Raw genomic sequence first — 444,895 nt, 5'->3', positions numbered from 1 at the left:
GCGGGTCGTGAGATGCGCCTCGAGCGCATCGAGCGTGGCGAAGACGTCGTCGAAGGCGGCCTCGTAGGCGGCCTGCGTCTTGGCGAAGCCGGCGCGGTAGACGCCGTTGTTGAGGCTCCCGTAGATCCGGGCGTTCCAGTCGTCGATCGCCGCGCGATGTTCGACCGGATAGAGATCGACCGGATGTTTCGCGAAGGCATCGAAGGCGGTGTCGAGCATGCGGACGATGTCGGCCGACTCGTTGTTGACGATCGTCTTCGTCTTCGTGTCCCACAGCACCGGCACCGAGACCTTGCCGGTCAGAGACGGATCGGCCTTCAGATAGAGCTGCCAGAGGTGCTCGATGCCCTCGACGTCGTCGCGCGAGGTCCCGTCGGCGTCGCGGAAGCTCCAGCCGTTCTCGCCGAGTTCCGGGTTCGCCACCACGACCGAGATCGCGTCGTCGAGCCCCTCGAGCGCCCGCCAGATCAGCGTGCGGCTCGCCCAGGGGCAGATCTTCGCGACATAGAGCCGGTAGCGTCCGGCCTCCGCCGGCAGCGTCTCGGGCGAGGTGCCGGCGAGTTCCGGCGTCAGGATGTCGGGATCGACCGGGCCACCGTCGGCGGTGATCCAGCGGCGGAAGCGGGTCGGCTCGCGGTGGAAGGCGCCGTCGCGCATCTCGGATGCGGCGACCTCGTCCTCGACCCAGCGACCGTTCAGGAGTTGCGGCATGGGCGTATCCTCGGCAGTGCGTTGCTGCCGAGGACCATCGGTGATCGCCGCCCGCCGCGAAAGCCCGACGGACGGCGACGGATCGTTCGATTTCGGACGACGATCAGAAACCCTCGAGCACCACCTTGCCGCGGGCGCGGCCGCTCTCGACCAGCGCATGGGCCCGCTTCAGGTTGGCGGCGTCGATCGGGCGCAACACCTCGGTCGAGGTGGTGCGGATACGCCCCGCATCGACGAGCGCGGCGACCTCGTCGAGCAGACGACCCTGTTCGGCCATGTCGGCGGTCTCGAACAGGGACCGGGTGAACATCAGCTCCCAATGGATCGACACCGACTTGCGCTTGAAGAGCGAGACGTCGAGCGACGCCGGATCGTCGATCAGGCCGAAACGCCCCTGCGGCGCGATCAGCGCGGCAATCTCTTCGAGATGCCGCGCCGTCTCCGTCGTCGAGAAGACGAAGGCCGGCGCGCCGAGGCCGAGGGCCGCCACCTGTTCGGCGATCGGCCGGGAATGGTCGACGACGTGATGGGCGCCGAGTTCCCTGACCCAGGCCTGCGTCTCCGGCCGCGAGGCGGTGGCGATCACCGTGAGGTCGGTCAGCGCGCGGGCGAGCTGGACGGCGATCGAGCCGACGCCGCCCGCCCCGCCGACGATGACGATCGCCTTCGTCGCACCGGTGACCGGCCGGCGCACGTCGAGCCGGTCGAACAGCATCTCCCAGGCGGTGATGGCGGTCAGCGGCAGCGCCGCCGCCTCGGCGTCGGCGAGCGTCTTCGGCCGATGGCCGACGATGCGCTCGTCGACCAGATGCAGCTCGGCGTTCGAGCCCGGCCGGGCGATCGACCCGGCGTACCAGACGTCGTCGCCGACGGCGAAGCCCTCGACCGCCTCGCCGACGCCGACCACGCGCCCGACCGCGTCGAAACCGAGCACTCGGACGTCGCCCGGCGCGGGCTCGCTCTTGCGGCGGACCTTGGTGTCGACCGGATTGACCGAGACGGCGCGGACCGCGACCAGCAGATCGCGGCCGTGGGCGACGGGGTCGGGCAGGGTGACGTCGATCAGGGCGTCGTCGCGGTCGATCGGACCGGCGGCGCGGTAGACGATGGCTTTCATGGGTGTCGGCTCCGGTGGGTTTGTCGTCGCTCCAACATGGGACTATGATCGATCATCGCCAATACGCACAAAATTCGCCCATACTGTCGAAAAGGATACTGTCATGGCCAAGGCCCGCTTCTCGCGCTTCGACTGCGCACCCGGCTGTTCGGTCGAGGCGGCGATCGGGCTGATCGACGGCAAATGGAAGTCGGTGGTGATGTTCCACCTGCTCGGCCGCACGCTGCGCTTCGGCGAGATCCGCCGCATCCTGCCGCGCGTCACGGCGCGCATGCTGACCAACCAACTGCGCGAGCTCGAGATCGACGGGCTGGTCGAACGCCGAGTCTATCCGCAGGTGCCGCCCAAGGTGGAATACAGCCTGACGCCGCTCGGCCGTTCGATGGAGGGCATTCTCCTCGCCCTGAAGGTCTGGGGCGATGCCAATCTCGACCGTTTCGGCCGGCCTTCGGCCGCGAGCGCGGCCGAAACCGCGCCCGACACCGCCTCCGCCGCCTGAGGCTCGCTCACTCGGCAATCGGCAGATAGTCGCCTTCGACCGTACCGGCATTGCCGCAGAACGGCGCCTCGACCGAATCGGGCTTCGGCGGCAGCGCCACCACGCGCAGTACGCCGTCGTGCGGTGCGAGCCTCAGGCTCCAGCCCTCGGCGAGGTCCGGGTCGAGCTTCACCGACCAGCCGTTCGCCGTCGCCTCGACCCCGCCCTCGACCTCGCAGACCCAGCGCCCGGTCTGCGGCTCGGCGGTCGAGACCGCGACCTTCGCGGCCCCGCCCTGACCCTTGATCGTCACCGTGCCGAAGGCATTGCGCCAGGCGCCGCCGACGCCCGTGCGCGGCCGCGTGTCGATCGTCCTGAGGAAGGCGAGCTGATCGGCGAGCAGCGACTGCAGGTCGCCCTTCTGTTGAGCGGCCTGATCGCGGACGTCGAGGAAGATCTTCTGATGGTGCTTCAGGACCTCGCGGCCGACGGCAGTCAGCCCGGCGCGGGCGCGGCCGTAGGCGTCGGCGATCTTGACATCGAGCGCCGAGAGCGGCGCCGAGGCGCAGATCGCCTTCTCCGCCGCGCCGCTCATCGCCTTGCAGTCGAAGGACGGCGGGCCGGCGAGCGCGGCGGTGGGCAGCGCGACCGAAAACGTGAAAGCGACCAGTCCGAACTTCGCCATGATACCCCCCGAGGTCCGACGCCTCGCGACGATTATGGCGTGTGGATCGGCGCGCGGAAGAGGGACGCGCGCATTGGATTCGGATTTCGCCGCGCTATGGTCGAACCGCAACGGCAACGGGCGGCAAGGGCTTCGCGCATGACCATCGAGATCTTCGGCATCAAGGCCTGCGACACCATGAAGAAGGCGCGGACCTTCCTGGAGACGCGCGGCGTGCCCCATGTCTTCCACGACTACAAACTCGAGGGCGTGACGGCGGAACGGCTGGCCGGCTGGGCGGCGAAGGTCGGCTGGGAGAAGCTCCTCAACCGCTCCGGCACCACCTTCCGCAAGCTCCCCGACGCGGCCCGCGCCGACCTCGACGAGGCCAAGGCTATCGCCCTGATGGTCGCCCAGCCGTCGATGATCAAGCGCCCGGTTCTGACCCGCGGCGACGCGATCCTCGTCGGCTTCCGCCCGGAGGAATGGGAGCGATTCGTCGGATGACGCTCGCGCCTTCGAGGACGGATCACCTCGTCGCCCCGCTCGCCGCCCATGCCGCCGCGCGGGGTGAGGCGCCGGCGCTCCGGATCGGAGAGGATCGGCTGACCTGGGCCGCGCTCCATGCCGCCGTCGAGGGACGCGCGCGCGAGATCGCCGCGCTGCCGCCGGGCGGGGTGGCGCTGCGGCTTTCCAATTCCGTCGGGATGATCGTGCTGGTGCTCGCCGCGGCGCGTGCCGGGCGTGAGGCGCAGGTGCTCGATCCCGCCTGGCCGCCGGCGACCGCGGCGACCGTCCTCGCCCGTCTCGCCCCGGCGGTGCTGGTCGGCGAGCATGCGGCGGATCGGACCGGCGGCGGCATCGATCCCGCCCGCGTCCATGTCGTCCCGCCGGGCCTCGCCTTCGCCGACTGGCCGGAACTCGCACCGCCGGTGGCCGGCCCGCTCGCCGCGCCCTATCCGGGAAGCGCCTTCTACGTCGGCTTCACCTCCGGCTCGACCGGCATGCCCAAGGGCTACCGCCGCTCGCAGCGCTCGTGGGTGGCGTCTTTCCTGTCGGAGCGGCGGGAATTCGCGACCGGGCCGAGCGATGTGGTCGCTGCCCCCGGCCACTTCACCCATTCGCTCTTCCTCTATGCGGTGCTGTCGGGCCTCCATGCCGGGGCGACCGTCCTCGCCCTGCCGCGCTTCCGCCCCGAGGCGGCGACGCGCCTGGTGCGCGAGGGGCGCGCGACCGTGCTCTGGGGCGTGCCGACCCAGATCGCCCTGGTGGTCGAACGGGCCGAACGAGCTGGCGAGACCTTCGACGGCCTCCGTCTCGTCCTCGCCTCGGGCGCCAAATGGCCGGAGCGCGAGACGCCGCGGCTCGCGGCCCGCGCGCCCAACGCCCTCTTCGCCGAGTTCTACGGCGCCTCCGAACTCTCCTTCGTGGCGCTCGCCCGCCGCGACGAGGACGTGCCGCCGGGCTCGGTCGGCCGACCCTTCGTCGGCGTCGAGGTGACGATCCGCGACCGGGCGGGTCGCCGGTTGCCGCGCGGCCGGCGCGGCCTCGTCCACGTCGTGTCGGACTTCGTCTTCATGGACTACGCCTGCGGCGACGAGGACGGCGAGGCCTGCCTGCGCTTCGGCGACGAGGTCGGGGTCGGCGATGCCGGCTTCCTCGACGAGCGCGGCTTCCTCCACCTCTGCGGCCGGTGGAAGCGGATGATCGTCACCTCCGGCAAGAACGTCTTCCCCGAGGAGGTCGAACGCGTCGCCGATGCCCACCCGAGCGTCGCCGCCAGCGCCGTGCTGGGGCTCTCCGACGCCCGCCGCGGCGAACGGCTGGCGGCGGTGGTGGCGCCGGGGGAGGGGGCGCTCGACCGCGCCGATCTCGTGGCCTGGTGTCGGGCGCGGCTGGCGGCTGCCCTGGTGCCGACGCGGTGGTATCGTCTCGCTCCCTGGCCGCTGACCGCTTCGGGCAAGACCGACTTCCCGGCGGTCGCCCGTGCCTTCGCGCGCGGCGAGGTGGAGGAGATCGTCTGATGCAGGCTCGCCCCGCCCGGCCGTTGATCGTCGCCGCCCGGCGCACCGCCGTCGTCCCGCGCGGCGGCGCCTTCGCGCAGCTGGATCCCCACGAACTCGCCGCCCCGGCGATCCGCGCCGCCCTCGCCGACGCCGGTCTCGCGCCGGACGCGGTCGACGAGGTGATCTTCGGCAATGCGCTCGGCGCCGGCGGTAACCCCGCCCGTCTCGCGGCGCTGGCCGCCGGGCTGCCCGAGCACGTCCCGGCCTCGAGCCTCGATACCCAGTGCTGCTCCGGTCTCGATGCCGTGCTCCTCGCCGCCCATCGGGTGGCGGCGGGCGAGGCGGAGGCCGTGGTCGCCGGCGGCGTCGAGAGCTTCTCCCGCGCGCCGATCCGCATGCGCCGGCCGAAGAGCCGCGACGAGGCGCCGGTCGCCTACGACCGGCCGCCGTTCTCGCCCTTCGCCGACCGAGACCCCGACATGCTCGACGCTGCCGCCGCACTCGCCGCAGCGCGTGGCATCACCCGTGCGGCACAGGAAGCTTACGCCGTCGCCTCCCACGCCCATGCCCGCGCCGCCGGCCCCTCGCCGGCGATCGTCGCGCTGGAGGGGCTGGATCGCGACGCCTTCGTCCGCGCACTCTCGCCGGCGCTCGCGGCGCGTCTGCCGGTCATCGCCGGTGACGCCGTCCATGGGCTGACTGCCGCGACGACCGCAGTCGAGGCCGATGCCGCCGCCGCGCTCGTCGTCGTCTCGGCCGAGAAGGCGAAGGCGCTCGGCGCGACGAAGGCCCTGCGGCTCCTCGCTTCGGCGCGCGTCGGCGGCGATCCGGCGATGCCGCCGCTCGCCCCGATCGCCGCGGCGCGGCAGGTCATGGCAAAGGCGGGCGTGACGATCGCCGATCTCGCCGCGGTCGAGATCATGGAGGCCTTCGCCGTCCAGGCGATGGTCTTCCTCGAAGACCTCACTGTTCCGGCCGAGATCGCCTGCCGTCACGGCGGCATGCTCGCCCGCGGCCACCCGATCGGCGCCTCGGGCGCGGTGATCCTCGCCGATCTCGCCCACCGGCTGGCGCCGGGCGAGCGGGCGCTGGTCGCGATCGCCGCGGCCGGCGGGCTCGGCACCGCGGTACTGGTCGAGGCGGTGACGCTCTCAGACTGAGGCGACCGCCTCGCGCTTCTTCTTCTCCGGCACGTCGACGAAGATGCCGCCGTCCTCGATCTTCAGCGGATAGGCGCGGACGGGGTCGCAGCGCTGGCCTGAGATGCAGGTCCCGCTCGTCCCCTCGAAGCGCCAGGCGTGGTGCGGGCAGACGATGGTGCGGCCGTCGAAACTCGCTTCGACGAGGCTCGATTCGTTGTGGGGGCAGAGCGCCCGATAGGCGCGCGGTTCGTCGCCGGTCGGCCAGACGATCAGCCAGCGCTTGCGCTCGATCGCCACCACCTCCATCGCCCCTTCCGTGAGCGCCGATGCCTCCATCACCCGGTGGAACATCGCTCCCTCCTGTCGCAAGTCCGACAGACGCGTCGGCTCTCGCGAAGGCGGAGCAAGTTCGGTGCCGGGCGGATCATTCGGCCGAGGCGGCGAGCGGCGGCTCGGCGACGGAGGCGAGATCGGCGCGGGCGTGGCGGACGATGGCGAGGCCGCCGGAGATCGACAGCGCCGCCATGATCGCGGCGACGATCGCGTCGGGCCAGCCGGCGCCGGTGCCGAAGACGCCGGCCGCGGCGGCGAGCACCGCGAGATTGCCGATCGCGTCGTTGCGCGAGCAGATCCACACCGAGCGCATGTTGCTGTCGCCGTCGCGGAAGCGCCACAGCATCAGCGCCACCGCGCCGTTGGCGACGAGCGCGACGAAGCCGACGACGCCCATGATCCCGGCCTCCGGCACCGTGCCGGCGACGAGATGGGCGACGGTCGAGCCCGCCACCCACAGGCCGAGGACGACGAGGCCGATGCCCTTGAGATACGCCGCCCGCGCCCGCCAGACGAGGGCGAACGCGGCGACCCAGAGGGCGATGGCGTAGTTGACGGCGTCGCCGAGGAAGTCGAGTGCGTCGGCCTGCAGCGCCGTCGATCCGGCGACGAGGCCGGCGCCGATCTCGGCTAGGAACATGCCGGCGTTGATCGCGAAGGCGATCCACAGCGCCCGAGTCCAACGCGGATCGACGCCGCGCGGCGCCGCCTTTTCCGATGCGCAGGAGCTGCCGCAGGCACAGGCCATGTCGTCGTCCTCTCCCTTCCGGTCGCCTCAGGGCGTGAAGTCGAGCCGTGTCGTTTCCTCGCCGGCGGTGATCTCGGCCGAAGCGAGGCGCCCATCGTCGCCCCAGACGTAGACGTGGGTCAACTCCGAGGCGCCGTAGACCATCTTGTCGAAACGCACCAGCCGGTCGGCGGCGTCGAAGACGGCTCGGACAAAGGTGTTGCGGTGGCCCATCGCACCCTCGTCGATCGGCTCGACCAACCGGACCGGCGGGCGAATACCCGAATAGGTGACGAAGTGGCGGAGGCTCTCGCCCTCGCGGAGCGGCGGGGGATGCGACATCGGTGTCTCCTCGCGTGATGCCGACGGGTCGGCGTGGCGGGGCCAAGCAAGGTCGATGCCGCATTTTCGGACTTGTCCGGCAACCGGCGCGGTGGTCGTCTCGGGGACTATCGTCGTCGCGTCCGGAGCCCGTCATGACCCTCCTCGCCCTCGGCCTCGCCCTCTTCGTCCTCGTCCACACCGTGCCGATGGTGCCGCCGTTGCGCGCCGTCCTCATCGCCCGCGTCGGCGCCGACCCGTGGCGCGGCATCCATTCGCTGATTGCGCTGATCGGCATGGTGCTGATCGTCTGGGGCTTCGCCCGGGCGCGTGCCGCCGGTCCCGACCCCTGGCTGACGCCGCAGGTCGGCCTGCGCCATGTCGCGCTCCTGGTGCTGCTGCCGGTCTTCCCGCTGATCTTCGCCTCGTTCCGCCCCGGCTGGATCGCCCGGCGGGTCGGCCATCCCATGGTGACCGGCGTCGTCCTGTGGGCGGCCGGCCACCTTCTCGCGGTGTCATCGGCGCCGGCGGTGCTGCTCGCGTCCGTCTTCCTCGCCTGGGGGCTCGCCGCCCGGCTGTCGCTCGCCCGCCGCAAGCCGGCGACCGGTCCGATCCCGCCCTTCGGCCGGGCCGATCTCGCGGCGATCGTCGCCGGCGTCGCGGTCTGGGGGCTCCTCCTGTGGAAGGGTCACCTGTGGCTGATCGGCATCGCCCCGCTGCCGTGAGGTCGACCTGCGCGCCCTTCGCCACGAAATCGCTGCGATTGGCAGGGAATGAGGCGACGCGGGTGGCTCGTCCCCGCGTCTCGCCGGGTTTGCGGGGGGCGTGGGGAAAGGGTATGGTGCGCCGGCATCCGGCAGGCCACGCTTCGCCGGACATATTTCGTCGTATCCGCCGGGACCCGATCCCGGCCTGCGACGCGACACCGGAACTCGCCCCCGAAGGGGGGCACGGACGCGAACGGGCGGAGCATATGGCCGACATCTTCAACGAGATCGACGAGGAACTTCGCCAGGAGAAGATGAAGAAGCTCTGGGATCGCTGGGGGATCTTCATCCTGGTGGCCGCCGTCGCGATCGTCCTCGCCGTCGCCGGCTGGCGCTTCTTCGAGCACAACCGCATGAAGCAGGCCGAGGCCTTCGGCGACGCCTTCGTCGCGGCCTCGCGTCAGGCCGAGGCGGGTGACGCCAAGGCGGCCGAGGAGGCCTTCCTGGCGATCGCCGCCAAGAGCTCCGGCGGCTATCCCGCGCTCGCCGCCATGCGCGCCGCCGGTGCCCGTGCCGAGGCCGGTGAACTCTACAAGGCGCTCGCCGCCTTCGACGCGCTCGCCGCCTCCGGATCGACGCCGAAGCGCGTCGCCGAGATGGCCCGCATCCGCGCCGCCTATCTCGCCCTCGACGTCGAGGAACGTGCGGCGATCGAGGCTCGCGCCACGCCGCTGGCCGCCGCCGGCAACCCCTATCGTGCCGAGGCCGCCGAGGTTCTGGTCCTCGCCGCCTGGAAGGCCGGCGACGTCGCCGCCGCCGCCCGTCGGATCGGCGAGCTCGAAGCCGCCGCCGACACGCCCCGCGACGTTCTCGAGCGTCTCGCCGTCATCAGCGCGCTGATCAAGGCGCAAGGTTCTGCCGGAAAGGCCGATTGATGTCCCGTCTCCGTCGCCTCGCTCTTCTCGCCGCCCTCGCCGCGCCGCTCTCCGCCTGTTCCTCCACCGACGACGTCCAGGACGCCATCGCCGCGGTGAACCCGTTCGGCGACAGCAAGAAGCCGCTGCCGGGCGACCGCGTCGACGTTCTCGCCGACCAGAGCCCGCTGCAGAACGCCAAGCAGAAGCCGGTCTCGATCGGCGGCGCCCGCTCGGTCTCGGCCTGGACCTCGGTCGGCGGCCCCGCCGGCAACGACGCCGGCAACGTCGCGCTCAACGGCTCCGGCGGCACCAACACCTGGTCGACCCGCGCCGGCAACGTCGGCTCCGGCTCCTTCATGCGCGAGGACGTCCGCGCCTTCGTCGGCCCGATCGCCGTCGGCGGCCGCGCCTACGTGCTCGATCCCAACGGCAACGTGACGGCGGTCTCGCTCGCCGGCGGTACCTCCTGGACCGCCGCCCTGCGTCCGGGCGACCGCGACAACCAGGCCACCACCGGCGGTCTCGGCTCCGACGGTGCCCGCGTCTATGCCGCCACCGCCTGGGGCGACATCGTCGCGCTCGATGCCGATTCGGGCGCCAAGCTGTGGGAGAAGAAGCTCGGCGAGCCGGCCCGTTCGGCCCCCACCATCGCCGGCGGCCACATCTACGTCGTGACCCAGTCGAACACCGTCCTGGCGCTCTCCGCCGCCGACGGCACGGAGGTCTGGAACTACCGCGGCGTGCCGGAGAACGGCAACCTGCTCTCCACCAACTCGCCCGCCGTGGTCGGCGGCGTGGTGGTCGTTCCCTTCACCTCGGGCGAGATCGTCGCGCTCGACGAGAAGAAGGGCCAGCCGATCTGGAACGACAGCCTCGCCCGTGCCGGTCGCGCCTATGCCGTCTCAGGCTTCTCGACCATCTCGGCGAGCCCGGTCGTCGCCGACGGCGTCGTCTACGCCACCGGCGTCGGCAGCCGCACCGTAGCGATCGAGCTGAAGTCCGGCCGCCGCGTCTGGGACGTCGCCTTCGGCTCGGCCCACACGCCGGTCGTCTCGGGCAACGCCGTCTTCATGGTCGACCTCGACAATTCGCTGACCGCCCTCGACCGCAAGTCGGGCGAGGTCCTGTGGGCGACGCGCCTTCCGGCCACCAAGGCCAAGAAGAAGCGCACCCTCTGGGCCGGTCCGGTGCTCGCCGGCGGCAATCTCTGGCTCGCCTCCAACGAGGGCGGCCTGATCGCCGTCGACGCCGTCTCCGGCCGTGTCAGCGGCACGCAGACCGGCGGCAAGCCGGTGATGATTTCGCCCATCGCCGTTTCCGGCAAGATCCTGACGCTGGCCGCCGACGGCACGCTCTCGGCCTGGGAGTGAGTCGTTCATGTCCGCAATCGTAGCCATCGTCGGCCGGCCCAACGTCGGCAAGTCGACGCTGTTCAATCGTCTGGTCGGCAAGAAGCTGGCCCTCGTCGACGACACGCCGGGCGTCACCCGCGACCGTCGTCCCGGCGAGGCCAAGCTCGGCGACCTCACCTTCACCGCCGTCGACACCGCCGGCCTGGAAGAAGCCGACGCCGAGAGCCTGTCGGGCCGCATGCGCGCCCAGACGGAGGAGGCGATCCGCACCGCCGACGTCTGCCTCTTCGTCATCGACGCCCGTTCGGGTCTGCTGCCGCTCGACCACACCTTCGCCGAGATGCTCCGCCGCACCGACGTGCCGGTGGTGCTCGTCGCCAACAAGGCGGAAGGCAAGGTCGGCGAGGCCGGCGCCTGGGAGGCGTGGGAACTCGGCTTCGGCGATCCGATCGCCATCTCCGCCGAGCACGGCGAGGGCATGGCCGACCTCTACGGCGCGCTCCAGCCCTTCGTCGACCTGCATGACGCGGCCTCCGACGGTGAGGCGGCCGAGACCGACGTCGCCGTCTTCGACGCCGACGATGAACTCGACGAGGCGGCCGAGCGCGAGAAGCGCCGCAAGATGCCGCTGCGCATCGCCGTCACCGGTCGCCCCAACGCCGGCAAGTCGACGCTGATCAACCAGCTGATCGGCGAGGACCGCATGCTGACCGGCCCCGAGGCCGGCATCACCCGCGATTCGATCTCGGTCGACTGGGAATGGCGCGGACGTCCGGTGAAGCTGTTCGACACGGCCGGTCTGCGCCGCAAGTCGCGCGTCCAGGACAAGCTCGAGAAGCTCTCGGTCGCCGACGCGCTGCGCGCCATCCGCTTCGCCGAGGTCGTGGTGGTCTGCCTCGACGCCACCATCCCCTTCGAGAAGCAGGATCTCCAGATCGTCGATCTGGTGGTGAAGGAGGGCCGCGCCCTCGTCATCGCGCTCAACAAGTGGGATCTGATCGAGGACCGGGTCAAGGCCTGGAAGGACGCCCGCGAGACCTGCGATCGCCTGCTGCCGCAGGTCCGCGGCGTGCCGCTCGTCCGCATCTCCGGCCTGATGGGCGACGGTCTCGACGAGCTCCTCAAGGCGGTCGATCAGGTCCACGAGACCTGGAACGGCCGCGTCTCGACCTCGCGCCTCAACCGCTGGCTCGAAGGCGTGCTCGAGCGCCATCCGCCGCCGGCGGTGTCGGGTCGTCGCGTCAAGATCCGCTACGCGACGCAGGCCAAGACCCGCCCGCCGCACTTCATCGTCTTCTGCTCGCGCCCCGAGGTGCTGCCGGAGAGCTACACGCGCTATCTGGTCAACGACCTGCGCGAACGCTTCGGCTTCACCGGCATCCCGGTGCGCCTTTCGCTTCGCGGCGGCGACAACCCCTATCACGACAAGAACGAGCGGCGCTGAGGCGCCGCTCTTCGTATCGGCCCGCGGTCGTCTCGCGATCAGGCGACGGTGTCGACGAGCAGGGCCGAGGACGCGTCGCTGGGCGACGCCGCGGCGTTGGAGCCGTTGCGATCGTAGGGCGCGGTCGTCGTGCCGGCGCCGCTCAGGGCAGAGGCGAACTGCCGCATCGCCGTCGCTTCCTGTTCGGTCCCTGCCGCCTGCTCGCCGGACTTGGCCGCCTTCGCGGAGGCCTTGGCGTCGATCAGGATCTTGGCCTGATCCGCCGTCAGATTGCCGGCCTGGACCTGGGCGGCGACCAGATCGTCGAAACGCGGCCGCTTGCCGTGGGTCTCGCTCGACGTCGGCTCGGCGCTCTCCTGCTCGGCCCGTACGGTTCGGATCGCCTTCAGCGCCGACGTGGTGGCCTCGAAGTCGGCTTTCGAGATCTTGCCCTCGTCCACCTCGGCGCGGAGCACGTGGCGCACGCCGACCCTGTCGGTCGACCCCGCCGCGCCGGTGGACGCCGTCGGATTCGTCGCGATGCTGGTCATGAGGCGATCCTCGCCGTGTTCCCCCGAACACCCGCGACGATTGGACGACGAATTGGTTAAGACCCGTTGAACCACGAGACGTTCGCGGCGCAGGCGGCAGGCCTCACCCCATCGTGTGACTGTAGAGGATGCCGCAGCCGATCAGCGCCAGGCCGATGCCGGCGGCGATCTCGGCGCGGTGGCCGACGGCCTCGCCGATGCGACGGCCGGCCAGAAGCCCGATCAGCGTCATGACGAAGGTGGTCGCGCCGATGATCGGCGCGGCGACGCGAATGTCGACGTCGAGCAGCGCCAGCGACACGCCCACCGCCATGGCGTCGATCGACGTGCCGATGGCGGTGCCGATCGTGCCGAGGAGGGTGGTGGCCGGCGGCGGCTCGTCCTCGTCGCGCTGCCAGGCGTGCCAGGCCATGTGGCCGCCGACCGCGGCGAGCAGGCCGAAGGCGATCCAGTGATCGACCGCCTCGACCCAGTCGGAGAACATCCAGCCGACCGCCCAACCGATGATCGGCGTCAGCATCTCGGTGATGCCGAAGATCGCGGCGCCCTTGAGCGCCGCGCCGAAATGCGGTGCGCCGTTGGCGGCACCGCGACCGATGGCGGCGGCGAAGGCGTCGATCGACAGCCCGAGGGCGAGCACGAAGAGGGAGAGGAGAGTCATCGGGAGATCCGCATTCCGGGACGACGGGCGCACGTGACCACCCCCCGGAAAAAGGGCGTGTACGGCGCCGGTCTCGTCATCCGAGTGGGATGGCCACACCACGCGGGTCGCCCCGCGAGCCTGTTGACGTGGCCCCGCTGAAGACAGCGGCGACTACTCCCCGACGGGGCGGACCATGAAGGCTCGCCGGCCGTGGGTCAAGTCGTCATTTGCCGAGATCGTGGGCAGTCGCCTCAGGCGAGCCAGCTCTGCGACGGGTGGTCCCAGACCCTGCCCGAGACGTCGAGGGTGGGGGAGACCAGCTCCATCAGCTTGGGCACCAGCACGTCCGGCCGATCGAGCGTCTCGACGTCTTCGCCCGGCATGGCGGCCGCCCGCATCGCGGTGCGCAGCGGCCCCGGATTGATGCAGTTGACCTTGACCGCGGTGATCTCGAGCTCTTTCGCCCAGGTCGCGACCATCGCCTCGAGCGCCGCCTTCGACATGGCGTAGGGGCCCCAGAAGGCGCGGATGCGGCGGGCGGCCGACGAGGTCAGGAACACCGCGCGGCCGGCCGGCGCGAGCTTGAGGAGCGGCTCCATCGAGCGCACCAGCCGCCAGTTGGCGGTGATGTTGACGGCGACGACCTTGTCGAAGTCCTTCGGCGCGGCATGCGACAGCGGCCCCGTCGGGCCGAGCGTGCCGGCATTGCCGATCAGGATGTCGAGCTTGCCGAAGCGCTCGAAGAGCGCGCCGCCGAGCCGGTCGATCGCCGGGCCGTCGGTCAGGTCGACCGGCACCAGCGTCGCCGAGCCGCCGAAGCCGCGGATCTCGTCGTCGAGTTCCTCGAGACCGCCCTGGGTGCGGGCGACCGCCACCACGTGGGCGCCGGCCCGCGCCAGCTCCTTGGCCAGCGTGTAGCCGATGCCGCGCGAGGCACCGGTGACGAGCGCGATGCGCTCGGCGAGGGGTTTGTCGGTCATCGGCGGGATCACTCCGGCAGGCGGGGAGGGGAGGGCTCTCGCCCTCCGGTCACTGGGATTCGACCAGCAGGTCGAGCGCGCGCACGTCGCCGGCCAGCGCCCGGTCGGTCAGCCGGGTCGGATAGTCGCCGGTGAAACAGGCGTCGCAGAACTGCGGGCACTTGGCGTTGCGGTCGCTCTCGCCGACGGCGCGATAGAGACCGTCGATCGACAGGAAGGCGAGGCTGTCGACGTTGATGTAGGCGGCGAGCTCCTCGAGCGACATCCGCGCCGCGATCAGCTTGGCCTTCTCCGGCGTGTCGACGCCGTAGAAACACGGGTCGGTGGTCGGCGGCGAGGCGATGCGCATGTGCACCTCCTTGGCGCCGGCGTCGCGCACCATCTGCACGATCTTCTGCGACGTGGTGCCGCGCACGATCGAATCGTCGACCAGGATGACGCGACGCCCCTCGATCACCGAACGATTGGGATTGTGCTTCAGCTTGACGCCCATGTGGCGGATCGCGTCGGTCGGCTGGATGAAGGTACGGCCGACGTAATGATTGCGGATGATGCCGAGATCGAACGGCAGGCCCGCGGCCTCCGCGAAGCCCATGGCGGCCGGATTGCCGGAATCCGGCACCGGGATGACGACGTCGGCGGCCACCGGCGCCTCGCGCGCCAGTTCCGCGCCGATGCGCTTGCGGACCGTGTAGACGTTGGTGTCGCCGAAGACCGAATCCGGCCGGGCGAAATAGACGTATTCGAAGATGCAGAAGCGCGAGGCGGTCGGCGCGAAGGGGCGGAAGCTCTCCAGCCCCTCGTCGGTGATCACCACCATCTCGCCCGGCTCGACCTCGCGGATGACGGTGCCGCCGATGATGTCGACCGCACAGGTCTCCGACGCCAGAACGAAACAGCCATCGACGTCGCCGAGCACCAGCGGACGCACGCCGAGCGGATCGCGCACGCCGATCATCTTCTTCTCGGACATGGCGACGAAGGCATAGGCGCCCTCGATCTGGCGCAGCGCGTCGACGAAACGGTCGACCAGCGGCCCCTTCGACGAGGTCGCGGCGAGATGCAGCACCGTCTCGGTGTCGGAGGTCGACTGGAAGATCGAGCCGCGCAGCTGCAGCTGGCGCTGCAGCGTCAGCGCATTGGTGAGATTGCCGTTGTGGGCGACGGCGAAGCCGCCGCCGTGGAACTCGGCGAACATCGGCTGGACGTTGCGCAGCACCTGCGCGCCGGTCGTCGAATAGCGGGTGTGGCCGATGGCGCGGTTGCCCTTGAGGCGGGCGATCACCGCCGGCTTGGCGAAGTTGTCGCCGACGAGACCGATGTGGCGCTCGACGTGGAAGTGCTGGCCGTCGTAGGTGACGATACCGGCCGCCTCCTGGCCGCGGTGTTGCAGGGCATGCAGCCCCAGAGCCGTCAGCGCTCCCGCCTCCGGGTGCCCGTAGACGCCGAAGACGCCGCATTCGTCGTGGAAATGGTCGTCGTGCTCGTCGCCGAACGTCCAGCCGTCGCGATCCGTCATCTCGCCTCTCGCCTTCGCCCGTGGGTCGTCTTCAATGGCCGATCGCGCCGCCCGGGTCCGAGCGACGCTCCCGTCGTTTCGTGCATCCGATCAGGGCGTGCGGCCCTGGGATCCGATCATCTGCTCGAGCTGCTTCTTCTCGCCGTTGCGATAGATCGGCGCCTCGCCGGTCTTGCCGGGCGCCACGCCCGGCTCGGCCGGCGCGCCCTCGTCGGCCGGCGCCTTGGGCTTGAGCTTCTTGAGGATGATCTCCTCGGCGTTCTCCGGCAGGGCCGCGAGCAACTTGGCGCCGAGCGCATCGAGGATCGGCTTCGACTTGGCCGCCGCCACCCAGTGGGGCTGCTGCTGGACCGGAACGAAGCCGTTGAAGAACTGGATGGCGACGACCAACAGCAGCAGGCCGCGCGCCGCGCCGAAGATGAAGCCGAAGGTGCGGTCGAGCGCGCCGAAGGCACTGTCGAGCACGAAGTCGGAGATCTTCATCGTCACCCAGCTGGCGAACAGCAGGGTGACCAGGAACAGGCCGCCGATGGTGGTGATCGTCGCCACCATGTCGTTCGGCACGTAGACCTTCACGGTCGGCAGCATCTGCTTGTAGAACAGCACCGCCACGATCGCGGCCGCGGCCCAGGCGCCGATCGACAGCACTTCCCGCAGGAAACCGCGGTACATCGCGAGCAGCGCCGAGACCAGCACGACGACGACGACGATTCCGTCGAGAAGCGTGATGAAATCCATCGTTTCAGACCTCGTCCGACCCGATCGCCGCCCGGTCGCCCAGGACCCGTCGATCGATCTCGTTCCCCGAACCGCCCGTCGGCGACGACGCCGCGACGGAGGCAACGACGATTGCGGCGGTGGAGAGCCTCTCCGTCGCCTTTCGCCGACGTTTCGATACGCGACGCGGCGCCGCCGGTCCAGCCCGAAAACGTCGGTCTCGCGTCCCTGTGACGTTCCTGCGACGCGAGGAGCCGTCGACGGGGCCGGCCCGAGCCGTCACACCGATCGGATATTCTCGCCCCGCGCCGCCACCCGCGGCCGTTCCTCGGCGGTGCGATGGACGATGCGCCCGCCCGATCCGGCGGCGATCCGCGCCACGAGGCCGGCGAGCACGTCGATCTCGGCGACGTCGAGGCTGGTCGCGGGCTCGGGGCGCCCTTTGCGCTCCTCGCCGCCGCCCTTCTCGCCGGTCGAGCCGGCGGGTGCGACCGCGGCGCGGAAGCCGAGCCGCTCGGCCTCCTTCAGCCGGGCGTCGCCGCGCGCCACGGGTCGAACGGCGCCGGAGAGCCCGACTTCGCCGAAGAACACGCTCTCCGGCGGCAGGGGGGCGCCCGAGAGCGAGGAGACGAGCGCGGCGGCAACCGCGAGATCGGCCGCCGGTTCGGCGATGCGCAGGCCGCCGGCGACGTTGAGATAGACGTCGTGGCTGCCGAGCCTGAGGCCGCAATGGGCCTCGAGCACGGCGAGGATCATCGACAGCCGATTGCCGTCCCAGCCGACCACGGCGCGCCGGGCGGTGCCGAGCGCCGTCGGGGCGACCAGTGCCTGGATCTCCACGAGCAGCGGTCGCGAGCCCTCCATGCCGGCGAAGACGGCGGTGCCGGGCGAGCGCCCGTCGCGTTCGCCGAGGAAGAGTTCCGACGGATTGGCGACCTCGCGCAGGCCGGCGCCCGACATTTCGAAGACGCCGATCTCGTCGGTCGCGCCGAATCGGTTCTTGACCGAGCGCAGCACGCGGAACTGCCGCGCCCCGTCGCCTTCGAAATAGAGCACCGCGTCGACCATGTGCTCGACCACGCGCGGGCCGGCGATCTGGCCGTCCTTGGTGACGTGGCCGACGAGGACGACGGTGGCGCCGCTGCCCTTGGCGTAGCGGATCAGCGCCTGCGCCGCGGTGCGCACCTGGGTGACCGTGCCGGGGGCCGAATCGGCGAGTTCGGTCCACAGCGTCTGGATGGAATCGATGACGACCAGCGCCGGCGTCGGCCCTGCCGAGAGCGTCGCCAGAATGTCCTCGACCGAGGTCTCGGCGGCGAGCGCCACCGGCGCCGCCGACAGGCCCAGTCGCTCGGCCCGGAGCCGCACCTGCCCGATCGCCTCTTCGCCCGAGACGTAGACGACACGGTGGCCGGCATCCGCGAGCTTGGCGGCGGCCTGAATCAGCAGCGTCGACTTGCCGATGCCGGGGTCGCCGCCGACCAGGATCGCCGAGCCGCGGACGAACCCGCCGCCGGTCACCCGGTCGAGCTCGCCGATGCCCGAGGCGATGCGCGGTGCCTCCTTGGCCTCGCCCGACAGCGCCACCAGCGGCACGACACGGCCGCGTTTGGTCGAGACCGCGATCGCCGTCGGTGCGCCGCCGACGCCGCCCGCGCCGCCGTCGACCTCCTCGACGATCGTGTTCCACTCGCCGCACCCGTCGCAGCGCCCCGCCCAACGCGCGGTGACCGAACCGCAGTTCTGGCAGACGAAACGGGTGGTGCGCTTGGCCATGGGATCTCCTCTTGACGTCGGCGGCGAGATTGGCATGATGTTCTTGTTTTGTACAGGGGGGGGCGACGATGATCGCGGTGGAAGAAAAACGCGCCCGCTTTCGCGCCCTCCACGGCGAGGGCTGCTTCGTCCTGCCCAACCCGTGGGACCTCGGCAGCCTGCGGCGGCTGGAGGCCGCGGGCTTCTCCGCCGTCGCCTCGACCTCGTCGGGTCTCGCCTGGTCGCTCGGCAGGTCCGATGGCGAGGTGAGCCGCGACGAGGTGCTCGATCATCTCGCCCGCCTCGCCGCCGCGACCGATCTGCCGGTCAACGCCGACTTCGAGGACGGCTACGCCACGGGTCTCGACGAACTTGCCGCCAATGTCGCCGCGGCGGTCGCGACCGGCATCGCCGGCCTGTCGATCGAGGACCAGCGCGGCGGGCGGCTCTTTGATGCGAGCGAGGCGGTTGAACGGCTGACCGCGGCGCGTGAGGCGATCGCCGCGACCGGCGCCGACGTGATGCTGATCGGCCGCGCCGAGGGGATCCTGCTCGGCACGGCTAACCTCGCCGACACGGTCGAGCGGCTCGTCGCCTATGCCCAGGCCGGCGCCGACTGTCTCTACGCGCCCTGCCTGTCGGACCTCGGCGCGGTCGCCGAAGTGGTCGCGGCGGTGGCGCCGAAGCCGGTCAACGTGCTGCTCTGGGCTGATCTCCGGGTCGACGCTCTCGCGCGGGCGGGCGTGCGTCGTGTCAGCCTCGGCGGTGCGCTCGCCGCCGCCGCCTGGAAGGGTTTCGACGGTGCCGTGCGGCTGCTCGTCGAGGAAGGGCGCGTCGCCCCGCGCGATCCGGCGTTCTGCTGAGGGGTGTCGTCACAGTGCCGTCGCGACCGGCGGCGGCACGTAGGCTGCGCGGGCGGCGCGGATCTCTGCCTGGTTGTCGACCGCCCAGACGATCATCGCGACGAGCGGTTCCTGCATCGAGCGGCCGAGATCGGTCAGCGCGTAGTCGACGCGTGGCGGGATGGTCGGATGGACGGTGCGGCTGACCAGCCCGTCCTGCTCCAGCCGGCGCAGCGTCTGGGCGAGCATGCGTTGCGAGATGTCCTCGATGCGGCGGCGGATCTCGGTGAAGCGCAGCGTGCCGTCGGCGAGCGTCCGGAGCACCAGCACCGTCCAGCGATCGCCGAGCCGATCGAGAACGTCGCGGATCGGGCAGTCGTTCGCGTCGCAGGCCTTCGACCGATGCAGCGTCATGTCTCTCTCCTCGCGGCGCTCTTGCCGCCCGCGGGCGATGCTCGGTTACGCCGATGATACCGACGAACATTTCGCTCCCTTCTTGCGGCGGGATCGCGTGTCGGTTCCAAATATATACCGACATACGATCCGTAAGTCGATCCCGAACCGTATTCCTCATCCGAAGCGAGAGCAGCCCCCATGAGCAAGAAGACCCTCGTCATCCTCGCCCATCCCGACCTTTCGAAGTCGAAGATCAACGCCGCCTGGGCGAAGGCGGCCGCCGCCGCCGGCGACGTCACCGTCCACGATCTCTACCGCGCCTATCCCGACGGCAAGATCGACGTCGCCGCCGAACAGGCGCTGGTGCGCGCCCATGATCGCGTGATTTTCCAGTTCCCGATGTTCTGGTTCTCGACGCCGGCGCTGCTCAAGCAGTGGTTCGACGACGTCCTCGCCTACGGCTTCGTCTACGGGCCCGGCGGTGACGCGCTCGAGGGCAAGGCGATCGGCGTCGCGGTCTCGACCGGCGGCAAGGCCGACGCCTATCGCGCCGGCGCCCAGAATGCCTGGACGCTCGACGAGCTGCTGCGTCCGATCCAGGGCATCGCCCGCTTCGTCCGCGCCGAATATCTGCCGGTCTTCACCCTGCAGGGTGCGATGTGGGGCCTCTCCGACGACCAGATCGCCGCCAGCGCCGCCGCCTATGCCGACTGGCTGGTCGACCGCGAGGAAGCGCTCGCCGCGTGATCGGATCATCGTCGTCGAACCGTCGTCGAATGGGTGTACGGCCCCCGTTCGACGACGGGGGGCGAGATGAGCGGCGACGAGGGCGAGGTGTTGGCGGTGGCGGCGCACGACGCCCATGCCTTTTCCAAACGTCCGATGGCGGAGATCCGCCTTCTCGCGGGTCTCGGCGTCGAAGGTGACGCCCATTGCGGTCGGACGGTACGGCATCGTTCGCGCGTCGCCGTCGATCCGACGCAGCCCAATCTCCGGCAGATTCATCTGATCCAGAGCGAACTCTTCGACGAACTCGCGCCGAAGGGTTTCGCGTTGTCGCCGGGTGATCTCGGCGAGAACGTGCTGACGCGCGGGGTCGATCTTCTCGCCATGCCCGTCGGGACGCGTCTGACGATCGGCGCCGCCGCCGTCGTCACGCTGACCGGCCTGCGCAATCCCTGCGCTCAGATCGAACATTTCCGCAAGGGTCTGCTCGCCGCCGTGCTCGATCGCGCCGAAGACGGAACGCTTCTGCGCAAGGCGGGCGTCATGGGTCTGGTCGTCGTCGGTGGCATCGTGCGGCCCGCAGACCGGATCACGGTCGAGCGGCCACCGCGCCCATGGGCACGGCTCGAACGGGTCTGAAGCGTCAGCGCTCGACGCGCTCGTAGCGGCGGCCGAGGCTGGTCAGCACCTCGTAGTCGATCGTGCCCATGGCGCTCGCGACCTCCTGCAGCGTGACGTGCGGCCCGATCAGCTCGACCCGGTCGCCCCGCGCCGCGGCGCTCACGTCGGTGACGTCGACGACGAGCAGATCCATCGAGATCCGCCCGAAGATCGGCACCGAGACCCCGTGGAGGACGCCGCGTCCACCGCCACCCGCGTCCGATGAGGAGGCCGTGCGATGGAAGCCGTCGGCATAGCCGACCGAGAGCACCGCCAGCCGCGTCGGCCGCTTGGTCGTCCGCCGTGCGCCGTAGCCGACGCTCTCGCCTTCGGGCACGTCGCGGATCTGCAGGATCGTCGCCTCGAGCGTGACGACCGGCCGCATCGGCGAGGCCTCGCCGGAGCGGATCGCCCCGCCGTAGAGCGCGACGCCGGGCCGCACCAGATCGAAATGGTAGTCGGGCGAGAGGAACACCCCGGCCGAATTGGCGAGCGACGCCTGGAGTCCGGCAAAGAGCGGCCGGATCGACCGGAACCGCTCGAGCTGCGTGCGGTTCAGCGGATGCTCCGGCTCGTCGGCACAGGCGAGATGGCTCATCACCACGACGGCGCCGCTCGCCGCGACGAGATCGCCGCGTGCCGCGAAGGCGCGGGCTTCCGCGAGGCTCAGCCCGTGGCGGTTCATACCGGTGTCGACATGGACCGCGGAGGGAAGCGGCCCGCCGTGCGCCCGGCCGAAGGTGGCCCAGTCCTCGATCTCCGGCATCGAGCCGAGCACGGGCGCGAGCCGATGCGCGGCGAGCGTCGCCTCGGTGCCGGTGAGAAGGCCGTTGAGGACGAAGATCCGTGCCGTCGCGTCGCCCAGCGCCGCGCGCACGGCGACGCCCTCGCCGACATGGGCGACGAAGAACGTGTCGCAGCCGTCGGCGGCGAGCGCGCGTGCCGCTTCCGCCGCGCCGGTGCCGTAGGCATCCGCCTTGATCACGCCGGCCGCGGGCACGCCGCGGGTCTCGGCGAGGATGCGTCGTCGATTGGCGACGATGGCGGCAGTGTCGACGAGGAGGCGAGTCGGGCGGGGGCAGGCGTCGGTCATGGCGGGAGGGAGCGTCCAAAAACCGGCGACGTCAAGGCGAGGCGACGCCGATCTCGCCGTCGTGGGAAGCGGATCTGCACGCGGCCTCTTTTCCTGCCCGCGCGAACATGTTCCGTTCGGGGCCGAGGACGAGACCCATGACGACGCCCGATCATCCGCCCGCAGAACCCGACGCCCCGCCCGCGCCCGTGTGGACGCGGCGCGCCTCCGTCGCCTTCCTGCGCATCAACGTGGCGCTGTTTCTCTCCGGCTACGCGATCTTCTCGCAGCTCTACTGCGTCCAGCCGCTGCTGCCCGATCTCGCCCGTGTCTTCTCGCTCTCGGCGGCCGAGAGCTCGCTCGCCCTGTCGGTCTCGACCGGCTGCCTCGCCGTCTCGATCGTCGCCGCCGGCGCCCTGTCGCGTGGCCTCGGGCGCAAGCCGCTGATGTTCGCCTCGCTGATCGTCGCGGCGCTGCTCGAGGTCGCGGTCGCCTTCGCCCCGACCTGGCCGGTGCTGCTGGTGCTCCGTGCGCTCGAGGGTCTGGCGCTCGGCGGTGCGCCGGCCGTCGCCATGGCCTATCTCGCCGAGGAAATCGAGCCGGCCGGCCTCGGCACGGCGATGGGCCTCTACATCGGCGGCAACGCGGCGGGCGGCATGGCGGGGCGCGTCGTCACCGGCCTCGTCGCCGAACATTCCGACTGGCGCATGGCGCTCGCCGCGATCGGCGTGCTCGGCCTCCTCGCCGCCCTCGGCTTCCTCGCGCTCCTGCCGGCCTCGCGCAACTTCCGCCCGGAGCCGAGCCGAGGGCTCGCGCCCCACGTCGCCGCCTGGGGCCGCCACCTGCGCGACCCCGGCCTCCTGGCGCTCTTCGCGATCGCCTTCCTCGCCATGGGCGGCTTCGTCAGCGTCTACAACTACGTCGGCTTCCGCCTGATGGCGCCGCCCTACGGGCTCGGTCAGGCGGCGGTCGGCGCCATCTTCACCGTCTATCTCGCCGGCATCGTCGCCTCGCCGTTGGCGGGTGCGAGCGCCGACCGCTTCGGCCGGGCGAAGGTACTCGCCGCCGGCATCGCGCTGTCGGGCGCCGGCCTGTTGCTGACGCTCGCTGCCCCCCTCGCGCTCGTCGTCGTCGGCATCGCGCTGCTGACCGCCGGCTTCTTCGCCGCCCACACGGTCGCCGGCGGCTGGGTCGGGGCGCGGGCGAAGGCCGACAAGGCGCACGCCTCCTCGCTCTACCTGCTCGCCTACTACCTCGGCTCGTCGGTTCTCGGCGCGCTCGGCGGCCATTTCTGGGAATGGGGCGCCTGGGCCGGCGTGGTCGGCTTCGTCGGCCTGCTGCACGTCGGGCAACTGGCGTCACAATGGGTGATTGCCAAAACGGATTGAGCAACCGAATATTCGCGGGCTTCCCATGCCACGGAGCCCCCGATGCCATTGCCTGCTCGAGACGGAACTCTCGGATCCGAAGTCGTCCGCGAACTGCGAGATCGCCTCGTCGGCCACGCGCGAGCCGGGCACACCGTCAGCTATTCGGAGCTGGTGCGAGGGCTCGCCTCCGCACCGCTTTCCGCCGATGACCCGCGTCTCTACCGAATTCTCGAAGAGATCTCGATCGAGGAGGATGCGGCCGGCCGCGGCATGCTCTCGGTTCTGGTCGTCCACAAGAGCGGGGATCGTCGACCGGGGACCGGGTTCTTCGAACTGGCACGAAAACTCGGCCGCAGCGTTTCTTCGCCATCGGCTCGGGAAACGACATGGATCGTCGAGACGACCAAGGTCTTCGATGCCTGGAAGAAGCGCTGACGCCCACCCTCACTCGTGCCGGTCGGGCACGAAGTCCTCGCGGGCGAGGTCGGAGAAGCGGGTGTATTCGCCGGCGAAGTGCAGTTCCACCGACCCCGTCGGTCCGTGACGCTGCTTGCCGACGATGACTTCGGCGATGCCGCGCATGCGGTTGAACTTCTCTTCCCACTTGAACCAGGCGTCGGTGCCCTTTTCCTGCGGCTCCTGGTTCTTGAGATAGTATTCTTCGCGATAGACGAACATGACGACGTCGGCGTCCTGCTCGATCGAGCCGGATTCGCGAAGGTCGGCGAGCTGCGGCCGCTTGTCTTCGCGGTTTTCAACCTGACGCGACAGCTGTGACAGCGCCACGATCGGCACGTTCAGCTCTTTCGACAGCGCCTTCAGGCCGGTGGTGATCTCGGTGATCTCCTGCACGCGGTTGTCGCCCTTCTTGGACGAGCCGGTGAGCAGCTGGAGGTAGTCGACGATCAGCACGTCGAGCCCCTTCTGCCGCTTGAGGCGGCGGGCGCGGGCGGCGAGCTGGGCGATCGAGATGCCGCCGGTCTGGTCGACGTAGAGCGGCACCGACTGCATCATCTGCGAGGCGCCGACCAGTTTCTCGAACTCGGCATCGGAGATGTCGCCGCGGCGGATCTTGTTCGACGGGATCTCGGCCTGCTCGGAGAGAATACGCGTGGCGAGCTGTTCCGAACTCATTTCCAGCGAGAAGAAGCCGACGATGCCGCCGTCGATCGTCTCCAGCGTGCCGTCGGCGCGCTCCTCGGCGCGATAGGCGGCGGCGATGTTGAAGGCGATGTTGGTGGCGAGCGACGTCTTGCCCATGGCGGGACGGCCGGCGAGGATCACCAGATCCGAGCGCTGCAGACCGCCGAGACGGGCATCGAGCGAGGAAATGCCGGTCGAGATGCCCGAGAGCTTGCCCTGCCGCTGGAAGGCGGCAGCCGCCATCTCGATCGAGCCGCGCAGCGCGTCCGAGAAGGTGACGAAGCCGCCGTCGTAGCGCCCGGCCTCGGCCAGTTCGAACAGCCGCCGCTCGGCGTCCTCGATCTGGGCGCGCGGCGGCATGTCGACCGGCGCGTCATAGGCGATGTTGACCATGTCCTCGCCGATGCGGATCAGGTTCCGTCGGGTGGCGAGTTCCTGGACGACGCGGCCGTAGTCTTCGGCGTTGATGATCGTCGTGGCGTCGGAGGCGAGCCGCAGCAGATACTGCGTCGGGCTCATGTCGGCGATGTTCTGATCGGCCGGGAAGAAGGTCTTGAGCGTGATCGGCGAGGCGGTCTTGCCGGCGCGGATCATCAACCCGATGCGCTCGTAGATCTCCTTGTGCGGCTCCAGGAAGAAATGCGCCGCTTCGAGGAAGTCGGAGACGCGATAGTAGGTCTCGTTGTTGACGAGGATCGCGCCGAGCAGCTGGCGTTCGGCCTCGACGTTGTGCGGAGCGGTACGGGCGAGCGCCGGGACGGTGTCCTCGACGCGACGGACGGGCGGCTTCATCGGGCGGGCGGCTTTCTCGGGAGACCGGCTTTTTCGGGTTCACGGTTTCTTAACCGCGTGCCCGCGCCCACGGAAGTCATCCCGTCGTCATACCCGCTCGTCCACAGGATTGATGGCCCGCGCCGACGAGACGCCTTGACCCGTGCAGGCTGCAGATGGGGGGCTCAGATCGCGCCCTCGGCCACCGCGCGGCACATCATGCCGCGGACCAGCCGGCGGTGGATCGGCCCCACGGGAAGCATGTAGAGCCGGCCGAGGAGGTTGTGGCGCTTCAACACCATGACGATCGCCGCCTTCTCCTCGCCGGCTTCGGCGAAGCGCAGGATCGACAGGCGGAAGTCGAGATGGGCGTCGTCGATGCCGAGGATCAACTCGTCGGGATGGACCGCGACGACGGGGAAGATCCCGACGCGATCGCCGACCGCGGGTTCCGCGGGCATGGGCCGATCGGCGAAGGCGCCGACGGTGGTGAGGCCGAACGGCGCGACGATCCGGTCGCGTAGCTGCAGCGCCGCGTCGAGCCACACCGGGGCGCGGCCTATCGTTGCGCGGAAGACCGCGATCGGCGTCACGTCGGGGCGCGACACCGGCGCCTCCCAGCAGTCGATCCAGTCGGCCCAGTCGCGTGCCGCCGCGGCGAGGCGCGAGACTTCGGGAACGGGGCGGCTCGTCACGCGATCGGGGGAGGGCATCGGCGGATCTCCTTCGTCACCGGCATCGCACGGACGTCGCCAAACGAAAAGAGCCGGGCGTCGCCGCCCGGCTCTCTCGTCTCGTCCCACAGGTGGGATCGCGGGGGCTTTCGCCCGGGCCGCGATCAGTCCTCGCTGTGATAGCCTTCTTCGTCGGTGATCGGGCCGACTTCGCGCTCGAACAGGTTGTCGTCCTCGCGAACCAGCACTTCCTCGCCGCGGGCCTGACGCTCGGCTTCGTCGGCCGAACGGGCGACGTTGACGGTCACGGTCGCTTCGACTTCCGGATGCAGCTGGATGGCGACCTGATGCAGGCCGATGGCCTTGATCGGGGCCTTCAGCTCGACCTGACCGCGCTCGACGGTGAAGCCGCCGGCGGCCACGAGGTCGGCCACGTCACGGGCCGAGACGGAGCCGTAGAGATGGCCCATCTCGCCGGCCGAGCGCACGACGACGAAGGACTTGCCGTCGAGCTTCTCGAACACCGCCTGAGCTTCGGCCTTGCGCTCGAGGTTGCGGGCCTCGAGCTGGACCTTCTGGGTCTCGAAATAGGCGCGGTTGGCCTTGTTGGCGCGCATGGCCTTGCCGCGCGGCAGCAGGAAGTTGCGGGCGTAGCCGTCCTTGACCTTGACGACGTCGCCCATCTGGCCGAGGCGGCCGATACGTTCCAGCAGGATCACTTCCATGGGTCTTCTCCGTTTCGATGTGTGGGGTTTGGAATTCAGGTTCGGTCGGCGTCGCCGGGCGTCGGGCGCCGGCGCAGGCCGAGGAAGGTTTCGGCGATCCCCGCCAGCGCCATCACCAGCGCTGCGATGGGGAAGAGCAGGACGAGGCCGTAGGCCGTCGCCCGGAGGATCCACCGCATGTCGGTGGCGCGCGTCACGTGGGTGAGCAGCCCCATGCCGACCAGGAACAGCGGCGCGAAGGCCGCACCCGCCGCGATCGAGGCGAGCACGCCGAGCGAGCCCGGCACGAAGGCGCCGGCGAAGGCGGCGGCGAAGACGAGGCCGACGATCGGCGAGATCTCGACCATCGCCAGATCCTCGCGCGGCCGATCGACCCGGCCGAAACGGCGCAGCACGCGCAGCGCGATCACCAGATCGAGCGCCAGCACCAGAGTCCAGAAGGCCGGGAAGAAGGCAGGCATCAGCCGGACGGAGGCGAAGATCAGCGGCTCGATCGCCATCGCGTCGGGCATCTGGGTCGCCGGTGTGCCGGCGGCGACCAGCATCTCGCGGAAGGCGGCGACCACTTCGTGGCCGGTGCGGACGGGATCGAAGCCGATGCCGAGCGCGCCGAGCGCGGTGGCGATCGCCATGACGACGGCGGCGATGGTGACGATCCGGCCGGCCGGGAACCAGAAGCCGTCGTCGTCGCGCTCGACCAGACCCGACAGCACCAGCGCCGGAACGCCGGCGGCGCCGAGCGAGACGAGGGCGGCGGGCGTGCCCAGTTCGAAGACCAGCACCAGCGCGGCCGTCATGACCGCCGCGGCCGCCGCGATCGGGCCGAAGCCGAGGCCGGCCGCCATGATCGGCAGCGGCGAAGCGGCGAAGAGGGGAACGGTGAGAACGCTTCCGCCGACCAGAGACGCGAACAGGAGCGCCGAGCCGAGGCCCGCGCCGACGCCGATCACGATGGATGTTGCGGTGTTCGTGTTCTTCATCGAAGTCCAGCTGTCCCGTCTCGTGCCCGAGAGCGGTTAGAGGCGCCACGCACCCCAGCCCGATCGTTCCGACGACGTGTCGTGGCCCGTCGTGTTCGCCACCTCGCGAGGAGGAAAAGGGGGAGCGGTGCCCGCTCCCCCGATGTCGTCACGCGGCGCGAAGGCCGCGTCGGATCACTTGATCACGAACGGCAGAAGGCCGACGAAGCGGGCGCGCTTGATCGCCTTGGCGAGCTCGCGCTGCTTCTTGGCGGAGACCGCCGTGATGCGGGACGGGACGATCTTGCCGCGCTCGGAAACGAAGCGCTGCAGGAGCTTGACGTCCTTGTAGTCGATCTTCGGCGCATTGGCGCCCGAGAACGGGCAGGTCTTGCGACGACGGAAGAAGGGCCGGCGGGCCTGCTGGGTCGATTCGGCCATCACGCGTTCTCCTCCTCACCGAACTCTTCGTCACGACGCGGGCCGCGATCGCGGCGCGGGCCACGGTCACCACGGTCGCCGCGGTCGGGGCGATCGCCGCCACGGCGGTCGTCGCGACGCTCGTCGCGGTCACGCTTCTGCAGCATGACGGACGGGCCTTCCTCGAGCTCGTCGACGCGGATGGTCAGCGAACGCAGGACGTCTTCCGAGAGGCGCTGCTGGCGCTCGATCTCGGCGACGGCGGCGGCCGGCGCGTCGATGTTCATCAGCGCGTAGTGCGCCTTGCGGTTCTTCTTGATGCGATAGGCGAGGGACTTGAGGCCCCAGTTCTCGACCTTGGTGACCTGGCCACCGAGGCCCTCGACGATCGACTTGTACTGCGCGATCAGCGTATCGACGGCCTGCGTCGACACGTCCTGGCGCGCCAGGAAAACGTGCTCGTAGAGCGGCATGGATGTTCCTTCCTCGTTGCTCGACGGACCCGTCGGGTCCGTCTTCCGTCGATCGCGGCGCATAGCCTCTCGGGGAGCCTCACGAGGAAGACCCCGAAAACCATTGACCTGACGGAGAGCGGAGACACGGGACGACGGGTCTCGGATGAGACCCTGTCGCGTCGATTCTTCGAGGATTTCTCCCGAAAAACGGCACGACCGTCCGTTCAGCCCCCGGCCGAACGTCCGACGGAATGGGTGGGTTCTACGGATTTTTCGGCCGAATGCAAGGAGAAAGGCGCCGTTTCTCCCTCGTGGTCTAGACGATCGCGGCATGTACGCGCACGAGGCTTCTCGTTACATCGGTTTCGAGGGACGCGGCAGGGGCGGACGGTCGCGTCGCCGACGAGGGGGGAGAGACACCATGAAGCGCAACAGAGCGCGCGGACCGTTCCATCGGCTGCACAAGAGGGTCTGGAACCTCTCGCGCTTCCTGCGCAAGACGCTGTGGTTCATGCGGCGCACCGGCGCACCCTGGCCGCTCGTCGCCCGCAACTTCGTCGACGGCTTCGCCCGCGAGGCGATCGAACGCGAGTATTTCGACGCCAAGGCGGCCTTCGTCGCCAAGACCGAGACGCTCGACTTCTCCGGCCGCTGGTTCGTCGACCACGTGCCGATGTGGCTGTCGGTCGTCCGCGAGACCGGGCTCGATCGTCGCGACGCCGTCGAGGCCCTCGAGATCGGCAGTTGGGAGGGCATGTCGAGCCTCTTCCTGCTCGACACCCTGCCGCAGGCGCGGCTGACCTGCGTCGACACCTGGAGCGGCGGCGACGAGCACCACGACGCCGATCACGGCGTCGTCGCCGAAATGTCCCGCGTCGAGGCCCGTTTCGATCGCAACAACGCCGCTCACGCCGGGCGAATCGTCAAGTTCAAGGGCTATTCGCGCGACTATTTCGCCGTCCATCGCGATCAGGAACGCTTCGATTTCATCTATGTCGACGGGTCGCACTTCGCCGACGACGTGGTCCACGACGCCTTCGATGCATTCGCCGCGCTGAAGGTCGGCGGCGTCATGATCTTCGACGACTACCTCTGGCGCTACTATTCCGATCCGCTCGACAACCCGGCCTCCGCCGTCGCCGCGCTGGTGCGGATCAAGGCCGGTTCCTGCCGGATCTTGCATGCCTATCAGCAGGTCGTTCTCGTCAAGACCGGCAAGGGCCACTCCGAGCCGCGCGGCTGACGCGCGGCGTTCGGGACGTGTTCGCCGGTCGATTCGAAAATTCATGTATCAAAAATTGTAAAAACCCATCGAACTTTACTTTCCGGCGACTTTCGTCTGAGGCGTCGGGGTGTTTTCACGTATGGAACATAACGCGAGAACGTTTTCTCTACGTGTTTCTATTGTACATTGGTGCTGATACTGGACGGGCCGACCGAAATTTCAGCACCGTAATTCGTCGCGTCAACGATTGGTTAATCGTGAGGATCGAGGATCCGTCAAAACAACGACCAGCGGATTCTTCGCCATGAACATCCATTCCATCGGTACGCGCGTCATGGTCCTGTCGACCGTCTGTGTCCTTGCCGCGACGGGCGCGCTGCTCGGCTACGGCATCGTCGCCGGCAACCGCAGCGCCCGCAACGTCGACGCGACCGTCGGCGATCTGCTCGACCGGACCAGCCGCGAGTCGCTCGAGCGCCTCGCCGCCCATCAGGCCGGCACCATCCGCACCGAGGTCGACAGCGCCTTCGACGCCGCCCGCAACATGGCCCGAGCGCTCGAGACCATCGCCGCCGACGAGGCGAGCGGCGGCACCGAGCGCGGCCTGCGCCGCAAGCAGCTCAACACGGTTCTCCTGAAGGTGCTCGAAGACAATCCGCGCTTCAACGGCACCTACAGCGCCTGGATGCCCAACGCCCTCGACGGCAACGACTTCGCCAACGTCGGCGCCAAGAAGGTGGGTTCCGACGATACCGGCCGCGCGCTGCCCTATTGGACGCGCGACGCCGCCGGCAAGATCGCGCTCCAGCCGCTGGTCGAATACGACAGCCGCGACCTCCACCCGAACGGCGTGATGAAGGGCGGTTGGTTCCTCAAGCCGCAGGAGACCGGTCGCGAGAACATCCTGGCGCCGCTGCCCTACATCGTGCAGGGCAAGGCGGTCTATCTCGCCACCATGTCGGTTCCGATCAAGATCGGCGGCCACTTCGCCGGCGTCGCCGGTGCCGACTTCGACCTCTCCTTCGTCCAGCGCCTGGCCGAGAAGGTCGACAGCTCGATCTACAACGGCAAGGGCACGGTCACGATCGTCTCCTCGACCGGTCTGGTGATCGCTTCCTCGGGTCACCCGGAAGCCATCGGCGGGCCGCTCTCGGCGATCGACAAGAACGCCAAGACCGATCTCGCGGCGATCAAGGACGGCAAGGCGCTGATCACGCACGACTCCGCGTCCGACGCCCTCACCATCTTCTCGCCGATTCCCCTCGGCCGCACCGGCGACACCTGGTCGGTGATGGTCGACGTGCCGCGCACCGACGTCATGGCCGAGGCCGCGCGTCTGTCGCAGGCCCTCTCCGACCAGTCGAACGCCGACCTGCGCAACCAGCTGATGGTCGGCCTCGCCGTCGCCGTCGCCGCGCTGATCGCCATGGCGCTCGTCGGCCGCGGCATCGCCGATCCGATCCGCCGCCTCACCGCGGCGCTCGAGAAGCTCGCCGCCCGTGAGACCATCGACTCGATCGCCGGTTCCGACCGTCGCGACGAGATCGGCGACATCGCCCGCGCCGTCGACCGCATCCGCGTCGGCGTCGAACAGGAAGCGCTCGAGAAGAACGCCCAGGCCGAGACCGAGCGTCTGCGCCGCGAAGCCGAACGTCGCGACACGATGGCCCGCCTCGCCGACGAGTTCGAGCGCACCATGGGCGAGGTCGTCACCGGCGTCGTCGACGCCTCCGGCCACCTCCGCGATGCCGCCACCACCATGACCGGCGCCACCGCCCGCGTGCAGACCCAGTCCTCGATGGCGGCGACCGCCTCCGGCGCGGCCTCGGTCAACGTCGAGACCGTCGCCTCGGCGGCGGAAGAACTCTCCGCCTCGATCGGCGAGATCAAGCGTCAGGTCGACGAATCGGCCCATGTCGCCTCGATCGCCGCCCGCGATGCCGAAGCCACCGCCGCCAAGGTTCGCGAACTGTCGAACTCGGCGCAGAAGATCGGTCTGGTGGTCGATCTGATCTCCAACATCGCCGGCCAGACCAACCTGCTCGCCCTCAACGCGACCATCGAGGCCGCCCGCGCCGGTGAAGCCGGCAAGGGTTTCGCGGTCGTCGCCGCGGAAGTGAAGCAGCTCGCCGACCAGACCTCGAAGGCCACTTCGGAGATCGCCACCCAGATCGGCGAGATCCAGACCTCGACGCAAGGGTCGGCCGCCGCGATCGTCGAGATCACCGGCACGATCGACAAGATGAACCGCATCGCGGCCACCATCGCGGCTTCCGTCGACCAGCAGGGCGCGGCCACCCGCGAGATCGCCCACAACGTCACCCAGGCGTCGTCGGGCACCCGGCAGGTCACCTCGAACGTCGGCGCGATCGATCGTGCCGCCGGCGAGACCGCCGAGGCCGCCGACGTGGTCATGCACTCGGCCGAAGGCCTGGTGCGCCAGTCCGACACGCTGCGCGAGGTGCTGAACCGCTTCCTCGCCACCGTCCGCGCTGCCTGACGTCGCGACTTCCTCCTCGTCGCGCGACGCCGGGAAACGAAAGAAGCCGCCGGAGATCTCCGGCGGCTTCTTTTTCTCGTCGTTCCCGTGCGGGGATCGCTGCTTGGCTCACACTGCCGCCGGGCCGCCCAGCGCCACGGCGATGCCGGCCCAGTGACAGCCGGCGGCAACCGCGACGAAGCCGTGCCAGATGGCGTTCTGGTACTTCAGCCGTTCCCACTTGTAGAAGACGACGCCGATCGAATAGAGCGCGCCGCCGATCGCCACCAGGATCATCGTCGCCGTCGGCAGCGAGGCGATCAGCGGTCCGAGCGCGATCACCACGACCCAGCCGAGCAGCAGGTAGAGCGCGATCGACAGCCGATCGAGCCGGCCGGGCAGGGCGAGCTTGAGGATCGTGCCGCCGAGCGCACCGATCCAGACGAGCGCGATCAGCGTCCAGGCCCAGAAGCGGTCGTCGAGGCGGACCAGCAGCGCCGTGTAGGTGCCGGCGATCATGACGTAGATCGCGGAATGGTCGAATCGCCGCAGCAGCCACTTCAGCGACGACGGCGGCGTCATGTTGTAGGCACATGAAAAGCCGAACATCAGGAAGAAGCCGAGGGCGTAGATGCCCAGGGCGACCGCGTCGCTCGCCGCCCCCGTCGCCACGACCCGCGCGAAGAGCACGGGAAAGGCGACGATGCCTGCGAGAATGGCGAGACCGTGCACCACACCGTCGGCGACCAGTTCGCCCTGGCTGTAGACACGTTTGAACAGACGCGGATGGTTCTCGGGAAGCGACATGCCGACCCCTCGGAAGAATGACGACGGTTGCCAGCATACATCATCGGAACCGGCATGAGGATGACGAATACGTATATGACATGAGACGGCGTCGCCGGAGGTCGTCGATGCGATTTTCGTCGGAAAATGCGCGTCGAGGCGGCTCGAGCGGCGGTTCGACTTGACTCTTGCCCCGTCTGAGGGTCTCTCCCGCTCCCGAGGCGGGCCTGCCGCCTCTCGACGGCCGACGCGGCCGATGACAAAGAAGAACGATCCCACGAGGGCAGCTTCCATGAGCACCGCTTTCACCTTCCCCGGACAGGGCTCCCAGGCCGTCGGCATGGGTAAGGCGCTCGCCGACGCCTATCCGACCGCCGCGCGCGTCTTCGCCGAGGTCGACGACGCGCTCGGTCAGAAGCTCTCGACCCTGATGTGGGAAGGCCCCGAGACCGAGCTGACCCTGACCGAGAACGCCCAGCCGGCGCTGATGGCCGTCTCCCTCGCCGCCCTGCGCGTGCTCGAGGAGAAGGGTGTCTCGGTCGCCCGCGACGCCGCCTTCGTCGCCGGCCACTCGCTCGGCGAATATTCCGCGCTCGCCGCCGCCGGCAGCCTGTCGATCGCCGACACCGCCCGCCTCCTCAAGATCCGCGGTCGCGCCATGCAGGCCGCCGTGCCGGTCGGTGAGGGCGCCATGGCGGCGCTCCTCGGCCTCTCCTTCGCCGACGCCGTGGCGGTCGCCGCGGAAGCGGCCCAGGGCGAGGTCTGTCAGGCCGCCAACGACAATGCCGACGGTCAGGTCGTGGTCTCCGGTTCCAAGGCGGCGATCGAGCGGGCGGTCGAGATCGCCAAGGGCCGCGGCGCCAAGCGCGCCATGATGCTGAACGTCTCCGCCCCCTTCCATTGCGCGCTGATGCAGCCCGCCGCCGACGCCATGGCCGAGGCGCTGGCGAAGGTCGCGATCGTCCGCCCGGTGGTGCCGGTCGTCTCGAACGTGCTCGCCGCCGCGATCTCCGACCCTGAGGAAATCCGCCGCCGTCTCGTCGAGCAGGTCACCGGCACGGTGCGCTGGCGCGAGAGCGTGCAGTATCTCGCCGGCCAGGGCGTGACGCGTCTCTGTGAGATCGGCTCGGGCAAGGTCCTGTCCGGTCTGGTCAAGCGCATCGTCGAGGGCGTCGAGGCGGTGCCGGTCGGCACGCCCGACGACGTCGAGAAGGTGGTCGCCGCCCTTGTCCGAGGCGGCTGATACGATTGTCTGAGGAGAAGCCCATGTTCGATCTCACCGGCAAGGTCGCCCTCGTCACCGGCGCGACCGGCGGCATCGGTGCCGCCATCGCCAAGGCTCTGCATGCCCGCGGCGCCACCGTGGCCCTCTCCGGCACCCGCGAGGCGGTGCTCGAGGCACTGAAGGCGGAACTCGGCGAGCGTGCCGAGGTCTTCGTCGCCAATCTCTCCGACCGCGCCTCGGTCGACGGCCTGATCCCGGCGGTCGAAGCCAAGCTCGGTCGGCTCGACGTGCTGGTCAACAACGCCGGCATCACCCGCGACAATCTCTTCATGCGCATGAAGGACGAGGAGTGGGATCAGGTGCTCGAGGTCAACCTCGGCTCGACCTTCCGCCTCGCCCGCGCCGCGGTGAAGGGCATGATGAAGCGCCGCCACGGCCGCATCGTCTCGATCACCTCGGTGGTCGGCGTCACCGGCAATCCGGGCCAGGGCAACTATGCCGCGGCCAAGGCCGGCATGATCGGCATGTCCAAGTCGCTCGCCCAGGAAGTGGCCAGCCGCAACATCACCGTCAACTGCGTCGCGCCGGGCTTCATCGCCACGCCGATGACCGACGCGCTGAACGACAAGCAGAAGGAAGGCATCCTCGGTGCCGTTCCCGCCGGTCGCCTCGGCACGCCGGAGGAAATCGCCGCCGCCGTGGTCTTCCTGGCCAGCGACGAGGCGTCCTACGTGACCGGCCAGACGCTCCACGTCAATGGCGGCATGGCCATGATCTGACAGGGAAAATTCCCGAGCTTTCGGGGTTTTCCGCCATTTTCCCGATGCGCTCCGGCGACTGGTCAAGGTCGGGAAAGTGTGCTAGCAACCACCCCGGTCCCGCCCTCAGCGGCGGGGCCGTCGGACCTTCGGGACGAGATGCGAGAGCAGCGTTTCGGGGGAACGGCATGACGATCACGAGGGTGAGGGACCCGTAGGGTTCCGATTCTTCGGCCGGGGGGCGAGATCGTCGAACATTCCGTGAGCGGTCGGTCGCCGAAGGGCGTCGCGGACCGAACGGGCAAGGCGCGCGACGGCGGTCGGAGGGATCTCCTCCTCCGCGGAGAGCGCCCGCGGCAGCGGCGCGAGCCGTGACCGCGTCTTTTGGAGTTTCGCATCGGGGCGCCGGCATGAGGTCGGTGTTTTCGGGGTCGGTTTATCCTGTACTGGGAAGAAGAGCACATGAGCGACATCGCTGAACGCGTGAAGAAGATCGTGGTCGAGCACCTCGGCGTCGACGCCGAGAAGGTGACCGAGAACGCGAGCTTCATCGACGACCTCGGCTCCGACTCGCTGGACGTGGTCGAGCTGGTCATGGCGTTCGAGGAAGAATTCGGCGTCGAGATTCCGGACGATGCCGCCGAGACCATCCTGACCGTCGGCGACGCGGTCAAGTTCCTCGAGAAGAACGTTTCGGCCTGATCCCGTCGGGTCCGCGATCCGCGGACCAAGGCGTTTCTTGACGAGAATCCGCGCGCCGGCCCCCGTGGCCGGCGTGCATGCGTCGGGTGATCCCTGCCGTGGGCGCCCGCCCGATCGTCGTTCCGTCGCGGATGCCTCGCGCCTCCCGCGGCGGTTCGTCCTTTCGATCGGCTCGCTCGGGCCCACGGGCGCGGACGGCGTCGACCGCGATCGCATCGTCGGGGCTCCCGCCCCCCGGCCGAGCGATGTGCGTTTCGACCCTTCCGTCGCGTTCCTCCGATGCTCCTCCCCGGTCCGCCCGCGCGCGGACGCATGTCGACGATCGGCGGGAGATAGAGAAGCGAGGTCGCGATGCGTCGAGTGGTCGTCACGGGTCTGGGCATGGTCACGCCGCTGGGCTGCGGTGTCGAGGAGACCTGGTCGAACATCCTCGCCGGCAAGAGCGGCGCGGTTCGCATCACCGATTTCCAGGTCGACGACCTGCCGTGCAAGATCGCGGCGCGCATTCCGCGCGGCGACGGCACCAACGGCACCTACAATCCCGACCTCTTCATGGATCCCAAGGAGCAGCGGAAGGTCGACGAGTTCATCGTCTTCGCCATGACCGCTGCCAAGCAGGCTCTGAACGACGCCGACTGGCATCCCGAAGCCCGTGAGGACCAGCTCGCCACCGGCGTGCTGATCGGTTCCGGCATCGGCGGTCTCGGCGGCATCTACGAGGCCTCGCTGACCCTCAAGGAACGCGGCCCGCGCCGCATCTCGCCCTTCTTCATTCCCGGCCGCCTGATCAATCTGGCCGGCGGCTACGTGTCGATCGAGCACGGGCTCAAGGGCCCGAACCACGCCGTCGTCACCGCCTGTTCGACCGGCACCCACGCCATCGGCGACGCCGCGCGTCTGATCGCGCTGGGCGATGCCGACGTGATGGTGGCGGGCGGTGCCGAATCGGCGGTGAACCGCCTGTCGATCGCCGGCTTCTGCGCCACCCGCGCGCTGGTGACCTCCTACAACGACGAGCCCACCCGCGCCTCGCGTCCCTACGACAAGGATCGCGACGGCTTCCTGATGGGCGAGGGCGCCGGCATCGTCGTGCTCGAGGAGTACGAGCACGCCAAGGCCCGCGGCGCCAAGATCTACGCCGAGGTCATCGGCTACGGTCTGTCGGGCGACGCTCACCACATCACCGCCCCCTCTGAGGACGGCGACGGCGCCTATCGCTGCATGGAAGCGGCGATCAAGCGGGCCGGCATCGCGGTCTCCGAGATCGACTACATCAACGCCCACGGTACCTCGACCATGGCCGACGGCATCGAGCTCGGCGCCGTCGAGCGCATCCTCGGCGACCACGCCGAGAAGGCGGCGATGTCCTCGACCAAGTCGATGACCGGCCATCTGCTCGGCGCCGCCGGCGCGATCGAGGCGATCTTCTCGATCCTGGCGATCCGCGATCAGATCTGCCCGCCGACCATCAACCTCGACAATCCCTCGGTCGAGACCAGGCTCGACCTCGTGCCGCACGTGCCGAAGAAGAAGAAGATCGACGTGGTCCTCTCCAACTCCTTCGGCTTCGGCGGCACCAACGCCACCGTGATCTTCCGCAAACCGGAATGAGCCGGCGAGGGGCGTGCCCCCTCGGATGTGCCGTCGGCGGGGTCCGCCCCGCCGTCCCGCCCGCGGAACGTGGTTTTGCCATGTTCCTCCCGTTGTGTCGTCGCCGACCACGGGTCGATTCGGCCATTCGCGCCGCGAGGTGTCATGACGTCTGACAACAACGAGTCGAACGGGGCCGGAGGCGTTCCTCAGCCGAATTCGGCCGAAGTGCCCGCTTCCACCGCAGAGACGGCCGCCACGCCGGCTCCCGCGCCCGCTCCCGCCGCCGCTCCGGTGGCACCGGAGGCCGCGCCCGTCGAGCCCGCCCGCACCACCGTGCCTAAGAGCCCGCGCGCCGCGATCGAGCCGACCGAGGTGCCGCCGCCGCCCAAGCGTTCCAAGGCGGCCCGCTCGTCGACGGTGAACTTCCTCAACGGCATCTTCACCGTGCTGACGGTGATCGTGCTCGGCCTCGGCGGTTTCGCCTGGCTGGCGCGCCAGCGTTTCGACGCCAAGGGCCCGCTGACCGCCCCGGCCGTGGTGCTGATCCCCAATGCCGCCTCGACCGGCGTGATCGCCGACATCCTGGAGAAGAAGGGCGTCATTTCCGACGCCACCACCTTCTCGCTCGCCGCCAAGCTCGGCGCCACCACCGACAAGCTCAAGGCCGGCGAATACGAGTTCGCCCCCGGCGCCTCGATGCGCGAGGTGATGGAGGACATCGCCGAAGGCCGCACCGTCCAGCATCGCCTGACCTTCCCGGAAGGCTGGTCGAGCGAGCAGATCGTCGCCCGTCTCAACGACACCGCGACGATCTCGGGCAAGAAGATCACGGTGATCCCGGACGAGGGCTCGCTGCTGCCCGACACCTATTCCTTCTCGATCGGCTCGACCACGCGCGAGCAGATCATCGAGCAGATGAAGAAGGCGATGGAGCGTCGCGTCGCCGACGTCTGGGCGCATCGTTCGCCGGGTCTGCCGCTCGCCACGCCGCGCGATCTGGTGATCCTCGCCTCGATCGTCGAGAAGGAGACCGGCAAGGCCGACGAGCGTCCGCGCGTCGCCGCCGTCTTCATCAACCGGCTGAAGCGCGGCATGCGGCTCGAGACCGACCCGACCGTGCTCTACGGCCTCTACGGCGGCAAGGCCTGGCTCGAGGGACGGACGATCACCCGCGCCGATCTCGCCTCGCCGAACCCCTACAACACCTACCGCATCGCCGGCCTGCCGCCGGGCCCGATCTCCAATCCGGGCCGCGCCGCGCTCGAGGCGGTGGCCAACCCCTCGCGCACCGACGAGATCTTCTTCGTCGCCGACGGCACCGGCGGTCACGTCTTCGCCACGACGCTCGAGGAGCACAACCGCAACGTCGCGCGCTGGCGCCAGATCGAGCAGAACCGCAAGGCGACCGAGGGCTCGGGCGCGAACTGATCGGCCGTACCACGGCCGCCAACAACGTCGAACATCAGACGGGGGCGCCGGTCCGGCGACCCCCGCCGTGCATCGGGGGGTCGTGATCGATGGCGCTCTATTCCATGACGGGCTTCGCCCGCCGCGACGGCTCGGTCGCCGGCCAGCGCTGGAGCTGGGAACTGCGGTCGGTCAACGGCAAGGGCCTCGACGTCCGTCTGCGCCTGCCGCCCGGCCTCGACCGGCTGGAGATCGCGTCGCGCAAGCGTCTGACCGACCGGCTGACCCGCGGCAACGTCCAGGCGACGCTGACGCTCGCCCGTGAGACCGCGGCGACGACGCTGCGCGTCAACGAGGAGGTGCTCGCCGCCGTCCTCGCCGCGATGAACCGCGTCGCCGACAAGATCGACGCCACCGCCCCGACCCTCGACGGCATCCTCGCCATCAAGGGCGTGCTCGAGACCTCCGAGACCGAAGACGACGAGGAGACCCGTGCGGCCCTCGATGCGGGCCTTCTGGCAGGGCTCGACGACGCCGTCGCCGACCTTCTCGCGGCGCGTGCCGGCGAGGGCGAGGCGATCGGCCGCGTGCTCTTCGGCCAGATCGACGAGATCGAGCGCCTGACGCTCGCCGCCGAGACCCATCCCGCCCGCACCGTCGAGGCGATCCGCGCCCGGCTCGCCGCCCAGGTCGCCGAGCTGATGGACGCGGTCCCCGCGCTCGACCCGCAGCGGCTGGCGCAGGAGGCGGTGATGATCGCCACCCGCGCCGACATCCGCGAGGAGCTCGACCGGCTGAAGACCCACGTCTCCGAGGCCCGCAAGATGCTCTCGGGCGGCGGCGCCATCGGCCGGCGGCTCGACTTCCTGACCCAGGAATTCAACCGCGAATCCAACACGCTCTGCTCCAAGGCCAACGACCGCGAGCTGACCGCCATCGGTCTCGACCTCAAGGCCGTGGTCGACCAGCTGCGCGAGCAGATCCAGAACATCGAGTGACCGCATGATCGCCGCCCCCAAGCCCGCCTCGTCGATGCCCGGAACTCCCACCACCGGCCGCCGCGGCCTCGGCCTCGTGCTGGCCTCGCCCTCGGGCGCCGGCAAGTCGACGCTGTCGCGCCTGCTGATCGAGCAGGAGCGCGAGATCTCGCTCTCGGTGTCGGTGACGACGCGCGAGCGCCGCCCCTCGGAGATCGACGGGGTGCACTATCACTTCATCCCGAAGAACCGCTTCCAGGGCCTGCGCGAGCGCGGCGAACTGCTGGAATGGGCCGAGGTCCACGGCAATTTCTACGGCACCCCGCGCGAGGCGGTGGAAGAGGCCTTCGCCGACGGCCGCGACGTCCTCTTCGACATCGACTGGCAGGGCACGGTCCAGGTCAAGGAGAAGCTGCCCGACGACGTCGTGGCGATCTTCATCCTGCCGCCGTCGATGAAGGAGCTCGCCGCCCGTCTCCACCGCCGCGCCGAGGACGCCGAGGCGGTGATCGCCAAGCGGCTGGAGAACGCCAAGGTCGAGATCGCCGAATGGCGCCGTTTCGACTACGTCATCGTCAACGACGATCTGTCGCGCGCCTACGACGACATCCGCGCCATCCTGCGCACCGAACGCCTCAAGCGCTTCCGCCAGACCGGCCTCGATCGCTTCGTCGACGGGCTGCTGACGGAGGGGTGAGGGGCTTCACCGCCCCTTCAGCGCATTCGCGATTCTCACGAAGCCTGCGACGTCGATCTCCTCGGCCCGGCGCGTCGGCTCGATGCCGGCGGCCTCGAGCAGGACGGCGGGTTCGACCCCGAGCCCCTTCAGCGACTGGCGCAGCATCTTGCGGCGCTGACCGAAGGCGGCGGCGACCACCCGTTCCAGCACGTCCGGATCGACCGCCAGCGGCGTCTCGCGCGGAATGAGCCGCACCACCGAGGACGTCACCTTGGGCGGCGGCGTGAAGGCGGAGGGGGCGAGATCGAACAGGATCCGCGCCTCGGTCCGCCAGCCGGCGAGGACGCCGAGGCGGCCGTAGTGGTCGTCGTCGGGCGTAGCGACGATCCGCTCGGCGACCTCGCGCTGGAACATCAGCGTGGCCGACGCCCACCACGCCGGCCATGGCTCGGCGCGCAGCCAGCCGACCAGCAGCGGCGTCGCCACGTTGTAGGGCAGGTTGGCGACGAGGCGGGCGGGGCGGCCGAAACCGTGCTCGGCGACCAGCGCCGGTATGTCCTGTTCCAGCGCATCGCCCTCGATGACGTGCAGCCGGCCGGGATAGCGCTCGGCGATCTGGGCGAGCGCCGCGATGCAGCGCCGGTCGCGCTCGATCGCCACCACCTTGCCGGCGCCTTCCGCCAGCAGCGCCCGCGTCAGGCCGCCGGGACCGGGGCCGACCTCGACGATCAGCGTGTCGGCGAGCGGCCCGCCGGCGCGCGCGATGCGGGCGGTGAGGTTGAGGTCGAGCAGGAAGTTCTGCCCGAGCGACTTCAGCGCCGAGAGCTGATGCTCGGCGATGACGTCGCGCAGCGGCGGCAGGTCGTCGATCTGGGCCATCACGCGTCGCTCATGGCGGCGGCCATGCGCAGCGCTGCCTCGAGGCTCTCGGGCAGCGCCACGCCCTTGCCGGCGATGTCCAGCGCCGTGCCGTGGTCGGGTGAGGTGCGCACGAAGGGCAGGCCGAGGGTGACGTTGACCGTCTCGTCGAAGGCGAGCGTCTTCACCGGGATCAGCGCCTGATCGTGGTAGGCGCAGAGCGCCGCGTCCCAGGTCGCACGCGCCCGGGCGTGGAACATCGTGTCGGCCGGCAGCGGCCCACGCGCGTCGATGCCCTCGGCCTTCAGCCGGGCGACGGCGGGGGCGATCACCTCGATGTCCTCGCGGCCCATCGCGCCGCTCTCGCCGGCATGCGGATTGAGGCCGGCGACGGCGAGGCGCGGTCGGGCGATGCCGAAGCGGGTCGCGAGGTCGTGGGCGACGATGCGGCCGGTCGCGACGATCGTGTCGGCGTCGAGCTCGGCGGCGGCGCGCGCCAGCGAGACGTGGACGGTCACCGGCACGGTGCGCATCTCCGGCCCCGCCAGCATCATCACCGGCCGCCAGGCGACGCCGTCGGGCGGCGGGGCGATGGTCGCGGCGAGGGCGCCGAGGAACTCGGTGTGGCCGGGGTGGGAAAAGCCGATCGCATAGAGCGCGTGCTTGTTGAGCGGATTGGTGACGATCGCCGAAGCCCGTCCGGCGCCGACCAGCGCGACCGCCGTCTCGATCGCGGCGACCACCAGCGGCGCGTCGCGTACGTCGAGCACACCCGGCACGCCGGGCACGTCGTGGCCGAGGTCGAGTACCGGCAGGGCGCGCTCGAAGACCTCCGTCGCCTCTTCCGGGGTGACGACCTCGATCGGAACGTCGAGGCCGAGGAGGGCTGCGCGACGGCGGAAGAGATCGGCCGTGCCGATCGCCAGAAAGGCCGGTAGGCGGGAGGTGTGGCGACGGGTCCAGGCCAGCACCGTCAGGTCCGGGCCGATGCCCGCCGGTTCGCCGCAGGTCAGCGCGAGGGGAGGGCGGTGGCCGCCCGCGGGACGCTCGGCCAAGACAGCCTCACTTGCGATAGTCGATGATGGCGATGCGGCGCAGATCGTTGACGTAACGACGGGCGAAGACCTCGCCCTCCTTGGCGCGCAGCTCGTCCTCGACCTGGTTGCGGATCTGGAAGTCGCCCGACAGGTCGCGCTTCTCGCAGACCGCGACCATCTCGATGCCGACCGGCGAACGCTGCGGCTTCGACAGGTGGCCGACGGCGACGTCGGCGATGAGGCCGCGGAACTGTTCGGGAAGCTCCTCGGCGGTGCGCTTGCCGAGGTTCTTGACCAGCGCTTCGGGCACGCTCTTCACCGCGTCGACCAGACCGTCGCAGGTGGTGACGCGGGCGCGCAGCGCCTCGGCTTCCTTCATGCGAGCGCCGTCGTTGCCGCCCTTGGTGATCAGCAGCGCGACCTGCTTCAGCGTGTATTCGGTGGTCTTGCCGTCGCTCTTGCCGGCATCCGCCTTGGAGGTGCCTTCCTTCTTGGCGAGCGCGTCGACGACCTGGGAATCCGAGATCTGGACGGTGCGGTTGAAGCGGCCGACGACCAGCTGCTGCCAGATGATCTGGACGCGCAGACGGTCCTTGAGGTTCTTCGGGTTGATGCCCCGCTGGCCGAGGCCCTGGGCGAGCTGTGCCGGGGTGATCTTCAGACGCGAGGCGATCGAGGCGAAGGCGGCCTCGACCTGCGCGTCGGAGACCGAGACGCCGACGCGCTTGGCTTCCTGGAGCTTCAGCTTGTCGTCGATCAGCTCCTCCATCGCCATGCGCTCGACCGAGGCGGCGGAAGTGCGCGAGGTCAGCTGCATCAGACGGGCGCGTTCGGCGATCTCGTTCGAGGTGATCGGCTCGTTGTTGACGACGACGCGGATCTGCGACGCCGCCCGGGCAGGGGCGGTCGCGGCGATCGGGCCGCCGATCAGGGCGGCGATCACGGCGGCGACGGCGAACGAACGGCGGGCTTTCGACATCGAATGCTTCCCTCGGGGCGATACGCAACACGTGCGCCGGCGGCCGATGGCTGCCGGCGAGGCGCAAGTCTGCGGGTCCGACCGTCTTCCTGCAAGGCGGAAATGGCGGATGTATGGTCGATCCGCCGTTCGGTCAGTTGGACGAGGCGAGGCTGTTCGACAGACTGCCGTCGCCCAACGTCCTCAGGCCGAAGCGGAGGAAGATCGTCTGGTCGTGGATCTGCTTGAGCACGCCGGAATCGACCGACCAATAGGTCGATTCCGAATAGGCCAGCGAGATCGAGAAGCTGTCGTTGTCGTAGCCGATGCCGCCGTTGGCGCCCGCCATGGCCCGGTCGACCAGATCGTAGCGCACGCCGCCGAACAGGCGCCAGGTCGGCGACAGACGCAGGTTGCCCGCGGTCTGGATCTCCGAGCGGTCGGCCTTGAGCGAATTGCGGATGGCGACCGGCGTGGTGCCGAAGGCGCCGGAGGCGGCATAGGAGTCGAGCAGGTCGAAGATCTGCCGCGGTGTCCGCTTGTAGGCCCAGGTGACCGAGGCGGCCAGCGGGCCGGAGGCACCGGACGCCTGGATGTCGGAGCGCTGCAGGGCGAGGCTGCGGGCATCGAGGCGCGCCTGCGCGCCGACCCGGAAGCCCATCGAACTGTCGAGCGCCAGGCCGCCGACCCAGTCGGAGACGTTGGTCTCGAGACCCGACCCGAAGGCCGTCAGCGGCACCGCGCGACCCGCCGCCGCTTCCGACATCAACTGGTCGTAGCCCGGATAGGCGAAGGAGTTGGTGCCCGACAGCAGGTAGGAGCGGCCGAACAGCGCCGACATCGAACCGCCGGCCGGGCCGTGGAACGAATAGCGGCCGCCGACGTTGAGGCGCGTGCCGCCCTCGGCGCGATCCCAGCCGGAGAACTTGTCGGCGCGGAACAGCGTTGTGTCGTCGAAGACGACGCTCTGCGCGTCCTCGTTGGGCAGGCGCGCCGACCACTGCTCGTTCGGCCGCAGCACCAGCTGCGCCATCGGCGCGAAGGTGTGGGCGCCGATCGTCGTGCCCATCACGAAGGGATAGGCATAGTCGAAGGCGACGGTCGGGGTGACGCGGCCGAGCGTGCCGTCGGTGACGAAGCCGACCGCGCGCGGGTCGTTCGTGTGATTGTAGAAGACGTCGCCGCGCAGATTGACCGACGGCGTGAACACCTGACCGAACGGATCGATGAACTGGCGCCGCCACGCGACGATGCCCGACACGCGCGAGAAGGTGCCGGCGATGCCGTAGACCCGTCCGGCGGTATCGATGTCGGTCTTCGACCGCGACAGGCTGGTGACGTTGGCCTTGACCGAGAGCTCGCCGCCGAGCACCGAATTGTCGGCGACCTTGTCCCAGTCGACGACCGGATGGACGACCGGCTGCTTGTCCTGCAGCTGGGTGCCGGCGCCGAACAGCATGTTGTTGCCGGCCGAATCGAGCGGGTTGTCGTCGTTCAGCACGGTGAAGCGATAGGCCCGCGCCTCGAACCACGACTTCGTCCCCTCGCCGCGCAGGAACACCGTCGAGATCGAACGGTCCTGGGCGCTGGTGGTCAGGTGATACTGGTCGAGGAAGCGGCGGTCGGTGACCGCGGTCACGTCCCAGCCCCAGCTCCACTTGTCGGAGAGCGAGAAGGTGGCGGTGGTGTTGAAGGCGCCGCGCTCGCGACGATCGCCCGAGGTGGCGACGAAGGCCTCCGGATGCATCTGCGAGATGCCCCAGCCGCGCGCGGTGATCAGGCCGGCGTCGATGCGATGGCGCACCTCGACGTCGGCGAGCACGCCCTGCCGCGACAGCGCGACCGGCGAGAAGGTGGCGTCCCAGTCCGCCGTCGGCGCCCAGTAGAAGGGCACCTGCACGCCGAGACCGAGGGAATTGGAATTGATCACGCGCGGCAGCAGGAAGCCGGTCTTGCGCCGCTCCGACGGATCGGGGTGCATGAAGAAGGGCACCCACGCGATCGGCGTGCCGAGGAGCTCGAGCTTGGCGTCCTCGTAGTAGATCGTCTTTTCCTGCTGGTCATGGACGATCTTGGCCGCCTTGATCTGCCAGAACGGCGGCTTGTCGGGCTCGTTCACGCAGGTCTGGCAGGCCGAATAGACGCCCTTCTCGAAGACCGTCTTGTTGCCCCCGGAGCGCTTGGCACTCTCGGCGGCGAAGCGAGAGCGGTCGATCGTGTCGATGCGCAGCGACTCGACGAAGCCGTCGGAGAAGCCCTCCGTCACGTCGATCTTCGGCGACGTCATGACGTTGCCGTCCTTGTCGACGATACGGGCGTCACCCTCGGCGACGACGCGCTGCGACGAGCGGACGTAGACGACGCGGCGGGCCGTCAGCACGCTGCCGCGATAGTAGATCGCCACCGAGCCGATCGCCGTCACCGTGTCGGCCTTGTCGTCGTAGACGACCTGATCGGCCTCGAGCACCATGCGGTCGCCCGGCGGCAGGCTCGGCGCGGAGATCTTGGGCGCGACGTTCAGCGATCCGCCCGTCGCCTTGGACGAGGCGGCGGTCGCAGGACCGGCGAGGAGCAACGCGAGAAGAATCGTCGAGACGCCCGCCGCGAGGCGGGCCGACCGGCGGGCGACGATCGACACGGTTCTACCGTCGAGGACGGTGCGGGTCATGTCAGCCGTCCTCCTGGTGAAGCAGAATCGTGAAACCGATCGAAGATGCGACCACAGCCGGTGTCCAGGCGGCCAGGACAGGTGGGACGATTCCCACGCCTCCCATTCCCCGAGCCACCTCTCCGGCGACATAAAGCACGAAGCCGGACGCGACGCCACCGAGAATCATGCGTCCTATGTTGCCGAACCGGAACACTCGCAAGGAAACCGTAGCGGCGATCAGGACCATTGCGACCAATAGCAGCGGTCTGGCGAGAAGCAGTTGATATTGAAGCTCGAACTGGAACGCCGGAAGACCGGCGGCACGCGCCGTCTCGATGAAGGACGGCAGTGCCCAGAACGACACGGTGTCCGGTTCGACGAGGCTCTCGCCGATCTGTTCGGCCTTCAGCCGGGTGGCCACGAACCAGGTGTCGTGATGCTCCGGCGCCTCGCCCGGACGGGCGACGACGGCGTCGGAGAGACGCCAGCGGCCCTCCGGTTCGTGGTCGGCCTCTGCGGCTTCGATCCGGCTCTGGAAGTGTCCGCGCGCGTCGAAGACCTGCATCGTCACACCCGACAGGTGCAGACCCCGGCGGGTCGCCTGACGGGCATGGACGATCGATTCGCCGTCCCCGCCGCTCTGGCGCAGCCAGACCTCGCGGGCGTTGTCTTCGGACCGCCGTTGGGCGTTGCCGGCGAGTTCGGCCTGCAACTCCTCCGACCGACCCTTGAGATGGGCGGCGAGCGGGTTGTAGGCGACGGTCGCGACGATGCCGAGCGCCACCGCCACGGCGATCGGCGGGGCGAGGAACTGCCACACCGAGATGCCGGCGGCGCGCGCCACCACCAGCTCGAGCTTGCGCGACAGCGCCAGCAGCCCCGCCATCATGCCGAACAGCGTGGCGAAGGGCAGCACCTGCTCGGAGAAGGCCGGCACGCGGAACAGCGAGGCGGCGAGCGCCGTCCCCCAGCGGAAGCTCGGCCGGTCGATGTTGGCGCGGACCATGTCGAGGAAGTCGAACAGGAGCACGATCAGGAAGGCGATGGCGAAGATCGACGCCACCGCGAGGAAGGTGCGTTTGGCGAAATAGCGTCCGAGCGTCGGTCCGATCACGGCGCGTCCTCCTCACGGTTGGAGGAGAGGCCGAGCTTGTCGACGATCCGGCCGAGTAGGCCCGACACCCGTTCGCCCACGGCGTCGATCGCCCGGTCGACGAAGGCCGGCGCCTCGACGCGGCGATCGGTCGCCACCACGAAGACGCACCAGCCGATCGTCCCGAGCGTCAGCACCCACAGGATCGCCAGCGCCGCGTCGGAGGCGCCCGCCGCCGAGGTCGCGGCGAAATGCAGGCCGCGCAGCACGCCGACGGCGACGATCGCGCCGATGATCGGCAGGCCGCGATTCTCGCGCGTGGTGCGCGCGTCGCCGAGCGCCAGAAAGGCGAAGAGCGCGAAGACGATCGGCAGGAACGGCTGGGTCAGCCGGTCGTGCAGCTCGGAGCGCAGCCGGCCGCCATTGTTGCGGGCATAGTCGTCGGGCTTCGGCCCACCCGCCGTCCACAATTCCTCCGTCGAGCGCTCGGAGGGGCGGAAGACCGGCGCCGAGGTCGTCGGCGTCAGCGCCGACAGGTCGAAGGCATAGGACTGGAAGTCGATCAGCGACAGGTTGCCGTCCGAGGTGGCGCGCCGCTGGATGACGCCGTCGCGCATGACGAGCAGCGTCTTGCCGAACATCTCGATGATCGACGCCTTGTCGGCGATGTAGGTGAAGGACACCGCCGGATCGCGCGCGTCTTCCACGAACAGTCCGCCGAGCGAGCCGTCCGGCGCACGGGCGCGGATGTGGAAGGTGAGGTTCTTGTCGATCGAGATGAAGCGGCCGGGCTGGACGATGTTGGCGACGAGGTCGACGTTGATTCGGGCGAGGTTCTCGCGCAGCACGCGGAGCGAGGTCGGCGAGCCCCACACCGAGAGGAACATCATCGTCGCCGCCACGGCTCCGGCCAGCACCAGCAGCGGCTTCAGCACGACGAATCGCGACGCGCCGGAGGCGTTGAGAACGACGAGCTCGCTGTCGGAATTGACCGAGTTCAGTGTCTGGAGACAGGCGATGAACAGCGCGAAGGGCGCGACGACGATCGTCAGGAAGGGCAGGGCGAGGGCGGTGATCTTGAGGAAGGTGAGAAGTGCGGCGCCCTTGGCGGTCACGAGGTTCATCTGCCTCAGCGCCTGCGTCGCCCAGACGACGCCGATCAGCGCCCCGAGCGACATCAGGAAGGCGCCGGCCGCACGACGGAAGATGTAGCGCTCGACGAGCTTCATTCTCTTCCGTTCGTCCTCCACCGTCCGCCGGCACGGATCACGCGCCGCGGCCTCCACCGAGACGACATAACCGCTTCGCGCGGCATGTTCACCCCGGAACGTCGTCTGTCCCCAAGGATCGATCAAACGCCGAGAATGCCTAACGCATCACTTGTAAACATGGTTAACGAGGCAAACCCGACTTTCCCGTGTCGGCGAACTGCGCTCCGATCCGCGGCGAGACGCTTGCCCCGGAGGCCTGCGCGCGCCACATTCCCTCGAACCCGTCGCCCGTTCCGCGGTGCGACGCCGCCTCCCGACCGGATTTCCGGCCGATCTCGTCTCTCCGGCCGACCTTCGGCCGCGGACTTCTCTCCGGCCGCTCGCGTCGGACCCGTCGATTTCCCAGGAGTGTCGCCTCGATGTCTCGTCCCTCGATCTCGTTCGCCGAACCGAAGGCTCCCGCCTCCGGCGTCCTCGTCGCCCTCGTCGCCGAGGATCTGGTCCTGTCGCCGACGGCCGCCGCCCTCGACACCGCGATCGGCGGGGCGATCGGCCGTGCCGTCGCCAAGGCCGCCTTCAAGGGCAAGGGCTTCGCCACCCTCGACGTCGTCGCGCCCGTCGGCACCGAGCTCGACCGCGTGCTGCTGGTCGGCATCGGCAAGCCGGCCGAATGGGTCGAGAAGGACTGGCTGCGCCTCGGCGGCGTGATCGCCGGCAAGCTGGTCGAGCTCAAGGCCGCCGCCGCGACGATCCTGCTCGAACGTGCCGACGCCGTCGCCGTCGAGGCGGCGCAGGCCGTCGACGTCGCCCTCGGCGCCCGCATGCGCGCCTATGCCTTCGATCGCTACAAGGCGAAGAAGAAGGACGACGAACCCGAGGTCGAACTCGCCCTGACCGTGGCGCTCGCCGCCCACGCTGCCGCCAAGAAGGCCTGGAAGGCCCGCGGCGAGGCGATCGCCGACGGCGTCACGCTGACCCGCGACCTGATCTGCGAGCCCGCCAACGTGCTCGGCACCGAGGAATTCGCCGAGCGGGCGAAGAAGCTCGAGAAGCTCGGCGTCGAGATCGAGATCCTGACCGAGAAGGACATGAAGAAGGCCGGCTGGAACGCTCTCCTCGGCGTGGCGCAGGGCTCCAAGCGTCCGCCGCGCGTGGTGGTCATGCGTTGGAACGGCGGCGACAAGGACGCCGCTCCGATCGCCTTCGTCGGCAAGGGCGTGGTCTTCGATTCGGGTGGCATCTCGATCAAGCCGGCCGCCGGCATGGAGGACATGAAGGGCGACATGGGCGGTGCCGCCGTCGTCACCGGCCTGATGCACGCGCTCGCCGCGCGGCATGCCAAGGCCAACGTGGTGGGCGCCATCGGCCTCGTCGAGAACATGCCCGATGCCGGCGCCCAGCGCCCCGGCGACATCGTCAAGTCGCTGTCGGGCCAGACGATCGAGGTCATCAACACCGACGCCGAGGGCCGTCTCGTGCTCTGCGACGTGCTCTGGCACGTCAAGGAGAAGGTGAAGCCGGCGGCGATCGTCGATCTCGCCACGCTGACCGGCGCCATCCTGATCGCGCTCGGCAAGATCAACGCCGGCCTCTTCTCCAACGACGACACGCTCGCCGGCAACATCACCGCCGCCGGCCTCGCCACCGGCGAGACCGTGTGGCGCATGCCGCTCGCCCCCGAGTACGACAAGCTGATCGACAGCACCTGGGCCGACATGAAGAACACCGGCGGCCGCGACGCCGGTTCGATCACCGCGGCGCAGTTCCTCAAGCGCTTCGTCGGCGACGTGCCGTGGGCCCACCTCGACATCGCCGGAACGGCGATGGGCTCGCCGGCGACCGACCTCAACAAGGCCTGGACCTCGGGCTGGGGCGTGCGTCTGCTCGACCGCCTCGTCGCCGACCACTGGGAGAAGTGAGGTCGGTTCGGGAGGCGGTCTCCGCCTCCCGGCCCCCTCGGAGCCCGCGATGACCGAAGTCCTCTTCTACCATCTCCAGACCCGCAGCCTCGATGAGACCCTGCCGGGTCTGCTCGAGAAATGCTTGGAACGCGGCTGGAAGACGGTGGTGCAGGCGGGCTCGGTCGAGCGCCGCGACGCGCTCGACGCCCATCTCTGGGCCTATTCCGACGACGGCTTCCTGCCCCACGGCATCCGCCCGGAGGAACTGACCGAGACCGCCGTCCGGCTCACCGCCGAGGCCGATCCGGCCGACGGCGCCGCGGTGCGCTTCCTCGTCGACCGCGCTACGCCGCCGGGCGACTGGACCGTCTACCAGCGCCTCGTCTTCCTCTTCGACGGCAACGACCCCGAAGCCCTCGTCGACGCGCGCGGGAACTGGAAGACCGTCAAGGCGGCGGGCGTCGCCCCGACCTATTGGATCCAGGACGAACGCGGTCGCTGGGCGAAGAAGGGCTGAGCCCTCCGCCTTGCCGCGACCCTCGGTCGCGCCACCAAAGTCGATTTCCAACCGGAACTTCCGTCACATCCCGCCGAGGGGTGACGGGCCTAGACCTTTCCGCATGCCGGGCGACGGCCGCGTCCGGTGAGCCAAGCGAAAGGTCACGTCATGAAGAAGCTGCTCCAGTCCGTCGCGTTTGCCCTTCCGGTCGTCTTCGCCACCGCGGCGATGGCGGGCGACCCCCCCCTGCCGAAGTTCGACAGGGAACACACCGCCGTCCTCATCACCGATCCGCAGAACGAGTTCCTCTCGGAGAAGGGCAAGCTCAACAAGCTGCTCGCCGAGAACCTCGCCGAGCTCGGCACGGTCGACAACATCGAGAAGCTGATGGCCGGCACCAAGAAGATCGGCATGACGCTGGCGGTCGATCCGCTCATCTACACCGAGCTCGACGGCACCTGGAAGAACGCCGGCGCGCTGCAGCGCCAGCTCCTCGACATGAAGGCGCTGCATCGCGCCGCTCTCAACGATCCCAAGGGCTTCGAGGGCTCCGGCGCCGACTTCTTCGACCGCTACAAGCCCTACATCCACGACGGCAAGACCGTGGTCGTGGCGCCGCACAAGATGTACGGCCCGGAGAGCAACGACCTCGTCTATCAGCTGCGTTCGCGCGGCATCGACACGGTGGTGCTCGGCGGCATGGTCGCCAACCTCTGCGTCGACAGCCACATGCGCGCGCTGATGGAGAACGGCTTCCGCGTCTGGGTGGTCAAGGACGCGGTCGGTGCCCCCGGCGCCGACGCCTACAAGGCGGCGCTGGTCGACTATTCGATGATCGCCAACGGCGTGCTGACCACCGCCGAGGCGCTGAAGGCCATGGGGCTCTGAGACCGGGCGTCCGGGCTCTTCCCCCGAGCCGGCTCGGACGCACCGCCCCGCGACGCAGTCGACGACCCTCCCACCGCGTCGCGGGTCCCCCGAACGGGCGCCGTCTCCCGAGTGCGGCGCCCGTTTCGCCCCTTGCGGTGGTGAACGGCGCTCACCATGATGGCGGCCTCGAGAGGACCCGCCGATGCCCCGCCGCATGCCCCACGACCACGACGAGATGCGCGCCCGCGCCGTCGCCTCCGCCCGCGCCGCGGTGACCGAAGGCGGCATCCCGGCGCTCACCGCCCGCCGCGTCGCCGGCGAACTCGGCTGTTCGGTCGGCTCGCTCTACAATCTCTTCGTCGATCTCGACGACCTCGTGCTGCATGTCGCGGCCTCCGTCGTCGACGACATGCAGGCGGCGCTCTTCGGCCCGCCGCTCCCGGCCGATCCTGCCGCGGCACTGATCGAGATCGCCCTGCGCTACGTCGCCTTCGCCGAGCGCGAGGGGCGCATATGGGCGTTGGTCTTCGAACACGAACCCGGCCACGACCGCCCGACGCCCGCCTGGCACGTCGCGCGCATCGAACGCCTCGTCGCCTCGGTGGCGGCGGTCGCCGCGCCCCTCCTCGGCGGCAGCGATCCGGCGGCGGCGCGCGCCGACGTCGAGGTGCTGTGGGCCTCCGTCCACGGCATCGCCGCGCTCGCGCAGAAGAACAAGCTCGGCTTCGTCACCGCCACGCCGCCGGCCGATCTCGCCCGCCGTCTGGTCGCCACCTTCCTCGCCGGTCGTTGATCGAGAGCATGAAACGGAAACCAACAATTCGAATCGATAGCGACGCGTCGTGCTTCGCCGTTGTGGCGCGCCGGGCAGCGGATTAGATTCGATCTCGTACGGGTCGACTGAGCCACCGAGCCATCGGATCGCCGCCCGTCGCGCAACGCGGCATGCACGAGGCGCCCTCCCGGGCGGGGACGATGATCCGGCGTCGACTGGTCTTCTACACGACATCGCTGTCGGGCGGCGGCGCGGAACGGGTCTGGGCCGTTCTCGCCTCCGAATTCGCGCGCCGCGGCCACGACGTGACGCTGGCGCTCGACTTCGACGCCTCGGAGAACCGCGGCTTCATCGCGCCCGAGGTCAAGGTGCGGGTGCTCGGCGTCCGCCACTTCCGCTCGGTGCTGGCGCTCGGCGCGCTGATCGCCGAGACCGACCCGGAACTGGTGATCTCGGCGATCGGCGGTTCCGACATCAAGGCGCTGCTCGCCTCGCTGCCCTTCGGCCGCCGCCGGGTGGTGACCTCGTTCCACGGCTATCTCGCCAACGAATCGCGGCTCTTCGGCTTCCTGCACTTCGTGTTGGCGCGGCTGTGGACCTGGTGGTCGCTCGCCACCGTCTGTGTCTCCGACGGTCTGCGTCGCAACGTGATCGAGCGCTGGCACGCCGTCGCCACCCGTTGCGTCCGCATCTACAACCCGATCGCCGTCGAGGGCACCGATCCCGGCCTGACGACGGAGGCGCTTGCCCGCCGCGACAAGATCGTGGTCGGCGTCGGCCGCCTCGTCGCGGTCAAGGGCTTCCCCTTCCTCGTCCGTGCCTTCGCCGCGATGCGCGATCGCGAGGCCCGTCTCGTCATCCTCGGTGCCGGCCCGGAGCGTGAGGCGATCCTCGCCGAGGCGACCCGTCTCGGCGTCGCCGATCGGCTGGAACTGCCCGGCTACGTCGCCGCCCCCTGGGAATGGTACGGCCGGGCGCGCTGCTTCGCGCTGTCGTCGGAGGTCGAGGCCTTCGGCAACGTCGTGGTCGAGGCGCTCGCCCACGGACTTCCCGTCGTCGCCACCGCCTGCGACGGCCCGACCGAGATTCTCGACGATCCCCGATTGGGCGTCATCGTGCCGCAGGGCGATGTCGAGGCCTATGCCCGCGCGCTCGACGCAAGTCTCGCCGATCCCGGCGACCCCGCGCCGCGCATGGCACGCGCCGGCGAATTCTCCGTCGACGCCGCCGTCGACCGCTACGAGGTGCTGTTCGAGCGCGTCATCGCCGGCCCGCTGCGCTGAAACCGTCGGCGATCGCCACGGATTTCCAAAAAATCAGAATTTCGCAAATTGCGACATGCATTGACTGCATGGATCGTAGTCGATTTTTCTTCGCGTCGTGTCTCGGCGAAGCCGACCGAAAGTACAAATTCGCGACATCCGGCAAGATGACGCATTCTTTCGTCGCAGTCCGAGGCCTATACCGACGCTGTCGAGCGGCGAAGACGGCCGTATACGACGAAAGAGAATGGAGGACGGCGGCGAACAACGTCGTCTTTCGCAAAGAAGACGTGTCGATTCGATTCGGACCATGGAAGAAGAACTCGGTCTCGACGTCGTGAAAACGACGCGGCGGCCGCGTTTCGGATCCTTTCGGCGATCGGTGGGCAGACGATCGCGGAAGACGAATCGTCGAGACGTCGGATCAGGGCATCGTCCCGACAAGGAAAGCCATCCCCATGATGAAGATCGGTCTCACCACTCTCGCCCTTCTCGCCGCGACGACCCTCGGCGCGCTCGCTGCCGATACTTCCAAGCTCGTCCTGCCCGGCGACATCACGCTCGAGCAGGCGATGAAGGCCATCGACGCCGCCAAGGCCAAGGCCAAGCAGCAGGACACGCTGATGAACATCGCGATCGTCGATGCCGGCGGCAACCTGAAGGCCTTCGCCCGCATGGAAGGCGCCTTCCTCGGCTCGGTCGACATCTCGATCAAGAAGGCCAAGACCGCTCGCCTCTTCAACATGCCGTCGAAGGAGCTCGGCGCGCTGGCGCAGGTCGGCCAGCCGCTCTACGGCATCGAAGTGACCAACGACGGTCTGGTGGTCTTCGGCGGCGGCGAGCTGATCAAGGACAAGAACGGCATGATCATCGGCGCCATCGGCGTCTCGGGCTCGTCGGTCGAGAACGACATGGCCGTCGCCCAGGCGGGTGCCGCCGTCGCCGGTCAGTGAGCCGATGCAGAGACGACCGGCCCCGAGCCGGTCGACGTGATCCATCGTCGGGCGCGGGGCGCGAAAGCCCCCGCGCCCGATGTCATTCGTCGAGCGCCGCGCGCTCGGCCTCTTCGTGTTCGGCGGAGAGCTCGAGCCAGGTCTCTTCGGTCTCGGCGAGCGCCTTCTCGGCGTCGGACCGCGCCTTCATCAGCTTGGTGCCGCGCGCCGCGTCGCGGGTGAAGAGGTCGGGGGCGGCGAGTTCGCGATCGAGCTTCTCGAGCTCCTTCTGGAGCTTCTCGATGCGCGCCTCGGCGTCCTTGATCTTCTTGCGGAGCGGCGCCAGCGACTCGCGCAGCGCCGCCGCGGCACGACGACGATCGAGCGCCGAGACGCGGCCCTTGTCGTCGGCGTCGCCCTTGTCGGCGTTCTTCGAGCCGTTCGAGCCCTCGAGCACCAGCTTGCGATAGTCCTCGATGTCGCCCTCGAACTCCTTGACCGTGCCGTCGACCACCAGCATCAGCCGGTCGGCGGTCGCCTCGACCAGATGGCGGTCGTGGCTGATCAGGATGACGGCACCCTCGTATTCGTTGATCGCCCGGATCAGCGCCTCGCGGCTGTCGATGTCGAGATGGTTGGTCGGCTCGTCGAGGATCAGCAGGTTCGGTCCGGCGAAGGTCGCGAGACCCAGCAGCAGCCGCGCCTTCTCGCCGCCCGACAGATCCTTGGCCGGCGTGTCCATGCGGCTGGTCGACAGCCCCATCCGCGCCACCCGCGACCGCGCCTTGGCCTCCGGCTCGTCGGGCACCAGGCGGGCGACGTGCTGGAACGGCGTCTCCTCCGGGCGTAGCTCGTCCATCTGGTGCTGGGCGAAATAGGCGATCGACAGCTTGCCCGACCGCGCCGCCCGGCCGCCCTGCGGCTCGAGCTTGCCGGCCAGCAGCTTGGCGAAGGTCGACTTGCCGTTGCCGTTGGAGCCGAGCAGCGCGATGCGATCCTCCGGATCGATGCGCAGCGTGATCTTTCTCAGGATGGCCTTGCCCGGCTCGTAGCCGACCGCGACGTCGTCGAGCGCGACGATCGGCGGGGCGAGTTTCGTCACCGGCTGCGGGAAGGAGAGGGGGAGCGCGCTCTCGTCGGTGAGGGCGGCGATCGGCTGGAGCTTGGCGAGAGCCTTCATGCGGCTCTGCGCCTGCCGCGCCTTGGTCGCCTTGGCCTTGAAGCGGTCGATGAAGGCCTGCATGTGGGCGCGCTGGGCGTCCACCTTCTCCTTCATCTTCTGCGTCAGGATCATCTTCTCGCGGCGCTGCCGCTCGAACCCGTCGTAGTCGCCGCGATAGGCGACGAGCTTGCCTTGATCGAGATGGACGATCATGTCGACGGCGGCGTTCAGCATGTCGCGGTCGTGCGAGATGACGACGACGGTGTGCGGATAGCGCCGGACGTATTCCTCGAGCCACAGCGTGCCCTCGAGGTCGAGATAGTTGGTCGGCTCGTCGAGGAGCAGCAGGTCGGGCTCGGAGAAGAGCACGGCGGCGAGCGCCACGCGCATGCGCCAGCCGCCCGAGAATTCCGAGCAGGGCCGAAGCTGCGCCGCATGGTCGAAGCCGAGGCCGGAGAGGATGGTCGCCCCGCGCGCTTCGGCCGAATGGGCGCCGATGTCGGCGAGGCGGGCGTGGATCTCGCCGATGCGGGCGGCGTCGGTCGCCGTCTCGGCTTCCGCCAGAAGGCTCGCGCGTTCCTTGTCGGCGGCGAGCACGAAGTCGATCAGCGTGGTCGCCGATCCCGGCGCCTCCTGCGCGACCTGGCCGATGCGGGCGCCCTTGGGCACCTGCACCGTGCCGCTCTCCGCCGACCAGTCGCCGGTCAGGATCTTGAAGAGCGAGGTCTTGCCGGTGCCGTTGCGGCCGACGAAGCCGGCCTTGGCACCGGTCGGAATCACGACGGACGCCCCCTCGAGCAGGGTGCGGCCGGCGATACGGAAGGTGAGGTCTTGGACGACGAGCATGACGTCTTCTCTAGAGCATGTTCCGGTCGGGCTGAACCAGCCCGATCGAAAAGAACTGCTCCATCGAGGAGCGCGAGCGGGTTTCGACCCGACGAGGCGGATCGAGACCCGCTTTAGCCGAGACGACGCGAGGCGTCGACCGTGGTGTCGGCCGATCGGCGACGAGGCCGCACGCGGTTCACCCTCCGGTTGTCCATCCGCACCCCGGGAGCGCCTGTCGTGGCCGGCCTGCAACAGCCCCGCCTCCGTCGTGGACAGGCCGGGGGAGGGCGGTCATGCGAACCGATTCGCCCCGAATCTGCCCTCGTATCTTCACGTCTCGTTAAGAAACGACGGGCACAACGGACACATGAGGTCCGCGACCTCGAAAACCCAATGATTTCCACGTCTCGGACGCACGCGCTCGCCGGCGCGCGGGCGCTCGTGACGGCGTTTTCTCCGGAGGCCCGACCATGAAGCCGACTTTCGACAAGCGTATTCTGGTGATGGGCCTGCTGGTGCTCGCCGCGCTCGCGTGGCGGCCGGCCGAGCGCCTCGCCTACGACACGCTGCCGACCGGCTCGATCAACCGTCCGGCGCATCCCTGACGCGCCGCCCTCGCGCCACGGTTTGAGCTAGGATGCCGCGAAACGCGATTCTGGCGAGGACATCATGGCGGTATTGGTCACCGGCGGTTGCGGCTACATCGGCAGCCATCTGGTCTGGGCTCTGAGCGACCGCGGCGAGGCGGTCGTCGTCCTCGACGATCTCTCTACCGGCTTCGACTGGGCGATCCCGCCCGAAGTGACGCTGGTGCGCGGCGACATCGGCGATCCCGCCCTGCTCGACCGCCTGATGGCCGACGGCGCGATCGAGGCGGTCGTCCACTTCGCCGGTTCGATCATCGTGCCGGAGAGCGTCACCGACCCGCTCAAGTACTATTTCAACAACACGGTGAAGTCGCGCGAGCTGATCGCCGCCGCCGTGCGCAACGGTGTGAAGCACTTCGTCTTCTCCTCGACCGCGGCGGTCTACGGCAACCCGTCGGTCATCCCGGCGCCGGAAGACGTCGCGCTCGCGCCGGTCTCGCCCTACGGCTCGTCGAAGCTGATGACCGAGATCATGTTGCGCGACACCTCGGCGGCGCACGACTTCCGCTACACCGCGCTGCGCTACTTCAACGTCGCCGGCGCCGATCCGAAGGGCCGCACCGGTCAGTCGACCAAGGGCGCGACCCACCTGATCAAGGTCGCCTGCGAGGCCCATCTGGGGCTGCGCCCCGAGATCCAGGTCTTCGGCACCGATTGGGACACGCCCGACGGCACCGGCGTGCGCGACTACATCCACGTCGCCGATCTCGCCGCCGCCCATGTCGTCGCCCTCGACCGGCTGCGCGCCGGCGCCCCCTCGCTCGTCGCCAACTGCGGCTACGGCAAGGGTTTCTCGGTGCTCGAGGTGCTGAAGGCGGTCGAACGGGTGACGGGGGCGAAGCTGCCGGTCACCTACGGCCCGCGCCGGGCCGGCGATGCCGCGGCGATCGTCGCCAAGGTCGACCGCATCCACGCCGAGCTGCCGTCGTGGCAGCCGGAATGGGACGACCTCGACACCATCGTCGACCACGCGTTGACGTGGGAAAAGGCGCTGCAGACCCGCAATCGGCGGTGAGGGCGGGGCTCCGAGTTCGCAGCAGCATCGCGATACGCGATCTCGTGCGGAGGCCCTTCATCCTGAGGTGCGAGCGAAGCGAGCCTCGAAGGGCGAAGGGCCGAATGGCACGCCCCGTCGAGGCTTCGCACTTCGAGGCCCGGCTTTGCCGGGCACCTCAGTGTGAAGCCGAACGGAGGCGCGCTGGCCGAGACTTCACCGGTTCGGCCTCAGGGCCCGAACACCGACCACCCGGCCGCCTTGGCGAGCCGTTCCAGCGCCATCGTGCCGAGGCGCGAGTTGCCGATCCGGTTGAGCCCCGGCGACCACACCGCGATCGACGCCTTGCCCGGCACGACCGCGAGGATGCCGCCGCCGACGCCGCTCTTGCCCGGTATGCCGACCTTGAAGGCGAAGTCGCCCGAGCCGTCGTAGTGGCCGCAGGTCAGCATCAGCGCGTTGATGCGCCGCGCCCGCTCGGACGACACCACCCGGCCGCCGACCGTCGGATGCCGGCCGTCGAGCGCGAGGAACCGCCCGGCGGCGGCGAGCTGGCGGCAGCTCATGGCGATGGCGCACTGGTGGAAATAGACCCCGAGCGTCAGCGCCGGATCGTGCTCCAGATTGCCGAAGGCGCGCATGTAGTTGGCGAGCGCCACGTTGCGATGGCCGGTCGCCGTCTCCGACCGTGCCACCGCCTCGTCGATGAAGACGTCGTCGTCGTCGCAGACGTGGCGGACGAATCGGAGAATTTCTCCGATCGCCACCTTCGGCGCGTGGCCGGCGAGCAGCACGTCGGTGACGACGAGCGCGCCGGCGTTGATGAAGGGATTGCGCGGGATGCCCTTCTCCGCCTCGAGCTGGACGATCGAGTTGAAGGGATTGCCCGAAGGCTCGCGCCCGACCCGCTTCCACAGATTGTCGCCGATCTTGCCCAGCGCCAGCGTCAGGGTGAAGACCTTGGAGATCGACTGGATCGAGAAGGGCTCGTCGGCGTCCCCCGCCGCATGGACCGTGCCGTCCGCCTCGATCACCGCGATGCCGAATCGCCCCGGATCGACCTTGGCGAGCTGCGGGATGTAGGTCGCGACCGCGCCACGATCCTCCTCGCGCGCCATGTCGGCGGCGATCTCGGCCACCAGCGTGGAGAGGTCGACGCTCACCGGTCGCCCTCCCACCCGTCGATCGTACGGCCCGCCGCCGCGGCGGCCTCGGGAAAGGCGGCGACCAGCGCATTGCGCCGCGCCGGAACGACGCCGCGTTCGGTGACGAGGCCGGTGACGAGGCGTGCCGGGGTGACGTCGAAGCCGTAGTTGGCGACCGGTGAGCCCTTCGGCACGATTCGCACCGTCTCCATCCGCCCGTCGGCGGTCTCGCCGCGCATGTGGGAGACCTCCTCGGCGCCGCGCTCCTCGATCGGGATCTCGGCGAGCCCGTCGGCGAGGCGGAAGTCGATGGTGGGGGAGGGGAGCGCGACATAGAAGGGCACGCCGTTGTCGTGCGCCGCCAGCGCCTTCAGATAGGTGCCGATCTTGTTGCAGACGTCGCCGTCCGCGGTGGTGCGGTCGGTGCCGACGATCACCACGTCGACCATGCCGTGCTGCATCAGATGGCCGCCGGTGTTGTCGGGGATGACCGTGTGCGGCACGCCGCGTTCGCCGAGTTCCCAGGCGGTGAGCGAGGCGCCCTGATTGCGCGGCCGGGTCTCGTCGACGAAGACGTGGATCGGCAGACCGGCGTCGAAGGCCTTGTAGACCGGCGCCGTCGCCGTGCCCCAGGCGACGCAGGCGAGGCGCCCGGCGTTGCAGTGGGTGAGCACGCTCAGCCGTTCGCCCGGCTTCTTCTTCGCCAGAATCGCCCGGAAGACCTCGAACCCGTGGTCGCCGATCGCCGAACAGATCGCCACGTCCTCTTCGGTGATCGTGGCCGCGAGGTCGAAAGAAGTACGCGCCCGCTCGCGCGCGGGCACGCACGCGAGCGCATCGCGCACGCGGTCGAGCGCCCAACGCAGGTTGATCGCCGTCGGTCGCGTCGCGGCGAGCCGTGCGTGCGCCGCCGCGAGCGAATCGTCGGAACCGTCGGCGCGCATCGCCAGCGCCATGCCCCAGGCGGCCGTCGCCCCGATCAGCGGCGCGCCGCGCACCCGCATGGTCTCGATCGCCTCGGCCGCGTCCTCGAGGGTCTCGAGCACCCGCAGGACCGCGCGATGAGGCAGTTCGGTCTGGTCGATGATCTCGACGAGCCCCTCGGCGGTCGGGCGGATGGATCGGTCGGGGAGGGTCATGTCGGTCTCCGGATGGGCGTGTGGGAAGCGAGACTAGACGGCTTCACGATTCGGATCGACCGCCTCGGACGAGTCGTCGCAGGCGGCCTCGAACCACCCTCCGAGCCTACGGCTAAATACGCAGGCGGATGGGCCGGAGGGGGCGGAAGGGCCGGCCCGAAGCGCGTATCGGGGCGGAAAAGCGTTGCCGGCATCCCATCGGGCACACCCGAGAAGGTGAACGAAACGTTGAGAAACTGCGGGGAATCGAGGGTTCGCGCAGTCCGAGTGTGACGACGATGCAACATCACTCCCGGAACAGGCCCGGCGACGCCCCCGGACGGCCTCGAGGGACTTCCCATCGGCGAACGACAGCGTATGTTGGCCTCGATCGGCGACATCGTGTGATCCTCGGCGTACGTCGGGAGTGGTCGGGCGATCCGGGGTCGGGTCAGGACCCGTCGTCGAAAACATACCTCCAGGGGGTTTCAACATGAACTTCAAGACCGTTCTTCTCGCCGCTGCCGCTCTCGGCGTCGCCGGCACCGCTCAGGCCGCCGACCTCGCCAAGAAGGCCCCGGCTGCTGCGAACTACGTGAAGGTGTGCGACGCCTACGGCGCCGGCTTCTTCTACATCCCGGGCACCGAGACCTGCCTCAAGATCTCCGGCTACGCCCAGGCCCAGTACAACATGTACTATGCCTCGAAGAACGCCGTCCTCGGCACTGGCCTCTACGGCTGGCATCGCGGCCAGAACGGCATCTCGACCGGCGCTCGTGGCGTCCTCGAGTTCGATGCCCGTTCGAACACCGAAATGGGCCTCCTGCGCTCGTTCATCGGTCTCGAAGCCAACAACAACTCCTACGGCGTCGGCAACGGCATGACGCTGAAGAAGGCGTTCATCCAGTTCGGCGGCCTCACCGCCGGCCGCGCGACCTCGTTCTTCGACTTCTGGACCGGCTACACCCAGGCCGCGTTCCTCGAGGCCGCCCACTCGGACGCCAACGTCAACCTGCTGGCCTACACCTTTGCCTTCGGCAACGGCATCTCGGCCACCGTGTCGATCGAAGACGCTTCGACCACCGACGACTCCGGCCGTCGCGTCGCCTATCCGGCTCTCTACGGTGGCGTGCACACCCCGGACCTGGTCGGCAACGTCAACATCGCGCAGGCCTGGGGCTCCGCCCAGATCATGGGCGTGCTGCATGACGACGTGTCCTCGACCCATGGCGTGAACGGCAAGCTCGGCTTCGCCATCGGCGCCGGCGTGCAGGTCAACCTCCCGGCTCTCGGCCCGACGACCGCCTTGGCTCTCCAGGCTGCCTACGGCAAGGGCGCTCTCGCCTACGTCTCGCCGTCCTTCGACGGTTCGGCCGTCGACTTCGGCGTCGCCGGCGACGTCAAGCAGAACACCGCTTGGGCGATCGCGGGTGGCCTGACCCACGGCTTCACCAAGACCATCTCCGGCAACCTCGAGGCGTCCTACGCCCAGTATCGTACCGACCGCGCTCTCGCGATCGGCGATTTCAACCAGTGGGACGTTCAGGGCAACGTGACCTGGTCGCCGGTCAAGAACCTCTCGGTCATCGCCGAGCTCGAGTACCGCAACGTCGACTTCTCGTCGGCTGCTCCGGGCCTCGACTATTCGGCTCTGGTCGGCGTTCTCCGCGTGAAGCGCTCCTTCTGATCGGTTCCCCGATCGGACTGAATTGGACCCGGCAGGCAACTGCCGGGTCCTTTTCTTTGTCGCTGCGAAAAGCCGCGTCGGATCGTCCGGCGCGGCTTTTCGCATGAAGGGAGTCGTCGGCCCGTCGATGCGATTCGGCGACGATTCGCGAACCGCCGTGATGCGGCCGAGCGAGTGGGGCGATCCGCGAGTTCGGACGATTCTCCGGGTCTGCGTGAAAACCCGGATACGTCGATCGCGCCCATAACGCCGTGCCTCGGCCGTGTCCGCCACATGTTTGGCCGGCTCGTGCCCAATTCGTGGTCTTCGTGCAACACATCGGTCCGGAACGCACCTCGAGGGCCTCGGAACCACCTCGGGGTGCTTCCAAAAGTCGAATGGTTCGATAGTGTCGTCGTGACCGGAGACGAGTGGTTCGCCAGCGGATCATCGTCGACGCCGGGTCGGGTCAGGGCCTCGGCCGGTTTCATTTCTCGACAGGGGGAACTCATGAACTTCAAGTACGCTCTCGCCGCTGCCGCGCTCGTCGGTATCGCCGGCACCGCCCAGGCCGCCGACCTGGCCAAGAAGGCCCCGGCCGCTGCCAACTACGTCAAGGTGTGCGACGCCTACGGCGCCGGCTTCTTCTACATCCCGGGTTCGGACACCTGCCTCAAGATCGGTGGCTATGCCCGCTTCCAGCTGACCGCGTACGGCCCGTCGCGCAACTGGAACACCACCCATGGCGGCGTCTATGGCTGGACCCGTGGCCAGAACGGCATCTCGACCCTCGCTCGCGGCTCGCTCAACTTCGACGCCCGTTCGAACACCGAGATGGGCCTCCTGCGCTCGTACATCGAGTTCTCGGCCGACAACGTCTCCTACGCTGCCGGCGGCGGCACGAACGTCTACCTGAACAAGGCGTTCATCCAGTTCGGCGGCCTCACCGCCGGCCGTTCGCAGTCGAACTTCGACTTCATCACCTCGTCGGGTCCGTTCACCCTGTCGTCCGGCTCCGGCCCGACGCCGGACGTGCTCGTCAACCTGCTCGCCTACACCTTCTCCTTCGGCAACGGCATCACCGCCACGCTGTCGATCGAAGATCCGTCGACCTCGGCCAACTCGAACCCGGCCGGCTCGACCCAGGCGCTGCGTCGCACCACCTACACCGGCACCAGCACCGGCACCTACGGCGGCGTGCACACCCCGGACCTCGTCGCCAACATCAACGTGACCCAGGCCTGGGGCTCCGCCCAGCTGTCCGGCGTCCTGCATGACGACGTGTCGGGCACCGACGGTGTCAACGGCAAGCTCGGCTGGGCGATCCTCGGCGGCGTGAAGGTCAACCTGCCGATGCTCGGCGAAGGCGACCTGTTCGGCATCCAGGGCACCTACTCGAAGGGCGCCGTGTACTACGCCTCGAACGGCTTCCAGGGTGGTTCGGTCGCGGTTGCTCGCGACTTCTACATCAACGGCACCTCGGTCGATCAGGCTTCCGCCTACTCGATCTACGCCGCTCTGACCCACAACTGGACCAAGAAGGTCTACACGACGGTCGGCCTCGGCTACACCGGCTTCGACGCTCCGAACGCCGCTTGGTCGACCACCACCGACGACTTCAACTACTTCGATGCGCGCGCGACCCTCGGCTGGAAGCCGGTGGCCGGCCTGCTCATCGCGGGTGAAGTCGGCTACGGCCGCGTCGACTACAAGAACAACACCACCGCTCGTCCGGATGCGGACAAGGTGCAGTTCGACCTGCGCATCCAGCGCACCTTCTGATCTCTCTCGAGATCGGGAATTGGGAAACCCGGCGGGCAACCGCCGGGTTTTCTCTTTTTCGGGGCCGTCGGTGCCGCAAGTGGGCGGCGGGATCGTCGCACCCCATGGCGGTTCTCGAGGATTGTCGCGCCTCGTGCGCGTGATAGTCTGACGCCGCGTCGTCGGTGGTCGGGCTCCGGCGGCGCCTGTCGCGCGAGCGCCGTTTGCCGCGGTCTCGCCCACGCCGAGCGAGGTCTTCCCGCATGAACCGATTCTCCTGGTTGATTCGCGATGGCCTGATCGCCGCCGTCGCCACTCTCGTCGCCGGCCTTCTGGCCTTCGGCCCGATCGCGGCAGACGTCTCGGGCCGCACCGCGGCCGATCTGAAGGCCGGTGATCGTGGCTGGGCCGCCGTCGGCATCGACGGCCGCGACGTCACGCTGACCGGCGTCGCCCCCGATCCCGAGCTGCGGGCACAGGCGGTCGCGGCTGCCGAAGCCGTCTGGGGCGTCCGCGTGGTCGCCGATGCGACGACCGTCCTGCCGCTCGCCGCGCCCTATCCGACGACCGTCGAGCGCAGCGCCGACGGCGTGAAGATCTCCGGCGCCGTCCCCAGCGAGCCGGCGCGCGCCGCGCTCCTGAAGCGGGCCGCGGCGCTGTTGCCGGGCTTGAAGATCGGCGACGAGCTGACGCTCGCCCGCGGTGCCCCCGCCGGCTGGGCCGAGCGCGTCGACTTCGCGTTCGCCCGCCTCGGCGGGCTGAAGTCCGGCGCCGTGAAGCTCGTCGGCGACGACCTCTCGATCGGCGGCGAGCCGCGCGACTGGGCGACCTGGCGGTCGATCGAGGATGCGCTGGCGAAGTCCTTGCCCGCCGGCATGCGCGTCGCGCTCGACACGCTCTTCGTGCCGAAGCCCGATCCCTATCGCCTCGGCCTGACGGCCAAGGGCGGTGCCGCCACCGTCGACGGCTTCCTGCCGGACGCCGCGGCGCGCGACAGAGTGCTGGCGGCGCTGAAGGCGCGCTTCGCTTCGGTCGACGACAAGACCGCGTTCGCTCCCGGCGCCCCGGCCGGTTTCGTCGAGGCGCTGGTGGCGCTCGCGCCGCATCTCGCCCGGCTCTCCGATCTCGACTTCGAACTGACCGGAACGTCGTCGAAAGTGGCGGGATCGGCCGCCACAGCGGAACTCGGTGAGGCGATCCTCGGCCGCATCAGGGCGCTGCTGCCGTCGGGTACGGTGCTCGCCGCCGCCCGCGTCGCCGCCCTGCCGCCGCCGCCTCAGGTCGCGCCGGCCGAGTGTCAGGGGGCGCTCGCCGCCGTCCAGTCCGGCGAGAAGATCCTGTTCGAAACCGGCAAGGCGACGCTCGACGAGGAGAGCACGCGGCTTCTCGACCAGTTGGTGGCGACTTCGCTGATGTGCGTCGACGCGCGCATCACCGTCGAGGGCCACACCGATTCTCAAGGAGACGCGGAGGCCAACCAGGCGCTGTCGGAGGCCCGTGCCAAGGCGGTCGTCGACTATCTGGTGGCCGGCGGCATCGCCGGCGGGCGTCTGACCGCGGTCGGCCTCGGCGCCACCCGTCCGGTCGGCGACAACGACAGCGACGACGGCCGCCAGCGCAATCGCCGCATCGAATTCCGCGTCGAGTGAGGAAGGATGCCGACATGACCTATCTGATCACGATGCTCTGGCCCTACATGGTCGCCGCCTTCGCCGTCGGCCTCGTGCTGAACTGGCGTCGGTCCGGCGCAGACACGGAATGAGGGGGCGATCGCCATGCTGATGCTGATCCTCGAGACCTTCGTCCTGATGCTGATCTCGGCCCTCCTCGGCTCGGCGCTCGGCCGCATGTTCAAGGAGGCCTTCGGTCCCTTCGGCGTGTGGGACGAGCCCTGGCTGCGCGAAGGCGGTGCGAAGCCGCCGGCCCCCGTGCTGCCGGCCGCTCCCACCCTGCTCGACGCTGCCGAACGCGCTCGCCTGAAGGCAGCCGCCGAGGCTGTGCCCGTCGCGAAGCCGGTCGCCGCTCCCGTGGCTCCGGCGGCTCCGGTCGTCGAATCGACGCCGGCTCCTGCCCCGGTCCCGGCTCCTGCCCCGGTTCCCGCCGCGCGCCCGACCGCCGGCGCGACGCCCCCGCCCAGCGACGAGGATCTCGCCCGCGCCGCGGCCGCCGACGCCCACGGCGAACGGCCGGCCGGTGCCTTCGAGGCCCACGGCGCCGAGGTCGACGATCTCGAGATCATCAAGGGCATCGGGCCGCAGAACCATGCGCGTCTCAACGCGCTGGGCATCTGGAGCTTCGCGCAGATCGCCGCCTGGACGCCGGAAAACGCCAAGTGGGTCGGCTCCTATCTGGCCTTCGTCGGCCGGATCGAGCGCGAGGACTGGATCGGTCAGGCCAAGGCGCTGATCGCCGCCCGCAAGGGCTGAGCTCGTCAAGGCAGGGGCGGGCTGCGGCTTGCGCCGCTGCCCTCACGCCCCGACGCGGTCGAGGAAGGCGACGAGGCCGTCGAGCGAGGCGTCGTCGTCGAAGAGCGGCGCATGCCCCTGATCGGGGATGGTCAGGCTCTCGAAGGCGCGGTGCCGCGCCGCCATCTCTGCGACCGTCTCCGCCGTCAGCAGATCCGACAGCGCGCCGCGCACGCCGAGCGTCGGCACGTCGGCGAGTGCGTCGAAGAACGGCCAGAGATCCGGCATCGGCGTGTCGGGCGTGACCCCGTCGAGCGTGCGGGCGAGGGCCGGGTCATAGTCCATCGCCGGCTTGCCCGCGACGTCGCGGAAGAGCCGTCGCGCATAGCGCTCCCACGCCGCCCGGTCGAGCGCCGGGAACTCGTCGCGATTGGCCTGCGCCAGCACCGCCACCATGGTCGGCCAGTCGATGCCCTCGGGCAGTGCCCGGCCGACGTAACTCTTGATCCGCATCAGCCCGGCGAGCTCGATCTTCGGCCCGATGTCGTTGAGCACCGCCGCTCGCACCAGACCCGGCGCCACCAGCGCCGCGATCATCGTGACGATGCCGCCGCGCGAGGTGCCGAAGGACGTCACCTCCGTGATTCCGAGACCGGTCAGCGCCGCCCGCGTGTCCTCGAGTTCCTGCACCGGCGTGTAGCGGCCGGGATCGGCGTCGTATTGCGAGGCGCCGCGACCGCGGAAGTCGAGGGTGACGCAGCGCCGCGCCGGCGAGGTGCCGTCGCCGGCGACGAGCCGGGCGATCGCCGGCTCGAAGTCGCGGGCATTGCGCGTCAGCCCCGGCAGGCAGAGGACCGGCCGGCGATCGGTCGGCCGCGCCGGCGCATAGTCGCGTCCCGCCAGCACCAGCCCGTCGGCGGAGAAGAAGCGGAACGGCCGATGCGGCGTGCCGCAGCCGTCGCGGGTCGTCGGCCCGAAGGCGATGCCGGAGGGGCCGGGCACGGTCTCCGGCGACGGGGCAGGGGTGGACGCGGTCACGAGGCTCTCCGAACGAAAAAGGGGCACCTCACGGTGCCCCCGATGATGCCTGCGAGGCAAGCCGGATCAGTTGCCGCCGAACCACGAGCCGAGGCCGGAAGGCTTGGGCTGCGGCACCGAGCCGGTCTGCGACGGCCGTGCGCCGATGCCGCGCCTGAGATCGTTGGCGATCTGCAGCTTCTGCCCGTCGAGGCGGAAGCGATAGACCTGCAGGTTCTCCAGCACCCGGTGGACGTAGTTGCGCGTCTCGGAGAAGGGGATGCGCTCCATCCAGTCGACGATGTCGACGTCGCCGGTGCGCGGATCGCCGTAGGCCTGCACCCAGTCGCGGATGCGCCCCGGACCGGCGTTGTAGCCGGCGATCGCCATGACGTAGTTGCCGTCGTAGTTGTCGACCAGCCGGTTCACATAGGCCGCGCCGAGGCGGATGTTGTAGGCCGGATTGTTGCGCCAGGCGTCGCGGTCGTAGGAGATGCTGAGGTACTTGGCGGCGTCGCGGCCGGTGTCGGGCATCACCTGGAAGATGCCGGTGGCCCCCGCCGACGAGACGACCGCCTGATTGAACTCGCTCTCCTGCCGCATGATGGCGAAGGCGAGCGACTTCTCGAGGCCGGAAGTGTCGACGCTCGGGTTCACGCCGATCGGGAAGGCGCGGACCTGCATGTCCATGCCGCGCTGGGCGCCCGCCTTGCCGACCGAGACGGCGAGGTTCATCCAGCCCTGCTTCTCCATCATGTCGATCACCGAGGCGATCTGGCCGGAGGACTTCAGCGTCTCGGCCATGTGGCGGGCGAAGACGGTGACGAGGTCCTTGCGGCCGATGCGGGCGAGACGGCGCATCGCTTCGAAGCGATCGTCGCGGTCCATCGCCGCCTGATCGGCCGACGAGACCGGGATGGTGCGGTCGAGGCCGAGATCGCTCATGCCGAGCTTGGCGCGCGCCATCTGGCCGTAGAAGGTGAAGCCGAACTCGGCCGCCTTGCGATAATACTCCGACGACGATCCGCCGCCGCCCGCCTCCGAGGCACGGCCGAGCCAGTAGTAGGCGCGGGCACGGGTCACCGGCTTGGCGCTGTCCTCCGCCACGGCGGCGAAATGGCGCATCGCCGATCCGGCGTCCTTGAGGAAGCGCAGCGCGTACCAGCCGGCGTGGAAGTCGGCTTCGGCCTGATTGGCCGGCGTCGAGCCGGTGTGGCCCTGGACGATGCGATAGGCGGTGCGGGCGTCGCCCATGTCGAGCAGCTTGCGGCTGACGATGCGCTTCTCTTCCCACCACTCGTCCGGACGGCCCATCTGGCGCGGGTCCTTCGGCGCCCGCATCAGCCATTCGGCCGCGTCCTTCCAGCGCTCGCTACGCCGGGCGTGCTGGGCGCGGGCGAAGACGTAGACCGGATCGTCGCGCAGCGCGCCGGGCACCGAATCGAGCATCGAACCGGCGTTGCCCTGCTTCTTCTCCACGGCCAGCACGGCGCGGGCGAGGGTCTCGTAGCCGCCGCCGAGCTTCTTGGCCGCCTCCATGCCGTCGCCGGCATGGCCCTTGAGGATGGCGAGGTCGAAGCGCGCCTTGTAGTCGCCCTGGCCGAGCAGTGAACCGAACTCGTTCTCGAGAATCTTCTGCTCGTCGTCGGCGAGCTTGTCGTCGCGATAGGCGAAGCGCGCCCACTGGGCGGCGTCCTGCTTGCGGCCGGTCTGCATCAGCGCCCGGGCGAGCATGATCTTGCCGCGGTTGGAATAGGGCTTGGAGCCCTGGAACGCCTGGATGACGTCTTCCGGCGAGGGCCGTTCCTTCTCCAGCGCCTGCTCGGCGCGGCGACGGAAGAGCTCGGGATCGGGCCACGAGGAGTTGGCGATGGCGAAGGCGGTGATCGCCTGGGCCGGCAGGCCGGAGCCCATGCGGATCAGGTACCAGTCGACGATCTTCTGATCGAGCCGGTCGAGATCGGACCGCATCGAGTTGACGGCGGAGACGTCGCCGCGTGCCGCAGCGGCGAGTGCCCGCGTCAGGTCCTCGGCCGAAACCGGCATGATCGAGAGGGCCAAGCCGGCGAGGGCGGCCAGTCCGAGGCACGTGGCGCGAGCGATCCGTCTGGTCAGGGCCGGCATCGATGTGTCCTCGTCTGCGGCTCGGCGGGCTTTCGCCGTGACCGGGTCCGTCCAATGCGAATACTCGCGACCGAACGTCCGGACGGCGTGTCCGGCGGGCGCGATGAGAGGCGATGTCCGACCCTAGGTCGCGCACGGTGAACAAAACCTTACTCGCTCGTCGAACGCCGCGGAACCCGCGGTTTTCGCCGCCTCCGCGACGGGGCGTCCGAGTTGCGTGCGCGCCCGCCTCGGACTATTGTCGCCGCCCGTCCGTTCGGGGGCCGCCCCGCGTCGGGCGACCATGATGCTCGCGCGCGAGCGATTTTTCCAGGTTCCGAAAGGGTTCCACGATGTTCAAGGGCTCGATCACCGCACTCGTCACGCCGTTTTCGAACGGAGCGGTGGACGAAAAAGCCCTGCAGGACTTCGTCGCCTGGCAGATCGCGGAAGGCACCAACGGCGTCGTGCCCTGCGGCACCACCGGCGAGAGCCCGACGCTCTCTCATGCCGAGCACAAGCGCGTGGTGGAACTGACGATCGAGGTGGCCAAGGGCAAGATCCCCGTCATCGCCGGCGCCGGTTCCAACAACACGGCGGAAGCGATCGATCTGGCGACCCATGCCCAGAAGGCGGGGGCGGACGGTGTCCTCGTCGTCGCGCCCTATTACAACAAGCCCAGCCAGGAAGGGCTCTACCGCCACTTCATGGCGATCGACGCGGCGATCGACATTCCGATCATCGTCTACAACATCCCGCCCCGCTCGGTCGTCGACATCTCGGTCGAGACCATGGACCGGATGTTCCGTGACGGCCGCAACATCAAGGGCGTGAAGGACGCGACCGGCAATCTCGCCCGTCCGGCCCAACAGCGCATGGTGTCGGGCCCCGGCTTCGTCCAGCTCTCGGGCGAGGACGCGACCGCGATCGGCTTCAACGCCCAGGGTGGCGTCGGCTGCATCTCGGTGACGTCCAACGTCGCGCCCCGCCTCGTCGCCGCGTTCCAGGCGGCGATGGCGAAGGGCGACTATGCCGGTGCGCTGGCGATCCAGGACAAGCTGATGCCGCTCCATCGCGCCATGTTCCTCGAGCCGAACCCGGCGGGGCCGAAGTATCTCGCCTCGGTGCTGGGCAAGATGAAGAACGAGCTGCGCCTGCCGCTGGTCGAGGCCTCCGCCTCGGTCCGCGCCGAACTCGAGGCGGCCGCGAAAGTCGCCGGCATCCTCTGACCGAAAGGCGACCGTCATGGCGGCCGAAAAGGGCGGCGAGCGCTTCAAGCTCGCCGCCGAGAACCGCAAGGCGCGGTTCTCCTATCACATCGTCGATACCTGGGAGGCCGGCATCCAGCTGACCGGCACCGAGATCAAGTCGTTGCGCGGCGGTCGTTCCAACATCACGGACGCCTATGCCGCGCCCTACGGCACCGACATCTTCCTCTACAACTGCTACATCCCGGAATATCTCCAGGCCAACCGCTTCAACCACGAGACCCGTCGTCCCCGCCGGCTGCTGCTCCACCGCAAGGAGATCAACAAGCTGATGGGCGCGGTGGAACGCGAGGGCATGACGCTCGTCCCCCTCGACATCCACTTCAACGAGAAGGGTCGCGCCAAGATCACGCTCGCGCTCGCCAAGGGCAAGAACGCCGCCGACAAGCGCGAGACCGAGAAAGAGCGCGAGTGGAACCGCGAGAAGTCGCGGTTGATGAAGTACAAGGAGTGAGGCGGGCCTCAGCGCCCGAGCGTCGGTGTCTGCTCCGCGCTTTCCCGGCGCAGGCGCTCGAGCCGATCCAGCCGCTCCGCGCGCTCGAGATCGACGGCCGCCAGATCCTGGGCGCCGTTCGCCGCGTGGAGCCTCGCGCGCAGGTGGAGAGCGGAGACGAGGTCGGGGTCGGATGCGAGCGCGATCTCGGCGAGCCTCATAGCCTCCTTCCGATCCCCTCGCATGAGCTGCAGCGCCCCGAGGTTGCAGGCTGCGGCCGCGTAGCGCGGATCGATGGCCAGAGCCGCCTCGAAGTCGCGCTGTGCCTCGTCGTCCCGGTCGGCGATGACGTTGACGACCCCTCGCCCCGACAATGCCCGAACCGACCGGGGATCGACGGCGAGCGCCCGGTCGAAGTCGGCGCGAGCCTCTGCGAGACGTCGCGCGCCGATCCGCAGTGCGCCGCGTCGGGCGAGAGCCGCCGCATCGTCGGGTGACTTTTCGAGGATCTGGTCCCAGAGGCGCAGAGCGGTCTCGCGATCACCCATCTTTTCCATCGCTTCGGCGATCGGTCTCAGGATCGTCACCCCTTCGGGCGAAACCGCCGCGAGCCGTTCGAAATAGGGAATGGCGGCGCGAGGGCCTTCGGCACCGGCCAACCGGGCGCGTTGCAGCAGCAGGCCCGGAGACGCGGGATCGATCGCGTGCCCGCGATCGAGATCGGCCCGCGCACCGTCGGCGTCGCCGTCTGCCATCTTCAGTTCGGCGCGCAGCGCCAGAGCATCGACGTCGTCGGGCGCGAGTTCCAGGGCGCGATCGATCGCTTTTCGTGCAGCTTCCCGCTTCCAGACCCGCTCGAGTGCGGCGGCGCGCAGGACGAAGTCGCGCGTGGTCGTGGCCGGGGCCTCCGCCACGTTCGTCCAGGTCGCCGCCGCCGCATCGGTGTCGCCGACCGCCTTCTGTGCATCGCCCAGCGCGATCCGCGCGTCGCGGTCGTCGGGCGTGCGCGCGACGAGCCGGCGACAGGCATCGAGCCGGCCTTGCGGCGGTCCGTCGTGACAGGCGTCGGCGAGCGGATCGTCCGGCCCGACGTCGGCCCGAACCGGTGTGGCGACCACGAAGGCCGCGATGGCGATCGCCGTGAGCCAGCGCTTGATCCGCACGATTGCCCCCCGTCCGGAACGACGGAAAGAGGAAAGCGCGCCTCGCGCATTCATGCAACTCGAGATTTCAAAATCGTCGCGCGCGGTTGTCTCACCCGCGCATGGCCGCGGCGATCCCGTCGAACACGCTGCGGAACATCGCCCGTGTCAGCCGTCCCGTGTTCGTGTTGTAGCGCGAGCAGTGGTAGCTGTCGTGGAGGCGGAGCCCGTTCTTCAGCCGGTGGATCGCACCATGGGCGAAGGGATGCGCCGAGGGCTTCTCGCCGACCGTCCTGAGGAAGGTCTCGTGCGCGACGCGGCCGAGCGCCAGAACGTCGGTGAGGCCGGAATGGGCGGCGAGCGTCGCGACCAGGAACGGCCGGCAGGCGTGGACTTCCGCGGGCGTCGGCTTGTTCTCCGGCGGCACGCAGCGCACGGCGTTGGTGATCAGTGCACCGACGAGCGCCAGCCCGTCCTTCGGGTCGGCGCGGAAGGTGCCGCGCGAGAAGCCGTAGTCGGAGAGCGTCTCGTAGAGCAGGTCGCCGGCATAGTCGCCGGTGAAGGGCCGTCCGGTGCGGTTCGCCCCGCGCACGCCCGGCGCCAGGCCGACGATCAGCAGACGCGGATCGCTGCCGGTGAAGCTCGGCACCGGCGCATTGAACCAGCCCGGCTCCTTGGCGCGCCAGTCCTCGCGGAAGGCGACGAGACGCGGGCAGAGCGCACAGTCGCGCGCCGGATCGAGGAGGGGCTTGGCCGAAGGCATCGCGGAGACTCGTCGGTGGAGAGGCAGGAGGCTCTACATACGACGACGCGCGCGAGGCGAGAACCACGCGCGCGTCGATGAAGGGCAGGCGAGGGGATCGCCGACGGGCTCACGCCTCGTCTTCGTAGTCCTCGTCGTCGGCTTCCGGCTGCGGCCGGCGCTGAGCCTGGGCGTCGCGCTCGGCCATGCGGGCCATGCGCTCGGACGGGTCGCGGCCGATGCGGTTCTGCAGCGTGGCGAGATCGACGAAGAGGTCGGCCTGACGGCGCAGCTCGTCGGAGATCATCGGCGGCTGGGTCTGCAGCGTCGAGATGACGGTGACCTTCTTGCCCTTGCGCTGCAGCGCCTCGACCAGACGGCGGAAGTCGCCGTCGCCGGAGAACAGCACGATGTGGTCGATGTGCTCGGCGAGCTCCATGGCGTCGACGGCGAGCTCGATGTCCATGTTGCCCTTGAGCTTGCGGCGCCCGGCGGCGTCGAAGAACTCCTTGGTCGGCTTGGTCACGACCTTGTAGCCGTTGTAGTCCAGCCAATCGATCAGCGGACGGATCGAGGAATACTCCTGATCCTCGATCAGCGCGGTGTAGTAGAAGGCCCGCAGCAGATAACAGGACGCGCGGAACTCCTGCAGCAGGCGCTTGTAGTCGATGTCGAAACCGAGCGCCTTGGACGTGGCGTAGAGATTGGCGCCGTCGATGAACAGCGCGACTTTTTCGCGGGGGTCGATCATGGTGTGATGACGTCCGTATTCGGGTGACGATGACCCGCCGGCATTCGTTCTGTTGAAATTCGGCCGACGGGCGACAAATGCCTGCGAATATCGGCTGCGAGGGCCAAAAATGAGGGTGTCCTCGAAGCTGCAGGCCACCCTTCTTAACCGAATTGTAGCGGCGCCACCAGTAGTCATTCGCGCGTGTTCGTCTTCCCTGACGTAAATTGAAAGTGAACGAAGAGTTGTGATACTGGGAAATAAACGAAATCATGACGCGAATTCGATCGGGTTGCGCGGCTTGATCGTCGCCGTGGTGGATCGTCGCAGTGTCTCGTTCTATGGTTCCGCGAGGTCATCGACTCGTGGACCGCGGGGCCACGGTGGTGCGCGATCGAAGAGGAAGAGTTCATGGGGATCGAGAAGATCATCGGCAACTACGACGACGCGCAGTCTCTGGGATCGCGCTTCCGGCGGCGGCGTTTCGCGCCGCTCCTGAAGACGATCGAGCGCATCTCGGCCGCGAAGGGTTCGGTGTCGATCCTCGATATCGGCGGCATGGAGCGCTACTGGAACATCGTGCCGGCCGACGATCTCGCACGGCTGAAGGTCCGGATCACGCTCCTGAACCTGCCCGACGACGTCAAGGAGCCGACCCGACCGGACATCTTCACGGCGGTCGAGGGCGACGGTCGCACGCTGCCCTTCGCCGACGGCGCCTTCGACATCTCCCATTCCAACTCGGTGATCGAACACGTCTTCGGCTGGCAGCAGAAGAAGACCTACGCCCACGAGGCGATGCGCATGGCCGACGTCTGGTTCCACCAGACGCCGAACTACTGGTTCCCCTGGGAACCGCACTACGGCCTGCCGATCTTCCACTGGCTGCCCGAACCGATCCGCATAGCGATCACGCTGCGCCGTCCGCTCGGCTGGACGCCGAAGTCGAAGGACGTCGGCGAGGCGATGGGCGTCATGGAATACGCCACGCTGCTGACGCGCGCCCAGTTCGCCTTCCTCTTTCCCGGCGCCACGGTGGTCGACGAACGCTTCCTCGGCATCGTCAAATCCTTCGTCGCGATGAAGGGCATCGACCCCGCGTGAGGGGAGCCGACAGGGCCATCGCTCGAAGCCGCACTTGCGGCTTCCGGCGCCGACTGGCGCCGTGCGCAGCGGGCCTCTCGGCGTGGTAGTCCACGCCGAGAGGCGCATAGCGAAGCGAAAGCCAAGGCGGCGGATGCCGCCGCCGGCGACTGAGGCAAGCTGGAATCTGGGCAATCGCTTTCGGGCGATTGCCCTGGGAGGGCGATTCGACGTTGCTTTTCGGCGGCGATCGCCTTATGTGTCCGCTTTCGAATCCCCCGCGCCCCGTCAGGAGAGAAGAATGGCCCGCGTCACGGTCGAGGATTGCATCGACAAGGTCGAGAACCGCTTCGAGCTGGTGCTGCTGGCGAGCCATCGCGCGCGCATGATCTCGTCCGGTTCGCCGATCACGATCGATCGCGACAACGACAAGAACCCTGTGGTGGCGCTGCGCGAGATCGCGGAAGAGACCGTCAGCCCGGAAGATCTGAACGAGGAGTTCATCCACTCGCTCCAGAAGTTCGTCGAAGTCGACGAGCCGGAGCCGGAGGCCGTGCCGCTCGTCGCCATTTCCGCCTCGTCGGACGACGATTCGGAGATGCAGTTCGACCGCATGTCGGAAGAAGAACTGCTGCGCGGCCTCGAAGGCCTCGTGCCGCCGGACAAGGAGGAGGAGGACTGATCTCCTCCCGACCTTCCGAGAGTTCCGACGCCCGCGTTTCGCGGGCGTCTTCGTTTTCGGGCCTGCCGGACGTCGTGAACGCCCGGTTTTCGCTCCGAAGAGCGCTCCGCTGCCCTCTGCCGCGTGAAGAATGCATGCGCGACGCACTGGCGGGGGTCGTTTCCCGTCTGTAAGATCGTCGACGCGCTCTCCGAACACGATCGATCCGAGGTCATCGCCCCCACCATGATGCGTCAGTACGAACTCGTCGATCTGGTGAAGCGATACAATCCCCGTTGCGACGAGGCCCTGCTCGACAAGGCCTATGTCTACGGCATGATGAAGCACGGCTCGCAGAAGCGCGCCTCGGGCGACCCCTATTTCTCCCATCCCCTCGAAGTCGCGGCCATCCTGACCGAGATGCGGATGGACGACGCCACGATCTGCACCGCGCTGCTGCACGACACGATCGAGGACACCGACGCCACCAAGGTCGACATCTCCGCCAAGTTCGGCGCCGAGATCGCCGAACTGGTGGACAGTCTGACCAAGCTGAAGAAGCTCGACTTCGTCTCCAAGAAGACCGAACAGGCGGAGAACTTCCGCCGCCTGCTGCTGGCGATCGCCGCCGACGTGCGGGTGCTGCTGGTCAAGCTCGCCGACCGCCTCCACAACATGCGCACCCTCCATCACATGCGCGAGGACAAGCGCGTGCGCATCGCCGAGGAGACGATGGAGATCTATGCGCCGCTCGCCGGCCGCATGGGTATGCAGAACGTCCGCGAGGAGCTGGAGGACCTCTCCTTCCGCACCCTCCAGCCCGACGCCTATGCCTCGATCGTGACGCGGCTCGACCTGCTGCGCGAGGAGAACAAGAACCTCATCCCGGCGATCGAACAGGCGCTGACCGAAAAGCTCTCCTCCGACGGCATTCCGGCGCGGGTGAAGGGGCGCGAGAAGCGGCCCTGGTCGATCTTCAACAAGGTGCAGCGCAAGGGCCTGTCCTTCGAACAGCTCTCCGACATCTTCGGCTTCCGCCTCGTCGTCGAGAGCCTGCACGACTGCTACCACGCGCTCGGCATCGTCCACACGACGTGGTCGATGGTCCCCGGCCGCTTCAAGGATTACGTCTCGACGCCGAAGCAGAACGACTACCGCTCGATCCACACCACGGTGGTCGGCCCCGGCCGCCAGCGCGTCGAGCTGCAGATCCGCACCGAGGAGATGCACCGCTTCGCCGAATACGGCATCGCGGCCCACGCCCTCTACAAGGACGGCGACAAGATCTCCGGCGGCCGCAACATCGCCGATCTCTCCAAGGAATCGGGCGCCTACGCCTGGCTGCGCGAGACCATCGAGCGCCTCAACGATCCTAACCTGAACCCGGAGGAATTCCTCGAGAACACCAAGCTCGAGCTGTTCCAGGACCAGGTCTTCTGCTTCACGCCCAAGGGCCGCATCATCGCCCTGCCGCGCGGCGCGACGCCGATCGACTTCGCCTATGCCGTCCACACCGACGTCGGCAACACCTGCGTCGGCGCCAAGATCAACGGCCGCGTCCGTCCGGTGATGACCGAGCTCGCCAACGGCGACGAGGTCGAGGTTCTGACCGCCAAGGCGCAGATCCCGCCGGCGGCCTGGGAGCAGATCGCGGTGACCGGCCGCGCCCGCGCCGCCATCCGCCGCGCCACCCGCGACGCGGTGAAGAAGCAGTTCGGGGGCTTGGGCAAGCAGATCCTCGAGCGCGCCTTCCAGCGCGTCGGCAAGGAATATTCGGAAGCCGTGCTCGCCGGTTCGGTCTCGCGCCTCGGCCAGAAGCAGGTCGGCGAGGTGCTGGCCGCGGTCGGCCGCGGCGAGATCGCCTCGGAAGTGGTGCTGCGCGCCGTCCACCCCGAACTCTTCGACGACCGCGGCCGCCAGATCCCGCGTCCGGTGCTCTCCGGCGAGGGCTGGTTCGATGCCGGCTCGACCTCGGGCGTCATGAAGTTCCGCGTCCCCGACGGCGGTTCGGACGATCGCACCTCGATCCCGATCCGCGGCCTGTCGGGCGACCTGCCGGTGCGCTTCGCCCCCAATGGCGGCGCCGTGCCGGGCGATCGCATCGTCGGCATCCTGACGCCCGGCCAGGGCATCACGATCTACCCGATCCAGTCGCCGGCCCTGAAGGAGTTCGACGAGGAACCGTCGCGCTGGCTCGACGTGCGCTGGGACATCGACCCGGCGGCCCCGTCGCGCTTCCCGGCGCGCATCTCGCTGAACTCGCTGAACGAGCCGGGCTCGCTCGCCCAGATCGCCCAGGTGATCGCCGAGAACGACGGCAACATCGACAACATCAAGATGATCCCGAAGGCCGCGGACTTCCACGAGATCCTGATCGATCTCGAGGTGTGGGACCTGAAGCACCTGACGCGCATCATCAACCAGCTCCGCGCCAAGCCGATCATCGCCTCGGCCAGTCGCGTGAATGGGTGAGTGGCGGTCCCGGCGCGGCACGCGCCGGGACGAAATCGTCCATTGGACGATTTCGAGCCACGAACGCCCCGAGCCCCGCGAGGGGCCGGGACAGGCAGCGGCCCCGAGTACGGCGCTTCCGGCGCCGCCTCAGCGCAGGGCGCGGCGCAGGATCTTGCCGATGTTGGTCTTCGGCAGCTCGGTGCGGAACTCGACGACGCGCGGCACCTTGTAGGCCGCGAGGTTGCGGCGGCAGTGCTCGACCACGCTCTCTGCGTCGAGCGCCGGGTCCTTCCGGACCACGACCACCTTGACCTTCTCGCCGGAATGCTCGTCGGGGACGGAGATCGCCCCCGCCTCGAGGATGCCCGGATGGTCGGCCAGCACTTCTTCGATCTCGGTCGGGAAGACGTTGAAGCCCGAGACGTTGATCATGTCCTTCTTGCGGTCGACGATGTAGTAGTAGCCGGCCGCATCGACCCGGGCGATGTCGCCGGTCTTGAGGAAGCCGTCGTGCGTCATCGCCGCGCGGGTTTCCTCCGGATTGTTCCAGTAGCCGCGCATCACCTGCGGCCCGCGCACGCAGAGTTCGCCCGGCTCGCCGAGCGGAACGTCGCGGCCCTCCTCGTCGCGGATGACGACTTCCGTGTTGGGGAAGGGCAGGCCGATCGAGCCGTTGAACTCGCGCGCGTCGAGCGGGTTCATGGTGACGCAGGGCGAGGCCTCGGTCATGCCGTAGGCCTCGATCAGCGGCCGGCCGGTGACCGCCTTCCACTTCGCCGCCACCGCGCTCTGCACCGCCATGCCGCCGCCGAGCGAGATCCTGAGCGCCGAGAAGTCGATCTCCGAGAACTTCGGGTGGTGCAGCAGCGCGTTGAACAGCGTGTTGACGCCGGTCACCGTGGTGAAGCGGTACTTGCGCAGGGTCTTCACCAGTCCGGAGATGTCGCGCGGATTGGTGACGAGAACATTGGTCGCGCCGATCTTGAGGAACGTCAGGCAATTCGCCGTCAGTGCGAAGATGTGATAGAGCGGCAGCGCGGTGAGGATGGTTTCCCGGGTGTCGCGCAGCACCGGTTCCAGCCACGCATGGCCTTGCAACATGTTGGCCATGACGTTGCCGTGGGTGAGCATCGCCCCCTTGGGGCTGCCCGTCGTGCCGCCGGTATATTGCAGGAAGGCGAGATCGTCGCGCGCGAGCTCCGGCATCTCGGGCACATGCCGGGCGCCGTGGGCGAGAGCGCGGACGAAGGGGACGTGGCCGGGGATGTGCCACGGCCGCACCATCTTCTTCACCCGCTTCACCATGAAGTTGGCGAGCGCCCCCTTGGCGGCGCCGAGGAGATCGCCGACCCGGGTGACGACGACGGTCTTCACCCCCGTCCGCCCCACCACGTCGGCGACGACATGGGCGAAGTTCTCCAGCACGACGACGACTTCGGCGCCGGAATCGGCCAGCTGATGCTCGAGCTCGCGCGCCGAATAGAGCGGATTGCAGTTGACCACGATGCAGCCGGCCCGGAGCGTGCCGAAGAGGGCGATGGGATACTGCAGCAGGTTCGGCATCATCAGCGCCACCCGCGTGCCCTTCGGCAGGCCGAGGTGGCCCTGGAGGAAGGCGGCGAAGTCGCGCGCCTTGGCGCCGAGATCGTCGTAGGTCAGGCTGCGGCCCATGTTGACGTAGGCGACGCGCTCGCGGAAGGCGGCGACGGAGCGCTCGAACATCTCCGGGATCGACGAAAAGACCTCGACGTCGATCCGCGTCGGGACGGCATGGCTGGAGGCGACGCTCTGGGCGCTCTGCATCGGTGCGGCTTCTCGTTGGCGATCTTCGGGTCGCGGTTCCGGTCGTCCGGTGGGCGAGCGATATAACGGGTTCGCATGGGCCTCGGCAATTCGGCGCACCCCGGATGTCCCCCCTGGAGAGGTGCGGCCTTTCGCCTTGACAGGCCCGCGCTCCCGCGCGATGTCGGGCGAACTCATCCCGCCATCGAGAGATCCACCATGACCCGCGACGAAGTCCTCGACGTGTTCAAGTCCTGCGGCGCGCTGCTGACCGGCCACTTCATCCTGTCGTCGGGCCTGCGCTCGCCGGTCTTCATCCAGAAGGCCCGCGTCTTCCAGTATCCCGAGAAGACCGAGATCGTCTGCAAGGCACTCGCCGAGAAGATCCGCGCCGCCGGCATCGATCGGCTCGACGCCGTCGTCGGCCCGGCGATGGGCGGCATCATCCCGGCCTACGAGACGGCCCGTCACCTCGGCGTGCCCGCCGTGTGGACCGAGCGCGAGGGCGGCGAGATGCGGCTGCGCCGCTTCGAACTGAAGCCCGGCGCTCGCGTCGTCATCATCGAAGACATCGTGACGACCGGCCTCTCCTCGCGCGAGACCGTGGCGGCGCTCACCGCCATCGGCGCCGAGGTGGTGGCGGTGGCCTGCCTGATCGACCGTTCCGCCGGCAAGGCCGACTGCGGCGTGCCGCTGGTGGCGCTGGCCGAATACGAGGTGCCGGCCTATCCGGCCGACGCCCTGCCGCCGGAACTGGCCGCGCTCCCCGCCGTGAAGCCCGGCAGCCGCAACATCTGACGGCCGGCGGGGGGACAACGGAGGAGCCTTGCGCTCCCCGTCTTGTTCCCGACGTCGCGGGGTCCTATGTGTCGGTACCCGCGGGTTCCGATCGGCGGTGGTGAATCAGAGCCGGGAGCCGTCGATGTCGCAGTCCGCATCCTCCGCCACCCTCCGTCTCGGGGTGAACATCGATCACGTCGCCACCATCCGCAACGCGCGCGGCGGGCTGCTGCCCGATCCGGTGCGCGCCGCGCATCTGGCCGCCGCCGCCGGGGCCGACGGCATCACCGCGCACCTGCGCGAGGATCGTCGCCACATCCGTGACAGCGACATCGAGCGGCTGATGGCCGAGATCGCCCTGCCGCTGAACCTCGAGATGGCGGCGACCGACGAGATGGTCGAGATCGCCCTGCGCCACGGCCCGCACGCCGCCTGCATCGTTCCCGAACGCCGCGCCGAGCGCACCACCGAGGGTGGCCTCGACGCCGCCGGCGGCCGTGCGCATCTGGCGCCGATGATCGCCCGCCTGCGCGACCGCGGCATCCGCGTCTCGCTCTTCGTCGAGCCCGATCCGCGCCAGCTCGAGGCGGCGGTCGAAATGGGCGCGCCGGTGGTCGAACTCCACACCGGCAAGTACTGCGACCTGCTCGACGAGGGCCGTGCGGCCGAAGCCGAGACCGAACGGGAGCGCCTCGCCGCCGCCGCCGCCTTCGGCGCGAAGGCGGGCCTCGAGGTGCATGCCGGCCACGGTCTGACCTTCGCCAACGTCACGCCGATCGCCGTCATGTCCGAGATCCGCGAACTCAACATCGGCCACTTCCTGATCGGCGAGGCGATCTTCGTCGGCCTCGAGGCCTCGGTGCGCGAGATGCGCCGGCTGATGGACGCGGCGCGCGCCTGAGGAGGGCCGGATGATCCTCGGCATCGGTTCGGACCTGATCGACATCCGCCGCATCGAGCATTCGCTCGAGCGCTTCGGCGAGCGCTTCACCCACCGCTGCTTCACCGAGATCGAGCGGCGCAAGTCGGACGGTCGCAAGAACCGTGCGGCGAGCTATGCCAAGCGCTTCGCCGCCAAGGAGGCCTGCGCCAAGGCGCTCGGCACCGGCATCGCGCAGGGCGTGTCCTGGACCGAGATGGGCGTCGTCAACGAGCCCTCGGGCCGGCCGACGATGAACCTCTCCGGCCGCGCGTCGGAACGGCTCGCGGCCATGACGCCGCCCGGATTCGTCGCGAGGATCGACCTCACCATCACCGACGATCATCCGCTGGCCCAGGCCTTCGTGGTGATCTCGGCTTGGCCGGCAGACTGGCCGACCGCCGGGACGGGTGCGGGTCCGGGCGTACGGACGGCCGGTTGATTCATTTGCGTGCCGGCCCCCGGCGCGCTATCACGCCTTCGGCGCGGAAAGACGAGAGAGATGAGCGTGACCGAAAAGCCGGCGGCGGAGAATTCCTGGGGCGAAACCGTGAAGGTGGTGGTGCAGGCCCTGCTGCTGGCGCTGGTCGTCCGCACGCTGCTGTTCCAGCCCTTCAACATCCCCTCGGGATCGATGAAGTCGACGCTGCTGGTCGGCGACTATCTCTTCGTCTCCAAGTACAGCTACGGCTATTCGCGCTTCTCGTTGCCCTGGCCGCTCGACGGTGTGAACTTCTCCGGCCGCATCTGGGGCTCCGAGCCCAAGCGCGGCGACGTCGTCGTCTTCAAGCTGCCCAAGGACAACGCCACCGACTACATCAAGCGGGTGATCGGCCTGCCCGGTGACCACATCCAGGTGAAGCAGGGTCTGCTCCACATCAACGGCGAGCCGGTGAAGGTCGAGGCGACCGAGCCCTTCGTCGAGAACGACTTCTACGGCGTCAAGATCAAGACCCGCGCCTATCTGGAGACGCTGCCCGGCGGCGTCACCCACACCATCCTCAAGCGCGAGGACAGTGGCTTCCAGAACAACACGCCCGAATACGTCGTGCCCGCCGGTCACTATTTCATGATGGGCGACAACCGCGACAACTCCCAGGACAGCCGCTTCCTCGACGCGGTCGGCTACGTCCCTTATGAGAACCTGATCGGCAAGGCCCGCATCGTGTTCTTCTCGATCGACGAGGGCGCGCAGGCCTGGCAGGTCTGGACCTGGCCGTGGGAGGTCCGTTGGAAGCGCCTCTTCGGACTGCTGTGATGAAGACGCACGTCTCTCTGGAGGCGGTGGAGGAGAAGATCGGCCACCGCTTCGCCGATCGCGATCTCCTCGTGCGGGCCCTGACCCACACCAGCGCCGTGCAGATCGCCGGCGACAGCTATCAGCGTCTCGAGTTTCTCGGCGATCGCGTGCTGGCGCTGACGGTGGCCGGCATGGTCTATGCGAGTTTCCCCGACGCGGAGGAGGGCGAACTCGCCCGCCGCCTCAACGCGCTGGTCAAGCGCGAGACCTGCGCCGACGTCGCCCGCGACCTCGGTCTCGGGGCGGCGGTCCGGCTCGGCTCGGGTGAGGCCCAGTCGGGCGGACGCACCAAGGCGGCGATCCTCGCCGACGTGATGGAGGCGGTGATCGCCGCGATCCATCTCGACGCCGGCTTCGACGTCTCCCGCGCCTTCGTCGAGAAGCACTGGTGCGAGCGGATGAAGGCGGCGCGCGGGCCTCTGCGCGACGCCAAGACGACGTTGCAGGAATGGCTGCAGGGCAGGGGCCTCTCGGCGCCGGTCTATCGACAGGTCTCCCGCACGGGACCCGACCACGATCCCCGCTTCGAGATCGCCGTCGACATCACCGGCCCGGTCGAGGGCCTGATCGGCACCGGCCGGTCCAAGCGAGAAGCCGAACAGAACGCCGCCGCCCGCGTGCTGGTGCGCGAGGGATTGTGGAAGGACGAGAGCGATGACCGAGCCTGATGCGACCGCCACCGGCGGCGTCGGCGCCGAGACCGAAGCAACCGGTGCGCCCACCGCGACCCGGGCCGGCTTCGTCGCGCTGATCGGCGCGCCCAACGCCGGCAAGTCGACGTTGTTGAACTCTCTCGTCGGCTCCAAGGTGTCGATCGTCACCCACAAGGTGCAGACGACGCGCGCCCTGGTGCGCGGCATCGCCATCGAGGGCCCGAGCCAGGTCATCTTCGTCGACACGCCCGGCATCTTCCGCCCGCGTCGCCGGCTCGACCGGGCGATGGTCACGACCGCCTGGGGTGGCGCCGCCGACGCCGATCTGGTGTGCTGCCTGATCGATGCCAAGAAGGGCCTCGACGAGGCCGCCGAAGCGGTGATCGAGCGCCTCGCCGGCATGAACCATCGCAAGGTGCTGATCCTCAACAAGGTCGATCTCGTCCGTCGCGAGGCGCTGCTGGCGCTGACCGCCGCGCTCAACGAACGAATCCCCTTCGAGCGCACCTTCATGGTCTCGGCGCTGACCGGCGACCACGTCGCCGACGTGCTCGCCTGGCTCGCCGGCGAGATGCCGGAAGGGCCGTGGCTCTATCCGGAGGATCAGATCTCCGACCTGCCGATGCGCCAGCTCGCCTCCGAGATCACCCGCGAGAAGCTGTTCCTGCGCGTCCACGACGAGCTGCCCTACGAGTCGACGGTCGAGACCGAGCTCTGGAAGGAGCAGAAAGACGGTTCCGTCCGCGTCGAGCAGACGATCTTCGTCACCCGCGAGAGCCAGAAGCGCATCGTCATCGGCAACAAGGGTGAGACGATCAAGGCCGTCTCCATGGCGGCGCGCAAGGACATCGAGGACGCGGCGGAGCAGAAGATCCACCTCTTCCTCTTCGTCAAGGTGCGCGAGAACTGGTCCGACGACCCCGAGCGCTATCGCCAGATGGGCCTGGAACTGCCGAAGGACTGACAGGGGGGCCGGGCTCCGGCACCGGCGGCCTTGGTTTCTTCGTGAAGTAGCTTCCATGCAGAGGCCCTTCATCCTGAGGTGCTCGGCGAAGCCGAGCCTCGAAGGGCGAAGGGCCGAGTGGCAGAGCCCGTCGGCGACTTCGCCCTTCGAGGCCCGCCTTTCGGTCGGGCACCTCAGGGTGAAGCCGAACAGGGGGCATTCGGCCGGCGCTCGCGCGGCGCTACCGCGTCGGCAGCATCGAGAGGGCGGGGCGCCCATGGAGTGGAGCGACGTCGGACGGGTTCTGGGGACGCGGCGGCTGGGCGAGGCGGATGCGCTCGTCGAGCTGATGACCCGCGATCACGGCCGCCATCTCGGCGTCGTCAAGGGCGGCCGTTCCAGGCGCCACGCGCCCCACCTCCAGATCGGCAACCGCCTCGACGTCGTCTGGCGCGCCCGCCTCGACGAACACCTCGGCCATTTCGCGGTGGAATCGACGGATGCCCGCGCCGCCGGGCTGATGGCCGATCCGCTGGCGCTCAACGCCGTCCAGACCCTCGCCGCCCACCTGCGCCTGCTGCCCGAGCGCGACCCCCATCCCGAGCTCTTCGAGCATTTCGAGGTGATCCTCGATCACTTCGACCGGCCGCGGCTCGCCGCCGAACTGGTGGTGCGTTTCGAACTGGCGATCGTCGAGGCGCTCGGCTTCGGCCTCGATCTCTCGGAATGTGCGCTGACCGGCGAGGGCGCCGACGTCGCCGATCTCGCCTGGGTCAGCCCCAAGACGGGGCGTGCCGCCGGGCGCATCGCCGGCGCCCGCTGGGCCGATCGGCTCTTGCCGCTGCCGGGCTTCCTCGCCGTCGCCGATGCCGACGATCCGGCGACCTGGGGGAGCGTCGCGACGCCCGAGCTGCGCGCCGCCTTCGAACTCGCTCGCCACTTCCTCGCCCGCCACGTCTGGGAGACGCGCGGCATCACCCCGCCCGCCACCCGCGACGGCTTCCTCGCGGCGCTGTGGCGTGCTCTCGGGGACTGATCACGGGTTCAGCGCTGTTCGCGTCGCACGAAGGCCTCGACGGCGCCGGCGATCGCCAGCCGGCGCACCTTGGGCGCCTCGCCCGGCGCCTGCCATTCGAGATCGCCGTCGCGACGCACGAGCGGCACCAGATCCCACAGCGGCGATCGCCCGTCGTCGGTTCGCGGCGCGGCGAGCAACTCGTCCTGACGGCGCAGCAGGTTGTCGAAGTCGTCGGCCGGGATCGCCGGGCTGAAGAGATAGCCCTGGTATTCGTGGCAGTTGCGCGCCTCGAGCCAGGCCAGTTGCTCCTCGGTCTCGACGCCTTCGGCGACGATCTGCATGTCGAGCAGCCGGCACATGCCGATGATCAGCTCGGCCAGCGCCGGTCGCGTCTCCAGCGTGGCGACGAAGGAACGGTCGATCTTCAGCGTGTCGATCGGGTGGCGCTGCAGCGTCGCGAGGTTGGAATAGCCGGTGCCGAAGTCGTCGATGGCGATCGACAGGCCGAGTGCCGCGAGCGCGTCGAGATTGGCGGCCGAGGTGCGGCAGTCGCCGATCAGCAGCGACTCGGTGATCTCGAGCTGCAGCCGTTTGGCCGAACAGCCGGCCTCGCGCAGCACCTCCTCGACCATGCGCGGCAGGGCCGGATCGCGGAACTGGCGGGCCGAGAGATTGACCGAGACGGTGAGATCGTGGCCGGCGTCCGCCCAGGCCCGCTGCTGCAACGCCGCCTCGCGCAGCACGCAGGCGCCGATCTTGTCGATCAGCCCGGTCCGCTCGGCGACGGGAATGAAGGCGCCGGGCATCACCAGCCCCTGCGTCGGATGATGCCAGCGCAAGAGCGCCTCGGCGCCGGCGATGCGGCCCGTGGCGATCGACAGCCGCGGCTGCCACCACACTTCGAACTCGCCCTGATCGAGCGCCCGGCGGAGCTGCGTCTCGTAGTGCAGCAGCTGCTCGACGTCGACCATCATCGCCGGGTCGAAGACCGCAGAGCGTCCGGCGCCGTGCTCCTTGGCGGCATACATGGCGACGTCGGCATGGCGCACCAGCGTGTCGACGTCGCCGCCGTCGCGCGGATGCACGGCGATGCCGATCGAGGCGGAGACCGCGAGCTCCCGCGGTCCGACCCGCATCGGCCGCTCGAGCGCGGCGAGGATGCGGCCGGCCATGTCGCTCGCCGCACCGTCGTTGCCGCCGAGATCGAGGCCGACGAGGAACTCGTCGCCGCCGAAGCGGGCGACGAAGCCGCGCGTGCCGACGGCGTCGATCAGTCGTTCCGCCGCCTGGACGAGAATGCCGTCGCCGGTCGAATGGCCGAGCGAGTCGTTGATCGTCTTGAAGCGGTCGAGATCGACGAAGAGGACGGCGAGCGAGTCGGGCGCCTCCGCCGCCGCGGCGATCCGGCGGGCGAGTTCGTCGCGCAGGCCGGAGCGGTTGGGAAGCCCCGTCAGCGTGTCGTGCTCGGCGAGATAGCGGATGCGGATCTCGGCGGTCTTGTGGGCGGTGACGTCGGTCTCGGTGACGAGCAGGGCGGGCGAGCCGTCGACCGCGTCGTGGCAGATCCGGGCCGAGATCTCGTGCCAGCGCGTCCCGCGGGCGGTCGCGACCTTGGCCACCGTCATGCCGTGGCCGTGCGCGGCGATCGCCTCCATCAGCGCGGCATGGTCGGCCGGGTCGACGAAGCGCTCGGCGAAGCGTGCTTCGGCGCTCGCCCGCGAATGCCGCGCCGCCGGATTGCGATAGAGCGGCAGGCCGTTCGGATCGTGCAGCGTGATCATCACCGGCGTGTGCAGCAGCGCCTCCGCCGAACGGATGCGCTCCGGCGTCTCGGAGAGTTCCGCCCGCCCCTCGCACAGCATCGCCATGCGGCCGTCGGCGAGGCGGTGGCCCGAGAAGACGACGCGCAGCGTCGTCGGCCGTCCGTCGGGATAGAGCGTCCAGGTCTCCGACTGGCGCCCGGCGCCGCGCAGGAAGTCGTCGCGGAACTGCAGCAGCCGCGCCTCGATCGACGGCGTCATGTCGGCACGCAGGTCGCGTGCCGCCAGCGCCGCGCAGGATGCCGCCCGCCACAGGCGCAGACCGGCGGCGTTGGCCCAGACCACCCGCGCCGCGTCGAAGTCGTAGATCCACAGCGGCGTCCCGAGATCGTCCATCGACGGGGCCGCGATCGGATCGGCGATCGGGACCGGGGCGGAAACGGGATCCATCGTGCCTCGCGTGCGAATCTCTGTTTCGTCGAGAATGCCTACGAAGTGGCGCCGCGCCAATCGGCATCACGCCTTACGACGTCGGGCGGAGACGGAAAAGGGCGCCCGAAGGCGCCCTCGATGTCCGAAAAGCGGTCCAAAGTACGAAGTGACCTCAGGGAACTCCCATGCCCACGAGGATCAGCGCCATGATCTGCGGTGACAGGATGCGCAGGCCCATCACCAGCGGATAGACCGTGGCATAGGCGAGCGACTGAGCCTCGGAGTTCCGCGCCATGGCGTTGGCGAAGGCGAGCGCCGGCGGGTCGGTCATCGAGCCGGAGAGCAGGCCGCACAGCGTCAGATAGTCGACCTTCAGGATCGCCTTGGCCAGGATGCCGACGATCAGCAGCGGTACCAGCGTGATCACCGCGCCCCAGCCGACCCAGGCGATGCCGTCGCCGTGGATCAGCGTGTCGAGGAAGTTCGCCCCCGACTTGAAGCCGACGACGGCGAGGAACAGCACGATGCCGAGTTCGCGCAGCGCGTGGTTGGCGATCGGCGGCATGAACCAGACGAGATGGCCGACGTGGCCGATGCGCGACAGGATGATCGCCGCGAGCAGCGGGCCGCCGGCCATGCCGAGCTTCACCGGCACGCTCGACAGCGTGCCGAAGGACAGGTCGATCGAGCCGAGCGCGATGCCCAGCGCGATGCCGATGAACATCGGGATCGGGTCGAACTCCTTCAGCCGCTGCTCGGAATTGCCGACGAAGCCGGCGACCTTCTCGAGGTCCTCGCGCCGGCCGATGACGTTGAGGATGTCGCCGAACTCGAGCCGGAGCGCCGGCGGGGCGACCAGCTCGACACCGGTGCGCACGACGCGCGAGATGCGCACGTCGAAACGGCCCTCGAGGTTCAGCGCCGCGATCGAATGGCCGAGCACGTGGTCGGAGGTGACGACGATGCGCTCCCAGGTCAGTTCCGTGCCCTTGGTGGTGAGCGGCGTGTCATGGACCTCGCCGATTGCCTCGGCGACCGCGCCGAGCTTCTCGCGCGGGCCGACGAGATGCAGCACGTCGCCGATCTCGACCCAGGTCGTGTCGTGCGGCACCCGGAGATGCCCGCCGCGCAGCAGCCGTGAGGCGACGACCGCGCCGCTCTCCAGCCCGGGCAGCTGCACCAGCGTGTGGCCGGCGAGGTCGGGCTTGGTGACGACGACGTCGAGCGTCTCGATCTCGGCGACTTCCTGCTTGCGCCGGGCGTCGAACTCGGCCGCCGCGCGGTCGGGGTCGATGCGGAAGACGGCGCGCACCGTCATCATGGTGATCAGGATGCCGACGATGCCGAAGGGATAGGCCACCGCATAGCCGAGCCCCAGCATGCCGACGTCCTTGGTCGACATGCCCATTTCCGCCAGCACCTGCTGTCCGGCGCCGAGCGACGGCGTGTTGGTGACGGCGCCCGACATGATGCCGAGGATCGCCGGCAACGGCACGCCGCCCACGACGTGGATCACCGAGGCGGTGACGGCACCGAGGACGACGATCGAGGCGGCGATCAGGTTGAGCTTGAGGCCCGACTTCTTCAACGCCGTGAAGAAGCCCGGACCGACCTGGATACCGATCGTGTAGACGAACAGGATCAGGCCGAATTCGCGGACGAAATCGAGCACCTCCGTCTCGAGATGGAGGCCGAAGCGCTTGAACACGTCACCGACCACGAGGCCGGCGAAGAGCACGCCGCCGATGCCGAGACCGGCCCCGCGGAAGTTCAGTCGTCCGATGAAGAGACCGGCGGTGCCGATGATGGACAACGCCAGCACCGCCTTGGCGACGGCCGGCATCGCGGCGACGAACTCGAAGACCATTGCTCTGCCCCCCTCGACCGGCGGGCGGCGATTCGAGGCCCGCTCGATCGACATTCTACCCGCTGGTTATCGACGTTCGTCTCTCCTCCTTCCAGTCGGAACGCTGCCATCGGTGTTCGTGCGGAGCGGCGCGGCGGCGCGAAATGGGGAAAATCGAGAACGAGGCTTGCCCCTTCCCCTCCCTTCGGGCTAGCTCCTCCCATGGGAAAGCGCGTGATTCCGCCCTCGGGCGATGGCGACGATGACGGACCGGGACCGGGCGGCGAGGTGCTGCCGGTCAACCTGCGCGAGGCGCTCGAAGAGCGCTACCTCGCCTATGCGCTGTCGACCATCATGCACAGGGCGCTGCCCGACGTGCGCGACGGCCTGAAGCCGGTCCATCGCCGCCTGCTCTTCGCCATGCGCGAGCTCAGGCTCGACCCGTCCTCGGCCTTCAAAAAATGCGCCCGCGTCGTCGGCGACGTCATCGGCAAGTATCACCCGCACGGCGATCAGGCGGTATACGACGCCATGGTGCGCCTGGCCCAGGACTTCGCCCAGCGCTATCCGCTGGTCGACGGCCAGGGCAACTTCGGCAACATCGACGGCGATAATCCGGCCGCGATGCGTTACACCGAAGCGCGCCTGACCGACGTCGCGGTGCTGATCCTCGAGGGCCTCGACGAGGACGCCGTCGACTTCCGCCCCAACTACGACGGATCGGAAGAAGAGCCCGCGGTCCTGCCCGGCGCCTTCCCCAATCTTCTCGCCAACGGCTCGAACGGCATCGCCGTCGGCATGGCGACCTCGATCCCGCCGCACAACGCCTTCGAGATCTGTCAGGCCGCGCTGAAGCTGATCGAGAACCCCGAGACCGGCGTGCGCGAACTGGTCGACGTGGTCCAGGGTCCCGACTTCCCGACCGGCGGCATCATCGTCGAATCGAAGTCCTCGATCCTCGAGAGCTATCGCACCGGCCGCGGCGGTTTCCGCGTGCGGGCCCGCTGGGAGGTCGAGGACCAGGGCCGCGGCACCTGGCAGGTGGTCGTGACCGAGATCCCCTATCAGGTCGCCAAGAGCCGCCTGATCGAGAAGCTCGCCGATCTGATCAACGAGAAGAAGGTGCCGCTGCTCGAGGACGTGCGCGACGAGAGCACCGAGGACGTCCGCATCGTCCTGGTGCCCAAGAGCCGCAACGTCGACCCCGAGCTGCTGATGGAGAGCCTCTTCAAGCTCACCGAGCTCGAGAGCCGCATCTCGCTCAACATGAACGTGCTGTCGCAGGGCACGATCCCCAACGTGCTCGGGCTGAAGGACGTGCTCGTCCAGTGGCTCGACCACCAGAAGGACGTGCTGGTCCGCCGCTCGTCGCATCGCCTCGCCCAGATCGAGAAGCGGCTGGAGATCCTCGGCGGTCTGCTCGTCGCCTACCTGAACCTCGACGAGGTCATCCACATCATCCGCACCGAGGACGAGCCCAAGCAGGTCATGATGGAGCGCTTCTCCATCAACGACGTGCAGGCTCAGGCGATCCTCGACATGCGCCTGAAGAACCTGCGCAAGCTCGAGGAATTCGAGATCCGCAAGGAGCACGAGGCGCTGACCAAGGAAGCCGAGCAGATCCGCGCGCTGCTCGCCTCCGACGACAAGCAGTGGAAGATCGTGGCGATGGGCATCCGCCGCATCGCCGCCAAATACGGCCCCGAGACCGCGCTCGGCAAGCGCCGCACCACCTTCGCCGACGCCCCCGAGCACGACACGGCGGCGGTCGAGATGGCGATGATCGAGCGCGAGCCGATCACCGTCGTCGTCTCCGAGAAGGGCTGGGTGCGCACCCTCAAGGGCCACATCGACGACCTCTCGCGGCTCGAGTTCAAGCAGGGCGACAAGCTCCGCATCGCCTTCAAGGCCGAGACGACCGACAAGCTGATCGTCTTCTCGACCGGCGGCCGCTTCTTCACGCTCGACGCCTCGAAGCTGCCCGGCGGCCGTGGCCACGGCGAGCCGATCCGTCTGCAGTGCGACATGGACCAGGATCAGGACGTGCTCGACGTCTTCGTCCACGTCCCCGGCCGCAAGTTGCTGATGGCCACGAAGTCCGGCCGCGGCTTCGTCATCGCCGAGAGCGAGGTCATGGCCCAGACCCGCAAGGGCAAGCAGATCCTCAACGTCGCGACCGGCGACGAGGCGCGTCTCTGCGTCGAGGTGGCCGAGGCCGCGACCCACGTCGCCGTCATCGGCGACAATCGCAAGCTGCTCGTCTTCCCGCTCGCGCAGGTGCCGGAGATGACGCGCGGTTCGGGCGTCCGCCTGCAGAAGTACAAGGACGGCGGCATCGCCAGCCTCAAGTGCTTCGCTGGCACAGAGGGGCTCACTTGGACCGACAGCGCCGGTCGGCAGTACGTGCGGTCCTTGACCGAACTCGCCGACTGGACCGGCAACCGCGGCGACGCCGGTCGCCTGCCGCCGCCCGGCTTCCCCAAGACCAACCGCTTCGACAACGCCTGATCCGCCGGTCGAACGCGCATTTCGTCTCGCCCGCGTCCAGAAGAGTGCTCGTTTCCGAAAAAGAACGGGAACGCTGACGCGACGTCTGGTGGTCACATGACGTTGCGATAAGATGGCACGTCGCCGAACGTCGGTCGGGTGGATCGCCGACGACGCGACGGGGTTTCGAAACGACGCCGTGAACGGCGCATCGAACAGGGGTATGAGCACATGTCTTATCTGCGCAAGGGCGTTTCCGGCGAGCCGGTGAAGATCCTCCAGGCCAAGCTCGGCGTCACCGCCGATGGCGAGTTCGGTCCCGGCACCGAGAAGGCGCTGAAGGACTTCCAGGCCGCCAAGGGCCTCGCCGCCGACGGCATCGCCGGTCCCGACACGTTCCTCGCCATCGGCCTGCCGGAACTCGTCCTGCTCGGACCGGGCGCCAAGGGCGAGGCGGTGAAGAAGCTGCAGACCGCCCTCGGCATCGGCGCCGACGGCAAGTTCGGCCCCGGCACCAAGGCCGCGGTGGTCGCCTTCCAGGAGAAGAACGGCCTCGACGCCGACGGCTTCGCCGGCCCGGCGACGCTCGCCAAGATCTCCGCCTTCGCCGGCGTGGTGACCACGGCCGCCGTCGCCGCCTCGGAAGCCCCGGCCGGCTCGACCCCGACCGGCGAAGCCGCCGGCCCGGACGGCGAACCGGCGCCCTCCAAGTCGGTCTGGTCGACGGTCAAGGGCTGGTTCTCCTGATCGGGAGACCGTCCGTTCCGACCTTTCGCATCGGGAGCCGCCTTCGGGCGGCTCCTTGCGTTTTCGCCGCGGATTCCCTGACATTTCTCGTCGTCCGGCGCGTGCGCATCGCGACGGTGGACAACACCCTTCGGTAGCGGTGCACGTATTGTGCGCGGGCTTGCGTCGCCTTCGACCTATGGCTAATCTTTCGAAGGCTTCGGGGGCTCGCCCGATGCCGGCGCTCGGGGTGGGGGCGTCGATTGCCGAGTACGGACGCGACCGGAGACATCCGGGCGTGGGGGGGCTGTCCGATGGCGACGATCGAGATTCTTTCCGGCGACTTCGAACGCGAGACGACGCGGATCCGTTATTCGGATGCGGGGCGGGCCTTCCTGCGCCTGCGCTCCGCCGACGGCCAGCTCGAGGACCTGTTCCTCGAGAGCGAGGTGGTCGGCGCGGCGGAGGCCGGCGACGGCGGCCGCGACGCGACCCGCGCCGGCGAGCGCGACAAGCGCCTCTTCGTCGTGCTGCTGCGCGGCGACCGCAAGTTCGTCGCCCGCGGCGACGTCGACGCGATGATCCAGTTCGAATGCGCCGCCGTTCCCGCCGACCTCCGGCGCGAATATGCCGCCCGCCTCCAGCCCGTCCCGCCGCGTCGCCGTCCCGGCGTCGCCGACTGGTTCCGCGACGGCCTGATCGGCCGTTTCCTGCCCGGCGGCAACCGCTGAGGCGGGGCGGCGTTCTGCCGTTCACCGGTCTGATGCCGTGCGCGATGCTTCGGCCCGCCCTGCGCCTCACCGCTCCAGCGGCGCCTCGTGGCGTTCCCAGCCGTCGGGGCCGAGGTGCTCCTGCGGCAGGTAGCGGCGCTTGTAGTCCATCTTGCGCGAGCCATCGACCCAGTAGCCGAGATAGACCCACGGCAGGCCGCGCTTCGCCGCCCGCTTGACGTGGTCGAGGATCATGAAGGTGCCGAGCCCGCGCGCCTCGAGCGCCGGGTCGTAGAACGAGTAGACCATCGACAGCCCGTCGGCGAGCACGTCGGTCAGCGCCACGGCGACGAGCGGACCCTGGCCGCGGCCGGTGATCGCCGTGTCCGGCCCGTGGCGGCGGTACTCGACCACCATCGTGTCGACGTGGGTGTCCTCGATCATCATCGAGAAGTCGATCACCGTCATGTCGACCATGCCGCCGTCGGCGTGGCGGGCGTCGAGATAGTCGCGGAAGAGGGCATACTGTTCGGACGAGGGCAGGGCGCCCTGTTCCGAACCGATCATGTCGGCATTGGTCTTGAGCGCCCGGCGGAAACCGCGGGTCCACAGGAACTTCTCGACGTCGATGCGCACCGAGACGCAGGCGCGGCAGCCGTCGCAGGCCGGGCGATAGGCGATGTTCTGCGAGCGGCGGAAGCCGCCCTGCGTCAACACGTCGTTGAGCCCGGGAGCACGCAGGCCGACGAGGTGGGTGAAGACCTTGCGTTCCAACCGGTCGGGCAGATAGGGGCAGGGCGCCGGCGCCGTCAGATAGAACTGCGGTGCATCGAGCGGATGCTGCGTCATCTCGCCTCCCGGTTCGAACCGCGGGGAAGCCCCACGATGCCCTGCCTGTCGGGGCGCGCCGACGATCGTCCGCGCGTCCCACGCCTCGAACCCGTCGAGGCCGTCCCCGTGAAACGATAGCGCGCTCGCCCGCCGCCGAGAAGAGGGCGGATGCGCGTTCGCCGTGCAATCGGCGGCGGAGCTGGCGGGAGAGGCGAGGGGCAGCCTCAGCGGCCGGTGAAGTAGAGGACGCGGGCGTCCATCACCAGGACGCCGATCACCAGATCCTGGATCAGCTGGCGGCGCTCGGTGAAGAGGCCGACGAGATGGACGAGCGGCGTCAGTGTGACCGAGAGCGCGTAGAAGATCACCACGTGCATCAGCGCCGTCAGCGTGTCGGGGCGGCGGCCGTCGGCGTGGCGCATGGCGAGACCCATGGCGCGCATGCCGGGCGTGGCGCTGGTCGGCCCGCCGAGCGAGGAGATCGTGTAGAGCACGCCGATCACCGGGAAGAGCGCCGGGAAGAGCAGCCAGGCGAGGCCGAAGGTCGCCAACCCGAGGAAGGCGACGACGATCCAGGCGAGGCCCGTCAACAGGCAGATCGCGAAGAGATCGAACAGATAGGCGATCGCGCGACGGCGCAGGACGTCCTGGAACAGATCGGGCTCCAGCGCCGGATCGAACAGGTGGCGGATGTTGACTTCGCGGATCGGCTGCATGGCTCGGGCCTCGTTCGGGCGACGTCGCCGAAGATGGGGGGTGTCGCGGCCCGCCACAAGGGGCGTGCGAAAATCCTCATGGCTACCCGCCCCTCCTGCGATTGACCCGTGCGGATATGCTCACTAACGCTGAAGGCAACGAGACCGCCGGTGCACGAAGGCCGCCCCCGAGAGGCGCCACCGCCGGCGCGCGGGAGAAACGCCATGGACTTCGCCTTTTCCGAGGAAACCCGTGCGTTCCGCGACATGGCCGCGGCCTTCGCCCGTGCCGAGTTCGCGCCCCATGCGCGGGAGTGGGACGAGGGCTCGATCTTTCCGATCGAGACGCTGCGCGCCGCCGCCGCCCTCGGCCTCGGCGCCATCTACGTCGGCGACGACGTCGGCGGCTCCGGCCTCGGCCGGCTCGACGCCGCGGTGATCTTCGAGGAACTGTCGCGCGGCTGCACCTCCACTTCGGCCTTCCTGTCGATCCACAACATGGCGGCCTGGATGATCGACAAGTGGGGCAGCGCCGAGAACCGCGAGAAGTGGCTCCCCCGCCTCGCCACCATGGAGCTCGTCGCCAGCTACTGCCTGACCGAGCCCAATGCCGGTTCGGATGCGGCGAGCCTGACGACGAAGGCGGTGCGCGACGGCGACACTTACGTCCTCGACGGCTCCAAGGCCTTCATCTCCGGCGGCTCGGTCTCCGATCTCTACGTGGTGATGGCCCGCACCGGCGGCCCCGGCCCGAAGGGCATCTCGGCGATCGTCGTCGAGAAGGGCACGCCCGGCCTCTCCTTCGGCGCGCAGGAGAAGAAGATGGGCTGGAAGAGCCAGCCGACGTCGGCCGTGATCTTCGAGAATTGCCGCGTGCCGGTTGGAAACCGCATCGGTGCCGAGGGCGAGGGCTTCGCCATCGCCATGGCCGGGCTCGACGGCGGCCGTCTCAACATCGCCGCCTGCTCGCTCGGCGCGGCGGCCGAGTGCCTCGACCGGTCGGTCGCCTACGTCAAGGAACGCCGCCAGTTCGGCAAGCCGCTCTCCGACTTCCAGGCCCTGCGCTTCCGCCTCGCCGACATGGCGACGGAGCTCGAGGCGGCCCGTCTGATGCTCCATCGCGCCGCCTGGATGCTCGACGGCAAGGACCCGAAGAAGGCCGATCCGGCGGTGACCAACGCCTGCGCCATGGCCAAGCGTTTCGCCACCGACACCGGCTGGAAGATCGTCGACGAGGCCTTGCAGCTCCACGGCGGCTACGGCTATCTCGCCGACTACGAGATCGAGCGCTTCGCCCGCGACACCCGCGTCCACCGCATCCTCGAGGGCACCAACGAGGTCATGCGCCTGATCGTCTCCCGCATGCTGATCGACGAGTGAGGAACGAGATCCGACCGACGAAATTCGAGCTTCTGCAGTCGTGCGAAGGCCCTTCATCCTGAGGTGCGAGCAACGCGAGCCTCGAAGGGCGAAGGGCCGAGAGGCAAAGCCCGTCGACGACTTCGCCCTTCGAGGCCCGGCTGCGCCGGGCACCTCAGGGTGAAGCCGAACAGAGAAAGAGAGCCGGACCGAGTGCCGGCAGGTTTGAGGAACGCTCCCGCGATGTCCGACCATTCCATCGAAGACGTCCGTTTCGAGGTCCGCGGCCGGGCCGGCGTGATCCTGCTCGATCGCCCGAAGGCGCTGAACGCCCTCACCCTGCCGATGGTGACGGCGATCGCCGCCCGGCTCGACGCCTGGGCGACGGACGCGCGCGTCGCCCACGTGATCCTCGCCTCGACCTCGGAGAAGGCCTTCTGCGCCGGCGGCGACATCCGCCGCATCCACGACATGGGCCGCGCCGGCGAGGCCGGGCTGACCACCTTCTTCCGCGACGAGTATCGGCTGAACCGGCAGATCCATCGCTACCCCAAGCCCTTCACCTCGCTGATCGACGGCATCTGCATGGGCGGCGGCGTCGGGCTCTCGGCGCATGCGCCCTACCGCGTCGGCTCGGAGAAGACGCTCTTCGCCATGCCGGAGGTCTCGATCGGCTTCTTCCCGGACGTCGGCGGCACGCACATGCTCTCCCGCTTCCCGGGCGGGACGGGCGCCTATCTCGCCATGTCGGGCGCGCGGATCAAATGGGCCGATTGCCGCCATGTCGGCTTCCTCTCCCACACCGTGCCGACCGTGCGCTTCGCCGAGCTGACCGAGGCGCTCTGTGCCGCCGATCATCCGCAGGCCGTGCTCGACGCCTTCGACACCGACCCCGGCGAGGCGCCGCTCGGGCAACTGCGTGCCGACATCGACCGGCTCTTCGCCGGCGACGACGCCAAGGCGATTCTCGCGGGGCTTTCCGCCGAGACCGGCGCGAACGCCGCCTGGGCGCAGGAGACCGCGGCGCTGATTTCCGCGAAATCTCCGACCTCGGTGGCGATCGCCTTGCACCAGGTGCGGATCGGCGGTTCTCTCTCCTTCGAAGAGTGCATGCGCATCGAATATCGCATCGTCTCGCACATCCTCGGGGGCCACGACTTCTACGAGGGCGTGCGGTCGGTCCTGATCGATCGCGACAACGCGGCCCGTTGGGTTCCGGCGACGCTCGCCGATCTCGACGCGGCCACGATCGCGGCGCATTTCGAAACCGTACCGGCCGACGGCGATCTCGTCTTCGGCGCTTGAACGCAGGGCGGACGGCGATCGCGTCCGCCCGTGAAGGAGAGGCAGGCATCATGGCCCGGATCGAGACGACGGCGGCATCGGCATCGACCCGCGCCTGGGTGGAGGATCGCCCGGCGGTGCGTTGGCGCTTCGTGCTGACGGCCTATCTCCGCGTCGTCTCGGTCTGTCACCTCCTGTGGGCGCTGTGGGAATGGGCAGCGCTGATCGGCATCGTTCCGCCGATCGGCGGCACCACGACCCGTGCGATCCTGCCACGTCAGGGCGCCGCCTTCTTCTTCGCCGGTGTCGATCCGATCGCCGCGGTCGGCCTGTGGCTGGGCTCGACCTGGGGCACCGCGACCTGGCTGGTGGCGACCTTCGCGCGGATCATCATCCACACCGCCTATGCCGGCATCTTCGACTGGGATCTGCCCTGGACGCTGCTCCAGCTCGGCACGATCGCCGTCTATCTCCTGCTCTTCTTCCTGTCGGAACGCGCCGACCGCGAGGAAGGGCTGCGCCGTCGCCGCCGCCCCGAGTGAGCCGGCCCGGCATCCGTACCGATCGGCGCCGCCTCGACGCGGCGCGAGACAAGACGCGCCGAAGGCGCCAAGGGAGGAAGTCATGGCGAAGATCGTCTTCATCGGCCTCGGCAACATGGGTCTGCCGATGGCCACCAATCTCGTCCGCGCCGGTCACGAGGTGACGGGTCTCGACCTCTCGGGCGATCAGCTCGCCCGGCTCGTCGAGGCCGGCGGCAAGGCGGGCGAGTCGCTCGCCGGCTCCGTCGCCGAGGCCGAGGTGGTGGTGTCGATGCTGCCGGAAGGCCGTCACGTCGAGGCCGTCTACGGCGAGGCGGAGGGTGTCTTCGCTCATGCCCGTGCCGGATGCCTCTTCATCGACAGCTCGACCATCCACGTCGAGAGCGCCCGCAAGGTCGCCGGCCTCGCCGCCGGCCGCGGCTTCGACATGGTCGACGCGCCGGTGTCGGGCGGCGTCGGCGGTGCCGCGGCCGGCACGCTGACCTTCATGGTCGGCGGTTCGGTGGGCGCCTTCGCCCGCGCCGAGCCGATCCTGAAGGCGATGGGCAAGACCATCGTCCATGCCGGCGACGCCGGTGCCGGTCAGGCCGCCAAGATCTGCAACAACATGGTGCTCGGCATCTCGATGGTCGCGGTCTGCGAGGCCTTCGCGCTCGCCGAGAAGCTCGGCCTCGAGGCGCAGAAACTGTTCGACATCGCCTCCACCTCGTCCGGCCAGTGCTGGTCGCTGACCAGCTATTGTCCGGTGCCCGGTCCGGTGCCGACGAGCCCCGCCAACCGCGGCTATGCCCCCGGTTTCGCGGCTGCGATGATGCTCAAGGACCTGAAGCTCGCCCAGGACGTCGCCTCCGCCGCCGGTCAGGCGACGCCGCTCGGTGCCGAGGCGGCGCAGCTCTATCGGTTGTACGTCGACCAGGGCAACGCCGGCCGCGACTTCTCCGGCATCGTGGAATTTCTGCGCGGCACCCGCTGAATGGACCAATGGCCGGCGAATAAGCCGGATTGCCCGGGTTAACAGCGGGCTCCGATCGTGCTACCGGCCATGCGGCGGAAACAAAAAGCGGCGCGCCCGAACCACGATTCGCGGCGCGCCTCTCCGCATCCGTTGTGCCGAAGAGGTTGTCGATGTCGTCCTCCAAGACCGAAATCACCGGGCGCGGTGTCGTCTCCTCCCTCGGCTCCTCGATCGAGGCCTTCGAGAAGGCCCTGCTCTCGGGCGGCTCGGGCATCGGCGACATCACCGACATCCTGCCCGGCCTGAAGTTCACCAAGGGCGCGCCGGTGCGCGACTTCGACCCTTCGGAACACTTCGAGGACAAGGTCCAGGGCCACATCGACCGCTACACCCAGATGGCCGCGGTCGCCGCTCGTCAGGCATGGAAGGAAGCCGGGCTCGACGTCGACCCGCCGCAGCCGCATCGTGTGGGTGTGGTGATCGGCACCGCCAACACCGGCATCGACGCCACCGCGCGCGCCTTCCGCAAGATCTTCATCGACGGCGGCAAACCCTCGCCCTTCACCATCCCGCAGATCATGGGCTCGGCGCCCGCCTCGCGCATCGCCCGCGAGCTCTGTGCCAAGGGCCCGGTCTTCGGCGTCACCTCGGCCTGCGCCTCGGCCGGCCACGCGATGATCGTCGGCGAGGGCCTGATCCGCGCCGGCATCATCGACGTGGCGATCGTCGGCGGCACCGACAGCTGCTTCGAGATCGGCCTCTTGCGCGCCTGGGAGGCGCTGCGCGTCGTCTCCGCCGACACCTGCCGTCCCTTCTCGCTCGGCCGCAAGGGCCTGATCATGGGCGAAGGTGCCGGCGTCATCGTCATCGAGCGCGCCGGCCGTGCGGCCGCCCGCAAGAAGCCGGTGCTCGGCCGCTGGCTCGGCTCGGGCATGTCGTCGGATGCCGGCGATCTCGTCGCCCCCGATCCGGAAGGCATGAAGGCCGCCATCCGCGCCGGCCTCATCGATGCCGGCGTCGACACCACGCAGGTCGGCTGGATCAACGCCCACGGCACCGGCACCCAGTTCAACGACAAGTGCGAGGCCGCCGCCTGCGTCGACGTCTTCGGCCCGGCCTGTCCGCCGATCTCGGCGACCAAGTCGCAGGTCGGTCACGCCATGGGCGCCGCCGGTGCGATCGAGACGATCGCCACCCTCGCCGCGCTCAACCACGGCATCCTGCCGCCGACGCTGAACTTCGTCGAACCCGATCCGGAGTGCCCGATCGACGCCGTCACCGAAGGCCCGCGCCCCGCCAAGATCGACGTGGCGATCAAGAACTCCTTCGCCTTCGGCGGTCTCAACCTGTCGATCGTCCTCGGCAAGGGCGAGATCTGACGTCCGGCTCGTCTCTCGGCGGTGCCGCGGCTTCGCCCTCCCCTCAGGGGAGGGTGCCGAGCATTGCGAGGCGGGTGGGGTTCTGCGGTTCGGTCGCGCAGAGAACGAGCGGCTCGCGCGAAGCGGCTATCCTTTCACCCCACCCCCGACCCCTCCCCTGATGGGAGGGGGGGCGTCCGTCCCGCGGGGCGCAGGCCTGGCCGCCTTCCGCGAGATCTGACGTCTCGCCACGCTCGCCTCGATCGGCTAGACCTTTCGGCTCTCCTCAGCCGAAGGCCGCGCCGATGAATGCCCCCGATGCTCTCCGCCTGCCGACCCTCGACGACGTGCGCGACGCCGCGCGGCTGATCGCCGGGCAGGTCATGCGCACACCCTTCCTGCCGGCACCGCGGCTCTCCCGCCTCACCGGCGCCGAGGTCTGGGTCAAATACGAGAACCTGCAGGTCACCAACGCCTTCAAGGAACGCGGCGCGCTGACCAAGCTGCTGTCGCTGACCGACGCCGAGCGCGCCGCCGGCGTCATCGCCATGTCGGCCGGCAACCACGCCCAGGCCGTCGCCTACCATTCGACCCGGCTCGGCATCCCCTCGACCATCGTCATGCCCGAGACGACGCCGCACGTGAAGGTGACGGCGACGCGGGCCTTCGGCGCCCATGTCGTGCTCTCCGGCGAGACCGTCGCCGAGGCCGAGATCGAGGCGGCGAGGCTGGCGACACGTGACGGTCTGACCTTCGTCCACCCCTACGACGACTTCGACGTCATCCGCGGCCAGGGCACCATCGCGCTCGAGATGCTGGAGGATCTGCCGAGCCTCGACGCGATCGTCGTGCCGGTCGGCGGCGGCGGCATGCTCGGCGGTATCGCGGTGGCGGCCAAGGCGCTGTCGCCGCGCATCGAGCTGATCGGGGTGGAGACCCGCTCCTATCCCTCGATGTGGGCCGAGCTGCGCGATCTGCCGATCCATGCCGGCGGCACGACGCTGGCCGAAGGCATCGCCGTCAAGCGCGCCGGCCGGATCACGCTGGAGATCGCGCGGCGGCTCCTCGACGACCTGCTGCTGGTCGACGAGATGGACGTCGAGCGCGCCGTGAACCTCTATCTGACGCAGCAGAAGACCATGGCCGAGGGCGCCGCCGGCGCCGGCCTCGCCGCACTGCTGGTCTCGCCTGACCGCTTCCGTGGTCGCAAGGTCGGGCTGATCCTGTCGGGCGGCAACATCGACCCGCGCATCCTCTCCTCGATCATGGTGCGCGAGCTCGCCCGCGAGGAGAAGATCGTCGCGATCCGCATGATCATCCCGGATCGCCCCGGCGTGCTCGGCGAGATCACCACCGTGCTCGGCCGCATGGGCGGCAACGTGCTCGAGGTCGAGCATCACCGGACGATGCTCAAGGTGCCGGCCAAGGGCGCGACGCTGGACGTCGTCTTCGAGGTCCGCGACGGCGCGCATGCCCAGGAGATCATCGCCGCGCTGGAAGCCCTCGACTACGAGGTCGAACGGCTCGGCGCCGACCTGCGCGCCGGGTGAGGGCGCGGTTCGTTCGCTGGCCGTCCGAACGCACGCCATCCGCGCCCATCCGGATGACCCTCGCCGTCTCGCATGTTAGAAGGCCTCTCGAAAGACGAGGCCGGGCCGAGTCCACACGCTCCCCTCGTCCGTGCGGGCAGTTGGCCCTCGGGGATTTCGACGATGAGCGAGAAGCATCTGGAAGCCGGCCGCGCCGCGGCGGACATGGGGTCCATTCTTTCCGGCCGGCGCATGCGCCGCAATCGGCGCACCGACTGGTCGCGCCGCCTCGTCCGCGAGAACGCGCTCTCCGTCGACGACCTGATCTGGCCGCTCTTCGTGCTGGAAGGCGAGGGTGTCCGTCAGCCTGTCGCCTCGATGCCGCGGGTCGAGCGCCTGTCGGTCGATCTCCTGGTGCGCGAGGCCGAACGCGCCGCCAAGCTCGGCATCCCGGCGCTGGCGCTCTTCCCCTATACCGACCCCGACCTGCGCGACGAGGAGGGCACCGAGGCGCTGAACCCGGAAAACCTGATCTGCCGCGCCTGCCGCGCCATCAAGAAGGAAGTGCCGGAGATCGGCCTCGTCACCGACGTGGCGCTCGACCCCTATACGTCTCACGGCCACGACGGCCTGATGGAGGGCGACGAGATCGTCAACGATCGCACCGTCGCCCAGCTCGTCGCCCAGTCTCTGGTCCAGGCCGAGGCCGGCTCCGACGTCATCGCGCCCTCCGACATGATGGACGGCCGCATCGGCGCCATTCGCCGCGGCCTCGACGCCTCGGGTTTCGACAACGTGCAGATCATGGCCTATTCGGCCAAGTACGCCTCCGCCTTCTACGGCCCCTTCCGCGACGCGGTCGGCACCAACAAGACGCTGCGCGGCGACAAGCGGACCTATCAGATGGACCCGGCCAACACCGAGGAAGCCATCCGCGAGACCGCCCTCGACATCGAGGAGGGCGCCGACATGGTCATGGTCAAGCCCGGCATGCCCTACCTCGACATCGTCCGCCGCCTGAAGGACACGTTCGGCGTGCCGACCTTCGCCTATCAGGTGTCGGGCGAATACGCGATGATCGAGGCGGCGGCCGGCAACGGCTGGCTCGACCACGACCGGGCGATGTTCGAGAGCCTGCTCGCCTTCAAGCGCGCCGGTGCCGACGGCATCCTCACCTATTTCGCGCCCTTCGTGGCCGAAATCCTGAAGGCCGGCCGTTGAGCCTCGCGCCGCCCGCTCGGTTCGCCAGTGCCGTGCGGCGCCTCTCCGCTCTCGTCGCCGTCCTCCTGTCGGCGTTCGTCCTCACGGCCTGCGAGCGCATCGCGCCGCTCGAGCGCGACACCTGCATCGCGGTGGTGCCGGCGCTCGAGCTGCCCGGCACCGCGATCCGCATCACCGCCGTCTCGCGTCTCGAAGGCGCGCCGCAGAGCGTCGCCGTCGACTATCTCCGCCGCCGCTCCGCCGAAGGGCTGGCGACGCCGCTGCCCGAAACCGGGCCCCACCGCATCGCCTGCCACTTCCGCGCCGACCAGACGTCCGCCGGCCTCACGGTCCTCGACGGCGTGCGCAGCGAGGCGGGAGATCTCGCACCCGCCCGCCTCGTCTTCCTGCGCCGCTTCTGGCTCGGCGATGCCGATGCCCGCGCGAGCGGCATGGCGCAGGTGACGATCACGCCCGGTGCGCTCGGCCGCGGCCTCGTCACGCTCGACGCCGAGAGCGGTCTGCGCCTGCAACAGGTCCTCGACGCGCTCGCCCCGGCGGCGCTCTACGCGCTGATGGGCCTCGCCTTCGCTCTCGTCTGGGGCGTCGTCGGCCGCATCGTCTTCTTCCTCGGCGAACTCGCCATGCTCGGCGCCTTCGTCGTGCCGACCGTCGCCGTGGCGATCGGGGAGGGGGCATGGAACACCGCGATCGTCGCCGTCGCCGCGGCCTGCGGTGCGGCCGCGCTCGCCGTCGCGCTGTGGGGCGGGGCGATCGGCCATGCGATCTTCTCGCGCGTCGCCTTCCGCGCCTCGCGGCCGGTGGTGATCGTCGGCGTCGGTCTGGCGATCGCGCTGCAGGAATTCGTCGCCCGCACCCACGGCGTGCGCGATCTCTGGGTGCCGCCGCCGGCCGGCGCGCCGCTGCTCGTCGCCGACGGACCCTTCGAGGTGCTGGTGACGCCGATGCGCCTCGTCCTCGTCGCCGTCGCCTTCACGGCCGTCGCCGCCGTGCTCGTCGTCTTTCCCCGCACCGCCTTCGGCCGCGCCTGGCGGGCGGTCGGCGACGATCCGGTGATGGCGCGGCTGCTCGGCGTCGATCCCGCCCGCGTGCTGGTGGCGACCATGGCGCTCGCGGGAGCCCTCTGTGGGCTCGCCAGTGCCGTCCACACGCTCGCCTGGGGCGGCATCTCCTTCCACATGGGCACGGCGCTCGGGATCAAGGCGGCGATCGCCGCGCTGATCGGCGGTCTCGTCTCGCTGCCCGGTGCGGCGCTCGGCGGCCTCGCCCTCGGACTGGTCGAGGCGGGGTGGACCGCCTTCCGCGGCGCCGACTGGCGCGACGTCGTCGTCTTCGCCCTGCTGGTGGTCGGCCTCGTCGTCGGCGCTTCCGGCCGCGAGGGGCGGGGCTGACGTCCTTTCCGCTTCGTCGACGAAGATGCTTTCCGAAACCTTCGAGTCTTCGGTTGAGAGAATCTGAATCGAATACTGTCTTCGCGATTCAGAAGATATTCATCAAAGCAATCGGATCCAGGGTTTTACCAAAACTTCATGATGCAATTTAAGGCGATTTTAGATGGACCCCGCTACATTCGCTCCATGAAAGGGCCAATAGAGCCCCAAGTATAGGCGAGCTGAGCGAGGCGTAGTTCAATGAACACTGTGAAGAAGGCGGCGGTTGCCATCCCCCGCACCGAGGAACAGGAAGCGATCCGGCCCCTCTACCTCGAAGCCCTGACCCTGGTCGAGCGTCTGCATCGTCGTCTCCTCGACGTCATCAAGGACGAGTTCGACCGCGTCGGTCGCGACGACGTCAATGCCGTTCAGGCCCTGCTGCTGTTCAACATCGGCGGCGCCGAACTGACCGCCGGCGAGCTGCGGACCCGCGGCTACTACCTCGGCTCCAACGTCTCCTACAATCTCAAGAAGCTGGTCGAGGGCGGCTATGTTCGCCACGAGCGTTCCCGCGTCGACCGCCGTTCGGTCCGCGTGTCGCTGACCGAAAAGGGCCGCGAGATCGCCGAGATCGTCGATCGCCTCTACGACCGTCAGCTGCGCTCGATCGAACAGGTCGGCGGCATCGGCCAGTCGGAATTCGTGTCGATCAACAAGTCTCTCCAGCGCCTGGAACGGTTCTGGACCGACCAGATCCTCTATCGCCTCTGAAGAAGCGCCGCTTCTTCTTCGAGAGACGCCCGAAGACATCGAGAGGCCCGGACATCCGTCCGGGCCTCTTCGCGTTCGCCGGGCGATCATGTGTCGCGGGCGGCTGCTCTGCGCTTGCCTTCCGGCGCGGCTCGGGCTCTGGTTGCGGTACCCGTTCACCAGCCGAGCCTCCGTCTTGCAGCCCTCCGCCCGCGTTCCCCTCGTCCTGCCCCACGAAATCCTGACCGGCCTCCTGGTGACGCTGGTCGGCTACGCCTCGTCGGGTGCCATCGTCATTCGCGGTCTCGCCAACGTCGGGGCGAGCGAGGCCGAGATCGTCTCGGCCATGGTCGGCATCGCGCTGGCGCTCGCCGGCCTTGCGGTCGGCCTGTCGGTGTGGACGCGGATGCCGATCTCGATCGCCTGGTCGACCCCCGGCATGGTGCTGCTGGCCACCGTCGGCGTCGGCGCCGGCGGGTTTCCCTCGGCCGTCGGCGCCTTCGTCACGACCGGGCTGCTGATCGCCGCCTCCGGCATGTTCGAGCCGCTCGGCCGCCTCGTCGCCGCCATTCCGAAGCCCGTCGCCAACGCCATGCTGGCCGGCGTGCTGCTGAAGTTCTGCGTCGCCCCCTTCGTCGGGCTCGCCAAGATGCCGCTCGAGATCGGCGCCATCGTCGTCACCTGGGTGGTGCTGATGCGCTTCGCCCGGCTGTGGGCGGCGGCGGCGGCCGCCGCGGTCGCGTTGGCGCTGATGGCCTTCGGCGGGCAGGGCGCCTTCGACGGTCTCGCCTTCGCCTGGCCGCAGCCGGTCCTGATCATGCCGGTCTTCGACCTCGAGACGACGATCTCGATCGCCCTGCCGCTGTTCCTGGTGACGATGGCGTCACAGAACATCCCCGGCTACGCGGTGATCGGCGCCTTCGGCTACCACCCGCCCTTCCGCCCGCTCCTGATCGCGACCGGCTTCGTCTCGGCGCTGCTGGCGCCGCTCGGCATGCCGGTGGTCAATCTGGCGGCGCTGACCGCGGCGCTCGCCGCCGGCGAAGAGGCCGGCCCCGACCGTTCGCGTCGCTGGATCGTCGCCTCGATCGGCGGCATCGGCCATGGGCTCCTCGGCATCGTCGCGGTGGTGGCGGTGGCGCTGGTGATGCGCTCCTCGCCGCAGCTGATCGAGGCCGCCGCCGGCCTCGCGCTGGTCGGCGCCTTCGGCGGCGCCACCAAGGCGGCGCTCGACGTCGAGGAGGATCGAATCCCCGCACTCGTCACCTTCCTGGTGGCGGCGTCGGGCCTGTCGTTCCACGGCGTCGGGTCGGCCTTCTGGGCACTGGTCGCCGGTCTCGTGGTTCACATCCTCGCGAAGTGGAAACCGGCCGAAAAGGCGTGATCGGCCCTTGCCGCGCGGATTTGCTGCAACACTTCTCCGTCGTGCGATCCCGGCGGCGTGCCGGGGCTGGCCGGCGACATGTTTCGGCCATATTGGAATGGGTAACCAACACCTTGGAAACAGTGGTCCGCCGCATTCCCGGTCGTGTCCGTCGCCGACGCGACGAGCCGGGTGAGCCGGGCGGACGCCGATGTCGACCTCTCCCTGCGAGGAGGGGCATGCGTGACGATCCCGGCTGCGGCCTTCGATCGAAGCGTTCGCCGTCGGGACAGCGATCATGGAGAACCAAGCGGTGCATCGCCCCAACGCCTTCTCTGCCGGCCGTCTCTCGCGCCGTGCGCTGCTCGCCGGTCTCGCCGGCTGGACCGTCGCGCCGGTCGCCTTCGCCCAGGCCGGGGAAACGCCGCTCGAGGCGCTGACGCGCTCGCAGGCGGTGCGTGAATGGCAGCAGAAGTTCGACGCCGGCAACAATGCCGCGCAGGCCGAACGCATCAAGTCCGAGACGCCGCTGCTCTCGCCCGAGACGGTCGCCGCCATCGAGGCCGCGATCCCGCAGCTCCAGGCCCAGCAGGCCCGCGGCGGTTGGCCCAAGATCAAGTCGTCGATGCGCCTCAAGGTCGGCTCGCGCTCCGAAGCGGTGCCGCGCCTGCGCGAGCGTCTGGTGGCTTCCGGCGACATGTCGCCCGATCAGGCCCGCATGGGCTACTACGACACGTTCGACAGCTACGTCGACAGCGCCGTGCGCCACTTCCAGGTGCGCCACGGCCTGCGTCCCGACGGCATCGTCGACGACACCGTGATCGAGGTGATGAACGTTCCGATCGAGACCCGCATCTCGCAGCTCGAGATGAACCTCGTCCGCATCCGTTCGATGTCGGGCTTCCTCGGCGAACGCTACATCTTCATGAACATCCCGGGCGCCGAGCTCGAGATGGTCGAGCAGGGCCGGGTGGTCGAGCGCCACAACGCGGTGGTCGGCAAGATCGATCGCCAGACCCCGGTGCTGACCTCGCAGGTCCGCGAGATCAACTTCCACCCCTACTGGCACGTGCCGGTCTCGATCATCAAGAAGGACCTGATCCCGAAGATGCAGACCGAGCCGGACTATCTGGCGAAGAACCACATCCGCATCTTCGACGGTCGCGGCCAGGAAGTTCCCCCGCAGGCGGTCGACTGGAATTCGGCTCAGGCGCTGCAGTACCAGTTCCGTCAGGATCCGGGTGGCGACAACGCCATGTCGACGGTGAAGGTGACCTTCCCGAACAAGGACGACGTGTACATGCACGACACGCCGTTCAAGGATCTGTTCGGCGACAACAACCGCTTCTACTCGTCGGGCTGCATGCGCATCCAGAACATCCAGGGTCTGGTGACCTGGCTGCTGCGCGACACCGCCGGCTGGACGCCGGAGGCGGTCGCCGACGCGCTCGCCAACGGCCAGCGCCTCGACGCCAAGCTGAAGACGCCGGTGCCGGTTTACATCAACTACATCACCGCCTGGGCGACCACCGAAGGCGCCATCCACTTCCGCGACGACATCTACAACAAGGATGGCGTCGGCATGCTGGTGGCGCAGGAGTGAGCTCCGATCCCGGCGCGGACGGCGCGCCGGGGATGCGATCTGCGGTGATGCATTTCCATTTTTCCGAGCGAACAGGACCCGGGCCGCACAGCGGCTCGGGTCCTTTCGTATTCGACCTCGCCTCTGCGATCGACGCGTCGACCGCCGACGCGTCTCGCAGTGGCCGCGGGTGTCGCCCGCGTCCGGCGAAGGGGGCGCATCGGTCCCGTTCCGCCGTGTTCTTCCCCCCGTCGGTGAACGTTTCCCGCTCTTCCGGAAATTTCACATGATCCCGCCACTTTCCGGAACGCGCGCTCGAGGGCAGGAATGCCGACGACAACGACGGCGAAAGGGGATTCCATGGCCGGAACTTCGACGGAGCTCGAAACGCTCCTCATGCAACGCAGTCTGACCGACGCGGCCCTCACGGCGGCGGCCGACCAGGCAGCCGAATACCGCATTCTGCCCGACGCGGTCGTCCTCAAGATCGGTGGCCAGAGCGTGATCGATCGCGGCGCCGCCGCGGTGCTGCCGCTGGTCGACGAGATCGCCGCCGCGCGCAAGACGCACAAGATGCTGATCGGCACCGGCGCCGGCACCCGCGCCCGTCATCTCTATTCGGTTGCGGCGGGCCTCAACCTGCCGGCCGGTCTGCTGGCGCAGCTCGCCTCCGCCGTCTCCGAGCAGAACGCCTCGATCCTCGGCCAGCTGCTGGCGCGCTACGGCATCTCGTCGATCGACGGCTCCGGCCTGTCGTCGGTGCCGCTCTACCTCGAGCGGGTCAACGCCGTGATCTTCCCCGGCATGCCGCCCTACAAGCTGTGGATCCGCCCGTCGACCGACGGCGTCATTCCGCCCTATCGCACAGATGCGGGTTGCTACCTCGTCGCCGAGCAGTTCGGCGCCAAGTCGATGATCTTCGTGAAGGACGAGGACGGCCTCTTCACCGCCAATCCGAAGACCGACAAGAAGGCCACCTTCATTCCGAAGATCTCGGTCGACGAGATGAAGGAGCGTGGCCTGCAGGATTCCATCCTCGAATTCCCGGTGCTCGATCTCCTGAAGTCGGCCCGCCACGTCCGCGAGGTCCAGGTGATCAACGGCCTCGTTCCCGGCAACCTGACGCGCGCCCTCGCCGGTGAGCACGTCGGCACCATCATCACCGCGAACTGAGGGCAACGCCATGACCGACAACGCCATCAAGCACGTCGCCTCCGCGCTCGCCCGCCAGACCCTCCAGGATCGTACGCTGACCCGTCCGGTCGCCGGCGTCCGACCGATCCGCCTCCTGCCCTGGCTGCAGGTGGTCAAGATCGGCGGCCGCTCGATCATGGACCGCGGCGCCGAGGCGATCCTGCCGATCGTCGCCGAGATCCGTGCCCTGCTGCCGGAGCACCGCCTGCTGATCCTGACCGGCGCCGGCATCCGTGCCCGCCACGTCTTCGGCGTCGGGCTCGATCTCGGCCTGCCGGTCGGTTCGCTCGCCCCGCTGGCGGCCTCCGAGGCCGGGCAGAACGGCCACATCCTGGCCGCCATGCTCTCCTCCGAGGGTGTCTCCTACGTCGAGCATCCGACGATCGCCAACCAGCTGTCGCTCCACCTCCAGGCGGCGCGCGCGGTGGTCGGTTCGGCCTTCCCGCCCTACCACCACCACGAGTTCCCCGGTTCGCGCATCCCGCCGCACCGCGGCGACACCGGCGCCTTCCTGGTGGCCGATGCGCTCGGCGCCGCCGGTCTGACGATCGTCGAGGACGTCGACGGCGTCTACACCGCCGACCCGAACGGCCCCGACGCCGCTTCGGCGAAGCTGATCGCCGAGACCGGCGCGGCCGAGCTCGCCAAGACCACCGGCCCGCTGCCGGTCGATCGCGCCATGCTCGAGGTGATGGCCAACGCCCGCAACCTGACCAAGGTCCAGGTGATCAACGGCCTCGTCCCGGGCCGCCTGACCGCGGCGCTGCGCGGCGAGCACGTCGGCACGATCATCCGCGCCGAAGCTTGAGCGACACGACGATCCGGGCGGCGCCGACGCGTCGCCCGGTCATCCCCGCCCGCGGGCGGGTCTTCAGCCGTTGAAACGGACGCGGCCGAGACCGGAGAGGTCGTAGCCGCCGAGCGCGCGGGCCTTTTCGGCGAATTCCGCCGTGCCGCAGAAGCGCCAGAAGGTCTGGAACGGTTCCTCGAACCACGACCGCCGCGCCACCACGATGTCGAACCGCTCCTCGATCAGCGGCACGAAGCGCAGTCCGTGGGCGCGCGCCGCTGCCTCGATGCCGAGGCCGACGTCGGCCCGGCCCTGCGCCAGCGCCTCGGCGAGGTCGCTCTCCGACCGCTCGCAGCCGTCGACGAAATGCAGGTCGGCCGGCACCATCTTCTCGCGCGCGAGAAGGCGGGTCAGCACCATCTGGCTGCCGGCTTCCGGCTGACGGGCCTGGAAGCGCAGACCGCGCGCCTCGGCGAGCGACCGCGGCTGGCGGATCGTGTCGGGCGCCAGCAACAGGCCGCGCCGCCGCTTGACCCATTCGATCAGCACCCAGGGCGCCCCGGCGAAGGCCTCGCGCGCCGCCTCGACGTTCCAGTCGCCGTCGGCCTGCGGCAGATGCAGTCCGGCCGCCATGCATTCGCCGCGCCGTGCCCGCGCCAGACCGTCGAGCGCGCCGTCGAGGAAGGCGGCGATGCCCGAGCGCGAGCGCCGCAGCGCCCATTCCAGCAGCGGATCGTGGCCGCCCGCCATCACCGCCGGCAGTTCGACGCGATCGCTCGGCGCCTTGGCGGGAACTTCGGGGCCGGCCTGCGTCGCGGCGATCCAGGCGGTGACCTCGGCTTCCGGGAACAGGAGTTTGCCCGTCACCTTGCGAAACGGAATGGCGCCGGTCGCGACCAGATCGTAGACCTTGCGCTCCTTGACACGGAGCAGCGCGGCGACTTCGCGGGTGGTGAGATACTCGGGCATGGCGTCCGGAAATTTTGCAGGTCGGCGGAGAATGCGGGCCGGCCGATCCGCCCGCAAGGGGGATCCGCAGTTTCCCCCCGTCGATGACCGCAGCCCCCGCGCCCGCGACACGTCGCCCCGCCCGGTTGACCGGACGGCCGCCGCGCACCATCTGCAACCCCGAAAGCTTCGATCGCGGGAGGGCACCATGTCCACGACGATCTTCCTCGGCCGGCTCATCGGCCTCTACATCGTGATCGTCTCGCTGGCGATGCTGATGAACCGTCGGCAGATGCTCGCCGTCTTCGCCGAGATGACGGCGAGCCGCCCCTGGATGCTGTTTTCCGGCATGGTGGCGAGCGTCGCCGGCCTCGCCATCGTTCTCGGCCATCAGGTCTGGCACGGCGGGCCGCTGGCGATCCTCGTCACGCTCGCCGGCTGGACGGCGCTCGCCAAGGGCGTGACGCTTCTGCTCCTGCCCGCCGATCGCGTCGGTTCGCTGATGACGAGGATGGGCATCGAGCGGCACTTCCATCTGTGGATGGGCGGGACGCTCCTCTTCGGCGTCGTTCTCACGGTGCTCGCCTTCGCCGGCTGACCCATCCGGCGGGCGAGGGGCTGCCTTTCCGAGCGATGCATTATTGTGATGGCTCCGTCGAATTTCGTGTCCACGACACGCGAGGGGGAGATTCGCCGCGCGTTTCGTGGTATCGCCCGCGCGACCGAGGCCGGTGACGCCGGCGAAGAAACGACGAGGTGCCCATGACCCAGTCCGCCAACACGCTCTTCCCCGGCTTCTTCACCAAGGGCCTCGCCGAGAGCGACCCTGCGCTCTTCAAGTCGATCGAGGACGAACTCGCCCGCCAGCAGGACGAGATCGAGCTGATCGCCTCCGAGAACATCGTCTCCAAGGCGGTGCTCGAGGCGCAGGGCTCGGTGATGACCAACAAGTACGCCGAAGGCTACCCGGGCAAGCGCTACTACGGCGGCTGCGAATGGGTCGACGTGGCGGAGAACCTCGCCATCGAGCGCGCCAAGCAGCTCTTCGGCGCCGAATACGCCAACGTCCAGCCCCACTCGGGCGCCCAGGCGAATCAGGCGGTGTTCTTCACCTTCCTCCAGCCCGGCGACGCCTTCATGGGCCTCGACCTCGCCTGCGGCGGCCACCTCACCCACGGCTCGCCGGTCAACCAGTCGGGCAAGTGGTTCCGTCCGGTGCCCTACAAGGTGATGCCCGACACCCACCTGATCGACATGGACGAGGTCCGCGCCCTCGCCCGTTCCGAGAAGCCGAAGCTGATCATCGCCGGCGGCTCGGGCTATCCGCGCCGCATCGACTTCAAGGCCTTCCGCGAGATCGCCGACGAAGTGGGCGCGATCTTCATGGTCGACATGGCGCATTTCGCCGGTCTCGTGGCGGGCGGCGCCCACCCGAACCCGCTCGATCACGCCCATGTGGTGACGACGACCACCCACAAGACGCTGCGCGGGCCCCGCGGCGGCATGATCCTCTCGCGCGATCTCGACATCGGCAAGAAGATCAACTCGGCCGTCTTCCCGGGCCTCCAGGGCGGCCCGCTGATGCACGTCATCGCCGCCAAGGCGGTCGCCTTCGGCGAGGCGCTGCGTCCCGAGTTCAAGACCTACGCCGCCCAGGTGGTGAAGAACGCCCAGGCCATGGCCGGCGCGCTGCTCGAGCAGGGTCTCGACCTCGTCTCCGGCGGCACCGACACGCACCTGATCCTGGTCGACCTGCGTCCGAAGAAGGCGACCGGCAACGTGACCGAGAAGGCGCTGAAGCGCGCCCACATCACCTGCAACAAGAACGGCATCCCCTTCGACCCGGAGAAGCCGATGGTGACCTCGGGCGTCCGCGTCGGCTCGCCGGCCGGCACGACCCGCGGCTTCGGCGAGGCCGAGTTCCGCGAGATCGGCCTGATGATCGGCGAAGTGGTCAACGGCATCATGCGCAACGGCCCCGACGGCGACGGCCAGATCGAAGCCCGCATCAAGGAACAGGCGACGGCGCTCTGCCGCCGGTTCCCGATCTACGGGTAAGATCGGCGGGCGTCGGCCTCAGGGGCTGATGCGGAGAGATGAGACGAGACGGAGGAGGCCGGGAAGGGATCCCGGCCTTTTCATGTTAATCTGGCCATTCTTCCTATAATTCCTTTCACAATAATATCCAGTTGTGAATTCTCTGTGTAGTCTGCCGTAGAGACGAAGTCTACGCGGCTATCAGATATTAACTCGTGAATTTTTGTGAGGGTGGCTTTGTCTCTCTTTGGGTCGTAAACTGCGATGGAATGGCCGCCTTTGTGTGTTAACATTTTCATCGTGGGGATGTCAGTGTCTCCATCGCCAATGAATATCATGTTTTTAAACGGTATTGATCTCTCATTCTCGGACATGTAGCGATTCAATGATTTGTTATCCCAGTGATTAAGTATTCCTTTGTTTATTCTGAACAAATACTGTGTTTTCGTCGTGTAATTAATTGCGACACCTGGCCACTTGGCTTCGCCGGAGCCATCATAAAAGTATTTAGACGCAAATATTTCTCGGAATCGATTTCCAATCTTGCATCCGCTGATCATTTCTTCGAGGCCTGATGACACGACGAAATGGTTCGGCTTCAAGTGCCGCTGTGTGCAAAATTCTTCGATGCGATCGAACCACGAGCCATCTGCTAGTCCATCAAATAATTCTGCATTCTTTCCATGGTCTTTCAGTTTTTTTGCAGTAATTCTCATCTTCGAATTGCGTGCTTTTTCAAGCATTAGATTCATATATGTTAGAATTTCGTCTGCGTTCGAGCTTTTGCAAATCATTTTTACTTCATTCCAGAAATCGCTAGATGTCATTCCTATAGCTGGAAGGAAGTCGCGCTCCTGCAGGTTCCCTCGTGCTAGGGTCCCATCAAAATCGTAAATCAAAGCAATCTCGCGCAAGGGGACATCTCCTTAAATCTTGGTTTGCGGCGCCACCGAGTATATATCACAAATTGACACATTAGGCACATCCCTGCCGTGAAATCTTTCGCCGGACCGAACTTTCTAATCCGCTTAGTATTCGCTACGGCTGTGCTGTCTCAATGGATTTCATGTGGCGGATTTCAACGTAAAGTGACTTATTTGCGTCTGGCCTAGATTTGACTTCAAGCTATCAGACTTGCGGTTTCACGCTGACTGTGACCTCTGCTCGGTCTTCAAATTCGAGATTTTCTTTTCATCGCAGCCGCGATGACGCCGGAAAAGCGGATGCCCTTGCATATCACGCTCTCAGCGGTGAACGTCTATTCGCGGCGGTTGAGGGTTAGCTCCATGTCGACGACGACACTATGCCAGCGCGTTGGTCTGATCTTGAGGCAGCGGTTTCATCAGCTTGGCTAATCAGTTCGCCGCTTGCTGCTAGGCTGCATTCGCGCGCACCTGCGTTAGGCTCGGAGGGCGTTGAAGCAGCGATTGAGTCGATACCATCACTGATTGAACTTGCTTTGATTGTCGTGTAGGGCAGGCACCACTGATGATGGCGCCGATCGCAGGTCGGGGCCTCGGTTGTCGGAGGTTTCGGTGTCTCGCCTTGGATTCATCTTCGTCGCGTCGATGGCCTTCCTGTTGTCGGCCTGCATGACCACCCACGACCCCGATGCGAGGGCGCGTCTCTTCGCGAACACGCCGATGTCGGAATGGGTTTTCCCGAACGCGGCCGACGTCGCTGCCCACGCCGATCCCGAGCGTCTGCGACGGGAGGGCGCCGCGTTGCTCGTAGTTGCCGGCTACGCTCGCGCCCAGAATCAGATCGTCGGCGTCGGGCTCGACAGCTTCGGCGAGCGTACGCCGGCTTCCGTCTGGCTCCAGGGGCCGACCTACACGGCGATGAGCTCGCCGGATGATACTGGCCCGGACAACGCCTGGGGGGTTCTGGTGGTCAAGCCGGGGACCTATCGCTTCTTTCAGGTCGCCCAGTTCGGCCACAGGCAGTCGCTGTCAGTCGGACGAACCGGCATGGGGACGCAGCTCGCCAGTGCGGTCCACGACGAGATCGACGTGAAGGTGGGCGACGTCCTCTACGTCGGCACGTTCGTCGCCTCCCATCCGCGCGCGGTAGTCAACGACAAGGCACCACGCGTCGAGATCATCGACGAGACGGACACCGCGCGGGCCTTCGTTGCGCGTCGGCTGCCGAAATTCGCGTCGCGTCTGGCCGTCCGGATCATGCCCTGCAATCTCTGCCGCCTGACCGAACTCATGGGTTCGCGCTGAGGAGCGCCCTGTCGGATAGCGCCTCCTGGCATCAGTCTGCCAGGAGGATGCCCCCTCACTCTCCCCGCACAACTCTCCCCCCCGCCGGCGCCGCGACCGCCGTTCCCGCGCCGGCGATGTATTTCTCCAGCGCCTCGACGTCGAACATCCCCGTCACCGTGTCGCGGCCCTTGCGGAGCGTCGTGAAGCCGTCGCCGCCGTCGGCGAGGAAGGCGTTGACCGTCACGCGGTAGGTCTTCTTCGCCTCGATCGGCTTTCCCCCGAGCTTCATCGTCGCCGGGTCGACGCGGGCACCGACCGGCTTCGAGGCCGACCACGCATAGGTGAAGCCCTTCGACACCTGCAGCACCCGGGGCTTCGGCTGGTCGCGCCACTGCTGTTCCAGCACGTCGTGCAGCTCGGCGCCGGTCAGCGTCATCGTCACCAGCTGGTTGCCGAAGGGCTGGACGGCGAAGACGTCGCCGTAGGTGACGGTGCCGTCCTCGGTCTTCCTGACGAGATCGGTGCGGATGCCGCCGGTGTTGGTCAGCGCGATCTCGGCGCGCGCACCCTCCGCCTCGCGGGTGGCGGCGAGCTGGGCGTCGGCGATCAGGCTCCCGAGCGCGAACTCGCCCGAGGGCGTGTCCTCCTTGCGCAGCGTCTCGGCGATGCGGCCGACGGGGCGGGCGATCAAGGGGCCAGCGACCTTCTCGTAGGCCGAGACCAGCGCCGTCTGTTCCGCGTCGGGCGCGATCGCGTCGGTGCGCACCACGAGATTGGCGGCGCGCGTCTCGACGATCTTCTTCGTCGTGCGGTCGATCGTCACGCCGATCTCGGTCACCATCGAGCCGAACTTGTCGCCGGAGGTGACGAGCCGCCCGTCGATGTCGCAGACATAGGCCTTGTGGGTGTGGCCCGAGACCACCAGCCGCACGGCCGGATCGAGCTTCTTGACGATGTCGACGATCGGCCCGGAAATGCCGGGGCAGTCGTTGCGCCCGCCGGTCGGAAAGCCGCCCTCGTGGATCAGCACGACGATCGCCTCGACGCCCTGGGCGCGCAGCTTCGGCACCAGCGCGTTGACTGTTTCGGCCTCGTCGCGGAACTCGACCCCGGCGATGCCCGAGGGCGAGACGAGCTGCGGCACGCCCTTCAAGGCGAGGCCGATGAAGCCGACCGGCACGCCCTCGAAGGTCTTGATCGCGTAAGGAGGAAGAATCGGCTCGCCGGTCTTCCTGTCGATGGTCGAGGCGGCGAGATAGCGGTATTTCGCCCCCATGAAGGGGTGGAGCGCCAGGCACGCCTTGTCGGAGGAGCAGCCGCCGTTCTGCTTGCGCAGGAGCTCGACGACGCCCTTGTCGAACTCGTGATTGCCGACGGCGGAGAGCTCCAGCCCCATCAGCGACAGCGATTCGATCGTCGGCTCGTCGGCGAAGAGGGCGGAGAGCAGCGGCGAGGCGCCGACCAGATCGCCGGCGGCGACGAAGATCGTGTTCTTCGACTTCGCCCGCTTCTCCTTGACCAGCGTCGCCATCGCCTCGACGCCGCCGACCGGCACCTCGATGGTCTTGGTCGGGTCGGCCGGGTCCTCGATCTTCAGCCGGCCGGGCGACTTGAGATTGCCGTGCAGGTCGTTGATGGCGAGGATCGTCAGCGCGATCGGCCCGGTCTCCTCGGCGCGGACGGGGAGGGCGGCGACCACGAGGCCGAAGAGGCCGGCGAGGAGAGGCGAACGGCGAGACGTCATGATTCTTTCCGGCTTGGGAACGGCGAGCGCGGGGCGGTGGGCCTCCGGCGGCGAGGATCGTCTCCCGATCGTGTCCGGTCAATCCACCGCGCGGCCGGGCTCGCGCGACCCTGCCTCTCGCCACCGGCCCCGAAGGTCGTGTAGAAACGTCTGCGACGAACGGAGTGCTTCGGCACGGGGAGTGGACGATGCGGTGCCCCTATTGCGGCAATGAAGACACCCAGGTGAAGGACAGCCGCCCGACGGAAGACGGCGCGGCGATCCGTCGCCGGCGCATCTGCTCGGCCTGCGGCGGCCGCTTCACCACCTTCGAACGGGTGCAGCTGCGCGAACTGACGGTGCTCAAGCGCTCCGGCCGCCGCGTGCCCTTCGATCGCGACAAGCTGATGCGCTCGGTCCAGGTCGCCTGCCGCAAGCGCCCGGTCGATCCCGACCGCATCGAGCGCATGGTCAGCGGCATCGTCCGCCAGCTCGAGAGCCTCGGCGAACCCGAGGTCAATTCCGAGCAGATCGGCGAGCTGATCATGGAGGGCCTGAAGGGGCTCGACGACGTCGCCTACGTCCGCTTCGCCTCGGTCTATCGCAACTTCCGCGAGGCCAAGGACTTCGAGGATCTGCTCGGCGAACTCTCAGGCGTCGAGAGCCCGATCCGGTGAGCCGTCCCGCCGGTCCCTCCGCCGCGACGGACCTCGATCGGCGCATGATGGGGGCGGCCATCCGGCTCGCCCGCCGCAATCTCGGCCTGACCGGGCCGAACCCGTCGGTCGGTGCGATCTGCGTCGTCGAGACGGTGGAGGGCGCGAAGGTCGTCGGCCGCGGCGTCACCGCACCCGGCGGCCGGCCCCATGCCGAGCCGCAGGCGTTGGCGCAAGCCGGCGAGCGGGCGCGCGGGGCGACGCTCTACGTCACGCTCGAGCCCTGTTCCCACCACGGCAAGACGCCGCCCTGCGCCGACGCCATCGTCGCCGCCGGCATCGCCCGCGTGGTGGTCGCCCGCGACGACCCCGATCCGCGCGTCGCCGGCCGTGGTTACGAGAAGCTGCGCGAGGCCGGCATCACCGTGGTGCGCGGCGTCGAGGCGGCCGCCGCGTATGATGGATTGTCCGGCTTCCTCTCGCGGGTGACGCGGGCGCGGCCGGAGGTGCTTCTGAAACTCGCGGTCTCCGCCGACGGCATGATCGGCAGGCGGGGCGTGCCGAATTTCCCGATCACCGGAGCTGCGGCACGGGCGCGCGCCCAGCTGATGCGGGCGGAGGCCGATGCCATCGCCGTCGGCATCGGCACCGCGGCGCTCGACGATCCCGAACTGACGGTGCGGCTGGAGGGCATGGAGCATCGCTCGCCGATCCGAGTCGTCTTCGATCGCGACGCGCGGCTCTCGCCCGACAGCCGGCTGGTACGTTCGGCTGGAAGCGTGCCGGTGCGGGTGGTGATGGATGTCGACCGGGAGGGCGTGCGTGATCGCCTGCGGGTCCTCGCCTCGCTCGGCGCGACGGGCATCGAGGTTTCCTCGCGTCCCGACGGCCACCTCGATCTCGCCGCGGCGCTGGAGCGTCTGGCCGCCTCCGGCATCAACATGCTTATGGTCGAGGGCGGTGCGGCGCTCGCCGAGAGCTTCCTCGAGGGCGGCTTCGTCGACCGCATCGCGCTCTTCCGCTCGCCCGTGATCGTCGGTGCCGACGGCGTTCCCGCCCCGCCGTCGCTGGCGCGCGTGCTGGCGCCCGACGGCGGTTTCCGCTGCGTCGGCCGCGAGACCTGGGGCGGCGACATGCTCGAAATTTGGGACGGCCGCGGCGAAGCGTAGCCTTGACCTCGCCGGTCTCCGCCCTTTCATAGCGCTCGACCCATTCGAGGAGATCTCCATGTTCACTGGTATCGTCACCGCCGTCGGCGAGATCGTCGCGCTCGAGGAGCGCGCGGAAGTCGGCGTCCGCCTGACCGTCGCATCCCCCTACGATCCCGCGACCATCGACATGGGCGCCTCGATCGCCCACATGGGCTGCTGCCTGACCGTGGTCGACATGGGCCGCCTGCCCGACGGCCGCGCCTTCCATGTCGTCGAGGCGAGCCCGGAGACGCTGCGCTGCACGACGATGGGCGAGTGGAAGGTCGGCACGAAGGTCAATCTCGAGCGCTCGCTCAAGCTCGGCGACGAGATGGGCGGCCATCTGGTGACCGGCCACGTCGATGCGATCGCGACGATCGAAGCCCGAGTCGAAGAGGGCGACATGGCGGTCTTCACCTTCCGCGTGCCCCATGCCTTCGCCCGTTTCGTTGCGCCCAAGGGCTCGGTGGCGCTCGACGGCACGTCGCTGACCGTCAACGACGTCACCGGCGACACGTTCACGGTGCAGATCATCCCGCACACGCTTGCCGTCACCACCTGGGGCGAGAAGAAGGCCGGCGACCGGATCGACTTCGAGATCGACCTGATGGCCCGCTACGTCGCCCGCCTGCGCGAGGCCGAACAGGCCGGGTGATCGCGACGTCGGACTTCCATCGTTCGGCTTCACCCTGAGGTGCCCGGCGCAACCGGGCCTCGAAGGGCGAAGCCGGTGGCACGGCGTCCGTACCCCCGCTCATGGTTCGAGGGCCGACCGATGGCCGGCCACCTCACCATGAAGCCGAGGGTGCGGCCGGGAAGCCGAAAGGAAGGCCCGGAAGCCGAGAGGAGGCTCGGGAGTCCCTCCTTCCGGCCTTCTCATGCCTGCGTCCCGCGCCGAAACGCTGGACAATCGGCCCGCCATCGATCATTGATCCCGGCTCGAGACAAAAGCTGGGATTTCCCATGTCCACCCAACGCCATCATGCCCCCTTCGATGCCGCCGCGGTCGCCGGATCGACCGTGTTGATCGTCGAAGGCGGTTTCGACGCCGAACTCGCCGCGGCGCTGCGCGCCGGCGCCGTCGCCGTCCTCGACGCCGCGAAGGTCGCCCACGACGTCGTCACCGTGCCCGGAGCGCTCGAGATCCCGACGGCCATCGCCTTCGCGCTCGCCTCCGAGGAGAAGCGCGGCCGCCGCTACGACGGCTACGTCGCCCTCGGCTGCGTCGTGCGCGGCGCCACCGGCCACTACGACGTGGTGGCGGGCGAATCCAACCGCGCGCTGATGGATCTCGCCGTCGAGAAGAAGCTGGCGCTGGGCAACGGCATCCTCACCGTCGAGAACGACGAGCAGGCGTGGGAACGCGCCGATGCCGCCCGTCTCGACAAGGGCGGCTCGGCCGCCGCCGCCGCCCTCGCGATGATCGCGCTCTCGCGCAAGTTCGGACTGTGACCCGCATGACCACCGACCGCACCCCTCGCGAGGTCCGTCCCGCCAACAAGCGCGGCGCCGCCCGTCTCGCCGCCGTCCAGGCGCTCTATCAGATGGAGATCGGCGGCGGCGAGATCGCCGACGTGATCGCCGAGTTCGAGGCCTTCCGCCTCGGCCAGGAGATCGACGGCGAAGAATATCGCGAGGCCGACGCGGTCTTCTTCCGCGACATCGTCACCGGCGTCGTCGCCGACCAGAAGGTGATCGACCCCAAGGTCCACCAGACCCTGGTCGAAGACTGGCCGCTGAAGCGCATCGACGTCACGCTGCGCGAGATCCTGCGCGCCGGCCTGTGGGAACTGATGCGCCGCCGCGACGTGCCGGCCAAGGTGGCGATCTCGGAATATGTCGACGTCGCCCGCGCCTTCTTCGACGGCGACGAGCCCAAGATCGCCAACGCGGTTCTCGACAAGCTCGCCCGCACCTACCGCCCGGACGACTTCGCCGCCTGAGGCCTCACCCGCCCCAGGTCAGCGTCAGCCCCGCGTCGCCCGGATAGCCGCCGGGGAACTCGAGGATGCGCGCCGTCAGGCCGAAGCCGGCCGGCTTCAGCTCGTCGCGCCAGCGCTCGAAGACGTCGGCCGCCGGCCCGCGCAGCGACTGCGGCCAGTTCGGGTCGGGCGCGTTGATCATCCGCCCGCCGTCGGAACACAGCGCCGCCGGGAAGCGGATCAGCAGGAAGTCCTTCTCGCCGCGTTCGGCCGCGCCCAGCGCCCGATCCTTGAGATCCTTCCACGCCCGCTCGTCGAGCCTCTCGCCGGCGAGTTTCTCCACCAGCGCCTGACGGGCCTTTTCCATCGCGTGTTTCTCGCGTTCGCGCGCCTCCCGCTTGGCGTCCTCGTGCGCCTCGACGAGGCGGCGGAAGGCCGATGCGGTGAAACCCGGGTCGACCGGCTCCGTCGGCACCGCTGGCGCCTCGGGGACTGCGGCGGGCGCGGCCTGCGGCGGGAGCGGCGCACGGGTGGGGCGGGGGTCCGGCCGCATCATCAACGCGCGGGCGAGGTCGGCGCGACTGACGACGCCGACCAACCGCTCACCCTCGACCACGAAGACCCGGCGCACCTTGCGCACCGCCAGGACGCCGGCGACGGTGGTGAGATCGGCATCGGCCTCGACCGTGACGATCGGCGCCGTCATCACCTCGTCGGCGGTCCGCGCCGAGGGCGCGACGGCGTCGAGATATTCGGCCGAGAGCGACTGGCCCTGCGCCAGTTGCGCCAGCCAGCGCTCGCGGCGGCGGACGCGTTCGGGCGCGTGCTGGCCGATCAGGTCCCACTCCGACACGACGCCGACTGGTCGACCGTCGTCGTCGATCACCGGTACCGCGCTGACGCGTGCGGCGAGCAGTGCCTTGGCGACGGCCGTCAGCGGGTCCTTCGCCTTCACGGTGACGAGCGTCCTTGTCATGATGTCGCGAGCAGTCATGGCGTTCCTCGGCGCTGCGGGCCGGTCGGCGACCGGCGATGAGACCCTCAATGTAGTGCGTGCGGGTCGCCGCGGCATCGAAACGAATGCGTAGTCGCGCGGGCGGCGCCGGACGACGCGGGCTCGACCGGGCCCGCCGGCTGGGCTATGCGGGAGAACCTCGCTCACCAGGAGCCCGTCCGTGACCCGTCCCGGCGAAGACGACATCGTCGCGCGCTACTTCCGACCGCTCGCCACCGATCCCGGTGCGCTCGGTCTCGTCGACGACTGCGCCGCGCTCACCCCGCCGCCGGGCTGCGATCTGGTGCTGAAGTCCGACGCGGTGGCGAGCGGCGTCCACTTCTTCCCCGACGATCCGTGGGATCTGGTGGCGAAGAAGGCGCTGCGGGTGAACGTCTCCGACCTCGCCGCCAAGGGCGCCCGGCCGATCGGTTGGATGCTGACGCTGGCGCTGCCGACCGACTGGCGCGAGGAGGATCTCGCGGCGCTGTCGCGCGGCTTCGCCGAGGATCAGGCGATCTTCGGCCTGTCGCTCTTCGGCGGAGACACGATTCGCTCGCCCGACGGGCTGGTGCTCTCGATCACCGTCTTCGGTGCCGTGCCGACCGGCCGCATGGTGCGTCGTGCCGCGGCGCGCGTCGGCGACGTCGTCTGCGTCTCCGGCACACTCGGCGATTCGGCCCTCGGTCTCCTCGCCCGGCTCGATCCGGCCCGCGCCGAGAGCTGGGGCCTCGACGCCGACGAACACGCCCACATCGCCCGCCGCTATCTGCTGCCCGAACCGCGCCTGGCGCTGGCGCCGCTGCTGCGCGACCACGATGCCGCGGCGATGGACGTCTCCGACGGGCTCGGCCTCGATTTGGGCCGCATGATTCGCGGCTCCGGCGTCGCCGCCCGGTTCGATCTCGACCGCCTGCCGCTGTCGCCCGCAGCCCGAAAGGCCGTGGTGGCCGACTCGAGCCTGCGCGGCCGGATCGCCACCGGCGGCGACGACTACGAGATCCTCGCGGCGGTACCCGAGGACCGCTTTGCGGGCTTTGCGGCGGCGGCCGAGGCGGTCGGCGTGGCGGTGGCGGCGATAGGCCGCATCGAGGAGGGTCCGCGGGGGCACCTCGCGGTCTTCGACGGCGGCCTTCCCGTGACGCTCGCGGGCGACGGATACCGCCATTTCTGATCGTTTTCGAAAGCATTTGCGCTTCGCCCCGTCGCATCTTGCGAAATGGCGGAAGCCGCGCCGAGGACACGCGTTTTTCCCTATGTGGGAAGGGCTCGCGACGCCTTGACGCCCCCTCGCTTGCCGTTAGGCTGTGACGCCCGATGAAGGGGGGCTGCGTGGGGGCGGGCCACCTTCTTCATTTCAACCATCGTCCCTGAGCGGTGCCCGGATCGGAAGCGACGTCAGATCGCGAACCGGCCCCGCGACATGCACGGGAGGCGTCATGTCAATTCTTCTGGTCATTCTCTGCGGCTTCGTCTCGATCGCCTACGGCGTCTGGGCGATCCGGTCCGTCATGGCGTCCGATGCCGGATCGGCGCGTATGCAGGAGATCGCGGGAGCGGTCGCCGAAGGTGCGCAGGCCTATCTGAAGCGCCAGTACACCACCATCGCCGTCGCCGGCGTGCCGATCCTGCTTCTGCTCGGCTTCCTGCTGGGCAAGGCGGTCGCCGTCGGCTTCCTGATCGGTGCGGTGCTGTCCGGCCTCGCCGGCTTCATCGGCATGAACGTCTCCGTCCGCGCCAATGTCCGTACCGCCCAGGCGTCCACCGTGTCGCTCGCCGCCGGCCTCGACATCGCCTTCAAGGCGGGCGCGGTCACCGGCATGCTGGTCGCCGGCCTCGCCCTTCTCGGCGTCGCCGTCTACTACGGCATCCTGACGAGCCTCGTCGGTCTCGCGCCGAACGATCGCACCGTCATCGACGCCCTGGTGGCACTCGGCTTCGGCGCCTCGCTGATCTCGATCTTCGCCCGTCTCGGCGGCGGTATCTTCACCAAGGGTGCCGACGTCGGCGCCGACCTCGTCGGCAAGGTCGAGGCCGGTATCCCCGAAGACGATCCGCGCAACCCGGCCACCATCGCCGACAACGTCGGCGACAACGTCGGCGACTGCGCCGGCATGGCCGCCGACCTGTTCGAGACCTATGCGGTGACCGTCGTCGCCACCATGGTGCTCGCGGCGATCTTCTTCGCCGGCGACAAGACGGCGCTGACGCAGACGATGCTCTACCCGCTGCTGATCTGCGCGACCTCGATCGTCACGTCGATCGTCGGCACGTTCTTCGTCAAGCTCGGCTCCAACAACTCGATCATGGGCGCGCTCTACAAGGGCGTGATCGTGACCGGCCTGCTGTCGATCGGCGGTCTCGCCATCGCCAACACGCTCTCCATCGGTTGGGGTGAAGTGGGCGTCGTCGCCGGTCAGAAGATCGTCGGCACCAACCTCTTCGTCGCCGGCGTGATCGGTCTGGTCGTCACCGGCCTGATCGTCTGGATCACCGAATACTACACCGCCACCGGCAAGCGCCCGGTGGTCTCGATCGCCCAGGCCTCGGTCACCGGTCACGGCACCAACGTCATCCAGGGCCTCGCGGTCTCGCTGGAATCGACGGCGCTGCCGGCGATCGTCATCGTCGCGGGCATCATCTCGACCTACCAGCTGGCCGGCCTCTACGGCACGGCCATCGCCGTCACCACCATGCTCGGCCTCGCCGGCATGATCGTGGCGCTCGACGCCTTCGGTCCGGTCACCGACAACGCCGGCGGCATCGCCGAAATGTCGGGTCTGCCGAAGGAAGTGCGTCAGACCACCGACGCCCTCGACGCGGTCGGCAACACCACCAAGGCCGTCACCAAGGGCTACGCGATCGGCTCCGCCGGTCTCGGCGCGCTGGTGCTCTTCGCCGCCTATACCAACGACATCAAGTACTTCGTCGCCTCCGGCGCGCCGTACTTCAAGGGTATCGGCGAAGTCGACCTGTCGCTCTCCAACCCCTATGTCGTCGCCGGCCTGATCTTCGGCGGTCTGATCCCGTATCTCTTCGGCGGCATCGCCATGACCGCCGTCGGTCGCGCCGCCGGTTCGGTCGTCGAAGAGGTCCGTCGTCAGTTCAAGGAGAAGCCCGGCATCATGGAAGGCACCGAACGCCCCGACTACGGTCGGGCGGTCGACATGCTGACCAAGGCCGCGATCCGGGAAATGATCATCCCGTCGCTGCTGCCGGTCCTCGCCCCGCTCGTCGCCTACTTCGGCGTGCTCGCGGTGTCGGGTTCCAAGGCCAACGGCTTCGCCGCGCTCGGCGCCTCGCTGCTCGGCGTCATCGTCAACGGCATCTTCGTCGCGGTCTCCATGACCTCCGGCGGCGGCGCCTGGGACAACGCCAAGAAGTCCTTCGAAGACGGTTTCGTCGACAAGGACGGCGTGAAGCACCTCAAGGGTTCGGAAGCCCACAAGGCCTCCGTCACCGGCGACACCGTCGGCGACCCCTACAAGGACACCGCCGGCCCGGCCGTGAACCCGGCCATCAAGATCACCAACATCGTGGCTCTGCTGCTGCTGGCGATCCTGGCCCACTGAGGTGGCGTTCCGGACGGGAAGACCCCGTCCGGCGCACCCTTCCGACTTCGAGAGACCCGCGCGGCACCCCCGCGCGGGTCTCTCCACGTTCGGGGTGGCACGAACGAAGACCGCCGCCCCGAGGGGCGGCGGCGAAAGACTTCGGAAGCAAGGGAGGCGGCCGATCAGTTGCCGCCGGTCAGCGGGTTCGACGGCGTCGCCTTGAGCATCTGCGACAGCAGGCCGTAGTCGGAGCCCGTCGTCTTGGTCTTGCGGCCGATGAAGTCGAACACCTTGCCGTCCTGTAGACCGTAGTTGCCGATCTCGCGGACGCGGCCCTTGTCGTCGAAATAGACGACCAGGACCTTCTGCTCGACCACCGACTGGTTGAGGAAGGCGACCTGGCGCTGCGTCTTCTGCGAGATGTAGTAGAAGGCCTCGCCGCCGACGGTGGCGGTGGTGGAGGGCGAACCCAGCACCAGGAGCACCTGCTCGCGGCTCTGGCCGACCTGCACCTGCTCCAGCGCGTTGTCGGGCGCGACGTAGCCGTGCTGGTAGGACTCGGCACAGCCCGCCAGCGACAGGGCGACGGGACCGACGACGGCGAGCGAGAGGGCTGCGGCGCGGAGGACGGCGGACGGGCGCGACGGACGACGATGCATTTCCAACCTCCCGATGGGGTGCGGCGGCGGGGATGCCGGGCGGGGCGTCGATGCCGTATCCCCGCGATCGCTTGGCATCTTCCCTAACCTGCGCTAGGTCGAATGACAACGCCCGCGGGGGCCGGCCCGGCCCCTTCGCGACGAGACGCGAGATCGCGACCCATGTTCTTCGGCCTGTTCGGCCCGACCTTCGCCGAAACCACGCACGCCCTCTACGGGTCGATCGTGGCCGAAGCGCGGCGTCCGGTCTTCTACCTCGACCACGCGGTGCCCGACACCACGACCGGTCGCTTCGACATGATGGTGCTGGTCACCGCGCTGGTGCTGCGCCGCCTGCGCGACGAGCCCAAGCCCGCCCCCGGCACCCGCGTGCGCCGCGGCGCGAAGGCGACCGACCCGCACGAGCTCGGCCACCAGCTGCTCGACCTCTTCTTCACCGAGATGGACCGCGCGCTGCGCGAGACCGGCGTCGGCGACGTCTCGGTGGGCAAGCGCATCAAGAAGCTCGCCGCCGCCTACAACGGCCGCGCGATGGCCTATGATGCGGCGCTCGATGCCGGCGACGACGAGGCGCTCGCCGCCGCTCTCGCCCGCAATCTGCTCGCCGGCCTCGACGACCGCTCCGCCGCTCCGGCGCTCGCCGTCTGGGTGCGGGCGGCGGCGGACGTGCTTTCGACCCTTCCCGTCGGCGACGTGCTCGCCGGCCGCATTCCCTGGCCCGCTCCGGCCGCCGCTTCTCCGAGGATCACGCCATGACCGCTCCCGCGCCGACGTCGCCGATCGTCCGCACTCTCGCCGCCCTCGACGTGCCGCCGGCCGGCACCCATGTCGCGATCACCGCCGACGCCGACCTGCGCGCGGCGCTCGCCGCCGCCGCCGAGATCCCGTCGGTCGAGAGCTTCTCGGTCGAGTTCGAGATCAAGCCCTGGGGCCGCGACGGCTTCGCGCTCACCGGCCGGGTGAAGGCCGAAGTGACGCAGGCCTGCGTGGTGTCGCTGGAGCCGGTCCCCGGCCGGGTCGACGAGACCATCTCGATCAAGCTCGTGCCGCCGGAGGGCTTCGCCCGCTGGGAGGAGAAGCAGGACGCGGAAGGGGCGATCGACATCGATCTCTCGGCGGAAGTCCCCGAGATCTTCGAGAACGGCACGATCGATCTCGGCGCCCTGGCGCTCGAACATTTCCTCGTCGGCCTCGATCCCTATCCGCGCAAGGAAGGTGCGGTTTTCGATGCCGAGGCGGTGGGCGTCGGCGAGGGCAGGGCGGAACTCTCGCCCTTCGCCGCACTGGCGCGGCGGGATAAGGAGTGATAGGGGAACGCTCCGAAGTTCTCCACGCGTCCGACCGTCGCTTGCCGCGTCGGTGAAAACGGATATTGTGCCGCCTCCGTCGGGTCGGTCCGACGCCTGTGATTTTCGAGATGTCGAAACAGATCACGATCTCCCTCGATGCGATGGGCGGCGACGCCGGCCCTGACATGGTGATTCCGGGGGCGGCGATCGCGCTCAGGCGGCGTCCCGAACTGCGCTTCCTGCTGCACGGCGACGAAGCCCGTCTGAAGACCCTGCTCGAGGCCCATCCCCAACTCGCCGCCGCCGCCCGCATCGTCCACTCCGACGTCGTGGTGCGCATGGACGACAAGCCGAGCCAGGCGCTGCGCGCCGGCCGCTGGAAGTCGTCGATGTGGAAGGCGATCGAGTCGGTGAAGACCGGCGAGGCCACCGTCTGCGTCTCGGCCGGCAACACCGGCGCCCTGATGGCCATGGCCAAGTTCTGCCTGCGCACGATGGCCGGGATCGAACGCCCGGCCATCGCCGCGATCTGGCCGACGCTGACCGGCGAGACCATCGTGCTCGACGTCGGTGCCACCATCGGCGCCGATGCCCAGCAGCTCGTCGACTTCTCGGTGATGGGCGCCGCCATGGCGCGTGCCGTCCTCCACGTCGAGCGCCCGACCGTCGGGCTCCTCAACGTCGGCGTCGAGGAGGTCAAGGGCAACGAAGAGGTCAAGATGGCCGGCCGCCTGCTCAAGGAGGCCGACATTCCCGAACTCTCCTACGCCGGTTTCGTCGAGGGCGACGACATCGGCCGCGGCAAGGTCCACGTCGTGGTGACGGAGGGCTTCGCCGGCAACATCGCGCTGAAGACCGCCGAAGGTACCGCCCGCCAGTTCGCACAGTATCTGCGCGAGGGCATGAACCGCTCGTGGCTGAACAAGATCGGCTTCGCCATCGCGCGCTCCGCCTTCGACCGGCTGAAGGAGAAGATGGATCCGCGCAAGGTCAACGGCGGCGTCTTCCTCGGCCTCAACGGCGTGATCATCAAGAGCCACGGCGGCGCCGATCCGGAGGGGTTCGCCTCCGCCGTCGCGCTCGCCTGGGACATGGCGGCAGCGGATCTGACCAATCGGATCGTCGAGGGCCTCGCCCATTACCACCGTGTCGGCGTGGTCTCCGCCGTCACGGGCGACACGCGAGGTGACCAGTGAGCATTCTGCGATCCGTCGTCCGCGGCATCGGCTCGTATCTGCCCTCGGAAGTCGTCACCAATGCCGATCTCGCCGAGATCGTCGACACCTCCGACGAGTGGATCGTCGATCGCTCCGGCATCCGCGAGCGTCGTCGTGCCGCCGAGGGCGAGTTCACCTCGCATCTGGCGACCCATGCCGCGCGCGCCGCGCTCGAGGACGCCGGCCTGGGGCCCGATGACATCGACCTCGTCGTCGTCGCCACCGCGACGCCCGACCACACCTTCCCGGCGACGGCCACCCAGGTCCAGGCGGCGCTCGGCATCACCCACGGCTTCGCCTACGACCTCCAGGCGGTCTGCTCCGGCTTCGTCTATGCGCTGGCGACAGCCGACGCCCAGATCAAGGCCGGCCTCGCGCGCCGCGCGCTGGTGATCGGCGCCGAGACCTTCTCGCGCATCCTCGACTGGACCGATCGCACCACCTGCGTGCTGTTCGGCGACGGTGCCGGCGCCGTGGTGCTCGAGGGCCAGTGGTCGGCCGGCACCAACGACGACCACGGCTTCATCGCCGCGCATCTGCGTGCCGACGGCCGCCACTGCGAGAAGCTCTACGTCGACGGCGGCCCGTCGACCACCGGCACCGCCGGCCACCTCCGCATGGAGGGCAAGGAGGTCTTCAAGCACGCCGTCGTCAATCTGGCGGAAGTGACCGAAGAACTCTTCGACCGCACCGGTCTGACGGTCGCCGACGTCGACTGGTTCGTGCCGCATCAGGCCAACCGCCGCATCATCGACGCCACCGGCAAGAAGCTCGGCATCGATCCGGCCAAGGTCGTCGTCACCGTCGACCGCCACGGCAACACCTCGGCCGCCTCGATCCCGCTGGCGCTCGACGTCGCGGTCAAGGACGGGCGGGTCAAGCGCGGCGATCTGGTCGTGCTCGAGGCGATGGGTGGCGGCTTCACCTGGGGTGCGGCACTGCTGCGCTGGTGAGGTGTCGGCGTGCCCGCCGAACGTGCCGATTGCGGCGCGTTGGCCTGTTGACCCACCGGCGGCGAGGTCATAACGTATTGGCGTCACCGCGCATTTCGACCAGGGGCGGTCGGCGGGGAACGCCGTCGGAACGCGGCGCGTCCAGGAGGGAACCGGGCCATGTCGGGCAAGACGATCACGCGTGCCGATCTCTGCGAGGCTGTCTACCAGAAGGTCGGCCTCTCGCGCACCGAGTCCGCCGATCTCGTCGAAATGGTCCTGGGCGAGATTTCCGATTGCCTCGTCGAGGGCGAGTCGGTGAAACTCTCCTCGTTCGGCACTTTCCTGGTTCGCTCCAAGGGTGAGCGTATCGGTCGCAATCCCAAGACCGGCGAGGAAGTGCCGATTTCGCCCCGGCGCGTGATGGTCTTCAAGCCGTCCAACGTGCTGAAGCAGAAGATCAACGAACACCTGGGCGGCGAAGCCGATTGAGGCCCGTCCGCTCTCGGTCCCGTGAGTTTCGCCCGTGGACAAGAGTCCGGACGCGTTCCGCACCATCAGTGAAGTCGCCGGCGACCTCGATCTGCCGCAGCACGTGCTGCGCTTCTGGGAAACCCGCTTCAACCAGATCCGCCCGCTGAAGCGCGGCGGCGGGCGGCGCTATTATCGTCCCGACGACGTCGATCTGCTCAAGGGCATCCGCCACCTGCTCTACGGCGAGGGCTACACCATCCGCGGCGTCCAGCGCATCCTCAAGGAAGAGGGCGTGCGCTTCGTCATGGACGTGTGGCGCGAGGGCGCCCCGCAGCCGCCGCGCGCCGGTCGTGGCGGCGAGACCGACGATGCGGGCTTCGCCCCCGAGGGCCGCGCCGCCCTCCCGGCCCCTGCGGCCTACGCGCCCCCGGTCTATGCACCGCCCGTCTACGCCCCCGGCCCCGAGCCGGTGTTCGACGACGTCGATGCCGCCGACCCGCTCGACGACGACGACCGTCTCGACGTGGTGCCCGATCGCGGCGACGCATCCGATCTCGGCCCCGCCACCGGCCTGCCGGAAGGCCGTGTCGAGCCCTCGCTCGGCACCGATGCCGCCGGCCTCGCCCAGCGCTTCGCGCCGCGGACCCCGCCGGCGACGTCGCTGGTCCAGCCCGCGGGCCCGGCGAGCGTCGTCCCCTTCGACCGTCGCGTCGCTCCGAGCTTCGGCGGATCGGAGGCGCCGGCCTTCTTCGATCGCGCCCGCCCGGCGACGCCGGCCACCGCCGCACCCTCCGCCGAATCCGCCGGCTCCGGCCTGTCGCGCGACGACGTCCGCCGCCTGCAGGCGACGCTGTTCGAGCTGCTCGAGTGCAAGCGTCTGCTCGATCAGGTGCGCTGACGGCGGTTTTCCGCGGTGCCTCGCGACGGCCTTCGTCGCACGTGTGGAGCGTCGCCGGGGGCGGGCCGAAAGGTGTTGCGCCGCCCGGCGAAACAGTCTAGTCAACCACCGTCCGACGACGACGGCCCGGAGCGGCGACGCTTCCCCCTAGGGTCGATCATCGTCTCGGATCCGGACGGGCAGTAGCGCAGCCTGGTTAGCGCACTTGACTGGGGGTCAAGGGGTCGGAGGTTCGAATCCTCTCTGCCCGACCATTCATCCTCGCCATCGACGAAGAAACCGCCCCCTCGGGGCGCGGAGAGCCGTGTCGCGTCGCAGGGCGAAAGTTCGCCGGCGCGTCTTTCCCGGTCCATCGCCTCCTCCGGGCTTCATGGTGAGGTGGCCGACCATCGGTCGGCCCTCGAACCATGAGCGAGGGTACGATAGTCCTGCCCTCGGCTTCGCCCTTCGAGGCCCGGCTTTGCCGGGCACCTCAGGGTGAAGCCGAACGAGAGGTCGAGGTCGGCACCGCGCCTGCCCTCTCCCTCACTCCGCCGCGATGCTCTTCGGCTCGCCGTTGGCGACGAGTTCGGCGATGCGGGCGTCGAGCGCGGCGATCACCGTCTTCGAGAACGGCCGCAGGTGGAGATACATCACCATCTGGAAGCACACGAACTCGAAGGCGCGTGGGTTCCTGCGCAGCGTCGTCAGCGACGTCTTCCAGAACGGCCGCCGCATCTCCGGCTGCTTCACCGTCATGGTCCAGATCAGCCGCCCGAGCAGCCTCAGGTCGCGCAGCAGCAGGCGGGGATAGATCTTGATCCAGTAGGTCGGCCGGTCGAGCGCCAGCCCGACGTGGAGGGCGCGGGCGAAGAACTCCTCGGGTGAGAAGATCGTGCGGATGATCTCGCGATAGTCGCGCAGGATGTCGACCGCCGGGCGCTTGGGCACGAAGTTGAGGCCGCCGAAACAGTGGTCGGGCGGGATCTCCTCCGGATCGGGCAGCAGGCGCCCCTCGGCCTCGAGCCGGCGGCGCATCTGCGTGGCGGGCAGGGCGGTCAGCAGGCCCACCATGGCGACCGGGATCGAGGTCTCGCGCACGCAGGCGATCATCTCCTCGGCGACGCTTCCCGCCTCGGTGTCGAAGCCGACGATGAAGCCGGCGACGACGAACATGCCGGCGCCGTAGATGCGATGGACCGAGGCGGCGATGTCGCGCCGGGTGTTCTGCTTCTTCTGCGCCGAGACGAGCGTCTCGGTGTCCGGGCTCTCGATGCCGACGAAGACGACGAAGAAGTTGCAGGCCTTCATCAGGGCGAGCAACTCGGGATCGTCGGAGAGGTTGAGCGAGGCCTCGGTCGAGAAGGCGAAGGGCCATTCACGCTCCTTCTGCCAGGCCGCCAGCACCGGCAGGAAACGCCTCAGCGCCTTCTTGTTGCCGATCAGGTTGTCGTCGACGAAGTCGACGTGGCCGCGATAGCCCATGTCGTAGAGCCGTTGCAGCTCGGCGATCATCTGCTCGTTGGTCTTCGGCCGCGGTACCCGGCCGTAGATCTCGATGATGTCGCAGAACTCGCAGGTGAAGGGGCAGCCGCGCGAGAACTGCACGCCGACATAGAGATAATGCGAGAAGTCTATCAGGTCGAAGCGCGGGATCGGCGCCTTCGTGATGTCGGCAGAGCCCGACGGCGCCTCGAAGGTGCCGGAGCGCGCGCCCGACACCCAGGCGGCGACGAAGGCGTCCATCAGCCCCTCGGCCTCGCCGAGCACGCGGAAGTCGGCCGCTTCGTAGACCTCTGGGCAGGCCATCGGATCGGGACCGCCGACGACCACCGGCTTGCCGGCGGCGCGGATCCGCTTCATCAGCCGCAGCGTGTCGTCGCGCTGGGGCAGCATGCCGCCGGTCATCACCATGTCGGCCCAGGCGAGGTCGGCGTCGGAGAGCTCTTCGGCGTTGCGGTCGACGAGGCGGAAGTTCCAGGTCTGCGGCAGCAGTGCCGCCACGGTGATGAGGCCGAGCGGCGGGCAGCTCGCCTTGGCGCCCCAAAGCTCGCAGGCCGCCGTCATGCTCCAGAAGGAGTTGGCGACGAAGCGCGGGAAGACGAGGAGGACGTTGGGCTCGGTCATCGGGGCTCCACGATCGCGCGGCGGCAACGGCCACCCATTCGTGAATACCCTAACATCGTTCCGTGACGCCCCGGCAAGAGGCGATTTCGGGCAATCGCTCGCCAAGCGGGTGCGGTCGCTTCGAGAGCGGGCTTCAGCCGACGCTGGCGGAGGGGGCAGCCTCGCGCGACGGCCACAGCTGGACGAGCAGCACCGCGGCGAAGATCGCGACCGCGCCGGCCCATTGCGCCGTCGAGAAACGGTCGCCGAGCATCGCCCAACCGAAGACGGCGGCGAGCGGCGCCTCGGTCGAGAAGATGATCGCCGCGTCGGAGGCGGTGGCGTGGCGCTGGGCGATCGCCTGGAGCGAATAGCCGATCACGCCGGAGACGAGGCCCGTGTAGGCGAGCTCCCACCCGGCGGTGCGGATCGCCTCCCACGAGATCGGCTCGAAGGCGACGGCCCAGCCGCCGCAGGCGACGACCATCACCAGACCTTCGACGGCGACCAGCAGCATCGGCCGGTCGACCCGGCGCACGACGATGCCGATCAGCACGATCTGTAGGGCCCAGCCGGCGGCACTGACGGTGAGGAGGAGATCGCCGAGGACGAAGCTGCCGGTGAGCCCGCCCGACAGTAGCCACGCCCCGGCGAGCCCGAGGAGGGCGGCCGGCCACACTGCCATGCCGGGGCGCTCGTGGGTGATCGCCACCGCCACGAACGGGGTGAAGAGGATGTAGAGCGAGGTCAGGAAGCCGGCATTGGCGACCGAGGTCGTCAGAAGTGCCGTCTGCTGCAACGCGTTGCCGGCGAAGAAGACGAGCCCGACCGCCACGATCAGCCCGAGCGAGCGCCGGTCGATCGGCCGCGGCGCGTGCCGCGCCTCGCGTAGCGCCAGCGGCACGATGATCGCGCTCGACACGACGAAGCGCAGCGTCAGGAACCACATCGGCGTCAGCACGGCCATCGCCGTCTGCTGGGGCACGAAGGCGAGACCCCAGATGGCGGCGGCGGCGAGCAACAGGAGATTGGCCGTGGAGCGGTTCATGGGTCTCGGCAGGTTGGGCGGTGGATCTCCCACTTCTCTGCCGTACCGGTGACGCCCTGTCGATAGGTCGGGGTCACTTTTGTGTGACGATCGCTCGAGAAGAGCGGTCGTCGCGGGCCGCCCGCCGGTCGGGCGGCCGAGGCATCGTCGGAGCGGCGCCAGTCGAAGACGAGCGTCTCGCGGAAGGCGAAGCGGGCGAGATGGCGGGCGACGACGTCCTCGAGCTCGCCGATGCGGGCGTCGTCGTCGGTCTCGAGGACGATGGTCAGCACGTGGTCGCTCGCCGCGAGCCGCGCCGTCCCGAAGGGGAAGGCGATCGAGCCGCGCTCGGCCGTCGCCTCCGCCGGAACCTTGTGGGCGAAGTGCTTGCAGAGCTGCTGCAGGTACTTCGAGGCCACGTCGGTGAGGATGGTGCATTCCGATCGCGTCATGGGCACCTCTCAGAGCTGCTCGATGCGCGCGGCAGTCTCGTCGAGCAGGGCGACGAGGGCGGCGGTCTCGCCGTCGCCGAGGCGACCCGAGGCGAGCTTGAGGCGGAGCGCCAGCTTGAAGTTCTCGACGGCGCGCACGATGCGCGGGTCGCGTTCCGACGAGCGGGCGGTGCCGGCCTCGTTCATCCGGGCGAGCATGGCGTCGACCTGCGTCTGATTGGCGGCGAGGGTCTCGCGGCCGGCGTCGGTGACGGCATAGAGCTTCTTGGCGCCGTCCTGCGAGGCGACGACGATCTGGCCGGTCTCCTCGAGCAACGTCAGCGTCGGATAGACCACGCCGGCGGAGGGCACGTAGGCGCCGCCCATGCGATCCTCGATCGCCTTGATGATCTCGTAGCCGTGGCGCGGCTCCTCGGCGATCATCGCCAGGAGAACGAGGCGCAGGCCGCCGTGGCCGAAGAAGCGTCCGCCGCCGCGCCCACCGCGTCCGCCGCCGCGCCCGAAGAGCCCGCCGAACGGGCCACCGCGCCCCCGCGCCTCGTCTCCGTCCCAGGCCATGCGTTCACGATGGCCGCATTCCGCGCCGCCGTCGGGCGCGTCGTGGTGCCGACCCCAGAAACCGCGGCCCATGCGCCGCATGTGATGTCCGAACATGTGTTCGATCCTTTCGATGTGTTCCATCGATCGTCCATGTGACGTTCGATAGGTTTAGATATATCGAAATAGTATCGAAATGCAAGTTTCGAAATTCACGCCCCGCGATCACGGCTGCGTGAACGCATCTCCCACCGCCGCTTGCCGACCGCCGCGAGGCCGAGGCAGAGCGCGATCAACCCGGCGATCGCCGAGGCCGGGGGACGGTCGGCCCAGTCGAGATTGCCGGCGGCGATGAAGGCGAGCGGCCGCTGCGTCTTCACCGCGAACCAGAAGAGCTCGACGCTAGCCGCCCCCGCCGCTGCGAAGACGGTGGCCGCCGCGACCGCGCCGAGCCCAGGTTCGCCGCGGTCTGCCGCGACGCGGACGGCGAGGCCGCCGATCGCCAGCCCGGCGATCATCGCCGCCGGCGCCGGATCGAGACGGATCTGCAGGAAGTAGTGGGCGAGGCCGAGGATGGCGATCGGGTGGACGAGCCCGTGCAGCCGCCCCCAGCGTGCGCCGCCGAGGCGACGGATCGACCCGTCGGTCGAGGTGATCGTCAGCGCCAGAAGCCCGACGAAGGCGACGAAGCCCATCGTCAGATAGGGCCGAATGGCGATCTCGGTCGCCACCTTGGCCATGTCGAAGGCCTGATCGGCGGCGTAGAGCACGAGGTGCAGCGTCGTCCACAGGAAGGCCGTCACGCCGATCATCCGCCTGAGCCCGACGAGCTTCGACCAGCCCGACAGTCGCCGGAGCGGCGTCACGGCGATCGAGGCGATCAGCGTCTCGATCGCCCGGGCGCCGCAGAAGCGCAGGGTCTCGGTCAGTGGCCGTGGCCCGAGGTCGCCGGTCGCGGTGCGGAAGGCGAGCCAGAGGAGGGGGGCGACGAGGACGACGAGCGTCGCGACGCGGAGGGCCGAGAGGCGGCCGTTGCGGTCGCGCCACGGGGCGAGGGAGGCGGGCAGAGAGGGCATCGGGTCTCGCGGGATTGGGACGACATCGCTTCTACGCCGCGACGCCGTCCTCCGTTTCATCACGTCCGCGCGATTCCGGCCATCCCGTCCCGCTCATGCGGCGATCACGAATGTCGGTTCGTGGCGGACGGGGAAGGCGACGGACCGCGCAATGAAGCAGACCTCGCCGATCCGGTGGTGCAACGCCTCGGCAAGCCCCAGATCCGCCCCCGCCTTCACCGTGATGGTCGGCCGCAGCACCGCCTCGACGAAACGCCCGGCACCGCCGGCCGTGACCTCGCCGATGCCGACGGGTTCGTCGACATAGTCGGTGACGACGATGCCGGCATCGGCGGCGTAGTGCAGGTACCACAGCATGTGGCAGGCCGAGAGGGCGGAGATCAGCAGATCCTCCGGGTTGGGCTTCATCGGATCGCCGCCCAGCTGCGGATCGTTCGAGCAGTGGACGACCGGCCGGCCCGGAACGGCGATGTCCCAGGTGCGGTCATAGGCGCGATAATGCGCCGTGCCATCGCCGCAATTGCCGGTCCACACGATGCGGGAGGAAAAGCGATGGTCCATGGCGCGCTCCTTGTCGTCGAGTCGATATACATGTATCAATGTATACATTGATGGGAGATGCAAGCATGGATCCGTTCGAGACGCTGCGCGGCGAGATCCTCTCCGGCCGCCTGCCGCCGGGGACGCTGCTGCTGCAGGGCGATCTGGCGCGCCGTTTCGGCGTCAGCCGCATTCCGGTGCGCGATCTGCTCCAGCGCCTCGCCGCCGCCCGCCTCGTCACGGTCGAGCCCAACCGCGGCGCCCGCGTCGTCTCGCTGTCGCGCGCCGAGCTGGAAGAGATCTGGGACATGCGGGTGCTGCTCGAGGCCGATCTCGTGGCCCGCGCCACGCGTCTCGCCATGCCCGCCGACCACGACGCGCTCGCCCATGCCCTGCGCCGCTCCGATCTCGAGGCCGGGCGTCCCGGCTGGCGCGAGGGCGACCTCTTCTTCCACGAGACGCTCCACGCCGTCGCCCGTCGGCCGCGGCAGGCGGCGTTGGTGCGCGAGTTGCGCGAGACCTGCGCCCTCCATGCCGCCGGCTACGACGACCTCGTCGCCGAGACGCCGCGCTGGCTCGCCGATCATGCCGCGATCGTCGCGGCCTTCAGCGCCGGCGATGCGGAAGCGGCTGCAACCGCCGTCGCCGCCCATGTCGCCGCCGCCGGTGCCTGCCTCCTCGCCCGCATGGGCGCGCGCGACGAAGCCGCCTCCTGATGCGGCCCGAGTGCCCGCCGAACGGGCTGGACCGTTTTTGCGGCACCTCCTAAGCTCCGAAGACACGGCCTGCGCGTCGCGGGCGGAACGGAGGGTCGTCGCGTGGATTTTCTGCTGCTCTTCCTCAAGTCCGCCGGCATCGGCGTGGCGGTCGCCGCGCCCGTCGGCCCGATGAGCCTGCTCTGCATGCGCCGGACGTTGACGCAGGGCTGGCGCTGGGGGCTCGCCACCGGCGGCGGCATCGCCTGCGGCGACGCGATCTATGCCGCGGTCGCCGCCCTCGGCCTCGCCGGCGTCTCTGCCTTCGTGCTGGCCTGGGAGAAGCAGCTCCACCTCGCCGCCGGCCTGTTCCTGATCTGGCTGGGGCTGAAGACGTTCTTCACCAAGGACGACGGCCACGTCGCCGAGGCCGGCATCGCCGGCACGCCCGCCGCCGCCTTCCTCGGCTCGATCGCCCTGACGCTGACCAACCCGCCGACCATCGTCATGTTCGCCGCGGTCTTCACCGCGCTCGCCCCGACGACCGGCTTCGACCCCGTCACGGCGCTCGCCACCGTCTCGGGTGTGCTCGCCGGCTCGTTCCTGTGGTGGGTCGGCGTCGTCGCCGCCGTCTCTGGCCTGCGCGCCGCGCTCGGCCGTCGCGTGCGGCTGTGGATCGACCGCGTCGCCGGCGTCGTCCTCGCCGTCCTCGGCGCCGACCAGATCCGCCGCGCCTGATCGATCGTGCCGCGACAAAGGCGAAGAGCCCCCGCCGGGCGGACCGGTCGGGGGCTCTCGTCGTCTCGGGGAGTGCTTCGGCTCAGTAGGCGTTCTTCGTGTCGAGCAGCCGGAAGGGCGTCAGCGCCAGGATCTTGATGTCGAACAGGATCGACCAGTTCTCGATGTAGTAGATGTCGTGCTCGATGCGCTTGCGGATCTTCTCCGGCGTGTCGATCTCGCCGCGCCAGCCGTTGATCTGCGCCCAGCCGGTGATGCCGGGCTTGACCTTGTGGCGGGCGAAGTAACCGTCGACCACGTTGTCCCACATGCGGTTCTCGGTCTGCGCCATGATCGCGTGCGGGCGCGGGCCGACCAGCGAGAGCTCGCCGGAGAGCACGTTGAAGAGCTGCGGCAACTCGTCGATCGAGGTCTTGCGGATGAAGCGGCCGACCGGCGTGACGCGCGGATCGCCCTTGGTCACCGCCTGCTTGACGTCGGCATCGCAGAGATCGACGTACATCGAGCGGAACTTCCACACCGAGATGACCTCGTTGTTGAAGCCGAACCGCTTCTGGCGGAAGAAGATCGGCCCCTTCGACGTCGCCTTGACGGCGATCGCCGCAGCGACCATCAGCGGCGCCAGCGCCACGAGGGCCAGCGTGCCGACGACGAGATCGAAGATCCGCTTCGACACCGCGTCCCAGTCGGCGAGCGGCTTGTCGACGACGTCGATGAAGGGCAGCGAGCCTTCGTAGGTGTAGTTGCGCGGCCGGAACTTCAGCTTGTCGGCATGGGCCGAGAGGCGGATGTCGACCGGCAGCACCCAGAGCTTGCGCAGCATCTGCTGGACGCGCAGCGCGGCGGTGATCGGCAGCGCCACGATCAGCATGTCGAGCTTGACGATGCGGCCGAACTCGACGAGCTCCGGCACCGTGCCGAGCTTCGGATAGCCCTCGACCATCGCCGGCGAGCGTTCGTCGTCGCGGTCGTCGAAGATTCCGCAGATGCGGATGTCGTTGTCGCGCTGCGCCTCGAGGCCGCGGATGACCTCTTCGGCGAGCTTGCCGCCGCCGACGATGACGGCGCGCCGCTCGAGCCGTCCGTCGCGGGTCCAGCCGACCACCAGCCGGGTCAGAACCGCCCGCGAAGCGAAGAACCAACCCACGCCGCCGACGAACCAACGCGCGACGAGGAGCCCTTCGCTGCCTTCCATCCGGCCGGTGAAGAAGGCGAGCGCCGCCGCACCGGCGAAGAGCATGCCCCAGGCGGCCAGAACTCGGCCGAGCTGCGAGGCGAAGTTGCGGAAGGCGGCGATCTGGTAGCCCTCGAGCGCCTGCACGAAGAGCACGGCGAGCGCCGCGCCGATACCGACGGCCGCGGTGCGGATGCCGTCGTCGAAACCGCCGGCGATGGCGAGCGTCGTCAGTCCGAGTGCCGCCAGCGCGACGAAGTCGAGCGCACGCACCGAGCCGGCGAGCAGTCGCCGCGAGATCGGTCGATCGGAGAACAGCGCCGCCACCTCGCGCGCCTGATCCGACAGCGTCGCCGCCTTGCGCGGTGCCTCGGGCACCGCGTCGAAGGCGGCCGGACCGTCGCCGCCGAGCGCGGCGAGGTCGACGCTCTGTCGATAGAGGGTCTTCGGGTCGATCTGTTTCATGCCCGTCTCCGGTCGTCCTGCCCCGTCGAGCGCCCCCACGCCCGCCGCTTCCGCAGCCAAGGCCTGAGCCGGGCGCGGAACCACCTCTCGTTCGGCCCGGATCATGGGCGCGGAACGGTGAAAGGCGCGTTGATGGACACGCCGGAAAAGCCCGGAATTTCGAGCGGTTTCGAATATGGTTGAGAAAGTTCTCAAGGATTCTGACGCCGCGGCAGAGTTGCCCGCCGAAGGCCTCGTCAGAACAACCGTTCGCGGACGTAGATCGTGTCGCCCGGACGGATCGGGTCGGTGACCGGCACCCGGCCGACCAGGACCTCGCCGTTGATCTGGCGGGTGACGTCGAGTGTGCGCTGGTCGGCGCGTGCCGAGTAGCCGCCGGCGATGGCGACGGCGGTCTGGGCGGTCATGCCGGCGACGTAGGGGTACTGACCGGCGTTCTTGACCTCGCCCATGATGAAGAAGGGGCGATACTGGTCGATGTCGACCGAGACGTCGGGGGTACGCAGGTAGCCGCCGTTGCGCAGCCGGGCGGCGATGTCGCGCTCGAGCTCGGGCGCCTTGCGGCCGCGCGCCGGCACGCCGCCGATCAGCGGCATCGAGATGTTGCCCGAGGCGTCGACCGTATAGACGTTGGTGAGGTTGGCCTGATCGAACACGGTGATGCGCAGGCGGTCGCCGGCATCGAACGTGTAGGGCTGGTTCAGCACCTCGTGGAAGGCCGGCGCCGGGCGCACGTAGCCCGAGCACCCCGCCAGGAGGCCCGCCACGAGCAGAACTTGCGCCAAACGAACCAACATCACGCGATCCTTCGATTCCGTCACGTCGGGAGATTGGGCGGATATGGTTAATGAACGTTGAACCCGCGCCCCGCGTCGTTCTGTCGATGTCCCCGATCATGGTTAACGCGATGCTAACCAGCCTCTCGCAAGTTGGGGGAAGAGGAGACGGCGGACGATGTCGCTGAGCGATTCACAGACCACCACCATCGATCTCGGCACCGCCCGCGACGCGGTCGCCGCCGCGCGCGGCCGGATCCTCGCCGTGGCCCTCGCCGCCGGTCTCGCCGGCGCCGGCTGGGCGGCGAGCCGGCCCGAGCCGTCGCTGGTGGAGGCGCGCGTCCAGCTCTCCGCACCCGCCCGTCCCGCATCCGCCGCCGCGACCGAGGCCGAAGGGGAGGGGGCGACCGCCGCTTCCCTCGACGATCGCCTGATCGCCGCCCAGCTCGAACTCTTCGGTTCGCCCGATTTCCTCGATCGCGTCGCCGCCGACGACGACGAGGCCGACCCCCGCGTTGCCACCCGCGAACGCGAACACCGCGTCGGTCTGCTGCGCGACCATCTCGCCGTCCGCCGCGCCGCCGTGCCCGGCCAGCTCGTGCTCGAGATCCGCACCACCGAGACCGACACCGCCCGGCGTCTGCTGGAAGGCCTGCATCGCCGCCATGTCGCCGTCCTCGCCGAGACCGCCGAGCGCGTCCGCGCCGAGGTCGAACGCGGCTTCGCCCTCGAACTCGGCACCGCCCGCGCCGCCGCCGTCGAGGCACGGTCGCTCGCCGCCGCCACCACGGCGTCGACCCCGATGCCGCTCGAACGCGCCGATCGCCTCGCGCTCGCCGCCGAACGCCACGAGGCGGAACAGACGGTCGAGCGCCTGCGCAAGTTCGCCGCCTCCGGCGACGTCGAGCGCGCCATGGACAGCGCCGCGACGCCGATGCTCGCCCGTCTGCGCGACCGCCGCGCCGCGCTGCGCGCCCGTATCGCCGAACTGTCGGTGACCTATCTCGAGAAGCACCCGCTGCTGAAGGACGCCAACGAGCAGATGGCGGCGCTGCGCGTCGAGGCGAAGGCCGAGCTGCCGCGCGCGCTCGCCGCCCGCAAGGCCACACTCGCCGAGATCGATCGTCGCATCGCCGACCTCGCCGCCGAGACCACCGCCAACGTCCCCGCCGCGACGCCCACGGCTTCCGCCGATCCCGCAACCGCCGCCGATGCCGTCGTGGCGGCGGTTGCCGCCCGGCGCGAGACGGCCGTTGCCGAGGCGCTCGCCCGCGAGACGGTCGAAGCACGGCTCGTCGAACCGCCCGCGGTGGTCGAAGGCCCGTCGCCGCTGCGTCCGCTGATCTGGGGTGCCGTCGCCGCCGCCTTCGGCCTCTTCGTCGGCTTCCTCGTCACTGCCCTGCGCGGCGCGCGCCGGCCGGTCGCCGAACGGGGCGACGTCGAACCGACCTTCGACACACCTGCCGAATACGCCGAAACCGCCGACGTTGTCGGCGACGACGCCGAAACGCTCGCCGTCGAACCCGCGCCCGAGGCGATCGTCGCGCCGACCCCGCCGGTCTCTGCCCCCGCCGTCTTCGCCCCGCCGCGCCGCGGCCCGGTCTCCGACGTGCTCGATCTCGAAGCCCGCGCGGTCGCCTACGAGCGTCTCTCGAGCGGGCTGGTCGGCGGCCTGCGTCGTCGCATCACCGCCGAGATCGGCCGCCGCGGCCGCATCGTCGTCGCCTCGACGTCGGATGCCGCCAGGGCGCTCGGCGCGGCCCGTGCGCTTTCCGCCGACATCGCCCGTTCGGGCGCGACCGTCGGTCTGGTCGAGGAACTGGCGCTCGCCGACATCGTCGACGGCCGCGTCGGCTGCTCCGCAGCGATCCGACCGGATGCCGCGACCGGCGTCTGGGTTCTGGCCGGTGCCTCTCGCCGCCTGCGCGACGCCGAACTGGAAACCGCGCGGACGGCGGCCCTGCTCGACGCCCTCGCCGAGACCTGGAACGTTCTGGTGATCGATGCCGGGCGCCTCGCCGCCGGCCCCGGCATGGCGGCACTGATCGCCGGCGCCGACGCGGTGATCCTCGCCGAGGATGCCTCCGACGATCCGCGTGCGCTCGCCGCCTTCGACGGGCTCGACGCCGCCGGCCGTTCGGTCTGGCTGCTCGACCCGCCGGTCACGACCGCGTCCGCACGCCGTCCGCTCGCCGCCTGAGGCGGGGCGAGACGGCGACGCCTCACGCCTTCGGAGCGATCGGGCGATACATCCAGCGCACGATCATCGCCGCCGGCGGCACCCAGGCGAGACCTGCGACGACGAAATAGGCGAATTGTACCCAGCCCGACTTGCTCGCCACCACCACGTCACCTACCGCAGTTGCGAAGAAGACATAGACGAGCAGGAAGATCACCATCACGGCGGACCCGACGAAACGTCGCGTTGCAGAGGTCATGTTCGGCCTTTCCTCTCGGCACGTGGCCGGGCGGCGACGACGTGTCGCTGCTTGGAGAGGTCGTGACCAGCGGGGGCGTGACGCCCGGTCGCTGGTGACGACCTTCGTCCCGGTCTATATCTCGGATCGAGACGTGGAGTGAAGATGGCGATGGTGCCGATGACCCTCGAGCGAATCCCGGCGACGAGACGTGCGGGTCTAGATGCGGATCGGCCGATCCGCGTCTGGCTCTATGTCGCCGCCGCGATGATCTTCGCCATGGTGGTGGTCGGCGGCATCACCCGGCTGACCGAATCCGGCCTGTCGATCACCGAGTGGCAGCCGCTGCTCGGCGTGATCCCGCCGCTGAACGACGCCGACTGGAACGCCGCCTTCGAGCGCTATCGCCAGATCCCGCAGTACCACGTGATGAACGCCGGTATGACGCTGGACGAGTTCCGCTTCATCTATTTCTGGGAATGGACCCACCGGCTGCTCGGCCGGATGATCGGCGTCGCCTTCGCCCTGCCGCTCCTGTGGTTCTGGGCGACCGGCCGGATCGGTCGCGACCGTCTGCCGCGCCTCGCCGTCCTCTTCGTGCTCGGTGGCCTGCAGGGCGCGGTCGGCTGGTGGATGGTCGCCTCCGGCCTCGTCGACCGCACCGAGGTGGCGCCGCTGCGTCTGGCGATCCACATGACCTTCGCCGCCGTCATCTTCTCCGCCGTGCTGTGGACGGCGCTGACGCTCGGCCCCGCGGGCCGCACGCCGCGGCCCTCGCCGATCCGCCGCATCGGTGCCGGCGTGGTGCTCGGCTGGGTGTTCCTGCAGATCTTCCTCGGCGCGCTGGTGGCGGGCAACCGTGCCGGCCTCGTCTACGACACCTGGCCGCTGATGGCCGGCCACCTGATGCCGGGCGAGACCTTCTCGATGGTGCCGCTGTGGCGCGATCTGGTGGAGAACCAGGCGACGGTGCAGTTCCTCCATCGCATGGGCGCCTACGTGCTCTTCGCGCTGGTGATCATCCAGTTCGTCACCATCGTGGTGACCGCCCGCACCGCCACCGCCCGCGTCTCGGCCTTCGCGCTCGGCTTCGCGGTGCTGTTCCAGATCCTCGTCGGCATCGCCGTGCTGCTGATGCACGTGCCCTTCGCGCTGGCGCTGATCCATCAGGCGACGGCGATGGCGGTGCTGACCTGCGCCGTGGTCCATGCCGTCTCGGTCTTCGCGCCCGGGCGGATGGAGACGACGCTGCTCGCCCACGACGTCCGCTGAGGCGCCACGTCACGGTTCCTGAGCCTGCCCTGCCTCTCGCGGAGGTCCTTCACCCTGAGGTGCCCGGCTCAGCCGGGCCTCGAAGGGCGAAGGGCCGATTGGCAAGGCCTCGATCGTCTCGTTTCGGAAACGCCCGTCGCGGCTTCGCCCTTCGAGGCCCGACCTTGCGGTCGGGCACCTCAGGGTGAAGCCGGTCAGGGATACGAGGACGCCGAAAGGCGGCCTGCCACGTCAGCCGACCAGCGCCTGCTCGATGTCGGCGATGATGTCGGCGACGTCCTCGATGCCGATCGACAGGCGCACCACGTCCGGGCCCGCACCGGCGGCGATCTTCTGCGCGTCGGCGAGCTGACGGTGGGTGGTCGAGGCCGGGTGGATGATCAGCGAACGGGTGTCGCCGATGTTGGCGAGATGCGAGAAGAGCTTGACGCCCGACACCAGCTTGACGCCCGCCTCGTAGCCGCCTTTCAGGCCGAAGGTGAAGACGGCGCCGGCGCCGTTCGGCACGTATTTCTTGGCGAGCGCGTGATAGCGGTCGTCCTCGAGGCCGGCGTAGGAGACCCAGGCCACTTCCGGCCGCGCCTTCAGCCACTTGGCGACGGCCAGCGCGTTCGACGAGTGACGCTCCATGCGCAGCGCCAGCGTCTCGATGCCGGTGATGATCTGGAACGAGTTGAACGGCGAGATCGCCGGGCCGATGTCGCGCAGGCCGAGCACGCGCACGGCGATGGCGAAGGCGATCTGCCCGAACACCTGGCCGATCACCATGTTCTGGTACTCCGGCCGCGGCTCCGACAGCATCGGGTACTTGCCCGACTTCAGCCAGTCGAAGGTGCCGGCGTCGACGATCACGCCGCCCATCGAGTTGCCGTGACCACCGAGGAACTTGGTGGCGGAATGAACGACCACGTCGGCGCCGTGCTCGATCGGCCGGCACAGCGCGGGCGAGGCCAGCGTGTTGTCGACGATCAGCGGCAGGCCGTGCTTCCTGGCGATCGCCGCGACGCCGGCGATGTCGGTGACGACGCCACCCGGATTGGCGAGGCTCTCGATGAAGATCGCCTTGGTCTTCGGCCCGATCGCCGCCTCGAAGGAGGAGAGATCGTCCGGATCGGCCCACTTCACCGTCCAGCCGTAGTTCTTGAAGGCGTGGTTGAACTGGTTGATCGAGCCGCCGTAGAGCTTCTTGGAGGCGACGAACTCGTCGCCCGGTGCCATGATCGTGTGGAAGATCAGGTGCTGCGCCGCATGGCCCGAGGCCACGGCCACCGCCGCCGTGCCGCCCTCGAGCGCGGCGACGCGCTCTTCGAGCACCGCCGTCGTCGGGTTGGTGATGCGGGTGTAGATGTTGCCGAAGGCCTGCAGCCCGAACAGCGAGGCGGCGTGGTCGACGTCGTCGAAGACGAAGGCGGTCGTCTGGTAGATCGGCGTCACCCGCGCGCCCGTCGTCGGGTCGGGCTTGGCGCCGGCATGGACGGCGAGCGTGGCGAAACCGGGCTTCTTCTCGGACATGTCGCTTTCCTCGGATGGCTGCCGATCGGCAGGATGCTTGTGGAAATGGTGTTCCTTTTTCGAGCATCGTGGACGCTGCGTCAAAGCATGAAGTTCTGTTGCACCATGCCGTTGCGGAACGAGATTGCGTTCCGGCCGGTGTCGCCCATACCCCCACCGTCCTGCCCGCGGTGCTGGCGGGGCGGGCGTCGAGGGGCTAGACTTCGCTGCGTCGCCGGAAGCTCGCCGGGAGGATTCTATGCCGACACGTCGTACCGTGCTCATTTCGCTCGCGGCTCTCGCGCTGGCGCCCGCCGCCGGCGCCGCCGGCTCTGCCGAGGCCTTCCTCGAGGCGATCTACAGGAAGCTCGTGAGCGGTGGCGGCACCTCCGGCGGCCAGTCGATGTGGGTCGAGCCCAAGGACCGCGTCAAATGGTTCTCTGCCGCGCTGGTCAAGCGCTGGGCCGAGGCCGAGACGCGCGCCAAGTCGCGCGGCGAGGAGATCGGCCCGGTCGACTTCGATCCCTTCACCAACTCGCAGGATCCGCAGCTCAAGGGCTTCGCGCTCGAGCGGCTCGACGCCCTGCCGCCGGTCACCAAGGTCCGCGTCCGCCTCAAGGGCCCCGGCTACGAGGGCGAGGGCGGCGAACTGGTGTTCGATCTGGTCGACGAGAAGGGCTGGAAGATCGACGACATCCTGGGCTCCACCGGCGGTGACCGCTGGAGCCTGAAGGACATCCTGGCTATGCCGTGAGGCGTCACATCCCCAGCCGCGGGATCTCGATCGCCGGGCAGCGGTTCATGATCACCGTCAGCCCCGCCTTCTCCGCGCGCGCCGCCGCCTCGTCGTTGCGCACGCCGAGTTGCATCCACACGATCTTGGCGCCGACGGCGATCGCCTCGTCGACCACGGCACCGGCGGCTTCCGAATTGCGGAAGACGTCGACCATGTCGATCGGCACGGGCACGTCGGCGAGGCTCGCCACCACGGTGCGGCCGAGGACTTCCTTGCCGGCGAGGCCCGGATTGACCGGCCACACGTCGTAGCCCTTGCGGATCAGGAACTCGGTCACGTGATGCGAGGCGCGGTCGGGATTGTTGGAGAAGCCGACGACCGCGATGGTTTTGGCCGCGGTCAGGACCGAACGGATGTGATCGTCGGGATAGGCGTCGTGGTTCATTTCTTCTCCTCCCGGCCGAGGCCCGCCTCGATCTTGTCCTCGAGCACCGCCAGGCCCTCGCGGCTCCGGGTGATGAAATAGGTCAGCAACGAGCCCACGCCCAGGAGGGCGAAGCCGAGGCCGATCAGGAACAGCCAGGCCGGCCGCCCCGTCGTGTCGAAGAGGCCGAGCGCCAGGGCGAGCGCGACGATCACGAGCGCCGTCGGCAGCGCCCAGCGCCAGACGCGCTGGAAGCGGGAGGGCGGCGGCGGGGGCGTGAAGAGCGGCGCGGGCGAGGTCGGCGTGGTCAAGGGCGGCGTCCGTCTGCGGCGGTTCGCCCCGGTGGCGAACCCCGCCCGTTGTACACCGGATTCGTCCGTGACACAGTCGCCTCGACATCCGCGAAAGGAGCCTGTGCCGTGCCCGGTCCGACCGATTGCCTGATCGTCGTCGACGTCCAGAACGACTTCCTGCCCGGCGGCGCGCTCGCCGTGCCGAAGGGCGACGAGATCGTCGCCGGCATCGGCCCGCTCGCCCGCCGCTTCGCCCAGGTCGTGCTGACGCAGGACTGGCACCCGGCCGACCACGCCTCCTTCGCCGCCAACCATCCCGGCCGCGCGCCCTTCGAGACCATCGATCTCGCCTACGGGCCGCAGGTCCTGTGGCCGGTCCACTGCGTCGCGGGAAGCGCGGGCGCCGCCTTCGCGGACGGGCTCGACGGGGTCGCCGCCTTCGCGGTGATCCGCAAGGGCATGAACCGCGGCGTCGACAGCTACTCGGCCTTCCGCGAGGCCGACCGCACGACGACCACCGGTCTCGGTGCGCTGCTCGCGGCACGCGGGGTGAAGCGGGTCTTCGTCTGCGGCCTCGCGACCGACTTCTGCGTCGCCTGGACGGCGATGGACGCCCGCGCCGAGGGTTTCGAGACGGTGGTGCTCGAGGATCTCAGCCGGGCGATCGACCTCGGCGGCTCGCTCGACGCGGCACGTGCGGCGATGCGCGCGGCCGGCGTGGTGCTGACGACGTCGGACGAGGTCGTGTGACGGATCTCAAATCGTCCGGAAGGCGTCTCGGTGGTCTTCTCGTTGTTCGGCTTCATGCTGAGGTGCCCGACCGTGAGGTCGGGCCTCGAAGCGCGAAGCCATGACGGGCTTTGCCTCTCGGCCCTTCGCCCTTCGAGGCCCGGCGCTGCCGGGCACCTCAGGATGAAGGGCCTCCGCAGTCGGTCGGACGGGAGGATCGGGATTCGACCCGTCAGTTCTTCGGCTTGTCGTCGGCGACGATCTCGATCTCGCGGTCGAAGCCCGACTGGACGGTGAAGTTGCGGGTGAAGATGCGGTCCTGGTTCTTGGCGACCAGCGAATAGTCGCCCTCCGCCAGAACGATCGTCGGGAAGGCGCCGACGCTCTCGGTGATGGCGTCGCCCGACGGGGTCAGCACCAGCCACGAGGTGTTGGCGAGCGCCTCGCCGCCCGGCTCGTTGACCAGCTTCAGCGTCACCTGCGCGGCGCGGTGATAGACCGTCGCCTCGGTCAGCTTGCCCGGGTTGACGTGGATCTCGGCCCGCACCACGGCGTTGAGATCGCCGTAGTGGCCGACCACCCGGTAGGTGTCGGCGTTGAGGCGGACGATCTTGCCCGGCCCGATGCCCATCACCAGCGCCTGACGATCGCCGCGCTGGTCGGCCTCGAGCGAATAGACGTCGAAGGAGAGCTTGTCGGCCGGCAGCGGCGCGTCGCCGGCTCCGAGCGCCGCGAGCTTCAACCCGCCGGCATTGAGGATCAGCGTCTCCTTGCGGGTCTGGTCCTTGGTGACGGTGACGCGCGTCGTCGCGCCCGCCCGGCCGTAGGCGGCGTGGACGAGATAGGAACCGGGCTCCAGATGGAACTCGCCGTCGCCGCCGGACGAGGTGACGACCAGCTCCAGCTTGTCCTGCCCGTTGGACGGCTTCTCCTTCTCGCGGAAGATGCGCCAGACGAGACCGGTACGGATCGCCGGCGCCCCTTCGGTGACCAGCGCCGAGAGCTTCAGCGTGGCCTTCAGCGACTTCGCCACGTCGGCGCTGGTGGCGGCCGGTGCCGTCGGCGCGTGCGACGCGGCGGAGGGCGGCGGATTGGGCGCATAGCCGAGCGAATCGCCGAGCGGCAACGGCTGGCCGGCCCCTTGCGCCGACGCCGCCCCGGGAGCGAGCGTCAGCATCGCCGCGAGGAGAATGCCGCCAGCGATGTGTCGATTGGCCGATGTCACGCCCATGATGTCCCGTTCTCGCGCAGCCGCTTCGCCCGCGGGCCGGCGCGACTCGTGTCTTCGACGAGGAGAACCCCATCAGCATGGCGAGATCAAGTCGCCGCCCCGTCGCGGCGTCGCGGCAGGGTTCCGCGGCGGTCGTTGACAAGGGTCGACCGACGGGCTTCCCTCGCCCGTCCACTGGGCCGGCAGCAAGCGAGGGATTCCATGTCGACCGTCAACCAGGGCGCTCTCGAGCTGCTCGAGACCCGCCGCACCGTCGCCAACGTCTCGCTCGGCGAGCCCGGTCCGAGCGACGCCGACGTCCGTCGCCTGATCGCCATCGCCGCCCGCGTGCCCGACCACGGCAAGCTGACGCCCTGGCGCTTCATCGTGGTGCGCGGCGCCGCGCGCGCTGCCCTCGACGCCCGGCTCGGCCCGATCTACCGCGCCCGCTTCCCCGAGGCGCCGGCCGAGAAGACCCGGCTCGAGGAGACCCGCTTCCAGCGCGTGCCGCTGACGATCGCGGTCGTCTGCACGGCCGCCGAACACGTCAAGATCCCGATGTTCGAGCAGGAGATGTCGGCGGGCGCCGCGACGCAGAACCTGCTGCTCGGCGCCCATGCGCTCGGCTATTCCGGCCAGTGGCTGACCGGCTGGCTGTGCTACCAGCCCGAGGCCCGCGCCGTGCTCGGATTGAAGGACGGCGAACGCATCGCCGGCTTCGTGGCGATCGGCACGCCGACCGTCCCGATCGTCGAACGGCCGCGCCCGGCCTACGAGGACGTCGCCACCGAGTGGAGCGCGTGAGGCGATGTTCTACGCCGTCGCCGAAGGCCATCCCGAGCTCGCCCACGACCCGTTCAAGGCGATCGTCGCGCCGCGCCCGATCGGCTGGATCTCGACGGTCGATCGTTCGGGCATGCACAATCTCGCGCCCTACAGCTATTTCAACGCCGTCTCGGCCGCGCCGCCGATGGTGATGTTCTCCTCAGACGGCTGGAAGGACACCGCCACCGCCTGCGCCGAGACCGGCGAATTCGTCGTCAATCTCGCCAACTGGGAGCTGCGCGAGGAGATGAACGCCTCCTCGGCGCCCCTGCCGCGCGACCGCTCCGAGTTCCCCCACGTCGGGCTGACGCCGACGCCCTGCCGGCTGGTCCGGGCGCCGCGCGTCGCCGAGGCGCCGGCGGCGCTCGAGTGCAAGGTGGTCGAGATCTTCTCGCCGCGCGCCCTCGACGGTCGTGAGATCGCCAATGTGATCGTCATCGGCGAGGTGGTCGGCATCCATGTCGCCGAACGCTGCATCGTCGACGGTGTCTTCGACATCACCCGCGCCCGTCCGATCGCCCGCTGCGGCGGCAACGACTTCCTCGGGCTCGACGGGCTCTTCCGTATGCAACGTCCGAAGTGAACCGCGAGGCCGAGCCGATGAACGACAACGACGCGCCGTCCCGCCTCGGTCCCGTCATGGCGACGCTCCTCGCCGCCCTGCCGGTCGTCGCCGCCGCCGTGATCGGCAACCGTGCGACGCTGCCCGCCATCCCCGACTGGTATGCCGGCCTCGCCAAGCCGGCGATCACGCCGCCGAACTGGGTCTTCGGCCCGGTGTGGACGACGCTCTACGTGCTGATGATCGTCGCCTTCCGCCGCATCCTCATGGGTCGCGACGGCGAGGGCAGGGGGCTCGCGATCGCGCTCTTCCTCGGCCAGATGGGGCTGAATGCGCTCTGGTCGGTCGCCTTCTTCGGCCTGCGTTCGCCGATTGCCGGCGTCGGCGTCATTCTGGCGCTCGACGTCGCGGTGGTGGCGACGATCCTCGCCTTCCTGCGCCGCGATCGGCTCGCGGGGTTGCTGCTCGTCCCCTATCTCGCCTGGATCGGCTGGGCGACGGCGCTCAACGTCGGTGTCTGGTGGCTGGCGCGCTGAGGCCACGCGCAGCCGTGCCGTGATCGCGCCATGCTGGCGACACATCGGCCGGCGACAAACCGGCTCCGGACACTCTCGGAGCTTCGCCCATGCGCCTCGCCGTCGCCGCCGCTCTCGCGCTTCTCGCGATCACCCCCGCCCATGCCCTCGACGCCGCCGGCAAGGCGGAAGCCGATCGGATGAAGGAACTCTGCAAGGGCGACTGGATCCGCCACTGCGCGCTGGTCGCCCCCGGCGGCGGTCGCGGCCTCGCCTGTCTCGAGGCCCATGCGGCCGAGTTGTCGCAGCCCTGCCGCGACGCCCTGCCGGCGGCACGTGCCCTGCGCGACAAGGCGGCGAAGGAACGGGCCGGCGGTTGATCAGCGCGCCGCGCGGGAGAGCGTCCGCTTCGCCCGGACGAGATGCGGCCGGTCGAGCATCACCCCGCCGAGCGCCAGCACCCCCGGATCACCCGCCGCCGCAAAGGCCGCGACGATGCGTTCCGCCTCGGCGATCTCGTCGGCCGAGGGCGTGAAGGCGGCGTTGATCACCGCGACCTGTGCCGGGTGGATCGCCATCTTGGCGGTGAAGCCGTCGCGCGCCGCCGCCCGGCATTCCGCTTCGAGACCCTCGAGGTCGCTGAAGTCGGTGAAGACGCCGTCGATCGGCGCCGTCTCCGCCGCCACCGCGCCGAGCAGCGTCAGCGTGCGGGCGAGGCGGAAGGCGTCGTGATAGGCGCCCGTCTCGTCGCGCGCCGTCGCCGCGCCGAGATCGGCGGAAAGATCCTCCGCCCCCCAGGCCATGCCGGTGAGGCGGCGCGAGGCGCCGCGATAGGTGCCGGTCTGAAACACCGCATGCGCCGTCTCGGTGACGATGGCGACGATCCGGGTGCGGCCCTCCGGCACGCCGTGGACGGCTTCCGCCACCGCGATCTTGGCGTCGAGCCGCGTCACGTCCGCCCCACCGCCGGCCTTGGGCAGCATGATGCCGTCGGCCCCGGCGGCGACCGCCGCATCGATGTCGGCATCGGCGAAGCCGCTCGAAAAGCCGTTGACCCGGACGTGGATCGCCGGCCGGTCGGTCTCGGCGGCGTGCGCCGTGACGAAGGACACCATGCCGGCACGGCCGGCGCCCTTGGCATCGGCGGCGACCGAGTCCTCGAGATCGACGATCACCACGTCGGCGCCGCTGACGAGCGCCTTGTCGAGCTTGGCGGGCTGGGTGGCGGGAACGAAGAGCAGCGAACGCATGGCGACCGTCTTTGGCTCGATGGGATCGGGAAGGGAGGCGGAGGGCTCAGAGAATTCGTCGCGCCTTACGCAAAGTAAACGAGGCGAAATCCGTCGTCAGACGGGCGTCGGATCATTGGGCCTGCGCTTCATGAAGGCCTGACGACGGCACTCGGCGACGAGGGTTCCGTCCTGTTTGTAGGCCCGATGATGGAACTCCACTATGCCAGCATCGGGTCGCGACTTCGAGGATCTTGTGGAAATCACCTCCGTCTCGGCGCGAATCGTGTCACCGTGGAAGACCGGAGCCGGAAACTTCACGTCGGTCATTCCGAGATTTCCGATCAGGGTGCCCAGGGTCGTGTCGTGGACCGACAGACCGATCAGCAGCCCGAGCGTGAACAGGGAATTGACCAAGGGCTGCCCCCACTCGGACTTCGAGGCGAAATCGAAGTCGACGTGCAGGGGCTGCGGATTGAAGGTCAGGCTCGAGAAGAGGACGTTGTCCATCTCCGTCACCGAGCGCGTCAGGGCGTGCTTGATGACGGTGCCGGGAACGAGCTCTTCGAGGTAGAGACCGGGCATCGGGTGTTCCTCCGAGACGCCGGATCGTCCGGAGGAAGTGCGTCCGGCGTCCGGGTGGTTCTTTGCCGCTCCGCGGCGGGTGCGTGGACATTGGAGCCGACATGCAGGTCGACGGCAAGAGTTCGGTCGAGCGACGGATCGCGGGGGCCTTCAAGGCCGCGTCCGACGCCACCGGCACGTCGTTCGACTTCCTGTTGAAGACGTCCGAGCGCGAGAGCGACCATCGCCCCGAACTCGGCTCCGACACCTCGACCGCCAAGGGTCTGTTCCAGTTCCTCGAGCAGACCTGGTTCGAGACGCTGCGCAAGGAGGGGCCGTCGATCGGCCTCGAGCGCATCTCCGAGAAGATCGTGCCGGACGGCAAGGGCGGCTTCACCGTCGCCGACCCGAAGGATCGCGCCAAGATCCTGGCGCTGCGCTCCGATCCCCTGGTCTCCGCCGTCATGGCCGGCAAGATCACCCAGGAGAACGCCCGCCGCCTGACCGAGGCGCTCGGCCGGCCGCCCTCCGACGGCGAACTCTACGCCGCCCACGTGCTCGGGCCGGCGGGCGCGACCAAGCTCTTCCGCCTCGCTTCCACCGAGCCGCAGACGGCGGCTTCCGTCGCCTTCCCGCGCGCGGCTTCGGCCAACTTCGGCCTGTTCTACGACAAGACCGGCCGCGCCAAGACGGTCTCGGAACTGTTCGAGCGGCTGACCCGCATGCCCGACGGCTCCGACCCGACGACGGCGCGCATCGCCGCCGTCCACACCGCGCTGCAGACCGGCAGCCAGCGCACCGACCCGGCGACGGTGGCGCTGCTGCTGCGCGCTCAGGCCGCCGCCACCGTCGGTCAGGAGAAGCCGGGTGGTGCCGCGACCGGTCTGCCCGACGCCGCCGACCGGGCGCTGCTCAAGACCTCGCTCGCCGAGATGCCGATCCCCGGCGCCTCCGACCATCAGGCCGGCCGCCTCGACGGTTGGCGCAGCCGCGTCGCCCGCGATGCCTTCGCCGGGCTGGTGCGCGACGACGGCACCGGCGCCCAGGCGCAGGCGGTGCTCGGCGCGACCGGCTCGTTGCCCGGTGTCTCCGGCCCCGTCGCCGCCCATGCGGCGCTCGCCGCCGCCCGCACCGGCAATGCGCCGGCCGGCTTCGGCGGCATCCCCCGCGTCGATCCGGCCGAGCCGATGAGCCTCGCGCCCGCGCCGCCCACACCGACGGCGCCCGCCGCCGCCTCGCTCGCCGCCATCGATCGCGCCGCCCCCGAGGTCCGGCCGAGCCGCATCCTGACCGGCGTCCAGGCCGAGGCGCTCGCCGCGCCGCTGCCGATGGTCGATGCCGCGACCGGTGCGACCCGGCCGAGCCGGCTGCTGTTCGGGACCTTCACCGCGCCCTCCGACGAGGCGCTCGCCGCCGGCGTCGTGCGCGTCCGCACCACGTCCGTGGTGCCGACGGGCGCGCCCTCCGTCGCCTCGCCGCCCGCCGGTCAGACCGCCGCCACCGACGCCGACCCGACCCGCATCACCGTCCGTCGCGCCGGCCTGCGCGGCAACCGTCTGCCGCTCGATCTCTTCCAGGTCGCCCGCACGCCGCCGCGTGGCCGCACCGAGACCGAATGAGACCTCGCGGGGCCCTCCGCCGCGCCCGTCTCATGGTGAACAAATCCCCGAAAAACGTGGTGAACCGCTCGTTAATGACTGGCGTGCCATGCTCGTAGCCATGAAACGACCTGTCCTCTCGTGTTCGAGGACGAGATCGCGTGGTGTCGAGTATGATCGTAGACCGTTTCTTCGTCTGGGTGAGGAAGGCCACCGCCGAGCAGAGGCAGCGCATCGTCGCGCCGATGGTTCGCGCGCATGCCGAGGCGGCGTCGAGCGAGGACGAGCGCGAGACCCTCGACGCGGCCCTGACCGTGCTCGCCGCCGATCCCGAACCGGCGGTGCGCGCCGCGCTCGCCGTTGCGCTCTGCGCGAGCCCCACGCCGCCGCGCCATCTGCTGCTCGATCTCGTCTGGGACATGCCCGAGATCGCCGCCATCCTCGCTGCCCGTTGCGACGACCTGATCGAGGCCGAGCTGATCGATCTGGCGGCCGGCGCCCACGACACCGTCCGCCGTGCGCTCGCCTCGCGTCGCCGCGTCGGCCCGGGCCTTTCCGCCGCGCTCGCCGAGACCGTCGATCGCGAGGGCGCGGTGGTGCTCGCCGCCAATCCCGGCGCCGACCTCTCGGCCGCCACCCTGCTGCGTCTCGTCGACCGTTTCGGTGAATATGCCGACCTGCGCGATGCCGTCGCCTCGCGTGACCGCGTGCCGATCACCGTGCGCCACCGCATGCTGGAGAAGCTCGCCGAGGCGATCGGCAATCTCGTCGTGCTCGATCGCTCCGGTGGTACCGGCCGCGCCGAGGCGCTGACCCGCGACGCCCGCGACCGCGCCACCGTCCAGCTCTCGGCCACCGCCAACGACGCCGAACTGACGGTCCTGGTGGATCATCTGCGCCGCTCCGGCCAGCTCACCACCCGCCTGGTGCTGCGCGCCGTCTGCGTCGGCGACCTGCGCTTCGTCGAGGAGGCGATCGCGGTTCTCGCCGACGTGCCGCTCCGCCGCGTCGCCGCCCTCGTCGCCGACGGCCGCGACAGTGCCTTCCGCGCGCTCTATCGCAAGGCCCGCATGCCCGAGCGCGCCTATCCCGCCTTCGCCGCCGCGCTGGAGATCCATCGCGAACTCCTCGCCGAGACCGGCGGCCTCGACGGCCGCGCCGGCGATCGTGCCCGCTTCTCGCGCCGGCTGGTCGAGCGCGTCCTCAGCCGCCTCGCCGTGCCCGGCGAGCGCGACGCCGACGATCTGATGGTGCTGCTGCGCCGCTTCTCGGCCGACGCCGCCCGCGAGCAGGCTCGCGCCCTCGTCGCGGAGCGCACCCGCACCGTGACCCTGGCGCTCGCCGCTCCCGTCGCCGAGACGGCCGAACCGTCGGTTGCCGAACCGGCCTTCGACGAGATCCGCATCGATCCCACCCGCGACCGCATCGTCGCGGAGGCGATCCCGCAGGGAGACGTCGCCGACGTCGTCGCGCCGACGGTCGAATCCACGCCCGCCTGGGCACTCGATGCCGAGGCGGCGGCCCCCGCCGTCGCCGACGACCTCGACGAGCCGATCGGTCTCTTCTCCCACGTCGACCTCGCCGACGTTCCGGAGGAATGGCTCCAGGAGGAGGCCTCGCCCGTCCCCGAGGACATCGCCTTCGACTTCACCGACTACCTGCGCGGTTCGATCGCCGCCTGAGGCACGCGCTGGGAAAAGAAGAACGCCGCCGTGGGAAGCCCCGCGGCGGCGTCTTGGTGTCTCTATCGGCGGCGACGCCTCAGGCGGCCTGCCCGATCTGTTCCAGCCAGTCGCCGGTCACCTCGTCGAGCCTGTCGGCGAGACGGCGGGCGGTCGGCGAGCCGTCGTCGCGGGCCTGCTCGCGGATGATCGCGCGCACCGACTGGACGTGCTGCAGGGCGAGTTCGCTCGAGAAGTGGCCGGTCGCCGACTTCGCCTCGATCAGCTTGCACAGGCCGGCGGCGATGCGCCCGGCGAGCGGGAAGCCGAGGGTGGCGGCTTGGCCCTTGATGTCGTGGGCGGCGCGGTGGAAGGCTTCGAGCGCGTCGCCGTCGAAGCCGGTCTCCTCGGCCTCGGCGAAGAGCTCGACCAGACGCGTGGTCTCCTCCGCCATCCAGCCGTCGAAGCTCTCGGCCATGCGCGCCATCGCGGCTTCCGCGGCCTCGACCGGGTCGCCGGTGCTGGCCTTGCCGGGCTTCGGCTTGGTCTTGGACCTGAGGTCGCTCTTGGGCTCGATGAATTCGGCGTCGGGGCCGATGTCCATGCCGTCTATGCCGTCGAGGTCGACGACCTCGGTCTCGGCCGGTTCGGCGGACTTCGACGTGTTCGAGCGCTTGGCCATGGTGGTCTCCGGACTGGTCGCGCTGCGGGAAGAACCCGCGAGGGCGTCGGAGCCGAGCATGGAGGGGTACTCTTAACGTTTGGTTGGTGACGTCGAGACGATCCCGCGAATTCCTTCAATACTGGAACTGCTCGGCGAGGATGCGTTCCTCCCAGCCGTGGTCGGCATCGAACATCAGCAGGCTTTCCGAGGCGGTGTCCTGCGTCACCACGACACGGGTGACGTCGCGGATTTCGGTGTGGTCGGCGGCGGCGCCGACCGGCCGCTTCATCGTTTCGAGCGCCTCGACGACGATCTCCGCCCGTTCGCGCACCAGCGCTCCGCGCCAGCGCCGCGGCCGGAACGGGCTGATCGGCGTCAGCGCCACCAGCGGCGCACCGAGCGGGATGATCGGACCGTGGGCAGAGAGATTGTAGGCGGTCGAGCCGGCGGGCGTCGCGACGATCAGGCCGTCGCAGATCAGTTCCTCCATCCGCTGGCGCCCGTCGATGGCGATGCCGAGCTTGGCGGCCTGATAGGTCTGGCGCCACAGCGACACTTCGTTGAAGGCGCGCGCTTCGCTCACCGTGCCGTCGCGGGTCGTCGCCTTCATCAGCAGCGGTCGGATCGAGGTGACCTGGGCGCGGGCCAGTCGGTCCATCAGCCCGTCCTCGTCGAACTCGTTCATCAGGAAGCCGACGGTGCCGCGATGCATGCCGTAGATCGGCTTGCCGGTGTTCATGAAGCGGTGCAGCGCCGTCAGCATGAAGCCGTCGCCGCCGAGCGCGACGATGACGTCCGCCATGTCGGGCGGCGAGGAACCGTAGCGATGTGACAGCCGCCGCTTGGCGGTCTCCGCCTCCTCGGTGGCCGAAGCGACGAAGGCCACGTTCTCGATGCGATTGAGGGCCACGGGCTGCGAACCGGTCATGGCGGCGTCTTCTCCGAGGGAATCGATCTTGTTGCGGACGTGTCCGGCCGTTGACGTTCGCGATATGCTCCTTCCCCGTGATCACACGATCGGGGCCGGCGGGTCAACGCACGAGGGACGAGACCATGGACGCAGACGATCGACCGCCCACGCCCGCGGACACGACGCCCCTCGTCGCCCTGTGGTCGACCTTTCCCGACGAGACCGCGGCGGAAAAGGCCGGCCGGGCGCTGGTCGAGGCACGGCTCGCCGCCTGCGTCGTGGTCCTCCCCGGCCTCGCCTCGATCTATCGTTGGCAGGGCAGGGTCGAGACCGAACGCGAGGTCGTGATGATCGCCAAGACCCGTGCCGACCTGCGCGACGCCGCGATGGCCGCGATCGCTCGGACCCACCCCTACGAGGTGCCGGCGGTGCTCGCCCTCTCGGTCGAGGCGGTCGCCGCCTCCTATGCCGCCTGGGTGGCGGCGGAGACGGCGGGTGCCGTGATCTAGTTCTTCTCCAGGCGATCGCCATAGTGGCAGGCCTTGCAGGTCCGCCCGATCGCCGGGAGTGCCTCCTCGAGCCCGTCGATGCCCTCGCCGACGTTCACCGATTGGCCCTCCGCGCGCGGTGCGTCGTCGCACCGTCCTTGCGGAAGGGGGGGCGGCCGGGCTACGGGGGAGGGGAGAGCGAACAGGAGACGCGCCGTGACCGAACCCACCCAGCCCCCGCTCGTCGACGCCGCGTCGCCCGCCGCACGCCTCGTGCCGCCGGCGGTGCTCGCCGCCTTCGCCGCCGTCCTCATGCTGCAGATGCTGGGGGAATGGTCGGCCGCACTCGGCGCGCTGCTCGGAGCGGGTCTCGTCGCCGCAGTCGGCTGGACGCCGCTGGTGCTGCATCGACCGTCGCGGCGGATCGGCGGGGCGGCGCTCTGCGGCGGACTGGGGTTGATCGCGGCCTTCGTCGGCGCGGCGATCGTCGGCGGTGCCTATTCGAAGACGGTCGAGGGCACCCAGGCCGGTGTCGCGCTGCTGTTCTCGATGTCGATCGTCGCGCCGGTCTATCTGGCGGCGGCGGTCGGTCTGGCGGCGCTCCAGGCGCGGCTCGCCGGCGGCAGAGCCTGATCGCTCACGCCGCCGCGCTGTCGGAGGCGTCGACCAGTTCGAGATCGATCGGTTCGACCAGATCCGACGTCAGTCGGCCCAGGTCGAAGCCGATGTAGTCCGGCACCGAGGCCGCGCCGATGGCGGCGGAGATGACGTAGCCCTGCACCTCGTCGCAGCCGAGCGCCCTGAGTTCGAAGAGCTGCGACAGTGTCTCGACGCCTTCCGCGACGGTGGTCATGCCGAGCGCGGTGGTCAACTCCATGATCGCCCGGACGATCGCCCGGCTCTGCGGGTTGGCGTCGATGTCGTCGACGAAGCTCTTGTCGATCTTGACCTTGTCGAAGGGGAACTTGCGCAGGTAGTTGAGCGACGAATAGCCGGTGCCGAAGTCGTCGAGGGCGACGCGGACGCCGAGGGTTCGCAGGTCTCGCAGCATCGACAGCGTCTGTTCGCCGGCGTCGAGCAGCGTCGTCTCGGTGATCTCGACCTGCAGCCGGTTGGGCGTCAGTCCGCTCTCGGCGAGCGCCTCGACGATCACGGCGAGCAGGCGGCGATTGCGGAACTGCACCGGCGACAGGTTGATCGAGACGCGCACGTCCGGCGGCCAGGTCGCCGCCTCGCGCATCGCCGAGCGCAGGATCCACTCGCCGATCGGTACGATCAGCTTGCACTCCTCGGCGATCGGAATGAACTCGACCGGGGACACCGCGCCGTAGTCCGGCGAGGTCCAGCGGATGAGCGTCTCGAAGCCGCAGACCCGGTTGGTGCCGAGATCGACGATCGGTTGATAGACGAGCCGCAGCTGGTCGGTGTCGAGCGCGGCACGCAGCCCCTGTTCGAGCCGCCGGCGCCGATCGGCGCGCGCGTCCATGCCGGCTTCGAAGAAGCGGTAGGTGTCGCGCCCCTCTTCCTTGGCGCGGTAGAGCGCGAGGTCGGCGCTCTTCATCAGGTCGGCCGGCGTCTCGCCGTCGTCCGGCGCCACTGCGATGCCGATCGAGGCCCCGATCGAGAAGTCGGCGCCGTCGAGCGTGAAGGGGCGATCGAACTGCGCCAGGATGGCGAGTGCGATGTCGGAGGCGAAGTCGGGGCGGTCGCAGTCGGGGCGGAGCAGGGCGAATTCGTCGCCGCCGATGCGCGCCACCACCCAGCCTTCGCCGACCGTGTCGACCAGCCGGCGGCCGACCTCGGCGAGCAGCGCGTCGCCGACCGGATGGCCCATCGTGTCGTTGACCGCCTTGAAGCGGTCGAGGTCGATGCAGATCAGCGTCGCGCCCTTGCGCTGGTCGCTGCCCGTCCGGGCGAGTGCATGGTCGAGCTGCTGGGAGAACTTCGAGCGGTTGACGAGGCCCGTCACCGGATCGGTCTCGGCGAGATAGGCGACGCGCGCCTCGGCCGCCCGCCGCTCGGTGACGTCGGAGGCGACGCCGTGATAACCGCAGAACTGGCCGTTGGAGCGGAAGATCGGCCGGCCCGTCACGCTCCAGCTGCGCACCTCGCCGTCGACCACCAGATCGACGACATGGTCGCGGAAGTTTTCGAACCACTCCATCGCCTCGATCAGATCGATGACGCTCTCGGCCGTCGAGGACGACAGCAGGGCCCGGAACGGCATGCCCGACAGCTCTTCGCGGCTGCGGCCGGCGACCTCGCAGAAGCGGCGCGACGGCTCGACGATCTTGCCCTGGGCGTCGACTTCCCACAGCCAGTCCGAGCCGTGTTCGTGGAAGTCGTTGAGGAGCAGGCTGATGACCTCGTTCTTGTCGGTCAGCTCGGCGCGGTTGCGGGCGTTCTCGAAGAAGCGGGCGGCGTGGATGAGGACGTTGCGCGACAGATAGGTGCCGTAGATCAACCAGAGCACGACCACCATCACCGTGGTGACGGTGTTGACCGTGTCGGTCGACACCATCATCGCGAAGAGGCCCGAGGCGACCATGATCCAGGTATAGCCGAGCGCCGCCGTTGGCACCGTCGCCAGCCCGAAGGCGCCGCCGGCGATCATGCCGGTCAGCAGGATCTGCATCATCAGCTGGTGGAACGTGTCGGACCCCGGCAGCAGCGTGATCGGTGCGATGCCCCAGGTCACGGCGAGCAACACCGCGTTGAAGGCCGTCCGCCGCAACGCGCGCGGCGAGGCCGAGGCGATGGTCCGCCCGCGCGATCGCCACCAGCCGCGCATGGCGACCAGCGTGAAGGTCACGACGGCGGCGAACCACAGTCCGAGAAACCACGGCGAGGTGCGATCGTGGAAGGCGGCGACGACGACGGCGGAGGCGACGATGTTGACGGTCGCCGACATCGGCGTCAGCTCGACGATGGCGGCGACCTGTTCGCCACGGATCCGGCGAGCGGTCTCCTCGTCGATCGGCGACGCGGCATCGCGTTCGCCCGAGAGCGTTCTGGCCATGCGATCGTATTTCGATGCGGGTTCCTGATCGCTGTCCGCCACGCCCGAGATCTCTCCCACTGTGTCTTCCGGAAAAGCTAAGCGACAAACCCCAATGGGGGATTAACGCCTCACTGAAACCGGCAATGAAATCCGAGACTTCGGGCAGTGCGTCATGACGCAGCGGAACCTCGCGTCGGCGGCGTCGCGTCGAGGAGCGCTCCCGGATCGCCGGACTTTCGGCACCGACGATTCGAATTGTCCGCATCGCGTTGGGGAAACGTAAGGGACTCGGTCGTTATCGTTTTCGCCAAGATTTCGAAAAAAGTGCCGTGATGTTCGGGAAAACCATGTCGGATCTTCGTGCCTCCTCCCCGATCTCGCCCGTCCTTGCCGTCTGTGGTGGCACGGTTGCCCGCCTGCGAGCTCTGCTGTGCGATCGGCGCGGCAATGTCGCGGTCGCCGCCACGCTCGCCTTCGTGCCGCTCGTGGCCACCGTCGGCCTGGCGATCGACTACGATCGCCTGTCGCGCGGTCGCGACGGCGTCCAGCGCGCGCTCGACGCGGCGACGCTGGCCAGTGCCGCCAAGGCGCAGCTCGACACGACGCTGTCGACCAACGTCTTCGACGCCAACATCGCCGGGCTCGGGGCGACGGTCTCGGACCTCGCCTTCACCGCGGTCGGCGACAACATCAAAGGCAAGGTGACGGTGTCGATCCCGACGACCTTCGCCGGCCTCGTCGCCACCAAGACCTTCGACGCGACGTTGACGTCGACCGCCGCCATGCCGGCGAAGACGATCACCTCGGCGATCTTCAAGTCGGTATCGGCCAAGGGCGCCTATTCGAAGGACATCTTCCTGTTCACGCGCGACGCGTCGGGCAAGATCATCAGCCAGACGACGGTGCTGACCTACCGCTATACCTACAAGTACGGCACCGGCAGCTCGACCCTGACGCCGGCGGCGGGCGTCACCAAGACGATGACGGTCGGCGCCTACCAGACCTACGGCGTCGGACTGGTGATCTACGCGGACAATTCCTACACCGGCAAGTTGATCAACCCGGTGACGAAGTACTCAGACGCGGCCGATGCCGCGCAATGGATCAAGTCGAGCGGCACCTGCGAATCGAGCTCGGGCGCGACCTTCAACGTCGAGGACGGCGGCGATTCGGACTTCGCCGACTTCGTCTACAAGTTCAACTGTACGCTCGCCGCCTCGTCCGCCGACAAGGCCCGCCTGACCAACTGACACGGCCGGCGCCGCGGGCGCCGGTCTCGGTCGGTCGAACTCCGTCGGGAAATGGTGCCGGCAGAGGGGATCGAACCCCCGACCTTCGGTTTACAAATTCGGTCTGAACTCGTTGATCCTAAAAGGACTATTGCGGATTATTGGTTCGCGGACAAGCCCTTGCGCGACATGATCGTCGACGTACGCTGATCCTCGATGGTCTCCGTACGGTGCTCCACACAGTGCTTCGGAGAAGACGAACATGGCTGTCATCAACCTCACGGAGGCCCGCATCCGGGACCTCGAACCCGGCTCCGGCATCTGGCGGGACGAACAGGTCAAGGGCCTGATGGTCATCTGCCACGCCACCACCAAGACCTACGCCGTCCAGGGCGACGTTCGGCGCAACGGCCGACACGTCCGCACCGTGCGGGTCAAGATCGACCGCGTGGACCGCATCGGCCTGCGCGAGGCCCGCAACAGGGCCAAGGCGATCATGTCGCAGATCCAGTCCGGCGTGGACCCCACGGCGAAGACGGCCGAGACCGGCATCACGATCTCGCAGGCGCTCGACGCCCACCTTGGGGAAAAGCCGTTCAGAACGGCGACCGAGGAGAGCTACCGCTACAACGTCGACCACTACCTCGCCCGCATCAAGAACCGGGCCGTGGCCGATCTCGGCCGCAACGAGGTGCGCGACATCTACGACCGGCTCCAGGAGAAGAGCGGCCAGACGACGGCGACCTGCGTCATGCGCACCCTGCGGGCGGTGATCAACACGGCCATGCGGATGGACGAGACGATTTCTTCCAACCCAGTGTCGGCCCTGCGCATCCCTAACCCGAAGAGGCGCGAGGTCGACGGCTTGGACCTTTCGGCTTGGTGGAAGGCGACCGACGCGCTGTCGCCCATTCGGCGCGATCTGCACCGCGCCATGCTTTTGACCGGCGCCCGAAGGTCGTCGATCCTTCAGGTGCGCCGCGAGGACGTCGACCTCGAACGGAACATCCTCACCTTCAACCACATGAAGACCGGCGGCCGGATGCTGTTTCCGATGGGAACTTGGCTCGCCGCCATGATCCGGGATCGGTTGGCCGAGGATGCGCCCCTCAACAATCCTTGGCTCTGGCCGTCGCCCATGAGCAGTTGCGGCCATGTCACCGAGCCGAGGGAGGACAGCGCCGACCTGCCGAGCCCGCACGAGTGCCGCCACCACGCCCGCACGCTGTTCATCGCGGCCGGCGTTCCCTATGCCGAGAGCGCGCTCCTCCTCGGTCAGCGCCTTCCCGGCGCCTCCGGCGGTTATGTCCATGCCGAACACCTCGTCGAGCACTTGCGGCCGCACGCGCAGGCGCTGGAAGACAAGGTTCTCGCCGGCCGCCGCCCAGCCCTGAAGGTGGTCCGTGCGGCCGAGATCGCCGATGCCGCATGAGCCCGCAGCCGTTGGACAGGCCGGTCCTTGGCTGGACACCGACGCGGCCGCCCGGTTTCTCGGACGAGAGCCGGGCACGCTTCGCGGCTGGCGCTCGCTCGGAAAGGGGCCGACCTTTCGCCTCGTGAGTGGGCGGTTCGTCCGCTATCACATCGACGATCTGGACGCCTTCAGGCGTCGCGAGGCTGAAAATTCTTGAGGGGGCCGAAGCCGCCTCAAGGCAAATCAATGATTTAGGCACGGCAAACGTTGATGTCCGCCGATCCGGATCGGTGATTATTAGACGACGCGCGCTGCGAGGAGCCGATTTCGGCAAAGCGCGTGACCGGGGTGAGCCCGGTCCTCCTCAGACAGAAACCCATGTCTGAAACAGGCCGGTCACGCCGGCTCTCTGGAGGTCATTGCCATGCAGGCAACTTTCACCAAGAACGACATCGAGGACGTCGTGCGCCGCGTCCTCGATACCCACACGCGCAGCCCCTGGTACGACACCGAGGCGGCGGCGGTCTATCTCTCGTCGACGCCCGGAACCCTGCGCTCGTGGCGCGGCAACGGCGTCGGTCCCCGCTATCACACCATCCACGGCAAGTCGGTTCGCTACCACGTCACCGACCTCGACGCCTTCATTCGCGGGGAGGACGGTCGATGAGCGACTATCTGAATGATGAAGGGCGCGCCGAGGGGATCGGCGCGCCCGCAGGAGCTTTGGAGAAGACCGTCGAGTTCGACATCGACAAGATTGAGGATACCTCGCCCAGGGTGTCCGAAACGCCGTCGAAGCACGACCCCGAAGCCCTGAACGCCCATGTCGCCGCCGGTCACGAGCTGATCCCGGTCGACGGCAAGCGGCCTGTAAAGAACGGCTGGCGCCGGATGCCCGCCCTGACGCCGAAGGAGGCCATGACACGGCTTTCGGCGGGGAAGAACATCGGCGTTCGTCTGCGCGACACCGATCTGGTGATCGACGTCGACCCGAGGAATTTCGTCGGCGGCGTCGACAGCTTCGCCGATCTCGCCGTCGACTTCGGCCTGCCGGATGCTCCCTTCGTTCGCACGGGCGGCGGCGGCTTCCACCACTACTATCAGAAGCCCGCCGACATGGCGGTCTTGAACGAACTCGCCGGCTACCCCGGCGTCGAGTTCAAGTCGCTGGGACGGCAGGTGGTCGCTGCCGGATCGGTGCACCCGAACGGAAGGCCGTACGGTCTCGACGACGACGTTCTTGCTCTGTCGCTTCGGGACGCACCCGAGGCGACCACGGCCCTCCTGGACGCGATCGCGCGGCCTTCGCTCGCCGCATCGGCCACCGGCTCCGGCGAGATCACGCCGGAGCAGTTGGAGCGGCTGCTGTCGAAGCTGGATGTGACCGCCTACAACGGCCGTCACGACGACTGGCTGGCGATCATGATGGCGGCGCACCACGGCACCGATGGCGCGGGCGTCGACGAGTTCGTCGCCTGGTCGATCAGCGACGCCGACTATGCCGGCGACGAGGACCGCATCCGGGGGCGCTGGGCGACGTTGTCGATCAAGCCCGGCGGCGTGACGTTGGCGACCCTGCTCAAGGCGCTGTCGGATGCAGGCCACGGCGCCTTCGTCGAGGAGGTGCTGCGCGCGCCTGCCGAGGTGGATTTCCCCGTCGACGATGTCGAGGTGCCGGTGTCGGCGGCCGAGCTCAAGCTCGCAACCATGAACCGGGACCACTTCACCGTCCTGCACGGCGGAAAGTACCTCGTCGGCCGCGAGCGCCGTCACCCGACGCTCGGCCACATCGAGGTCGAGTGGTTTCCCGACCATGCCATCCGCAGCCACCTCGACAGCCGCATGGTCCGGTCTGAGGATGGCAAGCAGAAGCCGCTCGGCTCGTGGTGGGTCAGGCACCACCGGCGTCGGCAGTACGAGGGGGTGGTCTTCGATCCTGCGCCGAACCGGCAGCACGCCAAGCTCTACAACCTCTGGCGGGGATGGGCGGTGGAGCCGAAGGCGGGCGACTGGTCGTCGATGAAGCGTCTGGTCCGCGAGGTCCTGTGCCGCGGCGACGAAGAGGCGTTCGGATACGTGATCCGCTGGGCGGCCTTCATGGTCCAGCAGCCGCACGTCCCCGCCGAGGTGGCGCTGGTGTTCAAGGGCAAGAAGGGCGTCGGCAAGGGTACCTTCGGGCGGGCGTTGAAGCTGCTCGCCGGGATGCACGGCAAGCAGGTGGCGCAGGCCGAGCACTTCGTCGGACGCTTCAACGAGCACCTGATGGACTGCATCCTCTTGTTCGTCGACGAGGGCTATTGGGCCGGCGACAAGAAGGCGGAGGGCGCGCTCAAGAACCTCATCACCGAACCGGTGCTGAGCTTCGAGCCGAAGGGCCGCCCGATCGTCTCGGGGCCGAACATGCTGCATGTGGTCATCGCCTCGAACGAGGACTGGATCGTACCGGCCTCCGCCGACGAGCGGCGCTTTGCCGTGTTCGAGGCGGACTCGGATGCCCGCAAGGCGCTGCCCGAGGGCTTCTTCGCCGCGCTTGATGCCGAGATGCGAAACGGCGGTCTCGCCGCCATGCTGCACGACTTCTTGGCCGTAGATCTCGGCGGCTGGCACCCGCGTTCGGCGATCCCGAACACAGCGGCGCTGGTGGAGCAGAAGGTGCAGGCGTTCCGGCGCGACCCGCTGTCGTTCTGGTGGTTCAGGACGCTTGAAGCCGGCACCTGCGATCCGAAGGTCGGTGAAGATCGCTGGAGCAAGGACTCGGTGGACATGGACAGCCTCGGCAAGGAGCAGATGGTCGCCGACGTCGGCGCCATCGCAAAGGGCATGGGCCGGCCGGGCCAGTTCAGCAAGAAGGCGGTGGCGACGTTCCTCAAGTCGGTCGGCGTGGAGGTTGATGCCAAGGACAAGAAGGGAATGCGTGTGTGGCGCGTGCCCGTGCTGGCCGACGCACGCCGTGCCTTCGAGGCCCACGTCGGCGGCGCCATCGACTGGGACGCCGACTGACACTTCTGTCGCTTCGGACGCGTTCGCGGCACGAGTTGCCGCGAACGTGCCTGAGCCGTGCCATGCCTATAATGACCAGGGCTATGCCATCTGTGTTCGGCACTGACTTTTCTTCTATTTTTCTATCTGACAGAACTGACAAATCTGACAAGTAATAAAGAAAACAAGGCTTTGCTCTTGGCGGATCGTTGGCGCATCTGGCACTTCGCCGGCCACGCTGGTGATCGTCGCCCATGCCGGCGCGCGCTGCCGTCCGACCTGAGGTCGGTCGGATCGCTGCCCAGTCTCGGTGCCGGTGGACGGTTCTGACACTTCTGACAGATCGGCGTCATCGCAGGAGGCGCGCGCCTCGCAGACCACGCAGTCCTCGCGCGTGCGAGGCAGCCGAGTGGTCGAGAGAGGCGGCGGTCGGCACGGCCACGAGGGCGCGCAGGGCGGCGACACGGGCGCTCGACGGCGGCGCGGCCATGGCGAACGAGGCGTCGAGGCACCGAAAGCGTCGGCGGCAGGTCTGGGCGCAACGGCGGGGTCACAGCGCCAGAGCATCGAACACAGGATTGGGCGCTCTGAGCCTGGAAGGTTAGCCGGTGCAAGGGCTTGGATGACGGCGTCACCGAAAGCACCGGGCCAGGCACCGGCAATGCCTCCGGGGCGAAACAACCCACTTCCATTCGCGGGACGGGCGGCGTCCTGGGGCTTCCGCGTGCCGTGCGGGCTCCCCCGGATGAAACAGGGCCGAGGGCCGATTTCCCAAAAATTTGCGAAGTCGCTTCAATGGCTCCCCGCGCATCCCGCACGCTGCATCGTCGCAGGCAGGAAATCAAGTAGAAAGCGACGGCGATGGGTGACAGGGCGAACGAGACGCGGGCGGTGCGCAGGCCCGCCATGGACCGGCGTTGGTCGCCGGCCATCGAGGCGAAGGTGCTCGACATCGTGTCGCGCACGGGATCACCGAAGCGAGCCTCTAAGGCGGTCGGCGTGTCCGTCGCCACCATCCACGACCATCGCAGGCGCGACGCCGACTTCGGCGCGCGCTACGGCGCCGCCATGGACACGGCGTTTCACGAGATCTTGGGCAAGGCGTTCGAGCGCTCCCTTGCCGAAGAGGAGCCTTCGGATCGCCTCATCGAGGTCTTGCTCAAGTTCCGGTGGCCCGAGCGGCTGAATGGCTTCCTCGCCTTCACCGCCGAGGGCGGTTCCGCCGCCGCGGCACCCGCTGGCCTCGACCCGCGCGTCATTGCGCGGATGGAGCCGAACGACCGTGCCGCCTTGATTGACTTGCTCGGCCGGTATCTGGTCGTCGAGGTGGAGGCCAGGGCCGATGGCGCGCTCGTCCCGATCAACTGACACCGTTCAGCAGATGCTGCGCGACCTCATGGCCGCCGAGGCGCTGACCGGCACGCTCGCCGCCACCGCGCCGAGGACGATTGCCGAGGCTGGCGGGGCGCAGGCGCTTGTCGCCAGCATGGGGCATCCGACCGGCGCGTGGTTCTGGTCGATTTCACCTGTCTCCGATATGTTGTGGGAACGCATGGCCGACGAGCATCAGCAGGCGAGTCGTGCCAATTCGGGCGAGGACCAACTCGAATAGTTGGCGAACGCGCAACAAAATTACAATTTGGCCTAGACCCAAAAGTTCTTTTCGGAACGTTGGGCCTAGGTCACGTTTTTCCAAAAATTGTTATTTATTGTCATGTATTTACTTAGAAGCTATCCTCGCTGATCCTGACCTCGGTGCGCACCAATCCTCTCAACACAGGAGCACCGAAGATGAAGCCTTGGAACTCTACGACCTGGAAGGATACGCCGAACGTCACTGTCACTTCGGCGCATGTCGACCGTGCCTTGAAGGCATTGGTCGAACAGTGTCCTGATGACAAGTCCGAGCTTGTCTCTCTGGATACCGCGATGATCGCTGCCGCCATCATCGCCTACATGGAAGCGTTCAAGAAGCAGCCTGTCGACAAGTGGATGCTGATCTCGGTCGTGCATTCAATGCTGGAGGATGACCTGCCGCGCTGGGTCATTGCCAACTACGGCTACGTGCACCCGAGCGACTGGATGCTGGAGGACGCACAGCGCGAGCGCGAGGAGCGGCGCGTCGCGCGGATCGAGAAGGCGAAGGCGACTCGCGAGGCAAAGCGCGCTGCCGAGATCGAGGCCGAGGTGCAGAAGCGTCTTGCCATTGCTGCTTGACCGACACGTGGAGGAGCAAAAATGGCGAAGGCGAAGAAGAGGATCATCACCATCAGGCCGAAGCAGGCGGACTATAAGCGGTTCGCTCACCTCGACGGCGAGCGAAAGCAGGTAGCTGCTGCGACTATTTGGGCTGGCATGCGCGCTTTGCAGGTCGAGATGGGACCGGGTCACACCGCGCTCGACGTGGCAACGAGCGATATGCCGAAGATGTACCTGCGGAACTGGGCGAAGAAGCTGCTTGCGGCGTGAGCCGTCGAGGCGGATCGGCGCGGACGATGGTCCGCGTCGATCGTCCGATATCGCATCCTGATTCTGTCCACGGGATGTTCGATGGAGCGTCCCGGCGATCCCGATGGGGGCGGACGCCTGCGGGATGGTCCCGCGCCGGGTTCATCCGGCCTTTGTGGGGCGTGACGTGCCGCGACGAAGGATGAAACCATGGCAATGAAGAAGTCTCCGCCCAGCATGACGCATCCCTGGCGGTCCGTGACGGACATCCGCGATGCGCTCAGCCGGGCCCGCGAGTTCGGCGCGCAGCACGCCCGCCAACTCGCCGATCTGAAGGGCCGCGTGGAAAGCCGCCGAAAAGAGCTGGACGCCACGCTGTCCGACCTCGCCCCCGCCCATCGCATGCAGGTCGTCTCCCGAGCGGTCGGCGGCCTCCGGGCCGAGCTGAAGCGGGCAAGCCTCGACGACCGCGTCGCCCGCCTGCGCGGCCTCGACGCCGTGAAGCGCGAGGTGGGGGACGCGAAGGCCCACTACAACTCTTCCATTCAGATGATCATGCGCGAGGGGTTGGGCAGCGAGCGCCGTTCCCGCCTGATGCAGCAGATCGAGCACTCGGGCGACGTCGAGCTTTCGAGCCTCGCCGCGCTCGCGGCTTCCACCAAGGACCGAGAGCTTGCCGCCGTCCTGGTGTCCCGCGTCCAGCGCATTCCCCACGCCGAGCGGCCGTTCTCGCCGCAGGAGCTTGCCGACCGGATCGTCGGCGACGAGTACCGCGCCGTGCAAGCGGCGATCCTTGAGGTCGAGGACATCGCCGAGCGGGCGATGATCGAGGACCGCGCCTTCGAGACCGGCCGCAATCCGGCCGAGCGCACCATCGGCCTCGCGCTTCGTGCCCGCGACCGCGCCGATCTGGGCGTCACCGACGACGCCCTCGACACCCTTGCCGATCAGGAGGACTGAACCATGGCCACCTTTGCCTTTTACCCCGCCCGCGAGGACCAGCGCCGCGCCGACCAGTTGAACTTCGCCGTCGCGGTCGGGGCTTCGGCCTCAGCGGCCCGCGTCGTGGCCGAAACCCTGCTCGGCGAGCCCAATGCGCTCGTCGGCTGGACCGCGGTCGATCTCACCAGTTCGCCCGCTGCCTTCGTCGGTGGCCTGCCGGTCGGCGCGCGGGCGCAGTCCGTCTGGCCGAACCTCGATCGGGGCGGCAGCTATCTCAAGGGGGCGTGACCATGGCGAACCGCGAGCAGCCCATCCGCGACGCGCTTGCAGGCGTCTTCTCCACCACGCCGCTGACGCTGCACATCTATCTCGGCGGCACGCCGGAGACCTTCGGCGCCCATGCCCGCGTCATGATGGAGTGGCACCTTCGCACGCTCGGCTATCGGGAATGCACCGTCTATCCGAGCGGCGGGCTGCCGCAGCGGGTGCATTGGCGCCGGTCGCAGGCGGACCGCGACCTCTGGCCGGAGGACATGCCGTTCATGCAGTCGGACTCCGAGAGTGATCCGATCCTTGAGGCCGTCATGCGCCGTTTTGCCGAGGCCGAGCTGCGCCGCGTGGGGAAGTACGCCGATGAGCCTTGATGATTTCGCCAAGCGCATCGACCGCATCGCCGTACGGGTCGAGGGCAACGTCGAGCGGGCGGTGAAGGACTGCGCCGGTGCCGTCCTCCGCTCGGTCGTCGAGAACACGCCGGTCGATACAGGCATGGCCCGCTCGAACTGGACGCCGGAGCTGGACCGCGCCTTCGAGGGCCTGTTTCCGGCGCGGGTGCCGGGCGAGAAGGGATCGACGGCGGAGGAGAACGCCGCCGCTACGATCGAGGCTGGCACTCCCACCATCGAGGCCTTCGACATCGCCGCCAACCGCGAAGTCCACATCACCAACAACGCGCCGCACATCCAGCCGCTCAACGACGGTCACTCCCGCCAAGCGCCGGCCGGCTTCGTACAGATGGCAGTGATGGACGGTCTGGCAACGGTGCGGGGCGCGAAGATCGTAGAGGATTAACTAGCCGCGCCCGCGGAGCTCGCCGATCGAGCGGATTATTCCTGTGGAGTCACGATATTTCCAGTTTCCGTTCCAGACATTTTCAGCGCCAGCAGCAATAGATGCGTTGAGTTGGTTCAGGGTCACGAAGCGCTGGCTGTTGTCGAGCCGAACCCAAGCACCAGCGTGTGCCTTCGCCTTGTACTCACGGTGTTTGTAAGTGCGGAAAATCTCAAAACCTTCTGGAAACTCCACACCGTTACGTTGATCCCTGTAGCCGACGGTTTTGAGGATCTCAGGTGCAGAAGGTTCCGAACGGGGAGAGTCGGGGCACTGGAGGATGCGACGGAGAATGGCGTCCTCGGTCTCCTCGCCAGCCTTTCTAGCGGCCCAGATAGCGGCGAACACCTCTGTTGAGATTGGAATTGTGCGGTTCATCGATGCCTCCATTTGATCTGATGCTACATAAATTGTAAATAGTGCTATTTGCTGTCAAGAAGAAATCTGCAGTTCGCGAAGCCCCTCGATCGCGACATGCTGGCCTTCATCGGCATTCCGCCGTTGGAGGCTTTTACTTGTCGCATCAGAGAGAGTTGCCGCTGGTCAGTCGGCGCATCGAGGCGCTGCCATTGAAGACGGTGGCGAACGGCCGCACGGCCGGCGAGGCAGCCGCCGCATTCGAGAAGGCGGAGGAGCTGACGGCCAAGTACGGCATCGATCCGGATGAGTTCCGGTGGCCGCCGAGGCCTTCGACGATCTTCGGCTCGGCCTCATCAAGCCCGAGCGCGTCGAAGCTGCCACGGCCCGCCGGATCGAGCCGGGGCAAGGGCATTGGGCGCACCGCCGAGGCGCTTATCGTCGAGCATCCCGATTGGACCTATGCCGCCATCGCCGCCGAGGTCAACCGGCTGGTCGAGGGCGCCCACGCCAGCGAGAAGTCGGTGAGGTGGTACGCGAGCAAGATGAGACGGCGTGGCGAGGCCGTACCGCTCAGACGGCGGGCGGCTTCCCATTTGGCGTGAGGAGCGCCGCAGGCGTCGTCTTCAGCCGTTCGGCGAGCTTGGCGATCATGGTCAGCGACGGATTGCGGGTGCCCCGCTCGATGCCGCTGACATAGGTCCGGTCGATGTCGGCCTCCAGCGCAAGCTCCTCCTGCGACAGGTCGAGGGCCTTTCTCGCTGCCTTCAGGTTTTCCGCCAAGACTCGTCTGTAGTCCAACATGCAGGCATAGCGCCCGCGTGTAGACAGATCGTCCACGGACTCATCGTCACAATTGCGCTTACAATTTTGGATTGTCGACTATAATCTACATCCATGGAGACCTTCAGACTGATCCTCGATTGGGCCTACAAGTTCGTGGCGACGTGGTACGTCGCCGGAATCCTCGGCGGCGTGCTGATCCTGATCGCCGAGCGTTTTGACCGGCGCAAGGAACCTACCGACGAGGACGTCCGCCGCGTTGCGGAGCTGTATCGGCAATATTACGGGGTGTACGCCTCACAGGTCGTCGGCGACCACATGCTCGGCGCTTCGTTCGGACCGGATGGTCGGCACCATGTGTTTCTGAAGCGGGTGTCGGCTGAGCTGCTGGCGACTTTGGCTACCGATGAGGACCGTGTGCCTGCGATTGAACTTCAAACGAATACGCAACACGAATGCGCCGACGAACCAGATGAAATTGATAAATAAATTCGTATATTTTCAAATAATACTCACATTTATATCCAAACAGTCGAACACATACACAATATATCACACATATTAATGCGGTAATACATAATTATACTGTAGGATTTCCGAGCAGGACTGCATCTTCAATTGCGATTGAAAGCCTTATCCAACTCCGGTCTTGATAAAATTGCGCTGACGGCATATATCGATCTTAAGCTGTTGCCCGAATTCTCTAATTTCGCTAATTTTAGTATACGACTGGCGTATCGCGCTCGCCTTAAATGTTGATAGCTCATGGCTTGGAGGCGCCATGCAAAGAGATGGTGATGCGCGTAGGCGCGCTGAAGAAAAGGCTATTCTCTATCTCCTTGGACATGGCGACGGGCGCATTCAGAAGCGTGGTCTCCAGCGCCTCTGTGCTCACTTGGAACAGGGGCGCGGAATTATTGATAGCCGAAGCCTGCTTGAGAAACTGGAGGCAGTCAAAGGTGCGGGCGACCCTAAGGTGCGCTTGTGGCTATATAAGAGCATGGCGCTTTTGGGCTATCGTTCTTTTCAAGACTATTTGTTTAGCCAAGTTATGTTCAGAGAAGAAAGCGACGACAGCAGGAGTTGGGCTTGGGCGGCCTTGTCGAAGATTAGTACGCGAGATGAGCTTAAAATAATATCATCTAAAACAAGTCTTATTTTGACAGGATCTTATCTTGAACTTGCGGGATCATTTTACAGACCTAAGGAAATTTTATACGCAGATTCCGACAAGTCATTTGTGAAAAACATTGAAAACGATCCTATGTTTGCAAAGTGGTTTGCCATGTCTTGTGGATACGATCTAGCCAATCTTCCTCAGAGCATTTCGGGGCTGCCCGTCGGGATTCGTATCGCAGCACTTAACTCGCATCATGATCGTGAGGTGGCCGAATATTCGATCTGGAGCCTCTTTCATGCGCGCGGCACAGACGATCGAGATCTTCTTATCCAAAGCCAGGATATCGCCGACCAGCCGGAAAACGTGCGCCGATGGTGCTACAGACTCTATGGGAAGAACGCTGCTTCATTCAAACGCAACAAGGAGTTTCTCCTTTCGCGTATCGAAGAAGAAACATCCACTGAAAGCCGAGAGGGACTGGCACTTGCCTTAATAAAACATTACGATAAATGTATGGCTCAAAAAATAATTAATTGGTTTCATAGTGAGGCTGACCCGATCGTGAAGGCAGCTTTGTTTTCAAACATCGTTCAACATGCCGGTAGAGACAAAGACTACCTCCAAATTTCCAGTGATCACGTGAAATCTGGTGGGCTGGCGCAAATCCATTCACAGTACGTCATAGCGATATCAGACGAGCCCAGGGAATCTGCAAGCTACCGCCGTAAGTTGCGGATACTCTCTGATGAATCAAAGCAACAGGATACACTGCTTGCAAATGCGGAGATCGTAGTTATGGGCAATGGAAATTTCATACAAAAAACAAATAGCAAAACGGTCGTCAACAACAACGCCTCTGACGGCGGCATTGTCAATTCTGGCGTCGCGTCAGGTGAGCAGGCGAAAAGTCATATCTCAATCGGCAACATTACGTTAGCCAAAGATGACGGCATCCGGCTGACCAAGCAGATCGATGAGTACATGGCTCGCATCGCCGCCGACTGCTCCATAAGCGAACAGCCCAAAGCGCTGGCGCTGTCGGCTGCGAACGACCTTAAGGAAATCGCTACTAAGAACTCCGGAGATAGTAAGACGATAGCAGCAAAAGCTATTTCTACACTTAAGGTCATCGCCGATTCTACTAAGAATACAAGCGATTTTATCGAGAATACTAAGCATATTGTGTCTGTCGCTTCGAGTCTTTTAGGGATTAACTTATTTAGCTAACCAGGAGGAAAAATGGTCAGCATCTACAGGGTGATGGAAGTTGATTTGGCATCCCGCTGCTCGCGAATCACCACGATCTCCGAATCACTAGTCGACCGACTTATCGGAGGAAAAGCTCTGGGATTCTACCTAGCGTACACGGACAAACTATATGACGTCGATGCGCTATCCTCTGACAACGTGCTCTACTTCCTTACTGGACCTCTCAGCGGTCTGTCGGCGGGCGGCGGAGCAGCTACACTTGTTACGCGTTCACCTCTCACCGGGACTTTAACAGATCCAGTAGCGCAGGGAATGGTCGGCCATTCGATCAAAGCCGCTGGAATTGATGGGCTAGTAATTAGAGGGGAGTCGCACTGCCCCATAACACTTGTAATCGACAACGGCCGCTGTGAGTTCTTTTCTGCGAGCCATCTTTGGGGGCAACCTTGTAGTAAAGTATATGCCGGGCTGAGAGAACAGCATCCGACCGTTAATAACTCTGCCGTAATAGCAATTGGGCCGGCTGGTGAGAATTTAGTTCGGTTTGCCTCGGTGATGGCCGACACCAGAGCCTTCGCTAGGGGCGGAGCCGGGGCGGTTATGGGGGCAAAGAAACTGAAAGGTATCTTGATAGGGGGAGATTGCGATATAGTTCCAGAAGATATCACCGTCATACGAAAACAAATATCCCACATAAAGGGTATATCTGAAAATAACTCTCATAAATATATAAAGCACAGAGACTTTGGAACTGCCTTTATGTACGAAAAGCATACTTCTATAGGCTGTATGTCCGGCTGGAACTATCATGATTTCGACTATGACAATCTTAGGATGCTATCGTTAGGCGATGCTGTAATAAAATTGTTCACTAACAACCCCAGCGTCTGCTTCAAGTGCTTTATTGGGTGTGCCAGATCGACCACTCCAGTAGGGGTATCCTCCCCAGAGAACTCGACCGCTCCAGAGTTTGAGACAATCTGGGCATTTGGGCCACAATGTAACAACACAATAGCGGAAGTTGTCGTCGAGGCTGACAGATTGTGCGACGAATACGGACTCGACACGCTATCAGCAGGAAATGTTATCGGGTTCTATTTTCGGTGTATTGCAGACGGCCTTATCGAGGCCGATGATAAACAGATCGACATTGCAAGCATTCTCGGCGGTATTGCCTACCGCAGTGGGACTTTCGGTTTCCTGGCCGATGGCGTCAAGCGTGCTGCGTTGCTGATCGGCGGCTCTGCCCCCACTTTGGCTATGCATGTCAAAGGCATGGAGTTGCCAGCCTACGACCCCCGCGGTTTCTATGGCGTAGCCCTCGCATATAGTATTTCAGCTCGCGGCGGCTGCCACCGTAAGGCTTTCTGCTCGGAAGAGGCGCATGGGGATGTTGATGGAAGAACCGCTGACGGAAAAGCCGAGATGGTTGCTCAAGGAGAGGAGAAAAGCGCATGCAGGGACTCCTTAGTAGTGTGCAAATGGGCGTCTGCTGGTGAGGAGAAGCCGTATTATCTCGATGCCCTAGCTGCCGCCACGGGAATACGAAGAAGCTGGAATGAGCTTCTTCAACTCGGAGAGACGGCAATCAACATAGCGCGCCTGTTCAACCACAAGGCTGGGTTTAGGCGATCGGACGATGCGCTTCCAAGGCGTTTTTTCGAAGAGCGCAAAGGAAGTGGCCCACTGCGCGGCGAAGCCCTTGACGTTATGATCCTTGAAGACCTTAAGGATCAGTATTACCGAATTAGAGGGTGGGAAGTTGATGGAACTCCGACGATGGCGACCTTAGTGCGGCTTCAAATTGATACGTTGTTAGATATTTGATGGAAAGAAATCGTCAAGGAGATCGCTATGAACGTGAACTTTCCGCGGGTCGGTGTTGGCGCAGTTATAGAGGACGGCAAAGGGCATGTGCTTCTGCAGCTACGTTTGAAGGATCCAGATCGCGGGGCGTGGAGTCTGCCGGGGGGCAAAGTCGAGTATCTTGAAACAGTGGAAGCGGCCCTCATACGTGAAGTAGCCGAGGAGTTGGGCGTTAGGGTTGTTTTGTCTCGACTTCTATGCGTGACAAATCACATTGACAGTAATGGGAATTACCATTGGGTGTGTCCAGCCTACCTAGTATCTATTTGCGATGGGGAACCCGTCAACCTTGAACCTCTAAAAACTGCTGAAATTTCCTGGTTTTCTCTCGATTGTCTCCCCGAAGCACTTACTCTTCCGACTCGGAATGCATTGTGTCATTATCAGATGATGGTCGAGTCACTCTAGGGGTTTCGCCCTTGTTGTAAATTTGAGCGAAAAGTCGTTCCGCTCATTATTGTGCGGCCCTCAGAGAGTATCGCCTGAGTTGAAGTCAATCCAATGCCGCTCTGAGAGGCTAGACAATGATGGCGCGGGACATGAGGCCAATGCTGTATTTGGCTTGCCCTTATACGCACCCGGAACTTTTGGTGCGAGAACAGCGTTTCGCGGAGGCAAATGACGCGGCCGCATCGTTAATTCGATGTGGCTATATTGTGTATAGCCCAATCACAATGACGCACCCTATTGACCTAATCTTGGGAGCCAAATCCGGAACTTTAGGATCACGATATTGGGTCGATTTCAACTATCCATTTATGAAGATGTGCGCAGCTCTTGTTGTATTGAAGGTTGACGGTTGGGAAACGAGTGCTGGCGTTGCTGCAGAAGTTCAGTACTTTCGTGAAAACGGCAAGAAGATCATCGATTTTGATGATATACTTTCCGGTCACGGATTGGATCTACCGCGAGCTTCATTGAGATTGGTGGGATCCGGTACTGGTTCGGCAAGCTAAGAGAGCCTCCTGCGCAATTGTGACTTCCGAGGTGGCCTGCTGTTTTCCTTTTCTCATTAGTAATGGTGGGTCTGTTGTGGCGTCGAACTTAATTGTGAATTTAGGTACGGAGCCAGTATCCATGTTGATTCAAGCAAGGGCTAGCTTTAAGTCTTAAGTGTGTTCGAAGAATATAGGCAGATAATGTCAATTTCGATAGCGTCCTACTCGGAATAAATTGACGCGTCTGACCTGCTTTGAGTTGTATTTTGTCAAACCTCATGTTTGAGAGAAATGGTGCCGGAAGAGGGGATCGAACCCCCGACCTTCGGTTTACAAAACCGCTGCACTACCGCTGTGCTATTCCGGCCCTCTGGCACCGAAATCCGGTGCCTATTCGGTACTTGCCCGGACCGCGCGCGTCTTAAGCGCATGATCCGACTCGTCTTCTAGCCTCTCGGCCCTCCAATTACAAAACCGCTGCACTACCGCTGTGCTATGCCGGCGCCGGGGCGGAGATAGCATGACCGCCGCCGGGAAAAAAGCGCCGAGGCGGGCGTGCCGCGCGCGGCCGATTCGGGGGGGCGCCGCGATCACGCGCCGGCGTGACGCCGCCCCACCACGTAGAGCGCCAGCACCGCCGCGTTCGACACGTTGAGCGACTTGATCGGCCCCGGCACGTCGACGCGGGCGAGGTGATCGCAGGCCTCGCGCGTCACCGGGCGCAGGCCCTTGCCCTCGGCACCCAGCACCAGAACCGTCCGTGGCCCGACCGCGGTGTCTTCGAGCGCAGCCGGGCCCTCGCTGTCGAGGCCGACGACGGTGAACCCCTCCTTGCGCAGGGTCTCGAGCGACCGGGCGAGATTGACCACCTCGATGTGGGTCAGCATGTCGACGGCGCCCGACGCGGCCTTGGCGAGAACGCCGGTCTCGTTGGCCGAATGGCGGGTGGTGGTGAGCAGCGCGTCGGCGCCGAGCGCCACCGCCGAACGCATGATCGCACCGACGTTGTGCGGATCGGTCACCTGATCGAGCGCCAGCACCAGCCGGGCGCGGCCGAGATCGGTGAGCTCGACCGGCTCCAGCGGTCGCGTCTCGACCAGCACGCCCTGATGCACCGCGTCCTCGCCGACCCGCGCGTCGATCCACTTCACGTCGACCTGCTGCGGCGGCACGGGGAAGACGACGCCGCGTTCCTCGAGCCGGGCCTGGGCGTTGCGCGTGGCGTAGATCGCGTGGATCACCCGGCGCGGATTGGCCAGCGCCACCTCGACCGTGTGCAACCCGTAGAGGAAGAGCCGACCGTCGGGCGCCCCCGTGCCCTCGCGGCCGCGACGGCGCTGCACGATCGGCGGGCGGGTCGGATGACGTCCGGCCTTGGCGACGTGGCGCGGGGAGGGGGTGTCGTTCATGGAAGGCTCCGGGGATCGGCAGTGGCGCTCCTTTTGCCGCTTTCCCGCGCCCGGCGCAACGTCCGCGACGGACCCGTCCGCCCGCGTCGACGACGAAGCGGTCGAAAAGACCGTCGTCGCCCGTTGACAGGGCCTCGAACGATCGCCATAACGGCGCCCGCAACGGCGCTGCGGCCCCCTCGGGGGTGGCGATGCCGGTTCGTCCGAGCCTTCGGGATCGGATCGAAGCGTGGGGGAATGTCCCGAGCGGCAAAGGGGGCGGACTGTAAATCCGCTGGCTAAGCCTTCGTAGGTTCGAGTCCTACTTCCCCCACCATCTTCGATCCCGTCGTCGCGCCGAACGATCCGGCCCTCGTGCCCGAGCTCGCGGGTATAGCTCAATGGTAGAGCAGCAGCCTTCCAAGCTGAATACGCGGGTTCGATTCCCGCTACCCGCTCCAATCACCCCTGCACCGGCCCCGACCACCTCTCGACCCTCGCGATCGACGCCATCGGCGTGACGATCCGGCAGATCACCGACCTCGTCGCCGGATCGGGGCCTCCCGAAGAGCAGGGGGAGGGCCGATGCCGCGTGCAACCGACCGGCCCCCTGATTTTTCAGGGGTTTGATGTCTCTCTGCAATCTCCGATGGTGCGCCGCCCGTGGGTCACGGGCGAACCACGGGGGATGGCATGACGACGCGACGCGCGATGATTCTCGGACTTCCGGCACTCCTGCTCGCCGGCTGCGGCCAGACGGAAACCGGCGCCGGGCCGGAGGCGGCCAACTACACGATCGCCGGCGTCGACGTCGCGGTCGCGCCCGACGCACATTTTTCCTTCGTATCGCTCGACGGCCTCACCGATGCCCAGCAGGGCGAGATGATGAAGGTCGAGCTGCGCCGCGTCGTCTACGCCCGAGTCGGCGGTCACGTCGGAAGGCCGAAGCAGGCGCGGCTGGAACTGATTCTGCGCGTCGTCGACGTCGCCTCGGGTGCCGGCCGTGTGCTCGGCGCCTCCGACAGTCTGATCGTCGCCGACGTCCGCCTGACCGATGCCGTCGACAAGCACGTCGTCGCCTTCCGGGCGAACCTGCGGGGGGAAGAGCAGGGCATGAAGGCCCAGGGGTCGATCGGCATGATTCCGGTCGGCGCCATCGCTTCGCTGGCGGTCAACGCCTCCAATGCCGACAAGACCTACACGCTGGTCGCGGAGGCCTTCGCCAAGCAGGTCGAGGTCTGGCTGGCGACGTGAGAAGAGCAGTCTCGACGGGACTGTTGAAAAAACCCTCTTGAACCGCGACGCGAAAACCCCTAGTGGATCGCCCAACTCGGACGAGAGAGGCGCGGGAACGCGTCGGCTCGTCCAACACGAACCTCTGAGACGAATGCCAGCCGCCGGAAGGCAAGGGACAGGGATATGGCCAAAGAAAAGTTCGAACGTAACAAGCCGCACTGCAACATCGGCACGATCGGGCACGTCGACCATGGCAAGACGTCCCTGACCGCTGCGATCACCAAGGTGCTCGCGGAGACCGGTGGCGCGACCTTCAAGGCGTACGACCAGATCGACGCCGCTCCGGAAGAGAAGGCCCGCGGCATCACCATCAACACGGCTCACGTCGAGTACGAGACGACCAAGCGTCACTACGCCCACGTCGACTGCCCCGGCCACGCCGACTACGTGAAGAACATGATCACGGGTGCCGCCCAGATGGACGGCGCGATCCTGGTCGTGTCGGCCGCCGACGGCCCGATGCCGCAGACCCGCGAGCACATCCTGCTCGCCCGTCAGGTCGGCGTTCCGGCTCTGGTGGTGTTCCTGAACAAGGTCGACCTGGTCGACGATCCGGAACTGCTCGAGCTCGTCGAGCTCGAGGTTCGCGAGCTGCTCTCGTCCTACGGCTTCCCGGGCGACGACATCCCGATCATCTCGGGTTCGGCGACCGAAGCTCTGAACAACGGCAAGGCCGAGTTCGGCCGTGACGCGGTTCTGAAGCTGATGGCGGCGGTGGACGAGTACATCCCGCAGCCGGAGCGTCCGGTCGACCAGCCCTTCCTGATGCCGGTCGAAGACGTGTTCACGATCTCGGGCCGCGGCACCGTGGTGACCGGTCGTGTCGAGCGCGGCATCGTCAAGGTCGGCGAGGAAGTCGAGATCGTCGGCATCCGCCCGACCCGCAAGACGACCTGCACCGGCGTCGAGATGTTCCGCAAGCTGCTCGACTCGGGACAGGCCGGCGACAACATCGGCGCGCTGCTGCGCGGCGTGGAGCGCAAGGACGTGGAGCGCGGCCAGGTGCTGTGCAAGCCGGGTTCGGTGACGCCGCACACGAAGTTCGAGGCCGAGGCCTACATCCTGACCAAGGAAGAGGGTGGCCGTCACACGCCGTTCTTCTCGAACTATCGCCCGCAGTTCTACTTCCGCACGACGGACGTGACCGGCATGTGCCAGTTGCCCGAGGGCACCGAGATGGTGATGCCGGGCGACAACGTGAAGCTGGTCGTCGAGCTGATCGTCCCGATCGCGATGGAAGAGAAGCTCCGCTTCGCCATCCGTGAAGGCGGTCGCACCGTCGGCGCCGGCGTCGTCGCCAAGATCATCGCCTGATGATGTCCTCCCGCCCGTGATTCGGGCGGGAAGGCCTCCCTGCAGGGTGGCCTGTGGATAAAAAAGTTTCGCCGCGATCGCACTTTCGAGTAAGGTCGCGGCGGAGGGCTGAAAGCCAAATTCGACTGTGCCCACAGGGGTATAGCTCAGTTGGTAGAGCATCGGTCTCCAAAACCGAGGGTCGTAGGTTCGAGTCCTACTGCCCCTGCCAGTCGATTTCGCTTGAGAATGCCTGCTCGACGCACTAGGTAGATGTCCCGGCGAGGCGCGCGAGGGATCCCCCTCCCGCGCCCGCATGTCGTGAGCGACGGATGGCCAAGACCAACCCCTTCACCTTCGTGCAACAGGTTCGCGACGAAGTCGCCAAGGTCACTTGGCCGACCCGCAACGAGACCGGCATCACCACGCTCATGGTCGTGGCGATGGCCTTCCTGGCTGCATTCTTCTTTCTCATGGCCGATCAGCTGATGGGCTGGGGCGTGAGCCTCGTGCTCGGCTTGGGCCGGTGACGGCGGCGGACCGAGGATCTCCTTTCATGGCCATGCGTTGGTACATCGTTCACGCCTACTCGAACTTCGAGAACAAGGTCGCCGAGTCCATCCGTGAGCGCGCTGCTCAGAATGGCCTGCAGGCGATGTTCGAACAGATCCTCGTGCCGACCGAGAAGGTCGTCGAGGTCCGGCGCGGCCGCAAGGTCGATGCCGAACGCAAGTTTTTCCCCGGCTACGTGCTGGTGAAGGCGGAGCTGACCGACCAGGTCTTCCACCTGATCAAGAACACGCCGAAGGTCACCGGCTTCCTCGGTTCGGACAACAAGCCGATGCCGATCCAGGAATCCGAGGCGCTCCGTATCCTGCAGCAGGTGCAGGACGGCGTCGAGCGCCCGAAGCCTTCGGTCACCTTCGAGGTCGGCGAGAACGTGAAGGTGTCGGACGGACCGTTCGCCTCCTTCAACGGTGTCGTCGAAGAGGTCGACGAGGAGCGTTCGCGCCTCAAGGTCGCGGTGTCGATCTTCGGTCGCGCGACCCCGGTCGATCTGGAATACGGTCAGGTCGAAAAGATCTGACGAGACCCGAATTCGTAGGCTGCCTCCGCCGCACTCGCGGTCGGGGGTGGTCTCGTTCCGTCCGAGGCATCGCTTCGGATGGTCCGCTCCGGAGGTGCTCCGGGATCGTCCGTGAGGATGGCCCGAAGATCGCGAAGGAACGGTGAACGAGTCCGATCTCCGGCGTGCCGGTCGGTCGGACGGGTGGGAGGCCCCCCTGCGTCGTCGCCAGACGCCGTGCGGTGCCCGACCACCAACTCCGGTGAGCCGGAGGCGCGAAGGCGCCGTCCGGCGATGAACGAGGAGCCAGAAGATGGCGAAGAAGGTCCAGGGCTACATCAAGCTCCAGGTGCCGGCGGGTGCTGCGAACCCGTCGCCGCCGATCGGTCCCGCGCTCGGTCAGCGCGGCCTGAACATCATGCAGTTCTGCAAGGACTTCAATTCGAAGACCGCGGAAATGCCGAAGGGTCAGCCGACCCCGGTCGTGATCACGTACTTCACCGACAAGAGCTTCTCCTTCGAGTTCAAGACGCCGCCGGCGAGCTTCCTCCTGAAGCAGGCCGCGAAGCTCGACACGAAGAAGAAGCCCGGTTCGGGCTCCAAGACTCCCGGTCGTGCCGTCGTGGGCCAGGTCACCCAGGCCCAGCTGAAGGACATCGCCGAGAAGAAGATGAAGGACCTGAATGCCAACGACATCGACGCCGCGGCGAAGATGATCGAGGGTACCGCCCGGTCCATGGGCCTGCGTGTGGTGGAGTAAGACGATGCCGAAGATCGCCAAGCGCGTCGCCAAGTCCCGTGAGGGCATCGACCCCGTCAAGCTCTATGGTCTCGAAGAGGCCGTGAAGCTGGTCAAGGAGCGGGCCACCGCCAAGTTCGACGAGACCGTCGAGATCTCGATGAACCTCGGTGTCGACCCCCGTCACGCCGACCAGATGGTCCGCGGCGTCTGCAACCTGCCGAACGGCACGGGCAAGACCGTCCGCGTCGCCGTCTTCGCCCGCGGCCCCAAGGCCGACGAGGCCACGGCCGCCGGTGCGGACATCGTCGGCGCCGAAGACCTGCTCGCCACCATCCAGGGCGGCAAGATCGATTTCGATCGCTGCATCGCCACCCCGGACCTGATGCCGCTGGTCGGCCGTCTCGGCAAGGTGCTCGGCCCGCGTGGCCTGATGCCGAACCCGAAGGTCGGCACCGTGACCATGGACGTCACCAAGGCCGTCACCGACGCCAAGGGCGGCGCCGTCGAGTTCCGCGCCGAGAAGGCCGGTATCGTGCACGCCGGTGTCGGCAAGGCTTCGTTCTCGGTCGAGGCTCTCGTCCAGAACATCGTCGCCTTCGCCGATGCGGTGCAGAAGGCCAAGCCGACCGGCGCCAAGGGCACCTACCTGCAGCGCGTCGCCGTGTCGTCGACCATGGGCCCCGGCCTGAAGGTCGACCCGTCGACCGTCCACGCCGCGTCCTGAGCGGTGAACTGAATTCTCCCGTCCCGGCTCGCCGGGGCGGGCGATGCCGCCTCCCGAGAGGGTAGGGGGCGATCTTCCCGGGTTCGCCCGGGAAACTGTCCGAGACCAAGGGCGCCGGACGGGGAAACCCGGAAGGCTTAATTCGTCGAACTCGAGTGCGATTCGAGGGGCCCTTGCGAGACGGGAAGAACGAATTCGTCATCCGGGATCGACCGGATCTTCGAAGCGGTTCGGACCGTTGAACCTTTGATCCCCGGACCTGTCCGGGGTGGAGGGGACAGGAAGTGCAGGCGTGACCGGTCCCCGGACACGCCTCCTGAAACCGGCCTCCCGGAACTTTCGTTCCGCGGGGGTCAAAGGCAAATGAGGCTATCGTGGAAAGAGCGGAAAAGCGCGAACTCGTCGCTGCCCTCAACGTCCAGTTCAAGACGACTGGATCCGTTGTGGTCGCGAAGTACGCGGGGCTCACGGTGAAGGACATGACCGCCCTGCGCGGCAAGGTCCGCGTCGCCGGCGGCACCGTGAAGGTCGCGAAGAACCGCCTCGCCAAGCTGGCTCTCGTCGGCACCGAACTCGAGCACATGGCGGACCTGTTCAAGGGCCCGACCGTGATCCTTTCTGCGAAGGATCCGGTCGCTGCCCCCAAGGTTGCGGCCGAATTCGCCAAGGCGAACGACAAGTTCGTGATCCTTGGTGGTGGTCTCGGCAAGCAGGCTCTCGACGCTTCCGGCGTCAAGGCCCTCGCCGACCTGCCGTCGCTCGAGGAACTCCGCGCCAAGATCGCGGGCGTCATCAACCAGCCGGCTACCAAGCTGGCCTCGGTTCTGGCCGCTCCGGCCGGTGCGCTCGCTCGCGTCATCCAGGCGCGCGTCGACAAGGACCAGGCGGCGTGAGCCGTCTTCGCACAGACGAAACGTACCGAACCATTCGAAGGAAGTATTGAAATGGCCGATATCGCCAAGATCGTGGACGACCTGTCCGCCCTGACCATCCTGGAAGCCGCCGAGCTCGTGAAGGCTCTCGAAGAGAAGTGGGGCGTCTCCGCCGCCGCTCCGGTGGCCGTCGCCGCCGCTGCCGGCCCGGCCGCTGCCGCTGCTCCGGTCGAAGAGCAGACCGAGTTCAACGTCATTCTCGTCGACGCGGGCGCCAACAAGATCAACGTGATCAAGGAAGTGCGCGCGATCACCGGTCTCGGCCTCAAGGAAGCCAAGGACCTGGTCGAGGGTGCTCCGAAGGCCGTCAAGGAAGGCGTCGGCAAGGACGAGGCCGAGAAGGTCAAGAAGCAGCTCGAAGGCGCCGGCGCCAAGGTCGAGCTCAAGTGATCGGACGCGGGGCGCGCCTGCGCTCCGCGTTGCGAGATCGATCCCGGGTCGCGGTTTCGCGGCCCGGGATTTCGGCACTCTCGGAGGCCCGTGACGGGTGAGGGTGTCGTCGAGGCGAGAATCGTGTCAATTCAACACGTCGTGGTCGAGACGTGGGAATTGGACACGGGAAAGTCGATGATTGAGGGGGCGGCGACGGTGCTCCCGAACATCCGAAACGCCGAAGGTTCGGTGGGGTGTTCCGGATTGCCGTCGGTCAACCCGAGCGAGGACGACAATGGCCCAGACGTTCAACGGTCGTAGACGAGTCCGCAAGTTCTTCGGTTCCATCCGAGAAGTCGCGGAGATGCCCAACCTCATCGAGGTGCAGAAGGCGTCCTACGACCAGTTCCTGCAGGTGGACGAGCCCAAGGGCGGTCGCCCGGACGAGGGCCTGCAGTCGGTCTTCAAGTCGGTGTTCCCGATCTCCGACTTCCAGGGCAAGGCCCTGCTCGAGTTCGTGCGCTACGAGTTCGAGCCGCCGAAGTACGACGTCGACGAGTGCCGTCAGCGTGGCATGACCTTCGCGGCTCCGCTGAAGGTCACGCTGCGCCTCATCGTGTTCGACATCGACGAGGACACCGGCGCCAAGTCCGTCAAGGACATCAAGGAGCAGGACGTGTTCATGGGCGACATGCCGCTCATGACCGACAACGGCACCTTCATCGTCAACGGCACCGAGCGCGTCATCGTCTCGCAGATGCACCGTTCGCCGGGCGTCTTCTTCGACCACGACAAGGGCAAGACGCACGCGTCGGGCAAGCTGCTGTTCGCCGCGCGCATCATCCCGTATCGCGGCTCCTGGCTCGACATCGAGTTCGACGCCAAGGACATCGTCTATGCGCGCATCGACCGCCGCCGCAAGATCCCGGTGTCCTCGCTGCTCTTCGCCCTCGGCATGGACGGCGAGAGCATCCTCGACACCTTCTACAACAAGCTGTCGTTCGAGCGTTCCGGCTCGGCCTGGCGCGTGCCCTATGATCCGGCGCGGATGCGCGGCTACAAGGCCGTCACCGACCTGATCGACGCCGACACCGGCGAGGTCATCCTCGAGTCCGGCAAGAAGCTGACCGCGCGTGCCGCCAAGCAGCTCGCCGAGAAGGGCCTCAAGGCCCTCAAGGTGACCGACGAGGACGTCGTCGGCCAGTATCTCGCCGAAGACATCGTCGACCTGAAGACCGGTCTCGTCCACGCCGAAGCCGGCCAGGAGCTGACCGAGAAGCTGATCCGTCAGATCCTCGACCTCGGCCACCTCGAGATCCCGGTCCTCGACATCGACCACGTCAACACCGGCGCCTACATCCGCAACACGCTCGCCGTCGACAAGAACGAGTCCCGTGAGGAAGCGCTCTTCGACATCTACCGCGTGATGCGTCCGGGCGAGCCGCCGACCATCGAGACGGCGGAAGCGATGTTCCACTCGCTGTTCTTCGACAGCGAGCGCTACGACCTGTCGGCCGTCGGCCGCGTCAAGATGAACATGCGCCTGGATCTCCAGGTCGAGGACACCGTGCGCACCCTGCGCAAGGACGACATCCTCGAGGTCATCCGCACGCTGCTCGACCTGCGCGACGGCAAGGGCGAGATCGACGACATCGACAACCTCGGCAACCGCCGTGTCCGCTCCGTCGGCGAGCTGATGGAAAATCAGTATCGCGTCGGCCTGCTCCGCATGGAGCGCGCCATCAAGGAGCGCATGTCGTCGGTCGAGATCGACACCGTCATGCCGCAGGACCTGATCAACGCCAAGCCGGCGGCCGCCGCCGTGCGCGAGTTCTTCGGTTCCTCGCAGCTGTCGCAGTTCATGGACCAGACCAACCCGCTGTCCGAGATCACGCACAAGCGTCGTCTCTCGGCGCTGGGCCCGGGCGGTCTGACCCGCGAGCGCGCCGGCTTCGAGGTGCGCGACGTGCATCCGACGCACTACGGCCGCATGTGCCCGATCGAGACGCCGGAAGGCCCGAACATCGGCCTTATCAACTCGCTCGCCACCTTCGCGCGGGTGAACAAGTACGGCTTCATCGAGGCCCCGTACCGCAAGGTGCGCGACGGTCACGTCACCGAGGAGGTCGTCTATCTGTCGGCCACCGAGGAGTACAAGCACTACGTCGCCCAGTCGAACGCCGTGCTGTCGGCCGACAACCGTCTGACCGAAGAGCTGATCGTCTGCCGTCACGCCGGCGAGCCGCTCATGGTCCCGGTCGATCGCGTCGACTACATGGACGTGTCGCCGAAGCAGTTGGTGTCGGTCGCCGCGGCGCTCATCCCGTTCCTCGAGAACGACGACGCCAACCGCGCGCTGATGGGCTCGAACATGCAGCGTCAGGCCGTGCCGCTGGTGCGCGCCGAGGCGCCCTTCGTCGGCACCGGCATGGAATCGATCGTCGCCCGTGACTCGGGCGCCGCGATCGGTGCCAAGCGCGGCGGCATCGTCGATCAGGTGGACGCCACCCGTATCGTCATCCGCGCCACCGAAGATCTCGATCCGTCCAAGTCGGGCGTCGACATCTACCGGCTGATGAAGTTCCAGCGCTCGAACCAGTCGACCTGCATCAACCAGCGTCCGCTGGTGCGCGTCGGCGACATCATCGAGAAGGGCGACATCATCGCCGACGGTCCCTCGACCGATCTCGGCGATCTGGCGCTCGGCCGCAACGTGCTCGTCGCGTTCATGCCGTGGAACGGCTACAACTACGAGGACTCCATCCTCCTCTCCGAGAACATCGTGAAGGACGACGTGTTCACGTCGATCCATCTCGAGGAGTTCGAGGTGATGGCCCGCGACACCAAGCTGGGTCCGGAGGAGATCACGCGCGACATTCCGAACGTCTCGGAAGAAGCGCTGAAGAACCTCGACGAAGCCGGCATCGTCTACATCGGCGCGGAAGTCCGTCCGGGCGACATCCTGGTCGGCAAGATCACGCCGAAGGGCGAGAGCCCGATGACGCCGGAAGAGAAGCTGCTCCGCGCCATCTTCGGCGAGAAGGCTTCCGACGTCCGCGACACCTCGCTCCGCGTGCCCCCGGGCGTGCAGGGCACGATCGTCGAAGTGCGCGTGTTCAATCGACATGGCGTCGAGAAGGACGAGCGCGCGATGGCGATCGAGCGCGAGGAGATCGAGCGTCTCGCCAAGGACCGTGACGACGAGCAGGCGATCCTCGATCGCAACGTCTACGGCCGTCTGGTCGAGATGCTGGTCGGCAAGGTCGCGATCTCGGGCCCGAAGGGCTTCAAGAAGGACCAGGTCCTGAACCAGGAGCTCATCGAGGAGTACCCGCGTTCGCAGTGGTGGATGTTCACCGCCGACGACGAGAAGCTCATGGGCGAGATCGAAGCCCTGCGCGGTCAGTACGACGAGAGCCGCAAGCGCCTCGAGCAGCGCTTCATCGACAAGGTGGAGAAGCTGCAGCGCGGTGACGAGCTGCCCCCGGGCGTCATGAAGATGGTCAAGGTCTTCGTCGCCATCAAGCGCAAGATCCAGCCGGGCGACAAGATGGCCGGCCGTCACGGCAACAAGGGTGTCGTCTCTCGCATCATGCCGATCGAGGACATGCCCTATCTCGAAGACGGCACCAACGTCGACATCGTGCTGAACCCGCTGGGCGTGCCTTCGCGCATGAACGTCGGTCAGATCCTCGAGACCCATCTCGGCTGGGCTTGTGCCGGCATGGGCAAGAAGATCGACGCGATGCTCGAGGCCTACCGCAAGTCGGGCGATCTCTCCCCGCTCAGGGTCGAGATCGAAGGCATCTACGGCGACAACATCAAGGGCGAGCAGGTCGCGGAGTACGACGAGCCGTCGGTGGTGCGTCTCGCCGAGACCGTCCGCAAGGGCGTTCCGATCGCGACTCCGGTCTTCGACGGTGCCAAGGAGCACGACATCGAGGCGGCCCTCGACAAGGCGGGTCTGGCCCACTCCGGTCAGATGACGCTGTTCGACGGTCGCACCGGCGAGCAGTTCGACCGCAAGGTCACCGTGGGCTACATCTACATGTTGAAGCTCCACCACCTGGTCGACGACAAGATCCATGCTCGTTCGATCGGCCCCTACTCGCTCGTCACCCAGCAGCCGCTGGGCGGCAAGGCGCAGTTCGGTGGCCAGCGCTTCGGCGAAATGGAAGTCTGGGCGCTCGAAGCCTACGGCGCGGCCTACACGCTGCAGGAGATGCTCACGGTGAAGTCGGACGACGTGGCCGGCCGCACCAAGGTCTACGAGGCGATCGTCCGTGGCGACGACACGTTCGAGGCCGGCATCCCGGAGAGCTTCAACGTTCTCGTCAAGGAAATGCGTTCGCTCAGCCTCAACGTCGAACTGGTCGACGCCCCCGGCGAGGACGAGGACGGCGAGAACGGCGAGGCCGGAGCGCAGGCTGCGGAGTGATCCGCGAAGGATCGCGGGGAGGGGCCTCCTCTCCCCGCGCTTCGTAGAGGCGTTCGACGATGTCGGGGCGAGACGAGCCGAGGAGCGGTGCTCCGGGCCCGCGCATCCGACGACTGACAGGAAATCTCGACGTGGCCCTCCCCCTTGCGGCAGGGGCGAGCGACACCGACAGGAGACGGTCCATGAATCAAGACGTGATGAACATCTTCTCGCCCCAGACCCCGACGGCGCCGGTCTTCGACGCCATCCGGATCTCCATCGCGAGCCCCGAGAAGATCCTCTCCTGGTCCTACGGCGAGATCAAGAAGCCGGAAACGATCAACTACCGGACCTTCAAGCCGGAGCGCGACGGCCTGTTCTGCGCTCGGATCTTCGGACCGATCAAGGATTACGAGTGCTTGTGCGGCAAGTACAAGCGCATGAAGTACAAGGGCGTCATCTGCGAGAAGTGCGGCGTCGAAGTCACGCTGTCGCGCGTCCGTCGCGAGCGCATGGGCCACATCGAGCTGGCCGCGCCCGTCGCCCACATCTGGTTCCTGAAGTCGCTGCCGAGCCGCATCGGCATGCTGATGGACATGACGCTCAAGGACCTCGAGCGCATCCTCTACTTCGAGAACTACGTCGTCACCGAGCCGGGCCTCACTCCCCTCAAGCTGCATCAGCTTCTGGGCGAGGAGGAGTTCCTCAAGGCGCAGGACGACTACGGCGAGGACAGCTTCACCGCCCAGATCGGCGCCGAGGCCATCCGCGACATGCTCGCGGCCATGGACCTGCCGAAGATCGCCGATCAGCTCCGCGTCGACATCGCCGAGGCGACCGGTGAACTGAAGCCGAAGAAGCTCGCCAAGCGCCTCAAGCTGGTCGAGTCCTTCATCGAGTCGGGCAACCGTCCCGAGTGGATGATCCTGACCGTCGTTCCGGTGATCCCGCCGGATCTGCGCCCGCTCGTCCCCCTGGACGGCGGCCGCTTCGCGACGTCGGATCTCAACGACCTCTATCGCCGCGTCATCAACCGCAACAACCGCCTGAAGCGCCTCATCGAGCTGCGCGCGCCGGACATCATCATCCGCAACGAGAAGCGCATGCTTCAGGAAGCGGTCGATGCGCTGTTCGACAACGGCCGTCGCGGTCGCGTCATCACGGGTGCCAACAAGCGTCCGCTGAAGTCGCTCGCCGACATGCTCAAGGGCAAGCAGGGTCGCTTCCGTCAGAACCTGCTCGGCAAGCGCGTCGACTACTCGGGCCGTTCGGTCATCGTCGTCGGTCCGGAGCTCAAGCTGCACCAGTGCGGCCTGCCGAAGAAGATGGCGCTCGAGCTGTTCAAGCCCTTCATCTATTCGCGTCTCGACGCGAAGGGCCTGTCGTCGACCGTGAAGCAGGCGAAGAAGCTCGTCGAGAAGGAGCGTCCCGAGGTCTGGGACATCCTCGACGAGGTCATTCGCGAGCATCCGGTGATGCTGAACCGCGCGCCGACGCTGCATCGTCTCGGCATCCAGGCCTTCGAGCCGGTGCTGATCGAAGGCAAGGCGATCCAGCTGCATCCGCTCGTCTGCACGGCGTTCAACGCCGACTTCGACGGTGACCAGATGGCCGTGCACGTCCCGCTGTCGCTCGAAGCGCAGCTGGAAGCGCGCGTGCTGATGATGTCGACCAACAACATCCTGCACCCCGCCAACGGCGCGCCGATCATCGTGCCGTCGCAGGACATCGTTCTCGGCCTCTACTATCTGTCGCTGATGAACGCCAACGAGCCGGGCGAAGGCATGGCCTTCGGCAATCTCGGCGAGATGCAGCACGCCCTCGACAACAAGGTCATCACGCTCCACACCAAGATCCGTGGACGCTGGACCGGCATCGACAAGGACGGCAACAAGTACACCAAGATCTACGAGACCACGCCCGGCCGTATGTTCATCGGTGAGCTGCTGCCGAAGCACCCGGGCATCACCTTCGACGTCTGCAACCAGCAGATGACGAAGAAGAACATCTCGGGCATGATCGACGCGGTGTACCGTACCTGTGGTCAGAAGGAGACGGTGATCTTCTGCGACCGCATCATGTCGCTCGGATTCACCAACGCCTTCAAGGCGGGCATCTCGTTCGGCAAGGACGACATGGTCATCCCGGACACCAAGCCGGCGATGGTCGAGGAGACCCAGGCGGCTGCGAAGGAATTCGAGCAGCAGTACCAGGACGGCCTGATCACCCAGGGCGAGAAGTACAACAAGGTCGTCGACGCCTGGGCGAAGTGCACCGACCGCATCGCCGAGGAGATGATGAAGCGCATCTCCGCGGTGCAGATCGACAAGGAGACCGGCCGTCAGATGCCGATCAACTCGATCTACATGATGTCGCACTCCGGCGCCCGTGGTTCTCCGACCCAGATGCGTCAGCTCGCCGCCATGCGCGGCCTGATGGCCAAGCCGTCGGGCGAGATCATCGAGACGCCGATCATCTCGAACTTCAAGGAAGGCCTGACCGTGCTCGAGTACTTCAACTCGACCCACGGTGCCCGTAAGGGTCTGGCCGACACCGCGCTCAAGACCGCGAACTCCGGTTACCTCACCCGTCGTCTCGTCGACGTGGCGCAGGACTCGATCATCACCGAACAGGATTGCGGTTCGCAGAACGGCATCCATGTCCAGGCGATCGTCGATGCCGGTCAGGTCGTCGCCTCGCTCGGCAGCCGCATCCTCGGCCGCGTCGCGGCGGAGGATCTGACCGATCCGGCGACCGCCGAGGTCATCGTGCCGAACGGCGTGATGATCGAGGAGCCGCACGTCAAGAAGATCGAGGCCGCCGGCATCCAGTCGGTCAAGATCCGCTCGGTGCTCACCTGCGAGACCAAGGTCGGCGTCTGCGTCCAGTGCTACGGCCGCGACCTTGCCCGTGGTACCCCGGTCAACATGGGCGAAGCGGTGGGCGTCATCGCCGCCCAGTCGATCGGCGAGCCGGGCACCCAGCTCACCATGCGCACCTTCCACGTCGGTGGTACGGCTCAGGTCGTCGACTCGTCCTTCGTCGAATCCAACTTCGAAGGCACGATCGTCCTCAAGAACCGCAACGTGGCGCGGGACTCGGAAGGCCGTCTGATCGTCATGGGCCGCAACGTCACCGTCGCCGTCATCGACGCCGACGGTTCGGAGCGCACCTCCCATCGTCTGATCTACGGCGCCCGTCTGTTCGTCGACGAGGGCGACAAGGTGAAGCGCGGCCAGCGCATCGCCGAGTGGGACCCCTACACCCGTCCGATCCTGACCGAAGTCGACGGTACCGTCGGCTACGAGGAACTGATCGACGGTCAGACGATGGTGGAGACCACCGACGAGGCGACCGGCATCACCAAGCGCGTCGTCATCGACTGGCGCGCCTCGGCCCGCACGTCGGATCTCAAGCCCTCGATCGTCATCAAGGGCGCCGACGGCAAGATCGCCCGTCTGTCGCGCGGCGGTGAAGCCCGCTACGCGCTGCCGGTCGACGCGATCCTCTCGGCCGATCCGAACGGCAAGGTCCACGCCGGCGACGTCGTGGCCCGTATCCCGCTCGAGTCCGCCAAGACCCGCGACATCACCGGCGGTCTGCCGCGCGTCGCCGAACTGTTCGAAGCCCGTCGTCCGAAGGATCACGCCATCATCGCCGAGTGCGACGGCACGATCCGCTTCGGCAAGGACTACAAGAACAAGCGCCGCATCCTGATCGAGCCGGTCGACGGTGGCGATCCGGTCGAGTACCTGATCCCGAAGGGCAAGCACGTCCATCTGCAGGACGGCGACACCATCGAGAAGGGCGAGTACATCCTCGACGGCAACCCGGCGCCGCACGACATCCTGGCGATCAAGGGCGTGGAGGCTCTCGCGGCCTTCCTCGTCAACGAGATCCAGGAGGTCTATCGACTGCAGGGCGTCGTGATCAACGACAAGCACATCGAGGTCATCGTCCGTCAGATGCTGCAGAAGGTGGAGATCACCGATGCCGGCGACTCGGATGTGATCACCGGTGAGCAGATCGATCGCCTCGACCTCGACATGATGAACGAGGCGCTGATCGCCGAGGGCAAGAAGCCGGCTTCCGGCGTTCCGGTCCTCCTCGGCATCACCAAGGCCTCGCTCAACACGCGCTCGTTCTTCTCGGCCGCGTCGTTCCAGGAGACCACCCGCGTCCTCACGGAAGCGGCGGTCGCCGGCAAGATCGACGCCCTCGAGGGTCTCAAGGAGAACGTCATCGTCGGCCGTCTCATCCCGGCCGGCACGGGCGCGGTCACCAACCGCATCCGCCGCATCGCGACGCACCGCGACGAGCTCATCGTCGAGGAGCGCAAGTCGCAGAGCGGTGTGGTCGAGGCGCCGGCCCTGCCCGCCGCCGAGTGATCGCCCTACTCGTACGAATCGGAGACGCCGCGGCTCGCCCGCGGCGTTTCTTTTTTGGGATCCGCTCCCGAGGCGCCCGTGTCGCGGGCGGAGTGTCCCAGAATCGAACGGTCGTCGCGAAGGTCGATTTCCGAATCTTCGTGACGTCACCGGTCGTATCGCCCCCCGTCTCGCCGAATCGATCGCTCAGTAGAGGCAGAGTCGAATCGACGGAGACATCGATTCTAAGGTCTCGATGTTCGGATTCGACCGGCGACGACGACGGTGACCTCGCTTCGACTTGGCGAGACGAGGCGATTCTTGGCGAGACTTTGCGTCATTTTCGACATGAAACCGCAAGATTCCGCTTGGAGCGGCGTACGACTCGGCGAACCGCGCATTCCTTGCGTTTTTGCTCGTTTCACCCCTTGACGGGCGTGGACGGTGCGGGTAGTTTCCGCCCACTTTCACGGCAGGCCCGTCGGCCGCCAATGCTTCGTTCGGTCCAATCGAACGGAACAGGGCGCCGAGACGCTGCCGGGATAGCGACTTTGGAAAGCAGAAGATCAAGAACGGTTCGCCGTTCCTCTGACTTTTCGCACCGGACGGGGAATGAGTTCCCGTGCTCCGGTGCTTTCCGTTCGTTTCCCCATGAAACGAGGTTGCTGCCCGGCGATGGGTTTTGCCGGGTGTCGTTCCAGGACGCGCCGAGCGCACAAGTGGGCCGAAAGGCCTGGTCACGAGAAGGCTGAAGACGAATGCCGACGATCAACCAGCTCATCCGCAGCCCGCGGCAGGCTCCGACCAAGCGGAACAAGGTTCCCGCCATGGAAGCCTGCCCGCAGAAGCGCGGCGTGTGCACGCGCGTCTACACCACGACGCCGAAGAAGCCGAACTCCGCGCTCCGCAAGGTCGCCAAGGTTCGCCTCACCAACGGTTTCGAAGTCATCGGCTACATCCCGGGCGAAGGCCACAACCTTCAGGAGCACTCCGTGGTCATGATCCGCGGCGGCCGCGTGAAGGACCTTCCGGGCGTGCGCTACCACATCCTGCGCGGCGTCCTCGACACCCAGGGCGTCAAGGATCGCAAGCAGCGCCGTTCGAAGTACGGCGCCAAGCGTCCGAAGTGATCCGGTAACCCTTAAGTTTCGAACGACCGAGGAAGACATATGTCCCGTCGTCACTCTGCCGAGAAGCGTGAGATCAACCCGGATCCGAAGTTCGGGGACATCATCGTTTCCAAGTTCATGAACAACGTGATGGAAGACGGCAAGAAGTCGGTCGCCGAGTCGATCGTCTACGGTGCCTTCGACCTGATCGAGTCGAAGACCCGCCAGGATCCGCTGGCGATCTTCCATCAGGCGCTCGAGAACGTCGCGCCGCAGATCGAAGTGCGTTCGCGCCGCGTCGGCGGTGCCACGTACCAGGTTCCGGTCGAAGTTCGCACCGAGCGTCGCCAGGCTCTGGCGATCCGTTGGCTCCTCTCCGCGACCCGTGGTCGCAACGAGAAGACCATGACGGAGCGCCTTTCCGCGGAATTGCTCGATGCGTCGAACAACCGTGGCAATGCCGTCAAGAAGCGTGAGGACACTCACCGTATGGCAGAGGCGAACCGCGCCTTCTCCCATTACCGCTGGTGAACTCCGCTCAAGTCGTTTTCGACGAGGTCGACAATGCCCCGTATTCACGCCATCGAAGACTACCGCAACTTCGGCATCATGGCTCACATCGATGCCGGCAAGACCACGACCACCGAGCGTGTGCTCTATTACTCCGGTAAGAGCCACAAGATCGGTGAAGTGCACGACGGCGCCGCCACCATGGACTTCATGGAGCAGGAGCAGGAGCGTGGCATCACGATCACTTCGGCTGCCACGACGACGTTCTGGAACGGCAAGCGCCTGAACATCATCGACACCCCCGGCCACGTCGACTTCACCATCGAAGTCGAGCGTTCGCTGCGTGTGCTCGACGGTGCCGTGTGCGTTCTCGACTCCAACCAGGGTGTCGAGCCGCAGACCGAGACCGTGTGGCGTCAGGGCGACAAGTACAACGTCCCGCGCATCGTCTTCTGCAACAAGATGGACAAGATCGGCGCCGATTTCGATCGCTGCGTCTCGGACATCAAGACCCGCCTCGGCGCTCGCCCGATCCCGATCCAGATCCCGATCGGTGCCGAGTCCAACTTTGCCGGCCTCGTGGACCTCGTCCGCATGAAGGCCGTCATTTGGGAAAACGAGGCTCTCGGCGCCAACTATCACGACGAAGAGATCCCGGCCGACCTTCTCGCCAAGTGCGAGGCGGCTCGCGTCGACATGATCGAGGCCTGCGTCGAGCTCGACGAAGCCGCCATGGAAGCCTATCTCGAGGGCAACAACCCCGACGAGGCGACCATCAAGCGTCTGCTGCGCAAGGCCGTCATCACCGGTGCCTTCTATCCGGTGCTCTGTGGCTCGGCCTTCAAGAACAAGGGTGTCCAGCCCCTGCTCGACGCCGTCGTCGACTACCTGCCGTCGCCGCTCGATCGCCCCGCCATCAAGGGCATCGACGTCAAGACCGAGACCGAGACCGAGCGCAAGTCGTCGGACAGCGATCCCCTGGCCCTCCTCGGCTTCAAGCTGATGGACGACCAGTACGGCATCCTGACCTTCTGCCGCATCTACTCGGGCAAGCTCGAGAAGGGCGTCTCGCTGCTGAACTCGGTTCGCGGCAAGACCGAGCGCGTCGGCCGCATGGTTCTCATGCACGCCGACAGCCGTGAGGAGATCTCCGAGGCCTACGCCGGCGACATCGTCGCTCTGGTCGGCCTCAAGGATACCCGCACCGGCGACACGCTCTGCGACCCGAACCATCCCGTCATTCTTGAGAAGATGGAGTTCCCGGAACCCGTCATCGAGATGGCTGTCGAGCCGAAGTCGAAGGCCGACCAGGAAAAGATGGGCGTCGCTCTCGCCAAGCTGGCTGCGGAGGATCCGTCCTTCCGCGTCAACACCGACAGCGAGTCCGGTCAGACGATCATCAAGGGCATGGGCGAGCTTCACCTCGACATCAAGGTCGACATCCTGAAGCGCACCCACAAGGTCGAAGTCAACGTCGGCGCCCCGCAGGTCGCCTATCGCGAGACGATCCGTCGCTCGACCGACATCGACTACACCCACAAGAAGCAGACCGGCGGTACCGGCCAGTTCGCCCGCGTGAAGTTCCACATCGAGCCCAACGAGTCCGGCAAGGGCTTCGAGTTCGAGTCGAAGATCATCGGCGGTTCGGTTCCGAAGGAATACTTCCCCGGCGTCGAGAAGGGCCTCAACTCGGTCCTCACCTCGGGTCCGGTGGCGGGCTTCCCGGTCGTGGACGTCAAGGTCCAGCTCGTCGACGGCGCCTATCACGAGGTCGACTCCTCGGCGATCGCCTTCGAAATCGCCTCTCGCGCGGCGTTCCGTGAAGGTCTCGAGAAGGCCGGCGCGGTTCTCCTCGAGCCGATCATGAAGGTCGAGGTCGTGACCCCCGAGGAATACCTCGGTTCGGTCATCGGCGACCTCAACTCCCGTCGCGGTCAGATCGCCGGCACCGATACGCGCGGCAACGCGCAGATCGTCAACGCGATGGTGCCGCTGGCCAACATGTTCGGCTACGTCAACACTCTGCGGTCTTTCTCGCAGGGTCGCGCCAGCTACACCATGCAGTTCGACCACTACGAAGAAGTGCCGTCGAACGTCGCCGCCGAAGTCCAGAAGAAGTTCGCCTGATCTGCCTGATCGGCTGAGAGAGCAAACGGAGAAATCCGATGGCCAAAGAAAAGTTCGAACGTAACAAGCCGCACTGCAACATCGGCACGATCGGGCACGTCGACCATGGCAAGACGTCCCTGACCGCCGCGATCACCAAGGTGCTCGCGGAGACCGGTGGCGCGACCTTCAAGGCGTACGACCAGATCGACGCCGCTCCGGAAGAGAAGGCGCGCGGCATCACCATCAACACGGCCCACGTCGAGTACGAGACGACCAAGCGTCACTACGCCCACGTCGACTGCCCCGGCCACGCCGACTACGTGAAGAACATGATCACGGGTGCCGCCCAGATGGACGGCGCGATCCTGGTCGTGTCGGCCGCCGACGGCCCGATGCCGCAGACCCGCGAGCACATCCTGCTCGCCCGTCAGGTCGGCGTTCCGGCTCTGGTGGTGTTCCTGAACAAGGTCGACCTGGTCGACGATCCGGAACTGCTCGAGCTCGTCGAGCTCGAAGTGCGCGAGCTGCTCTCGTCCTACGGCTTCCCGGGCGACGACATCCCGATCATCTCGGGTTCGGCGACCGAAGCTCTGAACAACGGCAAGGCCGAGTTCGGCCGTGACGCGGTTCTGAAGCTGATGGCGGCGGTGGACGAGTACATCCCGCAGCCGGAGCGTCCGGTCGACCAGCCCTTCCTGATGCCGGTCGAAGACGTGTTCACGATCTCGGGCCGCGGCACCGTGGTGACCGGTCGTGTCGAGCGCGGCATCGTCAAGGTCGGCGAGGAAGTCGAGATCGTCGGCATCCGTCCGACCCGCAAGACGACCTGCACCGGCGTCGAGATGTTCCGCAAGCTGCTCGACTCGGGACAGGCCGGCGACAACATCGGCGCGCTGCTGCGCGGCGTGGAGCGCAAGGACGTGGAGCGCGGCCAGGTGCTGTGCAAGCCGGGTTCGGTGACGCCGCACACGAAGTTCGAGGCCGAGGCCTACATCCTGACCAAGGAAGAGGGTGGCCGTCACACGCCGTTCTTCTCGAACTATCGTCCGCAGTTCTACTTCCGCACGACGGACGTGACCGGCATGTGCCAGTTGCCCGAGGGCACCGAGATGGTGATGCCGGGCGACAACGTGAAGCTGGTCGTCGAGCTGATCGTCCCGATCGCGATGGAAGAGAAGCTCCGCTTCGCCATCCGTGAAGGCGGTCGCACCGTCGGCGCCGGCGTCGTCGCCAAGATCATCGCGTAACGGGATCGGTCGAGTGGGCGGCAACCCCGCCCGCTTCCGACCTCAGAGGGTTCATCAATGAACGGTCAGAACATCCGAATCCGCCTCAAGGCGTTCGACCATCGGGTCCTCGACGCCTCGACGCGCGAGATCGTCAGCACGGCCAAGCGCACCGGCGCTTCGGTTCGTGGCCCGGTTCCGCTGCCGACGCGGATCGAGAAGTTCACGGTCAACCGCTCGCCGCACGTCGACAAGAAGAGCCGCGAGCAGTTCGAAATCCGCACCCACAAGCGTCTCCTCGACATCATCGATCCGACCCCTCAGACGGTCGACGCGCTGATGAAGCTGGATCTCGCCGCGGGCGTCGACGTCGAGATCAAGCTCTGATCGGGCAACCGATCGAGAGCCTCTGGTTCGACAGCCATGCTCGGTGAACGTGAGTTCTTCCGAGCCTCTGACTAAATCAGGCGTGTATCACTCCGGTGACACGCCATAAGAAGAGAGAACGCCATGCGTTCAGGTGTGATTGCACAGAAGCTGGGCATGACCCGCATCTATACGGATGCGGGCGAGCAGGTTCCGGTCACGGTCCTGCGTCTCGACGGCTGCCAGGTCGTCGCCCACCGTACCGAAGAGAAGAACGGCTACACCGCGCTGCAGCTCGGTGCCGGCCTCGCCAAGGTGAAGAACACCACCAAGGCGCAGCGCGGCCACTTCGCCAAGGCGAACGTCGAGCCGAAGCGCAAGGTCGTCGAGTTCCGCGTCGACCCGGACAAGCTGATCGAAGTGGGCGCCGAGCTCACCGCCGATCACTTCGTCGTCGGCCAGTTCGTCGACGTCACCGGTACTTCGATCGGCAAGGGCTTCGCCGGCGGTATGAAGCGCTGGAACTTCGGTGGTCTGCGCGCCACCCACGGCGTGTCGGTCTCGCACCGCTCGCTGGGTTCGACCGGTAACCGTCAGGACCCGGGTCGCACCTTCAAGAACAAGAAGATGGCCGGCCACATGGGCGCCGAGCGTGTCACTACGCAGAACCTCAAGGTCGTCCGCACCGACGTCGAGCGCGGTCTGATCCTCGTCGAGGGTTCGGTTCCCGGCTCCAAGGGTGGCTGGATCATCGTTCGCGATGCCGTGAAGCGCAAGGCGCCGAGCGACCTGCCGCTTCCGGGCGCGTTCCGCATGGCCGCTGCTCCGGTCGCCGCCACTGAAGAGAAGGGGGCCGAGTGATGGAGTTCCAGGTCAAGAAGCTGGACGGCACCGACGCCGGCAAGATCACCGTCTCCGACGAGATCTTCGGCCTCGAGCCCCGCGCGGATCTCATCCAGCGCGTCGTCAAGTGGCAGCTCGCCAAGCGCCGCACCGGCACCCACAAGGTGAAGGGCCGCTCGGAGATCGCCCGGACGGGCAAGAAGATCTACAAGCAGAAGGGCACCGGTTCCGCCCGTCACGGCTCGGCGCGCGCGCCGATCTTCCGTGGCGGTGGCCGCGCCCACGGCCCGGTCGTCCGCTCGCACGAGCACGACCTGCCGAAGAAGGTGCGCGCCCTCGGTCTGAAGCATGCGCTTTCGGCCAAGGCCGCCGAGGCCTCGATCATCGTCCTCGAATCGGCTACTGCGGCCGAGCCGAAGACCAAGACGCTCGCCGATCAGTTCGAGAAGCTCGGCTTCGTGAACGTCCTGGTCGTCGCCGGTGCCGAGATCGATGCCAACTTCGGTCTCGCTGCTCGCAACATCCCGAACGTCGACGTTCTCCCGATCCAGGGCATCAACGTCTACGACATCCTGCGTCGCAAGACCCTCGTCCTCACCAAGGACGCGGTCGAGGCGATCGAAGCTCGGTTCCGGGCGGAGGCGTGATCATGACCGTCAAGCTCTCGCACTACGACGTGATCCGCTCGCCGGTCATCACCGAGAAGTCCACCATCGCCGCCGAGCAGAACAAGGTGGTGTTCAACGTCGCCAAGTCCGCGACCAAGCCCGAGATCAAGGCCGCCGTCGAGGCGCTCTTCAAGGTGCAGGTCGAGAAGGTGAACACCCTGGTCCGTATGGGCAAGGTGAAGCGCTTCAAGGGCTTCGTCGGCAAGCAGGACGACGTCAAGAAAGCGATCGTGACTCTGGCCGAAGGCCAGCGGATCGACGTGACGACCGGTCTCTGAAGGCAGGGGTAGAGAAACAATGGCTCTTAAGACCTTCAACCCGGTCACGCCCAGCCTTCGCCAGCTGGTCATCGTCGACCGATCCGGCCTGTACAAGGGCAAGCCGCTCAAGACCCTCACCGAGGGTCTGAGCAAGTCCGGCGGCCGCAACAACCTCGGCCGCATCACCGCCCGTTTCAAGGGCGGCGGTCACAAGCGCACCTATCGCATCGTCGACTTCAAGCGTCGCAAGGTCGACGTCGCGGCGACGGTCGAGCGCCTCGAGTACGATCCGAACCGTTCGGCGTTCATCGCGCTGATCAAGTACGCCGACGGCGAGTTCTCCTACATCCTGGCGCCGCAGCGTCTGGCCGTGGGCGACACCGTGATCTCCGGCGCCTCGGTCGACGTGAAGCCCGGCAACGCGATGCCGATCGGCAACATCCCGGTCGGTACCATCGTGCACAACGTCGAACTGAAGCCCGGCAAGGGCGGCCAGATCGCTCGTTCCGCCGGTGCCTACGCGCAGATCGTCGGCCGTGACCAGGGCTACGTCATCGTCCGCCTCGGTTCGGGTGAACAGCGCCTGATCCTCGGCACCTGCCTGGCGACCGTCGGTGCGGTGTCGAACCCGGATCACATGAACACCTCGATCGGCAAGGCGGGTCGCTCTCGCTGGCTCGGTCGTCGTCCCCACAACCGTGGTGTCGTCATGAACCCGGTCGACCATCCGCACGGCGGCGGCGAAGGCCGCACCTCCGGCGGCCGTCATCCGGTGACGCCGTGGGGCAAGCCGACCAAGGGCAAGAAGACCCGGTCGAACAAGGCGACGAACAAGTTCATCGTCCGCTCGCGCCACGCCAAGAAGGGTAAGTAATCCATGGCTCGTTCTGTCTGGAAAGGCCCGTTCGTCGACGGTTACCTCCTGAAGAAGGCCGAGAAGGCGCGTTCTTCGGGCCGCGCCGAAGTGATCAAGATCTGGAGCCGTCGCTCCACGATCCTGCCGCACTTCGTCGGTCTGACCTTCGGCGTGTACAACGGTCAGAAGCACATCCCCGTCCTCGTCTCCGAGGAAATGGTCGGCCAGAAGTTCGGTGAGTTCTCGCCGACCCGGACCTATTACGGTCACGCTGCCGACAAGAAGGCGAAGAGGAAGTAAGCCCCATGTCGAAGCCGAAGACCGAACGGGCGCTGAAGGACACCGAAGCTCGGGCGCTGACGCGGATGATCCGTGTCTCGCCGCAGAAGCTCAACCTCGTCGCCGCCCTCATCCGTGGCAAGAAGGTCTCGACCGCTCTGGCCGAACTCACCTTCTCGCGCAAGCGCATCGCCGGCACCGTCAAGAAGACGCTGGAGAGCGCCATCGCCAATGCCGAGAACAACCACGAGCTCGACGTCGACAGCCTCGTCGTCGCCGAAGCCTTCGTGGGCAAGGCCCTGGTCATGAAGCGTTTCCACGCTCGTGCCCGCGGTCGCGCCTCGCGCGTCGAAAAGCCGTTCTCGAACCTGACGATCGTCGTCCGCGAAGTGGAGTCCGCCTGATGGGACAGAAGGTCAACCCGATCGGTCTCCGGCTCGGCATCAACCGGACCTGGGATTCCCGCTGGTACGCCGGCAAGGGCGAGTACGGCAAGCTGCTGCATGAGGATCTCGCGATCCGCAAGTATCTGCTCGCCGAGCTCAAGCAGGCGGCGGTCTCCAAGATCGTCATCGAGCGTCCGCACAAGAAGTGCCGCGTGTCGATCCACACCGCCCGTCCGGGCGTGGTGATCGGCAAGAAGGGCGGCGACATCGACAAGCTCCGCAAGGGCGTCGCCAAGCTGACGGACTCGGAAGTCCACATCAACATCGTCGAGGTGCGCAAGCCCGAGATCGATGCCAACCTGGTGGCCGCTTCCATCGCTCAGCAGCTCGAGCGTCGTGTCGCCTTCCGTCGCGCCATGAAGCGTGCCGTTCAGTCGGCGATGCGTTTCGGTGCCGAAGGCATCCGCATCAACGCTTCGGGCCGTCTCGGCGGCGCCGAGATCGCTCGCCTCGAGTGGTACCGTGAAGGTCGCGTTCCGCTGCACACCCTGCGTGCGGACATCGACTTCGGTGTCGCCACTGCGGTCACGGCCTACGGCACTTGCGGCCTCAAGGTCTGGATCTTCAAGGGCGAGATCCTCGAGCACGATCCGATGGCTTCCGAGCGCCGTGCGCTCGAGCCGGACAACACCCGCCGCGACCGTCCGGAAGGACGCGAGCGTGATCGGGAGCGCGACGGTGAGCGTCGTGGCCGTGGTCGCCGCGATCGCGACCGTGACGGCGAGCGGGCCTGACGGCCGGCGGCGCATTGACAGATAACGAGAGAGAACGACGATGCTGCAGCCGAAGCGCACGAAGTTCCGCAAGCAGTTCAAGGGCCGGATCAAGGGCGACGCCAAGGGTGGCTTCTCCCTCGACTTCGGGTCCTATGGCCTGAAAGCGCTGGAACCGGAGCGGGTCACCGCCCGTCAGATCGAAGCGGCCCGCCGCGCGATCACCCGTCAGATGAAGCGTCAGGGACGCGTGTGGATCCGCGTGTTCCCCGACGTGCCGGTTTCTTCGAAGCCGACCGAAGTGCGCATGGGTAAGGGCAAGGGCGCTCCCGAATATTGGGCGTGCCGTGTCAAGCCTGGTCGCATTCTCTTCGAGATCGACGGCGTGAGCCACGAGATCGCCGAGGAAGCGCTGCGTCTGGGAGCCGCCAAGCTCCCGATCCGCACGCGCTTCATCGAGCGTATCGCCGACTGAGAGGGTTGACCGATGAAGATCGCCGACATCCGGACGAAGACGGCCGACGAACTCGCCGACGAGCTCGAGAAGCTGAAGAAAGAGCAGTTCAACCTTCGTTTCCAGAAGGCCACCGGACAGCTCGAGAACACGGCGCGTGTGCGCCAGGTCCGTCGCGACATCGCGCGGATCCAGACCGTCATCACCGCCAAGAGCGGTAACTGAGGGAGACGGCAATGCCGAAGCGCGTGTTGCAGGGCGTCGTCGTCAGCGACAAGAACGACAAGACCGTCGTGGTCGAGGTGGAGCGTCGCTTCACCCATCCGCTTCTGAAGAAGACCGTGCGTCGTTCCAAGAAGTACCACGCTCACGACGAAGAGAACCGCTTCAAGGTCGGCGATCAGGTCGCGATCGAGGAGACCCGTCCGCTCTCGAAGAACAAGAGCTGGGTGGTCCTCGGTCCGGTCGGCGCGATCTGAGGCTCGGCGACACTAATTAGGAAAGGCGGTCGGTCATGATTCAAATGCAGACCAACCTCGACGTCGCCGACAACTCGGGTGCCAAGCGCGTCATGTGCATCAAGGTACTCGGCGGTTCGAAGCGCAAGTACGCCACCGTCGGCGACATCATCGTGGTGTCGGTGAAGGAGGCCATTCCGCGCGGACGCGTGAAGAAGGGCGACGTCATGAAGGCGGTCGTCGTTCGCGTCAGCAAGGACATCCATCGGGCGGACGGACAGGTTATCCGTTTCGACCGCAACGCGGCCGTTCTGATCAACAATCAGAAGGAGCCGATCGGTACTCGTATCTTCGGACCGGTTCCGCGCGAGCTTCGCGCCAAGAACCACACGAAGATCCTTTCGCTGGCGCCGGAGGTGCTGTGATGGCCGCGAAGATCAAGAAGGGCGACAAGGTCGTCGTGCTCGCCGGCCGTGACAAGGGCAAGTCCGGCGAAGTGGTTCAGGTCATGCCGACGGAAGAGCGTGCGCTCGTCCGTGGCGTGAACATGGTGCAGCGGCATCAGAAGCCGCAGGGCGTGAACGAAGGTGGGATCATCTCGAAAGAGGCTCCGATCCACCTTTCGAACCTCGCCATCGCCGACAAGGACGGCAAGCCCACGCGCGTCGGCTTCAAGAAGTTGGAGGACGGCCGCAAGGTCCGTTTCGCCAAGCGTTCGGGAGAAGTGATCGATGGCTGAGGCTGCCCTGACGCCGCGGATGAAGAAGCACTACGAGGACGTGGTGCGCCCGGCGATGATCGAGAAGTTCGGCTACAAGAACGCGTTCGAAGTGCCGACCCTCGACAAGATCGTTCTGAACATGGGTGTGGGTGAGGCGACTGCCGACTCCAAGAAGCCCACGACCGCTGCGGCGGACCTCGCGCAGATCGCCGGCCAGAAGCCGGTCATCACGCGGGCCCGCAAGGCGATCGCGCAGTTCAAGATCCGTGAGAACATGCCGATCGGCGCGAAGGTCACCCTTCGCAAGACCCGCATGTACGAGTTCCTCGACCGCCTGGTCACGATCGCGCTGCCGCGCGTCCGAGACTTCCGCGGCCTGAACCCCAAGAGCTTCGACGGCCGCGGCAACTATGCCATGGGCGTCAAGGAACACATCGTATTCCCCGAGATCAACTACGACAAGGTTGATCAGATCTGGGGTATGGACATCATCGTCTGTACGACGGCGAAGACCGACGACGAAGCCCGGGAGCTGCTCAAGCTCTTCAACTTCCCGTTCCGTCAGTGAGCCGTTACGGCAGAGGATAGGAAAGACATGGCCAAGAAGAGCTCGATCGAGAAGAACAACCGCCGTCGCAACATGACGGCGCGCGATCTCAAGAAGCGCACCGACCTCAAGGCGGTGATCATGAATCGCGAATCCACGCCGGAGGAGCGCATGCAGGCGGTGTTCACGCTCGCCGAAATGCCGCGCAACGGCGCCAAGGTTCGCATTCGCAACCGTTGCGAAGTGACGGGCCGTCCCCGCGCCTTCTATCGCAAGCTGAAGATGTCGCGCGTCGCGCTTCGTGAGCTGGGCAATCTGGGCATGATCCCGGGCCTGGTGAAGTCGAGCTGGTGAGGAAAGTACCATGAGCCTCTCTGATCCTCTGGGCGATCTGATCACCCGTATCCGCAACGCGCAGCTGCGGAAGAAGTCCTCGCTGAAGACGCCGGCCTCCAAGCTGCGCGCCAACCTTCTCGACGTGCTGAAGGCCGAGGGCTACATCCGCGGCTACACCAAGGTCGAGTTCGACGGCGGCAAGTCCGAGTTCGAAGTCGAGCTGAAGTACTTCGACGGCCAGCCGGTGATCCGTGAGATCGCCCGCGTGTCGAAGCCCGGCCGCCGCGTCTACACCTCGGTCGCGAATATCCCGCGTGTCGCCAACGGCCTCGGTGTGACGATCCTGTCCACGCCGAAGGGTGTTCTGGCCGACCACGCCGCTCGCGAAGCGAATGTCGGCGGCGAAGTGCTCTGCAAGGTCTTCTGAGGCCGGAAACGATACGGGGTAGTCCCATGTCACGCATCGGAAAGAAGGCCGTGCCGGTTCCCGCCGGTGTCACCGCGGAAGTCGCGGGACAGGCCGTCAACGTCAAGGGCCCCAAGGGTGCCCTTTCTTTCACCGTCCACGATCTCGTGGAAGTCACCAAGGGTGACGAGGGCATCGCGGTCAAGCCGCGCGACGAGTCCAAGCAGGCTCGCTCGCTGTGGGGCATGTCCCGCACGATGATCTCGAACCTCATCGTCGGTGTCTCCAAGGGCTTCGAGAAGAAGCTCGAGATCAACGGCGTCGGCTACAAGGCTGCCCTCAACGGCAAGACCCTGACGCTGTCGCTCGGCTACAGCCACGACGTGCTGTTCCCGGTTCCGGAAGGCATCACCATCCAGGTGGCCGGCCCGAAGCAGGACCAGATCATCGTGACTGGCATCGACAAGCAGCAGGTCGGCCAGGTCGCCGCGGAAATCCGCGAGTGGCGCGGCCCCGAGCCCTACAAGGGCAAGGGTGTCAAGTATGCCGACGAGAAGATCTTCCGCAAGGAAGGCAAGAAGAAGTAAGGAGCAGCCGCCATGGCCCATCAGACCACTACGGAGCGTCGTGCGGCTCGCGTGCGCCGTGCCGTCAAGGCGGCGGCGAACGGCCGCCCGCGGCTCTCGGTTCATCGCTCGTCGAAGAACATCTATGCCCAGGTCATCGACGACGCGAAGGGTGTCACCCTCGCCGCCGCGTCGACGCTGGACGCCTCGCTGAAGAGCAGCCTGAAGACCGGCGCCGACAAGTCCGCGGCGGAAGCCGTCGGCAAGCTCGTCGCCGAGCGCGCTGTTGCCGCCGGTGTGAAGGAGGTCGTGTTCGATCGCGGCCGCTTCATCTACCACGGCCGCGTCCAGGCGCTCGCCGAAGCCGCCCGTGAGGGCGGTCTCGAGTTCTGATCAACAAACGAGGCGCGCCGGGACGGCTGCGCACGAGGGATCATTCGACATGGCAAAGCTCGAGCGGGAAGAACGCGACAGCGAATTCGTCGACCGGCTGGTGCACATCAACCGCGTCGCCAAGGTGGTGAAGGGCGGCCGTCGCTTCGGCTTCGCCGCGCTCGTCGTCGTCGGCGACCAGAAGGGCCGCGTCGGCTTCGGCCACGGCAAGGCTCGTGAAGTGCCGGAAGCCATCCGTAAGGCCACCGAGGCGGCGAAGCGCGGTCTGATCCGCGTCTCGCTCCGCGAGGGCCGTACGCTCCACCACGACGTCGTCGGCCATCATGGCGCCGGCCGCGTCATCGTCCGTGCCGCCCCGGCCGGTACCGGCATCATCGCCGGCGGCCCGATGCGCGCGGTCTTCGAAACGCTCGGCGTCCAGGACGTCGTCGCGAAGTCGATGGGCTCGTCGAACCCGTACAACATGGTTCGCGCGACCTTCGATGCCCTGAAGGCCGAGGACAGCCCCCGTTCCGTCGCCGCTCGCCGCGGCATGAAGGTGTCGACCCTCCAGAGCCGTCGCGGTGCCGAAGGCGCCGACGCGTCGGCCGAGGCGTGAGACGAACCGGCCGCTCTCCCGTCGTGAGGCGAGGGGGCGTCGGTCTTGAAGAAAGCTAGGGTGAACCCCATGTCGAACAACGCCACGGTCAAGACCGTCACGGTCGAGCAGATCGGCTCGCCGATCCGTCGCCCGGACGTTCAGGAGAAGACCCTGATCGGTCTCGGCCTCAACAAGCGGCATCGCCGTTCCACGCTGGAGGACACTCCGGCCGTGCGCGGTATGATTGCCAAGGTCGCCCACCTCGTTCGCATCGTCGAAGAGAACTGAGAAGGATCCGAGCGATGAAGCTCAACGAGATCAGCGACAACGTCGGCGCCGCCAAGACCGGCAAGCGCCTCGGTCGCGGCATCGGCTCGGGCCTGGGCAAGACCTCGGGCAAGGGCGTCAAGGGCCAGAAGGCGCGCTCCGGCGTCGCCATCAAGGGCTTCGAAGGTGGTCAGATGCCTCTGCATCGCCGCCTGCCGAAGCGCGGCTTCAACAACATCTTCCGCCTCGACTACAACGAGGTCTCGATCGCCCGCGTTCAGGCGGCGATCGATGCGGGCAAGCTCGACGCCGCCTCGGTCATCTCGGCCGACGCGCTGAAGGCTGCCGGCGTGATCCGTCGGGTCAAGGACGGCGTCCGTCTGATCGGACCGGGCGAGCCCAAGGGCGCGCTGTCGTTCGAGATCGCCGGTGGCTCCGCCCCCGCGATCGCGGCGGTCGAGAAGGCCGGCGGCAAGGTCGTCGTCGCCGAGAAGAAGAAGGCGGACGCGGCCGAGTGATCGGCCCCGCCCATCGGGATTGACGGGAGCGGCCGAGCGATCGGCCGCTTTCGAACCATCGGACATACTCCCTTACGAAGCACCGGAGACCGACATGGCGTCTGCTGCCGAACAGCTCGCGGCCAATCTCAACTGGGGTGCCTTCGGCAAGGCCGAGGAACTGAAGAAGCGCATCTGGTTCACGCTGGGTGCGCTTCTCGTCTATCGGCTTGGCACTTACCTGCCGCTGCCGGGCATCGACGCCGGCGCCCTCGCCAAGGCGTTCAACAACGCCCAGACCGGCATCATCGGTCTCTTCAACATGTTCTCCGGCGGCGCCGTCGGCCGCATGGCGATCCTGGCGCTGGGCATCATGCCCTACATCTCCGCCTCGATCATCGTGCAGCTGATGACGACGGTCGTCCCCTCTTGGGAAGCGCTCAAGAAGGAAGGCGAGTCGGGTCGCAAGCAGCTGAACCAGTACACCCGCTTCCTGACCGTGCTCCTCGCCATCTTCCAGGCCTGGGGCATCGCCGTCGGTCTCGAGGGCGCCTCGGGCGTCGTCGCCATGCCGGGCTTCTTCTTCCGCTTCACCGCGACCGTGACGCTGGTCGGCGGCACGCTGTTCCTGATGTGGCTGGGTGAGCAGATCACCTCGCGCGGCATCGGCAACGGCACCTCGCTGATCATCTTCGCCGGCATCGTCGCGGGCCTGCCGCATGCCATCGCCGGCACGCTGGAACTCGGCCGTCAGGGCGCGATCTCGACCTTCGCGATCTTCGCGATCGTCGTCGTGGCGATCCTGGTGATCGGCTTCGTGGTCTTCATGGAGCGCGCCCAGCGCCGGCTCCTGATCCAGTACCCGAAGCGACAGGTCGGCAACCAGATCATGCAGGGTCAGAGCTCGCATCTGCCGCTCAAGCTCAACACCTCGGGCGTCATCCCGCCGATCTTCGCGTCGTCCCTGCTGCTGGTTCCGGCGACCATCGCCAACTTCCAGCAGGGCCAGACCTCGGGCTGGCTGACGACGGTGACGGCGCTGCTCGGCCACGGCCAGCCGCTCTACATGTTCATGTACGCGGCGCTGATCGTCTTCTTCGCCTTCTTCTACACCGCGATCGTCTTCAATCCGGTCGACACCGCGGACAACCTGAAGAAGCACGGCGGCTTCATCCCCGGCATCCGTCCGGGCGAGCGCACCGCCGAGTACATCGACTACGTCCTCACCCGCATCACGGTTCTCGGCGCCATCTACATCGTCCTGGTGTGCATGTTACCCGAACTGTTGATTTCCTGGACCGGCGTTCCGTTCTATTTCGGCGGCACGTCGCTGCTGATCGTGGTCTCCGTGACCATGGACACGGTGTCGCAGATCCAAGGACACCTGCTCGCACATCAGTACGAAGGTCTGATCAAGCGGGCGAAGCTGAAGGGGGGACGTCGATGAGGCTCATTCTTCTGGGACCGCCGGGCGCCGGCAAGGGGACGCAGGCCGCCCGTCTGGTCGAGAAGCACGGCATCGTGCAGCTGTCGACGGGCGACATGCTCCGCGCCGCCGTGAAGGCCGGCACGGACGTGGGCCTCAAGGCCAAGGCAGTGATGGAATCGGGCGGTCTCGTCTCCGACGACATCGTCATCGGCGTGGTCTCCGACCGCATCGACGAGAAGGACTGCCAGAAGGGCTTCATCCTCGACGGCTTCCCGCGGACCGTTCCCCAGGCCGAGGCGCTCACCAGGATGCTCGCCTCCAAGGGCCTGAAGCTCGACGCGGTGATCGAACTGATCGTCGACGTCGACGCGCTGGTCGCCCGCATGGAGAACCGCGTCGCCGAGACGATCGCCGCCGGCGGCACCCCGCGTGCCGACGACAATCCCGAGAGCTTCCGCAAGCGCCTCGGCGAGTATCAGGAAAAGACCGCTCCGCTGTCGGGCTACTACGCCTCGACCGGCGAGCTGAAGACCGTCGACGGCATGAAGTCGATCGACGAGGTCACCGCCGCGATCGGCGCCATCCTCGGCGCCTGAGCGGGGCAAGAAATTCGTCGTACGGGGGCCACCCGTACGACGAAGGAACGAGGTTCCGCGGCCGGGCGGTTGCGCTCGGCCGCGGAATCCTGTATCGACCGGCCCACATCGCGATGGTGAGCGATCGGGGCCGGAACCGAAGGGTTTTCGGCCACCGATCCTTTCGTCGTGAACGGCTGTCCGTCACGCGAGGGATGGCCGGGCTCGAATCGGGAGCGTCGTGAGGCGTTCCCGTGATTTGACTGGAGAGAAACCGTGGCCCGCATCGCAGGCGTCAATATTCCGACCAACAAGCGCGTCGTCATCGCGCTTCAGTACATCCACGGCATCGGCCAGAAGAAGGCCGACGAGATCATGCAGAAGGTCAACATTGCGTATGACCGTCGCGTGAACGAGCTGTCGGATGCCGAAGTTCTTCAGATCCGCGAAGTGATCGACCGCGACTACCTCGTCGAAGGCGATCTGCGTCGCGAGGTCGCGATGAACATCAAGCGTCTCATGGACCTGGGCTGCTACCGCGGCCTGCGTCATCGTCGCGGTCTTCCGGTCCGCGGCCAGCGCACGCACACCAACGCTCGTACCCGCAAGGGTCCGGCGAAGGCGATCGCGGGCAAGAAGAAGTAATTCGTTTCGGGCGCGCGTCGTGAGACGTCCGTCCCGGTGGAGCCGCCGGAATTACGGCGGTGTAGATATCTCGAGTAGGTAAGTCACATGGCCAAGGAAGCCACTCGCGTCAAGCGGCGCGAACGCAAGAACATCACCTCCGGCGTCGTGCACGTGAACTCCACGTTCAACAACACGATGATCACCATCACCGATGCTCAGGGCAACACGATCTCCTGGTCGTCGGCCGGCGCTCTCGGCTTCAAGGGTTCGCGCAAGTCGACCCCCTACGCCGCGCAGGTCGCCGCCGAGGATGCCGCCCGCAAGGCGTCCGAGCACGGTATGCGTACCGTCGAGGTGGAAGTCCGTGGCCCCGGTTCGGGCCGTGAATCCGCGCTGCGCGCTCTCCAGGCGGCCGGCTTCATGGTGACCTCGATCCGCGACGTGACCCCGATCCCGCACAACGGTTGCCGTCCGCGCAAGCGTCGTCGCGTCTGATCGCGTCGAGGCCGGGTATTCCGGCCCGATAGACACCCATCGAGGGCGGGCAGCCCTCGGAAGCGGCGGGTCGTCCACCCGCCGCTTCTCGCATTTCTCCCTCCGGCGGCGCGGGCAGGGTGGTGGGCGCCACCGATATCCCGCCGCATTGCCCGAAAGGTACGACCCCGTGACCATTCACAAGAATTGGCAGGAACTCATCCGTCCGAACAAGCTCGAGGTGAAGCCGGGCGAAGACGCGCGCCGCAAGGCCACCGTCGTCGCCGAGCCGCTCGAGCGTGGTTTCGGTCTGACGCTCGGCAACGCGCTGCGTCGCGTCCTGCTGTCGTCGCTGCAGGGCGCGGCCGTGACCGCGGTGCAGATCGACGGCGTCCTGCACGAGTTCTCCTCGATCCCCGGCGTGCGCGAGGACGTCACCGACATCATCCTGAACATCAAGGAGATCTCGGTGAAGATGCACGGCGACCTGCCCAAGCGCATGGTCGTCCGCAAGACCGGTCCGGGCATCGTCACCGCCGGTGACATCCAGACCGTCGGCGACATCGAGATCCTGAACCCCGAGCTCGCGATCTGCACCCTCGACGACGGTGCCGAGATCCGCATGGAGCTGACGGTCGCCACCGGCAAGGGCTACGTCCCGGCCGACCGCAACCGTCCGGAAGACGCGCCGATCGGTCTCATCCCGGTCGACAGCCTCTATTCGCCGGTCAAGAAGGTCTCCTACAAGGTCGAGAACACCCGTGAGGGCCAGGTTCTCGACTACGACAAGCTGACGCTGAGCCTGGAGACCGACGGTTCGGTCGCTCCGGACGACGCCGTCGCCTATGCCGCCCGCATCCTGCAGGACCAGCTGGCGATCTTCGTGAACTTCGAGGAGCCCCGCAAGGAAGCCGTCGAGGAGAAGATCCCGGAGCTCGCCTTCAACCCGGCGCTGCTCAAGAAGGTCGACGAGCTCGAGCTGTCGGTGCGTTCGGCGAACTGCCTGAAGAACGACAACATCGTCTACATCGGCGACCTGATCCAGAAGACCGAAGCCGAGATGCTCCGCACCCCGAACTTCGGCCGCAAGTCGCTCAACGAGATCAAGGAAGTTCTCGCCCAGATGGGTCTCCATCTCGGCATGGAGGTCACCAACTGGCCGCCGGAGAACATCGAAGAGCTCGCCAAGCGCTACGAGGATCACCAGCTCTGAGAATTCGTCCCTCCGGGGGCTTCTCGAGAGCGGTCCGAGGCTGTATGACGCCTCTCGAATTACGGATCGGAGCCACGGCTCCGGTCCCGGAATACGCGGAGCGGGCCGAGGTCCCTTCGTGACAAAGACTTCCAAGCCCGGACGCACAATACCCGGGGTGCCACGGTGACGAGCCGGGGCTCCCGTCGCGTGCGGGAGAACCGATCACCGAAGCGCCGATCGAGACGATCGCCGCCAACGAGGGCAGGGCAACCTGCTCCGCACCCGGAGAAGACCGATGCGTCACGGCAAGGCTGGCCGCAAGCTCAACCGCACCTGGGAACATCGCAAGGCGATGTTCGCCAACATGGCGGCGTCCCTCATCACCCACGAGCAGATCGTGACCACCCTGCCGAAGGCGAAGGACCTGCGTCCGATCGTCGAGAAGCTGGTGACCTACGCCAAGCGCGGCGACCTCAACTCGCGTCGTCTGGCCGTCGGCCAGATCCGTGACGAGAAGGCCGTGAAGAAGCTCTTCGACGTGATCGGCCCGCGCTACAAGGACCGCGCCGGCGGCTACCTCCGTATCCTCAAGGCCGGCTTCCGCTACGGCGACAACGCCGCCGTGGCCGTGATCGAGTTCGTCGACCGCGACGTCTCGGCCAAGGGCGCCGAGGACCGCGCCCGCCGCGAGGCCGACGAAGCCGCCGCGTGATCGGCGCTTTCGGGCACGGCAAGTTCTACGAGAGGCGGCCTCGCGAGAGGCCGCCTTTTTCGTGCCTCGACGAAGGCGTTCGATGCGGGGCGCGCGACCGCGCGCGGCGCGGAGGTCGGAGACGAAGTGGCGATGTTCGACGAACGGGCACTGGAGGACTATCTTCACGCACAGATCCCGCTGTCGGCGGCGATGGGCGTTGCGGTCGTGTCGGCGGACGGCGACGCCGTCGTCCTGAGGGCGCCGCTGGGGCCGAACGTCAATCACAAGAAGACGGTCTTCGGGGGCAGCGCGTCGGCGGTGGCGATTCTCGCGGCGTGGTCGGTCCTGCACCTTCGCCTGACCGGTGCGGGCCGTGACGGTGAGATCGTGATTCAGAGCAACGAGATGGCCTACGAGAAGCCGATCGGGTCGGCGTTCGAGGCCAGCGCGGCGCTGGCCGACCCGAGCGCCTGGCCGCGGTTCCTGACGATGTTCGATCGCAAGGGACGGGCGCGATTGGAGATCGGATCGGTGCTGACCTGCGGCGGCATCGTCGTCGGTCGCCTGACGGGAAGCTTCGTCGCCCTTCGCCGCGCTCCTCGGACCTGAGAGGGGACCGCTCCGGCGTCGATCGAGCGGAAGGGCCTGCTCACCCCCGGGCGTTGTCGCGTTCATCGAAGGCCGCGCGTGCCGCCTCGATCCGCTCGCGGTTCTCCGCCGCCCAGGTCCACACCCCGCAGAAGGCCGCGCCCAGCGTCCGGCCGAGGTCGGTCAGCGCATAGTCGACGTGCGGCGGCACGACCGGGTGCACGGTCCGCGAGACCAGCCCGATCCGCTCCATGTCGCGCAGCGTCTTGGTCAGCATCTTCTGGCTGATGCCCTCGACCGCCCGGCCGACCTCGCCGAAACGCATCGTGCCGTGTTCGGTCAGCGCCTCGAGCACCAGCAACGTCCACTTGTCCGCCACCTGCGCAATGATCGCCGTCACCAGCGCCTCGACCGCCGGGTCCTCCGGCGTCGGGTGGACGCAGGTCGCCGCGAACAGACTGTCGGTCGTCGTCGCATCCGCCATGACACTCTCCATTTGGTAAGTATGGATATTTTCGGTGCCTTCTTACCAAAGGAGAGGATGGACCCTATCCTGTCTTCACGCAACCGAAGAAAGGGTCTCCCCATGGACATGACCGGCAACTGCATCCTCGTCACCGGCGGCGCCAGCGGCATCGGCCGGCGTCTGGCGGAGGAGTTCCACGCCCGCGGCAACACCGTGATCGTCGCGAGCCGCCGGCGCGCGGCGCTCGACGCGGTCGTCGCCGCCAATCCCGGCATGATCGCGATCGAGCTCGACGTCGCCGATCCCGCCTCGATCGCGGCCTTCTCCGCCGAGATCGTCGCGAACCACCCGGATCTGAACGTCGTCCTCCACAACGCAGGCATCATGCGGGCGGAGGACGTTTCGGGACACGATTGGCTGGCGACCGCCGAGGCGACCGTCGCCACCAATCTGCTCGGCCCGATCCGCCTCACCGCGGCGCTGCTGCCGCATCTCCTGACCCGGCCGAAGGCGGCGATCCTCACCGTCACGTCGGGTCTGGCCTTCGTGCCCCTCGCCCTGACGCCGACCTATTCGGCGACCAAGGCGGCGCTGCACTCCTGGACCATGTCGCTCCGCCATCAGTTGAAGGAGACCTCGGTCGAGGCGATCGAGATCGCGCCGCCCTATGTCCAGACCGAGCTGACGGGTCCGCAGCAGGCGGTCGACCCGCGTGCCATGCCGCTCGCCGACTTCATCGCCGAGGTGATGGCGATCCTCGACGGCGATCCGACGCCTTCCGAAGTGATCGTCGGCCGCTGCGAACCGCTGCGCCACGCCGAGCGCGACGGCAAGACGGCGGAGATCTTCGCGGCCCTCGCCGCCCGCTGACCGCTCTTCGATCGCGACGCGACCGGAGGAGCCCCCCCCGGTTGCGTCGCGAGCGGCGCGGAGGCACCATCGGCCGCGACCCGTGCGGGGTCGTGGAGCGGTCGGCCATGCACGTCGAGGACACGGAATATCGTCGCTACGTCGGCCTCGGCGTCTGGGGCAAGGACAACGTCTTCGACGGCTGCAGCTTCGACGGTGTCGAGGCGATCAGCCTCCATCTCGCCGGCATCTTCCGCGATTGCCTGTTCCGGCGGTTCGACTGCACCACCGGGTTCTTCGACACCACGATCTTCGCCGGCTGCCGCTTCGAGGCCTGCGTCTTCGCCGACACGGCGTTCCGTCGTGCGCTCTTCGTCGACTGCGTCTTCGTCGACACACGCTTCGACGACGGCTGCGAGATCTCCGACTCGCGCCTGCTCGACTGTCTCTTCGAGGGTTCGGCATTCGCCCCGCCGCTGCCGGGGGCGCCCGATTCCTTCGCGGGTTCACGGGCGATTTCGAGCCGTGCCGTGAATTCGTCGGGATTCGACGCACTGATCGGATGACGTGACGGCGTTGCGACTGGCGCGCCGTGTCCCGAGCGCCTAAATCTCGGCGACCACTCGAGAGAACCCGACCGATGAAGCCGACCTCCCTTTCGCTCCTCGCCTCCCTGATGCTCGTGACCGCGGCGTTTCCCGTGTCGGCCCAGACGGCCGTCGTTCCCGAGAGCCGTGCACAGGTCCAGCTCTCGTTTTCGCCGGTGGTCAAGACCGTCGCCCCGGCGGTCGTCAACGTCTATGCGACGCGGCGCGTCCAGGCGCCGACCAACCCGCTCTTCGCCGATCCCTTCTTCCGCCAGTTCTTCGGCGGTGGAGCGGAGCCGCCGGCGCGCGTGCAGTCGTCGCTCGGCTCGGGGACGATCGTCGATCCGTCCGGTATCATCGTCACCAACGTCCACGTCATCGCCGACGCGACGGAGGTGAAGGTCGCTCTCGCCGACAAGCGCGAGTTCGAGGCCGACATCGTGCTGAAGGACGAGCGCACCGACGTGGCGGTGATCAAGATCCGCGAGAAGGGCACCTATCCCTTCGCCCGCATCGGCGACAGCGAAGGCCTCCAGGTCGGCGATCTGGTGCTCGCCGTCGGCAATCCCTTCGGTGTCGGCCAGACGGTGACGCAAGGAATCGTCTCCGCGCTCGCCCGCACCCAGGTCGGCGCCGGCGAGAGCCGCTACTTCATTCAGACCGACGCGGCGATCAACCCCGGCAACTCGGGCGGTGCGCTGGTCGATCTCGAAGGCCGTCTCGTCGGCGTGCCCTCGTCGATCTATTCGTCGTCGGGCGGTTCGATCGGCATCGGCTTCGCCATCCCCTCGACGGTCGTCAAGTTCGTGCTCGAGCAGGCCAAGTCCGGCTCGGTCGTTCGCCGCCCCTGGCTCGGCGCCTCTGTGCAGAACGTCACCGCCGACGTCGCCGAGGGTCTCGGCCTCGACCGGCCCTTCGGCGCACTCGTCACCGGTCTCGCGCCGAAGGGGCCGGCCGCCGCCGCCGGCCTCAAGATCGGCGATCTGATCGTCGCCGTCGACGGCCACGAGGTCGACGATCCGGACGTCTTCGGCTTCCGCTTCGGCACCCGCACGCTCGGCGGCACGGTCAGGCTCGACGTCGTGCGCGCCGGCAAGCGGATCCAGCTGGAACTCGCCTCGGTCGCCGCGCCCGAGATCCCGCCGCGCGACGCCCGCACCATCGAGACCGCCTCGCCCTTCGCCGGCGCGACCATCGTCAACCTCTCGCCCGCCGCGGCGGAAGAGCTGCGCATGCCGCTCGACGCGAACGGCGTGGCGGTCGCCTCGGTCGTCGCCGGGTCGCCGGCCGCCCGCGTCGGCTTCCAGAAGGGCGACGTCGTGCTCGAGGTCAACGGCGTCGAGGTCCGCGACACCGCGAGCCTCGCCCGTCTCGCCGCTTCCGACCCGTCCTTCTGGCGCATCGCGGTGCGCCGCGACGGCCAGGTGCTGCGGCTGGCGCTGCGGTGAGCCCCGTCCCGCCGTTCAGGCGGCGGGATGGGCGATGCGGATCTCGCTCACCTGGATGATCGGTTCGATGTCGGTGTAGTTCGCCATGTCGCCCTGCAGCTCGGCTGCATGGGGCAGGAAGGCGGCGAGGAAGGCCTCCGTCGTGTCGCAGACGAAGTGGCACATCGCCACATGGGTCGGCGGCTGGTCCGGCAGACCGCCGGAAACGCCGATCTCCACCTCGATCCGCCGCATCGACGGCCCCAGCCGGGCGATCGACATCGGCATGTGGGTGGAGAGATAATAGTCGACGTCGAAACGACCGGCCGCCGCCGGGTAGAGAATGCTGACCTTGATCATCGGACTGTCCTCGCGATTCGGATGTAGAATCAATATATGGTATGTCACACATGATAATTGACGATATGTTGATGCGATGGCCGACTTTCGTCGCCCGCGAGGTGCGCGCGTGAGCGACCTCTTCGCCGCCGCCGGACTGGAACGGGCGACCCCGCGGCCGCTCGCCGACCGGCTGCGCCCGAAGAAGCTGTCGGACGTCGTCGGTCAGGATCATCTCGTCGGTCCGGACGGTACGATCACCCGCATGCTGCGTTCCGGCAGCCTCGGCTCGCTGGTCTTCTGGGGCCCACCCGGCACCGGCAAGACGACGGTGGCGCGGCTGCTCGCCGGTGAGACCGATCTCGAGTTCGAGCAGGTCTCGGCGATCTTCACCGGCGTGGCGGATCTGAAGAAGGTCTTCGAGACGGCGCGCGGCAAGCGGGCCATGGGGCGCGGCACGCTGCTCTTCGTCGACGAGATCCATCGCTTCAACCGCGCGCAGCTCGACAGTTTCCTCCCCGTGATGGAGGACGGCACCATCGTGCTGGTCGGCGCGACGACGGAGAACCCGTCGTTCGAGCTCAACGCGGCATTGCTCTCGCGCGCGCATGTCCTGGTCTTCAAGTCGCTCGACGAGGCGGCGATCGAGCGCCTGCTCGCCCGTGCCGAGGAGGAACTCGGCCACCCGCTGCCGCTCGACGCCGACGCCCGCGCGCTCCTCGTCCGTATGGCCGACGGCGACGGCCGTGCCTCGCTGACGCTCGCCGAGGACGTCATCCGCGCCGCGCGCGAAGGCGAGGTCTTTGACGAGAAGGGCTTGGCCGAGGTCGTCCAGCGGCGCGCGCCGATCTACGACAAGAGCCAGGACGGCCACTACAATCTGATCTCGGCGATGCACAAGTCGGTGCGCGGCTCCGATCCCGATGCGGCGCTCTACTGGTACGCGCGGATGCTGGAGGCGGGCGAGAGCCCGCTCTTCCTCGCCCGCCGCATCGTCGTCATGGCGGCCGAGGACGTCGGCCTCGCCGATCCGCAGGCGCTGGTCGTCGCCAACAACGCCAAGGACGCCTACGACTTCCTCGGCAGCCCCGAGGGCGAACTGGCGATCGCCAACGCGCTCGTCTATGTCGCGACCGCGCCGAAGTCGAACGCCGTCTACATGGCGCTGAAGGCGGCCCGTAGGCTCGCCAAGGACGCAGGCTCGCTGCCGCCGCCCAAGCACATTCTGAACGCCCCCACCAAGCTGATGAAGCAGGAGGGCTATTCCGAGGGCTACCGCTACGACCACGACGAGCCGGATGCTTTCTCGGGGCAGAACTACTTCCCCGAGAAGATCGGCCGCCTCCGCCTCTACGATCCCGCGGAACGCGGCTTCGAGCGCGAGATCCGCAAGCGGCTCGACTGGTGGGCGAAGCTCCGGCGGGAACGCGGGGAGGGGTGAGGGCGCGCGTCGGGGGCGTAGCGCCACGCTCCCCGGCCCCTCTCATGCCGAGCCCAGCGAGTTCCGACCGTCTGCTCTGTGTTCGGCTTCATGCTGAGGTGCCCGGCGCAGCCGGGCCTCGAAGCACGAAGCCACGACGGGCGGTGCCTCTCGGCCCTTCGCCCTTCGAGGCTCGCTCACGCTCGCACCTCAGGATGAAGGGCCTCCGCGACAGGCACCCGTTGGTGAGGGCGCGCCTCGCCCGTCACTTCCGCTCGATCGAGATCGCGTCGCGCACCTTGACCGTCACCAGCGCGGCGATCACCGCCTTGGCGAGGTCGCCGGGGACGAAGGGCAGGTCGATGAAGAAGGCCTTCACCAGCCCGGCCTTGGTGGCGAAGGCGAGCCAGACGATGCCGCCGGCATGGACGATGCCGAGGCCGCCGACGATCGCCGCGAGCGACAGCCAGGCGGTACGGCCGATCGTGCCGGAGGCGCGCGGCTCGAGCTTGGCGGCGAGGAGGCCGGCGACGAAGGCGCCCGGCACGAAGCCGATCAGGAAGCCGGCGGTCGGTCCGGCGAAGACGCCGATGCCGCCGCGCCCGCCCGCCAGGACCGGCAGGCCGATGGCGACCAGCGCCAGCACCACGAGGACGGCCGCCGCACCGCGCTTCGGCCCGAGCACGAGGCCGGCCAGCATGACGCCCATCGACTGCAGCGTGATCGGCACGCCGGCGGCGAGCGGGATGGCGGGCACGATGCCGAGCGCCACGATCAGCGCGGCGAAGAGGGCGACGTATCCGAGATCGCGGGTGTTCATGACGACGGGCTCCTGACGACACGAGGGGCGCCGGAGGCGCTGCGTCAGGAGGACTTACGCGAAACCGCGCGCGGCGGGAAGCCACGGGCGTCGATCGCGTCGGCGACCTCGCCGGCCCGGACCAGCGTGCGCACGACGAGCGGCACCACGACGGCGATCGGATGAGAGCCCAGTCCCCGCGCCGCCTGCGCCTCGCGGATGGCGGCGGCCTCCTCGACGATCAGCGGCACGAAGCGCAGCGCCAGCGTCAGCGTCAGCGCGGTACGGGCGGCATCGAGAAGCCCGAGCCGTTCGAAGGGCATCAGCCCCGCCTCGAAGGCCTCGATCGCCGCCGCGGTCGTCGTCGTCAGCACCACGGCATGGGCGAGGAGGGCGAGCGCGAGGAGCCGCGGCACGACTTCGGCAGCGGCCTGCGGGTCGCCGGCGACGAGATGGACGCCGCCGATCGCCGCGATCACCACGCTCGGCATCGCGAGATCGCGCGCGAGTTGCCGTGCCCCGCGCCCGGTCGACAGCGCCACGACGGCGGCCCCGACGAGCGCCGCGAGCAGCACCGGCACCGAGCCGATGAAGAAGAGCGCGGTGGCGATCACCGCGAGGCCCGCGAACTTCGCCCCGGCCGGCAACCGATGGAGCGGCGTCGATCCGCCCGCGCCCAGCCCCTCGATCATCGCGCCAGCTCCCGATGGAAGGCGACCGCGTCGGCGGCCGCCCCGTCGAAGGCGATGTGTCCCGCCTCCATGACGAGGACGCGGCCGCAGGTCGCGATCAGGTCGAGGTCGTGGGCGACGACGATCGCCTGTTCCGGCAGGTCGGCGAGGAGAGCGGCGAAGCGGTTGCGGTTGCGAAGATCGAGCTGCGACGTCGGCTCGTCGAAGAGCAGCGTCTTCGGCTCGACCGCCAAGAGGCCGGCGAGCGCGACGAGCTGCTTCTCGCCGCCGGAGAGCTCGTGGATGCGCCGGCGGGCGAGCGCTGCGATGCCGAGCCGATCGAGCGCCGCCTCGACGCGGGCGGCGGTCTCGGCCTTGCCCCAGCCGTGGTTCTTCAGCCCGAAGGCGAGGTCGTCGGCGACGATCGGAAAGACGATCTGGTTGTCGGGGTTCTGGAACAGCAACCCGGTCGCGGCGCGGACGGCGCGCGGGTCGACGGTCGGGTCGACGCCGTCGACGGTGACGGTACCGGCACTCGGGCGGACGAGGCCGACGATGGTCTTCAGGAGCGTCGACTTGCCCGAGCCGTTCAGCCCGACGATGCCGACGCGCGGCTCGGTGAGCGTCGCCGTCACGCGGTCGAGGGCGCGGCGGCCGTCGCGCTCGACGGCGAGATCGGCGAAGGCGATGGTCTGGCCCGTGACCGGCGCGGCTGCGCCCGGCGCGTGGCCGGCAGGTTCCGACAAGGCCCGTCCCCCGTGGCTCGGCTGCCGCTCCTGTCCGGCGGCGGGCTCATCTCGCGGAGGAGGGGGGACCCTGTCAAGCACGGGTGCCGCGCCGGGGAGGTGACAGCGCCCGCCCGAGACGCGAGGATGCGGGGCTCAGCGAAGGAGTCGCGCATGCCTCTGCAGTTCGGTCTCATCGGTCTCGTCTTCGTCGGCGGCGGCATCGGCTCGGTCACCCGCTACCTCTCGACGCTCGCCGCGCTGCGGCTGCTCGGCGCCGGCTTTCCCTGGGGCACGCTCTTCGTCAACGTCGTCGGCTCGGCGGTCATGGGCGCCTTCTCCGGCTACCTGATGTCGCGCACGCCCGGCGACGGCTCCGACCAGATCCGTCTGTTCTTCATGACCGGCGTCCTCGGCGGCTTCACCACCTTCTCCGCCTATTCGCTCGACATCGTGGCGTTGTGGGAGCGCGGCGCGACGACGCTGGCGATCCTCTATGCCGTCGGCTCGGTGATGGTCTCGCTCGCGGTCCTGGTCGCCGCGCTCCTCGCCTTCCGCGGCTGGTACGCAACCTGAGGGGGCTGAATCTTCGCGTGAAGAACCGGAATCGTCACATGAGGTTCTGCCACGCGAAGTGCCGGAATCGTCACGTGAAGAAGCGGAATCGATACTTGAAGAAGGGCGAAAAACGATTCTGTCTCGAGGACTTGGAGCGATCCGCGGAATCGATCCTCGAGGCACTTGAATCATGACGCGAAAGGCGCGTCGTCGCCTGGGATCACACTGGCACGCCAGTGGTGAATTTCGGGTGAATCGAAGTCTCCGCGACTTCGAGCGACCTCTCCGCTTCCCGAATCTGAATCGGAAGATGAGGAGGCGGGGTGACGCAAGATGGAATCGGAACCTCCGCAGCACCGCGCTCGCGCTTGCGTCGCTCCGCCGTTTCCGTCATGACGAAGGCCGGAAGGAACAACTCCCATGGCGACCGTCGAGACCATCATCGTCGGCGAGGACGAGGCCGGTATGCGCCTCGACCGCTGGTTCAAGATCCATTACCCCGGCCTGTCCTTCATCCAGCTGCAGAAGCTGGCACGGACCGGACAGGTGCGTATCGACGGCAAGCGCTGCGAGCCCGCCTCGCGCGTCGAGCCGGGCAACCTCGTGCGCGTGCCGCCGCTCGCCACCGACGCCAAGACGCCGGTGAAGCCCGAGCGCGTCGAGAAGCCGCTCGAGGGCGACGCCGCCTATCTGAAGTCGCTCGCCCTCTTCGAGGACGACGACGTCATGGTGCTGAACAAGCCGGCCGGCCTGTCGGTGCAGGGCGGCTCCGGCGTCCACCGCCACGTCGACGCCATGCTGCAGTCGCTGGTCGACCGCAAGGGCAACGTGCCGCGCCTCGTCCATCGTCTCGACAAGGACACCGCCGGCTGTCTGGTCATCGCCAAGCGCCGTCTGGTCGCCGCCGAGCTCGCCGCGCTGTTCCGCACGCGCTCCGCCAAGAAGACCTACTGGGCGCTCGTCGCCGGCGTGCCTCACCCCAAGCAGGGCAAGATCTCGACCTGGCTCGCCCGCGACGAGGAGAAGGACGGCGAGAAGATGCGCATCGCCCGCCACGGCGAGGACGGCGCGTCCCACGCGTTGACCCACTATTCGGTGGTCGACAATGCCGGTCAGACGCTGTCCTGGCTGAGCCTGAAGCCGGTCACCGGCCGAACCCACCAGCTGCGCGCCCACACCGCCCACATCGGCCACCCGATCGTCGGCGACCCGAAGTACTTCGACAAGCGCGACTGGGAGCTGCCCGGCGGCATGCAGAACAAGCTGCACCTGCTCGCCCGCCGCATCGTCCTGCCCCACCCGAAGGGCAAGGGCCTGATCGACGTGACGGCGCCGCTGCCGCCCCACATGATCCAGTCGTGGAACCTGCTCGGCTTCGACGCGTCGAGCTACGACCCGGACCTCGACGGCGACGAGGATTGAGCGGGGAGGGGGCGCGATGGAACGCACCGTCCACGCTTCCGAGAAGGGCATGCGGCTCGAGCGTTTCCTGCGCATCCATTTCCCGCGTCTGCCCTCCGCCGCCGTGCTGACGAAGCAGGGGCGCCTCACCGTCGACGGGCGCAAGGTCCGTGTCGCCGATCCGCTGGCGGCAGGGCAGATCGTCCGCATCGCCGAGCCCGCCGCGAAGTCCGCGCCGGGTCCTGCCGCGGCAGGGGGCCCGAGCGAGGCCGACCGCGCCCGGCTCGCGGCCATGACGCTCCAGACGGACGACGACATCCTCGTTCTCGACAAGCCGACCGGCCTCGCCGTCCATGCCGGCAGCCGCACCGACGACGATCTCGACCGGCTGCTCGCCCGCTTCACCGATGCCGAGGGCCATCGCCCGGTGCTCGTCCACCGGCTCGACAAGGAGACCTCCGGCCTGATCGTCGCCGCGCGCCACCCGCTCGAGGCGGCGCATCTCGGCAAGGCCTTCTCCGGCCGTGGGGTGTCGAAGACCTATCTCGCCGTGGTCGAGGGCGTGCCGGAGGGCGGCGAAGGGGTGATCCGCCTGGCGCTGAAGAAGGTCGAAACGCCGCGCGGCGGCCGCATGGTGGTGGTCGACCCGGCCGAGCCCGGCGCGCTCGCCTGCGAGAGCGCGTGGCGCGTGATCGAGGTTCGCGAGGGCGGACGTTGCGCCCTGGTCGAGCTGTCGCCCCACACCGGCCGCCAGCACCAGCTGCGCGCCCACATGAGTGCCCTCGGCCACCCGATCCTCGGCGATCGGCTCTACGGCCGTGCCGGCTCGGCGCCGCGACTGATGCTCCACGCGTGGCGGCTCGAGGTGGTCGACGCCGGCGGTCGGCGACGTCGGTTCGAGACGCCGTGGCCGGAAGCCTTCGGAGCGCGACCGGCGTCCCTGCCTCCGTCGAAATGACCCTCGCCGACGTCATCGTTCCGTCGTAAGGAAGGGTGTAGAGCGGACCCGTCACGGGCCGCGCGTCTGACCCACGTTCGTCCGTGCCGTTCGCCGGTCGCGTTTCGCGTGGCCCGAACGGGGCCGGCGGCGATCCGCCGGCCCGCGCTTCCCCGGCCGGCGTCCACCGAGGAAGCTCCGAGGCCCCATGCATCTCGTTCTCTTCGACGTCGACGGCACGCTGGTCGACAGCCAGCACATGATCGTCGCCGCCATGAATCGCGCCTTCGACGGCGTCGGCCGTGCGCGTCCCGGCCGCGAGGCGGCGCTCTCGGTGGTCGGCCTGTCGCTCGACGAGGCGATGACCGAACTCCTCGGCGACGAAGCCGAGCCGACCACGGTGCACGATCTCGGCGAGGCCTACAAGGCGTCCTATTTCGATCTGCGCCGCTCCGGCGAAGCGCAGGAGTCGCTCTATCCCGGTGCCCGCGCGGCGCTCGATGCGCTCGCCGCCCGCGACGACGTGCTGCTCGGTCTCGCCACCGGCAAGTCGCACCGCGGCATCCGCGCCGTGCTCGATCTGCACGATCTCCACGGTCGCTTCGTCACCGTCCAGTGCGCCGACGATCACCCCTCCAAGCCGCACCCGGCGATGATCCATGCCGCACTCTCCGAGACCGGCGTCGATCCCGCCCGCGCGGTGATGCTCGGCGACACGATCTTCGACGTGACCATGGGGAAGGCCGCGGGTATCGTTGCGATCGGCGTCGCCTGGGGCTACCACCCGGTCGAGGCGCTGCGGGAGGCCGGAGCCGCCCGCGTGCTCGACGACTACGCCGAACTCGTCCCCGATCTCGCCGCCCGCTTCGGCTGGAAGGCCTGAGGCTGCGGCCGGACGAGCCGACCGCCACCCCTCACCACGAATGCCGCCGGAACCGACCATGCGCGATCTCCTCTGGTACGACCCCTCCGCCGAAGCCGAGGCGCCCGATCAGGTCCTCTCCCATCCCGATCCGGTGAAGCGCGCCCAGGCCGCGCAGAAGCGCAACCTGCCGAAGCGCTTCTGGAAGGACGTCACGGTCGACCCGGTCGAGGGCGGCTTCCGCATCCTGCTCGACGGCCGGCCGGTGAAGACGCCCGGCAAGCGCGAGCTGCGCCTGCCGACGCCTGCCGTCGCCGAGGCCTCGGCGGCCGAGTGGCGGGCGCAGGTGGATCATCTCGACCCCGCCACCATGCCGGTCACCCGCATCGCCAACTCGGTGCTCGACGCGGTGATCGACCGCCGCGACGAGGTCGCCGCCGATGCGCTGAAATATGCCGGCTCCGACCTCCTCTGTTACCGCGCCGAAGGGCCGGAACGGCTGGTCGGCCGCCAGAGCGAACTGTGGGACCCGCTGCTCGACTGGATCGACGAGACCCGCGGCGCGCGCCTGCTGGTGGCCGAGGGTGTCATGCATGTGGCGCAGGACCGTGATGCGCTCAATGCGCTTTCTGCATCCCTCGTCGATCTCGACCCCTGGCGCCTCGCCGCCCTCCACGTGATGACGACGCTGTCGGGTTCCTTCGTCGTGGCGCTGGCGGTGATGGAGGGGCGATTGACCCCGGATGCCGCCTGGAACGTCGCTCACGTGGACGAACACTGGAGCATCGAGGTCTGGGGACACGATGCCGAGGCCGAGGCGCGGCTCGCCCATCGACGCGTCGAATGGGACGCCGCGGTGGTCTTCGCGGGCCTGTGATGAACGAAGTGCGCGTCGCCGCGCGCTTCCCTTACGACGTTGGGATTACTGTCCCGCGAACCGGGGGCGTGTTAAGAGCCGCGCCCGAATAGACTTCCGAACTCTGTGGCAAACGGGGCTTCCCATGAAAGAGATTCTCGCGGAACTCGAGCGTCGTCGCAACGAAGCCTGGCTGGGCGGCGGCGAGAAGCGCATCGCTGCGCAGCACAAGCGTGGCAAGCTGACCGCTCGGGAACGTCTCGACGTCTTCCTCGACGAGAGCTCCTTCGAGGAGATCGACATCTACGTCGAGCACCGTTGCAACGAATTCGGCATGGACGAGAGCAAGATCGCCGGCGACGGCGTGGTCATCGGCTCCGGCACCGTCAACGGTCGCATCGTCTACGTCTTCGCCAAGGACTTCACCGTCTTCGGCGGCTCGCTCTCCGAGAGCCACGCCGCCAAGATCGTCAAGCTGCAGGAGATGGCGCTGCGCAATCGCGCGCCGATCATCGGCCTGTTTGATGCCGGCGGCGCCCGCATCCAGGAAGGTGTGGCGGCGCTCGGCGGCTACGGCGAGGTGTTCCAGCGCAACGTGCTGGCCTCCGGCGTGATCCCGCAGATCTCCGTCATCATGGGCCCCTGCGCCGGCGGCGACGTCTACTCGCCCGCCATGACCGACTTCATCTTCATGGTCCGCGACACGTCCTACATGTTCGTGACCGGCCCGGACGTGGTGAAGACCGTGACGAACGAGATCGTCACCTCCGAGGAACTGGGTGGCGCCTCCGTCCACACCACCAAGTCCTCGGTCTCCGACGGTTCCTTCGAGAACGACGTCGAGGCGCTGCTCCAGATGCGCCGGCTCATCGACTTCCTGCCGATGAACAACAAGGCCGATCTGCCCGAGCTCGACACCGCCGATCATCCCGATCGCGTCGAGATGTCGCTCGACAGCCTGATCCCCGACAATCCGAACAAGCCCTACGACATGAAGGAGCTGATCCTGAAGACGGTCGACGAGGGCGACTTCTTCGAGATCCAGCAGAACCACGCCAAGAACATCATCGTCGGCTTCGCCCGCATCGAGGGCCGCACCGTCGGCATCGTCGCGAACCAGCCGATGGTTCTCGCCGGCGTGCTCGACATCGACGCGTCGAAGAAGGCCGCGCGCTTCGTGCGCTTCTGCGACTGCTTCAACATCCCGATCGTCACCTACGTCGACGTCCCCGGCTTCCTGCCCGGCACGGTCCAGGAATACGGCGGCCTGATCAAGCACGGCGCCAAGCTCCTCTTCGCCTATGCCGAGGCGACGGTTCCGAAGATCACCGTCATCACCCGCAAGGCCTACGGCGGCGCCTACGACGTCATGGCCTCGAAGCACCTGCGCGGCGACTTCAACTACGCCTGGCCGTCGGCCGAGATCGCCGTCATGGGCGCCAAGGGCGCGGTCGAGATCCTCTATCGCTCGGAACTGGGCGACCCGGAAAAGATCGCGGCGCGCACCGCCGAGTATCAGCGCCGCTTCGCCAACCCCTTCGTGGCGGCCGAACGCGGCTACATCGACGACGTGATCAAGCCGCATGCGACGCGCTCGCGCATCGCTCGGGGCCTGCGTCTCCTGCGCAACAAGCAGCTCGAGAATCCCTGGAAGAAGCACGACAACATTCCGCTGTGAGGCGGCATCGACAGGGCGGGCGCCTGCGTCCGCCCCGGTAGAGCCCTCGGAATTCGCTTCTCGTCTTCTCGTACCCCTCGATGGTGCCGCACATGTTCAAGAAGATCCTCATCGCCAACCGTGGCGAGATCGCCTGCCGGGTCATCAAGACCGCCCGCAAGATGGGCATCAAGACCGTGGCGGTCTATTCCGACGCCGACGTCGACGCCCAGCACGTCGAGATGGCCGACGAGGCCGTCCACATCGGCCCGCCGCCCGCCGCCCAGTCCTACCTGCTCGCCGACAAGATCATCGAGGCGTGCAAGGCGACCGGTGCCGAGGCGGTGCATCCCGGCTACGGCTTCCTCTCCGAGCGCGCCTCCTTCTGCCAGGCGCTGAAGGACAACGGCATCGTCTTCATCGGTCCCAACACCCGCGCCATCGAGGCGATGGGCGACAAGATCGAGTCCAAGAAGTTCGCCAATGCCGCCAAGGTCTCGACCGTGCCGGGCTTCCTCGGCGTGATCGAGGACGCCGAGCATGCCGTGAAGATCTCCAACGAGATCGGCTATCCGGTGATGATCAAGGCGTCGGCCGGTGGCGGCGGCAAGGGCATGCGCATCGCCTGGAACGACGCCGAGTGCCGCGAGGGCTTCTCGCTGTCGAAGAACGAGGCGGCCGCCTCCTTCGGCGACGACCGCGTCTTCGTCGAGAAGTTCATCGTCGACCCGCGCCACATCGAGATCCAGGTTCTCGGCGACAAGCACGGCAACGTGATCTACCTCGGCGAGCGCGAGTGCTCGATCCAGCGCCGCAATCAGAAGGTCATCGAAGAGGCGCCGTCGCCGCTCCTCGACGCCGAGACCCGCAAGAAGATGGGCGAGCAGGCCGTGGCACTGGCCAAGGCCGTCGACTACGACAGCGCCGGCACCGTCGAGTTCGTCGCCGACCAGAACAAGAACTTCTACTTCCTCGAGATGAACACCCGTCTCCAGGTCGAGCATCCCGTCACCGAGCTGATCACCGGCATCGACCTCGTCGAGCAGATGATCCGCGTCGCCTACGGCGAGAAGCTGGCGATCGCGCAGAAGGACGTGAAGCTCACCGGCTGGGCGGTCGAGAGCCGCATCTATGCCGAGGATCCCTTCCGCAACTTCCTGCCCTCGATCGGCCGTCTGACCCGCTATCGCCCGCCGGAGGAAGGCACCGACGGCGAGATCACGGTGCGCAACGACACCGGCGTCACCGAGGGTGGCGAGATCTCGATGTTCTACGATCCGATGATCGCCAAGCTCGTCACCCATGCGCCCACTCGCCTCGAGGCGATCGAGGCCCAGGCCGACGCGCTCGACGCCTTCGTCATCGACGGCATCCAGCACAACATCCCGTTCCTGACCTCGCTGATGGGCCACGAGCGCTGGAAGAGCGGCAAGCTCTCCACCGGCTTCATCAAGGAGGAGTATCCGGACGGCTTCACCGGCAACGTGCCGCACGCCGAGGACCAGAAGCTCCTCGCCGCCGTGGCCCTGTCGGTCGAGATCCTGCGCAAGGATCGCCTCGACAACCTGCCGGGCCGTCTGCGGCCGCATTCGGGCCTCCTCCAGGACGCCTGGACGGTGAAGGTCGACGGCGAGTATCTCGACGTCTCCGTGCCGTCGGGCTTCGTCGGCATGCCGCTCGAGTTCGAGGTCGCCTTCCCGGGCGACGCCGAGCCGGTGACGGTCTCCACGCGCTGGCAGCCGGGCGACCTGCTGTGGACCGGCGAGATCGGCGAGCGTTCGATCACCGTGCAGATCCGCCCGGTGCTGAACGGCGTCGAGATGCGCTATCGCGGCGCCACCTCGGTCGGCCGCGCCATGAGCCCGCGCATTGCCGCGCTCGAGAAGCTGATGCCCTTCAAGGCGCCGCCGGACACCTCGAAGTATCTCCTCTGCCCGATGCCGGGTCTGATCATCTCGATCGACGTCGCCGAGGGCGAGGAGATCAAGGCCGGTCAGACGCTGGCGGTGGTCGAGGCCATGAAGATGCAGAACGTGCTGCGCGCCGAGCGTGACTGCAAGGTCAAGGCCGTCAAGGCCAAGGCCGGCGACAGCCTCGCCGTCGACGCCGTCATCATCGAGTTCGAATGATGGCGAACGGGGACGTGGCGGTGGCGATGCCGGACAGGGTCGCCGCCGTCCTCTTCGACCTCGACGGTACGCTCACCGACCCGCACGTCGGCATCACCACGTCGATCCGCAACGCGATGACCGAACTCGGGCGCCCCTTGGCGCCCGAAGTCGATCTCGACTGGACCATCGGCCCGCCGCTGATCGACGTCTTCGCCACGCTGTTCGACGGCGACCGTGCGAAGGCCGAGGCCGGCGTCGCCGCCTATCGCGCCCGCTACGGCACGGTGGGCCTGTTCGAGAACGAGGTCTATCCCGGCATCCCCGAGTTGCTCGACACCCTCGTCGCCTCGGGCCGCCGCCTCTTCGTGGCGACGTCGAAGCCGCACGTCTTCGCCCGCCGCATCCTCGAGCACTTCGACCTCGCCCGCCGATTCGTCGCCATCCACGGCTCCGAACTCGACGGCCGCCGCGCCGCCAAGACCGATCTCATCCCGTGGATCCTGAAGCGCGAGAAGATCGATCAGGCCGAGGCCGTGATGGTCGGCGATCGCGCTTACGACGTCGTCGGCGCCCGTTCGGCGGGCCTCGCGACCATCGGCGTCGCCTGGGGTTTCGGCGGCCGCGACGAGCTCGAGGCGGCCGGCGCCGCAGTGGTGGTCGACCGCGTCGCCGAGGTCGGCGATTGTTTCGCCGGGCGATGACGACAGGTCTTTCATCACGGTAAGATGTTCTGCGTCTCAGGGTTTCCACGGCTGGCGCGACGGCGCCGCCGCGGTTTACCTTTGCCCGTCGGCCTCGTCGCCGACGCTCGCTCGTCGATTCGAGATCGACGAAGTTTCAACACGATCAATGGATTGGTCGTTTCGATCGGTATCCGGCAGTTGTGACGCCGCACCCCGATCGTCGACGGGAGACGAAGGTGCCGACGTTCAGGATCGTCATTTCCGGTCGCGTGCAGGGCGTGGGCTTCCGCGCCTGGATCGAAAGACGCGCCCGCGAACTCGGCCTGTCCGGTTGGGTACGCAACCTGCGTGACGGCACCGTCGAGGCCGTCTTCCACGGTCCCGCCGACAAGGTCGACGAGATGATCGGCCGCTGCCGCCGCGGCCCCTCGGGGGCCTCCGTGGCCGTGCTCGAGCGCTACGAGGAGAAGGACCCGCCGCCCGCGGGCTTCCTGATTCGCATCTCCGAGTGACGATCGCCGCAGCCGACCTCACCCCGCGACGGTCGGCCCGAACACCTTCTCGAAGTTCCGCCTCAGCACCACGTCGACGTCGGTCATCGTCACCGGCAGGCCGAGGTCGACCAGCGACGTCACGCCGTAACCGCGGATGCCGCAGGGCACGATGCCGTCGAAATGCGACAGGTCCGGCTCCACGTTGAGCGCGATGCCGTGATAGGTCACCCAGCGGCGCACCCGGATGCCGATGGCGGCGATCTTGTCCTCGGCGCCGACGCCCGGCGCGATCTCCGGCTTCTCCGGCCGACGCACCCAGACGCCGACCCGGTCCTCGCGCCGTTCGCCGCGCACGTGGTGATCCCACAGCGTGGCGATGATCCACTCTTCCAGCGCGGCGACATAGGCGCGCAGGTCCTGCCGCCGCCGGGTCAGATCCAGCATCACGTAGGCGACCCGCTGGCCGGGCCCGTGATAGGTGAATTCGCCGCCGCGGCCGGTCGTGTGCACGGGGAAGCGATTCGGATCGACGAGGTCTTCCGGATGCGCCGAGGTGCCGGCTGTGTAGAGGGCAGGGTGCTCGACCAGCCAGACGCGCTCCGATGCCTCGCCTGCGGTGATGGCGGCCGCCTGGGCCTCCATCTCGGCGACGGCGGCCTCATAGGGCGTCAGCCCCTCGGCGATGGTCCAGGCGACCGGCGGAGAGCCGGGACGGGCGAAGAACGTGCCGTCGAGGACATGGTCACGGTCGGGGCGGGTGGCCGGCGAGGCCTGCGTGTCGGAGGATGCGGTCATGTCGTTTCGGGACGGCCCGTTTACCATTCGCTAACCACCGCCCTGCCACTCTGCCTGTCGTTCGGCGGTGCGTCGGGCATCGCGAGGAGAACACCATATGACACCGTTCGACAACATCGGCGTGGACATTTCGGTGGTGCTCGGGACCACGCAGATCCCGATCCACCAGGTCCTGCGGATGGGTCGTGGCGCGGTGATCGAACTCGACGCGCGCGAGACCGACGACGTCCAGATTCTCGCCAACAACGTTCCCGTCGCGACCGGCCAGGTGGTGCTGCGCGGCGATCGCATCGGCATCGCCATCACCGAGGTGCTGTTCCGCTCGCCGGGCTTCCGTCCGCGCGACAACGTGCGCCGCGTCTGAGGCGGTTTTCCGCCATTGTTGAATTTACTCCCACATTTTTCCCCGTGGGTGCTTGATCCCGAAAATCCGATGGGTTACATGAGCGCCACTTCGAACGGCCGACGGTCGATCGAAGGTTCCTCCGGTTGCGGCCGTGGCGGAATTGGTAGACGCGCTAGCTTGAGGTGCTAGTCCCGAGAGGGGTGATGGTTCGAGTCCATTCGGCCGCACCAATCACTTGAGTGATTGGACCAGGAAAGAAAAAACCGGCTCGGCAGCCCAACGGCTCCGGGCCGGTTTTTCTTTGTCGTCGAGGCCGCCGACGCGAGGGTGTCCGCGCCGGCCTCCGCCGTCTCAGTTCTTGACCCAGTTGGTGCGGTTGTCCCAGCGGATCACCCGGCCGTCGAAGACGCCGGAGATCACGTGGTCGTCGGTGAAGTCGACGATCAACTTGTTTCCGATGCAGGTGCCGCGCGCGATCGGCCGCGTCGGCGACACGATCACCCGGATGCGGTCGCCGCCCTCCGCGACGATCGACGACGCGCGGCCGTTGTAATAGCCGGCGATGAAGGCGCAGGGCGGCCGCATGCCCGGCGGTCTGCCGAAGCCCGGTCCCGGCGGCGGTGCCGGCCGCGAGGCGAGGCAGGTCTTGAGAAGCGAGGCCTTGGCCGAGAGATCGGCCCGGACCACCGCGTCCTGGTTCGACATGCACCAACGATAGTGCTGGTCCCGCCCGGCGTGCATCTGCCGGACCGGCGCGCAGCCGCGGGCGTAATACTGCGCCTGCGCCTTCATGGCGTAGTCGGTGAACTGCATGCACTGCTGCGGCGTCATCGCCGCCGCGCTCGCCACGCCGAGACCGGCGCAGGCGCCGGCGAGCGCGAGTGCCGCCATGGCGACCTTGTTTCTGACGTTCGTCACCGGCGTTCCCTCCCCCTGTGCACGATCCCGTCGAACGTCGCCCGCCGGCGACGGTGCGTCAATCGCCGCGTCGCCCGAGCGGAGACTTGCGAGCCTCGCGCGGACGTCGTAACTCGTTTCGAGGTTCGACAGAAACGGACCGGTTACGCGTGGAGGGGACCGCATGCTCGGACGTACGTTGTTCGCAACACTCATTCTGTCGGCGGCCGTGGCCGACGGCGCGTTCGCCCAGGGCCGCGGTGGCTGGGTACCCTGCGCCAACGAAGGCGGCTATTGCCGCGTGCCCTACGGCACGACCGTGCGCTACGGCGCCGGCGGCGGCTGGGCCGAGGTCGACACCAATCGCGGCGTGCCCTGCAACAACAACGTCTTCGGCGATCCGGCCGAAGGCCGTCGCAAGGCCTGCTACTACAGGGCGCAGGGCGGCGGCGGTTACGGCGGCGGCTGGGCTCCTCCGCCCCCGCCCCCGCCCCAGTGGGGCGGCGGTGGCGGCTACGGCGGCGGTGGCTGGGCCCACTGCGCCCGCGAAGGCGAATACTGCAACTTCCGCGGCCCCGCGACCGTGCGCTACGGCGTCGGCGGCAGCTGGGCGACGATCCGCGCTCGCGACGGCGTCTACTGCGGCAACGAGACCTTCGGCGATCCGGCGGACGGCCGCCGCAAGGTCTGCATGATCAGCCGCTGATCGGATCGATCGGCGCTTTCGATCGAGGCCCTCGCCCCGCGGCGGGGGCCTTTCTCGTCTCAGGGCGCCGGGACGAGGTGGACGATCCTGAAGCCCTTCGCCTTCAGGCTCGCGAGCAGCGCCGGCACCATGGCGGCGGTGTGGGCGTGGATGTCGTGCAGCAGAAGGATGCCCGAGCCGCGCGCCTCGATGCGCGAGAGCGTCAGCGCCAGCAGCGCCTCCGGCGTCGACGGGTTCCAGTCGGAGCCCCAGAAGTCGGCGCCGAACACGGCGACGCGCTTCTCCCTCAGCATCGTGTCGATCGGCGCCGTCGGGGCGAAGCCCGGATAGCGGAAGAACGGCGTCGACGGCCGCGCCCCGTGTGTGCCCGTCAGGATGCGGTCGACCGTCTCGAAACCCTTCTCGACGTCGGCGAGCCCCTTCTCGGCGGCGATCTTCGTCATGATCGGGTGGGTCATAGAATGATGGCCGATGGTGTGGCCGGCCGCCGCCATCCGCCGGAGTTGGTCGGGATGGGTCGCCGCCATCTCGCCGACGACGAAGAAGGTCGCCTTCACGCATTCCGCCTCGAGGGCTGTCAGCACCGCGTCGGTGGTCTTGCCGGCCGGACCGTCGTCGAAGGTCAGGACGATCTCCTTCGGTCCGAGCGGTAGCGTCTGCGGATAGCTCTTGGTGCCGACGAAGAGCCCCTCCGGCCCGACGGCGACGGGGAGCACGCGCGACACCCCGAGCGTTCCGGCGCGCGGACAACTCGCGGCTTGCGCCGACACCGCCGTGACGAGCGGCAGGACGGCGAGGGCTGCGAGGGCGACGGCGCGGGCGGCGAGGGCGATCATCGGCGGTCGAACTCTCTGACGGTGGCGGAAACGCGAAACGCCGCCGGGCGGGCCGGCGGCGTCGGAAAAGGGGTGACGAGGGCCACGCCTCACCACAGGCCGAGCGCGCCGCCCAGCCCCTTGAAGGACGAGGCGGTGGAGGAGAACCAGCCTTCCTCGTGCTTCGCCGGTACCGTGGCGGTGGTCTCCGGCTCCTCGGCGCGCGCCGGGGTGGGCGGCAGGATCACCGGCTTGGGCGCCGCGGCGGCGACGGCCGGGGCGGCCGCGACGGTGGCGGGCCTGGCGGCGGCACCATAGACCGGCAGCGGCGCCGTCGAGGTCTTGCCGGTGCGGCCTTCGCCGATCTGCGCCAGCTGGCGGGTGGCGTCGAAGTTCTCGAGCGCACGCTGCTCGACCGGGCCGGTCGTTTCGGCGACCGTCGGCATCACGCCCTTGATCGGGCCTCCGACCAGCTTCGGCGGCGGATTCTTCGGCTGGATCTGGACGATCTTGAAGCCGCGGGCCTTCAGCTCCTTGAGCAGCGGCCCGACGATCGAGGACGAGGAGTCCTTGATGTCGTGCAGGAGCAGGATGCCGCCCTGACGCGCCTCGAGCTCCTTCAGTGCCTCGTTCATCACGTTGGGGCCGTCGGCCATGGTGATGTAGCCGCGCAGCCAGTCGTTGCCGGCGGCATCGATCGTCCACACGCCCATGTTCAGGCTGTTGAACCAGTCGTTCAACGGCCGCGAGTTGAACAGGCCCGGATAGCGGAAGAACGGCGTCGCCGGATGGTCGGCGACCTGGCCGTAGAGGATCTGGTCGACCGTCTGCCAGCCGCTGCGCACGTCGTTCTGCGCCTTCTCCAGCGGCCATTTGTTGAGGCCGAGCGGGTGGGTCATGGTGTGATAGGCGATGGTGTGGCCGGCCGCCGCGGTCTTGCGCAGCGTCTCGGGATAGGCCTTCGCCATCTGGCCGACGATGAAGAACGTCGCCTTGGTGCATTCCTCGTCGAGCGCCTTCAGCACCCGGTCGGTGCGGCCGGCCATCGGGCCGTCGTCGAAGGTCAGCACGACCTCCTTCGGCTCGAGCGGCAGGCGCTTGCGATAGGTCGTGCCGACGTAGTAGCCGCCGGTGGTGTCGACCTTCATGACGCGCGAGACGCCGATGGCGTTCGGGTTGGCGCAAGCCGTCTGCTTCGGCTGCTCGAAGACGTGGTCGTGCTTCGGCGGCGTCGCCTGGCCGGTCATTGCGGCGAGCTTGGCGGCGGCGGCCGCTGCGGCGTCGACCGTGGGCTTGGCCGGCTTCGGAGGCTTGGCGGCGGCCACGGGCTTGGCGGCGGGCGTGCCGGGCTTGGCAGTCGTCTTCGCCGGCTTGGCGGCGGCCACGGGCTTGACGGCGCCGGCGGGCGTCGCGACCTTCGGCTTGGCCGGCACGGCGGGTTGCGCGGCAGCGGCCGGGCGCTGCGGAACGCCGAGCAGGACCGGAGCCCCGTCCTGCGCGAGCGCCGCGCCGGCGACGCCGCAGACGAGGGTTCCACCGATGATGGCGGACGCTGTCCGCGCGATCGAACGACGCATGATCTTCTCCGCAACCTCGCCCCGTACGGGCGGTCGGTCGAAACGACGACGCCGTCGCGACCTTTCCGGCGCGCGACGCTCTCGTGGAGACGCTCGCGACGCATCGGGTTCGTCCCGCCTGTCGTGGTGCGACATTCGGGATGCGCCGAACCACCTCCGCGCGCAAGGTCTCGTTAAGCATGCTGGCGCCGATTTTCTCAACGCCGCGTTAACGAGGTCACACTCTGACGCGATGAAATGGCCGGACAATGGCGAAATCGAAGGGAATCTCCGCCGAGCCGACGATCCGGATCGCCGGCCTGCGCGGACGACTCGCCAAAGGCGACGGCATGCGTTTTTTGCGCTGGCGCGATGCCTTCGACGGGGCTAGATCGGAGCGGCGGCGCCGGGCCGCCGACGAGCGGGAGGGCAGCATGACCGACGAGGAAAAGGCGCGTGTCGCGCCCCGTCCCGACGCGCCCGCCCCAGAGCCGGCGGCGCCCGTCGCGGACGAGGCGACGGTCGAGACCACATCCGACCGCCCGGTCGACGAGGCCGTGCTCGACGAACATCCGCCGTCGCACGACGAGGACGGCGACCTCACGCGCGCCTTCCGCGCCGCCGTCGCCGCGGCGATCGAGGCGCAGGACGTCGACCGGCTGCACGACCTCGCCGCCGACCTGCACGAATCCGACCTCGCGGCGCTGCTCGGCGCGCTGACCGCCGACCAGCGGCCCGAACTCGTCCGCCTGATGGGCGACGACTTCGACTTCTCCGCCCTCGTCGACCTCGACGAGACGGTCCGCGTCCAGCTGATCGAGGACCTGCCGCAGGACACCGTCGTCGAGGGCGTGCGCGACCTCGATTCGGACGACGCGGTCCACATCCTCGAGGACCTCGACGACGAGGACCGCGAGGCGATCCTCGGCCGCATCCCGGTCGCCGAGCGCGTCGGTCTCGTCCGCTCGCTCGACTATCCGGAGGAATCCGCCGGCCGTCTGATGCAGACGGAGTTCATCGCCGTGCCGCCGATCTGGACGGTGGGGCAGGTGATCGACTACTGCCGCGAGACCGAGGACCTGCCGGAGGACTTCTACGAGGTCCACGTCGTCGACGCCGGCTTCCGCCTCGTCGGCACGGTGGCGCTCGATCGGCTGCTGCGCTCCAAGCGCATGGTGGCGATGGGCGATCTCGTCGACGAGGATCGCATCACCGCCCATGTCGACGAGGACCGCGAGGACGTCGCCCGCCGCTTCACCCACTACAACCTCATCTCGCTGCCGGTTCTCGACGAGAACGAGCGCCTCGTCGGTGTCGTCACCGCCGACGACGTGGTCGACGTCGTCGAGGAAGAGGCCGAAGAGGACATGCGCGCTCTGGCCGGCGTCGGCGACGAAGAGATCTCCGACAGCGTCGCCACCACGACCAAGAACCGCTTCGCCTGGCTCTTCGTGAACCTGCTGACGGCTTTCCTCGCGGCCTCCGTCATCGGCCTCTTCGAGGATACGATCGCCAAGATCGTCGCGCTCGCCGCCATGGGGCCGGTGGTGGCGGGGCAGGGCGGCGTCGCCGCCACCCAGACGATGACCGTCGCGGTGCGCGCGCTCGCCACCCGCGAGGTCGGCAGCCTCAACATCACCCGCTTCTTCAATCGCGAGGTCATGGTCGCCTTCCTCAACGGTCTCGCCTTCGCGGTGATCGTCGGCGCGAGCGTCTGGGGCTGGTACCGCGACCCGCAGCTCGGCCTCGTCATCGGCGGGGCGATGGTGACCAACCTGATCGCCGCGGGCCTCGCCGGCGTCGGCATCCCGCTGGCGGTCGACAAGCTCGGCGGCGACCCGGCGGTGATCTCCGGCGTCTTCGTGACGACCGTCACCGACTGCGTCGGCTTCTTCGCCGTGCTGGGGTTCGCGACGTGGTGGTACCACATCGCGTGAAATGCCCCGGGGTGATCGCCCGCGAGCCCGCCGCGCCTTCGCCCGAACTCTTCCCGCGCCCCCGCCCTATCACCGATTGACAAAAAACAAACGACCGTTCGATAATGCCTGGAGACCGAGATCCCGACGAAGAGGATCCGGGCGCGGGGAGAGACGCTCATGATTCCGAACACCGGTTCGCTCTTCGACTTCGACCTCGGCGAGACCGCCGAGATGCTGCGCGACACGGTGCGCGGCTTCGCGTCGGAGCGCATCGCGCCGCTCGCCGACAAGGTCGATCGCGAGGACTGGTTCCCCCGCGAGCTGTGGCCGGAAATGGGCGCCCTCGGCCTCCACGGCATCACCGTGGAAGAGGAGTGGGGCGGCTCCGGCCTCGGCTATCTCGAACACTGCATCGCGCTGGAGGAAGTCTCCCGCGCCTCCGGCTCGATCGGCCTCAGCTACGGCGCCCATTCCAACCTCTGCGTCAACCAGCTGCGCCGTTGGGGCACGCACGCGCAGAAGGAGCGTTACCTCGGCAAGCTGATCACCGGCGAACATCTGGGCGCATTGGCCATGTCCGAGCCCGGTGCCGGCTCCGACGTCGTGTCGATGAAGCTCAAGGCCGAGAAGCGCGGCGATCGCTACGTCCTCAACGGCACCAAGCTGTGGATCACCAACGGTCCGTCGGCCGACACGCTGATCGTCTATGCCAAGACCGATCCGTCCGCCGGCCCCAAGGGCATCACCGCTTTCCTGGTCGAGAAGGGCTTCAAGGGCTTCTCCGTCGCCCAGAAGCTCGACAAACTCGGCATGCGTGGTTCGGAGACCGGCGAACTGGTGTTCGAGGACTGCGAGGTGCCGGCCGAGAACATCGTCGGCGAACTCAACCGCGGCGTCGCCGTGCTGATGTCGGGCCTCGACTACGAACGCGCCGTGCTCGCCGCCGGCCCCCTCGGCCTCGCCCAGGCGGCGCTCGACGTGGTGCTACCCTACATCCACCAGCGCCAGCAGTTCGGCGCGCCGATCGGCACGTTCCAGCTGGTCCAGGCCAAGGTCGCCGACATGTATGTCGAACTCAATGCGGCGCGCGCCTATGTCTATGCCGTCGCCAAGGCCTGCGACCGCGGCCGTACGACGCGCGAGGATTCCGCCGGTGCCATCCTGTTCGCCGCCGAACGCGCCACCAAGGCGGCGCTCGACGCGATCCAGCTGCTCGGCGGCATGGGCTACGTCAGCGAGAGCCCGACCGGCCGCCTGCTGCGCGACGCCAAGCTCTACGAGATCGGCGCCGGCACCAGCGAGATCCGCCGCATGCTGATCGGCCGCCAGCTGTTCGAACGCACCGCCTGAGGCGCGCGCGGCGCCGCCGCCCCGATCCCGAGAGCCGCGATCCGAAGACCGTGGCATCCGGTTCTCTCCCCCCTCGAGGGGGAGAGACAGAGAGGGGGGGACGGCGCCTCGATCGGGCGCTACCGTTGCAGGGAGGCTGCATGCCCCCCTCCCTGACCCTCCCCCTCGAGGGGGGAGGGGACGATGCGGCGCCGGCCTTCGGGTCTCGCAAGCCTGCATCGGAGCATCGCCCCAACTAGGTATGCTCCCCTCACGCGAAGGCCGACCGCGCCCGCGCGACGATGCCGCGGAAGGCTTCCGAGACCTCGGCGAGACGCGCGTCCCACGCCGGGTCGGGCGTCTGGCCCTCGATGCGGCGCTCCCACACTTCCATCAGGCAGGCGATGCAGAACGGGTCGATCAGCGACTTCTGCAGCCCGACGGTCAGGATCAGCGCGGCGAGGAAGGTCCAGCCCGGCCCCGAGCCCGGTGCGAACCACACGAGCGCCGCCGCCGGTCCCATCACGAGAAGGAAGATGACGACCGCCGCCAGCCAACGGAAGAGCGTCAGCCACACGGCGTTCTTCAACACGACCGTCGCATTCTGGGCATAGAGCACGACCGACTGCCGCGCGGTTGTCCAGGGGTCGTCCGAGCCGATGCGGATGTCGCGGGCGAGCACCAGCTCGTCGACGAAGGTGGTCGACATGCGCACGACCGCGCCGACCAACCGCGCCAGCCCCTCGAGGCCGGGCGCCCCGGTGAAGGCGGCAATGCCCGATACGAGGCCCGTTACCGCGCCGACGGCGCCCTTCACCGCCTGATCGAGCACGAAGAGCAGATGGATCTCGCCGAATCGCGTCTTCGCTTCGGCCAACGCGAATCGCACCTGATCGACGCCCGAGGGCATCGGCCGCCCGGCGGCCGCGGTCGCCAGCGCCGCGACGTGGCCGGCGGTCGTCAGGTAGAGGAGATATTCGCGCAAGCCCCAGATCGTGATCGACGCCGCGCCGAGACCGGCGAGACCGCCCCAGAAGGTCGCGGCATGACGGAAGTCGGCGTCGCCGACATGGCCGACGCCCCAGCCGAGACCGGCGCCGACCCCCATCGACGCGACGATCGCGCCGGTCACCGTGCCCCAGACGATCAGCCGCAGAACGGTGAAGGGCCAGGTCTTCAGGACCAGTCCGACCGCGCGAAGTATCGAAAAATCCCACATGAGACGACCTCCTCGGGCGCGCCCCGCCCATCGGTCCGGCGCCCGTCGTCTCTTGGTCGCGCGACGGCGTCGATGCGTTCACCACGAAACGTGCCGGAGCCCTTCGCCGGGAAAGCGGCCTCGACAGGGCGCCCGTCGGTCACTACATCTAGGGGCAACCCACTCGCAACGCTCTCATTCGGGAAGCGCCATGATCAAGACCCCCAAGACCTACTGGTACACGCGCCTCGACGAGGAAGAGGAAGAGGAAGAGAAGACCAAGACGCCGCAGTCCGTCCCGGTCGACAAGCACCTCTTCGACAGCCGTACCGTTCTGATCACCGGTTCGATCACCCAGGAGCTGGCCCGCGACGTCACCGCCCGCCTGCTGGCTCTGTCGCAGGTGTCGAAGGACCCGATCAACGTCATCGTCTGCTCGCCCGGCGGTCACGTCGAGTCCGGCGACATGATCCACGACATGATCGCCTTCATCGGCGTGCCGGTGAACATGGTCGGCGTCGGCTGGGTCGCCTCGGCCGGTGCGCTGATCTACGTGTCGGTGCCGAAGGAGCGTCGCTTCTGCCTGCCCAACACCCGCTTCCTGCTGCATCAACCGTCCGGCGGCGCCGGTGGCCCGGCCACCGACATCGAGATCCAGGCGCGCGAGATCATCAAGATGCGCGACCGCCTGAACCAGATCTTCGCCGATGCCACCGGCCAGTCGCTGGAGCGCATCGCCAAGGACACCGACCGCGACTTCTGGATGGGCCCGGACGAGGCGATCGCCTACGGCCTGGTCGAGAAGATCGTGAAGACGATCGGCGAAGTCGCCTGATCGACGCCGCCATGGCATGATGAGAAGGGGCCCTTCCGGGCCCCTTCGCACGTCCGGCCCCGCGCGGGGCCTTTTCGGGGGCGAGACGCATGGCCTACCAATTCGGCAAACTCGTCGGCTGGCTGCTGTTTCCCTCGCTGATCGCGCTCGTCTTGGCGGGGATCGGCGTCGCGGCTCTGCTGGTCGCTCGTCGGCCGGGCCTCGTCCGTGCCGGGCGGATCATGGCCGTTGTCGGCGTCGCGGCGCTGGTCACGATGACGCTGACGCCCTTCGGCACCTGGATCGCCCGCCCGCTCGAGCTGCGCTTCCCGAGACCGGCGGCCGACGCACCGCCGCCCGAGGGCATCTTCCTGCTCGGGGGCGGCGTCGATTCGATCGCCGAGATGCGCACCGGGGCGACGAAGTATCACATCGGCGCCGAGGCGGTGGTCGAGGCGGCACGGCTGGCGAAGCGCTATCCGAACGTGCCGGTGATGACGACGGGCGACGGCCCGGTCGGCGCCGACGGCGGCGACTATTCCTCCGCCGCCTCGCTCGCCCGCCTGCTCGAGGAAGCCGGCGTCGCCAAAGACCGCATCATCCTGCTCTCCCGCGCCCGCACCACCTGGGAGGAGGGCGAACTCTCCCACGCCATGATCTCCCCGCGCCCCGGCGCCCGCTGGTATCTGGTGACGCCGGCCTGGCACATGCCGCGGTCGATCGGCGCCTTCCGCGCCGCCGGCTGGGACGGCATCGTCGCCTGGCCGTCGCTCGGCGAGACCTGGGCGCACAGGTCCTACAACACCGCGCCGGGCACCCGGCTGCAGGTCGTCGACGTGGTGGCGCGGGAATGGACCGGGCTCGCGCTCTACCGGCTGCTCGGCCGCTCGTCGGCGCTGTTTCCCTCGCCCTGAGGCAGTGCCGCCGACGCGCCGTCCGAGGCGATCAGCGCCGCCCTTGCCCGCGACAGATACTGCCGGCGCGACAGCACCAGCAGCACGACCGTCGTCGCCAGGATGAAGACGGTGGCGTTCACGAACCAGCCGAAGAAGCCGATCGAGAAGAACAGCGCCCGGAGCCCCCAGTGGAAATGGTGGCCGGCGTCGATCTGCATCTCGGCGGCACGGCGCGCGGCGCCCCAGCTCTCGGCGGTCTCGGCGTCGCGGGCGAGCGGGATCGAGCCGATCAGGATCGCCGAATAGTTGAACAGCCGGTAGGACCAGCCGAACTTGAAGAAGGCGTAGCCGTAGATCGCCACCAGACCGACGATCTTGGTCTCGAGCATGCCGCGCGACACCGCGACGTGGAACGGCAGATCGGAGAAGATCTCCATCATCCGGTCGGTCTGGTTCAGCAGCGTGAACGAGCCGCCGAGCGCGATCATCGACGACGAGGCGAAGAAGGCGGTGCCGTTCTGCAGGCTCGACATGATGGCGCTGTCGACGATCCGGTTGTCGCGCAGCCGCACCACCTCCATCCACGCCCGCCGCTCGCGGTCCATCAGCTGGGTCAGCGACGGTCCGGCGAGATGGGTGGCGTCGACGACCAGCCCGAAACCGAGCCAGGCGGTGAGGAACCAGACGAGGGCGACGTAGTCGAGCGTGGAGAACTGAAGCATGACGTCTTCATAAGCCGAAAGTCGCAGCCATGTAACCACCGATCGGCGATCGATCAATCCGCGTGATGACCCTCGTCAGGACAATCCGTTGGACGTGGTCGCGCGACGGCGCGAGGGTGCCGGCGACGAACGACGGAGGTTCCCCATGTCGCGCCCGAAGCTGGTCCTCGCCAACAAGCGCTATTCCTCGTGGTCGCTGCGCCCGTGGCTGGTCGCGACCCATTTCGGCATCGTCTTCGACGAGATCCCGATCGATCTCGCCAGCCCGACGCTGAAGGCCGACATCCTGCAATGGTCGCCGTCGGGTCGCGTGCCTTGCCTGATCGACGGCGAGGCGAAGGTCTGGGAGACGCTGGCGATCATCGAATACTGGGCCGAGAGCCGCCCCGATCTCGCCATCTGGCCGAAGGATCGCCTCGCCCGCGCCCATGCCCGTGCCATCGCGAACGAGATGCACGCCGGGTTCATGGCCCTGCGTTCGTCCTGCCCGATGAACCTGCGGCGCACCTTCCCCTGGCGCGACTGGGGTGGCGCTGCGGCGGCGCGCGACGTCGCTCGCATCGAGGCGCTGATCGCCGAGGCGCGCGGCCGTTTCGGCGCCGCCGGCCCCTTCCTCTACGGCGACTTCTCTGCCGCCGACGCCATGTATGCCCCCGTCGCCTACCGCCTCGCCGGCTATTCCTGGCCGGTGTCGGCGCCGACGCGGGCCTGGATGGACGCGCTCTTCGCCCTGCCGGCGGTCACCGCCTGGGCGACGGGGGCCGCGGCCGAGACCGCCTTCGTCGCCGACGACGAGATCGACTTCGCCGAGTGAGGTGGGGGCGATGTTCCGTCTCTCGGCCTTTCGTGGAGGCCCTTCATACTGAGGTGCCCGGCGTAGCCGGGCCTCGAAGTGCGAAGGGCCGAAAGGCACGGCCCGTCGGGGCCTCGCCCTTCGAGGCTCGCTTCGCGAGCACCTCAGGGTGAAGCCGAACGGAGGCCGAAAGTCCGAACTTCATCGGCTCGGCATGAGCAAGGGACCATCGCCGGTGGACGGCGGCCATCGATCGGTGGCGTCGGTCTGCCGCCGGCGCTAGTCTCGTCCGCCTCTCGAGGAGGACGAATGCCGCTTCATCTCGTCAAGCTCTGCGTCGGTTGCGACGGGATCGCCGATCTCGTCGACTGGATCGACGCGACCATCGCCGAGAAACGGCGTCGCGGCCTCGAGCCGGTCCATATCCACCGCACGCGGATGATGCCGAAGAGGGTCGACGAGATCCTCGACGGCGGCTCGCTCTATTGGATCATCAAGGGTCAGATCCGCGTCCGCGAGGCGATCCTCGAACTGCGCGCCGTCAAGGACGAGGCCGGCGTCGGCCATTGCGACATCGTGCTCTCCGGCAAGCCGATCGAAGTCGAGGCGCGGCCCTACAGGCCGTTCCAGGGCTGGCGCTACTTCGACCCCGCCGTCGCGCCGCGCGACCTGATCGGCGAGGGGACCGCCGACCTGCCGATCGAATTCCTGCGCGAACTCGCCGGCCTCGGCTTGCTCTGACGTCCAATCCTCGCCACGTTCGCGTGGCACGACGGTTCCCGTCGTGAAGGAGTGCGTCCCTTGTCCGCCATCCGCCTCGTCCGGTTCCGCCTCGCTCTCGTCGTCGGCCTGCTCGCCGTCGGCGGCCTCCTCGCCGCGTCCGCGCAGGCCGCCGAGCCCCCTCACGCCGATCCGTCGAGCCGCCTGCGTCCCAAGGCGAAGGTCGAGACGCCGCTGAAGCCCGTCGGCCGGTCGAACGGCTCGGGCTGGACACGCTCGCCCGACGGAAAGCTGGTCTTCCAGAACGGCGACACCACCGTCACGGTTTCCGGCGAGGTCTCCGCCGGCTTCGCCGCCACGGCGCGTCACTGACGCCCGAGGATCGCCACGATCGGCGGTCACTGTCGCCGCGACCTCACGGAGATCGCCCCTTGCCAGCCGTCGCCCTCGTTCGCCTCTCGGCCGTCCTCGCCCTCGTCCTCGCCGCCGCCCTGCCGGCCCGCGCCGACGAGCCGGCGCCGCGTTCCGAGTTCGAGGTGACGCCGCTGCCGCCGGTCGGATCCACCCCGGCGCCGGTGCAGACCGATGCCGCGGCTCCCGCCGAAGGGACGACGGACGATGCGGCGACCGTCGCCGCGCCGGACGGCACCGGCGAACAGCCGGCCGACGTCGCGACGCTTCCCGAGGCGCCAACGCCGCTCGAAGGCCCGCTGCGCCCCAAGGGCACGTTGCCGGATCGCGTCGAGAAGGAGGAGCCGGGCTGGAACCGCAGCTTCGCCGGCGGCGTCAAATGGACGAAGGGCGACACCGCCGTGACGCTCTCCGGCAGCCGTTCCTCGGTCCGCCTCGGCACCACCATCAGCCGCTGACCCGAAAACGAGAGGCCCCGGAAACCCGTATGGGCATCCGAGGCCTCGATGTGTCCGTGCGTCGCGATCAGACGGCGCGGTTGTCGATCAGTCGCGTCTTGCCGAGCCAGGCGGCGACCAGCACGCGCAGCGGCTCACCCGCCTCGCCCGAGGGCGCCTCGAGCGTCTGGGCATTGCGCACCGCGACATAGTCGATCTGGCGGAAACCGGCCGAAAGCAGCGCCTCACCGGCGGCCTTCTCGGCGGCGGCGGCGTCGCCGCCCGCCCGCACCGTCTCGGCGACGCGGTTCATCTCGGCGGCGAGCCGCGGCGCGATCGCCCGCTCCTCGGCCGAGAGATAGGCGTTGCGCGACGACAGGGCGAGCCCGTCGGCTTCGCGCACCGTGGCGGCGCCGACGATCTCGACCGGCAGCACCAGATCGGCCGCCATGCGGCGCACCACGGCGAGCTGCTGATAGTCCTTCTCGCCGAAAAGCGCGACGTCGGGGCCGCAGGCGATCAGCAGCTTGGAGACGACGGTGGCGACGCCGCCGAAGAAGTGCGGCCGGAAGTCGGTCTCGAGCCCCTTCGCCGGCCCGCCCATCTCGATGCGGGTGGCGTTGCCGAGCGGGTACATCTCCAGCGCCGACGGCGCGAAGACGAGGTCGGCGGAAAGCGTCGAGAGCTTCTCGACGTCGGCGGTCTCGGTGCGCGGATAGGTCTGGAAGTCCTCGTGCGGAGCGAACTGCGTCGGGTTGACGAAGATCGACACGACGACGCGGTCGGCGCGCTTCAGGCCTTCGGCGACCAGCGCCAGATGGCCGGCATGCAGCGCGCCCATGGTGGGCACCATGGCGACGGTCTCGCCGGCCTTGCGCCAGCGCGCGACCTGGGCGCGGAGATCGGCGATCGTCCGCACGACGGCGGGACGGGCGGCAGGCGACGGCATGGACTGTCCGGACATGAGTCTCTCGACCTTCGTTGCGCGATCGGGTCGCCGTCGTCCTTCCGGGGCGCGGCCGGGACCCGCTTTGTTGCAGTGCGGCACTATGTCGGAAGCGAGCTTCCGATTCCAGTCCGATCTCATCGATTGAAACGAACGAATGAGACCGTGCCGCGGCGGCGTCCTGTCGCGGCCGTCGCGATCGTGCCGGTCTTGGTAGCACGTCGCCGGTCCGCGGGGCTGCGTGCCCGGCGCGGGGATGCTATGCCTTGGGTGGCGAAGCGGTTCGGGGATGCGGACGACAAGATGAATGCGACGTTCCTGGCGTTGGCGCTGGCCGTGGGGCTGGCCGTCCTGGCGCAATCGGTGTTCTCGGGCGAGCGCTCGACCATGGAGTCGAAGCTGCGCCGTGCCGGCGGCGCCGCGCTGATGGCCTTCGCGGTGGTCTTGCTCGTCACCGGCAAGTTCCTGGCGGCGCTGCCCTTCTTCGTCTTCGCGCTGATGGTGGCCGGTCCCGCCGCCGGCGGCTATGCCCGCTGGGTCAGGCCGTTTCTCGGTCGCTGGGGCGATCTCTTCGGCGCCGGCCGCCGCGATGCCGGGGCGAGGGCGATGATCCGCACCGCCGCGCTCGAGGTCGAGATCGACCGGGGCAGCGGCATCCTGTCGGGCCGCGTCCTCGCCGGTCGCTTCGAGGGTCGGGAACTGGCGCATCTGTCGGTCGAGGATCTGTTCGCGCTCCGGAGCGACATCGCCTTCGATCCCGACGGCCGTTCACTGCTGGAGGCGTATCTCGACCGCCGGGTGCCCCTCTGGCGTCAGCACGTTGACCAGGACGCGGCACCGGGGCAGTCCCGTCCGGCGCGCCCGGGCGCGATGACCGACGAGGAGGCCCATCAGATTCTCGGCCTTCGCCCAGGCGCTTCGGAAGCCGAAGTGCGGGCTGCTCACCGACGGCTCATGAAGGCCGTGCACCCGGACCGGGGCGGGTCGAACTTCCTCGCCGCGGAGATCAACGCCGCCAAGGATCGTCTGATCGGCAATCATCGCGGTCCCTCCGGTCACTGACGCAAGGCGAGGCAGGAGATCTTCTTCCGCTTCAGCGCCTTGCAGGCGCCGTCGGCGGCGTTCTGGCTTTCGAAGCCGGCGAAACGGGCCCGCCACAGCTTGCCCGAGCCGCCGCCGATCTGTTCGGTGACGGCATCGGCGAGGGCGACGGACTTGCCGCCCTTGATACGTGCGTCGACCAACGCCGCGCGGGCCTTGGTCTCCTCGTCGAAGGCGCCGATCTGCACCAGCCAGCCGGCGCGGGCGGCCTCGACGGCGCGCGACGGAACGGCGGGTTCGGCGGAACGGGCGGCAGGCGCCATGGCCGGCGCCGGAGCGGGCTCGGCGGCACGGGTCGGCACGGAACCGGTGGTCAGCGCCGCCACTTCCGACATCGAGACGGTGGCATGGGCGAGCGACGGCGGCGTCTCCGGCTCGGCGGCGCGCGGCGCCACGGCGGCGACGCGGGCCTCGGCCGCGGGGGCGGCCGGGCGGGCTGCGGCCTGGGTGATGCTCTGCGGCAGCAGGATGGCGCGGGCCATGGCGACGGCGGCGCCGTGATCGTTCGACCCGCGCGTCTCGGCGAGCGGCAGCGGACCGGGATCGATCACTTCGGTGCGGGCGATGCGCGGCCGGTTGATCGAGCGGGTCGGGATCGGCGCGGTCGGTGCGGCCTGATCGAGCGCGGTGAGCTTGACCGGTTCGGCCGGCGCGGCCGCGGCCGGAGCGGGGGCGGGCGCTTCGGCGACGACCGGCGGCGTCGGGACGGGCAGGGCGACCGGCGCCGCCGAAGCCGGCGGGATCGAGGCGGTGGCGATCGGATCGGCCGCGACGTAGTCGTCGGCGCCGAAATCGTCCGAGGCGTCGGCCGACTTGCCGAGCCGCAGCACCGACGACACCTTGGCGCCGGCCGAGGCCGAGCCGATGTGGCGGGCCAGCAGCGACGCCATGTGGTCGTCGCGCTCGCGGCCCGACGAACCGCCGAGCACCGAGGCGACGACGTGGCGGCCGTCGCGGCGGATCGACGTGACGAGATTGAAGCCCGAGGCCTGAGTGTAGCCGGTCTTGATGCCGTCGACACCGTCGATGCGGCCGAGCAGACGGTTGTGATTGCCGATCACCTCGCCGCCCCAGGCGAAGGAGCGCGTGTTGAAGTAGCGATAGTAGACCGGGAAGCGCTCCTGCAGCGCCCGACCGAGCGTGACGATGTCCTTGGCGGTGGTCCACTGGTCGGCGTTGGGCAGGCCGGAGGCGTTGAGGAAGGTGGTGCGGCTCATGCCGATGCGCCGCGCGGTCGCGGTCATGCGCTTGGCGAAGGCCTGTTCGGTGCCGGCGACGTTCTCGGCGATGGTCACGGCGACGTCGTTGGCCGACCGGGTGACGAGCGCGCGGATGGCGTCTTCGGCGGAAATGGTCTGACCGGGGCGGATGCCGAGCTTCGAGGGCGACTGCGCCGCCGCCTTGGCCGAGGCGGTGAAGCGCGAACCGAGCGTGAAGCGGCGGCGCTCGAGGTCCTCGAACAGGACGTAGAGCGTCATCATCTTGGTCAGCGAGGCCGGGTGGCGCAGCTCGTTCTCGTTCTTGGCGTAGAGAACGCGGCCGGTCTTGTCGTCGATCACGAAGGCCGCGTAACGCGGCGACGAGGTGATGCCGCCGTCGTCGCGAGACGAGCGGGAGACGCTGTGACTCTGATGCGGATGGCGGATCTTCCGCTTCGCTTCGGCGGAACCGACCGTCACCAGACACAGGGCCATGCCGACCAGGAGCGCCTTGCCGAGACGCGCCGGCTCGAAGATACGCGGATACTGCACTGTTCCATTCCTCGAAGCCGCAGTCCGCCTTCTGGCGGACGCCGTTCGATCGGAAGGTCTGCCCGTGTCGCGACCCCGAAGGGCCGGCCGCGCGTCTCCGATACGCCGGAAACGCGACGGCGAGCGTGATCTCCCGTCCACAGTCTCCAAGATGCCGCCGTCGAGGTTGATGATCGGTAAACCGGCGAAGACGAATTACGCATTTGTGCGATGCGAAATGAAATTGACCGCAGCGCGAAAAGCAGGCATATTGCATCGCAACATCGCCGAACGGTTGCGACCGCCGACGATGCCGCGAACCGGGGTGGCCGGCCGCGGAACGACCCACTGGAGGAAGCCCCGATGACGTCCGTCGAAGATCTGCAGAAGCTCGCCAAGGAAAACGCCGAGAACGCCCAGAAGGCCTTCGGCACGCTCTCCAAGGGCCTCCAGACCATCGCCACCGAGATGGCCGACTATTCCAAGAAGTCCTTCGAGGAAGGCTCCGCCCTGCTCGAGCAGCTCTCCGGCGCGAAGAGCCTCGACAAGGTCGTCGAGATCCAGTCGGACTACGCCAAGAAGGTCTACGAAGGCCTCGTCGCCCAGTCGACCAAGATCGGCGAGCTCTACACCGACATCGCCAAGGACATCGCCAAGCCCTTCGAGAGCTTCATCCCGAAGAAGTGATCGTCGAGGGCTCTCGCTCTCCGATCCAGCGATCAGAGGTCCGGCCGGCGACGGTCGGGCCTTTTTCGTGTCCGCTCGGGCTCCACCCTGCGCCGTCGCGGCACGGACGATGCATGGCATTTCACGCCCCGATCGGGGGTGACATCGACGGCGGGCCGTTGCGAGTGCGCGGCGATGCCCTACAATGTCGGTGATGTCATCCCCATCTGTACCGGAGCCGCGTCTCCGGGAGGGGCGGCGTTTCAGGACGTCTCACCGGCCTTCGGGCCACGTTCAACCCCTGCCGTATCCGCTCCGGACGAGCGTTCGACGGCGAAGCGATGCGTGTCGAAGAAGCTCATGGCACAGGACCCCCGTCACCCCGGCGAAGACGATCCCGATCTCGGCGTGGTGACGAAGACGCGACCGAAGGTGAAGCGGCCCAGCATGTACCGCGTGCTGCTGCTGAACGACGACTACACGCCGATGGAATTCGTCGTGGCGGTCCTCGAGCGCTTCTTTTCCAAGGGCCGTGAAGAGGCGACCCGCATCATGCTGCACGTCCACCACCACGGTGTGGGGGAGTGCGGCGTCTTCACCTACGAAGTGGCCGAGACCAAGGTCACCCAGGTGATGGACTTCGCCCGCAAGAACCAGCATCCGCTGCAGTGCGTCATGGAAAAGCAGTGAGGTTCCCCACGTGCCGTCCTTCTCGCGCAGCCTGGAAAAGGCCCTTCACAACGCCCTCCATCTCGCCAACGAACGTCATCACGAATACGCCACGCTCGAACACCTCCTGCTGTCGCTGATCGAGGACCAGGATGCCGGCGCCGTCATGCGCGCCTGCAACGTCGATCTCGACATCCTGAAGCGCAACCTCGTCGAATATCTCGACACCGAGCTCGACAATCTCGTCTCCGACGGCGACGACGAGGCCAAGCCCACGGCGGGCTTCCAGCGCGTCATCCAGCGCGCGGTGATCCATGTCCAGTCCTCCGGTCGCGAGGAAGTGACCGGCGCCAACGTGCTCGTCGCCATCTTCGCCGAACGCGAGAGCCATGCGGCCTATTTCCTGCAAGAGCAGGACATGACCCGCTACGACGCGGTCAACTACATCAGCCACGGCATCGCCAAGCGGGCCGGCATGTCGGAGGCGAAGCCTCCTCGCGGAGCGGAGGAAGACATGTCGACCACCGAAAATGCCGCGGAGACCAAGAAGAAGACCGACGCCCTCGAGGCCTATTGCGTCAACCTCAACGAGAAGGCCAAGAAGGGCAAGATCGACCCGCTGATCGGGCGCGATGCCGAGATTTCGCGCACCATCCAGGTGCTCTGCCGCCGCTCCAAGAACAATCCGCTCTATGTCGGCGATCCCGGCGTCGGCAAGACGGCGATCGCCGAAGGTCTCGCCCGCCGCATCGTCGAGGGCGACGTTCCCGCCGTGCTGCTCGGCGCCACGGTCTTCGCCCTCGACATGGGCGCGCTGCTCGCCGGCACCCGCTATCGCGGCGACTTCGAGGAGCGGCTGAAGCAGGTCGTGAAGGAGATCGAGGAATACCCCGGCGCCATCATGTTCATCGACGAGATCCACACGGTGATCGGCGCCGGTGCGACCTCGGGCGGCGCGATGGATGCCTCCAATCTGCTCAAGCCTGCCCTTTCCTCGGGCACCGTGCGCTGCATCGGCTCGACCACCTACAAGGAGTTCCGTCAGTTCTTCGAGAAGGACCGGGCGCTCGTCCGCCGCTTCCAGAAGATCGACGTCAACGAGCCGACCGTTCCCGACGCGATCGAGATCCTCAAGGGGCTCAAGCCCTATTTCGAGGAGCATCACCACGTCCGCTACACCAACGACGCCGTCAAGGCGGCGGTGGAACTGGCGGCACGCTACATCTCCGACCGCAAGCTGCCCGACAAGGCGATCGACGTGATCGACGAGAGCGGCGCGGCGCAGATGCTGGTGCCGGAGCACAAGCGGCGCAAGGTGATCGGCGTCAAGGAGATCGAAGAGACGATCGCCACCATGGCGCGGATCCCGCCGAAGTCGGTCTCCAAGGACGACGCCGAGGTGCTCGCCCATCTCGACGCCAACCTCAAGCGCGTCGTCTACGGTCAGGACAAGGCGATCGAGGCGCTGGCCTCCGCCATCAAGCTCGCCCGTGCGGGCTTACGCGAACCGGAGAAGCCGATCGGCTCCTACCTCTTCGCCGGCCCGACCGGCGTCGGCAAGACGGAAGTCGCCAAGCAACTCGCCACCCTGCTCGGCGTCGAGATGCTGCGCTTCGACATGTCGGAATACATGGAGCGCCACACCGTCAGCCGCCTCATCGGCGCGCCCCCCGGCTACGTCGGATTCGACCAGGGCGGCCTGCTGACCGACGGCATCGACCAGCATCCCCATTGCGTCCTGCTGCTCGACGAGATCGAGAAGGCCCATCCGGACCTCTTCAACATCCTGCTGCAGGTCATGGACCACGGCAGCCTGACCGACCACAACGGCAAGAAGGTCGACTTCCGCAACGTCATTCTGATCATGACGACCAATGCGGGCGCCGCCGATCTCGCCCGTGCGCCGATCGGCTTCAACCGGGTCGAGCGCAAGGGCGACGACACCGAGGCGATCAACCGCCTCTTCACGCCGGAGTTCCGCAACCGTCTCGACGCGGTGGTGACCTTCCAGAACCTGCCGATGGAGGTGATCCGTCAGGTCGTCTCCAAGTTCGTGATGCAGCTCGAGGCGCAGCTCGCCGACCGCAACGTCACCTTCGAGCTCGACCAGGCGTCGACCGACTGGCTCGCCACCCACGGCTACGACCGCCAGATGGGTGCCCGTCCGCTCGGCCGCGTCATTCAGGAGCACATCAAGAAGCCGCTCGCCGACGAGGTCCTCTTCGGCAAGCTGAAGCGCGGCGGCGTGGTCAAGGTGACCGTCGGCCCCGGCGAGGACGGCAAGGACGAGCTGAAGCTCGAGGCCATCCCCTCGGTGACCGCGGTGGCCGCTCCGGCGCCCGAGCCCGAGGTCAAGGCCGGCCGCAAGTCCGCCAAGGCGGCCGCGTCCAAGCCGACTGCGCCCAAGGCCCGCAAGCCGAAGTCCGGCCTGCCGGTCCCGGCCAAGACCCGCGCGGTGGTCAAGAAGGAACCGACCCGGCACTGATCCGGTCTCGCGACGAACGAACGACGGCCCGCCTCACGGCGGGCCGTTTTCGTTTGGGGGCGATTGCGGTCGGGGAGGGCGGTGGCTAGGGGGCGCCGCACATCCCGTTGCCCGGGGATCCGGCCGCCGCCTCCAGCCGATGTGCTCGCACGCGCCCGCGGCCGGGCACGTCTTCCCTTCTCCCCTCCGCGGAAGAAGATGGCCCGCAGGGCCGGATGAGGGGGCTCTTCGACCGGGCGAGGCATCTCGTCGGCCGAGATCCGAGGAGATCGCCCGCTCGACGCAGCGTGTTCCGGGTGCCTCGATCATGCTCGCGGCGTCGATCGGCCGTACTTGACGACGTTCATGATTTGTTCGATTATACAGAGCATCGAAAACGATGTTCGGAGGTCGCGGTTCGTGGGAGGTGGCCGTCATCCGACGGTTCATCGGGCGTCGGCGCCAGGCTCCCGGCGTCTGGCGGCAGACGGGTTCATGGCGCGGCGCGCTGCGGGAGAGGGCTCCGCTCTCGCCCTGCGTGAACGCATCGCCGTGGTCAGACGGCCTCGCCCGTCGATCGAACGGGGCGGGCGTCCGGTTGCGTCCGGCATCGACGGACCGACCCGACACACGGTCGGTCTGACAAAAGAACGAAAACGAGGAGAGACACATGATCGATCATCTGGGCTTCCCGGTCGCGGATCTGGCGCGGTCGCGTGCCTTCTACGAGACGGCGCTGGCGCCGCTCGGCTACGGCGTCATCATGGCGGTGAGCGCGGAAGAGACCGGCGGAGCGGCCCATGTCGGCTTCGGCGCCGACGGCAAGCCGGACTTCTGGCTCTCCTCGGGCGGCGCGATCGCCGGCTGCATCCACGTCGCCTTCGCCGCGCCCGACCGCGCCACCGTGACGGCCTTCCATGCCGCCGCCCTCGCCGCCGGCGGTATCGACAACGGCGGCCCCGGTCTGCGTCCGCACTACCATCCGAACTACTGGGGCGCCTTCGTGCTCGACCCCGACGGCCACAACATCGAAGCGGTCTGCCATCTGCCCGAGTGAGGGGGGGCGAAGGAGGAGAGACGCCGCACCGCCGGTCCGCCCTTGCGCCACCCGATCGCGGGGAGCCGTGCGGCCCGGGTGTCTCGCGATCCCGCACGACCGAGCGCCGTTCCCTTCGGCGCCGGTCGCGCCCTCGGTTCCGTTCGCCGGGCTCGATGACACCGCCCGCGAGGTTTCGCCGCCGCCCGTGATGCCTCGCCGCCGGCGCCGTTCGGCTGGCGACCTTGCACGGCGGATCGGCGGACGACGCTGCGCGGGCCATGCGGCGGCATGCTAGGCTCGCGTCTCTTCGTCGCTCCCAGCAAGCCGCCGGACCCCGCCTGCCCATGTCGCCGCCCGCATCGCCCGAGCATCCCGAACCCGAAGACGGCGCCCCCGCTGCCGGTCCGTCCGCGGAGACCGCCTCCGCCACGACCTCGCGCGCGTCCCCCCCGTCGTCGCCGGAGGGCACCCCCGAGGTCGAGCGCTCGGCGCTGGGCTGGTTCTTCGCCGGCCAACGCCGGTTCTTCTCGCTGCCGGCCTTCATCCTGATGATGGCCTTCATCGGCTTCGGCGGTCTGGCGCAAGCCTCGGGGCTGACGCTGGCGCAGACGGTCGGTCTCGTCGGCTTCGTCTGGGCGCTGCCGTCGGCGATCGTGGTGGTCGGTGCCGTCCATTCCGGCATGTCGCTCGTCGCCACCATGTTCGCCGTCGCGCTCTCCGCGGCGCGGCTGATGCCGATGACGATGTCGCTGATGCCGGTGGTGCGCGACGAGAAGACGCCGCGCTGGGTGCTCTATTTCCTGTCGCACTTCGTCGCCATCACCGCCTGGGTCTTCGGCATGACGACGCTGCCGAGCCTGCCGCGCGCCGGGCGGGCGCCGTTCTTCGCCGGCTTCGCGATCACCCTGACCTCGGCCGGCATGGTGGTCGGCGCGGCCTCTTGGATCGCTTCGGCCGAACTGCCGCCGCTCGCCGCCGCCGCGCTCGTACTGCTGACGCCGCTCTATTTCGCCCTGTCGCTGTGGCGCGCCGCGGTGAAGGCGCCGACCGATCGGCTGGCGCTGGTCTTCGGCGCCCTCGTCGCCCCGGTGATGCAGACGATCGCCCCGTCGATCGACCTCCTGCTCACCGGCGTCGTCGGCGGCGGGCTGGCGCTCGTCGGTGGTCGCATCCTCGCGCGTCGTGCCGAGGCCCGCGTCGCCACCGGCGCCGCCGACATCACCGCCGATCTCGGCCCCGCATCGGAGCCGCATGCCGACGACGACGGGCACGGCGGGCGAGGGGAGGGCTCTCGATGACCGGCTGGCTCGACCTCGGCTTCCGTTCGATCGATGCCTGGTGGTGGCAGTGGACCTTCCTCGCCATCGCCGGCTGGGCGGCGAACGACGTCTGGCGCTTCCTCGGTGTCGCCTTCTCGGGCCGCCTGACCGAGGACAGCCCCTTCTTCACCGCGGTGAAGGCGATCGCCACCGCGCTGGTCGCCGGCGTCGTGGCCAAGCTGATCCTGAGCCCGAGCGGCGAACTCGCTCAGGCGACGCTCGCCCTGCGGCTCGCGGCGCTCGTCGTCGGCTTCACCGCCTTCCGGCTCGGGCGCGATTCGATCGGCCTCGGCGTCGTGGCCGGCGAGGCTGTCTTCGTCGCGGGGCGTCTCCTCGGCTACTGAGGTCTCAGCGCAGCCGCGGTATCAGCGACAGGAGCACGAGAATGATCACCGAGCCGATGGTGGCGCGGATGATCTCGCCGACGATGCCTACGCCGAAGCCGAAGCCGAGGCGCGGCAGGATGTAGCCCGCCACCGCCGCACCGACGATACCGAGCACCGCGTTGCCGATGAAGCCGAAGCCGCCACCGGCGACGATGAGCCCGGCGATCCAGCCGGCGACGGCGCCGACGACGATCCAGACGATGATTCCGATCATGGGCGTCTCCTCCCGTGGGGCTCGTGCGCGCGGCGGATCACTCCGCCAGGGCCGCGCGGATCTTCTCGGCGTGCGCGGCGAGAATCTGCTGGTCTGCGAAGGGGCGCGGCATCTTGCGCGGCGAATCGGCCGCCTGACGCGGCATGACGTGGAAATGGAGGTGGAACACCTCCTGCCCGCCGGCCTTCTCCGAGAACTGCTGGATGGTGACGCCGTCGGCGAGGAAGGCGTCTCGCGCCGCGATCGCGATTCGGCGGGTCGTCTCGACGACGGCGGCGAGGTCGGCCGGCGCGACGTCGAGAATGTTGCGCGCCTTGGCCTTCGGGATGATCAGCACGTGGCCGTCGACGGCCGGCATGACGTCCATGAAGGCGAGCGTCGCCGCATCCTCGTAGACCACATGGGCAGGGATCTCCCCGCGCAGGATCTTGGCGAAGACGTTGCTGTCGTCATAACCGGTCATCGGGCGTACTCCTCGGGTTCGTGACGGCGACTGTCGACGGCCCGGCGTTCCGGGTCAAGTCGATCCTGCGCCGCACGCGGCCGGCCGGTCGGCGTAGGGCGACAGCGCCGCCAGTTCCGCGTCGATCGCCTCGGCCTCAGCCCTTTCGCGCTCGAGGAAACGGTCGACGGCGGCGCGAAAGCCCGGGTCGGCGATGAAATGTGCCGAGGTGGTGGCGACCGGCAGATAGCCGCGGGCGATCTTGTGTTCGCCCTGCGCACCGGCCTCGACGCGGGAAAGGCCGTGGTCGATCGCCCATTCGACCGCCTGATGGTAGCAGAGCTCGAAATGCAGGAAGGGCCGCTCCTCGATCGCCCCCCACCAGCGGCCATAGAGCGCGTCGGAGCCGATGAAGTTCAGCGCGCCGGCGATCGGCCGGCTGCCGTCGAAGGCCATCACCAGCAGGCAGCGGTCGGCCATGGTCTCGCCGATCGCCGAGAAGAAGGCGCGGTTGAGATAGGGCCGTCCCCACTTGCGCGCGCCGGTGTCCATGTAGAAGGCGAAGAACGCGTCCCAATGGGCATCGTCGATGTCGCCGCCGGTCAGCGCGACGATGTCGAGCCCGGCCTGCGCCTCGCGCCGTTCGCGCAGGATCTGCTTGCGCTTGCGCCCCATCAGCGTCGACAGGAAGTCGGCATGGTCGCGGTAGCCGCGATTGGGGAAGTGGTACTGCCGATCGCGTCGGAGCGACCAGCCCGCCGCGCGGAAGACGTCGACGTCCTCGGGCGAGAGGAAGGTCGCGTGCGCCGAGGAGAGGCCGCTCTCGCCGACCACCGCCTCGAGGCCGGCGACCAGCACCCGCGCGCCGATGTCGTCGCCGGGCAGACCGAGGAGCCGCGGCCCCGGCACCGGCGTGAAGGGCACCGCAACCTGGAGCTTGGGGTAATAGCGCCCGCCCGCCCGCGTCCACGCCTCCGCCCAGCCGTGGTCGAAGACGTATTCGCCGTAGGAGTGGGTCTTGAGGAAGGCCGGCGCGATGGCCGTCGGCCGACCGTGATCGTCGGCGACGACGAGATGGCGCGGATGCCAGCCGCTCTTGCCGCCGACCGAGCCGGAGGCCTCGAGTGCCTGGAAGAAGTCGAAGGAGAGGAACGGATCGCCCGGCCGTCCGTCGGCGTGCGCGCCGCGGGCAGCCGCCAGCCGGTCCCAGGCCTCGCGGCCGATCTCGGCGACCGAGCCGACCATGCGCACCGCGATGCCGTCGTCCTCTGCCGTCACGCCGAGCCTCCGTCAGCCGCCCTTCGAAACATATGGGTCTTCGTGCCCCGCGCGCCAGTGCCGACGCGCGAAACGAAGAGGGCCGGTCCCTTGCGGAAACCGGCCCTGGAAATCGGCGTCGGGCCTCAGCGGCAGACGCGGCGGAAGTGGATGTCGCCCCAGCGGTCGTGCCACTCCTCGCGCCAGCAGCGGCGCGGTTGGACGACTTCTTCCTCGACGTAGACGCGGCGCGGCGGCGGGCGACGGACGATCACCTCCTCCTCGACCGGTTCGGCCCGGGCGCCGTCGGCGAGCGCGCCGCCCAGGATCAGGCCACCGACCAGACCGACGGCACCCGCCGCGACGGCTGCACCGGCTTCGTCCGCCCGCGCCGGCTTGACCGACGTGGCGGTGGTGGCGAGGAAGGCCGCGGCGACGGCGACCGCGAGAGTGAACGACTTGACGATCATGGCTTCCGACTCCGACGGGAATTTCGGTTCGGCCCCTCGACGGCCTCGGGGCGTTGGAGGAATCATCGCCGCACGATCCGGCGGAAATGCGGCAACCCGCGCGGCTTCGACGGACGCAGCGGCAGGCCCACTCGGGACGACGCGGGGGCCCGGCGCGTGCGTGACGGCACCCGCGGGACGGAAGGGACCGGCGATCAGCGGCAGACGCGCCGCTCGCGAACGTAGCCCCAACGATCGCGCCAGCGTTCGATCCAGCAGCGGCGGACGTGGTGGCGCCGCTCGTAATAGGCCGGCCCGGCGTTCTGGTTGGCGAGTGCGCCGCCGACCACCATGCCGCCGACGAAGCCGACCGCGGCGGCCGCGGCCGCATCGTTGGCCCTCGCCGGCGTGGGCGCCGCAACGGCTCCGGCGAGAAGCGTGGCGGCGACGGTCACCGCCATGGAAACGTTCCTGAGATACATGTCGTCGATCTCTCCCTGCCGATCCCGACCGCCCGTGCAATTCGAGCGTAACATCGCCGATTGCCGTTACGGAAACGTTTTCGTGCCCGTCAGGCGCCGATCGGCGGCAGGAATCCTTCGAAGACGATCTGGTCGGCGTGCCGCGCCGCCTTGGCGACGTCGGCGCCGGTGCGCACCGTCCAGGTGATCACCGGTCGGCCGAAGAGCGCCCGCGCGATCGAGGGCCCGAGCGCCGGCAGGTCGGCGATCGAATAGGAAACGAAGTCCGGCCGGCTCCACGGTGCGTGCAGCAGGTGGGTCAGCGCGAAACGCGTCGCCACCCCCAGCCCGCCGTAGTCGACCGGATCGCGCGCCCGTTCCGCGACGATGCCGTGGGCGAGCCCCGGCATGGCGCGGCGCGCGGCGACGGTGAGGCGCGGGTCGAACGACTTGGTGACGACCGGGCCGGCATAGCCGGCGAGCGCTGCGGCGACCCGCTCGGCGAGCGCCGTGTCGGTCTTCGCCGCGAAGGTCGACTTGAGTTCGATCACCAATCCGACCCGCCCGCCGATCACCGAAAGGAGATCGCCGAGCGAGGGGATGGTGTCGTCGGAGCCGGTCAGGCGAATGGCCCGGAGCTCCGCCATGGTGCGCGCCGCGACCGGGCCGGTCTCGGCCGTCAGCCGGTCGAGCGTGTCGTCGTGGAAGACCACGACCTCGCCGTCGGCCGAGAGCAGCACGTCGCATTCGATCGAATAGCCCCGCTCGACCGCCGCGCGGGCGGCGCCGAGCGAGTTCTCGATCAGGCCGGCCGCCCGGTCGTGGAGACCGCGGTGGGCGATCGGGCGTGCCGTCAGCCAGGCGAAGTCGGGCTTGGTCACGGGACTTCCCCCTCTCAGGCGATCTCGAAGATGCCTTCGATCTCGACCGCGACGCCGAAGGGCAGGGCGGCGACGCCGACCGCCGAACGCGAATGACGGCCCTTGTCGCCGAACACCTCGACCATCAGGTCGGAGGCGCCGTTGACGACCTTGGGGTGATCGCCGAACTCGAGGGTGGAGTTGACGAAGCCGGTCAGCTTGACGACGCGGACGAGCTTCTCGAGATCGCCGGTGGCGGCCTTCACCTGGGCGATCAGGTTGATGGCGCAGAGGCGGGCGGCGGCCCGGCCGGTCTCGACGTCGGCGTCGGCGCCGAGCTTGCCGACGAACTCGATGCCCTTGGCGCCGACGGGGATCTGGCCCGACACGAACAGCAGGTTGCCCGACTTGACGAAGGGCACGTAGTTGGCGGCAGGCAGAGCCGGGGTGGGCAGGTCGATACCGAGTTCGGCGAGGCGGGCGGCGATGGTCATGAACGGTCTCCGAGTTCGGCGGCAATGCCGGGGAGCGCCTTTCTTGGCGGATTCCGCCGTCGCCCGCAATCGTCTCGCGGCATGGCCGCCGCCCGGCGCGCGGTGTATTCGTTCGGCGTCGAATTGCCACGATTGGCCAGCAGGCTCCCCCGAACCGGCTGCCTGCGCGCCGCCTGCCACGAGGACGATCGATGAAGCGCCTCCGCCGCCCGGCTCTCGCCGTGGCCCTGTGTCTTTCCGCCCCCGCCGCCTTCGCCGCCGAGGCGCGCGTCGCGCCCTTCTCGCCGCATCGCGCGATCTACGAGATGAGCCTCGCCGACGCCGGCAAGGGGGACACCATCGGCGCCGTCTCCGGCCGCCTCGTCTACGAGTTCGCGGGCTCCCCCTGCGAGGGCTGGGCCTCGAAGTTCCGCATGGTGACGCGGCTCGAGCCGACGGAAGGCCGGGCGCGGCTGACCGACATCCGCGCCACCGCCTTCGAGGACGCGAACGGTTCCTCCTACGACTTCGTCAACGAGAACTGGGTCGACGGCGTGCCCGTGGAGACCACCAAGGGCCGCGCCCTGCGCAAGGGTGACGCGGTCGAGGTGAAGCTGGCGCAGCCGGGCGAGAAGGGCGTGTCGCTGCCCGCCGCCGTGCGCTTCCCGACCGACCACCTCGCCGCCGTGCTCGACGCCGCCAAGGCAGGCAAGACGATCGCCGAGATCGACCTCTACGACGGTACCGAGAGCGGCGAGAAGCCCTACCGCACGGCGATCGTCATCGGCCGGGAGCAGACCGGCGCCGACGACACCGCCGACGAGCCCGCCGCCGCGAACGATCTGCTGAAGGGTCATCGCCGCTGGCCGATCGACATCGCCTTCTACGACATGTCGAAGGCCGGTGATGCGGCGCAGCTGCCGGACTACCGGCTGAACTTCCTGCTCTACGACAACGGCGTCTCCCGCCGCATGCGCTTCGACTACGGCTCCTTCGTCCTCAAGGGACGGCTGTCGTCGCTCGACGCCTTGCCCGCCGCCGCCTGCCGCTGAGGCGATCGGTCAGGTCTCGCCCGCCGGCTTCGCCTTGGGCTTGGGCGCGAAGACGAGGCCCGGCTCGACCACGCCGGCGCCGAAGCGTTTCGCCAGATCGTCGATCGCCGCTTCCGCCCGCGCCCGCCGGCCGGCCGCCTCGTCGACGAGATCCGGCGGATCGCAGAACTCGATCCCCGTCAGGTCGGAGACGCCGATGCCGATCAGGCGGAAGCGCCGCCCGTCGCATTCCTTGCGCAGCAGGTCGGCGCCGGTGCGGAAGATCCGGTCGGCGAGCGCCGTCGGATCGGCGAGGCGACGGCCGCGGCTGATCGCCTTGAAGTCGGGCGTCTTGAGGCGCAGCTGCACGGTGAAGCCGCCGATCGCATGGGCCTTGAGCCGCCGCGCGACCTTGTCGGAGAGCCGCCACAGGATCTTCTCCAGCGCCACGAAGTCGCCGACGTCGGTGTCGAGCGTGATCTCGTTGGAGATCGACTTGATCTCGTCCGACGGGTCGACCACCCGGGCGTCGCGGCCGAAGGCGAGGTCCTTCAGCCGTTTGCCGAGCACGCCGAAGCGGCGGAAGAGTTCACTCTCGTCGGCGCGGCGGATGTCGGCGATCGTGTGCAGCCCCATGGCCGACAGGGCCTCCGCCGTCGCCTTGCCGACGCCCCAGATGGTGGTGACCGGTCGTGGCGCGAGGAACGCCTCGGTCTCCGCCCGCCCGATCACCGAGAAGCCGCGCGGCTTGTCGAGATCGGAGGCGATCTTGGCGAGGAACTTGTTGTGCGACAGGCCGATCGACACCGAGATGCCGACCTCCTTCTCGACCCGCTTGGCGAAGGCGGCGAGCGACAGCGCCGGTGAGCCGTGGTGGAGCAGCTCGGTGCCGGAGAGATCGAGGAAGGCCTCGTCGATCGACAGCGGCTCGACCAGCGGCGTCAGTTCGCCCATCAGTCTGCGCACCTCGCGGCCGACGCGGGTGTATTTCTCCATGTTGGGCCGGATGACGACCGCCTGCGGACAGCGCTCCAGCGCCTGCCACATCGGCATCGCCGAGCGCACGCCGTGGATGCGGGCGATGTAGCAGGCGGTCGCGACGACGCCGCGCTTGCCGCCGCCGACGATCACCGGCTTGTCGACGAGGCTCGGGTCGTCGCGCTTCTCGATCGAGGCATAGAAGGCGTCGCAATCGACATGGGCGATCGAGAGTGTGCCGAGTTCGTCGTGCTCGATCAGCCGCGGCGAACCGCACTTCGGACAACGCGTCGCCCCCCGTCGCGCGGGCGACAGGCACTCGCGGCAGAAGGCGAGGGGGCGGGGCACGTCCGCCTGATCCTTGAATGTCGTCACGTGTCGATCCGAAGGCCCGAAGCGGGTGGAACGAATCTACCCGCGCCCGGTCGGGGCGGCAATCGCCGGCCTCACCCCGCGAGTGCCGCGACGGCGCGCGTCACCTCGGCCCAGTCGCGGGTGCGGAGCCACGTGCCGCCGACCTGCGGCGCCATGGCGAACCAAGCCGGATCGGCGACGAAATGGACGAGCCGCAGCCGCTCGACGGTGCCGCGGGCAGCCGCCAGATGGTTCGGCCCGTCGTCGACGAAGACGACCTCGAGTGCCTCGCCGCCGACGTCGCGCGCCGCCGCGGCGAGCGTGGCGATCGGTCCGCCCTTCGATCCCTCGTTGGCGATCATCGGGCAGGCGAGACCGAGACGGGAGAGATGCGCCGCGCGGCGTTCGGCCTGCCGCGCCGGCACGTTGGTGAGGAGCACGATGTCGCAGGTCGCGCCGAGTGTCGCGAGTGCGGCGAGGGCGCCGTCGACTGCCGGCTGATTCTCGACCTCGTCGCGGAAGAAGCAGTCGATCAGCTCCTTGACCAGCTCGCCGGCGATCGCCTGGCCGCCACCCTCGCGCACCACGTTGCCGGTGATGGCGAAGGAGCGCGGCTCCAACTGGTAGCCGAAACGCGCCACGTAGGCGGAGAGCGGCGCGACGAAACGGAGAACCACCTCGTCGACGTCGACCACCATCAGCGGGCGCCCGTCGGCGCGGAAATCGGCCACGGATCCGAGGAGACGGACGCCGCTCATGAGATGTCGGAGAGGGGATCGAGGGCGTGGCGCGCCGCCGCGATCAGCGTCGGACGCAGCCGCTCGCTCTCGCAGAAGGCGAGGAGTAGGCTCTCGTCCTCGAGGAAATAGGCGAGCACGCCGGCGAGGAAGCCGGGTTCGGCGGCGGCGGCACGCAGGTTCTCCGGCCCGATGCCGCTGACCGCGAGAAACCGGCCGATCGCTTCGGCATCGCCGGCCAGATGCCCGAGTGCCGCGATGGCGATCTCGGCGGCCTTGTCCGGCGTCAGGCCTTCACGACTCGGAAACCTTGGCGAAGATCGCATTTTCCGTCCTTAACAACTTCGGTAGGGTTTCGATGCTAGCGTCGTTTGCAGGGAAAAGCACCGGCGACGATCTCGCCGATGGAGGACCGGAAGGTCCGGGGGTGTGGTGATGGCGAAGACCGTCCTCATCGTGGAGGACAACGAGCTCAACATGAAGCTCTTCCACGATCTTCTCGAGGCGCACGGCTATCGGACGTTGCAGTCGCGCAACGGATTCGATGCGATGGACGTGGCGCGCGCCGATCGCCCCGACCTCATCCTGATGGACATCCAGTTGCCCGAAGTGTCGGGCCTCGAAGTGACCAAGTGGTTGAAGGAGGACGACGAATTGCGATCGATCCCGGTCATCGCGGTCACCGCCTTCGCCATGAAGGGCGACGAGGAGCGCATCCGCCAGGGCGGTTGCGAGGCCTACATTTCCAAGCCCATCTCGGTGGCCAAGTTCCTCGAGACGGTCAAGTCCTACCTCGGTGATGCGTAAGTTCGGTGGATCGAAATGACCGGTCGCGTTCTCGTCGTCGACGACATTCCCGCCAACGTGAAGGTGCTCGAGGCGCGTCTGACCGCCGAGTATTTCGACGTCTCCACCGCCATGTCGGGTGAGGAGGCGCTGGCGAAATGCGCCCAGATGCCGCCGGACATCGTGCTGCTCGACGTGATGATGCCGGGCATGGACGGTTTCGAGGTCTGCCGTCGTCTCAAGGCCGACCCGCGCACCATGCACGTGCCGGTCGTCATGGTGACGGCGCTCGATCAGGTCGCCGATCGGGTCAAGGGGCTCGAGGCCGGCGCCGACGACTTCCTGACCAAGCCGGTCTCCGACACCGCGCTCGTCACCCGCGTGAGGAGCCTCGTCCGCCTCAAGGCGCTGACCGACGAACTGCGCCTGCGTGCGCCCGGCAGCCGCGGCCTCGGGCTCGACGACGCCGACGATCCGCGCCTCCTCGCCGAGGTGGCGGAAGGCAACATCCTGCTCGTCGACGATCGCCGCTCCAGCGCCGAACGTCTCGTCGCCGCCTGCAACGGCCGCCATCGCCTGACCATCGAGACCGATCCGCAGCAGGCGCTGTTCCGCGTCGCCGAGAGCGACTTCGACCTGGTGATCGTGTCGCTCGGCCTCGCCAATTTCGACGCGTTGCGTCTCGTGTCGCAGATCCGCGGCCTCGAGCGCACCCGCATGCTGCCGATCCTGCTCCTCGCCGAGCTCGAGGATCGCGCCCGGCTGCTGCGCGGCCTGGAACTCGGGGTCAACGACTATCTCGTCCGCCCGGTCGACCGCCAGGAGCTGCTCGCCCGCGTCGCCACCCAGATCCGCCGCAAGCACTACACCGACCGCCTGCGCGACAGCGTCCAGCAGACCATGGAACTCGCCGTCACCGACGGCCTGACCGGTCTGCACAATCGCCGCTTCATGTCGACGCATCTCGAGCACACGCTGGAGCAGGCCCATCGCCACCAGCGTCAGCTCGCCGTGCTGATCGCCGACATGGACCACTTCAAGGCGGTCAACGACACCTACGGCCACGATGCCGGCGACGCCGTGCTGCGCGATCTCGCCACCCGCATCGAGAGCTCGATCCGCGGCGCCGATCTCGCCTGTCGCTACGGCGGCGAGGAGTTCGTGGTGATCATGCCCGACACCGATCTCGCCTCGGCCCGCGTGGTCGGCGAGCGCATCCGCGAGCGCGTCGCCGGCGAGCCCTTCCGCCTGCCCGACGGCCGCCTGCTGCCGCGCACCATCTCGATCGGCATCGGCGCGCTCGAAAGCGCCCACGACACCGTCGAGACGATCATGAAGCGTGCCGACGCCGGCCTCTACGAGGCCAAGGAAGGCGGTCGCAACCGCGTGGTGCTGCGCGCCGCCTGAGGCGCGGGCACGCCCCGGCTCGGGCGCACGCGGGCCGTGTTAACCTCAACGATTTACGAACATTCGCGAATTCGGCGAGCCGGGAGGCCGTGGGGCTTTGCCGTCGCGGCGGGCTTCGCTAGGGTTTTCCTCGGCCTTCGTCCCGAAAGCCGCGCCCGTCGGCCGCCCCGATCGGCGCCGGCGGACGAAGGTTTCGGAGCCCGACGGCTCGGGATCGCCGCAAACGCCCGGGCAAGTCGGGTCGCGCCGGTCGAGCGACGATCGCGAGTGGCCTCCTCGCCGGTCACCATCGCTCGGCCGGCCCTCCGCCCTTTGCGGGCGGAACGGGCGGCTTCAGAGCCAGCGTCGGGTCAGGAAGGCGGGCAGATCGTCGCGCAGCACCGCGCGTTCGGCCGCGGTCGCGGCTTCGTGGCGGCGGGCGGGGCGCTCGGTCTTCTCGGTGCGTTCCGCTGCGCGGGCGCGCGGACGTCCGACGGCGGGGGCGGCTTCGCGATCGCGCTGCTGAATCTGCTCGACGAGCGAGCGGAACCCGGTCGTGTCATTGGCCATCACGCGTCCTCCGGCGACGAGAGGCGCACCATACACCCCTCGCGCGCCTTGGCAACGGCTCCCGCCGCGCCCTTCCGCCGCGTTTTTGCCCTCTATCCGCCGAAAGACGATCGATCTTCGACATGGATCGGCCCCGATCCGGGTGTCGGATGGCGGTCCGGCGCCTTTTGCGCGCAGAGGGAGAGACGACATGAAGACCCTGAAGGACCTTCTCGCGATCGGCACGATCCTGCCCACCCTGCTCGCCACCGGCGCAGGGGCGGGGGTCGCCTCGGCCGGGCAGGGGACGTTCGCAGGCCCCACCGACGGCACGATCCGCGTCGCCCAGGCGACGAGGCCCGAGGAAGATCCCCTGAAGCGTCCGCCCGCCTCCGGTGGTGCGCAGCGCCCTGCCGCCCCGCCGCCGCCCGCCCGCGTCGAGCCGCCGCGTCCGCCGGCCGCGCCCCACGTGGCGCCGCCCGCGCCGTCGCGCCCGCCGGCGAGTGCCCCGGTGATGCGCGAGCCCCCGCCGCAGCGCCCTGCCGCCCCGCCACCCCAGATCGAACATCGCGCGCCGCCGCCGGCCCCCACCCGTGTCGCCCCGCCGCCGGTTCACGTGGCCCCGCCTCCGGTTCACGTGGCTCCGCCACCGGTTCACGTGGCTCCGCCGCCCGCTCACGTCGCGCCGACCGCGCCGACCGCACCGAAGATCGAACGCCCCGCCGCGCCGACCGCCCCGTCGGTCGCACCCAGCGGTTCGGCTCCGGTGGTGCGTCCCGCCGCCCCGCCGCCGAGTGGTCAGGCTCCGGTCGTGCGTCCGCCCGCCGCGCCCGCACCGAGCGGTCAGGCCCCGGTGGTTCGCCCGCCGGCACCGCCGGCCGCTGCGGCTCCCGCGCCCGCCGCGCCCTTCGAGGCGCCCACGCCGGGCGGTTCGCGTCCGCCGGCCACGTCCTCGGCCCCGCCGCCGGTTCCGCCGCCCGCGGCTCCCGGTGCTCCCGGCGCCGGCCCCGGTCGTCCGCCGATGCCCGGAACGGGTCCCGGCGTCGCGCCGGTTCCTCCGCAGGTCCAGCCGGTGCCGCCGCAGCCCGGCGCCCAGTTCCAACCCGGTCGTCCCGGTGATCCCGGCCGTCCGCCGCATGCCGAAGGTCCGCGTGGCCCCGGTGTCGGTGGCGTGCTCGGTGCGGCGGCGGCCGGTGCCGCGGTCGGTGTCGTCGGCGGCGTGCTCATGGGCAGCGGTGGTCAGGCCCAGGGCCTCGACGACGTCCGTCGCCAGCGCCGCGAGGTCGACCGCGACGGCGCGACCTTCTACTCGGAGCCCGACGGCCGCGTCATCGTGCGTGATCGCGGCGGCCTCTACCTGCGTCACGACGAGACCGCGCGCTTCCGCGACTTCGGCGGCTCGAGCACGGTCGAACGGCGTGGCGACGAGACCGTGTCGGTCTGGGTACGGCCCGACGGCGTGCGCATCGTCACCGTCACCGATGTCGACGGCCGCCTGATCCGCCGCGTCCGCGAATGGCCGGACGGCCGTCGCGAGGTGCTGATCGACGACGGCTTCCGTCCGCGCGGTCCCGGCTTCCGCGAGGAGATCGTGGTCCTGCCGCCGCCGCCGGTGCCGCGCGAGCGTTGGGTGATCGAATCGGATCGCGCCGACGAACGGTTGATCGAGGAGACGCTCGAAGCCCCGCCGCTCGGCCCGCTGCCGCGCCGCTACACGCTCGACGAGGTCCGCTCGAGCCGCGATCTGCGGGCCTACATGCCGGCGATCGACGTCGACACGATCACCTTCCCGACCGGCGCCTGGACCGTCGAGCCGGAGGAGATCGGCCGGCTGGCGCGGATCGCCCGCGGCATCACGCGCGCGCTCGCCCGCAACCCGGACGAGATCTTCCTGGTCGAGGGCCATACCGACCTGGTCGGCAACGACGTCGACAACCTGTCGCTGTCGGATCGCCGCGCCCAGGCGGTCGCCGCGGTGCTCACCCGCGACTTCTCGATCCCGGCGGAGAATCTGGTGACCCAGGGCTACGGCGCCCAGTTCCCCAAGGAGATGACCGACGGTCCGTCGCAGATCAACCGCCGCGTCACCGTCCGCCGCATCACGCCGCTGATCGACGCCGGCGCCGCGCACTGAGCGACGCGCACGCCCCGAAAACGCAGAAGGGCCGCCCCTCGGGGCGGCCCTTTCGATTCGTACGGGGTCGTCGTGCTGCGGGTCAGGCGTAGCGATCGACGAGGCGGCCCTGTCCGGCCGGCGGGCTGGCCTTCGTCTGCTTGCCGTCGTCGGCGTCGTTGTCGGGGGTACGGTCGCGGCCGGGGCCTTCGGCTCTTTCGGCCGTGCGGATCGGCGCCGAACCGACCGCGGAAATCGAACTGCTCATCGGGGGAACTCCTTGGGGGTCAACCGAGGATGAGCGTGATTCCTCGAGGAAGGCTCTCCGCGATCCCGACAATCCGACCGACCGGGTACGAAAAAGAAAAGCCCCGGGCTGGCCGGGGCTTTCGTCGATCACGGAATTCGGGAGCCTCAGATCACTTGATCTTGGCTTCCTTGAACTCGACGTGCTTGCGCGCGACGGGGTCGTACTTCTTCGCGGCGAACTTCTCCGTCATGGTACGGGAGTTCTTCTTGGTCACGTAGAAGTAGCCGGTGTCCGCGGTCGACACGAGCTTGATCTTGATGGTGGTCGCCTTGGCCATGGCCGGTCCCTCTGGAAAACAATCTCGAAAGCGAAGGCCCGCGTGCTCGCGCACCGGGCCTCGCGCCGATCTCGAAGTGGGGCATACCTGACCGAAAAGGCCGGCGCTGTCAAGCGCGAGACGCCTTTTCGGCCGGTCCGTTCACCAGTTGCGACCGCGGAATTCGACCGGCGTCAGCACGCCGTCGCCGTTGCGGTCGGCCGCCCGGAACTCGGCATCGTGGCCGGCGGTGAATTCGGCCGCACTGACGAAGCCGTCGTGGTCGGTGTCCCAGGTGCCGAAGCGCGCGGCCTTGCGGCTCTGCATCTGCGCCTGCCGATCGGTGTTGTACCCGCGCTGCGCGCCCATGCGCACGGCCATGTATTCCTCGCGGGTCAGGCGGTTGTCGGAGTTCACGTCCATCGCGGCGAAGACGCCTTCGGCCTGCGCGCGCATCTCGGCGGCCGAGATCGCGCCGTTGCCGTCGGTGTCGATCGCGGCGAAACGCTCGCGCCACGGCGCGTCCGGCCGGCCCATCCCCATGCCGCCGCCCATGCCGCGCCCGGCACCCTGACCCCAACCCATGCCGGGTCCGGGCTGAGCGTCGGCCGAGGGAACGGTGGCGAAGGCGACCGCGAGGGTGCCGGCGGCGAGGATGGTGAGAGCGAGGGTCCTGCGTTTCATGACGGCCTCCTTCGTCGACACGCGCGCTCTCTCCACGGAAAGCAGCGCCCTCCGTGCCGTCGCGACGGCATCGATCGATGTCTTGTCCGAGAACCTCGCGCCGCGGGCCGATCGGCTGCGGCGGGTTCTTCCACGTCATGAATAGTATGACGCGGCGTATAACTTTTCCAGTTAACTCGGCTTAATGTGGCCTCACGCCCGCGCCGCGATGGTCGCGGCCGCCCCGCCCATGGCGAGCGCGCTCGCCCGGCGCGTCCACCGTACTGCCCGCGGCGAGGTCAGGAACCGCCGCGCGCCGGTGGCCGCCGCGACCCACGAGAGGTCGACGAAGGCCATCACGCCGATCTGCACGGCGGTGAGCAGCGCCCAGTCGGCGAGGCCGATCGCCCGCACGTCGAGCAGCGTCGGCAGCAGCGCGACGTAGAAGACCATGATCTTCGGGTTGCCGATGGTCAGCGCCATGCCGGTGGCGAAGAGGCGCCAGCCGCCGGTCGGGGCGGACGATTCGCCCTCCGCCTTGCCGGGATCGCGCCACAGACCGATCGCCAGCCACAGGAGATAGAGGACGCCCGCCCACTTCACGAGGACGAAGACCTCGTGCAGCCGCTCGGCGACGACCGCCAGCCCCGCGACCGCGGCGGCGAGCCACAGCGCCTCGCCGATCCACATGGCGGCGAGGAAGGGCAGCACCGAACGCGCGCCCCGCGACAGCACCTGCGAGACCAGCGCCGCGACGCTCGGACCCGGCGATCCGGCGTTGAGGAACAGCGCGCCGGCGAAGATGGCGAGGGCGAGGAGGCTCATCGGCTCAGATCTCCGTGCGGACGAAACGGTCGCGCACCCAGCGATAGAACGGCACCGGGTGGTCGGGGCCGAAGCCGGGGTCGCGCATCAGCCGGTCGTCGAGCTCGTCGAGTACCGCCTTGGTGATCGGCGGCAGTTCCGGCCGGGCGCGGGCCTCGGCGAAGGTGACCCAGGCGACGTCCTCGAGCTCGCCCGAGGGGCCGACGCCGGTCTCGATCCGCCCGCCGACGGCGCTCGCCGGCACCGCGAAGAATCGCGTGTCGAAGCGGCGCGGCCGCCCCGGCGGGGTGATGGCGCGGGCGACGAAGCGCATCGCCGCGATCGAGGGCAGGAAGCCGCGCGCCCGGAAGGCGGCGAAGGCGTCGTGCGGATCGTGGTCCTCGCCGGTCGGGCCGGCGGGGGAGGGGGTGCCGATCAGGATGCCGGCCTCCTCCCAGGTCTCGCGGATGGCGGCGATCGCGAGCGCCCGCGCCCGCGTCGCCGAGGCCCGTGCGCCGGCCTCGGTCATCAGCCGGCTGGCGACGGGGGCCTCGTAGTCGTCGGCCGGCTTCACCCGGCTGTCGGCGGCGTCGACCCGTCCGCCGGGGAAGACCCAGGCGCCGGGCATGAACTTGTGCCGCTGGTGGCGTTTGCCCATCAGCACGCGCAATGCGCCGTCGCCGCCGGAGCGATCGAGGATCAGCAGGGTCGCCGCGTCGCGTGGGCGGTAGTAGGGCGCCTTGCCGGTGCGGTCGAGGGCGTTGAGTTCGGCGAGGATGTCGGAGACGGGGCGCATCAGGAAGCCTTGGTCGACGGATTGAACGGGATGGGCGGCCGCTTGGCGAAACCATGCATGCGGTAGGCCCATTGCAGCGCGACGACCGCGCCCTTGAAGGGGCGGACGAGCAGGAGCGAGAGAAGGAGCGTCACCGGCAGCCAGATCGCCGCCTGCACCCAGTCCGCCGGTTGCCACAGCTTCTCGGTGACGAGCAGTCCCGAGACCACGATGTGGCCGACCACAAGGATGGTCAGGTAGGGCGGCAGATCGTCGGCGCGGTGGTGATGGAAGGCCTCGCCGCACACCTTGCAGCTCGGCCGAACCGTCAGATAGCCGTCGAAGAGCGCGCCCACCCCGCATTCCGGGCAGAGCCCGCGCAGGCCCCGCAGGATCGCGCGACGCGGTTCGCGCGTCTCCGATCGCGAGGGTTCGCGCGGCGTGCCGCCGCCGCTGCCGTGGTGAAAGACCTTCATGGGCCGCACGTTCCCGTTCGGCCGGTTGCCCGGCTCTCGTCGTGCCCGGGCTCAGGAGAGCCCGATCGCCACCACTTTCGCCCAGGCCGGCCGTGTACGCAATTCACCGAGCCAGCGATCGAGGTTCGGCGTCGCCGGCCGTTCGATGTCGAGACCGAACCAGACATAGGCGAAGGGGCCGAGGACGATGTCGGCGACGCCGAAGTCGTCGCCCGCGATGAAGCGCCGATCGGCGAGCGTCGCGTCGGCGATTTGCCAGAGATCGGCGCAGATCCGCCGTCCCGCCTCGATCGCCGCGAGGTCGCGCTTCTCCGGCGGCGTGCGCAGCATGCCGAAGACGACCGGGCGGAACGGGGCGGCGAAGGAATGGCCCCAGTCCATCCATTGTTCGGCTCGCGCACGCCCGTTCGGATCGAGCGGCATCAGCCGGCCCGCGCCGTGGCGGGCGGCGAGCCAGCGCACGATGGTGTTCGATTCCCACAAGGTCATGTCGCCGTCGGTGACGACCGGCACCAGCCCGTTCGGGTTCATGGCGCGGAACGCCGGTGTGTCGACCACACCGAAGGCGCCGCCGGCGTCGTGGCGGACATAGGGAAGCCCGAGTTCCTCGAGCGTCCACAGCACCTTCTTGACGTTGGAGGAGTTGGTGCGTCCCCAGACTTCGATCATTGCGTCGTTCCTCGTCAGTTGCGTCTCGGCGGCCCCTTGCGGCCGCGGCTCGGGGCGCCGCGCACCCTGGTCTTGTCGCGCGACAGGGCGGCGAGCCGCTTGCGCCCGAGGCCCTTCTCGATGGCGCCCTCCGACAGCATCTCGAAACGCAGCGCGCCGGCGAAGGGCTGTGCCTCCACCAGCTTCACCTCGACCGCGTCGCCGAGACGGTGGGTCTCGCCGGTGCGCTGGCCGATCATCGCGTGGGTGACCTGATCGTAGACGTAGTAGTCGTCGCCGAGCGTCGCCGCCGGCACGAAACCGTCGGCGCCGGTGTCGTCGAGACGGACGAAGAGGCCCGACTTGGTGACACCGGAGATCTTGGCCCTGAAGCTGGCGCCGACGCGGTCGGCGAGCCAGCGGGCGATCAGCCGATCGATCGTGTCGCGCTCGGCGAGCATGGCGCGCCGCTCACAGGCCGAGATCTCGGTGCCGATCGCCTCGAGCTTGGCGTCCCAGGTCTCCGGCAACCCGTCGAAACCGAAGCCGAGCGCCCGGATCAGACCGCGATGGACGATGAGGTCGGCATAGCGGCGGATCGGCGAGGTGAAATGGGCGTAGCGGCGCAGGTGCAGGCCGAAATGGCCGATGTTGTGCGGATTGTACTCTGCCTGTGCCTGCGACCTCAGCACCACCTCGTTGACGAGACCGGCCTTCGGCGTGTCGACGACCTTGGCGAGGATGGCGTTGAAGGCGGCGGGCTTCAGCCCGCCCTTCGCCGCCACCTTGATGTCGAGGGTGGAGAGGAACTCCTTCAGCGCATTGAGCTTCTCGTCCGACGGCATGTCGTGGATGCGGAAGAGCAGGGGAACCTTCTTCGTCTCCAGCGTCTCGGCGGCGGCGACGTTCGCCTGGATCATGTATTCCTCGATCAGCTTGTGGGCGTCGAGGCGTTCCGGGACGATGACCTTGTCGACCGTGCCGTCGGGGTTGAGCAGGATCTTGCGCTCCGGCAGGTCGAGCTCCAGCGGCTCGCGCCTGTCGCGCCCGCGCTTCAGAACCGCATAGGCCTCCCACAGCGGCTTCAGCACGCCTTCGATCAGCGTATCGGTCTTGTCGTCGACGCGGCCGTCGATCGCCGCCTGCGCCTGTTGGTAGGAGAGCTTCGCCGCCGAGCGCATCAGGATGCGATGGAACGTGTGCGAGCGCTTCCGCCCCTCGGCGTCGAAGATCATCCGCACGGCGATCGCCGGGCGATCCTCCTTCTCGCGGAGTGAACAGAGGTCGGTCGAGATCTTCTCCGGCAGCATCGGCACGACGCGGTCGGGGAAATAGACCGAGTTGCCGCGATGGACCGCCTCGCGGTCGAGCGCCGTGCCGGGGCGGACGTAGTGCGCCACGTCGGCGATCGCCACGGTGACGATCTGGCCGCCCGGGTTCTCCGGATCGAGATCCGGCGTCGCGTGGACCGCGTCGTCGTGGTCCTTGGCGTCGGGCGGATCGATGGTGACGAGCGGCAGATCGCGCCAGTCTTCGCGCTTGCCGAGCTTCACCGGCTCGCAGGCCTCGACCTCGGCGATCACCGCGACGGGGAAGACGTGCGGAATGCCATGGACGTGGAGGGCGATCTCGGAGACCGCCTTTTCCGACGCCATCGAGCCGATCACGTCGCGCACCTTGGCGCGGCCGAGGCCGAGGCGCCCGCCGGACTTCAGCAGGTCGAGCGAGACGAGGTCGCCTTCCTTGGCGTCCTTCATGTCGTGCTCGGCGACGTTCCACTCGCGGCCCTTCTTGTCGATCGGCGCGATGCGGGCGCCGCCCGGCACGAGGCGGACGATGCCGAGCACGTCCGGCGGCTTCTTGTCGAGCACGCGGAGGATACGGGCGGCACGCGCCACGCCCGGCGGCAGCTCGTCGTCGATGTCGGTCGAGCGCAAGAGCACCCGGTCGCCGATGCCGGCGGCGGCCCGCGGGGTGCCGCGGCGCGCGTTCGGCTCGGCGAGAATCAGCACGACCGGCGCCGGGCCGTTCTCCTCCTCGTCCCATTCGTCGGGCACGGCGAGGAGTTCGCCGTCGGCGTCGCGCCGGGTGATGTCGGCGACGAAGACGGTGGCGAGTGTCCCCTTGGGCGCGAGCTTGCGCCGCTTGCGCTCGACGATGCCCTCGCTCGCGAGGTCCTTCAGGATGCGCTTCAGCGCGATCTTGGCGCCGCCGGTGATGCCGAAGGCGCGCGCGATGTCGCGCTTGCCCGCCTCGCCGGGATGGTCGGCGAGATAGGACATGATCTCGTCGCGCGAGGGCAGGGCATCGCCGAGCCGCTTGCGCGGGCCGGGGGCGGGGGTGTCGTCGGGGCGGCGGGCCAAATGTCGATGATCCGGATCGTGTTCGATCGGGGAAGCATAGACCGTCGGCCGACGCCTGTCCCGGCTCGCGTGGGGTTCAGCAGCGCGCCGCGCCGCTCAGCAGGGGGCAGTTGGCGCAGTCGTCGGGCAGCCGCTGCGGTATCGTCTCGTCGAGTTCGAAGCGGTTCTCGTCGACCACACGGTTCCGGCCCGAGGCCTTGGCGAGATAGAGTGCCTTGTCGGCCCGGGCGTAGATCTGGCCGAAATCCTCGCCCTCGCGGACGCGGGCGACGCCGATCGACATGGTCGGGCGGATGGTGCCGCGCTCGGCCGGGATACGGATCATGGCGACGCGGCGGCGCAGCTCCTCGGCGAAGCGCTCGCAATGGCTCGCGGCGCTGGCGTCGTCCTCGAAGGGACAGTCGAGGATCACGGCGAACTCCTCGCCGCCCATGCGGCCGACCATGTCGTCGCCGAACAGACCGCACATCGCCGCGCCGACGGCGGCGATCACCTCGTCGCCCTTGGGATGGCCGTGGCGGTCGTTGATCGTCTTGAAGCGGTCGAGGTCGCCGACCAGCAGCGCGATCCGGCGCCCGTCGTCGATGCGGTCGCTCGCCCGCGAGACGAAGGCGTGGTTGTTGAGCAGGCCGGTGCGGTGGTCGGTGGTGGCGAGCCGGTGCAGCGAGCGCGTCGCCTCCCACAGCTCGAGGTACATGCGTCCGAACTCCCAGGCGATCGGCACCGCGAAGACCGCCGCCGCGACGAAGACGCCGACGAGCGACGGCACCGACTGCCACGACAGGCCCATGCCTTCATGCACCGTGGCCACCGCCGTCGCGATGACCGCGACGTAGAGCGCGATCCGCGCAATGTAGAGACGCAGATCGTCTCTGGTGCGGATGGTCTTGCGCGAGGCGAAGTCCAGAATCGTCATGCCAAGGCCCCCCGAGGGGCGCGGCGAATCAGATCGCCGCGACGCGAAGACGGTATCATACGGTGTTTTACGGAGTGTTTCACATAACATCGAGCGCCGCGGCCCGAAAATTCGCGGGCACGCGGCAATCGACGTGGTGTGAACGGGGCCTCAGGCGCCCTTCGTCGTCTTCTTGGCGGCCGGCTTCTTCGCCGGCGCCTTCTTGGCGGCGGGCTTCTTGGCCGCGGCCTTCTTCGGCGCAGCGGCGCCCTCGGTATCCGCGGCGGCGGCCTTTTTCGGGGCCGCCTTCTTCGGCGCAGCCTTGGCCTTGCCCTTGGCCGGCGACTTGGCGGCCTTCTCGGCGACCAGCGCGACGGCGACCTCGAGCGTCACCGACAGCGGGTCCATGCCCTTGGGCAGAGTGGCGTAGACCTTGTCGTGGGCGACATAGGGGCCGTAGCGGCCGTCGCGCACGGTGATCGGTCCGCCCAGCGTCGGATGCTCGCCGAGATCCTTCAGCGCCGCCGGCGCGCCGCGTCCGCGCCCGCCCGCCTTCTTCTCGGCGATCAGCGTCACGGCGCGGTTGATGCCGATGTCGAACACCTCTTCGGCGGTCGGCAGGTTGGCATAGGTGCCGTCGTGCAGCACGAAGGGTCCGAAACGGCCGAGGCCGGCGGTGATCGGCTTGCCGGTCTCCGGATGGGCACCCACCTCGCGCGGCAGCGACAGGAGCTTCAACGCCTTCTCGAGATCGATCGAGGCGGCGGTCCAGCCCTTGGGTAGCGACGAACGCTTCGGCTTGTCGCCCTCGCCGAGCTGCACGTAGGGGCCGAAGCGGCCGGCGCGGAGGCTGACCTCGAGCCCGGTCGCCGGATCGGTGCCGAGGATCTTGGTGCCGTCGCCGTTGGGGCCGGCCTCGCCGTCGCCCTCGGCGCCGGAGGCCTGCATCTGGCGGGTGTAGCGGCACTCGGGATAGTTCGAGCAGCCGATGAACGAGCCGAACTTGCCGAGTTTCAGCGACAGCTTGCCGGACCCGCAGGACGGGCAGGCGCGCGGATCCGAGCCGTCGCCCTTGTCGGGGAAGACATGGGCGCCGAGGAGTTCGTTGATCGCGTCGAGCACGTCGGCGACGCGCAGCTCCTTGGTCTGCTCGATGGCGGCCGAGAAGTCCGCCCAGAAGGCGCGCAGCACGGCCTTCCAGTCGATCTCGGCGGCCGAGATCTTGTCGAGGCTCTCTTCGAGATCGGCGGTGAAGTCGTATTCGACGTAGCGCAGGAAGAAGCTCTCGAGGAAGGCGATGACCAGACGCCCCTTGTCCTCGGGGACGAGGCGGCGCTTGTCGAGGGTGACGTATTCGCGGTCGCGCAGCACCTGCAGCGTCGCGGCATAGGTCGACGGCCGGCCGATGCCGAGCTCTTCCATCTTCTTCACCAGCGTCGCTTCGGTGAAGCGCGGCGGCGGCTCGGTGAAGTGCTGGTCGACGGAGATCTTGCGCCGCTCGAGCGGGTCGCGCTCGGCCATCGCGGGCAGGCGGCGGTTCTCCTCGTCCTCCTCGTCGTCACGGCCTTCGGCGTGCAGCCTGAGGAAGCCGTCGAACTGGACTACCGAACCGGTCGAGCGCAGGTCGACGCGCTCGGCGCCCAGCGTCGCGGCGATCTCGACGGTGGTGCGGTCGAGGATGGCCGATTCCATCTGCGAGGCGACGGTGCGCTTCCAGATCAGATCGTAGAGCTTGGCCTGTTCGGCATCGAGATAGCGCGCCACGTCCTTCGGCCGACGCGAGAGGTCGGTCGGGCGGATCGCTTCGTGCGCTTCCTGGGCGTTCTTGGCCTTGGCGGTGTACTTGCGCGGCACCTGCGGCAGATAGGCGTCGCCGAAGTCCTGGCCGATCACCTTGCGGATGCCACTGATGCCTTCGGGCGCGATGTCGACGCCGTCGGTTCGCATGTAGGTGATGAGGCCGACGGTCTCGCCGCCGATCTCGACACCTTCGTAGAGCCGCTGCGCCACTTGCATGGTACGCGCGGCGGAGAGGCCGAGCGCGTAGCTCGCCGACTGCTGCAGCGTCGAGGTGGTGAAGGGCGGGAAGGGATGGCGCTTGACCGGCTTCTTCTCGACCGAGGCGACCGAAATGGTCGCCCGCTCGAGCACCGAGCGGATGGCGCCGGCCTCGTCGCCGGTCTTGACGTCGAGGCGGCCGAGCTTCTTGCCCGAGAAGCCGACGACGCGGGCGTCGAACTCCTCGCGGTGGGGCGTCGCGAGGCGGGCGACGATCGACCAGTATTCCTGCGGGCGGAAGGTCTCGATGTCGTGTTCGCGGTCGCAGATGATGCGCAGTGCCACCGACTGGACGCGGCCGGCCGACCGCGCACCCGGCAGCTTGCGCCACAGCACCGGCGACAGGTTGAAGCCGACGAGATAGTCGAGGGCCCGGCGCGCCAGATAGGCGTCGACGAGAGCCACGTCGATCTCGCGCGGGTTCTTCATCGCCTCGAGCACGGAATTCTTGGTGATGGCGTTGAAGACGACGCGCTCGACCTTCTGGTCCTTGATCGCGCGCTTCTCCTTCAACACCTGCAGAACGTGCCAGCTGATCGCCTCGCCTTCGCGATCCGGGTCGGTGGCGAGGATGACGCGCGAGGAGCCCTTGACGGCCCGGATGATCTCCGAGAGCCGCTTGGCGCCCTTGCCGTCGGCCTCCCAGTCCATGGCGAAGTCGTCGTCCGGTCGGACCGAGCCGTCCTTGGCCGGCAGATCGCGGACATGGCCGTAGCTCGCCAGCACCTCGTACCCGGGACCCAGGTACTTGTTGATGGTCTTGGCCTTGGCCGGGGACTCGACGATGACGACGTTCATGGCGGGCGAGGACCTCCGAATGCGCTCCGGCGCGGGATCAAGGCCGCCCCACACCGACGGGAGCCGGAGCGGAACGGCGATCCCCGTCGCCACGCACGCCTTTCGGCGCACCCGAGCATCGGGGAAAGCGGACGAGCCGTCGGCCCCGTCCTGCCGATCGCGAAGAGCGGCATTGAGAGGATCGACGAGAAATGCGATACTTTCAAGTGCATCGCACAACCGACCGCAACCATCGCGGGTTGCGCTTTCGGCCGATGCGCGGCGGCTCATTGAATGGGGTGCCACGAGGCGGGGGTCAAGCCCCAGTGCCCCGACACGGCCCCGGCGCCCGATTTTCCAACCCGGAAGGCACAAAATACAACCAGAAATAGATGGACTTGTATTGTGCAACATCTACGATTGTCGACGTGTGGTTCGTGCGTCGAGGTGGCATCGGCCGACTTCGCGACGCGCACGACGAATCGGATGGCCTCGGCGCGACGGGAGACGGGTCGGGGCGGAAAGGTGCGAATGACCGGGACGGTCCGTTCACCGGCGAAAGCCAACGAAGCCGCCGCCTACATCGAGCAGGCGACGGCGGAATTGCGCGATCTGGCGACCAAGTCGGGGATGCCCTTCCTCGCCTATCTGATCGACATGGCCCGGATGGAGGCCGCCTCGCAGGTCCTGACCCAACCGCGCGTCGCCGTCTTCGAGGGCCGCAACGGCTCGGCCTGATCGGCCGTTTCCGCCGATCGCGCATTTCACAGGAAAACCCGCGGAAACCCGCGTCGCGGCCTTGCCGGGGGGGAGGGGAGCGCATAAGAAGCTCTCTTCGATGACGAACGCACCATCGACCCCGGCCCCCGCCTTCCCGCACCGCCACCTCCTCGGTATCGAGGGGCTGACGCCGTTGCAGATCCTGCATCTTCTCGACAAGGCGGAGGAGGAGGTCCTCGTCTCCCGCCAGATCGAGAAGAAGAAGAACGTTCTGCGTGGTCGCACGCAGATCAACCTCTTCTTCGAGGCTTCGACCCGCACCCAGTCGTCCTTCGAGATCGCCGGCAAGCGGCTCGGCGCGGACGTCATGAACATGTCGGTCGCCTCCTCCTCGGTGAAGAAGGGCGAGACGCTGATCGACACGGCGGCGACCCTCAACGCCATGCGCCCCGACATCCTGGTGGTGCGGCATCACGCCGCCGGCGCGGTGCATCTGCTCGCGCGGAAAGTCTCCTGCTCGGTGATCAACGCCGGCGACGGCGCCCACGAGCACCCGACCCAGGCGCTGCTCGACGCGCTGACCATCCGCCGCCACAAGGGCCGTATCGAAGGCCTGACCGTCGCCATCTGCGGCGACATCGTCCATTCCCGCGTCGCGCGGTCGAACCTGCTGCTCCTCTCCGCGCTCGGCGCCAAGGTCCGCTTCGTCGGCCCCTCGACGCTGATCCCGGCGGGTACCGACCGGCTCGGCGTCGAGACCTTCACCGACATGAAGAAGGGCCTCGACGGCGCCGACATCGTCATGATGCTGCGTCTCCAGCGCGAGCGCATGAACGGCTCCTTCGTGCCCTCGGTGCGCGAGTACTTCCACTACTGGGGTCTCGACAAGGAAAAGCTCTCCTGGGCGGCGGAGGATGCGCTGGTCATGCATCCCGGGCCGATGAACCGGGGCGTAGAGATCGATCCGGAAGTGGCCGACGGGCCGCAGTCGCTGATCTCCGAACAGGTCGAGATGGGCGTGGCCGTACGCATGGCCGTGCTCGAGACGCTCGCCGAACACCTGCCCAACGCCTGAGGTCGCGCCCCATGAGCCCGAGCCATACCGCTTCCGCCCGGCGCGCCTCGGACGAGCGCCCCGTCGTCTTCGCCGGCGCCCGCATCGTCGACCCCGCCCGCGGCCTCGACGCCGTCGGCTCGGTGATCGTCGCCGAGGGCCGCATCCTCGCAGCCGGCCCCGAGGTGATGAACCAGGGCAGCCCCGAGGGCTGGGAGACCGTCGACGCCACCGGCAAGGTCATCGTCCCGGGCCTCGTCGACATGCGCGTCTTCATCGGCGAGCCCGGCCACGAACACCGCGAGACCTTCGCCTCGGTGTCGCGCGCGGCGGCTGCCGGCGGTGTCACCACCATCGTCACCATGCCCGACACCGATCCGGTGATCGACGACCCGGCGCTGGTCGACTTCGTGCTGCGCCGTGCCGCCGAACAGGCCTCCGTCCGCGTCCACCCGATGGCGGCGCTGACCAAGGGCCAGGAAGGCAAGGAGACGACCGAGTTCGGCCTCCTCAAGGATGCCGGCGCCGTCGCCTTCGGCGATGCCCGCCGCTCGGTGCCCTCGGCGCTGGTGATGCGCCGGGCGCTGACCTATGCCCGCGACTTCGGCGCGCTGATCGTCCACCACGTCGAGGATCCGACGCTGGTCGGCTCGGGGGTTGCGACCGAAGGCGAGTTCGCCACCCGCATGGGCCTGCCGGGCATCCCGCGCGAGGCCGAGATCATCATGCTCGAGCGCGACATGCGCCTCGTCGCGCTGACGCGGGGCCGCTATCACGCCAGCCAGATCTCGACCTCGGACTCGATCGAGATCCTGCGCGCCGCGAAGGCCCGCGGCCTCGACGTCACCGCCAGCGTGTCGATCAACCATCTGACGCTGAACGAGATGGACATCGGCACCTATCGCTCGTTCCTGAAGTTCTCGCCGCCGCTCAGGTGCGAGGACGAGCGTCAGGCGCTGATCGAGGGCGTCGCCGACGGCACCATCGACATCGTCGTCTCCTCCCACGATCCGCAGGACGTGGAGATGAAGCGTCATCCCTTCGCCGAGGCCGCCGACGGCGCCGTCGGTCTCGAGACGCTGCTCGCCGCCAGCCTGCGCCTCGTCCACGACGGCCGTGTCACCTGGACCCGCCTCGTCGAGGCGCTGTCGCTGGCGCCCGCCCGTCGCCTCGGCCTGCCGGCCGGCACGCTGACGCCGGGGGCGGCGGCCGATCTCGCGGTGATCGACCCCGATCGGCCGTGGATCGCCGAGGCCGAGAAACTCGCCTCGCGCTCCAAGAACACGCCCTTCGACGAGGCGCGCTTCACCGGCCGCGTGCTGCGCACGCTGGTCGGCGGCCGCACCGTCCACACGCTCGACGCCTGAGGGAGAAGCCGGAGATGCTCGTGATCCTCGTCGCCGCCGTCTTCGGCTATGCCCTCGGCTCGATCCCCTTCGGCCTCGTCCTCTGCCGTCTCGCCGGCCTCGGCGACATCCGGTCGATCGGCTCCGGCAACATCGGCGCCACCAACGTGCTGCGCACCGGCCGCAAGGGCCTGGCGCTCGCCACCTTCCTCGGCGACGCGCTGAAGGGCACGGTGGCGATCCTCGTCTCGCGCCATCTCGCCGGCGAGGGTGCGGCCATGGCGGCGGCGGTCGGCGCCTTCCTCGGCCACGTCTTCCCGGTCTGGCTCGGCTTCAAGGGCGGCAAGGGGGTGGCGACCTACATCGGCTGCCTGCTCGGCCTGTTCTGGCCGGCGGCCTTCGCCTTCGGCGCGGTGTGGCTCGCCATGGCCTTCACCTTCCGCATCTCCTCGCTGTCGGCGCTGGTCGCCAGCGTGGTGGTGCCGCTCGGTCTCTTCCTCGGCGGCTGGGCCTCGGGCACGATGACGCTGGTGCTGGCGGCCCTCGCCGTGCTGGTCTGGTATCGCCACAAGGAGAACATCGCCCGTCTCCTCGCCGGCACCGAGCCGAGGATCGGCAAGAAGAAGGACGCGGCCTGAGGCGAGAGCCGCGCCGTCCGGGAGGATCGCCCATGCTCTTCATGGTGATCGAGCATTTCGCCAACGACGACATGATCCCGGTCTACGAGCGCGTCCGCGACGCCGGCCGCGGTCTGCCCGAGGGTCTGACCTACGTCGACAGCTGGGTCGAACCCAACTTCGCCCGCTGTTTCCAGCTGATGGAATGCGACGACGCGAGCCTCTTGCAGCAGTGGGTGCTGCACTGGCGTGGGCTCGGCTGTCGTTTCGAGATCGTGCCGGTGGTGCCCTCCGCCGCCACCCGCGCGGTGGTCGCGCCGCATCTCGCGCCGAAGACCGACGCCGAGGGGTGAGCCCCTCCGCAACCCGGGCCGCGCGGACTTAATTCAGGGTTGTATTTTCTCCGCTGCCTTTCCATAGTGCGCCGACCGAATGGGGGCGCCGCGTGGATCGCTGTTCTTTCGACGACACCGACGAGGCGCCGCCGCGCGCCGCGACCCCGCCGATGACCGAGGCGAGCCGGCTCGCCTGGCTGCGGCTGATCCGCTCCGAGAACGTCGGCCCGGCCACCTTCCGCCAGCTCGTCAATCACTTCGGCTCCGCCGCCGCCGCCCTCGACGCCCTGCCCGAACTCGCCCGCCGCGGCGGGGCGCGGGCTCGCATCCGCATCGCCGGCCTCGACGAGGTGACGCGCGAGGCCGCGACCGCCGCCGCCTGCGGCGCCCGGTTCGTGGCGATGGGCGAGGCCGACTATCCGGCGCGTCTGGCGGCGATCGAGGGCGCCCCGCCGCTCCTCGCGGTCAAGGGCGGCTCGGGTGTCTTCCGCCGGCCGATGGTGGCGATCGTCGGCGCGCGCAACGCCTCGCTCTCGGGGCGCAAGATCGCCGGCCTGATCGCCCGTGCGTTGGGCGAGGCCGCCTTCGTGATCGTCTCTGGCCTCGCCCGCGGCATCGACGCCGCCGCCCACGAGGCCTCGATCGACACCGGCACCGTGGCGGTGCTCGCCGGCGGGCTCGACCGGCTCTATCCGCCCGAACACGCCGGCCTCGCCGACCAGATCGTCGCGACCGGCGGCGCGCTCGTCTCCGAGATGCCCTTCGGCTGGCAGGCGCGCGCGCAGGACTTCCCGCGCCGCAACCGTCTCGTCTCCGGCATGTCACTCGGCGTCGTGGTGGTCGAGGCGGCGCTGCGCTCCGGTTCGCTCCACACCGCACGTTTCGCGGCGGAGCAGGGCCGTGAGGTCTTCGCCGTCCCCGGCAGCCCGCTCGACCCGCGGGCGGAAGGGGCGAACGAGCTGATCCGCAACGGCGCGACGCTGGTCGCCAACGCCGGCCACGTCATCGAGGCGCTCGCCCCGATCATCGGCCGCCGCTTCGAGCCGCCTGTGGCGTCGGAAGGCGACGACGACTTCGATCGCCCCTTCGACGTGCCCGAGACCGCCCGCCGCAAGGTGGTCGAGGCGCTGGGGCCGACGCCCGTGGGCGTCGACGAGATCCTGCGCGCGACCGGCGTCCGCCCCGGCGAGCTGCACCTGATCCTGATGGAACTGGCGATCGCCGGCCGGCTCGAGCGCCACGCCGGTGGCCGCGTCAGCCTGCTGATGTGATCAGAGGCCGAGAAGACGCCTGGTCTTGGCGAGCCAGTCGCGCCGGGAGGCGAGGCCGATCCGCCCGCCGTTGATGGCGATCGTCACGCCCTCGAGGTCGTCGGCGTCGGCCATTTCGTTGCAGGTCCGCCCCTTGCGGGCAGACGCCGCCCATTCCGCCGCGGCGATCTTCAGCGACCACGCGGGCGAGAAGGCGAGATCCGGGGTCTCGGCGAGCGGGATGCCGAGGACGCGGCCGTATTTCTCGTAAGATTCGCGGCCGGTGATCTGCAGGAGCCCGCGGCCGATGTAGCGCCAACCGTCGTCGGGGCCGACATTGCCCATCCGCCCGCCGTAGACGAAGTTCGCGAGCTTCTCCGGCTGGTGGGCGTGGGCGCGCGCGACCTCGGGGTCGGAGAAGCGCGACGGCCACACCTGCGGCAGGCGGGCGGCCGAATAGTTCATGCTCTCGACGCGGATCGTCAGCCCGTCGGTCTCGTGGGCGATCTGGGCGAGGAAATGGGCGAGGCGGAGCCGGTTGGCATCGACGCCGAAGGGCGTGAGCGCGGCTCCCGCGTCGTCGAAAGCGGCGAGATAGGCGGATCGGGCGTCGGGGGCGAGGCGCAGGATGTCGCTACGGGTGATCGGTTGACTGGACATGGGGGAGGGACCTCCGTCGGTGGGTCCCGTCCGCCGCATCGGTCATGCGGAAGCGATCATCGCACGGCGTGCGAAGGGGGCGGAGAAGTCGTGCGGAAGTCCTCGTCTTACCCCTCCGACTCCGCCCGCATCGCGGCCTCTTCCGCCGCCTCGCGGATGCGGCGGGCGTCCGTCTGCATCCGGTCGAGTGCGCCCTGGAGGATGAAGCTCGCCGCCATCTTGTCGACGACCTCCGCCCGCTTGGCGCGCGAGGTGTCGGCCTCGAGCAGCGTCCGCGTCACCGCGGTGGTCGAGAGCCGCTCGTCCCAGTAGCCGATCGGCAGGTCGGTCAGCGGCCGGAGCGTCCGGACGAAGGCGCGCGTCGCCTGGGCGCGCGGGCCTTCCGAGCCGTCCATGTTGAGCGGCAGACCGAAGATCAGCGCCCGCACGTCCTGCTTCTCGCAGATCGCCAGAAGCTCGGCGACGTCGAGGGTGAACTTCCGCCGCCGGATCGTCTCCATCGGCGTGGCGATGCGGCGGCCGAGGTCGGACAACGCCAGCCCGATCGTCTTGGTGCCGAGGTCGAGCCCCAGCACGCGGGCGGCGGCCGGGAGGCTCGCGAAGAGCTCGGCGAGCGGAAGGGTCGGTTCGATCTTGGCCATGGGTGCCTCAGATCGCCGCGGGGACGAGCAGCACCAGATCGGTCGGCCCGACCTCCGCGCCGGCCTGGGTCAGCAGCGTCGTCGCCTGTCCGCGGTGATGGGTCTGATGATTGAAGAAATGGGCGAGCACCAGGCCGAGTTCCTTGGCATGGGGCTCGCCGCGGCTGTTGCGGTAGGAGAGCACGGTTTCGAGCGCCTTCGGATCGAGCTCGGCGAGCCATCCCTCGATCATCCGGTCGAGGAGCCCGCGCCGCTCGCGAAGCGGGGCGAGCGCGCCGAACTGGATCTGGTCGAGCGACGTCGGCATCGGCAGGTCGCGCACGGCGGCGAGCGGGCTGCCGGCCGGATGGTCGGCGAAGCGCTTCAGCCACAGCGTGTCGGCGACGACGAGATGCTCGAGCGTACCGAGGATCGAGCGGAAGAAGGCACCGCGATCGGCGACGATCGCTTCGGGGGGAAGCGTCGCCGCGGTGTCGTAGAGCCTCTCGTTCATCCAGCCGTTGTAGCGGGCCATCAGCCGAAGCTGCGCGATCTGCGTCATCGTGTGCCTCCTCGTGCCATACCGGTCGAACCGCCCTCAGAGCGTCGCGCCGAGCCGCCCTGCGAGATCCTGCACGTATTGCCAGGCGGTGCGGCCGGAGCGGGCACCGCGCGTCGTCGCCCATTCGAGAGCGTCGCGCACCAGCGTGTCGTCGTCGATCGTCAGCCGGTGATGGGCGACATAGCCGCGCACCATGGCGAGATAGTCGTCCTGGCTGCACTTGTGGAAGCCCAGCCACAGGCCGAAACGATCGGACAGCGACACCTTCTCCTCCGTCGCCTCCGACGGGTTGATCGCGGTCGAGCGCTCGTTGTCGATCATCTCGCGCGGCATCAGATGGCGGCGGTTGGAGGTGGCGTAGAACAGCACGTTCTCCGGCCGTCCCTCGATGCCGCCCTCGAGCACCGCCTTCAGCGACTTGTAGGACGTGTCGCCGGCGTCGAACGACAGATCGTCGCAGAAGACGAGGAAGCGGCGGGCGTCGGGGGCGAGCAGGCCGAGCAGCGCCGGCAGCGTCTCGATGTCCTCGCGGTGGATCTCGACCAGCTTCAGCGCCGGCCGGCCCTCCGCCGCCGTCTCGGCGGCGACGGTCGCATGCGCAGCCTTGACCAGCGACGACTTGCCCATGCCGCGCGCCCCCCACAGCAGCGCGTTGTTCGCCGGCAGGCCATGGGCGAAGCGGCGGGTGTTGTCGGTCAGCTGGTCGCGGGCGCGGTCGATGCCCTCGAGCAGCTTCATTTCGACCCGGTTGACGCGGGCGACCGGCACGAGGCGACCTTCGCGGCCGGACCAGACGAAGGCCTCCGCGGCGTCGAAGTCCGGGGCGATCGGCGCCGGCGGCACGGCGCGGGCGACGAGCGCCACGAGGGCGTCGATGCGCGCCAGCAGGGGGGCGAGATCGGTGGTGGTCGCGGCGGCGTGCGAGGTCGAGGACGATGACGAGGACAAGGCGGCGTGGCTCCGATGATGCGGCATGCGAGCCGGTTTAGCACGCGCGGGTGCCGTCTGGAACGCGTCGCGGGCGACGGCGTTTGCAAAGACCGGAGCGGCGGCTATAGTCCGGCCGCGATCGGGGAATCCCCCTTGTCGCAGCGATTTCGCATGCCCATGTGTGGTCGACCTCGCCCGAGGTCGATCGCGTGGGCCACGGCCGTGTCGAACGGTCGCCCGGACGGGTCGACCGCTTCCCGCCCTCGAGGAGTAAACGATGTTCGTGACCCCCGCCTTCGCTCAAGGCGCAGCCGCCGCTTCGGGCGGCGCCCAGGACGTGATCATGTCCCTGGTGCCCTTCGTCTTCATCCTCGTCATCATGTGGGTGATGATCATCCGGCCGCAGCGCCAGCGCCAGAAGGCCCACGACGAGTTGGTCAAGAACCTGCGTCGCGGCGACGTGGTGGTGACCTCCGGCGGCATCATTGCCAAGGTGGTCAAGGTCGTGACCGACACCGAGGTCGAGATCGAGATCGCCGACGGCGTGAAGATCCGCGTGGTGCGCTCCACCATCGGCGAAGTCCGCGCCAAGGGCGAGCCGGTCAAGGCCGCCAACGAGTGATTTCGACCGTCCGTCGCCCGATCCGGGCGGCGGACGTTTCGCGACCGCCGCCCCCGGGGCGGCGGCCGTATCGCGGCGGCCCGAGGCCGTGCGCACCGAACTCCGAGGGCGTTCTTCGATGCTTCACTTCGCGCGCTGGAAGATCTGGGCGATCATGGCGTCCGTCGTCCTGTCGCTGTTTCTCGTGGCTCCCAACTTCATGAGCCGCGAACAGCTGGCCGCTCTTCCCAACTGGTTGCCGCATCGGCAGCTGACGCTGGGCCTCGACCTCCAGGGTGGTGCCCACCTCCTGCTCGAGGTCGACACCCAGGCGATGGTGAAGGAACGCCTCGACGTGCTGCGCGACGATGTCCGCCGCGTCCTGCGCGAGGACAAGATCGGCTACACCGGTCTCGGCATCCAGGGCACGACGGTGCAGGTGCGCATCACCGATGCCGCCCGCATCGACGACGCCGAGAAGAAGCTGCAGAGCCTCGTCCAGACGCTGTCGGACACGCTCTTCGCCGGCAACAAGGTGGTCGACACCGAGGTCTCGCGCGGCGAGGGCGGTCTCTTCCGCGTCTCGCTGACGCCGCAGGGCCTCGAGTTCCGCTCGCGGCGCGTCGTCGAGCAGTCGATGGAAGTCGTCCGTCGCCGCGTCGACCAGCTCGGCACCACCGAGCCGGTGATCGCGCGCCAGGGCGGCAACCGTCTGCTGGTCCAGGTTCCCGGCCTGCACGACACCGGCGGGCTGAAGAACATCCTGTCGCAGACCGCGCGCCTGACCTTCCATCTGGTCGAGGCGGTCGGCCCGCAGGTGCTGGAAGGCACCCGCCCGCCGGACACCGACGTGCTCTATTCCAAGGACGATCCGCCGGTCCCGGTGCTGATCCAGAAGCGCGCCATCCTGACCGGCGAAGAGTTGGTCGACGCCCAGGCGAGCTTCTCGCAGCAGTCCGGCGAGGCGGTGGTCTCCTTCCGCTTCAACACCTCCGGCGCCCAGAAGTTCGCCCAGCTGTCGCAGGCCAACGTCGGCCGCGCCTTCGCCATCGTGCTCGACAAGGACGTGATCTCCTATCCCGTCATCCGCGAGCCGATCCTCGGCGGTTCGGGCCAGATCTCGGGCAACTTCTCGGTCCAGGGCGCCAACGAGCTCGCCCTGCTGCTGCGTGCCGGCGCTCTGCCGGCGACGCTGACCATCGTCGAGGAACGCACCGTGGGCGCCGGTCTCGGCGCCGACTCCATCGCCACCGGCCAGCGCGCCGCGGTGATCGGCGTCGTCGGCATCATCCTCTACATGCTGGCGAACTACGGCCTCTTCGGCCTCTTCGCCAACGTCGGCGTGGTGGTCAACGTGCTCTTCACCATCGGCATCCTGTCGCTGTTCCAGGCGACGCTGACGCTGCCCGGCATCGCCGGCATCGTGCTCGGCGTCGGCATGGCGGTCGACGCCAACGTGCTGATCTACGAGCGTATTCGAGAAGAGCAGATGCTCGGCCAATCGCCGGTGGCCTCGATCGACATCGGCTTCCGCCGAGCCATCGCCACCATCACCGACACCAACTCGACCCACCTCATCGCCGCGCTGGTGCTCTTCTTCATGGGCACCGGTCCGATCAAGGGCTTCGCCCTGACGCTGGCGGTCTCGACGGTTGCCTCGTTCTACACCGCCGTGACGGTGACCCGTCTGATGGTGACGCAGTGGCTGCGCTGGGCCCGTCCCACGCGCGTGCCGATCTGAGATCGAGGGGAGAACGGATCCATGAAACTTCTTCGCCTCGTTCCCGACGGCCTGTCGCTGCCCTTCATGGCGGCGCGCCGCTTCACCGTTCCGCTGGCGATCGTCCTGGTCGTGCTGTCGCTGGTCGGCTGGGCGGCCAAGGGCTTCAACTTCGGCATCGACTTCACCGGCGGTCTGCTGATCGAGGTGCGTCAGACCCAGGGCGCCGCCGATCTCGGTCAGATCCGCCACACCATCGAGAGCCTGCGCCTCGGCGACGCCCAGATCCAGGGCATCGGCGGCGGCACCGACGTGATGATCCGTCTCGGCGAACAGCCCGGCGGCGAGCTCGCGCAGCAGGCGGCGGTGGAGAAGGTCCGCCTCGGCCTCGGCCCGAGCTACGAGTTCCGCCGCACCGAGGTGGTCGGCCCGGCGGTCTCCAAGGACCTCAAGATGGGTGCCGTCTGGGCGGTGGTCGCCTCGCTGGGGCTGATCCTCGCCTATCTGTGGTTCCGCTTCGAATGGCAGTTCGCCGTCGGCGCCATCGCCACGACGATCCACGACGTGATCCTGACACTGGGCTTCATGGCCTATTTCCAGGTGCCCTTCGACCTGCCGATCCTCGCGGCGATCCTGACCATCGTCGGCTACAGTCTCAACGACACCGTCGTCATCTACGACCGCGTGCGCGAAATGATGCGCAAGTACAAGAAGATGCCGATGGTCGAGCTGATCGATCTGTCGATCAACGAGACGCTGTCGCGGACCGTCGTCACCTCGATCACCGTGATGATCGCCTCGCTCGCGCTGCTCGTCTTCGGCGGCGACGCGCTGCACGGCTTCTCCTTCATCCTGGTGGTCGGCGTCGCCGTCGGCACCTATTCGTCGATCGTCGTCTCCGCGCCGTTCCTCCTCGCTCTCGGCCTGCGCCGCGGCGGTGAGACCGGCGAGGCCGCCAAAGCCGCCAAGGCCGCCAAGGCGTGAGCGACGAACCCGATCGCATCGGCCATCTGCCGCAACCGGCGGCCATCGAGAGCTACGGCCTCGGTGGCTTCCGCTTCGGCGGCATGAGCCATCGCGGCTCGCTCCTCTGCCTGCCCTCGGGCATGTGGTCGTGGGATCCCGGCACGCCGCCGGTCTACGACGCCGCTACGCTCGCCGCGGTGCTCGAAGAGGCCGATCGCATCGACATCCTGCTGGTCGGCACCGGCCGCGATCTGGTGCCGCTGCCCGCGGCGCTCAAACAGCGTTGCCGCGAACTGGGCATCTCCGCCGATCCGATGGCGACCGGCCACGCGCTGCGCACCTGGAACGTGCTGCTCGGCGAGGGGCGTCGCGTCGCCGCCGCGCTGACGGCGGTGGACTGAGGCGGGAAGCACCCTATGTCCCGGCCCATGCCGACCTCCGACCTCTCGCCCCGTCCCGATCCCGCCGCTCTCGCGCCCGCCCTCGATGCCCCGTCGGGCACTGCGGCGGGCGACGGGCTCGCCGCCTCCCGCGCCGTCGTCGCCGATCTGGCGCGCCGCCACGATCCCGACCGCTGGTGGGCGACGCTGTGGGCGCCCGCGGACAGCCGGCCGCATCTCCATGCGCTGATCGCCTTCGCCGCCGAGATCGCCCGCATTCGCGACGTCGTCTCCGATCCGCTGCCGGGCGAGGTCCGCGTGCGCTGGTGGGCCGACATGCTGGCCGGCCGGCGTGGCGACGAGGGGGCCGGTCATCCGATCGCCGCCTGTCTCGCCGACGCCATCACCCGTTTCGGCCTGCCGCTCGACCGCTTCGACCGCCTGCTCGAGGCGCGGATCTTCGATCTCTACGACGATCCGATGCCGACGGTTCCCGAGCTCGAGACCTATTGCGACGACACCGCCGGTGATCTCGCGGCACTCATGGCCCACGTGCTCGCCGGTCGCGACGTCTCGACCGAGGCCGGGGCGGCGCTCACCGCCGCCGGCCGTGCCTGGGGTCTGACCGGTCTCCTGCGCGCCTTCGCCTTCCACGCTGCGCGCGGCCAGATCTTCCTGCCGCAGGACCTGCTCGATGCCCATGGCGTCGACCGTGCCGACATCCTCGCCGGCCGTTCGACGCCGGGGCTGAAGGCGGTCCTCGCCGAGGTCGCCGATCGCGCCCGCTTCAACCTCGCCGAGATGCGCGCCCACGTGCGCGCGGTGCCGCCGGAGGCGGCGTGCGTGCTGCTGCCGCTCGGCCTGGCCGAGCCGATCCTCGATCGCATGGGGCGGGCCGATCACGACCCGTTCCGCAGCTCCGCCGAGCTCGCCCCGTGGCTGCGCATCTGGCGCCTGTGGCGCGCCGCCGGCGCCGCCACCCGCTGCGGCGCTGCCTGAGGTTCACGCCTCGCCGCTCTCCGCGGCGTTCCAGGCGGCTAGATCGGCGCGGGCGCGGGCCGCCATCGCGCGCTTCTTCACCTGCGTCTTCTCCGTGCCCTTGTAGCGCCGCCCGTCGGCGTCGACCTTCGGCGCGACGATCGGCGGGAAGAGGCCGAAGTTGACGTTCATCGGCTGGAAGGCGCGCGGCTTGCCGGCGGCCTGTTCCGCCTCGCTCTCGGCGACGTGGCCGCCGGTGATGTGGCCGAGGAGCGCCCCCATCGCGGTCGTCGCCGGCGGCGGCAGGGGCGTGCGCCCGAGCCGCTCGGCGGCGGCGAAGCGGCCGGCGAGATGGCCGACCGCGGCGCTCTCGACATAGCCCTCGCAGCCGGTGATCTGGCCGGCGAAGCGCAGCCGCGGCTCGCTCTTCAAGGCCAGCGTCGGTCCGAGCAGCACCGGCGAGTTGAGATAGGTGTTGCGATGGAGCCCGCCGAGCCGGGCGAACTCCGCCTTCTCGAGGCCGGGGATCATCCGGAACACCCGGACCTGCTCGGCGTGCTTGAGCTTGGTCTGGAAGCCGACGAGGTTCCACAGCGTGCCGAAGGCATTGTCCTGGCGCAGCTGGACGATGGCATAGGGCTTCACCGTCGGCTCGTGCGCGTTGGTGAGGCCGACCGGCTTCATCGGCCCGTGGCGCAGCGTCTCGCGGCCGCGTTCCGCCATCACCTCGACCGGCAGGCAGCCGTCGAAATAGGGCGTCGAGGCCTCCCAGCCCTTGAACGACACCTTCTCGCCCTCGAGCAGGGCGTCGACGAAGGCCTCGTACTGCTCCTTGTTCATCGGGCAGTTGAGATAGTCGGCGCCGGTGCCGCCGGGGCCCGCCTTGTCGTAGCGCGACTGCATCCAGCAGATCGACATGTCGACGCTGTCGAGATGGACGATCGGCGCGATCGCGTCGAAGAAGGCGAGCTGCGTCTCGCCGGTGAGGCCGGCGATCGCCGCGGCCAGCGCCGGCGAGGTGAGGGGGCCGGAGGCGACGATCACGCTGTCCCAGGCGGGATCGGGCAGGCCGTCGATCTCCTCGCGGCGGATCTCGATCAGCGGATGGGCCTCGAGGGCCTCGGTGATGGCGGCCGCGAAACCCTCGCGGTCGACCGCCAGCGCGCCGCCGGCCGGCACCTGATGGGCGTCGGCCGCCCGCATCACCAGCGAACCGCAGGCGCGCAGCTCGGCATGGAGCACGCCGACGGCGTTGGTCTCGGCGTCGTCGGAGCGCAGCGAATTGGAGCAGACGAGCTCGCCGAGCCGGTCGGTGGCGTGCGCCTCGGTCGAACGCACCGGCCGCATCTCGTGCAGAACGACGGGTACGCCGCGCGACGCGAGCGCCCAGGCGGCTTCCGAACCGGCGAGGCCGCCGCCGACGACGTGAACGGGCGAAAGGACTTGATCGAAGGTCTTCATCCCCGGGTGCTAGCACTTCCCCGCCCCTGTGGACAAGAGTCGGGGACAATCGCGCCGCATCGGCAAAAATTGCCTGTTTCCGGGCTGTGGAAAACCCTCCTAATTGGTCGTCGAAATTCGTTGATTCGCTCGATTCGAACGGGAGATACGATGTCGGCCGCCAAGATCGTTCCCGCCCTGCTGATCGCGCTGGGACTTGCGGGCTGCAAGACGGGCGGCGACACGCCCTACCAGAAGATGGCGCTGGTCGAGGAGACCGACGGCATCGCCACCGGCTCGATCGCCCCGCGTGCGGCGATCGACGGCGGCGTCTCGCGCTGGTTCGACGAGCGCGGTGCGGCCCTGCCGCACGGTGATCGGCTGGCCTACTGCCACGGCTTCGGGTGCGAGTTCAAGACGCCGATCGCCTTCGGCTCCGATCAGCGGGCCACGCTGTCGGCGCTCTTCGCCAAGGCGAACTCGCCCGACGCCGAACGCCACGCCGTCGATCTCGCCGACCAGTTCTGGGAGAGCTACGCCGCGCCGCAGCTGGGCGGTCCGCCGGATCGCCGCGGTTCGGAGTTGAAGGACGCCCACGTCCTCGGTCAGACCGACTGTATCGACGAGGCGACCAACACCACGACACTGCTCGTCTGGCTCGAGCGCAACGGCTTCCTCAAGTATCACCACGTCCGCCGGCCGGAATCGCGCGGCGCCTTCCTCTATGCCCACGCCACCGCGGTGATGACCGACAAGACCACCGGCATCGACTGGGTCGCCGACAGCTGGATGCGCGACAGCGGCGATCCGATCGACGTCATGCCGCTGGAGACCTGGTTCTCGCTCGCCTACGTCGACCCGGTCTCCTGATCGATCGACACCGTCCGTCTCCAAGGCCGCGGCGCGTGAGCGTCCGCGGCCTCTTCGCGTCGGCACCGAGCCGGGCGGACGTGCGGCATCGCGGCCGATCGGTCGGCGACGGTCTGGGGGAAAGGGAGCGGGAGGAGGGGCGGACGGCGCCGGCGGACCCCCGGAATCGAGGCGCCCGCCGGAGGGAGGAGGAGCCGGCGGGCGCTCGAAACCGATCCGAGCAGGGAGGAGAGCTCGTCCGGTCGTCGGATCCGGCAGGGAGGAGATGCCTGGACCCGAATTCGATTCCAAATGCCGAAGAGCGATCTGGGAGGTGACCGCCCGTCCGACACGAAAGAGGATAGGACAGACGCCCTGTCCCAAATAGAGCCATGATCGCATGCCGCTCATGCGAAAACGCATGGCTCGTAAACAACGTATGACTTTTTCGTATAGGAAAGCGTGGAAAGCGGCGAAAACCGCCGTCTTTCGCGCCATGCCGCCGGCGTGGGCGATGCCCATGGGAGCCGCGATGTCCGAGGGGCTCGCGGGATCGTGAAGGCCCCCGCGACGCCCATCGGCGCGGCGCGCGCGCCGCGTTCGGCCCCGTTTCAGCGCTTGCCCGGCCGCCGCTTCAGGAGGTCGGCGAGGAAGCGTCCGGTGTGGCTGCGCGGCTCGGCCGCGACGTCCTCGGGCCGGCCGACCGCGACGATCTCGCCGCCGCCGTCGCCGCCCTCGGGGCCGAGGTCGACCAGCCAGTCGGCGGTCTTGATCACCTCGAGATTGTGCTCGATGACGACGACTGTGTTGCCCTGGTCGACCAGCTCGTGCAGCACCTCGAGCAGCTTGGCCACGTCGTGGAAGTGGAGGCCGGTGGTCGGTTCGTCGAGGATGTAGAGCGTGCGGCCCGTGGAGCGGCGCGCCAGTTCCTTCGACAGCTTCACGCGCTGCGCCTCGCCGCCCGACAGGGTTGTCGCCTGCTGGCCGATGTGGATGTAGCCCAGCCCGACGCGCGACAGCGTCTCGAGCTTGTCGCGGATCCCCGGCATGGCGGCGAAGAACTCGCAGCCCTCGTCGACCGTCATGTCGAGCACGTCGGCGATCGACTTGCCCTTCCACGTCACCTCGAGCGTCTCGCGGTTGTAGCGCTTGCCCTTGCAGGTGTCGCAGGTGACGTAGACGTCCGGCAGGAAGTGCATCTCGATCTTGATGACGCCGTCGCCCTGACAGGCCTCGCAGCGCCCGCCCTTGACGTTGAACGAGAACCGCCCCGGCCCGTAGCCGCGCGCCTTCGCCTCCGGCAGACCGGTGAACCATTCGCGGATCGGCGTGAAGGCACCGGTATAGGTCGCGGGGTTCGAACGCGGCGTGCGGCCGATCGGCGACTGATCGATGTCGATCACCTTGTCGAGCAGCTCGAGCCCCTCGATGCGCTCGTGCGGCGCCGGATTTTCCTTCGATCCGTTGAGCTTGCGGGCGACCGCGCGGAACAGCGTGTCGATCAGGAAGGTCGACTTGCCGCCGCCCGAGACGCCGGTGATGCAGGTGAAGACCCCCATCGGGATCTCCGCCGTGACGTTCTTCAGATTGTTGCCGCGCGCGCCGACGACTTTGATCGCCCGGTCCGGATCGACGCGCCGCCGCTTCTTCGGCACCGCCACCTCGAGCACGCCGGAGAGGTACTTGCCGGTCAACGAGTTCGGATCGGCCATCACCTCGGCCGGAGTGCCGCGCGCGACGATCTCGCCGCCGTGGATGCCGGCGCCGGGGCCGACGTCGACGACATAGTCGGCGGCGAGGATGGCGTCCTCGTCGTGCTCGACGACGATGACGGTGTTGCCGAGGTCGCGCAGGTGCTTCAGCGTCTCGAGCAGGCGCTCGTTGTCGCGCTGGTGCAGGCCGATCGACGGCTCGTCGAGGACGTAGAGCACGCCGGTGAGCCCCGAGCCGATCTGCGAGGCGAGACGAATACGCTGGCTCTCGCCGCCCGACAGCGTGCCGGAATTGCGGGCGAGCGTCAGATAGTCGAGACCGACGTCGTCGAGGAACTGCAGCCGCTCGCGGATCTCCTTGAGGATGCGGGCGGCGATCTCGTTCTGTTTGGCCGTCAGCCGCTCCGGCAGGCCGAGGAACCACGGCAGCGCCGCGCGGATCGACAGCGCCGAGACCTCGCCGATGTGGCGCCCGTCGATCTTCACCGCCAGCGCTTCCGGCTTCAGCCGATGGCCGCCGCAGTCGCGGCAGGGGGTGGTGGCGAAATAGCGCTCGATCTCCTCGCGCGACCACTCGCTCTCGGTCTCGCGCCAGCGCCGCTCGAAGTTCGGGATCAGGCCCTCGAAGGTCTTGCGCGTCTTATGGTGCCTGAGGCCGTCGTCGTAGGCGAACTCGATCGCCTCGCGCCCCGTCCCCCACAGGATCACCTTGTGGGCGACCTCCGGCAGGTCGCGCCACGGCGTCGTCATGGCGAAGCCGTAGTGCTTGGCCAGCGCCTCGAGCGTCTGTCCGTAGAAGGGCGAGGCCGACTTCGCCCAGGGTGCGATCGCCCCCTTGGCGAGGCTCAGCGACACGTCGGGGACGACCAGTTCCGGATCGATCTTCTGCTCCGAGCCGAGGCCGCCGCAGGTCGGGCACGCGCCGAACGGGTTGTTGAAGGAAAAGAGCCGCGGCTCGATCTCGGCGATGGTGAAGCCGGAGACCGGACAGGCGAACTTCTCGGAGAAGACCAGCCGCTTCGGCGCGCCCTTGTCGTCCTTCTCGTCGACGAATTCGGCAAACGCGATGCCCTCCGCGAGCCCGAGCGCCGTCTCGAAACTGTCGGCGAGGCGGGTGGCGAGATCGCCGCGCACCACGATGCGGTCGACCACCACCTCGATGTCGTGCTTCAGCTTCTTGTCGAGGGCAGGGGCCTCGGAGATCTCGTAGAGCGTCCCGTCGACCTTGACGCGCTGGAAGCCCTTCTTCTGGAAGTCTTGAAGTTCCTTGCGATATTCGCCCTTTCGCCCGCGCACGACGGGGGCGAGGAGCAGGAGCCGCGTGCCCTCGGGCAGGGCCAGCACCCGGTCGACCATCTGGCTGACCGTCTGACTCTCGATCGGCAGGCCGGTCGCCGGCGAATAGGGCACGCCGATGCGCGCGAACAGCAGGCGCATGTAGTCGTAGATCTCGGTGACGGTACCGACCGTCGAGCGCGGGTTCTTCGACGTCGTCTTCTGTTCGATCGAGATGGCGGGCGACAGGCCGTCGATCTGGTCGACGTCCGGCTTCTGCATCATCTCGAGGAACTGGCGGGCATAGGCCGAGAGGCTCTCGACGTAGCGGCGCTGACCCTCGGCATAGATCGTGTCGAAGGCGAGCGACGACTTGCCCGAGCCGGAGAGGCCGGTCATCACCACCAGGCTGTCGCGCGGCAGGTCGAGATCGACGTTCTTCAGATTGTGCTCGCGCGCGCCGCGGATCGAGATCGTCGTGCGGGCATGGTCGAACAGCTGCCGCGTCGCGATCGAGGCGGCTTCGCGCGTCGCCGCCTCGCCGCTGGGCGCGGCTGCACCGTTTTTCCTGCCGGGCTTCGCCTTCGGCTCGCTCATCGTCGCTCCTGCCGCTCGGGTCGTGCCGGACGAGCCGTCTCGTCGCCCGCGGGCGCCGATCGATCGCTGCCGGACCATCGGGAATCCGTCTTGCGTTTCCGCCGTGCTCGGAATAGAACACAACAAGAACGGATGCAAGCCCGTTCCCGGCGGCGAGACGGTGTCTCGAGACCCAGTCTAGAGCACGACGCGCGCGTGACCACGGCGGAGGGCGCGGATCGGCTCTGTTCGCGCCGACTGTTGTGGAAAAACACCGCCCGCTGCGCCGTGCGGTGGGTGAGGGCGTCGCGATCGTGATCGCGACGGGCTAAGGGTGGGGTCTCAGCCCGGCTCGTCCGGCGCGCGGCCGCGCCCGTGGTGGCGCCGTCGTGGGCGCCCAGGAAGCCGACGGCCGGTTTGCCGAGGAGGAAGCGATGTCCGGAAGCGTCAACAAGGTCATTCTCGTCGGCAATCTCGGCGCCGATCCCGAAATTCGCCGCACCCAGGACGGTCGCCCGATCGTCAACCTGCGGATCGCGACGTCGGAGAGCTGGCGCGACCGCAATTCCGGCGAGCGCCGCGAGAAGACCGAGTGGCACCGCGTGGTGATCTTCAACGAGGGCCTCGCCAAGGTCTGCGAGCAGTACCTGAAGAAGGGCATGAAGGTCTATCTCGAGGGCCAGCTCCAGACCCGCGAATGGGAAGACCAGCAGGGCCAGAAGCGCTATTCGACCGAGGTCGTGCTGCAGGGCTTCAACTCGACCCTGACCATGCTCGACGGTCCCGGCGGCGGCCGTGGCGGCGCGGCCGCTGGTGGCGGCGGCGGTGACTTTGGCGGCGGCGACGACTTCGGCGGCGGCGAGCGCGGCGGCTGGGGCGGCGGCGCCGGCGGTTCCGGTGGCGGTCGCAGCAACTACGGCGGCGGTCGCGGCGCGTCGGCGAGCGGCGGTGCGTCGGGCGGCGCCGGCGGCGCCCGCGGCGGCTACAACCCGCCCCCGGCCTCCGACATGGACGACGAGATCCCGTTCTGATCGGGATCACGCGATCCATCGATCGATCTTTTGGCGCCCGCCCGAGCCCTTGGTTCCGGCGGGCGTTTTCGTGCGCGCCGCTTCGATGAGGTCCGGATCGGCGCCGTGCTCGATCCTTCGAGACGCGCCTGCGGCGCTCCTCAGGATGAGGTTCTGGAGATTTCCCAGGAAAGACAAACGCCTCATGCTGAGGAGGGCGCCCATGGGCGCCCGTCTCGAAGCATCACGCACGGCGTCGAACTCGGCTCGGCCGAATGGTGCAAAGAGACCCGAAGGGAGCACGGAGCGCGGCTGCGCCGCGAAATCCCCAGAAGCACGTGGTTCGGTGGCGGTGCGCCTCGCTGCCCCTCCCGCCTCACCCGCCGGCAATGATCGCGCGGATGCCGTCGGCGACGAACTGGACGGCGAGTGCTGCCAGCAGCAGGCCGAGCAGGCGGCCGATGACGACGCGGCCGGTCTCGCCGATGCGCTTGTCGATCGGGTCGGCGAGCAGGAAGACCGCGAGGCCGATGCCCATCACCGCGACGATCAGGCCGATGAAGCCGGCGAACGCCGTCATCGACGGCGCCTTGGAGGCGGCGAGGATCGAGGCCGAGATCGCGCCGGGGCCGGCGAGCAGCGGGATCGCCAGCGGGAAGGCGGCGATGTCGCGAATGTGATCGAGCGTCACGGCGCGGTCGGCGTCCGACTTGTCGCGCGGCTCCTTCTGCGAAAAGACCATCTGAAACGCGGTCGAGAACAGCAGCAGACCGCCGGCGATGCGGAAGGACGGCAGCGAGATGCCGAGCAACGCCAGCAGCTTGCCGCCGGCGAGCGCGAACACGATCAGCACCGCGGTGGCGATCGACGTCGCCCTCAGCGCCACCTGCCGTCGGTCCTTCGGCCCCATGCCGGCGGTGAGCCCGATGAAGAGCGGCGCGAGCCCGAGGGGATCGACCGTCACGAACAGCGTGACGAAGGCTTCGAGCAGGTAATCGAGCATGGCGGTCCCTCGGGTTCGGCCGGTTCTAGCATGCCGGGAGGTCGCTTCCGAGGGGGCGGAGGGCGCCGCGCGAGGCTTTGCGCGGGGTGTTTTCCACCGCCCCGACGTCTTTGCCCGAATGGTGCCCGAAATGGCGGGGAAACTCGTTCCGTCAAAGCCGATCTTCCTTGAAAATCCGGCCCTTCGATTGGCTTTTCGAGGCGAAATCGTGTATTCCGACGCGACTGTCCGGTCGTGATTTCGAAGCAGAGATTCGCGCCCGTTCGCGAGAGGGAAAGAGACACCTTTGTCCGGTCGAGACGATACCCCCATCGGCGGCGGCGACGCCTCCGAGATCAAGCCGATTTCCATCGCCGACGAGATGAAGCGCAGCTACCTCGATTACGCCATGAGCGTGATCGTGAGCCGCGCGCTGCCCGACGTCCGCGACGGTCTGAAGCCCGTGCATCGACGCATCCTCTTCTCGATGCACGAGAACGGCTACGACTGGAACAAGGCCTATCGCAAGTCGGCCCGCGTCGTCGGCGACGTCATCGGTAAGTACCATCCGCACGGCGACCAGGCGGTCTACGACGCGCTGGTGCGCATGGCGCAGGACTTCTCGATGCGCCTGCCGCTGGTCGACGGCCAGGGCAACTTCGGCTCGGTCGACGGCGACAGCGCCGCGGCCATGCGATACACCGAAGTGCGTCTCGCCAAGCCGGCCCACAAGCTGCTCGAGAACATCGACGAGGACACCGTCGACTTCCAGTCGAACTACGACAACACCGAGCGCGAGCCGATGGTGCTCCCGGCGCGCTTCCCCAACCTTCTGGCCAACGGCGCCGGCGGCATCGCCGTCGGCATGGCGACCAACATCCCGCCGCACAATCTCGGCGAGGTGATCGACGCGACGATCGCCCTCATCGACCGTCCCGAGATGTCGATCGAGGAACTGACGGAGATCGTCCCCGGCCCGGACTTCCCGACCGGCGGCGTCATCCTCGGTCGCGCCGGCATCCGCTCGGCCTATGCCGCCGGCCGCGGCTCGGTCACCATGCGCGGCCGGGTCAAGACCGAGATCGCGCGCGGCGGCCGCGAGGCGATCGTGATCTCCGACATCCCCTATCAGGTCAACAAGGCCTCGATGGTGGAGCGCATCGGCGAACTGGTGCGCGAGAAGAAGATCGAAGGCATCGCCGAGGTTCGCGACGAATCCGACCGTGACGGCTACCGGGTGGTGATCGAGCTGAAGCGCGACGCCATGTCGGACGTGGTGCTGAACCAGCTCTATCGCTTCACCCAGCTCCAATCGACCTTCGGCTGCAACTTCGTGGCGCTCAATGCCGGCCGCCCGCAGTTGATGACTCTCAAGGACATGCTGGTCGCCTTCGTCGCCTTCCGCGAGGAGGTGATCGGCCGGCGCACCCGCTTCCTGCTCAACAAGGCGCGCGACCGCGCCCACGTGTTGGTCGGCCTCGCCATCGCGGTCGCCAACATCGACGAGGTCATCCGCCTGATCCGCGCCGCGCCGGATCCCGCGACCGCGCGCGCCCAGTTGATGGAGCGCGCCTGGCCCGCCAAGGACATGGCGCCGCTGATCGAGCTGATCGCCGACCCGCGTCACGTCGTGGCGGCGGACGGCACCTACAAGCTCTCCGAGGAACAGGCCCGCGCCATCCTCGACCTGCGCCTGCAGCGCCTGACGGCTCTCGGTCGCGACGAGATCGCCGAGGAGCTCGAGAAGCTCGCCGCCGAGATCGCCGACTATCTCGAGATCCTCGCCTCGCGCGAGCGCATGCTCACGATCATCAAGAACGAGCTCGCCGAGGTGAAGGCCGAGTTCGCCACCCCGCGCAAGACCGAGATCCTCGACGTCGCCGGCGACGTCGACGACGAGGACCTGATCGCCCGCGAGGACATGGTGGTGACGGTCACCCACGCCGGCTGGATCAAGCGCGTGCCGCTGTCGACCTATCGGGCGCAGCGTCGCGGCGGCAAGGGCCGTTCGGGCATGGCGACCAAGGACGAGGATTTCGTCGTCCGCCTGTTCGTCGCCTCGACCCACACGCCGATCCTGTTCTTCTCGTCGCGTGGTCAGGTCTACAAGACCAAGGTGTGGCGTCTGCCTCTGGCGGCGCCGCAGGCGCGCGGCAAGGCGCTGGTCAACATGTTCCCGCTCGAAGCCGGCGAACGCATCACCTCGATCCTGCCGCTGCCGGAGGACGAGGGCGAGTGGGCGACGCTCGACGTGATGTTCGCCACCACGTCGGGTTCGGTCCGCCGCAACGCCCTGTCGGACTTCACCCAGGTGAACCGCAACGGCAAGATCGCCATGAAGCTCGACGAGGGCGAGGGCATCGTCGGCGTCGACACCTGCACCGAGAACGACGACGTCCTGCTGACCACGGCGCTCGGCCAGTGCATCCGCTTCCCCGTCCCCGAGGTCCGCGTCTTCAAGGGTCGCGATTCGATGGGCGTGCGCGGCATCTCGCTCGCCGACGACGACACCATCATCTCGATGGCGATCCTGCGCCACTTCGAGGCCGATTCCGACGAGCGCTCGCTCTACCTCAAGCAGGCGCGCCTGATGCGCGGCGAGACCGAGGCGGAAGGCGGCTCCGACGAGGAGACCACGGCCGGCACCGGTCAGCTCGACATGGAGCGCTACGCCGCCATGTCGGCCTCCGAGCAGTTCGTTCTGACGATCTCGGAGAACGGCTACGGCAAGCGCACCTCGTCCTTCGAGTATCGGACGACGGGACGCGGCGGCAAGGGCATCGTCGCCATGTCGACCGGCCCGCGCAACGGCAAGCTGGTCGCCTCCTTCCCGGTGGAGGACGCCGACCAGATCATGCTGGTGACCGACGGCGGTCAGCTGATCCGCTGCCCGGTCGACGGCATCCGCGTCGCCGGCCGCTCCACCCAGGGCGTCATCGTCTTCAACACGGCCGACGCCGAACGCGTCGTCTCCGTCGAGCGCATCCGCGACGACGAGACCGGCGACGACACGGACATCGGCGACGGCGAGGCGGGTGAGGGCGACGCCGAGGTCTGATCCTCGGCGGACCCGACGACGACATGGAACCCGCTCGCGGATCTCCGCGGGCGGGTTTCGTCGTCTCGGGCGGTCGACACGGGGTACGGCGCGTTGAGCCCGACGGGGTTTGGGCCTAAGACAGTCATCCGACGCGCCGCGAACGAACGGTGCCGGCGAGGGGAGGCGAGACGACGCGCATGAGCCGGACTTTTCTCTATTCGGGTTCCTTCGACCCGGTCACCAACGGCCATGTCGACGTGCTCGCCCAGGCGCTCGATCTCGCCGACCGTGTGGTTGTGGCGATCGGCGTCCATCCGGGCAAGAAGCCGCTGTTCGAGTTCGACGAGCGCGTCACGATGATTCGCGAGACGGTCGAGGCGCTCGGCGTCGATCAGGCTCGCGTCGACGTCGTCGCCTTCTCCGATCTGGTGGTCGAGGCGGCGCGGCGCGTCGGCGCGGTCGCCATCGTCCGCGGCCTGCGCGACGGCACCGATCTCGACTACGAGATGCAGATGGCCGGCATGAACGGCGCCATGGCGCCGACGATCCGCACGCTCTTCCTGCCGGCTTCCCCCGGCGTCCGCCACATCACCGCCACGCTCGTCCGTCAGATCGCGGCGATGGGCGGCGACGTGCGGCCCTTCGCCCCCGAGAGCGTCGCCCGACGCCTCGCCGAGCGGTTCGCGTCCGCGTCCTGACCCTTCTCGCCGACGCCGTCGGCCCATCCGGAGTACGTGCCTTGCTTCGTAGAACCCTCCTCGCCGCGCTCGCGGCACTGCCCTTCGCCGCCACCGCCCGCGCCGCCGGCCCCGCGGCCGACGATCGCGAGAACCAGCTGATCCTGACGCTGAAGTCGGGCAAGGTCGTCATCCGCCTGCGCCCGGACATCGCCCCCAAGCACGTCGAGCGCATCAAGTTCCTCGCTCGCCGCGGTTTCTACGACGGGCTCAAGTTCCACCGCGTCATCGCCGGCTTCATGGCCCAGACCGGCGACCCCAAGGGCGACGGCTCCGGCGGCTCGGACCTGCCGAACCTGCCGGCCGAGTTCAACCCGATGCCGTTCCAGCGCGGTACGCTCGGCATGGCGCGTGCGTCGAGCCCCAACTCGGCCAACTCGCAGTTCTTCATCATGTTCGCCGACGGCGCCTTCCTGAACGGCCAGTACACCGCCTTCGGCGAGGTCGTCTCGGGCATGGAGTTCGTCGACCAGATCAAGAAGGGTCCGAAGGAACTGAACGGCATGGTCGACGGTCCCGACGTGATCGTGAAGCTCCAGGTCGCCGCCGACGTGAAGTGAGCGCCGCGCTCCTTTTCGAAAATGCGAAAGCCCGGCCGCGAGGCCGGGCTTTTTCGCGTCGTGTCGGAGACGGTCGGATCAGGCGACCCTGGTGCCGCGCTTGCCGTCGGTCGCGGCCTCGACGGTCCAGCGGACCTGGTTGCGTCCGCCCTTCTTGGCGGCATAGAGGCAGGTGTCGGCGCGCTCGATCATCGAAGCGGAATGGTCCGACGGCCGCCATTCGGCGATGCCGATCGAGATGGTGATGCGGCCGAGGTTCTCGCCCGTCGAGCGCTTGACCAGCTCCTTGGAATAGACCGCCTCGCGGATGTGCTCGGCGACGATCACCGCCTGGTCCATCGGCGTGCGCGGCAGGATCACCGCGAACTCCTCGCCACCGTAGCGGAAGGCGATGTCCTGGCCCTTGATGTTCTGCTTCACCGCCAGCGCGACGAGCCTGAGCACCTGATCGCCGGTCTGGTGGCCATAGGTGTCGTTGAAGTTCTTGAAATGGTCGATGTCTGTGAAGAGCAGCGAGAAGGGCTGCCCCGAATGGGCCGCCTCGTCGTTCATCCGCTCCAGCGACTGGTCGAAATGCTTGCGATTGGCGAGCGTGGTCAGATCGTCGACGAGGCTCTCGTAACGGATCGCCTCGAGGCTCTCCTGCAGCTCGGTGATCTGGCGACGCGATTCGACGAGTTGCTGCTCGAGCTGCCGATTGGCCGACACGGTGTCGCGCGTCGCGTCGATCAGTCCGCTGACGATGGTCTCGATCGATTCGCCGTCGCGGGCGCCCGCAAGCGCCGCCTGTGCCTCGCCGAGCGAGGTCGAATAGACCGCGGTCGAGGCCATCTGCGTCTCGAGCATGCCGGCGACACCGGCGATCTCGCGGCTCAGGCGCCCGCCGACGTCGTCGATCCGTTCGCCGATCCGCGCCGGTGCCACGAACTGGTCGTAGAGGTGATCGATCTCGGATGCGGTGATCTTGCCGCGCGAGCGGATGATCTCGTTGATCGACTTGTTGAGGGCGTGATTGAAGCCCGCGGCGTAGGTGTACCAGAGCTCGTAGTTGCGAGGATAGGCGGGGAGCTCGTTCTTGCGGATGTGGCCGACGGCGTTCTCACCGTAGACGATCGTCCGCTTGAAATCGTCCCTGTCCGTCATCGGTCCAGCTCTCCCGCCCGGCCGACCAGCAGCCGAATTCGATGCCGTCACTCCCCTGAACGACACCGGCGCAGAATCGCAGGAATCGCTTAATCCAGGGTAAAGAAACAATCGAGGGAAGAGTAGTCCTCGCTGGAAGAAGCACCGCTGGCGACGCGTTGCCGGTGATTCATCCGACCATTGATCTCAGGAAGAGAGCGGTTGCGACAAAGTGTTCTCGAGATGCGATCGAGCATCGCCGGGGCCAAATGCAACACCGCCGCAACGGTGCGTTGCGGCGGCATGGTTGTGCATTGCGTCCAGCGCATGCGCCATCGTCCGGATACGCCGAAAATGCGTAATGTCGGACATGGCGCAACGCACTCGTCGTGTCAGGAGCGCCCTGCCCGAACCGGGCGCAGCAGGAAGGCCGGGACGTGATCGCCCAGACCGACCGGCGTCTCCTCGCCGCCGTCCTCGTCGCGGCCGCGTCGGGCCGCGAAGCGATCGCCGGCCCGCACCGGGCCGAGGTCGTCGCCCGGACGCGGCACGCGGCCGCCCTCGGGACGCGCCGACCTGCGTTCGCCGCCGGCCTCGCCGCGCGAGCTCTTGCGCTCGGCGCGGGGCGCCTCGGTGCGCGGGGTCTCGCTCGTGCGGGGCGCCTTCTCGCGACGCGGTGCCGGAGCGGCGGCTTCCTCGCCGGCGGTCGCGGTGACGGTCTCGGCCTCTTCGCGACGCGGGCTGCTGCGGCGTCCGTCACGACGACGGCCGTCCTCGCGCGCCTCGCCGCGTCCACCGCGCGCAGGACCCCGGCCGCGGCGTTCGCCGTCGTGGCTGCGGGACGTGCCTTCGCTCGGCGGCAGTTCATCGAGCGTCGGTCCGATCCACGAGATCTCGTCGCCGGTCAGCTTCTTGATGGCGGCGAGATGCTTGCCGTCGAGCTCGGTGACCAGCGTGATCGCGGTGCCCGAGCGCCCGGCGCGGCCGGTGCGGCCGATGCGGTGGACGTAGTCCTCGGAATGGATCGGGACGTCGTAGTTGAAGACGTGGGAGACGTCCGGGATGTCGAGGCCGCGCGCCGCCACGTCGGAGGCGACGAGCAGCGTCAGCTTGTTGCCGCGGAAGCCGTCGAGCATCGCCATGCGGGCGCGCTGTTCCATGTCGCCGTGCAGCGCGCCGACCGAGAAGCCGTGCTTCTCGAGGCTGCGCCAGACGACCTGCACGTCGCGCTTGCGGTTGCAGAAGATGATACCGTTCTTCAGGTCTTCGGCCGAGCGGATCAGTCGGCGCAGCACGTCGCGCTTGTCTTGCGGTTCGCGGCCGGCGGCGGCCAGGAACTGCGACACGGTCTTGGCGGTCGAGGCCGGCTTGGCCACCTCGATGCGGACCGGGTTGCGCAGGAACAGGTCGGCGAGGCGCTGGATCTCGGGCGGCATGGTCGCCGAGAACATCATCGTCTGGCGCGACGGCGGGATCAGCTTGCAGATCTTCTCGATGTCCGGGATGAAGCCCATGTCGAGCATGCGGTCGGCCTCGTCGATGACGAGGATCTCGACGCCGGACATCAGCAGGCGGCCGCGACCGAACAGGTCGAGCAGACGGCCGGGCGTGGCGATCAGCACGTCGACGCCGCGATCGAGCTTCTTCAGCTGTTCATCGAACGACACGCCGCCGATCAGCAGCGCGACGTTGAGCTTGTGGTTGATGCCGTACTTGTCGAAGTTCTCCTCGACCTGCGCGGCGAGTTCGCGCGTCGGCTCGAGGATCAGGGTGCGCGGCATGCGCGCCCGGGCGCGGCCCTGCTCGAGGCGGGTCAGCATCGGCAGCACGAAGGCGGCGGTCTTGCCCGTGCCGGTCTGGGCGATGCCGCAGACGTCCTTCAGTTCGAGGACCATCGGGATGGCCTGAGCCTGAATCGGCGTCGGGGTGGAATAGCCGGCCGCTTCGACGGCCGCGAGGACTTTGTCGGAGAGTCCGAGTTCGTTGAAGGTCATGTTGTCCATCGGGCCCGGGATTGCGACCTGGTCGTCCCGCGACGCGCACGGTTGCTGGCGTCTCGACGAGAAGCGAGGTCCGCGGGCAGAATCTTTGTGCAGTGCGAGATCTCGGCCGGAAAAATAGACGAGGTCGCGAGAAAGTCAAACTGATTCGCCCCTCTCCGTCGAGTAGGGTCGAGATTTGCCGAGACGTTCGCTCGCGTTTATTGACGCGAGGCGACGACGGGTCCTCCGCCGGGTGTGACGCGGGTGCCGCGCGCCGGCCGGTTCCATCGAGGAGAACGACATGACGAAGCTTCCGCTACTGTTGATCCCCGGTCTCAACTGCACCGCCGCTCTCTGGGCCGATCAGGTCGCGGCGCTCGGGGCCGGACGGGCCGTCATGGTCGCCGACCACGGAAGCGCCGAGACGATCGCCGCCATCGCCGCCGCCATCCTCGCCGCCGCCCCGCCGCGCTTCGCTCTCGCCGGCCTGTCGATGGGCGGCTACGTCGCGATGGAGATCCTGCGGGTCGCGCCCGAACGCGTCGGTCGCCTCTGTCTCCTCGACACCCGCGCCGACGCCGATGCGCCGGAACAGTCCGAGGTCCGCCGCCAGCTGATCGACATCACCGAGCGCGGCGGCTTCGCCAAGATCGCCGCCATGCAATATCCCCGCCTCGTCGCCCCCGCCCGCCTCGACGACGTGGGCCTGCAGGCCACCGTCCGCGCCATGGCCGACGCCACCGGCGCGCACGCCTTCGTGCGCCAGCAGAAGGCGATCCTGACCCGCATCGACAGCCGCCCGTCGCTCGCCGCGGTTTCGTGCCCGACGACGGTGATCGTCGGCGCCGACGATCAGCTCACCCCGCCCGATCTCGCCCACGACATGGCCGAGCGCATCCCCGGCGCCCGCCTCGTCGTGGTGCCGGGCGCCGGCCACCTGTCGCCGCTCGAGGCGCCCGACGCGGTGACGGAGGTGCTGCGCGACTGGTTGGAAGGCTGATGGCGACGGCGCGCATCGGTCGGTATGACCGGTGTGCGGCAACCGTCGGGCGCTGATATTCCAGGTCATCCGTCCATTTACGTAATCTGCTTGTGATTTCGGCAGATTCCGGCGCTCATGCCGTTGACGTTTCCGTCTCGTAACCCCTTGATGGGCCTTCGACGTCCGGCTCGACCAGTTCGGCGGCCGCATGTCGACGTCACGTGGTCCGCGATGCGTCTCCGACGCCGCGGGAGGAGGACCCATGAAGAAGTTCATCGTCGCGGCCGTCGCCGCTCTCGGCCTGTCGTTCGCTTTCACTGCTCCTGTTTCGGCCGCCGACGCCCGCCAGGACTTCGAACTCGTCAACAAGACCGGCTACGACATTTCGCATGTCTTCGTTTCGCCCTCGAAGTCGGACGACTGGGAAGAGGACGTGCTCGGCAAGGACGTGCTGAGCGACGGCGACGCCTGGGAGATCAGGTTCTCGCGCGCCGACAAGACCTGCAAGTGGGACCTGAAGGTCGTCTATGCCGACGACGATTCGGCCGCCTACTGGAAGGGCATCGACCTCTGCGCCGTGTCCAAGATCACCATCAAGTACAATCGCAAGTCGGACACCACGTCGGCCGATCTGCAGTGATCCTTCGACGCTCGTCGTCGATCCGAGAACGCCCCGGCCGGTCCGGGGCGTTTTTGTTTTCGGCCCCCGACGCGGACGCGGCGTCGGCCCGCGGTCGCGGCGATTGCGCGTCCCTTCCGGCGGGTGTTAGAAACGGCCACGCGTCGCGACCCCGCGGGTTCGCGCGCCTTCCCGATGTCTTCCGTGGTTCCCGAGGTTCTCATGTCCGTCGATCGTTCGACCGTCGTCCGCGTCGCCCATCTCGCGCGCATCCGCGTCGCCGAAGAGGAGGTGGACAAGCTCCAGGGCGAACTCAATTCGATCCTCGGCTTCGTCGAGCAACTCTCCGAGCTGGACGTCTCCGACGTCGAGCCGCTGACCTCGATCGTCCCCATCGCCATGAAGAAGCGCGCCGACGTCGTCACCGACGGCGGTATCCCGAAGAAGGTGACGGCCAACGCGCCGCTCTCCGAAGACGACTTCTTCGTCGTTCCCAAGGTGGTCGAGTGATCCGGGCGAATGCCCGCCGATCCTCCCGCTTGACCCATCAGATGGATTTCCGCCCGTGACCGATCTGACCGCCCTGACGATTGCCGAAGCCCGCGACGCGCTGGCGAAGAAGACCTTCACCGCCGTCGAGCTGACCGACGCCTATCTCGCCGCCATGGAGAAGGCCCGCGCCCTCAACGCCTATGTGCTCGAGACGCCCGAAAAGGCGCGCGACATGGCGAAGGCCTCCGACGCCCGCCGCGCCTCCGGCACCGTCGGCGCGCTCGAGGGCATCCCGCTCGGCGTCAAGGACCTCTACTGCACCGAGGGCGTGCGCACGACCGCCTGCTCCAAGATCCTCGACGGCTTCGTGCCGCCCTACGAATCGACGGTGACGACGAACCTCTGGGCCGACGGCGCGGTGATGCTCGGCAAGCTCGCCAACGACGAGTTCGCCATGGGCTCGTCGAACGAGACCTCCTGCTTCGGCCCGGTCACCAACCCGTGGCGGCGCAAGAAGGACGACGGCTCGATCGACCCGACCCCGCTGGTGCCGGGCGGTTCCTCGGGCGGCTCCTCGGCCGCCGTCGCCGCGCGCCTCTGTGCGGGTGCCACCGGCACCGACACCGGCGGCTCGATCCGTCAGCCCGCCGCCTTCACCGGCATCGTCGGCATCAAGCCGACCTACGGCCGCTGCTCGCGCTGGGGCATCGTCGCCTTCGCCTCGTCGCTCGATCAGGCCGGTCCCTTCGCCCGCACCGTGCGCGATGCGTCGATCCTCCTGAAGTCCTTCGCCTCGGTCGACCCCAAGGACACGACCTCGGTCGACCTGCCGGTGCCGAACTACGAGGCTTCGATCGGCACCTCGATCAAGGGCAAGGTCATCGGCATTCCGAAGGAATACCGCGTCGACGGCATGTCGGCCGAGATCGAGACTCTCTGGCAGCAGGGCATCGCCTGGCTCAAGGCCGCCGGCGCCGAGATCCGCGAGATCTCGCTGCCCCACACCAAGTACGCCCTGCCGGCCTACTACATCGTCGCCCCGGCCGAGGCCTCCTCGAACCTCGCCCGCTACGACGGCATCCGCTACGGCCTGCGCGTCACCGGTGACGACATCACCGACACCTACGAGCTGACCCGCGCCGCCGGCTTCGGCTCCGAGGTCCGTCGCCGCATCATGATCGGCACCTACGTGCTGTCGGCCGGCTATTACGACGCCTATTACGTCAAGGCGCAGAAGGTCCGCACGCTGATCAAGCGCGACTTCGACCTCGCCTTCGCCGCCGGCGTCGACGCCGTGCTGACGCCCGCCACCCCGTCGTCGGCCTTCGGCATCGGCGAGATGTCGGGCGGCGATCCGGTCGAGATGTACCTGAACGACATCTTCACCGTGACGGTGAACATGGCCGGTCTCCCCGGCATGACGGTTCCCGCCGGCCTCGACTCCAAGGGCCTGCCGCTCGGTCTGCAGCTGATCGGCCGTCCCTTCGAGGAAGAGACGCTGTTCCAGGTCGGCGAAGTGATCGAGCAGTCGGCCGGCCGCTTCACGCCGGCGAAGTGGTGGTGATGCGCGCCGCCGGCCTCGTCGCGAGCCTTCTCGTCGCCGCCCTCTCGGGCGGCGGCACTGCTTTCGCGCAAGGCCAGCCGACCGTCGCCAAGCTCTTCTCCGCCGCCGACGTCATCAACGGCACGACGGTGTCGCGCGAGCAGTGCGCGAAGACGCCGCGGACCGTCTATGTCGAGAGCTTCGGCAAGGGCATCTGCATCCGTTACTACGCCTCCGGGCCGATGAAGGGCGCCGCTCCGGTCGTCTTCTTCACCGGCGACGTCCTCGGCCTCGACGACAAGGGCCGCCGCGAGGTCGATCCCGGCTATCTGACCCAGGCGCCCGAGTTCATCGACATCGCCGCCAAGGTCTGGGCCGGACGGCTCAGGGCGCCGGTGATCTTCTTCGGCCGCATGGGCATGAACGGCTCGTCGGGCTGGCACGGCGACCGCCGTACCGCGCTCGAGGTCGACGTGACCGCCAAGGCGCTCGATGCCATCGCCGCCAAGGAAGGTGCGACCGGCTTCCATCTCGTCGGCCAGTCGGGCGGCGCCATGCTGGTGCCGGCGCTGGTCGCGGCGCGCGACGACATCGGTTGTGCCGTGATCGCCTCCGGCCCGCTCGACTTCCACGCCTTCGCCCGGCGCTACGGCATCACCTTCCGCACCTCGGGCGCGCGGGCGCACTACGACCCGATGGGCGACGTGCCGGCGATCGCCCCCAAGATCGCCGGCGACGGCGGTACCCGCCTCTTCGTGCTGACCGATCCGCAGGACCGCGCCGTACCGGCCGAGTTCCAGCTGCCCTTCGTGCTGGCGCTGGCCAAGGCCGGCGGCCGCCCGGTGGCGATCTCGACCGGTGGCCGCGACAAGGACCATCACGCGCTGATCGAGAAGGGCCTCTTCGTCGCCGGCCAATGCGTCGCCGAGACGCCCGACGAGACGATCGTCAAACGCTGGCAGGGAACCGCGGGCGACGACCTGCCGCGGTGAGGGAAGGGCAGGGACCCCGTGCCTCTGCACCGGCCGCTCGGCTCCTCTGCATCCGGCGTATCTTTACGTACCGTCTCGCGCGACGCAGACTTCGCGGCCCGCCGGAGAGCGGCGCCGGTCGCGGTCGATCGACCGCCCGCGACGAAAGACACGAGGAAACGACGATGACAGCCGCGACGGAGAGCGCCGCAAGTCCTGCCCGCCCGACAGCCGCCGAGGGGACCGCCTGGTCGATCCTCGTCATGCTGTCGCTGTCGCACATGCTGAACGACACGATGCAGTCGCTCGTCGCGGCGTCCTATCCGATCCTCAAGGAGAGCTTCTCGCTCGACTACGGCCAGATCGGCATCGTCACCCTGTGCTTCCAGGTGACCGCCTCGATCCTCCAGCCGTTGGTCGGCATCTTCACCGACCGCCATCCCCAGCCCTTCAGCCTGGCGATCGGCATGGGCTCGACGCTGATCGGCCTGCTGCTGCTGTCGGTCGCGCCGACCTACGGCGTGCTGCTGGTCGCCGTCGGCCTGATCGGCACCGGCTCGTCGGTCTTCCACCCCGAGAGCTCGCGCATGGCGCGCCTCGCCTCGGGCGGCCGTCACGGTCTGGCGCAGTCGCTGTTCCAAGTCGGCGGCAATTCCGGCACGGCGCTCGGGCCGCTGCTCGCCGCCTTCGTGGTGCTGCCGAACGGGCGCTCGTCGGTCGCGTGGTTCGCCGTGCTGGCGCTCGTCGGCATCACCATCCTGACCCGCGTCGGCCTGTGGGGCCGCTCGAAGCGCAAGGCCCATGCGGTCGGCGCCGCCAAGCCCGCCTCGACCCTGCCGCGCGCCGTGGTCATCCGCACCATCGCCATCCTGATGGCGCTGGTCTTCTCCAAGAACGTCTATCTGGCGTCGATCTCGAGCTACTACACGTTCTATCTGATCGAGACCTTCCACATGTCGGTGCAGGACGCGCAGATCTATCTGTTCGTCTTCCTCGGCGCCGCGGCGGTCGGCACGCTCGCCGGCGGCCCGATCGGCGACCGCATCGGCCGCAAGGCGGTGATCTGGGTGTCGATCCTCGGCGTCCTGCCGTTTTCGCTCGCGCTGCCGCACGTCGGTCCGACCATGACGCTCGTCTTGTCGATCGCCATCGGCCTGATCCTGTCGTCGGCCTTCTCGGCGATCCTGGTCTATGCCCAGGAACTGGTGCCCGGCCGCGTCGGCATGATCGCCGGCCTGTTCTTCGGCCTCGCCTTCGGCTTCGGCGGCCTCGGTGCCGCGGTGCTGGGCGAGGTGGCCGACATGACCTCGATCGGCTTCGTCTACGAAGTCTGCGCCTGGCTGCCGGCGATCGGCCTCCTCACGGTGTTCCTGCCGAATCTGAGGAAGGCGCGGGCTTGAGGCGCGCGGCTCGCGGCGGATGCCCTCCGCGCGCCGAAGTCCTTGAACCGCCGCTCGATCCGCACTACCCAGTGAGTCAGACTTTCCTACCCACTCGAGGCTCTCATGTTCACCGCGTTCCGTATCGCCAAGCCGTCGCAGTACCTCAAGGGCGCGACGGGTGACTGGGAAATCATCATCGGCCTCGAGGTCCATGCCCAGGTCGCCTCGAACGCCAAGCTCTTCTCCGGCGCCTCGACCGAATTCGGCGGTGCGCCCAACGATCACGTCTCGCTCGTCGACGCCGCCATGCCCGGCATGCTGCCGGTGATCAACGAGGAATGCGTCAAGCAGGCGATCCGCACCGGCCTCGGCCTCGAGGCGCAGATCAATCTGAAGTCCGTCTTCGACCGGAAGAACTATTTCTATCCGGACCTGCCGCAGGGCTATCAGATCTCGCAGTTCAAGAGCCCGATCGTCGGCGAAGGCACCATCCATCTCGACATGGAGGGCGGCGAGACGGTCGCCGTCGGCGTCGAACGCCTGCACCTCGAGCAGGACGCCGGCAAGTCGATCCACGACCAGTCGCCGACCAACACCTTCGTCGACCTGAACCGCTCCGGCGTCGCGCTGATGGAGATCGTGTCGAAGCCCGACATGCGCTCGGCCGACGAGGCCAAGGCGTATCTGTCGAAGCTGCGCACCATCCTGCGCTACCTCGGCACCTGCGACGGCGACATGGACAAGGGCAACATGCGCGCCGACGTCAACGTCTCGGTGCGCAAGCCGGGCGGTGAACTCGGCACCCGCTGCGAGATCAAGAACGTCAACTCGATCCGCTTCGTCGGTCAGGCGATCGAATACGAGGCCCGTCGTCAGATCGGCATCATCGAGGACGGCGGTACGATCAAGCAGGAGACCCGCCTCTTCGACCCCGGCAAGGGCGAGACCCGCTCGATGCGGTCGAAGGAAGAGGCGCACGACTATCGCTACTTCCCCGATCCGGACCTGCTGCCGCTCGAGTTCGACCAGCCTTACGTCGACGCGCTGAAGGCCGAGCTGCCGGAGCTGCCCGACGCCAAGAAGGCCCGCTTCATCGCCGACTACGGCGTGACGCCCTACGACGCGATGGTGCTGACGCTCGAGCGCGCCTCCGCCGACTTCTTCGAGGAAGTGGCCAAGGGCCGCGACGCCAAGATCGCCGCCAACTGGGTGATCAACGAGCTCTTCGGCCGCCTGAACAAGGAGGGCAAGGGCATCGAGGCGAGCCCGGTCTCCGCCGCCCAGCTCGGCGGCGTCATCGACCTGATTCTCGACGGCACGATCTCCGGCAAGATCGCCAAGGACCTGTTCGAGATCGTCTGGGCCGAGGGTGGTGACCCGAAGGAACTGGTGGAGAAGCGCGGCCTCAAGCAGGTCACCGACACCGGCGCCATCGAGGCGGCGATCGACGCGGTGATCGCGGCGAACCCCGACAAGGTCGAGCAGGTCAAGGTGAAGCCGACGCTCGCCGGCTGGTTCGTCGGTCAGGTGATGAAGCAGACCGGCGGCAAGGCCAACCCGCAGGCCGTCAACGACATCCTGAAGGCGAAACTCGGGCTCGAGTGAGCCCCGCGACGCCTGGAGATTTCATGAAGCCGCGCCCCTCGAAAGGCGCGGCTTCGTCGATTCATGGCAGCGTTTCGCCCCGAACATGGTTGACGCAAAACGCGCCTCGGTAACGCTTCGTTACCTTTGATCGCCGACACTCGCCCACGAGGAAGCCCGCCCGGGTCTTCCCGCGTGGGTGCGAGTGATCCATGGACATTGCGACTTTCCTCGGTATCGGTGGCGGGTTCGGCGTGCTGGTGCTCGCCGTCTTCATGGAGGGCTCCAAGCTCTCCATGTTCATGGACCTGCTCGCCACCAACGTCGTGATCGGCGGCGCGCTGACCACCACCATGGCGCGCTTCACCATGAAGGGCTTCATCGAGGCGCTGACCACGGGTCTCAAGACCGTCGCGTTCGATCACCACGTCAAGCCACGCGACATGATCGAGAAGATCGCCGAACTCGCCGACATCGTCCGCAAGCAGGGCCCGCTCGGCCTCGAGGCGGTCGAGATCGAGGACGAGTTCCTCGCCAAGGGCATGCGGATGATCGCCGACGGTTTCGATCTCCACATCATCCGCGAGACGCTCGAACGCGAGCGCGATCTGCACATCGAGCGCATCGACGACGCCAACAAGCTGTTCAACTTCATGGGCAACGCGGCGCCGGGCATGGGCATGGTCGGCACCATCATCGGTCTCGTGTCGATGTTCGCCCACATGGACGACCCCAAGAAGATCGGTCCCGGCATGGCGGTGGCGCTGCTCACCACGCTCTACGGCGCGGTCATGGCGAACGTCGTGGCGCTGCCGATCGCCGACAAGCTGCAGATCAAGTCGCTCGAGGAGAACATCAACCACACGCTCGTCATCGACGGCGTGCTGATGATCCGCGAGAACAAGTCGCCGGCGGTGATCCGCGACATGCTGATCTCCTACATGCCGTCGAAGCATCGCGGCGAATTCGCCGAAGCGGCCTGATCGGACGGTCGAGGAGCCCCCATGGCGAAGAAGAAGGGACACGGCGGCGGCGGCGGACACGGTGGTGCCTGGGTCATCACCTTTGCCGACCTGATGGCGCTGCTCATGGCCTTCTTCGTCATGCTGCTGGCCTCCGCCAACCAGGACAAGCAGAAGCTCGCCGACGCCTCCGGCTCGCTCAAGGATGCCTTCGGCGTCCAGCCGATCCCGCGCACCGCCGGCATGATCGAGCGCGACGGCCTGCCGGTGCGCAAGTACATCAAGCAGTCCTCGGCGGTCGATCGGAAGCTCGATGCCGAGACCTCGGCGCTGTCCAACGACAAACGCTCGCAGCAGGGTCCCGAGAACAACACGCACGACTTCGAACAGGCCAAGGAGGAGAAGCCCAAGCAGTTCCTCACCGCCGCCGCCTCGCTGCGGCAGGCGCTGCAGGACATGCCCGAGATCACCGAGGTCTCCAAGCACGTGCTGTTCGAGGAGACCGACGAGGGCCTGAACATCCGCCTCGTCGATCAGGACGGCCGCACCATGTTCGCGGAAGGCTCCAAGCAGCCCTACGAGTTCACCCGCACCATCCTGTCGAAGCTCGCCGGCCCGCTCGCCCGCATGCCGCACCGCATTCGTGTCTCGGGCCACACCGCCGGCGGTTCGCGCTGGACCGGCAAGGGTCTGTCGCCGTGGGATCTCTCGGCCGGCCGAGCCGTCGCCGTCGAGGAGATTCTCGCCGGCTACGGCGTGCCGACCGATCGCTTCGATTCGGTGGTCGGCAAGGCCGACACCGATCCGCTCTTCCCCAACGAGCCGCTGCTCGCCGCCAACCGGCGCATCGACATCCTGCTCGTCCACGAGCCGCCACCGTTGCCGCCCAAGCCCTTCGACTGACGGGGTCCCCACCTCCGTCGTCCCCCGACGCCCGCGCGACCCGACCCCGCGCGGGCGTTCGCGTCGTCACGGCCTTGTGAGGGCAGGGCGGGCGCGCGGTCGATGGACAGGCGATGCCGCGCGTGATCGTCTCGACGTTTCCGGAGTGTGGCTCCGACGACGAGAACGACGACAGGGAGACCCCGATGACCGACGCTGCCTGGCACCTCTTCGCCAACCCGATGTCCGGCCCGTCCTACAAGGCGGCGCTGATGCTGGCGCTGTGCGGCATCCGCCCCAAGGTGACGCTGGTCGACCTGCGCTCCGGTGAGCAGAAGACCCCCGCCTTCCTCGCCCGCACCCCCTTCGGTCAGGTGCCGGTGGTCGAGCATGCGGGCAAGAACCTCGCCCAGTCGGCGTCGATCCTCGAATATGTCGCCGCCGTCACCGGCCGCCTCGGCGGTCACGACGAGGCCGAACGCGCCCGGATCCGCGCCTGGATGTACTGGGACTTCGACCGCCTCGCCTCGTCGGTCTATCGCGCCCGCACCCACGTCCTCGGCATTCGTCCGCTCGACGAGGCGACGGCAGCGCACTACCTCCAACTCGCCGGCATGGCGCTCGACCTGCTCGAGAGCCGGCTCGCCGCGAGTCCCTGGCTCGAGGGCAACCGCCCGACCATCGCCGATGTCGATGTCTACGGCACCGTCCGCTACTGCGGCGACGCCCGCATCGACCTCGAGAGCCGTCCCGCCGTCCGCGCCTGGATGGCCCGCGTCGAGGCTCTGCCCGGATGGGCCGAGCCCGCGGACCTTCTCGTCGCCTGAACCCGAACCCCGGAGGCAGACTTGTCCGATACCGCCGCCCCTCTGCGTCTCTACTACTGGCCGACCCCGAACGGCTGGAAGATCTCCGTCATGCTCGAGGAACTCGGGGTTCCCTACCAGGTGATCCCGATCGACATCGGCAAGGGCGCCCAGTTCGATCCGGCGTTCCTCGCGATCTCGCCCAACAACAAGATGCCGGCGCTTGTCGATCCCGACGGTCCAGGCGGCGAGCCGATCTCGGTCTTCGAGAGCGGCGCCATCCTGCTCTATCTCGGCCGCAAGTTCGGGAAGTTCTACCCGAGCGACGAGCGCGCCCGCGTCGAGGTCGAACAGTGGCTGATGTGGCAGATGGGCGGTTTCGGCCCGATGCTCGGCCAGAACCACCACTTCTCGATCTACGCGCCGGAGAAGATCCCCTACGCCATCGATCGCTACCGCAACGAGACCCACCGTCTCTACGGCGTGCTCGACAAGCGCCTGAAGGACCGCGACTACGTCGCCGGCGACTATTCGATCGCCGACATCGCCATCGTCGGCTGGGCGACGCTGTGGGAGCGCCAGGGCATCGACAAGGCGGAGTTCCCCGCCTTCTCCGCCTGGCTCGACCGCGTCCTCGCCCGTCCCGCCGTCCAGCGCGGCCTGGCGCTCGCAGGCGAGCTCAGGCTCGATCTCGCCACCGACGACGAGGCCAAGAAGGTGCTCTTCGGTCAGCGCGCGCGCTGACGCTGCGCAACGTCTTTTCTTCGAGAAGCGGAATCGCGGTGAATCGAATCTTGCCGCGGTTCCGCAGATCTTCCGACGGTTCCCTTGAATCGAAACGACAATCGGCGCCGGAAGCGTGAATCCTCGGTAAAATATACCGTTCGTTTCGAACTCGTTCGTCTTTGATTATCCATTGGATTTAACGGGCATTTTAATCGAATTCGCCAGTATTCCCCTCATGAACGACGGCCGCGGAAGAAATCGGCGGTCTCATGGACCAGAAGGGGAAATACCATGGCACGCTTCGAAATGAACTCCGCCGAGATCGCCGGCATGGGCCTGCAGGCCGTCACCGCCGACGTCTTCTTCCAGATGGGTCTCGATCGCTCGATCGGCCGCAACGGCGACGTCGACATGATCGCCGCCCACATGTGGTTCAACCTCGCCGCCGCCCGCGGCAACAGCGAGGCCGCCGTCCGCCGCCAGGAGATCGCCGCCGAGATGACGTCGGCCGAGGTCGCCGAGGCCCAGCGTCAGGCGCGCGAGTGGATCCGCTGCCACTGATCGCACCGACCCGAGACCGTCCGGAACGGCGCCGCGCGATCCGCGGCGCCCGATGAGACGACGGCCGGGGAGGGCGTGACACGCACGGGAGGTGCGTCATGAAGGCAACCGACATCATCGGCGGCATCGTCGTCGCCGTGTTGCTCCTCGCGGTCGGCTTCGGCCTGTTCGGGCGCCTGTTGCGCCGCCGCCACCGCCGGCCCTCCGCCGACGAGCCGACCCTCTGGGTGTGATCGCCGGCTTGCCGCCCTGCGAAGCGGCGTGATACTCGGGGTCTTCGAGAGAGGCCCCCGATGCGAATCCTGATCACCAACGACGACGGCATCCATGCGACCGGTCTGCGCGTGCTCGAGCGCATCGCCCGCACGCTCTCCGACGATGTCTGGGTGGTCGCGCCCGAGACCGACCAGTCCGGCAAGGCGCATTCGCTGACGCTGTCGGACCCGCTCCGCCTGCGCAAGATCTCCGATCGCCATTTCGCCGTCCGCGGCACGCCGACCGACTGCGTCATCATGGGCATCCGCCACATCCTGCCGGAGAAGCCCGATCTGGTGCTCTCCGGCGTCAATCGCGGCGCCAACGTCGCCGACGACGTCACCTATTCCGGCACCATCGCCGCCGCCATGGAAGGCACGCTGCTCGGCGTTCCCTCGGTGGCGCTGTCGCAGGCCTACCCCTGGGCGATCGACGGCCAGCCCGACTGGTCCTGCGCCGAGACCCACGGCCCCGAGGTGCTCTCCCGCCTGCTCGAGGTCGGCATTCCGGCGGGCACACTGGTCAACGTCAATTTCCCGCCGCTCGCCCCAGCCGAGGTGCGCGGCACCGTGGTGACGACGCAGGGTGCGCGCAACGGCGCCACCATCGGCATCGAGCCGCGCGTCGACGGCCGCGGCAATCCCTATTACTGGATCTCCTACCGGCCGCAGGCGACCGCGCCGGGCGGCGGCACCGACCTCGAGGCGCTGTCGCGCGGCCAGATCTCGGTGACGCCGCTGCGTCTCGACCTGACCGATCGGGCCGAACACGAACGGCTCGATGCCGTCTTTCGCGGGTGACGTAGCGTCGCCCGTATCGAATTGATCAACCATTTGGCGCTAGAGCGGAAGGCCGTCCGATCGCGGCGGCCGTTCCCGGCCGTCCGGGTCGTCTCGTCCGTTCCAGAAGGGAGCGCCGCGCCCATGGCCGCCCGTCACGCCACGCTTCTCGTCCATGCCGAGCTCGAGGTCGATGCCGGCGAGAAGACGGCTCTGGCGAAGCTCGCCCTCGCGCTCTCCACCAAGGGACTGCACGACCGCCGCGTGCTCGGCGCCATCGAGACGCTGCCGCGCAGCCTCTTCGTCGCCGCGCCCCATCGCGATCGCTCGCTGACCGACCGGCCCGTGCCGATCGAATGCGGCCAGACCTCCGACGCGCCCTCGGTCACCGCACTCGCCCATCAGGCCGCCGGCATCGCGCCGGAGCATCGGGTGCTGGAGATCGGCACCGGCTCGGGCTGGGGCACGGCGATCCTCGCCGGGCTCTGCACCAAGGTCTACACCATCGAGCGCTTCCGCACGCTCGCCGACCTCGCCCGCGAACGCTTCGCCACGCTCGGCCTCGACAATGTCGTGCCGTCCGTCCACGACGGGCTCGAGGGTTTTCCCCGTCACGCGCCGTTCCATCGCATCGTGCTCGACGGTGCGGTCGAAGAGGTGCCGGCGACGCTGCTCGACCAACTCGCCCCGCAGGGCGTTCTGGTCGCCGCCGTCGGACCCGAGGGCGGACGTCAGGTCATCGCCCGTTTCACGCGAACCGACAAGGGCTTCGCACGCGAGGATCTCGGCCCGACGCGTCGCGTCGCGTTGATCGCGGGCCGCGCCGCGGCGCTCTGAGCGCCTGTGGAGATTCACCATGAGCCGTCCGGTCGAAGACGCGAATCCGCGAGGATTCCGGCCACTTCGTCGTGTCCGAGGTACCGAAGTCCTGCTCGGATCGTGGTGTTTTCGTGTCGGCGCTTAAGCCTTCGTCAACGTTACGATGGTTTCAATGGCACCACGTGAACGACGAGACATTCGTCACAACGGCGTGAGTGTTGCGATGCGTATCCAGATCCTCGAGCTGCTTTCCGGCAACGTGTCCCGCGCGGCCCTGCTGGCCGCAACCGCCGCTCTGGCAGGTTGTTCGAGCGATACCGGTCGCTTCGACGATCCGGTCTACACCGGCTCGACGCCCAACCAGCGCGCCATCCTCGGCTCGCGCGGCGGCGGCGACGCCTATGCCGGCAATGCCTATGCCCCGCCGCCGGCCCGCGGCTCCGCCGATCGCCAGTGGCAGAACGTCGACACCACCGGTTCGATCGAGCCGGGCACCGCGCCCGTCGCCCGCGCTGAGCTGACCCCGCCGCCCGCCGGCGCCTATTCCGAGACCGTCGCCCGTCCGCTGCCCGACGGCAACCGCACCGAGGGCATGGCCCGGGTCGCGGCCAACGGCGGCTGGACGCCGATCGGTGGCACCTATGTCACGCTGCGCCAGGGCGAGACGCTCGACACGCTGTCGGGCCGCTACGGCGTGCCGGTCGCAGCCCTGCGCCAGGCCAACGGCCTGCAGCCCGGCCGCACCGCCAACCCCGGCGACCGCGTCGTCATCCCGGTCTACAGCCATCCGACCGCCGCCGCCGCGCCGGCCGCCCCGGCTGCACCTGTCGTCCATTCGCAGCCGGTCCGCACCGTCGCGGTGCAGCCGCCGCGTCCCGCGACCGTCCCGGTGGCGACCCCGCCGTCGCGTCTGACCACCGGCTCGGTTCCGGCTCCGGTCGCCGCTGCGCCCAAGGCGCCGGTGCCGGTTCCCCCCGGTCCCAAGGTCGCGGCCGCCCAGCCGGCGCCGCAGCCCGGCGGCGTCAAGCTGGTCGGTGCCTACACCGTCAAGCACGGCGACACGCTCGGTTCGATCGCCCGCACCTACGGTGTCAGCGAGCAGTCGCTGCGCGAACGCAACAACCTGCGCACCTCGGCGCTGACGCCGGGCCAGCAGATCCTGCTGCCCGCCGGCACCAAGCTGATGCTCAAGACCTCGCAGGCTCCGGCCGCCGCCACCCAGGCGCCGGTCGCCCCGACCACGGTCGCCAAGGTCGAGCCGTCGAAGGCCGGTCAGGCCAAGCCCGCCGTGCCGGTCCAGACCGCCTCGATCAAGCCGACCATCGCCACCGGCAAGGACGCCGCCAGGATCGACCAGAAGGCGGCCGAGACCATCGCCGTCGCCCGCGAGCCCACCGTGGCCGAGGACGAGAAGGCCGGCGGCACCTTCCGCTGGCCGGTGCGTGGCCGGATCATCTCGGAATACGGCGCCAAGGCCAACGGCGAGAAGAACGAGGGCATCAATCTGGCCGTGCCGGAGGGCACCTCGGTCAAGGCCGCCGACGGTGGCGAGGTGATCTACTCGGGCAACGAGCTCAAGGGCTACGGCAACCTGGTGCTGGTGCGTCACGACAACGGTTTCGTCTCGGCCTATGCCCACGCCAGCGAGCTGCTGGTCAACCGCGGCGACAAGGTCACCCGCGGTCAGATCATCGCCCGCGCCGGCGCCACCGGCTCGGTCTCCCAGCCGCAGCTCCACTTCGAACTGCGCAAGGGCCAGAAGGCGGTCGATCCCAAGCCCTATCTCGCCTCGAACTGAGGCCCCGCTGGCGGCGTCCCGAGACGGCGCGAGCGATCACGGAACTGCGCGAGGAGGCCATTCTCGACGCGACGGCAAGGCGATCCCGGATGCGGCATCCGGGGTCGCCTTTTCGTTTTCGGACGGCCTCAGCGGCAGCCGGACCGGCGCTCGACGGCGGTGATCGAGTCGATGTTCGCCCTCTCCAGGCGGGTGAAGGGAACGTCGCCGTCGTTGCGCCAGCGGCAGCCGTCGTTGCCGAAGGCGGCGATCGCCCGCTGCGTCTTGAAGCAGTAGCCGTTGGCGTAATAGATCGCGTTGCGCGCCAGATAGAGCTCCTCGCAGGTCGCCGATCCGAGCGCCGAGGCCGGGATGCGTTCGAGCGAGCCGCAGCCGAGCACGGTGCAGGAGGGATCCGCGCCGAGCGTCGCCGTCGGCGTGGCGAGGAGGGCGAGAACGAGGGCCGTGGCCCAACGCGATGCGGTCATGACGAATCTCCCGAGCGTGCCGCGCGGGTCCCCCGCCGGGCCGCATCGGCCGCGCCGCCGATTGTCGCGCGCCGTCGGATGCCCGGCAAGGCCGACGGTGGTCGTGCCTGCCGCTGCGCCTCCAGACCAAAACGGGGCGGCCAGAGGCCGCGCCCCGCGTCGCATCTGCGGCGCTTCCAGACGAAAACGGGGCGCCCGAAGGCGCCCCGCGTCGTGAAGAGATCCGGAGATCCGATCAGCAGGAGTAGTACATGTCGAACTCGACCGGATGCGGGGTCATCTCGTAGCGCATCAGCTCTTCCCACTTGAGCTCGATGTACGACTCGATGAAGTCCTTGTCGAAGACGCCGCCGGCCTGGAGGAAGGCGTTGTCCTTCTTGAGGTTCTCGAGAGCCTCGCGGAGCGAACCCGACACGGTCGGGATCTTCTTGAGCTCCTTCGGGGGCAGGTCGTAGAGGTTCTTGTCCATCGCCTGGCCGGGATGGATCTTGTTGATGATGCCGTCGAGGCCGGCCATCAGCATAGCCGAGTAGGCGAGGTAGGGGTTCGCGGTCGGATCCGGGAAGCGGACCTCGATGCGCTTGGCCTTCGGCGAGTTGCCCCACGGAATACGGACCGAAGCCGAACGGTTGCGGGCCGAGTAGGCGAGGAGAACCGGAGCCTCGTAGCCCGGGACCAGACGCTTGTAGGAGTTGGTCGACGGGTTGGTGAAGGCGTTGAGCGCCTTGGCGTGCTTCAGGATGCCGCCGATGTAGAAGAGGCAGGTCTCGGAGAGATCGGCATACTGGTTGCCGGCGAAGGTCGGCTTGCCGTCCTTCCAGATCGACTGGTGGACGTGCATGCCCGAACCGTTGTCACCGAACACCGGCTTCGGCATGAAGGTCGCGGTCTTGCCGTAGGCCTGGGCCACCTGATGGATCGCGTACTTGTAGATCTGCAGGTGGTCGGCGACCGTGGTGAGCGGGGCGAACTTGATGCCGAGCTCGTGCTGGGCGGAGGCCACCTCGTGGTGGTGCTTCTCGACCGCGACGCCCATCTTGGCCATCATGGCGAGCATTTCGCCGCGCATGTCCTGGCAGCTGTCGATCGGCGGGACCGGGAAGTAGCCGCCCTTGGTCTTCACGTGATGACCGAGGTTGCCACCTTCGTAGTCGGTGTCGGTGTTGATCGGCAGTTCCGGATCGTCGAGCTTGAAGCCGGTGTTGTAGGGGTCGGTCGCGTACTTGACGTCCGAGAAGATGAAGAACTCGGCTTCCGGACCGAAGTAGGCGGTGTCGCCGATGCCGGTCGACTTGAGGTAGGCCTCGGCCTTCTTGGCGATGCCGCGCGGGTCACGGCTGTAGCGGTCGCCCGACGGCTCGAGGATGTCGCACACCAGCACGAGGGTGGTCTGCGCGAAGAAGGGATCGATGAAGGCCGAGGTCGGGTCCGGGATCAGGACCATGTCGGACTCGTTGATGGCCTTCCAGCCGGCGATCGATGAGCCGTCGAACATCGTGCCTTCGGCGAAGATGTCTTCGTCCACCAGCGAGACGTCGAAGGTGACGTGCTGCCACTTGCCGCGCGGGTCGGTGAAACGGAAATCGACGTACTTGACGTCCTGCTCCTTGATGAGGGCGAGGACGTCCTTCGCGGTCTTCGTCATGGGATCATTCCCTTTCGCTTGGGTGTGCTCAGGTCCGGGGTACGCGACGGGAGGTGTCGCGCCTGGAATTCGGAAGAGACGGATCGTGATCTAGCCTCGGGCTCAGATCGCGTCCAGACCCGTTTCGCCCGTCCGGATTCGTACGGCTTCTTCGACGTTGGAAACGAAGATCTTGCCATCGCCGATACGTCCCGTCTGGGCCGCCTTGCGAATGGCATCGACGGCCTTTTCCACGGTCTCGTCCGGCAGGACGATCTCGACTTTCACCTTCGGCAGAAAGTCCACCACGTATTCTGCACCACGGTACAGCTCGGTGTGGCCCTTCTGGCGGCCGAAGCCCTTCGCCTCGGTCACGGTGATGCCCTGGAGGCCGACCTCCTGGAGGGCTTCCTTCACCTCGTCGAGCTTGAAGGGCTTGATGATGGCCTCGATCTTCTTCATCGGCTTCCGATACTCCGAAGAAACAGGGAGGAGCCGACCTGAACGATCGGCTCGCGTCGGACCTAGGCAATCCCCGTGCCAGCTCGGGTCGGGCGTCGAGGGGGACGGTCGAACCGGGAAACGCGAGAAGCCTACTACGCCTTTCGGCGTTGCGAGAATAGATCGCAGGCCATTTCGTGGGCAATTGAAAACTTTTTGTGCAGAGCCCCTGTTCACCGATAATGCAGCGCACCACGTCTGCGATCGACGCATGCCGCGTTTCGTCGCCGCCGCGACGGGTTTTGACGTCAGGAAGCGACGAACGAGCGGGCGCGAGGTCCCGTTTTGCGGTAGACAGGGCGTCGAAACGGCCGAAACGCTGCCTATTCCCGTTCGGGGGACCCCGCATGCTCGAACTCCTGACGCCCACTGAGATGGCCCGTGCCGATGCCGCCGCCATCGCCTCCGGCGTGCCCGGTCGGGTGCTGATGGAAAACGCCGGCCGTGCGGTCGCGGACGCCGTGACGCACCGCTGGCCGGCCGGCACCCGCGCCCTCGTCCTCTGCGGCCCCGGCAACAACGGCGGCGACGGCTTCGTCGTCGCCCGCATCTTGCGCGACCGCGGTTTCGTCGTCCGCCTGATGCTCTTGGGCGACCGCGAGCGCCTCGCCGGCGACGCCGCCTGGGCGGCCGGCACCTGGCGCGGCGAGACGGAAGCGGCGAGCGCGGCCCGCGTCCGCGCCGCGCTCGCCGATGCCCGTGTGGTGGTCGATGCCCTTTTCGGCGCCGGCCTGTCGCGTCCGCTCGACGGCGAGGCCCTGGCGATCGTCGAGACGCTCGCCGCCTCGCGCCGTCCGGTGGTGGCGGTCGATCTGCCCTCCGGCATCGACGGGGCGACCGGCCGCGTCATGGGCGCCGCGCCGAGGGCGGTGCTCTCCGTCACCTTCTTCCGCATGAAGCCGGGGCATCTGCTGCTCCCCGGTCGGATCCACTGTGGTCAGGTGCTGGTCGCCGACATCGGCATTCCGGCCCGCGTGCTCGCGACGATCGCCCCACAGGCGCGGCGCAACCTGCCGGAGCTCTGGCGCGATCACCTCCGCGCCCCCGGCCTCGCCGATCACAAATATACCCGCGGCCATGCGGTCGTGGTCTCCGGCCCCGCGACCCGCACGGGGGCTGCGCGGCTGGCGGCCGGCGCGGCGCTCAGGGCCGGTGCCGGCCTCGTCACGCTCGCCTCGCCGCCCGAGGCGCTGCTGGTCAATGCCGGCCACCTGACCGCCGTCATGCTCGCCCGCATGGAGGGCGCAGCAGGCCTCGCCGAGATCCTCGCCGATCGACGCAAAAACACCGTCGTCCTCGGCCCGGCCGTCGGCACGGGGGAGGGGACGCGGGCGCTCCTCGATGCGGTGCTCGCCTCGTCGGCCGCCCTGGTGCTCGATGCCGATGCGCTGACCGTCGCCGCGACCGATGCGGCGACCGTCTTCGCCACGATCGCCGGTCGTTCGGCGGGCGTGGTCATGACCCCGCACGAGGGCGAGTTCGCCCGTCTCTTCCCCGAGCTCGCGGAAGGGCCGGAGGCCGGCCCCAAGACCGACCGTGCCGCCGCCGCCGCCCGCCGCTCGGGCGCCGTCGTGGTGCTGAAGGGTGCCGACACGGTGATCGCCGCGCCCGACGGACGTCTGGCGATCGCCGACAACGCCCCACCCGATCTCGCCACCGCCGGCTCCGGCGACGTGCTCGCCGGCATCCTCGGCGGCCTCTTGGCGCGCGGCCTGCCGCCCTTCGAGGCGGCCTGCGCCGCCGTCTGGATGCACGGCGAGGCCGGCCGTCGTGCCGGGCCGGGGCTCATCGCCGAGGATCTGGCGGCCGAACTGCGCCCGGTGCTCGCCGCACTCTACGACGACGCCCGACGCCGCCCGTGGGACGACGAGGACGAAGAGAGCGACGACGATCTCCTCGGCGGGACGGATTGAGCGTAGCGGCGAGGGCGATCCGCCCGCCTCACCGCGTCGGCGCCACCGGCGGTCTCTTGCGCGTCAGGATGACCAACGCGATGCCGCCGAGGACCGCGGCGGACGCTATCCCCAGCCGCAGCGTCGCCGGTTCGCCGAGAAGAACGACGGCGAGGACCGCCGCGAGCGGCGGCACCGCCAGCTGCACCGTGGCGGCGATCGTCGCCCGGAGCGATGGCAGCACGGCGTACCACACGGCATAACCGAGCCCCGAGGCGAGCGCGCCCGAGGCGACCGCCCAACCGACGCCCACCGGATCGATCGCCCGCATCGGCGCAAAGAGGGCGAGTGCTGCGAGCGCCATCGGCGCGGCGCGCAGGAAGTTGCCGGCGGTTGCTCCGAGCGGATCGCCGACGCCGCGACCGCGCAAGGAATAGACACCCCATGCGATGCCGGCCGCCGCCATCGCCGCCGCCGCGAGCGGATCGGGCGCGCCGAGCCCCGGCAGTGCCAGCACGACGAGGCCCACGGCCGCAGCGACCAGCCCGACGATCTGCACCGGGCGGAAGCGCTCGCCGACCGCGAAGGCATGGCCGATCATCGTCGCCTGCACCGCGGCGAAGAGCACCAACGCGCCGGTCCCCGCCGGCAGCGTCAGATAGGCGAAGGAGAAGAGGATCGCATAGGCGAAGAGCGCCGAGGCAGAAACCCAGCCGCCGCCGCGCCAGGGCGCGCGCCCGCGGATCGCCACCAGGGCGGCGAGCACCAGTGCGCCCGAGACGATGCGGATCGCGGTGAAGCTTGCCGCGTCGATCGTCGTGTCGCGCAGCGCCAGCCGGCAGAAGAGCGAATTGCCGGCGAAGGCGAACATCGCCGCCGCCGTGAGCGCCGCCACGCGAACCCCGGTCATCGTTTCCCCTCGGTCGTTCCGCCCGTCGTCTTCTCTTTTGCCCGCGAGCTTCGGCGGGCATGCACGGAACTGTCAATCGTGCGGTGCGGCCGCTGCGGCGCGGGAGGCGGTTGCATCGAGGCGGCACTTCGGGCTACCTCGGTCCTCGCGTGCGGGTGTGGTGGAACTGGTAGACACAACGGATTTAGGTTCCGTCGGCGCAAGCCTTGGGGGTTCGAGTCCCTTCACCCGCACCATTCGGCCGATCGACCGGCGCGTCGCGGCGGCTACCACCGAAACGAAGAGACCTCTCCCATGTCGTCGCTGCTGCCGCGCGTGCTGCCGATCTTCCTGTTGCTGGCGCTCGGCTGGGGCCTGCGGGTCGGCGGGCTCGTCGACGAGAAGACCGGCAACGCGCTGAAGCTCCTCGTCATCCGCGTCGTGCTGCCGGCGGTGCTGTTCCTCTCCTTCGTCGATCTGGACTTGAGGCCGCAATACGTCGCCCTCGTCGGCCTCGTCTTCGCCATCTGCATCGCCGGGCTCCTCGCCGGGCCGATCGTGCTGCGCATGGCCGGCGTGACCAGCCGCTGGGCGCGGTTCCTGATGACCGGCTACGAATACGGCATGCTCGGCATCGGCCTCTTCGCCGGCGCCTTCGGCCTCGCCTCGATCGGCACCATCGCCGTCGTCGCACTCGGCCACGAACTCTTCATCTGGTTCGTCTTCTTCGCCCTGCTGCTCGCCGAAGGGGAGGGGCGCCCGAGCGCCGTCGACCTCCTGCGCCGCTTCGCCGCCAATCCGGTGATCGTCGCGATCCTCGCCGGCCTCGCGCTCGACCTCATGGGGCTGCACGTCGCCGATCTCGAGAAGCTGCCGCTGGTCGATGCCCTCGTCGCGACGCTGAAGCTGCTGGCGCCGATGACCGTGCCGCTGATCCTGATCGTCGTCGGCCACGGCTTCCATTTCGAGGGCGGCGCCTTCGGCGACGTGGCGCGCGTCGTCGCGGCGCGACTGGCGATCCAGATCCCGCTCGCCGCCCTCGGCTGGGCGGCGCTGAGGTTGGGCCTCGGCCTCGAGCCGCGCTTCGCCGTGGCGCTGGCGACGCTGATGCTGCTGCCGCCGCCCTTCATCGTGCCGCTCTTCATGCCGGAGGGGCGAGAGAACGATGCGGAGCGTCGTTTCGTCCATCGCGTGCTGACGGTCCACACTCTCGTCTCGCTCGTCCTCTTCGCCGCGCTGATGGCCGCGGTGCCGAGCCTCTGAGAGGGGGACGACGGGAGCGCTGGAAAACCGCCGCGGATCGTCGCGAATCCGTCGTCGACCCCGCTTTTTCTCTTGTCCTTCGCCCGTCCCGCGCTTAAGAAGCGCCACCACGGCGGGTTCTGACCCGGGGCCGCGCGTTCACGCGCGCATGCGCTCCGGTCTTGCCCCATCCACGGAACAACAACCAGGACGTCGACCCCCATGCAGGTGACCGAAACCCTTTCCGAGGGCCTGAAGCGCGAACTCAAGATCACGGTTCCGGCCGCCGACCTCGTCGGCCGTCTCGACAAGCGCCTCGCCGAGATGAAGAACACCGTCCGCATCAACGGCTTCCGTCCCGGCAAGGTGCCGACCGCCCACCTCAAGCGCCTGGTCGGCGCCCAGGAGATGGCCCGGATCGTCGACGAAGTGATCGGCGATTCGATCCGTGAGGTCGTCGAAGGCCGCGGCGATCGTCCGGCGCTGAACCCCGACGTGGCGCTGGCCGAAGGCGTCGCCGCCGAGGCGGTCGTCTCGGGCGAGGCCGATCTGGTCTTCACCGCCGCCTACGAGCTGCTGCCGACCTTCGAGATCAAGGACTGGTCGTCGATCGAGGTCGAGCGTCCGGTCGTGACCGTCAAGGACGAGGACGTCCAGAAGCGCGTCGAAGAGATCGCCGAGGGCAACCGTCCCTTCGTCGAGAAGAAGGCCAAGACCGCCAAGGCGGCCAAGGGCGACAAGGTCAAGATCGACTTCGTCGGCACCGTCGACGGCGTCGCCTTCGAGGGCGGCACGGCCGAGGGCGTCGACCTCGTGCTCGGCTCCAACCAGTTCATCCCGGGCTTCGAGGACCAGCTGGTCGGTGCCAAGCTCGGCGCCGACGTCGTGGTCAAGGTGACCTTCCCGGCCGACTACGGTGCGGCTCACCTCGCCGGCAAGGACGCCGAGTTCGCCACCAAGGTGCAGGAGATCTCCTCGCCGGGCGAACTCGTGGTCGACGACGAGTGGGCCAAGAAGCTCGGCATCGAGAGCCTCGACAAGCTCAAGGAGATCATCCGCGAGCAGATCGGCGCCCAGTACGAAGGTGCCACCCGAGCCAAGGTCAAGCGCGCCCTCCTCGACAAGCTCGACGAGCAGTACGACTTCGTCCTGCCGGAGAAGCTGGTCGACGGCGAGTTCGACAACATCTGGAACCAGGCCCAGGCCGAGCTCCAGCAGTCGGGCAAGTCCTTCGCCGACGAAGGCACCACCGAGGACGACGCCAAGGCCGACTATCGCAAGATCGCGACCCGTCGCGTCCGTCTCGGCCTGGTCCTCTCCGAGGTCGGCGAGAAGAACGCCGTCCAGGTGACCGACGAGGAAGTGCAGCGCGCCCTGATCGAGCGCGTCCGCCAGTTCCCGGGTCAGGAGAAGCAGGTGTTCGACTTCTACCGCTCGAACGCCATGGCTCTCGCCTCGCTGCGCGCCCCGATCTTCGAGGAGAAGGTCGTCGACCTCATCCTCGCCGGCGTCAAGGTGACCGACAAGGAAGTCACCCCCGAGGATCTCTTCGCCGAGGCCGAGGAGGCCTGAGGCGAAAGCCGATTCGTGGCGCCGCAGTGCCACACGAACGACACGAAGACCCGCCCCTTTCGGGCGGGTCTTTCGTTTTTCCCGGCTCTCCCAGCCGCCGACGAGGGCCGAAACCGGCGCGACGTCAGGGGCTTGGGCCGGCGTTGACGATGTTTTCGCGACTGCGGCGAGCGATCGCCGCCGCCTCTTCCCCGCCGGGGTCCGAGGCTATATGTATCGAGAAAAGGGGGGCATCCGCCCCCGGCGTCGCGCGCTCCCACGTTCCGCGACCCTTGTTTCACTGTCGGCGTCGCCCGCCTCCCGGCGGTCGTGGCGCCCGCGAGAAGGTTCGAAAGGCCTGGTGCTGGGATGAAGGATCCGATCGACGCCTACATGAGCATGCTGGTGCCGATGGTGGTTGAGACCACCAACCGCGGCGAGCGTGCCTACGACATCTATTCGCGCCTGCTGAAGGAGCGGATCATCTTCATCACCGGTCCCGTCGAGGACTACATGGCGACGCTGGTCTGCGCCCAGCTGCTGTTCCTGGAGTCGGAGAACCCGAACAAGGAGATCGCCATGTACATCAACTCGCCGGGCGGTTCCGTCACGGCGGGTCTGGCGATCTACGACACGATGCAGTTCATCAAGCCGGCGGTGTCGACGCTCTGCATCGGTCAGGCCGCCTCGATGGGCTCGCTGCTGCTCGCCGCCGGCGAGAAGGGCTCGCGCTTCTGCCTGCCCAACTCGCGCGTCATGGTGCATCAGCCGTCGGCCGGTTTCCGCGGTCAGGCGACCGACATCGAGATCCGTGCCCAGGAGATCCTGTCGCTGAAGCAGCGGCTGAACGAGATCTACGTCAAGCACACCGGCCAGACGCTCGACGCGATCCACGCCGCGCTCGAGCGCGACAACTTCATGACCGCCGAGGGCGCCAAGACCTTCGGCCTGGTCGACGACGTGATCGTCTCGCGCGCCGCCCTCGAGGCCGCGGCGAGCTGATTTTTCCTCCGGGCGCCCTGGCGCCCGGATCCGACGGCAGGGATCGGCGATCCCGCCGGCGTGTCGGTCCGGGATCCCGGCAGATCCCGAGTCCAGTGGCACGAAGATCGCATCGACCCGGTCGGTGCGGCTTGTCCTGTCGGAATTGTCGGTGGTCCGACGGGACGCTCGAAAGAGGAAAGGCGCGGGACCTTCGGGTCGACGAGGTCGCAATTCGGTCGAATCGATCCCATATGGGGTGCTTCGATCGGTTCCCGGTCCCTGGCAAGCAAGGGCTCTGCCGTTAAGACGGCTTTGATCTTCGCGTCGCTAGGATGGACGACGGGTATGCGGCAGATCCCGTTCGCGGGCGCCCCGACAGGGCGCGGGCGGACGGCGTGGAGAGGCGACGATCCACGGTCGACGGAAGCCGCGATAGGGGTTGGCGATGAGCAAGGTCACCGGAAGCGACACCAAGAACACTCTCTACTGTTCGTTCTGCGGCAAGTCGCAACACGAAGTCCGCAAGCTGATCGCGGGCCCGACGGTCTTCATCTGCGACGAATGCGTCGAGCTGTGCATGGACATCATCCGTGAGGAGAACAAGTCCTCGCTGGTGAAGTCGCGCGACGGCATCCCGACGCCGCGCGAGATCCGCAAGGTGCTCGACGACTACGTCATCGGCCAGGACCATGCGAAGAAGGTCCTTTCGGTCGCGGTCCACAACCACTACAAGCGCCTCAACCACGCTTCGAAGAACAACGACGTCGAGCTGGCGAAGTCGAACGTCCTGCTGATCGGTCCGACCGGTTCGGGCAAGACGCTGCTCGCCCAGACGCTCGCCCGCATCCTCGACGTGCCCTTCACCATGTCGGACGCGACGACGCTGACCGAAGCCGGTTACGTCGGCGAGGACGTCGAGAACATCATCCTGAAGCTCCTGCAGGCCGCCGACTACAACGTCGAGCGCGCCCAGCGCGGCATCGTCTACATCGACGAGGTCGACAAGATCTCCCGCAAGTCCGACAACCCGTCGATCACCCGCGACGTGTCGGGCGAGGGCGTGCAGCAGGCGCTCCTCAAGATCATGGAAGGCACGGTCGCTTCGGTCCCGCCCCAGGGCGGTCGCAAGCATCCCCAGCAGGAGTTCCTGCAGGTCGACACGACCAACATCCTCTTCATCGTCGGCGGCGCCTTCGCCGGCCTCGAGCGGATCATCTCCGACCGCGGCCGCGGCACCTCGATCGGCTTCAAGGCCCGCGTCCAGGCGCCGGAAGACCGCCGCACCGGCGAGCTCTTCGCCGAAGTCGAGCCGGAGGATCTGGTCAAGTTCGGCCTCATCCCGGAATTCATCGGCCGTCTGCCGATCATCGCGACGCTGGGCGACCTCGACGTCGACGCGCTGGTCGAGATCCTGACCGCGCCGAAGAACGCGCTCGCCCGCCAGTATCAGCGCCTGTTCGAGATGGAGGGCGTCGAGCTCGTCTTCCACGAGGACGCGCTGAAGGCCATCGCCCGCAAGGCGATCGAGCGCAAGACCGGCGCCCGCGGCCTGCGGTCGATCCTCGAAGGCATCCTGCTCGAGACCATGTTCGAGCTGCCGGGCCTCAAGGGCGTCAAGGAGATCGTGATCTCTCCGGAGGTCGTCACCGGCAACGCGCGGCCCCTCTACACCTACGAGGAAGAGGCGGACGAGGCCTCGTCGGCCTGAGCCACGACGCTCTGTCATGAAACCGACACGCCCGGCGACCCACAGGTCGCCGGGCGTTTTCGTCGCAGGTGCAGCGCCGGTCGGCTGCGACGACTCGCGCCGCCGCATCGTCCTTTCGACGGGTTCCGCCACACCGGCGCCCGCCGCGGGATATCGGAAACGAACCCCTTTCCACGTTCCATCCGATTGAATCGAAATGCTTATCGCCTTCGTGTCGGACCTTTCGCATCGCAGCGTCCGCTCGCCTTGACTTGCGCCCCCAGGGTAGCCACCTAATGGGGGAACGGTGCGGTCGAAGGAGTCCGAGCGGTTTCGCGCATGAGCGGGGATCGTTCGTTCGTCCGGTCGGGCCATCGGGGCGGCGCGGAACCTGCATGGGGAGCGAGGCCCGGTGGTCGGCGAACGGCGGGTGCCGATCCGGTGTCGATCCGGGGCGCGGGAGACGCGACCGGTCAGGCGATGCCGAGGCGAGAAAGGACGACGACATGACCGACGAAACCCAATCTTCCGGCGTGCCCCCGACCGGTGAGCCCCTTTCGGGCCCCGACGTCCATGCGGTGCTGCCGCTCCGCGACATCGTGGTCTTCCCCCACATGATCGTGCCGCTCTTCGTCGGTCGCGAGAAGTCGATCCGTGCCCTCGAACAGGTCATGAAGGCCGACAAGCAGATCCTGCTGGCGACCCAGAAGAACGCCGCCGACGACGATCCGGCGCCCGACGACATCTACCGCATCGGCACGCTCGCCTCGGTGCTGCAGCTGCTCAAGCTGCCCGACGGCACCGTGAAGGTGCTGGTCGAGGGTGCCGCGCGCGCCGAGATCGTCGAGTTCGGCGAGCGCGCCGACATCTTCGAGGCCCGCGTCGCCGTGGTCCAGGAAGTCGCCGCCGACAAGGTCGAGCTGGAAGCGCTCGGCCGCTCGGTCGTCGCCGAGTTCGAGAACTACGTGAAGCTCAACAAGAAGGTGTCGCCGGAGGTTCTGGGGACCGTGACGCAGATCACGGACCACTCCAAGCTCGCCGACACCATCGCCTCGCATCTCGCGGTCAAGATCCCCGAGAAGCAGGAGCTGCTCGGCATCCTCTCCGTGTCGGAGCGCCTGGAGAAGGTGCTCGGCTTCATGGAGAGCGAGATCTCGGTGCTGCAGGTCGAAAAGCGCATCCGCTCCCGCGTCAAGCGGCAGATGGAGAAGACCCAGCGCGAGTACTATCTCAACGAGCAGATCAAGGCGATCCAGAAGGAGCTGGGCGACGGCGAGGACGGCCGCGACGAGCTCGCCGAGCTCGAGGAGCGCATCGCCAAGACCCGTCTCAACAAGGAAGCCCGCGAGAAGGCGGCCGGCGAGCTGAAGAAGCTGCGCCAGATGTCGCCGATGTCGGCGGAAGCCACGGTGGTGCGCAACTACCTCGACTGGCTGCTCGGCATCCCGTGGGCGAAGAAGTCCAAGCTGAAGCAGGACCTGAACTTCGCCCAAGGCATCCTCGACGACGACCACTACGGCCTCGACAAGGTCAAGGAACGCATCGTCGAATATCTCGCGGTGCAGGCCCGTGCCAACAAGCTGAAGGGGCCGATCCTCTGCCTCGTCGGCCCTCCGGGCGTCGGCAAGACCTCGCTCGGCCGCTCGATCGCCAAGGCGACGGGGCGCGAGTTCGTGCGCGTGTCGCTCGGCGGCGTGCGTGACGAGGCCGAGATCCGCGGTCACCGCCGCACCTACATCGGCTCGATGCCCGGCAAGGTCATCCAGTCGATGCGCAAGGCCAAGAAGTCGAACCCGCTGTTCCTCCTCGACGAGATCGACAAGCTCGGCCAGGACTTCCGCGGCGATCCGTCGTCGGCCCTGCTCGAGGTGCTCGATCCGGAGCAGAACTCCACCTTCATGGACCACTACCTGGAGATCGAATACGACCTCTCGGACGTGATGTTCGTGACCACGGCGAACACGCTGAACATCCCGGCGCCGCTGATGGACCGCATGGAGATCATCCGCATCGCCGGCTACACCGAGGACGAGAAGGTCGAGATCGCCCGCAAGCACCTGATCCCCAAGACCATGAAGGATCACGGCCTGAAGGCGGACGAGTTCTCCATCACCGACGAGGCGCTGCGCGAGGCGATCCGCACCTACACGCGGGAAGCCGGCGTGCGCAATCTCGAGCGCGAGATGGCGACGCTCGCCCGCAAGGCGACCAAGGACCTCGTGCTGAAAAAGGCGGAGAGCATCGTCGTCGACCACGACAAGCTCGAAGCCTATCTCGGCGTGCCGCGGTTCCGCCACGGCGAGGCCGAGCAGGAGGATCAGGTCGGCGTCGTCACCGGTCTCGCCTGGACCGAGGTCGGCGGCGAGCTGCTCACGATCGAAGCCGTCACCATGCCCGGCAAGGGCCGCATGACGGTGACCGGCAACCTGCGCGACGTGATGAAGGAGTCCATCTCGGCGGCGGCGTCCTACGTCCGCTCGCGGGCGCTGGACTTCGGCATCGAGCCGCCGCTGTTCGAGAAGCGCGACGTCCACGTCCACGTGCCGGAAGGCGCGACCCCGAAGGACGGCCCCTCGGCCGGCACCGCGATGGCCACCTGCATCGTCTCGGTGCTGACCGGCATCCCGGTCCGCCACGATGTGGCGATGACCGGCGAGGTGACGCTGCGTGGCCGCGTCCTGCCGATCGGCGGCCTCAAGGAGAAGCTGCTCGCCGCACTGCGCGGCGGCATCAAGAAGGTGCTGATCCCGCAGGAGAACGCCAAGGATCTCGCCGACATCCCGGACAACGTGAAGTCGGGTCTCGAGATCGTGCCGGTCTCCCGCATGGACGAGGTGCTGACCAACGCCCTGACGCGGATGCCGGAACGCATCGAGTGGGAGGAGCCGGCGACGCCGCCGAAGTCCTCCGCCGACGACGATGCGGCCGGAATCACGGCGCACTGAGATCGGTCGAATCACGGCCGAAATCGACCCCGCGGGAGCCCCTCCCGCGGGGTTTTTCGTATTGCGATCCGGGGAGCGGGGCAGGGGAGGCGGGGCGAAAGCCGATTTCGGTCGAAAATTCGCCTCGGAGCGCGAAAAAACCCTTGCGGACAGCCACCTTTTCGGGGTTCTTGGCCATGGACCGACCCGCGTCGTTCCACAGGGAGCGTAGCGTGGAGTCGGCGTCACCGTCGGTCACCCGTTTCGACCACAGGTCGAACGGAGAGACGACCGAACGATCGGCGACCGACGGCTACCGCCGTCCAGCTAAAGATGAACGAAGGACCTGAGACGATGAACAAGAACGACCTGATCGCCGAAGTCGCCAGCAAGACCGGCCAGACCAAGGTTGCCGCCGGCGAGGCCGTCGAGGCCGTCTTCGACGCGATCACGGGCGCGCTGTCGAAGGGCGACGACGTGAAGATCGCCGGTTTCGGCAACTTCGTGGTGGCCACCCGCGCCGCCTCCGAGGGCCGCAACCCGCGCACCGGCGAGACGATCAAGATCCCGGAGCAGAAGGCTCCGAAGTTCCGCGCCGGCAAGGCGCTCAAGGATGCCGTCAACGCCTGATCCGGCTTGACCGAATTCCGGCCTCGCCCACGTGTGGCGGGGCCGGTTCGTTTTTCGACCGGCCCGCATGTCGTGGCCGGTCGAGGAACGCGGCGGTTTCGAAGGATACCGGCCGTGGCCGCGAAGGCGGAGCGGCACCCGTCCTCGATCCGGCCGCGACCTCCGATCGCCCGCGTCGACCCCGACGTGCCGCGCGACCGGAACGGCGAGCCCGGCGCGACATCCGGGCACGGGGGCGGTTAGCTCAGCGGTAGAGCGACGGTTTTACACGCCGTTGGTCGGGGGTTCGATCCCCTCACCGCCCACCATGATCCTGGCGAGATCGTCGAGACGCTCACGCGCGTATCATCGCGCGGGGTAACCATGATCATCATCGGTTGTATTGCCCGGACACCACGTTGAGACTGGTGTCTGCCGGCGATTTGTCTTCGCCGTTTACCGAAGCTCAACACCGCGCGGCGATGCTGGCGGCCGAGTGGAGGGAACCATGACCATACAGACAGCCGATGCGATGGGGCGCGTCGACGTGACGGAAACGGTGTTCCGATTGGCAGGCGTCGCCACCGTGGTGTGGTTCGTCTTCCGGATCGGCGGCCATTGGTTGGCCGACCCGACCGACGTGACACTCGCCCTGTTCATGATGTCGGAAGTGGTCACGCTGGTGATCATGATCCTCGCCCACAAGGCCAGCCATCGCGACGCCAGCCCGTTCCACGGCACCGTCGCGATCGCGGCCTCGTTCATGGTGCCGCTCTTCGTCCAGGCGACCAACGGCGCCACCGTCCTGCCGGGCGTGGTGACGGCAGTGGTCACTCTGGTCGGCATCGCCTGGGTGATCTGGGCGAAGGTGTCGCTCGGCCGGTCCTTCGGCATTCTGGCGGCGGCGCGCACGCTGCGGACCTCCGGTCCCTACCGCTGGGTGCGCCATCCGATCTACGCCGGCTACCTGATCACCCACGTCGCCTTCCTGGCGGCGAACTTCACGACGATGAACGTCTGCGTGATCGTGCTGCTCTACCAGATGCAGATCGTGCGGGCGATGCGCGAGGAGAAGATCCTCGCCGCCGTCATGCCCGGCTATGCCGACTACATGGAGCGCGTGCCCCACCGCTTCGTGCCCGGCCTCTTCTGAGGCGGCCCCCGCATCCGACGATCGACGAAGGGCGGCCTCGGCCGCCTTTTCCGCGTCTAGGGGGCGGAGATCGCCGGGATGTCGCCGGGCGGGGGGAGGGCGTCGGGTGCCGCCTCCTTGAGGTCGATGCCGGTGAGGCCGAACCGCAGCGCTTCGCGCGCCAGCCAGGCGAGCTTGGCGGCGGCACCCTCGGGCGAGAGCCCGTGGCCGTGGATGTTGGAGATGCAGTTGCGCTCGCTGTCGACGCGGCCCGGCCGCGGGTCGTGCGTCAGGTAGATGCCGAGACTGTCGGCGGCCGAGAGCCCCGGCCGCTCGCCGATCACCACGGCGACGAGCCGCGCACCCATGGCCGCACCGATGGCGTCGCCCAGCGCCACGCGGGCCTGCGAGGCGAGAACGATCGGCCCGATCGCGAGATCGCCGAGCCGGGCGATCGCCGCGGTGACGGTCGGAACGGCATGGGCCTCGACGGCCGCCGCCGACAATCCGTCGGCGATCACGAAGACGATGTCGAAGGGCCCGGCCGGCAGGCGTTCGGCCATCCCGTCGGCCAGCCTGCGGCCGAGATCGGGGCGGCGCAGATAGGTCGCCCGGTCGGGCGCCGCGCTCGCCACCCGCAGGACGTCGCGGCCGGGGAGGGCTGCGGCGAGGGTGTCGAAGTCGACCCGCCCGTGCACGGCGTCGCGCGCCGTTGCATGGGCCATCTGGAAGGCGAGGAGCTCGCGTGTCGGCAGTCCGTCGCCCGCCCGCCCCAGCGCCACCCGCGCCCGCGTCGCCGCCCTGAGGGCATCCCAGCCGTCACCGGTCATCGCGTGCCTCCCGCCGCGAGCAGTCGCCGCGCCGCCGTCGAGCCGGGCTGGATCGGTGGCAGCCGTCCCTGCGCATCGAGGAGCCCCATGCGGCCGAGCCAGGCCTCGAATTCGGGGGCGGGCCGGAGACGCAGGAGGTGGCGCAGCCGCAGCACGTCGTGATGGGCGAGGCTCTGGTAGTTGAGCATGATGTCGTCGGCGCCCGGAACCGCGATCAGGAAGTTGACGCCGGCTTGGGCGAGCAGCAGGGCGAGCACGTCCATGTCGTCCTGATCGGCCTCGGCGTGGTTGGTGTAGCAGACGTCGACGCCCATCGGCACGCCGAGCAGCTTGCCGCAGAAGTGGTCTTCGAGGCCGGCACGGGTGATCTCTTTCGCGTCGTAGAGATACTCCGGCCCGATGAAGCCGACGACGGTGTTGACCAGCAGCGGCGAGAAGGCCCGCGCCACGGCGTAGGCGCGGGCCTCCACCGTCTGCTGGTCGAGCCCGTGATGGGCGTCGGCCGACAGCGCCGCGCCCTGGCCGGTCTCGAAATACATGACGTTCGACCCGACCGTGCCGCGCTTCAGCGACAGCGCCGCCTCTCGCGCCTCCTTCAGCAGCGCCAGCGACACGCCGAAGCCGCGGTTGGCGGCTTCCGTGCCGGCGATCGACTGGAAGACGAGGTCGACCGGTGCGCCCTTCTCGATCGCCGCGATCGAGGTGGTGACATGGGCGAGCACGCAGCTCTGCGTCGGCATGTCGAGCCGCTGTCGCAACTCGTCGAGCATGTCGAGCAGGCGGATCGTCGCCTCGACGTTGTCGGTCGCGGGATTGATGCCGATCACCGCGTCGCCCATGCCGAAGGCCAAGCCGTCGAGCGTCGCCGCCATGATCGCCGCCGGATCGTCGGTCGGATGGTTGGGCTGGAGCCGCGCCGCGAGCCGGCCCGCGAGGCCGATCGTCGAGCGGAAGGCGGTGACGACACGGGCCTTGGCGGCGATGGCGACGAGATCGCCGTTGCGGCAGAGCTTGGAGACCGCGGCGACCATCTCCGGCGTCAGGCCGGGGGCGAGGGCGTCGAGCTCGCGTGAACCGACCGCGTCGGCCATCAGCCATTCGCGGAACTCGCCGACGGTGAGCGAGGCGACGGGCGCGAAGGCGGCCGCGTCGTGGCCGTCGTGGATCAGCCGCGTCACCTCGTCGGTGTCGTAGGGCACGAGCGGCTCGGTGAGGAAGGTCGAGAGCGGCAGATCGGCCAGCGCCATCCGTGCCGCCACCCGCCGCGCGTCGCTCGACGCGGCGATCCCCGCCAGTTCGTCGCCGGAACGGCGCGGCGAGGCGCAGGCGAGCAGCGTCTTCAGATCGGCGAAGACGTGGGTCTCACCGCCGTGGATCGTCCGAAAAGGTCCGCCCGCCGCCATACCGTCGCTCCTTGTCGGGCGAGAGCATAGACCGGCGGGCGGACCCTTGGGGAGCCCATCGTGTGGGCAGTCGTCACGCGTCGCGCGGGTAGTCGGTGTAGCCCTTGGCGCCGATCCCGCCGATGCCGTAGAAGGTCGTCGCATCGAAGGGGGCGAAGGGGCGACCGGCCTTCAGCCGCTCGGCCAGATCCGGGTTGGAGATGTAGGACTTGCCCCAGGCGACCGCATCGGCGCGGCCCTGCGCGACGGCCGCCTCGGCGGTCTCCGCGGTGAAGCCCTCGTTGGCGATGACCGGACCGCCGAACTCACGCCGCATGATGGCGGTCAGCGAATCCGGACCTTCGTGCTCACGGGTGAACAGGAAGGCGATACTGCGTTCGCCGAGCGCCCGGGCGATCGCCGGATAGAGCACGTCGGAATCGTCGTTGCCGGAATCGTTGCTGTCGCAGCGCGGCGACAGATGCACGCCGACCTTGCGCGGGCCGACCTCGGCGACGACTGCGTCGACCACCTCGAGCAGGAAGCGCATGCGGTTGTCGAGGTTGCCGCCGTAGGCGTCGGTGCGATGGTTGGTCTTGGTCGCCAGGAACTGCTCGATCAGATAGCCGTTGGCGGCATGGATCTCGACGCCGTCGAAACCGGCGGCCATGGCGTTGCGCGCCCCCCTGGCATAGGCGGCGATGATCGCCGGGATCTCGATCGTCTCGAGCGCCCGCGGCGTCACATATTCGCGCATCGGGCGCAGCAGGCTCGGATGGCCGGCCGGGCGGACCGCCGAGGGCGCCACCGGCAGGTCGCCGTGCAGATGGACCGGATCGGAGATGCGGCCGACGTGCCAGAGCTGGGCGAAGATGCGCCCGCCCTTGGCGTGGACGGCGCCGGTGACGACCTTCCAGCCGTCGACCTGCTCCTTCGACCACAGGCCGGGCGTGTCGGGATAGCCGACGCCCTGCGGCGACACCGAGGTCGCCTCCGTGAGGATCAGGCCGGCGCCGGCGCGCTGGGCGTAGTATTCGGCCATCAGCGGCGTCGGCACGCGGCCTTCGGCGGCGCGGCAACGGGTGAGCGGCGCCATGACGACGCGGTTGGGCAGGATCATGTCGCCGATCGAGAGCGGCGTGAAGAGTTGGGACATGCGGCCTCGGGAAGGAACGAAAGGGAAGGGAGCCGGCGCGGGAGGCGCCGTCTCACGCCAATATGGGAACAGAAAGGGCCGCGCGCCAGTGGCGCGCGACCCGTGTTCCCTGCGACCCTGATCTGCCTCAGGCGCGCCGCGCCGTCGCCTCCGTCGGCTGATGCAGCCGCTCGAGGAACTCGCGCACCGCCACCGCCAGCGCGTTGGCCTGATCGCCGAAGGCGTTGGCCGTCTCGTTGACCGTGCCGGCGTTGCGGCTGGTCTCGGTGATGACGCCCTCGACCGCCGAGACGGTCGAAGCGAGCACGGCGGTGCCCTCCGCCGCCTGGGTGACCGACTGGGCGATGTCGCGCGTCACCGCCGACTGCTGGACGACCGCCGAGGCGATCGAGCCGGTGACGCCGCCGATGTCACGCATGATCGAGGCGATCTCCTCGATCGCCGCCACCGCGGCGCCGGTGCCGTTCTGGATGTCGCCGACCTGCAGCGAGATCTCGTCGGTGGCCTTGGCCGTCTGCCCGGCGAGGTTCTTCACCTCCGAGGCGACGACCGCGAAGCCCTTGCCCGCCTCGCCGGCGCGCGCCGCCTCGATGGTGGCGTTGAGGGCGAGCAGGTTGGTCTGCGCCGCGATCGCCTGGATCAGGCCGACGACGGCGCCGATCTTCTCGCCGGAGCGCGCCAGCACGTCGATCGAATCGGCCATGCGGCCGGTCATCGCGTTGGCCCGTTCGACGATGCCGGTCGCCGCCGAGATCTGGCGGCCGATCTCGTTGATCGAGGCATTGAGTTCTTCGGCCGCACCGGCGACCGAGGCGACGGTGGCGGAGGTCTCTTCGGCCGCGGCCGCCGCGTTGGTCGCCTGTTCCCGGGCCCCGCCGGCGATCGAGGTGAGTTCGTCGGCGGTCGCGAGCAGGCAACGCGATTTGTTGCCGACCTGCTCGAGCATGGCGGTCGACGTGCCGCGGAAGGCCTCGACCTCGGCCGCGACATGGGCCGCCTGCCGGCTGCGTTCCTCCAGGAGCACGTCCTGATAGACCGAGATCGCGAAATCCATGTCGAGCATCACCGCCTTGTTGACGGCGGTGATGGTGCGCGCGAGCTCGTTGGTCCGGAATCGCACCTTGCGCGCGAGCAGCATCACGATCTCGTTGAGGACGAACTGATAGGCGCCGATGTACCAGCGCGGCTCGAGGCCGATGCGATGGTGCGCCCGGCCGATCTCGGTCACCGAGCGGGCATAGTCGTCGTCGAACCGGCCCGAAAAGACGCGTCCCCAATGCCGCTTCTGAGCTTCTGCGAGGTTGGTGCTGCGCGCGCCGACGAGTCGCGCCAGCTCGGGCTCGCCCGACACATGCTCGTAGAATCGCTTCAGGATCGGCCCCAGTTCCGGTTCGATCGCGCTCCAGGCCGTCTGGAGATCGGCGACGGCTGTCTTGTCGATCCGCGCGAAGGTCAATCGCCGCTGGATATCGCCAGCATTGCTCGTCGGGGCCATCCTTGCAATCTCCGCGCCTTTGTTCGATGCTTCGTGTCGTTCGGTCAAAACGTCCGAATTACGCGCTTTCGATTTTTTTCTATATCATTCATCGCGCTCACCTGCGTCAAATGGCAACGAGCGACGTGGTGATATTGGGTATGTCTGCGTTAATGCACGGTTAATATCGCCACGAGTACGCGTTTTCGGCGCATTCGGATGCGTTCGAGGTGTGAAATTTCGGAAGATTTCGTAACGTAAACACTGTTGAACTTTGGTCTAGGTAACCCTTTCTCGCCTTCACCGATTGTTAGGGATGATCGTCGAGAGTCGGCAAGCGGGGTTTGCGCCTGCGGAGGCCGTCTTGGTGGTTGGGTTTCCTGTACGTTCGGCGGCGATGGGCCGGTTCGGATCGTGGGCGGTCGTCGCCCTGATCGTCGGGCACCTCGTGCTGATGCTCGCCACCCTGCATTGGGACGACCTTCGCGCCTCCCGCGACATTCCCTGGTTCGCTCTCGGCTTCGCCACGCTGATGGCCACCGGCCTCGGCGGCGCCGGTCTCGCCGCGGCGGCGGTCGGTGTCTTCGCCTCCACCTTCTTCGCGCTCTCCTACGCGGGCGAGCCCTTCGACCATGTCCTGCCGCTGTCGTTGATCGCCGTCGTCGAGCTGCTCGGCGGCCTCGTCGCGCTGGTCGGGCCGCGTTCGGTGCGGTCGGGGCGTTGGGCGACCGACTGGCTGCGCCGCGTCGCCGCCTTCGGCTTCCTCGTACCCGGTCTGGGGGCGCTCGCCGCCGGCATGGTGGTCGGTGACGTCGAGGAGGGCCTTCTCGTCGTCGTGCTCGATCGCTGGGGCTCCGAGTCCGCCGGTTCGCTGATGGCGCTGATGGCCGTCGCCGTCGTCGAGCACTGCACCGCGTCCGATTTCTCCGTCCGCCGTATCGCCGAGACGCTGCTCGGCGTCGCCGCGTCTCTCGCCATCATCGGCTTCTGCCGGGCCTTCCTGCCGACCCTGATGCCGATGTGCGTGCTGCCGCTCGCCATCGTCGGCATTCGCGGTTCGGTCGCGGCGACCGCGGCCGGCTCGCTCGTCGTGGCGATCGGCATCGCGTGGTCGCACCACTGGGGTTTCGTCGCCCTGGGCGACGTCGAGGTCTCCGCCTCGGTGGTCCAGCTCTGCGCCACCGCCCTCGTCGCCGGCCTGCCGATCGCCTTCGCCCTGCTGCGCGAGGAGATCGACAAGGAGCGCTCGCGCTCCCGCCGCAACGAGACCCGCTTCCGCGACGCCATGGAGCACTCGCCGTTCGGCATGGCGCTGCTGCGCCTCGACGGCGTCTGTTTCTCGGTCAACCGCGCACTCTGCGACATGTTCGCCTGCGAACCGGGAGACCTCGTCGGCAAGCGCCCCGGCGACATCGCGGCCGACGATCCGGAAGACTTCGATCGTCGGCTGGCGGGGCTGCTCGCCGGCGAATACGACGTCTTCACTGCCGAACGCCAGTATCGGCGCCGGGACGGTTCGACGCTCTGGGGTGTGGTCGCCGTGGCGATGGTGCGCGAGGGGGCGGAGCGCAAACCGGCCTATCTGATCGCCCAGCTCAACGACATCGAGGCCCGCCGCCGCGTCGAACAGGCGCTGGAACTGTCGGAGAGCCGTTGGAACTTCGCGCTGGAGAGCGCGCGCCAGGGCGTGTGGGACTACGACTATCGCCGCCGCGACACGTTCTATTCGCCGATGTGGGCGCGCATGATCGGTTACGAGCCGGGCGAGATCTCGGGCGAGGCCGACGCCTGGCTCTCGCTCGTCCACCCGCACGACCTGCCGATGCTGCTGCGCGAGGAGAAGCGCCACCTCGAGGGCGAGACGACGCAGTTCGAGTGCGAATTCCGCATGCGCCACAAGGATGGCCGTTGGGTCTGGATCCTCGACCGCGGCCGCGTCATCGCCCGCGACGAGAACGGCCAGCCGCTGCGCATGATCGGCACCCACACCGACATCACCGAGAACCGCAGCCTGACCGAGGCACTGCAGACCGAGAAGGAACGGCTGCGCATCACCCTCCATTCGATCGGCGACGGCGTGATCTGCACCGACGAGACCGGTCGCATCTCGCTGATGAACCCGATCGCCGAAGGCCTGACCGGCTGGAGCGAGGCCCATGCCCTCGGGCGCATCTGTTCCGCCGTCTTCCGCGCCGCGCGCGACGGCGAGGCGAACAGGGACGTGGTCTGCGCCGTCACCCGCGCGCTCGACAAGCGCGAGCGCGTCACCGAGGACGACGGGCTCGTCCTCGTCGCCCGTGACGGCACCCGCCTCGACATCGAGGCGACGGCATCGCCGGTCCTGAAGAAGAACGGTGAGCTGCTCGGCGCCGTGCTGGTCTTCCAGGACGTCACCCGCGCGCGCACCCTGCAGAAGGAACTCGCCCAGCTCGCCACCCACGATGCGCTGACCGGCCTGCGCAATCGCTCCGCCTTCGAGCAGACGCTCTCCGACTATTGCGCCGCCGCCCATCTCGACGGCTCGCGCCATTCGCTCTGTTTCGTCGATCTCGACCGCTTCAAGATCATCAACGACACCGCCGGCCACGCCGCCGGCGACGCGTTGTTGCGCGAGATCGGCCGTCTGATCCGCGGCGAGATGCGCCGCCACGACATCGTCGCCCGCCTCGGTGGCGACGAATTCGGCCTCCTGTTGGTCGACTGCGACATGGAGGATGCCCGTCTGATCGCCGAACGGCTGATCGAACGCATCGGCCGGGTCCGTTTCTCCTGGGATGGCCGGGTCTACGAGGTCGGCGCCTCGGTCGGCATCGCCCGCGTCGACGCCGAGATCCCGCTCGCCGCCGACGTCATGAGCCGCGCCGACGTCGCCTGCTATGCCGCCAAGGCCGCCGGCCGCAACCGCGTGTCGCTCTATCATCTCTCCGAGGGCGACGCCCGCCGCCATCACCACGAGCTGCACACCGCCGCCGGCATCCGTGCCGCGCTCGACACCGACCGTTTCGAGATCTACGCCCAGGAAATCCTCGACCTGCGTCCCGCCGGTCATCTCCAGTCGCACGCCGAACTGCTGGTGCGCATGCGCGACGACGCGGGGACGATCCTGCCGCCGGGCGCCTTCATCCCGGCCGCCGAACGCTACGGCCTGATGGCGGCGATCGATCGCTGGATGATCCATTCGGTGCTGCATCACCTCGACGAGGCGATCCTGGCGGTGCCGCGCCTGTCGGTGTCGATCAACCTGTCGGCCAACAGCCTCGACGATCCGGGCCTGCTCGCCTTCCTCGCCGCCGAGCTCGAGGATTCGCGCCTGCCGCCGCACCGGCTGCGGTTCGAGATCACCGAGACCTCGCTGATCAACAACATCACCCACGCCGGCAAGCTGGTCGAAGAGCTGCGCGCCGCCGGCTACGCCATCATGCTCGACGACTTCGGCGCCGGCCTCTCGTCCTTCGCCTATCTCGAGCAGTTCCCGGCCGACTATCTGAAGATCGACGGCTCCTTCGTGCGCAAGCTGACCACCAACCAGGTCGATCGCGCCATCGTCGAGAGCATCAACGACATCGGCCACAAGATCGGCGCCACCACCATCGCCGAGTTCGTCGAGGACGAGGAGACGTTGGAACAGCTGCGCGCCATCGGCGTCGACATGGTGCAGGGCTACCACGTCGCTCGTCCGGTACCGCTCGCCGAACTGCTCGAGCGGCTCGGCGGCAAGGCGCCCGTCGCCGCCCGCGACGTCGGTTGAGGGAAATTGGACGCATCGTTCGACGTCCGCGGTCTAGTCGTGCGGCGCCGTCGGGCGCATGTGAGAAGGGAAGCGACAGCCTCCCTGTCGCATGTTCTCCCAGGAGTGTCCGATGACCGTTCGTCCCGTGCTCGACGCGGCTTCCCTCGATCTTCTCTTCCGCGAAGCCCGCACCCACGGTGCCTGGCAGGACCGCCCCGTCGACGACGCCACGCTGCGCCAGGCGGTCGAACTGACCGAATGGGGCCCGACCGCCGCCAACAGCGTGCCGCTGCGCCTCGTCTTCGTCCGCTCGGCCGAGGCCAAGGAGAAGCTGCGCCCGACGCTCGCCCCCGGCAACGTCGACAAGACCATGGCCGCGCCGGTGACCGCGATCGTCGCCTATGATCCGAAGTTCTTCGACCAGCTGCCGAAGCTCTTCCCCCATGCCGACGCCCGTGCCTGGTTCGCCGGCCAGCCGCACGCCGAGCCGACCGCCCGCATGAACGCGGCGCTGCAGGCCGGTTACTTCATCCTCGCCCTGCGCTCGCTCGGCCTCGATGCCGGCCCGATGACCGGCTACGACGCCGCCGCCTGCGACGCCGCCTTCTTCGCCGACGGCTCGGCCAAGTCCTTCATGCTGGTCAACATCGGCTACGGCGACGCGACGAAGCTCTTCCCGCGCCTGCCGCGCCTCGCCTTCGAAGACGTCGCCGCCGTCGCCTGACGACCGCGAGACGGACGCCGGAAAAAGAAGAGGGGAGGCCGCGAGGCCTCCCCTTCGTCGTTTCGGGACGTCGTCTCGACGTCGGCGTGGGCCTCAGTTCCCGCGGGCGTCGGCGACGGCGCGGCGCTTCATCCGGGTGCGGAACCAGCCCGAGGTCTTGCGGATCGCGACGTAGAACACCGGCGTCAGGAACAGGCCGACGATGGTGACGCCGATCATGCCCCACATCACCGCCGTGCCGAGTGCGCGCCGCATCTCGGCGCCGGGGCCGGTGGCGAAGGCGAGCGGCACGACGCCGAGGATGAAGGCGAAGGCCGTCATCAGGATCGGACGCAGACGCAGGCGGCAGGCCTCGATCGCCGCGGCGATCGGCCCGTCGCGTTTCTGGATCTCGTGCTGGGCCGCGAACTCGACGATCAGGATCGCGTTCTTGGCGGCGAGGCCGATCAGCACGATGAGACCGATCTGGGTCAGGATGTTGTTGTCCATGCCTCGGCCCCAGACGCCGAGCAGAGCGGCACCGACGCCGAGCGGCACGATCAGGATGATCGACATCGGCAGCGTCCAGCTCTCGTACTGGGCGGCGAGCACCAGGAAGACGAAGAGCACCGACAGCGCGAAGATGCCGATCGTCGAGCCGGCCGCGACCTTTTCCTGGAAGGCGAGTTCTGTCCACTGGAAGCCGGTGCCCGACGGCAGGATCGAGCGCGCCAGCGCCTCCATCCGGTCGAGCGCCACGCCCGACGACACGCCCGGCCCGGCCTGACCCTGCAGCGGGATCGAGGTGTACATGTTGTAGCGCTGGATCAGCGACGGACCCGCCACCTCGCGCACCGAGACGATGGTGCCGAGCGGCACCAGCGCGCCGTTCGACGACCGGACCTTGATCTGGGCGAGATCGTCGGCGGTCATGCGGAACTCGGCGTCGGCCTGGGCACGGACCTGGTAGACGCGGCCGAAGGCGTTGAAGTCGTTGACGTAGGCCGAGCCGAAGTTCTGCTGAAGGGCGTCGAACACGGCGCCCATCGGCACGTTCAGCATCTGCGCCTTGGTGCGGTCGACGTCGAGCCAGACCTGCGGCGTCGAGGCGGTGAAGGTGGTGAAGACGCGCGACAGCTGCGGGTCCTTCGCCGCAGCCCCCATCATCTGATAGGTCAGGCCGAGGATGCGTCGCATGTCGGCGCTGTCGCGCTCCTGGATCTGCAGCTTGAAGCCGCCCTGGTTGCCGAGGCCGCGCACCGGCGGCGGCGGCACCGCGATGGTGAAGGCCTCCTGCATCGGTGCCAGCGCCTTCAGGATGTCGCCGACGATCTTGTCGGCCGTCAGCCCCTTCTTCAGGCGTTCGTCGAAGGGAATGAAGGGCGTGAACAGCACCGCGCCGTTGGACGACGGTGTGAAGGTCGCGGCGTTGATGCCGGCGATCTCGACGGTCGCCTGGATGCCCGGGATGTCGCGCACCCGCTTGCCGGCCTCGTCGACCGCCGCCTGGGTGCGGGTCAGCGAGGCGCCGTCGGGCAGCTGGACGATGACCAGCGCATAGCCCTGGTCCTGGTTCGGGATGAAGCCGGTCGGCAGGACCTTGGCGAGCCACAGCGTGCCGGCGATGAGGCCGACATAGACCGCCAGCGCCGTCACCCGGTGGCGGACGACGAAGCCGACGCCGATCGCATAGGCGTTCGACAGCGCGTCGAAGGCGGCGTTGAAGCGGTTGGTGAAGCCGTGCCACAGATGCGTCAGGAAGCCTTCCGGCTCGCCCGGCGCATGCGGCTTGAGCAGCAGCGCGGCGAGTGCCGGCGACAGCGTCAGCGAGTTCACCGCCGAGATCATCGTCGACACCGCGATGGTGACGGCGAACTGGCGATAGAACTGCCCGGTGATGCCCGACACGAAGGCGGTGGGCACGAACACCGCCGCCAGCACCAGCGCGATGGCGATGACGGCGGTGCCGACTTCGTCCATCGTGGTGTGGGCGGCGTCGCGCGGCCGCATGCCGTCGCGGATGTTGCGCTCGACGTTCTCGACCACGACGATCGCGTCGTCGACGACGATGCCGATCGCCAGCACGAGGCCGAACAGCGTCAGCGTGTTGAGCGAGTAGCCGAGCGCCGCCAGTGCCGCGAAGGTGCCGATCAGCGACACCGGGATCGCCGCGAGCGGGATCAGCGCGGTGCGCCAGGACTGCAGGAACACGATGACGACGATGACGACCAGCACGATCGCTTCGAACAGCGATTCGTAGACCGCGTCGACCGAGGCCTGGATGTAGTCGGTCGGGTTGAAGCCGATCGTGTAGGTCAGCCCCGGCGGGAACGACTGGGCGAGCTCCGTCATCTGGTCGCGGATCTGCTTGGCGGCGGCCAGTGCATTGGTGCCGGGCCGCTGGAACACACCGAGATTGACCGCGGGCTTGCCCGAGAAGGCGGAGGTGTTGGTGTAGCTCTGGGCGCCGATCTCGACGCGGGCGACGTCCCTCAGCCGCACCACGCGGCCGTCGGCGGTCGAACGGACGATGACGTCCTCGAATTGCTTCGGCTCGGCGAAACGGCCCTGCGTACGCACCACGAACTCGAAGGCGTTGTCCTTGGGCGCCGGCTGGGCGCCGAGCGTGCCGGACGAAACCTGGACGTTCTGCGCCTGCACCGCCTTGATCACGTCGTCGGCGACCATGCCGAGGCCGGCGAGCTTCGAGGGATCGAGCCAGATGCGCAGGCTGTAGAGCCGCTCGCCGAAGATCGTCACCTCGCCGACGCCGTCGAGGCGCAGCAAGGGATCGCGGACGTTGGCGCGGGCGTAGTTCGACACGTAGAGCGGGTCGAGCGAGCCGTCGGGCGAGTACATCGTCAGCACCATCATGATGTCTGGCGACGACTTGTTGGTGGTGACGCCGGTCTGCTGCACGGCGGTCGGCAGGCGGGGCAGGGCGACGGCGACGCGGTTCTGCACCAGAACCTGCGCCTTGTTGAGGTCGGTGCCGAGCTTGAAGGTGATGGTCAGCGCGACGGAGCCGTCGGCCGACGAATAGGAGGACATGTAGAGCATGTCCTCGACGCCGTTGATCTGCTCCTCGAGCGGCGTCGCGACGGTGGCGGCCACCGTCTCGGCGTCGGCGCCGGGATAGTTGGCGCGCACGACGATGGTCGGCGGCGCGATCTCGGGATACTGCGACACCGGCAGCGCGTTGAACGCCACCAGGCCGACGATCACCATCAGGATCGACAGGACCGAGGCGAAGATCGGCCGGCGAACGAAGAAATGGGCGAAACGCATGGGATCTCGCCTCGCTTCAGCGCTGCCCCGCCGGCGCGGCGGCGACGGGCGGCAACTGGGTCGGCTGCGGCGTCACCTTCACGCCGGGACGGATGCGCACGATGCCGTTGATCGCGATGGTCTCGGTGCCCTCGAGCCCCGAGCGGATCAGGCGATAGCCGTCGATCTTCGGCCCGGGCACCACCGGCGTCGGCTTGACCGAACCGTCCTCGCCGATCTGATAGACGATGCGGCGGGTCTGGTCGGAGGCGATCGCCTCGTCGGGGATCAGCACGCCCTTCTTCGGCCCGCCGACGAACAGGCGGACGCGGCCGAAGAGACCGGGGGTGAGGAAGCGATCGGCATTGTTCACCTTGGCGCGCAGACGCATGGTGCCCGAGGACTGATCGACCCGGTTGTCGACGAAGTCGATCTTCGCCTCGCGCTTCGGCTCGGCCTCGTCGGAGGTGCCGACGAAGGCCGTCGAGCCGACGATCGAGCCCTTGCCCGAGGCCAGGTGCGCGCGCTCGAGGCCGAGGAAGGTGCCTTCGTCGAGATCGAAGTAGAAGTCGATCGGGTCGGACCCGACGATCGTCGTCAGCGACGTGTCGGCGGCGCCGATCAGCGTGCCTTCCGACACCAGCGTCCGCGACAGGCGGCCGTCGAAGGGCGCGCGGATCTCGGTGAACTCGAGATTGAGTTCGGCGGCGGCGAGCGCCGCCTTGTTGCCGGCGGCGCGCGCCTGGGCCGCCAGCAGCGTCTGCCGGCGCTGATCGAAGACCTGCTCGGTGATGTTGCCCGACTTCTGCAGCGCCTGGGCGCGCTCGAAGTCGGCATTGGCGAACTGCAGCGCCGTCTCGTCGACGGCGACCGCCGACTTCGCCTGATCGACCGCCGCCCGGTAGGGGCGCGGATCGATGACGAAGAGCAGGTCGCCCTTCTTGACCTGGGCACCGTCGGTGAAGGCCACCCGCTGCAGATAGCCGGCGACGCGCGCCTTGATGGTCACCGACTGGATCGCATCGAAGCGCCCGGTGAACACCTGGGTTTCCTGCACGTCGCGCACCACCGGCTTGGCGACGGTGACGGCGGGACCCGCCGGCGGTCCGCCGGCGGGTGCGCTCTGTCCGACGGCTTCCCGAGGGAGCGCAGCGAACAGCGCGACGGCGGCGACGGTGGTGGTGGCAGCGATGAGACGGACGGCGGAGACCCGCATGGAAACCTCGACGAAACGGAACGAGGCCGGAGAGTCGCTCCAGCCTCGTGCGATATCAGCATGATTACGGACCGCGCGTCACCTGAAGATTTCGTCAGGACTGCAAGATCCTTCAGGCGGCGGCCGGTGCGCGGGCCTTCGCCTCGTCGACCAGAGCCCGGAGACGCCGGGCCGCCTCGGGCGAGAACTCGGCGGCGACGTATTCCACGCCCATCTCGTGACCGTTGACCCAGCGCACGACCGCAGGGCAGTCGAGGCCGGGCAGGGCCGACAGGCTGACCCGGTCGCCGACCAGGAAGCCCGCGAAGTCGCCTTCGAGCTCCAACGCCAGCTTGGCACCGGAATGGGAGACGTCGACGCAGACCGCCTTGCTCTGCGTGCCGTCGTGGAGGACGCCGACGGCATGGCCGGCGGGCATCCGCTCTTCTGCCGTCAGACGACGATCGAGCGGGCCGCGACGCAGGCGGGTCAGGAACTCGCGGACGGTCTCGGCGAGGCGTGCGCCCTCAGACGAGATCCGCCGCGACGTGGTGCCGAGGTCGGCGGCGAGCGTCGCCGTCTCGCGGGCGATCTCGGAAATGCCGGCGACGTTCTCGCTCACCGCCCGCGACCCTTCGAAGGCGTTGGCGACGTTGTGGGCGATCTCGCCGGTCGCCTCGATCTGGGTCTCGATCGAGCCGCGCATGGCGCCGGTCGAGGCGTCGATCTCGGCGATCGTGCCGCCGATGCCGGAGATGCTCTCGACCGCCGCGCGGGTCGCCGACTGCACCTCGGTGATGTGGGCGGCGATCTCGGCGGTCGCCTTGGCGGTCTGGTCGGCGAGGTTCTTGACCTCGGAAGCGACGACCGCGAAGCCGCGGCCCGCCTCGCCGGCGCGCGCCGCTTCGATGGTGGCGTTGAGGGCGAGGAGGTTGGTCTGGCCGGCGACCTGATCGATCAGACCGATCACCGCGCCGATCTTCTCCGCCGCCGTCGACAGGCCGGAGACGATGCGGCCGGTCTCCTCGGCGCGGGCGACGGCGTTGCGGGCGATGGTCGCCGAGCGGTCGATCTCGGCGCCGATGCCGCGGGCCGACTGCGACAGGCGTTCGGCCGCTTCCGCGGCGCGGCGGACGTCGGCGGAGGCCTCCTGCGAGGTCTCGACGGCCGAGCCGGCGCGGCGATCGGTGGCGTCGGCGCCGTCGCTCATCCGTTCCGCCGTCGTCCCCATGCCGCCGGCCGAGACCGTGAGGCTCTCGACGATCGAGTTGATCGTCTCGGCGAAGTCCTCGGTCGAGACGTTGAACGACTGGACGCGCTCCTGGATGACGTCGGTCGCCTCGTTGATCGTCTCGGAGGCGCGGCGATAGGCGCCGTGCATGCCGTCCGGCAGGATGCGGCGCCAGTATCGATTGTGCCGCACCGCGTCCATCGAGGCGCTGGATTCGCGCACGAAGGCATCGACGTGGTCGGCCATGTCGTTGATCGCGTCGGTCAGCGCGCCGGCCATGCCGGGCCGGTCGAAGGCGAGGTCGCGGACTTCGAAGTCGCCGCGCGCCAGCGCCGCGCAGACGTCGACCGCTCGGCCGACGCCGGCGGCGACGCGCGCCGCGACCCACAGCGACCATGCGGTCGCGGCCCCCGCCGCGCCGAGGAGGCCGAGCGCCACCCAGGGGGCGTCGAGAGCGACCGCGCCACCGGCTCCGGCGATCGCGACGAGGCCGGCGATGCCGGGAACGAGCGCCTCAGAGCGAAAAGACGAGTTCGTCATAGCTGCTGGCCTTCGACTTCACGATGTCCAGGAGCTGCGCGAAGGATGCGCGCAGTCCGTCCTTGGCGTTGGCATGCGACGCCTCGGTGGCGAGCAGCGTGCGATAGAGCGGCGTGATCACCCCGTCGACGACGCGACGGTCGGGAACCCGACGGTTGGAGTGATAGCCGGTCACGTGGCCTGCGTTGTCGTAGGACGGCGTCACGTGGGCGAAGACCCAATAGTATTCGCCCCCGCGCGCCATGTTCTTCACATAGGCGAAGACTTCTTTCTCCTCCGCCAGGCGATCCCAGAGTAGTTTGAACACGCAGCGCGGCATGTCGGGATGGCGGATGATCGAATGCGGCGCGCCCATCAACTCGGCGCGCGAATAGCCCGCCACCTTGGCGAAGGTGGTGTTGGCGTAGGTGATCCGACCTTTCAGGTCGGTCTTGGAGACGATGATTTCGTCTGGATCGAAAGTAACCTCTCGATCCTTGGGTGTGACCCGTGGCGCCATGGAAACGTCGATCCCCGGACGATGTTTCGATCCGCCGACGTTGGACCCGAGAGGGTTAAGAAAGTGTCATCTTGGAAGAAGAGCGCGCCGACGCCCCGCGAAGAGACGGAGTGTTCAAAGAAAAATTTTGGCAATGTTTCTGTGATGCGTATGTATACGATCACGCTCGACGCGGTGAACGCACGAGCCCACGACGCATTCTGCGGTATCCGAGTGAGCGAAGCGGTGGCGTCAGGCGCGCGAGAGCTTCATCGGGCGTCCGTCGGGTCCCTTGATCGGGAAGAGGCCGGCCTGGAAGGCGACGCTCATGTGGCCGGCCTTCTCGATCGCCGTCGCGGCGAGATCGGCGGGCAGCTCGGCCTTCACCGCCCCGGCGAAGAGTTCCATCCAGCGGTCGAAGTGATCGGGTTCGATGTCGAGCTTCCAGTGCGGCGGGAAGGGGCGGCCCTGATAGCGTTCGGTGCCGAGCAGCTGGCGCGACCAGAAGTCGATGATGATCTGCAGGTGTTCCTCGAGATGGGGCAGGGCGCGCAGCAGCGGATCGAGCAGCGGATCGCCGGCCCAACCGTCGTAGAAGCGGCGCACCATGCGCTCGATGGCGGCTTCGGCGTCGTCGTCGTGCGCCGGAGCAGCGGCAGAGGAGGCGGTCATCGTGGCGGTCCCTTTCGAGGCCGTTAGACGCCGCGGTTACCGCCGACTTGGCAATTCGTGAAATGCCGGATGTGCGGCGCGATCGTCTGCGACTTTCGGCGAATGTCGACGATGTCCGGTGTCGGACACGCGACAGGAATCCGACATGTCCGACGGACAATTCCGACGTCGGCGCGCGGCGACAAGTCTGGAATCCCTCGAAAACCGCCGTTCGCGCGTCTCTGGCACGGGGCTTGCGAAATCTCCCTCGAACCATGCCGAGGGGAGTGGTCGAGATGAACCAGCCGATGATTTCCTTGGACAGCATCCTGACGCCGATCGACGCGGATGCCCTCCAGAAGACCGCCTCTTCGGGCGGGTGTTCGTCGTCCTCCTGCGGCTCGTCCGCCAAGCCCGAGGACATGGACGAGGCCACGTGGGAGAAGATCAAGGATCATCCCTGCTACTCCGAAGAGGCCCACCACTATTTCGCCCGCATGCACGTCGCCGTGGCGCCGGCCTGCAACATCCAGTGCAACTACTGCAATCGGAAGTACGACTGCGCCAACGAGAGCCGCCCCGGCGTCGTCTCGGAGAAGCTGACGCCCGATCAGGCGATGCGCAAGGTGGTGACGGTCGCCAACGAGGTGCCGCAGCTCTCGGTCCTCGGCATCGCCGGTCCCGGCGACGCCTGCTACGACTGGAAGAAGACCAAAGCGACCTTCGAGGCGATCTCGCTCGAGATCCCCGACATCAAGCTCTGCATCTCGACCAACGGTCTGGCGCTGCCCGACCACGTCGACGAGCTGGCGCAGATGAACGTCGACCACGTCACGATCACCATCAACATGGTCGATCCCGAGATCGGCGCGAAGATCTATCCCTGGATCTTCTACAACAAGCGCCGCTACGAGGGCGTCGAGGCCGCCCGCATCCTGCACGAGCGCCAGATGCTCGGCCTGGAGATGCTGACGGAACGCGGCATCCTGACCAAGATCAACTCGGTTCTGATCCCCGGCGTCAACGACGAGCATCTGCTCGAAGTGAACAAGTGGGTGAAGGAGCGCGGCGCCTTCCTGCACAACGTCATGCCGCTGATCTCCGATCCGGCGCACGGCACCCACTACGGCCTGACCGGCCAGCGCGGACCGACCCCGGCGGAGCTGAAGGACCTGCAGGACAAGCTCGAGGGCGGCGCCAAGCTGATGCGTCATTGCCGCCAGTGCCGCGCCGACGCCGTCGGCCTGCTCGGCGAGGACCGCGGTCAGGAGTTCACCCTCGACCAGCTGCCCGAGACCGTCACCTACGACGCTTCCAAGCGTGAGGCCTATCGCGAGATCGTCGCCAAGGAGCGCGGCGATCACGTCGAGGCGAAGCACGCGGCGGTCGCCGCGGTCAAGGAGACCGCGGTCGAGGCCAAGCTGCTGGTCGCGGTCGCCACCCAGGGCGGCGGTCGCATCAACCAGCACTTCGGCCACGCCAAGGAGTTCCAGGTCTACGAGGCGGGTCCGAAGGGCATCACCTTCGTCGGCCACCGCAAGGTCGAGGCCCAGTACTGCGAAGGCGGCTGGGGCGAGGACGCCACCCTCGACACGGTCATCGCGGCGCTCGAGGGCGTCGAGGTGGTGCTGTGCTCGAAGATCGGCGACTGCCCGAAGGACATGCTGACGGCGGCCGGCATCCGCGCCACCGACGACTACGCCTTCGACTACATCGAAACCGCCATCGGCGCGCTCTACGCGACCGAGTTCGGCATCGAGAGCTCCGCGGCCGTCGCCTGAGGCGACACCGCACGCGGCGCACCCCTCCGGGCGCGCCGCACACCTTCGTGGGTGGCGACGGAACTTGAGCCGTCGCGCGCTCGCGTCGGGTCCGGCTTCGGCCGGACGGCCCCCAGCCGGCAGGAAACTGCCGATACGACGTGACGACACCAGGAGACGGGCTCATGGCCTTCAAGATCATCTCTTCCCAATGCACCACCTGCGGCGCCTGCGAATTCGAGTGCCCGTCGGCGGCGATCAAGTTCAAGGGCGAGACCTACATCATCGACCCGGCGAAGTGCACCGAGTGCGACGGCCTGGACACCCAGCAGTGTGCTTCCGTCTGCCCGGTGCCCAAGACCTGCATCAAGGCCTGACGCCGCGCTCGGTGGCCGGGAGGGACGGCGACCATGAGCGATGGCTTCGAAGGCACGCTGCGGATCCAGCCGGTCGACGAGGACGAGACCGTCGACTGGCTGGGCAACCCGATTTCCTGCCGGGACTGTCCGCACGACGAGAACCGTGCGGCCGGTCTCTGCGAGTTCGGGCGCACCTGCGTCAACGACCGGCGCGGCAAGCGGATCGACCGCTTCTTCGCGGCCAATCCGGCGCAGGCCGATCGCTACCTCGATCATCCTTATTTCGAGGTGAGGACGCTGGCGGCGAAATACGCCAGCCCCTTCCGGCTCGGAGTTCTGATGAACGATCCCGAGCCCGACGTCCGCGCCATGGTGGCGCTGCGTCTGCCCAAGCCGCGGATCCGGGGCTTCGCCCGTGATCCCGACCGGCGGGTGCGCATGACGGTCGTCAGGCGTCTCGACGCCGAGGACCTCGTGCCGCTGCTCTCGGATGCCGACTACGGCGTCCGCATGGCGGCGGCCCGTCGCGCGCCGCCCGCGCTCCTCGTCGGCGTGATGCACGACGAGGACGACGAAATTCGCCGCGAGGCGGCCCGTCGCGTCGATCCGCGCCATCTCGGTGCGTTGATCCTCGATCCCGACCCGACGGTCCGTCTGGTGGTCGCCGAGCGACTGGCGCCGGAACGGCTGCACGCTCTGGCGAAGGATCCGGACGTTCGGGTGCGGTTCACCGTCGCCGAACGCCTGCCTCTCGCCGATCTCGCGGCCATGGCCGGGGACGTCGAGGCGATCGTCCGCGAGGCGGTCGAGGCACGACTGAAGACCGAAGGAGAGCGCTGATGGGCCTCGCACGCGAAGAAGAAGTCGAGATCCGCAAGGCCCCGGTCTTCAAGCCCGGCGAGCGGGTCGTCGCCCGCCGCCTCGTCAAGAACGACGGCACCTATCCGCGCAAGGACATCGGCGAGCCGCTGGTGATGAAGGGCGACGTCGGCTACGTGCGCGACATCGGCACCTTCCTGCAGATGTTCTGGATCTACGCGGTCGAATGGACCGAACGCGGCACCATCGTCGGCATGCGCGGCAAGGAGCTGGTCTCCATGGACGCCGAGCCCGAGGAAGCCGCCCGCTACCGCGCCGATGCCGCCGCGCGGGCCGCCCGCGACGCTGCCCACGACACCGACCACGCACTCGGCGAAGCGGCCGAATGACCCCTCCGGCGCGCGCCCCGCGCCACCCGCATCCGGCGCCGGGGAATGGCGCCACCGCCCACGAAAGGCCCATGACATGAAGGTGATGCTCCGCAACACGCCCAAGGGGCTCTCCGCCTACATCCCCAAGAAGGATCTCGAGGAACCGGTCGTCGAGGTCGAGAAGGAGGGGATGTGGGGCGGTTCGATCAAGATGAAGAACGGCTGGGTTCTGGTCCTGCCCGACATGCCGGCCGAAACCAAGCTGCCGATCACCGTCAACGCCCGCAAGATCGGCGACGACGAGGAGTGAGGCCCGTCCTTCTCCCCTCGAGGGAGAAGGTGGCCCGAAGGGCCGGATGAGGGGGCGCCGGCAGAGCCGGCGAACCGACCGAGCCCGACCACACGACGAGACGAGGAGAGACCATGACCATGATCGCCACCGCCGAGCCCGTCGTGCTGACCGGGGCCGCTGCCGAGGCCAAGCTCGCCGACGTCCGTTTCGGTCTCGAGGCCGACCGGCTGATCCCCTTCCTCGGGCCGGACCTCGCCGCGCTCGACGGCGAGGCGCCGATCCCGCTGCTGCCCGAGGCGGTCGCGGCCCGGCTGCACGCCAAGGCGCCGGCGCCGTCGCGGATCCGCACCAACATGTGGTCGGTCGCCCAGTTCATCGAACAGCGCCGTCATCGCAACACGCTGGTCGCCTTCATGGCGGAGATCTTCGGCCCCGCCGTCGCGCCCTCGAAGCTCCACGCCAAGCTCGCGACCCTGCCGCTCGCCCTGATCGTCGACACCTGGTACGACAGCGCCGCCCGCGCCGCGCTGAAGGCGTCCGGCCGCACCGACTGGGTCGAGATCCAGGGCATCACGCGCGCCGGCGTCAACGCCGACATCTGGTTCCGCGCCTACGGTCCCGACGGGGCGGAACTCGCGCCCGCGACGGCCGACACCGCCAAGACCGTGCTCTACAAGCCGCACGGCGCCGTCGCCCCGGCCAAGAACTTCCTCGTCGCCGACAGCGACTATGTCGAGGTTCTGACCGAGATCGACATCCAGACGCCGATCCCGGAGGTGGTGAAGGGCATCCGCGCCACCCGCGGCTTCGTCTTCGTCGGCTGTCGCTTCCACGACCAGATGCTGCGCACCTACGCCCGCCAGATCGCCAAGCGCTCCGCCGGTCCGCTGGTCGTGGTGACGGAGACGGCGGGGTTGACCAAGAACGAACTGAAGTTCTTCGCCGAGATCGGCGCCGAGGTGGTCGACCTGCCGCTTTCCCGCGCCGTCGATCTGCTGGTGGATTGAGGGCGAGCGTGACCCCGCGCGCGGTGCGGCATTCGCCGTGCACCGCGTGGTCCTCCGCCTCCCGCCGTCGACACGCCCGCCCTGCGACGGCGTGCGTTGCCGTCGCCGCGCCTCGGGTCTAGCCTCCCCCGTCCCACCGACGACCGGGAGCCCGCATGACCCTCCGCATCACCCGCGACACCCGCCTGTGCATGTCGATCTCGGCGCGTCCGTCGAACACCGGCACCCGCTTCCACAACTTCCTCTACGAGGAACTGGGGCTCGACTACGTCTACAAGGCCTTCGCGGTTTCCGACGCGGCCGGCGCGGTCACGGCCATCCGGGCGCTGTCGATCCGCGGCACGGCGGTGTCGATGCCGCACAAGGAGACGGTGATCCCGCTGGTCGACGAGCTCGACCCGTCCGCCGCCGCCATCGGCGCGGTCAACACCATCGTCAACACCGACGGGCACCTGAAGGCCTGGAACACCGACTATGTCGCGGTGGCGAAACTCGTCGTCGCCCATAACGTACCGGTGTCGACGCCGGTCGTGCTGCGCGGCGCCGGCGGCATGGGCAAGGCCGTCGCCGCGGCGCTGTGCGACGCGGGCTTCACGACCGGCACCATCGTCGCCCGCAACGAGGCCGCCGGCCGCGCGCTGGCCGACCGCTGCGGCTGGAGCTGGCGCGCGGACGTCGGCGACACGGCCGGTGCGATGCTCGTCAATGTCACGCCGATCGGCATGGCCGGCGGCGCCGACGCCGACGATCTCGCCTTCTCGGAAGCCGAGATCACCGCGGCGTCTCATGTCTTCGACGTCGTTGCGCTGCCCTCCGAGACGCCGACGATTCTCGCCGCCCGCCGGCTCGGCAGGCCGGTGATCACCGGTGCCGAGGTCATGACGCTGCAGGCGGTCGAACAATTCGTGCTCTACACCGGCATCCGCCCGGACGACGATCTGATCGCCCGCGCGAGCGCCTTCTCACGCGCCTGAGCCATCGGAGATCACCCCCATGAAGATCGTCTGGTCCCCCGACCATCTCGGCCATTCCGGTCAGGTCGAACTCGGCGCCGGCATCATCGAGCCCGGTTACGAGAAGCCCGAACGCCTCGCCTTCGTGCTCGCCGAGGCCGAACGCCGCGGCCTCGGCCCCTTCGTCGCGCCGACGACACAGAGCCTCGACACGGTGTGTCGGGTTCACGACGCCGACTACGTCGCCTTCCTCGCCGAGGCCTTCGATCTTTGGACCAAGGCCGGTTACGTCGGTCCGGCACTGCCGATGGTCTGGCCGACACACAATCTGCGCGCCGACCTGAAGCCGAAGGCGATCCGCGCCCTGCTCGGCTTCTATTCCTTCGACGGCGGCGCGAGTTTCGTCGAAGGCACCTGGAAGGCGATCGAGAGTTCGTTCCGCGTCGCGCTGACGGCGGCCGATCTCGTCGCCTCGGGCGAGCGCGTCGCCTTCGCCGGCTGCCGCCCGCCGGGCCACCACGCCGGCCGCCGCACCGCCGGCGGCTATTGCTACGTCAACAACGCCGCCTGCGCCGCCGAGCGCCTGCGAGAGAAGGGCGCGGGCCGCGTCGCGCTGCTCGACGTCGACTTCCACCACGGCAACGGCACGCAGGAGATCTTCTGGGATCGCTCCGACGTGTTCTTCGCCTCGATCCACGGCGACCCGGCGACCGAATACCCGTTCTTCCTCGGCGCCGCCGACGAAGTGGGCCAGGGCACCGGCGAGGGCTTCAACCTCAACCTGCCACTTCTCGCCGGCTCCGGCTTCGACGTCTGGGGCGCCGCGCTCGACACGGCGATCGACCGCATCCGCAAGGTCGGCGCCGAGGCGCTGGTGGTCTCGCTAGGCCTCGACACGTTCGAGGGCGATCCGATCAGCCATTTTCGCCTGAAGACGTCGGACTATCCCGAGATCGGCCGCAGGCTGGCGAAGCTCGGCCTGCCGACCGTCTTCGTGCTCGAGGGCGGCTACGCGGTGGAAGCGATCGGCCACAACGCCGTCGGCGTCCTGACCGGCTTCGAAGGCGCGTGAGGATTTTCCTTCTCCCCTTGCGGGAGAAGGGAGGCTCGTCCCTCACCACGCCGTCCCCGAAACGCCGAAAGCCCCGGCGAGCCGGGGCATCGACGTCGGGGCGGGAGCGTCCGCCTCAGGCGTGCGCCGGCAACGGCTTGCCGGCCTTGTGGGCGGCGATCCACTTGAGGAGCTCGGCGACGTGCTCGCTCTCCTCCTCGACGAACTCCTTGGCGAGCGCGGCGATCTCCGGATCGTCGGTCGTCTCGAGCACGTGGGCGTAGAAGGCGAGACCGGCGCGCTCGGCCGAGAGCGCGATCTCCAGCGCCTCGTCACGGGCGATGAAGGGATCGGCCGCCCAGATCGCGGCACGCTCCGGGCTCTCGCCCTGCGGCCAGTGGAACTCGTGCGGCGCCATCTCCGGGATCTCGCGGAAGCCCGAGCGCGCCTTGGCGTCGCTCATGTGCCACTTGGAATATTCCGAGAGCTTGCGGAAGAGCTTGCCGACATCGGCATTGCCCCAGGTCTCCATGCTGTCGGCGAGTTCACCGAACCGCAGCATGGCCTCTTCCTCGAGCTTGACGGCATAGGCCAGGAATTCCTCGACGTTCTTCATGTCGCGCTCCTCGTCGTCGCCCCGTCGCCCTGTCGCCGGGGAGGGGTAGGGGGCCGGGACGGATCGCCCCGGCCTCGGGTCCGTCAGACGGCGTCGCCCGGCTGGTCGCCCAGGAAGCGGACGAGAATGTCCTGGTCGCGCACGATCGTCTGACAGGCGAGACGGAACTTCGGCATGACGTCGTTGGTCTCTGCGTTCGTCACCTCGTCGGCGGTGATGCGGCCGAGCGACTTCAGCATCACCTTCTCCTTCTCGGTCAGCTGCGAGCCCATGGTCTTGCCGGTCAGCGTGACGATCTCGACGAGGCAGGAGCCGCACTCGCCGTCGCGGCATTCGAACGGGATCGGGATCTTATGCTTCTCGGCGACCGAGAGAATGGTGCCGCGGTCGCCCGCGACGGCATAGACGGTGACGTCCTTGGGAAGGACGCGGGAAGAAAAGGTCACGTTGGCCATCGTCTGCTCCGCTGGCGTGTCTCGGTTGACGTCGAACGCGGCCCGCCGGCACGGACGACAGAAGTCGCCCGCCGAACCGCGCGGGGTTGCGTGTCGAGCCCCGGAGCAAGCCCCGCGCCAAGTGGCGGGCGGGCTCCCGCGGCCGATTTTCGGGCACCGGGCGCCGTCTCGCGCGCCGTCCTGTCGCGCTTTGTCGGTGTCGCGACACGTGCCTGTCGCGAGCTCGTCGGCGCGATGTCGCGGCCGGAGCGACGATGCGCCTCGCTTCGACGTGCGCCCGGGCGAGGGATGGCGACCTGTTGCAACTTGCGACAAGTATGCGACCTCTGGTCGCGCTCTCGTGTTTCGTCGGGCTCTCGAACGCGTCGAAGACGATGTGGGCCCTGCTCGTCATTGTAAATTCGTTCAAAACGAACATTTACGTGGGGCTATTTCGGCGGGAAAATTGAGCAATTATACGTATGCGCATCGATTTAATCGAATAAATACTAGTGAAATGTCAATTAATCAAAGATTCATATTCGGAAACTAGAAAAACAGCATGCTGATTGCTCGATTTGGTGTCGTCGCGCTGCCGAATCTATTGGGCAAGCGCGCGACGGATCGCGACAGGAGGTCGGGAGCATGTCGTTCAAGAATTGGTCGATCGTCTGGAAGGTGGTCAGTCTGTTGCTGTTGCTCGGAGGCGTGAGCCTCGCAGGCGCACTCTATTCGACCAATCGGCTGCTGGTGATCGCCGGAACCTACCAGGGGCTCCTCGAAAACACCGTCTCCGGCACGCTGAAATACACGCGTGCGGCGCGCTACATCACGCAGTACGAGATCGGTCTGCATCAGAGCATCGAGGCGCCGACATCCGAGGCGCGTCAGGCCGCCCTGAAGGCGCAGGCCGCGTCGATCGCGAGCTTCCGCGAGAACTTCGCCGAGGCACGCCGGCAGGTTCCGAGCCTCGCCGATCGTTTCGCCGACGTCGAACGCGGCTTCCTCGCGGTGACCGAAGGCGCCTGCATGGCGGTCAACCGCACCGCAGAGACCGGTGGCATGACCGCCGCCGCGCGCGTGATGCAGGAACAGTGTCGCCCGGCACTGACCGCGTCGCTCGAGGCCGGGCTGCCGCTCACCCGCGAGATCACCGCCCGTCTCGACGAGGAGAGCCGCGACACGACCACCAATGCCGTGTGGACGGCATGGCAGACTCTGATCGCCGTCGGACTGGCGGTGGTGATGATCGTCGGGCTCGCGGTCTATCTCGTCCGCAGCGGCGTTTGCACCCCCATTCGTCGCGCAGTCACCGCCATGACCGCCCTGGGGCGCGGCATGCTCGACACCGAGATCACCGACACCGATCGCCATGACGAGGTCGGCGTCATCGCCGGTGCGCTCGCGACCTTGCGCGAGCAGCTCCGCGCCGCCGACGAGGCCCGCCGCGAACGCGCCGCCCTCGAGGAAGCGGAACTGCGCGCGCTCGCCCATCGCGAGAAACTGGCGACCGACTTCGTCGATCGTATGCAGGAACTGGCGCAGGGCTTCGCCCGTTCCTCCGGCGAGGTCGCGGATTCGGCCAAGAACCTCTCGGCGACCGCCGAGGAGACCGCGCGTCAGGCCCAAGCCGTCGCCGCTGCCGCGGAAGAGGCGGCCTCCAACGTCCAGACCGTCTCGGCGGCGTCGGAAGAACTCGCCGCCTCGGTGCGCGAGATCGGCAGCCAGGTCGGCCATTCCGCCGCCGTCGCCGACACCGCCTACGGCGAAGCGGAGGTCTCCAACACCCGCATCGGCACGCTCGCCACGGCGGCCGCGGCGATCGGCGACGTCGTCAACCTGATCTCCAACATCGCCGGTCAGACCAACCTTCTCGCCCTCAACGCCACGATCGAGGCGGCGCGCGCCGGCGAGGCCGGCAAGGGCTTCGCCGTCGTCGCGGCGGAAGTCAAACAGCTCGCCGACCAGACCGCGAAGGCGACCGGCGACATCGGCACCAAGGTGCAGGAGATCCAGAGGGCGACCGGTGAGAGCGTCACCTCGATGAGCGAGATCCTGCGGATCGTCGGCGACATCAAGCAGATCTCGACGGCCATCGCCGGCGCGGTGGAAGAGCAGGGTGCCGCCACCGCCGAGATCGCCCGCAACTGCCAGCAGGCCTCGACCGGCACCAATCAGGTGACGCAGAACATCGCCGGCGTCGGCCAGGCGGCCGAGATGACGGGCGCTGCCTCGACCCAGCTGATGACGCTGTCGACCGACCTGTCGAGCCAGGCCGTCGATCTCCGGCAGGTCGTCGAGGTCTTCGTCCGCGACTTCGCCGCCGCCTGAGCCCGCGCGACCATCGACGAGATCACGAGGGCCGGGGAGCGATCTCCGGCCCTCGTCGCATCGTGTCGGGTTTCGTCGCGAAGCGTCGATTTCGTCCGTCGAACCCCTCCGACAGACGTTGTTCGACACGCCCTGTCGGGAAATGTCGGGGTCGCGACAGCGCCCTCTTTGCGCCGTTCGGTCTGCGGCATTTCATACAAGTCATTGAAATTGAAGGAATATAAAAATCGTGACGCGCCGATGGGGCACTTGGCACGAAGCTTGAAACTCCCTTTGCGCTAGGCGGCGACAAGGCTGCCGAACGGACGGACGGCATCGGGCATCGATGCCCGACCAAATTTTCGAAGGGGTTCGAAACATGGCCAAGCTTCGGCAGATCGCCTTCTACGGCAAGGGTGGTATCGGCAAGTCCACCACCTCCCAGAATACCCTCGCTGCTCTCGTCGAGATGGGTCAGAAGATCCTGATCGTCGGCTGCGATCCCAAGGCGGACTCGACCCGCCTGATCCTGAACACCAAGCTCCAGGACACCGTTCTTCACCTCGCGGCCGAAGCCGGCTCGGTCGAGGACCTCGAGATCGAGGACGTCATGAAGATCGGCTACAAGGGCATCAAGTGCACCGAGTCCGGTGGACCGGAGCCGGGCGTCGGCTGCGCCGGCCGCGGCGTCATCACCGCCATCAACTTCCTGGAAGAGAACGGCGCCTATGACGACGTGGACTACGTGTCCTACGACGTTCTCGGCGACGTCGTCTGCGGCGGCTTCGCCATGCCGATCCGCGAGAACAAGGCCCAGGAAATCTACATCGTCATGTCCGGCGAGATGATGGCGCTCTATGCCGCCAACAACATCGCCAAGGGCATTCTCAAGTACGCCCATTCCGGCGGCGTGCGTCTGGGCGGCCTGATCTGCAACGAGCGTCAGACCGACAAGGAGCTGGAACTGGCCGAGGCGCTTGCCGCCAAGCTCAACTCCAAGCTCATCCACTTCGTGCCGCGCGACAACATCGTCCAGCACGCCGAGCTGCGCCGTCAGACCGTCATCGAGTACGCGCCGGACAGCCAGCAGGCCAAGGAGTATCGCGAGCTCGCCCGCAAGATCCACGAGAACTCGGGCAAGGGCACCATCCCGACCCCGATCACCATGGAAGAGCTCGAAGAGATGCTGATGGAGTTCGGCATCATGAAGTCCGAGGAGCAGGCTCTCGCCGAGCTCCAGGCCAAGGAAGCCGCCGTCGCCGGCGAGTGATCCCGGAGGCAGACGGGTCGCGGGCCTGCCCGCGACCCGACCCGGGCGGCATCTCCACGCCGCCCCCCGAACGGCCCCCTCGAGGGGCGAGTGCCACGGCTCCGGATCGCGTCGCCCCTGTGCGCCGATCCCTACGAGGGGGGTTCCCATGAGCCTCGACTATGAAAACGACGGCGAAATGCACGCCAAGCTGATCGAGGACGTTCTCGCTCAGTATCCCGACAAGTTCGCCAAGCGCCGCAAGAAGCACCTCTCGGTCGCTGCCGAGGGCGGCACCGAGGATATCGAGGGCGAAGAGCGCCCGGTCACCGAGTGCGACGTCAAGTCGAACATCAAGTCGATCCCCGGCGTGATGACCATCCGCGGCTGCGCCTACGCCGGTTCCAAGGGCGTGGTGTGGGGTCCGATCAAGGACATGGTCCACATCTCGCATGGCCCGGTCGGCTGCGGCCAGTACTCCTGGTCCCAGCGCCGCAACTACTACATCGGCAAGACCGGCATCGACACCTTCGTGACGATGCAGTTCACCACCGACTTCCAGGAACGCGACATCGTGTTCGGCGGCGACAAGAAGCTCGAGCGCGTCATCGACGAGATCGAGACCCTCTTCCCGCTCGCCAACGGCATCTCGGTCCAGTCCGAGTGCCCGATCGGCCTGATCGGCGACGACATCGAAGCGGTGTCGAAGAAGAAGGGCAAGGAACACGACAAGACCATCGTTCCGGTCCGCTGCGAAGGCTTCCGCGGCGTGTCGCAGTCGCTCGGTCACCACATCGCCAACGACGCGATCCGTGACTGGGTCTTCGACAAGAAGGAACGCGAGGTCGTCACGACGCCCTACGACGTCAACGTCATCGGCGACTACAACATCGGCGGCGACGCCTGGGCTTCCCGTATCCTGCTCGAGGAGATGGGCCTGCGCGTGGTCGGCAACTGGTCGGGCGACGCCACGCTCGCCGAGGTCGAGAACGCGGTCCACGCCAAGCTCAACCTCATCCACTGCTACCGCTCGATGAACTACATCTGCCGGCACATGGAAGAGAAGTACGGTATTCCGTGGATGGAGTACAACTTCTTCGGCCCGTCGCAGATCGCCGCGTCGCTCCGCAAGATCGCCAAGCACTACGGCCCGGAGATCGAGGCGAAGGCGGAAGCCGTCATCGCCAAGTACGAGCCGCTGGTCGAGGGCATCAAGGCCAAGTACGGCCCGCGCCTGAAGGGCAAGAAGGTGATGCTCTACGTCGGTGGCCTGCGCCCCCGTCACGTGATCAACGCCTACGAAGACCTCGGCATGGAGATCGCCGGCACGGGCTACGAGTTCGCCCACAACGACGACTATCAGCGCACCGGTCACTATGTGAAGAAGGGCACGCTGATCTACGACGACGTCACCGGCTACGAGCTCGAGAAGTTCATCGAGAAGGTGCGTCCCGACCTGGTCGGCTCCGGCATCAAGGAGAAGTACCCGGTGCAGAAGATGGGCATCCCGTTCCGTCAGATGCACTCCTGGGACTACTCCGGCCCGTACCACGGCTACGACGGCTTCGCGATCTTCGCGCGCGACATGGATCTGGCGATCAACAACCCGGTCTGGGATCTGTTCGACGCCCCGTGGACCGAGAAGGCGCCGCTGGCTGCCGCCGCCGAGTGATCGGCGATCCGCTCGAGCCCTCCGCCGCGATGCGGAGGGCAGAGCGGAACCCTCGAGATCGACTTGACGACACGAAACCCCGCCGCGAGCCACCCGCCCGCGCGACCCTTGCTCACACCCTGAACGATCGTCCGCCGTATGGCGCGGAGATCCTGGAGAGGTGACCAATCATGCCGCAGTCCGTAGACAAGGTCCTCGACCACGCTCCGCTGTTCCGCGAGCCGGAGTATCAGGAAATGTTCGCGCGCAAGCGCGCCGAGTTCGAATGCCCGCTGCCCGACGACAAGGTCGCCGAGCAGGGCGAGTATCTGAAGACCTGGGAATATCGCGAGAAGAACCTCGCCCGTGAGTCCCTGGTCGTGAACCCGGCCAAGGCCTGCCAGCCGCTCGGCGCCGTCTTCGCCTCCGCCGGCTTCTCCCGCTGCATGAGCTTCGTGCACGGTTCGCAGGGCTGCGTCGCCTACTACCGTTCGCACCTGTCGCGTCACTTCAAGGAGCCGTGCTCGGCCGTCTCCTCGTCGATGACCGAAGACGCCGCGGTGTTCGGCGGCCTCAACAACATGATCGACGGCCTCGCCAACTGCTCGGCGCTCTATCAGCCCGACATGATCGCGGTCTCGACCACCTGCATGGCCGAAGTCATCGGCGACGACCTCCAGGGCTTCATCGCCAATGCCAAGACCAAGGGTTCGGTGCCGGAGGACTTCCCCGTCCCCTACGCCCACACCCCGGCCTTCGTCGGCTCCCACGTCGACGGCTACGACAACATGATCAAGGGCATTCTGGAGAACTTCTGGAAGAACGCCGAGCGCAAGCCGGCGACCTCGATCAACATCATCCCGGGCTTCGACGGCTTCTGCGTCGGCAACAACCGTGAACTGAAGCGTCTGTTCGACCTGATGGGTGTCGAATACACCTTCGTCTCGGACGCCTCGGACCAGTTCGACACCCCCTCGGACGGCGACTATCGCATGTACGACGGCGGCACGACGATCGATCAGGTCAAGGGTGCGCTCGACGCCAAGGCCACGATCTCGCTGCAGTACTGGAACACCCGCAAGACGATGGACTACGTCGCCGAGCAGGGTCAGGAGACCGCGACCTTCCACTATCCGCTGGGCGTTCGGGCTACCGACAGCCTGCTGATGAAGGTGTCGGAGCTCTCCGGCAAGGCGATCCCGGAAGCGATCCGCATGGAGCGCGGCCGCCTCGTCGACGCCATGGCCGACAGCCAGGCCTATCTGCACGGCAAGAAGTACGCGATCTGGGGCGACCCGGACTTCGTGCAGGCGATGGCGCAGTTCATCATGGAGACCGGCGGCGAGCCGACCCACTGCCTGGCCACCAACGGCTCGAAGGCCTGGGAAGCCGAGATGAAGGAGATGCTGGCCGCCAACCCGTTCGGCGCCAACGCTCAGGTCTGGGCCGGCAAGGACCTCTGGCACCTGCGTTCGCTGCTGTTCACCGAACCGGTCGACTTCATGATCGGCTCGTCCTACGGCAAGTACCTCGAGCGTGACACCGGCGTGCCGCTGATCCGCCTGACCTTCCCGATCTTCGACCGTCACCACCACCACCGCTTCCCGCTGATGGGCTATCAGGGCGGCCTGCGCGTGCTGACGACGATCCTCGACAAGGTCTTCGACAAGCTCGACAGCGACACGATCGTCGCCGGCAAGACCGACTACTCCTACGACCTCACCCGCTGAGGCGTTCGAAGTCGCAAAGCCGACAACGACCGACACGCGACGGCCGCCCGAAAGGGCGGCCGTTTCGCGTTGCAGGCAAGACGGTTGGCGTCTTCCGAGAGCACCCCGCACGAGATGCCGCGACATTCGCCTTGGTATGCCATCGCATGCATGACACTCTATGGGTGTGAATGAGAACGATTGGCGGTATTTCGCCGATCGGCAGGGAGGAAGCACCATGCTGGCTCGCCGAGATATCAAGAAGCTCGCTGCATCGGATAAGGCAAAATATGTCAATGCAGTTACGAAGCTGAAAAACGACGTCGACAGCGTTTTGAATCCTGGAAAGATGTCGCGCTACGACGATTTTGTTCAAGTTCACAAAAACGCGATGGTCGGACCAGACATGTTGATGCCGATGCCTCATCGTGGGCCATTGTTCTTTCCGTGGCATCGTATTTTACTGCGACAGTTCGAGCTCGCACTTCAGGCCGCGGTGGGCGACACGAACTTGTCGATACCCTACTGGGATTGGAGCCTGGGGGGAGGGACCCCGTTCACACCCGATTTCATGGGTGGAGACGGCGATGCCGTGCAGAACCACCACGTGATCACGGGCCCGTTCGCATCGTCCAACGGCAAGTTTCCGATCCGGGTCTGGGATGAAAAGAAGGGTGACGTCGCGCTGCGTCGAGAGTTCGGCGACGACAAGACGTCGTATCTGCCGGACGACGCACTCGTGGCGTCGGCGATCGGCAAGACACCCTATTGGGGTGGCGCGAACAGTTGGGAAGTGGTGGCGGAGGGCGCTCTGCACAACGCCGTGCATCGGTGGGTCGGAGGCAACATGGCGGATGCAACCTCGCCCAACGACCCCGTGTTCTTTCTCCATCACTGCTATCTCGACCTGCTCTGGGAGCGCTGGAAACAGCAACATCCCGTCAATGAGCCCTATATGCCCAAGGACAGATCTCCCGGTTATGATCTGAGTTCCGAGCTCGTGTTCCACGCGCCCGGCAAGCCGGCACCGTGGACCGGGAGCTGGAAGGTGCAGGACACGTTGTCCACGTCGAGTCTCGGCTATCAGTACGAATGAGTTCGACGACGCAACTGCACACCGCCGAGTGCGGAAATGTCTTTTCATTCTGCTGAAGGGAGCGGCGGGCGTCGATCTGGCACGCCCGTTGCTCCTACTCCCCTGACGCCAGCGCTTTGTCGGATGACCGACAAAGTCGACGACAGGGGGCCGGACATGCTGTCACCGAAGGTCCAGGAACTCTTCAACGAGCCCGGTTGCGACAAGAACGCGGCCAAGGACGAGAAGGCGCGCAAGAAGGGCTGTTCCAAGCCCTTGACCCCCGGCGCCGCCGCCGGCGGTTGCGCCTTCGACGGCGCCAAGATCGTGCTGCAGCCGATCACCGACGCCGCCCACCTGATCCATGCGCCGCTCGCCTGCGAGGGCAACTCCTGGGACAACCGCGGTGCGGCGTCCTCCGGCCCGATGCTGTGGCGCACGTCGTTCACCACCGACCTCACCGAACTCGACGTCGTGATGGGGCAGGGCGAGCGCAAGCTCTACAAGGCGATCCGCGAGATCGTCGAGGAGCATCGCCCCCCGGCGATCTTCGTCTACGAGACCTGCGTCACCGCGCTGATCGGCGACGACATCGACGCCGTCTGCTGCCACGCGACCGAGAAGTTCGGGCTCGCCGTGATCCCGGTCCATTCCGCCGGCTTCGTCGGTTCGAAGAACCTCGGCAACAAGCTCGCCGGCGAGGCGCTGCTCGACCATGTCGTCGGCACGTTCGAGCCCGACGACGTCGGTCCCTACGACATCAACATCCTCGGCGAGTTCAATCTCGCCGGCGAGTTCTGGCTGGTGAAGCCGCTGCTCGACGAACTCGGCATCCGCATCCGCGCCTGCATCCCTGGTGACGCGCGCTACGCCGACGTGGCGAGCGCCCACACCGCGAAGGCGACGATGATGGTGTGCTCGACGGCACTCATCAATCTCGCCCGCAAGATGGAAGAGCGCTGGGGCATCCCCTTCTTCGAGGGCTCGTTCTACGGCATCGCCGACACGTCCGACGCGCTGCGCCAGATCGCGACGCTGCTGGTGCGTCAGGGCGCCGACGCCGAGCTGATCGATCGCACCGAGGCGGTGATCGCGCGGGAAGAGGCGATCGCCTGGGCCCGGCTCGAGGCCTTCCGCCCGCGGCTCGAGGGCCGCAAGGTCCTGCTCAACACCGGCGGCGTGAAGTCCTGGTCGGTCGCCTCGGCGCTGATGGAGATCGGCATCGAGATCGTCGGCACCTCGGTCAAGAAGTCGACGCCCGAGGACAAGGAACGCGTCAAGCAGCTGCTCGAGGACGAGCACAAGATGTTCGAGGGCATGGCGCCGCGCGATCTCTACGCACTGCTCGAACGTCACGATGCCGACATCATGCTGTCGGGCGGTCGCACCCAGTTCGTCGCGCTCAAGGCGCGCATGCCCTGGCTCGACATCAACCAGGAACGTCACCTTCCCTACGCCGGTTACGACGGCATGGTCGAACTGGTCCGCCAGATCGACATCGCCATTCACAATCCGATCTGGGATCAGGTCCGCGCCCCCGCGCCCTTCGACGCCGACGGCCGCATCACCGGCGAGAGCGTGGTGGGTGGCGGCCCGGTCGTCGGGGCTCGCGAGGAGGCGGCCTTCGTCGCCGCCAACGACACGTTCCCCGCCCACACGCTGAAGAAGTTCGCCGGCTCCGGTGCCGGCGACGCCGACGACTGCTGAGGAGGACCCCCATGGCCCACGTCCTGCCGGTCGAGAAGTCGGCCTCCGTCAATCCGCTGAAGTCGAGCCAGCCGCTCGGCGCCGCCTTCGCCTTCCTCGGCGTCGACGGCTGCGTGCCGCTGTTCCATGGGAGCCAGGGCTGCACCTCCTTCGCGCTGGTGCTCTTCGTCCGTCACTTCAAGGAGACGATCCCGCTCCAGACCACCGCGATGGACGAGGTCGCCACCATCATGGGCGGCGCCGATCACCTCGAAGAGGCGATCATGAACCTCAAGACGCGGACGAAGCCCAAGCTGATCGGCGTCTGCACCACGGCGCTGGTCGAGACCCGCGGCGAGGACTTCGCCGGCGATCTGGCGATGATCAAGGCGCGCCGCGCCGAGGATCTCGCCGGCACCGAGGTGGTGCTCGCCGCGACGCCCGACTTCAACGGCTCGATCGAAGAGGGCTGGACCAAGGCCGTCGTCTCGATGATCGACGGCATCACCGCCCGCGTCTCCCCCCGTCGCAACCCGCGGCGCATCGCCGTCCTGCCGGGCTTCAACCTGACGGTCGCCGACATCGAGGAGATCCGCGAGACGATCGAGGCCTTCGGGCTCGAGGCGACCATCCTGCCCGACGTCACCGGTGCCCTCGACGGCACCGTGCCGGGCAAGTGGATCCCCACCACCTACGGTGGGACCAAGGTCGAGGACATCCGTTCGCTCGGCGAATGCGTCCACTGCATCGCCATCGGCGAGGGCCAGCGCGCCGCGGCCGAGAAGCTCGCGGAAGTCGCCGACGTTCCCTACACGCTGTTCGGCACGCTGACCGGCCTCAAGGCGGCCGATCGCTTCGTCACCGCGCTCGCCGAGATCTCCGGCCAGCCGGTGCCGGCGAAGATCCGCCGCCAGCGCTCGCAGCTCTCCGACGCGCTGCTCGATGGCCACTTCCACTTCGGTGGCCAGAAGGTCGGCATCGCCGCCGAGCCCGATCACCTCTATCAGCTCGCCACCTTCTTCGCCGGCATGGGCGCCGAGGTCTCGGCCGCCGTGACGACCACCGGCACCTCGCCGATCCTCAGGAAGGTCCCGGCCGACGAGGTCAAGGTCGGCGATCTCGGCGACTTCGAGAAGCTCGCCGGGGATTGCGATCTGCTCGTCACCCATTCGCACGGCCGTCAGGCCTCCGAGCGGCTCGGCATTCCGCTCTATCGGGTCGGTTTTCCGATCTTCGATCGGCTCGGCGCGCAACATCGCCGCTTCGTCGGCTATCGCGGCACCCGCGACCTGATCTTCGAGGTTTCCAACGTCTTCCAGGCCCACCGGAAGGATCCGACCCCCGAGGGTCTCGATCCGCTACTGAAGAGAGAGAACGCCCATGACAGCCGTGCGCAGACTGTCGCTCGTGCCCACTGACGGCGAGGCGACCGCCGCCCCCGAGCGTCCGGCCGGCGCGGTCCGCGTCGCCATCGCCACCAACGACATGAAGTCGCTCAACGCGCACTTCGGGTCGGCCAACCGCTTCGCCGTCTACGACGTGTCGAAGGAGGGCTGGACCTTCGTCGAGGCGCTGGCCTTCGACGACGTCACCGAACAGTCGGGTCTGCACAAGACCGACGGCGACGACCGCATCACCCCCAAGGTCGAGGCGCTCACCGGCTGTCACCTGCTGTTCTGCCTGGCGATCGGCGGCCCGTCCGCCGCCAAGGTCGTCTCGGCCAAGATCCATCCCATCAAGGTGCAGGCGCCGTCGCCGATCGACGAGGTGCTCGAGCGCACCCGCACCATGCTGAACGGTGCGCCGCCCCCGTGGCTGCGCAAGGTGCTGGCGGAAGCCGGCATCGCCACCCCGAAGCCTTCCTTCGCCGACGATTGAGGTATCTCCGATGTCCGACACCGCCGAACTCGACGCCGACGCCGTGGCGCTCGCCACGCCCTTTCTCTCCACCCTGGTGCGGCTCGTCCGCGCCGAGGACAGCTACGGCACCTGGGAGGGGCGCACCGACGCCGATCTCCTCAAGGACTTCATCCTGACCAAGGAGCAGCGCCGCGAGATCCCGATCATCGGCGATCCCGATCCGGACGTGCTGTGGCGGGTCGAGAAGTTCTATGCCGCCGTCGGCCTCACCATCGAGCAGGCGTCCGGCCGCATGGCCTCGCCGATGATGAAGATGAGCCACGAGGGCTTCGGCCGCGTCGTCCTGACCGCCGGCCGTCTGGTCGTGCTGTCGAAGTCGCTGCGCGACGTCCATCGCTGGGGCCACGACAACCTCGGCAAGCTCGCCGAGGCCGGCACCAAGGCCGTCGACGAGGCCTGCGAGATGATCGCCAAGTTCCCCGAAGTCGCCGACTGGTGACCCGGGGAAGGGGGCGGCACATTCCCCGTGCCGTCCTCGTCGCATCATCCCCGGCGCGGCTGCTCGCGGCTACGCCGAGCCGGGCGCGCTGTCTCGTGGGCCGACCGTGTCGTCCGACCCACCGCGTCGGGGATGATGCCCAATCCAATTTTGAGTTCGCATCGAGGAGGGACGCCATGTCCGACGTCGAGACGCTCAAGGCCGAGATCAAGAAGCTCTCCGCCAAGGCGATCAACGCCAAGATGAACCTGCACGACCTCTCCGAGGAACTGCCGGTCAACTGGAAGACCATCATGGAGGTCGCCCAGGCGACCCACGACGCCTATGCCGCGCTGGAAGCCGCGCGCGCCCAACTGAAGAGCCTGGAGGCCGCCTGACATGACCGATTTCGTGACCCGCGACGGCTCCGGCTGGATGCCCGAATACCTCGTCTCGATCGACGGCGGCACCTGCATCGGCTGCGGTCGCTGCTTCAAGGTCTGCTCGCGCGACGTGATGCACCTCTACGGCGTCGACGACGAGGGCGAGATCCTCGGCAAGTGCGAAGAGGGCGACGACGAGGATTTCGACGGCGAGCTGAACCGCATGATCATGGTGGTCGACGCCGCCGGTTCCTGCATCGGCTGCGGCGCCTGCGCCCGCGTCTGCCCCAAGAACTGCCAGTCCCACGTCGCCGCCGACAAGATCGCGGCCTGACGTCCGCCCGCGCTCGCCGCGGGCGCCGAACCCTGGCCGACCGCATCACACGCGCGGTCGCGACCCCGAGACGACCGGCTCCCCCCGAATGGCCGGCCGTCTCCCCCGATCCCGAGGCGACATCCGACCGAGGAGGCGACCATGACCGATCATTGGCATGCGACGATCGCGGCGGCGGCGAGGCCCGCCCGAGACGCCGAGGACGGTTTCGCCGCCCATGCCTTCGCCTGCATGCTGGCCGTCGCCGTCGACGAGGCGGCGTCCGGCGTGGCCGACGTCTGCGCCGCGACGGGCCTCTCGCCCGACCGGCTCGATGCGCTGCTGGCCGAACGCTTCCCTGCCGTCGATCGCCGCCTCTTCCCGCTCGCCGACGTTGCCCGGCCGACCTGCGAACCGGAAGAGGAGGTGCTGCGCGACCTGCTCCTCGACCATCTCGCCGAGGATCGCCGCGCCGGCGACGGCCCGCTGGTGGCGACGATGATCGCCCGGCGCGCCATGCGTCCCGATCACCTGTGGCAGGACCTCGGCCTCTTCGATCGCGCCGAACTCGGCCGCCTGCTGGCGCTGTTCTTCCCCGTGCTGCATGCCGGCAACACCAAGAACATGCGCTGGAAGAAGTACTTCTATCGCCGCCTCTGCGAGGCCGAGGGCTTCGCCCTGTGCTCGGCGCCGTCCTGCGCCGCCTGCACCGACTTCGCCGACTGCTTCGGCGCCGAGGACGGCGAGAGCCGCATGGCGACGCGCCGCCGGGCGATGGATCTGGCGATCGCCGCGCCGCTCGCGGCGGAGTGAGGGCCTGCTCGCGCACGCGAGCGCCCCCTCATCCGCCCTTCGGGCACCTTCTCCCGCGAGGGGAGAAGGGGGAGCGCTGCGCTTCCGAACGATCTCTCGAAATCACGACACGTGGCGACGTCGCGATTGGCGCGGCCTTCGCCCCGGACATCCCTTCTCCCCTCGCGGGAGAAGGTGGCGCGGAACGCGCCGGATGAGGGGGCGCACGCGCGAGCGTGCCTCGCCACGCCACCGACTTCCACCCGAATCCCCCGTCCTTTCAGGCTCTTCGTCGTTCTCCCGACATGTCGCAAATCCGCCCTTGTCGGATTTCGCACAGGCGAACGATCGTAAAAAGACAAGGATTGTCAGGGTTTTCACCGATTGGCACGGCGCTTGCGAAATCTCCCTCGAATGCCACTCGCAACGAGGGAACACGTCGATGATCCAGCTGACCGACAGCGCCGTCGCCGCCGTCAAGACGGCCATCTCCCGTGCCGCCACGCCCGTCGAGGGCCTGCGCATCAAGGTCGAGGCGGGCGGCTGCGCCGGCTTCAAGTATCTCATGGGCCTCGAGGGCACGACCCGCGACGGCGACATCGTCGTCGATCAGGACGGCGTCAAGCTTTACGTCGACCCCGACAGCTGCCCCCTGGTGGAAGGCATGACGGTCGACTTCGTCACCGGGCTCGAGAGCTCCGGCTTCGTCTTCGACAACCCGAACGCCACCTCGAAGTGTTCGTGCGGCAAGTCCTTCGGTTGATCCCGAACGCTATTCAGGAGTGCGGCCCATGTGGGACTACACTGACAAGGTCAAGGACTACTTCTTCAACCCCGTGAATGCGGGTGTGCTCGAGACCGCCAACGCGGTCGGCGAGGTCGGCGCCATCTCCTGCGGCGACGCTCTGAAGCTGATGATGCGGGTCGATCCCGAGACCGAAGTGATCGAGGCGGCCAAGTTCCAGACCTTCGGCTGCGGCTCGGCGATCGCCTCGTCCTCGGCGCTGACCGAACTCGTCGTCGGCAAGACGCTCGACGAGGCGCTGAAGATCTCCAACCAGGACATCGCCGACTTCCTCGGCGGCCTGCCGCCCGAGAAGATGCACTGCTCGGTGATGGGCTACGAGGCGCTCCAGGCCGCGGTCGCCAATTTCCGCGGCGAGGAGTGGAAGGACGACCACGAGGAAGGCGCGCTGGTCTGCAAGTGCTTCGGCGTCGACGAGGGCATGATCGAACGCGCCGTGCGTTCGAACAAGCTGACGACGATCGAGGCCGTCACCAACTTCACCAAGGCCGGCGGCGGCTGCCTCACCTGCTTCGAGGGTGTCGAGGCGGTGCTCGTCCGCGTCAACGCCGAGATGGTGGAGGAGGGGCTGCTCTCCGCCGATGCGGCCTATCGCGCCGGTTCGGTCGATCCCAAGTCGCTGAAGACCAAGGCCAAGCCACAGGGCCAGATGGCCTCCAGCCCGGTCGCCACGCCCGCCACCGAGACCCGCCAGCCGGTGATCTCGTTGGAGACGCTGGAGAAGGCCGCCGCCGCGACCGAGGTCGTCGCCGGTGCCGCTCCCGCGCCGGTTCCGGCGGCTGCCGCCGCGGCGCCGCGCCTGACCACGGTGCAGAAGATCAAGCTGATCGAGGAAGCGCTGGAAGAGGTCCGTCCCTTCCTCAAGCGCGACGGCGGCGACTGCGAGCTGGTCGACGTCGACGGCTCCAACGTCATCGTCAAGCTGACCGGCGCCTGCGTCGGCTGCCAGATGGCGTCGATGACGGTCAACGGCGTCCAGGAAAAGCTGATCGCCAAGCTCGGCATCCCGCTCCGGGTCGTGCCGGTGAAGTGAGGGCGGGCGAGGGGGCTTCCCCTCGCACCCGACGAACGCGAAGACGAACGAGGACCGACCCATGACCCGCCCCGTCTATCTCGACAACAACGCCACCACGCGCTGCGACGCCGAGGTGGTCCAGGCGATGCTGCCCTATTTCACCGAACAGTTCGGCAACCCCTCCTCGATGCATGCCTTCGGCGCGTCGGTCGGCGGGGCGGTGAAGGCGGCGCGCGCCTCGTTGCAGAAGCTGCTCGGCGCCGAGTTCGATCACGAGATCGTCTTCACCTCGGGCGGCACCGAGAGCGACAACATGGCGATCCTGTCGGCGCTGGAGGCGCAGGCCGGTCGCGACGAGATCATCACCTCGGCGGTGGAACACCCCGCCGTCCTGTCGCTCTGCGCCCATCTCGAGAAGACGCGCGACGTCAAGGTCCACGTCATTCCGGTCGACAGCCGCGGCCTGCTCGACATCGCCGCCTATCGCGCCGCCCTGTCGGAGAAGACCGCGGTCGTCTCGATCATGTGGGCGAACAACGAGACCGGCACGATCTTCCCCGTCGCCGAACTCGCCGAACTCGCCCACGAGGTCGGCGCGCTGTTCCACACCGACGCGGTGCAGGCGGTCGGCAAGGTGCCCGTAGATCTGAAGTCGACCGCCATCGACATGCTGTCGCTCTCCGGCCACAAGCTGCACGGTCCGAAGGGCATCGGCGCGCTCTACGTCAAGCGCGGCGTGCGTTTCCGCTCGCTCCTCAAGGGCGGCCATCAGGAACGCGGCCGTCGTGCCGGCACCGAGAACACCCCCGGCATCGTCGGTCTGGGCAAGGCGGCCGAACTGGCGGCCACCCACATGGAGGACGAGGTCACCCGCGTCGCGAGCCTTCGCGATCGGCTGGAAAAGGGCCTTCTCCAGCGCATTCCGAACTGCTTCGTCACCGGCAATCCGGCCGAGCGCCTGCCCAACACCGCGAACATCGCCTTCGAGTTCATCGAGGGTGAGGGCATCCTGCTCCTGATGAACCGCGAGGGCATCGCCGCCTCGTCGGGCTCGGCCTGCACCTCCGGTTCGCTCGAGCCCAGCCACGTGCTGCGCGCCATGAACGTGCCCTACACGGCGGCCCACGGCGCCATCCGCTTCTCGTTCTCCCGCGACAACACCGACGAGGACGTCGACCGCGTCCTCGAGGTGATGCCGCCGATCATCGAGAAGCTGCGCGCGCTGTCGCCGTTCTGGCAGGGCGCGGACAAGGCGCCGGCCACGTTCAACCCGGTCTATGCCTGATCGAAGGGGAGGGACGCCGATGGCTGCCCGCGTGTTCCTCAACGACACGACGCTGCGCGACGGTGAACAGGCGCCCGGCGTCGCCTTCTCGGTCGCCGAGAAGGTCGAGATCGCGGAGGCGCTGGCGCAGGCCGGCGTTCCCGAGATCGAGGCCGGCACGCCCGCCATGGGCGCCGACGAACAGGCCTCGATCCGCGCGATCGTCGATGCGCACTTGCCGCTCCGCGTCATGGCCTGGTGCCGCATGACCGAGGCCGACCTCGCCGCCGCCAAGGCCTGCGGCGTGACGGCGGTCAACCTGTCGATCCCGGCCTCCGACGTCCAGCTCGCCGCCAAGCTCGGCATCGACCGCCCGACGGCACTCGCCAGGATCGAACGGCTGGTACCGCGCGCGCTCGACATGGGCTTCGAGGTGGCGATCGGCTGTGAGGACGCCTCGCGCGCCGAGATCGATCACCTCGCGGCCGTCATCGAGACGGTGGAGCGCCTCGGTGCCTTCCGGGTGCGCCTCGCCGACACCGTCGGCGTACTCGATCCCTTCGCCACCCACGATCTCGTCGCCCGCCTCGTCGGCGGCACGGATCTGCCGCTCGAGATCCACACCCACGACGACCTCGGGCTCGCCACCGCCAATGCGCTCGCCGCCGTGCGCGCCGGCGCCCGCCACGTCTCGGTGACGGTCGGCGGTATCGGCGAACGCGCCGGCAATGCCGCGCTCGAGGAGATGGTGGTCGCGCTCGACCGGCTCGGCTATCCCTCGGGGGTCGATGCCACCCGCCTCTGCGACATCGCCGCGGTGGTCTCGACCGCCTCGGGCCGGCCGATCCATCCGCAGAAGGCGGTGATCGGCGCCGACGTCTTCACCCACGAGAGCGGCATCCACGTCGCCGGCCTGCTGTGGAACCGCGACACCTATCAGGGCATCGACCCACGCAGCCTCGGTCGCGACCACGGCTTCGCCATCGGCAAACATTCCGGCCGCACCGCGATCGTCCATGCGCTGGCGACCCGCGCCGTCGAACTCGACGACCGCGTCTATCCGCGGCTTCTCGCTCGGGTGAAGGCCCATGCGATCCGCACCAAGCGGCCGGTGTCGACCGACGTGCTGGTCGAGATGCACCGTCGTCTGGTCGACGAGGAAGAAGCGAGCCCGGCCCGCGTGCCCCTGCGCGTGCGGCCATGAACGAGGAGACGCGCTCGCCCGCAGCGGCGGCGCCGGAGGAGGCTTCGATGAGCGATCTCACCCTCGGTTCCTTAGCCATCGCCTCGACCGGCGAGGCCCTCGCGCGTCTCGGGCTCTGGGCGATGATCCGCGAGGACGTCGCCTGCGTGAAGGCGCGCGACCCCGCCGCCCGCGGCACGCTCGAGATCTGGCTGACCTATCCCGGCGTCCACGCCATCGTCTGGCATCGCATCGCCAATCGCCTTTGGCGGCGCGGTCATCGCTTCTCCGGGCGCTTCGTGTCGTGGCTGGGGCGGTTCCTGACCAATGTCGACATCCACCCCGGCGCCACCGTCGGCCGCCGCTTCTTCATCGACCACGGCGCCGGCGTGGTGATCGGCGAGACCGCCGAGATCGGCAACGACGTGACGCTCTATCACGGCGTGACGCTCGGCGGCGTCTCGTGGCGGCCGGGCAAGCGCCATCCGACGCTGGGCGACGGCGTGCTGGTCGGCGCCGGTGCCAAGATCCTCGGCCCGATCACCGTCGGTGCGGGCGCGCGGATCGGCGCCAACTCGGTCGTCATCGAGGACGTGCCGCCGGAAATGACGGTGGTCGGCATCCCCGGCCGCATCGTCAAGCCGGTCGAAGGCCGCCGCCTGGTCGCCGGCCGCATTGATCTCGAACATCACCTGATGCCCGACCCGGTCGGCGAGGCGCTGTCGGCGCTGGTCGATCGCATCGACTTCCTCGAGGCGCGGCTCGCCCACCTCGCGCGGACGCCCGAACCGACCGTCGAGTTCGAGGTCCTGCCCGCCCGCGACGACGCCCGTCGCAACGATCCTCCAGCCCACGGGAGCAACCCATGACCGAAGAAGTCTCTTCCTGCGACATCTCCAACGCGGTGGTGGTCAAGGACATCCTCGCTCGCCTGAAGCAGTGCTCGTCCGCCGAGGACTTCTTCACCGAGCTCAAGGTCAAGTTCGACCCCAAGGTGCTCGGCCCGGCCCGCCTCCACATCCTGAAGCGGATGGGCCAGTACCTCGCCTCCGAGGATTTCGACGACATGCCCGACCGGGTGGTCGCGGCGCGCGCCCGCACCTTCCTCGAGCGCGCCTACGAGGACTTCACCACGTCGTCGCCGCTCCAGCAGCGCGTCTTCAAGGTGCTGAAGGACCACGATCCGTCGCGGCCGGTGAAGCCCGGCCAGGCCTTCGTCGGCCTCGACGAGATCATGGCGCCGATCCCCTCGGGCGAGTGAGGCGGGCATCGCGCTCACCGGAACGTCACTGGCGCGTGAAGTCGGACGGACATATTCGGGGTTCCTGAAGTGTCCCTCCGCGAGCCCGTCATGACCGATTCCTTCGCCGCCCCCACCCGCCGCACCGCGCTCCTCGGCCTCGCCGCCGGTGCGGGGCTCGTCGCCGGGCTCCGTCCCGCCGCGGCGCGGGTCGAGCCCGCCGCCGTCTTCGGCGATCCCGACGTGCCGGTGCTGGGCAACCGCGAGGGCGACGTCGCCGTCGCCACGTGGTTCGACTACCGCTGCCCCTTCTGCCGCAAGGCCGAGGTCGAGCTGATGAAGGTGGTCGAGGCCGACGGCAAGGTGGCGGTGCTGCTGAAGGACTGGCCGATCTTCGGCAAGACCTCGGAGCGCGCCGCCCGCCTCGTCTGGTCGGCCCGCCGGCAGAAGCTGCTCGCCCCCCTCCACGCCGCGCTGATGGACTGGCAGACCCGGCCGACCGACGCCTTCGTCGACGAGATCGTCGGCCGTCTGGTGCCCGACCGGGCGAAGCTGCTGGCCGATGTCGAGACCGACCGCAAGGCCTTCGATGCGCTCGTCGCCCGCAACGGGGCGCAGGCGGAAGGCTTCGGCTTCCCCGGCACGCCGGCCTATGTCATCGGCTCCTTCGTCTTTCCCGGGGCGCTCGATGCCGGCGGCTTCGCCCAGGCGATCGCCGACGCCCGCCGCAAGCAGGGGTGACGGGGGCTCACCCCCGCCCGATCGGCTTCCAGTAGAACTTCGTCCCCGTCAGCCCGCCGTGCGGCTTCAGCGCGAAGTCCGGGACCTCGCCGGCATAGCGAAACCCCGCCTTCTCGTAGAGACCGCTCGCGCCACCGTCCGATGCCGTGTCGAGCATCAGATGCGTCCGCCCGCGCGTCAGCGCTTCCCTTTCCGCCCGGCGGATCAGTGCCGCCGCATGGCCGCGCCCGCGCGCCGCGACCTTCGTCATCATCTTCCCCAGCTCGGCGCGATGCGGCTGGTTGGGCGGGAAGGCGAGGAACAGCGTCAGCGTTGCGACCAGTTCGTCGCCCTCGAAGGCACCGAGCACCAGCCGTTCGCCGCGCGCGGCCGACGCCAGCGATCCCGCCCAGAAGGCGTCGGCGTCTTCCCGCGAGAACGGGTGCATGAAGGAGACCGATCCGCCCGCCGCCACCGTCTCGACGATCAGATCGACGAGGGCGGCGCGGGTCGCGGGCGTGTCGGAGAGCGGTTCGATGCGGGGCTCGGTCATCGGCGGATGCCTCAGCTGCGCGCGAGCGCCACGACATAGGTCGCGGGCGCGTCGGTCTCGTTGGCGAAGGTCGTGTCGGCGGGCGGACCGAAGCCGAGCGCGTCGCCGGCCTCGAGCCGACGTTCGCCGTCGCCCTCGCGGATGGTGAGGACGCCCGCGCGCACCCAGACGATCTGGCGGATGTGGACGTAGGATTCCGCCGGCAGCGTCACCGATCGGCCGGCGGGCAGCGTCACCTCGACCAGCTCGACCGGGTGATCGGCATGGCGGAAGACCTGACGGCGCAGATATCCGGTCGCCGGATCGCGCCATTCCGGCTGGTCGCCGGCGCGCGACAGTCGATCGCCGTCGCCCTCGGCGCGCAGCAGCAGGCCGGCGAGCGTCAGGCCGAAGGCGGCCGAGACGCGCACCAGCACGACGGCGGTCGGGCTCGCCTCCTCGCGCTCGATCTTGGAGATCGTCGCCTTGGCGACGCCGGCCCGCGCCGCCAGATCGGCGAGCGACCAGCCCCGCGCCTCGCGCTCGAGACGGATGCGGCGGGCGAGCCGCGATCCCGTATCATCCACTATGGTGTCCATGCGTCCATTTAAATGGATGACATCGTCGGCCGCAAGGGGGAGGCCGCGATCGATCGTCGCCTGCCCTCTGACAATGACGTCGCCCCGTATCGAACCGCCGTCGCCTGTCGGATATGCGACAAGCTGCGACGGATTGTCCGTCGGTCACTGCACGGATCTCGCCGCTCCTGTCGCGCGTCGCCCGGAATTCCACGCTTTTCCCGGTTGGCACGGCGCGTGCGTATGTCCTCCCCGAACAGCCGGAGGCCCATGCGACCGGCAAACCCACGAGGAGAGGCGAGATGCACATCGTCGTCTGCATCAAGCAGGTTCCGGACTCGGCCCAGATCCGCGTCCACCCCGTGACCAACACGATCATGCGTCAGGGCGTGCCGACGATCATCAACCCGTATGATCTCTTCGCCCTCGAAGAAGCCCTCCGCCTCCGCGACAAGCACGGCGGCGAGGTGACGGTCCTGACCATGGGTCCGCCGATGGCCGAGGACAGCCTCCGCAAGGCGCTGACCTTCGGCGCCGACCGCGCGGTGCTCCTCACCGACCGCTTCTTCGCCGGTTCCGACACGCTGGCGACGTCCTATGCGCTCTCCATGGCGCTGAAGAAGATCGACGAGGTCTTCGGGGCCGCCGACATCGTCTTCACCGGCAAGCAGACCATCGACGGTGACACCGCCCAGGTCGGCCCCGGCATCGCCAAGCGCAACAAGCTGCTGCAGCTGACCTACGTCTCCAAGATCGCCAATCTCGATCTTGCCGGCGGCAAGATCCGCGTCGAGCGCCGCGCCGAAGGCGGCGTCCAGGTGCTCGAGACGAAGCTGCCGGTGCTGATCACCATGCTCGAGGGGACGAACGAGATGCGCCGCGGCTCGATGCCCGACGCGCTGCGCGCCGCCCGCGCCGAGATCGTCACCTGGTCGGCCAAGGATGCCGGCATCGAGGACGTCATGAAATGCGGTCTGCGCGGCTCGCCGACGGTGGTCAAGCGCGTCTTCGCGCCCGCCGCCCGCGCCGAGAAGGCCAAGCTCGTCGAGATCCAGCCCAAGGCGGCCGATACCGCCGACGCGCTGATCGAAACCATCTTCGGTGGGCTCGCCGGTCTCGAGACCGAGCTCGTCGAACTGCACCAGACGCTCTGAGACGGGGAGGGGAACCCATGTCGAACGCACCTGCCGCTCCCGCTGCCGGCGGCCGCGCCGGAATGAAGAAGGAGCTTCCCGAACACTTCAAGGCCTACAAGGGCGTCTGGGTGTTCGTGGAAGTGGAACGCGGGGCGGTCCACCCCGTCTCGTTCGAGCTCCTCGGCGAAGGCCGCAAGCTCGCCGATCAACTCGGCGTCGAGCTCGCCGGCGTCGTCCTCGGCCCGAAGGGCGAGGGAACCAACCATGCTGTGGCCGAGAGCTTCGCCTATGGCGCCGACCTCGTCTATCTGATGGAGGATCCGCTCCTCGCCGACTATCGCAACGAGCCCTATTCCAAGGGCCTGACCGAGCTGGTCAACACCTACAAGCCGGAGATCCTCCTGCTCGGTGCCACGACGCTCGGCCGCGATCTCGCCGGCTCGGTGGCGACGACGCTGCTCACCGGCCTCACCGCCGACTGCACCGAACTGGCGGTCGATGCCGACAAGTCGCTCGCCGCGACCCGGCCGACCTTCGGCGGCTCGCTGCTCTGCACCATCTACACGCTGAACTTCCGCCCGCAGATGGCGACGGTGCGTCCGCGCGTCATGGCGATGCCGGCGCGGCAGGAAAAGCCGATCGGTCGCGTGGTCGCCCATCCGCTCAACATGGCGGAAGACGACATCGTCACCAAGATCCTCGACTTCGTCGCCGACCGTCAGGCGGGCAAGGTGAACCTCGCCTACGCCGACGTGGTGGTGGCCGGTGGTCTCGGTCTCGGCGCGGTCGAGAACATGCAGCTGGTCAAGAACCTCGCCAAGGCGCTCGGGGCCGAATACGGCTGCTCGCGTCCGATCGTGCAGAAGGGCTGGATGCCGGCCGAACGCCAGATCGGCCAGACCGGCAAGACCATTCGGCCGAAGCTCTACATCGCCGCCGGCATCTCCGGCGCGATCCAGCACCGGGTGGGTGTCGAGGGTGCCGACATGATCGTCGCCATCAACACCGACAAGAACGCGCCGATCTTCGACTTCGCCCATGTCGGCGTCGTCACCGACGCGCTGCGCTTCCTGCCGGCGCTCACCGAGGCCTTCGCCCGCCGCCTCTCGCCCCACAACCGCGACAAGCTCGCCGGTTGAGCCCACGAGCCGAGGAGATCGACCGATGATCGAGGAAAAGTTCGACGCCATCGTCGTGGGTGCGGGCATGGCCGGCAACGCCGCCGCCTATACCATGGCGTCCCGTGGCCTCAAGGTGCTGCAGCTCGAGCGCGGCGAGTACGCCGGTTCGAAGAACGTGCAGGGCGCGATCATGTACGCGTCCATGCTCGAGAAGATCATCCCCGACTTCCGCGAGGATGCCCCCCTCGAACGCCACGTCATCGAACAGCGCTTCTGGATGATGGACGATCGCGGCCACTCCGCGATGCAGTACCGCTCCGACGACTTCAACGAGGACAAGCCGAACCGCTACACGATCGTCCGTGCGCAGTTCGACAAGTGGTTCAACCGAAAGGTCCGCGAGGCCGGCGCCGTCGTCCTCACCGAGACCACCGTCACCGGCCTCCTGATCGACTCCACCGGCAAGTGCGTCGGCGTGAAGACCGATCGCGCCGGCGGCGTGATCCAGGCCGACGTGGTGGTGCTGGCCGAGGGCGTCAACGGCCTGCTCGGCACCCGCGCCGGACTGCGTGAGCCGCCCCAGCCCGGCAACGTGGCACTCGCCGTCAAGGAGATGCACTTCCTGCCGGCCGAGACCATCGAGAGCCGCTTCAACATCAAGGGCGACGAAGGCGTCGTCATCGAGGCCGCCGGTACCATCACCAAGGGGATGACCGGCATGGGCTTCCTCTACACCAACAAGGAGAGCATCTCGCTCGGCATCGGCTGCCTGATCTCCGACTTCGCCGACACCAAGGCGAGCCCCTACGATCTGCTCGAGACCTTCAAGCAGCACCCGTCCATCGCGCCGCTCATCGAGGGCTCGGAGTGCAAGGAATATGCGGCCCACATGATCCCGGAGGGCGGCTTCAAGGCGATCCCGCAGCTCTATGGCGACGGTTGGGTCGTAGTCGGCGACGCGGCGCAGCTCAACAACGCCATCCATCGCGAGGGCTCCAACCTCGCCATGACCTCCGGCCGTCTCGCCGGCGAGGCGATCCATCGCCTCAAGGCCGGCCGCGATCCGATGACCAAGGAGAACCTGAAGCTCTACAAGGAACTGCTCGATCAGTCCTTCGTGATCAAGGATCTCAAGAAGTACAAGGACATGCCGGCGTTGCTGCACACCAACTCGGCGAACTTCTTCATGTCCTATCCGCAGCTCGTCTCTCAGGCGGCGCAGAACTTCCTGCGCGTCGACGGCACGCCGAAGATCGACCGCGAGAAGGCGACCAGCCGCGCCTTCATCGAGAAGCGCTCGCGCCTCGGCATGCTCTCCGACGCGGTGAAACTGGCGCTCGCCTGGCGCTGATCGGCAGCGGCGGGGCAGCGGCTCCGCCGAACGCCCGCGCGCCGGCGCGATCCCCGTCCCGGCACGCTTCTCGCATTGCTCGAACCAGCCGCCGACCGCGCGTCGGCTTTGCGACACGACAGGACAATCGGGCGCCCACGCGCGCCCCGAATGAGGAGGACGGACCCATGACGATCGCCGTTCGCGTCGAGGACAAGCTCTATCAGAACCGCTATCTGGTCGATGCGGGTCGCCCCCACATCACCGTCCTGCCGCACGACAAGCCCTCGGCCAGCCTCGTGGCGCTGACCACAGTCTGCCCAGCCAAGTGCTACGAGATGAACGACAAGGGCCAGGTCGAGGTCACCCCCGACGGCTGCATGGAATGCGGCACCTGCCGCGTGCTGTGCGAGGCCTCCGGCGAGATCTCCTGGGACTATCCCCGCGGCGGCTACGGCGTGCTGTTCAAGTTCGGCTGAGGCTCGTCGCCTCGCGTACCGAACCGAAGGCCGGGGCGACCCGGCCTTCGTGCGTTTGTAGGGGGGCAAGAGCTTCGCGGAGTGCGCCACCCTTCTCCCCTTGCGGGAGAAGGTGCCCCGAAGGGGCGGATGAGGGGTATCGTGCGCCAGCGCGAAGCCTCGGGATTCGGTGAACTGGATGCGGGCTCGTGCCCGCGCCCCCTCATCCGGCGCTCCGCGCCACCTTCTCCCGCGAGGGGAGAAGGAAGGGTGCCTGCGGCGCGCACCTCGCCCCATTCCCCGCTTGCGCCGTCTCCGTTCCCGTGGTCTCAGGGATGAAACGCATCCCGGAAGGCCCCGATGACCGACAAGACCCCCGACGATCGCCACAAGGCCAAGATGGCCGCCCGCAAGGCGGTGCAGGATGCCGAGGTCGCCTCCAAGACGATCGAGGAGAAGGGCCTGCTGATCGTCAACACCGGCCCCGGCAAGGGCAAGTCGACCGCCGCCTTCGGCCTCGCGCTGCGCATGCTCGGCCACGGCCACCGCGTCGGCGTGGTGCAGTTCATCAAGGGCGCATGGTCGACCGGCGAGCGCACCGCGCTCGAGCGCTTCTCAGACCTCGTGTCGTGGCACACGATGGGCGAGGGCTTCACCTGGGAGACCCAGGACCGCGCCCGCGACGTCGCCGCCGCGACCCGTGCCTGGGAGAAGGTCGTCGAGCTGATGGCCGATCCGGCGATCGCGCTGCTGATTCTCGACGAGCTCAACATCGCGCTGCGCTACGACTATCTCCCCCTCGTCGACGTTGTGGCGACGCTCGCCGCCCGCCGCCCCGATCTCCACGTCGTGGTCACCGGCCGCAACGCCAAGCCGGAACTGATCGAGATCGCCGATCTGGTGACGGAAATGGGCGCGACCAAGCACCATTTCGCCGCCGGCGTGAAGGCGCAGGCCGGCATCGAGTTCTGAGGAGGCGGGGGTGAACGAACGACGCCGCGCCAGGGCGATCATGTTGCAGGGCACCGGCTCCGACGTCGGCAAGTCGCTGCTCGTCGCCGGCCTCGCCCGCGCCTTTTCCAATCGCGGCCTCGTCGTCCGCCCGTTCAAGCCGCAGAACATGTCGAACAACGCCGCCGTCACCGTCGACGGTGGCGAGATCGGCCGCGCGCAGGCGCTCCAGGCCCGCGCCGCCCGCGAGGCACCCTCCGTCCACATGAACCCGGTGCTGTTGAAGCCGCAGTCCGACGTCGGCAGCCAGGTCGTCGTGCAGGGCCGCGTCGTCGGCAACGCCAAGGCGCGCGAGTTCCAGGACTGGAAGCCGCGGCTCGAGGTCTCCGTCCACGAGAGCTTCGAGAAGCTCGCCGCCGAGGCCGATCTGGTGATCGTGGAAGGGGCGGGAAGCGCGGCCGAGGTCAATCTGCGCGCTCGCGACATCGCCAACATGGGCTTCGCACGAAAGGCCGACGTGCCGGTGGTCCTCGTCGGCGACATCGACCGCGGCGGCGTCATCGCCCAGATCGTCGGCACCCACGCGGTGATCGACGCGGCCGACGCGGCCCAGATCGTCGGCTTCCTCGTCAACAAGTTCCGCGGCGATCCGGCGCTCTTCGCCCCCGGCATGGCGCTGATCGCCGAGAAGACCGGCTGGGCCGATCTCGGCCTCGTGCCGTGGTTCCGCGACGCGGGGCTGCTGCCGGCCGAGGACGCGGTGGTGCTGGAGAAGCGCCCCGCCGGCGGCGACGGGCGAACGACGATCGTCGTGCCGCGCCTGCCGCACATCTCCAACTTCGACGACCTCGATCCGCTGGCGCAGGAGCCCGGCGTCCGCCTCGTGATGCTGGCGCGCGGCGAGGCCGTTCCGGCCGAGGCCGATCTGGTGGTGCTCCCCGGCTCCAAGGCGACGATCGCCGATCTCGCGGCCCTGCGTGCCGAAGGCTGGGACGTCGACATTCTCGCCCATGTCCGGCGCGGCGGTCGGGTCTTCGGCCTCTGCGGCGGCTACCAGATGCTGGGGCGGACGATCGCCGACCCCGACGGCGTCGAAGGCCCACCCGCGACCGTGCCCGGCCTCGGCCTCCTCGATGTCGAGACCGTGCTCGGCGGCGACAAGCGGTTGGAAGCGGTGACGGGGACGCTGGCGCCCGGCTTCGCCGGTTCGCCGGCGCCCTTCTCCGGCTACGAGATGCACGTCGGCCGCACAGAGGGGGTCGATCTCGCCCGCCCGGTCCTCGCGCTCGCTGACGGCCGCATGGAGGGCGCCGTGCGCCCCGACGGCCGCGTCGCCGGGTGTTACGTCCACGGTCTCTTCGCCGATGACGGCGCGCGGGCGGCGTTTCTCGCCATGCTCGGTGCGGAGGCGTCGGATCTCGCCTACGAGACCCGAGTGGAGGCGACGCTGGACGTCCTCGCCGAGCACGTCGCCGCCCACGTCGATCTCGATCGGCTGTGGGGACTGGCGCGCTGAGCTCTCCGCATCCTGTTGTTCGGCTTCATGTTGAGGTGCCCGGCAGAGCCGGGCCTCGAAACACGAAGCCACGACGGGCCGTGCCAATCGGCCCTTCGCCCTTCGAGGCTCGCTGGCGCTCGCACCTCAGGATGAAGGGCCTTCGCTCGGTGCCGACGCACGGCGAGCCCGATCTCACCCGAACATCGCCAGCACCACCGCCAGCGCGAGCGCCTGCACCGCCAACGCGGTGCGGTAGAGCGACAGGGCGCGGCGGATGTCGGTGGCGGCGAGGTCGCGGCGGCCGTCGCCCATCCAGGCGCCTTCGTAGGTCTCGCCGTGGTAGCTGCGCGGCCCGGCGAGCGCGATGCCGAGCGCGCCGGCCATCGCCGCCTCCGGCCAGCCGGCGTTGGGCGAGCGGTGGTTGCCGGCGTCGCGGCGCACGGCTTCGATCGCCGCTCGTGCCGACGTCCCCGGCCGGATCGCCGCGGCGATCGTGAGCCACGCCGCCGAGAGCCGCGAGGCGGGGAGATTGACCAGATCGTCGAACTTCGCCGCCGCCCGGCCGAAGGCCTCGTGGCGCGGCGTGCGGTGGCCGATCATGCTGTCGGCGGTGTTGGCGGCCTTGTAGAGCGCGCCGCCCGGCAGGCCGAGCACGGCGGTCCAGAACAGCGGCGCGACGATTCCGTCGGAGAAGTTCTCGGCGAGGCTCTCGATCGCCGCGCGCGCCACGCCCGCCTCGTCGAGCACCGTCGTGTCCCGCCCGACGATCATCGACACGGCGCGCCGGCCCTCGTCGAGATCGCGCGTGAGTCCGTCGGCGACCGCCGCCACGTGTTCGTGCAGGCTGCGCTGCGCCGGCAGGCTGGCGGCAAAGGCGCCGACGACGAGCACGGCGAGGATCTTCGGCAGCGTCCAGAACACGAACGCCTGAAGCGCCCAGGCGATGCCGCCGGTGACTGCCAGCACGATCGCCAGAGCGACGAGCCCGGCGCGGCGACGGTCGGCCTCGGGCGCATCGTCGTGGTTCAGGCGGCGATCGATGAGGCCGATCAGACGACCGATCCAGGTGACGGGATGGCCGATCGCGGCGTAGAGAGGGGCGGGCCAACCGACGGCGGCCTCGATGCCGAGCGCCGCGAGGGCGATCGCCAGCGTCGAGCCGGACCAGGGGACGAGGGACATGAACGGTTCCGTGACGAAGAACGGTGGGGCGACGGGCGCCTCGACGGGGGTCTACCACGGTGGCGACCTCGCGCAAGCACGCAGCGCCCATCCCGACGCTCCGGAACCGTGGATCGATCTGTCGACCGGCATCGATCCCGTCGCCTGGCCGGTGCCCGAACTCGCCCCCGAGGTCTGGACCCGCCTGCCCGAACCCGCGGCGCTCGCCGCCCTCGAGGCGACGGCGGCGGAGGCCTTCGGTGTCGACGATCCCGCTTGCGTCGCCGCGGTGCCGGGGACGCAGGCGGCGATCCAGCTGCTGCCACGGCTGACGGCCGGACGCAGCGTCGGCATCCTCGGCTTCACCTATCAGGAACACGCCCACGTCTGGCGCACGGCCGGGGCCGAGCCGACGGTGGTCGACCGGCTCGACGAGCTCACCCGCTTCGACGTCGGCCTCCTGGTCAATCCCAACAATCCCGACGGCCGCTTCGTCGCCCCCGAAGCACTCGCGGGTCTCGCCCTCGACATGGCGCGCGACGGACGCCGGCTGGTGGTCGACGAGGCCTTCGTCGACATTCTGCCCGACGGCGCGAGCCTCGCGCCGCGCCTGCCGCTCGCCGGCACGATCGTGCTGCGGTCCTTCGGCAAGACCTGGGGCCTCGCCGGCCTGAGGCTGGGCTTCGTCCTCGCCGATGCCGCGACCGCCGCGACAGTGCGCCGCAGCATCGGCCCTTGGGCGATCTCCGGACCGGCCATCGCCATCGGCCGCGCCGCGCTCGCCGACCGCACCTGGCTCGACGCGGCGCGCCTGCGCACCGCCGCCGCCGCCGCCCGTCTCGACGCGCTGTTGGAAAGGGCGGGATTCCAGGTCGTCGGTGGAACGCCTCTCTTCCGCCTCGCCGGCAAATGGGACGCGAAACGCGTCGCCGATCGGCTCGCTGCGCGGGGTATCCATGTCCGTCGCTTCCCGCACGACGCAAGGCTGCTGCGCGTCGGACTGCCGGGCAACGAGGGCGAGTGGGGTCGATTGACGCAAGCTCTGTGCGACCAATGACCTAAGAAGAAATGCTTGCGAACCTCCCCGAATATTTTTCCTGTCGCCTGTTCGGCGAACACTGTCCTTCGATGGTATCGGTAACATCATACCAACATTTTCATTGGAATGTCAGCAGGGGAGGCTGACTGTCTCGTCTTCGGACGTATCGGTTGTCGCTTGGTCTATTGTATTTAGGTTGCGTATATGGACGGACGAATTCGATAGAAATAACAGAATATGACTTGTATTTGTTGAATTAGATTTCGTTGATATGATGCATTGTCCTGTATACCCGTGAAAAGACCCATGCCTTACGTCGGGTAAGTAATTATCTTTTTCTTTACGACGGAGGTTTAAACGGCGCAGAGTCGGATCACGGAGGGTGAAATGCGATTCTCGTTCGGGGGTGCCGCGGCCGCGCGGGGCAGGGGTACGGTGAAGCAGAAGTTCGCTTCGACGGTCCGCCCGACCGGCGTCGAGCGGACCTTCGGTGTCGACGACGTCATCGTCTCCAAGACCGACATGCGCGGCATCATCACCTATGCCAACGACGTCTTCCTGGAACTCGCCGGGATCGCGGAGCATCAGGCGATCGGGGCGCCGCATTCGGTGATCCGCCATCCCGACATGCCGCGCGCGGTCTTCAAGCTCCTCTGGGACACGGTGGCGAAGGGCGAGGAGATCTTCGCCTACGTCCTCAACATGGCGTCGAACGGCGACCACTACTGGGTCTTCGCCCATGTGACGCCGACCTTCGCCGTCGACGGCGGCATCACCGGCTTCCATTCCAACCGGCGCGTTCCGAAACCGGAGGCCGTCGCGGCGATCCGGCCGCTCTATGCGGAGCTCCGCACGATCGAGGAAAGGGCGCCCGATCGCGCCCGCGGCCTCGAGGCGAGCGTCGCCCGCCTCCACGACATCCTGCGTTCGAACGGTGCGAGCTACGATGAATTCGTCTTCTCTCTCGCGCGCTGAGTGGGTGCTCGGTGCCATCGGTCTGGTGTTGCTCGTCGCCGCAGGGGTGCATCTCGCGCTCGAGCGGCAACTGCACGACGTGGTCGTGTTCGTCGTTCTCGGCGCGATGACGGCGCTGGCCTTCCGGCTCGTGCGCCATGCCCGCCGCTCGGTCGGCGAGGTGTCGGGCGTGCTGTCGGCCGCCGCCTCCGGTGATCTCGAAAAACGCATCATCCTGCTCGGCGACGGCGGCGAACTGCATCGTCTCGCCAAGGACGCCAACCGCCTGCTCGACGTCACCGACGCCTTCGTCCGCGAGGCCAAGGCGACGCTCGCCTGCATCCGCGATGGCCGCAACCATCGCCGCATCGTCGAACGCGGCATGGTCGGCACCTTCGGCCAGGCCTCCCAGGTGATGAACGAGGCGGTCTCCACCATCGAGGCGCGCCTCGCCGGATTTTCCCGCGTGATGAACGAGTTCGAGGCGACCGTCGGCGGCGTCACCGGTTCGCTCGGTGCCGCGGTCGAGAGCCTCGCCCGTTCCGCCGTGACGATGCGCGCCACCGCCGTCGACACCGAGCATCGCTCCACCACGATCGGTGCCTCGGCCGAGGAGACCTCGGTCACCGTCTCCACCGTTGCCGCCGCCACCGAGCAGCTGACCGCCTCGGTCGAAGACATCGCCCGCCAGTCGGAGCTCGCCCGCGAGGTCGCCGGCCATGCCGCGACCCGCGTCGGCGAGAGCCGCCAGGCGATCGCCGATCTGACCGGCGCGGTCTCCGACATCGTCGGCGTCGTCGACCTGATCCGCTCGGTCGCCGAACAGACCAAGCTCCTCGCCCTCAACGCCACCATCGAGGCGGCGCGGGCCGGCGAGGCCGGCCGCGGCTTCGGCGTCGTGGCGACCGAGGTCAAGGCGCTCGCCGACCAGACCGCGACCGCGACCGCGTCGATCGCCGAGCGCATCCAGGCGGTCGACGAGCGCGCCCGCCTGTGCATGACCTCGATCGAGGGCATCACCGACGTCGTCTCCGAGATCGCCGCCACCTCGGTGGCCATCTCCTCCGCCGTCCAGGAGCAGATCTCCGCCACCCAGGAGATCGCCCGCTCGATGCAGATGGCCTCGTCCGCCACCGACGAGGTCTCCTCCAACGTCGGCAACGTCGCCCAGGCCGCCGGCGAGACCGGCAAGGCCGCCGACCGCGTCGCCGGTGCATCCGGAGAGCTCGCCGAGCAGACCGAGCGGCTGCAGCAGTCGGTCCACGCCTTCCTCGAGCGCGCTCGCGAGGTCGCCCACGGCGGCCGCGCCGCCTGAGCCTCGCGTCCCCTCTCGCGACGCCGTCTCGACCCCGAGGCGGCGTCGTCTCGTTTCGCGCGTTTACTTCCCGCGCCCCCGTGGCTATGGTCCGCGCCCGTCGCGGGGCGTGAGGCCCCGCCCCAGATTCTCATTCGAGGAATGGTCCGATGAAGGCAGAGATCCAGTCCGTCGTGGACGAGATCCAGCAGGCGCTCAGCCTGCTGAGGAGGCATCTTTGACTGGGATGTCGCGCTCAAACGACTGGACGAGCTGAACGCGCTCTCCGAAAGCCCCGACCTGTGGAACGATCCCGCCAACGCGCAGAAGCTGATGCGCGAACGCGACAAGCTGGCCAAGGCGGTGGAGATCGTCGCCTCGATCGGCCGTGATCTCGACGACAACGTCGGGCTGCTCGAGCTCGGCGAGATGGAAGACGACGAGGCGGTCGTCGCCGAGGCCGAAGAGGCGCTGAAGCAGCTCGGCCACGACGTCGCCAAGCGTCAGGTCGAGGCCCTGCTCTCCGGCGAGGCCGACGGCTTCGACGCCTATCTCGAAGTCCACGCCGGCGCCGGCGGCACCGAGTCTCAGGACTGGGCGCAGATGCTGGCGCGCATGTACGTGCGCTGGGCCGAGCGTCGCGGCTTCAAGGTCGAGGTGGTGGAAGCCTCCGAGGGCGAAGAGGCGGGCCTGAAGTCCGTCACCTACGTCATGAAGGGCGAGAACGCCTACGGCTGGCTGAAGACCGAATCGGGCGTGCACCGTCTCGTCCGCATCTCGCCCTTCGACAGCGCCGCGCGTCGCCACACGTCCTTCGCCTCCGCCTGGGTCTACCCGGTGGTCGACGACAGTATCGACATCGAGATCTCGGAATCGGACGTGCGCGTCGACACCTATCGCTCGTCGGGCGCCGGTGGTCAGCACGTCAACACGACCGACTCGGCCGTCCGCCTGACCCACATCCCGACCGGCATCGCGGTCGCCTGTCAGGCCGAGCGTTCGCAGCACAAGAACCGCGCCAAGGCGTGGGACATGCTGCGCGCCCGCCTCTACGAGGCCGAGCTGAAGAAGCGCGAGGAAAAGGCCAACGCCGAAGCCGCCGCCAAGACGGACATCGGCTGGGGCCACCAGATCCGCTCCTACGTCCTGCAGCCCTACCAGATGGTCAAGGACCTGCGCACCGGCGTACAGACGACGGATCCGCAGAAGGTGCTCGACGGCGGCCTCGACGAGTTCATGGAGGCCTCGCTCGCCGCCCGCGTCAAGGGTGCGGCGACCGCGGTCGTCGAGGACATCGACTGAACGTCCGAGGGGCGGCTGCGGCCGCCCTTCGCTCGTCCGGCCCTGCGCCGGATGCCCTCGGCCGCGACGCCGGCCGACCGTCTTCCCGAGGATCGTGATGGATCTCGTCTATCTCCTGAAGGCCGCCGTTCTCGGCATCGTCGAGGGCCTGACCGAATTCCTGCCCGTCTCCTCGACCGGTCACATGATCCTGGTCGACGACTTCATCGCCTTCGACAGCGGCTCGGGCAAGGTGTTCGAGGTGGTGATCCAGCTCGGCGCGATCCTCGCGGTGTGCTGGCTCTTCCGCGACCGGATCCTCAACCTGATCGGCGGCGTGCTGCGGCGCGACCCGACCGCGATCGCCTTCGCCGGTGCCGTCCTGGTCGCCTTCATTCCTTCCGCGATCATCGGCTTCCTCGCCATCAAGCTGATCAAGGCCTGGCTCTTCAAGCCGTGGATCGTCGCGGTGACGCTGATGGTCGGCGGCGTGATCATCCTGTGGGTCGAGGAACGCCGGCACCCGGTCTCCACCGACATCGCCGAGGCGATCACCTGGAAACAGGCGCTGATCGTCGGCCTGTCGCAGGTCGTCTCGATGATCCCGGGCACCTCGCGTTCGGGCGCCACCATCGTCGGCGGCATGCTCGGCGGCATGTCGCGTTCGGCGGCGACGGACTTCTCGTTCTTCCTGGCGATCCCGACCATGCTCGGCGCCACGGTCCTCGACCTCGCCAAGAACGGCGCGCAGATGAGCGGCAAGGAAGCCCTCGGCATCGCCGTCGGCTTCGTCGTCGCCTTCGTCACGGCGATCGTCGTGGTGAAGTTCCTGATCCGCTACGTCGCGCATCACACCCTGAGCGTCTTCGCCTGGTACCGGATCGGCTTCGGCGCGCTGCTCTTCGCCTGGTACGTGGTGTGGCCGGCTTTCGGCGGGTGAGTTCTCACGATGCTTCGGGAATGATCCCTTTGCTTCGGGGCGTGTGCAGAGGTCCGTCATCCTGAGGTGCTCGGCGCAGCCGAGCCTCGAAGGGCGAAGGACCGAGTGGCACCGCCCGTCGGTGGCTTCGTGTTTCGAGGCTCGCTCGCGCTCGCACCTCAACATGAAGCCGAACAAACGGGACACTGTCGGTTCCGGTTCCCGACTGTTCTCAGAACCCCAGCGTGCGGCCGGCGTCCAGCCAGTCGCGCGGGTCGACCGGCTCGCCCGCCACCCGCGTCTCGTAGTGCAGATGCGGCCCGGTCGAGCGTCCGGTCGAGCCGGCGAGACCGACGACGTCGCCCGCCTTCAGCCGATCGCCCGGCGACACCGAGATCGACGACATGTGGCCGTAGCGCGTCACCACGCCGTTGCCGTGGTCGACGTCGACGCAGAGCCCGTAGCCGCCCTGGCGGCCCGCCCCCGTCACGACGCCGGGACCCGTCACGCGGATCGGCTCGCCGGTCTCGGCGCGGAAGTCGAGGCCGGTGTGCAGCGCCGCCGTGCCGAGGAACGGGTCCGTGCGCACGCCGAAGTCCGAGGTGACGGTGCGTTCGCCCGTCAGCGGTCGGGCGAGCGGCAGCTTGGCCGCGAGGCTGCGGATCGCCGCGAGGCGGCCGAGCGCGGTCTCGGCGCGGGCGAGTGCATCCGGCGGCACCGGCACGAAGGGGCCGCCCACGGCATCGCCCGGCCGAGGAGCGGCGGGCGTGCGCGGGGCGGGAGGGGCATCGGGAACCTTGAAGCCGACGCGGGCGAGCGCCCGGGTCCAGGCGCGGTTGCGGCTCTCGGCGACGTCGACGAGACCGGCGAGCACCGCGGTCTGGTTCTTCTCGAAGGCATCGATCTGGTGTTCCGCCGCGGCGATGCGGGCGCCAGCGTCGCGGGTCGCGCCGGGACGGCCGCCACCGGAGAGCCACGACGAGCGCAGCGGCGTGGCGAATTTCTCGGTGTCGAGGGGTTGCACCGCGGGGGCGGCTGCCGGCGGCGGGGCGAACGGTGCGGGCGTCGCGGTCGCGGCGGTGGGCGGCGGGGCGAGGGCGGCGCCGACCGGCGCGATCACCGGCGGTTTGATCGACCCGGTGGCGAGCCCGAGATCGCCGATCCTGGCGGCGAGGCCGGAGACCTTCGCCTGAACCTCGCCGAGCTTCGCCTGACGGGCGACGAGCCCGTCGAGCTTGGCCTCGAAGGCGTCCTGGTCGATCAGCTGGCGGGCGTTGATGCGGTCGACTTCGGCGCGCAGCGCCGCGACCCGGTCCTCGTAGCCACGCTCCGTGCGGACCTGCCGCGACAGCGGATCGGTGAAGAACTCGTCGCGGACGAAGAGGACGGCGGTCGTCGCCACCCAGGCGAAGGCGAAGGCCCCGAGGACGGCGGCGCCACCGGTCACCAGTCGCGTGTCGACGTGGAAGGCGCGCACCCGGTCACCGTGGACGATGGTGATCTTGTGCAGGTCGGCGCGGCGTCCGAAGGGGCGCGATCTGTCGTCCATGGGGCTCGTCTCGAAAGGCCTCGGAGGGGCTCTGCGGCTCGGGACGATTAGACTTCGTTAGGGTTAAGATTTGCTTGTTCCGCCCCGCCCGCGGTCGTGCCGGAACGGGGCGGGGAGGGCTCAGCGGGTGAGGGCGTCTACCGCGGCGAGCACCGCCTCGGCATGGCCCGCGACCTTCACCTTGCGCCAGATCGCCGCGATCTTGCCGGCGGCATCGACGAGGAAGGTCGCCCGTTCCACGCCCATGTAGCTGCGGCCGTACATCGACTTCTCGACCCACACGCCATAGGCCTCGAGCGCGGCCTTGTCCGGGTCGGCGCCGAGCTCGACACCGAGCGCGTGCTTGGCGCGGAACTTCTCGTGCGCCTTGACCCCGTCGGGCGAGATGCCGATCACGGTGGCGCCGCGCTTTTCGAACTCGGGGAGGAGGCCGGTGAAGGCGATCGCCTCCTTGGTGCAACCCGAGGTGTCGTCCTTCGGGTAGAAGTAGACGACGACCGGGCGGCCGCGCAGCGCGGCGAGCGACACCGTGCCGCGATCGCCGGCGAGCGTGAAGTCGGGGGCGGTGTCTCCGACGGCGAGGGCCATGTTCGCCTTCCTTTCGTCTCGATGTGATGGTGAGGCTGTCGGCGCGTGGCGCGCGCGACGGCTCGTCGGTTCGACCGAGCCTAGCCTCGGCCGCGACCGGCCCGCAAGCGGTTCGACGACCGCTGGCGAACCGTGTAGTGCGTCGTTCGGGAGAACCGTGCCGCCGGCGCGATTCGACCCGCCGACATCGACAGGGCCGGATCACGGGCGATCCGCCGAAGAGAAGACCGACGGGATTGCAGGACGCTCCGCTCGACAATGCAGAATCCGGGACGCCACAGCGTCGCGACCTCGGCCGTTTCGTCGGCCGCTGCGGTCGCGTGGTGCTGGGCGTCTGTCTGGCGTCGGGCGCCGTCGTCGCAGCCCTCCTGCTCGGCCTGGTCGTCCTCCTGTCGCGCGGGCCGATCGAGACCGAAGCCGCCGTGCGCGCAGCCGAAGGCGCGCTCGCCGGACTAGGCGGCCCCGGCGCGACGGCCGAGGTGCGCGCCGCCGGCCTCGACTGGAGCTGGGCCGAGGGCGTCTCGCTGTCGCTCGGCGACGTCGCGGTCCGCCGCGACACGACGCTGGCCCTCGACGTGCCGCACCTCGTGGTGCGCCTGCGCCTGCTGCCGCTGCTCGTCGGCAAGGTCAGGCCGCGGGCGATCGAGATCGTCGATCCCCATCTCGTCCTCGATACCGCCGAGCTGCGCGAGCGCCCCGATGCGACCGACGCGCCGCTGCCGCAGCAGCGCCCCGATGCCGCGCCCGCGACGCCTGCGCCCGCGACGCCTGCGCCCGCGACGGCACCCGCCGCCGCCGACGGCGCCGCGCCGGTGCCGGGACGGGCCGGTCCGACCGTTCCCGTCTCCACTCGGCTCGCCGAGGCCGTCGACGTCGGCCTCGACCGTCTGCTCGGCCTCGCCCGCGACCAGGGCTTCCAGACCGTGTCGCTGCGCGGCGGCCGCACCGAGATCGCCCATGTCGCGCCTTCCGGCAACCGCCGCGACATCGCCCTCGTCGACGTCGAGATCGACGCGGTGATCGACGGTCCGGGCGGCGACCTCGACGCCGGCGTCTCGGCCCGCGGCGAGGTCGGCCGTTGGAACATGCGGCTGACCCGCACCGCCCGCGACGACGGCGGTCATCGCCTCGTCTTCTCGGCGGAAGACGTGACCTTCGCCGACCTGCTCGGCGCCGGCGGTCCGGCCTTCGCGCTGACGACGCCCTTCTATCCGACGCTGAAGCTCGGCTATGCCGCGAACGGCCATTTCGACGGCGCCGATCTCGATCTGCATCTCGGGGCGGGCGTCTTCCGCTTCGGCCGGATGCCGGAAGACGAGATCCTGTTCGACGAGGCCGACATGCATGCCGTGTGGAACCCGCGCGACCGGGTCTTCTCGGTCGAGCGCGCCACTGCGGCGATCGGCGAGACCCGCTGGAACCTCCACGGCCGCATCGCGCCGCCGGCGGCGACGGGCGGCATCTGGACCTACGATCTGGCGCTCGATCCGGGCCAGCTGCGCCCGCGCGACGTCGCCGGTACGGCCGTGCCGATCCGGAGCGGCAGGCTCGAGGGCTCCTTCGATCCGAAGACACGCTTTCTCGACGTGACGACCGGCGAGGTCGCCTTCGGCGCCGTGACGTTGCGCTCCGCCGGTCGCCTGGACCTGTCGGGTGAGGACCCGCGCCTCGTCTACGACGTCCAGTTCTCGCCGCTCTCGACCGTCGAGATCGCCCATGCGTGGCCGCACTGGGTGGCGGCGGACGCGCGGGCGTGGTTCATCAAGAACGTCTCCGCAGGCCGCGTCTCCGACCTGCGCGTCCGCCTCGACATGCCGCGCTTCGACCGCCAGGAGACCTGGCCCGCCAATGCGGTGCAGATGAACGGCCGCTTCGACGGCCTGCGCTTCGTGCCGCTCGGCAACGTGCCGCCGGTCACCGCCGCCGAGGGCCGAGTCTCGGTCGCCGAGCGCCGCTTCGAGGCGGTGATCGACAAAGGCCGAGTCGCCACCAGGGGGCGCGAGGCGACCGTCGAGACGCTGCGCTTCGCCGTCGTCGACATGTTCCGCAAGCCGGCGCACGGGATCATCACGACCAGGGTCACGGGCGACGTCGCCGCGCTCGCCGAGATCGCCGACGCCGAGCCGTTGGCGGTCCTGTCGCAGGCCGGCCTCGCCGCGACCGGCCTTTCCGGCACCGGTTCGGTCTCGTCGCAGGTCGAGGTGACTTTCGAGGAGCCGATCAACACCAAGTCGATCGACTACCGGATCGAGGCGCAACTCGACGGCTTCGGCTCGCAGCAGCCGATCCAGGGCCGCCGCTTCCAGGACGGCAAGTTCAAGATCGTCGCCGATGCCCGCGGCGTCGACGTCTCCGGCCGCGCGGTCGTCGACGGTGTGCCCGCCGACGTCCACGTCTTCGACGCCCACGGCTCCAAGGTCGGCGAGAAGCGCGACTTCAAGATGGAGGTCGACGACGCCGCCCGCCAGCGCATGGGCATCGACCTCGGCGGCGCCGTCGAGGGCGCCATCGGCCTCTCGGTGTCGCAGCCCGACCCGGCGCAGAACCGCAGTCGCATCGAGGCCGATCTCTCGCCGGCGCGGCTCAACCTCGTCGCCGTCGGCTGGACCAAGGGGCCGGGCGTGCCCGCCAAGGCGACCTTCGACCTGTGGGACGACGACAAGGGCCGTCACGTCGACAACATCGTGATGGAGAGCGAGGGCCTGTCGATCCGCGGCAACGTCCTGCTCGACAAGGACCACAACGTGGTCTCCGCCGATTTCTCGCGCTTCCAGCTGCGCAAGGGCGACAGTGCGAAGCTCAAGGTGACGCGCGGTGCCGACAAGGTCACCACGGTGACGCTCGATGCGGGAAGCGTCGACGTGCGCGGCCTGCTCAAGACCAGCCGCAAGGCCTCGGGCGGCGAGGCGGGCGGCGAGGCGGCGGCCGGGCCCGACATCGTCCTCAAGCTCAAGGCCGGCAAGGTTCTCGGCTTCAACGACGTCACCATGTCCGACGTGGTGGTCGACGGTCGCTGGAAGGCCGGCGCCTTCCAGACGCTCGAGGCGCGCGCCCGCACCGCCGCCTCGCGCAAGCCGCTGTCGCTCGCCATCCGCCCGGAGACCGGCTACCGCCGCTTCACCGTGGCGTCCGAGGATGCCGGATCGGTCCTGAGCTTCCTCGACCTCTTCGACCGCATCCAGGGCGGCACGCTGGCGCTGTCGTCGCGGCTCGGCGTGCCCGGCACGTCGGAGGGCACGCTGCGCCTCGTCGACTTCCATCTGCTCGCCGAACCCAAGGCCGGCCGCGTCGCCTCGACCGAGGCCGCCGACGGCACCCGCCGCATCCTGCTGCGTCGCGTCGACTTCGATCGCTCGACCAACTTCGACCGTGCCCAGGTGCGTTTCGTCATGCACGACGGCATCATCGACGTCACCGAGGGCGTCGCCAAGGGTGCCTCGGTCGGCGCCACCGCCAACGGCCAGATCGACGTCACCGGCCAGCGCCTGTCGCTGTCGGGCACCTATATCCCGGCCTTCGGCCTCAACAATCTCGCCGGTCGCATTCCGATCTTCGGCGCCATCACCGGCTCGGGCTCCAACGAGGGCCTGGTCGGCGTGACCTTCCGCGTCGTCGGTCCGATCGAGGATCCGGTGCTGCAGATCAACCCGCTGTCGGCGGTCGCCCCCGGCATCTTCCGTCGCATCTTCGAGTTCCAGAACCCGGAGATGCCGCAGAGCTCGGGCGATCCGTCGGCGCCGACCCGGATCACGCCCGAGAGCGGACCCGTCAGGATCACGCCCTGAGGGCGCGGCTCACGCCGTCTTCGTCGCTTCGGTCGGATCGGGGCAGGGGGGATGCGGGGCGTCGCCCTTGGGACAGGCCTCGCTCATCGGCGCGGTGGCCGCGGAGAGCCCGATCCAGGCATCGACCGCCGCGACGTCGAAACCGACGGAGCGGACGTCACCGACCTCCATCAGCGGCCGGCGGATCAGCAGCGGATCGGCCAGCATCGCGGCGATCGCTTCGGTTTCCGAGACGGTTTCCGGCACCACCTCGCCGGCCTTCACCCGCGGGCTCGCGCGGTTGAACCAGTCGGCGACCGGCCTGTCGCCGAAGAAGGACCTGAGCCGCGCCGCCTCCCAAGGTTCGGTGAGCAGGCTCCTGGCGACGACCGTGTGGCCGGAGGCGGCGAGCAGCCCCTTCTGCCGCGTGTTGTTGGCGCAGCCGGGCTTCTCCCAGAACGTCACGATCGCCATTGTCGGGTTTCCTCCATTCGCGGTGGCTCGGAGAAGGCCCAGCAAGAGCGATGCCGCGGGGAGGGCGCGGCGGGACCCCCGTCGTCACCTCAATTGTCGAAGATCCGTTCGCGCTCGGACGGACGGAACGCTGACAGCGAGTCTTCCGGTACGGAGCGCTCGCAGGATTCCGAGGCGCGCCGGATGCGGTAGACCCGCGCGGCCGTCTCGCTCGGCATGGCGCGGATCACGGTGCAGCGCTGCGGTCGCGCCGAAGGCCCGGGAGTCCACACGGCTTCCTGGCCGGCCTGGAATTTCATCTTCATGGTCGGATTCCTTCTTCGATGGATGGATGCGCGTCGGGCTCGCCGATCGGCGTTCGATCGCGCCGATCACCGGTGCGGTCGAACGAGACGGTGTCGTGCGACCCGTCGGCGGCGATGTCGACCGTTGTTTCGAGCGGCGGAGCCCGGTCGCCGCACCGGCGTCGTGCCGGGGGCGGTTCGTCGTCGATCGTCCCGAGATCTCGGTTCGACCCTGTCCATGGCCGATGAAGGCCGCGAACGACGTGTTCGGAAAATATTTGCAAAAGCTGAACGAAGTCTATGTTTTTTTGAAGACACCGGAAAATAAATCCGAAATCGATTGCAATATTTTCTTGGAGAGCGCACTGTGAAAAAATCGAATGAAAGCTCGAAACGATGATCGTGTGCAATGTCAATTGCGCCGACGGTTGGTCGTTGTCTGCAAGAGATATTCGATTTTCTGAAAAGTGATTTTCGGAAATACGTGAAAGGAATTGAACATGTCCACCGGAACCGTGAAATGGTTCAATGCCCAGAAGGGCTTCGGCTTCATTCAGCCCGACGACGGCGAGAAGGATGCCTTCGTGCACATCTCGGCGGTCGAGCGCTGCGGCCTCGGCGACCTCTTTCCGGGCCAGAAGCTCGGATTCGAACTGGTGACCGATCCGGTCACGGGCAAGATCTCGGCCGATCGCCTCGCCGTCCTGGCCTGACCGATCCGCTCCGGCGCCTCGAACGAGACGCCGGCGGGTTCTGCGCGGGGCGGGCACCGCCCGCCCCGGAACGCGTGCGGGTTCAACCGACGAAGAGGAGGCCGTCATGGCCAAAGGTCAGAAGCGCGGCAATCGCGAAATCCGAAAACCCAAGGTCGACAAGCCCAAGGAGGCGATCGTCGTGGCCGCCAACTCCGGCGAGGCCATGGTCGCGGCGATGAACGACCGCAAGAAGAAGAAATGACCATGTCCGTCCGCTCCAGCGAGGCGCTGGTCACCCTGTCGCATCCGTTCCGGACCTCCGGGCTCGACGGCGTCCAGCCGGCCGGAACCTACCGGGTGGTGACCGACGAGGAGGAGATCATCGGCATCTCGTTCCTCGCCTTTCGCCGCACGGCCACCATGCTGCACGTTCCGGCGATCGAGATCTCCGGGACGGCCCGTCAGGTCGTCGCCATCGACCCGGCTGAACTGGACGCCATCCTCGAAGCGGATTCACGCCCCGCCTGAGAGGCGCGTCGATCGGAGGCCCACGTTGCGTTACCTCGGCAGACTTCACGGCCACGGCGTCGTCTCGGCGGAGGGACGGGACATTGCCCGCGCCTCCTACGACATCGACGGCTTCGCCGTCGGACCACACGTCGTCGTCGGCAGCGGCGAGATCCGCTCGAGCGCCGCCGGCCTCGGGCGCGCCTTCGGGCGCCGCGGCATTCGGCTGCGCACCGACGACGGCCGCCTTCTCGATCTGCGTTTCTCCGAAAAGACCCTACGCGAAGACAGCGTCGCCGCCCACGTCGACGTCGCCGGCGATCTGCCGACGTCGTCCGAGGGCTGGCACGGAGCGATCGCATCGCCCGCCGCCCCGGCTCCGGCCGCAAGCGCGGCGCCACCACGACGCGCGCGGCGTGACGCCTCTGCGGCGCGCGCCTTCGACACCGACCTCGTCCCCCAGATCTGACCGATCCCGACCGCGCCGTCCCAACGGCGCGGTTTTTCGTCGTGCCCGCGAACCCGTCCGCCCCCGCCGACGGAGAGGCCCATGCGCGTCCGCCGGCTCACGCGGTTCCCATGGCGACCACCAGGACGTGGTGTCCGGGCGCGAGGTCGACATGGACCGCACCGTCGTCGCCGAGGATCATCGCGGCGCCGTCGAGGGTCACTTCCCCGATCACACGTGTCCGCACGCCGACCGGCTTTTCGACGCGCAGGTCGATCCGCGACGCGCCGATCGTCACCGTGGCCGAGAAGCCGGGCCATGCGGCGGGAAGGCAGGGGGCGACGACGAGGGTCTCGCCGGCGCGACGGATGCCGAGGATGCCCTCGACACCGGCGCGGTACATCCAGCCCGCGGCGCCGGTGTACCAGGTCCAGCCGCCACGGCCGACGTGCGGCGCCACCGAATAGACGTCGGCGGCGACGACATAGGGCTCGACCGCGTATCGCTCGACCGCCTCGGGCGTCAGGGCATGCGCGATCGGGTTGAGGAGTGCGAAGAGGCGATGGGCGCGATCGCCGTCGCCGAGTGCGGCATGGGCCAGGATCGCCCACATGGCGGCATGGCTGTATTGGCCGCCGTTCTCGCGCAGACCCGGCGGATAGCCGCGGATGTAGCCGGGATCGTGCGTCGTCGCGTCGAAGGGCGGCGTGAAGAGCAGGGCGAGGCCGTCGTCCTCGCGCACCAGCAACCGGTCCAGCGATTCCATCGCGGTGGCGGCGCGGCGCGGATCGGCGGCCCCCGACAACACCGCCCAGGACTGGGCGATGGAATCGATCCGGCACTCGTCGCTCGCCGCCGAGCCGAGCCACGTGCCGTCGTCGTAGGTCGCGCGGCGATACCAGGCGCCGTCCCAGGCCTCCGCCTCGACGCGGGCGCGCAGCAACGCGGCATGGTCGCGCCAGCGCGCCGCGCGGACGGGGTCGCGGGCGTCGGCGAAGGGCACGAACTGCGCGATGGTCTTCAAGAGGAACCAGGCGAGCCAGACGCTCTCGCCCTGGCCGCCTTCGCCGACCCGGTTCATGCCGTCGTTCCAGTCGCCCGTGCCGATCAGCGGCAGGCCGTGGACTCCGGCGAGCTCGATGCAGCGGTCGAGGCCGAGGGCGCAATGCTCGTAGAGCGTCGCGCATTCGTCGGCGATCATCGGCTGGAAATAGGCGTCGTGGTCGCCGGGACCGAGGCGCGGGCCGGTGAGGAAGGGCACGACCTCGTCGAGCACGGCGGCGTCCCCCGACGTGGCGACATAGGTGGCGACGGCATGGCCGAGCCAGACCCGGTCGTCGGAGATCCGCGTCCTGACGCCGATGCCGGTGCCCGGCATCCACCAGTGCTGGAAGTCGCCCTCGACGAACTGTCGGCCGGCGGCGCGCAGCAGATGGCGGCGGGTCTCGGCCGGCAACGCCGTCGACAGCGCCATGCCGTCCTGGAGCTGGTCGCGGAACCCGTAGGCGCCGCTCGCCTGATAGAAGGCGGAACGCGCCAGGATGCGGCAGGCGATCGTCTGATGCAGCAGACGGCCGTTGAGCATCACGTCCATCGCGGGGTCGGGGGTCGAGACCTGCACCGTACCGAGCAGTGTCCGCCAATGCGCCGTGACCTCGGCGAAGGCGGCGTCGAGATCGGCGGTGCGCCACTGCGCGATCAGGCTCCGCGCTTCCTCGATGGTGCGGCACTCGCCGAGGAAGGACACCACCTCGACCGTCTCGCCCGGGGCGAGCTCGACCGTGCGCTGGAGCGCGGCGCAGGGGTCGAAGCCGGCACCGGCACGACCGCCGAGTGGGGCGTGCCCGTGGAAGGCGGCCGGCGCCGCGGGCGAGCCGTTGCGGCCGAGGAACTCGGTTCGGTCGCAGGTCCAGGCGGTCTGGCGGCCGGCGAGATCGGCGAAGGCGACACGACCCGAGAAGCCGAGGCTCCAGGGATTGCGTGCGACGAGGAGACCGGTCTCGGCGTCGAGCGCGGTGGCGACGAAGGGCGCGGAGGCGCCACGGCGCGTGCCCAGCACCCATTCGGCATAGGCGGTGACCGACAGTCGCCGCGGTCGCGACGTCAGATTGTGCAGGACGAGCCGCGAGATCTTGATCGATCCGGCGATCGGTACGAACTGCGTCAGCGCGAGCGCGATGCCGTGGGCGTCGTGCTCGAAGCGGCTATAGCCGAAGCCGTGGCGGGCGACGTAGGTGCCGCCGTCGCGGATCGGCTGGGCCGTCGGGCTCCACAACTCGCCGGTCACCTCGTCGCGGACATAGAAGGCCTCGCCGGAAGGGTCCACGACCGGATCGTTCGACCACTGGGTGATCTGGTTCTCGCGGCTGTTCTCGCTCCAGGTGTAGCCGCAGCCCTCGGTCGAGACCTGGAAGCCGAAGTCGGGATTGGCGACGACGTTGACCCATGGGGCCGGCGTGGTGCGGTCGTCGTCGAGGATGGCGACGTATTCGCGGCCGTCGTCGGCGAAACCGCCGAGACCGTTGAAGAACGCGAGGTCGGGGCGCGCGTCGTCCGACATCCGGGTGAGCGACAGCGACGCCCTGCGCGCCCTGCGGATCGGCGCCGCCGCGACGGGGAACGACGCCGTCGCGCGGGCGAGCTGATCGGCGAAGGGCCCGCGTCGGGCGATCAACACCACACGGGCGACGGATTCGATCAGCGCGCGCGCCTCGACGCTCATCATGTCGGCCCTGAGGGCATGGACGGTGCCGCGTGCCGGCTCGTCGCCGAACTTCGGGCGCGACTGGCTGGAGCGCAGCGCCGTCTCGATCGCGGCCTGGAGATCCTGCACGTAGGAGGGCGCATGCTCGTTGACGATCACCAGATCGACCGCGAGCCGCTTCATCCGCCAATATTCGTGGGCACGCAGCAACTGCAGGACACAGGGCAGATCCTCGCTGTCGTCGATGCGCATGAGGACGATCGGAAGATCGCCGGAGATCGCGTGCGGCCACAGGCTCGACTGCGGAGCGGCGCCGCGGACGATGGCGTCCGAGGAGGCCCGGAAGCGGGGATCGGCATAGAGGATCGGTGCGGCGAGGCGCTGGAAGTCGGCCGCTTCGACCGGATCGATGTCGAGATGGCGCAGCTGCACCTGGGCCTGGGTCCAGGCGAGCGTCTTGGCGCGGTCGAAGGCACTGCGGTCGTGATGGGTGTCGACGAGGGCCAGGACCTCGTCCCGCGACGACGCCACCACCGTCCAGAAGGCGACGCGGGTCGGTTTGCCGGCCGGCACCTTCACCCGGCGGCGCAGCGCGAAGATCGGGTCGAGCACCGTGCCGACCGAACCGGAGAGCGGCAGGCCGTCGACCAGCACGGCGCTCGCGGCGATCGGGCGGCTGCGGCCACGGAAGCGGGCGCGGTCGGTCTCCCATTGCGGCTCGGCGATGGTCTCGCCCTCGACGACGGCGAAATGAGCGGCCCAGACCGGCGTCTCGTCGGGCGAGCGCCGACGGCGGGTCGCCAGCAGGGCGCCGAATTCCGGCACATACTCCGTCTCGACGAACATCTTGGCGAAGGCGGGATGCGCCGCGTCGGCGGCGACGCCGGTGAGCACCAGTTCGGCGTAGGAGGTGAGCTCGATCTCGCGGGTCCGCCGGCCGGTGTTGGTCAGCGAGACACGGCGGACCTCGCCGTCGTCCTCGCCGGAGACCAGAACCTCCAGGGTGGTGGTGAGCGAACCGTCGCGATGGACGTAGTCGGCGTGATCCTCGCCGAACACCACCTCGTCGCCGCCGAGCAGACCGGCAGTCGCCGACCAGACCCGACCGTTGGCGGTGTCGCGCAGGAAGACGAAGGCGCCGTCGGCGTCGCGGGTGGCGTCCTCGCTCCAGCGCGTCACGGCGATGTCCTGCCAGCGGCTGTAGCCGCCGCCGGTGGCGGTCGCCATCACCGCGTAGCGGCCGTTCGACAGGAGATGGGTGATCGGCGGGCCGTCGTTCGGCGCGTCGACGCGCCGCACCGTCAGACCCCGCACCACGCCGGCGCCGGCGACGGCCTTCATCTCCTCGGCGCGCGGGCGGGCGGTGGCGACGTCGCGCGGCATCCGCTCCTGCAACAGCAGCTCGCAGGCCCGGATCATCGGCTCGCGATGGAACCGCGACCGCATCCGGCCACCCTGAAGCGCATTGGCGATCGCGACGATGGTCATGCCCTGGTGATGCGACATGTAGGAGTGGACGATCACCACCGCCGTGCCGTCGGGCAGGCGGGACGGAGTGAAGTCGAGCGCCTCGTAGAAGCCGTGGCGGCCGGCGCCGCCGATCGCGGCGAGACGGTCGAAGTTGCGGCGGGAGCCGTGCGGGTCGACCATGGTGGCGAGCCCGGTGGCATAGGGCGCGATCACCAGATTCTGCGCCAGACCGCGCTTCAGCCCGAGGCCGGGCACGCCGAAGCTCGAATATTGATAGGTCAGCTCGAGGTCGCGGGCACTGTAGGCCGATTCCGAGATGCCCCAGGGAATGCCATGCGCCCGGCCGTAGGCCTCCTGGCGCTCGACCACCAGCCGGTTGGTCTGCTCGAGCAGGCTGCCGGCCGGCGCGCGCATCACCAGCGACGGCATCAGGTACTCGAACATCGACCCCGACCACGAGATCAGCGCCGAACCGACGCCCAGCGGGGTCGCCGAGCGACCGAGACGGAACCAGTGACGGGTCTCGACGTCGCCCTTGGCGATCGCGAAGAGGCTGGCGAGCCGCGCCTCGGAGGCGAGCAGGTCGTAGCAGTTGGGATCGAGATCGTTGTCGTCGACCGAGAAACCGATCGACAGGAGTTTGCGTTCGGGATCGAGCAGGAAGGCGAAGTCCATCGCCGTCGCCATCGCCCGGGCCGCGGCGGCCACGGCCGTCAGGCGATCGACGAGCTTCGGATACGCGGTGCGATCGTGGTCGTGGGCCAGAACCGCGCCGAGGAACGTCCCCGACCAGAACGCCGCATCGGCGTGGTCGTCGCCGGCGGGGGCGAGATCGCGGGCGAGATCGACGAGCTTGCCGGCGAGCCGGGTCAGGACGGGCAGCAGCGTCTCGATCGCCCGGGCGCCGTTCAGTTCGGTCTCGATCTCGTCCGTCAGGGTGACGAAGGCGCGGTGCCGATCGCCCCTGACCGAGGTCGGCAGGTAGGCGGCACGGCGGATCAGGGCGAGGATGTCGAGCAGGCCGGTGCGGATCTCGGGCGAGGCGGTGCCGTCGAGCCATTCCTCGCAGGCATTGGCCACGACGATCAGGTGGCCGGCGAGATTGCCGCTGTCGACGCAGGAGACGTAGGCCGGCGGCAACACGCGCAGGTCGCGGATGTCGTACCAGTTGTAGAAATGGCCGTTGTGCGTGGGAAGCCGGGCCATGGCGGCGAGCGTGGCCTCGAGCCGTTCGACCGTCTCGGTGGTGCCGGCCCAGCCGAAGTCGCGGGCGGCGATCGCCGAGAGCAGGTAGAGCCCGAGATTGGTCGGCGAGGTGCGATAGGCCACCACCGGCTCGGGGTCTTCCTGAAAATTGTCGGGCGGAAGCCAGTTGCCTTCCGCCGTGACGAAGGTCGCGAAGAAGCGCCAGGTCGAGAGTGCGATCAGGCGGAGATGCCGCGTGTCGTCGGGCGTGGCGGCCCGATCGCGGCCGGCGGTCCGCGACCGACTCACCCACGACGCCAGAGCCGGCGCGACGAACCAGGCCAGCGCGAAGGGCGCGGCGACGAACCAGGACGACGGTTCGATCGCCACCGCGACGGCGGCGAGACCGAGGCCGACGACGGTTCCCCCCGCCATCCGGCGACAGGCGTCGACGACGCCGGGACGCGAGCCGGCATGGGACTGGGCGGCCGTCGTCCACTCGAGCAGGTGACGACGGGTCCGACGGAGACGATGGAGGGTGCGAACGACGACATCGCCCATGCTCCAGGCACGATCGGCGAGGAACGTGATCGAGAGCAGCGTCCGGGCGAACGCCAGTTCGACGTCACCGAGGAGCGCGCGGACGTGATTGCCGAGGCGGATGCCGCTCCGGCGCGGCACCAGCGAATGGACGACGGGAATGAAGGCCGGGATCGCCATCGCGACGACGACGGCCAGCGTGGCGCGCAGCGCCGCCGGACCCGGCAGCATCCAAGCGACGGCGAGCGTTGCCAGGGTGAGCGGCGCGACGAGCGAGCGGCGGAGATTGTCGATCATCTTCCAGCGCCCGACCGGCGGCACCGCCAGCGGTCCGTGCGTGGTGCCGAAGATCCACGGCAGCAGCTGCCAGTCTCCGCGCGTCCAGCGATGCAGGCGCTTGGCGGCGACGTCGTAGCGGGCGGGATATTCCTCGACCACCTCGATGTCCGAGGCGAGCCCGGCGCGGGCGAAGACGCCTTCGAACAGGTCGTGGCTGAGCATCGTGTCGTCGGGCACGCGGCCTTCGAGCGCCGCTTCGAAGGCATCGACGTCGTAGATGCCCTTGCCGGTATAGGAGCCTTCGCCGAAGAGGTCCTGATAGACGTCGGACACGGCGGCGGCGTAGGGGTCCATGCCGCCGGGGCCGGAGAATACCCGCTGGTGGACGGATCCCTCGTGGCCGATCGGCAGCGACGGCGTGACGCGTGGCTGCAGGATGCCGTAGCCCTCGACGACGCAGCGGGAGACGGGATCGAACCGGGCCCGATTGAGCGGGTGGGCCATCTTGCCGATCAGCCGGATCACCGCGTCGCGCGGCAGGCGGGTGTCGGCGTCGAGGGTGACGACGAAGCGCACGCCGGTCGGCACCGAAGGCCCGCCGTCGGGGCGCGGCACGTGGGTCGTGTCGGTCGCGCCGCGCAACAGGCGGTTCAATTCGTGCAGCTTGCCGCGCTTGCGTTCCCAGCCCATCCACATGCCCTCGCTCGCGTCGAAGACACGGCGGCGATGCAGCAGCAGGAAGCGATCGCCGCTCGGCGCCGGGCCGTGGCGCCGATTGAGGGCATCGATCGCGGCGCGCGCCGTCGCGAGCAGGGCGTCGTCGCCTGCGACCGTCTCGGTCGCGGCATCGAGCCCGTCGGTGAGGAGTGCGAAGGCGAGATCGCCGCCGGCCCCCGACAGATGGTGGATCTCCAGCCGCTCGATCTGTTCGAGGATGTCGGCGGCGCCGGTGAGCAGCGTCGGCACCACCACGAGAGTGCGCAGCGACGTCGGCACCCCGTCGGCGAGTTCGAGCCCCGGCAGGGCGACCGGGCCGAAGCTCCAGACGACGGCACGGTCGACCAGCGCGGTCGCCGTCTCGCCGGCGGGGAGGATGCCGACCACCCCCAGGGCGATCAACCAGCCGACACCGAGGCCGGGGGCGGCCGATGCGACGGCCCACAGGGCCACCGCCAGCAACGCCAGGGCGACGATCACCGAGGCGCCGACGTAGCCGCCGATGCCGAGCGAGGCGTCCAGGCGGTTCAGCCGCAGGCGTAGCGGCGGGCGGAAGCGCAGGCACTGTTCCAGGGCACGGCGGCCGCGGGCGATGAGGTGATGACCGGGGTCGCCGCAGCGCTCGGCCTCGCCCGGATCGTCGGCCTCGGCCGCGGCGGCGCGGGCGGCGCGCAGGGCGTGTTCGGCCACGTCGAGTTCGCTGTGCGGCGAGCGGCGAGCCAGTTGCTCGACGGCGTTGCGGTAGAGATTGCGGGTGGCGAAGTCCATGTCGGCGAAGGCACTCTCGGCGCGCAGGCGCTCGTCGACGAGGCTGACGCTCTCGAACAGGTCGGCCCAGTCGATGTCCGAGATCAGCCGCATCGAGGTGATGACGTTGCGCGCCGAGACGTTGGAGGCGCCCTGGCGTTGCTGAGCACGCTGGACCACGTCGGCGACGGAGGTCTCCTGCCGGCCGAGCCGCTCCTCGAGCCAGCCGAGGGCCGGCGTCACCCGCGGATCGAGATCGCGCAGCCGCTTGGCCAGTTGACCGGCGAAGACGTCGGAGAGGGGCCCCGGCGAACGGGACGAGATGTCGGCCTCGAGCGCCGAACGCGTGTCTCCGGCCTTGGCCAGACGATCGGCCAGCGCGTCGGCGTCGGCGCGTTCGATCAGCCCCGAACCGATCTGGTCGCTCAGGCGCCGCAGGTTCTCGATCAGCACGACGCGCAGGGTGATGGCGATCGCCCACAACTCGCCGATGGTGAGCGGTTGGACCTTCTGATAGGCGACGACGAAGCGGCGCAGCGTCTCGGGATCGAAGTGGCTGTCGGTGTGGGTGACGAAGGCCCAGGCCATGCCGAAGACGCGCGGATAGCCGGCGAAGGGGCCGTCCGCCAGCTTGGGCAGCTGGCGGTAGTAGCCGGGCGGCAGATCGTCGCGGATCTCGCGGATCTGCTCTTCGACGATGTGGTAGTTGTCGAGCAGCCATTCCGCCGCCGGCACGACGTCGCGGCCCTTCTCGATCTCGGACGCGTTCGTCCGATAGGCGGCGAGGAGCACGGCGGCGTTGTCGTCGAGACGCGCACGCAGCGGCAGGACCCGCGGGGGTCGATCGGTGATCGACTGGGCACTCGCCAGGCTCGCCGCGTGTTGTTCCAGGCGTTCGATGCCGAAGATCTCGCCGCGGATCGGAAACGTCTGGTCCCAGGGCGCGGGAGCAGCGCGACGCAGGAAGGGAAGGCCGGAGAAGCTCATCGTCGTCGCCACGTGCAAACCGATCGTTCGACCGGCGCGGGCGGGGTTGCCGGTGCCGTGGAAAGGGGCAGGAGAAGGTCCTGCCCGGCGCCTTCGCCGGGCGGGGTGGCCCGGCGACGGACGCTCGGCCGATCGCCGGCCAGGTCAGCGATAGCGGCAGACGCGTCGGTCGAGAGCGGCGCTGAAGTAGCAGGAGCGGGCGCGATGGTGCGGGCGGGTGGCGTCCGCCACCACGGCACCGACCGCGGCGCCGGCGACACCGCCGACGAGCGCGCCGCCGACGCTGTCTGTGGCGGCACCGCCGATGATGGCGCCACCGAGGCCGCCGATGCCGGCACCTTCGGCCATGCGGGTGTCGCGGGCGTTGGCGCAGGCCCCCAGCGTGAGTATCAGCGCGACGGGCAGAAGGAACTTCCTCGTGGTGGCGATCATGACCGGTCGTCCTTTCGAGAGGTTGGAAGACCCGTCGGCTCGGGGCGTGCCGCGGCGACGAGGTCGAAGGCTGGCCCGGCGGTGTGCGGGTCGGTCGGACGCGACGGCCGTGGACGGGTCGGCCGGATCGATTGCGCCGGAGTCGTGCGGGTGGATTGCGAGCACCGATCCGGCTGATCGCGGTCGTCGTCCGAGGCAGGGGACGAGGGACGTCTCACACCGCTTCCGTCGGAACGGCCGGCTGCGACCCGACGGGATTCTCGTCGACGGTCCCGCCGATGCACAGGGTCGGAATCTACTCATTCCGAGATCGGGCGGACTGCGCCGGACGTGGCGACGGGGATGTCGCCGCCGCCCTCGTCAGCTCGTGACGGCGACGTCGACGGTCATGCCGAGGAGGTCGTCGGGCACGCCCTGGAAACTGCCCGACACCGGCACGGCGTTGCGGATGTCGCGGACGACCGCGACCGGGATCAGGTCGGCCCCGCCGAACGAGCGGTTGGTCGGATCGAAGGTGATCCAGCCGGCGCCCGGCACGTAGACCTCGGCCCAGGCATGGGTCGAGCCGCCGCCGAACGAACCGATCGCGGTGCGGCTCGGGTCGTGGAGATAGCCCGAGACGATCCGCGCGCCGAAACCGAGCGTGCGGACGGCCTCGGCGAAGAGCACGGCGAAGTCGCGGCACGAGCCCCAGCCGCGATCGAGCGTCTCGATCGGCGTCTGCGTGCCCTCCATGTCGCGCGACTGGTAGGAGATCCAGGCGGAGACGCCGGCGCCGATGTCCTTCAGGAGCGCCAACGTGTCGGTCGACGGGCCGCGCACGAAGGCCTGGACCCAGGTCCTGAGCCGCCCGTTCGGATCGGCGTACTGCGGCGTCGACAGCATCCCGAGATCGGCCCACTCGCCGTCGGAATAGCGGAACGGGAAACGTGCCGCCGAAGGGTCGATCGGAAAGATCGGCCAGGCGGCGACGTCGAGCCCGACCCGCGCCAGGCTGTCGATCACCAGGATGTTCGACGTCTCGGCGAAGGTGGCGGTGGCGACGGCATTGCCGAAGACGTCGTGCGACCAGGTCAGCGTGGACGACGGCGTCGTCACCAGACTGAGCGACACCAGCCGCAGTTCGCGGCTCTCGCGCGGCCGCAACTGCAGCCGATGCGGCCAGAGCTCGACCTGGCGGCGGTAGCGATAGGTTGTGACGTGGCGGATCTCGAGGTCGATCACCGGCTGCTCCTGTTCTCGCCTCGATCGGCGGCTGCTCGGGATCGACGTGGCGCCGAACCGTCCCCGCGACCCGTTCGTCGCCGGGATGTCGACGATGCGATCATAACCGATCCGGGCGCGAGCGCCGTCCGGAATCGGCCGCGGCGCGTCGGGACGGCATTCGACCATCGACACGTCGTTCCGGGGGTGCCTTTCCCGTCGAAAGAGTGGAAACTCTCCCCGTCTCCGTTCCGCGGAAAGCGCAGATGACCGACGCAGACCCGCATTCCCCCCCTCTCGACGGGCTGAGCGACGAAGAAGCCCTGCGCCGCGCGGCCTCGGAAGGGTTCAACGAGTTGCCCCGAGCGATGCGGCGGACGCCGCTGCGTATCGTGTTCGAGGTGCTGCGCGAACCGATGCTGCTGCTGCTGATCTGCGGCGGTTGCGTCTATCTGCTGCTCGGCGACACGACGGAAGCCCTCGTCCTGCTCGCCTTCGCCACGCTCTCCGTGGTGATCACGGTGGTCCAGGAGAGCCGCACCGAGCGCGTGCTCGAGGCGCTGCGCGATCTGACCAGCCCGCGTGCTCTGGTGATTCGGGCAGGCCGGCAGCGGCGCATCGCCGGGCGCGAGGTGGTGCGCGGCGACCTCGTCGTGCTGGTCGAGGGCGATCGCGTTCCGGCCGACGCCGTTCTGATCCGATGCCACGATCTCCAGACCGACGAGTCGCTGCTGACCGGCGAATCCGTTCCCGTCGACAAGCGGGTGGGCGACGTGGTCGCGCGCGCGGCGGTGGTGCGCCCCGGCGGAGAGGCCTTCGCCCACGTCTTCTCCGGAACTCTGGTGGTGCGCGGAACCGGCCTCGCCGAAGTCACGGCGACCGGTCCGCTGAGCGAGATCGGCCGGATCGGCCAGTCGCTGCGCTCCCTGGAGACCGAAGCCCCGCGTCTCCAGGTCCAGACCGGACGGCTGGTGCGGTTCTTCGCCCTCCTCGGCGGCGGCGTCACCGCGCTGGTGGTCGTCCTCTGGGGGACCCTGCGCGGCGGCTGGCTCGACGGCCTGCTCGCCGGCATCGCCCTCGGCATGTCGATGTTGCCGGAAGAGTTTCCGCTGGTGCTGACCGTCTTCATGGCGATGGGGGCGTGGCGCATCTCGCAGGCCCGCGTCCTCACCCGCCGCGCCGCGGCGATCGAGACCCTCGGTTCGGCGACCGTCCTGTGCACCGACAAGACCGGCACCCTGACCGAGAACCGGATGTCGATCGCCGCGCTGTGTCTCGCCGACGGCCGGACCGCGCGCGCCGACGAAGACCTCTCCGAGGCCTTTCTCACCCTCGTCGCGGTCGGCGCCCGCGCCTCCGCCGAGGTGCCGACCGATCCGATGGAGAAGGCCTTCCACGATCTGGCGCGGGCTCGGACCTCGCCCCCCGGTGTCGCCGCTCCGGCCTCGGCACGCCTCGTTCGGGCCTACGGCCTGCGCCCCGATCTCCTCGCCATGACCAACGTCCGGGCGGCGAGTGCGGAAGGTGCGCCGGCCGAGGCGGCCGCCAAGGGCGCGCCGGAGGCGATCGCAGAACTCTGCCGGCTCGACGCGGCCGCGCGTGCCGCGCTGAAGGCGACCGCCGATGCCATGGCGGCGCGAGGGCTGCGGGTCCTCGCCGTCGCCCGCGCCGCGGCGCACGAACCTCTCCCCGAGGACCAGACCGGCTTCGCCTTCGAACTCCTCGGTCTGGTCGGCCTCGCCGACGCCCTGCGCGCCGGCGTGCCCGATGCGATCGCCCAGTGCCGATCCGCCGGCATCGCCGTGAAGATGATCACCGGCGACTATCCGACGACCGCGCGGGCCATCGCCGCGCAGGCCGGGATCGACGTCGGCGACGTCGTCACCGGCGGCGATCTCGACGCTCTCGACGATGCGGCTCTGTCCGCGCGGACGAAGACGGCGACGGTCTTCGCCCGCATCATGCCGGAGCAGAAGCTGCGGATCGTCACCGCCCTCGCGGCCGACGGCGAGATCGTCGCCATGACCGGCGACGGGGTCAACGACGCGCCGTCGCTGAAGGCCGCGCACATCGGCATCGCCATGGGCGGGCGCGGCAGCGACGTCGCCCGCGAGGCCGCCTCGATCGTCCTGCTCGACGACGACTTCGGCTCGATCGTCGCGGCGGTGCGGCTCGGTCGGCGGATCTACGACAATCTGGTCAAGGCGATGGGCTTCATCCTCGCCGTCCACGTGCCGATCGCCGGACTGGCGCTGCTGCCGCTGGTCTTCGGATTGTCGATCCTCTTCGGGCCGGTCCACGTCGCCTTTCTGGAGATGGTGATCGACCCCGTCTGTTCGCTGGTGTTCGAGGCGGAGATCGAAGAGGACGACGTCATGGCCCGGCCGCCGCGCGATCCGGACCGACCGTTGTTCTCGCGCAGCCTCGTGCTCTGGGGCCTGTTCCAGGGGGGCATGGCCTTCGCGCTGGTGGCCGCGATCTATCTCCTCGCCCTGCGGCGCGGCATGCCGGTCGACGAAGTGCGGGCGCTGACGTTCTTCTCGCTGGTCTTCGTCATCGTCGGCCTGATCCTGGTCGGCCGGTCCTTCAGTGCGTCGATCTTCACCGCGTTGCGGCGGCCGAACCGGACGCTCGTCGTCGTGCTCGCGGCCGTCGCGGCGATGCTGACGCTGACGCTCGGCTGGCCGACCGCGCGCGAACTCTTCCGCTTCGGCCCGTTGCACGTCGACGATCTCGCCGTGACGGTGGGGGCCGGCGTCGCCCTGCTGGTCGTCCTCGAACTGGTGAAACCCCTGGCGCGCGCCCGGCCATCCCCACCCGGCCGCGGGTCCGCGGTCATGCGTAAAACAATCGATTGACGAATTTTTCGGACAAGGCCATGGTCGCGGCATGACCGACCACGCTCCCGACCTTTCCGCCGCCGCGCCGTCCGACACCCCCCGCCTCGCCGAGAGCGCGGGGGAGAAGACGCGCGCGTCGCTCGTCCGCGTCGCCCTCGACCTCTTCGGCCGCAAGGGCTACGACGCCACCTCCACCCGCGACATCGCCTCGGCGGCCGGCGTCAACATCGCCGGCATCGCCTATCACTTCGGCGGCAAGGCCGGGCTCCACCGCGCCTGCGGCGAACTGGTGGCGGGCTTCCTCGCAGAACGGCTGTTCACCGTCGATCTCGATCCGGCGAAGATCTCGCCCGACGAGGCCGCCGCCGCCTTCCTCGAGGCGATGACCGGGCTCGCCCGCTTCATGCTGGCGCGACCGGAGGCCGAGGCCATCGCCCGCTTCATGGTGCGCGAGCAGATGGACCCGACCGAGACCTTCGAAGTGCTCTACGACGGCCTGATCCAACCGCGCCACGAGCGCCTCTGCCGGCTATGGGCGCGTGCGACGGGGGAAGACCCCGACAGCGAGGCGGTGATCGTCGCGGTCTCGGCGGTCTTCGGACAGGTGATGTTCTTCCGCGTCGGCCGCGCCACGGCGCTGCGCCGTCTCGGCTGGACGACGATCGACGAGGCCAACGTCGAGCCGATCGTCGCCACCGTGCGCGAGGCGACCTCCGCCTTCATCGCCGCACGCCGCGCAGGGAGGGGATGACATGTCCGGTTGGCTCTGCTCGATCGCGGTGATCGGATCGCTGATGCCCGGATGCGACGACGGCGTCCGCGTCTACGGCTATGTCGAGGGCGAATACGTCGCCATGGCGCCGCTCGATGCCGCCCGCATCGCCTCGCTCGAGGTGCGCCGCGGCGACCGGCTCGCCGCCGGCACGGTGGTGGCGAAACTCGCCACCGACGATGCCGAGATCGCGGTGGCCGACGCCACCGCCCGTCTCGCCCAGGCCGAGAGCGACCTCGCCGACCTGAAGCGCGGCCGTCGCCCCGAGGAGATCGACGTGGTGGTCGCCACGCTGGCCTCCGCCCGTGCCCAGGCGGCCGATGCCGCCCGCGCCCTCGAGCGCCGCCGCGATCTCTTCGCCAAGCGCGTCGCCTCGCAGGCCGAACTCGATCAGGCGGCGACCGCCCGCGACGTCGCCGATGCTCGCGTCCGCGAGCTCGAGGCCAATCTCGAGGTGGCGCGTCTGCCCGCCCGCGACGACGTCGTGCGCTCGGCCGAGGCCCGCGTCGCCCAGGCCAAGGCGGCGCTCGCCACCCAGCGCTGGCGGCTGTCGGAACGCACGCTGACGACGACCGTTCCCGGCCGCGTCGCCGATCTCGTCCGTCGCCCCGGCGAAGTCGCGGGACCGCAGGCGCCCGTCGTCTCCTTCCTGCCCGACGGCGCGGTGAAGCTGAAGCTCTTCGTGCCCGAGACCGCGTTCTCGCGCGTCGCCCTCGGCGAGACCGTGCAGGTCGCCTGCGACGGCTGCGCCGAAGGGCTCGAGGCCCGCATCACCTATGTCTCGGCCGAACCGGAGTTCACCCCGCCGGTGATCTATTCGGTCGAGACCCGCGCCAAGCTCGTCCACCTGATCGAGGCGCGGCCGGAAGGCGCGTCGCTCGAGCGCCTGCGCCCCGGCCAGCTGGTCGACGTCACCCTCGGGGGGCTGAAGCCGTGAGCGGCCCCGCGCCCGTGCCGGACGACGCGACCCGCGAGAGCGTCGTCTCGGTCCGCGATCTGACCAAACGGTTCGGCACCCGGACCGTGGTCGATCGCGTGTCGATGGAGATCCGGCGCGGCGAGATCGTCGGCTTCCTCGGTCCCAACGGCTCGGGCAAGACGACGACCATCCGCATGATCTGCGGCCTGCTGACGCCCGATGCCGGCGAAGGTCGCGTGCTCGGCTACGACGTGCTGACCGAGAGCCGCGCGATCAAGCGTCGCGTCGGCTACATGACGCAGAAGTTCTCCTTCTACGAGGACCTGACGATCGAGGAGAACCTCGATTTCGTCGCCCGCCTCTACGAACTCGAGCCGCGGCGCGACTTCGTCGACCGCACGCTCGCCGACCTCGGCCTGACCTCGCGCCGCGATCAGCTCGCCGGCACGCTGTCGGGCGGCTGGAAGCAGCGTCTGGCGCTCGCCGCCTGCATCATGCACCAGCCCGACCTGCTGCTCCTCGACGAGCCGACTGCCGGCGTCGACCCCAAGGCGCGGCGCGACTTCTGGGACGAGATCCACAAGCTCGCCGCCGACGGCCTGACGGTGCTGGTCTCGACCCACTACATGGACGAAGCCGAGCGCTGCCATCGCATCGTCTACATCTCCTACGGCAAGCTGCTGGCGACCGGCCGGGTCGACGATGTCGTCGAGGGCGCCGGCCTGACCACCTTCGTCGCCCGCGATGCGCCGGCCGATCTCGCCGCCACCCTCGAGGGGCAGCCCGGCATCGATCAGGTCGCCCCCTTCGGCTCGACGCTGCACGTCGTCGGCGCCGACGGCGCGCTCCTCGCCGCCACCCTCGAACGGGTGACCGCCGAGACCGGCGTCGTCTTCGCCCGCGGCGAGACCAGCCTCGAGGACGTCTTCATCCAGTTCATGGCGCGCGCCCAGGACAACATGGGCGACGAGCGGGGAGGGCGGCCATGATCGACCTGACCCTCTCGCGCACCCGGCTCTGGGCGGTTCTGGTGAAGGAGTTCATCCAGATGCGGCGCGACCGCATCACCTTCGCCATGATGCTCGGCGTGCCGATCATGCAGTTGCTGCTCTTCGGCTTCGCCATCAACTCCGACCCGAAGCGCCTGCCGACGGCGCTGCTCGACATGGACGGCGGCCACTATTCCCGCGCCGTGGTCACCGCACTCGAGACCTCCGGCTACTTCCGCTTCGAATTCCGTCCGAAGACACTGGAGGAGGGCGAACACCTGATCGCCTCGGGTCAGGCGGTGTTCCTGGTGACGATCCCCTCCGATCTCGGCGCCCGCGTCGATCGCGGCGACAAACCACAGATCCTGATCGATGCCGATGCCACCGACCCGGCCGCCTCGTCGGGCGCCGTCGGCGCCCTCGGCTCGGTCGCCCAGCGCGCGCTCACCCGCGAGAAGGGCGAGGCGGCGGAGGTCGACGCCCAGCAGGACAAACGGCTCGAGATCGTCGCTCACCGGCGCTACAACCCGGAGGGCATCTCGCAATACAACATCGTCCCCGGCCTGCTCGGCGTCATCCTGCAGATGACGATGGTGATGATGACCGCCATGGGGCTCACCCGCGAGACCGAGCGCGGCACGATGGAGAACCTGCTCGCCATGCCGGCGACGCCGATGGAGATCATGCTCGGCAAGGTCCTGCCCTTCCTCGGCGTCGGTGCGGTGCAGGTGGCGGTGGTGCTGGTGGCGGCCAAGGTGCTGTTCGGCGTGCCCTTCGTCGGTTCGCTGGCACTTTTGATCTTCTGCGTGCTGACCTTCGTGCTGTCGCTGGTGCTGATGGGCTACTTCATCTCCACCTTCGCCGCGACGCAGATGCAGGCGATGCAGCTGACCTTCTTCTTCTTCATGCCGTCGCTGATGCTGTCGGGCTTCATGTTCCCCTTCTCCGGCATGCCCGGGTGGGCACAGGCGATCGGCGAATGCTTCCCGCTGACGCATTTCCTGCGGATCATCCGCGCGGTGATGCTGAAGGGCGCCGACGTCCCGGCGATCGCCTGGGAATGGTCGATGCTGCTGGTCTTCATCCTGGTCTATGCCGCGGTCGCCCTGTCGCGCTCGCGCAAGACGCTGGATTGAGGAGTGTAGCCGCGAGGGAGAAGGGAAGGGGAGCCATGCCGCGCCCCCATTGCCTTCGCCGTCGGGCCGAGGCATCACGGGCGGTATCCAAGGAGCCGCCCATGCAGATCCGCGACGCCGTCGACGCCGACCTCGAGACCATCCGCGCCATCTACAACGACGCCGTCGCCACCACGACGGCGATCTGGAACGAGCGCCTCGTCGATCTCGCCGACCGCAGGGCCTGGGCGGAGGTGCGCCGCGCCCTCGGCTATCCGATCCTCGTGGCGGTCGACGACGACGGCACCGTGCTCGGCTATGCCTCCTTCGGCGACTGGCGCGCCTTCGAAGGCTATCGCCACACGGTGGAGCACTCCGTCTACGTCGATCGCACGGCGCGCGGCCGCGGCGTCGGCGAGGCGCTGATGCGGGCGTTGATCGACAGGGCGCGGGGCCTGCACAAGCACGTCATGGTCGCCGGCATCGAGGCCGAGAACGCCGTCTCGATCCGCCTGCACGAACGCCTCGGCTTCGTGAAGACCGGGCTGATGCCGCAGGTCGGCACCAAGTTCGGCCGTTGGCTCGATCTCGCCTTCCTCCAGCTCCGCCTCGACGACCGCACCGACCCCGACTCGCTCGCCCGCTGAGGCGCGAAGACCCCCTCGACCCCTCGGTGAACGACGCTACGCCCACCTCGAGGGGTGGGCGGCGGCCGACGTGCCGTGTCCTGACGACGTCGGGGACCTCTTCACCTCGTGCGTGCAGAGGTGAACGGCATCGCCTTTCGCCCAAACCACGCGCGCCGTGGTGCTCGAGGCCACCTCGGCGAAAGTCTGAGGTTCGAACATCATCCTTGATTTCCTTGGGTTTTGGCGGCCTCTCCGTCGATTTTGCGCGATGCAGCAACGAATTCGAGTTGCGCACCTCAGAAAATTGACGAATCTCTTGTGCCGAAGGCGAAGCACCCGCGCGGGACCCGACGCATCCGGTCGATCCGCGAGGCCGCCTCCGAGGACGGGAGCCAACTCCCGCCATCGACCCGGAACCCGCCCTGCGAAGGCGGACCAGCCCTCGAACGCAGAGGGCGATCAGGAGGACTGACGATGAAACTGCTTCATGTACTGGCCGGCTCCCTCACGGCTCTGACCGTCTGCCTGCCGCTCACGATGGCTCAGGCGAGCGAGGCCGCGCCGGTCATCGGCTTCTCGATCGACGACCTGCGCGTGGAGCGTTGGGCCCGCGACCGCGACTATTTCGTCGCCGCCGCCAAGGAACTCGGTGCCACCGTCTCGGTCCAGTCGGCCGACGGCAACGAGGAGAAGCAGGTCAAGCAGATCGAGAACCTCATCGCCCAGAAGGTCGACGCGATCGTCATCGTGCCGATGAACTCCAAGGTCTTCGGCGCGGTGGTCGACGAGGCGCACAAGGCCGGCATCAAGGTGCTGTCCTATGACCGCCTGATCCTCAACGCCGACGTCGACGCCTACATCTCCTTCGACAACGAGCGCGTCGGCTTCCTGCAGGCCGAGGCCGTGCTGAAGGCCAAGCCGGAAGGCCGCTACTACATGCTCGGCGGCTCGCCGACCGACAACAACGCGAAGCTCCTGCGCGCCGGTCAGGAAAAGGCCCTGAAGCCCGCCGTCGACGCCGGCAAGATCAAGATCATCGGCTCGCAGTGGGTCAAGGAATGGAGCCCGACCGAGGCCCTCTCCATCATGGAGAACGCCCTGACGGCCAACCAGAACAAGATCGATGCGGTCGTCGCCTCGAACGACGGCACCGCCGGCGGCGCGATCCAGGCGCTCGCGGCGCAGGGTCTCGCCGGCAAGGTGGCCGTGTCCGGTCAGGACGCCGACCTCGCCGCCATCAAGCGCGTCAAGGCGGGCACCCAGACGGTGTCGGTCTACAAGCCGCTCAAGCTGATCGCCACCGAGGCCGCCAAGCTGACCGTGTCGATGGTGCAGAAGAAGACCCCGGCCTTCAACGCCAAGCTCGACAACGGCAAGAAGTCGGTCGACAGCCTGCTGCTCACCCCGATCCCGCTCACCAAGGACAACGTCGACATCGTCATCACCGACGGTTTCTACACCAAGGAACAGGTCGACGGTAAGTGACACCTCTTCGATCGGAGCGGCTCCGGCCGCTCCGGTCTTCGAAGCGCATCGGCGGACCCAGCGGCCCGCCGAGCGGTGCCGCCCGTGCGGGTCGCACCGGTGACGGGAGGCAGGCGTCGAGCCCGAACGGGCAGCCGCGTATTCGTCCGCGATCGACAGAACGCCCCGTCAGAGGGAAGATCGATGCGCGCGGTACCCGGTTGAGTTCGCGGCCCGCGACGCGAGGGTGAGCGACATGGCCGAATATCTGCTCGAGATGCGCGGCATCACGAAGGAATTCTCGGGCGTCAAGGCGATCGACGGGATCGACCTGGCGGTGCGTCCGGGCGAATGCGTCGGCCTGTGCGGCGAAAACGGCGCCGGCAAGTCGACGATGATGAAGGTCCTCTCGGCGGTCTATCCCTACGGTACGTGGGAAGGCACGATCCTGTGGGAGGGCAAGGAGCTGAAGGCCCGCTCGATCCGCGAGACCGAAGAGGCCGGTATCGTCATCATCCACCAGGAACTGATGATGGTCCCCCACCTGTCGGTGGCGGAGAACATCTTCCTCGGCTCCGAACCGACGACGGGTCTCGGCTTCATCGACTACGACGCGATGAACGCGCGCGCGAGCGAGCTGATGAAGCAGCTCAAGATGCCCGACATCAACGTCGCCCTGCCGGTCATGGCCTATTCGGGCGGCAAGCAGCAGCTGATCGAGATCGCCAAGGCACTCAACAAGAACGCCAAGCTGCTGATCCTCGACGAGCCGACCTCGGCGCTGACCGCCTCCGAGACGCAGACGCTGCTCGAGTTGGTCAAGGAGTTCAAGACGCACGGCATGGCCTGCGTCTACATCTCCCACAAGCTCGACGAGGTCGCCGAGATCGCCGACACCGTCACCGTCATCCGCGACGGCACCCATGTCGCGACGAAGCCGATGTCGGAACTGACGACCGACCAGATCATCACGCTGATGGTCGGCCGCGAGATGAAGAACCTCTACCCGAAGACCGAACACAAGGTCGGCGAGGTGATCTTCGCGGCCAAGAACGTCACCGTCTTCGACACCACCAACACCGCGCGCAAGCTGGTCGACGACGTCTCCTTCGAGCTGCGCCGCGGCGAGATCCTCGGTATCGCCGGCCTCGTCGGCGCCGGCCGCACCGAACTCGCCTCCCATCTCTTCGGCTGCTGGAAGGGCGAGCACCACGGGCAGATCTTCCTCGAAGGCGAGGAGATCCGGGTGAAGAGCCCGCAAGACGCGGTGCGTCAGGGCATCTGCATGGTGCCCGAGGACCGCAAGCGACACGGCATCGTGCCGCTGATGGGCGTCGGCTACAACATGACCATGTCGGTGCTCGGGCGCTTCACCAGGGGCGGCCTGATCGATGCCGAGGAGGAGATGGCGGTCATCCAGTCGGAAATCCTGCGGATGAAGGTGAAGACCGCCCATCCGCTGCTGCCGATCGCTTCGCTGTCGGGCGGCAACCAGCAGAAGGCGGTGGTCTCCAAGATGCTGCTGCCCGAGCCCAAGGTGCTGATCCTCGACGAGCCCACCCGCGGCGTCGACGTCGGCGCCAAATACGAGATCTACAAGCTGATCTTCGAACTGGCCGCCGAGGGCGTGGCGGTGCTGATGATCTCCTCGGAACTCCCCGAGGTCCTCGGCATCTCCGACCGTGTCCTGGTGATGGGCGAGGGCGAACTTCGGGGCGACTTCCCGAATTCCGGCCTCAGCCAGGAAAAGATCCTCGCCGCCGCTCTCGGCAAGACGGACAAGGCCGCTGCCTGATCGGGCCGGCGAAGACATGCGATGGGCTCTGCCATGACCTTAACCCGCAAAGACCTGCGGAATTTCCTTTCCGCCAACAAGATCGTCGCCCTGCTCGGCGTCATCGCGGTCATCTGGGCCTTCTTCGGCTACATGACCTACGACGCCGACCTCGGCGGCTCGCAGTTCCTCACGGCGCGCAACTTCTCCAACCTGCTCCGGCAGATGGCGATCACCGGCATGCTCGCCTCCGCCATGGTCTTCGTGATCGTGGCGGGCGAGATCGACCTCTCGGTCGGCTCGCTGCTCGGCATGCTCGGCGGCATCGCCGCGGTGCTCGACGTCGTCTACCACTGGCCGTTGGCCGGAACGATCGCGGTGGTCGTCCTGCTCGGCATCACCGTCGGCCTGTTCGTCGGTTGGCTGACGGCCTATCAGGGCATCCCCTCCTTCATCGTCACCCTCGGCGGCATGCTGGTCTTCCGCGGCGCCGTGCTCGGTCTCACCGGCGGCATCACCGTGGCGCCGGCGTCCGAGGAGCTGAAGGTGATCGGCCAGGGCTATCTGCCCGGCTCGTTCGGCAACATCCTGGCGGTGGCGCTCTTCGTGTTGCTGACGGTGATGGCGTTGCGCACCCGCGCCGGCCGCATCAAGCACGCGCTGCCGGTCTCCTCGATGCCGATCGAGATCGCCCGCCTCGCCGTCGTCGGCCTCGTCATCCTCGGCTTCATCCTGACGCTGAACAGCTATCAGGGCGTGCCGGTCCCGGTGCTGATCCTGCTCGTCATCCTCGGCGTCTTCACCATCGTCGGCAACAAGACGGTGTTCGGCCGCCGCATCTACGCCGTCGGTTCCAACCTCGAGGCGACGCGCCTGTCGGGTGTCGACGTCAATCTGGTGAAGATGCTGGTCTTCGGCCTGATGGGCCTGATGTGCGCCTTCGCCGGCCTGACCACGACCGCGCGGCTGGCCGCCGGCACCCCGTCGGCCGGCACCGGCGGCGAGCTCGACGCCATCGCCTCCTGCTTCATCGGCGGCACGTCGATGCGCGGCGGCATCGGTTCGGTGATCGGCGCGCTGGTCGGTGCGGTGATCATGGCGAGCCTCGACAACGGCATGTCGATGCTCGGCGTCGAGACCTTCTGGCAGCAGATCGTCAAGGGCGTGATCCTGGTGCTCGCCGTGTGGATGGACATCGTCTCCTCCGGCAACACCCGCTGATACCATCGGGCATTGAAAATGACCGATGGCATTCCGCACGCGAATTTCCCATCACCCTGATGCAAATGGGAAATTCGCGTGTCTTCAAAGGCGGGTGCGTCGGCACCATCGGCCTTTGGCATGAAATCTCCTCTCCTCCCGAGAGCCTCGATCCCCGGCAGGGCAACCCGCCGGGGATCTTCTTTTCTCGCTCGCGTTTACCGAGCCGGAACCATCGGTCGCTAAGATGGCCGTCGACGGACGAATCGTTCGACGGCGTGGTGGGTGACGTGATGCAGTTTCGAGAGACACAGACGGTGGCCCGCGCTCAGGCTCCGGCCGACGACGACGCGGCCATCTTCGACCTGGCTCCGGTGTCGCTGTGGCTCGAGGACTACAGTGGCCTCAAGGTCCTGTTCGAAGGCTGGCGCGCCGAAGGCGTCGTCGATCTGCGCGCCCATCTGAAGGCCGATCCGGCCCGCGTCGAGACCTGCAACCGCCTGATCCGCGTGATCAAGGTCAACCGTCGCACCCTCGAGCTCTACGAGGCGAGCGAGCCGATCCACCTCTTCGCCCGGCTCGACGAGGTCTTCCGCGACGACATGCTCGCCGCTCACGTCGACGAACTCGTGCAGCTGTGGGAGGGCCGCAACGCCTTCTCCGGCCAGAGCGTCAACTACACGCTCGGCGGCCGCCGCCTCGACATCCTCCTCAGCGGCTGCGTCATGACCGGCGCCGAGCACGACTGGTCGCGCGTCCTGGTGGCGATCGAGGACGTCAGCGATCGCGAGGTCGCCCGTCGCGAACTCGCCGAGGCGGAGGCCCACGCCCGTGGCCTCTTCCAGCATTCGCCGGTGTCGCTGTGGGTCGAGGACTTCTCCTCGGTCAAGACGCTCATCGACGAGGTCCGCGCCTGCGGCATCGACGATTTCCGCACCTTCACCGACGTGCATCCCGACTTCGTCGGCCGCTGCATGAGCGAGATCCGGGTGATCGACGTCAACCGCCAGACGCTGGAAACGTTCGGCGCCGCCACCAAGGGCGAACTGCTGCTGCGTCAGCACGAGATCTTCCGCGGATCGATGCACAACGCCTTCCGCGAGCAGCTCATCGATCTGTGGAACGGCAAGCTGTTCCAGCACCGCGAGGTGGTCAACTATTCGCTCTCCGGCGAGGAGCTGCACTTCCTGATGCAGTTCTCCGTCCTGCCCGGTCACGAGTGCCGCTGGGACCTCGTCCAGGTGGCGTTGACCGACATCACCGCGCGCAAGAAGGCCGAGGCCTATCTCGAGTTCCTCGGCAAACACGACGTCCTGACCAAGCTCTACAATCGTTCCTTCTACGCCGACGAACTCGCGCGGCTGGATCGGTCGGAACTCATCCCGACGACGATCGTTATCGCCGACCTCAACGGCCTCAAGATCGCCAACGACACCTGGGGCCATGCCTCCGGCGATCAGCTGCTGCGGCGTGCCGGCGAGGTCATGAGCAAGCTGGTGGAGGACCCGGGGCGGGCGGCGCGGATCGGCGGCGACGAATTCGCCCTGATCCTGCCGGGCACCGAGGAACGGGCCGCCGCCGCCGTCGTCGAGCGCATCCAGCGGCTGACCGAGCTCAACAACCAGTTCTACGGCGGGCTGCCCCTCAGCTTCTCCGTCGGCACGGCGACGCTGCGGCCCGGCGAACGGCTGGAGGACGTCGCCAAGCGCGCCGACGCCGCCATGTACGAGGCCAAGCGCCAGTACTACGCCGCGCGCGATCAGGCCTGAGCAGACGCACGAAGGCCGCCGCGACCCTCGGGGTGCGGCGGCCTCGGCGTGTCTCTCGCGTCGGACGGGGCGGGACCTCGCGGCCCCGACGCCGTCACACCGACCGCATCACCAGACCTTCGAGATACTCCTGACGGCCCGAGCGCGGCTTGGGGTCGAGCTTGTCGGCGACCGCCCGGTCGGCGACCTGAGCGAGCGTGCGCTCGCCGGCGAGGATCGCCTTGCCTTCGGCCGAGTTCCAGCCGGCGTAGCGCTCGGCGACCGGCTTCGCCAGCGTGCCCTTCTCGAGCATCGCAGCCGCGTTGATCAGCGCCCGCGCGCAGGCGTCGATCGAGCCGACGTGGCCGTGCAGCAGATCGGCCGGGTCGATCGACTGGCGGCGGATCTTGGCGTCGAAGTTCATGCCGCCGGTGGTGAAGCCGCCGTGCTTGAGGATCTCGTGCATGACCAGGGTCAGTTCCGAGACGTCCATGGCGAACTGGTCGGTGTCCCAGCCCAGCAGCGCGTCGCCGCGGTTGAGATCGACCGAACCGAAGACGCCGAGCGCATTGGCCAGCATGATCTCGTGCTCGAACGTGTGACCGGCGAGAACCGCATGGTTCTGCTCGATGTTGACCTTGACGTCGGCGAGCAGGTCGTAGCGTTCGAGGAAGCCGTAGACCGTCGCGACGTCGAAGTCGTACTGGTGCTTGGTCGGCTCGCGCGGCTTGGGCTCGATGAGGAGCGGGCCGTCGAAGCCGATCTTGTGCTTGTGCTCGGCGACCATCGCCAGGAAGCGGCCGAGCTGGTCGAGCTCGCGCTTCATGTCGGTGTTGAGCAGGGTCTCGTAGCCTTCACGGCCGCCCCACAGCACGTAGTTGGCGCCGCCGAGCCGCTTGGTCGCCTCGAGCGCGATGCGCACCTGACCGGCCGCATAGGCGAAGACGTCCGGATCCGGGTTGGTCGCCGCACCCGCCATGTAGCGGCGGTTGGAGAAGAGATTGGCGGTGCCCCACAGGAGCTTCAGGCCGGTCTCCTCCATCTTCTTCTCGAAGATGTCGCAGATCGCCGAGACGTTGGCCTTCTGCTCGACGAGATTGGCGCCCTCCGGGGCGGCATCGACGTCGTGGAAGGTGAAGAAGGGCACGTCGAGCAGGCGGAACAGCTCGAAGGCGACGTCGGCCTTGGCCTTGGCCATCTCCATCGGGTCGACGCCGTGCATCCACGGACGCAGGAAGGTCTCGCCGCCGAAGGGATCGCCGCCCGGCCAGCAGAACGAATGCCAGTAGCAGACGGCGAAGCGCAGATGCTCGGCCATGGTGCGGCCGGCGATCACGCGGTTCTTGTCGTACCAGCGATAGGCGAGGGGATTGTCGCTGTTCGGGCCCTCGAAGCGGACCTGTTCCAGCGCACCGAAGAAGCGGGTGGCGGGGGCATTCATGAGCGGATCTCCTTGGCGAAGGGGGCGAGACGACGCCAGCGGGCGCGGGTCTCGGCGTGGACGGCGGCGCGGGCCGCGTTCGGATGGAAGGTCTCGAGCCGCTTCGGGCGGCGGCAGACGTCTGCGGGGGCCTCGCCGGTCGCGGCGAGACGGCCGAGCCGGGCGGCACCCAGTGCCGCGCCGACCGCGCCCTCTTCGACCCGGTGGACGGGCAAGCCGAGTTGGTCGGCGAGGATCTGCGCCCAGAGGCGCGAGCGCGATCCGCCGCCGACGAGGTCGAGCTCGCGGATCACCGTGCCGGCGGCGGCGAGCGCGTCGCGATTGTCGAGCAGCGCCTGACCGACGCCCTCGAGCACGGCGCGCGTCATGCCGGCCCGCGTCGCCTCGGCACCGACGCCCGCGAAGACCGCGCGCAGCTCAGGATCGTTGGCGGGCGTGCGCTCGCCGGTGAGATAGGGCAGGAACAGGATCGATCCAGGCGTCGGATCGTCGCCGAGTTCGGCCAAGAGGTCGCCGGCCGAGGCGCCGGAGACGCCCGCCCACCAGGCGAGGCACGAGGCGGCCGAGAGCATCACCCCCATCTGGTGCCATGTGTTGGGCACCGCATGGGCGAAGGCGTGGACGGCCGAGGCCGGATTGGGCGCGAAGCGGTCGGTGGTGACCCACAGCACGCCCGAGGTGCCGAGCGACAGGAAGGCATCGCCGGGCGCGATGGCGCCGAGGCCGACGGCGGTCGCGGCATTGTCGCCGGCGCCGCCCGCGACGACCGGGACGCTCGTCATGCCCCAACGGGCGACGAGGGCGGGCGAGAGGCGCCCGGAGATCTCCGAGCCCTCGACGAGGGCCGGCATCTGGTCACGCCGCATGCCGGTGGCGGCGAGTGCCGCATCCGACCAGTCGCGCTTGGCCGGATCGAGCCACAGCGTGCCGGAAGCATCCGACATGTCCTCGACCGCCTCGCCGGTGAGGCGCAGGCGGACGAAGGCCTTGGGCAGCAGCACCAGGGCGACTTTCGCGAAGATCGCGGGCTCGTGCTTCGCCACCCACATCAGCTTCGGCGCGGTGAAGCCGGGCATGGCGAGATTGCCGGTGATCGCATGGAGCGCCGGGAAAGAAGCCTCGAGCTCGGCGCATTCCGCCGTCGATCGGCCGTCGTTCCACAGGATGCAGGGCCGCAGCACCTCGCCCTCGGCGCCGACCAGCACCGCGCCGTGCATGTGGCCCGAGAGCCCGATGCCGGTGACCGAGGCGACGCCCGCCGGTTCCTTCGCCGCGAGTTCGTCGACGGCGGCGAAGGTCGCCGCGATCCAGCTCTCCGGGTCCTGCTCCGACCACGTCGGATGCGGCCGTTCGACGGTGAGCGGCCGTTCCGCGACGGCGACCACATGGTCGTTTCCGTCGAGAAGTACGGCTTTCACGCTCGACGTGCCGATGTCGAGACCGAGAAACATGGGTCTTTCCTCCAGATCGATCCGTCGCCTTTGCCCTCGGGGATCCCTCAGGGCAGGTTTTCGCGGATGACGATGTCGATGCCGATGGTCTCCTGACCGGTCGAGATCGGTTCCTTGCGCGCCAGCGCCTGCAGGATGCGGAGCGCCGAACGGGCCTCGCGGCCGGGATTCTGCGAGATCACCGCGTCCATCACCCCGGTCAGCAGGAAGCGCCGGGTGTGGGTGGTGAGGTCGTGGCCGACGAAGACGACGTCGCCGGCGCGGCCCGTCTCGACCAGCGCCGTGGCGATGCCCGAGGTGCCGGCGCCGATGTTGTAGATGCCGACGAGGTCGGGCACGTCCTTCACGAGCTTGACCGTCAGCGCCTGGTTGGTGGCGTCCTCGTCGCGACCCTCGACCGGCAGCATCAGCTCGAGGCCGGGGAAGTCCGAGGCGATCACCCGCGAGATGCCGATGAAGCGGTCGGTGTGGTCCGACAGCGCCAGCGAACCGGCGACGACGGCGACCTTGCCCTTGCGCGCACCGATGAAGCGGCCGATCAGCGAGCCCGCCGTGCGGCCCGCCGCGATGTTGTCGATGCCGACGTAGCGCGCCCGATGCGAGGCGGGCACGTCGGAGACCAGCGTGATGACGTGAATGCCCGAGGCCATCAGATCGTCGATCGCCGCGCGCACCAGCGGATGGTCGAGCGCCACGACCGCGATGCCGTCGTAGCGGTGGCCGACCTCCTCGAGCGTCGAGGTCAAGGCGTTGGGATCGAAGACGTCGGTCTCGACGATGTCGACCAGGGTGCGCCGCGCCGTCAGCCACGCGCGCTCCTTGATGACCGTCTCCTGGATCTCGGTCATGAAGGCGTTGAGGCTCTTCGGCATGACGAAGCAGAAGCGATAGCTCTTGCCGCGCGCCAGTTCCGCCGCCGCCGCATGGGGGCGGAAGCCGAGCCGGTCGATCGTCTCCTCGACCCGCTGCACCGTCGCCTTGCGGACGCCCGGTCGACCGTGCAGGACGCGGTCGACGGTGGCGAGCGACACGCCCGCCTCGCGGGCGACGTCCTTCAGGGTCGTGACGGAGAGATCGGCTTGCGTGTTCATGCTCCGATGGATCGCGCAATTTTCTGAGGTGCGCAACTCAATTCGTCGCTGCACCGCAAATGCCGCGCTGCGGCGAGGCCGACGGCAATGCGTGACGTTTCAGCCGAAGGCACGTGGAAGCGCCCTCGCTCGAGGCGTCGAGGTGCCCCTCAAATCGGCCGAAACTCAACGCGGCAGGAAGCGATAGACCGTGCGTTGGCGATAGGTCTCGCCCGGCGCCAGCCGCGTCGCCGGGAACTGGCGGCGGTTGGGCGCGTCGGGGAAGTCCTGCGCCTCGAGGCAGAAGGCGGCGTGCGCCCTGTGGACGAGGCCGCCGAGCGGGGCCGCCGAAGGGCCGAGGAACTGCCCGGTATAGAGCTGGATGCCCGGCCGGTCGGTCTCCACCTCCAGCGCCAGCCGCCCGTCGGGGGCGGTCACCTCGGCCGCCACGACCGATTCGCCGGGCGCAGCCGCGACGGCGAAATTGACGTCGAAATCCTCGGCGATCCGCCGCGCGCTGCGGAAGTCGTGATGGCTGGCGTCGACCGGCAGAACGGCGCCGGTGGGGCAGGTACTGTCGTCGCAGGGCGTGTAGAAGTCGGCGAGCAGCCGGAGCCGATGATCGCGACTGTCGCCGCCGTCGTTCATGGTGAAATAGGCGTGGTTCGCCACGTTGAAGACCGTCGGTGCGTCGGTCGTCGCGGTGATCTCGTAAGCGAGCGTCGCGGCTTCGGTCAGCGTGTAGGTGCAGCGCACGGCGACCCGACCGGGGAAGCCCTCGTCGCCGTCGGGCGAGACCAGCGACAGGGTGACGGAACTCTCCGTCGTCGCCTCGAGCGTCCAGTTGCGACGCGAGAAGCCGTTAGGCCCGCCGTGCAGCGTGTTGCGGCCGCCGTCGTTGATCGGCAGCGTGTGGTCGCGCCCGTCGAGGCGGAAACGGCCGCCACCGATGCGGTTGGCGTAGCGCCCGACCATGGCGCCGAGATAGGCGGGATTGTCGGCATAGGCCGTCGGGTCCTCGAAGCCGAGGACGACGCGGCGGCTGGAGCCGTCGGCGAGCGGCGCGACGAAGTCGCGGATCGAGGCGCCGATCGAACAGATCGAGACGATGCCGCCGCCCGGCGCCACCAGTTCCACCGCCACGACGGGTTCGCCGTCGCGCTTGCCGAATTCGCCGATGCGGTTCATGTCGTCCTCCGTGGCGCGCCGATGTTCGCACCTCGCACGAGGCCCGACGATAAGCCGATCCGCGTCGTTCCGCGAGAGGGGGCGACGTCGCGGAACGCGGCGATATTCCGCGCGCCGCTGCCGTCATTCCGAAATCGGGGCTTGCGAGCGGAGCGATATGCGCTATCTCGAGGTGCGCACCACGAGATCAGCGCGCGAAGTCGCGCGTTTGCGAGGAGACGTCCCATGAAGTCCCGCATCTTCGGCCGCACCGGCCATGCCGTTTCGGAAATCGGTTTCGGCGCCTGGCAGATCGGCGGCTCCTGGGGCGACGTGGCCGAGGCCGACGGCCGCGCCGCGCTGAACGCCGCGCTCGACGCCGGCATGACCTTCGTCGACACCGCCGACGTCTACGGCGACGGCCGCTCCGAGCGCATCGTCGCCCAGGTGCTCGCCGAACGCGGCGGCACGCGCCCCTTCGTCGCCACCAAGGCCGGCCGCCGGCTGAACCCGCACGTCGATGCGGGCTATACGGCCGAGAACCTCGAGGCCTTCGTCGATCGTTCGCTGAAGAACCTCGCCGTCGAGCGCCTCGACCTCGTCCAGCTCCACTGCCCGCCGACCGAGACGCTCTATCGTCGCGAGGTCGCCGACGCCATGGAGGCGCTGAAGGCCAAGGGCAAGATCCGCGACTGGGGCGTCAGCGTCGAGAAGGTCGAAGAGGCGCTGAAGGCGATCGAATACCCCGGCTGCGTCTCGATCCAGATCATCTACAACATGTTCCGCCAGCGCCCGGCCTCGCTGTTCTTCCGCGAGGCGAAGGCGAAGGGCATCGCCGTCATCGCCCGCGTGCCGCTGGCCTCGGGCCTCCTCTCCGGCAAGATCACCGCGGCGACCACCTTCGCCGCCGACGATCATCGCGCCTTCAACCGCCACGGCGAGGCCTTCGACGTCGGCGAGACCTTCGCCGGCGTGCCCTTCGAGGTCGGCCTCGCGGCGGTCGAGGAGGTGCGTCGTCTGGTGCCGGCGGGTGCGTCGATGGCGGCTTTAGCCCTGCGCTGGATCCTGATGGCCGACGCGGTGACCGTGGTCATCCCCGGCGCCCGCAACGCCGAGCAGGCCCGCGCCAACGCCGCCGCCTCCGATCTCGCCGCCCTCTCCGACGAGACCATGGCGGCTGCCCGCGAGATCTACGAGCGCCTGATCGCCCCCCACGTCCATCACCGTTGGTGAGGGGACCGAGAGGCCTCCGTGCGCGATCCTTCGAGACGCGCCTGCGGCGCTCCTCAGGATGAGGCTCCGGAGAATTCATCGGCGAAAACAAGCGCCTCATGCTGAGGAGGGCCGCCCAAGGCGGCCCGTCTCGAAGCATCACGCATGGACGTCGATCCGACCCCCGCCACCATCCCCGCCGCATACCGATCCTTCACCGCTCGCGGCGCATCATCGCCGGGTCGGGAGAAGCCGCGCGCGCATCGCGTGAAATCCGCTTCGCCGGCCAAGGGGAGGGACCGTTTCGCGCGCGCCGCGACCGGCCCCGCGGGAGGACGTCATGGCGCAGCAACTGCTCGACTACTGGACGGGCGCGCCGCTCGTCGCCAATGCCTTTCTGCTGCTGCACCTCCTCGGCGCCACGGCGGTCGGTCTGCTGGTCGGCTACGAGCGCACCTATCACGGCCGCGCCGCCGGCATGCGCACCTACACGCTGGTCTGCGTCGCCGCCACCATGCTGACGGCGATCTGCGGCTATCCGGCCGAGTGGTACGGCGGCCATGCCGCGAGCCCGCTCGCCGCCGATCCGACCCGCGTCGTCCAGGGCATCGTGACCGGCGTCGGCTTCCTCGGCGCCGGGGTGATCATGAAGGAGGGCTTCACCATCCGCGGCCTGTCGACCGCCGCCTCGATCTGGATGACCTCGGCGATCGGCGTGCTGATCGGCGTCGGCTTCTACGGCACGGCGATCGGCGCCACGGTGATCACCGTCGCCGCCATGACCGGCCTCGGCGATCTCGAAAAGAAGCTGCCGCACCAGACGACGCTGCACCTGACGCTCGCCTATCCGCACGACGACGTGCCGACCGGCGAGCAGATCCGCGCGGTGATGCGCGACTACGGCTTCGAGGTCGCCGACTGGACCTACGACTACGCCCAGAAGGCCGGCCGCGTGCGCTGGGAACTGGTGCTGCGCGACGGCGGCAAGGGCCGCGCCGACGCGCTGGTCAACGACCTCGCCAGTTCGCACGAAGTGCTGGAGTTCCGCCTCGCCCCCGGACGCGCTTGACGCGTCCATTGAAAGGAATGACGCGCGTGATGGCCGCGCTCAATGCCGCGAGAACAGGTCCTTGAGCTTGCACAGCGTCGTGGTGATGTCGAAGCGTTGATCGGGCAGGGCCTCGCCGGCGAGGATGCGTTCGATCGCCTTCGTCGGATCGGTCTCGCCGGTCAGCAGCACCTCGGTGCCGCGCTTCTTCAGATGCCGCACGAAGCCGTCGCCGGCACTGCCCGCGACCACCACGTCGACGCCGTCGAGCGGGTGCGGTGCCTCGTCGCGGAAGTGATGGAAGACCTGATCCTTCGTCAGCTCGACGCGGGCGGGGACGGGCAGGGGGCGACCCTCGCGATGGTCGGCGAGGTCGAAGACGAGCCAGTGGCGCGCCTGTCCGGCGTGGGAGCCGACGGCTTCCCAGTCCCTGGTGGGTACGGCGATCTTCATGGGGGCTCCTCGGTCGGGATCGGACGAACGAGCCCGCCGGTGGGCGCGACGGACGCCCCATCTGACCTCGAGAGCCGCCGTGCCCGCAAGCCCGAAAGCCGGTGGCGCGACATCGCCCCGCACATGAACTTCGAGGGTGAAAGCGATTCGCGATCAGGCACTTGGGCGCGTTCGCGGAATCGGATCGAGAGCGACTTGAATCACCGTCGCAGCCGGTTGAATCAGTCTCTCAGCGGGCTGAATCAGTCTCTCAGCCGCTTGAATCGATGCGCGAGGCGAGGCCTGCCGCACGCGGAATCGTCACATGAGGCGGTCGCGCGGAAACCGCAGGTCGCCGCGCCCGATCGCTCGACTCTCCACCTGAGCTTCAGCCCTGTCGGCGCTTGGCCGCCTGGAACATCGGCCCGCCGAGACGGGCCGGCCAGCCGTAGCCGTTGAGGAAGACGAGGTCGATGTCCGAGGCCCGCGCCGCGATGCCCTCGGCCAGGATCGCCTCGCCCTCCGCCGCCATGGTGGCGACCAGCCGGTCGACGATCTCGGCAGACGTGAAGGCGCGGCGAGCGATGCCCTTGCGGGCCGCCTCCGCCTCGATCAGCGCCGTCACCTCCGGGTCGACGGTCTTCTTTCCCTCGGGATAGGCGTACCAGCCACGCCCGGTCTTGCGACCGAAGCGGCCGGCCTCGCAGAGGCGATCAGCGATGTCGACGTAGCGCTCGGCCGGATCGCGCGTCGCCGCCTTGCGCTTGCGCAGCGCCCAGGCGATGTCGAGGCCGGAGAGATCGAAGACAGCGAAGGGCCCCATGGCGAGGCCGAAGCCCTCCATCGCCGCGTCGATCTCCTGCGGCAGCGCACCGTCCTCCAGCATGTATTCCGCTTCGCGCCGGAACCGCGCCCAGATGCGGTTGCCGACGAAGCCCTCGCAGACGCCGGTTACGACGGCGAGCTTCTTCAGCCGCTTGGCGACGGCGAGTGCGGTCGCCAGCGTCTCGGCCGAGGTCGCGCGGCAGTCGACCACTTCCGCCAGCCGCATGACGTTGGCCGGCGAGAAGAAGTGGATGCCGACGAAGCGCTCGGGCCGAGCGACCACCTCGGCGAGATCGTTCGGATCGAGATAGCTGGTGTTGGTGGCGAGGATACAGTCGGGGCCGACCACGTTTGAGAGCCGGGCGAACAGGTCGCGCTTCACCTCGCGATCGTCGAACACCGCCTCGACCACCAGATCGGCGTCGGCGAGCGCGGAGAGATCGGTCGCGAAACTCATCGACGCGAGCTTTGCGGCGCGCGCCTCCTCGCTCAGCCGGCCGGAGGCGACGGCGCGGCCCCAGACCTCGGCGATGCGCTCGCGTCCCTTGGCGAGGAAGTCGTCGGTCGTCTCGACCACCGTCACGGCGTAGCCTGCATCGACGAAGGCGACGGCGATGCCCGCCCCCATGGTGCCGGCCCCGACGACGCCGACGCGGGTGACCGGACGGGGGGCGACACCGTCCGTCTTGGCGACGCGAGCGACCTCGCGTTCGGCGAAGAAGACATGGCGCAGCGCCGCCGCCTCGTCGGAGGCGACCAGCCGCAGGAAGACCTCGCGTTCCGCCGCCTGACCCTCGGCGAAGGGAAGATCGGCGGCACGCAGCGTCATGCGCGCCGCCTCGCCGGGCGAGATCTGGCCGCGCGCCTTCTTCTCGATCGCCGCGATGGCGGCCTCCGCTTCCGCCCGGTCGAAGGGCGGCACGGCGAGATCGCGGACGCGGGCCGGCGGCCTGCCGACGAGCGTGCGGGCATGGGTGATGGCGCTCGCCAGGAGATCGCCCTCGGCGATCGCGTCGACGAGGCCGAGCGTGCGCGCCTCGCCGGCGCCGATTGGCTTGCCCGAGGCGTTCATCTCGATCGCCCGGAGCATGCCGACGAGCTGCGGCAGCCGCTGCGTGCCACCGGCGCCGGGGATGATGCCGAGATTGACCTCCGGCTGGCCGAATCTGGCGTCGGCCGCCGCCACGCGGGCGTGTGCCGCCAACGCCAGTTCGCAGCCGCCGCCGAGCGCCGTGCCGTGGACCGCGGCGACGACCGGCTTGGGGCAGTCCTCGATGGCGTAACAGACCTCGAACAGCATCGGGGACGCCGGCGGCTTGCCGAATTCGCGGATGTCGGCCCCGGCGGTGAAGGTGCGGCCGTGGGCATGGAGGACGACCGCGTCGACGCCCTCGTCCGCGCCCGCCCGCGCCATCGCCGCGACCAGCCCGGCCCGGACCGCCTGCGAGGCGGCGTTGACGGGCGGATGATCGACGCCCACCAGGGCAACGCGATCACGGATCTCGTAGGTGATGCGGGCGGTCTCTTCGCTCATGGTCTCTGCTCTCGTCGGTCTCATGGGGCGTGGGCCGTCGGGAGGGGGCCGTCTCGGGCGCCGTCGCCGGTGGCGGCCACCGAACGGGCGGCTTCTGTCCGGTCCGCCGGTGTGTCGCCGATCCGCGGGCGTGTCGGTGCGACGTCGTCCCGTCTCCTCCGTCGGCTACCGCCCCGTCCTCCCTGTCGGCTTCTCTGCCGTTCTTGCCGAAAACGGTGCCGTCACCCCCGCACCCGGTCAACGGATCGGGTGTCCGACATACGAACAAGTATCGCATACCGAACAAGTCGGAGGCGGGTCGGGATCAAGGGGCAGGTGCGAGGGCGAGGGGGAGGGCGCAGGAGGAGGCAGGGGCAAAGGCAGGCGAGGGATGGCGGGTGGCGAGCGAGCGTCGAAGCGCCGGGCGTCGCGGGCGTCTGAGACGTCGAGGCATTTGGAGGTATGGGGTGGCTGCGCGAGGGCTCGGCGAGAGGCGGGCGGATGCCGGTGGTCTCGGAAGGGGCTGCGGACCGCGGCAGGGCGCCGGGCCACGGGTGCGACGTCGACACGCTTCCGCATCCGTTTTCGCGCATCGCGCCGCCGGAAACGCGATTTCACCCCGCGGATTGCTCCTTTTCCCGTTCAGCGCGCCCGAAATCTCCCGCCGCGACTGGAAACCGCCGCCCGAATGCGTCACAGAGGAGCGATCCAACGACGCGGACCATCATGTTCCTCACGCTTCTCGATCTGGTCGGAACCTTCGCCTTCGCGCTTTCGGGCGGCACGCGCGCCGTCGAGCGGCGGCTCGATCCATTCGGCATCGTCTTCCTCGCCTTCGTCGCCTCGACCTCGGGCGGCATCGTCCGCGACGTGCTGATCGGCCGGATCCCGCCGATCGCCATCGCCACCTGGCACTATGCCGCGGTCGCCTGCATCGCCGGGCTCGCCTGTTCGCTCGCCTATCGCCAGATCGCCCGGCTCGCGGCGCCGGTGGCGATCTTCGATGCCATCGGCCTCGGCTTCTATGCCGTGGTCGGCACGCGCATCGCGCTCGATGCCGGCCTCTCGGCGCCGATGGCGGCGCTGCTCGGCATGATGTCGGCGATCGGCGGCGGCATCGGCCGCGACGTGCTGACCGCCCAGACGCCGATGGTGTTGCAGAAGGAGATCTACGCCGTCGCCGCTTTCGCCGGCGCGCTGGTCCTGGCACTCGGCGACCGCATCGGCCTGCCCGACGCGATCACGGCGCCGGTCGGCGCGGTGCTGGCGACCGGCGTCCGCTTCATGGCGATGAAGTGGGACTGGAACCTGCGCCTGCCGCTCGATCGCGAGGCGACCCGCGACGACGACCCGGCGAGCGGCGACTGACGGTGTCTCAGGCGACGCCGTCGATCAGATCGGCGACGCCGCGGCCGAGCGGATCGGCCGGGTCCATGAAGCGCTCGAGCAGGGTGAAGTGATCGGCCCCCTCCGAGACGATCAGCGGCGCCGAACGTCCCGCTGCTTCCCACGCCGTGGCCATGTCGCGCGACTGGGCGACGAAGGCCGGCGTCTCGACCCCGCCGACCGCGAAGAGCGCGGGACAGGGCGCATGCGCCGCCCGGTGGATCGGCGATGCGGCCCGCGCGGCGGCTGCGTCCAGCTTCAGAGCGCGATTGAGCGACGTTCCAGTGAGCCGCGACAACTCGTAGACCCCCGAGAGCGCCAAGACGGCGGCGATCGGCGAGACGGGAAGCCCCCATGTCGCCGGATCGGTCAGGGCGAGTTCCACCGCCAGATGCGCGCCGGCCGAGTGGCCCGAGGCGACGATCGGCGGCACCCGGCCGAGGCGGGCCTCGGCATCTGCCCGGACCGCCGGCACGATCGCGCGGACGGCTCGCGTGATCTCGGCGATCGAGGCATCGGGGGCGAGCGGGTAGTTCGGCAGCACGGTGTCGCAGCCGAGATCGGCGAAGCGTTCGCCCATGAAGCGGAAGAGGGCCTTGTCGCGCATCTGCCACCAGCCGGGGTGGAGGTGGACGACGACGGCGCGCGGCGTGCCCTTCGCGGGCACGAAATCGAAGACCTGACGCGGATGCAGCCCATAGGCGACGTCGCGGCGGACGCTGGGACGTTTCGCGGTTGCTTCGCTCGCGCGGGCGAAGCCCTCGATCAGCGGCGGCCAAGTCGGCTGCACCTGACCGCCGACGAAGTCGAATTCGGCGGTTGCGTCGATCGCGGCGTCGGTCATGGCGGCCTCACAGTTCGAGGTGGCGGGCGGCGAGGCTGCGGTCGCGGGCGATCTCGCTCGACGGACCCTGCCAGACGATGCGGCCCTTCTCCATCACCACGTGGCGATCGGAGAGCGCCGCCGAGGCGTCGAGATGCTTGTCGACCACCAGAATGGCGAGCCCCTCGCGCTTCAACACCGCGAGCGCCGCCCAGATCTCGTCGCGCAGCACCGGGGCGAGGCCTTCCGTCGCCTCGTCGAGGACGAGCAGGGCCGGATCGGTCATCAGCGCCCGGCCGATCGCCAGCATCTGCTGTTCGCCGCCCGAGAGCTGGTCGCCCATGTTGCGGCGGCGTTCGGCGAGGCGGGGGAAGAGCCCGTGGACCCGTTCGACGGTCCACGCCGCACTGGGCTTGCGTGAGGCGGTGGCGACGAGGTTCTCCTCGACGCTGAGGCGCGGGAAGATCTGCCGCCCCTCCGGCACCAGCCCGAGCCCCTCACGCGCCCGGACGTGCGGCGCCGCCCGCGTCATGTCGCGGCCGCGGATCATGACGCGACCGGCGGTCGGGGCGAGGAGGCCGAAGAGCGTGCGGATGGTCGTGGTCTTGCCCATGCCGTTGCGCCCCATCAGCGTCACGGTCTCGCCGGGGGCGACCGAAAGCGAGAGGTCGAACAGCACGCGGGCCTCGCCGTAGCCGGCGGAGATGCCTTCGAGCGCGACGAGGGCGGTCATGCGGCGCTCTCCCCGAGATAGGCGCGGCGGACGGTCTCGTCGGCGCGGATCTCCTCCGCCGAGCCGGTGATCGCCACGGCGCCGGCGATCAGCACGGTGATGCGGCTCGCGAGGCGGAAGACCGTCGCCATGTCGTGCTCGACCAGCAGCATCGGCACGGAACCGGCGAGCGAGGCGAGGAGTTCCGTCAGCCGATCGGTCTCCTCCCGCCCGGTGCCGGCCATCGGCTCGTCGAGAAGCAGCAGCTTCGGTTCCTGCACCAGCCCCATGGCGAGTTCCAGCGCCCGCTTCTCGCCGTGCGACAGCGCACCGGCGCCGATGTTCGCCCGATCGGCGAGGCCGACGCGGTCGAGCGCCTCGCGGGCGCGGGTGCGGGTCTTGGCCTCCGAGGTCGCGGGGCGGAAGAAGCGGAAGGGCGAGCCGTCCTTGGCGATGGCGGCGAGCTGGACGTTGTCGAGCGCGGTGAAGCCGGGGACGACATGGGCGGTCTGGAACACCCGGGCGAGGCCGGCCCGCGCCCGCGCCGCCGCGTCGAGCCGCGTCACGTCGCGCCCGGCGAAGATCACCCGGCCGCGGTCGGGGGCGATGGTGCCGGCGATCTCGCCGACCAGCGTCGACTTGCCGGCGCCGTTCGGCCCGATCAGCGCATGGATCTCGCCCGCCGCGACGGTGAGCGAGACGTGGTCGGTCACCGGCAGCGCGCCGTAGGACTTCACGAGCCCGTCGAGGGCGAGGATCGGCTCAGCCATCGGCCGCCCTCCGCGGAAGGAGGGCGCGGAAGTCGATCACCCGGGCGAAGACCACGGCGAGGATCAGCAGGCCGAGCCCTGCCTTCCAGTATTCCGTCGCCGAACCGAGGAACTCCTCGACCAGCACCACGGCGATCGCGCCCACGACCGCGCCGGAGAGCCGCCGCGCCCCGCCGAGCACCACCATGACGATGAGTTCGCCCGAGCGGTGCCAGTTCATCAGCTGCGGCGAGACGAAGCCGGTCTGCTCCGCCATCAGCCCGCCGGCGATCCCGGCGATGCCGGCCGCCAGCACCCAGGCGGCGAGCCGCACCCGGAAGACCGGGAAGCCGAGCGCCGTCGTCCGCGCCTCGGCGTCGCGCGCCGCGCGCAGCACGAGGCCGAAACGCGCCCTCACCACGGCGTGGAGGAAGAGCGAGGCGACGGCGAGGCAGCCGATCGCCACCCAGGCGACGTTCGCCTCCCAACGGAAGAACTTGGCGCCGAACAGCGTCGCCTTGCCGGCGAGGCTCATGCCGTCGTCGCCGCCGAGCGCCGACTGCGCCGCGAAGACGAAATAGGCCATCTGTGCGAAGGCGAGGGTGATCATGATGAAGTAGACGCCGCGCGTCCTGAGCGCCAACGCCCCCGTCGGCCAGGCGAAGAGCGCCCCCGCGAGAAACGAGAGCGGCAGCAGTGCCGTGACGTCGCGCAGGCCCATTTCGCCGGCGATCAGCACCGCATAGGTGCCGAGCCCGAAGGGCGCGGCATGACCGAAGCCGACCATGCCACCCTGACCGAGCACGAAGGAGAGCGACAGCGCCGCGAGCGAAAGGATCGCCGCCCGCGCCGCCAGCGTCACCCAGAAGCTCTCGCCGAGGAACTGGCCGGCGGCGGTGAAGGCGGCGAGCGCCAGGATCGCCGTCGCCGGATGGAGGAGGACGCCCGCGAGGCGGTCCGAGAGGGTGGGGGACGTGGTCTCGGTCATGGCGTGCGCGTCCAGGCGCGTTCGCCGGTGAAGAGCCCGGTCGGCCGCACGATCAGCACGATCGCCATCAGCACGTAGATCGCCATCGAGGCGACGGCGGGCCCCGCCTGCGCGGCGGTCGAGCGATCGACGACGAGGCGCAGGATGTCGGTGGCGAAGGCCCGGCCCAGCGTGTCGACGAGGCCGACGATGATCGAGGCGACGAGCGCGCCCCTGACCGAGCCGATGCCGCCGATGACGATGACGACGAAGGCGAGGATCAGCACCGTGTCGCCCATGGCGGGCTCGACCGACAGGATCGGCCCGGCCATCGCCCCGGCGAAGCCCGCCAGCATCGCCCCGAAGGCGAAGACGAAGAGGAACACCCGGTCGATGTCGACGCCGAGCGCCGAGACGATCGACGGATGGGTCGATCCGGCGCGCAGCAGCATGCCGGTCCGCGTCCGGGTGATCAGGAACCACAGGAGGAAGGCGACGGCGAGCCCCGATCCGATGATCATCAGCCGCCACACCGGATAGGCGAGGCCGGCCATCAACTGCACCGAGCCGTCGAGCCCGGCCGGCAGGCGGAAGGGCAGGGGTGCGGCGCCGAAGATCGCCTTCACCGCATCGGTGACGACGAGGATGACGGCGAAGGTGGCGAGCACCTGTTCGAGGTGGTCGCGCCGTGTGAGGTGTCGGAAGAGCAGGATCTCGAACAGGAAGCCGAGCACCAGCGACCCGCCGAGCCCGAGGACGAGGCCGAGGCCGAAATGCCCGGTCTTCGCCACGGCGACCGAGGTGAGGTAGGCGCCGAGCATGTACTGCACGCCGTGCGCCAGATTGACGAAGTCCATCACGCCGAAGACCAGCGTCAGCCCGGCGGCGACCAGGAACAGGATCAGCCCGAACTGCAGCCCGTTGAGGATCTGGACGGCGAGAAGCGTGAAGGACATGGAAAGACGATCTCGTAGGGCGCCGTTTCTCCCTCCCCCCTCGCGGGGGAGGTCGGGGAGGGGGCTGAGGTTGGGGTGGCGGAGGCTCGGAACACCCCTGTTCGGCTTCATCCTGAGGTGCCCGGCGGAGCCGGGCCTCGAAGGGCGAAGCCCCGACGGGCCTTGCCTCTCGGCCCTCCGCCCTTCGAGGCTCGCTAGCGCTCGCACCTCAGGGTGAAGGGCCTCCGCATCGCGCTACCCCCTCCGACCCGGCTTCGCCGGGCCACCTCCCCCGCGAGGGGGGAGGAGGGGGTGCCGCGCGCGTCGCCTCACTTCAGCGGGCATTCCGCGCCGTAGGTGTCGCCCGCGTTGTCGAAGACCTTGTCGACGATCTCGGTGGCGAACTTGCCGTCGGCGCGCTTCACCGCCTTCACGACGTAGAAGTTCTGCTTCGGGAAGCCGTTGGGCTGGAAGGTGAAGGAGCCGCGCACCGACTTGAACGGCGCCGACGCCAGCGCCTTGCGGAAGGCTTGCCTGTCGGTGGTCTTGCCGCCGGTCGCCTTCAGCGCGCCGTCGATCAGCTTGGCCGCGTCATAGCCCTGCGCCGCGTAGAGCGACGGGACGACGCCGTATTCCTTCTCGTAGGCGGCGACGAAGGCCTTGTTCTCGGGCGTGTCGAGGTTCGGCGCCCATTCGGCACCCGACAGCAGGCCGACGGCGGCGTCCTGGGTGGCGGGCAGCGTCGTCTCGTCGACGGTGAAGGCCGAGAGGAACGGCACCTTGCCGGAGAGACCTGCCTGATTCCACTGCTTGACCAGGTTCACGCCCATGCCACCCGGCATGAAGGTGAAGACCGCGTCGGGCTGGGCGGCGGCGATCTTGGCGAGTTCGGCCGAGAAGTCGAGCTGGCCGAGCTGGGTGAAGATCTCGTCGACCACCTCGCCCTTGTAGGCACGCTTGAAGCCGGCCATCGAATCCTTGCCCGCCTGATAGTTCGGCGTCATCAGCACGACCTTCTTGTAGCCCTTCGACTGGGCATAGGCGCCCATCGTCTCGTGGTTCTGGTCGTTCTGGTAGGAGGCGGCGAAGAAGAAGGGCGAGCACGCCTTGCCGGCGAGCGGCGAGGGGCCGGCATTGCCGGAGACGAGGAAGGTCTCGGCCTCGAACACCGGCTTGGCGACCGCCATCATCACGTTGGAGAAGACCACGCCGGCGACGACGTCGACCTTGTCGCGGTCCAGGAGCGCCTTGACCTTGGTGACGGCGACGTCGGGCTTCAGCTCGTCGTCGACGACGATCACCTCGGTCGGCTGACCGCCGAGCTTGCCGCCCAGTTCCTTGACCGCGAGCTGGAAGCCGTCGCGCATGTGGACGCCGAGCGCCGCCGACGGGCCGGAGAGCGTCGCCAGGAAGCCGATCTTGATCGGGTCTGCGGCGGCGGGCGCCACCGAGGCGAGAAGGAGGGCGGCGGAGGCGGCGAGGGCGGCTTTGCGAACCATCTCTTGTGTCCTTGGGCGAAGTGACGCGGTGGGCAGGGCCACACGACCCCGATCGCGCCGACGGCGGGCGGCTGCCGGCGAACGATGCCCCCTTTATAGATGGATCGCCGCTGCCTTGTCGCCTGCGGCTTCCGTCGCGGTCGCGGGCTGGATGCCGAAAACGCGGGCAGGAGGGAGCGACCGCGCGGATTGTGTCGATTGGCCTTCGACCGCCTTGAAATGCGCGGTCCGGTCGGGCATAGAGATCGCGCCGGAGACGTGGCCGAGAGGCTGAAGGCACTCGTTTGCTAAATGAGCGTACCCCCAAAAGGGTACCGAGGGTTCGAATCCCTCCGTCTCCGCCATAACTATTTGATTTTATTGAATAATATTACTTTGCGACGGTCGTGCCGGATCGCCCGGGACGTTCAAAGGGTTGTCGCCCCCCACCATCAGGCCGTGTGACCGCGAGACCCATTCGGTACAGGAATCGGCGCCTGACCTGCCCGAATATCTCTCGAGGCCGGTTTGGTGGTACCCTTCGCAAATGCCGGTTCTCGTGGATGCCTCTTGGCGTACGCACCGGATTCCGATGCCGGTCCCCCAGGGGTCGGGACGGCGGAACGAGAATCCCCGCCGGATCGGCAGGGATCGAATTGCAGCGATCGATAAGGTGGTGTTCGGATCACCCGAACCCGAGTTCGCGTCGCTGCTCCTGCCAATCCGTCGCCAAGTCCGCCGTGACCGACAGTTGCTTGGCGGATAGGCCGACCGGCTGGCGGCCGTCGAGGATTGCGGCGGTGATGTCGGGAGCGAGGAAGCCGAGCCGGACGATGCGGGAGAAGTAGGGTCTCCCCACTCCATTCTCCTCCGCGAGTTCGGCAATCGACTTGTCGTCGCCACGCAGGATCAGGTCGCGGAAGCGGTGGGCACGTGCGAGCAGTCGTAGCAGGCTGCGGTCGGGTTTGCGGGCGTCGCGATTCCGAGGCGCTTCGATCAGATGCCGCATCTCCATTCCCACGCGTTTCAGCGTCGCCGGGACGGTAAGCGTGATGGTCTCGCCTTCCGCTTCGTCGAGCGCTCGGCGGCCGGATTTGCGATCGGGGATGGCGATGCGGTCGGTCCGACAGCGAGCCAAGGCGAGAACGGCGCCGGCGTCGACTGTGATGTCGACGGTTTCCATGGTCACCACGATCGCCTTCACCAACCGATGAATGATGGTGAAATTCTCGGCCTGCGAGAGGTTCGGTGACGTTGCCCCCAAGTTTTATCCAGTTCTGAGTTCGCTCTGGCGGATGGGATTGCCTTGTTGGGCGGGGTGCGCGG

General features: G+C 68.5%; 434 protein-coding genes and 9 tRNA genes (1 of these 443 cut by a window edge). 294 read left to right on the top strand and 149 right to left on the bottom strand.

The annotated features are described in order from the left end of the window. On the bottom strand, positions 1–711 hold the 5' portion of the coding sequence (locus tag ACT53U_RS06530; RefSeq protein WP_476153620.1) for a glutathione S-transferase family protein. The gene continues 300 nt to the left of window position 1, outside the view; only the first 711 of its 1,011 coding nucleotides appear in the window; the start codon lies at positions 709–711; its stop codon lies beyond the left edge, outside the window. Positions 712–814: 103 nt separating this feature from the next. After that, the gene (locus ACT53U_RS06525) at positions 815–1,828 is read right to left on the bottom strand and encodes a zinc-binding alcohol dehydrogenase family protein (RefSeq protein ID WP_476153619.1); all 1,014 of its coding nucleotides are present in this window, start codon (positions 1,826–1,828) and stop codon (positions 815–817) included. Positions 1,829–1,931: 103 nt separating this feature from the next. On the opposite strand from ACT53U_RS06525, the gene ACT53U_RS06520 reads away from it, so the two are divergent. Further along, the gene (locus ACT53U_RS06520; RefSeq protein ID WP_476153618.1) at positions 1,932–2,327 is read left to right on the top strand and encodes a winged helix-turn-helix transcriptional regulator; all 396 of its coding nucleotides are present in this window, start codon (positions 1,932–1,934) and stop codon (positions 2,325–2,327) included. 7 nt (positions 2,328–2,334) lie between these two features. Here the strand turns inward: ACT53U_RS06520 and ACT53U_RS06515 are convergent, their stop codons facing one another. Further along, entirely contained in the window at positions 2,335–2,991 is a 657-nt protein-coding gene (locus ACT53U_RS06515; protein WP_476153617.1) for a lysozyme inhibitor LprI family protein, read from the bottom strand. A gap of 138 nt (positions 2,992–3,129) precedes the next feature. Between ACT53U_RS06515 and ACT53U_RS06510 the strand changes: the two genes are divergently transcribed. The 3 genes from ACT53U_RS06510 to ACT53U_RS06500 are packed head-to-tail and all read left to right on the top strand — an operon-like array spanning position 3,130 to position 6,136. Then, a complete protein-coding gene (locus ACT53U_RS06510) occupies positions 3,130–3,477 on the top strand; it encodes an arsenate reductase (protein WP_476153616.1) in 348 nt (115 codons plus the stop codon). Next, positions 3,474–4,994 (top strand): AMP-binding protein, encoded by a 1,521-nt coding sequence (locus ACT53U_RS06505; protein WP_476153615.1) that lies wholly within the window; start codon positions 3,474–3,476, stop codon positions 4,992–4,994. Before ACT53U_RS06510 ends, ACT53U_RS06505 begins: the two co-directional genes overlap by 4 nt. Next, a complete protein-coding gene (locus ACT53U_RS06500) occupies positions 4,994–6,136 on the top strand; it encodes an acetyl-CoA C-acyltransferase (protein ID WP_476153614.1) in 1,143 nt (380 codons plus the stop codon). Before ACT53U_RS06505 ends, ACT53U_RS06500 begins: the two co-directional genes overlap by 1 nt. Here ACT53U_RS06500 and ACT53U_RS06495 read toward each other — a convergent pair. From ACT53U_RS06495 to ACT53U_RS06485, 3 genes are all read right to left on the bottom strand, one after another. Then, positions 6,128–6,469, bottom strand: a complete 342-nt coding sequence (locus ACT53U_RS06495; RefSeq protein ID WP_476153613.1) for a Rieske 2Fe-2S domain-containing protein — start codon at positions 6,467–6,469, stop codon at positions 6,128–6,130. The two genes, ACT53U_RS06500 and ACT53U_RS06495, sit on opposite strands and share 9 nt — an antisense overlap. A gap of 73 nt (positions 6,470–6,542) precedes the next feature. Then, positions 6,543–7,199, bottom strand: coding sequence for a cation efflux transmembrane domain-containing protein (locus ACT53U_RS06490; protein WP_476153612.1), 657 nt, complete (start codon positions 7,197–7,199; stop codon positions 6,543–6,545). 27 nt (positions 7,200–7,226) lie between these two features. Then, complete coding sequence (locus tag ACT53U_RS06485; protein ID WP_476153611.1) at positions 7,227–7,520, bottom strand: DUF6156 family protein; 294 nt, start codon at positions 7,518–7,520, stop codon at positions 7,227–7,229. Between the two features lie 134 nt (positions 7,521–7,654). Here ACT53U_RS06485 and ACT53U_RS06480 point away from each other — a divergent pair, with 134 nt between their 5' ends. From ACT53U_RS06480 to der, 4 genes are all read left to right on the top strand, one after another. Further along, complete coding sequence (locus ACT53U_RS06480; RefSeq protein WP_476153610.1) at positions 7,655–8,224, top strand: NnrU family protein; 570 nt, start codon at positions 7,655–7,657, stop codon at positions 8,222–8,224. Between the two features lie 248 nt (positions 8,225–8,472). Continuing rightward, entirely contained in the window at positions 8,473–9,141 is a 669-nt protein-coding gene (locus tag ACT53U_RS06475) for a tetratricopeptide repeat protein (RefSeq protein WP_476153609.1), read from the top strand. Beyond that, positions 9,141–10,493 carry an outer membrane protein assembly factor BamB family protein gene (locus ACT53U_RS06470; RefSeq protein WP_476153608.1) on the top strand — a complete coding sequence of 451 codons (1,353 nt, stop codon included), beginning with the start codon at positions 9,141–9,143 and terminating at the stop codon, positions 10,491–10,493. The genes ACT53U_RS06475 and ACT53U_RS06470 overlap by 1 nt, the downstream gene beginning before the upstream one ends. Before the next feature lie 7 nt (positions 10,494–10,500). Next, positions 10,501–11,919, top strand: coding sequence for a ribosome biogenesis GTPase Der (gene der, locus ACT53U_RS06465; protein ID WP_476153607.1), 1,419 nt, complete (start codon positions 10,501–10,503; stop codon positions 11,917–11,919). Between the two features lie 38 nt (positions 11,920–11,957). On the opposite strand, the gene ACT53U_RS06460 is transcribed toward der, so the two are convergent. The 6 genes from ACT53U_RS06460 to radA form a co-directional block, all read right to left on the bottom strand. Then, positions 11,958–12,449, bottom strand: a complete 492-nt coding sequence (locus tag ACT53U_RS06460) for a hypothetical protein (protein WP_476153606.1) — start codon at positions 12,447–12,449, stop codon at positions 11,958–11,960. 103 nt (positions 12,450–12,552) lie between these two features. Continuing rightward, positions 12,553–13,110: a manganese efflux pump MntP gene (locus tag ACT53U_RS06455; RefSeq protein ID WP_476153605.1), complete on the bottom strand. Its 558-nt coding sequence runs from the start codon at positions 13,108–13,110 to the stop codon at positions 12,553–12,555. A 233-nt stretch (positions 13,111–13,343) separates the two neighbouring features. Next, complete coding sequence (locus ACT53U_RS06450) at positions 13,344–14,072, bottom strand: SDR family NAD(P)-dependent oxidoreductase (protein WP_476153604.1); 729 nt, start codon at positions 14,070–14,072, stop codon at positions 13,344–13,346. A gap of 49 nt (positions 14,073–14,121) precedes the next feature. Further along, entirely contained in the window at positions 14,122–15,591 is a 1,470-nt protein-coding gene (gene purF, locus ACT53U_RS06445) for an amidophosphoribosyltransferase (RefSeq protein WP_476153603.1), read from the bottom strand. Between the two features lie 90 nt (positions 15,592–15,681). After that, entirely contained in the window at positions 15,682–16,329 is a 648-nt protein-coding gene (locus ACT53U_RS06440) for a CvpA family protein (protein WP_476153602.1), read from the bottom strand. Positions 16,330–16,587: 258 nt separating this feature from the next. After that, a complete protein-coding gene (radA, locus tag ACT53U_RS06435) occupies positions 16,588–18,084 on the bottom strand; it encodes a DNA repair protein RadA (protein ID WP_476153601.1) in 1,497 nt (498 codons plus the stop codon). A 68-nt stretch (positions 18,085–18,152) separates the two neighbouring features. Here radA and ACT53U_RS06430 point away from each other — a divergent pair, with 68 nt between their 5' ends. Next, positions 18,153–18,926 (top strand): isocitrate lyase/PEP mutase family protein, encoded by a 774-nt coding sequence (locus ACT53U_RS06430; RefSeq protein ID WP_476153600.1) that lies wholly within the window; start codon positions 18,153–18,155, stop codon positions 18,924–18,926. A 9-nt stretch (positions 18,927–18,935) separates the two neighbouring features. Here the strand turns inward: ACT53U_RS06430 and ACT53U_RS06425 are convergent, their stop codons facing one another. Continuing rightward, a complete protein-coding gene (locus ACT53U_RS06425; protein ID WP_476153599.1) occupies positions 18,936–19,319 on the bottom strand; it encodes a winged helix-turn-helix transcriptional regulator in 384 nt (127 codons plus the stop codon). Between the two features lie 180 nt (positions 19,320–19,499). On the opposite strand from ACT53U_RS06425, the gene ACT53U_RS06420 reads away from it, so the two are divergent. Both ACT53U_RS06420 and ACT53U_RS06415 read left to right on the top strand, forming a co-directional pair. After that, positions 19,500–20,048 carry an NAD(P)H-dependent oxidoreductase gene (locus tag ACT53U_RS06420; RefSeq protein WP_476153598.1) on the top strand — a complete coding sequence of 183 codons (549 nt, stop codon included), beginning with the start codon at positions 19,500–19,502 and terminating at the stop codon, positions 20,046–20,048. 66 nt (positions 20,049–20,114) lie between these two features. Further along, on the top strand, positions 20,115–20,666 hold the full coding sequence (locus ACT53U_RS06415) for an MOSC domain-containing protein (RefSeq protein ID WP_476153597.1): 552 nt from the start codon (positions 20,115–20,117) through the stop codon (positions 20,664–20,666). Positions 20,667–20,670: 4 nt separating this feature from the next. Here the strand turns inward: ACT53U_RS06415 and alr are convergent, their stop codons facing one another. Beyond that, on the bottom strand, positions 20,671–21,780 hold the full coding sequence (gene alr / locus ACT53U_RS06410) for an alanine racemase (protein WP_476153596.1): 1,110 nt from the start codon (positions 21,778–21,780) through the stop codon (positions 20,671–20,673). Between the two features lie 137 nt (positions 21,781–21,917). Between alr and ACT53U_RS06405 the strand changes: the two genes are divergently transcribed. Both ACT53U_RS06405 and ACT53U_RS06400 read left to right on the top strand, forming a co-directional pair. After that, a complete protein-coding gene (locus tag ACT53U_RS06405; protein WP_476153595.1) occupies positions 21,918–23,147 on the top strand; it encodes an MFS transporter in 1,230 nt (409 codons plus the stop codon). A gap of 42 nt (positions 23,148–23,189) precedes the next feature. After that, on the top strand, positions 23,190–23,564 hold the full coding sequence (locus ACT53U_RS06400) for a hypothetical protein (RefSeq protein ID WP_476153594.1): 375 nt from the start codon (positions 23,190–23,192) through the stop codon (positions 23,562–23,564). 9 nt (positions 23,565–23,573) lie between these two features. On the opposite strand, the gene ACT53U_RS06395 is transcribed toward ACT53U_RS06400, so the two are convergent. The 6 genes from ACT53U_RS06395 to rpsF all read right to left on the bottom strand — a co-directional run bounded on the left by ACT53U_RS06395 (position 23,574) and on the right by rpsF (position 28,294). Continuing rightward, positions 23,574–25,064, bottom strand: coding sequence for a replicative DNA helicase (locus ACT53U_RS06395; RefSeq protein ID WP_476153593.1), 1,491 nt, complete (start codon positions 25,062–25,064; stop codon positions 23,574–23,576). A gap of 164 nt (positions 25,065–25,228) precedes the next feature. Beyond that, positions 25,229–25,756: a DUF2867 domain-containing protein gene (locus tag ACT53U_RS06390; protein ID WP_476153592.1), complete on the bottom strand. Its 528-nt coding sequence runs from the start codon at positions 25,754–25,756 to the stop codon at positions 25,229–25,231. 125 nt (positions 25,757–25,881) lie between these two features. Next, a complete protein-coding gene (gene rplI, locus ACT53U_RS06385; protein ID WP_476153591.1) occupies positions 25,882–26,442 on the bottom strand; it encodes a 50S ribosomal protein L9 in 561 nt (186 codons plus the stop codon). A gap of 35 nt (positions 26,443–26,477) precedes the next feature. Continuing rightward, positions 26,478–27,422: a DUF2232 domain-containing protein gene (locus ACT53U_RS06380; protein ID WP_476153590.1), complete on the bottom strand. Its 945-nt coding sequence runs from the start codon at positions 27,420–27,422 to the stop codon at positions 26,478–26,480. 174 nt (positions 27,423–27,596) lie between these two features. Next, a complete protein-coding gene (gene rpsR / locus ACT53U_RS06375; protein WP_476135895.1) occupies positions 27,597–27,842 on the bottom strand; it encodes a 30S ribosomal protein S18 in 246 nt (81 codons plus the stop codon). After that, a complete protein-coding gene (gene rpsF / locus ACT53U_RS06370) occupies positions 27,842–28,294 on the bottom strand; it encodes a 30S ribosomal protein S6 (protein ID WP_476153589.1) in 453 nt (150 codons plus the stop codon). The genes rpsR and rpsF overlap by 1 nt, the downstream gene beginning before the upstream one ends. A 403-nt stretch (positions 28,295–28,697) precedes the next feature. On the opposite strand from rpsF, the gene ACT53U_RS06365 reads away from it, so the two are divergent. Beyond that, positions 28,698–29,519 (top strand): class I SAM-dependent methyltransferase, encoded by an 822-nt coding sequence (locus ACT53U_RS06365; protein ID WP_476153588.1) that lies wholly within the window; start codon positions 28,698–28,700, stop codon positions 29,517–29,519. Between the two features lie 286 nt (positions 29,520–29,805). Then, positions 29,806–32,001: a methyl-accepting chemotaxis protein gene (locus ACT53U_RS06360; protein WP_476153587.1), complete on the top strand. Its 2,196-nt coding sequence runs from the start codon at positions 29,806–29,808 to the stop codon at positions 31,999–32,001. 108 nt (positions 32,002–32,109) lie between these two features. Here the strand turns inward: ACT53U_RS06360 and trhA are convergent, their stop codons facing one another. Beyond that, on the bottom strand, positions 32,110–32,787 hold the full coding sequence (gene trhA, locus ACT53U_RS06355; protein ID WP_476153586.1) for a PAQR family membrane homeostasis protein TrhA: 678 nt from the start codon (positions 32,785–32,787) through the stop codon (positions 32,110–32,112). 271 nt (positions 32,788–33,058) lie between these two features. Between trhA and fabD the strand changes: the two genes are divergently transcribed. The 7 genes from fabD (at position 33,059) to gmk (ending at position 40,125) form a co-directional block, all read left to right on the top strand. Continuing rightward, entirely contained in the window at positions 33,059–34,009 is a 951-nt protein-coding gene (fabD, locus tag ACT53U_RS06350) for an ACP S-malonyltransferase (protein WP_476153585.1), read from the top strand. Between the two features lie 23 nt (positions 34,010–34,032). Then, on the top strand, positions 34,033–34,770 hold the full coding sequence (fabG, locus tag ACT53U_RS06345) for a 3-oxoacyl-[acyl-carrier-protein] reductase (protein WP_476153584.1): 738 nt from the start codon (positions 34,033–34,035) through the stop codon (positions 34,768–34,770). A gap of 441 nt (positions 34,771–35,211) precedes the next feature. Continuing rightward, complete coding sequence (locus ACT53U_RS06340; RefSeq protein ID WP_476135907.1) at positions 35,212–35,451, top strand: acyl carrier protein; 240 nt, start codon at positions 35,212–35,214, stop codon at positions 35,449–35,451. 351 nt (positions 35,452–35,802) lie between these two features. After that, entirely contained in the window at positions 35,803–37,062 is a 1,260-nt protein-coding gene (gene fabF, locus ACT53U_RS06335) for a beta-ketoacyl-ACP synthase II (protein ID WP_476153583.1), read from the top strand. A gap of 207 nt (positions 37,063–37,269) precedes the next feature. Continuing rightward, complete coding sequence (gene mltG / locus ACT53U_RS06330; protein WP_476153582.1) at positions 37,270–38,472, top strand: endolytic transglycosylase MltG; 1,203 nt, start codon at positions 37,270–37,272, stop codon at positions 38,470–38,472. Positions 38,473–38,561: 89 nt separating this feature from the next. After that, positions 38,562–39,449, top strand: coding sequence for a YicC/YloC family endoribonuclease (locus ACT53U_RS06325; RefSeq protein WP_476153581.1), 888 nt, complete (start codon positions 38,562–38,564; stop codon positions 39,447–39,449). A 4-nt stretch (positions 39,450–39,453) separates the two neighbouring features. Beyond that, positions 39,454–40,125: a guanylate kinase gene (gmk, locus tag ACT53U_RS06320; protein WP_476153580.1), complete on the top strand. Its 672-nt coding sequence runs from the start codon at positions 39,454–39,456 to the stop codon at positions 40,123–40,125. A gap of 6 nt (positions 40,126–40,131) precedes the next feature. On the opposite strand, the gene rsmA is transcribed toward gmk, so the two are convergent. The 6 genes from rsmA to ACT53U_RS06290 all read right to left on the bottom strand — a co-directional run bounded on the left by rsmA (position 40,132) and on the right by ACT53U_RS06290 (position 47,932). Then, a complete protein-coding gene (rsmA, locus tag ACT53U_RS06315; RefSeq protein ID WP_476153579.1) occupies positions 40,132–40,986 on the bottom strand; it encodes a 16S rRNA (adenine(1518)-N(6)/adenine(1519)-N(6))-dimethyltransferase RsmA in 855 nt (284 codons plus the stop codon). Next, entirely contained in the window at positions 40,986–42,020 is a 1,035-nt protein-coding gene (pdxA, locus tag ACT53U_RS06310) for a 4-hydroxythreonine-4-phosphate dehydrogenase PdxA (RefSeq protein WP_476153578.1), read from the bottom strand. The genes rsmA and pdxA overlap by 1 nt, the downstream gene beginning before the upstream one ends. Before the next feature lie 7 nt (positions 42,021–42,027). Further along, positions 42,028–42,981: a SurA N-terminal domain-containing protein gene (locus ACT53U_RS06305; protein ID WP_476153577.1), complete on the bottom strand. Its 954-nt coding sequence runs from the start codon at positions 42,979–42,981 to the stop codon at positions 42,028–42,030. Positions 42,982–43,114: 133 nt separating this feature from the next. Further along, positions 43,115–45,628 (bottom strand): LPS-assembly protein LptD, encoded by a 2,514-nt coding sequence (locus ACT53U_RS06300; protein ID WP_476153576.1) that lies wholly within the window; start codon positions 45,626–45,628, stop codon positions 43,115–43,117. A 1-nt stretch (position 45,629) separates the two neighbouring features. Next, on the bottom strand, positions 45,630–46,724 hold the full coding sequence (gene lptG / locus ACT53U_RS06295; protein WP_476153575.1) for an LPS export ABC transporter permease LptG: 1,095 nt from the start codon (positions 46,722–46,724) through the stop codon (positions 45,630–45,632). Continuing rightward, positions 46,721–47,932 carry an LptF/LptG family permease gene (locus ACT53U_RS06290; protein WP_476153574.1) on the bottom strand — a complete coding sequence of 404 codons (1,212 nt, stop codon included), beginning with the start codon at positions 47,930–47,932 and terminating at the stop codon, positions 46,721–46,723. Before ACT53U_RS06290 ends, lptG begins: the two co-directional genes overlap by 4 nt. Before the next feature lie 401 nt (positions 47,933–48,333). On the opposite strand from ACT53U_RS06290, the gene ACT53U_RS06285 reads away from it, so the two are divergent. The 6 genes from ACT53U_RS06285 (at position 48,334) to ACT53U_RS06260 (ending at position 54,174) form a co-directional block, all read left to right on the top strand. Further along, positions 48,334–49,833: a leucyl aminopeptidase gene (locus ACT53U_RS06285; protein ID WP_476153573.1), complete on the top strand. Its 1,500-nt coding sequence runs from the start codon at positions 48,334–48,336 to the stop codon at positions 49,831–49,833. 49 nt (positions 49,834–49,882) lie between these two features. After that, complete coding sequence (locus ACT53U_RS06280) at positions 49,883–50,332, top strand: DNA polymerase III subunit chi (RefSeq protein ID WP_476153572.1); 450 nt, start codon at positions 49,883–49,885, stop codon at positions 50,330–50,332. Between the two features lie 150 nt (positions 50,333–50,482). After that, entirely contained in the window at positions 50,483–51,202 is a 720-nt protein-coding gene (locus tag ACT53U_RS06275) for a cysteine hydrolase family protein (RefSeq protein ID WP_476153571.1), read from the top strand. A gap of 184 nt (positions 51,203–51,386) precedes the next feature. Further along, on the top strand, positions 51,387–51,977 hold the full coding sequence (locus tag ACT53U_RS06270) for a TetR/AcrR family transcriptional regulator (protein ID WP_476153570.1): 591 nt from the start codon (positions 51,387–51,389) through the stop codon (positions 51,975–51,977). 182 nt (positions 51,978–52,159) lie between these two features. Further along, complete coding sequence (locus ACT53U_RS06265; protein ID WP_476153569.1) at positions 52,160–53,242, top strand: glycosyltransferase; 1,083 nt, start codon at positions 52,160–52,162, stop codon at positions 53,240–53,242. A gap of 551 nt (positions 53,243–53,793) precedes the next feature. After that, the gene (locus tag ACT53U_RS06260) at positions 53,794–54,174 is read left to right on the top strand and encodes a GlcG/HbpS family heme-binding protein (protein ID WP_476154001.1); all 381 of its coding nucleotides are present in this window, start codon (positions 53,794–53,796) and stop codon (positions 54,172–54,174) included. Between the two features lie 82 nt (positions 54,175–54,256). On the opposite strand, the gene ACT53U_RS06255 is transcribed toward ACT53U_RS06260, so the two are convergent. Then, the gene (locus tag ACT53U_RS06255) at positions 54,257–56,161 is read right to left on the bottom strand and encodes an ABC-F family ATP-binding cassette domain-containing protein (protein WP_476153568.1); all 1,905 of its coding nucleotides are present in this window, start codon (positions 56,159–56,161) and stop codon (positions 54,257–54,259) included. Between the two features lie 452 nt (positions 56,162–56,613). Between ACT53U_RS06255 and ACT53U_RS06250 the strand changes: the two genes are divergently transcribed. Then, on the top strand, positions 56,614–56,748 hold the full coding sequence (locus ACT53U_RS06250) for a hypothetical protein (protein ID WP_476153567.1): 135 nt from the start codon (positions 56,614–56,616) through the stop codon (positions 56,746–56,748). Positions 56,749–56,812: 64 nt separating this feature from the next. Then, on the top strand, positions 56,813–57,805 hold the full coding sequence (gene galE, locus ACT53U_RS06245) for a UDP-glucose 4-epimerase GalE (RefSeq protein WP_476153566.1): 993 nt from the start codon (positions 56,813–56,815) through the stop codon (positions 57,803–57,805). Positions 57,806–58,014: 209 nt separating this feature from the next. On the opposite strand, the gene ACT53U_RS06240 is transcribed toward galE, so the two are convergent. After that, positions 58,015–58,947 carry a glutaminase gene (locus tag ACT53U_RS06240; protein ID WP_476153565.1) on the bottom strand — a complete coding sequence of 311 codons (933 nt, stop codon included), beginning with the start codon at positions 58,945–58,947 and terminating at the stop codon, positions 58,015–58,017. Then, positions 58,944–60,068 (bottom strand): S-methyl-5-thioribose-1-phosphate isomerase, encoded by a 1,125-nt coding sequence (mtnA, locus tag ACT53U_RS06235; RefSeq protein WP_476153564.1) that lies wholly within the window; start codon positions 60,066–60,068, stop codon positions 58,944–58,946. The genes ACT53U_RS06240 and mtnA overlap by 4 nt, the downstream gene beginning before the upstream one ends. Positions 60,069–60,540: 472 nt before the next feature. Between mtnA and ACT53U_RS06230 the strand changes: the two genes are divergently transcribed. The 4 genes from ACT53U_RS06230 (at position 60,541) to ACT53U_RS06215 (ending at position 65,900) form a co-directional block, all read left to right on the top strand. Continuing rightward, complete coding sequence (locus ACT53U_RS06230) at positions 60,541–61,734, top strand: porin (protein WP_476153563.1); 1,194 nt, start codon at positions 60,541–60,543, stop codon at positions 61,732–61,734. Positions 61,735–62,223: 489 nt separating this feature from the next. Then, the gene (locus ACT53U_RS06225; RefSeq protein ID WP_476153562.1) at positions 62,224–63,495 is read left to right on the top strand and encodes a porin; all 1,272 of its coding nucleotides are present in this window, start codon (positions 62,224–62,226) and stop codon (positions 63,493–63,495) included. Between the two features lie 242 nt (positions 63,496–63,737). Then, complete coding sequence (locus ACT53U_RS06220) at positions 63,738–65,123, top strand: OmpA family protein (RefSeq protein ID WP_476153561.1); 1,386 nt, start codon at positions 63,738–63,740, stop codon at positions 65,121–65,123. 126 nt (positions 65,124–65,249) lie between these two features. Next, complete coding sequence (locus tag ACT53U_RS06215; RefSeq protein ID WP_476153560.1) at positions 65,250–65,900, top strand: hypothetical protein; 651 nt, start codon at positions 65,250–65,252, stop codon at positions 65,898–65,900. Positions 65,901–65,942: 42 nt separating this feature from the next. Here ACT53U_RS06215 and ACT53U_RS06210 read toward each other — a convergent pair whose 3' ends face one another. Both ACT53U_RS06210 and ACT53U_RS06205 read right to left on the bottom strand, forming a co-directional pair. Next, positions 65,943–66,917 (bottom strand): alpha/beta fold hydrolase, encoded by a 975-nt coding sequence (locus ACT53U_RS06210; protein WP_476153559.1) that lies wholly within the window; start codon positions 66,915–66,917, stop codon positions 65,943–65,945. 66 nt (positions 66,918–66,983) lie between these two features. Then, positions 66,984–69,020: a lytic transglycosylase domain-containing protein gene (locus ACT53U_RS06205; protein ID WP_476153558.1), complete on the bottom strand. Its 2,037-nt coding sequence runs from the start codon at positions 69,018–69,020 to the stop codon at positions 66,984–66,986. A 332-nt stretch (positions 69,021–69,352) separates the two neighbouring features. Here ACT53U_RS06205 and dapA point away from each other — a divergent pair, with 332 nt between their 5' ends. Together dapA and smpB are read left to right on the top strand one after the other, a co-directional pair. Beyond that, entirely contained in the window at positions 69,353–70,228 is an 876-nt protein-coding gene (gene dapA, locus ACT53U_RS06200) for a 4-hydroxy-tetrahydrodipicolinate synthase (RefSeq protein WP_476135957.1), read from the top strand. A 16-nt stretch (positions 70,229–70,244) separates the two neighbouring features. Beyond that, positions 70,245–70,721 (top strand): SsrA-binding protein SmpB, encoded by a 477-nt coding sequence (gene smpB, locus ACT53U_RS06195; RefSeq protein WP_476135959.1) that lies wholly within the window; start codon positions 70,245–70,247, stop codon positions 70,719–70,721. An 8-nt stretch (positions 70,722–70,729) separates the two neighbouring features. Here smpB and ACT53U_RS06190 read toward each other — a convergent pair whose 3' ends face one another. The 3 genes from ACT53U_RS06190 to ACT53U_RS06180 form a co-directional block, all read right to left on the bottom strand. Beyond that, positions 70,730–71,917: a tetratricopeptide repeat protein gene (locus ACT53U_RS06190; RefSeq protein ID WP_476153557.1), complete on the bottom strand. Its 1,188-nt coding sequence runs from the start codon at positions 71,915–71,917 to the stop codon at positions 70,730–70,732. Positions 71,918–71,954: 37 nt separating this feature from the next. Further along, on the bottom strand, positions 71,955–72,605 hold the full coding sequence (locus tag ACT53U_RS06185) for a uracil-DNA glycosylase (protein ID WP_476153556.1): 651 nt from the start codon (positions 72,603–72,605) through the stop codon (positions 71,955–71,957). A 109-nt stretch (positions 72,606–72,714) separates the two neighbouring features. Next, entirely contained in the window at positions 72,715–73,335 is a 621-nt protein-coding gene (locus ACT53U_RS06180; RefSeq protein ID WP_476153555.1) for a LabA-like NYN domain-containing protein, read from the bottom strand. A 390-nt stretch (positions 73,336–73,725) separates the two neighbouring features. On the opposite strand from ACT53U_RS06180, the gene ACT53U_RS06175 reads away from it, so the two are divergent. The 3 genes from ACT53U_RS06175 to ACT53U_RS06165 all read left to right on the top strand — a co-directional run bounded on the left by ACT53U_RS06175 (position 73,726) and on the right by ACT53U_RS06165 (position 77,530). Then, the gene (locus ACT53U_RS06175) at positions 73,726–74,418 is read left to right on the top strand and encodes a methyltransferase domain-containing protein (RefSeq protein ID WP_476153554.1); all 693 of its coding nucleotides are present in this window, start codon (positions 73,726–73,728) and stop codon (positions 74,416–74,418) included. 280 nt (positions 74,419–74,698) lie between these two features. Further along, a complete protein-coding gene (gene rpoZ, locus ACT53U_RS06170) occupies positions 74,699–75,079 on the top strand; it encodes a DNA-directed RNA polymerase subunit omega (protein WP_476153553.1) in 381 nt (126 codons plus the stop codon). A gap of 225 nt (positions 75,080–75,304) precedes the next feature. After that, a complete protein-coding gene (locus ACT53U_RS06165) occupies positions 75,305–77,530 on the top strand; it encodes a RelA/SpoT family protein (RefSeq protein WP_476153552.1) in 2,226 nt (741 codons plus the stop codon). A 129-nt stretch (positions 77,531–77,659) separates the two neighbouring features. Here the strand turns inward: ACT53U_RS06165 and ACT53U_RS06160 are convergent, their stop codons facing one another. After that, positions 77,660–79,315, bottom strand: coding sequence for an AMP-binding protein (locus ACT53U_RS06160; protein WP_476153551.1), 1,656 nt, complete (start codon positions 79,313–79,315; stop codon positions 77,660–77,662). Positions 79,316–79,513: 198 nt separating this feature from the next. On the opposite strand from ACT53U_RS06160, the gene pyrE reads away from it, so the two are divergent. The 7 genes from pyrE (at position 79,514) to recO (ending at position 84,925) form a co-directional block, all read left to right on the top strand. Next, complete coding sequence (gene pyrE, locus ACT53U_RS06155) at positions 79,514–80,092, top strand: orotate phosphoribosyltransferase (protein ID WP_476138604.1); 579 nt, start codon at positions 79,514–79,516, stop codon at positions 80,090–80,092. Between the two features lie 124 nt (positions 80,093–80,216). Further along, the gene (locus tag ACT53U_RS06150) at positions 80,217–80,975 is read left to right on the top strand and encodes a pyridoxine 5'-phosphate synthase (protein WP_476153550.1); all 759 of its coding nucleotides are present in this window, start codon (positions 80,217–80,219) and stop codon (positions 80,973–80,975) included. Between the two features lie 10 nt (positions 80,976–80,985). Next, the gene (gene acpS / locus ACT53U_RS06145; RefSeq protein ID WP_476153549.1) at positions 80,986–81,435 is read left to right on the top strand and encodes a holo-ACP synthase; all 450 of its coding nucleotides are present in this window, start codon (positions 80,986–80,988) and stop codon (positions 81,433–81,435) included. Between the two features lie 60 nt (positions 81,436–81,495). Then, positions 81,496–82,251 carry a signal peptidase I gene (lepB, locus tag ACT53U_RS06140; RefSeq protein ID WP_476153548.1) on the top strand — a complete coding sequence of 252 codons (756 nt, stop codon included), beginning with the start codon at positions 81,496–81,498 and terminating at the stop codon, positions 82,249–82,251. After that, entirely contained in the window at positions 82,251–82,961 is a 711-nt protein-coding gene (gene rnc, locus ACT53U_RS06135) for a ribonuclease III (protein ID WP_476153547.1), read from the top strand. The genes lepB and rnc overlap by 1 nt, the downstream gene beginning before the upstream one ends. After that, positions 82,948–83,910 carry a GTPase Era gene (gene era / locus ACT53U_RS06130; RefSeq protein ID WP_476153546.1) on the top strand — a complete coding sequence of 321 codons (963 nt, stop codon included), beginning with the start codon at positions 82,948–82,950 and terminating at the stop codon, positions 83,908–83,910. The genes rnc and era overlap by 14 nt, the downstream gene beginning before the upstream one ends. Positions 83,911–84,166: 256 nt before the next feature. Then, positions 84,167–84,925 (top strand): DNA repair protein RecO, encoded by a 759-nt coding sequence (gene recO, locus ACT53U_RS06125; protein WP_476153545.1) that lies wholly within the window; start codon positions 84,167–84,169, stop codon positions 84,923–84,925. An 8-nt stretch (positions 84,926–84,933) separates the two neighbouring features. Here the strand turns inward: recO and ACT53U_RS06120 are convergent, their stop codons facing one another. Together ACT53U_RS06120 and ACT53U_RS06115 are read right to left on the bottom strand one after the other, a co-directional pair. Next, positions 84,934–87,117 carry a putative bifunctional diguanylate cyclase/phosphodiesterase gene (locus tag ACT53U_RS06120; RefSeq protein WP_476153544.1) on the bottom strand — a complete coding sequence of 728 codons (2,184 nt, stop codon included), beginning with the start codon at positions 87,115–87,117 and terminating at the stop codon, positions 84,934–84,936. A 154-nt stretch (positions 87,118–87,271) separates the two neighbouring features. Further along, positions 87,272–88,966 (bottom strand): putative transporter, encoded by a 1,695-nt coding sequence (locus tag ACT53U_RS06115; RefSeq protein WP_476153543.1) that lies wholly within the window; start codon positions 88,964–88,966, stop codon positions 87,272–87,274. Between the two features lie 201 nt (positions 88,967–89,167). Between ACT53U_RS06115 and parC the strand changes: the two genes are divergently transcribed. The 3 genes from parC to ACT53U_RS06100 all read left to right on the top strand — a co-directional run bounded on the left by parC (position 89,168) and on the right by ACT53U_RS06100 (position 92,889). Further along, positions 89,168–91,453, top strand: a complete 2,286-nt coding sequence (parC, locus tag ACT53U_RS06110) for a DNA topoisomerase IV subunit A (protein ID WP_476153542.1) — start codon at positions 89,168–89,170, stop codon at positions 91,451–91,453. Positions 91,454–91,663: 210 nt separating this feature from the next. After that, complete coding sequence (locus ACT53U_RS06105; RefSeq protein WP_476153541.1) at positions 91,664–92,179, top strand: peptidoglycan-binding domain-containing protein; 516 nt, start codon at positions 91,664–91,666, stop codon at positions 92,177–92,179. A gap of 293 nt (positions 92,180–92,472) precedes the next feature. Next, a complete protein-coding gene (locus ACT53U_RS06100) occupies positions 92,473–92,889 on the top strand; it encodes a hypothetical protein (RefSeq protein WP_476153540.1) in 417 nt (138 codons plus the stop codon). A 66-nt stretch (positions 92,890–92,955) separates the two neighbouring features. Here ACT53U_RS06100 and ACT53U_RS06095 read toward each other — a convergent pair whose 3' ends face one another. Both ACT53U_RS06095 and ACT53U_RS06090 read right to left on the bottom strand, forming a co-directional pair. Next, the gene (locus ACT53U_RS06095; protein WP_476153539.1) at positions 92,956–93,717 is read right to left on the bottom strand and encodes an arginyltransferase; all 762 of its coding nucleotides are present in this window, start codon (positions 93,715–93,717) and stop codon (positions 92,956–92,958) included. 206 nt (positions 93,718–93,923) lie between these two features. Further along, positions 93,924–94,415, bottom strand: a complete 492-nt coding sequence (locus ACT53U_RS06090) for an RDD family protein (protein WP_476153538.1) — start codon at positions 94,413–94,415, stop codon at positions 93,924–93,926. 204 nt (positions 94,416–94,619) lie between these two features. Here ACT53U_RS06090 and ACT53U_RS06085 point away from each other — a divergent pair, with 204 nt between their 5' ends. The 13 genes from ACT53U_RS06085 (at position 94,620) to ACT53U_RS06025 (ending at position 109,712) form a co-directional block, all read left to right on the top strand. After that, entirely contained in the window at positions 94,620–95,774 is a 1,155-nt protein-coding gene (locus tag ACT53U_RS06085) for an acyl-CoA dehydrogenase family protein (RefSeq protein WP_476153537.1), read from the top strand. 222 nt (positions 95,775–95,996) lie between these two features. Next, the gene (locus tag ACT53U_RS06080; protein ID WP_476153536.1) at positions 95,997–97,058 is read left to right on the top strand and encodes an enoyl-CoA hydratase/isomerase family protein; all 1,062 of its coding nucleotides are present in this window, start codon (positions 95,997–95,999) and stop codon (positions 97,056–97,058) included. Positions 97,059–97,108: 50 nt separating this feature from the next. Beyond that, positions 97,109–97,579: a DUF6163 family protein gene (locus ACT53U_RS06075; protein ID WP_476153535.1), complete on the top strand. Its 471-nt coding sequence runs from the start codon at positions 97,109–97,111 to the stop codon at positions 97,577–97,579. Between the two features lie 82 nt (positions 97,580–97,661). Continuing rightward, on the top strand, positions 97,662–98,552 hold the full coding sequence (gene mmsB / locus ACT53U_RS06070) for a 3-hydroxyisobutyrate dehydrogenase (protein WP_476153534.1): 891 nt from the start codon (positions 97,662–97,664) through the stop codon (positions 98,550–98,552). A gap of 152 nt (positions 98,553–98,704) precedes the next feature. Then, positions 98,705–99,913, top strand: a complete 1,209-nt coding sequence (locus ACT53U_RS06065; RefSeq protein ID WP_476153533.1) for a beta-ketoacyl-[acyl-carrier-protein] synthase family protein — start codon at positions 98,705–98,707, stop codon at positions 99,911–99,913. Between the two features lie 284 nt (positions 99,914–100,197). Next, on the top strand, positions 100,198–101,442 hold the full coding sequence (locus ACT53U_RS06060) for a threonine ammonia-lyase (protein WP_476153532.1): 1,245 nt from the start codon (positions 100,198–100,200) through the stop codon (positions 101,440–101,442). 204 nt (positions 101,443–101,646) lie between these two features. Then, complete coding sequence (hemB, locus tag ACT53U_RS06055; RefSeq protein ID WP_476153999.1) at positions 101,647–102,642, top strand: porphobilinogen synthase; 996 nt, start codon at positions 101,647–101,649, stop codon at positions 102,640–102,642. Next, complete coding sequence (locus ACT53U_RS06050) at positions 102,639–104,033, top strand: branched-chain amino acid ABC transporter permease (protein WP_476153531.1); 1,395 nt, start codon at positions 102,639–102,641, stop codon at positions 104,031–104,033. The genes hemB and ACT53U_RS06050 overlap by 4 nt, the downstream gene beginning before the upstream one ends. A gap of 240 nt (positions 104,034–104,273) precedes the next feature. Continuing rightward, positions 104,274–104,786: a transcriptional regulator LdtR gene (gene ldtR, locus ACT53U_RS06045; protein ID WP_476153530.1), complete on the top strand. Its 513-nt coding sequence runs from the start codon at positions 104,274–104,276 to the stop codon at positions 104,784–104,786. 175 nt (positions 104,787–104,961) lie between these two features. Continuing rightward, the gene (locus ACT53U_RS06040; RefSeq protein ID WP_476153529.1) at positions 104,962–106,149 is read left to right on the top strand and encodes a benzoate/H(+) symporter BenE family transporter; all 1,188 of its coding nucleotides are present in this window, start codon (positions 104,962–104,964) and stop codon (positions 106,147–106,149) included. A gap of 277 nt (positions 106,150–106,426) precedes the next feature. Continuing rightward, complete coding sequence (locus tag ACT53U_RS06035) at positions 106,427–107,731, top strand: L,D-transpeptidase family protein (protein ID WP_476153528.1); 1,305 nt, start codon at positions 106,427–106,429, stop codon at positions 107,729–107,731. Positions 107,732–108,070: 339 nt separating this feature from the next. Beyond that, positions 108,071–108,883: an amino acid kinase family protein gene (locus ACT53U_RS06030; RefSeq protein ID WP_476153527.1), complete on the top strand. Its 813-nt coding sequence runs from the start codon at positions 108,071–108,073 to the stop codon at positions 108,881–108,883. A 10-nt stretch (positions 108,884–108,893) separates the two neighbouring features. Next, complete coding sequence (locus tag ACT53U_RS06025) at positions 108,894–109,712, top strand: amino acid kinase family protein (protein WP_476153526.1); 819 nt, start codon at positions 108,894–108,896, stop codon at positions 109,710–109,712. A 63-nt stretch (positions 109,713–109,775) separates the two neighbouring features. Here the strand turns inward: ACT53U_RS06025 and ACT53U_RS06020 are convergent, their stop codons facing one another. Continuing rightward, positions 109,776–110,663 carry a substrate-binding domain-containing protein gene (locus ACT53U_RS06020; protein WP_476153525.1) on the bottom strand — a complete coding sequence of 296 codons (888 nt, stop codon included), beginning with the start codon at positions 110,661–110,663 and terminating at the stop codon, positions 109,776–109,778. Positions 110,664–110,850: 187 nt separating this feature from the next. On the opposite strand from ACT53U_RS06020, the gene ACT53U_RS06015 reads away from it, so the two are divergent. Both ACT53U_RS06015 and glyA read left to right on the top strand, forming a co-directional pair. Beyond that, entirely contained in the window at positions 110,851–111,240 is a 390-nt protein-coding gene (locus ACT53U_RS06015; protein WP_476153524.1) for a hypothetical protein, read from the top strand. Positions 111,241–111,404: 164 nt separating this feature from the next. Beyond that, positions 111,405–112,700 carry a serine hydroxymethyltransferase gene (glyA, locus tag ACT53U_RS06010; RefSeq protein WP_476153523.1) on the top strand — a complete coding sequence of 432 codons (1,296 nt, stop codon included), beginning with the start codon at positions 111,405–111,407 and terminating at the stop codon, positions 112,698–112,700. 80 nt (positions 112,701–112,780) lie between these two features. On the opposite strand, the gene ACT53U_RS06005 is transcribed toward glyA, so the two are convergent. Then, positions 112,781–113,593, bottom strand: coding sequence for an HAD family hydrolase (locus ACT53U_RS06005; RefSeq protein WP_476153522.1), 813 nt, complete (start codon positions 113,591–113,593; stop codon positions 112,781–112,783). Positions 113,594–114,247: 654 nt separating this feature from the next. On the opposite strand from ACT53U_RS06005, the gene ACT53U_RS06000 reads away from it, so the two are divergent. Next, on the top strand, positions 114,248–114,907 hold the full coding sequence (locus ACT53U_RS06000; RefSeq protein ID WP_476153521.1) for a hypothetical protein: 660 nt from the start codon (positions 114,248–114,250) through the stop codon (positions 114,905–114,907). 55 nt (positions 114,908–114,962) lie between these two features. Here ACT53U_RS06000 and ACT53U_RS05995 read toward each other — a convergent pair whose 3' ends face one another. Continuing rightward, the gene (locus ACT53U_RS05995; RefSeq protein ID WP_476153520.1) at positions 114,963–116,633 is read right to left on the bottom strand and encodes a bifunctional metallophosphatase/5'-nucleotidase; all 1,671 of its coding nucleotides are present in this window, start codon (positions 116,631–116,633) and stop codon (positions 114,963–114,965) included. Between the two features lie 188 nt (positions 116,634–116,821). Here ACT53U_RS05995 and nrdR point away from each other — a divergent pair, with 188 nt between their 5' ends. The 5 genes from nrdR (at position 116,822) to nusB (ending at position 120,401) form a co-directional block, all read left to right on the top strand. Continuing rightward, positions 116,822–117,289, top strand: a complete 468-nt coding sequence (gene nrdR / locus ACT53U_RS05990) for a transcriptional regulator NrdR (protein WP_476138553.1) — start codon at positions 116,822–116,824, stop codon at positions 117,287–117,289. Further along, positions 117,286–118,437 (top strand): bifunctional diaminohydroxyphosphoribosylaminopyrimidine deaminase/5-amino-6-(5-phosphoribosylamino)uracil reductase RibD, encoded by a 1,152-nt coding sequence (gene ribD / locus ACT53U_RS05985; RefSeq protein WP_476153519.1) that lies wholly within the window; start codon positions 117,286–117,288, stop codon positions 118,435–118,437. Before nrdR ends, ribD begins: the two co-directional genes overlap by 4 nt. 58 nt (positions 118,438–118,495) lie before the next feature. Beyond that, complete coding sequence (locus tag ACT53U_RS05980) at positions 118,496–119,113, top strand: riboflavin synthase (RefSeq protein WP_476153518.1); 618 nt, start codon at positions 118,496–118,498, stop codon at positions 119,111–119,113. A 308-nt stretch (positions 119,114–119,421) separates the two neighbouring features. Continuing rightward, a complete protein-coding gene (locus ACT53U_RS05975) occupies positions 119,422–119,910 on the top strand; it encodes a 6,7-dimethyl-8-ribityllumazine synthase (RefSeq protein ID WP_476153517.1) in 489 nt (162 codons plus the stop codon). Positions 119,911–119,915: 5 nt separating this feature from the next. Then, on the top strand, positions 119,916–120,401 hold the full coding sequence (gene nusB, locus ACT53U_RS05970) for a transcription antitermination factor NusB (RefSeq protein WP_476153516.1): 486 nt from the start codon (positions 119,916–119,918) through the stop codon (positions 120,399–120,401). Between the two features lie 4 nt (positions 120,402–120,405). Here nusB and ACT53U_RS05965 read toward each other — a convergent pair whose 3' ends face one another. Further along, entirely contained in the window at positions 120,406–121,374 is a 969-nt protein-coding gene (locus ACT53U_RS05965) for a CBS domain-containing protein (protein WP_476153515.1), read from the bottom strand. Positions 121,375–121,555: 181 nt separating this feature from the next. Here ACT53U_RS05965 and thiL point away from each other — a divergent pair, with 181 nt between their 5' ends. Next, positions 121,556–122,548: a thiamine-phosphate kinase gene (gene thiL / locus ACT53U_RS05960; RefSeq protein WP_476153514.1), complete on the top strand. Its 993-nt coding sequence runs from the start codon at positions 121,556–121,558 to the stop codon at positions 122,546–122,548. A gap of 265 nt (positions 122,549–122,813) precedes the next feature. Then, positions 122,814–124,946: a sodium-translocating pyrophosphatase gene (locus tag ACT53U_RS05955; RefSeq protein ID WP_476153513.1), complete on the top strand. Its 2,133-nt coding sequence runs from the start codon at positions 122,814–122,816 to the stop codon at positions 124,944–124,946. A gap of 164 nt (positions 124,947–125,110) precedes the next feature. On the opposite strand, the gene ACT53U_RS05950 is transcribed toward ACT53U_RS05955, so the two are convergent. Then, on the bottom strand, positions 125,111–125,587 hold the full coding sequence (locus ACT53U_RS05950; protein WP_476153512.1) for an outer membrane protein assembly factor BamE: 477 nt from the start codon (positions 125,585–125,587) through the stop codon (positions 125,111–125,113). Between the two features lie 162 nt (positions 125,588–125,749). On the opposite strand from ACT53U_RS05950, the gene ACT53U_RS05945 reads away from it, so the two are divergent. The 7 genes from ACT53U_RS05945 (at position 125,750) to ACT53U_RS05915 (ending at position 130,651) form a co-directional block, all read left to right on the top strand. Beyond that, the gene (locus ACT53U_RS05945) at positions 125,750–126,343 is read left to right on the top strand and encodes a ubiquinol-cytochrome C chaperone family protein (RefSeq protein ID WP_476153511.1); all 594 of its coding nucleotides are present in this window, start codon (positions 125,750–125,752) and stop codon (positions 126,341–126,343) included. Continuing rightward, complete coding sequence (locus ACT53U_RS05940; protein WP_476153510.1) at positions 126,340–126,894, top strand: YceD family protein; 555 nt, start codon at positions 126,340–126,342, stop codon at positions 126,892–126,894. Before ACT53U_RS05945 ends, ACT53U_RS05940 begins: the two co-directional genes overlap by 4 nt. 110 nt (positions 126,895–127,004) lie before the next feature. Further along, positions 127,005–128,072, top strand: a complete 1,068-nt coding sequence (gene plsX / locus ACT53U_RS05935) for a phosphate acyltransferase PlsX (protein ID WP_476153509.1) — start codon at positions 127,005–127,007, stop codon at positions 128,070–128,072. A 2-nt stretch (positions 128,073–128,074) separates the two neighbouring features. After that, positions 128,075–129,046 (top strand): beta-ketoacyl-ACP synthase III, encoded by a 972-nt coding sequence (locus tag ACT53U_RS05930; RefSeq protein WP_476153997.1) that lies wholly within the window; start codon positions 128,075–128,077, stop codon positions 129,044–129,046. A 159-nt stretch (positions 129,047–129,205) separates the two neighbouring features. Continuing rightward, on the top strand, positions 129,206–129,517 hold the full coding sequence (locus ACT53U_RS05925; RefSeq protein ID WP_476153508.1) for an integration host factor subunit alpha: 312 nt from the start codon (positions 129,206–129,208) through the stop codon (positions 129,515–129,517). Between the two features lie 34 nt (positions 129,518–129,551). Further along, the gene (locus ACT53U_RS05920) at positions 129,552–130,397 is read left to right on the top strand and encodes a MerR family transcriptional regulator (RefSeq protein WP_476153507.1); all 846 of its coding nucleotides are present in this window, start codon (positions 129,552–129,554) and stop codon (positions 130,395–130,397) included. Between the two features lie 176 nt (positions 130,398–130,573). Next, positions 130,574–130,651 (top strand) — tRNA-Pro (locus ACT53U_RS05915). 271 nt (positions 130,652–130,922) lie between these two features. Here ACT53U_RS05915 and ACT53U_RS05910 read toward each other — a convergent pair. The 6 genes from ACT53U_RS05910 to ACT53U_RS05885 form a co-directional block, all read right to left on the bottom strand. Next, positions 130,923–132,503 carry a B12-binding domain-containing radical SAM protein gene (locus tag ACT53U_RS05910; protein WP_476153506.1) on the bottom strand — a complete coding sequence of 527 codons (1,581 nt, stop codon included), beginning with the start codon at positions 132,501–132,503 and terminating at the stop codon, positions 130,923–130,925. A gap of 133 nt (positions 132,504–132,636) precedes the next feature. Beyond that, on the bottom strand, positions 132,637–133,530 hold the full coding sequence (locus tag ACT53U_RS05905; protein WP_476153505.1) for a DMT family transporter: 894 nt from the start codon (positions 133,528–133,530) through the stop codon (positions 132,637–132,639). Then, on the bottom strand, positions 133,527–133,961 hold the full coding sequence (locus ACT53U_RS05900; protein ID WP_476153504.1) for a DUF2218 domain-containing protein: 435 nt from the start codon (positions 133,959–133,961) through the stop codon (positions 133,527–133,529). The genes ACT53U_RS05905 and ACT53U_RS05900 overlap by 4 nt, the downstream gene beginning before the upstream one ends. Positions 133,962–133,970: 9 nt before the next feature. Further along, positions 133,971–134,615, bottom strand: coding sequence for a PadR family transcriptional regulator (locus ACT53U_RS05895; protein ID WP_476153503.1), 645 nt, complete (start codon positions 134,613–134,615; stop codon positions 133,971–133,973). A gap of 95 nt (positions 134,616–134,710) precedes the next feature. Continuing rightward, positions 134,711–135,574, bottom strand: coding sequence for a protein-methionine-sulfoxide reductase heme-binding subunit MsrQ (locus ACT53U_RS05890; protein ID WP_476153502.1), 864 nt, complete (start codon positions 135,572–135,574; stop codon positions 134,711–134,713). Between the two features lie 93 nt (positions 135,575–135,667). After that, complete coding sequence (locus tag ACT53U_RS05885) at positions 135,668–136,135, bottom strand: OsmC family protein (RefSeq protein WP_476153501.1); 468 nt, start codon at positions 136,133–136,135, stop codon at positions 135,668–135,670. Between the two features lie 65 nt (positions 136,136–136,200). On the opposite strand from ACT53U_RS05885, the gene ACT53U_RS05880 reads away from it, so the two are divergent. Continuing rightward, the gene (locus ACT53U_RS05880) at positions 136,201–136,830 is read left to right on the top strand and encodes a GntR family transcriptional regulator (RefSeq protein ID WP_476153500.1); all 630 of its coding nucleotides are present in this window, start codon (positions 136,201–136,203) and stop codon (positions 136,828–136,830) included. A gap of 102 nt (positions 136,831–136,932) precedes the next feature. After that, positions 136,933–137,547: a LysE family translocator gene (locus ACT53U_RS05875; protein WP_476153499.1), complete on the top strand. Its 615-nt coding sequence runs from the start codon at positions 136,933–136,935 to the stop codon at positions 137,545–137,547. An 82-nt stretch (positions 137,548–137,629) separates the two neighbouring features. Here ACT53U_RS05875 and ACT53U_RS05870 read toward each other — a convergent pair whose 3' ends face one another. Then, complete coding sequence (locus ACT53U_RS05870) at positions 137,630–139,186, bottom strand: undecaprenyl-phosphate glucose phosphotransferase (RefSeq protein ID WP_476153498.1); 1,557 nt, start codon at positions 139,184–139,186, stop codon at positions 137,630–137,632. A 236-nt stretch (positions 139,187–139,422) separates the two neighbouring features. Beyond that, positions 139,423–139,983 (bottom strand): polysaccharide biosynthesis/export family protein, encoded by a 561-nt coding sequence (locus tag ACT53U_RS05865; RefSeq protein ID WP_476153497.1) that lies wholly within the window; start codon positions 139,981–139,983, stop codon positions 139,423–139,425. A 157-nt stretch (positions 139,984–140,140) separates the two neighbouring features. Here ACT53U_RS05865 and ACT53U_RS05860 point away from each other — a divergent pair, with 157 nt between their 5' ends. Continuing rightward, positions 140,141–142,162, top strand: coding sequence for a GumC domain-containing protein (locus ACT53U_RS05860; protein ID WP_476153496.1), 2,022 nt, complete (start codon positions 140,141–140,143; stop codon positions 142,160–142,162). A 22-nt stretch (positions 142,163–142,184) separates the two neighbouring features. On the opposite strand, the gene ACT53U_RS05855 is transcribed toward ACT53U_RS05860, so the two are convergent. Beyond that, complete coding sequence (locus ACT53U_RS05855; RefSeq protein WP_476153495.1) at positions 142,185–142,400, bottom strand: DUF2842 domain-containing protein; 216 nt, start codon at positions 142,398–142,400, stop codon at positions 142,185–142,187. A 159-nt stretch (positions 142,401–142,559) separates the two neighbouring features. Between ACT53U_RS05855 and ACT53U_RS05850 the strand changes: the two genes are divergently transcribed. Further along, positions 142,560–143,651, top strand: a complete 1,092-nt coding sequence (locus ACT53U_RS05850; protein ID WP_476153494.1) for a COX15/CtaA family protein — start codon at positions 142,560–142,562, stop codon at positions 143,649–143,651. Between the two features lie 231 nt (positions 143,652–143,882). Here ACT53U_RS05850 and ACT53U_RS05845 read toward each other — a convergent pair whose 3' ends face one another. Next, positions 143,883–145,163, bottom strand: coding sequence for an O-acetylhomoserine aminocarboxypropyltransferase (locus tag ACT53U_RS05845; protein WP_476138580.1), 1,281 nt, complete (start codon positions 145,161–145,163; stop codon positions 143,883–143,885). Between the two features lie 238 nt (positions 145,164–145,401). On the opposite strand from ACT53U_RS05845, the gene ACT53U_RS05840 reads away from it, so the two are divergent. Beyond that, positions 145,402–145,896, top strand: coding sequence for a hypothetical protein (locus ACT53U_RS05840; RefSeq protein ID WP_476153493.1), 495 nt, complete (start codon positions 145,402–145,404; stop codon positions 145,894–145,896). Positions 145,897–145,900: 4 nt separating this feature from the next. Here the strand turns inward: ACT53U_RS05840 and ACT53U_RS05835 are convergent, their stop codons facing one another. Then, positions 145,901–146,323 (bottom strand): CoA-binding protein, encoded by a 423-nt coding sequence (locus tag ACT53U_RS05835; RefSeq protein WP_476153492.1) that lies wholly within the window; start codon positions 146,321–146,323, stop codon positions 145,901–145,903. After that, positions 146,320–146,613 (bottom strand): hypothetical protein, encoded by a 294-nt coding sequence (locus ACT53U_RS05830; RefSeq protein ID WP_476153491.1) that lies wholly within the window; start codon positions 146,611–146,613, stop codon positions 146,320–146,322. Before ACT53U_RS05830 ends, ACT53U_RS05835 begins: the two co-directional genes overlap by 4 nt. A 108-nt stretch (positions 146,614–146,721) precedes the next feature. Here ACT53U_RS05830 and pncA point away from each other — a divergent pair, with 108 nt between their 5' ends. Then, positions 146,722–147,345 carry a bifunctional nicotinamidase/pyrazinamidase gene (gene pncA / locus ACT53U_RS05825; RefSeq protein ID WP_476153490.1) on the top strand — a complete coding sequence of 208 codons (624 nt, stop codon included), beginning with the start codon at positions 146,722–146,724 and terminating at the stop codon, positions 147,343–147,345. Positions 147,346–147,556: 211 nt separating this feature from the next. Here the strand turns inward: pncA and ACT53U_RS05820 are convergent, their stop codons facing one another. Next, positions 147,557–148,555 (bottom strand): hypothetical protein, encoded by a 999-nt coding sequence (locus tag ACT53U_RS05820; RefSeq protein ID WP_476153489.1) that lies wholly within the window; start codon positions 148,553–148,555, stop codon positions 147,557–147,559. A 201-nt stretch (positions 148,556–148,756) separates the two neighbouring features. Here ACT53U_RS05820 and ACT53U_RS05815 point away from each other — a divergent pair, with 201 nt between their 5' ends. From ACT53U_RS05815 to ACT53U_RS05800, 4 genes are all read left to right on the top strand, one after another. Beyond that, positions 148,757–149,338: a nitroreductase family protein gene (locus ACT53U_RS05815; RefSeq protein WP_476153488.1), complete on the top strand. Its 582-nt coding sequence runs from the start codon at positions 148,757–148,759 to the stop codon at positions 149,336–149,338. A 4-nt stretch (positions 149,339–149,342) separates the two neighbouring features. Further along, positions 149,343–149,942 (top strand): flavin reductase family protein, encoded by a 600-nt coding sequence (locus ACT53U_RS05810; RefSeq protein ID WP_476153487.1) that lies wholly within the window; start codon positions 149,343–149,345, stop codon positions 149,940–149,942. A 17-nt stretch (positions 149,943–149,959) separates the two neighbouring features. Then, positions 149,960–150,457, top strand: coding sequence for a TspO/MBR family protein (locus ACT53U_RS05805; protein ID WP_476153486.1), 498 nt, complete (start codon positions 149,960–149,962; stop codon positions 150,455–150,457). An 89-nt stretch (positions 150,458–150,546) separates the two neighbouring features. Next, positions 150,547–150,816, top strand: coding sequence for a cysteine rich repeat-containing protein (locus ACT53U_RS05800; RefSeq protein ID WP_476153485.1), 270 nt, complete (start codon positions 150,547–150,549; stop codon positions 150,814–150,816). On the opposite strand, the gene ACT53U_RS05795 is transcribed toward ACT53U_RS05800, so the two are convergent. Together ACT53U_RS05795 and ACT53U_RS05790 are read right to left on the bottom strand one after the other, a co-directional pair. Continuing rightward, entirely contained in the window at positions 150,817–151,686 is an 870-nt protein-coding gene (locus tag ACT53U_RS05795; protein WP_476153484.1) for an HpcH/HpaI aldolase/citrate lyase family protein, read from the bottom strand. A 96-nt stretch (positions 151,687–151,782) separates the two neighbouring features. Further along, the gene (locus ACT53U_RS05790) at positions 151,783–152,250 is read right to left on the bottom strand and encodes a MaoC family dehydratase (RefSeq protein ID WP_476153483.1); all 468 of its coding nucleotides are present in this window, start codon (positions 152,248–152,250) and stop codon (positions 151,783–151,785) included. A gap of 101 nt (positions 152,251–152,351) precedes the next feature. Between ACT53U_RS05790 and ACT53U_RS05785 the strand changes: the two genes are divergently transcribed. Both ACT53U_RS05785 and ACT53U_RS05780 read left to right on the top strand, forming a co-directional pair. Continuing rightward, positions 152,352–153,848: a hypothetical protein gene (locus ACT53U_RS05785; RefSeq protein WP_476153482.1), complete on the top strand. Its 1,497-nt coding sequence runs from the start codon at positions 152,352–152,354 to the stop codon at positions 153,846–153,848. 152 nt (positions 153,849–154,000) lie between these two features. After that, positions 154,001–155,509 carry a DUF2336 domain-containing protein gene (locus tag ACT53U_RS05780; protein ID WP_476153481.1) on the top strand — a complete coding sequence of 503 codons (1,509 nt, stop codon included), beginning with the start codon at positions 154,001–154,003 and terminating at the stop codon, positions 155,507–155,509. A gap of 79 nt (positions 155,510–155,588) precedes the next feature. On the opposite strand, the gene ACT53U_RS05775 is transcribed toward ACT53U_RS05780, so the two are convergent. Both ACT53U_RS05775 and ACT53U_RS05770 read right to left on the bottom strand, forming a co-directional pair. Then, positions 155,589–156,170 carry an Hpt domain-containing protein gene (locus tag ACT53U_RS05775; RefSeq protein WP_476153480.1) on the bottom strand — a complete coding sequence of 194 codons (582 nt, stop codon included), beginning with the start codon at positions 156,168–156,170 and terminating at the stop codon, positions 155,589–155,591. A gap of 115 nt (positions 156,171–156,285) precedes the next feature. Next, complete coding sequence (locus ACT53U_RS05770; RefSeq protein WP_476153479.1) at positions 156,286–157,080, bottom strand: NAD kinase; 795 nt, start codon at positions 157,078–157,080, stop codon at positions 156,286–156,288. A 125-nt stretch (positions 157,081–157,205) separates the two neighbouring features. On the opposite strand from ACT53U_RS05770, the gene cutA reads away from it, so the two are divergent. Together cutA and ACT53U_RS05760 are read left to right on the top strand one after the other, a co-directional pair. Beyond that, positions 157,206–157,571: a divalent-cation tolerance protein CutA gene (gene cutA / locus ACT53U_RS05765; RefSeq protein ID WP_476153478.1), complete on the top strand. Its 366-nt coding sequence runs from the start codon at positions 157,206–157,208 to the stop codon at positions 157,569–157,571. A gap of 195 nt (positions 157,572–157,766) precedes the next feature. Further along, positions 157,767–158,183 carry a hypothetical protein gene (locus tag ACT53U_RS05760; protein ID WP_476153477.1) on the top strand — a complete coding sequence of 139 codons (417 nt, stop codon included), beginning with the start codon at positions 157,767–157,769 and terminating at the stop codon, positions 158,181–158,183. A gap of 4 nt (positions 158,184–158,187) precedes the next feature. On the opposite strand, the gene ACT53U_RS05755 is transcribed toward ACT53U_RS05760, so the two are convergent. Next, positions 158,188–160,569, bottom strand: a complete 2,382-nt coding sequence (locus ACT53U_RS05755; protein ID WP_476153476.1) for a putative bifunctional diguanylate cyclase/phosphodiesterase — start codon at positions 160,567–160,569, stop codon at positions 158,188–158,190. 329 nt (positions 160,570–160,898) lie between these two features. On the opposite strand from ACT53U_RS05755, the gene ACT53U_RS05750 reads away from it, so the two are divergent. The 13 genes from ACT53U_RS05750 (at position 160,899) to ACT53U_RS05690 (ending at position 170,634) form a co-directional block, all read left to right on the top strand. After that, a complete protein-coding gene (locus ACT53U_RS05750; protein ID WP_476153475.1) occupies positions 160,899–161,801 on the top strand; it encodes a pilus assembly protein TadG-related protein in 903 nt (300 codons plus the stop codon). A 241-nt stretch (positions 161,802–162,042) separates the two neighbouring features. Then, entirely contained in the window at positions 162,043–163,212 is a 1,170-nt protein-coding gene (locus ACT53U_RS05745; protein ID WP_476153474.1) for a tyrosine-type recombinase/integrase, read from the top strand. Further along, entirely contained in the window at positions 163,202–163,411 is a 210-nt protein-coding gene (locus ACT53U_RS05740) for a helix-turn-helix domain-containing protein (RefSeq protein ID WP_476153473.1), read from the top strand. Before ACT53U_RS05745 ends, ACT53U_RS05740 begins: the two co-directional genes overlap by 11 nt. A gap of 207 nt (positions 163,412–163,618) precedes the next feature. Then, positions 163,619–163,861 carry a helix-turn-helix domain-containing protein gene (locus ACT53U_RS05735; RefSeq protein WP_476153472.1) on the top strand — a complete coding sequence of 81 codons (243 nt, stop codon included), beginning with the start codon at positions 163,619–163,621 and terminating at the stop codon, positions 163,859–163,861. Next, a complete protein-coding gene (locus ACT53U_RS05730; protein WP_476153471.1) occupies positions 163,858–166,194 on the top strand; it encodes a DUF5906 domain-containing protein in 2,337 nt (778 codons plus the stop codon). The genes ACT53U_RS05735 and ACT53U_RS05730 overlap by 4 nt, the downstream gene beginning before the upstream one ends. An 840-nt stretch (positions 166,195–167,034) precedes the next feature. Then, positions 167,035–167,541 carry a hypothetical protein gene (locus tag ACT53U_RS05725; protein ID WP_476153470.1) on the top strand — a complete coding sequence of 169 codons (507 nt, stop codon included), beginning with the start codon at positions 167,035–167,037 and terminating at the stop codon, positions 167,539–167,541. Then, a complete protein-coding gene (locus ACT53U_RS05720; RefSeq protein ID WP_476153469.1) occupies positions 167,516–167,785 on the top strand; it encodes a hypothetical protein in 270 nt (89 codons plus the stop codon). The genes ACT53U_RS05725 and ACT53U_RS05720 overlap by 26 nt, the downstream gene beginning before the upstream one ends. Before the next feature lie 179 nt (positions 167,786–167,964). Then, on the top strand, positions 167,965–168,390 hold the full coding sequence (locus tag ACT53U_RS05715; RefSeq protein WP_476153468.1) for a hypothetical protein: 426 nt from the start codon (positions 167,965–167,967) through the stop codon (positions 168,388–168,390). 21 nt (positions 168,391–168,411) lie between these two features. Further along, positions 168,412–168,642, top strand: coding sequence for a hypothetical protein (locus ACT53U_RS05710; RefSeq protein ID WP_476153467.1), 231 nt, complete (start codon positions 168,412–168,414; stop codon positions 168,640–168,642). 189 nt (positions 168,643–168,831) lie between these two features. Beyond that, positions 168,832–169,581: a hypothetical protein gene (locus ACT53U_RS05705; RefSeq protein WP_476153466.1), complete on the top strand. Its 750-nt coding sequence runs from the start codon at positions 168,832–168,834 to the stop codon at positions 169,579–169,581. A 3-nt stretch (positions 169,582–169,584) separates the two neighbouring features. Next, a complete protein-coding gene (locus tag ACT53U_RS05700; protein WP_476153465.1) occupies positions 169,585–169,851 on the top strand; it encodes a hypothetical protein in 267 nt (88 codons plus the stop codon). Between the two features lie 2 nt (positions 169,852–169,853). After that, positions 169,854–170,207 (top strand): hypothetical protein, encoded by a 354-nt coding sequence (locus ACT53U_RS05695; protein ID WP_476153464.1) that lies wholly within the window; start codon positions 169,854–169,856, stop codon positions 170,205–170,207. Then, a complete protein-coding gene (locus ACT53U_RS05690; RefSeq protein WP_476153463.1) occupies positions 170,197–170,634 on the top strand; it encodes an HK97 gp10 family phage protein in 438 nt (145 codons plus the stop codon). The genes ACT53U_RS05695 and ACT53U_RS05690 overlap by 11 nt, the downstream gene beginning before the upstream one ends. On the opposite strand, the gene ACT53U_RS05685 is transcribed toward ACT53U_RS05690, so the two are convergent. Then, the gene (locus ACT53U_RS05685; protein ID WP_476153462.1) at positions 170,635–171,051 is read right to left on the bottom strand and encodes a hypothetical protein; all 417 of its coding nucleotides are present in this window, start codon (positions 171,049–171,051) and stop codon (positions 170,635–170,637) included. It abuts the gene before it with no gap. 137 nt (positions 171,052–171,188) lie between these two features. On the opposite strand from ACT53U_RS05685, the gene ACT53U_RS05680 reads away from it, so the two are divergent. Continuing rightward, positions 171,189–171,635 (top strand): DUF2786 domain-containing protein, encoded by a 447-nt coding sequence (locus ACT53U_RS05680; RefSeq protein ID WP_476153461.1) that lies wholly within the window; start codon positions 171,189–171,191, stop codon positions 171,633–171,635. Here the strand turns inward: ACT53U_RS05680 and ACT53U_RS05675 are convergent. Further along, positions 171,604–171,870 (bottom strand): helix-turn-helix domain-containing protein, encoded by a 267-nt coding sequence (locus ACT53U_RS05675; RefSeq protein WP_476153460.1) that lies wholly within the window; start codon positions 171,868–171,870, stop codon positions 171,604–171,606. The two genes, ACT53U_RS05680 and ACT53U_RS05675, sit on opposite strands and share 32 nt — an antisense overlap. Before the next feature lie 57 nt (positions 171,871–171,927). Here ACT53U_RS05675 and ACT53U_RS05670 point away from each other — a divergent pair, with 57 nt between their 5' ends. The 5 genes from ACT53U_RS05670 to ACT53U_RS05650 all read left to right on the top strand — a co-directional run bounded on the left by ACT53U_RS05670 (position 171,928) and on the right by ACT53U_RS05650 (position 176,964). Beyond that, complete coding sequence (locus ACT53U_RS05670; RefSeq protein WP_476153459.1) at positions 171,928–172,302, top strand: hypothetical protein; 375 nt, start codon at positions 171,928–171,930, stop codon at positions 172,300–172,302. A 292-nt stretch (positions 172,303–172,594) separates the two neighbouring features. Beyond that, entirely contained in the window at positions 172,595–174,160 is a 1,566-nt protein-coding gene (locus ACT53U_RS05665; protein ID WP_476153458.1) for a hypothetical protein, read from the top strand. A 12-nt stretch (positions 174,161–174,172) separates the two neighbouring features. Next, positions 174,173–175,969, top strand: coding sequence for an aldehyde ferredoxin oxidoreductase family protein (locus tag ACT53U_RS05660; RefSeq protein ID WP_476153457.1), 1,797 nt, complete (start codon positions 174,173–174,175; stop codon positions 175,967–175,969). A gap of 27 nt (positions 175,970–175,996) precedes the next feature. After that, positions 175,997–176,416 carry an NUDIX domain-containing protein gene (locus tag ACT53U_RS05655; protein ID WP_476153456.1) on the top strand — a complete coding sequence of 140 codons (420 nt, stop codon included), beginning with the start codon at positions 175,997–175,999 and terminating at the stop codon, positions 176,414–176,416. A 116-nt stretch (positions 176,417–176,532) separates the two neighbouring features. Beyond that, a complete protein-coding gene (locus ACT53U_RS05650; RefSeq protein WP_476153455.1) occupies positions 176,533–176,964 on the top strand; it encodes a DUF1937 family protein in 432 nt (143 codons plus the stop codon). A gap of 274 nt (positions 176,965–177,238) precedes the next feature. On the opposite strand, the gene ACT53U_RS05645 is transcribed toward ACT53U_RS05650, so the two are convergent. Beyond that, a tRNA-Thr gene (locus tag ACT53U_RS05645) sits at positions 177,239–177,313 on the bottom strand. Between the two features lie 223 nt (positions 177,314–177,536). Further along, complete coding sequence (locus ACT53U_RS05640) at positions 177,537–178,355, bottom strand: TrmH family RNA methyltransferase (protein WP_476153454.1); 819 nt, start codon at positions 178,353–178,355, stop codon at positions 177,537–177,539. A gap of 231 nt (positions 178,356–178,586) precedes the next feature. Here ACT53U_RS05640 and ACT53U_RS05635 point away from each other — a divergent pair. From ACT53U_RS05635 to ACT53U_RS05415, 45 genes are all read left to right on the top strand, one after another. Continuing rightward, positions 178,587–178,671 (top strand) — tRNA-Tyr (locus tag ACT53U_RS05635). Positions 178,672–178,721: 50 nt separating this feature from the next. Further along, positions 178,722–178,795, top strand: a tRNA-Gly gene (locus ACT53U_RS05630). A gap of 232 nt (positions 178,796–179,027) precedes the next feature. Continuing rightward, the gene (locus ACT53U_RS05625) at positions 179,028–179,588 is read left to right on the top strand and encodes a hypothetical protein (protein ID WP_476153452.1); all 561 of its coding nucleotides are present in this window, start codon (positions 179,028–179,030) and stop codon (positions 179,586–179,588) included. Positions 179,589–179,753: 165 nt separating this feature from the next. Then, on the top strand, positions 179,754–180,944 hold the full coding sequence (tuf, locus tag ACT53U_RS05620; protein WP_476153442.1) for an elongation factor Tu: 1,191 nt from the start codon (positions 179,754–179,756) through the stop codon (positions 180,942–180,944). A 135-nt stretch (positions 180,945–181,079) separates the two neighbouring features. Next, positions 181,080–181,155 (top strand) — tRNA-Trp (locus ACT53U_RS05615). A gap of 100 nt (positions 181,156–181,255) precedes the next feature. Then, a complete protein-coding gene (gene secE, locus ACT53U_RS05610) occupies positions 181,256–181,453 on the top strand; it encodes a preprotein translocase subunit SecE (protein WP_476139283.1) in 198 nt (65 codons plus the stop codon). Positions 181,454–181,479: 26 nt separating this feature from the next. Next, positions 181,480–182,010: a transcription termination/antitermination protein NusG gene (gene nusG, locus ACT53U_RS05605; RefSeq protein WP_476139281.1), complete on the top strand. Its 531-nt coding sequence runs from the start codon at positions 181,480–181,482 to the stop codon at positions 182,008–182,010. A gap of 292 nt (positions 182,011–182,302) precedes the next feature. Then, positions 182,303–182,749 (top strand): 50S ribosomal protein L11, encoded by a 447-nt coding sequence (rplK, locus tag ACT53U_RS05600; RefSeq protein ID WP_476139279.1) that lies wholly within the window; start codon positions 182,303–182,305, stop codon positions 182,747–182,749. A gap of 4 nt (positions 182,750–182,753) precedes the next feature. Continuing rightward, complete coding sequence (gene rplA / locus ACT53U_RS05595; RefSeq protein ID WP_476139277.1) at positions 182,754–183,455, top strand: 50S ribosomal protein L1; 702 nt, start codon at positions 182,754–182,756, stop codon at positions 183,453–183,455. A 374-nt stretch (positions 183,456–183,829) separates the two neighbouring features. Further along, a complete protein-coding gene (rplJ, locus tag ACT53U_RS05590; RefSeq protein ID WP_476139275.1) occupies positions 183,830–184,348 on the top strand; it encodes a 50S ribosomal protein L10 in 519 nt (172 codons plus the stop codon). A 51-nt stretch (positions 184,349–184,399) separates the two neighbouring features. Next, positions 184,400–184,777 carry a 50S ribosomal protein L7/L12 gene (rplL, locus tag ACT53U_RS05585; protein WP_476153450.1) on the top strand — a complete coding sequence of 126 codons (378 nt, stop codon included), beginning with the start codon at positions 184,400–184,402 and terminating at the stop codon, positions 184,775–184,777. Between the two features lie 277 nt (positions 184,778–185,054). Beyond that, positions 185,055–189,197 carry a DNA-directed RNA polymerase subunit beta gene (gene rpoB, locus ACT53U_RS05580; protein WP_476153448.1) on the top strand — a complete coding sequence of 1,381 codons (4,143 nt, stop codon included), beginning with the start codon at positions 185,055–185,057 and terminating at the stop codon, positions 189,195–189,197. Between the two features lie 182 nt (positions 189,198–189,379). Further along, positions 189,380–193,564 (top strand): DNA-directed RNA polymerase subunit beta', encoded by a 4,185-nt coding sequence (gene rpoC / locus ACT53U_RS05575; protein ID WP_476153446.1) that lies wholly within the window; start codon positions 189,380–189,382, stop codon positions 193,562–193,564. A 737-nt stretch (positions 193,565–194,301) separates the two neighbouring features. Then, positions 194,302–194,673 carry a 30S ribosomal protein S12 gene (rpsL, locus tag ACT53U_RS05570; protein ID WP_217927059.1) on the top strand — a complete coding sequence of 124 codons (372 nt, stop codon included), beginning with the start codon at positions 194,302–194,304 and terminating at the stop codon, positions 194,671–194,673. 39 nt (positions 194,674–194,712) lie between these two features. After that, positions 194,713–195,183, top strand: a complete 471-nt coding sequence (rpsG, locus tag ACT53U_RS05565) for a 30S ribosomal protein S7 (RefSeq protein ID WP_476139267.1) — start codon at positions 194,713–194,715, stop codon at positions 195,181–195,183. 33 nt (positions 195,184–195,216) lie between these two features. Beyond that, positions 195,217–197,289: an elongation factor G gene (gene fusA / locus ACT53U_RS05560; protein WP_476153444.1), complete on the top strand. Its 2,073-nt coding sequence runs from the start codon at positions 195,217–195,219 to the stop codon at positions 197,287–197,289. Between the two features lie 38 nt (positions 197,290–197,327). After that, the gene (gene tuf / locus ACT53U_RS05555) at positions 197,328–198,518 is read left to right on the top strand and encodes an elongation factor Tu (protein WP_476153442.1); all 1,191 of its coding nucleotides are present in this window, start codon (positions 197,328–197,330) and stop codon (positions 198,516–198,518) included. A 57-nt stretch (positions 198,519–198,575) separates the two neighbouring features. Continuing rightward, positions 198,576–198,884, top strand: a complete 309-nt coding sequence (gene rpsJ, locus ACT53U_RS05550; protein ID WP_217927055.1) for a 30S ribosomal protein S10 — start codon at positions 198,576–198,578, stop codon at positions 198,882–198,884. Between the two features lie 123 nt (positions 198,885–199,007). After that, positions 199,008–199,724 (top strand): 50S ribosomal protein L3, encoded by a 717-nt coding sequence (gene rplC / locus ACT53U_RS05545; RefSeq protein ID WP_476138204.1) that lies wholly within the window; start codon positions 199,008–199,010, stop codon positions 199,722–199,724. Next, positions 199,724–200,353, top strand: coding sequence for a 50S ribosomal protein L4 (rplD, locus tag ACT53U_RS05540; RefSeq protein ID WP_476153440.1), 630 nt, complete (start codon positions 199,724–199,726; stop codon positions 200,351–200,353). The genes rplC and rplD overlap by 1 nt, the downstream gene beginning before the upstream one ends. 2 nt (positions 200,354–200,355) lie before the next feature. Then, positions 200,356–200,652 carry a 50S ribosomal protein L23 gene (locus tag ACT53U_RS05535; protein ID WP_476153438.1) on the top strand — a complete coding sequence of 99 codons (297 nt, stop codon included), beginning with the start codon at positions 200,356–200,358 and terminating at the stop codon, positions 200,650–200,652. Between the two features lie 19 nt (positions 200,653–200,671). Beyond that, positions 200,672–201,508 (top strand): 50S ribosomal protein L2, encoded by an 837-nt coding sequence (gene rplB, locus ACT53U_RS05530; RefSeq protein WP_476153436.1) that lies wholly within the window; start codon positions 200,672–200,674, stop codon positions 201,506–201,508. 3 nt (positions 201,509–201,511) lie between these two features. Beyond that, complete coding sequence (rpsS, locus tag ACT53U_RS05525) at positions 201,512–201,790, top strand: 30S ribosomal protein S19 (RefSeq protein ID WP_476153434.1); 279 nt, start codon at positions 201,512–201,514, stop codon at positions 201,788–201,790. Between the two features lie 5 nt (positions 201,791–201,795). Continuing rightward, positions 201,796–202,173 carry a 50S ribosomal protein L22 gene (rplV, locus tag ACT53U_RS05520; protein ID WP_476138200.1) on the top strand — a complete coding sequence of 126 codons (378 nt, stop codon included), beginning with the start codon at positions 201,796–201,798 and terminating at the stop codon, positions 202,171–202,173. Continuing rightward, entirely contained in the window at positions 202,173–202,949 is a 777-nt protein-coding gene (gene rpsC / locus ACT53U_RS05515; RefSeq protein ID WP_476153432.1) for a 30S ribosomal protein S3, read from the top strand. Before rplV ends, rpsC begins: the two co-directional genes overlap by 1 nt. 40 nt (positions 202,950–202,989) lie before the next feature. After that, the gene (rplP, locus tag ACT53U_RS05510; protein ID WP_476138198.1) at positions 202,990–203,403 is read left to right on the top strand and encodes a 50S ribosomal protein L16; all 414 of its coding nucleotides are present in this window, start codon (positions 202,990–202,992) and stop codon (positions 203,401–203,403) included. A gap of 12 nt (positions 203,404–203,415) precedes the next feature. Further along, positions 203,416–203,607 (top strand): 50S ribosomal protein L29, encoded by a 192-nt coding sequence (rpmC, locus tag ACT53U_RS05505; protein WP_476138197.1) that lies wholly within the window; start codon positions 203,416–203,418, stop codon positions 203,605–203,607. Positions 203,608–203,618: 11 nt separating this feature from the next. Continuing rightward, positions 203,619–203,861, top strand: coding sequence for a 30S ribosomal protein S17 (gene rpsQ / locus ACT53U_RS05500; protein WP_476138196.1), 243 nt, complete (start codon positions 203,619–203,621; stop codon positions 203,859–203,861). Positions 203,862–203,896: 35 nt separating this feature from the next. After that, positions 203,897–204,265: a 50S ribosomal protein L14 gene (gene rplN / locus ACT53U_RS05495; protein ID WP_476138195.1), complete on the top strand. Its 369-nt coding sequence runs from the start codon at positions 203,897–203,899 to the stop codon at positions 204,263–204,265. Next, complete coding sequence (gene rplX, locus ACT53U_RS05490) at positions 204,265–204,579, top strand: 50S ribosomal protein L24 (RefSeq protein WP_476138194.1); 315 nt, start codon at positions 204,265–204,267, stop codon at positions 204,577–204,579. Before rplN ends, rplX begins: the two co-directional genes overlap by 1 nt. Then, entirely contained in the window at positions 204,572–205,129 is a 558-nt protein-coding gene (rplE, locus tag ACT53U_RS05485) for a 50S ribosomal protein L5 (RefSeq protein WP_476138193.1), read from the top strand. Before rplX ends, rplE begins: the two co-directional genes overlap by 8 nt. 27 nt (positions 205,130–205,156) lie before the next feature. Continuing rightward, a complete protein-coding gene (rpsN, locus tag ACT53U_RS05480; protein WP_476153430.1) occupies positions 205,157–205,462 on the top strand; it encodes a 30S ribosomal protein S14 in 306 nt (101 codons plus the stop codon). A 10-nt stretch (positions 205,463–205,472) separates the two neighbouring features. Beyond that, positions 205,473–205,871, top strand: a complete 399-nt coding sequence (gene rpsH, locus ACT53U_RS05475; protein ID WP_476138191.1) for a 30S ribosomal protein S8 — start codon at positions 205,473–205,475, stop codon at positions 205,869–205,871. Between the two features lie 26 nt (positions 205,872–205,897). After that, entirely contained in the window at positions 205,898–206,437 is a 540-nt protein-coding gene (rplF, locus tag ACT53U_RS05470; protein WP_476153428.1) for a 50S ribosomal protein L6, read from the top strand. Between the two features lie 12 nt (positions 206,438–206,449). Continuing rightward, positions 206,450–206,809, top strand: a complete 360-nt coding sequence (rplR, locus tag ACT53U_RS05465) for a 50S ribosomal protein L18 (RefSeq protein ID WP_476153426.1) — start codon at positions 206,450–206,452, stop codon at positions 206,807–206,809. A 49-nt stretch (positions 206,810–206,858) separates the two neighbouring features. Continuing rightward, positions 206,859–207,407 carry a 30S ribosomal protein S5 gene (rpsE, locus tag ACT53U_RS05460; RefSeq protein WP_476138188.1) on the top strand — a complete coding sequence of 183 codons (549 nt, stop codon included), beginning with the start codon at positions 206,859–206,861 and terminating at the stop codon, positions 207,405–207,407. Positions 207,408–207,476: 69 nt separating this feature from the next. Continuing rightward, a complete protein-coding gene (gene rpmD / locus ACT53U_RS05455; protein WP_476138187.1) occupies positions 207,477–207,677 on the top strand; it encodes a 50S ribosomal protein L30 in 201 nt (66 codons plus the stop codon). Between the two features lie 14 nt (positions 207,678–207,691). After that, entirely contained in the window at positions 207,692–208,174 is a 483-nt protein-coding gene (rplO, locus tag ACT53U_RS05450; protein WP_476138186.1) for a 50S ribosomal protein L15, read from the top strand. Positions 208,175–208,268: 94 nt separating this feature from the next. Further along, on the top strand, positions 208,269–209,600 hold the full coding sequence (gene secY / locus ACT53U_RS05445) for a preprotein translocase subunit SecY (protein WP_476153424.1): 1,332 nt from the start codon (positions 208,269–208,271) through the stop codon (positions 209,598–209,600). Continuing rightward, positions 209,597–210,178, top strand: coding sequence for an adenylate kinase (locus tag ACT53U_RS05440; RefSeq protein ID WP_476138184.1), 582 nt, complete (start codon positions 209,597–209,599; stop codon positions 210,176–210,178). The genes secY and ACT53U_RS05440 overlap by 4 nt, the downstream gene beginning before the upstream one ends. 255 nt (positions 210,179–210,433) lie before the next feature. Continuing rightward, complete coding sequence (gene rpsM, locus ACT53U_RS05435) at positions 210,434–210,802, top strand: 30S ribosomal protein S13 (protein ID WP_476138183.1); 369 nt, start codon at positions 210,434–210,436, stop codon at positions 210,800–210,802. Between the two features lie 87 nt (positions 210,803–210,889). Beyond that, complete coding sequence (gene rpsK, locus ACT53U_RS05430; RefSeq protein WP_476138182.1) at positions 210,890–211,279, top strand: 30S ribosomal protein S11; 390 nt, start codon at positions 210,890–210,892, stop codon at positions 211,277–211,279. A gap of 148 nt (positions 211,280–211,427) precedes the next feature. Beyond that, the gene (locus tag ACT53U_RS05425; protein WP_476153422.1) at positions 211,428–212,471 is read left to right on the top strand and encodes a DNA-directed RNA polymerase subunit alpha; all 1,044 of its coding nucleotides are present in this window, start codon (positions 211,428–211,430) and stop codon (positions 212,469–212,471) included. Between the two features lie 277 nt (positions 212,472–212,748). Then, positions 212,749–213,165: a 50S ribosomal protein L17 gene (gene rplQ, locus ACT53U_RS05420; RefSeq protein ID WP_476138180.1), complete on the top strand. Its 417-nt coding sequence runs from the start codon at positions 212,749–212,751 to the stop codon at positions 213,163–213,165. A gap of 132 nt (positions 213,166–213,297) precedes the next feature. Next, positions 213,298–213,756, top strand: a complete 459-nt coding sequence (locus tag ACT53U_RS05415) for a thioesterase domain-containing protein (RefSeq protein WP_476153420.1) — start codon at positions 213,298–213,300, stop codon at positions 213,754–213,756. Between the two features lie 40 nt (positions 213,757–213,796). Here the strand turns inward: ACT53U_RS05415 and ACT53U_RS05410 are convergent, their stop codons facing one another. Beyond that, complete coding sequence (locus ACT53U_RS05410) at positions 213,797–214,219, bottom strand: winged helix-turn-helix transcriptional regulator (protein WP_476153418.1); 423 nt, start codon at positions 214,217–214,219, stop codon at positions 213,797–213,799. Positions 214,220–214,321: 102 nt separating this feature from the next. Between ACT53U_RS05410 and ACT53U_RS05405 the strand changes: the two genes are divergently transcribed. From ACT53U_RS05405 to ACT53U_RS05395, 3 genes are all read left to right on the top strand, one after another. After that, positions 214,322–215,071 carry an SDR family oxidoreductase gene (locus ACT53U_RS05405; protein WP_476153416.1) on the top strand — a complete coding sequence of 250 codons (750 nt, stop codon included), beginning with the start codon at positions 214,322–214,324 and terminating at the stop codon, positions 215,069–215,071. Between the two features lie 107 nt (positions 215,072–215,178). Further along, a complete protein-coding gene (locus tag ACT53U_RS05400; protein WP_476153414.1) occupies positions 215,179–215,616 on the top strand; it encodes a hypothetical protein in 438 nt (145 codons plus the stop codon). 74 nt (positions 215,617–215,690) lie between these two features. Next, positions 215,691–217,085, top strand: a complete 1,395-nt coding sequence (locus ACT53U_RS05395; protein WP_476153412.1) for a Do family serine endopeptidase — start codon at positions 215,691–215,693, stop codon at positions 217,083–217,085. A gap of 15 nt (positions 217,086–217,100) precedes the next feature. Here ACT53U_RS05395 and ACT53U_RS05390 read toward each other — a convergent pair whose 3' ends face one another. Continuing rightward, positions 217,101–217,424 carry an EthD family reductase gene (locus ACT53U_RS05390; RefSeq protein WP_476153410.1) on the bottom strand — a complete coding sequence of 108 codons (324 nt, stop codon included), beginning with the start codon at positions 217,422–217,424 and terminating at the stop codon, positions 217,101–217,103. A 76-nt stretch (positions 217,425–217,500) separates the two neighbouring features. Between ACT53U_RS05390 and ACT53U_RS05385 the strand changes: the two genes are divergently transcribed. Next, on the top strand, positions 217,501–218,844 hold the full coding sequence (locus tag ACT53U_RS05385) for a replication-associated recombination protein A (protein ID WP_476153408.1): 1,344 nt from the start codon (positions 217,501–217,503) through the stop codon (positions 218,842–218,844). Positions 218,845–219,088: 244 nt separating this feature from the next. On the opposite strand, the gene ACT53U_RS05380 is transcribed toward ACT53U_RS05385, so the two are convergent. The 3 genes from ACT53U_RS05380 to ACT53U_RS05370 are packed head-to-tail and all read right to left on the bottom strand — an operon-like array spanning position 219,089 to position 221,039. Next, on the bottom strand, positions 219,089–219,643 hold the full coding sequence (locus ACT53U_RS05380; RefSeq protein WP_476153406.1) for a biotin transporter BioY: 555 nt from the start codon (positions 219,641–219,643) through the stop codon (positions 219,089–219,091). Positions 219,644–219,687: 44 nt separating this feature from the next. Beyond that, complete coding sequence (locus ACT53U_RS05375; RefSeq protein WP_476153404.1) at positions 219,688–220,314, bottom strand: CbiQ family ECF transporter T component; 627 nt, start codon at positions 220,312–220,314, stop codon at positions 219,688–219,690. Continuing rightward, positions 220,311–221,039 (bottom strand): energy-coupling factor ABC transporter ATP-binding protein, encoded by a 729-nt coding sequence (locus tag ACT53U_RS05370; protein ID WP_476153402.1) that lies wholly within the window; start codon positions 221,037–221,039, stop codon positions 220,311–220,313. Before ACT53U_RS05370 ends, ACT53U_RS05375 begins: the two co-directional genes overlap by 4 nt. A gap of 153 nt (positions 221,040–221,192) precedes the next feature. On the opposite strand from ACT53U_RS05370, the gene crcB reads away from it, so the two are divergent. The 9 genes from crcB to ACT53U_RS05325 all read left to right on the top strand — a co-directional run bounded on the left by crcB (position 221,193) and on the right by ACT53U_RS05325 (position 230,595). Then, positions 221,193–221,594, top strand: a complete 402-nt coding sequence (gene crcB, locus ACT53U_RS05365; protein WP_476153400.1) for a fluoride efflux transporter CrcB — start codon at positions 221,193–221,195, stop codon at positions 221,592–221,594. 402 nt (positions 221,595–221,996) lie between these two features. Beyond that, complete coding sequence (locus ACT53U_RS05360) at positions 221,997–222,998, top strand: RluA family pseudouridine synthase (protein ID WP_476153398.1); 1,002 nt, start codon at positions 221,997–221,999, stop codon at positions 222,996–222,998. A gap of 16 nt (positions 222,999–223,014) precedes the next feature. Then, on the top strand, positions 223,015–223,935 hold the full coding sequence (locus ACT53U_RS05355; RefSeq protein ID WP_476153396.1) for an RluA family pseudouridine synthase: 921 nt from the start codon (positions 223,015–223,017) through the stop codon (positions 223,933–223,935). 187 nt (positions 223,936–224,122) lie between these two features. Beyond that, positions 224,123–224,797: an HAD-IA family hydrolase gene (locus ACT53U_RS05350; RefSeq protein ID WP_476153394.1), complete on the top strand. Its 675-nt coding sequence runs from the start codon at positions 224,123–224,125 to the stop codon at positions 224,795–224,797. 58 nt (positions 224,798–224,855) lie between these two features. Continuing rightward, a complete protein-coding gene (locus ACT53U_RS05345; protein ID WP_476153392.1) occupies positions 224,856–225,653 on the top strand; it encodes an ATP12 family chaperone protein in 798 nt (265 codons plus the stop codon). Positions 225,654–225,777: 124 nt separating this feature from the next. Then, positions 225,778–227,310, top strand: a complete 1,533-nt coding sequence (locus ACT53U_RS05340) for an acyl-CoA carboxylase subunit beta (protein WP_476153390.1) — start codon at positions 225,778–225,780, stop codon at positions 227,308–227,310. A 92-nt stretch (positions 227,311–227,402) separates the two neighbouring features. Beyond that, complete coding sequence (locus ACT53U_RS05335) at positions 227,403–229,418, top strand: acetyl-CoA carboxylase biotin carboxylase subunit (RefSeq protein WP_476153388.1); 2,016 nt, start codon at positions 227,403–227,405, stop codon at positions 229,416–229,418. After that, positions 229,418–230,101 carry an HAD hydrolase-like protein gene (locus tag ACT53U_RS05330; protein ID WP_476153386.1) on the top strand — a complete coding sequence of 228 codons (684 nt, stop codon included), beginning with the start codon at positions 229,418–229,420 and terminating at the stop codon, positions 230,099–230,101. The genes ACT53U_RS05335 and ACT53U_RS05330 overlap by 1 nt, the downstream gene beginning before the upstream one ends. Positions 230,102–230,319: 218 nt before the next feature. Next, positions 230,320–230,595: an acylphosphatase gene (locus ACT53U_RS05325; RefSeq protein WP_476153384.1), complete on the top strand. Its 276-nt coding sequence runs from the start codon at positions 230,320–230,322 to the stop codon at positions 230,593–230,595. A gap of 18 nt (positions 230,596–230,613) precedes the next feature. On the opposite strand, the gene lipB is transcribed toward ACT53U_RS05325, so the two are convergent. Further along, on the bottom strand, positions 230,614–231,372 hold the full coding sequence (gene lipB / locus ACT53U_RS05320) for a lipoyl(octanoyl) transferase LipB (protein WP_476153382.1): 759 nt from the start codon (positions 231,370–231,372) through the stop codon (positions 230,614–230,616). 97 nt (positions 231,373–231,469) lie between these two features. Here lipB and ACT53U_RS05315 point away from each other — a divergent pair, with 97 nt between their 5' ends. Further along, on the top strand, positions 231,470–231,736 hold the full coding sequence (locus tag ACT53U_RS05315) for a FliM/FliN family flagellar motor switch protein (protein WP_476138158.1): 267 nt from the start codon (positions 231,470–231,472) through the stop codon (positions 231,734–231,736). A 127-nt stretch (positions 231,737–231,863) separates the two neighbouring features. Next, positions 231,864–231,948, top strand: a tRNA-Leu gene (locus tag ACT53U_RS05310). A 121-nt stretch (positions 231,949–232,069) separates the two neighbouring features. On the opposite strand, the gene ACT53U_RS05305 is transcribed toward ACT53U_RS05310, so the two are convergent. Further along, complete coding sequence (locus ACT53U_RS05305) at positions 232,070–232,636, bottom strand: hypothetical protein (protein WP_476153380.1); 567 nt, start codon at positions 232,634–232,636, stop codon at positions 232,070–232,072. A 163-nt stretch (positions 232,637–232,799) separates the two neighbouring features. Between ACT53U_RS05305 and ACT53U_RS05300 the strand changes: the two genes are divergently transcribed. Further along, entirely contained in the window at positions 232,800–233,321 is a 522-nt protein-coding gene (locus tag ACT53U_RS05300) for a hypothetical protein (protein ID WP_476153378.1), read from the top strand. Between the two features lie 59 nt (positions 233,322–233,380). On the opposite strand, the gene ACT53U_RS05295 is transcribed toward ACT53U_RS05300, so the two are convergent. Together ACT53U_RS05295 and ACT53U_RS05290 are read right to left on the bottom strand one after the other, a co-directional pair. Continuing rightward, a complete protein-coding gene (locus tag ACT53U_RS05295) occupies positions 233,381–234,157 on the bottom strand; it encodes a polysaccharide deacetylase family protein (RefSeq protein ID WP_476153376.1) in 777 nt (258 codons plus the stop codon). 89 nt (positions 234,158–234,246) lie between these two features. Then, a complete protein-coding gene (locus ACT53U_RS05290) occupies positions 234,247–235,713 on the bottom strand; it encodes a polysaccharide deacetylase family protein (protein WP_476153374.1) in 1,467 nt (488 codons plus the stop codon). Positions 235,714–236,126: 413 nt separating this feature from the next. Between ACT53U_RS05290 and mgtE the strand changes: the two genes are divergently transcribed. Beyond that, positions 236,127–237,629: a magnesium transporter gene (gene mgtE / locus ACT53U_RS05285; protein ID WP_476153372.1), complete on the top strand. Its 1,503-nt coding sequence runs from the start codon at positions 236,127–236,129 to the stop codon at positions 237,627–237,629. Between the two features lie 159 nt (positions 237,630–237,788). Beyond that, on the top strand, positions 237,789–238,961 hold the full coding sequence (locus ACT53U_RS05280) for an isovaleryl-CoA dehydrogenase (protein ID WP_476153371.1): 1,173 nt from the start codon (positions 237,789–237,791) through the stop codon (positions 238,959–238,961). Positions 238,962–239,211: 250 nt separating this feature from the next. Here ACT53U_RS05280 and ACT53U_RS05275 read toward each other — a convergent pair whose 3' ends face one another. Next, a complete protein-coding gene (locus ACT53U_RS05275; RefSeq protein ID WP_476153369.1) occupies positions 239,212–240,159 on the bottom strand; it encodes a hypothetical protein in 948 nt (315 codons plus the stop codon). Between the two features lie 190 nt (positions 240,160–240,349). On the opposite strand from ACT53U_RS05275, the gene ACT53U_RS05270 reads away from it, so the two are divergent. Both ACT53U_RS05270 and ACT53U_RS05265 read left to right on the top strand, forming a co-directional pair. Beyond that, positions 240,350–240,973: an ATP-dependent Clp protease proteolytic subunit gene (locus ACT53U_RS05270; protein ID WP_476153367.1), complete on the top strand. Its 624-nt coding sequence runs from the start codon at positions 240,350–240,352 to the stop codon at positions 240,971–240,973. An 89-nt stretch (positions 240,974–241,062) separates the two neighbouring features. After that, on the top strand, positions 241,063–241,866 hold the full coding sequence (locus ACT53U_RS05265; protein WP_476153365.1) for a YdcF family protein: 804 nt from the start codon (positions 241,063–241,065) through the stop codon (positions 241,864–241,866). On the opposite strand, the gene ACT53U_RS05260 is transcribed toward ACT53U_RS05265, so the two are convergent. Next, positions 241,821–242,570: a DUF599 domain-containing protein gene (locus ACT53U_RS05260; protein ID WP_476153363.1), complete on the bottom strand. Its 750-nt coding sequence runs from the start codon at positions 242,568–242,570 to the stop codon at positions 241,821–241,823. The genes ACT53U_RS05265 and ACT53U_RS05260 overlap by 46 nt on opposite strands. Positions 242,571–242,715: 145 nt before the next feature. Between ACT53U_RS05260 and ACT53U_RS05255 the strand changes: the two genes are divergently transcribed. The 4 genes from ACT53U_RS05255 (at position 242,716) to ACT53U_RS05240 (ending at position 244,952) form a co-directional block, all read left to right on the top strand. Next, positions 242,716–243,384 (top strand): glutathione S-transferase family protein, encoded by a 669-nt coding sequence (locus tag ACT53U_RS05255; RefSeq protein ID WP_476153361.1) that lies wholly within the window; start codon positions 242,716–242,718, stop codon positions 243,382–243,384. A 288-nt stretch (positions 243,385–243,672) separates the two neighbouring features. Next, positions 243,673–244,104 carry a DUF1489 family protein gene (locus tag ACT53U_RS05250; RefSeq protein ID WP_476153359.1) on the top strand — a complete coding sequence of 144 codons (432 nt, stop codon included), beginning with the start codon at positions 243,673–243,675 and terminating at the stop codon, positions 244,102–244,104. Positions 244,105–244,164: 60 nt separating this feature from the next. Then, positions 244,165–244,455, top strand: coding sequence for a hypothetical protein (locus ACT53U_RS05245; RefSeq protein WP_476153357.1), 291 nt, complete (start codon positions 244,165–244,167; stop codon positions 244,453–244,455). A gap of 59 nt (positions 244,456–244,514) precedes the next feature. Beyond that, positions 244,515–244,952 carry a hypothetical protein gene (locus tag ACT53U_RS05240; RefSeq protein WP_476153355.1) on the top strand — a complete coding sequence of 146 codons (438 nt, stop codon included), beginning with the start codon at positions 244,515–244,517 and terminating at the stop codon, positions 244,950–244,952. 67 nt (positions 244,953–245,019) lie between these two features. Here the strand turns inward: ACT53U_RS05240 and panC are convergent, their stop codons facing one another. Next, on the bottom strand, positions 245,020–245,895 hold the full coding sequence (panC, locus tag ACT53U_RS05235) for a pantoate--beta-alanine ligase (protein ID WP_476153353.1): 876 nt from the start codon (positions 245,893–245,895) through the stop codon (positions 245,020–245,022). Positions 245,896–246,147: 252 nt separating this feature from the next. Here panC and ACT53U_RS05230 point away from each other — a divergent pair, with 252 nt between their 5' ends. Next, on the top strand, positions 246,148–246,939 hold the full coding sequence (locus ACT53U_RS05230; protein WP_476153351.1) for a DnaJ domain-containing protein: 792 nt from the start codon (positions 246,148–246,150) through the stop codon (positions 246,937–246,939). On the opposite strand, the gene ACT53U_RS05225 is transcribed toward ACT53U_RS05230, so the two are convergent. Then, positions 246,933–248,729: an SPOR domain-containing protein gene (locus ACT53U_RS05225; RefSeq protein ID WP_476153349.1), complete on the bottom strand. Its 1,797-nt coding sequence runs from the start codon at positions 248,727–248,729 to the stop codon at positions 246,933–246,935. The genes ACT53U_RS05230 and ACT53U_RS05225 overlap by 7 nt on opposite strands. 342 nt (positions 248,730–249,071) lie before the next feature. Here ACT53U_RS05225 and ACT53U_RS05220 point away from each other — a divergent pair, with 342 nt between their 5' ends. From ACT53U_RS05220 to ACT53U_RS05195, 6 genes are all read left to right on the top strand, one after another. Beyond that, positions 249,072–249,395 carry a phasin family protein gene (locus ACT53U_RS05220; protein WP_476153347.1) on the top strand — a complete coding sequence of 108 codons (324 nt, stop codon included), beginning with the start codon at positions 249,072–249,074 and terminating at the stop codon, positions 249,393–249,395. 339 nt (positions 249,396–249,734) lie between these two features. Then, a complete protein-coding gene (gene clpS / locus ACT53U_RS05215; protein ID WP_476138139.1) occupies positions 249,735–250,064 on the top strand; it encodes an ATP-dependent Clp protease adapter ClpS in 330 nt (109 codons plus the stop codon). A 10-nt stretch (positions 250,065–250,074) separates the two neighbouring features. Next, on the top strand, positions 250,075–252,528 hold the full coding sequence (clpA, locus tag ACT53U_RS05210) for an ATP-dependent Clp protease ATP-binding subunit ClpA (protein WP_476153345.1): 2,454 nt from the start codon (positions 250,075–250,077) through the stop codon (positions 252,526–252,528). A gap of 649 nt (positions 252,529–253,177) precedes the next feature. After that, positions 253,178–253,564: a VOC family protein gene (locus ACT53U_RS05205; RefSeq protein WP_476153343.1), complete on the top strand. Its 387-nt coding sequence runs from the start codon at positions 253,178–253,180 to the stop codon at positions 253,562–253,564. Between the two features lie 326 nt (positions 253,565–253,890). Continuing rightward, positions 253,891–254,844, top strand: coding sequence for an AzlC family ABC transporter permease (locus ACT53U_RS05200; protein ID WP_476153341.1), 954 nt, complete (start codon positions 253,891–253,893; stop codon positions 254,842–254,844). Next, on the top strand, positions 254,841–255,209 hold the full coding sequence (locus ACT53U_RS05195; protein ID WP_476153339.1) for an AzlD domain-containing protein: 369 nt from the start codon (positions 254,841–254,843) through the stop codon (positions 255,207–255,209). The genes ACT53U_RS05200 and ACT53U_RS05195 overlap by 4 nt, the downstream gene beginning before the upstream one ends. A gap of 4 nt (positions 255,210–255,213) precedes the next feature. Here ACT53U_RS05195 and ACT53U_RS05190 read toward each other — a convergent pair whose 3' ends face one another. From ACT53U_RS05190 to ACT53U_RS05160, 7 genes are all read right to left on the bottom strand, one after another. Next, positions 255,214–255,465, bottom strand: a complete 252-nt coding sequence (locus ACT53U_RS05190; protein WP_476153337.1) for a GlsB/YeaQ/YmgE family stress response membrane protein — start codon at positions 255,463–255,465, stop codon at positions 255,214–255,216. Between the two features lie 37 nt (positions 255,466–255,502). Next, positions 255,503–255,928 (bottom strand): HIT family protein, encoded by a 426-nt coding sequence (locus ACT53U_RS05185; protein ID WP_476153335.1) that lies wholly within the window; start codon positions 255,926–255,928, stop codon positions 255,503–255,505. Positions 255,929–255,982: 54 nt separating this feature from the next. Further along, positions 255,983–257,152 (bottom strand): GNAT family N-acetyltransferase, encoded by a 1,170-nt coding sequence (locus ACT53U_RS05180; RefSeq protein ID WP_476153995.1) that lies wholly within the window; start codon positions 257,150–257,152, stop codon positions 255,983–255,985. A 158-nt stretch (positions 257,153–257,310) separates the two neighbouring features. Beyond that, positions 257,311–257,634, bottom strand: a complete 324-nt coding sequence (locus ACT53U_RS05175) for a hypothetical protein (protein ID WP_476153333.1) — start codon at positions 257,632–257,634, stop codon at positions 257,311–257,313. A 194-nt stretch (positions 257,635–257,828) separates the two neighbouring features. After that, positions 257,829–258,095, bottom strand: coding sequence for a hypothetical protein (locus ACT53U_RS05170; RefSeq protein WP_476153331.1), 267 nt, complete (start codon positions 258,093–258,095; stop codon positions 257,829–257,831). An 89-nt stretch (positions 258,096–258,184) separates the two neighbouring features. Further along, complete coding sequence (locus ACT53U_RS05165; protein WP_476153329.1) at positions 258,185–258,955, bottom strand: glycerophosphodiester phosphodiesterase family protein; 771 nt, start codon at positions 258,953–258,955, stop codon at positions 258,185–258,187. A gap of 14 nt (positions 258,956–258,969) precedes the next feature. After that, positions 258,970–259,428: a RidA family protein gene (locus ACT53U_RS05160; protein WP_476153327.1), complete on the bottom strand. Its 459-nt coding sequence runs from the start codon at positions 259,426–259,428 to the stop codon at positions 258,970–258,972. A gap of 191 nt (positions 259,429–259,619) precedes the next feature. On the opposite strand from ACT53U_RS05160, the gene ACT53U_RS05155 reads away from it, so the two are divergent. Next, positions 259,620–260,459: a cell envelope integrity EipB family protein gene (locus ACT53U_RS05155; protein WP_476153325.1), complete on the top strand. Its 840-nt coding sequence runs from the start codon at positions 259,620–259,622 to the stop codon at positions 260,457–260,459. A 9-nt stretch (positions 260,460–260,468) separates the two neighbouring features. Here ACT53U_RS05155 and ACT53U_RS05150 read toward each other — a convergent pair whose 3' ends face one another. The 3 genes from ACT53U_RS05150 to ACT53U_RS05140 form a co-directional block, all read right to left on the bottom strand. After that, complete coding sequence (locus ACT53U_RS05150) at positions 260,469–261,791, bottom strand: DNA polymerase IV (protein WP_476153323.1); 1,323 nt, start codon at positions 261,789–261,791, stop codon at positions 260,469–260,471. Positions 261,792–261,862: 71 nt separating this feature from the next. Beyond that, positions 261,863–262,528 (bottom strand): hypothetical protein, encoded by a 666-nt coding sequence (locus tag ACT53U_RS05145; protein WP_476153321.1) that lies wholly within the window; start codon positions 262,526–262,528, stop codon positions 261,863–261,865. Further along, entirely contained in the window at positions 262,525–262,833 is a 309-nt protein-coding gene (locus tag ACT53U_RS05140; protein WP_476153319.1) for a DUF3572 domain-containing protein, read from the bottom strand. The genes ACT53U_RS05145 and ACT53U_RS05140 overlap by 4 nt, the downstream gene beginning before the upstream one ends. 109 nt (positions 262,834–262,942) lie before the next feature. Between ACT53U_RS05140 and ACT53U_RS05135 the strand changes: the two genes are divergently transcribed. Further along, positions 262,943–263,314: a response regulator gene (locus ACT53U_RS05135; protein WP_476138124.1), complete on the top strand. Its 372-nt coding sequence runs from the start codon at positions 262,943–262,945 to the stop codon at positions 263,312–263,314. Between the two features lie 15 nt (positions 263,315–263,329). After that, the gene (locus ACT53U_RS05130; RefSeq protein WP_476153317.1) at positions 263,330–264,700 is read left to right on the top strand and encodes a PleD family two-component system response regulator; all 1,371 of its coding nucleotides are present in this window, start codon (positions 263,330–263,332) and stop codon (positions 264,698–264,700) included. Positions 264,701–265,033: 333 nt separating this feature from the next. Here ACT53U_RS05130 and ACT53U_RS05125 read toward each other — a convergent pair whose 3' ends face one another. After that, positions 265,034–265,249, bottom strand: coding sequence for a hypothetical protein (locus ACT53U_RS05125; RefSeq protein ID WP_476153315.1), 216 nt, complete (start codon positions 265,247–265,249; stop codon positions 265,034–265,036). 190 nt (positions 265,250–265,439) lie between these two features. On the opposite strand from ACT53U_RS05125, the gene ACT53U_RS05120 reads away from it, so the two are divergent. Continuing rightward, a complete protein-coding gene (locus ACT53U_RS05120; RefSeq protein WP_476153313.1) occupies positions 265,440–267,362 on the top strand; it encodes an OmpA family protein in 1,923 nt (640 codons plus the stop codon). A gap of 82 nt (positions 267,363–267,444) precedes the next feature. Here the strand turns inward: ACT53U_RS05120 and ACT53U_RS05115 are convergent, their stop codons facing one another. The 10 genes from ACT53U_RS05115 to topA form a co-directional block, all read right to left on the bottom strand. Continuing rightward, positions 267,445–267,609: a hypothetical protein gene (locus ACT53U_RS05115; RefSeq protein ID WP_476138120.1), complete on the bottom strand. Its 165-nt coding sequence runs from the start codon at positions 267,607–267,609 to the stop codon at positions 267,445–267,447. 151 nt (positions 267,610–267,760) lie between these two features. After that, positions 267,761–267,928, bottom strand: a complete 168-nt coding sequence (gene rpmG / locus ACT53U_RS05110; RefSeq protein WP_131311142.1) for a 50S ribosomal protein L33 — start codon at positions 267,926–267,928, stop codon at positions 267,761–267,763. A 141-nt stretch (positions 267,929–268,069) separates the two neighbouring features. Continuing rightward, positions 268,070–268,591 (bottom strand): EF-hand domain-containing protein, encoded by a 522-nt coding sequence (locus ACT53U_RS05105; protein WP_476153311.1) that lies wholly within the window; start codon positions 268,589–268,591, stop codon positions 268,070–268,072. 192 nt (positions 268,592–268,783) lie between these two features. Further along, positions 268,784–269,395: a LysE family translocator gene (locus tag ACT53U_RS05100; protein ID WP_476153309.1), complete on the bottom strand. Its 612-nt coding sequence runs from the start codon at positions 269,393–269,395 to the stop codon at positions 268,784–268,786. Positions 269,396–269,399: 4 nt separating this feature from the next. After that, positions 269,400–270,170, bottom strand: a complete 771-nt coding sequence (locus ACT53U_RS05095) for an NUDIX hydrolase (RefSeq protein ID WP_476153307.1) — start codon at positions 270,168–270,170, stop codon at positions 269,400–269,402. After that, on the bottom strand, positions 270,170–270,625 hold the full coding sequence (locus ACT53U_RS05090) for a DUF983 domain-containing protein (protein WP_476153305.1): 456 nt from the start codon (positions 270,623–270,625) through the stop codon (positions 270,170–270,172). Before ACT53U_RS05090 ends, ACT53U_RS05095 begins: the two co-directional genes overlap by 1 nt. Before the next feature lie 51 nt (positions 270,626–270,676). After that, complete coding sequence (locus ACT53U_RS05085) at positions 270,677–271,294, bottom strand: glutathione S-transferase family protein (protein ID WP_476153303.1); 618 nt, start codon at positions 271,292–271,294, stop codon at positions 270,677–270,679. 14 nt (positions 271,295–271,308) lie between these two features. Beyond that, positions 271,309–273,636, bottom strand: coding sequence for a ribonuclease R (rnr, locus tag ACT53U_RS05080; RefSeq protein ID WP_476153301.1), 2,328 nt, complete (start codon positions 273,634–273,636; stop codon positions 271,309–271,311). Positions 273,637–273,712: 76 nt separating this feature from the next. Further along, positions 273,713–274,552 carry a GGDEF domain-containing protein gene (locus ACT53U_RS05075; RefSeq protein WP_476153299.1) on the bottom strand — a complete coding sequence of 280 codons (840 nt, stop codon included), beginning with the start codon at positions 274,550–274,552 and terminating at the stop codon, positions 273,713–273,715. Positions 274,553–274,702: 150 nt separating this feature from the next. Continuing rightward, a complete protein-coding gene (gene topA, locus ACT53U_RS05070) occupies positions 274,703–277,387 on the bottom strand; it encodes a type I DNA topoisomerase (protein WP_476153297.1) in 2,685 nt (894 codons plus the stop codon). Between the two features lie 510 nt (positions 277,388–277,897). Here topA and ACT53U_RS05065 point away from each other — a divergent pair. The 6 genes from ACT53U_RS05065 to dprA all read left to right on the top strand — a co-directional run bounded on the left by ACT53U_RS05065 (position 277,898) and on the right by dprA (position 282,709). Then, complete coding sequence (locus ACT53U_RS05065; RefSeq protein WP_476153295.1) at positions 277,898–278,104, top strand: hypothetical protein; 207 nt, start codon at positions 277,898–277,900, stop codon at positions 278,102–278,104. Positions 278,105–278,204: 100 nt separating this feature from the next. Further along, positions 278,205–279,161, top strand: a complete 957-nt coding sequence (locus ACT53U_RS05060) for an aspartate carbamoyltransferase catalytic subunit (RefSeq protein ID WP_476153293.1) — start codon at positions 278,205–278,207, stop codon at positions 279,159–279,161. 11 nt (positions 279,162–279,172) lie between these two features. After that, complete coding sequence (locus tag ACT53U_RS05055; protein ID WP_476153291.1) at positions 279,173–280,507, top strand: dihydroorotase; 1,335 nt, start codon at positions 279,173–279,175, stop codon at positions 280,505–280,507. Positions 280,508–280,521: 14 nt separating this feature from the next. Continuing rightward, positions 280,522–281,124, top strand: coding sequence for a glycerol-3-phosphate 1-O-acyltransferase PlsY (plsY, locus tag ACT53U_RS05050; RefSeq protein ID WP_476153289.1), 603 nt, complete (start codon positions 280,522–280,524; stop codon positions 281,122–281,124). A 32-nt stretch (positions 281,125–281,156) separates the two neighbouring features. Next, positions 281,157–281,456 carry a DUF3303 domain-containing protein gene (locus ACT53U_RS05045; RefSeq protein ID WP_476153287.1) on the top strand — a complete coding sequence of 100 codons (300 nt, stop codon included), beginning with the start codon at positions 281,157–281,159 and terminating at the stop codon, positions 281,454–281,456. Positions 281,457–281,608: 152 nt separating this feature from the next. Continuing rightward, positions 281,609–282,709 carry a DNA-processing protein DprA gene (dprA, locus tag ACT53U_RS05040; RefSeq protein WP_476153993.1) on the top strand — a complete coding sequence of 367 codons (1,101 nt, stop codon included), beginning with the start codon at positions 281,609–281,611 and terminating at the stop codon, positions 282,707–282,709. Here dprA and ACT53U_RS05035 read toward each other — a convergent pair whose 3' ends face one another. The 4 genes from ACT53U_RS05035 to ACT53U_RS05020 form a co-directional block, all read right to left on the bottom strand. After that, the gene (locus ACT53U_RS05035; RefSeq protein ID WP_476153286.1) at positions 282,710–283,348 is read right to left on the bottom strand and encodes a glycoside hydrolase family 19 protein; all 639 of its coding nucleotides are present in this window, start codon (positions 283,346–283,348) and stop codon (positions 282,710–282,712) included. Between the two features lie 107 nt (positions 283,349–283,455). Further along, a complete protein-coding gene (gene ruvX / locus ACT53U_RS05030) occupies positions 283,456–283,989 on the bottom strand; it encodes a Holliday junction resolvase RuvX (RefSeq protein WP_476153284.1) in 534 nt (177 codons plus the stop codon). Between the two features lie 7 nt (positions 283,990–283,996). Then, a complete protein-coding gene (locus ACT53U_RS05025) occupies positions 283,997–284,530 on the bottom strand; it encodes a DinB family protein (protein ID WP_476153283.1) in 534 nt (177 codons plus the stop codon). Positions 284,531–284,566: 36 nt separating this feature from the next. Next, positions 284,567–285,505: an ATP-binding protein gene (locus ACT53U_RS05020; RefSeq protein ID WP_476153281.1), complete on the bottom strand. Its 939-nt coding sequence runs from the start codon at positions 285,503–285,505 to the stop codon at positions 284,567–284,569. Positions 285,506–285,737: 232 nt separating this feature from the next. Between ACT53U_RS05020 and yajC the strand changes: the two genes are divergently transcribed. The 5 genes from yajC (at position 285,738) to ACT53U_RS04995 (ending at position 290,126) form a co-directional block, all read left to right on the top strand. Beyond that, a complete protein-coding gene (gene yajC, locus ACT53U_RS05015; protein ID WP_476153280.1) occupies positions 285,738–286,082 on the top strand; it encodes a preprotein translocase subunit YajC in 345 nt (114 codons plus the stop codon). A gap of 118 nt (positions 286,083–286,200) precedes the next feature. After that, the gene (gene secD, locus ACT53U_RS05010) at positions 286,201–287,802 is read left to right on the top strand and encodes a protein translocase subunit SecD (protein ID WP_476153278.1); all 1,602 of its coding nucleotides are present in this window, start codon (positions 286,201–286,203) and stop codon (positions 287,800–287,802) included. A 21-nt stretch (positions 287,803–287,823) separates the two neighbouring features. Beyond that, a complete protein-coding gene (gene secF, locus ACT53U_RS05005) occupies positions 287,824–288,765 on the top strand; it encodes a protein translocase subunit SecF (protein WP_476153276.1) in 942 nt (313 codons plus the stop codon). Beyond that, complete coding sequence (locus ACT53U_RS05000) at positions 288,762–289,148, top strand: Mth938-like domain-containing protein (protein WP_476153275.1); 387 nt, start codon at positions 288,762–288,764, stop codon at positions 289,146–289,148. The genes secF and ACT53U_RS05000 overlap by 4 nt, the downstream gene beginning before the upstream one ends. Positions 289,149–289,163: 15 nt before the next feature. After that, positions 289,164–290,126, top strand: coding sequence for a phytoene/squalene synthase family protein (locus ACT53U_RS04995; RefSeq protein WP_476153273.1), 963 nt, complete (start codon positions 289,164–289,166; stop codon positions 290,124–290,126). A gap of 3 nt (positions 290,127–290,129) precedes the next feature. Here the strand turns inward: ACT53U_RS04995 and trmFO are convergent, their stop codons facing one another. Further along, positions 290,130–291,566, bottom strand: a complete 1,437-nt coding sequence (gene trmFO / locus ACT53U_RS04990) for a methylenetetrahydrofolate--tRNA-(uracil(54)-C(5))-methyltransferase (FADH(2)-oxidizing) TrmFO (protein ID WP_476153271.1) — start codon at positions 291,564–291,566, stop codon at positions 290,130–290,132. A 150-nt stretch (positions 291,567–291,716) separates the two neighbouring features. Here trmFO and ACT53U_RS04985 point away from each other — a divergent pair, with 150 nt between their 5' ends. Then, the gene (locus ACT53U_RS04985) at positions 291,717–292,415 is read left to right on the top strand and encodes a hypothetical protein (protein WP_476153269.1); all 699 of its coding nucleotides are present in this window, start codon (positions 291,717–291,719) and stop codon (positions 292,413–292,415) included. A gap of 590 nt (positions 292,416–293,005) precedes the next feature. Here the strand turns inward: ACT53U_RS04985 and uvrA are convergent. Then, positions 293,006–295,978 (bottom strand): excinuclease ABC subunit UvrA, encoded by a 2,973-nt coding sequence (gene uvrA, locus ACT53U_RS04980; RefSeq protein WP_476153267.1) that lies wholly within the window; start codon positions 295,976–295,978, stop codon positions 293,006–293,008. 413 nt (positions 295,979–296,391) lie between these two features. Here uvrA and ACT53U_RS04975 point away from each other — a divergent pair, with 413 nt between their 5' ends. After that, complete coding sequence (locus tag ACT53U_RS04975) at positions 296,392–296,988, top strand: single-stranded DNA-binding protein (protein ID WP_476153265.1); 597 nt, start codon at positions 296,392–296,394, stop codon at positions 296,986–296,988. A 6-nt stretch (positions 296,989–296,994) separates the two neighbouring features. Here the strand turns inward: ACT53U_RS04975 and ACT53U_RS04970 are convergent, their stop codons facing one another. Both ACT53U_RS04970 and ACT53U_RS04965 read right to left on the bottom strand, forming a co-directional pair. Beyond that, complete coding sequence (locus ACT53U_RS04970) at positions 296,995–297,192, bottom strand: hypothetical protein (RefSeq protein ID WP_476153264.1); 198 nt, start codon at positions 297,190–297,192, stop codon at positions 296,995–296,997. A 151-nt stretch (positions 297,193–297,343) separates the two neighbouring features. Next, the gene (locus tag ACT53U_RS04965; protein WP_476153262.1) at positions 297,344–297,970 is read right to left on the bottom strand and encodes a MarC family protein; all 627 of its coding nucleotides are present in this window, start codon (positions 297,968–297,970) and stop codon (positions 297,344–297,346) included. Between the two features lie 286 nt (positions 297,971–298,256). Here ACT53U_RS04965 and gyrA point away from each other — a divergent pair, with 286 nt between their 5' ends. The 3 genes from gyrA to ACT53U_RS04950 all read left to right on the top strand — a co-directional run bounded on the left by gyrA (position 298,257) and on the right by ACT53U_RS04950 (position 302,286). Further along, positions 298,257–301,007, top strand: coding sequence for a DNA gyrase subunit A (gene gyrA, locus ACT53U_RS04960; protein WP_476153260.1), 2,751 nt, complete (start codon positions 298,257–298,259; stop codon positions 301,005–301,007). A gap of 179 nt (positions 301,008–301,186) precedes the next feature. Beyond that, a complete protein-coding gene (gene coaD / locus ACT53U_RS04955; protein WP_476153259.1) occupies positions 301,187–301,687 on the top strand; it encodes a pantetheine-phosphate adenylyltransferase in 501 nt (166 codons plus the stop codon). A gap of 41 nt (positions 301,688–301,728) precedes the next feature. Continuing rightward, positions 301,729–302,286, top strand: coding sequence for a peptidylprolyl isomerase (locus ACT53U_RS04950; protein ID WP_476153257.1), 558 nt, complete (start codon positions 301,729–301,731; stop codon positions 302,284–302,286). 78 nt (positions 302,287–302,364) lie between these two features. Here ACT53U_RS04950 and ACT53U_RS04945 read toward each other — a convergent pair whose 3' ends face one another. Continuing rightward, positions 302,365–303,429, bottom strand: coding sequence for a GGDEF domain-containing protein (locus tag ACT53U_RS04945; RefSeq protein WP_476153256.1), 1,065 nt, complete (start codon positions 303,427–303,429; stop codon positions 302,365–302,367). A 371-nt stretch (positions 303,430–303,800) separates the two neighbouring features. Next, a complete protein-coding gene (locus ACT53U_RS04940) occupies positions 303,801–305,402 on the bottom strand; it encodes a DEAD/DEAH box helicase (RefSeq protein WP_476153254.1) in 1,602 nt (533 codons plus the stop codon). A gap of 289 nt (positions 305,403–305,691) precedes the next feature. On the opposite strand from ACT53U_RS04940, the gene ACT53U_RS04935 reads away from it, so the two are divergent. The 16 genes from ACT53U_RS04935 (at position 305,692) to ACT53U_RS04860 (ending at position 320,551) form a co-directional block, all read left to right on the top strand. Then, the gene (locus ACT53U_RS04935) at positions 305,692–306,390 is read left to right on the top strand and encodes an alpha/beta fold hydrolase (protein ID WP_476153252.1); all 699 of its coding nucleotides are present in this window, start codon (positions 305,692–305,694) and stop codon (positions 306,388–306,390) included. Between the two features lie 244 nt (positions 306,391–306,634). Next, the gene (locus tag ACT53U_RS04930; protein ID WP_476153250.1) at positions 306,635–307,012 is read left to right on the top strand and encodes a hypothetical protein; all 378 of its coding nucleotides are present in this window, start codon (positions 306,635–306,637) and stop codon (positions 307,010–307,012) included. A gap of 201 nt (positions 307,013–307,213) precedes the next feature. Then, positions 307,214–307,501, top strand: a complete 288-nt coding sequence (gene gatC / locus ACT53U_RS04925) for an Asp-tRNA(Asn)/Glu-tRNA(Gln) amidotransferase subunit GatC (RefSeq protein ID WP_476138086.1) — start codon at positions 307,214–307,216, stop codon at positions 307,499–307,501. Between the two features lie 55 nt (positions 307,502–307,556). Beyond that, on the top strand, positions 307,557–309,047 hold the full coding sequence (gatA, locus tag ACT53U_RS04920; RefSeq protein ID WP_476153248.1) for an Asp-tRNA(Asn)/Glu-tRNA(Gln) amidotransferase subunit GatA: 1,491 nt from the start codon (positions 307,557–307,559) through the stop codon (positions 309,045–309,047). After that, the gene (locus ACT53U_RS04915) at positions 309,047–310,018 is read left to right on the top strand and encodes a hypothetical protein (RefSeq protein WP_476153247.1); all 972 of its coding nucleotides are present in this window, start codon (positions 309,047–309,049) and stop codon (positions 310,016–310,018) included. Before gatA ends, ACT53U_RS04915 begins: the two co-directional genes overlap by 1 nt. A gap of 164 nt (positions 310,019–310,182) precedes the next feature. Continuing rightward, positions 310,183–311,397: an MFS transporter gene (locus ACT53U_RS04910; RefSeq protein ID WP_476153246.1), complete on the top strand. Its 1,215-nt coding sequence runs from the start codon at positions 310,183–310,185 to the stop codon at positions 311,395–311,397. Between the two features lie 105 nt (positions 311,398–311,502). After that, the gene (gatB, locus tag ACT53U_RS04905) at positions 311,503–312,984 is read left to right on the top strand and encodes an Asp-tRNA(Asn)/Glu-tRNA(Gln) amidotransferase subunit GatB (protein WP_476153244.1); all 1,482 of its coding nucleotides are present in this window, start codon (positions 311,503–311,505) and stop codon (positions 312,982–312,984) included. 191 nt (positions 312,985–313,175) lie between these two features. Continuing rightward, entirely contained in the window at positions 313,176–313,946 is a 771-nt protein-coding gene (locus tag ACT53U_RS04900) for a motility protein A (RefSeq protein WP_476153242.1), read from the top strand. 21 nt (positions 313,947–313,967) lie between these two features. Beyond that, positions 313,968–314,828: a flagellar motor protein MotB gene (locus tag ACT53U_RS04895; RefSeq protein WP_476153240.1), complete on the top strand. Its 861-nt coding sequence runs from the start codon at positions 313,968–313,970 to the stop codon at positions 314,826–314,828. 185 nt (positions 314,829–315,013) lie between these two features. Next, the gene (locus ACT53U_RS04890) at positions 315,014–315,634 is read left to right on the top strand and encodes a glutathione S-transferase family protein (RefSeq protein ID WP_476153238.1); all 621 of its coding nucleotides are present in this window, start codon (positions 315,014–315,016) and stop codon (positions 315,632–315,634) included. Positions 315,635–315,655: 21 nt separating this feature from the next. Beyond that, complete coding sequence (locus ACT53U_RS04885; protein ID WP_476153237.1) at positions 315,656–316,357, top strand: glutathione S-transferase N-terminal domain-containing protein; 702 nt, start codon at positions 315,656–315,658, stop codon at positions 316,355–316,357. Positions 316,358–316,630: 273 nt separating this feature from the next. Further along, positions 316,631–316,900: a hypothetical protein gene (locus tag ACT53U_RS04880; RefSeq protein ID WP_476153235.1), complete on the top strand. Its 270-nt coding sequence runs from the start codon at positions 316,631–316,633 to the stop codon at positions 316,898–316,900. 98 nt (positions 316,901–316,998) lie between these two features. After that, positions 316,999–317,133, top strand: a complete 135-nt coding sequence (locus ACT53U_RS04875; protein ID WP_476153233.1) for a hypothetical protein — start codon at positions 316,999–317,001, stop codon at positions 317,131–317,133. Between the two features lie 60 nt (positions 317,134–317,193). Beyond that, entirely contained in the window at positions 317,194–317,955 is a 762-nt protein-coding gene (gene surE, locus ACT53U_RS04870) for a 5'/3'-nucleotidase SurE (protein ID WP_476153231.1), read from the top strand. A 123-nt stretch (positions 317,956–318,078) separates the two neighbouring features. Further along, positions 318,079–318,771: a protein-L-isoaspartate(D-aspartate) O-methyltransferase gene (locus ACT53U_RS04865; protein ID WP_476153229.1), complete on the top strand. Its 693-nt coding sequence runs from the start codon at positions 318,079–318,081 to the stop codon at positions 318,769–318,771. A 205-nt stretch (positions 318,772–318,976) separates the two neighbouring features. After that, complete coding sequence (locus ACT53U_RS04860; RefSeq protein ID WP_476153228.1) at positions 318,977–320,551, top strand: peptidoglycan DD-metalloendopeptidase family protein; 1,575 nt, start codon at positions 318,977–318,979, stop codon at positions 320,549–320,551. Between the two features lie 128 nt (positions 320,552–320,679). Here the strand turns inward: ACT53U_RS04860 and ACT53U_RS04855 are convergent, their stop codons facing one another. From ACT53U_RS04855 to ACT53U_RS04845, 3 genes are all read right to left on the bottom strand, one after another. Next, positions 320,680–321,018 (bottom strand): YARHG domain-containing protein, encoded by a 339-nt coding sequence (locus tag ACT53U_RS04855; protein ID WP_476153226.1) that lies wholly within the window; start codon positions 321,016–321,018, stop codon positions 320,680–320,682. 235 nt (positions 321,019–321,253) lie between these two features. Next, positions 321,254–322,663, bottom strand: coding sequence for a type I glutamate--ammonia ligase (glnA, locus tag ACT53U_RS04850; protein WP_476153224.1), 1,410 nt, complete (start codon positions 322,661–322,663; stop codon positions 321,254–321,256). A gap of 102 nt (positions 322,664–322,765) precedes the next feature. Continuing rightward, a complete protein-coding gene (locus ACT53U_RS04845; protein ID WP_217926929.1) occupies positions 322,766–323,104 on the bottom strand; it encodes a P-II family nitrogen regulator in 339 nt (112 codons plus the stop codon). Between the two features lie 386 nt (positions 323,105–323,490). On the opposite strand from ACT53U_RS04845, the gene ACT53U_RS04840 reads away from it, so the two are divergent. Beyond that, positions 323,491–325,056 carry an NAD(P)H-hydrate dehydratase gene (locus ACT53U_RS04840; RefSeq protein ID WP_476153222.1) on the top strand — a complete coding sequence of 522 codons (1,566 nt, stop codon included), beginning with the start codon at positions 323,491–323,493 and terminating at the stop codon, positions 325,054–325,056. A 28-nt stretch (positions 325,057–325,084) separates the two neighbouring features. Here the strand turns inward: ACT53U_RS04840 and ACT53U_RS04835 are convergent, their stop codons facing one another. Continuing rightward, positions 325,085–325,945, bottom strand: a complete 861-nt coding sequence (locus ACT53U_RS04835) for a DMT family transporter (protein ID WP_476153220.1) — start codon at positions 325,943–325,945, stop codon at positions 325,085–325,087. A gap of 151 nt (positions 325,946–326,096) precedes the next feature. On the opposite strand from ACT53U_RS04835, the gene ACT53U_RS04830 reads away from it, so the two are divergent. The 9 genes from ACT53U_RS04830 (at position 326,097) to ACT53U_RS04790 (ending at position 336,074) form a co-directional block, all read left to right on the top strand. Further along, a tRNA-Leu gene (locus tag ACT53U_RS04830) sits at positions 326,097–326,181 on the top strand. A gap of 58 nt (positions 326,182–326,239) precedes the next feature. Further along, positions 326,240–327,187: an AEC family transporter gene (locus tag ACT53U_RS04825; RefSeq protein ID WP_476153219.1), complete on the top strand. Its 948-nt coding sequence runs from the start codon at positions 326,240–326,242 to the stop codon at positions 327,185–327,187. 201 nt (positions 327,188–327,388) lie between these two features. Continuing rightward, entirely contained in the window at positions 327,389–328,738 is a 1,350-nt protein-coding gene (tig, locus tag ACT53U_RS04820; RefSeq protein WP_476153217.1) for a trigger factor, read from the top strand. 348 nt (positions 328,739–329,086) lie between these two features. Beyond that, a complete protein-coding gene (clpP, locus tag ACT53U_RS04815; RefSeq protein ID WP_476138066.1) occupies positions 329,087–329,719 on the top strand; it encodes an ATP-dependent Clp endopeptidase proteolytic subunit ClpP in 633 nt (210 codons plus the stop codon). Positions 329,720–330,146: 427 nt separating this feature from the next. Next, positions 330,147–331,409 carry an ATP-dependent Clp protease ATP-binding subunit ClpX gene (clpX, locus tag ACT53U_RS04810; protein ID WP_476138065.1) on the top strand — a complete coding sequence of 421 codons (1,263 nt, stop codon included), beginning with the start codon at positions 330,147–330,149 and terminating at the stop codon, positions 331,407–331,409. 485 nt (positions 331,410–331,894) lie between these two features. Continuing rightward, entirely contained in the window at positions 331,895–334,333 is a 2,439-nt protein-coding gene (gene lon, locus ACT53U_RS04805) for an endopeptidase La (protein WP_476153214.1), read from the top strand. 333 nt (positions 334,334–334,666) lie between these two features. Beyond that, positions 334,667–334,942 carry an HU family DNA-binding protein gene (locus tag ACT53U_RS04800; protein ID WP_476138063.1) on the top strand — a complete coding sequence of 92 codons (276 nt, stop codon included), beginning with the start codon at positions 334,667–334,669 and terminating at the stop codon, positions 334,940–334,942. 233 nt (positions 334,943–335,175) lie between these two features. Beyond that, positions 335,176–335,250: transfer RNA gene (locus ACT53U_RS04795), tRNA-Val, on the top strand. A 179-nt stretch (positions 335,251–335,429) separates the two neighbouring features. Beyond that, complete coding sequence (locus tag ACT53U_RS04790) at positions 335,430–336,074, top strand: methyltransferase family protein (protein ID WP_476153212.1); 645 nt, start codon at positions 335,430–335,432, stop codon at positions 336,072–336,074. Positions 336,075–336,130: 56 nt separating this feature from the next. Here the strand turns inward: ACT53U_RS04790 and eutC are convergent, their stop codons facing one another. The 4 genes from eutC to ACT53U_RS04770 all read right to left on the bottom strand — a co-directional run bounded on the left by eutC (position 336,131) and on the right by ACT53U_RS04770 (position 340,916). Continuing rightward, entirely contained in the window at positions 336,131–336,883 is a 753-nt protein-coding gene (gene eutC, locus ACT53U_RS04785; RefSeq protein ID WP_476153210.1) for an ethanolamine ammonia-lyase subunit EutC, read from the bottom strand. Further along, a complete protein-coding gene (locus tag ACT53U_RS04780) occupies positions 336,880–338,286 on the bottom strand; it encodes an ethanolamine ammonia-lyase subunit EutB (protein WP_476153208.1) in 1,407 nt (468 codons plus the stop codon). The genes eutC and ACT53U_RS04780 overlap by 4 nt, the downstream gene beginning before the upstream one ends. A gap of 73 nt (positions 338,287–338,359) precedes the next feature. Continuing rightward, entirely contained in the window at positions 338,360–339,421 is a 1,062-nt protein-coding gene (locus ACT53U_RS04775; protein ID WP_476153206.1) for an alkene reductase, read from the bottom strand. A gap of 127 nt (positions 339,422–339,548) precedes the next feature. Continuing rightward, on the bottom strand, positions 339,549–340,916 hold the full coding sequence (locus tag ACT53U_RS04770; RefSeq protein ID WP_476153204.1) for a protoglobin domain-containing protein: 1,368 nt from the start codon (positions 340,914–340,916) through the stop codon (positions 339,549–339,551). Positions 340,917–341,292: 376 nt separating this feature from the next. Here ACT53U_RS04770 and ACT53U_RS04765 point away from each other — a divergent pair, with 376 nt between their 5' ends. Further along, positions 341,293–344,643 (top strand): EAL domain-containing protein, encoded by a 3,351-nt coding sequence (locus tag ACT53U_RS04765; protein WP_476153202.1) that lies wholly within the window; start codon positions 341,293–341,295, stop codon positions 344,641–344,643. A gap of 112 nt (positions 344,644–344,755) precedes the next feature. Further along, complete coding sequence (locus ACT53U_RS04760; RefSeq protein WP_476153200.1) at positions 344,756–345,349, top strand: malonic semialdehyde reductase; 594 nt, start codon at positions 344,756–344,758, stop codon at positions 345,347–345,349. 93 nt (positions 345,350–345,442) lie between these two features. On the opposite strand, the gene ACT53U_RS04755 is transcribed toward ACT53U_RS04760, so the two are convergent. From ACT53U_RS04755 to ACT53U_RS04735, 5 genes are all read right to left on the bottom strand, one after another. Continuing rightward, positions 345,443–348,616, bottom strand: a complete 3,174-nt coding sequence (locus tag ACT53U_RS04755) for an efflux RND transporter permease subunit (protein ID WP_476153198.1) — start codon at positions 348,614–348,616, stop codon at positions 345,443–345,445. A gap of 16 nt (positions 348,617–348,632) precedes the next feature. Further along, positions 348,633–349,811, bottom strand: coding sequence for an efflux RND transporter periplasmic adaptor subunit (locus tag ACT53U_RS04750; protein WP_476153196.1), 1,179 nt, complete (start codon positions 349,809–349,811; stop codon positions 348,633–348,635). A 112-nt stretch (positions 349,812–349,923) separates the two neighbouring features. Further along, positions 349,924–351,561, bottom strand: a complete 1,638-nt coding sequence (locus ACT53U_RS04745; RefSeq protein ID WP_476153194.1) for a methyl-accepting chemotaxis protein — start codon at positions 351,559–351,561, stop codon at positions 349,924–349,926. After that, positions 351,536–352,060 (bottom strand): PAS domain-containing protein, encoded by a 525-nt coding sequence (locus ACT53U_RS04740; protein WP_476153192.1) that lies wholly within the window; start codon positions 352,058–352,060, stop codon positions 351,536–351,538. Before ACT53U_RS04740 ends, ACT53U_RS04745 begins: the two co-directional genes overlap by 26 nt. Before the next feature lie 231 nt (positions 352,061–352,291). After that, on the bottom strand, positions 352,292–352,711 hold the full coding sequence (locus ACT53U_RS04735) for a group III truncated hemoglobin (protein ID WP_476153190.1): 420 nt from the start codon (positions 352,709–352,711) through the stop codon (positions 352,292–352,294). 275 nt (positions 352,712–352,986) lie between these two features. Here ACT53U_RS04735 and nifB point away from each other — a divergent pair, with 275 nt between their 5' ends. From nifB to ACT53U_RS04695, 8 genes are all read left to right on the top strand, one after another. Next, complete coding sequence (nifB, locus tag ACT53U_RS04730; protein ID WP_476153188.1) at positions 352,987–354,471, top strand: nitrogenase cofactor biosynthesis protein NifB; 1,485 nt, start codon at positions 352,987–352,989, stop codon at positions 354,469–354,471. A 164-nt stretch (positions 354,472–354,635) separates the two neighbouring features. Beyond that, positions 354,636–354,827 (top strand): 4Fe-4S dicluster domain-containing protein, encoded by a 192-nt coding sequence (locus ACT53U_RS04725; protein ID WP_476153185.1) that lies wholly within the window; start codon positions 354,636–354,638, stop codon positions 354,825–354,827. Between the two features lie 33 nt (positions 354,828–354,860). Next, positions 354,861–355,649 (top strand): 4Fe4S-binding leucine-rich repeat protein, encoded by a 789-nt coding sequence (locus ACT53U_RS04720; RefSeq protein WP_476153184.1) that lies wholly within the window; start codon positions 354,861–354,863, stop codon positions 355,647–355,649. Further along, positions 355,649–356,017, top strand: a complete 369-nt coding sequence (locus ACT53U_RS04715) for a nitrogen fixation protein NifZ (RefSeq protein WP_476153182.1) — start codon at positions 355,649–355,651, stop codon at positions 356,015–356,017. Before ACT53U_RS04720 ends, ACT53U_RS04715 begins: the two co-directional genes overlap by 1 nt. A gap of 76 nt (positions 356,018–356,093) precedes the next feature. Next, a complete protein-coding gene (nifT, locus tag ACT53U_RS04710; RefSeq protein ID WP_476138043.1) occupies positions 356,094–356,309 on the top strand; it encodes a putative nitrogen fixation protein NifT in 216 nt (71 codons plus the stop codon). Between the two features lie 113 nt (positions 356,310–356,422). After that, positions 356,423–357,298: an SIR2 family NAD-dependent protein deacylase gene (locus tag ACT53U_RS04705; RefSeq protein WP_476153180.1), complete on the top strand. Its 876-nt coding sequence runs from the start codon at positions 356,423–356,425 to the stop codon at positions 357,296–357,298. A 155-nt stretch (positions 357,299–357,453) separates the two neighbouring features. Continuing rightward, positions 357,454–358,272 carry a shikimate 5-dehydrogenase gene (locus ACT53U_RS04700; RefSeq protein WP_476153179.1) on the top strand — a complete coding sequence of 273 codons (819 nt, stop codon included), beginning with the start codon at positions 357,454–357,456 and terminating at the stop codon, positions 358,270–358,272. 19 nt (positions 358,273–358,291) lie between these two features. Continuing rightward, positions 358,292–359,323 (top strand): histone deacetylase family protein, encoded by a 1,032-nt coding sequence (locus tag ACT53U_RS04695; RefSeq protein ID WP_476153178.1) that lies wholly within the window; start codon positions 358,292–358,294, stop codon positions 359,321–359,323. Between the two features lie 115 nt (positions 359,324–359,438). On the opposite strand, the gene ACT53U_RS04690 is transcribed toward ACT53U_RS04695, so the two are convergent. Next, positions 359,439–359,918, bottom strand: a complete 480-nt coding sequence (locus ACT53U_RS04690) for a rubrerythrin (RefSeq protein ID WP_476153177.1) — start codon at positions 359,916–359,918, stop codon at positions 359,439–359,441. 83 nt (positions 359,919–360,001) lie between these two features. Next, positions 360,002–360,373, bottom strand: a complete 372-nt coding sequence (locus tag ACT53U_RS04685) for a 2Fe-2S iron-sulfur cluster-binding protein (RefSeq protein WP_476153176.1) — start codon at positions 360,371–360,373, stop codon at positions 360,002–360,004. A gap of 624 nt (positions 360,374–360,997) precedes the next feature. On the opposite strand from ACT53U_RS04685, the gene ACT53U_RS04680 reads away from it, so the two are divergent. The 19 genes from ACT53U_RS04680 to ACT53U_RS04590 all read left to right on the top strand — a co-directional run bounded on the left by ACT53U_RS04680 (position 360,998) and on the right by ACT53U_RS04590 (position 380,106). Beyond that, a complete protein-coding gene (locus ACT53U_RS04680) occupies positions 360,998–362,683 on the top strand; it encodes a methyl-accepting chemotaxis protein (protein WP_476153175.1) in 1,686 nt (561 codons plus the stop codon). Between the two features lie 358 nt (positions 362,684–363,041). After that, positions 363,042–363,932 carry a nitrogenase iron protein gene (gene nifH / locus ACT53U_RS04675; protein ID WP_476153174.1) on the top strand — a complete coding sequence of 297 codons (891 nt, stop codon included), beginning with the start codon at positions 363,042–363,044 and terminating at the stop codon, positions 363,930–363,932. Between the two features lie 148 nt (positions 363,933–364,080). Further along, complete coding sequence (gene nifD, locus ACT53U_RS04670) at positions 364,081–365,583, top strand: nitrogenase molybdenum-iron protein alpha chain (protein ID WP_476153173.1); 1,503 nt, start codon at positions 364,081–364,083, stop codon at positions 365,581–365,583. Between the two features lie 170 nt (positions 365,584–365,753). Next, the gene (gene nifK, locus ACT53U_RS04665; RefSeq protein WP_476153172.1) at positions 365,754–367,292 is read left to right on the top strand and encodes a nitrogenase molybdenum-iron protein subunit beta; all 1,539 of its coding nucleotides are present in this window, start codon (positions 365,754–365,756) and stop codon (positions 367,290–367,292) included. Between the two features lie 217 nt (positions 367,293–367,509). After that, positions 367,510–368,367 carry a tyrosinase family protein gene (locus tag ACT53U_RS04660; protein WP_476153171.1) on the top strand — a complete coding sequence of 286 codons (858 nt, stop codon included), beginning with the start codon at positions 367,510–367,512 and terminating at the stop codon, positions 368,365–368,367. Positions 368,368–368,523: 156 nt separating this feature from the next. After that, the gene (gene nifE, locus ACT53U_RS04655) at positions 368,524–370,053 is read left to right on the top strand and encodes a nitrogenase iron-molybdenum cofactor biosynthesis protein NifE (RefSeq protein ID WP_476153169.1); all 1,530 of its coding nucleotides are present in this window, start codon (positions 368,524–368,526) and stop codon (positions 370,051–370,053) included. An 11-nt stretch (positions 370,054–370,064) separates the two neighbouring features. Continuing rightward, positions 370,065–371,450, top strand: coding sequence for a nitrogenase iron-molybdenum cofactor biosynthesis protein NifN (nifN, locus tag ACT53U_RS04650; RefSeq protein ID WP_476153168.1), 1,386 nt, complete (start codon positions 370,065–370,067; stop codon positions 371,448–371,450). Then, on the top strand, positions 371,413–371,910 hold the full coding sequence (nifX, locus tag ACT53U_RS04645; RefSeq protein WP_476153166.1) for a nitrogen fixation protein NifX: 498 nt from the start codon (positions 371,413–371,415) through the stop codon (positions 371,908–371,910). The genes nifN and nifX overlap by 38 nt, the downstream gene beginning before the upstream one ends. A gap of 10 nt (positions 371,911–371,920) precedes the next feature. Then, entirely contained in the window at positions 371,921–372,391 is a 471-nt protein-coding gene (locus ACT53U_RS04640; protein WP_476153164.1) for a NifX-associated nitrogen fixation protein, read from the top strand. 176 nt (positions 372,392–372,567) lie between these two features. Then, the gene (locus tag ACT53U_RS04635) at positions 372,568–372,768 is read left to right on the top strand and encodes a CCE_0567 family metalloprotein (RefSeq protein WP_476138027.1); all 201 of its coding nucleotides are present in this window, start codon (positions 372,568–372,570) and stop codon (positions 372,766–372,768) included. A gap of 1 nt (position 372,769) precedes the next feature. Further along, complete coding sequence (gene fdxB / locus ACT53U_RS04630) at positions 372,770–373,087, top strand: ferredoxin III, nif-specific (protein ID WP_476138026.1); 318 nt, start codon at positions 372,770–372,772, stop codon at positions 373,085–373,087. Positions 373,088–373,228: 141 nt separating this feature from the next. Then, positions 373,229–373,879, top strand: coding sequence for a nitrogen fixation protein NifQ (locus ACT53U_RS04625; RefSeq protein WP_476153162.1), 651 nt, complete (start codon positions 373,229–373,231; stop codon positions 373,877–373,879). Positions 373,880–374,300: 421 nt separating this feature from the next. After that, positions 374,301–374,621 carry a HesB/IscA family protein gene (locus ACT53U_RS04620; protein ID WP_476138024.1) on the top strand — a complete coding sequence of 107 codons (321 nt, stop codon included), beginning with the start codon at positions 374,301–374,303 and terminating at the stop codon, positions 374,619–374,621. 28 nt (positions 374,622–374,649) lie between these two features. Then, complete coding sequence (nifU, locus tag ACT53U_RS04615) at positions 374,650–375,696, top strand: Fe-S cluster assembly protein NifU (protein ID WP_476153160.1); 1,047 nt, start codon at positions 374,650–374,652, stop codon at positions 375,694–375,696. 61 nt (positions 375,697–375,757) lie between these two features. Further along, a complete protein-coding gene (gene nifS / locus ACT53U_RS04610) occupies positions 375,758–376,963 on the top strand; it encodes a cysteine desulfurase NifS (RefSeq protein WP_476153158.1) in 1,206 nt (401 codons plus the stop codon). 19 nt (positions 376,964–376,982) lie between these two features. After that, on the top strand, positions 376,983–378,146 hold the full coding sequence (gene nifV, locus ACT53U_RS04605) for a homocitrate synthase (protein WP_476153156.1): 1,164 nt from the start codon (positions 376,983–376,985) through the stop codon (positions 378,144–378,146). A gap of 122 nt (positions 378,147–378,268) precedes the next feature. After that, a complete protein-coding gene (cysE, locus tag ACT53U_RS04600) occupies positions 378,269–378,994 on the top strand; it encodes a serine O-acetyltransferase (RefSeq protein WP_476153991.1) in 726 nt (241 codons plus the stop codon). Continuing rightward, positions 378,991–379,386, top strand: a complete 396-nt coding sequence (nifW, locus tag ACT53U_RS04595; protein WP_476153154.1) for a nitrogenase stabilizing/protective protein NifW — start codon at positions 378,991–378,993, stop codon at positions 379,384–379,386. The genes cysE and nifW overlap by 4 nt, the downstream gene beginning before the upstream one ends. A 90-nt stretch (positions 379,387–379,476) precedes the next feature. Beyond that, entirely contained in the window at positions 379,477–380,106 is a 630-nt protein-coding gene (locus ACT53U_RS04590) for a DsbA family protein (RefSeq protein ID WP_476153152.1), read from the top strand. 7 nt (positions 380,107–380,113) lie between these two features. Here the strand turns inward: ACT53U_RS04590 and ACT53U_RS04585 are convergent, their stop codons facing one another. After that, a complete protein-coding gene (locus ACT53U_RS04585) occupies positions 380,114–380,638 on the bottom strand; it encodes a GNAT family N-acetyltransferase (protein WP_476153151.1) in 525 nt (174 codons plus the stop codon). A gap of 11 nt (positions 380,639–380,649) precedes the next feature. After that, positions 380,650–381,216: a helix-turn-helix domain-containing protein gene (locus ACT53U_RS04580; RefSeq protein WP_476153150.1), complete on the bottom strand. Its 567-nt coding sequence runs from the start codon at positions 381,214–381,216 to the stop codon at positions 380,650–380,652. A gap of 281 nt (positions 381,217–381,497) precedes the next feature. On the opposite strand from ACT53U_RS04580, the gene ACT53U_RS04575 reads away from it, so the two are divergent. The 6 genes from ACT53U_RS04575 (at position 381,498) to ACT53U_RS04550 (ending at position 387,707) form a co-directional block, all read left to right on the top strand. Continuing rightward, positions 381,498–382,349 (top strand): electron transfer flavoprotein subunit beta/FixA family protein, encoded by an 852-nt coding sequence (locus ACT53U_RS04575; protein ID WP_476153148.1) that lies wholly within the window; start codon positions 381,498–381,500, stop codon positions 382,347–382,349. 17 nt (positions 382,350–382,366) lie between these two features. Beyond that, positions 382,367–383,470 (top strand): electron transfer flavoprotein subunit alpha/FixB family protein, encoded by a 1,104-nt coding sequence (locus tag ACT53U_RS04570; RefSeq protein WP_476153147.1) that lies wholly within the window; start codon positions 382,367–382,369, stop codon positions 383,468–383,470. 25 nt (positions 383,471–383,495) lie between these two features. Continuing rightward, positions 383,496–384,803 carry an FAD-dependent oxidoreductase gene (locus ACT53U_RS04565; RefSeq protein ID WP_476153145.1) on the top strand — a complete coding sequence of 436 codons (1,308 nt, stop codon included), beginning with the start codon at positions 383,496–383,498 and terminating at the stop codon, positions 384,801–384,803. 167 nt (positions 384,804–384,970) lie between these two features. Then, the gene (locus ACT53U_RS04560; RefSeq protein ID WP_476153143.1) at positions 384,971–385,261 is read left to right on the top strand and encodes a ferredoxin family protein; all 291 of its coding nucleotides are present in this window, start codon (positions 384,971–384,973) and stop codon (positions 385,259–385,261) included. Positions 385,262–385,600: 339 nt separating this feature from the next. Beyond that, positions 385,601–386,212 carry a cob(I)yrinic acid a,c-diamide adenosyltransferase gene (gene cobO / locus ACT53U_RS04555; protein ID WP_476153141.1) on the top strand — a complete coding sequence of 204 codons (612 nt, stop codon included), beginning with the start codon at positions 385,601–385,603 and terminating at the stop codon, positions 386,210–386,212. Positions 386,213–386,252: 40 nt separating this feature from the next. Continuing rightward, positions 386,253–387,707, top strand: a complete 1,455-nt coding sequence (locus ACT53U_RS04550; protein ID WP_476153989.1) for a cobyric acid synthase — start codon at positions 386,253–386,255, stop codon at positions 387,705–387,707. Positions 387,708–387,881: 174 nt separating this feature from the next. Here the strand turns inward: ACT53U_RS04550 and cbiB are convergent, their stop codons facing one another. Next, entirely contained in the window at positions 387,882–388,871 is a 990-nt protein-coding gene (gene cbiB, locus ACT53U_RS04545; protein ID WP_476153140.1) for an adenosylcobinamide-phosphate synthase CbiB, read from the bottom strand. Between cbiB and cobD the strand changes: the two genes are divergently transcribed. The 5 genes from cobD (at position 388,870) to ACT53U_RS04520 (ending at position 394,358) form a co-directional block, all read left to right on the top strand. After that, positions 388,870–389,907 (top strand): threonine-phosphate decarboxylase CobD, encoded by a 1,038-nt coding sequence (gene cobD / locus ACT53U_RS04540; protein WP_476153138.1) that lies wholly within the window; start codon positions 388,870–388,872, stop codon positions 389,905–389,907. The two genes, cbiB and cobD, sit on opposite strands and share 2 nt — an antisense overlap. Positions 389,908–390,324: 417 nt before the next feature. Further along, positions 390,325–390,864, top strand: a complete 540-nt coding sequence (locus ACT53U_RS04535) for a PAS domain-containing protein (RefSeq protein WP_476153136.1) — start codon at positions 390,325–390,327, stop codon at positions 390,862–390,864. After that, on the top strand, positions 390,836–392,158 hold the full coding sequence (locus tag ACT53U_RS04530) for a methyl-accepting chemotaxis protein (protein WP_476153134.1): 1,323 nt from the start codon (positions 390,836–390,838) through the stop codon (positions 392,156–392,158). Before ACT53U_RS04535 ends, ACT53U_RS04530 begins: the two co-directional genes overlap by 29 nt. Positions 392,159–392,307: 149 nt before the next feature. After that, a protein-coding gene (gene prfB / locus ACT53U_RS04525) for a peptide chain release factor 2 (RefSeq protein ID WP_476153132.1) occupies positions 392,308–393,439 on the top strand; the annotation gives its coding sequence in 2 pieces (ribosomal slippage) (positions 392,308–392,376 and positions 392,378–393,439; 1,131 coding nt in all). Positions 393,440–393,536: 97 nt separating this feature from the next. Then, complete coding sequence (locus ACT53U_RS04520; protein WP_476153130.1) at positions 393,537–394,358, top strand: undecaprenyl-diphosphate phosphatase; 822 nt, start codon at positions 393,537–393,539, stop codon at positions 394,356–394,358. 211 nt (positions 394,359–394,569) lie between these two features. On the opposite strand, the gene ACT53U_RS04515 is transcribed toward ACT53U_RS04520, so the two are convergent. Next, positions 394,570–395,886 (bottom strand): M23 family metallopeptidase, encoded by a 1,317-nt coding sequence (locus ACT53U_RS04515; protein ID WP_476153128.1) that lies wholly within the window; start codon positions 395,884–395,886, stop codon positions 394,570–394,572. Positions 395,887–396,006: 120 nt separating this feature from the next. Next, positions 396,007–396,474 (bottom strand): peroxiredoxin, encoded by a 468-nt coding sequence (locus ACT53U_RS04510; protein WP_476153127.1) that lies wholly within the window; start codon positions 396,472–396,474, stop codon positions 396,007–396,009. A gap of 236 nt (positions 396,475–396,710) precedes the next feature. On the opposite strand from ACT53U_RS04510, the gene ACT53U_RS04505 reads away from it, so the two are divergent. Then, a complete protein-coding gene (locus ACT53U_RS04505) occupies positions 396,711–400,259 on the top strand; it encodes a hypothetical protein (RefSeq protein WP_476153125.1) in 3,549 nt (1,182 codons plus the stop codon). A gap of 9 nt (positions 400,260–400,268) precedes the next feature. Here ACT53U_RS04505 and ACT53U_RS04500 read toward each other — a convergent pair whose 3' ends face one another. Together ACT53U_RS04500 and ACT53U_RS04495 are read right to left on the bottom strand one after the other, a co-directional pair. Continuing rightward, entirely contained in the window at positions 400,269–400,712 is a 444-nt protein-coding gene (locus ACT53U_RS04500) for an ArsC/Spx/MgsR family protein (RefSeq protein ID WP_476153123.1), read from the bottom strand. Positions 400,713–400,801: 89 nt separating this feature from the next. Further along, positions 400,802–401,017 carry a hypothetical protein gene (locus ACT53U_RS04495; protein WP_476153122.1) on the bottom strand — a complete coding sequence of 72 codons (216 nt, stop codon included), beginning with the start codon at positions 401,015–401,017 and terminating at the stop codon, positions 400,802–400,804. A 26-nt stretch (positions 401,018–401,043) separates the two neighbouring features. On the opposite strand from ACT53U_RS04495, the gene ACT53U_RS04490 reads away from it, so the two are divergent. The 5 genes from ACT53U_RS04490 (at position 401,044) to ACT53U_RS04470 (ending at position 402,667) form a co-directional block, all read left to right on the top strand. Beyond that, complete coding sequence (locus ACT53U_RS04490) at positions 401,044–401,367, top strand: hypothetical protein (protein ID WP_476153120.1); 324 nt, start codon at positions 401,044–401,046, stop codon at positions 401,365–401,367. A 129-nt stretch (positions 401,368–401,496) separates the two neighbouring features. After that, positions 401,497–401,709, top strand: a complete 213-nt coding sequence (locus ACT53U_RS04485; protein WP_476153118.1) for a cold-shock protein — start codon at positions 401,497–401,499, stop codon at positions 401,707–401,709. Positions 401,710–401,815: 106 nt separating this feature from the next. Then, positions 401,816–401,953, top strand: coding sequence for a hypothetical protein (locus ACT53U_RS04480; RefSeq protein WP_476153116.1), 138 nt, complete (start codon positions 401,816–401,818; stop codon positions 401,951–401,953). Further along, positions 401,950–402,219 (top strand): hypothetical protein, encoded by a 270-nt coding sequence (locus tag ACT53U_RS04475; RefSeq protein ID WP_476153114.1) that lies wholly within the window; start codon positions 401,950–401,952, stop codon positions 402,217–402,219. Before ACT53U_RS04480 ends, ACT53U_RS04475 begins: the two co-directional genes overlap by 4 nt. A 25-nt stretch (positions 402,220–402,244) precedes the next feature. Further along, positions 402,245–402,667, top strand: coding sequence for a hypothetical protein (locus ACT53U_RS04470; RefSeq protein WP_476153113.1), 423 nt, complete (start codon positions 402,245–402,247; stop codon positions 402,665–402,667). Between the two features lie 97 nt (positions 402,668–402,764). Here ACT53U_RS04470 and ACT53U_RS04465 read toward each other — a convergent pair whose 3' ends face one another. The 3 genes from ACT53U_RS04465 to ACT53U_RS04455 all read right to left on the bottom strand — a co-directional run bounded on the left by ACT53U_RS04465 (position 402,765) and on the right by ACT53U_RS04455 (position 412,931). After that, the gene (locus ACT53U_RS04465) at positions 402,765–411,275 is read right to left on the bottom strand and encodes a GH36-type glycosyl hydrolase domain-containing protein (protein ID WP_476153987.1); all 8,511 of its coding nucleotides are present in this window, start codon (positions 411,273–411,275) and stop codon (positions 402,765–402,767) included. A gap of 144 nt (positions 411,276–411,419) precedes the next feature. Further along, positions 411,420–411,707, bottom strand: a complete 288-nt coding sequence (locus ACT53U_RS04460) for a bacteriocin (RefSeq protein WP_476153111.1) — start codon at positions 411,705–411,707, stop codon at positions 411,420–411,422. A 360-nt stretch (positions 411,708–412,067) separates the two neighbouring features. Beyond that, complete coding sequence (locus ACT53U_RS04455) at positions 412,068–412,931, bottom strand: transglutaminase family protein (protein WP_476153110.1); 864 nt, start codon at positions 412,929–412,931, stop codon at positions 412,068–412,070. A gap of 245 nt (positions 412,932–413,176) precedes the next feature. On the opposite strand from ACT53U_RS04455, the gene ACT53U_RS04450 reads away from it, so the two are divergent. The 10 genes from ACT53U_RS04450 to ACT53U_RS04405 all read left to right on the top strand — a co-directional run bounded on the left by ACT53U_RS04450 (position 413,177) and on the right by ACT53U_RS04405 (position 426,381). Continuing rightward, positions 413,177–415,768, top strand: a complete 2,592-nt coding sequence (locus tag ACT53U_RS04450; protein WP_476153109.1) for a cation-translocating P-type ATPase — start codon at positions 413,177–413,179, stop codon at positions 415,766–415,768. Between the two features lie 31 nt (positions 415,769–415,799). Then, the gene (locus tag ACT53U_RS04445; RefSeq protein ID WP_476153107.1) at positions 415,800–416,501 is read left to right on the top strand and encodes a CerR family C-terminal domain-containing protein; all 702 of its coding nucleotides are present in this window, start codon (positions 415,800–415,802) and stop codon (positions 416,499–416,501) included. A 1-nt stretch (position 416,502) separates the two neighbouring features. Further along, on the top strand, positions 416,503–417,459 hold the full coding sequence (locus ACT53U_RS04440) for an HlyD family secretion protein (RefSeq protein WP_476153105.1): 957 nt from the start codon (positions 416,503–416,505) through the stop codon (positions 417,457–417,459). Continuing rightward, positions 417,456–418,430 (top strand): ABC transporter ATP-binding protein, encoded by a 975-nt coding sequence (locus tag ACT53U_RS04435; RefSeq protein WP_476153103.1) that lies wholly within the window; start codon positions 417,456–417,458, stop codon positions 418,428–418,430. The genes ACT53U_RS04440 and ACT53U_RS04435 overlap by 4 nt, the downstream gene beginning before the upstream one ends. Then, on the top strand, positions 418,427–419,566 hold the full coding sequence (locus ACT53U_RS04430) for an ABC transporter permease (RefSeq protein WP_476153101.1): 1,140 nt from the start codon (positions 418,427–418,429) through the stop codon (positions 419,564–419,566). Before ACT53U_RS04435 ends, ACT53U_RS04430 begins: the two co-directional genes overlap by 4 nt. A 101-nt stretch (positions 419,567–419,667) precedes the next feature. Beyond that, positions 419,668–420,192: an N-acetyltransferase family protein gene (locus ACT53U_RS04425; RefSeq protein ID WP_476153099.1), complete on the top strand. Its 525-nt coding sequence runs from the start codon at positions 419,668–419,670 to the stop codon at positions 420,190–420,192. A 456-nt stretch (positions 420,193–420,648) separates the two neighbouring features. Beyond that, positions 420,649–421,659, top strand: coding sequence for a D-xylose ABC transporter substrate-binding protein (gene xylF, locus ACT53U_RS04420; protein ID WP_476153097.1), 1,011 nt, complete (start codon positions 420,649–420,651; stop codon positions 421,657–421,659). Positions 421,660–421,894: 235 nt separating this feature from the next. Further along, positions 421,895–423,433, top strand: a complete 1,539-nt coding sequence (locus ACT53U_RS04415) for a xylose ABC transporter ATP-binding protein (RefSeq protein ID WP_476153095.1) — start codon at positions 421,895–421,897, stop codon at positions 423,431–423,433. Positions 423,434–423,466: 33 nt separating this feature from the next. Beyond that, positions 423,467–424,633, top strand: coding sequence for a sugar ABC transporter permease (locus tag ACT53U_RS04410; protein ID WP_476153093.1), 1,167 nt, complete (start codon positions 423,467–423,469; stop codon positions 424,631–424,633). 272 nt (positions 424,634–424,905) lie between these two features. Further along, positions 424,906–426,381 (top strand): sensor domain-containing diguanylate cyclase, encoded by a 1,476-nt coding sequence (locus ACT53U_RS04405; protein ID WP_476153091.1) that lies wholly within the window; start codon positions 424,906–424,908, stop codon positions 426,379–426,381. Positions 426,382–426,475: 94 nt separating this feature from the next. Here the strand turns inward: ACT53U_RS04405 and xylA are convergent, their stop codons facing one another. From xylA to ACT53U_RS04385, 4 genes are all read right to left on the bottom strand, one after another. Next, positions 426,476–427,801 (bottom strand): xylose isomerase, encoded by a 1,326-nt coding sequence (gene xylA / locus ACT53U_RS04400; RefSeq protein ID WP_476153090.1) that lies wholly within the window; start codon positions 427,799–427,801, stop codon positions 426,476–426,478. Next, entirely contained in the window at positions 427,798–429,252 is a 1,455-nt protein-coding gene (gene xylB / locus ACT53U_RS04395) for a xylulokinase (protein ID WP_476153089.1), read from the bottom strand. The genes xylA and xylB overlap by 4 nt, the downstream gene beginning before the upstream one ends. Positions 429,253–429,299: 47 nt before the next feature. Beyond that, a complete protein-coding gene (locus tag ACT53U_RS04390; protein WP_476153087.1) occupies positions 429,300–430,343 on the bottom strand; it encodes a LacI family DNA-binding transcriptional regulator in 1,044 nt (347 codons plus the stop codon). Between the two features lie 165 nt (positions 430,344–430,508). After that, the gene (locus tag ACT53U_RS04385; protein ID WP_476153085.1) at positions 430,509–431,510 is read right to left on the bottom strand and encodes an aldose epimerase family protein; all 1,002 of its coding nucleotides are present in this window, start codon (positions 431,508–431,510) and stop codon (positions 430,509–430,511) included. A gap of 225 nt (positions 431,511–431,735) precedes the next feature. Here ACT53U_RS04385 and ACT53U_RS04380 point away from each other — a divergent pair, with 225 nt between their 5' ends. Both ACT53U_RS04380 and ACT53U_RS04375 read left to right on the top strand, forming a co-directional pair. Continuing rightward, positions 431,736–432,722 (top strand): aldo/keto reductase, encoded by a 987-nt coding sequence (locus tag ACT53U_RS04380; protein WP_476153084.1) that lies wholly within the window; start codon positions 431,736–431,738, stop codon positions 432,720–432,722. Positions 432,723–433,041: 319 nt separating this feature from the next. Continuing rightward, on the top strand, positions 433,042–433,770 hold the full coding sequence (locus ACT53U_RS04375) for an MgtC/SapB family protein (protein ID WP_476153082.1): 729 nt from the start codon (positions 433,042–433,044) through the stop codon (positions 433,768–433,770). A gap of 39 nt (positions 433,771–433,809) precedes the next feature. Here the strand turns inward: ACT53U_RS04375 and ACT53U_RS04370 are convergent, their stop codons facing one another. Then, positions 433,810–434,202, bottom strand: coding sequence for a NifB/NifX family molybdenum-iron cluster-binding protein (locus tag ACT53U_RS04370; RefSeq protein ID WP_476153080.1), 393 nt, complete (start codon positions 434,200–434,202; stop codon positions 433,810–433,812). Between the two features lie 367 nt (positions 434,203–434,569). Further along, positions 434,570–436,540 carry a 3-hydroxyacyl-CoA dehydrogenase NAD-binding domain-containing protein gene (locus ACT53U_RS04365; RefSeq protein WP_476153079.1) on the bottom strand — a complete coding sequence of 657 codons (1,971 nt, stop codon included), beginning with the start codon at positions 436,538–436,540 and terminating at the stop codon, positions 434,570–434,572. A 705-nt stretch (positions 436,541–437,245) separates the two neighbouring features. Here ACT53U_RS04365 and ACT53U_RS04360 point away from each other — a divergent pair. Then, on the top strand, positions 437,246–437,887 hold the full coding sequence (locus ACT53U_RS04360; protein ID WP_476153077.1) for a trimeric intracellular cation channel family protein: 642 nt from the start codon (positions 437,246–437,248) through the stop codon (positions 437,885–437,887). A gap of 7 nt (positions 437,888–437,894) precedes the next feature. Here ACT53U_RS04360 and ACT53U_RS04355 read toward each other — a convergent pair whose 3' ends face one another. The 6 genes from ACT53U_RS04355 to ACT53U_RS04330 form a co-directional block, all read right to left on the bottom strand. After that, positions 437,895–438,749 carry an alpha/beta hydrolase gene (locus tag ACT53U_RS04355; protein WP_476153075.1) on the bottom strand — a complete coding sequence of 285 codons (855 nt, stop codon included), beginning with the start codon at positions 438,747–438,749 and terminating at the stop codon, positions 437,895–437,897. A gap of 7 nt (positions 438,750–438,756) precedes the next feature. After that, positions 438,757–439,461, bottom strand: a complete 705-nt coding sequence (locus tag ACT53U_RS04350; protein WP_476153073.1) for an ABC transporter ATP-binding protein — start codon at positions 439,459–439,461, stop codon at positions 438,757–438,759. Then, entirely contained in the window at positions 439,458–440,210 is a 753-nt protein-coding gene (locus ACT53U_RS04345; protein ID WP_476153071.1) for an ABC transporter ATP-binding protein, read from the bottom strand. The genes ACT53U_RS04350 and ACT53U_RS04345 overlap by 4 nt, the downstream gene beginning before the upstream one ends. Continuing rightward, complete coding sequence (locus tag ACT53U_RS04340) at positions 440,203–441,177, bottom strand: branched-chain amino acid ABC transporter permease (RefSeq protein WP_476153069.1); 975 nt, start codon at positions 441,175–441,177, stop codon at positions 440,203–440,205. Before ACT53U_RS04340 ends, ACT53U_RS04345 begins: the two co-directional genes overlap by 8 nt. Continuing rightward, positions 441,174–442,112 (bottom strand): branched-chain amino acid ABC transporter permease, encoded by a 939-nt coding sequence (locus ACT53U_RS04335; protein ID WP_476153067.1) that lies wholly within the window; start codon positions 442,110–442,112, stop codon positions 441,174–441,176. The genes ACT53U_RS04340 and ACT53U_RS04335 overlap by 4 nt, the downstream gene beginning before the upstream one ends. A 308-nt stretch (positions 442,113–442,420) precedes the next feature. Continuing rightward, positions 442,421–443,590, bottom strand: coding sequence for an ABC transporter substrate-binding protein (locus tag ACT53U_RS04330; RefSeq protein WP_476153065.1), 1,170 nt, complete (start codon positions 443,588–443,590; stop codon positions 442,421–442,423). 252 nt (positions 443,591–443,842) lie between these two features. On the opposite strand from ACT53U_RS04330, the gene ACT53U_RS04325 reads away from it, so the two are divergent. After that, positions 443,843–443,934: transfer RNA gene (locus tag ACT53U_RS04325), tRNA-Ser, on the top strand. A gap of 320 nt (positions 443,935–444,254) precedes the next feature. Here ACT53U_RS04325 and ACT53U_RS04320 read toward each other — a convergent pair. Then, positions 444,255–444,833: a hypothetical protein gene (locus ACT53U_RS04320; RefSeq protein WP_476153064.1), complete on the bottom strand. Its 579-nt coding sequence runs from the start codon at positions 444,831–444,833 to the stop codon at positions 444,255–444,257. Positions 444,834–444,895 lie beyond the last annotated feature (62 nt).

The organism is Pinisolibacter sp. DMC19 (assembly GCF_056313985.1).
This window is presented reverse-complemented; position numbering and strand designations above follow the sequence as displayed.

Excerpts from the sequence above, each read along its gene's own strand:
- ACT53U_RS06525 (WP_476153619.1), bottom strand. The coding sequence starts at position 1,828 with ATGAAAGCCATCGTCTACCGCGCCGCCGGTCCGATCGACCGCGACGAC.
- ACT53U_RS06520 (WP_476153618.1), top strand. The coding sequence starts at position 1,932 with ATGGCCAAGGCCCGCTTCTCGCGCTTCGACTGCGCACCCGGCTGTTCG.
- ACT53U_RS06515 (WP_476153617.1), bottom strand. The coding sequence starts at position 2,991 with ATGGCGAAGTTCGGACTGGTCGCTTTCACGTTTTCGGTCGCGCTGCCC.
- ACT53U_RS06510 (WP_476153616.1), top strand. The coding sequence starts at position 3,130 with ATGACCATCGAGATCTTCGGCATCAAGGCCTGCGACACCATGAAGAAG.
- ACT53U_RS06505 (WP_476153615.1), top strand. The coding sequence starts at position 3,474 with ATGACGCTCGCGCCTTCGAGGACGGATCACCTCGTCGCCCCGCTCGCC.
- ACT53U_RS06500 (WP_476153614.1), top strand. The coding sequence starts at position 4,994 with ATGCAGGCTCGCCCCGCCCGGCCGTTGATCGTCGCCGCCCGGCGCACC.
- ACT53U_RS06495 (WP_476153613.1), bottom strand. The coding sequence starts at position 6,469 with ATGTTCCACCGGGTGATGGAGGCATCGGCGCTCACGGAAGGGGCGATG.
- ACT53U_RS06490 (WP_476153612.1), bottom strand. The coding sequence starts at position 7,199 with ATGGCCTGTGCCTGCGGCAGCTCCTGCGCATCGGAAAAGGCGGCGCCG.
- ACT53U_RS06485 (WP_476153611.1), bottom strand. The coding sequence starts at position 7,520 with ATGTCGCATCCCCCGCCGCTCCGCGAGGGCGAGAGCCTCCGCCACTTC.
- ACT53U_RS06480 (WP_476153610.1), top strand. The coding sequence starts at position 7,655 with ATGACCCTCCTCGCCCTCGGCCTCGCCCTCTTCGTCCTCGTCCACACC.
- ACT53U_RS06475 (WP_476153609.1), top strand. The coding sequence starts at position 8,473 with ATGGCCGACATCTTCAACGAGATCGACGAGGAACTTCGCCAGGAGAAG.
- ACT53U_RS06470 (WP_476153608.1), top strand. The coding sequence starts at position 9,141 with ATGTCCCGTCTCCGTCGCCTCGCTCTTCTCGCCGCCCTCGCCGCGCCG.
- der (WP_476153607.1), top strand. The coding sequence starts at position 10,501 with ATGTCCGCAATCGTAGCCATCGTCGGCCGGCCCAACGTCGGCAAGTCG.
- ACT53U_RS06460 (WP_476153606.1), bottom strand. The coding sequence starts at position 12,449 with ATGACCAGCATCGCGACGAATCCGACGGCGTCCACCGGCGCGGCGGGG.
- ACT53U_RS06455 (WP_476153605.1), bottom strand. The coding sequence starts at position 13,110 with ATGACTCTCCTCTCCCTCTTCGTGCTCGCCCTCGGGCTGTCGATCGAC.
- ACT53U_RS06450 (WP_476153604.1), bottom strand. The coding sequence starts at position 14,072 with ATGACCGACAAACCCCTCGCCGAGCGCATCGCGCTCGTCACCGGTGCC.
- purF (WP_476153603.1), bottom strand. The coding sequence starts at position 15,591 with ATGACGGATCGCGACGGCTGGACGTTCGGCGACGAGCACGACGACCAT.
- ACT53U_RS06440 (WP_476153602.1), bottom strand. The coding sequence starts at position 16,329 with ATGGATTTCATCACGCTTCTCGACGGAATCGTCGTCGTCGTCGTGCTG.
- radA (WP_476153601.1), bottom strand. The coding sequence starts at position 18,084 with ATGGCCAAGCGCACCACCCGTTTCGTCTGCCAGAACTGCGGTTCGGTC.
- ACT53U_RS06430 (WP_476153600.1), top strand. The coding sequence starts at position 18,153 with ATGATCGCGGTGGAAGAAAAACGCGCCCGCTTTCGCGCCCTCCACGGC.
- ACT53U_RS06425 (WP_476153599.1), bottom strand. The coding sequence starts at position 19,319 with ATGACGCTGCATCGGTCGAAGGCCTGCGACGCGAACGACTGCCCGATC.
- ACT53U_RS06420 (WP_476153598.1), top strand. The coding sequence starts at position 19,500 with ATGAGCAAGAAGACCCTCGTCATCCTCGCCCATCCCGACCTTTCGAAG.
- ACT53U_RS06415 (WP_476153597.1), top strand. The coding sequence starts at position 20,115 with ATGAGCGGCGACGAGGGCGAGGTGTTGGCGGTGGCGGCGCACGACGCC.
- alr (WP_476153596.1), bottom strand. The coding sequence starts at position 21,780 with ATGACCGACGCCTGCCCCCGCCCGACTCGCCTCCTCGTCGACACTGCC.
- ACT53U_RS06405 (WP_476153595.1), top strand. The coding sequence starts at position 21,918 with ATGACGACGCCCGATCATCCGCCCGCAGAACCCGACGCCCCGCCCGCG.
- ACT53U_RS06400 (WP_476153594.1), top strand. The coding sequence starts at position 23,190 with ATGCCATTGCCTGCTCGAGACGGAACTCTCGGATCCGAAGTCGTCCGC.
- ACT53U_RS06395 (WP_476153593.1), bottom strand. The coding sequence starts at position 25,064 with ATGAAGCCGCCCGTCCGTCGCGTCGAGGACACCGTCCCGGCGCTCGCC.
- ACT53U_RS06390 (WP_476153592.1), bottom strand. The coding sequence starts at position 25,756 with ATGCCCTCCCCCGATCGCGTGACGAGCCGCCCCGTTCCCGAAGTCTCG.
- rplI (WP_476153591.1), bottom strand. The coding sequence starts at position 26,442 with ATGGAAGTGATCCTGCTGGAACGTATCGGCCGCCTCGGCCAGATGGGC.
- ACT53U_RS06380 (WP_476153590.1), bottom strand. The coding sequence starts at position 27,422 with ATGAAGAACACGAACACCGCAACATCCATCGTGATCGGCGTCGGCGCG.
- rpsR (WP_476135895.1), bottom strand. The coding sequence starts at position 27,842 with ATGGCCGAATCGACCCAGCAGGCCCGCCGGCCCTTCTTCCGTCGTCGC.
- rpsF (WP_476153589.1), bottom strand. The coding sequence starts at position 28,294 with ATGCCGCTCTACGAGCACGTTTTCCTGGCGCGCCAGGACGTGTCGACG.
- ACT53U_RS06365 (WP_476153588.1), top strand. The coding sequence starts at position 28,698 with ATGAAGCGCAACAGAGCGCGCGGACCGTTCCATCGGCTGCACAAGAGG.
- ACT53U_RS06360 (WP_476153587.1), top strand. The coding sequence starts at position 29,806 with ATGAACATCCATTCCATCGGTACGCGCGTCATGGTCCTGTCGACCGTC.
- trhA (WP_476153586.1), bottom strand. The coding sequence starts at position 32,787 with ATGTCGCTTCCCGAGAACCATCCGCGTCTGTTCAAACGTGTCTACAGC.
- fabD (WP_476153585.1), top strand. The coding sequence starts at position 33,059 with ATGAGCACCGCTTTCACCTTCCCCGGACAGGGCTCCCAGGCCGTCGGC.
- fabG (WP_476153584.1), top strand. The coding sequence starts at position 34,033 with ATGTTCGATCTCACCGGCAAGGTCGCCCTCGTCACCGGCGCGACCGGC.
- ACT53U_RS06340 (WP_476135907.1), top strand. The coding sequence starts at position 35,212 with ATGAGCGACATCGCTGAACGCGTGAAGAAGATCGTGGTCGAGCACCTC.
- fabF (WP_476153583.1), top strand. The coding sequence starts at position 35,803 with ATGCGTCGAGTGGTCGTCACGGGTCTGGGCATGGTCACGCCGCTGGGC.
- ACT53U_RS06325 (WP_476153581.1), top strand. The coding sequence starts at position 38,562 with ATGGCGCTCTATTCCATGACGGGCTTCGCCCGCCGCGACGGCTCGGTC.
- gmk (WP_476153580.1), top strand. The coding sequence starts at position 39,454 with ATGATCGCCGCCCCCAAGCCCGCCTCGTCGATGCCCGGAACTCCCACC.
- rsmA (WP_476153579.1), bottom strand. The coding sequence starts at position 40,986 with ATGGCCCAGATCGACGACCTGCCGCCGCTGCGCGACGTCATCGCCGAG.
- ACT53U_RS06305 (WP_476153577.1), bottom strand. The coding sequence starts at position 42,981 with ATGTCGAAAGCCCGCCGTTCGTTCGCCGTCGCCGCCGTGATCGCCGCC.
- ACT53U_RS06300 (WP_476153576.1), bottom strand. The coding sequence starts at position 45,628 with ATGACCCGCACCGTCCTCGACGGTAGAACCGTGTCGATCGTCGCCCGC.
- ACT53U_RS06290 (WP_476153574.1), bottom strand. The coding sequence starts at position 47,932 with ATGAAGCTCGTCGAGCGCTACATCTTCCGTCGTGCGGCCGGCGCCTTC.
- ACT53U_RS06285 (WP_476153573.1), top strand. The coding sequence starts at position 48,334 with ATGTCTCGTCCCTCGATCTCGTTCGCCGAACCGAAGGCTCCCGCCTCC.
- ACT53U_RS06280 (WP_476153572.1), top strand. The coding sequence starts at position 49,883 with ATGACCGAAGTCCTCTTCTACCATCTCCAGACCCGCAGCCTCGATGAG.
- ACT53U_RS06275 (WP_476153571.1), top strand. The coding sequence starts at position 50,483 with ATGAAGAAGCTGCTCCAGTCCGTCGCGTTTGCCCTTCCGGTCGTCTTC.
- ACT53U_RS06270 (WP_476153570.1), top strand. The coding sequence starts at position 51,387 with ATGCCCCGCCGCATGCCCCACGACCACGACGAGATGCGCGCCCGCGCC.
- ACT53U_RS06265 (WP_476153569.1), top strand. The coding sequence starts at position 52,160 with ATGATCCGGCGTCGACTGGTCTTCTACACGACATCGCTGTCGGGCGGC.
- ACT53U_RS06260 (WP_476154001.1), top strand. The coding sequence starts at position 53,794 with ATGAAGGCCATCGACGCCGCCAAGGCCAAGGCCAAGCAGCAGGACACG.
- ACT53U_RS06255 (WP_476153568.1), bottom strand. The coding sequence starts at position 56,161 with ATGCTCGTCGTCCAAGACCTCACCTTCCGTATCGCCGGCCGCACCCTG.
- ACT53U_RS06250 (WP_476153567.1), top strand. The coding sequence starts at position 56,614 with ATGAAGCCGACTTTCGACAAGCGTATTCTGGTGATGGGCCTGCTGGTG.
- galE (WP_476153566.1), top strand. The coding sequence starts at position 56,813 with ATGGCGGTATTGGTCACCGGCGGTTGCGGCTACATCGGCAGCCATCTG.
- mtnA (WP_476153564.1), bottom strand. The coding sequence starts at position 60,068 with ATGACCCTCCCCGACCGATCCATCCGCCCGACCGCCGAGGGGCTCGTC.
- ACT53U_RS06230 (WP_476153563.1), top strand. The coding sequence starts at position 60,541 with ATGAACTTCAAGACCGTTCTTCTCGCCGCTGCCGCTCTCGGCGTCGCC.
- ACT53U_RS06225 (WP_476153562.1), top strand. The coding sequence starts at position 62,224 with ATGAACTTCAAGTACGCTCTCGCCGCTGCCGCGCTCGTCGGTATCGCC.
- ACT53U_RS06220 (WP_476153561.1), top strand. The coding sequence starts at position 63,738 with ATGAACCGATTCTCCTGGTTGATTCGCGATGGCCTGATCGCCGCCGTC.
- ACT53U_RS06215 (WP_476153560.1), top strand. The coding sequence starts at position 65,250 with ATGCTGATGCTGATCCTCGAGACCTTCGTCCTGATGCTGATCTCGGCC.
- ACT53U_RS06205 (WP_476153558.1), bottom strand. The coding sequence starts at position 69,020 with ATGCCGGCCCTGACCAGACGGATCGCTCGCGCCACGTGCCTCGGACTG.
- dapA (WP_476135957.1), top strand. The coding sequence starts at position 69,353 with ATGTTCAAGGGCTCGATCACCGCACTCGTCACGCCGTTTTCGAACGGA.
- smpB (WP_476135959.1), top strand. The coding sequence starts at position 70,245 with ATGGCGGCCGAAAAGGGCGGCGAGCGCTTCAAGCTCGCCGCCGAGAAC.
- ACT53U_RS06190 (WP_476153557.1), bottom strand. The coding sequence starts at position 71,917 with ATGAATGCGCGAGGCGCGCTTTCCTCTTTCCGTCGTTCCGGACGGGGG.
- ACT53U_RS06185 (WP_476153556.1), bottom strand. The coding sequence starts at position 72,605 with ATGCCTTCGGCCAAGCCCCTCCTCGATCCGGCGCGCGACTGTGCGCTC.
- ACT53U_RS06180 (WP_476153555.1), bottom strand. The coding sequence starts at position 73,335 with ATGATCGACCCCCGCGAAAAAGTCGCGCTGTTCATCGACGGCGCCAAT.
- ACT53U_RS06175 (WP_476153554.1), top strand. The coding sequence starts at position 73,726 with ATGGGGATCGAGAAGATCATCGGCAACTACGACGACGCGCAGTCTCTG.
- rpoZ (WP_476153553.1), top strand. The coding sequence starts at position 74,699 with ATGGCCCGCGTCACGGTCGAGGATTGCATCGACAAGGTCGAGAACCGC.
- ACT53U_RS06165 (WP_476153552.1), top strand. The coding sequence starts at position 75,305 with ATGATGCGTCAGTACGAACTCGTCGATCTGGTGAAGCGATACAATCCC.
- ACT53U_RS06160 (WP_476153551.1), bottom strand. The coding sequence starts at position 79,315 with ATGCAGAGCGCCCAGAGCGTCGCCTCCAGCCATGCCGTCCCGACGCGG.
- pyrE (WP_476138604.1), top strand. The coding sequence starts at position 79,514 with ATGACCCGCGACGAAGTCCTCGACGTGTTCAAGTCCTGCGGCGCGCTG.
- ACT53U_RS06150 (WP_476153550.1), top strand. The coding sequence starts at position 80,217 with ATGTCGCAGTCCGCATCCTCCGCCACCCTCCGTCTCGGGGTGAACATC.
- acpS (WP_476153549.1), top strand. The coding sequence starts at position 80,986 with ATGATCCTCGGCATCGGTTCGGACCTGATCGACATCCGCCGCATCGAG.
- lepB (WP_476153548.1), top strand. The coding sequence starts at position 81,496 with ATGAGCGTGACCGAAAAGCCGGCGGCGGAGAATTCCTGGGGCGAAACC.
- rnc (WP_476153547.1), top strand. The coding sequence starts at position 82,251 with ATGAAGACGCACGTCTCTCTGGAGGCGGTGGAGGAGAAGATCGGCCAC.
- era (WP_476153546.1), top strand. The coding sequence starts at position 82,948 with ATGACCGAGCCTGATGCGACCGCCACCGGCGGCGTCGGCGCCGAGACC.
- recO (WP_476153545.1), top strand. The coding sequence starts at position 84,167 with ATGGAGTGGAGCGACGTCGGACGGGTTCTGGGGACGCGGCGGCTGGGC.
- ACT53U_RS06120 (WP_476153544.1), bottom strand. The coding sequence starts at position 87,117 with ATGGATCCCGTTTCCGCCCCGGTCCCGATCGCCGATCCGATCGCGGCC.
- ACT53U_RS06115 (WP_476153543.1), bottom strand. The coding sequence starts at position 88,966 with ATGGTCTTCGAGTTCGTCGCCGCGATGCCGGCCGTCGCCAAGGCGGTG.
- parC (WP_476153542.1), top strand. The coding sequence starts at position 89,168 with ATGGGAAAGCGCGTGATTCCGCCCTCGGGCGATGGCGACGATGACGGA.
- ACT53U_RS06105 (WP_476153541.1), top strand. The coding sequence starts at position 91,664 with ATGTCTTATCTGCGCAAGGGCGTTTCCGGCGAGCCGGTGAAGATCCTC.
- ACT53U_RS06100 (WP_476153540.1), top strand. The coding sequence starts at position 92,473 with ATGGCGACGATCGAGATTCTTTCCGGCGACTTCGAACGCGAGACGACG.
- ACT53U_RS06095 (WP_476153539.1), bottom strand. The coding sequence starts at position 93,717 with ATGACGCAGCATCCGCTCGATGCACCGCAGTTCTATCTGACGGCGCCG.
- ACT53U_RS06090 (WP_476153538.1), bottom strand. The coding sequence starts at position 94,415 with ATGCAGCCGATCCGCGAAGTCAACATCCGCCACCTGTTCGATCCGGCG.
- ACT53U_RS06085 (WP_476153537.1), top strand. The coding sequence starts at position 94,620 with ATGGACTTCGCCTTTTCCGAGGAAACCCGTGCGTTCCGCGACATGGCC.
- ACT53U_RS06080 (WP_476153536.1), top strand. The coding sequence starts at position 95,997 with ATGTCCGACCATTCCATCGAAGACGTCCGTTTCGAGGTCCGCGGCCGG.
- ACT53U_RS06075 (WP_476153535.1), top strand. The coding sequence starts at position 97,109 with ATGGCCCGGATCGAGACGACGGCGGCATCGGCATCGACCCGCGCCTGG.
- mmsB (WP_476153534.1), top strand. The coding sequence starts at position 97,662 with ATGGCGAAGATCGTCTTCATCGGCCTCGGCAACATGGGTCTGCCGATG.
- ACT53U_RS06065 (WP_476153533.1), top strand. The coding sequence starts at position 98,705 with ATGTCGTCCTCCAAGACCGAAATCACCGGGCGCGGTGTCGTCTCCTCC.
- ACT53U_RS06060 (WP_476153532.1), top strand. The coding sequence starts at position 100,198 with ATGAATGCCCCCGATGCTCTCCGCCTGCCGACCCTCGACGACGTGCGC.
- hemB (WP_476153999.1), top strand. The coding sequence starts at position 101,647 with ATGGGGTCCATTCTTTCCGGCCGGCGCATGCGCCGCAATCGGCGCACC.
- ldtR (WP_476153530.1), top strand. The coding sequence starts at position 104,274 with ATGAACACTGTGAAGAAGGCGGCGGTTGCCATCCCCCGCACCGAGGAA.
- ACT53U_RS06035 (WP_476153528.1), top strand. The coding sequence starts at position 106,427 with ATGGAGAACCAAGCGGTGCATCGCCCCAACGCCTTCTCTGCCGGCCGT.
- ACT53U_RS06030 (WP_476153527.1), top strand. The coding sequence starts at position 108,071 with ATGGCCGGAACTTCGACGGAGCTCGAAACGCTCCTCATGCAACGCAGT.
- ACT53U_RS06025 (WP_476153526.1), top strand. The coding sequence starts at position 108,894 with ATGACCGACAACGCCATCAAGCACGTCGCCTCCGCGCTCGCCCGCCAG.
- ACT53U_RS06020 (WP_476153525.1), bottom strand. The coding sequence starts at position 110,663 with ATGCCCGAGTATCTCACCACCCGCGAAGTCGCCGCGCTGCTCCGTGTC.
- ACT53U_RS06015 (WP_476153524.1), top strand. The coding sequence starts at position 110,851 with ATGTCCACGACGATCTTCCTCGGCCGGCTCATCGGCCTCTACATCGTG.
- glyA (WP_476153523.1), top strand. The coding sequence starts at position 111,405 with ATGACCCAGTCCGCCAACACGCTCTTCCCCGGCTTCTTCACCAAGGGC.
- ACT53U_RS06000 (WP_476153521.1), top strand. The coding sequence starts at position 114,248 with ATGGCCTTCCTGTTGTCGGCCTGCATGACCACCCACGACCCCGATGCG.
- ACT53U_RS05995 (WP_476153520.1), bottom strand. The coding sequence starts at position 116,633 with ATGACGTCTCGCCGTTCGCCTCTCCTCGCCGGCCTCTTCGGCCTCGTG.
- nrdR (WP_476138553.1), top strand. The coding sequence starts at position 116,822 with ATGCGGTGCCCCTATTGCGGCAATGAAGACACCCAGGTGAAGGACAGC.
- ACT53U_RS05980 (WP_476153518.1), top strand. The coding sequence starts at position 118,496 with ATGTTCACTGGTATCGTCACCGCCGTCGGCGAGATCGTCGCGCTCGAG.
- ACT53U_RS05975 (WP_476153517.1), top strand. The coding sequence starts at position 119,422 with ATGTCCACCCAACGCCATCATGCCCCCTTCGATGCCGCCGCGGTCGCC.
- nusB (WP_476153516.1), top strand. The coding sequence starts at position 119,916 with ATGACCACCGACCGCACCCCTCGCGAGGTCCGTCCCGCCAACAAGCGC.
- ACT53U_RS05965 (WP_476153515.1), bottom strand. The coding sequence starts at position 121,374 with ATGACTGCTCGCGACATCATGACAAGGACGCTCGTCACCGTGAAGGCG.
- ACT53U_RS05955 (WP_476153513.1), top strand. The coding sequence starts at position 122,814 with ATGTCAATTCTTCTGGTCATTCTCTGCGGCTTCGTCTCGATCGCCTAC.
- ACT53U_RS05950 (WP_476153512.1), bottom strand. The coding sequence starts at position 125,587 with ATGCATCGTCGTCCGTCGCGCCCGTCCGCCGTCCTCCGCGCCGCAGCC.
- ACT53U_RS05945 (WP_476153511.1), top strand. The coding sequence starts at position 125,750 with ATGTTCTTCGGCCTGTTCGGCCCGACCTTCGCCGAAACCACGCACGCC.
- ACT53U_RS05940 (WP_476153510.1), top strand. The coding sequence starts at position 126,340 with ATGACCGCTCCCGCGCCGACGTCGCCGATCGTCCGCACTCTCGCCGCC.
- plsX (WP_476153509.1), top strand. The coding sequence starts at position 127,005 with ATGTCGAAACAGATCACGATCTCCCTCGATGCGATGGGCGGCGACGCC.
- ACT53U_RS05925 (WP_476153508.1), top strand. The coding sequence starts at position 129,206 with ATGTCGGGCAAGACGATCACGCGTGCCGATCTCTGCGAGGCTGTCTAC.
- ACT53U_RS05910 (WP_476153506.1), bottom strand. The coding sequence starts at position 132,503 with ATGACCGAGCCCAACGTCCTCCTCGTCTTCCCGCGCTTCGTCGCCAAC.
- ACT53U_RS05905 (WP_476153505.1), bottom strand. The coding sequence starts at position 133,530 with ATGAACCGCTCCACGGCCAATCTCCTGTTGCTCGCCGCCGCCGCCATC.
- ACT53U_RS05900 (WP_476153504.1), bottom strand. The coding sequence starts at position 133,961 with ATGACGCGATCGGAATGCACCATCCTCACCGACGTGGCCTCGAAGTAC.
- ACT53U_RS05895 (WP_476153503.1), bottom strand. The coding sequence starts at position 134,615 with ATGTTCGGACATCACATGCGGCGCATGGGCCGCGGTTTCTGGGGTCGG.
- ACT53U_RS05890 (WP_476153502.1), bottom strand. The coding sequence starts at position 135,574 with ATGCCCTCTCTGCCCGCCTCCCTCGCCCCGTGGCGCGACCGCAACGGC.
- ACT53U_RS05885 (WP_476153501.1), bottom strand. The coding sequence starts at position 136,135 with ATGGACCATCGCTTTTCCTCCCGCATCGTGTGGACCGGCAATTGCGGC.
- ACT53U_RS05880 (WP_476153500.1), top strand. The coding sequence starts at position 136,201 with ATGGATCCGTTCGAGACGCTGCGCGGCGAGATCCTCTCCGGCCGCCTG.
- ACT53U_RS05870 (WP_476153498.1), bottom strand. The coding sequence starts at position 139,186 with ATGAAACAGATCGACCCGAAGACCCTCTATCGACAGAGCGTCGACCTC.
- ACT53U_RS05865 (WP_476153497.1), bottom strand. The coding sequence starts at position 139,983 with ATGTTGGTTCGTTTGGCGCAAGTTCTGCTCGTGGCGGGCCTCCTGGCG.
- ACT53U_RS05860 (WP_476153496.1), top strand. The coding sequence starts at position 140,141 with ATGTCGCTGAGCGATTCACAGACCACCACCATCGATCTCGGCACCGCC.
- ACT53U_RS05855 (WP_476153495.1), bottom strand. The coding sequence starts at position 142,400 with ATGACCTCTGCAACGCGACGTTTCGTCGGGTCCGCCGTGATGGTGATC.
- ACT53U_RS05850 (WP_476153494.1), top strand. The coding sequence starts at position 142,560 with ATGACCCTCGAGCGAATCCCGGCGACGAGACGTGCGGGTCTAGATGCG.
- ACT53U_RS05845 (WP_476138580.1), bottom strand. The coding sequence starts at position 145,163 with ATGTCCGAGAAGAAGCCCGGTTTCGCCACGCTCGCCGTCCATGCCGGC.
- ACT53U_RS05840 (WP_476153493.1), top strand. The coding sequence starts at position 145,402 with ATGCCGACACGTCGTACCGTGCTCATTTCGCTCGCGGCTCTCGCGCTG.
- ACT53U_RS05835 (WP_476153492.1), bottom strand. The coding sequence starts at position 146,323 with ATGAACCACGACGCCTATCCCGACGATCACATCCGTTCGGTCCTGACC.
- ACT53U_RS05820 (WP_476153489.1), bottom strand. The coding sequence starts at position 148,555 with ATGGGCGTGACATCGGCCAATCGACACATCGCTGGCGGCATTCTCCTC.
- ACT53U_RS05815 (WP_476153488.1), top strand. The coding sequence starts at position 148,757 with ATGTCGACCGTCAACCAGGGCGCTCTCGAGCTGCTCGAGACCCGCCGC.
- ACT53U_RS05810 (WP_476153487.1), top strand. The coding sequence starts at position 149,343 with ATGTTCTACGCCGTCGCCGAAGGCCATCCCGAGCTCGCCCACGACCCG.
- ACT53U_RS05805 (WP_476153486.1), top strand. The coding sequence starts at position 149,960 with ATGAACGACAACGACGCGCCGTCCCGCCTCGGTCCCGTCATGGCGACG.
- ACT53U_RS05800 (WP_476153485.1), top strand. The coding sequence starts at position 150,547 with ATGCGCCTCGCCGTCGCCGCCGCTCTCGCGCTTCTCGCGATCACCCCC.
- ACT53U_RS05795 (WP_476153484.1), bottom strand. The coding sequence starts at position 151,686 with ATGCGTTCGCTGCTCTTCGTTCCCGCCACCCAGCCCGCCAAGCTCGAC.
- ACT53U_RS05790 (WP_476153483.1), bottom strand. The coding sequence starts at position 152,250 with ATGCCCGGTCTCTACCTCGAAGAGCTCGTTCCCGGCACCGTCATCAAG.
- ACT53U_RS05785 (WP_476153482.1), top strand. The coding sequence starts at position 152,352 with ATGCAGGTCGACGGCAAGAGTTCGGTCGAGCGACGGATCGCGGGGGCC.
- ACT53U_RS05780 (WP_476153481.1), top strand. The coding sequence starts at position 154,001 with ATGATCGTAGACCGTTTCTTCGTCTGGGTGAGGAAGGCCACCGCCGAG.
- ACT53U_RS05775 (WP_476153480.1), bottom strand. The coding sequence starts at position 156,170 with ATGGCCAAGCGCTCGAACACGTCGAAGTCCGCCGAACCGGCCGAGACC.
- ACT53U_RS05770 (WP_476153479.1), bottom strand. The coding sequence starts at position 157,080 with ATGACCGGTTCGCAGCCCGTGGCCCTCAATCGCATCGAGAACGTGGCC.
- cutA (WP_476153478.1), top strand. The coding sequence starts at position 157,206 with ATGGACGCAGACGATCGACCGCCCACGCCCGCGGACACGACGCCCCTC.
- ACT53U_RS05755 (WP_476153476.1), bottom strand. The coding sequence starts at position 160,569 with ATGGCCAGAACGCTCTCGGGCGAACGCGATGCCGCGTCGCCGATCGAC.
- ACT53U_RS05750 (WP_476153475.1), top strand. The coding sequence starts at position 160,899 with ATGTCGGATCTTCGTGCCTCCTCCCCGATCTCGCCCGTCCTTGCCGTC.
- ACT53U_RS05745 (WP_476153474.1), top strand. The coding sequence starts at position 162,043 with ATGGCTGTCATCAACCTCACGGAGGCCCGCATCCGGGACCTCGAACCC.
- ACT53U_RS05740 (WP_476153473.1), top strand. The coding sequence starts at position 163,202 with ATGCCGCATGAGCCCGCAGCCGTTGGACAGGCCGGTCCTTGGCTGGAC.
- ACT53U_RS05735 (WP_476153472.1), top strand. The coding sequence starts at position 163,619 with ATGCAGGCAACTTTCACCAAGAACGACATCGAGGACGTCGTGCGCCGC.
- ACT53U_RS05730 (WP_476153471.1), top strand. The coding sequence starts at position 163,858 with ATGAGCGACTATCTGAATGATGAAGGGCGCGCCGAGGGGATCGGCGCG.
- ACT53U_RS05725 (WP_476153470.1), top strand. The coding sequence starts at position 167,035 with ATGGGTGACAGGGCGAACGAGACGCGGGCGGTGCGCAGGCCCGCCATG.
- ACT53U_RS05720 (WP_476153469.1), top strand. The coding sequence starts at position 167,516 with ATGGCGCGCTCGTCCCGATCAACTGACACCGTTCAGCAGATGCTGCGC.
- ACT53U_RS05715 (WP_476153468.1), top strand. The coding sequence starts at position 167,965 with ATGAAGCCTTGGAACTCTACGACCTGGAAGGATACGCCGAACGTCACT.
- ACT53U_RS05710 (WP_476153467.1), top strand. The coding sequence starts at position 168,412 with ATGGCGAAGGCGAAGAAGAGGATCATCACCATCAGGCCGAAGCAGGCG.
- ACT53U_RS05705 (WP_476153466.1), top strand. The coding sequence starts at position 168,832 with ATGGCAATGAAGAAGTCTCCGCCCAGCATGACGCATCCCTGGCGGTCC.
- ACT53U_RS05700 (WP_476153465.1), top strand. The coding sequence starts at position 169,585 with ATGGCCACCTTTGCCTTTTACCCCGCCCGCGAGGACCAGCGCCGCGCC.
- ACT53U_RS05695 (WP_476153464.1), top strand. The coding sequence starts at position 169,854 with ATGGCGAACCGCGAGCAGCCCATCCGCGACGCGCTTGCAGGCGTCTTC.
- ACT53U_RS05690 (WP_476153463.1), top strand. The coding sequence starts at position 170,197 with ATGAGCCTTGATGATTTCGCCAAGCGCATCGACCGCATCGCCGTACGG.
- ACT53U_RS05685 (WP_476153462.1), bottom strand. The coding sequence starts at position 171,051 with ATGAACCGCACAATTCCAATCTCAACAGAGGTGTTCGCCGCTATCTGG.
- ACT53U_RS05670 (WP_476153459.1), top strand. The coding sequence starts at position 171,928 with ATGGAGACCTTCAGACTGATCCTCGATTGGGCCTACAAGTTCGTGGCG.
- ACT53U_RS05665 (WP_476153458.1), top strand. The coding sequence starts at position 172,595 with ATGCAAAGAGATGGTGATGCGCGTAGGCGCGCTGAAGAAAAGGCTATT.
- ACT53U_RS05660 (WP_476153457.1), top strand. The coding sequence starts at position 174,173 with ATGGTCAGCATCTACAGGGTGATGGAAGTTGATTTGGCATCCCGCTGC.
- ACT53U_RS05655 (WP_476153456.1), top strand. The coding sequence starts at position 175,997 with ATGAACGTGAACTTTCCGCGGGTCGGTGTTGGCGCAGTTATAGAGGAC.
- ACT53U_RS05650 (WP_476153455.1), top strand. The coding sequence starts at position 176,533 with ATGATGGCGCGGGACATGAGGCCAATGCTGTATTTGGCTTGCCCTTAT.
- ACT53U_RS05640 (WP_476153454.1), bottom strand. The coding sequence starts at position 178,355 with ATGAACGACACCCCCTCCCCGCGCCACGTCGCCAAGGCCGGACGTCAT.
- ACT53U_RS05625 (WP_476153452.1), top strand. The coding sequence starts at position 179,028 with ATGACGACGCGACGCGCGATGATTCTCGGACTTCCGGCACTCCTGCTC.
- tuf (WP_476153442.1), top strand. The coding sequence starts at position 179,754 with ATGGCCAAAGAAAAGTTCGAACGTAACAAGCCGCACTGCAACATCGGC.
- secE (WP_476139283.1), top strand. The coding sequence starts at position 181,256 with ATGGCCAAGACCAACCCCTTCACCTTCGTGCAACAGGTTCGCGACGAA.
- nusG (WP_476139281.1), top strand. The coding sequence starts at position 181,480 with ATGGCCATGCGTTGGTACATCGTTCACGCCTACTCGAACTTCGAGAAC.
- rplK (WP_476139279.1), top strand. The coding sequence starts at position 182,303 with ATGGCGAAGAAGGTCCAGGGCTACATCAAGCTCCAGGTGCCGGCGGGT.
- rplA (WP_476139277.1), top strand. The coding sequence starts at position 182,754 with ATGCCGAAGATCGCCAAGCGCGTCGCCAAGTCCCGTGAGGGCATCGAC.
- rplL (WP_476153450.1), top strand. The coding sequence starts at position 184,400 with ATGGCCGATATCGCCAAGATCGTGGACGACCTGTCCGCCCTGACCATC.
- rpoB (WP_476153448.1), top strand. The coding sequence starts at position 185,055 with ATGGCCCAGACGTTCAACGGTCGTAGACGAGTCCGCAAGTTCTTCGGT.
- rpoC (WP_476153446.1), top strand. The coding sequence starts at position 189,380 with ATGAATCAAGACGTGATGAACATCTTCTCGCCCCAGACCCCGACGGCG.
- rpsL (WP_217927059.1), top strand. The coding sequence starts at position 194,302 with ATGCCGACGATCAACCAGCTCATCCGCAGCCCGCGGCAGGCTCCGACC.
- rpsG (WP_476139267.1), top strand. The coding sequence starts at position 194,713 with ATGTCCCGTCGTCACTCTGCCGAGAAGCGTGAGATCAACCCGGATCCG.
- fusA (WP_476153444.1), top strand. The coding sequence starts at position 195,217 with ATGCCCCGTATTCACGCCATCGAAGACTACCGCAACTTCGGCATCATG.
- tuf (WP_476153442.1), top strand. The coding sequence starts at position 197,328 with ATGGCCAAAGAAAAGTTCGAACGTAACAAGCCGCACTGCAACATCGGC.
- rpsJ (WP_217927055.1), top strand. The coding sequence starts at position 198,576 with ATGAACGGTCAGAACATCCGAATCCGCCTCAAGGCGTTCGACCATCGG.
- rplC (WP_476138204.1), top strand. The coding sequence starts at position 199,008 with ATGCGTTCAGGTGTGATTGCACAGAAGCTGGGCATGACCCGCATCTAT.
- rplD (WP_476153440.1), top strand. The coding sequence starts at position 199,724 with ATGGAGTTCCAGGTCAAGAAGCTGGACGGCACCGACGCCGGCAAGATC.
- ACT53U_RS05535 (WP_476153438.1), top strand. The coding sequence starts at position 200,356 with ATGACCGTCAAGCTCTCGCACTACGACGTGATCCGCTCGCCGGTCATC.
- rplB (WP_476153436.1), top strand. The coding sequence starts at position 200,672 with ATGGCTCTTAAGACCTTCAACCCGGTCACGCCCAGCCTTCGCCAGCTG.
- rpsS (WP_476153434.1), top strand. The coding sequence starts at position 201,512 with ATGGCTCGTTCTGTCTGGAAAGGCCCGTTCGTCGACGGTTACCTCCTG.
- rplV (WP_476138200.1), top strand. The coding sequence starts at position 201,796 with ATGTCGAAGCCGAAGACCGAACGGGCGCTGAAGGACACCGAAGCTCGG.
- rpsC (WP_476153432.1), top strand. The coding sequence starts at position 202,173 with ATGGGACAGAAGGTCAACCCGATCGGTCTCCGGCTCGGCATCAACCGG.
- rplP (WP_476138198.1), top strand. The coding sequence starts at position 202,990 with ATGCTGCAGCCGAAGCGCACGAAGTTCCGCAAGCAGTTCAAGGGCCGG.
- rpmC (WP_476138197.1), top strand. The coding sequence starts at position 203,416 with ATGAAGATCGCCGACATCCGGACGAAGACGGCCGACGAACTCGCCGAC.
- rpsQ (WP_476138196.1), top strand. The coding sequence starts at position 203,619 with ATGCCGAAGCGCGTGTTGCAGGGCGTCGTCGTCAGCGACAAGAACGAC.
- rplN (WP_476138195.1), top strand. The coding sequence starts at position 203,897 with ATGATTCAAATGCAGACCAACCTCGACGTCGCCGACAACTCGGGTGCC.
- rplX (WP_476138194.1), top strand. The coding sequence starts at position 204,265 with ATGGCCGCGAAGATCAAGAAGGGCGACAAGGTCGTCGTGCTCGCCGGC.
- rplE (WP_476138193.1), top strand. The coding sequence starts at position 204,572 with ATGGCTGAGGCTGCCCTGACGCCGCGGATGAAGAAGCACTACGAGGAC.
- rpsN (WP_476153430.1), top strand. The coding sequence starts at position 205,157 with ATGGCCAAGAAGAGCTCGATCGAGAAGAACAACCGCCGTCGCAACATG.
- rpsH (WP_476138191.1), top strand. The coding sequence starts at position 205,473 with ATGAGCCTCTCTGATCCTCTGGGCGATCTGATCACCCGTATCCGCAAC.
- rplF (WP_476153428.1), top strand. The coding sequence starts at position 205,898 with ATGTCACGCATCGGAAAGAAGGCCGTGCCGGTTCCCGCCGGTGTCACC.
- rplR (WP_476153426.1), top strand. The coding sequence starts at position 206,450 with ATGGCCCATCAGACCACTACGGAGCGTCGTGCGGCTCGCGTGCGCCGT.
- rpsE (WP_476138188.1), top strand. The coding sequence starts at position 206,859 with ATGGCAAAGCTCGAGCGGGAAGAACGCGACAGCGAATTCGTCGACCGG.
- rpmD (WP_476138187.1), top strand. The coding sequence starts at position 207,477 with ATGTCGAACAACGCCACGGTCAAGACCGTCACGGTCGAGCAGATCGGC.
- rplO (WP_476138186.1), top strand. The coding sequence starts at position 207,692 with ATGAAGCTCAACGAGATCAGCGACAACGTCGGCGCCGCCAAGACCGGC.
- secY (WP_476153424.1), top strand. The coding sequence starts at position 208,269 with ATGGCGTCTGCTGCCGAACAGCTCGCGGCCAATCTCAACTGGGGTGCC.
- ACT53U_RS05440 (WP_476138184.1), top strand. The coding sequence starts at position 209,597 with ATGAGGCTCATTCTTCTGGGACCGCCGGGCGCCGGCAAGGGGACGCAG.
- rpsK (WP_476138182.1), top strand. The coding sequence starts at position 210,890 with ATGGCCAAGGAAGCCACTCGCGTCAAGCGGCGCGAACGCAAGAACATC.
- rplQ (WP_476138180.1), top strand. The coding sequence starts at position 212,749 with ATGCGTCACGGCAAGGCTGGCCGCAAGCTCAACCGCACCTGGGAACAT.
- ACT53U_RS05415 (WP_476153420.1), top strand. The coding sequence starts at position 213,298 with ATGTTCGACGAACGGGCACTGGAGGACTATCTTCACGCACAGATCCCG.
- ACT53U_RS05410 (WP_476153418.1), bottom strand. The coding sequence starts at position 214,219 with ATGGCGGATGCGACGACGACCGACAGTCTGTTCGCGGCGACCTGCGTC.
- ACT53U_RS05405 (WP_476153416.1), top strand. The coding sequence starts at position 214,322 with ATGGACATGACCGGCAACTGCATCCTCGTCACCGGCGGCGCCAGCGGC.
- ACT53U_RS05400 (WP_476153414.1), top strand. The coding sequence starts at position 215,179 with ATGCACGTCGAGGACACGGAATATCGTCGCTACGTCGGCCTCGGCGTC.
- ACT53U_RS05395 (WP_476153412.1), top strand. The coding sequence starts at position 215,691 with ATGAAGCCGACCTCCCTTTCGCTCCTCGCCTCCCTGATGCTCGTGACC.
- ACT53U_RS05390 (WP_476153410.1), bottom strand. The coding sequence starts at position 217,424 with ATGATCAAGGTCAGCATTCTCTACCCGGCGGCGGCCGGTCGTTTCGAC.
- ACT53U_RS05385 (WP_476153408.1), top strand. The coding sequence starts at position 217,501 with ATGGCCGACTTTCGTCGCCCGCGAGGTGCGCGCGTGAGCGACCTCTTC.
- ACT53U_RS05380 (WP_476153406.1), bottom strand. The coding sequence starts at position 219,643 with ATGAACACCCGCGATCTCGGATACGTCGCCCTCTTCGCCGCGCTGATC.
- ACT53U_RS05375 (WP_476153404.1), bottom strand. The coding sequence starts at position 220,314 with ATGATCGAGGGGCTGGGCGCGGGCGGATCGACGCCGCTCCATCGGTTG.
- crcB (WP_476153400.1), top strand. The coding sequence starts at position 221,193 with ATGCCTCTGCAGTTCGGTCTCATCGGTCTCGTCTTCGTCGGCGGCGGC.
- ACT53U_RS05360 (WP_476153398.1), top strand. The coding sequence starts at position 221,997 with ATGGCGACCGTCGAGACCATCATCGTCGGCGAGGACGAGGCCGGTATG.
- ACT53U_RS05355 (WP_476153396.1), top strand. The coding sequence starts at position 223,015 with ATGGAACGCACCGTCCACGCTTCCGAGAAGGGCATGCGGCTCGAGCGT.
- ACT53U_RS05350 (WP_476153394.1), top strand. The coding sequence starts at position 224,123 with ATGCATCTCGTTCTCTTCGACGTCGACGGCACGCTGGTCGACAGCCAG.
- ACT53U_RS05345 (WP_476153392.1), top strand. The coding sequence starts at position 224,856 with ATGCGCGATCTCCTCTGGTACGACCCCTCCGCCGAAGCCGAGGCGCCC.
- ACT53U_RS05340 (WP_476153390.1), top strand. The coding sequence starts at position 225,778 with ATGAAAGAGATTCTCGCGGAACTCGAGCGTCGTCGCAACGAAGCCTGG.
- ACT53U_RS05335 (WP_476153388.1), top strand. The coding sequence starts at position 227,403 with ATGTTCAAGAAGATCCTCATCGCCAACCGTGGCGAGATCGCCTGCCGG.
- ACT53U_RS05330 (WP_476153386.1), top strand. The coding sequence starts at position 229,418 with ATGGCGAACGGGGACGTGGCGGTGGCGATGCCGGACAGGGTCGCCGCC.
- lipB (WP_476153382.1), bottom strand. The coding sequence starts at position 231,372 with ATGACCGCATCCTCCGACACGCAGGCCTCGCCGGCCACCCGCCCCGAC.
- ACT53U_RS05315 (WP_476138158.1), top strand. The coding sequence starts at position 231,470 with ATGACACCGTTCGACAACATCGGCGTGGACATTTCGGTGGTGCTCGGG.
- ACT53U_RS05300 (WP_476153378.1), top strand. The coding sequence starts at position 232,800 with ATGCTCGGACGTACGTTGTTCGCAACACTCATTCTGTCGGCGGCCGTG.
- ACT53U_RS05295 (WP_476153376.1), bottom strand. The coding sequence starts at position 234,157 with ATGATCGCCCTCGCCGCCCGCGCCGTCGCCCTCGCAGCCCTCGCCGTC.
- ACT53U_RS05290 (WP_476153374.1), bottom strand. The coding sequence starts at position 235,713 with ATGCGTCGTTCGATCGCGCGGACAGCGTCCGCCATCATCGGTGGAACC.
- mgtE (WP_476153372.1), top strand. The coding sequence starts at position 236,127 with ATGACCGACGAGGAAAAGGCGCGTGTCGCGCCCCGTCCCGACGCGCCC.
- ACT53U_RS05280 (WP_476153371.1), top strand. The coding sequence starts at position 237,789 with ATGATTCCGAACACCGGTTCGCTCTTCGACTTCGACCTCGGCGAGACC.
- ACT53U_RS05275 (WP_476153369.1), bottom strand. The coding sequence starts at position 240,159 with ATGTGGGATTTTTCGATACTTCGCGCGGTCGGACTGGTCCTGAAGACC.
- ACT53U_RS05270 (WP_476153367.1), top strand. The coding sequence starts at position 240,350 with ATGATCAAGACCCCCAAGACCTACTGGTACACGCGCCTCGACGAGGAA.
- ACT53U_RS05265 (WP_476153365.1), top strand. The coding sequence starts at position 241,063 with ATGGCCTACCAATTCGGCAAACTCGTCGGCTGGCTGCTGTTTCCCTCG.
- ACT53U_RS05260 (WP_476153363.1), bottom strand. The coding sequence starts at position 242,570 with ATGCTTCAGTTCTCCACGCTCGACTACGTCGCCCTCGTCTGGTTCCTC.
- ACT53U_RS05255 (WP_476153361.1), top strand. The coding sequence starts at position 242,716 with ATGTCGCGCCCGAAGCTGGTCCTCGCCAACAAGCGCTATTCCTCGTGG.
- ACT53U_RS05250 (WP_476153359.1), top strand. The coding sequence starts at position 243,673 with ATGCCGCTTCATCTCGTCAAGCTCTGCGTCGGTTGCGACGGGATCGCC.
- panC (WP_476153353.1), bottom strand. The coding sequence starts at position 245,895 with ATGTCCGGACAGTCCATGCCGTCGCCTGCCGCCCGTCCCGCCGTCGTG.
- ACT53U_RS05220 (WP_476153347.1), top strand. The coding sequence starts at position 249,072 with ATGACGTCCGTCGAAGATCTGCAGAAGCTCGCCAAGGAAAACGCCGAG.
- clpS (WP_476138139.1), top strand. The coding sequence starts at position 249,735 with ATGGCACAGGACCCCCGTCACCCCGGCGAAGACGATCCCGATCTCGGC.
- ACT53U_RS05205 (WP_476153343.1), top strand. The coding sequence starts at position 253,178 with ATGATCGATCATCTGGGCTTCCCGGTCGCGGATCTGGCGCGGTCGCGT.
- ACT53U_RS05200 (WP_476153341.1), top strand. The coding sequence starts at position 253,891 with ATGTCGCCGCCCGCATCGCCCGAGCATCCCGAACCCGAAGACGGCGCC.
- ACT53U_RS05195 (WP_476153339.1), top strand. The coding sequence starts at position 254,841 with ATGACCGGCTGGCTCGACCTCGGCTTCCGTTCGATCGATGCCTGGTGG.
- ACT53U_RS05190 (WP_476153337.1), bottom strand. The coding sequence starts at position 255,465 with ATGATCGGAATCATCGTCTGGATCGTCGTCGGCGCCGTCGCCGGCTGG.
- ACT53U_RS05185 (WP_476153335.1), bottom strand. The coding sequence starts at position 255,928 with ATGACCGGTTATGACGACAGCAACGTCTTCGCCAAGATCCTGCGCGGG.
- ACT53U_RS05180 (WP_476153995.1), bottom strand. The coding sequence starts at position 257,152 with ATGGTCGGCTCGGTCGCCGAGATCGGCCGCGAGGCCTGGGACCGGCTG.
- ACT53U_RS05175 (WP_476153333.1), bottom strand. The coding sequence starts at position 257,634 with ATGATCGTCAAGTCGTTCACTCTCGCGGTCGCCGTCGCCGCGGCCTTC.
- ACT53U_RS05170 (WP_476153331.1), bottom strand. The coding sequence starts at position 258,095 with ATGTATCTCAGGAACGTTTCCATGGCGGTGACCGTCGCCGCCACGCTT.
- ACT53U_RS05160 (WP_476153327.1), bottom strand. The coding sequence starts at position 259,428 with ATGACCATCGCCGCCCGCCTCGCCGAACTCGGTATCGACCTGCCCACC.
- ACT53U_RS05155 (WP_476153325.1), top strand. The coding sequence starts at position 259,620 with ATGAAGCGCCTCCGCCGCCCGGCTCTCGCCGTGGCCCTGTGTCTTTCC.
- ACT53U_RS05145 (WP_476153321.1), bottom strand. The coding sequence starts at position 262,528 with ATGAGCGGCGTCCGTCTCCTCGGATCCGTGGCCGATTTCCGCGCCGAC.
- ACT53U_RS05140 (WP_476153319.1), bottom strand. The coding sequence starts at position 262,833 with ATGCGATCTTCGCCAAGGTTTCCGAGTCGTGAAGGCCTGACGCCGGAC.
- ACT53U_RS05135 (WP_476138124.1), top strand. The coding sequence starts at position 262,943 with ATGGCGAAGACCGTCCTCATCGTGGAGGACAACGAGCTCAACATGAAG.
- ACT53U_RS05130 (WP_476153317.1), top strand. The coding sequence starts at position 263,330 with ATGACCGGTCGCGTTCTCGTCGTCGACGACATTCCCGCCAACGTGAAG.
- ACT53U_RS05125 (WP_476153315.1), bottom strand. The coding sequence starts at position 265,249 with ATGGCCAATGACACGACCGGGTTCCGCTCGCTCGTCGAGCAGATTCAG.
- ACT53U_RS05120 (WP_476153313.1), top strand. The coding sequence starts at position 265,440 with ATGAAGACCCTGAAGGACCTTCTCGCGATCGGCACGATCCTGCCCACC.
- ACT53U_RS05115 (WP_476138120.1), bottom strand. The coding sequence starts at position 267,609 with ATGAGCAGTTCGATTTCCGCGGTCGGTTCGGCGCCGATCCGCACGGCC.
- rpmG (WP_131311142.1), bottom strand. The coding sequence starts at position 267,928 with ATGGCCAAGGCGACCACCATCAAGATCAAGCTCGTGTCGACCGCGGAC.
- ACT53U_RS05105 (WP_476153311.1), bottom strand. The coding sequence starts at position 268,591 with ATGAAACGCAGGACCCTCGCTCTCACCATCCTCGCCGCCGGCACCCTC.
- ACT53U_RS05100 (WP_476153309.1), bottom strand. The coding sequence starts at position 269,395 with ATGAGCCTCCTCGCCCTCGCCATCTTCGCCGGCGCGCTGTTCCTCAAC.
- ACT53U_RS05095 (WP_476153307.1), bottom strand. The coding sequence starts at position 270,170 with ATGCGCCCCGTCTCCGACATCCTCGCCGAACTCAACGCCCTCGACCGC.
- ACT53U_RS05090 (WP_476153305.1), bottom strand. The coding sequence starts at position 270,625 with ATGAAGGTCTTTCACCACGGCAGCGGCGGCGGCACGCCGCGCGAACCC.
- ACT53U_RS05085 (WP_476153303.1), bottom strand. The coding sequence starts at position 271,294 with ATGATCGAAGTCTGGGGACGCACCAACTCCTCCAACGTCAAGAAGGTG.
- ACT53U_RS05075 (WP_476153299.1), bottom strand. The coding sequence starts at position 274,552 with ATGACGATTCTGGACTTCGCCTCGCGCAAGACCATCCGCACCAGAGAC.
- topA (WP_476153297.1), bottom strand. The coding sequence starts at position 277,387 with ATGAACGTCGTCATCGTCGAGTCCCCGGCCAAGGCCAAGACCATCAAC.
- ACT53U_RS05065 (WP_476153295.1), top strand. The coding sequence starts at position 277,898 with ATGACCGGGACGGTCCGTTCACCGGCGAAAGCCAACGAAGCCGCCGCC.
- ACT53U_RS05060 (WP_476153293.1), top strand. The coding sequence starts at position 278,205 with ATGACGAACGCACCATCGACCCCGGCCCCCGCCTTCCCGCACCGCCAC.
- ACT53U_RS05055 (WP_476153291.1), top strand. The coding sequence starts at position 279,173 with ATGAGCCCGAGCCATACCGCTTCCGCCCGGCGCGCCTCGGACGAGCGC.
- plsY (WP_476153289.1), top strand. The coding sequence starts at position 280,522 with ATGCTCGTGATCCTCGTCGCCGCCGTCTTCGGCTATGCCCTCGGCTCG.
- ACT53U_RS05045 (WP_476153287.1), top strand. The coding sequence starts at position 281,157 with ATGCTCTTCATGGTGATCGAGCATTTCGCCAACGACGACATGATCCCG.
- dprA (WP_476153993.1), top strand. The coding sequence starts at position 281,609 with ATGACCGAGGCGAGCCGGCTCGCCTGGCTGCGGCTGATCCGCTCCGAG.
- ACT53U_RS05035 (WP_476153286.1), bottom strand. The coding sequence starts at position 283,348 with ATGTCCAGTCAACCGATCACCCGTAGCGACATCCTGCGCCTCGCCCCC.
- ruvX (WP_476153284.1), bottom strand. The coding sequence starts at position 283,989 with ATGGCCAAGATCGAACCGACCCTTCCGCTCGCCGAGCTCTTCGCGAGC.
- ACT53U_RS05025 (WP_476153283.1), bottom strand. The coding sequence starts at position 284,530 with ATGACGCAGATCGCGCAGCTTCGGCTGATGGCCCGCTACAACGGCTGG.
- ACT53U_RS05020 (WP_476153281.1), bottom strand. The coding sequence starts at position 285,505 with ATGCCGCATCATCGGAGCCACGCCGCCTTGTCCTCGTCATCGTCCTCG.
- yajC (WP_476153280.1), top strand. The coding sequence starts at position 285,738 with ATGTTCGTGACCCCCGCCTTCGCTCAAGGCGCAGCCGCCGCTTCGGGC.
- secD (WP_476153278.1), top strand. The coding sequence starts at position 286,201 with ATGCTTCACTTCGCGCGCTGGAAGATCTGGGCGATCATGGCGTCCGTC.
- secF (WP_476153276.1), top strand. The coding sequence starts at position 287,824 with ATGAAACTTCTTCGCCTCGTTCCCGACGGCCTGTCGCTGCCCTTCATG.
- ACT53U_RS04995 (WP_476153273.1), top strand. The coding sequence starts at position 289,164 with ATGTCCCGGCCCATGCCGACCTCCGACCTCTCGCCCCGTCCCGATCCC.
- trmFO (WP_476153271.1), bottom strand. The coding sequence starts at position 291,566 with ATGAAGACCTTCGATCAAGTCCTTTCGCCCGTTCACGTCGTCGGCGGC.
- ACT53U_RS04985 (WP_476153269.1), top strand. The coding sequence starts at position 291,717 with ATGTCGGCCGCCAAGATCGTTCCCGCCCTGCTGATCGCGCTGGGACTT.
- uvrA (WP_476153267.1), bottom strand. The coding sequence starts at position 295,978 with ATGAGCGAGCCGAAGGCGAAGCCCGGCAGGAAAAACGGTGCAGCCGCG.
- ACT53U_RS04975 (WP_476153265.1), top strand. The coding sequence starts at position 296,392 with ATGTCCGGAAGCGTCAACAAGGTCATTCTCGTCGGCAATCTCGGCGCC.
- ACT53U_RS04970 (WP_476153264.1), bottom strand. The coding sequence starts at position 297,192 with ATGGGCGCCCTCCTCAGCATGAGGCGTTTGTCTTTCCTGGGAAATCTC.
- ACT53U_RS04965 (WP_476153262.1), bottom strand. The coding sequence starts at position 297,970 with ATGCTCGATTACCTGCTCGAAGCCTTCGTCACGCTGTTCGTGACGGTC.
- coaD (WP_476153259.1), top strand. The coding sequence starts at position 301,187 with ATGAGCCGGACTTTTCTCTATTCGGGTTCCTTCGACCCGGTCACCAAC.
- ACT53U_RS04945 (WP_476153256.1), bottom strand. The coding sequence starts at position 303,429 with ATGACGGACAGGGACGATTTCAAGCGGACGATCGTCTACGGTGAGAAC.
- ACT53U_RS04940 (WP_476153254.1), bottom strand. The coding sequence starts at position 305,402 with ATGACCTTCAACGAACTCGGACTCTCCGACAAAGTCCTCGCGGCCGTC.
- ACT53U_RS04935 (WP_476153252.1), top strand. The coding sequence starts at position 305,692 with ATGACGAAGCTTCCGCTACTGTTGATCCCCGGTCTCAACTGCACCGCC.
- ACT53U_RS04930 (WP_476153250.1), top strand. The coding sequence starts at position 306,635 with ATGAAGAAGTTCATCGTCGCGGCCGTCGCCGCTCTCGGCCTGTCGTTC.
- gatC (WP_476138086.1), top strand. The coding sequence starts at position 307,214 with ATGTCCGTCGATCGTTCGACCGTCGTCCGCGTCGCCCATCTCGCGCGC.
- ACT53U_RS04915 (WP_476153247.1), top strand. The coding sequence starts at position 309,047 with ATGCGCGCCGCCGGCCTCGTCGCGAGCCTTCTCGTCGCCGCCCTCTCG.
- ACT53U_RS04910 (WP_476153246.1), top strand. The coding sequence starts at position 310,183 with ATGACAGCCGCGACGGAGAGCGCCGCAAGTCCTGCCCGCCCGACAGCC.
- gatB (WP_476153244.1), top strand. The coding sequence starts at position 311,503 with ATGTTCACCGCGTTCCGTATCGCCAAGCCGTCGCAGTACCTCAAGGGC.
- ACT53U_RS04900 (WP_476153242.1), top strand. The coding sequence starts at position 313,176 with ATGGACATTGCGACTTTCCTCGGTATCGGTGGCGGGTTCGGCGTGCTG.
- ACT53U_RS04895 (WP_476153240.1), top strand. The coding sequence starts at position 313,968 with ATGGCGAAGAAGAAGGGACACGGCGGCGGCGGCGGACACGGTGGTGCC.
- ACT53U_RS04890 (WP_476153238.1), top strand. The coding sequence starts at position 315,014 with ATGACCGACGCTGCCTGGCACCTCTTCGCCAACCCGATGTCCGGCCCG.
- ACT53U_RS04880 (WP_476153235.1), top strand. The coding sequence starts at position 316,631 with ATGGCACGCTTCGAAATGAACTCCGCCGAGATCGCCGGCATGGGCCTG.
- ACT53U_RS04875 (WP_476153233.1), top strand. The coding sequence starts at position 316,999 with ATGAAGGCAACCGACATCATCGGCGGCATCGTCGTCGCCGTGTTGCTC.
- surE (WP_476153231.1), top strand. The coding sequence starts at position 317,194 with ATGCGAATCCTGATCACCAACGACGACGGCATCCATGCGACCGGTCTG.
- ACT53U_RS04865 (WP_476153229.1), top strand. The coding sequence starts at position 318,079 with ATGGCCGCCCGTCACGCCACGCTTCTCGTCCATGCCGAGCTCGAGGTC.
- ACT53U_RS04860 (WP_476153228.1), top strand. The coding sequence starts at position 318,977 with ATGCGTATCCAGATCCTCGAGCTGCTTTCCGGCAACGTGTCCCGCGCG.
- ACT53U_RS04855 (WP_476153226.1), bottom strand. The coding sequence starts at position 321,018 with ATGACCGCATCGCGTTGGGCCACGGCCCTCGTTCTCGCCCTCCTCGCC.
- glnA (WP_476153224.1), bottom strand. The coding sequence starts at position 322,663 with ATGACGAAGACCGCGAAGGACGTCCTCGCCCTCATCAAGGAGCAGGAC.
- ACT53U_RS04845 (WP_217926929.1), bottom strand. The coding sequence starts at position 323,104 with ATGAAGAAGATCGAGGCCATCATCAAGCCCTTCAAGCTCGACGAGGTG.
- ACT53U_RS04840 (WP_476153222.1), top strand. The coding sequence starts at position 323,491 with ATGCTCGAACTCCTGACGCCCACTGAGATGGCCCGTGCCGATGCCGCC.
- ACT53U_RS04835 (WP_476153220.1), bottom strand. The coding sequence starts at position 325,945 with ATGACCGGGGTTCGCGTGGCGGCGCTCACGGCGGCGGCGATGTTCGCC.
- ACT53U_RS04825 (WP_476153219.1), top strand. The coding sequence starts at position 326,240 with ATGTCGTCGCTGCTGCCGCGCGTGCTGCCGATCTTCCTGTTGCTGGCG.
- tig (WP_476153217.1), top strand. The coding sequence starts at position 327,389 with ATGCAGGTGACCGAAACCCTTTCCGAGGGCCTGAAGCGCGAACTCAAG.
- clpP (WP_476138066.1), top strand. The coding sequence starts at position 329,087 with ATGAAGGATCCGATCGACGCCTACATGAGCATGCTGGTGCCGATGGTG.
- clpX (WP_476138065.1), top strand. The coding sequence starts at position 330,147 with ATGAGCAAGGTCACCGGAAGCGACACCAAGAACACTCTCTACTGTTCG.
- lon (WP_476153214.1), top strand. The coding sequence starts at position 331,895 with ATGACCGACGAAACCCAATCTTCCGGCGTGCCCCCGACCGGTGAGCCC.
- ACT53U_RS04800 (WP_476138063.1), top strand. The coding sequence starts at position 334,667 with ATGAACAAGAACGACCTGATCGCCGAAGTCGCCAGCAAGACCGGCCAG.
- ACT53U_RS04790 (WP_476153212.1), top strand. The coding sequence starts at position 335,430 with ATGACCATACAGACAGCCGATGCGATGGGGCGCGTCGACGTGACGGAA.
- eutC (WP_476153210.1), bottom strand. The coding sequence starts at position 336,883 with ATGACCGGTGACGGCTGGGATGCCCTCAGGGCGGCGACGCGGGCGCGG.
- ACT53U_RS04780 (WP_476153208.1), bottom strand. The coding sequence starts at position 338,286 with ATGGCGGCGGGCGGACCTTTTCGGACGATCCACGGCGGTGAGACCCAC.
- ACT53U_RS04775 (WP_476153206.1), bottom strand. The coding sequence starts at position 339,421 with ATGTCCCAACTCTTCACGCCGCTCTCGATCGGCGACATGATCCTGCCC.
- ACT53U_RS04770 (WP_476153204.1), bottom strand. The coding sequence starts at position 340,916 with ATGGCCCCGACGAGCAATGCTGGCGATATCCAGCGGCGATTGACCTTC.
- ACT53U_RS04765 (WP_476153202.1), top strand. The coding sequence starts at position 341,293 with ATGGGCCGGTTCGGATCGTGGGCGGTCGTCGCCCTGATCGTCGGGCAC.
- ACT53U_RS04760 (WP_476153200.1), top strand. The coding sequence starts at position 344,756 with ATGACCGTTCGTCCCGTGCTCGACGCGGCTTCCCTCGATCTTCTCTTC.
- ACT53U_RS04755 (WP_476153198.1), bottom strand. The coding sequence starts at position 348,616 with ATGCGTTTCGCCCATTTCTTCGTTCGCCGGCCGATCTTCGCCTCGGTC.
- ACT53U_RS04750 (WP_476153196.1), bottom strand. The coding sequence starts at position 349,811 with ATGCGGGTCTCCGCCGTCCGTCTCATCGCTGCCACCACCACCGTCGCC.
- ACT53U_RS04745 (WP_476153194.1), bottom strand. The coding sequence starts at position 351,561 with ATGACGAACTCGTCTTTTCGCTCTGAGGCGCTCGTTCCCGGCATCGCC.
- ACT53U_RS04740 (WP_476153192.1), bottom strand. The coding sequence starts at position 352,060 with ATGGCGCCACGGGTCACACCCAAGGATCGAGAGGTTACTTTCGATCCA.
- ACT53U_RS04735 (WP_476153190.1), bottom strand. The coding sequence starts at position 352,711 with ATGACCGCCTCCTCTGCCGCTGCTCCGGCGCACGACGACGACGCCGAA.
- nifB (WP_476153188.1), top strand. The coding sequence starts at position 352,987 with ATGAACCAGCCGATGATTTCCTTGGACAGCATCCTGACGCCGATCGAC.
- ACT53U_RS04725 (WP_476153185.1), top strand. The coding sequence starts at position 354,636 with ATGGCCTTCAAGATCATCTCTTCCCAATGCACCACCTGCGGCGCCTGC.
- ACT53U_RS04720 (WP_476153184.1), top strand. The coding sequence starts at position 354,861 with ATGAGCGATGGCTTCGAAGGCACGCTGCGGATCCAGCCGGTCGACGAG.
- ACT53U_RS04715 (WP_476153182.1), top strand. The coding sequence starts at position 355,649 with ATGGGCCTCGCACGCGAAGAAGAAGTCGAGATCCGCAAGGCCCCGGTC.
- nifT (WP_476138043.1), top strand. The coding sequence starts at position 356,094 with ATGAAGGTGATGCTCCGCAACACGCCCAAGGGGCTCTCCGCCTACATC.
- ACT53U_RS04705 (WP_476153180.1), top strand. The coding sequence starts at position 356,423 with ATGACCATGATCGCCACCGCCGAGCCCGTCGTGCTGACCGGGGCCGCT.
- ACT53U_RS04700 (WP_476153179.1), top strand. The coding sequence starts at position 357,454 with ATGACCCTCCGCATCACCCGCGACACCCGCCTGTGCATGTCGATCTCG.
- ACT53U_RS04695 (WP_476153178.1), top strand. The coding sequence starts at position 358,292 with ATGAAGATCGTCTGGTCCCCCGACCATCTCGGCCATTCCGGTCAGGTC.
- ACT53U_RS04690 (WP_476153177.1), bottom strand. The coding sequence starts at position 359,918 with ATGAAGAACGTCGAGGAATTCCTGGCCTATGCCGTCAAGCTCGAGGAA.
- ACT53U_RS04685 (WP_476153176.1), bottom strand. The coding sequence starts at position 360,373 with ATGGCCAACGTGACCTTTTCTTCCCGCGTCCTTCCCAAGGACGTCACC.
- ACT53U_RS04680 (WP_476153175.1), top strand. The coding sequence starts at position 360,998 with ATGTCGTTCAAGAATTGGTCGATCGTCTGGAAGGTGGTCAGTCTGTTG.
- nifH (WP_476153174.1), top strand. The coding sequence starts at position 363,042 with ATGGCCAAGCTTCGGCAGATCGCCTTCTACGGCAAGGGTGGTATCGGC.
- nifD (WP_476153173.1), top strand. The coding sequence starts at position 364,081 with ATGAGCCTCGACTATGAAAACGACGGCGAAATGCACGCCAAGCTGATC.
- nifK (WP_476153172.1), top strand. The coding sequence starts at position 365,754 with ATGCCGCAGTCCGTAGACAAGGTCCTCGACCACGCTCCGCTGTTCCGC.
- ACT53U_RS04660 (WP_476153171.1), top strand. The coding sequence starts at position 367,510 with ATGCTGGCTCGCCGAGATATCAAGAAGCTCGCTGCATCGGATAAGGCA.
- nifE (WP_476153169.1), top strand. The coding sequence starts at position 368,524 with ATGCTGTCACCGAAGGTCCAGGAACTCTTCAACGAGCCCGGTTGCGAC.
- nifN (WP_476153168.1), top strand. The coding sequence starts at position 370,065 with ATGGCCCACGTCCTGCCGGTCGAGAAGTCGGCCTCCGTCAATCCGCTG.
- nifX (WP_476153166.1), top strand. The coding sequence starts at position 371,413 with ATGACAGCCGTGCGCAGACTGTCGCTCGTGCCCACTGACGGCGAGGCG.
- ACT53U_RS04640 (WP_476153164.1), top strand. The coding sequence starts at position 371,921 with ATGTCCGACACCGCCGAACTCGACGCCGACGCCGTGGCGCTCGCCACG.
- ACT53U_RS04635 (WP_476138027.1), top strand. The coding sequence starts at position 372,568 with ATGTCCGACGTCGAGACGCTCAAGGCCGAGATCAAGAAGCTCTCCGCC.
- fdxB (WP_476138026.1), top strand. The coding sequence starts at position 372,770 with ATGACCGATTTCGTGACCCGCGACGGCTCCGGCTGGATGCCCGAATAC.
- ACT53U_RS04625 (WP_476153162.1), top strand. The coding sequence starts at position 373,229 with ATGACCGATCATTGGCATGCGACGATCGCGGCGGCGGCGAGGCCCGCC.
- ACT53U_RS04620 (WP_476138024.1), top strand. The coding sequence starts at position 374,301 with ATGATCCAGCTGACCGACAGCGCCGTCGCCGCCGTCAAGACGGCCATC.
- nifU (WP_476153160.1), top strand. The coding sequence starts at position 374,650 with ATGTGGGACTACACTGACAAGGTCAAGGACTACTTCTTCAACCCCGTG.
- nifS (WP_476153158.1), top strand. The coding sequence starts at position 375,758 with ATGACCCGCCCCGTCTATCTCGACAACAACGCCACCACGCGCTGCGAC.
- nifV (WP_476153156.1), top strand. The coding sequence starts at position 376,983 with ATGGCTGCCCGCGTGTTCCTCAACGACACGACGCTGCGCGACGGTGAA.
- cysE (WP_476153991.1), top strand. The coding sequence starts at position 378,269 with ATGATCCGCGAGGACGTCGCCTGCGTGAAGGCGCGCGACCCCGCCGCC.
- nifW (WP_476153154.1), top strand. The coding sequence starts at position 378,991 with ATGACCGAAGAAGTCTCTTCCTGCGACATCTCCAACGCGGTGGTGGTC.
- ACT53U_RS04590 (WP_476153152.1), top strand. The coding sequence starts at position 379,477 with ATGACCGATTCCTTCGCCGCCCCCACCCGCCGCACCGCGCTCCTCGGC.
- ACT53U_RS04585 (WP_476153151.1), bottom strand. The coding sequence starts at position 380,638 with ATGACCGAGCCCCGCATCGAACCGCTCTCCGACACGCCCGCGACCCGC.
- ACT53U_RS04580 (WP_476153150.1), bottom strand. The coding sequence starts at position 381,216 with ATGGACACCATAGTGGATGATACGGGATCGCGGCTCGCCCGCCGCATC.
- ACT53U_RS04575 (WP_476153148.1), top strand. The coding sequence starts at position 381,498 with ATGCACATCGTCGTCTGCATCAAGCAGGTTCCGGACTCGGCCCAGATC.
- ACT53U_RS04570 (WP_476153147.1), top strand. The coding sequence starts at position 382,367 with ATGTCGAACGCACCTGCCGCTCCCGCTGCCGGCGGCCGCGCCGGAATG.
- ACT53U_RS04565 (WP_476153145.1), top strand. The coding sequence starts at position 383,496 with ATGATCGAGGAAAAGTTCGACGCCATCGTCGTGGGTGCGGGCATGGCC.
- ACT53U_RS04560 (WP_476153143.1), top strand. The coding sequence starts at position 384,971 with ATGACGATCGCCGTTCGCGTCGAGGACAAGCTCTATCAGAACCGCTAT.
- cobO (WP_476153141.1), top strand. The coding sequence starts at position 385,601 with ATGACCGACAAGACCCCCGACGATCGCCACAAGGCCAAGATGGCCGCC.
- ACT53U_RS04550 (WP_476153989.1), top strand. The coding sequence starts at position 386,253 with ATGTTGCAGGGCACCGGCTCCGACGTCGGCAAGTCGCTGCTCGTCGCC.
- cobD (WP_476153138.1), top strand. The coding sequence starts at position 388,870 with ATGAACGGTTCCGTGACGAAGAACGGTGGGGCGACGGGCGCCTCGACG.
- cbiB (WP_476153140.1), bottom strand. The coding sequence starts at position 388,871 with ATGTCCCTCGTCCCCTGGTCCGGCTCGACGCTGGCGATCGCCCTCGCG.
- ACT53U_RS04530 (WP_476153134.1), top strand. The coding sequence starts at position 390,836 with ATGAATTCGTCTTCTCTCTCGCGCGCTGAGTGGGTGCTCGGTGCCATC.
- ACT53U_RS04520 (WP_476153130.1), top strand. The coding sequence starts at position 393,537 with ATGGATCTCGTCTATCTCCTGAAGGCCGCCGTTCTCGGCATCGTCGAG.
- ACT53U_RS04515 (WP_476153128.1), bottom strand. The coding sequence starts at position 395,886 with ATGGACGACAGATCGCGCCCCTTCGGACGCCGCGCCGACCTGCACAAG.
- ACT53U_RS04510 (WP_476153127.1), bottom strand. The coding sequence starts at position 396,474 with ATGGCCCTCGCCGTCGGAGACACCGCCCCCGACTTCACGCTCGCCGGC.
- ACT53U_RS04500 (WP_476153123.1), bottom strand. The coding sequence starts at position 400,712 with ATGGCGATCGTGACGTTCTGGGAGAAGCCCGGCTGCGCCAACAACACG.
- ACT53U_RS04495 (WP_476153122.1), bottom strand. The coding sequence starts at position 401,017 with ATGAAGATGAAATTCCAGGCCGGCCAGGAAGCCGTGTGGACTCCCGGG.
- ACT53U_RS04490 (WP_476153120.1), top strand. The coding sequence starts at position 401,044 with ATGCGCGTCGGGCTCGCCGATCGGCGTTCGATCGCGCCGATCACCGGT.
- ACT53U_RS04485 (WP_476153118.1), top strand. The coding sequence starts at position 401,497 with ATGTCCACCGGAACCGTGAAATGGTTCAATGCCCAGAAGGGCTTCGGC.
- ACT53U_RS04480 (WP_476153116.1), top strand. The coding sequence starts at position 401,816 with ATGGCCAAAGGTCAGAAGCGCGGCAATCGCGAAATCCGAAAACCCAAG.
- ACT53U_RS04475 (WP_476153114.1), top strand. The coding sequence starts at position 401,950 with ATGACCATGTCCGTCCGCTCCAGCGAGGCGCTGGTCACCCTGTCGCAT.
- ACT53U_RS04465 (WP_476153987.1), bottom strand. The coding sequence starts at position 411,275 with ATGAGCTTCTCCGGCCTTCCCTTCCTGCGTCGCGCTGCTCCCGCGCCC.
- ACT53U_RS04460 (WP_476153111.1), bottom strand. The coding sequence starts at position 411,707 with ATGATCGCCACCACGAGGAAGTTCCTTCTGCCCGTCGCGCTGATACTC.
- ACT53U_RS04450 (WP_476153109.1), top strand. The coding sequence starts at position 413,177 with ATGACCGACGCAGACCCGCATTCCCCCCCTCTCGACGGGCTGAGCGAC.
- ACT53U_RS04445 (WP_476153107.1), top strand. The coding sequence starts at position 415,800 with ATGACCGACCACGCTCCCGACCTTTCCGCCGCCGCGCCGTCCGACACC.
- ACT53U_RS04440 (WP_476153105.1), top strand. The coding sequence starts at position 416,503 with ATGTCCGGTTGGCTCTGCTCGATCGCGGTGATCGGATCGCTGATGCCC.
- ACT53U_RS04430 (WP_476153101.1), top strand. The coding sequence starts at position 418,427 with ATGATCGACCTGACCCTCTCGCGCACCCGGCTCTGGGCGGTTCTGGTG.
- ACT53U_RS04425 (WP_476153099.1), top strand. The coding sequence starts at position 419,668 with ATGCAGATCCGCGACGCCGTCGACGCCGACCTCGAGACCATCCGCGCC.
- xylF (WP_476153097.1), top strand. The coding sequence starts at position 420,649 with ATGAAACTGCTTCATGTACTGGCCGGCTCCCTCACGGCTCTGACCGTC.
- ACT53U_RS04415 (WP_476153095.1), top strand. The coding sequence starts at position 421,895 with ATGGCCGAATATCTGCTCGAGATGCGCGGCATCACGAAGGAATTCTCG.
- ACT53U_RS04410 (WP_476153093.1), top strand. The coding sequence starts at position 423,467 with ATGACCTTAACCCGCAAAGACCTGCGGAATTTCCTTTCCGCCAACAAG.
- ACT53U_RS04405 (WP_476153091.1), top strand. The coding sequence starts at position 424,906 with ATGCAGTTTCGAGAGACACAGACGGTGGCCCGCGCTCAGGCTCCGGCC.
- xylA (WP_476153090.1), bottom strand. The coding sequence starts at position 427,801 with ATGAATGCCCCCGCCACCCGCTTCTTCGGTGCGCTGGAACAGGTCCGC.
- xylB (WP_476153089.1), bottom strand. The coding sequence starts at position 429,252 with ATGTTTCTCGGTCTCGACATCGGCACGTCGAGCGTGAAAGCCGTACTT.
- ACT53U_RS04390 (WP_476153087.1), bottom strand. The coding sequence starts at position 430,343 with ATGAACACGCAAGCCGATCTCTCCGTCACGACCCTGAAGGACGTCGCC.
- ACT53U_RS04385 (WP_476153085.1), bottom strand. The coding sequence starts at position 431,510 with ATGAACCGCATCGGCGAATTCGGCAAGCGCGACGGCGAACCCGTCGTG.
- ACT53U_RS04380 (WP_476153084.1), top strand. The coding sequence starts at position 431,736 with ATGAAGTCCCGCATCTTCGGCCGCACCGGCCATGCCGTTTCGGAAATC.
- ACT53U_RS04375 (WP_476153082.1), top strand. The coding sequence starts at position 433,042 with ATGGCGCAGCAACTGCTCGACTACTGGACGGGCGCGCCGCTCGTCGCC.
- ACT53U_RS04370 (WP_476153080.1), bottom strand. The coding sequence starts at position 434,202 with ATGAAGATCGCCGTACCCACCAGGGACTGGGAAGCCGTCGGCTCCCAC.
- ACT53U_RS04365 (WP_476153079.1), bottom strand. The coding sequence starts at position 436,540 with ATGAGCGAAGAGACCGCCCGCATCACCTACGAGATCCGTGATCGCGTT.
- ACT53U_RS04360 (WP_476153077.1), top strand. The coding sequence starts at position 437,246 with ATGTTCCTCACGCTTCTCGATCTGGTCGGAACCTTCGCCTTCGCGCTT.
- ACT53U_RS04355 (WP_476153075.1), bottom strand. The coding sequence starts at position 438,749 with ATGACCGACGCCGCGATCGACGCAACCGCCGAATTCGACTTCGTCGGC.
- ACT53U_RS04350 (WP_476153073.1), bottom strand. The coding sequence starts at position 439,461 with ATGACCGCCCTCGTCGCGCTCGAAGGCATCTCCGCCGGCTACGGCGAG.
- ACT53U_RS04345 (WP_476153071.1), bottom strand. The coding sequence starts at position 440,210 with ATGGCTGAGCCGATCCTCGCCCTCGACGGGCTCGTGAAGTCCTACGGC.
- ACT53U_RS04340 (WP_476153069.1), bottom strand. The coding sequence starts at position 441,177 with ATGACCGAGACCACGTCCCCCACCCTCTCGGACCGCCTCGCGGGCGTC.
- ACT53U_RS04335 (WP_476153067.1), bottom strand. The coding sequence starts at position 442,112 with ATGTCCTTCACGCTTCTCGCCGTCCAGATCCTCAACGGGCTGCAGTTC.
- ACT53U_RS04330 (WP_476153065.1), bottom strand. The coding sequence starts at position 443,590 with ATGGTTCGCAAAGCCGCCCTCGCCGCCTCCGCCGCCCTCCTTCTCGCC.